Source organism: Vibrio sp. QJM3NY_26, from assembly GCF_057786005.1.
This window is the reverse complement of sequence record NZ_CM173515.1, coordinates 1,268,773-1,730,145: the sequence shown is the minus strand read 5'-3', so window position 1 is coordinate 1,730,145 and position 461,373 is coordinate 1,268,773. Positions and strand designations below refer to the sequence as shown.

The window sequence follows — 461,373 nt, the reverse complement described above, 5'->3', positions numbered from 1 at the left end:
GGCTATATGAACGCGGTGATGTTTGCTGTGCCTGCGTTTTTGCTGTTCCAAACATTGAGAAGTTTTACTGATGGTATGTCTTTAACTAAGCCTGCCATGGTGATCGGTTTTATCGGCTTACTATTAAATATTCCGCTAAACTGGATGTTCGTATACGGGAAACTTGGAGCCCCTGCTTTGGGTGGTGTTGGCTGTGGCGTTGCAACGGCTATCGTCTATTGGGTGATGTTTGCTCTGCTGTTCGCTTACGTTTTAACATCAAAGCGTTTGGCTAAAATCAACATCTTCGGGACGTTCCACAAGCCTCAACTTAAAGCTCAAATTCGTTTGTTTAGACTTGGTTTTCCAGTTGCTGCCGCTATCTTCTTCGAGGTCACGCTGTTCGCTGTGGTTTCCTTATTAGTTGCCCCATTAGGTTCATTGGTTGTTGCCGCACACCAAGTCGCGATTAACTTCTCTTCTCTCGTGTTTATGATTCCAATGAGTATCGGTGCCGCCGTGAGTATTCGTGTTGGCCATAAGCTTGGTGAAAACAACACTGAAGGTGCGAAGATCGCAACACACGTGGGTATCATCGTCGGTTTGGTAACAGCCTTTATGACAGCGGCATTAACAGTATTGTTTAGAGAGCAGGTTTCGTTACTTTACACAGAAAACACGGCAGTAGTTACCGTTGCAATGCAATTGCTGTTGTTCGCTGCGGTTTATCAATGTACCGATGCAATCCAAGTTATCGCTGCAGGTGCTTTACGTGGATACAAAGACATGCGTTCTATCTTCAACATTACCTTCGTAGCGTATTGGTTACTTGGTCTTCCTATCGGCTACATCTTAGGAATGAAAGATTGGATTGTTGAACCTATGGGCGCACATGGCTTCTGGATTGGTTTCATTGTCGGCCTAACATCAGCTGCCATTATGCTGGGTATGCGTTTGCATTGGATGCATAAACAAGACGATGATGTTCAGTTAGAATTTAGCTCTCGTTAGATTCGTACTTGCTAAACTGGTATCGCCGTTATTACATACAAAAAGAGCTCTGATTTTCAGGGCTCTTTTTGCTTACGGCTGTAAATGATTTAGGGGCGATTAGTTTATACTCAGGAGATTAGTATTCACTCTTCTCTCTAACAAAGCGCGCAAACTTGGGCTTTCCGTTTTGCGTAAAGCCGTTATACCGGAAGGTGATTTGACTGCCTATTTCAGGCGGTGCGAGTCTCATCTGGTCACTGAACCCGCTTCCAATATAAAATTCCACACCCTCTTCTGTGTGAACCAAAATCGAACCCATCATCCCTTTATACTTCCCTGTTCCGCCTTTGTAACCAATAACCGTGGCTTCCGCATCGTGATGCCTTTTAAGCTTTAAAAGGTCATTACTTCGACCTGCTTGATAGCGACTGGTGATCTTACGAAGCATCAAACCTTCGCCATTACTCTCATCGACATTATCGAGTTGTTGGAACAAAGCTTCTTCATTGTGAATCGGTACATGCTCGATGTAGCTGACATGAGGTTCTCCAATCATGCTTACCCAATGCAAGATGTTGTAATAGCGCTTTTGATAATCACCAGCAGCCCCCGGCATATCAAACAGCATAAAATCTATTTGGCGCCACGCTACGTCACTAGGCGTATGATCGAGGACGGTAGATTGGACTACGTGGAATTGACCTCTTCCTGCCCACAACTCCCCTTCGAGATGTACCTTAGGCAAGTTTTTTGTAAACCACTTCGGTGAGTAAATGCGATTTCCATTTCGAGTATAAAGGTGCTGTCCGTCCCAAAGAGCACGAATCCCATCAAGCTTTTCACTCTTCCAGTATTCAGAAACATCAATGCCTTGTTGGTATGTATTGGCCAGTACCAAATGGTCGGGAGGTAAATAGGATGAATGAGAAGAAAGCGAACACGCCCATAAAGTTGCTATCGCCAATTTAGTTAATCTCATCATCTGCTCCGTATTGATATCTGTAGTGGTCAACAAATGCCTTTAATCCTAAGCGTTCTGACACGTAGGTAGACAACCTTTGCGAGAAGATGCGATCCACACGCCAACCTTATTTAACTTTCAATTTCATTCATATAATTAATGGCTTATGGATCTCAAATGTTCACCCATTTTTAGTTCTCATATTGAGAAATCGACTTTCTCAATATGAGATAGAGATTAGCGTTTGATTTAAGTTATTGAAAAATATAAACATAAAAGTTGGCACATTCAGTGCAGTTGTCCATACATACTCAAAAGGAGATATCGCTATGGAACTACGTAAGATTGATTTAAATACAACGACACTGACTCTTTCTATCTTTGGTGATTTAGATGCAGCAGGTAGCCGTGATGCTCAGACCGATATTGACGATGTAATCTCAAATGATGGCCACCCTGAAATCGAAGTTGATTTTAGCCAAGTTGAGTTTTTAGATTCATCTGGTGTTGGCGCAATTGTTTACATGTTCAAACGCCTAACTGAGCGCGAGCGCAACATGCGACTTGAAAATGTGACTGGCCAGCCTCTTGAAATTATGAACTTGCTACGTATTGGCCACGCTATCCCAGTAAATTCAAAAAATCCTACAAATTCATGAAGATCCACTAAGCTAGAAGTAACAAAACATAATAATAAAAAGTAAAAACATAGGACGTTGGCATGAAAATACTGAAAAACTACATAGCCCTTTCTCTGTCTGCTTTGGTTCTAGGTGGCTGTACTAGCTACCCTGAACAAGGCACCGGCGGTTTGGCTGAAAGTTATGACTCTATTAACTACCAAAATTCCGACTTTTCTCCTGTCATGCCAGACGAACCTCTTGGTCCTGAACACGGACTACGTTTTGATTGGCAACTGGCTAAATTACATCTTGATGCCTTGATTCAAGAAGGCGCACGTTGGTGCTTCCCCGCTGCTGTTGTGCAAGCGATAGAGAAGCAAAATCGTATCGCTCGTGAACTGCAAGGTGGCCTGCTTCTAGATGCGGCCAACGACCTAGTCATTCAAAGAAAACGCTTAAATGAACTTGAAGTCCAACTCGACTATGTGACCTCACAAGCCCGCTGTGAACCACCAAAAAATGAAAACCAATTTAGAATGCAATTGTCGGTTATCGAACAGTTGTACGACCTGCTTAACGTTGACAACCAATTCGCGGAAAACTCTACCGAAGTCAATCCCAAGTACATGGGACGACTTGCCGAGGCGACCACACTACTGAAAGAGCATAAATCTCTAGACCTTGTAGTTACCGGCCATGCCGATGCCACGGGGACCGAAAAATTTAACGATGATTTGGCACTTGGACGTGCTAAACAAGTCGAACGCTACCTGACTATTTTTGGCTTAGGCGCTCAGCGAATCAAAGCAGTATCTGTGGGTGAAACCGTCCCCCTTTTTGAGGGTGAATCAGACGGTACGCGTTTAACTAACCGCCGAGTGAGTATCGAAGTTATCTCCCCTAAAAATGCCGAGAAAATGGGAGGTGGATTATGAAATTATTGATCGCTTTTATCATCACCCTATCGTTAAGCTTTACGAGTGTCGTGAATGCGAGCGAAGAGTTTTCAGACGCGGTTCAAGTCGGTGACCTTATCCAAGTTAACGTACCCGGTGAAAGTACGTTGAACACAGGGTTCCAAGTGGATAAACGTGGACGTATTACCCTTCCTGAAGTTGGCGCCGTATTTGTTGCCGGTTATGACAGTGAGCAGCTTAACAAAGTCGTTCTAGAATCACTGGCAACCGCTTATAAAGATCTTTCGAACGCTTCGGTCTACGTCAAAGAACAACAAATCATTATCTACGTGCAAGGTTATGTAGAACAGCCTGGCGAATACACACTGGCATTGGGTTCTAGCATCCAAATGGCGCTTTACGCAGCCGGTGGATTACGTCCGGGAGCACAACTGGACAAATTGATTCTTAAGCGAGGCGCGGACAAGAAAGAGTTTAACTACAAACGTTTCCTTGATTCAGGAGACGAGTCGACATTACCTACTCTGCAATCACTGGATTCATTGTTCGTTCCAGCTTCTCCATTAGTCGGTAACATTGAACAAGAGTTCGACGCAGCAAAGCTTGCTAACTCTGGTGATAGTGCCGATTCTCGCAATTCAATTAAAGTATTTGGCGAGGTAAACGCACCGGGTTCGTTCACTTATAAAGAGAGCACCGATCTTGTTGACGTACTAATGCGCTCGGGCGGTGTGACTCGTTATGCCAGTGTTGAGCAAATCCGAGTAATTTCAAATAACACGCCTACGTTGTTCAACCTCAAACGTTATTTAGATTCTGGTGACGAAAGCCTACTTCCAATCTTACGCCCGGGTGCAACCATTTTTGTGCCGAAGCAAGAAGAAGAGATCAAATCCGGCGCAAACATGGTTTACGTCATGGGTGAAGTTGCCGCTCCCGGCGCTTTTGAAGGAAAAAGAGACGCCACCTTCATGGATATCCTTGCGAATGCTGGCGGTCCGACTCGATTTGCAGAATCGCGCCAAATACGAGTGATCAAGGCGGATGGCAGAGTCCTTAAATTCGATTTAGCGGCTTACACAGAAGGTCTACCTAATTCTAATCCACCGAGCATTAAAGCCGGTGACGCTATTTTCGTTCCAGAGAAAACCGACATGAACGAGAAGTCTTGGTTGAAGATTGCACCAGACAGAGCGGTTAACGTTATCGGTGAAGTCAACCGACCAGGTCGTATTGAATGGTCAGATGAAATGAACTTCATGGGATTATTGGCTCACGTCGGCGGTCCTACGTTACGTGCTGACACCTCAAAAATTGAAGTCGTTACGGGTAGAAAGATGGTTGTGTTTAATCTTGATGATTTCATCAGAAATGGCGCGCCACGAGATCTGATGCCGCAAATTCGTGCAGGATCTATCGTCCGTGTCCACGACTTACCACAAGACCCTTCAGACAATAAATCTCAATGGGTACGTCAAAGCTCTGATGCTTCGATCTACATTTTTGGGCAAGTGAATGCGCCCGGTCGTTACCGCTTCACCAAAGACATGCACTTCCTTGATATCTTGTCTGCGGCTGACGGCCCTACTAAGGATGCCGATATACACAACGTTCGTGTCACTCATCGTGATAAAACCTACTCTAAAGTAAGCAAACTCAATCTATCGCTGTACTTTGAAACTGGTGACGAATCCTTGCTGCCAAACGTAACTACGGGTGACACCATTTATATCCCAGAAAAAGGTAAAAACTGGTTAGACACACCGAAAGAAGAAACCGTTCGTGTGCTTGGTGCGATTAACAACCCAGGTCGTTATGTGTTCAACGACAACATGACCATTCTAGATATATTGGCAGAAGCGGCAGGCCCTACTGACAATGCTTACGTAGAGAAAATTACCATTGTGAATATGTCTTGTTGCCAAGGTCAAGCTCGTACCTTCGACCTTGTTGAGTTCAGCAAAACAGCCAATATTTACAACTTACCTGTGCTACGCGCTGGTGACACCATTTACATCCCAGATCGTCGTGAAAGCTTTATCGAAAAAGCACGTGTCGGATTAGATGACATACTACGTATTACGACCACCATCGTACTAATAGGAGCTTTATAATGACTATTTCAGCAACCCATGCCGAAGTCGAGCAACTGTATTTAGCTTCTGAACTTAACGGACAGAAATCGATTTGTGTGACTGCCTGTCATTCAGGTGACGGCGTAACCTCTGTTGCAACTGCATTAGCAGAACGTTTTCTTCTTGCTGGTCACTCCACGCTTTATGTTGACCTCAACTTATACAACCCCGCTTTCAAAGATTTGAACATGTTAGAAGACAGTCAACAGGGGCAGTTAATAGAACATGTTGAGTCTCACCGGATGTTCATTGGTGTCCCGGCACCTCAAGTGGCATCAACACAGCTTGCTTATAAAGACCCGACAACGCTACAAACAGTAGTGAACAAATGGTTAGAGAAATACGATAGAGTCATCATCGATACCTCACCGCTTCTCAACATTAACAAAGGGAATATCCCTGCACAGTCTGTTGCGAGTGCCTGTGACAGCACATTGATGGTTGTCGCCTATGGTGAAACGTCAACTCACCACCTAGAACAAGCGAAAAAGCTGCTTGATGCTCAGAGTATCAATCTAATGGGCAGTGTGATGAACATGAAACAAACTCCTAGCTTTGCACAAGAGTTGGTAAGACAAATCAATCGAATGAAATTCCTTCCAACTAAACTTCGCGATAGCTTGGCAAACAAGCTGTATCAAAATGAGTTTTTAAACCTGCCGATGTAACTTTTTCGTGCCACTATAGCTTCTTGTACAACTATAGGTTTCTTACGCAACTGTATGGCTGTCATTGATACCATGACAGCCACCTATCCTATTAAATTTCAAGCCGCGACAGCTCTAAATACCCCAAAACCAAATTGGGTGTTTTTGGCGAAATTATTATTGAAAATAAGATTTTAAAAACCATTCAACGCATTTCACACACGCCAACCATGGTCTTACCACCTTTAAATCCCTTCGAAAATCAACAGCCCTAAGCCTAACTTTAGCGGTAATGTGACACAGACGGTTAAAGTGCCATGTAAATCGCATCAAAGATGGAATTCGTACGATTATTCCCTAAGATTATAAATAGAGGTGGTTTTTGACGAATTTGTAATAGTTTGACAAAGTTATCCGATGGCTGTTGAAACGCAGTGGATGAATTGGCAAATCACACTTCACTGACTTTGCGCGTTTATCTATTCAAACTTCACCCATCCCTCCTTCTGCTCAAATGGTTCAAATACACGGAAAGGATCACCATCGAGCAATTTAGGTAATCAATTTACCTTGGTTACCTTAGTTGTATTATTAAAGAGAAAGGAAACTCAATATGAAATACAAGTTAAGCTCCGTATTTTTGTTAGTAGCAGCAGCCAGCGGTAATGCTAACGCTGGAGAATGTGGCAGCGTAACAATCGCAGATATGAACTGGAACTCTGCAACATTGATCGCCAATATCGACCAATTCATCCTAGAACATGGTTACGGCTGTGATGCCGAACTTATCCCTGGCGACACCATGCCAACAGGCACATCTATGATTGAAAAAGGTCAGCCTGACGTTGCACCTGAGCTTTGGAGCAACAGCTTAAAAGATGCATTGGACAAAGGTGTCCAAGAAAAACGTCTTCGCTACGCAGGTAAAGCACTTGTGAATGGTGGTGAAGAAGGCTTTTGGGTTCCAGCTTACTTAGTTAAACAATACCCAGAGATGGCAACCATCGACGGTGTACGTAAAAACGCTAGCTTGTTTAAGCACCCTGAAGACCCAGATACATCAGCATTCTACAGTTGCCCAGCAGGCTGGAACTGTCAGATCAGCGCCGGAAACTTGTTTAACGCTCTTGAGCTGGAAGACAGTGGTTTCACGATTGTTGATCCAGGCTCGAGTGCCGGCTTATCTGGCTCTATCGCAAAAGCTTATGAGCGCGAAGAAGCTTGGTTTGGTTATTACTGGGCGCCAACTGCCGTTCTAGGTAAATACGACATGGTTAAAGTTGACTTTGGCAGTGGTGTTAATGAGCAAGAGTTCCTAACTTGTACCACTAAAGAAGACTGTGATTCACCTAAAGCGACCATGTACCCGCCTTCACCAGTACACACAGTCACTACAGAAGACTTCGCATCGAGAGCACCAGAGGCTTACGACTACTTCACTAAACGTGGTTTCACTAACGACAAAATGAACTCACTTCTTGCTTGGATGGAAGACAACCAAGCGGATGGCGAAGAAGCGAGTATCCATTTCTTGAGTGAGTTCCCAGAAATATGGCACCCATGGGTTTCTCAAGAAGTGGCTAAGAAAGTTGAAGCAGAGCTGTAAGAGCTTGGTTTAATAACAAGCAATTACGCTTCAATAATACGGAAATAACGTCGCTATACTTGATGTTATTCATGATTCGGAGCCCTTTTCACAGGCGATACCTCATCGCATGAACAAGTGGCTCCGAACTATAAGGATATAAAATGGCTGACACCAATTGGTTATCAAGCTTTCCAGAGATGGAACGCGCTGATTTACGAACCATAAAAAAGACGCTAGATGGCGCATACCGTGAATTCTCTCGTGAATACGGTGAAATGATTGAATCTCTATTTGACCCTCTTCTTTCATTCCTTGTTTGGTTTGAAAAACTTCTTATCTCAACCCCTTGGATTATAGTCCTCGCCGTTTGTACCAGCCTTGTCTACGCTGCGAGTCGTTCTTGGAAACTGGCTTTAGGTTGTGTCGTTTCTTTGCTCCTTATTGGTTACTTTGGAATGTGGGAAGACACCATGCGGACGCTCAGTATCATTACTGTTTGTACCTTGGTTTCGATATTCTTAGGCATTCCGATTGGTATTGCGATGGCTCGTTCAAATCGAGCTCAATCTATCGTTACACCGATGCTTGATATCATGCAAACCATGCCAGCATTCGTTTACTTGATCCCAGTGGTGATGTTACTCGGCATCGGTAAAATTCCAGGTCTAATCGCCGTGGTTATCTACGCTATCCCACCCGTAATTCGTTTAACCAACCTAGGCATACGCTTGGTCGACAAAGAAGTTCTTGAAGCCGCTACCGCATTTGGTGCGAGCAAAAAACAACGCTTATGGGGTGTTCAACTTCCCCTAGCAATGCCAACGATCATGGCGGGTATCAACCAAACCATCATGATGGCACTGTCTATGGTTGTTATCGCATCCATGATTGGCGTGAAAGGCCTAGGACAACCAGTTCTTAAATCCATCACCAACCAATATTTCACATTAGGCTTGATGAATGGTTTCGCCATTGTTGCCCTCGCAATTCTTTTTGACCGCGCTTCACAGGCATACGCAAGAAGAACCAATGCGCATTTAGGAGGACTCAAGCATGACTAAACCATTGATTGAAATTAGTGGTCTATACAAAGTGTTTGGACCGAAACCGATGTCTGTTATGAACCGAGTTCAGGACGGTGAACACAAAGATCAGATTCTTGCGGACACAGGTCATACCGTCGGTTTAAAAGAGATTAATCTCGAGATTAACCGCGGTGAAATCTTCGTTATCATGGGGCTTTCTGGCTCGGGTAAATCGACTCTAATTCGCCACTTCAACCGTTTAATTGACCCAACGCAGGGTAAAATCATGGTTGAAGGTATTGATGTAATGAGCCTCAACACCAAGCAATTAGAAGAGTTCCGCCGTCATAAAATGTCGATGGTATTCCAACGCTTTGGCTTAATGCCTCATCGCACCGTGGTAGAAAACGTTGCGTACGGGTTGGAAGTACAAGGCATCAAAAAAGAAGACCGTTTAGCAAAAGCCAATGAATGGTTAGAAACAGTGGGTTTGAAAGGTTACGGCAAGCAGTACCCTGCCCAGCTTTCTGGTGGTCAGCAACAACGTGTTGGCCTTTCTCGCGCTCTGTGTACTAACGCTGAAATCTTGTTAATGGATGAAGCCTTTTCGGCACTCGACCCTTTGATTCGAAGTGAAATGCAAGATCAGCTTATCGAACTTCAACAGAAGCTTCATAAGACGATTGTTTTCATCACCCACGATTTGGATGAAGCACTCCGTCTCGGCGATCGAATCGCAATTTTGAAAGATGGCGAGTTGGTACAACAAGGCACACCACATGAGATTCTGCTGAATCCAGCCGATGACTATGTAGAGGCGTTCGTTAAAGACGTAAACCGTGCTCGTGCATTGACGGTTGAAACGGTTATGCAGCCTCCTCTCTATCGAATCACTTCAGAAACGATTGAAGGTGCTCTGGCACAAATGAAGATGCTGAAAAACGATTACGCTTATCACGTAACGGATGACGGCTATCAAGGCCTAGTCACACAAGAGAGCCTACAAGACGCCGTTGAAGATGCCTCTGTTCATGACTTCAGTGATGAGATTTACGAAGAGGTTCCTGCTGTTTTACCTGATGCGGTCATTGAAGAAGTTCTACCAGACACCATGTCTTGTGACTACTCCCTTCCAGTTGTCGACGAAGATGGAAATCTGAAGGGTGAATTAGAGAGAAGCGCCGTTGCTGATATCTTCTCTGAAAGTAGCGAGGAAGAAGTAGAAGCTGACCCAAAGCCAAAGCCAAAGATTGATAAAGCTTCGTAGCCTAAACTACTTAACCCCCTCCAAGACCACTGTTGTTAATTCACTGCAGTGGTCTTTTTATTTGTATCGGCCTCGTTTTCTCCTGAGCTCTACCCGCCCTTTACGTTTATAGGCACCTAAGTTTATATTTCATAAGAGAAAACAAATTTAAATCAGTCCGTTAGGCTTGTCACAAACCCTGTAGCAATATGAGTGAGATAGTAATTAATTGCTCTGTTTATACGGCAAGCAGTTGAAATTATTCTAGAAAATGACTAGAACTTATTAGTACTCACGGATATTACGCTCAATAGAAGGACTTAGTTTGATGAATTCCACTTTAGCGTCAGACACAGCTGCACATCTAAACTCACAAGAAGTTAGCGAGCTTGTTGATGAAAGCGTTCTAGAGCAAATGATTCGCGATACAAGTGCGGATATTATCCCGATCTTGATCGACCATTATGTTGAAGAATCACAAACACGCTTGGTCGCCATAAAAGAGGCTGTCGCTCAGAACGACGCTCAAACACTAGAATTCGAGGTACACACTCTCGGCAGCACAGCACTCTCATTAGGTAATCGCCCTTTGGGTGAGTTAGCTCGCGCCTTAGAGAAGCAATGTTTAGAACAGAATCATGATGCAGCATTTCGACGAGTTGACGAATTATTAGAACTCGCAGAGCGTTCAATCAAAGCCTTGCTTGAAAGAAAAGAGGCTGGTTTCAGTTAACTTTGGATGTTCATCATAAGTATCAGACAAAAACTCAACATAGTCGTTATCAATATAGTCACCATTAACATGTACTCCGGCGTGACCAACAACGCGAGAAGTACATCTATAGTTTGTTAAGAGATTGCATGCGGTAGATAACAAATAAACAAGACTCGTATTGATGGATGCATACCACTATGTTATTGATTGGTTAGGATAAAGTTTCAAAAGGAATACACAATGCGCCCTAAGGTATTGTTAGTTGAAGACTCCACCTCACTCGCCGTACTCTACAAGCAGTACGTAAAAGACGAACCCTACGATATTTTCCACGTCGAAACCGGCGCAGAAGCTAAGATCTTCATTGAAAGGCACTCTCCACAGCTTGTTATTCTCGATCTTAAGTTGCCCGACATGCCAGGTGAAGAAGTACTAGATTGGATTAGCGAAAATGAAATACCGACCGCCGTCATTATCGCGACAGCACATGGCTCAGTTAATATTGCTGTAGACCTTATCCAACGCGGTGCGGAAGATTTCTTGGAAAAGCCAATTCAAGCCGATCGACTTAAGACCTCTGTTCGCTTGCATTTGAAACGAGCTAAGCTAGAGAACCTCGTTGATGACATGCAAAGCAAGTTTGATCGTGACCGCTTTCATAATTTCATTGGCTCTTGCCTACCTATGCAGGCTGTCTACAAGATCATTGATTCGGTGGCGCCAACCACCGCTAGCGTGTTTATTAACGGCGAAAGTGGTACGGGTAAAGAAGTGTGCGCGGAGGCTATTCATCAGGAGAGTCAGCGTAACGGCAAGCCCTTCGTTGCCATTAACTGTGGCGCTATCCCTCGAGACCTAATGGAGAGTGAAATCTTCGGTCACGTCAAAGGTGCGTTTACCGGTGCGACAACCGACCGTAAAGGCGCGGCGATGCAAGCGCATGGTGGCACCCTATTTCTCGATGAGCTTTGCGAAATGGAACTGGAGATGCAAAAGAAGCTCCTACGATTTCTGCAAACAGGTACGTTTACTCCACTCGGTGGTAATCGCGAGATTAAAGTAGATGTCAGAATTATCTGTGCGACCAACCGCGACCCACTGGTTGAGGTCGAAGAAGGACGTTTTAGAGAAGACCTTTACTATCGTGTTCACGTTGTGCCTATCGAGATGCCACCACTTCGTGAACGAGGAAGTGACATTGTGACTTTGGCTAATCACTTTTTGAAATTGTATGCGAAGCAAGACAAGAAGAAGTTCAAATCCATAGACAAAGAAACGCAGAATCTACTTAAACGTTATGTGTGGCCAGGCAACGTGCGTCAGTTGCAAAACATCATCCGTAACATCGTGGTGTTGAACAATGAAACGAGCGTGACCAAAGACATGTTACCGCCTCCGATTAATAAAGTAGACGCGGCTCCAACTTCGAAATCAGTGACACCGATTCGAGTAGCGGCGCCCCAAGCTGCTGTTGTGGAAGCACCAGAAGCTAAGTTGCCACCGATTACTCCTGAAGAGTTGGAGCAATCGTCAGTTGTTCCCGCTAACAACGACCCGATGACGCCCGCATTTACAACAAACGAAGGTGCTATTCGTCCAATGTGGCAAATAGAGCGCGAAGCCATTCAACACGCGATCAATCATTGCGATGGGAATGTGCTAAACGCTGCTGTGTTGTTAGAACTTAGCCCTTCTACCGTTTACCGTAAGAAGCAGGCTTGGGAATCGGAAGATGAGTACAATCAAGCCTAAACAAGGTGTACTCAACGTAAACCTTCATGAGATTTGGCTGTTGATTGACAGCCAAACTTTTGGAGGTATAGAAACACATGTTTTAGAATTAGCACAAGGCCTGATATCTGAAAGCGCTCAGTATTCAGATGCTGTTCGAATCGTCCTTTTGACTAAGTTTAAGCCTGAAGCGATCATCGTTGAAAAGTTAGATGCGCTGCATATCCCTTATAGTTACCTCTCCGATTTAGCCTCTGGCTGTGCGGATTCAAGCAGTAATAGCGCGACACAGCTTAAACGTGCAGTTCAACATTATCAGCCAAGGCTTATCCATGCTCATGGTTACAAAGCCAGTTTGGTCAGCAAGCTCATAAAAATCTCACCTCGTTTAAGCAATACCAAACAAATCACCACTTATCACGCAGGTGAAACCCCAACAGGCAAAGTATGGCTTTATGACTGGCTCGACCGTTACAGCAGCTTCCTTTCTGATCAGTCGCTCGTGGTTAGTGAGAAGATTAAAGCGAAAGTACCGAGTAAAACCCATCAATTGAATAACTTTGTTAAAGTCCCAACCGGGTTAACAAGCTCCCCTTCATCAGGCCCATTCCATGTTGGTTTTGTGGGGCGATTGAGCCATGAAAAAGCGCCTGATCGATTTGTCGCATTAGCCAAACAGTTTCCTGATGTTCGGTTTGAGCTTTTTGGTGACGGACCAGAAATGGACGTCTTATCTAAATCACAGCCTGATAATGTTACCTTTCATGGGCATCAAACCAATATGGACGACGTCTGGATCCTAATCGATCTGTTAATCATCCCTTCTCGCTTTGAAGGCTTGCCGATGGCGGCATTAGAAGCCATGATTCGCGGCATTCCCGTTCTCGCCACCTCAGTTGGTAACTTGCCTAAGCTCATCGTGCATCAAGTTAACGGCTACCTCGCCAATTCAGAATCTGATTCAGAAACCGCGTTAGTACTAGAACAGCATTTATCCTCGTGGATGTCATTGACGAGCGAGCAACGTGACTCTCTCAAGAGTAACGCGATAGAAACCGTGAAAAACCAATACTCGCCACAAGCTGTTGTTCCCCAGTTATTGGAAATCTATCACCTCGACCGTTAATACTCGTCTTAGTCGGTAATTGGTTATTTTTGCTTGATGGTGTACCTACTCTAGTCAGTTTTATACTGATTCTCAAAATGACAAAACTCACCTCAAGGCTAAGCCCTCACTTGTTAATCCGACACTAAATCAGCTAGTTAAACAAAATGCATAACTGGCACTCGCTTTGCAATATTTAACATCAGGTGTTACTACGTCTCAAAAGATTACGAGCGAGTCATGAAGAGTTTATTTGCGAATAGAGGTCACAATGGTCAACCCTGAAGCCAATAGATTGCCAGTCATCATCACGATCAGCGCCTTGTGTGTCGGGCTCGGTATTGTCTGGTACTTCGTGCCGCATCCCGCTGTTATTGTTGCGCTAGCACTTCTTCCTTTGGCTGGAATGTTTGTTATTAACAAAACCTTTTGGATGGTGATACTGTTCGTTGTCTTTTCATTTTTTCGAATCCACGAAGCGATCCCTCAGCTCTATTCGTTAAAGATACCGCTATTACTCTCGCTAGGCGCGCTTTCCGCTTTGCTCTGGCATGCTTTCATCAGCAAAGAACTTAAAATATTCTGGCACCCTACATTGAGCTGGCTTGCTGTTTTTTGGGCTCTCGTCTTTATCGGCCTGATCTTCGCGTCTAACCGTCCAATAGCGTTAGCTGAATTTAAAGGCGTGTATTGGAAAATAATGGTGATGACACTCGCTATCGTGTGGCTGGTAAACAGCGTCGAAAACTTAGCAAAGACATCGACAATCATCATGATGGCCGGTTCGTTAGTCGCACTTATTGCAATTAACAACTCAATCAATGGTATCGGATTAGTCGAAGGGTCACGTGTCACTATTGGGCGTGATTTTGGTTCGATGTTAGGAGATCCTAATGATTTAGCACTGGTTCTTTTGTTTCCACTTGCGTTTGCGCTCAGTCAGACGACCACCCATGGCATTCATGCTTTTAAGCGTGTATTGAGTATTGGTGTCGCTGTATTGTTACTTGCCGCTATCGTTGCAACCCAAAGCCGTGGTGGATTACTTGGTGCGCTAGCAGTGGTCGGGATTTTTGCGTTCAAAGTAATACGTTCAAAATCACTGTTGATCACTTTGGGCGCGATCGGAGCGATTGGCCTTTACTTTGTTGCTGGAATTTCAGACAGAGCATCAGGCGGTGCTGCTGAACAAGGGGTTGATGAATCTGCAATGGGGCGAATCTATGCATGGGAAGCCGCGTTCAAAATGGCACTGGATAACCCTTTAACCGGAGTCGGCCTAAACAATTTCTTTTCTAATTACTTCTTTTATAGTTCGCACTGGGACGGCCTGAATCATGCGGTTCACAGTACTTGGTTTGGCGTGCTCGCTGAAACTGGCTTTCTAGGGTTGATTATCTTTCTGATATTGATTGGCTCACTGATCAAAACAATACGCTCGACACTCAAACAGCTTTCAGAGACGACCAACGCAATCGACCCAAATCTCAATGCCGCGGCTTACGCCGTATATGCTGGGTTAATTGGCACCATCGTCTCAGGTACCTTCCTAACACAAGGCTTCAACTGGCCTATCTATATCCTTTCCGCATTGATTGTTGCTGTTGCGAACGTATCTCATACTGCCTGTCAAAATGAGAAAATCTAAAAGCCAACTTGTAACACATTGAAAATAATAAACTTATTAAATGGCACAATATATGAAAGTACTTCTATATAACAAAAAAGAGGAATTTCATTATGACGTCAGTATCTATACATCAATTCAAACATTGGCTTAAGTTTCACCCTAATTCTCGAATTAGAAATGTGTTTATCATTTTGAAAAACATCAGAAGCACAGAGCTACCTACCCCTCAAGTACTTAATCGCTGCCTATACCAAGCACACAAGCTTGTCGTGAATTTGTTTTCTGGTTTTACTCGGTTCTTCTACTGGACACCAGCTTTCAAAGGTCGTGTCGCTCAATGTGGGAAACGCCTGTATTTATACGGTGGCCTCCCTTTCGTGAGCGGTCCGGTACAAATTACGATTGGCGATAACTGCCGTATCTCTGGCCACACGACATTCTCTGGTTGTACCCAACCACTTGAAGGCTTGGAACACCCACTACTGTCGATTGGCAACAATGTAGACATCGGTTGGCAATCGACTATCGCAGTTGGAGGTAAAGTCGTTATCTCCGACAACGTACGCATCGCTGGCGGCGCTTTCCTGTTTGGATACTCTGGACACCCGCTTGATGCAAAACGTCGAGCACTAGGTGAAGGCGATGACCCTCAGCAAATCGGCGACATCATTCTTGAACAAGATGTATGGCTAGGCACCAATGTTACCGTTAAAGGTGGCGTAACCATCGGCGAAGGTGCCGTAATAGCCGCAGGCAGCGTGGTAACAAAGAAAATCCCTGCCTTCGCAATCGCAGGCGGTAACCCTGCTCGAGTTGTCGGTCACATTAAATCCGTTGAAGTGACCGAATCCGATGTATTCGATTCGTTAGAGACTCATGGAGGCGACCATGCGTGATTTAATCGTATTTGGTGAAGACTTTGGCGGTCTGCCTTCATCGACTCAACACTTGGTTCGCCACTTGGCTAAACAACATAAAGTCTTGTGGGTCAACTCTATTGGTCTTAGACAGCCAAGATTGTCAGTTAAAGACATCACTCGTGCATTCAATAAACTGACAGGGCGAAGCAACGCAGTTACTCAAAACATGCTGGGTCCTCAACATGTCGCGGATTCAAACGACCAAGGCAACATAACGGTCGTGAACTTGAAAACCATTCCTGCGCCTTCTTCTAAGCTGTCTAGAAAACTGGCTCAGCAAATGATGTTACGCCAGTTGAAGCCAGTTATTGCCGAGCTGAAGCTTCATGCTCCTATCTTATGGACTTCCCTTCCTACCGCTGTTGATTTGTGCGGACACTTAGGCGAGTCAGCGGTTGTTTATTACTGCGGAGATGACTTTAGTGCACTCGCGGGCGTTGACCACAAAACTGTCGCACAGCATGAATTGGAATTGATTGAAAAATCAGATCTGATCTTCGCTGCTAGTGAAAAGCTGATGGGCAAATTCCCTAGTGAGAAAGCTCAACTCTTACCACATGGTGTCGATGTCGGGCTATTTTCTACACCAGCTCCAAGAGCACACGATTTGCCAAGTAACCACCGCCCGATTGCAGGTTTTTACGGAAGCTTATCTCAATGGCTGGATTACGACATGGTCAAACATGTGGCGACAGCAATGCCGGAATGGGACTTTGTATTCATCGGCCCTAATGAGCTTGATACATTGTCGTTGCCTAACCTCGATAATGTTCATTACTTGGGGCCTCGCCCACATCACACGTTGCCAAGCTATTCACAACACTGGGATGTGAGTCTATTACCTTTCGTTGATAACGAACAAATCAGAGCATGCAGTCCATTAAAGTTGATGGAATACCTAGCCGCGGGAACTCCTATCGTGACCACTCCTTTTCCTGCAATGGTTCCTTATAAGAATCACGTTACGTCCGTTGATAATGGACAACAGATGGTCGAAGCTCTCGACCAAAGCCGTCACCTTGAAAACTCGCCAGTATCTGTTGTCTCCAGAGACAGTTGGCAGAACCGCGGTAACTTCGTACATTGGATGTTGGAGCTATTATGAATAATCTGAAATTGCGGTTATTAGTCATCATCAATGCCATGTGGCGCCAACGCTACGTTATAGTTCTACCAATCCTTATTTTGCCCTTTGTAGGCTTTGGTGTGAGCAAGTTGGCTCCGACTAAATATGACGCGCATACCAGTATGTTGATTCAAGAAACGGCCAAGATGAATCCATTCTTGGAAGACATCGCCGTTTCTACCATGCTCAAAGACCGCCTTAACGCGTTGAGAACACTACTTCATAGTCGACATGTGCTTTACTCGGTCGCTGATGAACTGCAATTAACCACGCCCGATATGCCTGAAATTGAGAAACAAGAGATCATTACTGACTTGTCTCAGCGTTTATCAGTTACTCAACTTGGAAAAGACTTTCTAAAGATAAGCTTAACGTCAAACACACCAAATGGAATGGAACAAACGCTTCGTTCGGTGAGTGAACATTTTATTGAACAATTGTTAGCACCAGAACGTTCTTCGATTGAAGACTCGAGCAACTTCTTGAAAATTCATATAGATAAGCGCAGTGCTGAACTTGAAGTAGCAGAAGAAGCTCTTGCCTTATACATGAATGAGAATGTTCATTCGACGCCTGAGGTACAGAGCCAAAGTTTGAATCGCTTAGCGTCACTCAAACAAACACTCGCAGAAAAAGAAGCCGAGTTATCCGGTGTTGAAAAAAGCTTAGGGTCAATCGATCAACAGCTTTCAAAAACCAACCCAGTGATAGGTCGAATAGAAGATCAGATCATCGACATTCGTAGTGAACTGGCTCTACTTCAAGCCAAATACACAAACAAACACAGTGCCGTACAAGCTAAAGTTCGTGAACTAGACAGACTTGAAAATGAGAGAAAGAGTTTGCTCGATGTAACCCAACCAACGATGAACAGCGACCAGCTTTGGGACATTGCAAGTAGCACGACACTGAACAAACTGTCGGATACCCAACCTCTTTTGGTCACCCAGCTACACAGCTTACAACTGGTTCGAGCTCGCTTTGAGTCTTTAACTGAAGAGACTAAAAGCCTTCGTACTATGATTTTTGAATTAGAACACAAGGCGAATAACTTCGGTGAGAATGCAAAAGAGATGTATCGCCTTAAACGTCAGGTAGACATCAAGCGCCAGCTATCCGATGAACTCACAGAGCGTTATGAAATGGCTCAACTAACGGGTTCGCTTGGTGTATTCGAGCAAAACAAACGTGTGAAGATCATCGATTTACCCTTCACGCCTAGTATCAAATCTAACATACCTTCTTTTGTGTTTGTTTTGGCTGGTTTCGTTGCCGGTATCGGCCTTGGCATTGGGTTAGCGATATTGTTTGAGCTGTTTGACTCTTCAATCAAGCGTAAAGATGAAATTGAAGACATCTTAGGTGTTCCCGTAATTACCGTTATCCCTAAAATGAGTTGATTAGCCTTAAAGCTATTTTTAACTTGCTAGCTTCTTAGCTTCGTGCTTTCTAGCTTTCTAGTGTCCAAATACTAAACGCCAACACTCGGTTGGCGTTTTGCTTTTATAAAGCCCCAATTATTAATCCCACTTTCGACTTCCCAAAGCGCCACGATTCAAATAGTCATTCACTCGTATCTTGTTTTGATTCCCATTTTGAGAAACGAAAATCTCCCTAGAACCATTCACCATAAACCACTGAAATATAATAATTATTTAATTGGCACAACTCCTGCAATCTCCTTGTGTAGTCAAACGTTTTAAAGAAGTTACTTCAAGAGAAACGTCAGAAAGGCGAAACAAGAATTATAAAGGCAGGGTCCAAATTATGAATAACCAGATAACAAAGCATGGCAAGAAGATCATACACGTTGTTCAACATCTTGCCCCAGGCGGATTAGAAACCCTAACTTTAGATTTGCTTCGCCTTGCTAAACCAACAGACCAAGTGTTGATCGTCAGTCTTGAAGGCACGAAAGCAGAATCCATCACAAACTGGCCGAAGCTAAAGCCTTACCACAACCAAATCGTGTTTTTAGACAAAGAGCCCGGTGTTCAATTCAACATCATCATAAAACTCATCAAAGCATTTAGAGGAATTAGCCCTGATGTTGTTCACACGCATCACATAGGCCCACTGCTCTACGCGGGTTACGCTGCCCGCGTATCAGGGGTTCCTACTAGAATTCATACTGAGCATGATGCATGGCATTTGAAAAATAACAAACGCCGTCGCTTACAAGCATTAGCACTTAAAGCCGCTCAGCCAACTTTGGTGGCCGATGCAACCCGTGTTTACAACCAACTTCGCTCTGCCTTTTCATACAACAATATCATCACGATTAAAAACGGTGTGGATTGCGAGAAATTCAAACCGATGTCAAAAGCAAACGCGAGAGCAACACTCGATCTACCAACCGATAAACACATCGTAGGTTGTGCGGGACGTTTAGAACACGTGAAAGGTCAAGACCAACTGATTAAAGCGCTTACCTTACTTCCTACTAACACCGTTGTCGCATTGGCTGGTGATGGTTCAAAACGCAAGCAACTGGAACAACTCACTGACCGCTTGAATTTGAGCGACCGTGTGATCTTCCTTGGCCTTATTGAAGACATGACCACCTTTTACGGCGCTTTGGATACCTTCTGTTTACCTTCTCGACATGAGGGGCTGCCACTTTCTACACTAGAAGCTCAGGCGTGCAACATCCCTACCGTCGCGATGAATGTAGGAGCTGTCGATGAAACCTTATGTCCAGTCAGCGGCGCCCTCGTCAAAAGCGGCAGCATTGTGGGGTTAGCTAGTGCGCTATTAGAAAAGAAAAATGAACGCTTTTTATCACCTCGTCGTTACGTACTCGACAACTTCGACATTGTAAAAATGGTTGCATCTTACAACGATATCTCAAAAGGAGTTTGCGCATGATCGACTGGTTGCTTGCAGGACTTTGCTTATTCTCTGGTGCGCTGATTGTCTACCATCACGCTGCCTATCCACTGTTACTGCGTTGGTATGCGAAAAGTCACCCGGCGCGTCAAATTGAAGAGAGCCATCGTTGTTATAAAGACGAACAACAAGATTGCACACTACCCACCATTACCATTCTTGTGCCGGCATTTAACGAAGAGCAATGGATCGCAGATAAAGTTCGTAACCTTGCTTCATTAGATTACCCAAAAAAGAAGCTACAAGTGATTATTGCTTGTGATGGCTGCACTGATAACACGGTAGAAATCGCCGAAATGACGATTCAAGAAGCGATGTGCAGCGATATCTATTTCGAGATACATGACCACAAGACCAACCGAGGAAAAGTTGCGGTTATCAATGAAGAAGTGACAAGTATAAAAAGCGACATTACGGCGCTAAGTGACGTATCAGCCCTTATTTCACTGGATGCATTGCTTATTGCAGCTGCTCATTTTGAAAGTGACAAGGTTGGTGTGGTAAACGCAACGTATCAACTATGCCCTACAGGCAATGAAGGTGAAAACGCCTACTGGCAGTATCAAACAGCCGTTAAAGAATCTGAGGCATCATTAGGTTCTAGCTTAGGTTCTCATGGCGCTTTCTACTTGTTTAGAACACACCTGTTTGAACTGCTTCCACTCAACACTATTAATGACGATTTCATCTTACCGATGCAAATCGTTAAACAAGGTTACATCGCAGAATACGAAACCCAAATGGTTGCATTAGAGCTAGAAGAATCAAATTTAGAAACAGACTTCAAAAGAAGACTTCGTATATCAGCGGGCAACATGCAACAAGCGATTCGATTGTTTGGCTTGTTCAGCCCTAAGTTCAAGGGCATCGCGTTTGCGTTCTTCTCAGGAAAAGGACTTCGCCTCCTAACACCATATTTAATGATCGTGTGTTTAGTGTGTTCCATCTTACTTAGTAACTACTTGGTATTTGAAGCACTGTTATGGGCTCAAGTTACCGTTTATACCATTGGCGTACTTGGTTGTATCTTGCCAAAGCGTCTAGTAAACAAACCTATTTCATTAATCTCTTATTTGATAGTTGGACACTATGCCAACTTCATTGGTGGCATTCGTTACCTAATCGGACTAGAAAACTCACCTTGGACACGAGCGAATCATTAAGGACTTATTATGATGAACATTGAACAGCTATCTACTCAAAACTTATACCAATACAAAATCTCACGTGCTAAACGTACGTTCGATTTCGTTAGTTCATTGATTGCGGTGATTTTGTTAGCGCCAGTATTTCCATTGATAGCGATGGCAATTGCACTTACTTCTCGCGGTCCTATTTTCTACCGCCAATTGCGTGTCGGTAAATCTACGCCGGAGAAAATGGCAATCTTTGAAATCATGAAGTTCCGTAGCATGTACGAAGATGCAGAAACGCGTTCTGGCGCAGTCTGGGCTACCGCGAATGACCCACGAATTACGCCCGTTGGACGCTTTTTGAGAAAGACACGTCTTGATGAGCTCCCACAGCTGTTCAATGTATTGAAAGGTGAAATGTCTCTAATTGGTCCACGCCCGGAACGCCCTACTTTTTACACCAAACTAGAGAACGAAATCCCTTACTTTGCTGACCGTACATACGGCGTAATGCCTGGTATTACGGGGCTTGCACAAGTAAATCAAGGTTATGATACCTGTATTGATGATGTACGTCGTAAAGTGGGCTTTGACCATAGTTACGCATTAAGCCTATGTTCTGTTAAGTCTTGGATTGCCGCTGATCTCAGCATCATTTCTAAAACTATCATTGTGATGGTCGACGGCCGAGGTCGTTAAACTGATATGGTGTGAGGTGAAAAAACAAGCTGCCTAGTCCAAGGTGAAAAATAGAGCAGTCTGTCCCATGCGAACACAAAGCCAGCTTTGATAATGATTGATCAGCTGGCTTTTTACTGTCTTAAAACAAGCCAAACCCAAGAACGCTTCGATTTTAAAATCCAATTGGTATACGATGCCAACATACTGTTCTAAAAACGATTAAATGCCGTTGTTATGAAAATCGCAGATCTTAAGCTGTTTACCACTGTAGTCGAACTGGGTAGTTTTACTGCCGCAGCCAATGCACTTGACCTTCCCCGAGCTAACGTTAGCCGTAGAATTAACGACCTTGAGAAGTCTCTCGGCATTCAACTGTTTTTTAGAACTACACGAAGCCTCTCCTTAACCAAATCTGGCGAGCTCTATTACAAAGAACTACTCAATGCATTAAGTGCGCTCGACAAAGCGAATCATGTCGCTTCCAACCTTTCAGAAGTTGCACACGGGCAAGTTAAGATTGGTCTATTGCCTGAAACCAGCGACATCATGCAGTCGACTCTGTTTAAATTCCAAGATATGTACCCCAAGGTTGAGCTTGATATTCGCAACATTAGTAACGGCTTTGTCGACATGTACCGTCAAGGGTTAGACCTCGCTATGCATGGTGGTACGTTGAGCGACGCTAACGTGGTTGCTCGTAAAGTGATGGTTCTCCAACGTATTTTTGTCGCAAGCCCTGAGTTTCTAGAGAAACAAGGCAAGCCCTCAAACCTAAGAGAGCTCACCAATTACCCATTTGTTTGCTTCAGGTGGCCAAGTGGCGACATCGATAAGCAATGGGACATCAAAGATCACATCATCAAAGTTGAACCTTCGGTCGTCAGCGACAGCATTGGCTTCGTGAAAGGCGGTGTAATTCGACATAGAGGCATCGCGTTGTTACCAGAACTCTTGGTACGACAGCAACTTAAAGACGGCAGTCTGATTAACCTGTTCCCCGACGAGAATCTTCAAGAAGAAGAAGCATGGCTGCTCTATCCTCAGCGTAAAGCGTTAAGCCATTCAGCACAGCTTTTGATTGATTTTTTATTACAAGAGCTTCCGAAATTATAGTTATTGTAACGAATAATGTGACAGTGTTTCACGTGCAGACTAGATTATCTAAACAAGACTGAAAGATAGAATTACTCCATAAATTGACAGGAGTAATCCATGAAGCCTATATCTCAACATTCATCTGTTTTGCAGCGTTCGTCTATCTTTCAGCAGACACCTATCTTCAAATACACAATCATTGCACTAAGCCTAACCGCTCTGTTTGGCTGTAATGACTCTGAGGCGACGATAGCTCAAAAACAAACACGCCCGATTCAAGTTATCCAACTTGAACCTCTCTCTCATCAAGTTGAAAAATCGTTCACAGGCAAATTGCAGTCATCAGAAACCGCTGGCGTCGCGTTTCGTGTACCTGGCACTATTCAAAAAATGATGGTCTCGGTTGGTGATTCGGTAAAGAAAGGCCAACCAATAGCGCAGTTAGACCCTCATGATTATCAAGTCGCGTTAGAAGAGTTACAAGCACGAGCACTCGAAGCGAAATCTGCACACAAATTAGCGAAATCCGAACTTGTACGAGTAAAACAAGCCATCGCTGATAATGCGATTGCCGATGTTAACCTAGACCGTGCAATCAGCGGTTATGAACGAAGTGAAGCGGCGGTTAAAGTCGTAGAACAGAACATACGCCGTGCGAAAGATTCGATTCGTTATACCCAACTGCACGCTCCCTTCGATGGTGTGGTTGCCGCATCGAACTTCGATCAGTTCGAACAAGTCCTGCCGGGTATTTCGGTTTTCACAATCCATAACCCCGAACAACTTGAAGTTAAAATCCAAGTCCCAGAAAACTTGATTCATGAGTTCCAACCGAATCAAACCGCTGTTATCAATTGGTATGGCTCAGAGGAAAAGCTGACTGGGTACGCCGCTGAAATTGCCACGTCACCTCACCTTATCAAACAGACCTACGCGGTAACTTACCATGTAGAAACAACCAACAAGTCAGTGTTGCCAGGAAAAGCCGTCACACTGACAACTCAACTTGGCGAAGCTAGCAGCAATTTTTGTTTACCGTATTCAGCGTTGGTGAATCAATCTGGCATCGAGCAAGTGTTCACGGTTAAGAACGAGCAAGCTCATGGCGTGACTGTGGACGTGGTTTCGATGTCCCAAAATACCGTATGTGTTGAATCAACGCTCAACGATGGTGATTTCGTCGTGGTGAGTGGTGCTCAGTACGTCATGGAAGGCCAACACTTCTCCGATATTCAAGTTAAGAGTCTGTAGGTAAATCATGATGAATCTAGCTGATTTTGCGATCAAACAACGCACCTTCATCCTGTTTTTCACTGCATTGAGTGTTATCGCAGGCCTGTTTTCTTACTTTGATCTTGGCAAGCTCGAAGATCCAAGCTTCACCATCAAAACGGCCGTCGTAGTAACGCTCTACCCCGGTGCTTCTGCGGAAGAAGTGGAACAGCAAGTTACTGATACCGTCGAAACTAAACTGCAAGAGATGGGGTCATTAAACCGACTTCGTTCACTGTCTCGCCCTGGCATGTCGATGGTGTTTGTCGATCTCAAAGAGTCTCTTAATTCAAAAGCACTTCCTCAAGAGTGGGACTTATTGCGTCGCAAAGTATCTGACATGAAACTGTTATTGCCTTCGACTGCACAGATCAGTGTCGTACAAGACGAGTTCTCTGAAGTCTACGGCATGCTTTTCTCTATCCACAGTAAAGATGCATCGCCAGCTGAGCTAAGACGTTACGCAGAAGAATTGCAACGTCGAATTAAAACCGTCGATGGTATTAAGAAGATCGAATTACACGGCGTTCAGCCACGCGTTGTTCATATCGACATCCCAGATGAAAGGTTAGCGCAATACGGCCTATCTATCACACAAGTTTGGTCGCAGCTGAATACTCAAAACATGGCGTTCGATGCCGGTAAGTTTTCAGCAGGAACTGAACGAATCCGAGTTCAACAGTCGAGTGAGTTCGGTTCATTAGACGACATCAAAAACCTGATGATCAAAGGCGGCGTGAGTGAATTAGGAACCAGCTTAATCCGCTTAGGCGATATTGCAGACGTCACAATGGGCTACCAAGAACCAATGATGACAGAGAACCGTTACAACGGTGTACCTGCAGTCACATTAGCGATGAGTCCAGTCACCGGCGTTAACGTGGTATCACTTGGCGATGAAATTAATCAAATCGTCAGCGATTTCCAATCGACTTTGCCACTGGGCGTTGATATCGCGACGGTAGCTAACCAGCCGGAAGAAGTTCAAAAATCAATCGACAACTTCGTAAGCAACTTGCTTGAGAGTGTCGCGATTGTATTCATCGTCCTAGCCATATTCATGGGGCTAAAGAGCGCAACTATTGTCGGCTCAAGCTTACTGCTGACTATCTTGCTGACCCTTACCTACATGAACATGACTTCAATTGATTTACACCGAGTTTCGCTAGGTACCTTCATTCTTGCCCTCGGCATGTTGGTGGACAATGCCATTGTCATCACCGATATGATGATTGTGAAAATCAACAAAGGCATCGACCGCACCAAAGCCGCAATTGACTCTGTTAAAGAGACAGCAACACCACTCTTTGGCGCAACAGTTATCGCTATCATGGGTGCAAGCCCTGTTATCTTTTCAAAAACGGATGCCGCTGAGTTCGCTAGCTCAGTATTCCTTATCATCGCCTCTTCACTGTTGCTGTCTTGGCTAGTCGCAATGACTTTTACAGCCTTGATGTGTTGGTTCTTTATCAAGCCAACTAAGCAAGCTGACGACACCAAAGTGAGCTTATACCGTAAAAGCGTAAACTGGACAGTAGATAACCCACTCAAAGCACTGACGGGGCTTATTCCGCTGATTTTAGTGACGGCACTGGCTATCCCGAACATTGCCGTTAACTTTATTCCACAAGCCGACAGACCTATTCTGTTCTTAGATTACTGGCTACCAAATGGTGCCAAGGTTGAACAAACCTCAGAGGATATGAAGCGCATCGAACAATGGTTGTTAGAACAGCCGGAAGTCGACAGTATTTCAACCTATGTTGGCGCAGGTGCTCCTCGCTTCTCAGTGACTATAGAGCCAGAACCGTTTGACCCGGCTTACGGTCAGATATTGATTAACGCTACCGATTTCCCTTCACTCAGCCCGTTGATTGCACGTGGTGATAAATGGTTAATGGAAGAGTTTCCAAATGCAGACCCTCGCTTTATAAGCTTAAAATTGGCGACGGCGGATAAATTCAGTGTTGAAGCGCGCTTCTCCGGACCAGATGTCGAGGTGCTTCATGGATTAGCAGAGCAAGCGAAAGCTATATTCGCTCAACACCCAGACACCAAGTACGTTCGTGACGACTGGCGTCAAAAGAGCAAAGTGTTAGAACCTGTCATCAACCAAGACAAGATGCGCCTTGCAGGCATTAACCGTGCAGATATTGCATTCGCGATGAAACGTGCATCAGAAGGCATGCCACTGGGTCGTATGAACTTAAACGACGAACTGGTGACGATTCAACTGCGTGGTACAGAAAGCTCTATTCAATCGCTAGAAACTTTACCGGTTCGCTCTTTGTTGGGCATCCACAGCGTTCCACTTGGTCAAGTCATCGATGGATTTGAGCTTACCAGTGAAGAGACCATGATCTGGCGTCGTGACCGAGTAAAAACCATCACTGCACAAGCTGGCGTTGGTCGTTACACCACACCAGCAGCAGTAAGAAATGCCGTTAAAGAGCAAATTGAATCCATCCACCTTCCACACGGTTACCACTTGGAATGGGGTGGCGAATATTACGACGAGCACAAAGCCGTCAGCGATATTCTTAAGCAGCTACCTAAAGCGATGTTGTTAATGGTAATTATCCTGGTTGCGATGTTTAACGGCTTCAAACAGCCAGTGATCATCTTCACCACCCTACCGCTTGCGGCGACGGGTGCAACATTCAGCTTATTACTGCTGGATAAACCGTTCGGCTTCATGGCGCTGATTGGCGCGGTAACCTTGACCGGTATGATCATCAAGAACGGTATTGTATTGATGGACCAAATTGAACTTGAACGTAAAAACGGTCACTCACTATCTGATGCAATCAAAGAAGCAACCGTTAACCGTACTATGGCGATCTCAATGGGCGCACTCACCACAGCACTAGGCATGATCCCGCTGCTCAGTGACCTACTGTTTGACCAGATGGCGGCAACCATTATCGGTGGCTTGGCTGCAGCAACCGTGTTGTCTCTGTTCGTAATGCCTGTGCTGTACAAGCTTTTCTATCGAACCGAAGAAAAGAAGACGGTAGCAGAAGCCATCAAAGACGCCGTGATCGTGCTTGATGCAACACCTCAGTCTACAAACAGCGGCACTCCAACCTCATTCAACAAGGAGCAATAAACATGTATCTATTAACGAAGTTTAAAGTGGCTCCTATTGCCCTCGCCTTGTTGCTGACAGGTTGTGCGGTTGGCCCCGATTACGAAGAACCACAAACGACCATGGCTGAGACCTTCTTATATAGCCAAGGTGATGTAAACCAAAGCGACGTGAATCAAGGCGATGTGAGCAAAAATGAACAGCACAATCATTGGTGGATGCAGTTCAATGATCCAACGCTCAATCAATTAGTGGCCGATGTTCAAAGCCAGAACATCCCACTTAAACTGGCCGCCGAACGCATCAGCATGGCTAACTCATATAAAAGCGTTGTGGAGTCATTCAAAGTCCCGACCATCAATGTCGGAGGCGGTTATTACAACTACCAATTAAGTGAGAACGACTCCCTACTCAGCCCGGTATTTGGAGCCTCTGATGCGGTTGAATCAGCTACGGGGATGTCTTTGCTGGAAGCGCAACACGATGGCGGATTCTTAGGTGCAAGCATCGCATGGGAAATGGACTTGTTTGGACGTATCGATAAGCAATCCAACGCCGCGACGATTCGAGTGGAACAAGCCGAGATATTCCAATCGGGTTTGAATACCTTGATCACTGCCGATGTCATTCACAACTACCTGCAATATCGCGGCGCTCAAGAGCGAAAAGCGATCGCACTAGAGAACATTTCCGACCAAAAGCAGACTTTAGAACTGGTCACCAAAGTGGTTCGCAGCGGCTACGGCTCGGAGTTAGATCTTGCTCAAGCCAAAGCCATGCTTGCCGCGACTGAATCTATTGTTCCTCAACTTGAAATAGCAGAGCAAGTCCACAAACAACGTATGGCGGTGTTGTTAGGCGAATCACTCACGAGCGTAAACCAACGTTTAGTAGGTGACTTTACTTTGCCGAGAATGAACGATGTGATTCCGACAGGTTTACCTTCTGACTTGTTAGAACAACGCCCAGACATCCGAATCGCAGAACGAGAAATGGCAGCCATTAACGAAGAACTTGGTGCAAGCATTGCTAATCGCTATCCAAAGTTCTTCCTAACGGGTACGCCAGGTTTGACGGCTGGAAGTTTTGATGACCTATTCAGTAGCGACTCATTTGGTTGGGCGGCATCTGCCGGTATCAGTTGGAATGTATTCGATGGTGGTCGAGGTGAAGCCATGGTTGAAATGAACGAAGCAAGGTTCCGTTCTGCAGCGCTTAACTACCAACACTCGGTAGACAGCGCCTTTGCAGAAGTCGATTCAAGCTTGTTTGCCTATGGTCGTAGCCAAGAAAACCAAAAGCGAATCGATGAAGCCACCCTCGCCGTCGATAACGCTGTAAGCAAAGCAAAGTCGCTCTATAAAGCAGGCCTAGTCGATTACTTGTCGGTGTTAGACGCACAAAGACAACAGAAAGCGATGCAAGATCGCCAAGTCGCCGCCAAGCTTCAAACCGCCAACACCACGATTGCGGTGTATAAAGCGTTAGGTGGAGATTGGAAAGTCGCTAATGAAACGCAGAGTGTAGAATTAGCCCACGTTAACTAGGCTTGCTGCTTTCTGTTGTTTGTTTTGTTCTGTGCTGAATGAGGTAATAAGCATAACAAAAAATACCGCCGTTGATTACGGCGGTATTTTTATGAACTGGCTAGCTGGTAAATAAGTTGACCAACAAGATAATCCGTTACTTTATATCGTTACGCTTCACCCACTCTTGTAAGGCATCACCCATAGTCAATCCTGTCGCATTGTTCATCCACTGCATAAAATCACGGTCAAATTTAAACTGCTCACCAAGCTTGGACTTAAAATATCGACGCACGTTCTGAGTCGTTTTGTAACTGTCCGTAATAACGGTATGATCATCAATCTTATTCTTGTGCCAATCAACCTTTACCATGGTTTTGCTCTCTTCCTAACAATTCAATACATGAGTTACGCGTTTCGGGGGCCAAACATAATAATCGCCATACCGAGTAGTGCAACTGATCCACCGACCAGATCCCACGTTGTCGGCTTTTCGCCATCAACAAGCCACAGCCATATCAGGGCAACAGAAATATACACACCGCCATAGGCCGCATAAACACGCCCTGTCGCGGTAGGATGAAGCGTCAATAACCAAGCAAATAACGCGAGGCTTATCGCAGCAGGAATCAATAACCAAATGCTCTTGTCTTCTCTTAACCAAAGATAAGGTAGATAACACCCTACAATCTCAGCGACCGCCGTAATTACAAAAAGACCGACAGTTTTAAACTCAATCACAACTTACCTTACCGATTTACTAATCAAGCTAACAGAAATAAGAATTGCCTTAAAACAGAGACTCAGAATCAAAGCTAGATATTCATAACTAAAGAACCGTCACGCCTTCAACTTCAATCACTGAGTTAACATTTGCGCGCTCGATTATCTTGAGTAACGTTGTTTGGATTAGCTCATTATCTCGAATTTCTGTTTCGCAAGAGAAACGCTCTTCTTGAACACCATCGCTCTCACCCAACATAAATTGAACCGCAACTTCCGTAGCGAGATCTTTGGTTGCTCCGTAATACGCTAACGTGATTTTTGGGTATCCGTTGTCGCCTTTTTTGACCTGCTTTGCGATGCGTTTTTTAGCTTTATCTAAATTCATACAACTTCCTTTTAAGGCTGAAATACACGACTTGATATACAAAGTGACTAAAACACCTTTTTACACGGTAAGCAATACAATCAGCGTTTGTTATGGCAATTCCTCTAGCGTCTTGATATTAATCAGGATGGTGCAGTTTGAACGACCCCAAAAATGATAACTAGAGCACAGAAAACTGGTTTAAGAAATATGATGACAGCACGTAACAATTACGCGCCAAGAAGCGGTAGATGCTTTCGCTGTTGATAAGTTAAGGCCAGCTTTAAGCACTGCTTAATTGGTACCTTTGGAAGTGGTTCAGTTAAGTTCAATACGATTGCCCTATTACCTTGAAACGCCAGCGTGCCGTCGTGCAATTCTCTGAATGTGTCGACTAGCTTCGTTTGACAGTTAAAGAACAAGTAATAGTTGCTTGGCGATTTCAATTTCCAGTCGATTCGAATTGGGCTGCCCGTCCTAACGCTGTAACTTGGCTCGCCCCATTTCAGAGACTCTTCGACGTCACCTAAGCCTAAATCAGAGGAAAGCTCAAAGATTAACGACCGTAACTCTTCAAGCCGAACTCGAACATCATCAGGGTACTCATCGAAATGTGTTTTGATTGCTTTGTCCATCGAACCTCCGATTGACTTGTTGCGATATTAAAGTGCCGCTAACTTAAACCATACGGCCTTAAACAATAGTCCAACTTTAAACGAAAAGTGCCAAGCCTCGTAAATCACTTTTGAGTGATCTGTTCGTTAGCAGCTTTCAAGGACGCCTTTAAACCGTCAGCATCCTTACAACCAATGTAAACATGCTTTCCATTGCTTAAACTTAACTTCAGCGCTGAACCTACCGATGCATTATACAACCAACCATCGCTCAACATGCGGATGCCAATACCTTGATACCACTTGCTTTGATAAAACGATGTCTCCGTGATGTCTGACACTTCAACATTCTTACGCCAAAAACCAAAACCAAAGTACCAACTCAATGCATTGCCTTTGACCTCAATTGTCATGGAGAAAAAGAGCAAAGCAATTAACCCGTTGATGGCGTGAGCGATTAATGTTCCGGAGTTATTATCAGACGTAACGACAATGAAAGCACTTATCGAAACAAGGATCAGCAGCAACCCCTTGTTGTATTCCTTACTATAAAACACAGTTATAACTCCTATAGACAACGAACAACCAATTACCTAGCCAACAGTTATCTTACTGCGGCCTTTCTAAATAATCGTAGCAAGTAATGAAAGTAGATTCCCCAAAACCAAGTAGCGTTACCTTGATACTACCTAACCAAAGTATCAAAGCAGAATAACCTCGTTCTGCATCGAAGCCTTGTTTATAAAGCACATCGAATCTACATTAGCCACTTGGCAATGCCTTGACCCATTCTGTTCGCAGGACAGCCAGAACGACGGTATCCCACCACCGCGCTTTGAAAAAGCGATGCTCTCTAAAATGTGCTTCTTGGCGCATACCTAAAGACTTACAGAGCTTAATGGCAGGTAAATTCTTACTGATTGTCTCTGCATAAATGCGGTGTACGCCCAATGTTGAAAAACCAAAATCAGCCAAAGCAAGAGCCGCTTCATGGCTTAACTTATTACCTTGAGATAATCTTGAAAACGCACATCCCATTGAAGCTTGCTGATTGTCTTCTAGACGCAAACAAACAGTGCCAATGAACTGGCCAGTGCTCTTGTCTTCAACAGCGAGTTGATATGATTTCCTTGGTTCTTCAGAAGCCTGAGCTATAAACAAGTTGGTTAACTCTTTATATTTAACAGGGTCACAGTCACTTTCATCATAGAAACGCTGATATTTAGCGTCTTGAGACATCGCCACGAAAGCATTTTCATCGTTAGGATTCATATCCCTAATAATCAGCCGCTTTGTCTCAATTTTAAACATCGAAAATTCCTTTTTCATCGTGATGTATAGCCATAATACCCAATAATCCATATTGTTCATGAACCTGACTCATCAAATCGCTGGTGTTCCCTCTAAGAGTTTACGTGACCCAACAGTCGAACAATTTGTTAGGTGATGGCTACGATAGCAGGCAATAAAGTAGTGGGAACAAACTAGCGATCAATAAGCTGTTCCCAACAGACGTACTCTCTAATTTTGTCACAATGGTTGATTTAGGAGACTCGTTTTCAATTAGCGAACTAGCAGAAACGCCAGCTATGTTACTAGGGTCACTATATCCGACCTTATGACCAGAAAAAGACAAAAGTGAACCCAGAGCAAGAAGGATTAGCATTGAATAGAACGCATAATCACTAGAAAATGATAGTTTCAAATAGCCTGTGAAATACTCGAAAGTAACCACAATTAGTAGTGCTAATAAATTTGATAGCACTATCAACCTTACGAATTTAAACATATTCCCTCTGAGACCTATAGACACATAACGAATGACATGGATTTCCCCTTCCGAGTATCTACCACACTTATGTGGTACTTAAATGCATCGGTGGCGCCATGTCTGATGATTCCTATTTTACGGTATTGACCTAGCTAAAAACCACTTTAGCCTTCATGCAGTAGACCAAAATGGTAATGTAATACTTCATAAGTCAGTAACCCGCTCTAAACTGCTGACTACAATAGCAAATATGCCGCTCATTGGTGTTGCTCCAATCGCTGACTACAAAGGTAAGCGCGTGATCCAAGGCGGTCGAGCGCAAGTACGCACTGTGTTATATATGGCAATGATGTCAGCCATGCAATTTACCCCCGTATTCATAGAGACTTATGCTCGACTTTTAGCTGCCGAAAAGCCTAAGAAAGTCGCAATAATTACGTGTGTTCGAAAGATGGTTGTGACCCTAAACTCTATGCTGAAAGATGGCGCCATGTGGAATGAAAGTAAAGCCAAAAACTAATCATTGACGCCATAGTCGTTTGTTATAAATACTTAGCGCGTTATGTTCTGGTTAGATATCAGTTCCCCAACTTTACTCAACGTAAGGCTATCCGCATTACTATTGTTATATTGGTATAGCTTCGCACCTCGACAATTTATCGTAGAGTGGACTCCAGACTCGATAATATAACCTTGCATCGTTGCTTCAACTAAAATACCCAAATGCTTATTTGTTTTTTTCGATTCTAAATTTCGCTCATTTTTAGTAACGAAATTCACTAGCGAACTAGAGCTAAGCCTTTGTAAGTCATTTACGTCTTCAACGATTATCATATCATTTTCAGGGTTTATTAAGTCGTTTACGTTTAAAGCTGCTAAACCTCGACATCGCTTCGATTTGTCTGCGGAGATCCTCTTCTTTAATTGCTCATTTGCTTTCTTAACATTATCTTGAATTCTTTTCTCTGACTTAATTCTCTTACACTCTAGGAATAATTTAGGTAAACCATCTTTAACAGCAACAATATCTGCAATTTGATTTAATTGGACTTCAAAACCACCAACGATAAAGCGAGATGCCATTGTCAACTCAAATAAGAAATCTCTTGATGGGTCTGACTTAGAGGCGTTCCTAAAAGGTTGCCCAGATGTTACTTTTTTTAGTTGTTGGGAGAATTCATCAAAATCTCGATTCGATAACGAATTAAAGACTCTGATTGTTTCGGCTATCTCCATTTGAGCATTCAAAAATTCGTGAAAAAGTTGCTCTGAAGCTATATCGTCCTTTGTTAAATCTAGATTTTCACCAAAATTTTCTACAATTATCTTATACTTGCCTAATCTAGATTCAATAGCAGGTAAGCCTAAACCTTTCATCCACTCCAATGCTTCATTATATTCAGCTAGGACTTTTTCACCGTTTTCGCGGAAAACATCGAAAGGTATATCTTTTGAATACATAGTGCTCCCTTATTGTATTTATAACGTCTTGCTAAGCGGACTAAAATGGTTGGTTATAATCGCGAAGCGATGACCAACTGTTTTAGTTCCGTTTAAGCAACTTGTTAGACCATAGCTTCCAGTTCAGCTTGAGTGCTATATAAACCGACATGAGTTCCGTCATCTATGGCAGTTAATGACTCCCTTAAATTTTTATATTTATCTGCGGTCTCAAAATCAGGATCTGTGATATGTGTAAACAGATTATATGGTTTGTCTTTAACTGGTGCCTCATCAAGATAAAACCCTTCAAAATCAGGGTTGTGAACAACAGTTTTAACTCTGCCATTCGTATTATCTGCGGCATCTCTAATGTTCAAATTGATAGTCCACATGCCATTTTTGCCACCATCTTTTCGCAGTTTGGTATCAAGATCATGTACCGCTATTGCAGATGCTTGAAACTGATCAAATATTTTGATGAAAGTTGGGATGTTTGCTTTCCCTCGGCAATTAATTACACAGTGAGAACCTTCAAATTTACTGCCCTCAATAATATGTTGATAAGCCAAATATTCAGTATCTCCTTCAACAAGTATTGAGTTATCATAAAAGAAAAATTCGTTGACTGTCGGGCAACAGCGATTTAGCATTTTAAGATTATCTTTTTCCTTCGGGCTAAATTGTGCTTTATCCGTTTGGAAATAATATATACCCGAAGCTGTGTTAGAAACCTTAATAAGGGTCGTGTGATCTTGGGTTAAATCGATAAATAGAGGTGAATGTGTTGTGCATATCACTTGCCAGCCTTCTACTTCTGCTAATGCATAAATTGCTTTTCTTGCAGCTTTAATAATTGATGGGTGCAAGTTAATTTCTGGTTCATCTAAAAGCAAAACTTTAGGTGCTTCGTTACCTATTACTTTCGTACCTTTCTTGAACTTTCCTTCACTGCATAATGCATTAATTGCAGACCATAGAAATGCTCTTTGAATTCCTGTCCCTTGATGAGCTAATGCAGCGGAATGTCCATTGGATTCGATATAAAACTTACTGCCATCTTTAATTGCATCTTCGGCTTTAAATTTTCCTACTCCTGTTTCAAAACCAACTTTTACACCACTAAATAATTTATTTATTTCGGTTTCAATTTTTCCATTTAATTGGTTGATATCGCCTGAAATTTCAGCTTCAACTTCTTTAGCTAGCTTTTCTATTTCAGCAACAATTCCTGCAACTTTACTCTTGTCATCTTTTAATTTTTTTGCTGCATTTTTTGATGCTAGTTCTTTAACTACCTTTTCAAGAGCGTCGTAGCCATCATTGGGGTTAACTCTAATTGGAATAGGTAAACGACTTTGTAGTATGGTATTCCACCCACCTGCACCACCTTTTTTCCAACCAGATGTTAGATTACTGAAGCTGAATTTTGTACCTTTATCATCAGGCTTATCCCATCTAATTTGAAATTTGGCACAATCTCCAAAATCAGGATCTGCTATTAAATGCCACTCTTGCCCTAAAGCATCTATGTCATCTTGAGAAAGACCGGTAAAAACACCTGTAATACAAATGGGTTTGGCATCATTCCTTTCATGAAAGTGATCTATTGTTAGCGCACTTCCCATTGAAACGTATGCTTCATATGCATCTAATACAGTTGATTTACAGCTATTATTGGGTCCAATTAAAACAACGATATTGTCGATGATAATCTTAACTTCATCATTAATTCCTTTAAAATTTTCAATTAATAGTGCAGATAACTTCATGCTAACTCTCCGTGGTGACTCAGGTGGCCTAACAGTTCTTAGACAGAAAATTCTGCACTTAAATACAGAACTCCCCTATCTAGTTTCATATGGACAGCACTCTAACACGATTAATTACAGTATTTCAGTGACTTAAAACATAGATAAGCTCATTGAATGATAAGATTCAGAATATTTCCATATAGTATGATTTTAGCGAAACCCTCCTGAACTGCATGTAACCACAGTATTCCCACTAATACCCCAAACACAAAAAAGCCTGCCATCTATGCGAACATAAATGGCAGGCTTTATACGTTAGTTAACCTTGTGAATTGCTAGCTTATGCCGCTTCGAATGCGAGGGCCTTCTTCTCTACCTGACGGAAGATCAGTGTTAATACACCATTCACTGCTAGGTAGAATGCGCCAGCAATGCCGAACACGGTGAGTGTGTCGTAGGTTTGGCCGTTGATACGCTGAGCGTAGCCCATCAAATCCATGATGGTGATGGTGCTTGCCAGTGACGTGCCTTTGAAGACGAGAATCACTTCGTTCGAGTAAGCTGGTACGGCGCGACGAAGAGCGTATGGCAGTAACACTTTAAGCGTTGCGATTTTGTCCATGCCTAATGCGCGACATGCTTCCCACTGCCCTGCTGGAATGGCGTTGAATGCGCCTCTGAACAGTAGCGTGCTGTATGCCGCGGTATTCAAAGCCAACGCTAACATTGCACAGAACCAAGGTTGTCTTAACCAAGTCCATAGGAAGCTTTCACGAATCCAATCGAATTGACCCGGGCCGTAATACACCAAGAAGATCTGAACCAGCAATGGTGTGCCGGTAAACAGCGTGATGACGCCACGTGTTAACCAGTGAATCGCTGGTATTCTTAGGATTAGCGTTACCGTCATCAGCAACGACAAGATACAACCAACAAACAATGAAGCGCCTGTGAGTTGAAGGCTGGTCACTAAGCCTTCAAGCATTTGAGAGAGGTATTGTTGATTCATGCCATTGCCCCTTTGTTACCCAAACCTTGAATAGAAAACTTACCATCAATCACTTTTACTAATCTTTGTGTGATTAAAGTGATGACCAAGTAGATTGCAGCTGCTGTGGCGTACCAAGTGAATGCTTCATGCGTAGCTGCCGATGTTAATTGCGCTTGTTTCAATAGATCGGTTACGCCAATCAATGAAACCAGTGCAGTATCTTTCAATAACACTAACCATTGGTTGGTTAAACCTGGTAGCGCGTGTCTTACTGCTTGTGGCAATACGACTCTGAAGAACGCACGAGATTGCGAAATACCAAGCGCACTTGCTGCTTCTCTCTGCCCTTTGCTTACTGCTTTCAACGCACCACGAATGGTTTGTGAAGCGTAAGAAGCAAAAATAAGTGACAGTGCAACAACACCAGATAAGAACGGGCTCACTTCTATGAAGTCGCCAGTGATCATGAACAGAACTTGTGTCGAACCAAAGTAGATAAACAGTACGACCAGAATTTCTGGTAAACCACGAACAATCGTCACAAATGCAGTCGTTGGCCATTTGATTGCAATACGACGAGACATCTCACCACTTGCAAACAAAACTGCTAGAACCAATCCAACCAATAGGCTTACGAACGCAAGCTGAACTGTCATCCAGCTTGCTTCGACGAGCCCTAAAGAGTAACCCGTTAATTCCATAAATTACTTACCGAAGTACTTGTTGAAGATCTTGTCGTATTCGCCGTTCGCTTTCACTGCTGCAAGTGCAACGTTAAGCTGGTCTACAAGTTCTTGGTTGCTCTTGTTTACTGCGATACCAAAGCCGTTACCGAAGTACTCTTGGTTTGTTACTTGGTCGCCAACGTACGTTAGGTTGTCTTCTTTCTTGAACCATTCTGCTACAACGGCTGTGTCACCGAATACAGAATCGATACGACCGTTTTTCATGTCGATGAATGCATCTTGGTAGCTTGAGTAAGGTACCGCTGTTACGCCAGTCATTTGCTCAAGTAGGAAGCTCTGGTGAGTAGAACCGTTTTGAACACCAACACGCTTACCTTCTAGTGCTGCTTGGTCTGCTACTTTGCCTTCGAAAGAGATGAATGCTGCAGAGTTGTCGTAGTATGCGTTAGAGAAGTTCACTTGTTTAAGACGCGCTTCAGTGATGTCCATTGCTGAAATAGCTGCATCGTAACGTTTGAATTTAAGTGCAGGGATCAAGCTATCGAATGCTTGGTTGTGGAAAGTACACGTTGCTTTCAGCTCTTCACAAAGTGCGTTTGCTAAGTCTACGTCAAAACCTTGAATTTGGTTGTTCTCATCCATGTATTCGAATGGTGCGTAAGTTGCTTCCATTGCGAATTTGATTTCTTCTTGCGCCGCTGCGTTGAAAGAAGCAAGGCCGATAAGTGAAGCTAGTAGAATCTTTTTCATTTTGTTACTCCGAATACTGTTTGATAGCGGCCTGTGGCCATTCTTATAATTTGATTTGTTTTAATCGATGTTGTGTTTAGCTAAATCTAGAGAGTTACGTGAATCTTATGCGTTAACTCAGATTTAATGAGTCAACTAACCTAGTGAGTCAAATACTCGGCAAACTCTGGCGTCTGCGGATTAACGAATGAATCGCTGGTGCCGTGTTCAACGATGTAACCTTTTTCGAGGTAAAGAACGTGGCTAGCAATCTTCTTCGCGAAATCGACTTCGTGCGTCACGACTACTTGGGTAATGCCCGTTCCGCTCAATTCTTTAATAATGCTCACGACTTGGTTGGTGATCTCAGGATCAAGCGCCGCTGTTGGCTCATCAAACAACAACACATCCGGTTTCATCATCAGCGCGCGTGCAATCGCAACACGCTGTTGTTGACCGCCAGACAGTTGAAGTGGCCAAGCGTCGGCTTTGTCTGCAAGTTGAAGTGTCTTTAGTACTTCTTGAGCTTGCTTAATCGCCTCTTGCTTATCCAAACCCGCAACTTTCGTTGGTGCTTCAATCAAGTTTTCCATCACCGTCATGTGTGGCCATAAGTTGTATTGCTGGAACACCATGCCGACTTTACGACGAAGTTTAAGCCCTTGCTTCTCTTGGATCTGGCCAGCAAAATCGAATTGCTCGTTAGCAATGTCTAATTCGCCGTTGTCCGCAATTTCTAGCAGGTTCAAAACACGCAGTAGTGAACTCTTGCCAGCGCCGCTTGGGCCAAGCAATACCAAGGTTTCGCCACTCTCACAGTCGAAGCTGATGTCATGAAGAACTTGGGTATCACCGTATGATTTGTTGATGCTCTTTACTTGAATACTCATGCCACAATACTGCATTAATTGTCATTTGTTGGTTATTCTATTCAATCCGAGGTTTTATGCAAGAAAAATGTATAAAAAACTACTTTGTTGAATTTTTGTAACAAATATTGCACAAAAAACAGTCGCTATAACTGGTCTTACAACCAAAAATTGCAAGTCATTGATAAAGTTAATATCGAGATAAAAAGCAAACGTTTTTCTATCAATTTATAAATCATTGCTCGATTGCTAGTTTATGAACACACTCTCCTATTAATGATAATTTACTTGCATAAAAATTAGGGTTAAATACCCTGCTTTCCTATCGAACTGACTGGATCAGAATGCTTAGTTTTCCTTTAAGGTTGTTTCGAATTATTCACTTCGTGGGGAGGAAATATTGGAAATTGAGTTTCCTAGGGAGCGTCACAGCGCAATAAATGCTTTAATGGGTTCTATTCTCAACAACAATTACTTCTCAGCGAAAAAAGCGCAGTACAGGCAATAAGTCATAAACCATAAGCAATTAGCCATAAGCAACAAGCAACAAGCAACAAGCCATCTATTTTTAAAGCGACAACACATTAAGGCAGTCATATGCAAAACGATGTCTCTTCTACGCTCGACTCAACTCAGCGATCGACTCAAAAAGCGCCAGAACCCAAACCTGAGAAAAAAAGCCTCAGTATTCTGTTCGAGCTGAGTAAATTCATTCAGCCTTATAAAGGTCGTGTTATTGCTGCGTTGATCGCGTTGATCTTCACGGCGAGCTTAACCCTTTCAGTCGGACACGGTATTCGCCTTCTTATCGACCAAGGTTTTAGCCAACAATCACTCTCAGATTTAGGCAGCGCGATTCAATTCATCATGGTCGTGGTCGTGTTGATCTCGATTGGTACTTTCTTCCGCTTCTATTTGGTTTCTTCTGTTGGGGAACGCGTGAGTGCGGATATTCGGTTATCGGTTTTCAATCATGTCGTGACGCTGCACCCGAGTTATTTCGAGACCAATGGCAGTGGTGACATCATGTCGCGTATCACAACGGATACCACTCTGCTTCAAAGCATCATTGGTTCATCGTTCTCTATGGCGATGCGCAGCGCGTTGATGTGTATTGGTGCAATCATCATGCTGTTCGCGACCAATATTAAGCTGACGTTGATTGTATTGGCGTCGGTGCCGTTTATCTTGATTCCGATCCTTGTGTACGGGCGTCGTGTAAGAGCCCTATCTCGCCAAAGCCAAGATTCGATGTCTGATGTGGGGTCTTACGCAGGTGAGGCAATTGAGCACATTAAAACGGTGCAAAGCTACAGCCGAGAAGAGCAAGAGAAAGCGTCATTCGCTGTTGAAGTGGAAAAGGCTTATGAGATTGGTCGCCAGCGTGTAAAACAGCGCGCGATCCTTATCTCTGGTGTGATTGTTATCGTGTTCAGCGCAATATCAGGGATGCTGTGGGTTGGCGGCAGTGATGTCATCAACGGCACCATGTCAGCGGGTGACTTAGCGGCGTTTGTCTTCTATGCCATTATGGTCGCTTCGTCATTAGGTACCATTTCTGAAGTGATGGGTGAACTGCAACGCGCGGCAGGTGCGACCGAGCGATTAATCGAAATTCTACAGGTTGAAAGCCATATTGTTGCGCCTGTAGAAAACCCAACATCACTAGATAACGTGACACCAGAAGTCGCTTTTGATGATGTGACCTTCTGTTACCCTTCAAGACCTGACCAGCCCGCAACAAGCAACCTCACGCTAACGGCTCATGAAGGTAAAGTGTTGGCATTGGTTGGCCCGTCAGGTGCAGGTAAAACCACCCTATTTGAACTGCTGCAACGTTTCTACGACCCACAGGTAGGTAAAGTAACATTAGGCGGTGTTGAACTGAATCAGTTTGATCCAAATGAGCTAAGAAAGCAGATGGCGTTAGTTCCTCAGCAGCCTGCTCTGTTCAGTAACGATGTGTTCCATAACATCCGATACGGAAACCCAGAAGCAACGGACGAGCAAGTGATCGAAGCGGCGAAAAAAGCGCACGCGCACGAGTTCATTCAGAACTTGCCTGAAGGCTATCACAGCTTTCTTGGTGAACGTGGCGTGAGATTGTCTGGCGGACAAAGACAACGCATTGCCATCGCTCGTGCCATCCTAAAAGATCCGAATATTCTATTGTTAGATGAAGCAACCAGTGCGCTAGACAGCGAAAGTGAGCATCACGTTCAGCAAGCATTAGAAGAGTTAATGCGTGGTAGAACGACTATCATTATCGCCCATCGATTATCAACAATTAAACACGCCGACCAGATTGCGGTGCTCGATAAAGGACAGCTAGTAGACATCGGCGACCACCAGTCTCTCATCAATAGCTGCGAATTGTACCAACGCCTAGTTGAACTGCAATTCAAACACCTGAGTAGCTAAGTTATAGAGCAAAAGCGTTTAAGTCATTAAGTAATGAAAGACTAAGTCACTGACATTGTGTGGTTTCAAGCTTCAAAAACTTAAATCACACGTGTTGCAGTTTTGTTAATTTAGCGGTAGGGTTTTTATTCCAATAACAACTTATCCCGATGAAGGATAAGCCGATAACATTAATTACCCAGATAACATTAACTACACAGATAACAATAAGAGAGTTCGCATGGAAGCACTATTATCTGACTACCCGGTAGTAACAGAAATCCCTGTCGCTTGGGGAGAAATGGACGCACTCAATCACGTTAACAACGCCGTATATTTTCGCTATTTCGAAACCGCTCGCTTAGATTTTTTCAAGCACGTTGAGCTGATGGAAGAGATGGCGATTACCAAAGTTGGCCCTGTTCTTGGTGACACTTACTGTAAGTATTTCCGCCCAGTCACGTATCCAGATACGTTGATGATTGGCTCTCGTGTCACTGATATTCAAGATGACCGATTCACCATGGAATACGCGATTGTCAGTAAAACTCAGCAGAAACTGACGACCATAGGCACCGCGACTATCGTGATGTTTGATTTTGCTTCAAACCAAAAAGCCCTGCTCTCGCTACGCTTAACCAACGAAATTGAAAAGATGAACACGTTAAAGAGCCCATGCTTCAAACAGGAAGTCGTAACGGAATAACGTGTTCGCTGATTGAGAAAGACTCAGAAAGTTTCAGACATTAAAAAGCCACTCGATTGAGTGGCTTTTTGTTTGGTCTTCTGGGCTTATAAGCTTTTGGCTATAGACGTTGGAGCTTATAGTTTTTGAACCCTATAAGCCTTGGACGTATTGAGCATTAGTTCGAACTTCAACCATCTGCTCTAGGTTCTGTTGTGAGCCATCAACGCCGTCAATCAAACCTTGGAAGTGCTTAATCAGCTCTACTTTGTCTTGTACTTCTTTCGAACCCGCGCCGATGTTGGTCAGGTCAATGAAGAACTCGTCGAACAGACCCGAGAAATCCGTTACCGCATCATGGTTTAAGAACTGCTCGTGGTTGTAAATGCTTGGGTAGCCACCCTTCTGTTTATCAACCGCGAAAGAGATGCCTTTCACGTTGGTAATCGTGGTCGCTTTCTCACACTTCAACATACAACCTGCTTCGATGCTTGGCTTGTTACAACCAACGGTTCTTTGGAAGAAACACTGACGGCTAGTCATCATCAAGATTGGGTGGTAGATGCTGTAGAACAGTTTGAAGTTCTCAGGGCGACGAATATGACGAATCTGACCTTTGTTGATCTCGTTCGAAATGAAAGCACCAGCACAGTTCAGCTCTTCTTTCAGCGTAACCAGTGCGTGAGAGTTGGTCGTGTTCATGAACGGGCCTGCAACCCACTCAATTCCCATCTCGTAAGCTTTGTAAGCAATACCCGTATTGTTGGTCACGATGCGAGCTGGCTTGATCTCTTCAAGAATACGAACCGCTTCGTCGTAATCTTTACCGATCAATACTGCTGGGAACCAAGGAATCAAACGTGGGTTTGCTGCCAAGATGTCGATGTACTTGTTACAACGCTTCTTGAAGCTTTCAGGCAGTTTGAAGTAAACATCCGCGTCGGTTACGTCACACAGGTGCAAGTCTTCCACATCAGCGATAAGCATCGACATGGTTGGTTTCTCGTTAACCTTTGGTTGCTGAGGCAGTGCTGGCACTTCAACGTGCTTAATCACTTTCACAGAACCGTTTAAGATGAAATCGATTTCGTCTTTTAAGACCGACACTTCTTTCAAAGGAAGAATCAGACCTTCATCTAAGTTGTCGTAGTTACAGTTTTCTAGCGTATGAACCGCACTCTTCACTGATTTGAAACGCTTCTCAAGTAACGCCTGAGTAATCGCAGTCTCTTTAGCTGTTGCCAATAACGATTGAGATTGAACCGTAAAGTTTTCTTTTGGTGTGTTCACTGTCACCGTAAATGGTTGACCCACCTTAGCGCTAAACGACAATGACACGGGTGTTTTACGAATATCAAGGAACTCGATCTTGTCGCGCATTTCACTGCCTAGGGCATTTTTCGCTTCATAAAGATCGCTGGTCACTTCTTGAATTTGTACCACTGAGATTTCATTGTTCTCTTTCGTCGCTTTATCAACGGCGTAGTTCATGCTGTTGTCACGAGGATTATCAATGAACATGTCTTTCGTTAGGTTGCCCTTAAGGAAAGAGTTAGTGAAATCACGGTTGAATACTTTGTGCAGGTTTGAATCGTCTTCGATCAACAAACCACTTTCTACAAAGCTATCAATTTGTTTGCGCCACGTATCAACCACTGTGTATACGTAGTGTGCGCCTTTGATACGGCCTTCAACTTTCAATGAGTCGACTTTCGCGTCAACCAATTCAGGTAAGTCGTAGTAAGCAGAGTTATCTTTCAGGTTCAGTGGGAACTTGTTTCCTGCATCAGTGATTTCGTATTCATCACGACATGCTTGGCTACAACGGCCACGGTTACCTGAGTTACCCACACTTACTGAGCTTGAGTAACATTGGCCAGAGAATGCGATACACAAAGCGCCATGTACAAACACTTCGGTTAGAACATCGTGGTCGTGTGCCACTTCCGTCAGCATTTTGATTTCTGGCAGGTTCAATTCACGAGACAAGTTAACGCGTGTTGCGCCAATTTTAGACAAGAACTTAATCTGGCCTTCGTTGTGTGTCGTTAACTGAGTCGATGCGTGAACATCTAACGATGGGAAATGCTTTTTCACTAAATCGAACAAACCAAGATCTTGAACGATGATGCCATCAAGCTTAGTGTTCACAAGTTGGTTCAAGAGTTTAGTGATGCTCTTAATTTCATGCTCCAGCAGCACAACGTTAAGAGTCAGAAACACTTCACAACCGTATTCATGAGCAAGGCGAATCACACCATTCAACTCATCTAACGATAGGTTAGAGGCTCTGTTACGAGCGTTGAAGGTGTCTAAACCGCAATAAACCGCATTAGCACCCGCTACGATAGCTGCTTTAATCGCCTCTACATCGCCACCTGGGGCTAATAACTCAATCTTTCTGCTCATTTTTGAAGTCGCTCACTTACTTATAATTTTTAAGCCGCGTATTCTACCTACATCACGATCTCTTTACCACCTAACAACACTTTTCAAACTAAATGACCTCAATAATGCCAAACGAATCCGATTTACCTATCCTTTATTCTTTACGTCGCTGCCCTTACGCCATGCGCGGACGAATGGGCATCGCACTATCACAGCAAAAAGTGTTACTTCGAGAAATCGTTACCAAAGACAAGCCTAGCGAACTATTGGCCAGTTCGCCAAAAGGTACCGTTCCGGTATTGGTGTTGCCAGATGGACAAATCATTGAGCAGAGCTTGGATGTGATGAACTGGGCACTTCAGCAAAACGATCCTCAAGATCTTCTTCGTTCAAGTAATCCAACACTTAGCCAACAAGTCCACCAGCTCATCAAAATCAACGATGAAGATTTTATTGGCCACTTAGAAAAGTACAGAGCGTCTGTTCGTTATCGAAACATCGATGTTGAACTACGTCGACAAGCCTGCGAAGCGTTCATTAGTCAGCTAGAAACGTTACTCACCGAACAGCCCTACTTTTTCGGAGAAACCCCAAGCTTAGCCGACTTTGCCGTGATGCCTTTTGTCAGCCAGTTTGTACGAGTCGAAAAGAAGTGGTTTGTACAATCTGAGTACCAAAACGTAGGACGTTGGTTAAGAGCGCACTTGGAAAGTAAGCTCTACACCCAAGTCATGAAGCAATACCCTTTGTGGAATGAAACCAAGCAAGATTGTGTTTTTGGGTGACTTAAGGGTATTTGGGGTGCTCTAGGGGAATTCAGGGTTAGATAAAGCGTAAGTATTAAGGTAATTACGTGACACTGTATCTTATTTGGAATGAACAGATATTCAAAGGCTTAACTGGTTTTTCGCAGTCTCTTTACCGATAACTACTGTCTCTTAACTGGATACTGCAGTCCTTTTACCGGATGTTAGAGTCTAAGTTAAGCCTTTTGTTTATCTTAAACTGATCACTGAATCGCTATCGAAATCTCGACTTCGGTTTCGCCTTTGTAGAATTCAAAATCCGTCGTGTAGGTTCGAGTATGTGGACAATCCTGCGCATTGAAATACGCCCATACTTCGCCCCATAAATCGATAACCGCTTGCGGCAATTCACCGTCAGCGGAGAACGTTAGGTACTTACCGGCTTCAATTTCGGTTTCAACTAGGTCATCTAAATTGTTATCCGTTAGTGCATTGGTACACGCGATAACATCAAACTCACCAGTAAAATCCGATTCGTAATTGGTGTAGACACCATACACCTTTGAATCTGGTGTCAGTTTAGGAAAAGCTTGGTCGAAAAACCCTTGCCATAGTTGACCTATTTTCGCTTTAGCTGGGTCAATCTCATCGGTATTAGTGGTTCTTACTGAAAACCCATACGCCTTGACGGCTTCAATCGTTTCTACTTTCATTCGTTTTCATTCCTAGCCAACGTTAGTTTCAGCATATTAAATCAATACTTAGTCTTCAATCACTTTATGGCCGCACTTCTCACACACAAGGTGACGAGAAAACTCATCCATTGACGCGATAAACGGGCCAAGGAACCAACCTTTAACCACTCCCGCCCAAAACTCGTGTCGCTTTTGGTTAGGTTTGTCTGCAAACGCACTCGTCTTTCTGACCAACACAACAACGTGTTGTGTGTCTTCTCGGCACGCGGTGCAATAGCATTGTTCTATGGTGTTATTCATTTGAAAGCCTATGACGTTTTGAATGAAACCTGCTGAAAATGAGGATTGTCGATACAGACTTCTAGTGTGGAAAGATCAGTGAGTACGACAAGTTGTTCTGCACCTTGAATATTGACCTTAATGCACTCTTCACGGCTGTCATTGCGTTGAGTATCTAATCCGACACATTCAATCTGCTCGCCAGACTTCAGCGTTAATTTGATTGGGTATCGGTGCATACACACAATCTCAATATAATCGTAATCGTTGCAACTAATCATAATACCCCTCCAATTCATCCACCACGCTAATGCGACACGCCATACTATGCAATATGCATATAATCAATCATTTACCCAAATCACATTGATGTTCGTCCGCAACTAAACTTGTTTCTAAATGTACGTCTAAAGCTACTTCTAAACTTACTTGTAAACTTAGCTTAATCCCGCTTTACCTATTCACGTTTCTTCTACTCGCGACTGCTTATTCTTTCGTTGTTAAATAATAATCGAGAGCAAAACAATGAAAACCATAGACCATTTACACGTGTTAGCTTTCTTAGGTTTAGTCGCTTCAATAATGGCGTTTAATGCGAGTGCCGCCTCAGAAATCGATGCGAGCCACTTCGCCAATGGTAAAACCAAATACCGACAGCTTTGTCAGGTGTGTCATGGTGACAAGGGTCACGGTGATGGCCCCACTGCCGCTTCATTGCCACACAAGCCCGCTAATATCGCTAATAAACTAGGCGGCTTTTTTACCAGTCCAAGTTCTGTGGCGGATGACATTTTAGAGGGTAACGTAGAACAAGGTATGCCAGCGTGGAAAGGTATAATTACCAAGCAAAATGCTCTGGATATTCTGACGTACGTAGAAGCTATCCAATAGTAAACGCTGTTCCATTCGCCTTTTGAACCGATATATCGGTTAATACTCCTCGTTCTATTGCGCTATCTATTTGATTGATTACACTCAATTTAATGGATAGTGAATAATATGGAATGTTATGACTCTCAAACCCTTAGCCATCAGTTCTTTAGTGCTATTTTCTACGACAACACACGCCGTCAGCTTTATCGATGAAATTGATGGCCAACTCGATATGGGAGAATACCTCGCAGAAAATGCCTACGGTTTTCTTCCTGTGCCAATTCTAATTACAGAGCCTGCGGTAGGATACGGTGGCGGCTTCACCGGTATCTTCATGCACGAATCTGAAGAGCAAAAAAACACGCGTAAAGAACTCGCTGAAAAATCCATCGATGGTGGCGCACAGCTTCTCACCCCTGCAATCACTGCGATTGGCGGCTTTGCGACAGAGAATGGCACTTGGATGGCGTTTGTTGGCCACAAGCGCAGTTGGAATGAGGACTCAATACGCTACCTTGGTGGATTAGGTTATGGCGATATCAACATGACCTTTTATAGACAAAGCTCTCCGAACGCCTTGTCTCCACTCGATCCAAACGAAGGTGTTGAGCTAGGACTCAAGGGCATGGGCGGGATACAGAAACTCCAATTTAGAGTACCCGACTCCCAATGGTTACTGGGGTTTTCTCAGCAATTCTTCGCACCCACTCTTTCACTTAATAATCATCCTAAAGCGCAAGAAATCTTAAACAACATTGGCAATACGTCACCGACCTCTTCCGGTTTGGGTTTAATCGCTGAATACGACAGCAAGAACAGCTTTCTCAATCCCACGCAAGGCTACAACTATGTCGCGGAATACCTTTGGTTTGGTGATGCGATTGGCAGTGATTACACCTATCAAACGTTTAATTTGGAAGGACTGAATTATTGGGAGTTAAACAAGGAGTGGAACCTAGCATTGCGAGGGCAGTACAAATCATTGTCGACCAATGAACGAGTGCTTTCTCCTCAATATTACCCAGACATTGAACTGAGAGGTATCGCCCGCAATCGCTATCAAGGTGAACACACCGTCGCGGCAGAAGTTCAAGTAAGCAAACAATGGACACCACGTTGGTCAACCGCGGTGTTTACGGGAATTGGCTATGCGGGTGACAGCGATAAAGACATGTTTGATCAAAGCTCTCACGCTGCTTACGGCGTCGGTTTCCGTTACCTGATCGCAAGACGCTATGGTTTAATTTCGGGAATTGACCTCGCGTTCAGTGAAGAAGATACCGCGCTCTATTTTCAAGTTGGCGCAGGTATCTAGCTCACGTGCGTTTATTTAGGCGCACTTGTAATTTCAGCGAGCCTGAATTTAAGATTGCGCGAACGCTTTCCAATATTGGTACAAACCGTCGATATCTGAAGAACACATCAATGGCATCGCGCCTTTGATTTGTTCTTCGCTCCACTCCCACCATTTCATTTCTAACAACTGAGCAATTTCAGTTTCATTGAAACGATAACGGATGTGACGCGCAGGGTTTGAACCGACAATCGAGTATGGTGCAACGTCTTTAGTCACAACCGCTCGACTTGCGATAATGGCTCCGTCACCGACCTTAACACCACTCATGATCATGGCTTCTGTGCCAATCCACACATCGTTACCAATCAAGGTATCACCAGAGCGTTCGAAGCCGTCTATCGCATCTTCAAATTTCTCGTCGTCTTGATAGAAGAACGGGAAGGTACTCACCCACTGATTTTGGTGGCCTTGGTTGCCCGCCATCATAAATACGGCGCCAGAACCAATCGAGCAATAGCTACCGATGATCAGCTTATCGATGTCGGTTCTATCCGGTAATAAATAACGCGCACAGTCATCAAAACTGTGGTTATGGTAGTAACCCGAGTAATAGCTGTGCTCGCCCACGATGATGTTTGGGTTGGTCACTTGTTCTTTGAGTGACTTTCCGACAAACGGACTTTCAAAATAGTTTTTCATGTTTGTACTCTTAGTTTCGTTCTTTTAGTTAGGTACTTTTGTTGCGCGTTTATGGTTTTTACTGGTTTATCTGAGTGTAAAGGCTAACGCGCCCTATCGCCCGCCCGCAATATCAATAAACGAGCCGGTTACATACGAAGCTTCGTCTGACAGTAACCACGCGATAGAGTTAGCCACCTCTTCTGGCGTGCCACCTCGTTGTAATGGTAACTGCGAAGCTAGTCTGTCTACTCGCCCTGGTTCTCCGCCGTCAGCGTGCATTTCGGTGTAGATACAGCCTGGCCTTACGCCATTGACTCGGATATTGCGTGAAGCAAGTTCAAGCGATAAGCCTTTAGTCAGTGAGTCCATCGCGCCTTTCGATGCTGCATAATCGACATATTCAAACGGCGCTCCTGTGCGAGAAGCAGCAGATGAGACATTCACAATAGAACCTGCACCGTCCGCTTGTTTGATAAAGGCTTTACTGCACAGGAAACAGCTTGATACATTCGATTTCATCACCTTCTCAAAGCGATCCAATTCGATATCAACCAATGGTGACTGGGTAAACAAGATCCCGGCATTATTGACCAAGTGAGTCACTGGACCTAGCTTGTTACGAGCAATCTCGAATAAGGATTTCACGTCCGATTCAACAGACACATCCGCACGCACGCTTATCGCGGTTCCGCCTTGTTCGCGAATCTCGTTCACTAGATCTTCAGCTCGCGACTCATTGTGTATAAAGTTAACGCATACGGCATAGCCTTTACTGGCCAACAATTTAGACGTCGCTGCGCCAATGCCTCGGCTTCCGCCTGTTACAATCACTACCTTGCTCAATGAAACCTCCTAATGCCACTTGTTTGTTATAATCTGATTGTTAGATGCACCTGATTGTTCGTTACAAACTGATCGTATCGATACAAACTAATTGCTCGATACAACCTCAACCCACTGCGATCGCCACGCCGGCGCTTCAAATGGGTCTGGCCAAAACTCAGTTTGCTTTTGGATTAAACCATCAACAACCGTGTGAAAGGTAATCACTCGATCTTTCAATACACTGTCAGTAACCGAAACGTCTGTTACTACGGAATCTCCTTCACAGACAATCGAATTGAGGGTGAATTTCCAAACACCATTGGCTGGGTATTCAGAGTTGATTGCAGTGAAGTTGTGGCGGCCTACCGTCAATTCAGACGACTGAGGCCAATAGCCTTCAAAATCTGCGGCTAGCCATTCACTCGCCTTTGCAAAATCATTCCTGCGCATTGCATCCCAAAAACCTAATACCACTTGTTTTGGTGTCATTATTCTTCCTTAAAATCATTCAGGTGTGGTGATTTTTATACGTACTTACCGATGATCGTTAAAAGATCATCGACATGGTTGGCAATATAATCGGGCTTGGTTTGCCAGTTTTCAGGCTCAGATCGGCTATAACCGGCGGCCACGGCAATCACTTTTGCGTTCTGACCCAGTGCTGCTTCAATATTGCGAGCAAACTGTGTGTCCGCTTCATGGTCACCGATGTACATCAAACAAAGCTCGTTAGCCTGATCGACGCCAAATATGTTCTCAACACATTTCACGCCACCAAACGGGTGTGGCTTTTGGTGGCCGTTCGAGACATCGTCATAGCCCACTACCGATTTAAACAAATCGCCAATGCCATAACTGTCGAGTACACCACGAATATTCAATTGAGAGTTTTGAGAACAAATCCCATGAGGAAGATGAGCAAACTGACTTACCACAGTGTTCATCCCGTCAAACAAGGCGACAGCAGTTTGGTTTTTCTCTTGATGCTCTGTCCACATTCCACCGGCGATCAACATTTCGTCATGTGATAGGCCGTAATAATCGACATATAAAGCTTGCCAGTTTTTAGCACCGTGGTTGGCTTCGTGATAAAGCGTTTCGCTCAGCAGATATTTAGGTAAGTTCTCACCTGATAAGCGTGGCGCGACCACAGAGATAATATCTTTAGTAATTGCGATATTCTTTGGAACTGAATTAACTAAGGTTCCATCGTAATCCCACAGGATGGCATCTAACTTCATGGGGTATCTCGTTGTTTAAATTAACGATTTCAATTTATCACTTGAGGCCCTGTTAAGGGAAATCTTATTGTCTTGAGTTTCAAAATTAGTCTAATTAGAACAAAGCAATAAAACAAATAATTGCTGGCAAACAAAAACCAACAATCTTTACTCACATCACTGCTTTATCAATTGGAATATATGCGTATAATCCCCCGCTCTATAACGCTACCTAGCATAGGAATAGCGTCATCCCAAATTTTGTGAGTACCCAATGTCGAAACTATTTTTCAAAGGCCGTATCGAAACAAGACAGAACCACGTTCTTGCTGGCTACAATGTAAACCGCGATGTTAAAGTGGGTACTGAAGAGTCACCAGTTGCGGTAATGGTTCAAACTGAAGCTCGTAAAGCAGAAGTTGAAGCAATCGCGGCCGAGCATTCAATCTTTGTTACTGTATCTGTTGATGCAACTAAAGAAGAAAACACGCTTGAGTTCGACACGTTGCTAAATAAGCCAAAAACAATGACGTTCGAAAAGACACCTAACCGTAACGACCCATGTTCTTGCGGTAGCGGTAAGAAATACAAGAAGTGTTGTGCATAAGGCTTCTCACTCAAACTGCCAATAGCACGCTGAGTTAAGTAATGCCTAACGGGAAGATCATTGAGGTCTTCCCGTTTTTATTTGTCCAAGCCAAACTCAGTCTAGATTGTCTGGTGTTCGCAAATTGGTTCCACACTTTATACATTTATAATCACCGGTTCCGCCGCTTGAAGCTAATGACGATAAAATCATTCCCAGCAACCCTGGCTTCTTTACATCTTGTGGCGCTTTTTCGGCTTGGTTACTGAACATAGTGTACTTATGCAGTGTAAGTTCCTTACAGTTACAGCAGAACGCTCTCGTCTTCTCACTTCCATACATAATATCTATAGCCTTAACTTAAAGCACAAATTCAACACATGGCAAATATGCCACATGTTGAATTAAATCTAAATATTTTCATGAAGTTATGAGCAAATTAAAGCGTTTCAAAGAAAGGTAAGCTCTCACCTGTTAAGTGACGTGTTGGCGGACAAAGTTATTCAATTCACTCACGCTTCTGATGATGTGAACCTCTTTCTCTTTTGCGCGTAATTCTAACCGTAGTCTAAAGTCGTCATTCCAAAACTTAGGGCACAGTTTTAGTGTCTTGTAACTTTGTATCGTGCCTTTTATCACTGAGCTTCCATCAGGCCAGCCTTCAGGTTTAACGAACAACCCTTTGAGCATTCGCTTGGTAACAAACCAGTAGCTAATTGGATAAGGAAGGTCGATATAAACCAAAGTATCTGCGGCTTCTAAACGTGTGTTGAATGAGCCTAGAGGGCCAAAACCATCGATGATCCAGCTTTCAGAATTGATTATGTTGTCGTGTGCTAGGTCGAACACTTCACGCTCAACAAACTCTCCGTTGGCCTTATAAACAATAGAGTCCAACTGGTGAAGCTCTATACCTGTAGCTAGTGCTAACGCTTTGCTGATTGTGGACTTTCCACTCCCAGGCTTGCCAAAAACCGCGACCTTTTTCATATGACTTCCTCTATTCAGATAAAACCCATAAGACAGCGACAAAAAACCCACCTTACGGGTGGGTTCGATAAACAAAGCGCATCAACAATCCCACCATTCCTATGGAATGATGATAATTCGTTGGTTAGATGACGCTAAATTCAGTTTCATAACACTACTTTTATATATTGTTGCTTAGTTGTCAATTCAGCCAAACGTTGATTGGGAAGCTATATCATCGTCAAGTCGCACCCATTAATGGTCTAAATGAGTGCTTATTGGCTCGGTTATTCAGCTTTCGCCACTGTCGCTTCTGAAAGCTTGCTTAGTACACCCGATATCTTCTTAACCACTTCATCACAGCCATTGATTGCGTGACGCTCTACCAAGTAATTAGGATCGTTGTAAGATAGCCATACTTCTTTATTAGAATCCTCAGTGACTAATACCTTCTGCGGTAAATCTATCGCGACATCTTGAGCGCATTGCATTAATGGTGTCCCTACTTTTGGGTTACCAAAGATGATGACTTCCGTTGGTCTCAATTCAAGATCGACCTTACTCGCATTTTTCTGATGGTCGATTCTCGCAAACAAGGTCAAACCTTTGCTTTTGGCGATTTCTTCAAAGCGGTCAGCGGTCTCTTTCACTGAGTAATTACTTTGGTATTTAATCAAACCATCAGAAGCCGCAGCTGAAAATGATGCCGAGAGTAAAATGGCGCATAGTGGTAGTAATTTTTTCATCGTCACCTCTGAGATTTAGCCTAATCAAACTTACATTCATAGCGCCACTTCTTAAATCAGTGACGCAACCCATGTCAGTATAGACGCGTTTCCATTCTCAGTTTGCAGAGAGGATCACTTTTCTAATGCGTCTTATTATCATCAGTTTAGGTAGGAATTGTTTCAAAAGCTAAACACACAATCAGTGCCACGACTTAGTCCCGCATTTTTCACACTGGTATTCGTAATCACTGTCGACATAAAAACCAGGAACATTATGATCACCTTTAAACAATAACGTCATCAGGTACTCCATCAACACGCCTAGCTTCCATTGTTTCTTTTCAGATTCAGCGTCCGCTTTAGATTCAGCATCGGAAGCATTAACAGCAAGGTGCGGGGTAAGTGCGTTGCACTGCTCACAGTGATAAGGGTGTTTAATATACTTATTATCAAGCATTTATATAAGCCAACTAACATTTATAAAGTTGATACATACTAACAACTTATCACTCGATTCTCGAACTTATTGTTTTCCATTAGAGTTTTATTAGAAAGAAATGAGACACAAGATAATACCATGCGTCATGCATCTACTTTAATTGGCATTGCGGTGTTCAATAGCAGAACAAAAAGAGTAACCGTGTATCGTTTGAAGTTTAGTTAAGCGCTTTAATTAGAACCGTGTATTTCCACAGGTTTGCTTCATCTTCTCCAAGCTCGATACTTGCTTCTCCACCCTCTTTATCAAGAATAAAAACCGGCATCTCACTACTAGACTCACCGTTTTCATAATCGCATGACATTTTGGCCTCTAATAGAATAGCGTCAGCTTCATGCTTAGAAAGAACACCCGAATAAATGCATTCTTCAGTTTGAGATGAGACTTCCTGATCGAAAGAGTAAAACTTAAAAGGTGGGAAGCTTTGTTTTGATTCGGAATCCTCGACAGTAACCGACACTTGGTAATCGATTGCTTCAATATTGGTATTGGTTGCAAATGCACTACCAGAAACACTAAGCAACAATAAAGCTAAAGCAGTGGTTTTCATGTGGTTCTTATTCCTTTAACAATGGGCTCGCTACGCTGAAGTAACACTATGAATTCCCGAGTTTAATTTAAACGTTGTTAGGTTGAAACTTCTTTGTCATTCCTTGGCAAGATAGTTAACTTTTACTTTAATAACCCTTTGTCCGCAGCCCCTTCAAGTTGCACTTCTAGCTCTTTCCATAGAGCACGACTGCCTTTAGAGATACGCTCGCCATTAAAGGTCAGTACTTTGTCTTTGGATATGTTGTGCTTCTTCCAGCTGTGACCATCACCATGGATGTTATGAAGCAAAGGTGGCACTCTATCGATCGCCTTACCAAATCGAGCTTCCGGTGACTCACCCGCTTCGAACTCAAGCCATAACTCCAAATACTCGGTTCTTAAATGACTCGGCAATGATTTCAGCAACCGCTCAACGCAGTTTCTCTCTTTGAGCTTGTTTTCTTCAGTTTCACTGGCATAAATGATGGTGTCTCCGGCATCGATTTCCCCAAGATCATGAATCAGCAACATCTTCATCACTCGCGTAATATCGATCTCTTCATTGGCATAGTCTTTTAACATAAGAGCGCTCAAACAGACGTGCCAACTGTGCTCTGCCGAGTTTTCATATCGGTCCAATCCAACTGGTTTTGTTTGTCGATGAACATCCTTTAATTGTTCAATTTCGACCATGAATTGCAGAATGCCTTTGATTTCTTCCACGATGAGCTTCCTTAACTTAAGTTGATGATTTAGCGGTGCGGAGGGTTAACCTAGCGACAGAGAAGCGTTACTCCCAATGAACCGACATTTTGTAATACGCAACACCCGATTTTTCAAATTCAGGGCCTTCTACAGCCATCCCAAACTTTTGATAAAAACCTAAAGCCGTTGTACGCGCATCGCACCAAAAATATTGGATGTTTAAATCTTTGAGGTTAGAGATTGCATGCTCAATCACGTTTGAACCGATTCCCTGCCCTTGGAATTCAGGCAGCGTGGCAAACTTTCTCAGCCTCGCTTCATTGCCTTGGATATAGATAGATGCGACACAAACCAACTGCTCACCAATAAACGCGCCGTAATGCGTTGCTTGTTCGTCACTTGGCACCATACAAAACGACATCGGTTTATCAGGCCAAAGCACTTGATGCCTAACCGGAAGTACCTCCGTCGCTGAAAGCTGTTTTATTTCCATATTCTCGGTTTAACTCCCGACTTGATGACCCTTGTTGTAATTGCAGCGCTTGTGATTGCCATGATTATTATTACTAAGCTTATTATTACCAAGCTTGGTACGTCATTAAGTGATAACGCTCTAATCCCTTTCCCTCTGTGGATGAGATAACAAAGCCTTGCGACTGATAAAAGCCAATGGCGTTTTCATTAGCAGTCAAACACTTCAATGTCAGGCCAGAGTAATGTTGTTTACAGGTATTGAGTAAAGCAGAGCCTGCCCCAGAACGTAGCATTCGCGGGCAAACATAGAGATGATGGATGAAGCTTTCAGGTTTCCAAATAGAGACAAAACCTAAAACCTTATTGCCAGAAACGGCGACCCATATTTCTTCACCTTCTGTATCTAATTCGAAATCGGATAACTTAAAAGCGTCGGCATCAGCCCAATGAAAGGTGTTCTGTCTTGATTCTAGATAGAGCGCCTGTAAAGCGGTTAAATACTTGGGTTGATACCTTGTGACTTCCATGTCGCTCCTGCCAATCCGTATGACTAGAATTAGGGTTGTTGACTAAGCTTATCTACCTGTTAGCCATAGGATGTTCAGGGTTTAACTGAAGCAGATCCCACAAGTTACCGTAAAGATCTTCAAACACAGCAACGGTACCGTAACCTTGCTCTTTAGGCTCTCGGACAAAGTTTATGCCCAAAGACGTCATGCGTTCGTAATCACGCCAGAAATCATCGGTGTTTAAGAATAGGAATACGCGTCCACCAGCTTGGTTGCCGATGAAATCGTGTTGCTCTGGCTTAGAAGCTCTAGCAAGTAACAGGCTCACACCGGTTGAATTTGGTGGAGCAACAACAACCCAGCGTTTATCTTCTTCTGGTAGATACGTGTCTTCGATGAGATCAAACTTAAGCTTGTTTACATAGAAATCAAGCGCTTCATCGTAGTCTTTTACCACGAGTGCAATGTGGACAATATTCTGTTTCATAACATACCTTGTTGGGGTTTTAGCTGCGTGGAATGATGCCATGAAGCCGGCAAAGACACTAGGTGTCGTATCATAAATCGCAGTATCTCGTCCTTCACAATCTAAAGGCTATGTATCACCTATAACTCCCAGAATCCGAGCTCGACGCCACCTTGAATAACAATGGCACATATGCCGTGACGTGGTAACTCCATTGGCGTTACTACGACTTCGGCACCTAGTTTTTCGGCTGTATTTACTGCAGACTGAATATCCTCAACCAGCGTGTAATGTCGAACAGTTGGTTCTTCAGTTTCACGAAGCGGTGCTCGAATACCTATTACCCCACCATTAGATAGCTTTGCAGTGCGCGCCCCACCAAGGTTCACATCAGCACCACTAAACTTCACGTTGTAGAGCTGAGCGTATGTTGCACAAACAACATCGACTTCTGGGGTAACCACTTCAAGATATTGAACCTTCATCAAATTTCCTTTTCGTGTTCTTTAAGACTCTCAACCTGCATACAGCTGTTCAGGGATGTCCCATCAACAATAAATCGGTTTCATATTACTAAGCGATTCGACCGTGCATGATAAATTGCGGGCCTGCTGCACCACCTAAATACTGCTCACTGGTATCTTCGAAGCCGCCTTTCTTATAACAGTTGAATGCTGCGGGATTTTTGCAATTCACGGTTAAGTAAATCGACTCATACGCTAAGTAATTCGCTTTTAAATAGGGAAACAAAGCCTTCACCGCGCCTGTTCCTAAACCTTTACCTTGCTGGTTTTTATCAACAACAAAGGCTCTTAACCCAATGCTTCCTTCAGGGCAAAACTTATAAGAATCTGCGTAAGCGATATCCAGCTTAAAGAAACCAACAACTTCGTTATTAGACTTAATCACGTGCAAGTGCGTCGTTTCACTGCCGCCTAATAAAAACTCTGCAGCTGTGCCAGCGAACTTGACCTGTTCATCAGCGAGTTGGATGGCCTGAACTAACGCCACATGCGATTCTTCAAGCCTTTCGATAGTTATCATTGTTCTTCCTTCTGTATAACAGGCACGAAAAACCGACTAAAACTCATCGCTAGTATCTCGAGAACCATAGTTTGGGAAGTTAATATTGAGAACGTTATCATTCTCAAGTGTGAATAGAACGCTTCCATTCTCTACACCGGTTTCATTTCTATCTGAACAGCCGAGAAATAGCTCCCAATCAAACGAATATTGAAGTCGGTATTGATTCGAATTGATGTGTAGAACGTCTTTGATTTTAATGCCGTTCACCACATGTGCCATATCATCGATGTATGACAGTTCTGGGATTAACTTTTCTTCGAAATCACTCTTATGCTCGGTTAATAAATTGAGCAGTTCAGAACATAACTCGGAGCCATGAACCAATGATTTAGACAGACTAGAAAACAACATTTCTAAATACTCCAAGGATTGTTTTGATATTGTCCGGATACTCGCGAACCTGTTACAAATTCAAGTTAAGCCCGCACGAACCTTTAAGGCTAAACGTTACTATTATCCGAGCTATTAAACGAGTACATTCGAACTTCATCTCGAGGAAACCAGCCCAATTTTTCGTAAAACTGTTGAGCGTTGATGTTGTCGTTATAGACAAACAAGTGAGTCTTCGGGATGCCTAACCCTGCAAGTGCGTTGACCGCCTCTGCGACAAGCTTACAACCTAATTTTTGCCCTCTGAAGTTGGCCGAGACAGCTAAATGTTGTAAATACCCACGACGCCCATCCGTTCCGACCAACACAGCGCCAATGATCTCGTTGTTACTTTCAGCCACAAAACTCAGACCGGGGTTACGAGCTAAATAGCTCGCAATGCTTTCTTTCGAATCGGAATCTCGAATACTCATGCCTTCTGTCTGGCACCACAACGCGATCACGGAGTCGTAATCTGAAATTGCCATTTCTCGAATGTTGACCACTCTACTCTCCTTGTTTTAGCAGGTACTTAGTTAGCCATGTTTCTCGTAATAAGTAACCAATAATATTTATGTGTTAACGAATATCTTGGCAGAACCTAAAGAGATAACCTTCAGGAGTTTGAATGATGAACTGCTTCTGAGTCGCGATCGAACCCCCACATTGATAAGACTTTGACTCTAACGCTAAGTAAATAGAATCAGCGGCGCTTTCGTTAACTCTCTGATATAGAGGTTCGATATCGATAACATCCCATTGGAAGTTAACACCACGCCCTAACGGAAACTCCAGATCACCTGAAAGCCATTTTCGACTTTTGCCCGCAATCCCTTCAAGCATCACATCAACACCATCGAGCGTTAGATAAGCAAACTCTTCATCTGGGCGCTCGTATTTCACTTCAAATCCCAACACATCGACAAAAAAGGATTTGCTCACATTAATATCGAAACAATAAAGCTCTGGAACTACTCGTAATGTCATGATTTAGCTGTCTCATTATTTTATTGCTGATTAGTCATCTTCTTTTAATGCTAGAGGGCTATTGCGTTACTTTCTTTATTGGCTGACACACTAACAGCACGTAAAACAATGTAAAACTAAGCACCATGGCACCTAAAGTGCTAAACCCTGCATAATTCATTGAAATCGAAACCGTAAAAGGGGCAATTAAAAAGAGTGAATAGTAATAAATAGTAAAAGGCTTCAATACTTGAGCGCATTGTTTACATGGCATGTGCTTGGAAGGATGTAGCTTCGATTTCTCTTTAATAGAAACCGACGCCCCACAATTTGGACACTTGAACATCGAACTTCTCCTTAATACGACCAAATCTACCGTTTCAATACTGCAAGGCGTAGTGAAAGTACCTTGTTAGTTGACTTAGTACGCTGCGCCGTTGATCTTACGAACTGGGATGCTTGCAAGCACTTCATTTTCGGCCATTCTCATGTTCACAGCCAAGATATCTGCGGAGCATTTCTCTGTCGTTACGTAATGCGTTAAACATCCACATAACTTGCAGCGATGAAATTCGACTTCTTTATCGCCCCAACAATAAAACTCAGTTTTCTCGCTCAAGTTGATTTGAACTTGCTCCGGAGAAAAATACGCCCAAACGGCAGCATAACGACGACAGATAGAACAATTACACTCCCCGACTTCGTCTGGAAGGGAGCTCAGCTCTAAACTCACATTTCCGCAGTGACACTTTAATTCCATTTGATTGTTTCCTGTATTCACATAGCAACGGCCTAACAATTTGTTTTACTGCGCTAACTTCCCAAGGATGACCGGATCGTTAAGCAAATTCGTCAGAGGAAGAAACAGTGGTTCAGGTAACTCATCTAGTTTAAACCATTCCCATTGCTTACATTTATCAGGCTCAATCACCTGAGGCTCTCCGCTTGTGTCAGAAGCAACAACAAACAGCGTTATATAGTGCTTGTTCTCTTTCTCAAAAATATCATTGGTAAAAGTCAGCTTCTCAAATGCACTAACAACTAAGCCAGTCTCTTCGAGTGTTTCGCGTTTGGCACACTCTTCAATGCTCTCACCCCACTCAAGGTGTCCGCCCGGCGTTGCCCAAGTATGAGCCCCATGAGAACCAATTCGTTCTCCAAGTAGCACTCGCCCTTCACGTAGAATAACCGCAGCTACACCTACTCTTACTTCCTGACTCACTTAAAACTCCTTAACATTCTATCAATCAACCCCAAGGGAGCACTTTTACTTGCTGCCATCGGGCCTTATAACCAGCGGTCATTTTGTTGTAGTTCGCTTCTACCATTGCTCGCTTATTCGGTTTAATCAGCATATCAAAAGCGTCCTCTACACCGTATGGTGCAAACAACTTGATATCGCCTGAATCATCCAGAGTAAACCCGATAGCAAACGCAGAGAGCCAAGACTCAATACCTTGCTCCGCACGTACGTACGGTTGAATGAAGCAACCGAACTTCTTAGCGTAATGCTCATGAATGGTCGCTTGGTTCTTTACGTCCACGTCGACACAATGACTTAACCGCGAACGAATGCGGCTTTTGAACTCATCTTCGGTGATAGCTGAGGTACTATTGAAATAGACAACATCGAAGTCTTTGACTTGGTCTAGAAGCGGTTTGTTTTCGATATCATTCCAGATAATTTGAGTGATAGCACCGCCTGCAATATAGAAGTTTGGCAAGCCCACCTCACGACATACTTTGGCTGTTTCGATTAGCTCAGGAACTTGTTGAATGAGGCTCTTTAGTTTTTGTTTATTCATCGTGACCTATTAACACCCAGTAATGGTGCATTTTTACAAAACGTATCGCCACTTCCCATATCGAATAAGATCTTTAGCTTCTCGGTTTCAATATGCAGTGATAGCCCGCGCTCAACGGTTAAGCCTTTCCGATTATCCAGTCGAGTATTATCAACCAGCGTCGTTATTTTCATAGTTGCCTTTTGATTCATTTACGGCAAGTGCTGTTAAGGTCTGTCTGTCACATACAATGCCGAAATCAGACTAACTTAAGCATTAAGCGTACACATTCTTGGAAATACCACATGCCATGATTCACATCTAAGATGTTTGTGGTTCTGAAACCGCTACACTTTCATTTAACCTTATATACATCAAGTGTTTGTCGTAGAAATTATTTCTCGTAAAACCATGTTGTAACGCCTTTTTATAGATTGAAGCCACAAATATATCAGCAACGCTAAAGTCACTGCCTACTGCAAACTCTGATTCACGACAGATTGACGTACTTAACTTTTCTAGACAGCACATAATCCATTCCCCACGAAGCTCACGCTTTGAACGCTCATCTAGCTCTGGACGCATGAACCTTAATACTGTTCTGTTTTGAGGGGAATGAATACTAGAGTTTACGTATTCGCAAACTCTACGAATGTGCGTTTTTTCAACAAGGTCTTGACCAAATAAGTTGGGCTTAGGGAATCGCTCTTCAAGATACTCTACAATCGCCATTGATTCAGAAAACACCGAACCATCGACCGAGAGTGATGGAACATAACCAAAAGGATTTATATCTAGGTATGTTGTCGTTAGTTCATCAGAGTTAACCTCGATTCTATCGTAAGGTATCCGCTTGAAATTAAGCATCCACTCGACCCTTTCAGAACTGTTCGATCCTTGTGCGCTATACAATAAGACTTGCATACATCCTCCCCAAAGCATGCCGATGCGTTAATTTGTAAACTACGAAGCCGGACTTCCAGCATTTATCGATAAACCAAACTGGTTTGAACTAAAAATGCCGCGCATTGCGAATCAGCCTAAAGTGCTTTCAGATTTTTGTTTCGCACACGTTATTGCTTGGGCTATTTTAGCCCTATGACTCGTTTCCCACTCAGCGAGTGTTAATGAAGCTTCGTCACTTGCTTTCTTTGAAGCCATTAGAAACACTTCATCTTTTCTTGATTTAGGAATAACGACAATACCCTCTACATCAGCAACAATGATATCTCCCGTAGAGACCTTTGCTCCCCCGCAAGTGATTGGAGCACCCAATTCAGAATAGACCTCTTTCTTTCCCGGTACTGGATGAACACCTTTCGCAAAAACTGGAAACTTCATATCTGAAATTTCACTCAAATCTCGAATGACACCATCAATAATAAAACCTTTGATACCTCGACTCTTAGCGACTGCGCATACATTACCGCCGGCTACTGCATATTCGCTATCAACTCCATCCACTACAATGATGGAACCTTCTGGTGCTTCGTATATGGCTGAATGAAGCATTAAATTATCACCAGACGTTAACTGGACAGTAAACGCTTCTCCAAAAATTGGCGGCATTCCCTGCCAAAGAGGACCAATGCTAAAGTTGATAAAATGGTCGTGACTTAGTATGTTTCCGTACTCGGTTGTCGCAAGTTTTGAAAAATCTGACTTCATATTTTCACTCCATGTTTGAATGAAACCTGCCGGTCTATGTATGTTGCTTGATATGTTAAGGCTACCCGCTTAGTTTCTTAGACATATTGAAACCGGTAACCTCAAAGCCAACTTCTTTATACAACTTAAGCGCCCGTTCATTATGATATGCGACCCTCAGCTTTATTTGATTGATACCAATAGCGAGTAGTTGGGTCTCTAACGCAGAAATTGATTGAGTACCATAACCTAGACCTCGATGTTCATTCGAAATGAAGAAGTCATAGATAAACGTAGATTTATCTCCAATATTTACTGAGTGCCATAGGTAACCCACAAGCTTACATTCACCATCGACTTCAGCATCAATGCATAATAGCGAATGCTCATTGCCCTCTAGTCCGTTAGGGAAGCTGCGATGCAAGTCCTTCTTTGCCAATTCGACTGCAACGTCCAAAGAATGCCCATAATTTCTAGCTATTTCCTGACTGTAATCGTCAATAAAATACTGACAATATGCTGGATATTCGTCTTGGCGCATTCCTCTAAGTACTACCATGTTCATCCTTTATAAAAGTTGAATTCAATTAGTCCCCTAACGCTGTCTTGAGCTAACGTAATTTGACTTAAATTCCCGTTAGAGCCGTCAATATCTTCCCATTCATTGTCACGGGTTTTATCCAATGGGTTCCAATAGGTTTGTGTAAATTTCATTAAGCTTCCTCCTTGAGGCTGAGAACACTATTTAAAACACCAATATCGCCGCATGTCAAAAATGCCACGCGTACCGAATCTCGCCTAAGTTGTTTGTGATAACAAAACATCTTCGTGTACTCGTAGCTTAACTGGATTACTGGCACTTTCTCTGTCTAACGAACGCCACAACAAAAGCCACTAACGCAAGTAGCTCAAAAAGCCAAAATAGAGGAATAAGCCCGAATGGCTCAACCAACAAACCATTTTCATCTACGTATGAACCTATGGTGTTATAAGCAATGAAACACAAAAGGCCACTAACACAGAAAAGAAAGCTGATTTTATACTTACGGAGAAAATTCATCGGAGCCTCAACATTTGAATATCTAAAATGTCAGACACTTTGTAAGAGAACATGGTTCACTCGGATAACCATAATTGGATAGACGAGTTTTCGCCGCTTGAAGTGGCTGACATCGCGACCACCTCACCTCAACCATGTACCGAAAACACTAAAGCTGATTCGAACAGGAAATGCCAAGCGTTTAACATCACTCTTATATACCGATATGGATAATAAACACTTGTTATGTGCTTTTTATTGAGGGTTATCACGATACCAGGCTTCGAGCAGTTCCCGACCATAGACGACTTCTGTCTGCATATGCATGTAAAGAAGGAATGCAGCCAATAGAAAACTAACTCCATTCAACCACCTTAATGCTTGTTTACGCTCTGCATCATAGAAAAACATACTGACACCAACAAGCAAGAAAGGGTAACAACCTATAAGAAGTAACAACCAGCCAAGGTAACTTGATATTGCCATATCCGTCATTTCCGCCCCCTCAGAGCCATTAGAAACTCGTTGTATATTAGAGTAACTATTCAGCTATTCGGAGTTCAGACAATCGAGTTTCGAGTCACTTCAAATTGGGGGTTGATGCTGGGAGGTTAAGCGTGAGCAACGCTACCACCTGACCGAAACCATTGCACCGCAAACACTAAAATCGACCGAAACTAAAAAATGCCGAGCGTTGTGAATTAGTCTTAAGCTAATAAAAACTAAGTGCTACTCTCCACTTTCAAAGTGGGCAAATACTTCTGCACCAGTCATATTTTGTGTTTCATTTTTAAATTCGTAGTATTTGGGCTTTTCATCGATGAATATCTGATGAGTTAACTTGTAGTCATCCCCAGACCTCAATAAACCGACAGGAAGGTGGTACTGATTATTTGGTACCAAAAAGTAAAACAAGTGAGTACCACATTTACCGCAGAACCCCCTCTCAGCCCAATCGGACGACTTATATCTCACTACATTTGATTCACCTGATATTTTGACGGAATCAGAGCAATCAATGACTAACATCGGACCGCCAGACCAATTTCTACACATACTACAATGACAAGCCCCCAATTCATTACTGGCGTACTCTACTTCCAACTCAACCGAGCCACATAGGCACTTTCCTTTACCTTTCATGAATCCTCCAATCTTTGCAATGTGTGTAACTGAATAGCAGATAACGTTTTTTATACCGATGACTTAATAAGAAAAGGCTATTTTTTGCTTCCCTTGTCCGACAGATACGCGGCATACTTTTTAGAGATCCATTTATGAATATGAAGCCCTGTTTTACGAAAAAGATACCAATCTATAGCAGCTAGAATCAGCAAACCGATTACAGTTCCCATTATAAAACCTCCATGCTCATTGAAATGCCACCCTAACAAATAGTTAAGAAAAGCACCGTGAACCTAAACAAACTATTAATACTAGATATCGATGGTTACTTTCACTCGGGGAGAATGACGAGGCAACGCTTAGCCAAACTGTGAGTGAATGTGTGCCATGTCTGAGCGAAGCGAGTTCGGCACGCGTTTACGAATCAGATTTAGGCGCCTCGTTATATGTTTTACTTACTAATCTGCCAAGCCATTACACCACTAGCAATAAGTAAAAATATACCTATCAATCCGACATTAACGGCAAAACTTACTTTATTACTTTCGTCTTGAAAGTCATTGGTTCGGGACACAAGTTCACGATGAATCATTAACGACAAAAAGTCTTGATTAGCTGGATTGTTACCATCAAATGTAATGCCTGCCAATACAACAAGTAAAACACCGCTATATGCAATGTAGTCAACCAAGTCTATTGTGGATAGGTAATCAAAAAAATTGCGAGAAATTAGCAGAGCTACTGAAATCACAACAAGATAAGCTAAAATCCCTTTGAGAAAACTCTTCATTGAAACTCCCTGTACATATAACAGCTATCAGACAGAAAATTCTGCACTTAAATACTGACTAATTCTGTCTAGCTTCTAATATTCACAAGTAATACACAACTAAGCCATTGCATAACAATGAGTTATGTCACAGCTAATTTCAGGCGTGTGAAAAATCGCTTACTTAAGCTCTTCTGGAATGCGGCGATCTTTATGGTAATACTCTCGGTCGTGCTCATTGATTTCACGTACCACTTTGCAAGGGTTTCCAACGGCAACCACATTGGCTGGGATATCTTTGGTGACTATGCTGCCTGCGCCTATTACTGAGTTTTCACCAATGGTGACACCGGGAAGTACGACGGTGTGCGCGCCAAGCCATACGTTGTTTCCAATACGAACAGGAACATTGAACTGCGCTGCTTTTAGCCTGAGTTCTGGGCTGATGGGATGTGTGCCAGTGGCGATGGTCACGTTAGGAGCAATCATCACGTTGTCGCCGATGAATACGTCTGTGTCGTCGACCAGAGTTAGATTGAAGTTAACGTATACGTTGTTGCCTAAGTGGGTGTGACGCCCCCAGTTCGCGCGTAACGGCGGCTCGATGTAGCAGCCCTCACCGACTTCGGCGAACAGTTGCTTCATGATTTGTTGTCGTTTATCCCCTTCACTAGGACGAGTGTGGTTAAAATCGTATAGCACTTCTAAGCATTGAGTTTGCTCAGCAACCAAATCAACGTCGTCACAGTAGTAAACGTCTTGGCTGTGCATTTTAGCCTTTATATCCATGTTTGAACCTATTTGATCATTGCCTTATGTCGGCATAAATAAAGAAAAAGATGGATAATTTGAAGTTTTCACTGGCCTCAATGCAAGTTGGATGAATCAGCGCGACCTGATGTTTTCAGCCACACGCCACAGCACACCACTTGGGTCAGTGATACAAAACTCAAGCATTCCCCAAGGCTGTTCAACAACCTCGGAAACGGTAACTTCAAATTCCGACACTACATTAGAGTTTTGGATGTGTTGATACCAACTTTTTACGTCTTCAACCAGCAAGTGCATCATGTAATTGTGACAGTGCGCAGGTTCATAAAAGTTTTGCAGAAGGAACGCACAACTGCCGTGACGCAGATAGGCGATATCGTGAAATTCAGACATCACTTCGAAGCCGATTGACTGGTAAAAGCGCTTGGATAAAACGAAGTCTCTCGCGGGTACGAAAGACTTAATTTCTGAGACTTTTAGGTTTTCCATCCTACATCCTTATAGTGTTGATATTCTGCTCCTGCCACGCTTAACGCCTTAAGTGGTTACAGCGTTTATTCAGAGCCCTGCTGAAATGAGTCGACTTCGGCTTGGGTTAAATAACGCCACTGGCCTGCTTCAACATCTAAACGAACATCACCAATCTGTTCACGGTGAAGGCCAACAACTCGATTCCCTACCGCGGCAAACATTCGTTTTACTTGATGAAACTTACCCTCTGTAATGGTCAATAGCACTTCTTTACTGGTAATCACTTCGAGCTCTGCCGGACGCGTCAGTTTTTGCTCGCCTTGCAATTGAATGCCCGCTTTGAACTTGTCTGCGACATCGTCTTTGATATCTCGTGACAATGTCACGCGATAGACCTTCTTACATGACTTGGTTGGCAGCGTGATATTGAATGACCAGCGCCCATCATCGGTAATCAAGACTAAGCCTGTTGTGTCTGCATCTAAGCGCCCTGCGATGTGCAGTTCTGATGCTTTGTCTACCTCGATGTAGTTGAACAACGAAGGATAAACCTCATCGATATTGGAGCAAATAGTACCCGCTGGCTTGTGCATTAAAAGGTATCGAAATTCACGTAACTCAAGCTGCGTCCCATTTAACAAGATGGTGTTGCTTTCATGAACCTGAGTCGATTCATCGGTGACAATCTCGCAGTTTACGTTCACCTCGCCATTATGGATGCGTTCAATCGCTTCAGGCTTGGTTAGTTCAGTGCTTTTGCATAGGTATTTATCAAGGCGCATTAATCGTCAGCGCCACATTTTGCGCATGGCTTGTAGGTACGTTCGCCTTGAGCAATCACCACATAGTCTCGAACGCAGTTATCACATAGCGCCAACTTTGGGTAAGCGTCTTTCTGTTTCTTTGCGTTGATGTCGCCTTCGGTGGTGTATACGGTTCTCATTTTTATACCTTTGTTTTAATAACTTGCTAGGCGCAAATTGTATCACTGTTTACAGCCTTGATTGGAGTGGTGTTAGGTTGTAAAAGTCATATTTAGCACTTCTGTTCTAGGCTCCCTTCCCGAAACGGTTTAACCATGAACAACAAAGTCAACGTGCCACGCCTATCAGTGGTAAAATGACAAAAGCTCACCAACCAATGAAGTCACTAATGAAAAATTGTAATCAATGCGGGAAATGCTGTATCAAATACGGAGATGGTGACCTTGCCGCAACGCAAGAAGAGATTGATTTGTGGGAGTTGTTCAACCCAGACATCTTTGAATATGTTCGAGGAAGCGAGATATGGTTTGACCCTGAATCTGGCGAACGTTTAACTCGCTGCCCTTTTCTGGAGCTAGTTCCGACGAAAGACACCAAGGCTCAAGCCAAGTACACCTGTAGTATTTACTTAGACCGACCAGAAGATTGCAGACACTACCCCAGCCTAATTAATGAGATGGTACGAGATGAGTGTGAAATGATTGAGGTGGTGGATCTACAAGATACGAAAAAAGCTCAAAGAAAACTCGACATTCTGATGAAAGATAGTCGCCCTTCAAGCTTTTCATAAGCACTGATCTATAAAGATCCTGACTAAACAGTCGTTTTGTATTAACGAACCATTATTTACTGATAAGTGGTAAATACTGGTTCGCTTCTAACCAATCAAGCGCAACCAGTGCCGCCAGTGAACATACCGCTCTGTCGTTGCCATCCACAAACTTAAGCTCTTCAATTTCGGCATCTGGAGACAGTTCGCCAGTATAATCAGCAAGATAACAAGTCAATTGCACCGATACACCTTCTGCTTTACCGTCAGCTTGGCCTGTAAACGTCTCAACGTATTTGATAGAATCAGGCACCAAATCTACCGAGATCTCTTCTTTGATTTCGCGAACCAGTGCTTGCTCATCACTTTCGCCAGCTTCACGCTTACCACCCGGTAGGTAGAACAGTTCTTTGCCTTTTGATCTCACCATCAACAACTTGCCGTCTTTGATGAATACCCAAGCCAGCTTATCAATTACCTTATGCATGTCGTTAGACCTTATTCTGTTTTAGTTCTCGTTATTACTGAATCTAGCCACACCATTAGTCGCGACCAAACAAAGCCTGCGTATGTTACACGCTGCAATGAATATACTCTATTGAATCGAATAGGAAATATCATCGCCAAAACGAAAAATGACAGCGTTCGAGACAATGCTCATCAACTGTCATTGGCGATGTTTACGAACTGCTCTCTAGCTGCCCGCGAATAGTATCAATCGACTAGCCACTTAAGCGCAGAGTCATGGTCTTCGAATGATTTTATCTCACCAGACACAAACCAGCCCCCTACTTTTGAAGCGAATTCTTGCCAGCTTTTATCACCATAAATCGCGATTTTGTCTATCTTCGAATTGAGCTCTAATCCCAATTTGAAATCATCCCAAGCAGCACGCAACTCCCACCCCGTTAAAGTGGAGATGTCGACAAGCATCTTGAGTTCGGATGAATCGAGTTCTTCTAGCGTGGTATTTAGAATTGGCATCATGGCTTGATAGTCATCATGTGTGAGTTTACCTTTCGCTTTAAACACAACAATAGTTTCACCACTAACACGTTCAATTCCAACCGATATTCCGTGACGTTCGATATTCATAGCCTAGCCCTCATAGTGGAAACTAGACTTAGCTTAGAGGATTAAATAACAAAGAGATGAGAAGTTGGCGTCAAAACGGACAAGCGCTTTATCTGAACTTAATATCAAGTAGTTAATCGCGCTTCTCCAACAGTTCGCTTAGGGATTGAACTTGCATGACATTCGGATGCTCTGACTTAAGCTCAACTCCTTCCATGTTCAGCCACACCGCTTGCAAACCCGCTTCAAGTGCTGGGTAAATGTCTTTCTCTAGGGTGTCACCCACCATTGTGATGTGTTGTGGTTCAACACCGAGCTTAGAAATGATGGCGGGATAGAACTCCGGTTCGAACTTAGAAAAGCCAATGCTCGCCTTACAAAAGTAACCCAAGATATATTGAGACAGGCCAACACGCTCAAAGGCTCGAATGATGTCGTTTTTACTTGAATCACCGGCATTGGTGGCAACATAGACTTGATGATTTTTGGAGAGTTCAGCAAGTAATGCACGAGCACCACTCACTTCTTGTACGGTTTCCCAGTCACACATCTTCCCTTGTGCGTCTGAGAAATCGACCATCAGCGTATTGCCCCAGTCGAATAAGACTATTTCTGTTAATTCGATTAGCTTTGTCATCTTGCCTCCTGCATACGATGAATTATCTAGTATTTAAACGAGCCTATAAAAACTTCTCAATAAGGATCTCATCAAAGTACTGGTCGCCGATCTTACCGTGTTTCTTAGCCGTTCCGACTATTTCAAAACCTTGCTTAAGGTATACCGCTAACGCGCGCTCGTTGTCTGCTCTTACATAGGCGAAAAGCTTTTCATAACCTTTGGCTTTGGCTGCTTTGAATGTGTAATCAAACAACTGTTTTGCAACACCCTGCCCACGGCTATTTGCATCCACATAAGTACCAATAATACCAACATGGTCAAAGGCCTTAGTGTAAGTAGCAAATGGTTCTACATTCTGAAAACCAAGCAGCTGACTTGTCATCTCGTTGACTGCAACGCTAAATACACCACGTTCTGGAAACGACTCAATGAATGCCTTTTCTTCATCAACAGTAAAAGTCTGATCCAAGATCGTATAACGCGCTTCGATAATGATTGGATTCAAGACATCAATAATGCCTTGTGCATCTTCTACTGTTACTTCTCTGATTGTTAAGCTCATACTTCTCTACCTTTTTATTGCTTTGGGCAGATTCTATCGCTACATGCCATCTCTTTGATAGGACAGAATGTTGTCGAAAGCGATATCGAAGTAGAGTTCGTAGCTATTTTGTTCAACATAGTCCAAATGTCGAGTCGCAGTGACGTTTGCTAAGGACAATAGCGGTTCGATGTCTAGTTATCTTGTTTTAGTCAAAGATACCTAAAGTGCCAAGACTTACGATTCAACAAAACACTCACGGTTACTGTATTACTGATAAACCACTTTGAAACGCTCTAACATAAGTAACATGTCTTCACTTGGTGAGATCTTGAGTTCTTCACATTCACGAGAGAAGAAGTTCCAGTGAGCTTTTCTCCACCATTCTAGTGTTTTGTCACCCTCGCCTTCTGCAGCAGCAAACTCCGCACTCACTTCGTTGTATTTGCACGAAGACACCGACGTGATCTCAACAATACAGACGGGCTCACCATCCCAATCGGTGACGACTTGCAAGTGACCAACTATGGGTCTCGTCTCGCCTTCATGGGTATACCAGTGCTCAAGGCCGCAGGACGCCTGTTTTTCACCTTTTAAAATCAACTGCGCGCAGAGGTTGGCGTTGTACTCGTCGGCGCAGTAATAATCAGCACTAAAGGAGGTGTATTGCGAGGCAACGTCTGCTGGCAATGTGTTGAGGTAGCTATCAAGATAAGCTTTACTTCTTTCTTCCATGATTTTTCCAAATTCAATATTAGGTTGAGCCGATAAATACTTATAGATTAAGCATCTGGCTGCATCGGGAGTAACCTATCAAGTCAGGTTATTGCTGTAAACCGAGTGAATATCAAAATGTGGACTGAGAAAGAAGAATATAGGTTGGATTTCGAGGCCAGTACAAGAAGAGCCAAAAAGTAAAAAGAGCTAAAAGCGCCTTTAGGCTGTGCTTTTAGCTCTTCGTATCTCGTTACTAGTACCTCGTAACTGAGCAGGAAATTAACGTTTTAAGAAGTCGACCGCTTTGTCCGGGAAGTCGGTAAACACACCATCGACTTTGACTTGGTTGTAAAAGACATCCAACATGCCATCAAAGTTATCAGCATAAGCTGGGATTCTTCCAGGATCGGCACGGAACGTGTACGGGTGAACGTCTAAGCCCGCGTCTTTTGCTGACTTCATCAATGGCTTAATAATGATGTTATCTTTGGTCGATGCATCGTCCACCAGCATAGGTTTCCATGGGCCAATGCCATCAGCATAGCTAGCGATTTTTGCCATTCCGCCCTTCTCAAACATCCAGTCATAACTGTACGGCGTTGCTTTGTCACCTTGGTACGTCATGGTTTCATTCCAATCTGTATAAGCCATCAACTGAACGAGCTTAAGATCCATTTCCATCGCTGGCATAAGTTCATCATTGATGCGTTGAAGTTCATTGGCGTCGAAACACTGCAAGTACACCTTGTCGTCTTTCGATAGATACCCATATTGTTGCAAGGTGGCAAGCACCGCTTTAGAGATGTCTTTTCCTTCGTGACGATGAAACCAAGGTGCTTTAATCTCAGGATAAATGCCAACGTCATAACCGAGCGTCTTGTTTAGACCTTGGATCAATTCAATTTCTTCTGCAAATGTGGCAACACGAAAATCAGACTGCCACATTGGGAAGCGTGCTGGGAACCCAGCCACTCGATTACCTTGGTCATCTAGGTTAAAGCCTTCAGTCACTTTTAATGATTTGATCTCGGCAAGCGTAAAATCAATCGCATAGTAACGGCCATCTGCACGAGCGCGTGTTGGAAAGCGGTCAGCAACATCAGTCACGCGATCTAAATAGTGATCATGCAATACCACCAGTTGGTCATCTTTGGTCATCACGACGTCTTGTTCGATGTAGTCGGGTTTCATTGCGTAAGCGAGTGCTTTAGCCGGTAATGTGTGCTCGGGCAAATAACCAGAAGCACCACGATGTGCAATCACTAAAGGATCAGCGAACGCATTTGCAGATAAGCTAAGTGCTAATAAAGTCAGAGACAGTGACGTTGTTTTCATTATTGTTTCCCTTGATAAAACAGAAGCAGGATATACCTGCCTCTGTTGTTATTAGTATGGTGTGGTTCAGCTAATAAACTACTGAGTTAGTGCTTCTTTCTCTCGTTCGAGATCTTTTTGTTTATGGTGTGCACGCTCACCGAGGAAGGCGTAAAGCAGACAAATTATTGAAGCAACACAAGCTCCGACCAAAATCATGAAGCCGCCATCCCAACCGTAATGGTCAACCATGAAACCAAGCACCGCATTGGCAGCAACAGCCCCGCCTAGGTAACCAAACAAACCGGTTAAGCCAGCTGCTGTTCCCGCCGCTTTCTTTGGTGCAAGTTCAAGTGCATACAAGCCGATTAGCATTACTGGACCATAAATAAGGAAGCCAATCGCAATCAGTGCCAACATATCAACCGTTGGGTTACCCGCTGGGTTCAACCAGTACACCAACACTGCGACAGTTACGAGAACCATAAACAGGATCCCTGCTGGAGCGCGTCGACCTTTGAACAACTTATCTGAAATCCAACCACACAATAATGTGCCAGGAATACCTGCCCACTCATACAGGAAGTAAGCCCAAGACGATTTATCTACAGAGAAGTCTTTTGCTTCTTTTAAGTAAACTGGAGCCCAATCGAGTACGCCATAGCGGATAAGATAAACAAACGCATTGGCAATCGCGATTGACCACAATAACTTGTTAGAGAAAACGTACTTAAAGAAGATCTCTTTCGCCGTCATTTCTTTCTCATGAGACGTATCGTAGTCGTCTGGGTAATCGTCTTTGTGTTCTTCAATCGGTGGTAAGCCACAAGATTGAGGTGTATCTCTTACCGTGAACCAAACAAAGATAGCAACGAGAGTGGCAAAAAATGCAGGAACATAGAAAGCGGTTCGCCAATCATCGTTAAAAGCCCAAAGACCCAATAAGAACATTGGACCAATCAAACCGCCACCCACGTTGTGAGCAACGTTCCATACCGATACGATCTCACCACGCTCTTTGCGTGACCACCAGTGAACCATGGTTCGTCCACAAGCTGGCCAGCCCATTCCTTGGAACCAACCATTCAAGAACAATAGAATAAACATTGCAGTGATACTGCCTGTTGCCCATGGCATGAAGCCGAAGCAAAACATCACCAGTGCAGACATTAACAAGCCACCGCTTAGGAAATAACGGGGATTTGAACGATCAGAAACGCTTCCCATTAAAAACTTAGATAAACCGTAAGCGATGGATACTGCGGCTAAAGCAATCCCTAACTCTCCTCGACTGTACCCTTGCTCAATCAGGTATGGCATCGCCAAACTGAAGTTTTTGCGAACTAAGTAATAACCCGCATAGCCAACAAAGATGCCGAGAAAAAGCTGCCATCGTAATCGTGTGTAGGTGCTATCGATCTTATCGGTAGATAAGCGATCGATATGCGCCATAGGTTTGAATATTCCAAACATAGGAACCTCATGTGTATTGGGCGATAGAAATAAAATGCTCGAACGAAAAAAGTGTAGCGCTCATTCGAAAGCCTGGGAATTGTATGTGCTTCAGGATTATTTTCTGTGATAGAGATAGCCATTAACAAAAAATAACCTTAAATACAGCACTTTAGTTTCATTTAATTAGACTACGCTTCATATTTTTGTTTTTGATTTCTTATTCGAGGAAGGCATTTGTATATAAATCACACTTTCGAGTGAGCAATTTATTATCAATTTCACTTAACAGAATGTTCGGAACTTCAGTGTGGTAGTTATCAGATCAATAGATTGGTACATATAGAGCATGCATAGTGAATGAGTCAGAATATAAGCTTGCGCAATGCTTAGCACAAATAACACATAGCAGATCGTGATGTATTGTATTTCTTTTCGTTTATTTATCGACCTGACCCGATTGTTTATTGTATGTCTCAAGCGATGCAGCAATGTCTATACACAAGGTGTATACCCGTCACCTTGTAGTGAGGTTAGTCAGTGAGCATCTTACGAATTCAACAAATGATAGGAAATATCATGAACAAATCACTTATCGCACTCGTTCTTACAGCTGTTTTAGCAGGTTGTTCATCTGGCGGTGGTTCAGAACCAGCACAACCTCAATTTGATGGTGATTATGGTTTCGAAAATATCGATCCAGGTTTTGGACTAGATGATTCAGATAACGATGGCGGTTATGAGAACCCTGAATCCGACCCTGGTTATGGTGCCGATGCCCCAACGTTAAAAGACAGAATAGCTCAAGCAGATTTAGGTTTTGTTCATATTCCTGAGTTGGGAGACATTCCTTTCTTTAATAAAGACAACGGTGATGCTCATATAAGCGCCGTTAAACAACGTTCTAATGATGAAGAAACGCTATACAGCATCTACGTAGATGACAAGCCTGTCGGTGAAATCATCGTTCGTGAAGATTATGTGACAATCAGGTCTGGTGACAAGATGATCTCAGGTGAGAAGGAATCTTATCTTGATACTGAACATACCTTTTGGACAGTTAGAGACACTAGCGGAAATGTAGTTGGCGACTTTAAACGCCTAGACGATGGGGTTTGGGTGTTCCGTGAAGAAATAGAGCGCGAGACATTTGTGGTCAAATATCACGACGGCCAGTGGAACTTTATCCCAGTTGCGGATATTAAAAATAAGGTTAAAGACAACTTGCCTTCTCAGGCAGAAGTTACCAAAGTTCGTGCAAAGATGCAGGTCAATAAGCTACGGACTTTAAAATAACGATTACCCCCATTCTCATAACAAATAGGCATCCTCAAACCTAAGAGGATGCCGTTCAAAACATCTACGAAGAAAACACTAACAAAAAGCTCAAGGAAGATCCGGACTAGGTTACTAATCTACTGGCGTTCAATACTTTGAATTCGCCGATATTTTGTATACATAAGCGAGAGATCCAATGACCATCAAAAAGCTTCCCATTCTGACATTAGCCGCTGTCTTGTTGTTCACTATGTCTAACGCACAAGCCTATGAACAAAACCAAGAGGAAACCGCGATTACATTTGGTCTATCGGCTGAACGTGGTTGGCGTGATTGGTCTGCTTCTTACATAAAATATCGCGGCCCGGGTAGCATAGGTTATGGTATTGAGTTTACTCGTTCGGCTTATAACGAAGACGAAGAATCGTACGAATACAAACAACGTGACAACGAATATCAGTTTCACGCCCCTATTGGAATCACCGAAAACTTGTACATCACTCCCGGTTACGGGATTAAGCGAACACATACAGACGTAACTTTTGATAGCCGCGAGTTCTCTGACAGCTCAACCAAACAGGTGGGAGGCTTAGATGCCACCTATATTATGGACAGTGGCTTTGTAGTGACAGCAGGATTCGATAAAGCAGAAGGTGAAGACTTGGAATTCTCAATTGGTGCTGGTATCGCCTGGTAAAAGTAATAAGCCTAATAGATTTAGCAAACAAAAAGGGCCTAGATTTCTCTAGACCCTTTCAAGTAATAACTCTTAGTGACTTTATGTTGGCTAATTAGACAAAACATTTGCTAACTACACGAAGTATTAGCGCGTCACACAAAGCGATTATTCTTCGATGTAAAAAGCTTCTACAGAGCCTTTTAGAGTAATAAGCATTGGCTGACCACGGCGGTCTAGCGCTTTTGGAGAAGGGATCTTAACCCAACCTTCGCTGATGCAGTATTCTTCAACATCAGTACGCTCTTTACCATTTAGACGAATACCGATTGGGTATTCGAAACACTCAGCCACGTGGTGTGGGCTGCGTGGGTTACCTGCTAGATGATCTGGTAAAGCTGGTTTTGAATTAGTATCGCTCATGTTCATTACCTGTATGTACGTAAATAAAAAAAGTGCGCCATTCTAGTCAATATAGGCTTTGTGCTCAACAACTGCTGCAATAAATCGTAGTGATCGTTTTAATCAACAGCGAGTTGTTTGATTTAAAGGCGATATAGGTATCATTTCAAACGAAAATTTAACAGGATTATACGTTATTGATAAAGAGATAGGTTCAATACTCGATAGGTAGATAACCTAATAGTCGGCTTTGCTCTGAGCTTATCGAATAAGCTCTATACTCATCACTTTATGGTTTGCTTCTGAGTCGATATCGACGACTGACCAACCTAACCCTTGGTAGAGTTCCATTACATTGGTGTACACGTACAGTTGAGTTTGTACTGTAGAAGAAACCTGTTTTACACCACGATTAATCAATTCACTTGCAATACCTTGGCCTCGCCATTGAGCATCAACATAAACAGCATTGACCCAAACCACATCTCTTACTTGATGAGGTTCCTGAAAATGGGAATATGCCAAGCCACCAATGACCACATTATCGCGAAGCACTATTATTACTGGAGGGAGTTGTACGCAGTCTTTATAGGTATCTTTAAACTTAAAATCCGACCATTCACTTTGAAACAAGAGCTCTAAATCACTCCAATATGGCGAACTCTCATCGCAATTTCTAAAGATTACTTTCTGCATGTCTTCCCATCCTTTGAAGGGCTAATACGGCCATCCTAGCCTTGGTTTATATCAGTGTAGATAAAGTTACTCTTCTTCGTCGTAATCGTCTGCAGGGTCTTGATTGATCTCTTCGCCACACCCTAAGCATTCGGCTTGCAAATCTGTTGGCATGACAATAATCAAACCACAATGCGGGCATAAATCGCCTTGTTGAAACATCCTGTTATTCCTTCTACTTCACAGCTATTGCTTCGGATACTTTTGCTTACTCGCTTCTAACCAATCATGAATAACTTGGCGAGCAGACTCGGATGGCGGTGCATTTCGTTTCCCGCAAATTTGGTCAATCTCAAACGGAAACGCTTTGCTCGGTACACGACGTAGACCTATGGTTAAACGCTGAGGTTTGAACATGCGGAATACCACATAGCGATCGCTCATGATTCGATTGTGATAAACACCAATGCAGTGTTTTTGCTCCATGCCTTCTTTTTCAAGGTCGTAGTAATCAGTAAGCGGATGAATATTGTCGTTACCTAGCAAAGGAACCGGGTAAGGAATGTCTTTATCCATTGGGCGGTTACCTTCTAAACGACGCAGTTGACGTTGCTCTGTCCATCTATCGTGAAGTTGTTCGAACATCGCAAATGAGTTCTGGCTGGTAATGGCGCGTAATGGATCATCCATCTCCAAATCTAGTCCTAACAATATCGCATCTTGGAACATTGCCATTTTTGAAGGCGCATTAAGCCTGCCCTCTTCCACCATCGCAATGCCCAATCGACTGCCGGTTAGAAATGGATGAACCTGATCCAAACGTAATGCTGTGTAACCAACTTTGGAGTAATGCTTGAATTTAAGAACACGTCTTTGCAGCGGTTCGAGAATTCGCACAATGTGGTCGAGCTCATCACCGACGTTGTAATGAAGCTCTAGCTTATCGATGAATTTTAGGGTCGCTTTACTACCGTCTAAGCCGAGTTTAGCTAAGATCTTCTTTTGCCCTAAACGACTCAGTTCCAACGCTTTCTTATTATCAACACTGTGTTTCATGCAGATTAACGCCAAGATAACCGGCCTTAATTCAAGCAGTTGAGCTGCCTCATAAGTGTTTGCAGCTAACCAAAGCATTTGATATTGATACTCTGGAAAATCATCGGTGATTTCACGATAACGAGCAGGCAACGAATCTAACCAACGACCATTTACATCAAACTGTTCAACGAGGTTGAGGCTTAAACCAATACCACCATCGAGCGGGCGTCTACCATCTTCAAACACATGAAAGCCCACGAGCTTTTGTGACCAATCACTGATCTCAATATCGTAGTCAAAGCCTAATGTGCGAGTGGGAATGGTAAGTAATGCTGTCATTGATGCCTCTTCGTTAATGGCGCGTTGGACTGTCGAACTTATCTAATGGCAAAAAGACTAAAGCTCGGACTCAAGTCACTATAACAACCTTTTGTAAATTTCTTATCAATCAAAGCGATATAAATACGAGAGTACTTAGAAGATCTTTGAATGATGATTTTACGCAATATGAGACCTCTTCGATATCATTTACTTAGAGAGAAACTATGCTTGTAACATCACTAATAACAAGAGGCTTTAATTATGGAATACCGACATATTCTGGTCGCACTTGAAATGTCTGATGACTCAAAAATACTCATTGATAGAGCAACCTTCTTCGCGAACAAACTAGAAACGGAACTTTCATTTGTTTATATCGACGGTACTCACGGAGAAATCTACCCAGAACTCGTTGATATTCAAGAAAATGAGAATGACCTACCTGTCAATGAAGATGCCATAAAACAACTAAGAGAGTTTGAGGCTTACGCTAAACAGCCGGTTCAGCACATCTTTGTGGGTACGGGTGATTTGAATGACAAGCTCAAAGACACCGTAAAAGCGCACAACATTGACCTGATGCTCTGTGGTCACCATCATGATTTTTGGCATAAGATCATCTCGCACTCGAAGCAATTGATAGACTCTTCTCCCGTCGACATACTCGTCGTTCCTATGGACTAGAGCTCGTTCCTAAAGACTGACTGCTTCTATGGACTAGAGTTTCTATGGACTGTCTGCTCCTAAAAACTGTCGCTCTTAAAAAATAGCTGTTTAGACTTATAAAGCCAGACTTGATGAGCCAACCTCTATCGGTATTATTGGTTGGCTTCTATTCCCTCCTCAATCCTCTTCTTTCCCCAAATTCAACCATTACCCATTCGGCGTAATCATTTGTGATCTTGTTTGCTCATCCACTCGTAACCGTCTAATAACTAACAAATCACGAGTGCAAGCAATGAAAAAGATTGGTCTCTATCTTTTTACGAACGACTTAAGAATCAACGACAATCAATTGCTCCATTACGCCGCGCAGAGCGTCGATAAACTCGTTTGCGTGATTGTCGAACCCACTTTAGTTCATTTCTCTGCTGATTTAGCGCAAGAGCAAAGTTATGGCGCACATCGCCAGGCTTTTATTTCACAATCGATAGCTAATCTAGAATCAAATTTAGTGAAGCTTGGGCAGCAACTTGTCGTAATTCACAGTAACCATATAGAGCCAGGCTCTGCTGAGCAAACACTCAGCCAAATCATCGCTACTCAACACGTCACTCACTTTTTCGCTAACGCACATTGCGGCTACGACGAGCGACAATTGATTCGGTCAATACAAAGACAGTCCCCTAACTTAGTAATGTGTTTACCACATAACTCGACCTTGTTTGACTCACATGAGCTACCATTTGAATTATCAAAAGTCCCAAGCTCGTTTACCAAATTTAGAAAGCTAGTCGAACACTTGGACGTTAATGGCGATGAGACGGTTATTGCAAACCTCCCACCAGCAGTGACACCAATAGCGACAATCCCACTATTTAGTTCAGCAAATGATGAAATCGGAGTAACCAACGATTATTTGGGTGGCGAAGGCGCAGGGCTAACGCATTTAGAAAACTACTTTTCACATGATTACGCCCTTAACTACAAGCAGACTCGAAACGCATTTGACGGCATCGAAAACTCAACCAAGTTCTCGCCGTGGTTAGCGCTCGGTTGCGTTTCGCCTAAAACGATTTATCGCCATTTGAAACAGTTCGAAACCGAACATGGCAGTAACGATTCAACCTATTGGATCTACTTTGAGTTGTTGTGGCGCGAATATTTCTATTGGAAGTGTTTGTCACTGGGCTCCTCGTTGTTCGGTGAAACCTCAAACCATGAACTCCACTCTTCAAACTCCTCAGCGACGTCGAACCTGAATTTCGCCAAATGGAAGAGTGGCAATACCAACTATCCGATTGTCGATGCATGTATGCGTCAGCTTAATGAAACAGGCTACATGTCTAACCGAGGAAGACAGTTAACGGCCAGCTGTTTGATCTACGAACTAGGGATCGATTGGCGACACGGCGCAGCCTATTTTGAGAGCCAACTTATCGACTATGACGTGGCATCAAACTGGGGTAATTGGGCATATATAGTCGGAGCCCTGAACTCTCAGGTAAACACCCAAGCCAATAAGCAAAATGATGCTAAGCAACCTAAACCTAAAACCAAACCTAAATCACGACATTTTGATTTGGGTAAGCAAACGGATATGTACGATCCAGACCATGCGTTTATCAACAAGTGGAATGCGAGCAGCAAAGAACCTGTCTTAACTAACAATCAGGATGTATTATGAACTTCAAAACCGTGCGCCTTGTCTTAGGCGACCAACTCAATATCCAGCACTCTTGGTTTCAACAGGTTGATGACGACGTCATTTATATCATTGCCGAACTTAAGCAAGAGACTGACTACGTTGTATCGCACATCCAAAAGGTGGCCTGTTTTTTCTCTGCGATGGGCTACTTTGCAGACGAGCTCAAACAACAAGGTCACCAGGTACTCCACCTAACTCTGGATGACACAACGCAATTTGAAAATCTCGATGCTCTGTTGCAACACTACGTGCACGAATTCGATACAGAGAAATTCGAATATCAAAGGCCAGATGAATATCGACTTCTCCAACAATTGGCAAAGCTGAAGTTAACTGGAGTAGCAAAAGGCTGTAGCGATTCCGAGCATTTCCTGTTTCCGTTTGACGAGATTGAAACCCAGTTTCCTAAAGACAAACACATCATGATGGAACACTTCTATCGTCGAATGAGAAAGCGTTTCGACATCCTGCTCGACGATGGTAAACCGGTTGGCGGAAAATGGAATTACGATGCAAACAATCGTAAGAAGCTAAAGAAGCAAGACATCGAGAACTTGCCGCAACCATTAATGTTTGCCAACGACATTTCTGCGATTTTAAAACGCATCGAATGTCATCAAGTTCAAACCATTGGTGAAGTTGGCGATCAGTTGTTATGGCCAGTCAACCGAGCGCAAAGTCTGTCTCTACTCGCTCACTTCTGCCAAGTCTGTTTACCACTGTTTGGTCAGTTTCAAGATGCAATGACGACCGAGCACGATTCAAAATGGAGTTTGTATCACAGCCGCCTCTCCTTTTCGTTAAACAGCAAACTGCTAAGCCCCCAAGAAGTGATTGATGCGGCACTGTCGGCTTATCAGGCTTCCTCTAAGCTAAACGCACCCACTATCGATATTGCACAAGTCGAAGGGTTCGTACGCCAAATTCTAGGTTGGAGAGAATACATACGCGGTGTTTATTGGGCGAACATGCCTGCTTACGCAAACAAAAACCACTACGCAGCAGACCATCAGTTGCCTCATTACTTTTGGGATGGGCAAACCAAGATGAATTGCATGAAGCACGCGATTGATCAATCCCTCGAGTTTGCTTATGCGCACCACATTCAAAGGCTTATGATCACCGGTAACTTCTGCTTAATTACGGGCATTGCTCCGGAGCAAGTAGACAGTTGGTACCTTGGTATATACGTCGACGCGATTGAGTGGGTCGAAATGCCGAATACGCGAGGTATGGCACTTTTTGCCGATGGCGGGATCGTCGGAACCAAACCATACTCTGCCAGCGGTTCTTACATTAATCGCATGAGTGATTACTGCAAAGGCTGTCATTACCAAATTAAAGAGCGCAGTGGCGAGAGTTCTTGTCCATTCAACAGCTTGTACTGGCGCTTCATGAACAAACATCGCGAGGCCTTAAATCGCAACCCTCGAATGGGGATGCTTTATCGCTCTTGGGACAATATGGATGAGCAAGACCAACAAGCGATACTCGACACCGCAGAACAACGACTGACTAACTTGGAGAACTTATAATGGTGGAACAACTCAGATTACACATATTGGTCATTGGTGGGAGTGGCGGTATCGGTTTCGCCGTGGTTAAACACCTATTGTCTGAGCTGTCTCGGTTTGATTTTCTTGATGTACATGTCGACGCGACTTACCACTCTCAACAGCCAGAACTAGAAAACAGTCGTTTAAACTGGCACAAAGTCGATGCAACCAACGAGGCTGATATCGAGCAACTCAGCAGACAGTTTGAAAAATTGGACTGGTTGATAAACTGCGTGGGTATGCTTCACACACCAGGACTCGGCCCTGAGAAAAATTTGTCTTCTATCGACCCTGAGTTTTTCCTGAAAAACATTTCGGTGAATACCCTACCCAGCTTATTACTGGCAAAGCACTTCACACCTGTTCTTAGAACGAGCGACAATCCAAAGTTTGCTGTAGTTTCCGCAAAGGTAGGCAGTATTTCAGACAACCGATTAGGAGGTTGGTATAGCTATCGTTCATCGAAAGCGGCGCTCAATATGTTTATCAAAACCATGTCGATTGAATGGCAACGCACCATAAAGAAAGGCACCGTGTTGGCTCTGCACCCGGGCACAACAGACACGGCTTTATCTAAGCCTTTTCAGACCAATGTCCCTGAGGGTAAGTTGTTTGAGTCGAGCTATGTCGCCCATCACTTGGTCGATATTATTCGCACTGCCACGCCGGATAAAAGTGGGCACTTCTACGCTTACGATGGTGAGCAGTTAAAGTGGTAGTTAATACCAGTGGCCGTCTTTTATGAGTGCTAAAAAAAATAACCCAACAGAGTTGAGGCTCTATTGGGTTATTTTTTTGAAAGAGCGCCTCAGTTTTTTAAGGCGTTATGGCTGACATTTAACGAAAGATCAAAAACGATAATCACGATTACTCAGCCCAATTGAACTTGCTGTCGTCTACACCTTCTTTTTCTTCTTTAACACGCTCGCGTCGGTGTTGTTCTTCAATTCGCGCAGCGTCTATCTCTTGCATAATAGCTTCGATATCAGCCAAATCGTCAGTTTCCGTAAACTCGCCCGTCAGTTTGCTGTCTGGCTTTAAGTCGCCTTTCTCGTATAAAGCCCACATTTCCTTGGCATACTCGGTTTTCGCCAATTCAGGGGCAAACTGAGCGTAGTAGTCACGGATATTATTGATGTCACGAGCCAACATCCACTCAGCGTTGTTGTTCGCCGAAGCATCAACCGCTTGTGGTAGATCGATAATCACAGGGCCGTATTCATCAACCAATACGTTAAACTCAGACAAGTCACCATGGATCAAACCAACGCAAAGCATTTTAACCACGTAAGTCATCATCACCGCATGATCTTCGATCGCTTGTTCTGGCGGCATTACAACATCGTTCAATCTCGGAGCAACATAACCGTCATCATCAGTGACTAGCTCCATAAGCAGCACGCCATCAAAACAGCCATAAGGGACAGGTACACGAACGCCCGCTTCTGCCAGTTTATATAAGGCATCCACTTCAGCACTTTGCCAAACCTTTTCTTGTTGCTCACGACCAAAGCCAGAGCCTTTTTCCATCGCTCTGGCACGGCGACTGTTTCGGACTTTTCGTCCTTCACGATACGCCGTTGCTTTTTTAAAGCTGCGCTGGCTTATTTCCTTATATACCTTGGCACAACGGATCGTATCGCCGCAGCGCACTATGTACACTGATGCTTCTTTGCCACTCATTAATTGGCTTGTCACCTCGTCGACTAAACCATCGTCAACTAAGGGCTGTATTCTTTTAGGTATCTTCATGCCGCCTTTATACATTAGTTGTCTTACAGATAGAAATATTAACTTAAGAAATGAATGACGAAACTATTAACGTGTTCTAAAAACGAACAGAAATTACGCCAAAGTTGGCTTATGACGACGACAACGTTCAGAACAGTAGATCACGTCATCCCAACAGCGCTGCCACTTTTTACGCCATGAGAAAGGCTTTTGGCAAATAGGACATGTCTTAGTTGGTAAATGGGGCTTCTTGTGCATGGCCGTATCCTTTTTGATGAGTCCACTCCCTGCGTTTACTAGAGATTCCCTATTACGCTCGTTCCTCACTTTAGGGAATAGCGGCAGTTACTCTAATCATTCTTTACTGCAGAACGTGACTGCGGAGTGATTGATGACGACCGCGACTCCGTCATCCTCGAGAAGGAGGAACGACTGAGTCGGGGATCTGCTTGGTCTAGCTCTACCTCTATTTCTGCGCTAATGAATATGGCTAGAAGCTAAGCAACAACCTTGTACTGCTTCTCCATCTCACTCACACCTAAGCCGGAGTGTTTTGTTACTTTAAGCTGAACAGGCACTCGCTCTTTCAATGCTTCAACGTGACTAATGACGCCAATCATCTTGCCTGATGCATTCAAGTTATCGAGCGCGTTTAGCGCAATGTCTAAAGTGTCGCTATCCAACGTGCCGAAACCTTCATCCAAGAACAAAGAATCAATACTTGTTTTGTAGCTCACAAGATCAGAAAGCGCTAATGCCAACGCTAAGCTCACCAAAAAGCTTTCGCCGCCGGACAAAGTCTTGGTATCACGCATCACATCGCCCTGCCATGTGTCGAGCACTTGCAGTTCTAAACCATCATCGGCTTTACGTTTTAGCTCGTAACGACCATGCAAACGCTGCAGCTGCTTGTTCGCAAGGTACACCAAATTCTCTAGTGTTAAACCTTGGGCAAACTTACGGAACTTGTCGCCATTTCTGGATCCAATCAACGAATTAAGACGTGAGATGTCATCAAACTCAAGTTGTTGTACTTCGATCTGTTTGAACAAGTCTTGCTGATTACTGCGGTTCTGACGATCCGTTTCCAAGTTCGCAGAAATCGCACCAATTTGCGTAGCATGACTTTGCTGCGCATTGGAGCAGTCAGTCACGGCTTGTTCTACTTCTTGTTGTGGAAGTTGTTGCCAAACTTCCGCTTTGTCATGACCTTTAAGTTCGACTAAATTCGCGTTGGCTGAATTCAAACGAGCTTGAGCACTAACCATCGCCTCTTCCAGCGTTTTCTTTAGGCTTTGCAGTTGCGCTGTCACGGATTCATCCAACAGTGCCGACTCAAACTCATCTTCGGTAGCAAATGGACTTGTCGCTAATGTTTGAGTCCAAAGCGATGTCACTTCAGTCAGTGCTGTCTGTTTCGACACTAACTCATCACTGTAACTAGTGTGCTTAGTCTGTTCTGTTCGGTGGTCGAGTTCACAACGGTTAAACGCGGTTTGAGCGGCATCGTGTGCGCTGACGGTATCCATCACTTTTTGTTTCATGATGTTAGTTGCGATTTGAATATCTTGTGTACCAAACAGCTGCGTTCTAGATTCGGTAACAGTCTCCAGCTCTTTCGACAGTGACTCAACCTCTTGATTCGCCATCGTGATGTCTTTCGCTAAGGCTTCTAACTTGTCATCAAGTGCTTTCAGCTCAGCGTGTTGGCTAATCAACTGCTTATCTAACCTATCATGCTGCTGTTTTGTGGTGAGCCACGCATTAGAAGCTTCAAGCCTTTGAGCAAACCAAGCATCGATATGCGCTAACTCAGGCGCTTCAATCGATGTTTGAATAATGCTTTCTCTTAGCCCTTGCCACTCAAATTCTTTCGCTTGTGCGCATTTAGCAGCTTGATCACTCAATGTGTTCGTTTGTGTAGAAAGATCCGCAAGTCGCTGTTCTGCGAGTTCTAGATTAGATTGAGCCTTCTCAACAATCATCGCGGTTGCTGCGCGCTGCTTCTCTGCATCAAGGTAGGCATTTTTTGCATCAGCCATATTGCGCAGGAGTACGATCGTGTTGTTAAGCTGCTGCTCACAAGCATCAACGAACGACTGCACAACATCGCTATTACCTAACCCTTCTACATTTGGCAGATAGATATTGAGTGGGCAATTTTGAGTCGCTAAAGTTGTATTGCTTTGCTCTAGCTTGGCAACAATGTTTGCCCAATTCACTTTGGCTTGTTCGATGTCTGCTTGAGCACGCTGAATCTCTTCATTGAGGCCATTGATGATAGGCACCAATGAATCCAATTGTTGACGGTGTTCTGTGCCGTCTTTCTGAATAACGGCTAACTCTTGCTCTTCTCGCTCTTTTTGTGCCACGAGATCAGCGATATCCTGAGATTGCTCAACAGTATGCTCTGTTGAACCACACAGTGGGCATTCTGAATCTGGCTTCAACGCAGCGCGATACTTCGCTAATTCACCCTCTTGATCAATTAGGCGAGCTAAACGCTCTAACGATGTCTTATTGTTCTGATAACGCTCCACCAGCACTTCGCGCTCTTTTGTGAGCTTTTCACTAAGTTGAGTATTGGTCTGCAATTCGACAGATTTGGATGTTATGCGCTGAGTCGCCTGAACAAAGCCACGATTAATATCCGCCAGAGTATTGGTATTACGACTCCAGAGCTCAAGCACCTCTTTTTGTGCGTTAAGGGTATGTTCATTAGCTTGTTGCTGCAAAGCGTCCCATCGCTGTTTAGCTTGGTTCTCTGCAGAGACTAGCTCTGTGAGTGCTTTGTCTTGTGCCAATTTGGAGTCTTTAGCTGCTTGTAACGCTGCTTGCTGAGTGGCCAGCGTGCGCTGTGAAGCTTGAACACTATTTAAAAGTTCAGTTTGTTGACGTTCAAGATCTCGAACCTGAGTGACCTTGATTTGCCATTGACCCAGATACTTTTCAAGCAGGCTATCAGCTTGGTTAGCCGCTAAATATTGTGCAGAGATCTTTTCTTGCTGCTTAATGGATTCAACAGTTTGATTCAAAGAGACTTGTAGCTGACTTTTCTCAACCTGTTGTTGATTAAGCGTATTTACCGTTTTAGAACCCGCTACTTGCTTGTCTTTCAACATCGCAATTTGGTTATCTAACGGTCGAACCTGCTCAATGATCTTATCTTGATCTTGCTGTTCTTGTTTAGCGACCTCAACCAACTTGATATGGTTATTAACGCTCTGTTGTGCCGCGTTTTTTTCTGCATCTCGCTCAGCTAATCGCTTGGTACTGCTTTCAAGGTTTGCTTGAGTCGTCACAACGTCTTGGCCGCAACGCTCTAAATCTTTATGAAGCGGCCGCAGTTTTTCAGCAGGCTCGCTATTCGCTAAACGATCTAACGATGGTTGGTTTTCAACAAGGCTTTCTTGCGCCGTTTTTAAGTCATGCTTGCTTGCCGTAATCACCTGTTCGGCTTTACCGACATCTTTCCACCAGCCTAAATGCGCGTTCCATTCAGTCAGTTGTTCAGCCAAACGTTTCTGTTCAGACTCTAGATGGTCATGTTCTTTGGTCAGCTCTTGAATCTGCTCTTCAGACAGTAAACTCACACCCTCAGCTTTTGCTTTCAGGTGATTAAGCGACTCTTCACTAGACTTGAAATGATCGTAGATGCGCTCAGAAATCAGGCTATAGACTTCTGTTCCCGTCAGCTCTTCAAGTAGCTCTGCGCGGTCGTTCGCATTGGCATTAAGGAATGCCGCAAACTCACCCTGAGACAACATGATGGATTTGGTGAAACGAGAGAAATCGAGACCTGTTACCTGCTCGACCAACTTGGTCTTCTTGGTCAGCATGGTTTCTAAGACTTTGTCGGTGTCAGCATCGGCAAATTCACACGTTGGCGTTTGTAATGCGCCATCGTGCTTTCCACGCGCTCGCTTTTGATGGAAGTTAGAGCGGTACGTTTTGCCCTGCACTTCAAATTCCAGCTCAGCGAAACACTCACCTGTACCACGTGTCATTAATTCATTGTTGCCTTTAGCGATACTTTTCAAACGTGGCGTGCGGTGGAACAGTGCCAAACAAATCGCATCAAGAATGGTGGTTTTACCTGCCCCTGTCGGGCCAGTAATCGCGAACAGACCATTTTCTGCAAACGGTGATTGGGTAAAATCGAGCTTCCAACGCCCTTTCAAAGAGTTCAGGTTTTCAAATTCTAGGCTTAAAATCTTCATGCTGGTTACTCTTCTACTTTGTTTGGTGTTTGAGCGCTTTCAGACACTTCAACCATCACTTGTTTAAACTTCACCGTCATTCGCTCTAAACGTGCTTTTTCAGAATCGGTTTCAAATTCTTCTAAGGCAATACGCTTGCTAAAAACGTCCATCGGGCTCAATTCTGATAGTGTTTCTGCTGACTCTTGCTCTAATGCTTGATTGCGACGTTCTCTTGCTCTGCGCAATTGAAGCACTTCCACATTCAAACCTTCTGTTAGTGCGCGCATACGTTCTTGAAGATCCGACAAGTAATCTTGCGCTTGCACTTCTATCGATAACCAAACGCTTTGTTCGCTATCTAAGCCTACATATTGATTCAGTTGAGATTCGATTTCACTCAAGTCGCCTTTGATTTCAGCTAGGGGTTGGAACGTTGGAACTGGCAATTGAGAAATTGTGCGCACTCCCTCAACAAATTCAACCACACAGACCTGCTTTTGAGATTTAAGTTCATCAAAGCTTAATGGGATTGGTGAGCCGCAGTAACGAATGTATTCACGCTTTGCCACCACTTGTGGGCGGTGGATATGACCAAGTGCAATATAATCTGCGTCTGGGAAGCCATCAGCGGCAAAACCATCAAGGTTACCGACATAGATGTCGCGTACCGAATCCGATTGTTGAACGCCCATCGCCGTTAAATGACCCGTAGCGATAATCGGCATGTGCTCGCTGTTTTCAAACGTCGCACGTTTTTCTACAGCGGCATCATAAACACTTTGGTAGTGCTGTTTGATTGCATCTCCGAGTTGCTTCTGACGCTCAACGCCAGTGACTCCCGCCTGGCTGGTCAACACATCGCGAGGGCGAATAAAAGGAATGGCACAAACCAGCGCTTCTACATCGCCGTTCTTGCCTTTTAGTTCGACAACCTGAGTCGCATGATCTTCATTGGTATTAGGAATCACGTCTGCACCCATGTATTTGAGCAGCTGTTGTGTCTCTTTAAGCACAGACACCGAATCATGATTTCCACCTAACAACAACAATTGACAGCCGATCTTGTTCGAGTCGACCACAAACTTGTTATACATCTCACGAGCGTAACTCGGCGGTGTGCTGGTATCAAAAATATCGCCAGCAACAATGATCGCGTCGATGTCGTGCTCTGTGACTTGCTCAAGTAACCATTGTAAGAACCGTTCATGTTCATTCTTACGGCTTTTATTGTAGAAGTTTTGGCCAAGGTGCCAATCGGACGTGTGAAGAATCTTCATTGCTGCTCACTGGAAGTCTGTAATACCTTTAATCTACCAAAATAGTCGAGATAATTCCCTTTTATAAGCTTGTGAAAACCAACTAATTTCAGGCTTTGGGCCAACTCCGCCCACAGCGTGAGCAATCGTTATTTTTGACATAAAAAAACCGCTCAACGTTAGAGCGGTTTTGGGTGTCCATAGCTTTAGCTTTAGCTTTAGCTTTAAGCTATTTAACAGAAGCCATTAGAAATTGTATGAAGCACCCAGAGTTACTGTGCTAAAGGCTACATCACGGCTTTCCAATCGATTACCCGTTGTTCTATCGAAGAATTCGATGTTTACTGCGTCTGCTTGTGAGATCAAACGTAATGTTAGGTTTTCTACTGGCGTGTATTCAACACCAATACCGAAATGAAAGCCGGCACCAGAATCATCATCAAAAGAGCTAGCGTTGTTTGAGTTCAAATCTACGTAGCTCAAGCCCGCTAGTACAAATGGACGAATTGAGTTATCGAAGGTGTAGCCAAGGTTTGCTGCAACAGAAAGCGATGTTGGCGAAAACACCTTCGTTCCAAATGATTCATAGTCAGCATAATCCGTGTAACCAAGTTCGATACCTACAATGCGGTTAAATTGGTAACCACCGTAAAGGCTATATCCCATGCTTTCAGCATCTAAATTACCTGCGCCGTCAGTGTCTGAGTCTTGATACACACCAAGGCCGGCGCCAATGTATGGACCACCCTCGATACCAGCAGCAAATGTAGGAAGTGAAACTAAGCCAACTAGGCCCAATAGAAATGATGATTTAAGCATGAAAATACCCTTTTTTTGTCTGTCCTACAGCAACGTTGATCAACCGCCAATAGCTTCCGACACTATTTCACCTGTTGCGTTACTGTTTAAAATAAATTAAATAAGCAGCCCCTAATGAATAATAAAACACTGTTCATTTACGGAGCGAATGAGAAAGTACCACAAGATTTTTAGGTCATCAAACGAACAATCATAGATATTTAATCCAGTCTTACTTATGAGACAGATGTATTTCCTGAGAAGTAACGAGTACTAAAATACGTATAAACCTGATAGTAAACCTGAGCATCATCAACATTAAGTTCATTATAATCATGTCGTTACCGTACTAGCCAAATTGTCACTCGTTCTCAAAAACAACCTGAATCTTCACGCCTAAATATAAAAACTCATCCTGTTTCTCTCTTTTCCCAATAAAAGATATAAAGAGAAGAATGAGTTTTATTTTTGGAGGACATTTATTTAGAACAACCTGCTATTAAAATATATTACAATTTAATTCATATTATTAACGAGCTTCAGCAAGACTAGCCAAATAGTTATTCGTTAAGTAGAAGCCGCTGAACTTCTCAATAAAGTCCGCAGGAACGGTTTTATCGGTCAAGCCAGATTCAATCAACGCCGATTGCCACTTCTGTACTTTCGGGAAGCCCTCAAGTATGTCAAAACCTGAGCCTTCTTTAATTACTGACGCTCGGTGCAACAGGGGTAGCCAAGCGATGTCGACGTTAGAGATGTCATCGCCTTTGAAGAAGTCGCTGTCACCCAGCTTGTTCTCGGCCTTTTGGAAGGATTTTTGAAGATTCGCTAAACGTGTCTCAAAGGTTTCTTTATCTTTACTGCCCATCGTTCCACATTGCGGCATGTAATGTTTGCTTGCCTGATAAGACCAAGCGCGATCTAGTGCTTTTTGCTCTGCAGACACCTCTTCTATCGGCGCATATTTATCGTCTAGGTATTCAACAATTGCATCAGACTCAAACAGAACCGTGTCATTTTCTGTTATCAATACCGGCACTTGTCCGTTTGGCGAAATATCTAGGAACCATTGAGGCTTATTGTTTAGCTCAATGTATTCAATTTCAAATGGGACATTTTTCATTACTAAAGCACCCATTACACGTTGAACGAATGGGCAGTTTTTAAAGCTAACAAGTTTAATCATGGTTGACTCCGAATTAGGTCATTAATTTGTATTTGTACCCCTAAGACGAACGCCAAAACCGAAAGACGAAAAATAATTCCATTTTTGTGGAAATAATTAAATACAAAGACAACTAAAGACAGTCATTTTAAGTCGTCACTTTAAGTGGGAACTTTAGATAATATATTTGAATGCCTAATTACGAGTAACTAGACGATCAAAGATATTGCAATAGATGCCATGATCACGCCAACGACAAACTCCAACACCTTCCACGATCTCGGGTTCTTAAACATTGGAGCCAAAAAGCGTGCTCCATATCCAAGTGAAAAGAAGAACACAAACGACGCCGATACTGCACCAGCGCCAAACAACATTTGGTTAGGTTGATATTGGGTTGAGATAGAACCCAGCAATACCACAGTATCCAAATACACATGCGGATTAAGCCAAGTGAATGCCAAACACATCGCAATCGCTTTAGTTAGCGAGTCTTTGGTTTCAGCAGTGGCTTCTAAGGCGTGGTTTTCAGTAAATGCTGAACGGAAGCTTAAGAATGAATAGACACCCAAAAAGATAGCCCCACCATAACGGGCGAACTGCTCAATTTGTGGGAACTGCTTAACGATTGCGCCAAAGCCCGTCACACCAAAGCTAATGAGTAAGGCATCAGAAATCGCACATACAGCGCAAATTGCCAATACGTGTTGGTTCTTAAGCCCTTGCTTTAAAACAAACGCATTTTGAGAGCCAATCGCAAGAATCAGCGAAAGCCCCAGAGAGAAACCAGCAAAATAAGTCGTCATGGAAAAAGATCTGTAAAAGTAGTGACGGTAATAATTGACACAATACTGCCAATTAATCAGATTGTTAACAAGTGACTCTGTTGTTTATCAATGACACGTTTCGTGTATTTTTGGCCATTAGAGTAACCAAAAGACGAGGAGCAGACGCATACTTCGACTCTACTCGGAACGAGTTACCCTACCCTCCGATACAATAATTAACAATCCAATCACTTGATTTTAAACATCTTTAATTCCAAGCTCTATTTTATAAATGTTGATTTTATTAATAGAATTTAGCTCAAAGTTTGAGAATTAAAAATCGATCACAGTGAGATCTTCCTACCATTTCATTGACCAAGCGAATGATACAAGTCTGATTGCATATTACCTTTTAACTGCGTTTTGAGCGGGCATTTCCCTCTCACTTAACTGACTTATTGCGCGTTGTACACTTCGTTTCGAAGAAGTCAGCGTTAGTCGCACAACTATTTAGTCGCACAATGATAAGGATGCACCACAGATGAATCACGGACAAAGACTTACCACTATAGCCCTAGCTATTATGGCTTCGACCCACGTATCAGCTACGACTCTGAACAAAAGTAGCCCAGAGCCACAACCCATCAACTCACCTTTTATTCAAGATGTAAAAGGCACGATTGTTGAGGATTACTCACGAGAAACCATTCAACCTTCGTTCTTCTCTATGAGAATGATGAGTAACGCCGATGAACAACGCGGCGATTGGTTTAACTTATCGGCGAGCTACACAAGACTTCAGGGCGTGGGTTCTGATGTGGTATACGACTACTTGATGCCCCCTCTTCAACCACAACCTGTCATCGTTGCCGTTCTTGATTCGGGTGTCGACGTTGAACACGAAGACCTCAAAAACAAACTTTGGACCAATGAAGACGAGATCCCAGACAACGGGATTGACGATGATGGCAATGGTTACATCGATGATGTCCACGGCTGGAACTTTCTGGGTAACTCGTTAGGTATTAACGTTGATCAAGATACATTAGAGGTCACCAGAGAATACAAAAAGTACCTCGAGTTAAAAGAAAATGGACATTGGATTCCTCGAAAGAAACGCAAGTACTATCAAGGTGTTGAATCTGATTATTTGTCGTCTCTAAAAGATGACCAAGATGCGTTGAATCGCGTAACATCAGCAACTAATCAAGCTAATGAGTACAAAGAAGAGATTCTTAAATTCGTCGATCAAAAAGACTTTTCTACTAACGGTCTTAAAACACTGTTAGATAGTGAGAATGCTAGCGTCGTTACAGCAGCTGAAGGGCTTTTGAGCGTATTTGATTCATGGTACTCCTTTGAATATCTAGAATCACGTCGTAGCCGTTATCAAGACTCTCTAGATTTCCACCTTAACTTAGATCTTGATACGCGTGGCGATATTGTATGGGATGACATTTCTAACCCTTGGGAAAAAGGCTACGGCAACAACGATGTAAAAGGCCCTGTAGGCTCACACGGTACACACGTTGCTGGAATCATCGCTGCTGAACGCGGCAATTTTATTGGTATTGAAGGTGTCGCGGATCATGCCCAAATCATGGCGGTACGCATGGTGCCAAATGGCGATGAGCGAGACAAAGACATTGCTAACGCAGTGCGCTATGCCGTCGATAATGGTGCGAAGATCATTAACATGAGCTTCGGAAAAAGCTACTCGCCACGTAAATACATCGTCGACCACGCGTTCCGTTATGCCGCTCGTAAAGGCGTATTGATCGTTCACTCTGCGGGTAACAGCCGCAACGATAACGACATCAAACCAAGCTTTCCAAACCGCTACGCTAAACACTACCGCTCGAAGGCTATTTCAACGTGGTTAGATGTGGGCGCATCAGCGAAATACGCAGACGAAACCTTGGTCGCAAGCTTCAGTAATTTCGGTCAGAAATCGGTTGATGTATTTGCACCGGGATATCGAATTCTGTCAACCACACCGGGGAATACTTACGGTTCGAAAAGTGGCACAAGTATGGCTGCGCCTGTCGTTTCTGGCGTCGCTGCGTTGGTGTGGTCGCGCTATCCTGATTTATCGGTCAAAGAGCTAAAGGCGATGTTAATGGGTGAATCAAAAATCTACCCAGAGCTGCTTGTTAAAAAGCCATCAAGCCCAGAAGATTTGGTTCCTTTCCGTACCCTTTCTATCTCAGGCAGCGTTGTGGATGCAGAAGCGATATTTGCAGAACTAGAAACACGCTAACGCTTTAGCCATTGGTCATTGGTCATTGACCGGATAATCGTCATTCCCTAAAGCGAGGGACGAGCATTATAGGGAATCTCGCTTTGCGGTTAGAGATTCCACATACCTCGTCCCTCGGTTCTGGAATGACGCTGGGGAATCAAGTCAATGTTGTGCACGTCACTTCCTACTGTGAGGCGCTACAACCACCTCACTCTTAACAGCAAGGAACTACAACCGTGTCACTTTCTGCGTAGAGATACACCCCTCCTCGTCATTCCTTACAGTGAGGAACGAACGTGATAGGGAATCTTTCTTTGACTTCGATCTACAATTTCGACCGAATCTAACGCAACTCAATACTCATGAACTGGCTATGCGGATCCAACACATAGTCAGCAAAGGGTTCGCAGTATCCAAAGCCAAACTTTTCATACAGGTTACGCGCTGGCTTAAAGTAATCTTCTGAGCCTGTCTCTAAACTGATTTGTCGATACTGGCGAACGGTTGCTGTGTCTATTACATGCTGTAACAGTTGGCTTGCAACACCTGACTTTCGAGCAAACTGTGAGGTTCTCATCGATTTCAGTTCAGCATGTTGGGTATTTAGCTCTTTAATGGCAACACACCCAAGCAATTGGCTGCCTTTCCAAGCGCTGAAAAAGGTAATTTCTGGCGACTTGAGCCCATCCAGATCCAATGCATGAACGCTCTCAGCCGGTGACGTGGCATACATATCGGCAAGGTGTTCTTCAAGCAATTCAACGACCTCCCCACCCGACAAGTCATCAAGCTTAATTTCTATTGATGTGCAGCTTTCCAATACTGTTCCGTTTCCCATTGAATCCTGTGCTTTTATTTCTGGTTTCATTACCTCAACTCTCCTTGTTTAGTTCGCTTATTTAGCTTGAGTGATTTGGCTTTAATTACGGACCGACTTTCCTGATTGTTTCCTTTTCAAGAACTCGGTTTGAATCAGTAAAATTACTGATTAATCATGAAATTATAAATGCCATACTGACCTTACCTAGATAGCATATTTTTCTTATCTAGTCTCTTCATAAAAGTGTTCCACAATGCCTGTGTGGTCACTACGCCGAGGAACAACACCTGTTTCAATTTAACGAATAAGTAGCCAGTTCGATATGAGCATTCAATTAGATTTAACCACCACGACACCCTGCCAGAACTTCGATTCCGCGCAAGGGCGCATGACATTGCAAAATCACAGAATTATTGATGTCGACAACGAGATCGCTCAGATCTTTGGTTACCGAACCCGTGAAGAGCTGTTATTGAACGTTGAATTTGTTTATGCGTTAGTTCCTGACAGTTACCAAGAGTTAGCCAAGAAACGTTACTTAGAGGCCATAAAAGGAAAACTAAAAAAAGGAAAATTGTACACCGATATTCCAGCCAATGGCCGCAACATCTCTATCTTTTGCCTATCACACATTATTGAACTCAATAGTAAACCCGCCCTCCAAGTCACTATCATCGACATCACATCCGTAGTCGAAGCTCAGCGCAAACGTAACGAAACGGATCGCATGTATCGCAAACTACTTAATACATCGAAACAAGGGATCCTGATCCATAGAAACTTCAAACCTTTAATGGTCAACCAAGCATGGGTAGAACAACAAGGTGCGGACTCAATAGAGCAAGTGCTTGCGATGGACTCCATCCTATCCATCGTACCTGAAGATCAGCGTTCAACGGCCATCAGACGCTGCGAGAACATTCTCAATGGCAATACACCCAACTTTAGTTCCGTGGTGTCTAACCAATGCTTTGATGGCACACACAAATACTTCAACCTCTATGACAACGTGATTAACTGGGAAGGTGAAGACGCGATACAAGTGATCCTTGAAGAAGTCACCGATAAAGTATTACTAGAAAGGGAGTTGCTGCATCGTGCGATGCATGATGACTTAACGCATGTGTTCAATCGCCGTGCTATTTACGATTGGCTCAAGAAGCCGGTTAATCAGCATATGGAGATGTCATGTCTGTTGATTGATATTGATGACTTCAAATCGATTAACGATCGATTTGGGCATACAGTGGGTGACACGGTGATTAGGCACTTAGCAGACACCATTAAAACTCACATTGAGTTGTTAGGTGGTGTAGTTGGACGTTGGGGTGGCGAGGAGTTTATTGTGTTCATTCCAAAAGCGAAATCGGCCCATACCAAAATCATCAGCGAACGAATCTGCCACACCTTTAACCAACATACCTTCTTTGGCATTAATCGCCGCGCTTTTACAACGAGCGTGAGTATTGGCGTTACCAACCAATGCGAGTGCCACTCTGCCAACACCATTGATACACTTATTCGTGTTACCGATGATGCACTATATCGTGCGAAAGCGAATGGTAAAAATCAAGTATCGATCAACGATGATGTGATTTGCTATGAAGCACTAGCTTGATCGCAGTTCCCTGCTCTCCTTCATGCTCCTCTGGCTCTCCTGCATAACCCACCAGTTCTCCTTCATAATCCACTGGCTCTCTTTCATAATCCAACGCCTTTTTAAGCTAACGCTAAATGAGTCGGCTAACCGTACAAATTGAGCACAGCCGCACATAATTAAGGTACAGTCACCGAGAATTAAAGCACATAACTTGATCGAATATTTGATTGCGATTTCGACATTTCGGTATATGATGCGCCACCCTCATTATATCAGCTAACGCTGTAGGCACTTATGTCCGCCAATATGTCAGCTACTATTTCTTCCAACGCACTTTATACCGACCTATCCGGTTACTACGATTTAATGTGTGTTGATATTGACTATCAAGCGCAAAGTAACTGCGTACGTAGGCTACATCAAATTTTCGGAAATGGTGGAAAGACTCACCTCGACTTAGCTTGTGGCACTGGTCCACACGTTCGTCACTTTATCGATTTTGGTTACCAAAGTAATGGACTCGATCTCAACGCGCCAATGCTAGATATAGCTCAGATTCGCTGCCCCGAAGCCAATTTCTCGGTGCAAAACATGAGCAGTTTTGAAGTGGCAGAACCTCTGGATTTGATCACCTGCTTCTTATACTCAATCCATTACAACGATGGTTTCGAGAAGCTAAAAGAATGTGTTGAGAGCGTACATCGCGCTTTAAAACCAGAGGGGATTTTCTGTTTTAATGTGGTGGATAAAGACAAGATCAGCAATGATCTTTTTGTTCGACACACCACCAATCTTGAACAAGATGATTTCACGTTCAGCTCAGGCTGGTATTACTCTGGCAAGGGTGACAAGCAGGCGTTAAAACTCAGTATCGAAAAGACAACATCCGGTGAGACACAAGTTTGGAATGATGAACACCCGATGGTGGCATTCTCGTTTAAGGAGTTGATCGAGATATTGAAGCCCTACTTTGAGGTTCATATTTTTGAGCACGATTATGACAAGCTGTTACCTTGGGATACCAAATCAGGTAATGCTCTGATCGCTTGTGTAAAAATCTAGGTCAGTCGATACAAAACGAATTAGCCAGATTCAAACACAGACAAAAAGGAACCCGCACTCGCCGTACTCTTTATCGAGCATCCAGCCAGTGTGGGTTCTTTTGTATCAAGCTATCGGTGTTCGAACTCTCGATTAGAAGTCAGCGGTCATACCTAGGTAGTAAGTGCGTGGCTCTTCAACATAACCCATGCTCTCTAGCTCTTGTGATACCGCTTCGTCAGTCAAGTTAGTAATGCCTGCGCGTACTCTAACCGAATCATTAATGTTGTATACCCCACCAATATTTAGCGTAGTGTATGCTTCTTGAGTCAAATCAGTTTCGATATTACGCTCACCACGGTAACGCGCACTAATAAAGGTGTTCAGGTCGTAAGTTGGGCTCCAGTTCAGTTTAACTAAACCCGAGTGCTTGTAACGCTCAAGCAGTTCTTCACCGGTAGACTTATCTTCAGTGTCTAAGAACGTGTAGTTACCTGACACGCCCCATTCATCCGTTATTTGGAATTGGCCAGTAAGCTCAGCACCTTGAACCACAGCCTCAGACACATTGGTATAAGTGCGTTTGCCTTTCACATAGCCAGTTGAGCTAGAACTATCGGCACACCCTTTACCCGATTCAAACATTCCGCCGTTCTCGCAGTAGGTTTCATCACGTTCAATAAGGTCATTGATTTCATTGCGGAACAAGGCACCTTCAACGTTCCAACGAGGTTGGCTGTATATCGCTGCAATCTCATAGTTCCAGCTCGTTTCAGGCTTCAGGTCTTCATTACCATATAAATCACAAGCACCTTTACAACTGTTAACTGTGTAGTCGGCTTGGTTTTGAGTCAATGTTGGTGCTTTAAATGCTTTACCCACGCCACCCTTAATGATCAGGTCATTCGTTGTTTGATGCACCAAATACACACGCGGGCTGAACTCTTCACCGTACAATTCGTGCTTATCTAAACGACCACCGATGGTTGCTGTTAGTTGCTCAGTCATCAGCCATTGATCTTGAACAAATAACGCACCTTGATACGCTTCTGATGTGCCATTGACCAAGTTTTCTTTGTTGGTTAATTCGCTCAACTGATAGTCCATACCAAACGTTACGGTATGATTCTCACCAAGATAAGTCGTCGCTGATGCTTCTGCTATTTGAGTTAACTCTTCTACGTCACTGCTGTAGTTAGTATCAGAATCCGCAGCGTCGTTGTCAGTCACGTTTTCGCGTGAGTAGCGAACTTGTGTATCACCCCAGCTCCAAAAGCCACTGTGCGTAATCGCTTGGCTCTGACGCACTACTCGTGTGTCAGACTCGATCACAGACGATACGTTTTCTGCAGATGATTCACGTTCGTCGTCACTGTAGCCAAAATCTAAATCGATGGTTTGGTTGTCTGTTGCATTCCATGTCAGGCTCGCGAGTAAGCTTAATGTCTCTCTTTCTTCTAACGCAGTAATGTCTGAACGATCGTAACCAGAGCTATGTGTACCAGAATAGGGTTGCCAAGCATCACGGCTAGTTTGGTTAACAGATAGGCGAGCAAACAATTCGTCTTCAATTAACGCGCCCGATGTTGTGAAGCCCATCGAGTACTCTTCACCGCCATCACCATCTAACGGTGAAGACGTGTCCATACTTAGTGTTGAACTCCAATCATTTTCAGGTGCCTTGGTGATGATGTTGATTGTGCCACCCATGCCATCGGAGCCATAAAGTGCAGACATTGGGCCGCGGATAATTTCAACACGTTCAATTGAATCAGCAGGAATAGTCGATAGGTCGAAGTCGTTACCACGGATGATGGCACTCGCCGAGCTTAGACGACGGCCATTCACCATGATAAGCGTGTAATCTGAATCCATACCACGAATAGAGATCATCTGACGGCCAGCACGTGTGCTATCAAAGTCAGATTCGACACTGGTTGATTCTGCAACGATGTCAGCCAAGGTAATACCAGGGCTGTCTTCAATGTCTTGAGCGGTGATCACTGACATTGAAGCCGGCGCTTGTTTTAGTGCCATTTCAGTACGAGTTGCCGTAACAACCATTTGCTCATCTGTTGCTTGCGCTTCTTCTTGCGCCAACACGTTAGCCGAAAGTGAGGTACAAATAACAGCGACTGCGATCGAAAGGGGTTTACGAACCAAAAGAGGTTTGCGAATCAAAAGAGAGCTCTCAGACATGATATTCATTCTTATGTGTGATTGGTAATGATAATGGTTTGCATTAAACAACCTGGTACCATTCTTATCAACGAAAGTTTCATGCCAAAAATTGATTCTCGCTATTCAACTTTCAAATAATGAAACCAATACATATTCATTTTAATAGCATGACCTCAATAGCATTCACCACCTAGATAGATTTGGTGTATATCTCTTTAAATAAATCACGAACCCAACGACACATAGGGTCATTATGGAAACGTTTATGCCAATAGAGATAAACATCTTCTGATGGGCTTCTGATCGCTTTGGGAACGCGTTTACAAATTAAATCTCGTTGATTGGCAGCTTGTGTCGCAAATGGTGTCGGCAAGTGAAAGATGATGTCGGTCGTCTCCGCAATATCCGCAGCAATATTGAAGTTGGACAACTGAATTGGGATCGATAGTTGGCGCTGCTTATCAATTAAACCAAGATCTTTAAATCGACTTTCAATCGAGAGCTTCTTATCCCCTTGCAGTGAGATTTGACCAAGTTGGCTATTCAACAAGTCATCAACGGTGATCTCTTTATCCGCCAGAGGGTGGTCTTTGCTCATTAATAACCGATAATCGCGACTGATTACGAACATTCGATACAGGTTTTGTTCAGAACTTAATGGCTCATGCGTCGACAACACAAAGTGCGCATCACCGGATAACAGAGGCTCAAAGTGTCGTTTAGGAATCGAGTCGATATCGACAACCATATTCGGCGCTTGCTGACGAATTTGTGCCACTACTTTTGGCAAAAGGTGTGAAACCTGAGGAACCAAACCAAAAAAACGAACCGTACTATCACTCGTTTGTGGTTCAAACACGTCTCCGTGAACCAGTTTCTCAAGGCGCGTAAGCACAGAGTTGAGGTCTTGCTTGATGACCTCTGCTTTCGGGGTCAATTCATAGCCATAAGCAGCTCGCACCAACAAATCATCGTTGAACACAGTGCGAAGTTTTTGTAGAGATCGGCTCACCGTAGGTTGGCTCATATCCAACGCCAACGCCGTGTTGGAAACGTGCTTCTCTTCAAGAAGGTGTTTAAGAATAACGAGTAGGTTTAGGTCAACTTGGGCAAGATTCATTATGCAAATATTCACAACAGAGAAAATTCAGTGTGCGCATAGTGCATCTACCACCTCATTAATACAATTGATAATCACTCTTATTTTGATCTAGAGCAAAATGCAGAACCGAGTTTGAGGTTAGGAAAGGTTTGAAGCTCTAAGTTAGAAATGTTTGAACATAAAAAAAGAGAGGCACAATGGCCTCTCTTTGATCGTCTACTTTATATTGCTAACGTCGAGCTATCAGACTACAGCTTTGTCCAAGCATCTTGCCAGTATTGGCTTTCTGCTGGAGCGTAAGATGCGCTTGCACACCATGCTGTGTATGGCCAAGGTTTACATTCGTACAGACCATTGTCGCTACCTACCACAATGTCACCTGCTGCGTAATTTGTGCCGGCTTCATATGGAGGGTAATCGCCTGGAGGTGGAGTCGTTCCGCCACCGTCTTTAACAGTGAACGAATCGTTTACCATCACCATTTCACCATCGGATGCCTTGCCGACAACCTCAAGTGCATATTGCCCTTTCGCTACATCGTATAAGTCCATGGTAATAGCGCGGCTGTCCATTAAGTTAACCTGAGTTTGCTCAACCACAGTCCCTGCACTGTTGATCACCATAGCCGTAACATCTAAAGCTTCATTTGATGTCAGTGTTAGGTCTAAACGAACATTGCCGTTATCTGGCGCATATTCTGACTGAAGGCCTGAAACTGCAAGCTCTAAGTCATCGCCCGGATCTGGGTTACCACCACATGAAGAGTCTGAAACCTTTCTCCAAACGCCCCACTCACCTGTTGTTCCTGGTTCTTCGCCGCGAGTGTACCAACCTGCTCCCCACGTTGAACCGTCATGAGAGACTTGATCACCTTCAACATAAACGGTGTCGGCATCCCATGCAGCAGCACAGTTAGAACCATCCGTCACAGACACTTTACGGTCAGCGGTTACAGTTTGGTTCGCGCTGTCTGTTACGCTATACACAAGCGTGTAGTTTCCGATTTCATTTACATCGACACTGCCAGTGTGTGTGATAGTGCTTGTTAGGTCGCCATCTTCAGCATCATTCGCCGTTACGCCTGCCATAGCATCAAATGCAGTTCCCGACACAACAGTTGTGTCAGACACACCATTAAAAACTGGCTTCTGGCTGTAAACCTCTACCGTTCTCGCTTTAGTGGTTTCGTTGTTATCGCTGTCTTTCACTCGGTAAGTTAGAACGTAAGTGCCAATCACACTGGTTTCCACGTAACCTTCAACATCGATTGATGACGTTAGATCACCGTCTTCTTTATCGGTTGCCGTTACGCCTTCCATTGGGTCAAACGTTGTGCCGTGAAGAACACGGGCATTTTCGACACCTTTAAGAACTGGCTCACCCTCTACTGGTGGTGGCGTCACTTGACCGTGGACAAACGGGCCGTAATCTTTAATAAACTGCTCGTTGTATTGTTGACCATTTTTGTTAGTGCCCATGTCCCAGTTGATAGACCAAGTCATTACACCACGCAGGGGTTGGCCTTGAGTCGTTAAGGTCTCGAACGCGTCGTATAAATCTTGAGGATCTTGCACAAAACCGGTTGCTGCAGCATCAATGCTAGAAGGAATACCAAACACCAGCTTGTCATGTGGAATTTTGTGGAAGCCACGCGTTCCGTTGATAAGCGAATCAGAGATGTAGTAGATGAATTCTTCTTTTAATGCATCGTTGTTTTGAGCAATCCAGCCCACACCGTCAACCCAGATACCGTCGCCACCTTGGTTGTAGAATTGTGGGTTAATCCAGTCGTAATAACCTTCTAGATTATCGATATATGGAACGTACTTACCGCCTGTCGTTAGATACGGGAACTCAGGCGCCATAGTAATAAGGAAGTTTTTACCTTCGGCACGGTAGTGGTCTTTCACTAGCTTAAGAGCATCAGGAATCACGGTTTGGTTGTTTGCTGCGGTTACAGCTGCTTGTTCAAGGTCGATATCTAGGCCATCGAAACCGTAACGCTCAGTAAGACGGATAATCTCATCAGCAAAGGCTCTTTCATCACCAGTTTCTAGCTCTACGTGTGCATCAGCACCACCTAGCGCTATCAGTACAGAACGGCCTTGTTTGTTGAGTTCAGAAATTTGGTCAATAAATTGTTCTTCTGAAAGCCCAATGGTTGGGTCCAGTTTAAAAGTTGGGATTCGACCATCAGCCACATCGTAAACCTTCATGAATGACACATTCACGATGTTATACATTGGGTTTACTTCATCCAGCGTCACGCATGGCGCATTACCACCTTGGTAGCCGCCACCGTCACACCAGTTGTGCCAATACCCGACCACGACACCAGAATCTGGATTCGTCATATCTGAACCATTCGCATAAACAGCGCCAGACATTGCGGCCATGCCGACCGATACAGCTAATTGTAGAGCTTTACGTTTCAACATTAGTCCCACTTCCTTACTTAACAGCTGTGCCAATCACAACCGAACCAATTCATTGTAATCATGAATATTTATAGAGAAGTAATGGAATTTATAGGAAAAGATGACCTTTGATTTAACTTGTGATTTTAAGTCACAGATTGAATATCAGAATCAATATGATTTTGACTTTTCATTCAAAATGAAATGCTAAAAGCTGTTATTTTCGGCCGAACACATTGACCATGCAAATATTTAATCAACCTTAATTCACATAGATAATTAACCGAAAACATAAAAAATCACCAATGGGAAAAAACGAACTTTAAATCGACAAAAATCGATTCAAACACACCGTAATTACTGACCTCAGACCAGATACCATTGCGAGTGACATCACTAAAATAGCTTGGATATAGTCGTCATACATGTGCTAGAGATACACACGTATAACGGAATATAGGAGTGAAAATTTGTGGAATTTTATATGATCACCCCGACTATTTTTCAGTTAGCCTTTAACATCAGGTGAATAATAAGTATCAATTAATGAAATAAAATTCATCTTATTCTCTTCATTGAGTTGATTGATACCCGCTGCTGCTTTTCTTCCACCACCCGTATCAAAACTAGAACAAATTTCGTCTGCGCCCGTTCTGTTTGATAATGGTGCCCGTAAGCTCACCGTGTAAGACAAGCCATCTTGGTTTTTCGTTAATACTGCTTGCGCTCGGTTTGGATCTTGATTAACGATTTCATTACCAAATACACCACTGATGCGCCTTGCCCACGTCTCACCTGGCAGTTCAAACACGCGTGCGACTTCACTTTCATAAACAGGAGCAAGGTTTGATAGTTGTTGGCGATCATTTTGATAAGCAGATCGTAGTCGATAAAACACAGAGTTTTTATCATCTAAAAGGTCAAATGGGTTCGGGTATTGATAAAGGGTTTGGTAGAGCTCAATTGGCGTGAAATGCAAATCACTGAGTGACGAACCGTAACCGTTGTAGTTAACCAAGGTACCTAGCTCTTCTAAAAACTCAGTTTGAGATTGATCGAATCCATTTTCATCCGCTAGCCGCGCGGCCACAGTTTTTAGATTGTCGCCAAAGGCAGCTGCGATTGCCCAAGCCACATGCGCACCATTCAGCTTCTGGTTTATCAGCAAGCTCGTGCAGCTCTCTGGCGCGGTATCAATCAGAGTATCTAAATGCTCAGAAGTTGGTACATCTCCTGTTTGGTGGTGATCGCAATAAAATACCTTGATGTTGGCGTCTAGCAGTGAGTGCAATGCAGGCAGGTTTTTCTCCATCGACACATCTAAAACAGTAACGGATGAAACGTCACCTTGCTTGCCCGGCTCCATCATTTGAGTAACAACTTGAGAGACCAACTTAATATCACGCTTTACACCAGTAACGAGCACGCTCTCTCTTGGCTCACTTAATCGCAGCTGTAACAACGCGATTATGCCATCTGCGTCTCCGTTGAATACGTCGTAGTGCATGTTGTTCCTCTTCCTATAGATTTAACCGTTTGCCAGAAACGCGCCAATTCGTTCGTGTGTTCGATAGTCTGTCATTATTTTAGTTATATTTCACAGATACTTAAGTCTATTTTGGAATGCCTTATTCTCATTAGATTCAAAAGATAAACACATTAATAATATTGTATGACTTATATCACAGTAAACAAACCTGAAAAGATTATAAAATAAGCGCCTCCCACTTAATGATAAAGAGACGAATGAACACTACCACCACTCTTGTTTATGACACTTTGAAAAGCCTTGCTGCTCACGCTCCTGAGCAACATGCCGAGATTAGACAGCGGTTATATGAGCAGTTGAGCCTGCCATTTAACAAGCAGCTCTCGTTATACGCTAATGTGCTTGGTCCTATCAGCTCAGGTAAGTTAGCGGGATGCGACAATATTGATAAAGCGGTTGAGCTGGCACTGGATGTGCTGGAAGGCCGAAATAAGTAATTCCCCTTTAAATACGTAATATAACGGCCCAGATCTTCCCCCAGATCGGGCCGTTTTTATTCTCGTCATTTATCTAGTTGAATTTTAGGCACAAAAAAGGCGCAGATGATCCACGCCTTTGGTTTAGTTTACTCTAAATTTTAAGAAGTCTTGAACTGCGCCACCGCTTTATCCATGTCATGGGCTTGCTCTGCGACCTTGTCAACTTCAACTAAACAGTGCTGAGCTGATGCGTTGTTGTCGTTAGAGATGGTGTTTAACTCGGTGATTGAGTCACTCACTTGTGCCATAACAGCACCCTGCTCTTCAATTGCTGATGCGATACGCTCAGAATTACCTTGGATGCTTTCCATATCGCTTAAGATAAGCTGCAGGCTAGCATCGAGCTCTTCCGAATCTTTCAAAGTCAGTTGGCCTTGTTGGTTACATTCACCAATCTCGGTCATCGAAGCGTTCATTTGGCTTTGAATTGCCGTAACAACGCTGGTGATTTCGGTTGTTGATTGATGCGTTCTGCTTGCAAGAGCTCGAACTTCATCTGCAACCACGGCAAAGCCTCGGCCTTGTTCACCGGCGCGTGCCGCTTCAATGGCCGCGTTCAATGCCAATAAGTTGGTTTGTTCTGCAATGCCTTGGATGATGTTCACTGCATCGCCGATTTGATCAACATGATGATTCAGCGAGCTTATTGAATCTTGGCTGCTTGAAAGGCGCTCAGATAACTGGGTAATATTGCTGATCGTATCGACCACCACTTCACGGCCTTTATCGGCATTCACTTTTGCTTGATGAACACCTTCAGCCGCAACTGATGTGCTTTCTGATATTTCACCAATGGTGAGTACCATCTCTTGCACTGACGTAGTCATTGTAGAGGTGTGATTTGCTTGAACTTCAAACTGTTTGATTACTGACTCTAGCTCGTCATGCATGTTCGACGTGCTTTGGGTCAGTTGCAGTGACTTAGATTGAGATGCAGCGATCAAGCCTTCAAGCTGATCCAACAGTTGGTTGAAGTATTGACCTAACGTGCTCAGTTCATCTTTACCATCTAGGTGTGAACGAATAGACACGTCGTTCGAATCAACAATATTACGAATCACTGAAAGTAGAGATTCGATTTTACCAATAATAGAACGGACGATTAACCAGCTGAACAGAATGATCGACACGAGTAGCGTGACGCAAAGAATGTTGTTGATCAGCGATAGTTTGTCCATCTCTTGTTGGGTTTCTTGGTCCAATACCGCTGAGAACTCTTTAAATTGAGTTTCAATCGCGTGAGAACCTGAGCGTGCTTGCCCTAACAAACCTTCGTTATGCTTCAATCCAATCACACGCTTCTGCGCAACGACTTGCTTTGCAGCATCTAAAAGTGCACTTGACCTTGCATTCGAAGTAATAGAAAGAACGCTTGGGTCAAATGTGCCCTTTTCAATCAGATCGTTAAACAGGTACAGCTCTACTTTTTGCTCTGCGCCGACTGTTGCACTGATGCTGTCTAGCTCTTCATGAAACTGGCCGAGCAAACCTTTGTCACGTACTAATCCATACACTTCACTCGCTTTTACTAAGTTAACAAAGCTTGTGTGGTAGGTTTCAATATCTTCACGTAGGTGTGCGCTGTTGGCTAAACCTAAATCACTGAGCACTGCATTGAGCTCAGATTCAGACGCTAAGAATTTATTGTAGTTTGCGTCGAACTTGGCGAGGTACTTCATATCACTACGTAATAGGAAATCTTTCTCGTTACGGCGAAGATTGAGTAGTCGCACTTCAAGTTCTTTGGTGATTTGTTTGGCTTCGCTCATTTGAGCGGTGGTGTCTGCAAATTGCGATGTGGTAAACAACAGTGAAATCATGCCGAAGATGGAGAACATCCCCAACGAATAGAGCTTTTTCTTTATATTCATATACGTGGCTCGTCTTTACTAAATTAACTTTGAGTATCTAATTGATCGCATCTAAGCATGGTATACAACTCGTGCGACCTGGTTATTGTTATGGTTATGGTTTTTGTATCAGTAATGAGCACTAAATCTAGCGACTGTTCAGCCCACCAGCAGTGACATTCTCAATGGTATTCAAACAGAGAATGAATCTTTTCACTAAAGATAAAAGCATCAATAACACAAATTGAATACATGTACATTAGTTGAATGATAAAAGTGAGAGACAGCTATTTGACGGAACATAAATAGCTTGAATGCCATGGTATACAAGGCATTGAATTAAAAGACTTTGAAGCACATTTGGATGTATTATTTATGATGACATTTTTTTGGCTCTCCAGAAGAGCACGAGCGAAGCGCAATAGTGGAGGTTTTGACTTGGTTTTTAAACAGTGAATCCGTCTATTGATGATTGTACAGTAAAGCGTAAACGGCGAAAAAAATGGACCTACTCAATTCGAGTCAGGTCCATTTTTTGATTGTCTAGTCAATCGCTTTGCAGCTAAAGAGTTAGGGTGCGAACTCAAGGCTGACTAAAACGCTTTCACCATCTTGGTTAGGCACTTCAATAACACCGCTTTCTCATCTTCTTCGATGTCTTGTGTTAGTCCACTAACCAAATTCAAGTGAAGCTGATTGTGGTGAACGTGTATCTTCTGCCCTTCATCCGTCAAGGCAACCACAATCGCACGACGATCGGTTGGGTGTTCATGGCGCTCAATCAATTCAGCTTTAACCAACTTTTCGATTTGAACGGTAAGCGTACCCGTGGTGATACCCAACTTTTCAGCGAGCTCTTTCATTCTTAACGCGCCATGCATACCAAGCACTTCAATGGTATGTACTTGAGCAAGGGAATAACCTGTCTCTTTGACAACAGACTGCTCCCACGAAGACATTTTATCGTAGAACTCAGTCAGTATTTGGTTAAGCTGTTCTATATTTCGCATGGTCGTTTGAATGCACTTCAAGAGTAAGATGATTAATCTTATCAAACTTGGCGAGCATTTGTTTATATTCAGAGACGGTTTTATCACTGTTTGATTCAAGAGTAATCGCTGCTGAATAGTGATGCCCACTCACCTTCCACATGTGTAAGTCGGTTACGGTCGCATAAGGCGTTAAGGTTTTGGTCACTGAGTCACGATAATCTTGGTCGATATTCTCATCCAGCAGGATTGGGCTGGTTTGTTTCATAAGGTTCATCGTCCACTTGGCAATGACAAATGCACCAACCATTCCCATTGCTGCATCTAACCAGTTCCAGCCGTAAAACTTACCAAATAGCAGTGCGACGATCGCCAGCAGAGACGTCAATGTATCGGCCAAGACGTGCATGTAAGCTGCTCGTAAGTTGTGATCGTGATGATGTTCATGATTCTTATTATGATTGTGGCCATGCTCGTGTCCGTGATCATGATGATGATCCCCGAGCAAAAACATACTGACGACATTCACCGTCAAACCGATACATGCCACGATAATCGCTTCGTTAAACTGAATTGCTTGCGGGTTGAATAAGCGATGCACCGACTCCACCAGCATCAATAACGCCACAATTCCCAATGCGATCGCGCTGGTGTAGCCGCCTAGCACACTGACTTTGCCAGTGCCGAAAGAGAAACGTTCGCTCTCCGCATGTTTCTTCGCATAACGGTATGCAAATAAGGTGATGCCAAACGCTGCAGCGTGCGTCCCCATGTGCCAACCATCGGCAAGTAACGCCATAGAGCCGTAAATAGTACCGGCAACGATCTCGACAACCATGGTGATGATAGTTAACAAGAGAACGTAGAAAGTACGCTTTTCACCTTGGCTGTTATGTGAAGAAAAGTTGTGTTGGTGACGTGTTGGAAAACTCAAAATGGCGTCCTTAGCTCGTGTGTTCAATGTTAGGAGTCGTTACTGATTAATCTTGCTAAAAAAGTGCTTTGATTTACAAGTAGTTTGATAATCAAATCAATAAATGGAATTTAGTTTGATTATCAAACATTGTCAACGATGAATTTTAAGGCTCTGATTTGGGAGAGTAATAATTTATAGGGGGATCTAATTAGCTCGACAGCCTATTAGGTGGAGAAACAGCTGCGCTTTGCAGACACAAAAAAGCCCACACGAGGTGGGCTACTAAGATCAGATGGAGTTATTGGTTTTGCAGCAGGGTAATCTCATCATTCACCCAACCTAACAATTGCTTGGTGGCTTTCGACAACACTTGGTTCTGCCGAACAATATAACCAAGACTGGTGCTAGAAAAGTTCATCAACGGTGTCACTTTCGAATGCAAATGCTGCTTGGTGGATACCGCAAATTCAGGAACAATCGCCACACCAAATCCCGCTTCCGCCCAATCGATTTGAGCGTCGACACTCCCTACTTCCATCACCCTATAATTAGGTAGATTAAGGCTTGGTAAACCTTCATCAATGAAGTCACGCGTTCTCGTATCGTGGCCAAGTAGAATCAAAGTGAGCTCTGCATCAGAGTCTTGGATATCAAACCCATCGCCTAGCGCGCACCAAGAAAGCTCTTGCAGCTTAGTGAAATACAATGACTCGTTGTGCTGTTCTTTGGCGATAACAAAACCAATATCCGCTTGAGCATTTTTAACTAAACTCGATGCCTGAGATGAGGTGGTATTCAAGAGCGTAAGGTCAATGCCGGGATACTGCGCTTTGAACTTCTGGAACGGGCGAATTAGCAAGAATCGAGAAATGATGTCACTTACGGCAATGGTTAACGTCCCTATTTTGAGATCGTTAATCGCATTGAGATCGGCCTGACAAATTTGGAGTTCGAGTAGCGTTCTTAGGCTTGTCTCTAAGAGCCTTTCGCCTGCTTGAGTCAGTTGAAACGGACTTCGCTCTATCAACTTGATGCGTGTTTGTTGTTCCAGTTGTTTTAGGTGCAAACTCACATTAGGTTGTGTCATATGCAGTGCATTGGCCGCTTTCCCGAAATGCTTGTATTCCGCTAGCGTCACAAACGTCTTCAACAAATTAATATCGAGCATCATGTCCTCTCTCTCGTGTCACTAATATCATTCCCTAAAAGTAAAGAATGCCCCATCGTCATTCCCTACAGTGAGGAACGAACGTGATAGGGAATCTCGTTTGTAGCTTAAGACTTTAAGGATATATGAAATCCTTATCAAGATAATAAAGATAATTAATTTCTCTTATCCACTTTGTAGGCCTAACATGATTTCTCAATCAGTTAGGAGAAAAATTATGCCATCTATCGTTGTTGTGGGCGCAAACTGGGGTGATGAAGGCAAAGGCCGCATCGTCGATTTTTTAGCAGACCAAGCTTCTGCTAGCATTCGTTTTCAAGGCGGAAACAATGCAGGTCATACTGTGGTAAATGACTTCGGTACATTCAAACTGCACCAACTACCTAGTGGTATTTTTAATCCTGACTGTACAGCGGTTCTTGGCCCAGGCATGGTGATCAGCCCTGCTGCGCTGACTCAAGAGATTGCAGAAGTTCAAGAGGCTGGCATCAAAGTGAAAATGGCGATCTCAGATCGTGCGACACTGTGCCTACCTTTACACGCCCTTGAAGATACCCTTGAAGAAGAGCGTTTGGGTGACGGCGCTTACGGTTCAACACGTCAAGGTATTGCACCAGCATACGGAGATCGCGTGATGAAGAAAGGCATTCTTGTCGGTTGGTTGAATCAACCTGAAATTTTAGAGCAACGCATTCAATTCCTACTTGATTGGAAGATGCCTCAACTTAAAGCGCTATACCCTCAATGTGACTTCTCTCAGACTGCTTCTGAAATGACAGAATGGCTACTTGAAGTAACTAAAGCTTGGCGCCCGTTCATCTGCAACGTAACTGAGCCTCTAAAAGCACTGCAATCGCAAGACGCGAACCTACTGTTTGAAGCTCAGCTAGGTGCAGGTCGTGATCTAGTTTATGGCGAATACCCGTGGACGACATCTTCAAACGTAACGGCTGCTTATGCTGGCATTGGTAGTGGTTTACCAGCCCTTCGCCCTGAACGCATTATTGCTGTTGCTAAATCGTTCAGCTCGTCAGTAGGTACTGGCACGCTAGTGACGGCAATGGAAGAGCAAGACAGCTTCCGCGAAAGCTCTAACGAATACGGTGCAACCACGGGTCGTCCGCGTGATATGGGTTACTTTGATGCAGTAGCTACTCGCAACGGTGTTGACCTGCAAGCCGCGACTGAAATCGCACTAACTAAGATTGATTGCCTATCTGGTCTATCTGAACTTAAGATCTGTACGGCTTACTCAGGTGAACACACTGAGAACCCGATTTGGCCACAAACGGCTGAGCTAAAACCTGTTTATGAAGATATGGCAGGTTGGGATGAAGACATCACTGGTTGTCGCACGTTTGAAAGCCTTCCTCAAGCGGCACAAGATTACGTAACTCGCATCGAAGAGTTGATGGGCGTGCCAATCGTGATGGTATCAGTAGGTCCAGAGCGCGAACAAATGATCATTCGAGCTTAGTTTAGAAGACTATTAGACCCACATCTACATCTACATCTACATCTAAGCCCACACTAGTGGGCTTTTTTACGCCCGTCACGAACATCTAAATCTTGTTTTTCTTATTGAGGTACATGTTTTCATCGGAAGACTTTATTAGATTTATGATGTTGAAACTGCGAGAGTCAGCGATACCACAACCATATGAAAAACCGAGTTGCACCTCATCATCACAACGAAAGCTTTCAATGAAGTCATGAAATTCAGTGTGGATTTTATTGATCAACTCAGAAACATAACCAGCCTCTTCTGAATGTATGACGACGATGAACTCATCACCACCGACCCTAGCCGATATGATGTTGTACTTTGCATTGTTTTTTATGCATGACGCAAAGCCAGAGATATAGTCATCACCTTTGAAGTGGCCATAAGTATCATTGATGTACTTCAAATTATCCAAGTCGAAATACAAACAAACGATCTCTCCATCGCTGATGTTTGCTTTGTTGAATTCATGGAAGAAGCCCCTTCGATTAAGCAGCGTTGTCATGATATCAAAGTGACTGTTTTTGTATAAAATCCGGCTCTCTTCTTTTAATAGAATTTCAGAACGCAATAGAGTCGATATGTTTTCAATCAAGCTAACTTGGCTCTCGGTATACGCTGTTGGGCTTAAATCAAAAACCAAGAGCACCGCAAACACTTCGCCATCGATATCTCTTACCGGGACGCCGCAAAACGACTTATAGGCATCCGCCCCATTCGCAGAAACGGAATCACCACCAGCATGACCACTCAAATAAACCGTGCGATTTTCGTTATGCACATACTCACAAAAGAGGCTAATTTTGCTCTTATGTTGGTTACACGATATGTTTGAGGAGCTCCACACGCTCTCAGAACCAGAGCAACTCAAATCAGAGATCATGATGATGCCCGCATTCGATGCGTCCATGATGTCTCGTATGTTATCCAATATAGATACCCAAGTATCGACATCGATATTTTTTTGCATCCCTTCAGAAGAGAACTTATCAAAAAGCATTAATATTTCTTTAGTATCAGATAGTTAAACTTAATTGAATATTCATTAGTATACGTTGTAACAAAAATTCCAAGAGCGATAGCTTAGGGTGGTTATTACGACAAAGTAACAACCAAGCCCTACATCCTAGTTTTCTAGTTCGGAAGCATCATTCGCAGAGGCCCAAATTTCTGAACGTCTATTCTTGGCTCTACCCTCTGACGTTGCGTTGGACGCAATAGGTTTACTTTCACCAAATGAGCGTATAACAAGGCGATTCTTCTCTACACCATCCGCGATTAAACCATTCGACGTAGTCAGCGCTCTTTGGAGCCCCAATGCTTGGTTATAACCTGCTTCGCCAGTGCTGTCAGTGTGTCCATCCACTGTAATCGCACTGCCGTTAGTCTTTAATTCGCCAGCTAGTTGGCTCAATGCTTTGCTGCCCATTGGTGTTAAGTTGTGTTGGTCGAAACCAAAATGAAGGCGAGCGAGCAACCCTTGACGCTCTTGGTTACTAATCCAAGTCTTACAACCTGATTGGTTCATACCGAGATTGGATTGACCTGCTAACGCTTGTTTTAGCTCACTGCTGTCAGACGGCTGCTCTATTTGTAGAAAGCCCTGTCTGTGTTGTGCAATGCCGACGACATTATCGACTCTTACACTATGTTGATATTCACTGAATGCGGTGTCGCAATAAACACTGATACCTTCTTCCGCATGAGCGATAAAACTAAGTTGCAATGTCGATAGGACGATTGAACTGATCATTAACTTTTTCATATTTTCCTCTAATACAACTTAGTGATTCCGCTTGTTTTTGAGCCTTTACGGATGAGTTCTTCTATCTTTTCAATCAATTCATCTAAGTTAGATACGTCGATGATGTCTTCATTTGGGTCGACAACGCAGTCTTGAAAACCACTTTGTTGAGATGCTCGAAAATCGATACCAATAACACCTATGTATAAGCCTGGTATTTCCTCTCTTGCTTTGTTACACATGCCTCTGTCGACTAACCCTTTGAGGATGCCGTTATTCGGACTCTCCTGCCCATCGCTTAAGATCAGCAGCATCTTGATTTTCTTGTTGTAGACTTGTTGTTCTTCTTGATCGGAACTGTTCGGGTCACCGTCATGAAGCACCTGAGAACCTCTCAAAATACCTTGAAAAGCCGCAGTGCCACCGTCTGCCCACATCGAATTAATCGGATTCAAGTCTGAAAGCTTGTTCGATAGTTGAATGTTAGAAAACTGCGATGAATTGGAAGAACCATGCGCGTTAAATAAACTTGTTCCACTCACACTATAAAAATCAGGCTGTAACCCCGACTTATCAGTAAACATCGTCGATACTGAACTCGGGAAATCAACGTAGTTGTAGACATCGGCAACCAAGTAATTATCTTGATAAATCACATCCTGAATGCGTTTGGCGTACCGTCGATTGTCCGATTTTGGATTGGGACAATATGATTGCCAGTTCGCACAGTTGATCACCTCATTTTGCGAGTAGGTACGCCAGTAATCCCAGTTAACATCGTTGTAGGAATAAGGTGATACGTTCGTTTTATAGTTATCTTTATAACTCAACTGGCTTGTCGCCCGAGCTTGATTTCCTGAGACGATCTCCCTAGTTCGAACGTTAAAAGGCACAAAGCCAACTCGATTAAGCAGCTTGTCTCCGGTTGTATCTTCTCCGGGCTCATCACAAACGTATTTCCACTCTCCATCGACGTAGTCCTGTTTAATCGATGTGCAAAGAATTTTGCTGGATATTTCATCGATGGCTGTCTTTAGATCGTCGATTTTTATGTGTCGACTTGAACCCCACCTTTCATTCATTGAACCGGAAAAGTCCGACACAAAAACAATATCGATGTTGTTGTCACCAAGATAAACAGGGTACTTCCTCGCTAACGAGCGTCCCGCTAAGTCTTGCTGCTGATCAAACGAAGGGATAAAGCTACTCGCGAACCAAGAGTCGTGCGTCGTCTTGGCATTCACTGTGTATTGGATGTATTCAAGAACCCCAGTGCCCTCGTCTTCCGCTTGGTGGAACCGGTCGGCAGAAAGGTTGGTTGATTTGATGTCCCGCACGTAGTTTTCGACATACTTGGTCGCGAGCCCACGAGCCTGATCCGGTTGATCTTCAATGGTTACCGCTATCGCCGCAGCCTCTGCTGAATCTCGTAATCGGCTAGTCTCTTGAACATAACGTGTGCCTTCAACCGCCCAAAAGGTCATGCCCATGATTGGCACAAGCAATAAACCCATCCAAACCGCGGCAACCCCTTGCTGTCTTTGGAGACTGAGATGCTGGCGATTGATATGACGGTCGTGCTGCATTTTCATTTCATTATCTCCCAGGCATGATTGAAGAAGAGCCAATCTTAACCGTGGTGCTGGTACCACTGTTGAAGAAGGGCTTGAACCAAGAGCTTTGCTCTTCACAAAGACTGATTCGGTACAATGGATACACAACGCCCTTTTCTACTGGAGCTAGATCCGCATGCGTGAGAATCGAATCGGTTTGGCAATTTAAGCTTCGGTACTTGCTGGTTGAGAATTCGGCGACATTAACTTTATTGATCAATGACTCTATCTTGATCGCCACGTTATCGACTGGTGTATTGAGCATGCGACTTGCCACTTTAGCCATGCCTTCTAACTCTGAATTAGTTACGGGTAGGTTTTGTCCTGCCAGCACGTCGGCATCAAAATAACGAGTACGCTCTTTGATCACATTCACTAAAGCAAAGCTGGATCGATCGAGCTTGGCACGCACGAGTAGTTGATGACTCAAGTCTGCCCCAAACAGATAAACGCCCCACAAGGCCACAAGAATGAACAGCAATTCAACGGTAAATGAACCTTGCTGGCAAATCGCGTAAGACACACGTTGTTTACGGCGTATCATCTTTCCACCCCTCGTGTTCTAAGTTCAAAACCATAGTGCTTGAAATGTCCCTATCCGCAGCGCCGGCCAGTTTAATGACTGGGGTATAACGGTAGGTCACGGTGATCTCGGCTAAGTCGTAATTGAAGTTCAAGCCTTGATCAGAATGTCCCCTATTCGCGATGAAATCGTCATAAGTTTTGAAGTACTGACCTGCGATAGAAAACCTTGAGCTATCAATTAAGAAACTCCATAGATTGTCATCATCTTCGATTAACGATTTGAACTTAGTTTCGTACTGCTCGTTGATCCCTTCGCCTTCATATATCTTGGTATTCCTGATGGTTTCTCTCAGCGAATACTCGGTCATGTTCACAACGTAGATTTGGTAACTCGATTCGAAGATCGCAAAGGTGGCAAAAAACAGAACAAGCGCACCCAACACAAACTCAATCGCTGTCACGCCCTTCTGCTTATTAAGAAGCTTCATCATTAACTCCTAATTGAGTTAATTCAACGGCGATGCTCTGGATCTCTTCCGCTGAAAAATCTCCTTTAAGTAACTTTTTGGCCGAGTCAATTTGCTGGGTTTTCATTAGTGCGATAGCTAGGTTCGCTTTAACGATCTTATTCGCTGGGTCTTCTTTTAAAACCGGAGCTAACGTTTCGATCGCCTGTTGGTACTCGCCATTGGCCATTTGAATCATCGCAATGTTGTTCTTAACAACAACATCGTCGTAACCGCGTAATCGGGCTCGATTCAGTTCTCGGTAAGCTTCATTAAATCTTCCCACTTTTGTGTATGACACGCCGAGCAAGACGTGAATTTGACCCGTTGTATTTCCCACGTCGATAGAGGCTAGATAAGCGGCAATGGCTCTTTCAACGTCATTTTTAGCATCAAACACTTGTCCTTCTAACTGGTACAAATTGGGGTTTTCAACACCCTCTTTTTGCAAGTGTTGAACATAGAAGTCTGCCGATTCGATATCCCCTTTGTTGAAATATGCCCACGCCAGTTTCTCTTTTACCTCTGGGTCTTCGGAGCCTTGCTCTAACTCAGCTTTGTAATAACTAATCAAGCCGTCATAGTTCTTCACTTTTTCCATGCTAGTAACGTCAGCAAGCTGTAGGTCTTGTGGTGAGGGGGCCGATTGACAGCCCGCTAACACACTCATCGACAACAAAATGAGACAAAAACGTTTTCCAATCACTCGTCGTCTCCCTATATATTCAATGTCATTTGCATGATGCTCGGCGCGAGAATCAAGATAACGATCGGGAACATGATGAAGAGGATCAATGGGACACTCATCTTCGCAGAGAGCTTACCTACCTTTTCCTCGACCGTAAGAATTTGGACTTTTCGCATGTCCTCTGCGAGATCACTTAACACCTGAGCCACGGATGTACCGTATTGGAGGTTTTGGATGATGGTCAGTACAAAGCTTCGTACTGGAGGTGTTGGGATACGCTCACTCAGGTCATTGAGCGCCTTTTCCAAACCGTGTATTTTTGCAGAATCGGATGTGCGCTTAATCTGGTAGCAAAGGTCTGAGTCAAATTCAGCCAGCTCTTTCCCCAAATAAACCAAGGCCGCTTCAATCGTCATACCGGTTTGAACACATACCGACATCATATCGAGCAAATACGGCAGTTGAGCTGAGGTTCTACTGATCAACATCTTGCGGCGCATTTGAAGCATTGTATCTGGGACGACAATGACACCAATCAGCGAGAAAATAACCACGATCAGTTTGTTGGTTGACGTCATATCTCCCAACAAGACCAAGCCAGAAACCAACGCTAATACCAACAACTTGGCCGGAAAATAGAATTTGGCCCAATCCGTGTTGTAATAACCCGCCTCTATCATTTTTTGCTCGAGTTCATGGCGATGTTCTTTACCAAAACGAACAAAAAAGCGATTTACGCGCGAAGGCGCACGAGCCGAATTATCCCCAATATAGAGTGCAACCTTCTTATGTCGTTGCTCTTTACGAATAGAATCGATAATCAAAAAGAGTAGCGAAAAAAACAACACAATAAGGGAAGCCAGTAACATCATGCGCGTACTCCTCTCACTAATAACCAAACAAGGAATAAACCAAAAAGCTCACTACCCAAGACGTAAAACAGTACCAACCTTCCTTCAGGGTCATAGAGAACAAACTCCACATTATCTGGATTGACGTAGTTAAGAATGAGCATAAAAATCAAAGGGATCGCTGCAACAATTTTGGCAGAGATTCGGGCTTCTGAAGTCATCGCCATTTTCTTTTTCTCTAGTGTTCTAGAATCCACCAGCACTCTAATCAGCCGCGCCATCACGCCCTTAAGTTGCCCACCTCGAGCTATATTCGCCCTGATAGTCACGGTAAAGAATAGAAACTCTGGGTAGGGGTAGTTTTTGCACGATCGTTGAAGCACCACTTCTGGTGACTCACCCAACTTAAGACGATCGCCCATTAGCTTAAATTCGCGGCCTATCGGGTTGTGCATCACATCGCCTACATAACTGATGGCTTGCATTAAGCTGTCACCTGCCGTTACCGCACTCATTAGAATGTTCAACGCATCTGGGAACGTATTCTCAAATTCGCGACGTCTTCTTGTGACCAGGAACCGATAACCACATAGGGTAAATACCATAGATGAGCCCAGCACTAACCACGTATTGGTGATTGATAGCAATTCAACAACGATGTACCAAGATGCGATTATGCTGCCCGTAATATAGAGCGCAATGTAAAGAGAAGAACGCGGGCCTAACACCATTAACGTGGGTGATATGGACTCTTTGAACTTTTGCCAGTTTTGCTTACGAACCAAAGACTTGACGTTAATGGCATTGAAGTTTTCCGCTTCTACTTCTTCAATATTGAAAAACTGATTGACCTTTTTTACCTTTGAATCTCGGATCAAAAGCAGCACAAACGCAAAGAGGATTAACGAAAGCCAAAGCATGCTAGGCCCCCTTAAACGATGCTTTCAGCTCTTCGTAGAGCCCGAAGAATTGCGCTTTTTTCACAAGCTCAGATCGCTGCATAATGCCGTCGGTGACGAATTCGCCTTTTACGGTTTCTCCATAATGCGCGTCGTCATAACGAAAACGGTAGATCTCTTCCATTACTACGCTATCGCCTTCTAGGCCGACGATTTCCGAGATGCTTGTGATCTTACGAGACCCATCGCGCAACCTGTTAACCTGAACAATCATTTGAACGGCACTCACGATCGTTCTTCTAATCGCGTCAAGAGGCTGATTTAGGTTCGCCATCATCACCATCGATTCAACACGAGCAATCGCATCACGCGGCGTGTTGGCGTGCAATGTAGACATCGAACCGTCGTGTCCGGTGTTCATGGCTTGCAACATTTCGAACGCTTCAGAGCCACGACACTCACCAAGAATAATGCGGTCTGGACGCATACGAAGTGCATTGATCACTAACTCACGCTGAGTCACCGCTCCAGTTTGTTCAACACTCGAGGTACGTGTTTCGAGTCGAACTAAATTGGGTTGTTGCAGGCGCAGTTCAGCCGCATCTTCAATGGTGACAATACGTTCATCTTCGGCAATGTATTGAGATAATGCGTTGAGCAGCGTGGTTTTACCTGAGCCGGTACCGCCAGAAATCAACACATTGATTCGACAGCGAGAAGCGATCATCAACACTCGCGCCATGTCTGGAGACATAGAACCGAAGCCAATCAAATCTTCAAAGCCGATGTTCTGCTCTCTGAACTTACGAATAGAGATCGAAGTACCATCCAACGAAATGGGAGGAATCACGATGTTCACACGGCTGCCGTCTTCTAACCTGGCGTCGACCGTCGGCGAAAGTTCATCGACACGTCTTCCGACACGTGAGGCAATACGCTTAGCAATGGCTAACAACTGTTCCTCATTCACAAACGAGACTTCGGACTTTTTCACCTTACCGTGTCGTTCGAAAAAGATGTTGTTGGGTCCGTTCACCATGATGTCAGAAATGGACTGATCTTCGACCAAGGGCTGTAAAGGACCCAAGCCAAACAGTTCATCAATCAGGCTTTTCACCAAGCCTGACTTCATCATCGAGGTGATTGGTCTTTGGTAGCTATTTGCTAGCAAATCAACCGCCGCTTGTATTTGGGATTCAAGATCTCTGCGGCTCATTTTCTGAACCGCTTCTGCATCTAGGGCTTCAAATATCTGGCCACGAAACGCGAGGTATAAGTCTTTGTTAGAACTCATTTAGCACGCACCTTTTTCAACCAAGAGTTCATGCCCTTCTGATCCATAGGTTGACCATTAATCAGCTTCACCAACTGTTCCATAGAACGACTAATGTGACGGTCATGCTTATGCCCGCGTTTTCCATCGATAATGATGTGCGCCAGCGCTTTGCAGTAGTCGACTTCGAGATCGACTTCTGCGCCTAGATACTTAATAAGATCAGGCTTTTGTAAGACGTAAGCGTTTTCCGGGCGATGGTAGTTCACCACCGTAATCACGCGAGTACGCGACGATAACGAAAGCTGTAAGTTGGAGACTTTTTCATACAGTCGTTTTGCACTTCTTACTGAAGACACAGATGCGTCTAACACCAACACAACCACATCAAAGTTTTCTACCAAGAGTTGAGGTTCAACTTTGAAATCCACACCACCCGAAAAGTCTTCAATAATGAAATTGGTGTTGCGCGCTAACAGGTCACACAAGGTTTGGTTGTAATTAAGAACATCGGTTTGACTCATGTCGCCATCAATCGCTAACAGACGTAAATTCTTGCGAGCATTGATTAGGTAACTCAACGCCCCCTCTTCATCCATTTCATGCAATGGTGCGGTGAACTCGTCAATGGTTCTCGGCTTAAAGTCTTTTAGGCCGAGCAAGACATCAAGGTTGGTATCCGCATATTGATGATCGACGAGAATCGTGTCCGAACCTTGCGTCGATAATAGTGAGCTCAACTCGGTTGATAGAAACGATGCACCCACGCCGCCTTTTGAACCGACAATAGCCACGCGCTTCGCTTTACGTTTTTGGCTCACACCAGAGAAAGTCTTAAGGTTCTTACTAACGTGGTTCAAGAAGTCAGCAAATTCCTGCTTATTCACTGGCCAGAACACGTAGTAAAAACCCATATCTTTAAGCGAACGAAGCGTAGAAATCGCATCCTCTTTACCAATCACAACCACCCCTTTATGCGTGGGTAGCTTGCTGGCAAAAGATTTAGCGTCTTCAACAACATTGGTCGATTCATTAAGCTCTAGAATCACGATGTGGCTACTTTGTTGTTCTGTCAGCTTGGTCAAGCCGGCTTTGGCTCTAACGCATGCAGGATCATTCCACCCTTCAAATCGAAAGACTTCTTGAACAAGGTCTAAACACTCTTGAGATTGATAGAACAAAGTACATCCGGCAACACCTGTCGTTCCGGTCTGAGCTGGCTTGGCCTTTGTTGTTAATGCTTTAGTCAGGTCAAACATTATTGTTCTCCTACCAATCGAGACTTGTAAGCCACTTGCTTCAAGCGCATCGATTCAGCAAAGCAGTCTGGCTGCCTCAACCGAACGTGAATCTGTGCTGGTGCGCATTCTTGAGTCTTCAAACGCGTTAATGTCACCTGAATCTTTAAGTCGCTCGGTAACAACTGAGCGCTTCGATACGAGACTCTTTGTGGCGCGATGACATGTGACGGATATTGATCGAAGATCTCTTGCAACATCTGTTTGCTGCGGGTTGATTTGTAATCCACGACATAAGTGGCTTCTTTGTCCGTTGATTCAATATCTTGAATCAAGGCGGTAATTTGCTTAGTGGTTTCAGTACGGTTTTTCATCGCAAACTCGAAGCTGTGGTGCTCTTTGTACACCAAGGCTTCAGCACCATGACCAACAAAATATTGCTCAGAGGCGCAGCCTAAAAGTGACGTGGTAAATAACGCCATTAATAGTAATTTCTTCATTGGATAAATCCTCCTTGCGACAACAGACGAATCGTTGCATCGGAAGATGTCACCGACTTACCATCCCATTTAATGTTTAGCCAACGCGCCAACGTGGAAGTCTTCTTGATGTAAGGCAGTTGGATGTCTTTCGGTTTCATCGGTTCAACAAGATTCACAGTGGCAACGATGATCAATTCAGTTCGTTTTCTTTCTGTGGTTGCTTTGCGGAAGGCGGCACCGAGTACTGGAATATCACCAACAAAAGGGATTTTTTGCATTTTTTCCAAATCGGCACTGCTCATCAAGCCACCTAGCACGAAGCTGTCGCCATCGGCTAACTCAACGGTTGTCATCGCACGTCGTGAAGCCAGTTGCGGGACTTTGATTCCCGCCGTTTCGACATAGCCTTCAACTTCGCTGACTTCTGGCGCTAATTGCATGCGGATTCTGTCTTGGCTAAGCACTTTCGCGGTGAGATCGAGTTTAATGCCGAACTCTTTGAAGGAAATGTTCACATTGTTACTGGTAGTAACGATAACGGGCACTTCGCCGCCCACAAGGAAACTTGCTGACTCACCGGATAGCACGGTTAGGTTGGGCTCAGCCAGAACCTCAGCAATTTGATCATTACCTAATGCAGTGATTAACGTGCTGAGGTTTGCCGCATCGAACTGGTCGAAAACAAATTCGCCAACACTTGAACCGACGGAGCTCCAATCAACACCAACAGTTTGTCCAAATGATTCGGTGACTTGAGCCACTGATATTTTGACGTTCACTTGTTGGGTCGTTGCGACTTCAATACGTTCGATGATCCCTTCCCACGTCATGTTGCGGGCAAACACCATACTTTCGGGCTCTTCATAATTTGAGTTGTCGGACTTAAACTCCAATTTCACCGTTTTGTCCCATTTCTCTGTTTTTTCCCGTCCAAGTAGAGTGGCAACCAAACGATAGATATCGTCACGAGTCGCTTCGGAATCAACAAGACCACTCACGGCGACTTGCTCTCCCACAGACTGAACTTTGACTTTGGCATCAGGGAAATGGAATTTAATTTGGCGTCTAATATCAGTTAAATCCAAATCAACAATAATGCGGTCGGAAAGCAGAACATCATCATCAATGCCATAGACGATCAGTCGTGATTGCCCAATAGCATTGGCGAACACAACAAGTGTGTTGTCGTTGATTATTTTGTAGTCGACGATGTCAGGGTTATTAATAAACACTTGGCCAATCGGACTTTTTAGCTGGATGTGCTGACCATCGTTAAGCGTGATGGAGCGATCGGCGGCAAAAGCGTTCGTTATAGAAAGTAAGCTAATCAGCGGCGCTAGAATGGAAACACGCAGTGCTTGCTTGATTCGATCATGAATCATAATTACAACGCCTCTCTCGGGTTGTTCTCGTTACCGCGTAACTCAGCAATCCCGGTATAGTTATCGATAATATTGCGCACCTCCGCGAACTCGGGTTGCGTGTAGGTTTGGCTTCGGTAAATTTCGATGTGCATTGTTCGTTGTGCTAGCGCAAGTTTTGGTAACTCGTCGGGGCTAACTTCGATGACCACCGTAGTCAGCCCATCCTCTTTACTCGGAGCGCGAGCGGTAATAGAACTGTCGCCAGTTGCGTCATTTCCAATGTTGAGTACTTTGACGTTTTTAAGAAACATTGACGCCTTTACCCCTCTAAAACGCTTCGGCTTATCGATGTTTCCAGCTAAGTTATCGTTTGGAGAACTTACAGTGAGGACATCGATGGACGTTCCTGGGCGGATATAATCGTTGATTAGGTTTTTGTCACTGACTTTAAGTGGGTATAACGTCATGCCTTCCGTGATCAAAAGGTCGATGTATCCGGGCTGGCCAGGCGTCACTTGATATTCAGGTAGCACAACCTCACCTGCGATAAGACTGCGATTGAGCAAAATGGAGGGTGAAAAGCTGATTTGTGCGTCTTCTCTAACACCAAGCGTTAATGCTTCACTAAGAGGGAGTTGTTGTTTTACGACACCTTGCGCATCAATCGCACGTCCTTTTTCATAAGGTTCCGTGGTCATCCAAACGGCAACATGCTCTTCATTTTTTTCTTCCACCACTTCAGCGGTCGTTGTCGGTTGACGTTCACTCTTCAACAAATCGACAACGCCTAGCGCGCCAACTATTAGGGCAGCAATGGCAACAAGTAATACCAGTCGAGATCTCATAATGTTCTCATTCTTGGAGGTTTATATATGTGGCGTGTTTTGAGCTAAAATTGCCAAGTAGAATCCAACGCTAATTGCTATCCCATATGGAATACCTTGTTGGTCGTTCGACGTTTTTCTTGTTCGCTTTTTACTTATCAGCTTGTTCTTTACAAGATAAATTACGGCTAAAAAACCGCCAGCAAAAGCCGTCATAACAAACGCCCAAAGCAAATCGTTGAGAGGTATAGTAAGTGATAGAACTGCGGTATATTTAATATCACCGGCTCCAATCCAAATCAGGGCGTAAACAATCAGCCCTCCCCCTAACACCAGTAAAAAGCTCATAATTTGAATGTCTAATGGTGACAGAAAACATTGCAAAAAGAGTAATATCAACAATGCGTGATTTTGTATCTTGCGATAGAAAAAATCGGTAACCGATACATAGACACACACAATTGCCAAAAGCAGTAAATATACTTCAAAACTCAAAATCGGAAATATTGCCTAAATTTAAATGGATTGACGTAAGCATGTATTAATTGGTATTACCAATTAATACATGCCAGACCAATGAAAACATAGGTCTGGCACAAATACATTTTGATATTTTTACATAGAGAACTATGGCTTAGGGGCGGTACCAGCAGTCGCTATCGTTGTAGCAATCGTATCAAATGCTTTTCCTAATTCAGTGATGAAGCCACCACTACCCACAGCCACACTGACTAATACAGCCATCGCAACACCGATTAGACCATATTCAATTGCAGTTACTCCGCGCTCATCGTTCTTGAATTGTGATAAAAACATGTTTGTTTTAACGTATAGCTTAGTAATCATTATTTCTTCCTATAAGGGCTGTTGAAAATTCGTCGCCATTATAATTAGCACCACCAATCTATGGAAAATAACCCCTATCGACTTAATCAATAGGCCGGACGAAAAATGATCAAAATAAACACATTAAAAACAAAGGAATTAAAAACAAAAACTATAATTAACAATGAGTTACATATAAGATCAACTTCACAAGACAATATTAAATAAAATTTATAAACTTGAAAAAGTAAGACATTGGTCAATATTTTAACTTATCTAAACTTTATATAAGCTTTGGAACCAATCTAAGAATTAATTTACCCAGTTTTATTACTCCTTATAAAACTTGTTGAAATACAATTATCATCACGCTATTGTTCTTCAAATCAACAAACCATAAAAAATATAATTTATTTGTGTCAAAAGGTTAGTCGAATCATGAAACTACATTTCGAAAATATCATTTCGTTCATAGCGGTAGTTGAGGAAGGTTCATTTAGCTCTGCTGCTCGCAAGCTTGGCAAGTCACAATCAACCGTTAGCACGGCTGTTCAAAATCTTGAATCCGATTTAGGTTTCAATGTATTTAATAGAGAACACTCTAAAGTTTGGCTAACAGAGAAGGGAAAACGACTATTCCAGTTATCTTTACCTGTGGTATCGAAATATCGTGATCTAGTCACGATCGCACAGCAAATGAATATATCTGATCAGATAGTCTATCGGGTAGGCATAGACCCATTAGTGTTTAATAATAATGTAAAGAAAACACTATTAGCGTTTTCAGAAGCATTCCCTAACGTTGATTTACTTGTCGTAACTAAACCAAGTTTCGTGTTAGGTAACTATATAAATGAAGGGAAGATAGATTTAGCCTTAGGTAACCCCTATCACAAGACAAATTACGACTTCAACATAGAGGAGTTATTTCACGTCAACTGTTGGTGGGTGGCTCATGAAGACCTGGTAACCTTTAAGTCTCAAGCACCATCACAACGAGTTCTATTAATGGATGGTTGTGAAGAGCTGCTTAACTTGTCAAACATAGCATCGTACAACTTATGGCGACTGGATGACTTAGGAACCATCATCGATCTATGTAAGGCTCAAAAAGGTATCGCTTTTTTACCGGGATTTCTCATAGAGGGAAGTGTAGAAAATAGTAAACTTAAAGTAGTTACAGACCACCCTGATTTTTTTGGTAAGCGAGTTATTGCATCCCTTTTCTGGCAATTACACTCTGACTTTAGCTTGTTCAACCAATGGATCAAAAAAGAGTTGCAAACTACTGCCAGTTACAAGCAAACATTTGTTGCTGATTTGACTCAATAATACTCTGTTGAAATCTAACAATCACACTCTATTGCACGCTTCAGCTTCGAGTGTGATATTTCAATACGATGACTCATCCTAATATATATCTAAAATAAACATACGAAATACTAATACCAAGACCGACATGCATTAACCAACATATGCACTGGTATTTTTTCATTATTTAGCCTCACATGTTTTTGTGATTAAATCTAATTAAAAACTAACCTATTAAACGTATTCGATATTTAACCTATGACTTCGTTTGTCACTAAATATCGAAAAGAACCGCCTAAACCATGCACACAGAAAAACCCACCATAGTAATGACGTTGAATATCAGAATAGCTTTACAACCATTACGTTAGACTAATTCCAGCTATCCGATTTTTTCACGATGATATCAACAATATCCGCCAGCTCTTTTCCTTTTTTGGTCAGACCGTAATATACCGTCACTGGAACGGTTTCTTCTTGCCTGCGCCAAATGAAACCTTCTTTGCTGAGTAACTTCAGCCGCTCACTAAGTACTTTACTGGACACTAGAGCCAACTGCTTTTGAATTTGTCCAAAACGTATTTCGCTACTCTGACCTAAGATCCAAACTATGTGAGCAGTCCATTTAGTAGAGATCAATGCCAAATATTTATCAGCGCTGCAGTAACCTTCAGGTTGCTTACCCTGTTCACTCATATCCACCTCTTAGATTATCCATAGTAACAATTGGATAGTTACCTAAAGGTAATTAGTTACTTTTAGGTAGCTAATTTCTTTTGGTAACTACCCTATCTATTATGGCTTCAACCCAAAACACAAACAAGCAGGTGGTTCCATGAAGATACTTCTATTCGTAGTTTTAAACTTAATAACTTCTATTCTTACGCATCAACAGATTACAAAAAACCGCAGTCACCAACAGAACTACACCAACTTTTCGCTGAATACTTTTCAAAACAAGACATAGACGGACTAGGCACTCTGTTCCATCAAGACGCCATATTCGTCCTCGATAATCAGGGTAACCTTGCTAGAGGGCCAAAGGCTATTAAGCCTATATTGAAAAGTTACCTTCAAGGCGACGTCGAAATGCTCACCCATGATGTGTCTATCCATATTAACGGCGATACGGCTCTTGTAAGGTCTAATTGGGAGGTAGTTGGAGGCCCCAAAGGAACCGCTCTCGAAGTTATGAAGTATATAGATGGAGGCTGGCTATACGTTATTGACAACCCAAATGGATTTTAAGTGACCATCACACTTTAGAGCATTGATGAACAAAGTCTAAAAGCTTAGCAGGCAATAAATTACAGACACAAAAAAGCCCACACTAGGTGGGCTTTTTTGCTTGTTCATAAAGAACGAATTTGGTGCCGCTACTGGACTCGACTATCCACCCTATCCGCTTGATTAAAATTAATATTATAAAAATAAAATTCAAAGGTGTTACCTTAGGTGTTACTTAAGTAAAAACTAATCACCGGACTCAATGTAAGAAGGATAAGTTCCCATGAACCTTGAAAGTCAAAAGAATTTTTCTACTAAATAGTCACTTGTAATTGTAGCTATCAAGTATTGTATTAAACCTCGCTAAGACCAAAAGGCTGACAAAAATAAGATACCTATTTGCGTTGAAACTTCAATCCTATAAAAATACCAATAACAATACTCAATGTAGCCACAAGACCAGCAGCGGATAGCGCAGGTAATGCGACTAGTAACTGTGAATCATTTCCGCCGCCGGCCATAACTGCTCCCAATCCCATTAATGTTCCTGAAAAGAAATGCTTAATTAGCTGAATCAATGACACAAATTCAAACCTAAATGATTTCGTTACAAAAGCCGCTATGGCCATGCCAAGCACAAGAAAAAAGAATAAGTAGAACCTTTCAGATCTTGGCCAAGCAGCTCCATTCCATACAGATAGCCCGACAGATTTTAACAACCCACTGGGAGTCCAATGAGGTTCATAAATAAATACTAGCCCTGCCATGACACCGATCCCCAGCATAGACAACCAAAGCTTACGAGTTTTAGTATCACTTTTTGAAGCAACAACAAGTAGTATTACCGATAAACCAATTAGTATCATTATGTGCAAAACGGGGGAGATTAAATATGCCTTCCCTGCTCTATCAGTAAAGAGATCAACGAATAAAAGCCATGACACCAGCCAACCTAGAATTGTTGCTACCATCATAACCTGACCTCGGGCAAAACGACTAATGGTCGATACTCCGCACCCGCCATTGAATGCCGCACCTAAACCAAAAATAAACCCTCCAAGAGCCGTCAATATCGTGGGAAAGTTACTATTCAAGCGAATAGGCTGCTCCAGAAAATATGCGATAGCTATTGCTAACCAAACAGACGACCCACTTAAAAGAATTGAGATTAAAAATACTGGTTTTCCGCTTGTCGCTTCTTTCACTCCTCGCACCATACAAAGCCCGGTAGTTTGGGCTAGAAAACCAATGACCGTGATGAAGAAAAGTGATAGAAGCAACATAGTTGTGCCTTAGGGGGTATTGAAAAGACATTACTAAACACTATAGTTAAGAATCTTCAATTCTTGGAAGAATTCGCCATGAACTCACAACTCATCAACTGACATGTCTCAAATGCACACAGCATCTATTCGGTATTTTAAACTAATAAACATTAAAAAGAGCAACTAACATGGATGTGAATCAATTCTCTAAATTAGTGGCTGAGGTTAACATGGGCAAACAACTGCCCAATGCGATTTACCTTCATAAAGATGCATTCAGTGCGCTACCTAATGCACTGATACAGTTCATACCTGCCGTAGCAAAAGCCGTTAACTTAGATGAAGATAACTGGAACCTCGTTAAGCTGTTTAAAAAAGAGTTCCGTTTATCTCTTCTCCACTACCCTAATTTTTATACTGATTCCTATCCCGAATTAGAACAAAGCCTCAATGTCGACCTCTCTAAACTAAGCCACAAAATTACAGGTTATCGCGAATCTGAAAACCCGCCGATCTTACATAGAAAAGAGACTATGGTTTTACCAACAAGTGAATATTACGAACATTTCGTTTCACTCACACAAGAAGGCGAGAATGCAGGCCTGTACGAAAACAGCCGTTTGATTGGTTTTAAACGTTCTTGGGAAAACCTAATAGCACGCAATGGTTACGAGCTTGTCGATGGTCGACTATTCCGATGCTTCTCTGTAACAACGCGAGAAGAAACCGGGATTGATAGGTACAGAACCGCCATCGTGCGTCATGAACTCTCCGCACCAATGAAGACTCTCGTTAAACATGGCTACTTAAAAGGCGAACACTCAATTTTCGATTATGGCTGTGGCCGCGGAGACGATTTAAGAGAGCTCGAAGCACATGGCCTCGATGCTCTGGGTTGGGATCCGAACTTTCAACCCGACAACGACAAATCCAGTTCTGATATCGTAAACATAGGGTTTGTTCTTAACGTAATAGAAGATCAAGATGACAGACTCGAAGCCCTACTAGACGCATGGGAGCTAGCAGACAAGTTTCTAGTGGTTTCTGTCATGCTGGCTAACGAAAACTACATTGCTCAGTTCAAACCTTATAAAGATGGGGTCATCACCTCTCGTAACACCTTCCAAAAATACTACGCGCAATCAGAGATCAAAGCGTACATAGAGAGAAGCTTACAAGAAGAAGCCATTACCGTCGCACCTGGTATTTTCTATATCTTCAAAGACAAATTGGAAGAGCAACTGTACCTGCAAAGTAAATACAAACGCCACCACAAATGGCAGCAACTGACGTCACCAGAGCCTATTGAAGCCAAAGACAAAGCCAAACTGCTTATTACTCAACATCAAGACTTGTTTAATGACTTTTGGAACACCTGCTTAGAATTAGGGCGTATTCCTGCCAATGATGAATTTGAGCAATCTGACAAAATTCTTGAGTTAATAGGCTCACACAGAAAAACCTTTAACTTACTGCAAGAGATGTTTGATACCAAAGAATTTGAACAAGCAGAAAAGAGCCGAAAAGAAGATCTTCTCCTCTACTTTGCTATGGGACTGTTTGAGAAAAGAAAACCCTATACGCTGCAACCAGAACCCCTTAAGCGCGACATCAAAGCCTTGTTTGATGATTACAAAACCGCAATCAACCTGGCTGCGGAATTACTGTTTGCGATTGCCGATACCGACTTAATTCATCAACAATGCGAGAAAGCACACGGTCAACTACCAGCAAGCCTGCTAAACGAAGGGCACTCACTGATCCTACATCGAGACCTTATCGATGATTTACCACTACTGCTACGAGTATACGTAGGTTCAGGGTTGCAAATATATGGCGAACTAGGTGACGAAATTGATCTCATAAAGATTCACATCACATCAGGAAAACTCACCCTAGCCGCTTATGATGCCTTTGAAAAGTCGGTGCCCTTTTTAACTGAGCGCATAAAAATCAAGATGGCTGAGCAAGACATCGACTTCTTCGATTACGTAAATGAACAGCGTAGTCCGCCACTACTCAACAAACACTTATACATGCAAACTGACGATAAGAAGTATAAAAAACAGAAAAGTTTTGACCAGCGTTTAGCGTTGCTAATGGATTATGATTCCAATAAAGAAGCGCAAATGAAAAGAGCGGAGTTTGAAGCGCTGCTGGGTAAGCACAAGAAGCACATTAAAGGCTTCAATCTGGTAACGAAGAAACCTTCATAAAAATTAGGTAAAGCATGGAAATCTCAATTACATCGCTGTAAAATACAACGCTAATTTTGGCATACTCATGTTATTTATCGCACAAAACCAGCCCTAACATAACAAACTCAAACTTTAGTTTGTCAAAAAATAACATACCGACTAATATGTATGTCATATTGAAATGACATACATAGAGGCTAATATGCTAAATCAGGATTCAGGCTACTGTTACTCTTTCCCTGCCGTCAGAGGTATTCAAGCAGGACGCCCCTTCTATATTGCGACTTGCCCTCTTAGAATTATCCCTAAAATTTTCAGCTACAACGAAGATGACGTTCCACCAGAGCTGAGAGCTCAAAGAACCCTAAATAAAACTCGTATTCCTGAGATGGTCAAATACTTGTTAGACAATCCCAAAGAATACGTCTTCTCCGCTTTGACCGCATCGGTAGGTGTTGATATATCGTTCGATGATCATGATGGAGCACCAAATCTAGGAACACTTAAGATCCCTATGGATGCTCAAATTTTGATTAATGATGGGCAACACCGACGCAAAGCGATTGAAGAAGCACTTCGAGAAAACCCTGATTTAGGCCAAGACAATATCCCTGTTTTGTTTTTCATTGATGAAGGTTTGGGCCGCAGCCAACAAATGTTCGCGGACTTAAATAAATATGCGGTTAAACCAAGCCCATCGTTGGGCACGTTGTACGATCATCGTGATGAAAGTTCAGAACTAGCAAGGGAATTGGCAAAAAATATAAAGCCATTTGTTGGTCTAACCGAAATGGAAAAATCCAACATCAGTCCTAAGTCGAATAAGCTTTTTACCTTAAGTAGCATTAAGCAATCGACTAGAGCACTTTTAAGCAAAGGACCAAAAGACGGCTTTACCGAAGAAGAAAAAAAATTAGCTGCGGAATTTTGGGAAGAAGTGACACGGTACATCAAAGATTGGCAACTAGTTATCGATAAAGAAATTTCACCAGCACAACTTCGTCAAGAGTACTTGCATGCACACGGTGTTGGTTTACATGCAATTGGCGTATTAGGAAAACACCTTCTGTGCCAAGAGCCTAAAGATTGGAAAAAGAAATTACAAAAACTAGCTGACGTAGACTGGCTAAAGACCAATCCTGAATGGATAAAACGCAGTATGAACCATGGCAAACTGAGTAAGTCGACAATGAATATTCAGCTAACTGCCAACGCACTAAAAATTGAACTTGGGTTACCACTGACCCCAGAAGAAAAAGCTCTAGAGAAGCAGTTATCATGATACACGAGCTACAATTGGCGGAAGATCTCGCCGAAGAATATCAAGAATTTATCAACACTGAAGATTTCGCAAACAATAAACTCAGTCACTATATTGCTGACGTACAACGTGTTTATTGTGCAGATAAAAGACCGTGGGTGATTGGTTACAGCGGAGGTAAAGACTCATCTGCAATAATGACCTTGATCTATATAGCACTACTTGGCCTTAAAGAGGAAGAACGCTCAAAACCTGTTTTTGTTGTGACCTCCGATACGCTTGTCGAAACCCCTGTGGTTGTTAATCATATTAACAATTCTTTAGACTCTATTAGCAAAGGGGCCAAGCGAGATAACCTGCCGATCACTTGTCACAAAGTTGTCCCTGAAGATTCTCAAACCTTTTGGTCTAGTCTATTAGGCAAAGGTTACCCTGCACCCACACGTTCTTTCCGCTGGTGTACAGAGCGAATGAAAATAAACCCTGTCAGTGAGTTCATCAAATCTAAAGTATCTCAGTTTGATGAAGTTATTGTGGTTTTAGGTTCGCGTAGTGATGAAAGTGCTTCTCGTGCTCAAGTAATTGCAAAGCATAAAATTGACGGCTCTCGTCTGGCCCGCCATACAACTCTTTCCAATGCGTTTATCTTCACACCCATCGATACTTGGGGTGTTGATGACGTTTGGAAAATATTAAGACTCTGCCATCTAACAACCGAAAAAACACCTTATGGCATCAAAAACATCTGGAGCAATCGGTACGATCTTGAGTGGGAAAACCCTTGGGGAGGGAAAAACTTAGTTCTTTGGAATCTTTATAAAGACTCTTCAGGCCAGGGGGAATGCCCAATGGTTATTGACGAAACCACCCCGTCTTGTGGTAATTCTCGTTTTGGATGCTGGACATGTACCGTGGTAACTAAAGACCGCGCTATGGAAAGTTTGATTCAAAACGGTGAATCTTGGATGTCACCTTTATTAGAATTCAGAGATATGCTCGCTGAAACGGGGATTCCAAAAAATAAGGATGAATACCGAAACTTTAAGCGTCGTACCGGGAAAGTGACAAACCAAGCATCATACAAAGGTAACGAGCTAAAAACTCTTGAGGATGTAAAAAGTAGCATTACTCTTGTCGAAGGCCAACACCTTGAAATTTCTGATGATGGAACCCAGGTTCGACTGTATCAAGACGGTCACTTGCTTGAGCACTACTCCTATCAGTTAGTTAAAAGCACCCCTGCACACCCGAACCCTACAGAGCTTGCTTGGCATTTAATCCGATTTATTCCCGGCCCTTACTGGCTAAAATATCGTCGCCAATGGTTGCGTGAATTGTTGGAACTCGATAAGAAATACAAATCTGAAGGTCGTGAAATTGAGCTTATAACAGTTCCAGAGTTACATGCTATTCGCCAAGAATGGATCCACGATCCAAACGAGCCTGACTGGGATGACTCCCTACCGACTATTTTCAATGAGGTTTACGGCTACGATCTGGATTGGGTTTATGACGACAATGCAAGTTTTGGTAAAGATGATGCCTTAATTATCAACGAGCTCAGTGAAGATTTCGATATTGCACCTGAAATGATAATGAAGCTAATTGAGCTTGAAGTCTCAATGGAAGGTCTAAGTCGACGTAGCGGAATCAACAATAAGATTGCTTCACTACTGAAACAAGACTGGGGAAGCCTTGAAGAGATCAAACAAAAGCATGCCTCACTACAAAGCAAGGCAGAGTTTGATATTCACCAGCAAGAAATTGACCGTTACAATCAACAATTGATTGATATCGATAAGCAGCTACTAAAAGAGTTTTAATTAAAGTCATGCTGATTACTAAATTAACGTTAAACAACTTCAGAGTATTTCGTGGATACCACGAAATAGATTTACGTCCGGCGCCTGCTCGTCTTAGTTTAAACGGCGCTATTGAAGGCACCGAACGCCCGATCATTTTATTCGGTGGCTTAAACGGTGCAGGTAAAACATCAATTCTTACTGCCGTTCGTTTGGCTCTTTTTGGTCGTCAATCATTTGGCCAATTGATGTCGAATGGCGAGTATATTGAAGCTTTAGGTGATTTGATCCATAAGGGTGTTGGGCACGGTGGTGTTCAAGACAATGCATCTATTGAACTTGAATTTAAATACAGCCAAAACGGTGAAGAAAACACATACAAAGTTATTCGTGGTTGGAAAAAAGACAAGAAGGACAATTTGTGCCTCGAAAAAGATGGCCTTCCCATTCCCGAGCTCAATTACGAACAATGCCAAGGTTTCTTAAACGAATTAATCCCAACTGGAATAGCTGATCTTTTCTTCTTTGATGGTGAAAAAATCGCTGATTTGGCTGAAGATGAATCAGGGAAGGTTTTAAAGACTGCAGTTCGTCGCCTATTAGGGCTAGATGTTATTGGGAAGCTTAAGAGTGATTTAGGTATTTACCTAAAGAAACAAGGCTCCTCGACGCTTACTCAATCAATCCGCGAAGAAATGGATTCGCTCGATACCAAGCGTATCGAACATGAGCGTAATTCAGAAAAGCTACGTGGAGAAGCGGATATTATTGACGCTCAAATAGAGCTCACATCAAATGACATTCTCAACTTAGAGAACAAACTTTCACAAAGTGGTGGCGCATGGGCGAAAACCCGTGAAGCCGAAACACTAAAAGTTGATGAGTTATTAAAAGAGAAAGTCGAATTAGAAAAACAGATCCGTATGGAAATGGAAACTAGCTTACCGTTTTCACTTGCTCCAAATACAATGTTTTCATTACTTGAGAAGATCAAGCAAGAGCAGAGCATCAAGCAAAAACAAAACTTTGGCCAAGAGTTAGACTCATTCCTTGAGACACTACGAGCTAAGCTATCCTTCAACTTAAGTGATTCAGCCCCAGCAGCAATGGAAGCCATCACTGATAGTCTTGCGGACCACTTAGGTGATGTTTCACAGCAAGATCTATTACTTGATATATCAGACCGTCAATCGGCGACTATAGACTACCAAGTAAACCAGCAATCTTCGGACTCATTCAACCGATTTAACGAAGCTAGAACTCGCTTAAAATTAGTTGAAGATGAAATAGATAATGCGTCTAACAATATTGCACGCGCACCAGAGCAAGAGCAGGTCCAAGGCTTATTTTCTGACGTACGTGAGCTTGATAAGAAGAAAGAAAAACTGATTATTAAGTATCATGACTTGTTAGAAAAAGCGAAACGTGAACTTCGCTTAGCACTTGAAACAGCAAAACAAATTCAAAAACTTCATGACAAAAATAAAGATCAGGCTAGTAAAGATAGCAGCGTCGCTAATGCCCAAAATGCAATGCTACTTCTAGACAAGTTTTCAGAGCAGCTAACTAAGGCTCGCGTAAAACAACTTGAATCCGAATTTGTGGCTTCATATAAAAATCTTGCCCGAAAAGAAGATTTAAAAATTTCAGCAACGATTAATCCAGCAACATTTGATGTTGAGTTAATCGACGAGCACGGCATTAAGATCAATCGCAAGGCGATGTCAGCTGGTGAAAAACAAATTTACGCGATTTCAATCCTTGAAGCGCTAGGTAAGACATCAGGTCGCAAATTACCAATTATTATAGATACTCCACTTGGACGATTGGATTCGCACCACAGAGATAAGCTAGTAGAAAACTACTTCCCTACAGCAAGTCACCAAGTGGTTATATTGTCGACTGATACGGAGATTGATAAGAACTATACCAGTATGATACAAGATGATATCGCGCGTACTTACGAAATCTGCTTTGATGGTGCAACCAAGTCTTCATCACTGAAACAAGGTTACTTCTGGAAAGAGCCAACCAAGGAGGCTGTATAATGCTACCTAACCGCATGAACTTGACTCGCACTACAGAAGAACAGCTGAAGAAGCTAAAAGGCTATACAGGGGTTACTCCAAACGTATCGGCCCGTATTGCTTTTTTCCGCTCTGTGGAGAGTGATTTTAGATACAACCTCATAGAAGCAAAACTCGATGGCTCATTAGTATTGGATAAGTTTACATGGCTAGGTGAAACCAGTGATGTGACTGAGTTAGTTTTAAAGATGCACTACCCTGAATTGGATACGAAGCAATACCAGCAAGCTTGGGCTGCTCATGTGGAAGATGGTATTGCATCCTTAAGAAATCATAAAAGTATCTTAAAATTGGTACAAAGCTTATAAGTTATTTTATAGCCTCATATGTTAATGAGGCTATTAACATACTTGTTCAAAAATATTCTCACGCTACAAATCGATTATGAACTACAAGATGGAAATTAAAATCAGAACCAAATTAATCTGACAGTCACCACTTAATAGTGAGAGGTGACTGCCAAGTTAGCTTCGAGCTACTACTCAGTTATTATAACCTAGAGTTTAAATCGGCTACTTTCACAACCTTAGCTCCCTGCTCTATCACCCCGTACTCATTTTTATGTAATCCAACTGAAATACATTCCCCTTTTTTCAGATTTCCAAGCTCTTGTAGCCACGCCTTTTTACTTGAACCAGGAACAGCTTGCTCTAATAAATTTGCATAGCTTTTGATTTCCGTTTCTGCGGGAGCAAAAAAAAGTTTATGGGCTGCTTGGAATAAACGGTCCTGTTGATCAGATTTAAGATTGCTTAGCGTTTGGGTCGCAAGGATCAAGGATAGTCCATACTTTCTTCCCTCCGTTAGCATCTTACCAAGTGGACTATCGAGCTTTTGATCCAAGTTTTGTACTTCATCTAATACAACAGGTAGCGGACTATTCTTGTTACCATTTGCGCAGGCATAGGAATATAGATCCCAAAGGATGAACTCCGTTGCTATTCTCCAGATATCTCTAGATAACGTGGCAAGCTGTATTAGCCTCGATGTTGCAGGATAAGCCTCATATACACCTTGCCAACCATCACTTGCATGATTACATGAAAATATACTTGATTTAACCATAGGGGCTAGTTTGTTCGCTAATGCTTCACCATGCTTCCCTTCATCGAATAGATCTTTTAGCATTTGGTCAAAATGATACTCAGTCCCATAAAGCTGAATACCTTCTTCAATAGTACGAATCAAAGTAGGCAGTTGTTGGTCACCAATGCTTGAGTAGACAGAGTTAAATACTGATGCAACTCTTGCTGCAACATCGTGCGGCTTATCAGTTAGCTTGATACCAGCAACTTTCTGAGCTTGTTTTTTAAATGGGTTTAAATCAAGTGGCTGATAGGCCACTAAATCTGTCTGTGGTTTTACAAAATTGATAAACTCTGGCTCTAGTTGTTCCGGTAAGAAGCCATTAGTGTAATCAACCACCATTGAGTTCATTTGCAGCTTTGCCATTTCCAATAGTAAACCTTGAATACAATATGTTTTACCCTGACCTGATCGACCAAAAACAATTAGATGTCGATTAGCGAGCTCTTTATTGCCATACTCCCAGTAGACATCTTCAAGTGAGCTAACAGATCTCCCGATAAGTACCCTAGAATTTTCAAGTGAGAGCACATTCGTTTTGGCAGGAGGATTAACAGGTTCTAACTGTCCCTGCTTTGATGGGCTACCACTTACTTCTTTACCTAACGACTCAACAGGTTCACTCACTAAAATGGGGGCTTGATCTTCGTTAAATTCTTTCTTTTGAATATTACTTGAAGACTTAGAACTACTAAGTTCAGACAACGCACTTAAGCGATGCAATGTTCTGCGAATAACATTATCGTTAGCACAAACATAGTCTTTTACATACTCAACAGCAGATACCATATTGGACGTATAAGCTAACGCCTCTCGACAATAATCCGCAAGTCCGGAAACATTGAGAGGCTGTTTTGAAAGCAGGTTTTGTACAAAATAGTAGTCCGCACCATATTGACTTGCATTAGCTTTAAGCAGCGAAAGATAGAAATACTTATTATATTCAAGATTCAAATTTCGGTTTAAGTAAGTCTGAATTTTCTCGCCTTCAATTACACGAGTCTCATTCCCTATAAATGTAATTGCTTTTCTAACGACTTTCTCCACATCCACGCCGAAAAATGCATTATCAATATGCGCGTAATGGGTTTCATCTATACGGACTATGTCACCATCAGATAACAGCTTATCTAAATAGAAGGAAGCATGACCTAGTGACTGACTTCTGATTTTAGATGCTACATCCTTTTTAGATAAAGGCTTCAATGACGCTTTAAATAAGTCAACTAAAACTGTTTTTTGAGAGGCTAAACTAAACTCACTATCAAGGCTGACAGTATCAGCTCCTGATTTACCATTAAAATAGATACCAAAAGGTTCTCCAAAAGCTCTAACAATATGCCTAACCGTAAAGTATTCATGTGAAAACCCTACTGGTTTAAATATATCAGCATAAAGGTTAACAGAGCTTCTTCCTGAGTGCTTATGTTCACTTAATTTAGAGTAAACCTTATTTAAAATTTGTTGTTTATCTTCTTCGCAAATACTGAGATAAGCCAAATGACGATATGTGCCGCGAGCACATTGATATAAATACTCTTTATCCGCTCCGTACCCTAAGCTAGGCTCTGCTCGGTCTGTAAAAAAATCACCTAGAGTAATTTTTTTTGAATTTGCATGGTTTTGAATATTCTGCCATGTATCACCATTTGGAAAGTCCAATAATGCGTTAGTTATTCCTGGTACTTTTGATAATGCAAGCGGCTTAATTTCTTCTTCATTTCTTTCAAGAAGACCTTCTTGAATCCAAATAGAAATTTGGTTTTCCGCTACAGCTAGCTCGATATTCATGTTTTCATGTAAGTACCAAGATAAATCTTCAATATTGGTAGGTGATTTATTCCAGGCCCAAAAATCTTCAAAAGCAGTTTTATTCAGGTTAGGAGATGTAACTTTCGTGATTTCATTTTCTTTAAGGGCACAGCACACCTCTAAGAACGAATAAAAATTCTTATTTGTATTGAAGTAGTCTCGTAGCGAAGGAAATAAAGGATCTCTTAACTCACTAAGATTAGTTTTGGTAATTGCCCATATAACTTTAGGTGAGACACTTAATTTGGCGATAAAATTCTTTTTAGCTTTTGATTCAATTTGCCTAATTCGTTCTCTCGTGAGGGCATAACTTTTACCAATTTCCTCAAGTGTCTCACTTTTACAATTAACGCCTAAACGTCTTGATAATATATCATTCGCACGAGTTTCTTCTTGCAAGAAAAAACTCTTAAGATCACTAATTAGAAAAAACTCAAGTTCATCTAATGGGAGGTCAAAATCAACTAATTGTTTCGGCTTATCATCTTGGTGGTTTATTGAAAATGCATTTTTCTTCAATTGGTCAGTAAACTCAAAAAACTTCTTAACTTTACCTTTTCCAAAGCCATTTATGTTTTCCAAGGATAGGATTGTAATATCATTTAGCTGATTTACAGTTAAGTCAGCACCAAACTCTCTCAACAAAGTGTTAACCAATGCTCTATACTCAGCCGTAACGTTGATTGTGCTCAGTTTAGCTGAATCATCGTTTATTGAAAGTTGCTCTTTGTTATCTGTTTTATTTATAGGCTCGGAAGTTATATTTTCAAGCGCTTCTTTTAAGCGGTAAAAAGATAATAATTCAGAAGTTCCAAAGCTATTAATATGTTTTAAATCGCCTTCGGTTAATGATAAAACATCTTTAGTCTCAATATCTCTACCATAAAACCGGAGCAAATTCTCAACAATGCTTATGAAATCATTAGAATACTCAAATTTTGCAACATTAACTATTTTCTCTTCAGTTTCTATATTACTTTGAACCGAAATCTCTTTGTTATCATTAGCTGAAGATACGCTATTGGTGGTTACGCTTTCATCTTCGGTTTCTGGCTCTTGATTAATAAATGTTGTGAGTTCCCCTTTAAGCAAACTCAGTTTACTGATTTCAGGGTAATCAGAGTGATTTTGATATTTTTTAGATAGATTCTCTATAGAGTTTTCATGGATCATTTTGACAAACTCTTGAGGTAAGCGAATCTTTAAAACATTAACCTCTGCATCTAGTTCACTCTCAATTCTGGACCTTTCCATACCTTCATTGACGGCTAAAGCGATACCTTCTGGATAATTAGAAAGATCACAAATATCGTAATCACCTTGTAATAAGCTATAGGGGTTGTTGCGTATACCTGTAAAGTAACTCTCTGGGAAAACACTATATAATTCAAACTTGTCTATTTGAGTTAATACTTGCTGAATAAATAACGAGCGATACACTTTTCCTTTGAATGTTTTAGGCTCCAGTAAACGTTTCATATGATCAGATAGTGCTTTTGCCTGCTTTACTGCCTTAGTAAAGTCAGTACCTTTTTTTCTTGTTTTAACCTCTAGAGGTAGTAATACAAGTTGGTCATTTTTAATACCTACAAACAATATATCGTCTGATAGTGCGCCTTTGGTCTTATTATGTAGTCGAGCAGCAAAATCATTATCTTTGATCTCAAGGCCTAGATTACCTGTAACTCTTAACATTTCACCAACAGACAAAGGTATCCAAGTAATATCACTAGTTACAAGTAAACTAGATAAGAACTTATAGGCTGCTACAATCCCTTGCTTTTCTTTAATTTGTTTTTTTGTATTTTCTGTTTTCTTCTTACCTGATTCTTTAACAATACTTAAAAGCCACTGCCCATTTAATGCATTGAAAGAACTAATTAATTCATCAGATTGGCTTTGTAATAAGTCTTTGTATAGACCAACACGAGATGAGACAGTAATAGCATCGTAAGCGACTGAGTTAGTATATTGGTCAGCATAGTGAATTAATATTGTATCTTTTGTGTCAAAAAACTCTAAGGTTACTTTAGGGTCGATGATACAAGTCCATAAACTCGAATCATATGACTGAGATAGTTTGTCTCTAAAAGTATCTTTCACCGCAAGTACAGGCACATTCCCCTTGATGTATTTAGCTGACTTGTCTCGAGATGCGAAAAGTAATTGATTATATAAAGAGGCTATACTGACAGATAGATTTTCAGATTGAACATTCTTAAGACCGAAACCTGTATAGAAAACTTCATTTTCTAAGTAAGAAGCTTCGCCAGATAATACGCCATTACATACTATACCTGATTTACCTTCATTTACATTATTAGATCTCAGCGAAACTTCTTCATTATTCTTAAAGAAGCTCAAATGAGCATAATCATACTCACTAAAATCCCTCACCTTATTAACAGTAACATTCTTTCTCATTTTAAATATTAAATCATCAAGAATGGCTTCTTTGTCAGAGTTATTTAATCGAACTAGTTCTCGTAGTTCTTCAATTTTCCTTGTTTCAGAAAACTCTTCAAATGCGGTCAGGTAATACAGCTCGTCATATATGTTAATTTGTATCTTTTTAGCCTTACCTTTTGCTTTTTTATAGTAATTTAAAATACCTTTAAAAACATGAATGTTTTTTTGATTATTAATAGAGTTAATAATCAAAGGTGCATCATCACTTTGCTGAAACAACATATCGAAACAAGTTATAAAATCTTGAATCTTTTCCTGTACCAAAGATGATACATAGTTATTCCCTGAATCTTTTTGTGGCACAGTTTCTAGCCAAAGCTTGTTATTTGATAATGATTGTGTCCTAACAAACCCTTCGCTTTCGTCAAAGAGTATAGGAAGTAATCCAGCAGCATTAAATTTATTTACTGTCGTCTGCGGAATCCGATTAAATGAACTTACACTATCTGTATATCTTAATTTGGCGAACTCTAAAGCATATGACATACACACAGGATGAAAAGGGCTAAAAAACTCATCATCACCTTTTTTAATCATACCTATTTTTAACAAGTTTCGACTTTTTAGACTCAATGCTTCTTGAGGAACACTATCTAATTCAACTTTAATAGTATGTAGCGTACTTTCGATTAGGTTTAGTAATTCTAGAGGCCAATTTGTTATAGATAACAACGTCTCATTTTTATCCAACCAATGAAATAATGATCTATATGATTGAGCAACCTCAGGAAAGTCTGCTTCTATATCACTTAAATATAAAGTGTTAGAGGCAGTATCGTCAAAATATAATATACCTTCGCTAATAATTTTATACTCATCAACACACAACTCCTTTGCTTTTACCGAAAGCTCTTTTTCTCTTCCGCTAATAATAACTCTTGAGTTAGAAGGCTTATATTTAGGAATCCTGTCATTATCAAAGATATCTGTACTTCGCTGTAAGTCAAACAAACTTGGAAGCTTCACGCTTTCAATAACCTTTGTACCTGTAATGGTGAGCGGTAAACGATGTTCATTTAAAACTAACTCAAAATCACCTAACAAATCTTCTTCATCATTGTTCTGGCTAAAATCGATTTCCTTAATATCTTTACAATCTATTTCACGCTCAGAACCTGTAAACGTATGAACATACAAACCCTCAGGATTTAGAGAAATTTTATCTTGAATATTCCCCAAAATAACTTTGCCCTTATTCCTTTTTATCTCAACTTCTAGTTTTTCAAAAAAATTATGTAAATAGAAAGAATCCTTTTCTACAAAACAGCAACTAAATTGAAAACATTCTCTTTGCGAAGGTCTTTTTAACTTTAACTGAAAAAATAATGGATTACCGTCAAATGGCAGTTTTACATTGAGTGTTGAGTGCTGATCATGATTAGAGGTTGATATCATGACTTGGTTCTTTTTTAAGTCACCATAAGGGGTGATTTGGTCAGGTTTAAGTAATGGTTCTCCCCTTGTCATTCTTATCTTTAATTCAATGACATTAGAAGTGACTTCCCCAATTAAAGAAACATATTTTTTTGAAGTTCCAGTTTTCCAGTCTTCCAGCTTTTGTCCGTTTATTTCTATATCAACAAGATCTAAGTTTCTATCTTTATTCCGCTCAATTTCCGCTTCTATTTCAGAAAAAGTTTCATCTTTTATGTTGCCCTTAATAACTTTTTCTCTAATGTAACGTTCACTGAGTCCTTCTTCTTCGAGTTGTCTTTGAAGCTCTACGGGTTCGTCACCAAAATCATGGACTCTAGAATTTATAACTTGAGATAGGCGTGCATTCCTATCTAACTCTTTCTTAAGTACCTTTTCATCATCTATCTCTGATAATCTCGGTTCCGAAAAAAGGCCGTGTTCTTTAAGGTCTATTTTATCTTTATGAATCGATTTATAAAGTGATTCATATCCAAATATACTTAGATTTTGCTCTTTTATTTTTTTCTCTTCACGAGCAACCAAGTAATTAAAAATCAATTCATCTTTAATACCCGAAGCATGTTCAACCAGCGCTTCATTGACATATTTAGGTGTGAAAACACTATGATTTACACTAACATCTGTAAATGTAGATGTTAGTGTTTCTAAGGAGCTATTATTAATTACAAATAGGACTGCATTTTCAATATCATTCAGCTCATCTCTAATACTGGCTATAAAGTCTTCATGATTAGAATTATTATCTTGCTCCCCTAGGTGATGCAACATAACAATAACCTTCTTACCATTTTCAATCTCGATATAGTTCAATAAAGATTTTCCAACAGGCAAAGATTTAAAATTTAAGCTTTTAAACCCATTATACAATTTAATCGATTGAGCAGGATCAGAGCTACTAAAGTGATATTTACTATTTAGTGAATTTGACTGTGCTATAAATTGACAAAACAACTTAGCTAAAAATTCTTCAAATGGTAGTTTTGACATAAACTGCATCTCCGCTGTCACTTAATTTTTCAATATTCCCTACGTTTTCGTAGAATTGTAATAATGCTTTTTTAGACTTTAAATCTAACCAAATACCGCGCTTTCTAAACCCTTCAATCACATCATCTATCAGAAGCTTTCTTTCTGGTGAGTCACTTATAACCAAGTTAGTTAGCAACAAAAGCATGTTTGAATTTAATACAAAGTACTTACCGGCAGCCTTTCTGTCAGTGATAAATTCTGCGGCAAATTTTTTCTCGAAAATTTCAACAACTTTCTTGTTAGCATCTTTTCTAGAAGTTCTATCAAATATCAGCTTTTGTAAAGTAAGCCCAGAGTTTATGGCCGATTGAGGGAGTTCTTCATCCTGGTATAATTCGTCAAATAACTTCGCTACGGAACAATTAAGTTCATTAACTTTGGATGTGAAATCATACTTAGTTAACTGCCAGCTTGGCTTCTTTGATAGTCGATTTAAATAGCCTAAATAAGGAAAAAGGTTAAAAGCGATACCACGAGTTTTGCTAAACAAAAAATCATAACCATATTGGTTACATTCATGCCTTTCTTTACTTGCTCTTTCTGTTTCTAAAATAAAATAGAGAGGCCTTGCCTGAGGTGTTTTATATCGATTATCTGGGATACAAACCTGGTTAGTAAGCTGCGTAAGGTAAAGGAAAGTATAAAGGCTAATAAAGCTTTCTAATTCAGCCAGAAAATAACTTGGGCTTCTTGTCAGTGCTTTTATGTCTTTCGAAAATACTTCTGCCAAAAAGGGTAAATAAGTCAATCGATTTTCACCGAAGGCCTTGGCTTGGCAAAGGTCTTCTATCTTCTCTATTAACAATGACTCTAGCGGATTATTTCCACAAGAAGCCATATGTTCAATTAAAGGCGATGTTACAAGACCCTGAACAATATTTATCATCGTTTTAGTTCTGGCAGATGGAGCTTCTTTTTTACCAACTAAGTACGCTAGTGGAGTGATATTACTTAGTGTATTTGAAGATAAATATAGCTCATCAAAAACCTCAACTAAATCTCTGGTATCTCGACTATTTCTAAATGAATCTAATACTTCATCTTTGAGCGTATTTCTGTCCCTACCTCCTAAAGATAGCTGATACAAATCTTCAATTAAAGATTGATATACAAGCTCCCAGTCTAACTTATGATCTTTCAGTGTTTGAGGGCCTATAGGTAAAAACTGATCAGCTACATTGCTATAAGCTGATAAGTTGTTTTTTTCGATAAGCTTGCCAATATCTGATATAGACGTTTCTATTGTAGTAAAATCTTCCATCTTAACGCTCCACCGTATACCTACGTCTATTCTTACTAACAGATATAACTTTATTATCACTGATTATTTTCATTGCATCTGTTTTTATTGTTTTATCTATAATATGAGAAATTAGCTCATCAAGCTTTGCTACGCCTTCCAAGCTTTGACGGTTAGGTCTAAAGCCATTTGATATGTATATAGCTTGAATCATTGTGTTTAGATCAATATTGAAAATATAAGGTGAGTCACCATTATTAATAATCAGCGGAATAGGAATGAAGTCTGTAGTAGTTAGCTTATGCTTTTCAATCCATTCAACATCAGCTTGGATATTCACTTTATTACAGATGGAGTAATCGTCTAAGTTTCTACTTACGATAAAACCATCCGCTTTTGAAGGCAATAGTCGATTAGCGTAATCTAATGAAGATTTCACAATTATTTCTTCAATAATATTCAAACAAACATCTTCATCTTCATCTGTGAGTTTTGTTTTTTTAAAGATATTAACTAAATTGAGATAGTTATTAAGAGAGCAGGCTAAATAAGAATTTCTAGATATTTCTGATAAAGATGAATCAAGACTTTCTTCCTCTAAAAGATAGGAAGCTCTGACAATACCTTCAGGTGACAAGCTAAAGTTCACTAAAGACAAAATAATTTCAATATCTTTTTGCACTTCAGCCGACAAAGTATGTGTCGTATATTCTAAGTAAAAGTTGTCTAGTGCTTTGCTTCGAATATGAATAGGGTCTACTTTAGCAAAACAGCGACTAAATTCATTATCAAACTTAGAAAAAACATTACCAATAATTCCATCTTTATTTTCAATGGTTAAGATTTGATAAATGAAATCTACAAATACTCTAGGAATAAGAAATTGCTCTTCCGTTAGCCTTGCCAATCCAAAGAGTTCAATTAATTTCTTTTGAAATGAGAGTAATGATAAAACCTCAAAGTTTTTTGCAACATATGAGCTAGATTTATTTTCTAACTGATAAATTCTATAAAAAGGATTTTCTCGTGTTTCTTCTGTGAGTTTTACTAAAAATTTTGATATGAAGTCAGAGGTTATCTTAGAAGATGAGAAATTCAATCTGGGATAACATTCGAAATCATAAAAGCTAACCAATCGAGCATCAAACCCCTTTACATGTCTATTTTTAAAATACTCTTCAAAAGACTCTTTTATATCACTATGCCTATCATTACCTTGTTTAATAAACTTTTGAAGCATACCAATATTTATGCCTATCGCTAAAGGCTTATTGCTCAGTTTAAACTCATCAAACTTTTCATCTAAACAATCGATTGCAGATTTATGTTGGCTGCTACTATGAGTAGCATCTAGGTGAAAGTCTATCTCGGAAGAAAACTCTCTATACAGCTGAGTTAGAATTTCAGACTTTCCATCTCCAGAACTTCCGCAAAGACATATAATTCTTTTTGGAATCGGATTATCGACTGCTGCTTGCAAAGCAATCTTAAAGTCATATTGTATCTCTGGTGTAATATATAAGTGATCTTTCAGATATTGCAATTCATCTACATTATTCTCTGTCCGTAAAGTTGAGACTGAGTATTTAGAAGATTTTGATAAAACTCCGAGAGCATCATGTAAATTCAAGTGGTACTCCAAAAATATTGATTTCAATGTTCCAATTATTTGTGTGTTTAAAGCCTGAAAGAAGATAAATTAAAATTTAGCCGCGTTTACGCCACTGATTAATCAATCTTTTTTAAAACGAGCTTTAAAAAGTAAATCAATGTTCAGATCTTTCTCGCCTTCACGAGCTAGTAGTTGATCTTTTGCAAACTTAGAAGTATGACCGTCAATTTCTAACGTAAATTTAGGATAGTCTTCAAAATCTAAAAAGATATGATTTTCTAAGGTCGGCTGTTTCTCTAAAAAAGCTTTGATTGATGATGTTACTTCGGTCACCGCGCCTTCTTCAGCATAGTTACCCAACATACCTGTATTGATGCCTACAACTAGCGGCTTCGGTGTAGTGTTAAACTCAGTAAACAATTCATCCAGCGTTTCAATAGCCGAATCACTCGGACGAAAACTATGGGTTGCATCGAGATGGAAGTCAGCTCTATTTTGATACTCTTTCTTATACTTTGTCAGTATTTCGGATTTGCCATCACCACTACTACCACACAAAAAAATGATTTTCTTATCGGTTGAGGATAGTCCTTTCAATTGCTTAACAAAGTCAGTCTCTATATCTGTTTGTACATAAAGATACTTTTTTACAGCATCTAAGTCAGTTGATATTGTTGCGTCTCGCTCTGTAGAGACTGCATATGGCGACGATTTTGACATCACACTAAGTGCGCTTCGTAAATCAATCAAGTTTTATAACCCCATGAAAATATTAGGTAGACAGAAGTACAGGTGATAACCAGGATAGCTTACGCTGTTACTTAGACTCAATACTGTATAACTAAGCATTCTACCTAATTTAGTGTGTACGTGTTCATATTCCGCTAATTTTTCCTGAAGAAATTCACATCTTTTATGTTTTTGCGAAGAAAGTGAGATATCAAGCTTTATCAGTATGTTGGCAAACATCGGGCTCTTCATAGCCAACACAACACGTTGAATTACTGCAATCTTATAATTGTGCTGGGGTAGGTCAACTTAAGCACTTCCTAACCCAGACTTCATATTCAACACCTTTTCACTCCGTGTGACCGAACACTCAAAGTGCTTCCCTTGCCATATCCCCCGCTCTCCCCATCGGATCAAAACCCCAGACCTTATGTACACGCCTTACTTCAACAAACTTACTCGCACGAAGCTTATCGATTCTCTTCCACAAATGACTATTCGCTACTGGTTTCTTATCTGATTTGCGCCACCCTTTTGCTTTCCAGTTATCTAACCATTCATTGAACCCTTTCACACAATACTCACTGTTAGAATATAAACAGTCTCCATCCTTGGCATAAGCCATCGCTTCTATTAAAGCAATAAGTTCTAACTCTGAACTATCCGTAGTCCCACCTATCGACCAATTACTTTCGTCAACTAGCTGCTCATCATAGTTATAAACACTGATACCAACCCCACCCTGTAGGTTTGATGCATTTCCTTTTGATGTTGCGATACCGATATAGATTGCACAGTTTTCTTCGTTCATAGTCTTGTTCCTCTGTTCAAGTTTTGGCCTACCATTTTGGTAAGGCCCTAATTTGTGTCTTAGCGTTAATTCAGTTTAATGACTTGCCCTTTGAGCCAAGCGCATTTCCATCCAGTTGTTCACCTCTTCTTCTACCCAAGCAACCGCCCTATCTCCCAAGCTGACCGATACAGGAAAATCACCCTCGTCCATTTTTCTGTATATCGCCGAGCGGCTTAATGCGGTTTTCTCAATCACTTCTTTTAGCTTTAAAAATCTCATGGGACGTTCTCCTATGCCTGTGGTCCTCATGGGATAAGGAGATAGTGTTAAAAAAAATGAGGCTTGCTAGGCTGACTCTGATTCAAACCTTTTTGAGGTATATGTCATTAAAGTGAATAACCTAAAGCCTGATTAAAGGAGAACCAAAATGAGAACACTTTCACCACCACTACTCTCACAGCAAGAGCATGAACATCGCGTTCTAGAAAAGGCAGCAGAGATATTAGAAGAGCGTTACGTACGAGGAGATGTATTTACCAACCCACAAGCTACCCGAGACTATTTGCGATTTAAGATAGGCGGCAGTGAACGCGAAGTGTTCGCCGTCATGTTGCTAGATAACCAACACCGATTAATTGAATTTGAAGAGTTGTTTCAAGGGACGATTGATGCGGCAAGCGTCTATCCAAGGGAGGTTGTAAAGACTGCTCTGAAGGCCAATGCGGCGGCGGTTATCTTTGCTCATAACCATCCATCAGGCGATCCTGAGCCGTCCCAAGCAGACAAGCGCATCACGATGAGATTGCAAGATGCTTTAGCGCTCATTGATGTTCGAGTTCTGGATCATATTGTTGTCGGGGAACAATGCACATCGTTTGCAGAGAGGGGCTGGTTATGATTAAGAAACACTATGGTGACATCACCCTCAATAGCAAACTCCACCAGCAGTTAGAGCAAACCATCGCTCGCTACTCGATTCCTAAAGACACGACACGCATTGCACTCAACTGCCGAAATACTAGCTACTACAAAACAAAGGAAGGGGTCGCTCCTGTAGAGATTCAGTTAAAGCGGGAGAATTCACGCTCTGATTGGAATTTGGTTTTCGTGGCCAATTTTACTTATCAAGACAAAGCCACCGACTCGCTCGATGTGTACCTCTATTTCCACCTACTTAATCACTGGTGCTATCAACCAGATGCGGGGGCAGCCAGCCTGAGCCACCCTGTCACAACAAAAGTGTTCCAAGCCTGGATGTGCGCCTTCCATGAGCATTTAACTCAGCATGTCTTCGATGACATACAGCTCACTCAAGTCCGCTAAGGCTAACCAATCACCACACTCTTTCATCTAAATTCAAGGAGACATCAATATGTCTACACTGCTCTTTCACCCATCAAGTTTACCTGTGTCAGACAAACTTCACGCACTGTTAAACAACCATTTTCAACAACAATTAACCCAGAGTGAGTCAATAGCTCAAAGTACTTACCTGACGTTCAACTTTCGAGATAGTTCATACAGCTCAGAAGCTGGTGGATTTCACCCTGTTGAAATCGCGATGACACAGATCTCCAGTGGTTTATGGAATGTCGAATACATCACTGATTTTGCTTACGCTGGGAATGTGTATCCAGAATTGGCGCGATGTCTAGACTTTGACTTTCGAGACCAAGCGTTCTTTACAGAGTTCGGGGGATGGAGCCCAATCAAGGGTAACTATTCCGCTGTAGAGATGTTCGAGCTTTGGCAGGATAACTTCTTAAACTACATCGACATGGAAGCGTTTGACTCTATATCTATCACTTCGTAATGAGAGAACAACCCGTCCGGGTCTATGTCACGATAGAAAGGCACCGGACCACTACAGCCATCAAGAAGTCGTGCTTCGGAGAGAGCTAACCCTATATGTAGCAAGGCCTGAATGAATTTCCATCATTGACTCTCACCCCACGACTTATCATGACATTACCGATAAGTGATACCAACCATGCCCAATATCCCCCCTTTGAAAGAGCAGCTCACAAAAGCGCTCATCAGAGTAGCTCTCATGAGTTGTCATTACCTTAATGAACAGTATCAGCACTTTAAAAAGGAGGTAGAGCAAAGCTCAGATCACGAACTGTTTGAATTCGTCCAACGCCTTTCTTCTACTCACCTAAAACGGCTCTTAGCCACTATTGAGTTGATGAACAGAGGTTATCTACTGAGTGAAATTCTAGAAGCAGCAAAGGATAAATAATGGCCTTTCCCGAGATCATTTAAATTCAAATATACAGCCCATTTCACATAATCATTATCCGCTATTTGAGTGAGACGTTATTTGTCTCACCCATCCTTATCCTAATGCCATCAGTGATGGTTCATAGACACCCAACTAAGGATTCACAATGACCACAAGTAATGTACTGCATCATACCAATGATGAAGAGCTCATCGCTTTAATCCAACGAAAAGAGTCGTTCACCTTAACTCGGGTAAAAAACTTCTCTCAGACGGTGAAAAAGATAGACCGGCTTATAGAAGCTCAAAATCTATCTTGTCGAATATACACAGCAGGTCGCTCTACAACGATGGCTGCTACCTTGGCTTCCGGCCCTGCTGTCATTTTTGGCCTAGCTTCAGCAGCCGCAATATCGGCGCATAATTTAGCCACAAGAAACCCAGATTATGAAATAGCTAAGTACCCTCTAGCTAAGAAGCTCGTCATTAACTACAAAAAGTAATTGCATCAGGCTGTGTGGCCACCAGCCGATCCCTAGTCAAGTTGATTCTTTAGCTCATCACTTTTAAGTGATGAGGCGATTGATCATGTTTAAATTTTGGTGGTCCCATGTCTTCTAAACCAAACAGACAACGCATCGAACATATAGAGTTAGTCTTTGAAATTTACTCCCACATACCGACTCAACGAAAAGTTACAGTTAATGAAATTCATGAACGATTAACGAGTACTGGGATTAAGCGTTCGAAACGTACCGTACAACGCTGCTTGAATATTCTGACGGATTACCTAGATATTGAAAAAGACGATAGAACCCTCCCCTATAGCTATCATCGAAGCTCCCAACCCAATGTATTCATGGGCCCTAAAGAATCTGTACTTCTTGAGTTTGCTTTTGAGAGTTTAAAAGCAACACTTCCTGAAAGTTACCTATCAAGTATGCAATGCGCTTTTGCACCCTTTTTGTTAACGGACCACAACCAAGGTCCACGTATAGATATTCGATACAGATTAATTGATGAGGAAGAAGGTTATGACGACGCTCTCTTTGACAAGCTTTGTCTTGCAATCTATTACCAGCGTGAAATTCGCCTCCATCTAAACAGCGAACAAACTCTCCAGTACATCTGTCCACTTGGGCTTGTGTTAGAGAGTGAAGCCCTTCAATTGATCTACCAATTCCAAAGCCATGTTTGCGCTGTCCCTTTAAATCAAATTCAAGACATTTACATCAGTACATTCGGATTTACCTATCCAAAGGGATTTTCACTATCTGAGGTCATTACACCTAAACGAGAACCAACACTTAAAGACAAATGTTCACACAACCACACAAGGAATGATCATGAAAAATACTAAGTTACTCAGGACAACTCTCATCAGCTCTATTGCTTTAGCTCTGACAGCTTGTGGAGGGGGCTCCAATAGCAATACCCCACCTAGAGACACAACGCGCTCATTATCAAGCATGAGTGTTGTTAATGATGGTTTTCAAACCTTTAAGCCTCGCGCTCACGATTTGACTGGCTATCGTGCATATTCTAGAGCAGCTATGTTCAATACGCCTTTAGATGACGGGCAAAGTGCATACGTTTATGAGAACCCTGAAAGCGGTGAAGTAAGCTCGATTAGTTTCGAAGGCGATAATACTGAGAGTGTTGCGACTCCAACTATCGATATGATCGTCGACCTCAATACCACCTACTCCGCAATCAACATGAGTAATGTCACCGTCACCGTGGATGACGTGGTGTACGAAGGCAGTTACACCCTCATACAGGACAAAAATACCGGTGATCTTTATCCATTAGTCGAGAGCGGCGTTCCTATCTATAAGAAGGTCGAAGCTGAACATGAGGCTTGGGTCACCAACACACGCTTTTCCCACAACGGAGATAGCACGCGTATTTACTTAAGGCACAGTGATGAACTCAGCCTTCATAAAGCCGAACTTGTTGATGGGACGTTTACCATTTCTAAAGTCTTTGATGATTACTTCCGAAACAATGTAATTCTATCAACTGGTGATATTGTCACTGTTCCTTGGAGTGGCGATAGCTTAACGTGGGTAGAGCAAGACGGTACAGAGCACAACTTTAGTTACGATACGTCACTGTTGTCTGTTCCATTTCTATACGCAGATAAACTCTATGCAATTCGAGATTCCGATGATGCACTTATAGAGCTTACATTGAATGGAACTACCTTAAACCAAACCGATGCTCTATGGACCACCAATGGGTACAGACCGTCCTCCATGAGTGTGGTCCGTAGTGATTATAAAATGCATTCAGATTGCTCTGTGTATCAGTTCGATGACACAACCAAAACCATTACACAACTCGAACCCTCTAAAGCGCATAGTGGCCACGTAGCCAATGCAGGCCAAACCTCACTGTACTGCATGTACTCAAGTGCAGATGATAATAATGCACTGCCTAGCTTCATGCGTTTTGATATCAGTAAGGCTGAATTTAGCCAACCCGCTATAACGACAATCGGTGCCTCTAGTGGTACTAAACTCGATGCCAACGAACGAATGGCCGTCGTCAGCGATAATGAACTGATGTTCTATCAATATCCAAGTGGGACCTTTACCGAGTACTACATCAACTTTGACGCTGGTACTACAACGGAAAAAGAAGTGAGTTCAATAACGGCTATTAAGATGCAAACCGTCACTCAAAATTAATTGTTTATAAGGATTAAATGAGGGCGATGGTTTGCCCTCATTTTTTTAAGTTCGAGAGCACCCAAAACTTCGTGATCTATTCCCAGATTGCTTGGTCTCAACCTTAGCCAAATAGCTGACCCGTTTAAACAGGTTATCCACCTGTTGGTAGAATTTATCTGACTTTTGCTCTAACCAATAGGTAGGGTTGTCTGGGAAGTGGACTAAGGTATCACCTTCATTGGCTTTGATATCCAACGCTCGACACCACGCCTTCTTTATCATGTCTGATAAATTGCCTTTTTGATCAAACCTTCCAAGAGAATGGTAGACGTCTTTATTCAATAACAAGACAAGGTGGTAATGGTGACTCAATGACGTGCTTCTTTCTTTACACCAAGCATATCGAACCTTACAACTACGAGCCGTTTGACCTCTCCTTTTTTTTCGACTGAGATCAGCTTGAATTTGAGCATCCAGCGAAGCGATAAAGTTCTTTATGACACTAGAGTCATCAAACAATAAAGACTTAGCTAAACGCAAGTCTACTCTAATGGCTGTCGTTCGAGGATATTGTGTAACGGCTTTATCAATCGTCTCATACAACTTATCAAGATAGCTACTAACTAAACCGCCTTTTAGCTTTAAGATTGGCAATCCATTGAATGTATCATTGGTCGTTATTTTAAATTTTTTCATCATTATACCTTTGGGGTGAATGTCTCTGGTATAAGATGATTGGGAGCGGTTATTTAATGAGGTAAGTATCTTTATTGAATTGTGTTTGGTAAGGGTAAGTTGATAAATGATATATACGTAATATTACCATACCGCAATAACGAGATCAGAACATGCCCCTGTCGAACCATTGCATTCTAGGTTTAACCAAACGCAAATGATGTCAACGTGACAGTTCAATCAATTTTGAGTAATAAACACTAGATTCAAGCAATTGAGGCTACTCTGAAATTAAGTACTAAGCGGTCATGTATTAACCTTCGCCAAAATAGATATAGGTATGCTCCTTTATAAATAGATTCTCACAATCCAAATCAAGTAAACGCCCGCTTCGAAGAGTTGGACTATCATGAAATTTAGAACTGGCGATATTTAAGTCGTAATAGGTGCCATCAACAACATATGACGCTGAAATATTACAGGAAGGATACTTCCCCTTTCTCGGTGCGTAGTGTTGAAAATCATGCATCAAGAAGTTGACCATGTTCAGACGAGCACCTTGGGAACAATGCCCTCGAATCACTTTTGCCAACGACATTGCTAACCCTGAAGAAAGAGAGAGCAAACTATTCTTCCAAAATGTATGCACGTCTTTTAATAACACAGAATCATTTGGCTCCTTGAGGTACTTCTGAGTAAATATCGAACCTTCTTGAACAACTTGCTGAACTTCGGAATCATCCTCCAGTAACTTATCGAGCTTATCGAACGTTTCACTGGTCAATGCTTGCCAATGGTTCATCAGTATCAAAGCCGTCAAAACTTCTAATTTAGCCAAGATGCCTAAAGTAAGCCCATCCACTCTGAAAAAGGGATCGCACGCTAGTCGCGACAGATCAAACTCATCAACGAAATCTGCCTCAGTTATACGTTTAGATTTCGTATTTTCAAGCCTCTTATCAAGGTTGATCTTTTTACCTATCAAAAAAGAGAGCTTGAAGGGCAGTTCAAAATCAAATTCATATTTCAGAGAGCACTCTTTTGCTGTTTGATAGATCAGGTAGCATTCAGGCGTCTCATATATTAAGCCATTCACGTTTTTTATTGCTTCCTTGTTAGGTATGGCTCTCCTTGCATTTTCACTTTCTTGCGACGAGAAAAAGCCTAAATCAACCTGATATCGCTTGCCAAACTTGCCGAAGTAGATCGGACACACACCACCACCAGCCTCTCTTTTAATAAACCCTATTTTGCGCAGTGTTGCTAATTGAGATTTCAAACGACTCTGATTAATCCCCCCCATTAAACGTCGAATCTTACTTTCTGATAGCAGCTCTTCATTTCCAGTGATGGATGACTGAATAAAGCCCAATTCATTTGCATGGAAGATAAATATCCCGATCAAAAGAAGGTTTGAGGGCCTAAGTTTGAGGTTTTTTCCTTTTAGAACTGTTTGAACTTTTGGTGAAAAAGCCTCAAAAAATGCTTCATGAATAGATAGAAAGCCCCCCTCTTTCAATGAGTCTAAATAGATTGAATCAAAAATGAATTCGTGCTTCCCGTGCTTTGTTTTTTTCATTTCCCCTAAGTGATGATATTGAAGATAAACAAGCAATTCAGAAACGACTTTATGAGAGACGCCGAAACTTTCACGTAGATGTGAAACCGACATATCTGCCGACACGTTTCTCTTGTTAATTTGCTCGCAAATTATCGCTAAAAATAAGTATCTTCCCTCAGGAGAAATATGCTTCATCTCAGATAGAAACTTAACAACAGCCATCAGACACAACCCTAGATACCACTATATAAACCCTATTTGTGCCTAATAATAGAAAAACTGTACAAACTTTAAAACCACCTTAATCACAAATATAAAACGTATTTAAAATAAAGTTTTAAAATTAAACACGGAACATTTACTATCGTTTGAGAGTGGATAATAGGTGTATTATTTTATGGATGAAAAATCGCTAAAAAGTAGAATGAGTTGGTTCAAGTCAGACAACCTAGAAATGGCAACGTGGTTAAAAAGCTATGCTAAAAGACAGACATGGATAGAAGAAATAGCAAAAAAAAATCGCACTAAAGACATCCAAACCGATGAAAGCTTTGCTCAAAACTTCATCGACAATTGGACCTGTAAAAGCTATATTAGTGACAAAGACAAGCACAAGGTGAACCTGTTAAGAAGTGCATGGCGTAGTCATTCAAAGCGTGAAAAAACGTCAACATTTTTACTATCCCCAAATGCAAAAAAGTGCCTCAACTTCCTATCTAAACGGCTGAAAGTATCTAAAACATACGTAGTGAATGAAACGCTTGTGGCTGCCGTTAACCTAATAAAAAAGAACAAAAACAAGAAATTCGAGGCCAACCTTTTGCTTCCAAAACTGGAACGAGAAGAGCACGCGATTGATTCACTATTAGGAGAACTGTTGGATATTGAGGAGCTGAAAAAAGAGATAAAAGAATTGAAGGCGAAGAATGCAACCTTACAAAAGTCATTGAACGACAGGGACGCAAGACTACGTATCAAAAGATTGGTAGGACGGCGAAGACCTTATAAATAGTTTATTGTAACTGCTATTCGTTACCACTATGCGAGCAATTTCCTTCTCCGCCACATAACTTGTTACCTGTGAGCAACCCTATCAAGAATCCAGTCTTGAACCTCACTTTCTACCCATGCGACGGCCCTATCTCCAATTGGCACCTGTGATGGGAATTGCTGTTTTTCTATAGAGCGATACATTCCCGACCTTGATAAGCCGGTCATTATTAGTACGTCATTGAGACGAATTAAGCGAGTGGTTACGTTTGACATATTGGCACCTTACAAGTAAATAGATTTCACTTAAATGACATATGTCTGAAATTATTTAGGCTATATGCGCCATAGAAAAACCGTTCTCTATGCCAATGCCCAGCCTTTAAATTCAATGAAGGACATCAGTTACAACGTAATGAACGTTTATTAAAATCAAATTTCATGTACCTTTTAACCCACAACCTTAAGGCTCTTTTTACCACTCATCGACAAGCTTCCCGTTGCAGCCCCTTCAATATGATCACTCCACCACGCCATGAGAACTTTACGACGCTCAAGGTAATCAGTACGGTTGTATGCGCTTCTTACCTTATCTCTATCTACATGAGAAAGTGCAGCTTCAATAATGTCTGGGTCAAAGTTCTGTTCATTTAGAGTGGTACTAGCTAATGCGCGTAAACCGTGAGAAGTTTGCCTGCCCTTCATGCCCATTCTTACTAATGCTTTATTTGCTGTCTCTTTGTTGATGTGATTTTTGTTACTTTTGTCTGCAGGGAAAAGGTATTCACTATCACCTGTGATGAAATCAATAGTTTCTAATAGATCTAGAGTTTGTTTTGTTAAAGGGACAGTATGTACTCTCCCCTTTTTCATTCTTTCAGCAGGAATAACCCAAAGCATATTTTCTTTATCAATTTCATCCCAACGTGCCCCGGCCGTTTCAGTTGGTCTTGTCATAGTATGAAGTTGCCATTCTAGCAAGCAGCGAGTGATAGGTTTAATTGACGCGTAGTTGATTGTTTTGAGGAGCTCAGGAAGTTCATCAGGAGTTAACGAAGCTTGATTGGTCACCTTAGCTGTTTCAAAGGCTTTACCAATGCCTGCGAGCTTGTTGTGCTCAATCACACCAGTATTTACTGCAAAGGTCATTATCTCATTGAGGTTGCGACACAAGCGTCCTACTGTTTCTAATTTACCTTGGTTCGCAATGGGTTTAATTGTTTTGATCGCTTGAGGGGCTGTTATATCACCAAGGGGAAACTTACCTAGGTCAGGTAAGAGGTACTTCTCAATGCGTTGCTTCAATTTCTTAGCCGTTTGCTCTTTGACGCTTGTTTTCTTAACTTCAATCCAGTCATCAAATACTGCTTGCAATGTGTTTGATAGCTCGAGCTGCTTTGTTCTAAGCGTATTATCACGATGCTCTTTAGGATCAATACCGTCTGCAAGAAGCTCTCTTGCCTCAATCGCTTTAGTTCTTGCTTTGGCTAGGGAGATATCAGGGTACTTACCTAAGGCTAGGTTCAAGCGCTTTCGTGAAATAGGGTGATAATAAGAAAAGCGCCATAGTTTTGTTCCTATAGGCTTAATCTTCAATGATAATCCATCACCGTCACCTAAATTATATTCTTTCTCTTTAGGCTTTGCTTGTTTGATTTGAGTAGCCGTTAAAGGCTGTACCTTTTTCGCCATCGTAACCCCCCTGAAGTAACCTCGAAATTGCTTAGATCTTAAAAGACTACTTCAGAGATTACTTTAAACGGTGGATTTTACAACACATCATGGGATCTCTTGGGACCAAGAAATAGCTAAGAGCCTGATAAAACAAGGAACTACAGGCACAAAAAAGCCCACACTAGGTGGGCTCTTTCGTATAATTTGGTGCCCGCTACTGGACTCGAACCAGTGACACCTTGCATGTCATGCAAGTACTCTAACCAACTGAGCTAAGCGGGCAATGCTTTGAAACTTAACTAACCGCTTTACTAAGTGGCTAACGCTTCAGAACGAGATGGATAATAACGAGTGAATGGGTAGCGTGCAAGGATAAATTTGCACAAAACGGTTCGTTTGCTTTTAAAAACAACAATCAGAATAAATTTTAAACACAAAGCAGATCAATGGCTTGAAGTAGATCACATTTCGCCTCTAGTTCAATAGCTATATACATCTGCCTGTTTCGTGTCTTACCCCTCTAATAAAGCATTTTAACTCAAGATATTAGTTAGAATCTTCATCCACATCGAATACAACGTTGTAGTTCTCTGTATACGTACAGTTTGGTTGACGGCTACAAGTGAAGAATCGTCGGCCTTTGTAATCGCCTTGGCTGGCCAGTTTGATGATCATCGGGCTGCCGCACTTCTTACAGAATCGAACTTCTTTTGATGGCTCGATTAAATCGATGTGTGCTGCCAGTAACCTCTTCAAACGGCTCACTTGGTAGCTGTGTTTAATAGATGCACCAATCAGTGGCAATCCTGCCGATTTACACACGTGGATCAGTAGCTTTTCTCGATCGGCCTTTCCCTTGTTGAGCTCTTTGCCGTTATCAAGTTCGATGATCACGCGGGGCTCTAACGTTCGCGGGTCGCAGACGACAAAATCAAAGTAACTACGTGAGATTTTGTTGTTGGCGATAAACCAATTCTTCTTGTTGTTCGCCTTAGCTGGAACAAGAACGTTCGACATGCTGACCTTGGCAAACACTTCGCCATGGTTACCCACTGCAGATTTAAGTGCGTTATAAAATGTCGCCTGTTGCGCCGACATCAACGACCCTTTTTTCTGATAGGCATGATCTTTGGTGTCGTCATGCTTCACTAGATACTTTTGGATAAAGTAAAAGAACACAACCAGAACAATTACAACGATAAAGATATTAGTCATTTTCCAACACAATCACGTCTGTATAGGGATTAAGAGAGTGGCTAGCGTATGTAGAAAAGCCTCACGTGGCAAGCAAAAGAGCGAGAGTTGCCAACCATAATCACGACCTTTGAATGCTGTAATCAACAAGAGGTCGCTCATACGCTAGACACACCTCTCCTATTTGATAATCAAATCATCAATTACACTCTAGATTGATTTAGATCAATTTACCTAAATTTGTGATCAACTAGTCTGAAAAACGTTAGGCAAATGTTAATAAGGAAATTGATATGGAACTCAAACAAGACCCAAGATGTTATACGGACGTATGTGTAGACGGTAAATGGTTCCACTATGACCACTGCGGAACTCGAGCTTATATGTTAAAAGGCGGTGCTTCCGCGGTGATTGAACTGGCAAGAGAACCGGCTACAGAGGGCGAACTGGTTGAAATGCTGCAAGGTGCCGCTAAATAACTCATTTAGAAAATGTTGATATAGATAAACTCGACATATCGCTAAGTAAACCCCACTTTTCACTCAAATTTTGATATTAGCGATCTCAGAGTGTTCCAGAAGCCATTCTTATCTCACGAAGATCAGAATGGCTTTTTGTTTCCTGATTAGCGATTAACTTTCAGCGATGATGACTTGATTCCTACCCGACTCCTTCGCTTGATATAATGCATCATCCGCGGCTTTGAGGTACTTCTTGTAAGTATCTTGATTGAGTTGCTCATGAGCAATACCAATCGACGCCCCTATCGATGTGGTGAGGTCTAAAGAACCGGAGTGCGTATCAATTGGCGTTTCAGCAATGCCTAAACGGATAACGTTCAATTGTTGTTCAGGATCGACGGATCCAGATAGCAACAGGACAAATTCTTCACCACCCCAGCGAGCCACTACGTCATTCGGAAGCAAATGTTGTTTAACTCGCCTTGCGACTTCCACTAATACCTCATCACCAACATCATGTCCAAAGGTGTCATTAACGCGCTTAAAGTGGTCAAGATCTAAAATAACTAAACTGATTCCAAACCGTGAAGTATTAAATGTCATTGGCTGAGTTAACAACTGCTCTAGATAGCGTCGGTTGTATAAACCCGTTAGCGCACACGTTGTAGATTGGGTGACCAACGCTTTATTTTTACTTTGAATGCTGCGAAGCCTTATCAACAACAATGCGACACTGATCATCACCATTATTCCCAACGCGACAACAATTCGATTTCGTAACTGCTGCTTATCTAACGTCAGCTCACCAAGCTCTTTTTCTGCGTTAAGCAGTTCATTTTCTTGGGCTAATGATGCCGTGGTGAAATCTTGCTCTAGTAAAAAGATATCGCTCTGACGCTTATCAAACAACAGCGCTTTGTTACCTTTGTAGTAGAGCTTAAAGTAACGAAGTGCGTTTTCGCTGTCGCCTCTCGAATCGTAATATTCAGCAAGTGTTCTTAAACCGAGGACTTTCCAACTGCGAGTACCCACAACGTCGAACATTGCAGACGATCGCTTAAGATCAGCAAAGACAAAATTATCTCGGTTCAAACCGATATTTGCTAAGGCTCTGTTTAAGTAGCACTGACCCAGTTGAAGTGTGTATTTGTCCACTCCCGGATATCTGAGACACAAATTTGCGACCTGCCGTGCTAACTCAAAGTTCTTTTCCGCCAACAACACATCACTCTCTGCTTTCAACAAGATGATTTTGTATCGCTCACTCACATTATCGCCATTGAGCTTAGCCGCACTTTGATACGCCTCTCGGCCTTTAACCAAATCACCACTGCGCAGATAAGCAAAAGACTCATTTACATGCAGCACACCGATGGTAGAAGCTTCGAGTAGTCCACTCTTGTAATAGAGTCTTTTAGCTCTTTTAATCAACTTGAGTGCTTTAGGCCAGTCTTCTAAATAGATATAAAGCAATGCCATATTAGACACTAACTTACTGTTATAGATGTGTTGAGGGTACTTCTTGCCAAGGTCTAAGCCTTTATGGAAAAAATATTGAGCTTCAGGAAAGTCATTGCGGATATTATTGATGACACCAGCCGTGTTATAGGCCTTAATCAACAACTCTTCATAGTGGAGTGATTCCGCGATATCTATCGCTGCTCTGATTTGGATTTCAGATTCCGCTAGCTCGCCCTTACTGATGTATTCGATCGCCAGTTCAACAAGAGATTGGGCCTTTAGCCAACCCATATGTTCGTGTTGTGCGAGTGTTTTAATCTGTCTGACGTATTCTGAAACCGCTTTGGTATCCAGCTTGTGTTGGGCGAGGTTCGACAAAATCATCAATTCATAGGCACGATAGATGGCTTTATCTTGATGGGGGAACTTAGCTCGCAGAGCCTCTAGTTGTTGGGCAGCTAGATTAGGATCACCACGAGACACATCGAGAATATCAATCAATGTAGCTCCGTATTGAGAGAGTAATAACTCTTTCTCTGGACTATAAACACTCGGATTTTCAGGGCGAATGTGCTTTAAATCATCGTCATAAGTTGGATAGAGCAAATACAGCCCCAGCACAACACTCATTAGCACCACTAAAAGGAATGAACCTAACACATTGTTTCTATTCATTTATCAGTGCCATTATTGATTACATTCCAATTTCATCGACGTTTTTTCAAAGCGGTTAAACATTATACCCGACAGATATACAGATTAAAATCCTGCGCATTGGAGAATCTGAGTTGGCTTTTTCTCATCAATTAGAATAATCAGGCAACTTTCTTGATTTAACTCAGATAATCATCTACCTCATTGGCGTTATAGTAATTTTCCTGTTCCTACCTCCGCGGCTTCTTTAGAACAAGCGGAAGCATAATGAGAATTAACAATGACCCAAATTAATGAACAACGTCTTGTAGAACATTTCTGCAATCTAGTGAAAATTGATAGTGAATCTCGTAATGAAAAAGCGATTGCTGAAGCTTTGGCTGAACAACTTTGTGAACTAGGCTTTGAAGTTCACAAACTGGCTGTCCCTACAGAAGTGTCTAACGGTTTCAACATATACGCTCGTCTAGATGGCACTCTTCCAGGAAGCACAGTGTTCAGTTGCCACATGGACACAGTAACGCCAGGCATCGGTATTGAGCCAATCATCGAAGACGGCATCATCCGTTCAAAAGGCAACACGATTCTAGGTGGCGACGACAAGTCTGGTATCGCAGCTATCATGGAAGCGGTTCGTTGCATCAAAGCTGAAGGCAAAGAGCACAAGACTATCGAAATTGCATTTACTGTATTCGAAGAAGGTGGTCTGTTCGGCTCTTTGAACTTCGATATGTCTTACATTCAATCTGAGCACGCTATCGTACTTGATACAGGCGGCCCAATTGGCACCATCGTAAACGCAGCTCCGGGTCAGCAGAAGATTGTCGCGAAGATCAAAGGTCGCCCTGCTCACGCTGGTTTAGCGCCAGAAGAAGGCATCAGTGCCATTCAAGTTGCTGCAGACGCTATCACTAAGATGAACCTACTTCGTATCGATGAAGAAACTACGGCAAACGTCGGTATTGTTGAAGGTGGTCAAGCGACCAACATCGTAATGCCAGAGCTTAAAGTCGTGGCTGAAGCACGTTCACTAAACGGCGAAAAGCTAACGGCTCAAGTTGAGCACATGATCTCGACATTCCAAGAGAGTGCAAAACAGTTCGGCGCTGAAGTAGAAATCGAATCTACTCGTGCTTACGATGCATTCGTGATTGCAGACGATCACCCGCATATTCTTTCTATCAAATCAGCGTTTGAGAAGCTTGGCGTAACCGCAAATACTAAACGCACTGGCGGCGGTAGCGATGCGAACAACTTCAACGCGAAAGGTCTAACAACGGTTAACCTTTCTACTGGTATGGCGAAAGTTCACACCACTGAAGAATACATTGCAGTGAAAGATATGGTCGCTATCACTGAGTTTGTTGTAGCTTACGTAACGCAATAATTTAATCCATTAGTTAGGTAGTCACTTCTATCTAGCACAATGAAAAAAGCCGAGTACACATACGACGTGTGACTCGGCTTTTTATTGTCTGCGTTTAGCCTAAAGCTAACGTCCACCAGAAATTTCGTCTAAAAACCCCTACGCTTCCAGAATTGGCCTTCGTCTTTTGCAACAAGGTCGAATGTCTTATCGGCAATGATGTTGCCTTTTAGCTCCACGGTCATGCGCCACTTACCTAACTTGTTCGAGACTGGCGCCCAGATGGTGTCACCTAAGTAGAAATCCCAGTCGTTGTTACCGACATGCTCTTCACCATCGAACGGTTCGAGCACTTCGCCCTTGTCTGTAGTGACATCCGGGTGATAAATGCAGTAGCGGATTTTTTCACCTTTGGCTTTCTTGATATTCAAGGTATAGCCAAATTCCACGTCGATTTCAGCATCAACGGTGGTGGTGAACTCTTGGATTTTTGGAAGGTCTTTAGATTTGGAATCCCACGTTGTGTAGATCCCGTAAGATGTCATGTCGACCACAACAGAGCGCTTTGCCATTTCAATCGTTACCTTGGAGTTGTTCTATTCATCTAATTCTATTTGCCATTCAGCCACGCAAGCAGAGGAAGAACGATGCTATTCTTGCCAATCTTTTGCCATGCGCTTAATCACAGACGGTTCGATGTCGTGAATGCTGCCATATTGCTCTCGGCATACTTCGATGATCAAGTCAGCTTTGTATTTTCTTGCCAGTTGACGGTAAGCCTTCATTTCCCAATGCTTAATAAAGGTATTCGAAACAACAACATCCAACCCTTGCTTCAAGCCATTCTCTGCCGTGTTCTGACACCACTCATGAGCTTGCTGTAGCTGCCTTGGATCAAAATAGTAGTCACCTTGCTCATTCACGTAATACATATCGGCTTCGACATGCAACGCATCGTAGGTTTTTGCTTTTGTTGACTTGCCAGAACCGGGCAACCCTCGAATGAGTATTAACTTCATCTGTCACTTTACAGGCTAATTCGAAAACATGAGTTTATCGTAAATGCTAACCGCTTGCTCTGATAACTGCCTAGTTCTACATAACAGAACCAAGCACTTATGCATTACTCGGGTAGTCGTTAAACATTATAAGACTCCCTCGACGTCGGAAGGTGGCTTCTGATAGAAAACACAAATAATTTACATCTATCCATTTTGGATATCGACAAGCGTACCAAACTACTATAGATTTAGATGTATAGACGTCTACATATCTAGCTTAGGGAGAAAGCTTTGCCTATTCGCATTCCAGACCAATTGCCAGCATCTGATGTTCTTCGTGAAGAAAACATCTTCGTGATGCCGTTATCAAGAGCATCGACACAGGAAATTCGTCCACTTCGAGTCTTGATCCTCAACCTAATGCCGAAGAAGATTGAAACTGAAACTCAATTCTTACGCCTACTATCAAACAGTCCATTGCAAGTGGATGTAGAGCTGCTGCGCATTGATGACCGACCAAGCAAAAACACACCGACCGAACACCTTGATAACTTCTACCGCCAATTTGAAATGGTCAAAGGGAGAAACTTTGATGGATTGATCATCACTGGTGCACCGCTTGGCTTGGTTCAATTTGAAGATGTGATTTACTGGGACCACCTAAAAACCATCATGGAATGGGCAAACAAGCACGTGACCTCAACCTTGTATGTGTGCTGGGCGGCTCAGGCTGGTTTGAAACTACTGTATGATTTGCCAAAGCGCACTCGTAAAGAGAAGCTTTCTGGTGTTTATAATCACGAGATTCATCACCCTTACCACCCGCTTCTACGTGGCTTTGACGATACCTTCTTAGCACCGCACTCTCGCTATGCAGATTTCTCTCAGGAATACTTAGCCGAGCATACCGACCTTGATGTTCTTGCGACTTCTGATGTGGCTGGCGTATATCTGGCGGCAACCAAAGATAAGCGAAACGTGTTTGTAACGGGTCATCCTGAATACGATGCGCATACATTACACGGTGAGTACGTTCGTGATTTAGGCGAAGGTATGGAACCCGTGATTCCAATCAACTACTACCCGAACAACAATCCAGATAATAAGCCTGTCGCAAGTTGGCGTAGTCATGGGCACTTGCTATTCTCGAACTGGTTGAACTACTGCGTTTACCAACAAACGCCTTACGATTTGGATCACTTCAGCGAAGACAACTTTACCAAAGACGATTAAGTTCTTTCTTCCGATTCACAATCACATAAAGCCGTGTTCAGTAGGTTGTTGATAAAACACCAAATTGGACACGGTTTTTTTATGGTGTTTGAGTCGCATTCCATAATAGATTTACCACTTCAATAGGTTTGATTTCATATGATGGGTTGGTGTTCATAAGGAGCTTCACATGCCCGCCAAGCCGTTATTATCTAAACCTATTTCGTTATCCCGCCCCCTTTCGTTATCGAGCCTGATACTACTCGCCTCTCTTTCGTTGGTCGGTTGTGTTTCTGTCACTGAAGGACCGCCAAAGATCGAAAGCGACCCTATTGCGATGTCTGAATCTCGTATTGAATTAGGTTTGGGTTATATGGGACAAGGGAATATGGTGAGAGCACGTGAAAACCTAGAGCTCGCCATCAAACACGCACCTAGCTACTATCGAGCTCGCCTTTCCATTGCGCACTATTACGAACAAGTTGGGGAAGTTGACGAAGCAAGAGACGCCTATAAGAAAGCGCTGAGGTTAGACGCAAGAAACGGCAATGTATTGAACAACTACGGTACATTCTTGTGTAAACAGGGCGAATACGAGCAAGCCGATAAATACTTTAACCGTGCCATCAACCAACCCTATTATTATCTCGTCTCTGCAAGTTATGAAAATGCGGCATTCTGCGCGTTTAAGGCCGGAGAGGTCGAGCAAGCAAAATACTACTTCTCTCGTGCGATTGACCACGACCCAAATCGAGCTAGATCCGTACTACAGCTTTCTAAAATTGAAGTCAGTGAGGCCGAATACAATGACGCTAGGCTCCGCTTATTCAAATTCCACCAACGTTATGGCTATCAAATTCCATCGCTTCAAATCTTGGTCGAACTCGAAAAGAAAGCGGGTAACCGTGCACTTCAACAGAAATACCAAAGTAAATTAGACGAACTGCTCTCCGTTTAAGGCTAACTAAGCTTAGAGTCGATGCGATAGATATAAAAACGGGTTTGTTGCGTTAACAACAAGCCCGTTCGTAATATCAACTTAATATCTTAACTAAGTACAGTCTGTTATTTAAGCGCAATCCACTCTTGTCTTTGTTCGTCGTCCATAAAGGTCCATGCGATAAAGCGACTCACCTTCTGGCCTTGTGACATCTCAACCACTTTTACTTGTTTAGCTCTCAGCTTGCCAAGCTCTGAACGAACCATATCAACGTTGTCTTTCTTAGAGATCAATGTCGTAAACCACAATACTTGAGTAGCAAAAAGCTGGCTCTCTCTCGCCATCTTCATGATGAAAGCTGCTTCACCACCCGGACACCAAAGTTCAGACTTTTGGCCACCAAAGTTTAAGGTTGGTTTCTCTTGCTTAGTTGATTTGTCTAACTTAACTGGCTTCTTGTTCGTTTCTGGCTTGAACGACTGACCGGCTTTCTTAGCACGGTTTGCCGCTAGGTTATCCAGTTTACGTTGTGATCCCTTTTCCGCCTCTTCTAGAGAGCTATGGAATGGAGGGTTACAAATTGTGACATCGTAACGTTCATTATCCTTAATCACGCCCTTAAAGATAGATTCTGAGTCGGCTTGCAGGCGAGCTCGAATCTTACCTTTTAGATTAGGGTTACTTTCCGCAATGAAGTTCGCTGTTTTGATGGAGACTGAATCGACATCAGTACCTGTCCAGCGCCACTTATACTCTGTCGCACCAATGATTGGGTAAATACAGTTTGCACCAACACCAATATCTAGTGCTTTCACAGAAGCATGATTATAAGGTTCACCTTGGCCATCGCTATTAAGGATATCTGCCACTCGGTGAATGTAGTCTGCACGGCCAGGAATTGGCGGGCACAAGTAACCAGCAGGAATATCCCAATGCTTAACGCCATAGTGATGCGCCAGTAAAGCCTTGTTAAGTAGCTTAACGGCTAATGGATCAGAGAAATTAATGGTGTCTTCGCCCACCGGGTTCTTGATCAGGTGTTCTTTTAGCTCAGGCAATGCTGCAACCAATAACTCGAAGTCATAACGACCTGTATGTTGGTTTCTTGGGTGCAATCCACCTTGGGGCTTTTCAGTCGAGCGTCTTTTCTGGGCTGCGTTTTTGTTAAAAGCAGTTTTATTGAAAGAACCCTTATTCGATGATCCTTTATTCGCACCCGGTTTACCTTTGCTATCTTTTGCAAAAGGTCGCTTTGCTTTGTTGTTGTCAGCACCTTTGGGAGCACTGTTTTTGCGGTCTGATGTGTTCTTTGTAGAAATACGCTTGTCGCTGCTTGGCTTGCCGGAATTTGGCTTAATATCACCGTGCTTACGGTTACCTTGATCAGCTTGGTTGTCTTTTGTTTTTGTTGATGAGGTACTGTTTTTCGACAGGCTTAGCGTAGTTCTATTTTGTGATTGGCTCATTGGGCTACTTCTTTAAGTCTAAATACATCATGAATAAACGGGCATCTAACTCAAGTTGATGATATTCCGGCTCCATGTGACAGCATAGTTGGTAAAAGGCTTTGTCGTGTTCTTTCTCTTTGATGTGCGCCAGTTCATGCACCACCAGCATTCTCAGCAAAGGTTCTGGTGCATTTTTAAAAACACTGGCGATACGAATCTCGTTCTTCGATTTGATCTTTCCACCGTGATTCTTCGCGACGTAAGAGTGCAGACCTAATGCATTATTAATTAGGTGTATCTTGCCGTCGTAAATCACTTTACTGATCGGTGGCGTTTTTTTCATGTAGCGATTTTTAATCTCAATCGCATAGTCAAACAGGGCTTTCTCGCTTTTGATTTCATGATTCTTTGGGTAGCGAGCTTCAAACCACGGCACCAATTTACCTGATTCAACAAGTTGAGTTACCGGGTCGAGAATGTGCTTCGGGTAGCCTTGAATATAGCGTAAAGAAGGATGCATGCTGAAAGACCGTACAAGTTACACCACGACAATATGTTGTGGTCTTGAAAATTGAGCCGCATAGTGTAACTGATCACACTTTTCTAATCACCTAGGATTCGTTACACTTTAGCGAGATTCACCAAGAGCTACACTCAAAAAGAGATTGTAAAAATGAAACGTGTTGTATTGTACGTCGCAGACAAATGCCCGCACTGTAAAGATGCACAACGCTATTTGGATTCGAAGAAAATTGAATATCGCCTAACGAATGCAAAAATGCAGCGTGGCCGTAAAGAATTACAGGCGATGGGTGCTCGCTCTATCCCTGTGCTGAAAATCGGTGACCAAGTGATGGTCGGCTGGAATCAGAAAAACTTCGATAAGATGTATAACTCAAAGAACACCTAACGTGTTTTGAGCCAGTCATACTTCTATACAACAAAGCCCGCAGATCCAACCAAGGATGTGCGGGCTTTGTTTATTTAAATCTTACTCAATCACACATACCGCTTAACGAAATCAATAAAGGTTCTGTCGGCTTTCGACAAATACCCTTCCTTTCTCCAGGCCAACGATAGATTCAGTTTTACAGGGTCTTCAAATGGCACGCCTATCACGTCTTTTTCATATTCTGTCACTAAACTCAACAGCGCGGTGATCGCAAACTCTTGTTTAACGATAGAAAGAATCATCGGGAGCAAGTTGGTTTCAAACGCAATGGTCATATCGAGGTTGTATTTTTTACAAGTCGCATCGATAAAATCACGGTGAAAATAGCCCGATTTGAACATGATCAACTCTTGAGCAAAGAATTCTTCAAAGGTGATTGATGGTTGCGAAGCCAATGGGTGATCTTTACCTACAACGGCGACCATCTCAGAACTTAACAGATGATCAGTTTCCAAATCATCAGGGACGTTCTCATGATTAATTACACCAATATCGAGTTCGCCGTTTAACAGCATTTCACGAATCGATGCGGTGCCAGCATCAATCAACGTCAACTTTAGATTTGGGTATTGGCTCTTAAATGCCATCACGACTTGCGGGAAAAAGTAACTGCCCATCATACTTGGCGCCCCTAAACGTACCTCCCCTTTTTCTAGTCCCTTTAGTTCATTCATCGCGAGCTGAGCATCATCAAACTGCTGGGCGATTCGCTTTGCATGCTCAAACAGTACTTTGCCCTCCTCCGTTAAAGTGACGGATTTATCGCCTCGACGAAATAGAATCAACTCTAGTGTCTGTTCTAGTTTTTTAATGGAGATACTCAATGCAGGCTGTGCAATATACAACGCTTTGGCAGCCTGAGTGAAGTTACCAAACTGAGCAACAGCCAGAAAATGTCGAAGAGGTTTTGATTCAAGCATGTCGATATATTTTATATATGGGGGTGATAGCTTTAATATATTTCTTTAATCGAACCTGTACTGATAACTTGTTCACAAATAGCTTACTAACTCGCGCAGGCACAACGTCAATGTTTGATAAAGGCAGTCCTCAATACAAACGTATCACCCAATCATTGGCGATTGGTTCATTTATCATTTTCTGTAACCTTTACCTCTTTCAGCCTATCTTGCCGCACATGGCGGAGCACTTCCAAGTATCTGAAACTCAAATCAACTGGCTGTTTGCCGCGACAACACTTGGGCTTTCAATCAGTTTGGTGCCTTGGGCAATCGCTTCTGAAACCTTTGGTCGAAAACCCATTATTCTGTTCAGTCTGTTCGCTATTCCTTTGATTGGAGTGAGCATGGTGTTCACAAACACTCTACTACAACTTGTTATTGCCAGAGCATTCATGGGAATCGCAGTCGCTGCTTTTGCGGGCGTGGCGGTTGCCTATATGGTCGAAGAGTTATCACCCAAAGCATTCGCAGTCGCGATCGGCGGTTATATTGCAGCCAACTCATTGGGTGGAATTTTCGGACGTGTCCTTGGAGGTTTAATCACGGATTACTTTGACTGGCACGCTACGGTATTGTTTTTCGTGGTCGGCTCCTTAATCGGCGCTCTCTATATTGCGTATAGCCTGCCTGACCAACAAAACTTCAAACCTCAAAAAGGGTTGTTCTTTCATCATAACCGCTCGGTTGTGATGCACTTAAGAAACCGTACCTTGTGGCTCGCGATGTTGATTGGTGGCGCTAACTTCGCCCTATTCGTTAACCTGTATTCAGTTATGGGCTTTAGGTTGGTATCCGAACCTCACTCAGTGCCTGTGGGCTTAGCTTCACTGATATTCCTATGTTACTTGGCCGGTACGGTAAGCTCTAAGCTCTCCAACAAATGGACACTTCGCTTTGACCCGTTAAACGGTATATTGATGGGCGTGTGTATTAGCTTAATCGGAATGCTAATTTCTGCCGTCGACAAAGTTCCGTTCATGTTAGCAGGCTTGTTATTGATTAGTGGCGGCGCGTTCTTCGCCCATACCCTTGCCTACTCTTGGGTAAGTCAAAAAGCACCAAGCGCTAAGGCGACAGCAACCGCACTTTACTTGGTTCACTATTATATTGGCGGGAGCTTAGGTGGTTTCTTACTCTTGTATTGCTGGCAACTGTTCGGTTGGAATGGCGTGATTGCGGGCGGTTCAATCTTCTATGTTGCGATATTTGCTTGGGTCTACCAATTAAAACAACTTCAAGTGTCAGCCTCTAAACTCGCACAAGCATAAGTGCGACTGAGGTTGTAACTCAATTATTGCTTTTGATTGACGTCCGTTCTGATATCCTACGCAAAATTTCATTTCGGAACCTGTTATGTCGAACACTCAAAGCACAGATCTTCAAACCATCCACGACCAAGTAAAACAGTGGTTAGACGATGTCGTTATTGGCCTAAACCTGTGTCCATTCGCAGCCAAGCCACAACGTAATAAACAGATTAAGATCTTTGTGAGTGAAGCAAATACGGAAGAAGCGTTGCTGGAAGACATCATGACGCATTTCGTAGAGTTAGATAACACGCCAGTCGCCGAGTTGGAGACAACTTTGGTGGTTGTACCTAACATGCTGCAAGATTTCTTCGACTACAACATGTTCATTGATTGGATTGAAGCGTTGATCAAGCAAGAAGATTGGGAAGGCGTTTACCAAGTGGCAACCTTCCACCCAGACTATTGCTTTGGTGGTGCGGATCCAGAAGACGATGAAAATCTGACTAACCGTTCTCCGTACCCGGTTTACCATTTGATTCGTGAAGCGAGTATGGAAAAAGTGTTGAAGCACTACCCTAACCCTGAAGCGATTCCTGATACCAACATCGCGAGAGTTGAATCTTTAACGCCGGAAGAACGTCGTCAACTGTTCCCTTACCTGTTCAGTTAATCGCTAACAAGATGGCTCATATTCCTGAGCGTTCTTGATGATATGGACGAGAAATGAACTGATCTCGTCCATTTTGTTTCGCAATGTACAGGCATTCATCGGCAACTTTGATGAGCTTATCTAACGCCGACATCCTTTCCCCTTTGGTATCCCCTGTACTCAACTCAAAATGACACGCGCCGATTGATATAGTGACAGGCTTTCTATCCAGTGTAATTTTCTTCATCTCTTTTAAAAGAGTCATGAACTTATCTTCAACACAACTTGGTGTTTTATTGGGGTACCAAAGAATGAACTCCTCGCCACCAAAGCGCGCCACAAATTCACCCTCTTGAGTGTTATTGCTCAGCACGTTCGCCACTTTCTTTAATACAACATCACCCATTTGATGACCATAAGCGTCATTAACCTGTTTAAAAAAGTCGATGTCGACAACGGCCAAGGTTCCCTTTCCTAAAGATCCTTTTAACTGCTCCACTTCTGCATTCAACGTTTTGAACAAGCAACGTCTATTTGGCAAATGGGTCAGAGGATCATACAGAGCTTGGTACTCTAGCTTCTCATTCAGCTCTTTGAGTTTTCGTTCTTGCTGTCTTCTAACCAGTTCCACTTCGATCCATGAGGCCATTAACCTCATAACGTCGATATCGAACTCTTTGAATTCACGATGATAAGGAGCCGGGCTTGAAAAGTTTAAGGTGCCATAAAGCTCATCATTAACGAAAATCGGGATGCCAATATAAGACTCTAAACCAAAAGACTGGTAAGCGGGATGCGTCGCATACTTATCGTGTTTGCCACAATGCTCTATGCAGATAGGACCAATCGATTTACAGGTAATTTCGCAATAGGTTGAACGATAATCGAAGATATCGCCACTATTGAGCTCAACCCCTTCAGGTGTGACAGAGTGTTCAACTAAGTAAGTATTACCCTCGACTTTAGATAAAATACCGATATCAAGGTTGAAGCGTTCAAGCCCCATGATAAGCAGCTGAGCGATCTGAATATCGAAGCCCTTCCGGTAATCATTGGTGATTTGATACAAGCGACGTATAACAATTTCGCTTTCACTGGCTTGGTTCATAAATGGAGTCCCACTGCAGCCGAAGTTAATGGCAACATTAATATTTAGTATATTAAGAAGAGTAAAGTGTAAAAAAACATAATAATCAATTGGTTTGTATGCAAAATACCTCATTGGTCCAATGAATAAAAGTCGACTTCTTCGACTTTGCGTTAGCACCCTATTCCTAGCTTTGGTAAAATAATCCATTAACGAAACAGAATGGATAGGAAAATGAACCTTTCTCAACTAAGCCAAGAAATCTACGATCACCTTTACCGCGACATTGAAGAGTTCCGCAGTACTTTTGATCTGCCTGTTGCTGCTCCTGAAACAATGGACGAAAAAGGCGATACGCTACATACCTCTCTAGCGATCGAAGAACTAACAGAACTTGCAGAAGCTGACTCTAAAATCGAACAAGCGGACGCTATTGTAGACAGCGTTTATGTTTTGATGGGGCGTCTGGTTCACCTTGGCCAAGCTAAGGTTGAAGACAATCTAGCAATCAGCTACCTGATCGACCTGCTATTGAATGTTTCTAAAAACCGCTCAATTGACTTCTTACCTTGCTGGGACGAAGTACACTCAAGCAACATGAGCAAAGTATGTCGCAACGAAGAAGAATACGTTGAAACAGAAGCTTTCTATGCTGAGCAAAACATCAAACTGATGGCGGTTCAAAAAGGCGAATACATCATCGCTAAGTGTGCGGAAGATTTCGTATCTGAAGGCAAGACAGTTCGCCAAGGTAAAGTACTAAAATCAGTACACTACCGTCCTGCGAACCTTGAGCCACTAACGGCTTAAGTTGCACTGAGTATGAAGCTGTTAAAACGAGCAGCTCACTAAAATAGCAAACGCCACGTTTAAATAACGTGGCGTTTTATTATCTGTCAGTTAATTCTAACTGTGTTAATCGTAGCTGTGTGCTAATTGTACCCGAGTGTCAATTGTAGCTTTGTGTTAAATGCAGCCGAGTGTCAGTTGCAGCTGTATGTTAATTGTAGCCAAGTGTTAATAGTAGCTAAATGCTATACCAGTCGCGCCATGTGATAAGCCGCCACATATTCGCCATTTCTGAAAGCGAACCCTGCGGACTCTCCTTCAATCACGAAACCGAACTTCTTATACAGGCTGATCGCTCTTTCATTATCGGTGTACACCGTTAACTCCATTCGCTTGATGTTAATCCAGTTATCACACAAGTCGATCGCGGTCGCGAGCAGCTGACTACCCACACCTTTGCCTAGCACATCGTCTTTAACACCCATACCAAATGAAGCCACATGTCGTCTTCTTGGATTCACACACACTTCCATTCCCAAGTTGCCAACAATCTGATCGTCGATCATCGCGACATACGAATACACGTTGTCAGGCATATTAGAGATTCGTTTTTGCCAGCTTTCCAGAGATGGATTTGGGAGTTGCAGCGTACCGGTATAAGCATTAGTGCATTCGTAAACTTCTTTGATTCCCTTTGCATCTGACGGTTCAGACCGTCTCACTATAATACTCATCGCAACTCCTACTATTTTCATCGCTAAATATGAAACACATCCTTAATGTGCACCTAGACACACTATCAAATAGTAAATATTTAACAATAGGTTAGATGAAATTGTTTTTATTTGCGCTGATGTGGGGAATGTATGTGGATGATCTGAAGAAGTAAATTTGAGGAATCAAGGTTAATTAAACTGGAGGTAATTCGATATGGGCATCTCGGGTGTGCCCACGCCGCCAAATCTATGGAATTAGTTAGCTTTGGTTCATCATGATCTAACTAATTCTGTTCTGGTTAATCATGAACTAGTTCATCTTGATCTAGTTAATCACGCTCACATTGAACTTGGATGACTTTAAGGTCTGTTGCATTTAGCTTCTCAGCTAGCGCTGCGCCTTCTTCATTACATTGCTCAAGAGTCGTAAATTGGGTGTTAACTTCCATTTCTGCTGTGCTGTCAGCGCCACCCATCATTAGGCTTAGAATCAGTGTTAGTTCGTACATAAAATAATCCTCTTTCGAGCTTTCAAAGCATCCATTCGAATAAGATAAAGTGACTAGAATCCGCCCTAATTCACTTGTTTCGTTTGAGATAATTCTAGTCATTCACTCGATTCGAGTCTTACCATTTTGTGCCAAGAGGTAACAAAGTAAGTACGCTTATCTTATTGGGCTTAGTTGATACTGAGTAAACGCCCTCGTTCGATATCTTGCTCAAGCACCTCTGGAGTCAAGTCGCCATGTCCATGGTGATCGTGATTATGGTTATGGTTATGGTTATGGTTATGGTTATGGTTATGGTTATGGTTATGGTTATGTCCATGATCGTGTCCGTGTGAATGACTTTGATGTTCATTTGATCTTTGAGCTAACTTATCTGAATCCAAATAAGTGTCAGTCAAATCAGCACAATAATCTTGAGTCCATAAGCGACGAGCGTCGTCATCACTCATGATTTGCTCAGCTTTAGGGCCCAACTTATCCATGTAGTACATCCCCAGCTCCTCACCTTCTACATTGGCGTAGTTGATAAGGTTCATAAACGCAGGCTCTTGATTCTCATCTGATAGATGACCATTTTTGTAACACACGGTTAGACCAATGATGTCGTCGCCAAGTTGCTCTAATGCAGGGTTAAAATGATTGTGACTGTGATTATGTTCGGCAGCGGCGACAAGCATTGGAGTAAGTAAAACACATGCGATAGCCAGTAGCTTAATGGTATTTTTCATGGGATAGACCTTCTGTATTTTCGAATACAAATTTGATTAGTTGGCTGACTTAGCTTCTTGTGAGATGAGCTAAGTTAAGGGGAACTTCAAGACCATTTCAGCCTGAGTACCCCTCTGTCTCACTACAAATAATCAATATGATTGGATAACGAGGCTCGATATAACGAGCGTTCTGTAGACAAAAATTACTTATCAACTACGATTCTTGCTGGTGCGATGGTGTAAGTCATTGGCTTCACCTCCCATTCACCTTTTTCTTCCAATGCAACCGCTAGTGCTTGCGCCTCTTCACATACCTTCGCTGGTTTTCCGTCAGCCCAGTATGATGGACCCGAGGTGTAGCCGCACATCACTGAAAACGTGTGTTGCCCATTCTTTGTGGTGTATTCCGTCATAATGACACCACCTTCTCCATGCGTTATTTTTAGCGAGCCTTCATCGGCGACATGCATTGCATCGGAAGGATTCGGTTTGACATACGTTGTGTAGGTCCCGCCATCTGACATGGATTGGTTGTCATACATGGTGTAGCCTTCTTTTTCTGAAGGTAAGGTCAGTTCGTAGTTAGGATCAATATCCGCTAAACGTTCTGAGTTATTCGTCGCACCAGGTTGATAGTTGTGAGCATTGGATTGTCCGTTAGCGAAAACAGACGCTGACACTAAAGATAGAATGACGACCGCTAAAATTGATTTTTTCATAATGAACTCCAGATATTCTAAGCAAAGAAGTTGTAAGCAATAGTTTTATGATTGAGTAAGAGAATGGGTTATTTACCTAACTTTTTAGGATGTGAGGGCAATATCAGCCCTCACTACAAATACCCTATTTGTTGTCTGCTCCTGATCCTTCACCAGGCTCAGTTGGACGACTGACCGATTTGCGCTCAAGATTGTGGTGAGCACGCACTCTATCCATGTATTCTTGCTTGGTGTTCATACCTTGCTTCATTGCTTCTGGTACTTGTTCAGCTGGGATCACGATGTCACGGTCGACTGGCCATTCAGTTAACAGCTCTGGGTGGTAGCCTTCTGGATAGTACAGTTTTGGATCCAACTCTAAATCACGAATCTCTTGTTCTTGTATGTCTTCACGGCTGTTTTTCGGTAATGGAATTCTAAAATCAGACCCATCTGCCAGATCAAATTGTGGCGCTCTCGCATTCGGGAAATCAGGCAAAATACCTTCACGAACCCACGCGTTATCTTTAGTCATGTTAACGACAATGCCATCTGGCGCACCGAAGTGGTAAGGCCCTTGCCAATGGTGGCGAACCTCAGCAACGGTTTCCTCATTGAGATATGGGTCGAATGTCATGTGCGTTGTCATGAACAAACGCGGTTGTACTTCATTCGCCACATAACCCGCCGCGTACGCTGGTGTATGGTGAGTATCAACGGTGTAACGTGCTAAGAATGGCGGCACACCTTGAATAATCGAAGACACACCAAACGTTTCGGTTTGCAGTTCAGTAATGAACAAGTCTGCGCCTTTTGCGTATTTCAAATCCAACTCGGTTGGGCGACCGTCTCCTGTCCAAACAAACGAAAGCACTCGACCGTCATCTTGAGTCCAATTCAAGCGGTAACCAGACGCGCCATCTTTTGCGTGACTGCGTCGCCAGTGAATCACTTCCACATTGTCTTGGTCATAGATAACGCCACCGTCGTCGCGGAAATCAAACTCGTGCACCACTATGTCGTTGCCTGATGGGAACACATCAAATGCATCGGTGTGCCAGTTCAACATTTGCTGCATGCCTTCAATCATATGACGAGTGCCATATTCTGGAGTCGCACCACTCGGGCCATAAATGTTAAGCGGCTTTTCCCAGCGACCATTCCAACCACCAAATTGATACAGGTAAGGTAACGAGCCGTAATGGTCTACGTGTAAGTGAGTAATGAAGATATGGTCGAGTTCATTCATCGCGACACCCGCCGCTACGTAGTTCGCAATTGACCCTTCACCTAAATCAAAGACAAAGTTAGAGCCGTTACCCAATTCTACGTATATTGAGGTGTTTGCTTGCCCCGGGCGAATCATTGGTGATGTCCCCATGAACGTGACACGCATTTCATCCGGTTGAACTTCTTCAGTTCGTGGGAACCAGTTGGCGCCCGACACCATGTGATCGCCATAAGGTGCAATGCCCTCAAACATTAGGCCTTCTTTCCAACCTGAATTGGTTTCTTTGCGATAGTCACCATTGTTTACACCGCCCATTAACACAGAAAGCACCTCTTCTTCTGAAGAGTACAAGTTCCCCTTAGGTTGAGTGCTCAGATACTCTTCAAGGGTTTCACCCTCGTGATATTCAAATTTCTCGAGTTTTTGAATATCAGAGTTAGTCTGCTTGGTGTTGTATTGCATCATTGGGTCAGCAGCAAAAGCGGTTGTCGTGATGATCATTGCTGTAGAGATGATTGATAATTTTGCGAAAGTTCTCATAGTTTCACCTATCGGTCTGAGTATTTAGTAAATGAATGAAGTTCCTTCCTCACTCCGATGCAAACAAGTTTATTAATAAACAGAACCTTGATATATAGTGTAAACTTTACTTAAAACCTCCATTTCATTTATGAGTTAATAACGATTCCACCATGATTTGGATGAGTGGCAATAAGAATAGAGGGAACTGAATTTGGACCTTAATCTACTGACGACATTTTTGGCCGTTTACAAACACAGCTCTATCACCGTGGCATCAGAGCAGCTCGATATTTCTCAACCCGCGGTAAGCGCGGCTATTAAGAGACTCGAAGGGGTCGTGGGCAAAGCTTTATTTGTGAGAGAAGGACGAGGTATCACGCCCACTGGAGCTGCGGTATCACTCGCTAACAAGATAGAAGACCCATTGAACATCATTGGAACGGTTGAGCAGCAAAAGAATGACCTTAAAGTCTATTGCACAGAGAGCTTGCTTCATTTCGTTAGCCAGGTTGAAGGCGTAAGCTTTACGGAAGCGCCGCTCGAAGAGGAAGAACTGTTTGATGCGCTTACTGCACAAAAAGTGGATATCGTCATTGATGTACTTTCGAGTAAGAAACACTCATTGATTGAAGAAACCATCGTCGATGAGGAGCCCGTGTGTCTGACTCGAATCAACCACCCTCGAATTGGTGAGACACTGAGTAAAGAGGAGTATTTCCAAGAGGAACATATTGCACTCAAGATCAAACGCGCCAACATGAACACGGTCGAGTTTTTATCAGAGAGCGATATCGAGCCGAGAAAAGTCAGAATTGAAACCAGCTCAATTTCAAGCATGCTGATTTTGGCAAGCACGACAGATTACATCGCCGCTTCTACTCGTTCTTTTGCAGAAATGCTCGCACCAGCGCTTGGCTTACGCGTTCACCCTATCCCCATCAAATTAAAACCGCTCACGTTTCGAATGCTCTATCACCGCCGTTATGCTAACGACGAGCAACACATCAAAACCCGTGAAGCAATCAAGTCAGCATTAAGAAAACATAAATGAAACTGAGGTTTTAACTAAAGTTAACCCTATTAATATAAATTCAGTTTAATCACATACTCTCCAGCAAGTTAATTCAATAGAACGACACTGGAGAATCCATGAAAAAGCTTAACCTTATTGCTCTACCACTTACGTTACTCAGCAGCGCAGCGTTTGCGACCTCGACTCAAGTTTACATCGAACAAAACGTTGCCTCTAATGCTGCTGATAACGGTGTCTACACCACAGAAGCTGGCGCATTAATCGATACCTCAGAAAATGGACAAGTCTATATAGGTTTTGATGACCAGGGTTGGCTAGCCGCGGGTTACGGCCACGACTTTCACATCAGCGAGTCTTTCACGTTCAACCTATACGGTGAACTCGGTAAATGGGACAACGGTGAAGAGTTATTAATCGAAGGTATTATCGATTATCAAGTGAACGACAACTTCAATGTATTCAGTGGATTGGGATATAACCAGTCAGGGCAAGTACTCGAGAATGTAAGCGACACCACGATTAACACCAATAAGTTCATCGCCGGTGCTGGGTACTCACTCGCAGGCTGGGATTTAGCTTACCAATACACTCACGAAAACAGTGATGGATCCAATGGCGGGTTTACCCACAACGATGACAACGTTATCTTTCATCAAGGCGACTACCGTACCAATGAACACGAAGTCGTCCTATCTAAGAGCATCGACGACTGGACACCCTACGTGAAATACACCTATTTCAACACTAACGAAGGTGACCTTTACTTGAACGGCCAATCGATGGGCCCGATCGACAACGACAGCATCATCACACTTGGTTTGTCTTACGACTTCTAAACATCTCAGATTCAATTCTCATAGGCAGATGGATTTGCCCACCTTTCGAGGGCACTACTATGAAAATTACTTCTCAACGTAACAAAGCCATTAATATCGCTGCAGCGATCAGTATCGTTTTGTTTTCTGCGATTCCCACCTACGCAACTGCTGATCACTTAGATTTCCATTATCTAGAAACCAGCTATCTAGACTCCTCCTTAGTCGAATTCATGACACCAGATTTTGATCAGGGGTATCTTAACGATGAGATTAAAGAAAACCTTATTCTGGAATAATTCGTCAACACATTACAAAACGTAAAAGACCAGAAACTCACGCTTCTGGTCTTTTTATAGCTCTGGTTTTCTTTATATAACTGCGATCTTCTTCTAGAGCCCTACTCAGCGATTAAGACTCCGTTTCTGAGTCACTTTTCTCTAAGCTAATGACATTCAAAACCGCAAATGCAGAGGCTAGGAATAAGCCTAATATCCAAACAAAATACCACATGAAAAACTCCTTAATACAGTGAATGGCCATTACGTTCGACATACTCGCTATCAAGTCGTCCAAACATGGTTCGATAACTGAACGCGGTATAACAAAGAATGATGGGGACCATCACAAATGCCACGCCTGTCATGATATTCAAGGTCAGTTCGCTTGAGGTGGAATCCCACAGCGTAAGGCTGTGACTCGGGTTAACGCTGGACGGGATAATGAACGGGAACATCGTAAAACCAGCCGTTAAGAGTATGCAAGCATTAGTCAGACTTGAGCTGATGAAAGCCAGCGCATCGCACTTTAATCTCGCACTCACTAGCGCCAACAGCGGAATGAGAACACTGCCGAACGGCGCCAACCACATCCAAGAATAAGTATCGAAGTTGGTTAACCAAGCACCTGTTTCTGCTATCGCTTGTTTGTTTAACGGGTTTGAAACAGCGCTATGGTTCAACTCACTGACAATCAAATAACCATCAATTTGGCTTATCGCTAAACCGCCAATGACCATCAAGCTAGCTACAAGTATCGCGCTCACCTGCGCAACCAATCTTGCCTTGTTGTATAGCGCATCTGTGGTTTTCATCATCAGCCAAGCACTGCCTTGCAACAACGCCATCAATAACCCAACCAGACCACACAAAAGCGCGAATGGGTTAATCAAATCGATAAACGACCCATGGTAATCAACCATAAGCAAACTATTGAGCGAGAAAGGAAGCCCCTGCATCAAGTTGCCAAATGCGACACCAAATAAAATGGGAGGAAAGAAGCCTGAGAACGAGATGGCTAAATCACACACTTTGCGCCATTGATCGCTATCTATTTTAGCTCTGTATTCCAAAGCTAAAGGACGTAACCACAAAGAAATAAGAACCAAATACATCGCCACATAGAGGCTTGAAAAAGATGTCGCATAAACCAGAGGCCAAGCCGCAAACAAAGCACCACCTGCGGTAATGAGCCAAACTTGGTTGCCATCCCAATGGGGTGCGATGGAGTTAATCATCACACGCCTTTCAGCGTTCGTTTTGCCAATAAACGGTAATAACGCCCCCACTCCCATATCAAAACCATCGGTGATCATAAAACCAATCAGCAGTACACCAATCAGAACCCACCAAATTAAACGTAATGTGTCATATTCGAACATGAGTCAGTCACCTTATTGTTGAACTTGTTGTGCCAATTTGGCTTCAAGCGATGTTGGATTTTGTTCATAGTGATAACGCCCCGTTTTTAAACTGCTTGGGCCTTTTTTAGCGACAGTGATCATCAAGTAGCTTTCAACAATAATAAATACTGTGTATAGGCTAATAATAAGCGCGAGAGACGTAAGCAGGTTTTCAACAGTTTGAGAAGAAGCGGCGACTGCAACAGGAAGAATTTCACCGACCGCCCACGGCTGACGACCATACTCCGCAACAAACCAACCCGCTTCGATTGCCACCCAAGGTAATGGAATTGACCAAAGTGCTGCCTTCAATAACCAAGGCTTTTGAGTAATGTTTTTTCGGTAGGTTTGTAAGAAAGCCGCGCCAAAGACAAACAACATAATGAAGCCACAACCCACCATGATTCTGAATGACCAGAACAAAGGCCACACAGTTGGGATTGAATCATCGGCTGCTTGTTGGATTTGCTGTTCGGTAGCATCAGTGACCGTATCGGTATAACGCTTGAGTAACAGTCCATAACCGAGGTCGTGCTTAGTTTGGTCGAAGGCTTGTTCTGTTTCATCAGACGTATCGCCCGCTCGCAAACGCTCTAGCAAGTCATATGCAATAATGCCGTTGCGAATACGGACCAGGTGCTGATCGCGCAAATCGTGTAAACCCGTCACTTGTTCATCCAGAGATCGCGTTGCAATAATGCCCATCACATAAGGGATTTTTACCGCGAAGTCGGTTTTACCTTCTTCTTGGTTTGGTAAACCAAATAATGTAAATGCAGCCGGTGCAGGCTCGGTGTGCCATTCCGCTTCAATCGCTGCGAGTTTTACTTTTTGGACATCACCCAGTTCATAACCAGATTCATCGCCAAGTACGATTACCGAAATGATAGAAGCTATTCCGAAAGATGCCGCCACAGCGAAAGAACGTTTTGCAAAGGCGATGTCTCGACCTTTCAGTAAGTAATATGAACTCACACCAAGGATAAACATCGAGCCACAGGTATACGCTGAGGCCACTGTATGCAGGAATTTAACTTGAGCGACAGGGTTGAGCACAACTTCGGCAAAGCTGGTCATTTCCATACGCATGGTTTGGTAATTGAACTCTGATCCAATTGGATTTTGCATCCAACCATTTGCAACCAAAATCCACAGTGCAGAAAAGCTCGAGCCCAACGCCACCAGCCAAGTCACTACAAGATGTTGGCGTTTCGATAGCCTTTCCCAACCGAAAAAGAATAAGCCGACAAAGGTGGATTCTAAGAAGAACGCGACAAGCGCTTCGATGGCTAAAGGTGCACCGAAAATATCGCCGACATAGTGAGAATAGTAAGACCAGTTGGTGCCAAACTGGAATTCCATGGTTAAACCTGTTGTTACGCCCAAAGCAAAGTTAATACCAAACAGCTTTCCCCAGAATCGAGTCATGTCCTGGTAAATTTGCTTGCCAGTCAGCACATAGATCGATTCCATGATCGCCAAAAGACAGGACATACCAATGGTTAAGGGGACAAAGAGAAAATGAAACATAGCAGTTAGCGCAAACTGCAAACGCGACAATTCAACAACATCAAACATTAAAGCTCCAAACATCATAATGATGGCTTTCATATTAAGAATTGGAGCGTATTTCAGCACAGTTCAAACAAACCAAACTAGAACAGATTGATTATTAAAAAACAGAACAGATGACTAGCAAAAAGGAACGGTGGGCGAAAACTTGGGTATCGATTATCTAAGCTTGTGATTCCATAACTTGAACTAACTTACCAAGTGTTTGAATCGCCGATGCTATTTTATCATCACATGCGTAGGAACAATTGAGGCGAATGTGGTGAGAGAACTTCTTATCACCACTGAAAATGATGCCCGGTGCAACAGAGATATTGTGTTCAAGGGCTTGTTCATACAATGTCTCGACACAGATCTTCGCCGACAGTTCGATCCATACAAAATAGCCACCTTGATTCTTATGGATTAGAGCACTCGATGGCAAACTTGTTTCTAGCAAAGCTATATGTTCCTTCTTCCTTTCATTCAAAAGTTTACGAAGTTTTTTAAGATGGTTGTCATAACTGTAAAACGTCAGGTAGTGAGACAGTCCAAGTTGGATAGGAATACTGCTTGAGAGCGTCGAAAGGTGCTGCAATCTCTGAATCTTTAACGCTTGTTTCCTTGCAACTACCCAACCGATTCGAAAGCCGGGCGACAATGATTTGGAAAACGAACCACACAACATGATTTGCTCGCCAGTGTCATAGGCTTTAGCGGGCAATGAGCTTTGATTACCGACGTGCAGTTCTCGATACACATCGTCTTCAATCATCGGGATCTTATGTTGATTCACCAACTCGGCCAATCGCTGCTTGTTGTTATCACTCATCGAATAACCCACTGGGTTTTGCGATTCTGTCATAAACCAGCACGCTTTGATGTCCATTGAAGCGAACACCGATTCCAACACATCTAAATCGATACCGGTTTCAGGATCGGTCGGGATCTCAACTGCCGTCAGGTTTAACCTCTCAATGGTCTGCAACACACCATAGAACGCAGGATACTCTATCGCGACTAAATCACCCGGCTCCGTGCAAGATTGCAGACATAAATTTAGGGCTTCCATCGCCCCAGAAGTGATCACAATATCGTCAGGCAGTACGTTCAAGCCTTGAACTTGATAACGTTGGGCAATTTGTCTACGAAGTGTTTCACTGCCTGGAGGTAAATTGGTGAGCATGCTGTTGTCGGGCATTTGGCGGCTGGCATTAGCTAAACTGCGTGACAATGCTTGATGGGGAAACAAAGCAGGATCTGGGAATGCCGAGCTAAGTGGAATAATGTTAGGGTCTTTGGCTCGTTGAAGTACATCGTAAAGCAGATCGCTGATTTTAACGGGATACGGCTTAATGACTTTTTGTTGCGCGTGTTCTGAGGTGAATACATTTCTACGCGGTAACACGAAATAGCCAGACTTAGGCTTTGAGCGCACATAGCCTTGGTCTTCGAGCTGTTGATACGCCTGCAGCACCGTCTCGATACTGAGTTTATAGCGCTTACATGCGTCTCTAATTGATGGGATCTTTTCACCACTCAGCCAGATGTTTTGTTCTATCTGATTCTTGATTGTATTGGCGAGTATCTGAGATTTTTTCATCAAAAAGTCTTTTCTATCTAATGTGCAAAAGATTACTAAACCGTGGATATTCGAAGTGCTCGGACATTCAGGTATAACAAAGCCCTACCCTAAACCCAATTACCTTTAGCGTCGACTTGTTTATTTCCCCCATAAGAAAAGGCACCACACTCATCAATCGAGTGTGGTGCCTTAGTTACATAGATACTTAGCTACTTTAGTTTAACTAGCTGACTAGTTAGCTGGACGCCACACGCCCCACTGATCATTTTCGTAGGTCGCTTTAGGGTTTGTGCCACCTTGGATCCACCACTGTGCTTTCCACGACTGATTTGAGTAAGTCACGACTTCACCGCCTAGGTAAGTTGCTGATGAGTCCCAAGTGCCTGGGTCTGGCGTAGGGTCAGGAGTCGGATCTGGATCCGGCGTTGGATCTGGGTCTGGTGTTACGCCACCGTCATCAGCAATCACTTCAAAAGTGAAGGTTTCAACACTCTCGCTTTCAATCGAGCTAGCCATAAACGATAGAGTTTCGTTTGCAGTGATGCCAGTGGTATCAACTACGATAGAAGCCGTGCCGTTATTTTGAATGCTTACTGAAGAGCCTTGTGTCTGAGTTAGATTTGCCGCTTCGCTTGTTGCAATCACAACTTTGTCGCCAGCATTCACTACGTTGTCACTCTTCACTAGCTCGTAGATGTCGCCTTTCAGTGGTTCAACACCACCGTCGCCACCATCAATCAGCGTTAACTGACCAGAAGCGCGGCTATCTTTTGAGTTAAAGAAGTTACGAGAAGGATCGTTTTGGAAGTACATGTAGTGCTGCATTTCAGCATGCCAGTCACCAATGAAGATCGCGCCATCCTTAAACTCTTCATGCCAGCCATTAATTTCTGAAGCCAACAAACGAGCCCAATCATTAACGTTTAAAGCGTCGATAGCGATGTCGAAGCTACGCGCTACTTCACCATACTTGTTGATTATGTCGTATTTAACCGTATCACCAATTTCTGGCGTACCAAACTGGTCAGAAACAAACAGGTCGCCACGGACTAGATCAGGCTCAGGACCTGGCTCTGGTGGAGGGGTTGTACCACCCGCGATAGTGATGTCAGAACAGTTGTAGAAGCCTTCACCCGCGGCATCGTCACGTTGCCAACGTACGTATAAGATTGCGTCGCCAGAGCGGTCTGAAGGAATCGTCACGTTGATACGGTATTTGCCACCGCTTACAGGTACATTCCCCACTTCTTGGATAAGATCTAAGTCCCCCCACGCTAGGCCTTTGCTCAGGTCTGCGTTTGGTTTCGTTAGGTAGAACTCCCAAAATGATGGGTTGTGCGGCGCAGTCGCGTTGAATACATATCCAAATGTACCAGTGCTTAGCTCGGTTCGAGTCCAACCAGTATGTGGTGCTCCCATGCCGCGTTTTTGTGAATCATTGGCATAACACAACGTGCCATCAGGAATCGCCGCTTTAACAGCATTGATGTTGTTGAAATCTTGGATATTTTTCGCGTACTCGTTACGTTGGACGAACGGGTATGAACCAGAAATATCTTTTGCTTGAGCACATGCAGCGTTAGGCGGCGTACCCGACCAAACTCCACCCTGCTCGTAACACGTGTTCTGACGTGCGCTTGGAAACTCAGACCAACCATGAGCATTTGCCACTGACGGCACACTCGATAGCATAGCCATACCTACTGCTATTTTAAGAATATTATTATTTGTTGTTTTCACTTTCCCACTCTCTATTATTTTACCCTGAACACAACATCAATTGATCACTTATCAATCAAAATCGCACTTCGAGGGTTTATAGTTTTTGTTTGAAGAACAACGAAAAATATATACGTCAATTTTATCAATAACAGCGGGTTTTATATTGATAGGAATCAGAATCACACAACTCAAACAAATGCATTGTAGATAGATGATGTTGCTTCGAATTATTGGATCTCAGTATTCCGTCTTGATTGAGGAAACAATATTCAAAGTGAATAAAAAAACGGCTTAATGATTAAGCCGCTTTGGAGTTTGTATATCGAATAGAAACTAGAGCCTAGTCGATTAATGGAATATTAATCTAACTTTTTCCACTGCTGTTCAACCCAATTAGGGTCAATTGCAATTCCTGGTAAATAATCTTCGTTGTTACATTCTGCCGCCCATGGGCCGTAACACTGATAGACTCCCTCACCTTCAAATAAAACGATGTCTCCATCCACATAGCTACCAAAACCTTCTGGGTAAACATAATCATGTTCAGGCGGTGGTGTGCCAGCTTCAACCAAATGGAAGTTCAACGTCTGTTGCCCTACCAACTTGTCTTCACTGTTTTTCACACTCACGACTAACATGTGGTGCCCAGCTTCTGATTTGGATAAAGGCAGTGCTACCGATTTTGACGAATCATCCTCTACTTCACCACTCCAGTGCGCCAATGACTCTCGGCTATGGTTATACACCGTCAACTCAGCTTTAGCATCACCTTCGGCCACCAGTGTTAAGTCTAGAACTGTTGCCTCTTCACCAATTACGTATTCAGACTCTAACCCTTCAACCGTGAGTGATGTGTTTGGTTCCGGCACTTCAACATCGTAGCCTATTTCTACGCTCTGAATACCACTGTCTGTATTAACGTATATCGGGTTTACGCCATAAATTGGAGCAAAGCCGTTTTCACTCAACACGCCCGACTTAATATTCTTACGTTCTTCATTTACTTTGGTCGCTAATGCTTTGGACCAGTTTTTTGATTGGCCAGCTTCGCTGTCAGTAATATCAAGACGAGTACTTAGTGCAGCGTTTTCGCCAGAACCATCAAACACACGCGTATATACCGCGTCGCCTTCTTTCAAATTGATCGTAGGAATTATCTGACCTGCTTTTTCCCAACCCGGAAGTTGAGAATCATCGCCATCAAACACCACATCAATCGCGTTATAGAATGCTTTGTCTGTGTCACCGACATCCCAAACAGCCAAGATGACATGGTAACCTTCTCGCACAGGTACATCACAGGTATGAGTAGCAGTGTATTGTGTCATATCTCCGTGACCATCAACCTCACAGAAAGGTGTTAGGTCAAAGGCTGCTCGTTCCAATGGTTCATTCTGATCCCATCCTTCTTTCGTGATGTAATACTTGAAACCAGCCGCTATGTGGTTAGCCCTAAATGTCCATTCAAACTCTTGAGAGCCCGCTTCGATTGGGCGTTTCTGCCAGCGCTCAGAAGTTTGTTCATCTAAGTTTCTTGCCATTGCTATTTCTGCACTGGCAATGTAACCATCGGCAGGCCCGCCTTCTGGGAAACCGTCAAAACCTTCTACACTTTGTGGCTCATACTGTATATCGCCACAATCCATGTTCTTCGCCTGGCCTTCAGAATCTACTGAGTGGCACAAAGCGACACGGCTTATGATGTTCCCATCATCATTTAATGACACAAAACCGTGTGCCATTGCACCACCACAGACCGTAGACAAAGCGATTGCTAAAGCTGTTTTCTCGATTTTTATTCTCATAACCATTCCAAATTAAAGACGTTATTTGCCAAGCCGCAGGCTACTTGTATTGTCCTGCTGGCTGATTTGACTTTCTTGCATGAACCGACAACCACACTTCAATAATCGTTACTTAGCTCGAAGATTAATAAAGTGAGTGCATATCGTTCAATTTGAGCATGGGTGATGAAGATTGGATTATTTAGTCAATAAACCTAATTGATACTCACAAAGATGACATGAGGTGGAAGGTGGCTTATATATATGAAAAACATGAGGTTTACCCAGAAAACAAATGACGCAGTTACTTGTTGTTAAAAGGATTTTAGGCTTGTTTGATAGATGGGTTTTAACAAATAGAGAGTTTTTGAAAAGGAGCTTCTCGTCAAAATAACGATTTTAACGAGAACAATAAAGGAAGAAATAAGTGGTATCAGGCTTTAATAACGGCTATGCATGCCCATGCGATGTGACATGTCGTCGTCCATACGACCGCCCTTCCAGCCGCTTCCCCCCAAGAGGTTGAGCACATCACGCGCGGTGTAATTCTCGCCGCCGAAGAAGTCATTAGACACATCATTACGTAACAGCTGGATAGTGGGAGCCAATTCAACATCAAGATCTTGTGGATCCGCAAACAAAGACAATGCGATTTGTTGCTGGCGTTTACTTAGTTCATGAGCGCTGGTTTCAACTTGTCCGATAGAGAAAAAATCGCGGCTTCCGTAACTCTTTACCATCTTTGCAGACAGTAGCTTAATAACCTTTTTAATCCTTCGTCGCTGAATATATCTAAACATATTTTATCCCTTTACTCACTCGTCTTTAACCCAATAATCCGCTTAACCAAACAACAGATAAGTTTGATTATCGACTGAAATACTTTTGACTTCAGTGTTAAATACGGACTCTAGCTGCTCAGGTGTAAGCACTTGTTCTGCACTGCCAGAAGCTTGTAGAACGCCTTTGTCGAGCAACAATACTTGGTCGGCATGTCTTAAGGTCCGGTTCAGATCGTGGTTTGCCATGATCACCGCAATGCCTTTTGCAGCTACTCGTTCAATGAGCTTGTATAACAAGGCTTCTTGAGCAATATCTAACGGAGCTGCGGGTTCGTCGAGGATCAGCAGCTTGGCGTAAGGATTAAGCATCGGCCAGATTTGTAGGCACATTCCTGCCAAACGGACGCGTTGCCATTCACCACCAGACAGTGTCTGAATTGAACGATGAAGTTTGTCTGTGATGTCCAACATCTGGCTTATTTCGTCCAAAGCTGCGTTAATTTCAGTATCAAGGCCGTGTGATGAACTTGGTAATGAGAGCGCGAGATATTGGAACACTTCTAAGTTGAAGGCAGGCCTTGCGCTTTGACACAGATAAGCGCGGTGTAATGATAAGTCTTGTAACGACAACACAGATAAGTCTTGTCCATCAAGATTGATATCACCTATATAGCCATCGCCAACGCCAGATATCGCTTCGAGTAAGGTACTTTTACCACTGCCATTAGGACCGATGACATGAGTCACCTGCCCTTGCTTGAGCTCAAATGATAGTGGTAATAGACGAGCGCCGACGCTCAGGCTCTTAATTTGAATCATGATTTTTAATTAACATCCAAATGAAGATAGGCGCACCGATACTGGTGGTCATCACACCCAAGGGTAGTTCTGCTGAATCCAATAAAGTTCTTGCACAGATATCAGCAAATACAAGCAATGCTGCACCAGCAACGGCAGACAAAGGAAGAAGGTATCGGTTGTCAGTACCAATCGCTAAGCGCAACAAGTGTGGCACAACCAAGCCAACAAAGCTGATCACGCCGCCTAAGGCAACCGCGCAGCCGACTAAAATAGACACAGCGAAGATCAAGCGCCAGCGTAATCTCGGAACGTTCACGCCTAACTGTGCAGCATGAGTCTCGCCAATCATTAACTTATCTAGCTTACTACCTTGCAGGCACAACCAAATAATTACGGGGATCATCACTAAAGTGAGCGAGTGTTGATACCAAGTAACGCCACCTAAGCTGCCCATCAGCCAATACATCAATAAGCGTAGGCTGAGGTCATCACTAAAGTAGAAAGCCCATGTCACCATCGCGCCAGAAAGAATACCTAGCGCCACGCCCACCAGCAATAATTTGGCCGTAGTCAGTCGCATCGTTTTGACCATGCTCACCAGAATAACGGTAAAACAGAGTGAGCCTAAAACGGCGGCAATCATGAACAGTTCTGGAGTAGGAGCAAACGGCAAGAAGAACAGTACAATAACCATCGCCAAACTTGCGCCACCAGAAATGCCGAGCACACCTGGCTCTGCTAATACGTTACCCAATAAGACTTGTAAGCTTGCGCCAGATACAGCTAACCCTGCCCCGATCGCAATCGCTGCTAATAATCGAGGTAAGCGTAAATCAATCAGAAGTTTTTGTTCTAACGTGGACAATGTGCCCAGAGGGGAAATGAAAAGATCGCCAACCATTAGGTAAATCGCACTCAGCGCGACAAGCAGTGCTGCCATCAGATAAATGGCTCGGGTCCATTTGCGCTGTTTTTGGTGAAGAAGTTGTTGGAAATCCATATCAAGCTACTTTGAAATTGTTCGCGTAACCTTACCTGTATCCCTAAATAAACTCAAGGCTCACACCGTAATGTGAACCTTGATATTTCAACCAGTTGAGTAGTTGTTTTAGTCGATTAAACCCGACTCGGTATTAATCGTACACAAGCTGACCGTGGTCGAATCGCGTTTCAACTTCGCACACCATTAAGGCCGCTCGTTGACCGATAGCCACGTTTCGATTCGGGAATACCACGGCTTCGTTTTCATTCTTCGCCATCAATGGCTTATCACCATCATGACCAAATACTTCACCGTGCTTGAACGCGGTAAAGTTCTCTACAGAATCAGAGAACATGAAATCAAAGTCATCGTGCAAACGAACAATAGTGCGGCTCACACGATACATGATAGTTCGCTTAGGCAGATGCTCAGGCTCAGCTTCAGCAATCAAGTTACGCATTGCCAAATCAAAAGCAGTGAGCTTATCAAGTTGGTTCTCACCAATTTTCGCGACCTGACCCAATTCCATTGTCAGTGCTTGCGCTTCAAAGTTTTCAGCGCTGTACCAACTGAAGGTGCTCGTTGGTGCATTAGAAAGCAACACAGCTTCAACGTGGGCACTGTTGATGAAATCGAAAAGCTCTTTATTACGTACTTCGTGGCGAACCTTAGGGCTCACCGCGAACGAGTAATGCTTAGACAAACGGATTGCGCAGTGCAGATCTAAGTGCCAACGAGTGGCAGGTACCGTTTCCTTGTAAAACTCAGTAACCAAGAACTTCAAGTTCTTCGCGATATCCACTTCTCGATTACTCTCGTGCTGTTTTTCATCAAACAGACGGTTCATATTCACATCAAGAAAACGAGTATGCGCATTGGTTGCTTCTGGGTGAGCAATGATGAACAAACATCTTGCTGTCACTACTTGGAAGCCTGTTTCAATATCCTCAATGAGCTTATCAATCAGCTCCATTGGTGAAGTTTCGTCGCCATGAACACCTGTTGAAAAGATGATGTTCTTGGTTTCAGAATTATACTCAGCGGGAATCACTTCCAATACACCGCGTTGATGAAGCTTAATTTGAACACCGTTACTCAGTACGGTCTGTCCTGCAACCACTTCTTGCTCAAGATCTAGGCTGTCAAAAAGAAATGATTGGCGAAAGAGGGTCTTCGTCATGCGTTACTCCTTAATTGCACGGCCGTATGTTAATAAATTGTACATAGAAATTGTGTTGCTAGGATCGCACTTATCAATAGAAACTCCGTTATCACTCACAAATACTACCCATATATTTTTGTATTACCTGCTGATTTTACTAACCGACATCTGTTCCAAATAACTTTTTCTATTTAAAGCAATTTTGGTTGTCTCAGCTTTTCTCAAGTCATGTCTGCAAGATAAGAGCCACGTAAGCTAACACAGCTCTTACCTGCCATGAACAGATTGAGATCAATTAATCTTCCTGATCGAGCAATCTTTCAAATTCATCGATTTGAACTTTGACCATATCGATGCTTTGTTGCCAAAAATCAGCTTGAGTCAGGTCCATTCCTAAGTGCTTCTGAACGACTTCTTCCGCCATCATGCTGCCCGTATCACGAAGCAATGACACGTAATCGCCGTAGAATTGTTCACCTTTCGCATCGCGCTGAGCGTAAACACCTTTACTGAACAGATAACCGAACAGGTATGGATAGTTATAAAAGCTCACTTGAGAGATGCTGAAGTGCAACTTGCTCGCCCAGAAATAAGGGTCGGCTTTTGTCATTGCATCGCCGTACCACTCTTTCCAAGTTGTTTCCATCAAGTCACAAAGCTGCTGAGCCGTGAGCTCGCCTTTTTCACGCTGCTCGTAGAAGGCTTTCTCAAACTCAAAACGAACGGGAATGTTCACCATTAATGCCAAAGAAGAAGAAAGCTCTTCCCACAGCATTTCAAGTTTCTCATTGCGTGTTTGTGCTTGTTGTAACAAGTGGTCACGAACGATGTTTTCAGCGAAGATTGAAGCGGTTTCTGCTAGCGTCATTGGGTAGCGAGTTTGACACAACGGCATGTCTTTCATTACCCAGTTATGGAATGCGTGGCCCAACTCGTGTGCCAGTGTCATTAAGTCAGAGCGACTGCCACTCCATGTCATGAACACAAGTGGCGTGCGTGTCGCGGCAAACTTAGTGCAGTACGCGCCTAAACGTTTGTTGGCTGCAGGCGCGGCATCAATCCAACCGTTCTCAACCATTAGTGCGACAAAATCTGCCATCTCTGGATTGACTTCGGCAAAGGCAGTTTTGATCACTTCGATCGCTTCATCAAATAGGTAAACCTTAGATTCGCTGTCACCTAGTGGCGGCATCGCAGCTAAGTGATTCCATGGCTTCATTTCGTCTAAGCCGTGCACTCTAGCCATCAACAGGCCTGCTTTCTGGCCTACTGCTCGATTTGCCTTTGCTACCGACATCATGGTGTCTAGCGTTTCTGGCACAATGCGGCTGCCGTGTAGGCTTGGATCTAGGAAATGTACGTCGCTTATCTTCGAGCGCTTTTTGTTTTCAGTCAGTCGCCAACCCGCCAATGCGTTTAGGATCGAAGCAAAAGACTCTTGATGCGTCTTCATTGCGCCTTGAACGGCGCGCCATGCCGGTTCTTGTTTGTCGAATTCGCTGCCGTACAACAAACTCGCCGCTTGAGAAAAGCCTAGAGCTTCGTCTTCGCCGTCTAGCTTTAGCGACAGCTTCAAAGAACCGGTTAGGTTATCGTATAAACGACCCCATCCATCACGGCCATCAACCTTCATCGCCGCTAATAACTGCTCTTCAGCAACACTGAGTCGACTGCTTGATAACTTACGTGAGCTTTCGATAGCAAAGCGTTGCCCTGCAACATCCGCGCTCTCATGCTCTAATACTGCATCAATAAATTCTGGTTCTGCGTGAATTAGCGTGTCTTCGTAAGGGCTGAACGCTTGAGACATTTCAGAGTTCAGCTTCGCTACACGACCAAGTAGTGCTTTGGCTTCTGTGTGCGTCGCGTCTACCGATGCGTGGCAATTAGCGAAGGTGTTGATCGTGCTCAGTAACGTGCCTGCCGCTTCAGAAGTTTGAATGGCGTTTTGCATCGCTAGGATAATATGACGCTTTTCAACATGCAGGTACAACAGTTCAATACACTGTTGAATCAGTTCGATGTCTTGTTCGATTTTTGCATCATCAAGATCGCGATAAGCAATGCTTAAATCCCAACTTGGAGTTGTCATGACTAAATTCCTTTCACGTAGGTAGTAATACCAATCTGGTATAGCGACTGTAAACGCCGCTTTATACTTCTATTTATATTTCTATTTCTATCTACAGTTCTAATAGATTGTTAATTCTTAAACTGTGTTTTTGAACACTCAGAGAACAGGCAACCCTATCGATTTCACGCTGATAAAACTCTGCGCAAACTGAGTGACTTGAATATGGGTTATCGACGCATTCTCAATCGAGAGCTTCGAGTACAAGCTCGGGTTTTTCCAATCAATATCAAGGCAATGCGCTAATAACATTCGAATTACGCCACCATGAGTAACCAGCAATAGATTATCACTTGGATCATTCAAAAGTTGCGACCAAGCTTGAGTTACTCTGTTATGGAAGCTCTGTAAACTTTCCGCACCAGTCAGTTGATGATTTGCGGGATCTTGCCAGAAAGTGTCTAGCATCGCCCACTTGTCTTCAAGTTCATCAAATGCGACCCCGTCAACTTCACCAAAGTTCATTTCTTGGAAATCTGGTGCAACAGACAGAGGCACCGACATGCGTTGTGCATATAGGTTTGCCAAGTCACTGCATCGTCTTAATGGTGAGGTAATAACACCATCGAACGCGACATCGTTCTGAGCCAACGCATCATAAATCCGCTGTTGAATATTTGGATTAACCAACACGTCAGATAAACCATTCAGTGCTGCTTTCCCTTCAACCTTGCCGTGTCTCAGCAAATAGATGTTTTTGGTTGTTCCATTGACCATGTGCGCGACCTAACCCTGAGTATCAAGCGATTGATTAGATGGTTTTAAGTGCAGTGGCAATCCTGCGGAGATCAACGTAACTCGTTCGACAACGCGAGCCAATGCTTGGTTCATTCGCCCCGCATTGTCGACAAACAAGCGCGACACTTTACCCAGCGGCACCACACCTAAACCGACTTCGTTAGAGACCATGATAATTTGCGCTGGGCTTTGCTCTACGCTTTTGACCAAGACTTCAACCACGGCTTCAACCTGGTCATTGGTTGCATCATCACCCAGTTCAAAGATGATGTTGTTCAACCACAATGTTAGGCAGTCAATCAGCACCACATCGTCTTTCTCAAAAGACTGAAGTGTTTCGGCTAACTCGACGGGTACTTCATGCTCAATCCACTGCTCGCCACGACGTTGTTGATGGTGAGTGATTCGTTCTCGCATTTCATCATCAAGATATGTCGCTGTCGCAATATAATTGAGGCGTCCATTTGAACATGCTTCAAACGCACATAATGCTTGTTGCTCTGCAAAACTCGACTTGCCAGAACGAGCCCCGCCCAATACCAGATGGCTGTTTCGCTGACTTGCTTGATTAATTTGATTAGCTTGAATAGTTTGATTTGTGTTTGTCATAGGAAACCGTTATCGAAAGCCATTGTAAAATGCAGTAATGAATACAAGGTAGATCAGTAACTCCATCAACTGTTGAGCTGCCCCCAAGCAGTCGCCGGTAAAGCCGCCAATTCGAGCCGTTAACCACTTTCTGAAACCAGTTCTGAACAGATAGGCGACGACAGATAAAACCAAAGCGAGTTCAACACCAAACCACAGGCTTGGCAGAACGCCAACAAGCAATAGAAAGACAAGTTCGCCCCTAGTTTGCTTATTGGCCAATGGCTTACTTTTACTGGTATCTAAATCGCTGACATAGGGCATGTCATAGATAAGTGAAGCAGCAATTGCACGGCTAAAGGTATAACTGGTAACGATAACCATAAACAAGGCTGTCATGTTAACCAGTTCATTCAATAGCACCCACTTGCCAAGCAGAGCCATAACCAGTGCAGACGCGCCATAAGTGCCAATTCGGCTGTCTTTCATAATGGTCAAACGGCGTTCTAAGGTCATGCCGCCGCCAATACCATCCACCATATCGGTTAAGCCGTCTTCATGAAAAGCACCAGTAAGCATCAAGCTAAAACTCATCATCAAAAAGATCGCCACCGCACTCGGCAATATGGCATCAAGTAGCAAGAACACACCGCCACAAAGAACACCAAGTAACAAACCAACCGTTGAAAAGTAGCGCCCAGAACGATTCATTCGCTCTGATGAATAGGGCGTGTTCTTCGGCATTGGCAAACGAGAAAAGAAGCCTATTGCCAGCGCAAACAGCTCCCACTGATAAGTAACTCGATCTTTCAACGATCTTTCTGGTGCATCACTCATTAAACAGTGACTCCTGCACTTTCGAAACTCGCCATGTTGTTATAGAACTCGGCTGCCGCACGAATAATGGGCATAGCTAGCGCAGCACCAGTGCCCTCGCCTAATCTCAATCCAAGATCGAGCAGAGGCTCAGCGTCTAGCAATTCTAATAGAATTTTGTGCCCTGACTCTTCAGAGCGATGAGCAAAGATCATGTAATCACGGCAACTCGGTTCAATTAAAGTCGCGACATACGCTGCAACCGATACGATAAAACCATCGACTAATATTGGTGTTCTGTTCTGGTAAGAGCCAAGGAAAGCACCGACCATTTGAACGATTTCATAACCGCCGACCTGAGCTAGTACCTCTTTAATATCTTTAAGATCTGTAAGCTCTTTAACTTCTTTAACTTCTTTAAGCTCTAAACCTTTGCAACGCGCAACACCTTGCTCAACCACAGCCACTTTACGTGCAAGCTGTTCATTGTTGATGCCAGTGCCTAGGCCGACACACTCCGCTGCAGCACGATTCGATAATGCACTTAAGATCGCTGATGCGCTGCTGGTATTACCGATGCCCATTTCACCAAACATGATGATATTGGTGCCATTCAAAATGGTTCTAGATACAAGCTCTGTACCCAGTTCAATGCCACGTTCAACCGTTTCTAAGCTCATTGCCGCTTCATTGGCAAAGTTATTGGTTCGCGTACCCAAGCGCTGAGAGATTAACATGTCACTGTCAGATTCCACAGGCAACAATATCCCCGTGTCGACTACCGTGATATCGATATTATTCACCGCACAGAAGCAATTGATCGCCGCGCCACCGCTTAAGAAGTTCAACACCATCTGCTGTGTTACGGCACTTGGAGCAATACTCACACCTTCATCTGCTATGCCATGGTCGCCAGCAAAAATGATGATACTTGGCTTATTTAATTCGATGTGTTCAACCGCAGCTTCTTTGCCTTGGCTCTGAATCAATGCCAATTGATGAGCGACTTTTTCTAGTAAGCCAAGCGCACCGAGCGGTTTAGTTTTTTGGTCAATTCGGTGTTGGATGTACTGTGAGTATTGGGTATCTAACATAGTTTTTAAAAACGCTTATTCTGGGTATGTTAATTTAGGATTGGCTATTTTGGGCGAGCAACAGAGAACACATTAGAAAGCGTCGCGTATTCACCACCACCAAGTCTCGACAGTGGATCCAATGCCAGCGCATCAATCTTAAGACGTTCACTCTCTTTATCGATCACGTCTTCGGCAATGTACACGGTTTCGACTTGAGCAAAGATAAGGCTTTGCGGCACCTCTCCAACTTCTTTTACTTCGTACAAGATGCAGCCAAAAGCGACCGCGCACTCTTTTACTCTCGGTAAAGAAAAGCCCTCAAATTCAACTAGCTCAATATCATTCGCGGTGACTTCAGAATCACCATGATCGAGAGTGGCTGCTGTTGCTGTCATTGTTTCGGCAGAACTTGAAGAAGCAATGTGAATCACTAGCTTACCCGTTTCTAGGGCATTACGGGTGGTATCTTTGATTTCGCCCGATGGCTTCTTTCCGACCGACAACATCAGTAGCGGCGGATTGCTAGAAACAGGCGTGAAATAAGAGAAAGGCGCTAGGTTGTACTCTTGTTCAGAAGATTCCGTCAATGCCCATGCAATAGGCCTAGGCACAACAGTTTGTGTCATCAGGTGATAAATCTGAGTAGGAGCAAGAGTATCAAGCTTGAGGTTCATAGCACGTCCTTGGTCTATGTGAATTACGACTCAGTTTACGTGTTAAGCAATGCTGTATCTATGCCTAATCAATAGAAACCGTAGAGAGTGTTCTTAATTTAAACAGATCTCGCTGAGTTTTTCTCAAATTGACAATCAAATTGACGAACCCTAAAACACAAACAACACTGATAATAGATTTATCAATAACTTACATTTTGGCATCGTTTATGCTTTATCTAAAGTACTTATTAATCTCTCCATTGATAAGTACCCATACAGTGAATGCCCACAACACTGACGCTACACAAAGAAAGACAATCGATTGAAAGACAAAACAAAATAACGATTTAGGAGGTGTAATGATTCCAAATTCAAGTAAAAGAAAACCAAATAAATCAAGTAAGAAAACCAGCAAAAAGGTAAGGAAAATCCCACTATCCTTCACCTAGAGAGCAGCAAAGTAAGTAACAAAGCCCGTCGCCCAGCGGGCTTTGTTATTTTTAACATCTTAGTTATGTTTGACGCCGTACTTATGCGTCAAGCCAAACTAAATCATCTCTTTTTCCATATACCGGTGACTCCCCACACACTACTGACCACTCGTTTAACAAACTTTTATTCGCTTAAAATTCAAACACTGTTTATATTAAACAAGCACTTGTGGAGTGAATAAGGGATTAGAATGAGCATTGCTGGAGACAAAACATCGGTTGTTGTGGCTGGTGCAACAGGGCTAATTGGTCATCATGTGATGAGACAGCTCATTGATGAGCCCGCGGTCGACAATATCTATGCGTTATCCCGAAAATCACTCCATGCACAATTTGACTCCAATAAACTCCACACACTCATTCATAATGACCTGCAAGTCACGAGTTGGGATGATACGAATGCGACGCCTAAACTTGGCGTTATCTGCTTAGGTACGACTAAGAAAAAGGCAGGATCAAAAGAAGCACTTCGCAAAGTCGATGTTGAATTGGTTAGCCAGGTTGCACAGTCGATGAAGTTTCTTGGGGTACAACGCGTTGCCGTTGTTTCGAGCTATGGCGCTTCACCAGATTCTTATTCACACTACCTTCGTTGCAAAGGGCAAATGGAGCAAAACTTAAAACGCATTGGCTTCAAGCAGCTTTTCATCGCACGTCCGGGGCCGCTGGTTGGTGAACGTGATGAACCAAGAGCCGATGAAAAACTCCTGCAAAGCATCTTTCCTTTAGTCTCTCCCTTTATGTTTGGTCAGTTCAAAAACCTACGCCCTATTCAAGCGGAAGACGTCGCGAAGGCAATGTTGTTCCGATTATTCGAAAATAATTTTAAAAATACCGAAATTTACTCGTCAAGTGACATGCTCAATTTATTGGCAAAATATCGCTAAAAAGCTCACCTATTCATCACAATGTTGAATATCCACCCATCCCATTGAGTGGATATTACTAATCGTTCTAATAAATTACTTTTCCTTATTTTACGTTTTGTAACAGAACGTTATTTTAGCAGCAGTACTGACACCTATACATCTAGGTGCTTAATTGATTTAGAGTTATTCATAAGGAAAACAAATGTCATTTTCAGCTATCGCTGCCTTAGCGGTATTCACTGGTATCCTCTTTTTTCTCTACGGACAGCAGAAAAAAGAAAACACACTTTCTCGCCTCGTTTTACTTGGTTTAGTTTTTGGTAGTGCATTTGGTCTTGGTCTACAGCTGCTATTTGGTGAAGGCAATCCCATCATCAAAGAGACGCTAGACTGGGTAAACATCGTTGGTCGTGGTTACGTTGGATTGCTTAAAATGGTAATCATGCCATTAGTCTTGGTTTCAATGATTGCGGCTGTAGTGAAGCTTGAAAAAGGCGGTTCACTGGGCAAGATTTCTGGTATCACTATTTCAGTATTACTCGCCACAACAGCGATCTCTGCGATTGTTGGTATTGCAGTGGCGCAAGCATTCGGCCTTTCTGCTGAAGGCTTAACAGAGGGCGCTCGTGAAACAGCTCGTATTGCAACACTAGAAAGCCGCATGGGAAGTGTTTCAGACCTAACCATTCCACAAATGCTGGTTAGTTTCATTCCGACCAACCCGTTTGCAGATCTAACGGGCGCTCGCTCTACGTCTATCATTGCGGTTGTTATCTTCGGCGTTCTAACAGGTATTGCTGCTCGTAAAGTAATGGCTGAGAAAGAAGAGCTCGAATCACCGATCCGTACTATCGTTGACGCTGCGCAATCTATCGTTATGCGCTTAGTTAAGATGATTATGGCACTCACGCCATACGGCATCGCTGCGTTAATGGCGAAAGTTGTAGCAACATCAAGTGCTTCTGACATCCTAAGCTTACTGGGTTTCATCGTTGCTTCTTACGTCGCAATCATCCTGATGTTTGTTGTCCACGGTGTGTTAGTCTCTTTTGTTGGTGTAAACCCGAAAGAGTACTTCCAAAAGATCTGGCCTGTCCTAACGTTCGCTTTCACTTCACGTAGTTCTGCTGCAACGATTCCACTGAACGTTGAAGCTCAAATCACTAAGCTAAATGTTCCACCAGCGATTGCTAACCTGTCTGCTACTTTCGGTGCGACGATTGGTCAGAATGGTTGTGCGGGTATCTACCCTGCAATGCTAGCAGTCATGGTTGCGCCTACGGTTGGTATCGACCCAATGGACATCAACTTCATTCTGTCTCTAATTGCTATCATTACAGTGAGCTCATTCGGTATCGCGGGTGTGGGTGGCGGTGCAACGTTCGCGGCACTTATCGTGCTACCCGCTATGGGGCTTCCAGTAACGATTGCAGCACTGCTTATCTCTATCGAACCACTTATCGATATGGCACGTACAGCGCTTAACGTATCTGGTGCAATGACAGCCGGTACGATCACAAGTCGCCTATTGGGTAAGAAAGACAAGCAACAGGATCTAGAACAAGCGAACGCTTAATGGATTCAATTGATTCAATTGATTCATTAACTTGAGTCTCGTTAAACAAAAAACCGATGCACATGCATCGGTTTTTTATTATTTGTCGTTTCTAGCTTCAGTTACTTCACAAGCAACAGCGCTTAGAGCACTCGTTGGATCACTTTTTCGGCGAGCGATTCATCGTCATCTTCACTCAATCCACTGATGCCAATTGCGCCAATCACCTGCCCCTTTATCTCAATGGGAACACCGCCTTTAAAGCCAGTGATCTTTGAGTCGGTCCAGTAACTTAAGTCTTTACCAGTTTCTCTCGCCCAAACACCTAAGTTACCACTTGGCTGCCTGTCTCTTGCAGACGTATAAGCTTTGTTCTGTGCTAACAACCCGGCTTGTACGCTCACATTATCCATGCGAATAAACGCCAATAACTCTCCGTGCGTATCACACACGCTCACCGCAATTGCTTGTTGATGATGCTCAGCAATATCGAGAGCGTTAGACACCAATTGTTGTGCGATCTTTTGATTCAACATGTTCATTCCTTATGGTAGTGCTTGACCACGTGAGTACACGTATAAGTTGTACCACTCTTCACGAGACAGGTTTATCTGAGTCGCTACTGATGAAGCTTTGATTCGCTCTAGGTTTGTGGTGCCAATAACAGGTTGGATACGAGCAGGGTGACGAAGCAAAAATGCCAACACAATCGCTTCACTTTCTACCCCATATTGGTTCGCTAACTGAGCCACGTAGTGCGCCGTCTTTTTCACGTTTTCATGTTCTGAATACAAACCTTGCTCAGCAAATCGACCTTGTGCCAAACAGCCCCAAGCTTGCAGTTGGATGTTATTCATTTGGCAATGTTCTAGTGTGCCTGCGGCGAAATCTGATTGATGATGCCCTTGCGAGTTAATCATCACCCCATCATTCAACCAATCCAGCTTGGTTAAGCTCATCTCAATTTGATTCGCGACAATGGGCTGCCCGAGCGCAGATTGCAGGTACTGAATTTGATGGCTGTTCATGTTCGACACACCAAAGAAATCGACCTTACCTTGCGCTTTTAAGTGCTCTAACGCTCTTGCCAGCTCATCGAGTTCCATCAAAGGATCAGGGCGATGTAATAACAGCACATCGAGTTTTTCTGTATGCAAACGATTCAAGATGCCGTCTACCGATTGACCAACCCAATCAGCCGAGAAATCATAACGACCAACATTCCCCTCGCCTTCAAAACGAATCCCACACTTAGATTGAATGAACATCTGATCACGTAATTCAGGAGCTTGCTGTAATACTTGACCAAAGGCTTGCTCAGCTTTGCTGAAGGTATAGATGTCCGCATGGTCGAATAAATTAATACCCGATTCTAATGCTGTGTCGATTACGCTTCGTGTTTGAGCAACATCCGCACTTGTCACTAGATTATCATTCCAGCCACCACCTAACCCCATGCAGCCATAGGCAACTTGGCCAACATTCGGCAAATAATTTGATAACGGGATACTCTTTTTCTCATTCGTTTTGTTTGTAGATTCAATGCTGTTCGTCATATCGATTCTCGCTTAGAAGATTTGCTGACCAGAAATATGCTTCTATCATATTGTTCTTTTAAGAAAACAGAATATGCTAGTTACGAAATGATTGTTTGATATGACGAACAATAGATAGGTAGGAACGCGCAAATGAACGAACACAAAAGAATAGAACGACTGATCCTGTTTGTAGAACTTGCTCAGCAACTCAACTTTACCAAGGCAGCCGAAAAGCTCGGTATCTCTAAGAGCTACCTTTCTGAGCAGATCAAACGTTTAGAGAACGACTTACAGTGCCCGCTTTTGGTCAGAACCACACGCAGTGTTCGTTTAACCCAAGAAGGCGACCGCGCGTTACAACAAGGCTTAACGATTCGCTCGCAAGTCTTACAGCTTGAACGCAGCGTTTCGGAGCAACATGACATCGTAAAAGGTCTATTACGCCTCACTGCGCCAAAGATGTTTACTGAGGTATATCTATTCGATATCTGCCAACAGTTTAGGCAACAATACCCTGAGATCCGCTTCGAGATAAACAGTAGCTACACCAACTTTAATCTCAACCAAGATGATATCGATATCGCGTTTCGCGCCACCAATACGCCACCTGACAACATGGTGGCGAAACACTTGATTAGCTATCAGCATGATTTAGTCGCGACTCCCGGCTATCTTGATCAGTTTGGCCGCCCCAACAATGCCAACGACTTAAATGACCATCAATGCTTAGCAACGCTGCACCAAACCGAGTGGCCTTTAAAATCGGCAAATATTGATGTGTCCGGCTGGCTTTCAAGTAATGACAACCACTTACTTAAGCAACAAGCTATGGCTGGCAGTGGCATCATCCGTATCGCAAGTTATTACGTCGCAAAAGAGGTCGAGCTTGGAGAATTAGAGCAAGTGCTGCTTGATGAATGCCTGCAACAAGGCAACAGTATTTACCTTTTTTATCCGCAAGTTATTTATCCTGCAAAGAAACACCAAGTGTTCGTTAAATTTGTTCAGCATTACTTTGAAAACTTGAGAGCTTTATAATTTGGTAGTTTGGTAGTTTGGTAGTTTGGTAGTTTGGTAGTTTAAGAATACGAGAGCTGAGTTAACGAGTTGAAGAAATGGCAACCGATGAACATATAAATTATATAACACGAAATAAGGTTTAATTAACTTTCTTGATTTATATACCTATATTTAGAATGGGATTATCGAACAATAATAAAGCGATTTTTTTCGAATGCTCTCATCGATGATTGTTCTTGATAGAAAGAAATCGTGCATTTGTTCAATAATACAATGAGTTATCTATGAATGATTAACATAACTGATATATGATGCGACGCTTCAATATGCTACATCAGCTTGGCACCAGTTCGATAACAGGATCCTCATGAGCTTTATTATACTATTACTTATTCTGCTGTTCGTTGGCATCACACGCTTACTTCAATGGCGTAAGACCTCTTATTTTTTGTTCCTTGTTCTTATCTCGTCATTTGCGTTGATTGGTTCAGGTCTAATTCCTCGTTACTTATTAAACGACCTACAGGCCGATTATGAAGGTAAACCTGACATTCAATGGTCTTCAAATAACGCAATTGTTCTACTCGGTGCTGGCACTCAGTTAATCAAAAGTACTAGCGAATTCGAGCCGACCTTCTTCTCTTACGGAAGAATCAATGAAACCGCTAGCCAATATAAAGATTGTGCGAAAGCTCAAACCACATGCAAAGTGATCATTAGTGGTGGCGATGCACAAAATAATGGTGTAACTGAAGCAGAAGTTTATCAACAACAATTGCTGAGACTTGGCGTTCCAATACGTGACATCATTCAAGAGCCAAATAGCGTAAACACTTGGAAGAATGCACAGCTCACTAGTGACCTAATGAAGCATCATAAATTCGATAACATTGTGTTAGTTTCGTCTGGCCTGCATATTCGTCGCAGCGAGCTCTACTTCAACCACTTCGGCTTAAATGTTATTCCAGTAAGAGCCGATTATATGGCAGCTCAAGTTTCGTGGTTGCCACTATGGTACAACTTTGCGGTCACAGATTTTGCTTTGCATGAACAGATAGGCTTTGCTCGTTACAACATCTACAACTTTATGGGTTGGAACAGTAAACGCGAACAGCCAGGTGATGCTTAAACACGTTCAATTGAGTTAACTAGAGCCATATAAAACAAAGATGCAGCAACAACCGAAAGGTTATTGGCTGCATTTTTTGATCCTGCCTATCACAACACCATTTCTTATTCTCATTTACGTCTGTTCTTGCCGTTCGGCAACCATTCCTGCTAGCTAATCACTCAGCCAATTTTCCAAATAGCAGGCTACGAAAATATAAACGTTCAACAATCAACCACCTAATATTTTGATAGTTGAAACTAATTGAAAACAATCGCAATAATCCTTTATAAAACAACAATTAAATCAACATAACTAGCTGATAATTATAAGCATTTATTTTCAATTCATTTCAGTACTTTTGGCTTTGTTTTATATGACAAAGTACTCGCCGCTAGGGGCCCTCGGCTTCACAATAATATAAATACAATTTAATAATCGATTCTAATAAAAATAGCCAGAAAATGGCATTTAGGAAATTATTCATGCTTAACGTCAGTAAAACCATGCTATTCAGCGCTGCCCTATCTTTAATACCCTTTACGGCTCATTCAAAGATTTACTCTGACCAAATCGTCTTAGATAAACTCGGCGACGATAGTTGCCGTTCAGACTATCGCCCGCTGAATAAGTTTGAGGCTCAAGAACATAAAACGGCTCTTATCTCTCGTATGAACGTGTGGGAGATTGCTGGTCTTCAAGACGATTGGGTGATCATGGGTTCGGGCTATCACGGGCTCATCAAACAAGGACAAGCGACCGACAACACTTGGTGTTATCCAAACTCGCCGGATGCTGGTCTCCCTTACTACGATGAACAAGCCATTCAAGAGAACCATAACCTTGAGGTTCAAAGAGCTTTAATCAGCGACAATGCTAGCTTTATCAGGCCATTAAGTTACTTGGCCCACAACCTTGGCTTTGCGTGGGTGGGCGGTGACAATGGCCGCTATGTAGGCCAAGACATGTCCGTCAAACAGCTTAATAATGGCTGGGAGATCAAAGGGAATAGTGACGGAAGCTGCACCAACAGTCGTTGTGACGAAAAAACAAAAATCACAATCGATGACTTCTCTTACGTACTCGATAACACTGCGTTTTGGCACGGCTCGGTAGAAGAAACTAACCAAGAGCTGGTCAACACCCTTACAGCTTATGCTATTAACAAGACTGATCAGCCGAAACAAATCGTCGTTGACCTTCATTTTAAGCAATCAACACAATGGAGTAAAACACAGCGCTTCGACCTTGCTGATTCAGTCGTCATTGATGAGACCTTTCATTGGCCGCAAGTTCGAAAAACAGAGGTAAGAGTCGTGCTAGAAGAAGGCCAGCGCTTCTCTGATACCAACAGTGGCTCTCGCTTTGAGCCGACCGACCTACAAGCCATCATCACTGTACCAGCGAACTCAGTACTTCCCTTTCAGGTTGAGTTCTTGCGCTCTACCATTTCATACCCGTACCGTATCAAAACGAGCATGAGTTACGACGTGAACTTCACAGGTTTCCTCCGTTATAGCGGCAATGCGCTAAGCTCCCACCCAACAAACCGCCCTACTGTCTCGCACACCTTTACGATGGGCACCAACAGCGAAAAGCAAGCCAATATTCGCTACCAATGGGACCATCGCTATATACCTGGTGAAATGAAATGGTGGGACTGGAGTTGGGCAATCAACACGAATGGGCTGAGTAGCATGCAATATGCCGCAGGTGCCAGTGTGCGACCGTTCTACTCTCACGTGTCTGGTCAATTCAGTGCTGAATCTCAATATTCAGGGATGATAGATATCGGCGCTGAGCATTCTGTTGATTCATTCGATACAACGACGTTCAACAATCACGAAACCTACTACGCGGGTGATATTAAAATAGTGACTGATTTCAACCCTGACACTTTCGCTCAACTTGGGTATCTAGATGCTCAACTTGTGATTAACCCTGTGCAGCAGTAAGCAAACTCATATTCCCCAATCTAAGTTCACCACACTGGTGGTGAGCTTTTTGCAACCCCTCAATCAAAAAAGCCAAAACACTCCTGCGTATCGGCACCCAAACGAGGCTCTTGTTTATGGGTGAACCTTTATCTCGATAAATACGGCCAGCTATTCACTCCAAGAAAAAGTTAACTATGAAAAACAAAAACACGTTATGGCGGTTTGTCGCCATACTATACAGCCCCATGTCAGCCGCGCTTTGCTTAAGCAATGGAGTTCAGGATACCCAATCACTAGACACAATAAACAATGATCGTGCCTCTTTATGGTCTCGAAATGAGCTTTATTTGGAACCACAGTTTGGTACTGCGTTAGGCGAACTTGAACACGATGCGCACACGCAATCTTTCACATCAGCATGGCCACAAACAGAAAAAGCGTTGGCTAACGTCCCACAAACATTCGAAAGCTCGTTGAGCCAAGAAAGCCTAATCAATCGGTTGGGTCAGGCCGGTTCTTCTACTTTGGAAGTCTTAGGGCCAATCGGAGATGCTGTTGCGGTGGGCTTTTGGGTCGACAACATGGTCCAAACATTCTCTCAAGAATCTTCGACTCAACTCGACAAAACGGCTTCTATTTTTTCTCTCATTCCTCTAGTTGGTGATGAGCTAAACCTATTATCGAATGACATTAAGTACTTCTCAGCCAAAGAAAAAATCACCGAATTTGAAAACCAATCGCATTACGTGTTTACCAACCACTCATCAGAATTTTCTCGTTTCCATCATTCAAAACAAGATGCCATCGAACTCATCAATAAATACGACGATCATGTCAAGCTCACTGCCTCTATGTATATAGATAACCTACTTCTTGAAGCAGACACTGAGTATCGCCGGTTAGCTTCAGCGTATGACAGGCAGTTATCTAAACAAATGGCACGAATTGATTTAGAACTGTTGAAGTCAATCGGGCATGTTTCCCCTAATTCAAATCTACACCAGCCGCTATGCCAAAATGCTCAAGACTCTTTAACAGAGCTCGAACGCTGCATTCGCATTGAAGGACCAGCACGCATCGAGGATCTGATTAATAAACTGAACGCAGATGACTATAACGAGCTCGCTTTGAATATACATAGCAAGAAAAGAGAACTTGTTGAAATTGCTTTGCGCCGACTATCCACACATAGAGAGAACACAATTAAACGGCTCATAGAAAGGTCAAAGCCTCACGTGGTATCGATCCTTACACACAGCAAAATCAACCGAAGTATATTGGAATTTCAAGTAAGGCAAAGTGGATTGAGAGAGTATGCGAAAGAAATGTGGGATATCGATTACCTGAGCGAGGAACAACTCAGTACAGCAACTATAGAAGTCCGCCCCGCAAGAACTTGCTGGGGTGTTCCTTCCATTGCCCCAGGCGGTATTCAAGCTTCTCTAGATGCATGTAAAGACTCTGGTCCATTGTACGATACTTACCACCCTAAAAAGGATCCTGAGTTATCCGAATTGTTGCTAAAAAAGGTAGAATTTAATGTCGAACAGCATATTGCATCGAGGGTTGTTAATGGTTGGCCAGCAGGCTTATTTAGAACTCAGCTAATCAACACCGCTAGCGCTTATATATCTGGCCAGTCATCAAACAAACTATTTGAAGAGCTAGTGTCCGAGTTAGCGAACATCGAGATTCTTAGTTATCAAACGTCTTTCAACGAGTACCTAGAGAGCAAAGGAATTGACAGCTCTGATCCAAACGTTCGTAAAAGTTGGTATGAGATTAGCCGTTGGTATGAACTGCTGCTAACAGAGCGACCGAGCGGCGGAGTGTTAGATCAAATCAAACAATATGAAATTTTTGAACATTTTATTCAACCTCAATTCAAGCTCGCTATTTCAATGTCTTACATCCGCTCTCTCAATTACTCGTTACCGTATCCAAGTGTATACTCTGCAGCAAATCTTAGGTTTTATGCCCCAAAAATGGCAGACATACTCGATGACGTGATGTCGCAGCCAAGCACTAACTTTGATCAAAACTTTCAAAGCGCTATTGAAAGCATCATTGAAAAGGCAATGAAGACGACGAATGCCAACCAACTTCAATATTTATTGGGCGATCTTTCGCTCTATCTACAAATCGCGCAACATCAGCTGTCAGAATTCAATGTACCACCTAACAGTCAACATCAACTGTTCAACAGCACGCTTTCCCCTCTGCACCTGAGCTACCTTTCCGATGAGCATCAAGATGAACTGGAACAACAAGTAGGCTATGTATCTTCACATGCCCTCTGGGGCCAACTCGCGAATATAAAAATAGCGTTGAGCCAAGGAGATCTCGAGTCTGCAATTAGGCAGCTTGGGTTAATCATTAAACAAGAAGAATTCACCATGCTCCCACATCTCAACCATCTGCTCCTCAAAGAACTCGAAGATTGGATTGAATTACAAATCGCATTAGAGGAATAAGCCAATGAAAACTAAGATTTTCTTAACTCTTTCAGTACTTTTAATGCTTGTTGACCCAATGAATGTATATGCTGGAAAAGGCTCAGAATTCGGCCTCTTTTATGACGCTCCGGATGGCGTAAAAGTGATTGCTGGGTACAACTCAGACACCCACGGTAAACTTTATCGCATGTCTAGAAACCTCTACGTACAAACAAAGAGTGACGCATACCTTGCAGATATAAGCGTGTTAATCCGCAAGCTACAGTTGTCACAAACTGGACGAGAAATTTTACGACAAATCGCTACCTACGTTCCGGTCAATGCGCCTCACGACGGTGTTGAACCATTGATTGAACATACAATGGGGATCGACCACTCTAATGCTGCGGTTGTCACTGTGATAAGAGAACCAGAAGGATCAGGAAGACTCTTTGAGACGACACCCTCTATATTTGAAGATCAACAAAAGGCCTCGCTAGCTTGGCAGCGACAGTTTAATGGTAAGGGGGTCTCGAATACGGTTTACTTCTCCACCACGGAGATGGTCAATATTCCAGGAACAGAGACACCGTTTGATCAAACCGTCGCATTAGGGCATGAACTCATTCATGCGAGAGACTTCTCTTCTGGTGCCGTACCTCAAGGTAATGCGCCTCTGTCTCACCGACACCCAGACACCAATAAAGCGACAGAGTATGTGATTCCTAATTATGAATATCAGACCACAGGAATTACTCACTACAACAATGCTGAACACGGTCGAGATCCCGTTACGGAAATCAGTAGTGCCAGGCAGTCAATCATCAACCTTCGTGAAGAGATGTACTTCCAATGGAAAGCGCTAGGACAAGAAAAACCTAAGGCGTATTTAAAAAATGAAAAGATCGTGAGTGAATTTCATTTGGCTGACGATTTGGGAAAAGCAAAAAGAAATACTTATTGGCCGAAAGAGCACTACGACTACAAGCCATATACGCTTGAAACAAGACCATCCGCAACACCTCAGCATGCACCGAACTGGGATACTGTAGAAGGGAAAATGGCACATAGCGAAGTTAGACAAGTACTAAAGAAATCGATAAGTGAAGGTAACAAACCTGCGATTGTTATCGTTGATGCTACCGAACAACGCTTATCTCAAAGCTTGCAAAATTCACCAGCGCTAACACGCCGAGGACTCGGAAACCAAAGTTCAATTCTGAAATACGCTGCTCAAAACGATATTAAAGTGGTCAATATTTATAGCAAGCAGAATGAGACCCCACTTAACTCCTTAAACAAACGTAAAAAGAGCCTTCTTTATCGTTCAATTTTAGGCAAACAGACAGACGCAGACCAAGGTTACAGTGATGTTCAATACAGCAAAGACAATGAAAGCACGTTAGTCTCAGCGCTTGAGGAAAATGATGAAGTTTTGGTCATGGCCTACTCCGATGGGAAAGTGACAACTAATGTAATCGATAGCCTATCTGAAAGCATGGATAAACAAGTGGTTGTATCCAGATACGCTAACTTAGATTATCAACCTTCAAATCTCAGTGCGGAAGAAAGTACCGCCTGGAAGGCACTTAGCAACAAAGAGAATGTGAAAATGCTAGGTGGAGGTAGTCGCTCTCGCTTCAATATATGTAGCATCCAATAAACAGCATTGTCGAACACGAAGCACCTTATATCGCTGCTCCTTTCTGTGGCCAAGCACAGCAACAAGTAGCGAGGTTATGACAAATAAACCCGCTACTTGACTTAAAAATGAAATCACAACGAAACAAAAGTTTGAGTTAATGGAGTCGGTTATACACTGGGATTCCATCAGGAGGATCTATGAAACATTGCCCATCTTGTTCAACTGAACTGGTCGCAAGAGACGATGTACAAATTTGCCCACGCAATGAAATCGGCGACTGCTATTTTGATGGCTATGAGCAATATCAGCTCGAATATCATCAACTTAAAAACAACCAACAAGACTCAACTTTCGACATCGCAGACATTGTTGCCGATTAGCTGGCCAAAGCCTTAGTAGGTAACCTACCTACTTAGCTACTTAGCTACTTAGCTACTTGGCTACTTGGCTACTTACCAGTAAAGCGGTCGTAAGTGAGACACCGGCAATGAATTATTTCTCAAATATAGAGACATGACCGGTTCAGATGAGCCCGTAAATAATTCTATGCAGTTGCCAACATTGAAAAAGCCCCGATGTAAGACACATCGGGGCTTTTAATACTTCTTCACGCCACAAGTAATTGACGAATTAGATAGTGATTTAGTCGAGGACTACCACATTAGATCATCTGGGATCACGAAGTCTTTGTACGGATCATCTTCGTCTACTTCATCAGCGCTTGAAGCTTGAGTATCAACGATAGATTCTTCGTCACGCATCGCGATCTTGTTCGCTACCGCAGTAGGAATAACAACATAGCTTTCGCCTTGACGCGCGATACTTAGAATACCTTTACTTAGTTGCTTTTGAGTCAGGTCTTCTACGTAAAGGTATTTAACTAGCGTACCATCGGTGAAGTTGTATTTGATCTCACCGTTCTTCTGTTCGATCTTGTTCATCTCAATCAGTTGCTTCACTTGAGCTTTAATTTCTTTGCTCAACTGCTGTTCTTTCAACTGTTGGTTTAACTCTTTGTCTTTCGCTTGCTGCGCCAGTTTAGTTTCTTCTGCTGCCGCTTTTGCTTCACGAGACTGAACGCGAGACTTTTTAGAGCCCTTCTTCGCCTTCTTTAATTTTTTCTCATTTACCAAGCCAGCTTTAAGCATTTGCTCTTGGAGTGTTAACTTTGCCATGACTTTCCCAGTTCAGGATTAAAAACGACACTATCATACCTGTTTTTGAGGAATCTGTTTACTGAACAATGGCAAAATTTTTGCTGATAGAGCAAGGCGGTTAGCGTTATTCCTTATCGTGATTCACAGCATCCATTTCTGGTTGTTTACCGACCTATGATTTCCACGAAAACAACCACTAGTGACTTACCCTCAAACCCAAATCCTTCCTCTATTTTTTAGCGTGCGCGCGTATCACTTATCATTCCGATAAAGCAATATGTTAATTATCAATGAGTAATCGAATTTATAAAACCATGGCATATATCTAATATTTGGATAATTCTGATAGAGTTATAACTCCAATGTCATAACTCTTTACTACGTTATTCTTTAAACCAATCAGTAAGGATAACGTGAAAATGAAAACTCAATGGACTTGCCTGAGTGCATTACTTGCATCAGCTTCATTCATTTCAACATCGGCGATTGCAGATACCGATGTGTACCTGACCAATAACACCAACCAAGTGATGACGATTCAAACCAATCATACTGGTACCGACTTACTGCAACTTGGTGATGAGTGGCAGCAACATGTTGAACAAATTGGCCCGTGGGAAACCAAAAAGCTGATAAGTTTCAACCGCTGGACAGGCGTGAAGTCCGGTAAAACATACGAGTTTGACACTGTAGTATCGAACGCTGTGGGAGAGAGTGTCACGCTCAACCAAACCATGAAAGGTCATTGGTACAACTCGACACTGCAACATGGTTTAAGTGCCGCAGACGTCAACCTAACGCTGCATGACGATCGTAATATTCATCGCAGCACAACCGATACATTCGGGGTCAATGCAGAGCTTGCACTTAAAGCCGATTCTACGGCGCGCTACGATGATATTTATTACACCATCACCCCACCCAAAGTAGATGAGCAACCAGAGCCGGATGCCAATACACTCAAAGTCATGACCTACAACATCTGGGCGCTACCTGCCATCGCTTCGCATATTGGTGACCGCTACGATCTTCTCCCTCAATATGTAAAAGGCTACGACGTGTTGGCGCTACAAGAGGTGTTTGCTAACGGCAGAGATGAATTCTTGCGTGAACTTGCAAAAGAGTACCCGTACCAAACCAAAATGCTCGATAAAGATGGGATTAACATCTATGACGGTGGCGTGGTCATTGTGAGTCGCTACCCTATTGTCAACGAAGCGCAATACGTGTTCCCTGATTGTACAGGCACAGATTGTTTCGCTGATAAGGGCGTGAATTACGCTGAGGTCATCAAAAATGGTCAGGCTTATCATGTGTTTGGCACCCACACCGCATCATTCGATACGGACACCGCTCGTGACTACCGACAGCGTCAATTTAAACAGATGCGTCAGCTTGCTCAATCACTGGAAATACCAACCTCAGAAACGGTTATTTACAGCGGTGACTTCAATGTGAACAAGCTGAAGTTCCCAGGCGACTACCAACAGATGTTCGCTAACCTGCAAGCCGCTGAGCCTGAGTATTCAGGTTATACCGCTTCCACCTTTGATCCTCGCATCAACAACTTTGCAGGCGAACCTATGTCTGGCGGGGAAAACGTCGAATACTTGGATTACGTAGTGGTGAGTTCGGAGTACGCACAAAAAACTCACAACAATAACCGCGTTGATGTTCCTCGCTCAACAAGCAGTAAGTTATGGAAGCACTACAACCTTTCAGACCACTTCCCTGTTAGCGCTGTCATCAAGTAACTCGGTGAACCAATAATGCATCGAGTTATATTAATCCTAATGCTCGTCTTAACGGCGAGCATTATTGGCTATTCGTGGTCATCAAAAACGAACGAAACGCCGCTATCTTCTGCTCAACACACAGAAGCTAAGCCGCGTGGTCCTACGACAACTGTTGACGATAATTCCACACCAACTGCAACCGCCAGTTCGGAAAATACAGCATCGCAGAACAAACAAGCCGAAGCAGAATCATCGGGCGGAGAAACGCATGTTGAAAACTTAAGCGAACTTGAAGGTAAAGCTCTATTCGATGAACTCGATGGGTTCTGGGCGCTTTGCAAACAACGCGATGACTGCACTGAGCAACTCGCACGATTGAAATCAGAGTTGCCGAGTATATGGTTTGAGTTACTGAGCGACTATCCGCAGCTATCAGTCGACTGGCAATTAACCCAAAGCACTATCCCACTAGAATCCATAGAAACTCTTGAAGATCGTGTGGCCTTATTCAAGCAGTCTGCACAGCAAGTATGGGGCGAGTTGGCCCACCAGCTATTCGCAGACCAGTTTGCGCATCTAGATTTTACGCTCGACGCAAACACCCTTAAAGAAAACGAAGCGAGCCAGTTTTTGGCCAACTATCAAGGTTTGCTTAGTGAATGGCAAAACAATACGGGCACATTAAACGCCGAAACACAGCTTCAAAAATATGAATTGGCAGTCTCTTTGATACCCAGCAGCTATAGCCCTGCTGAGATAGTATCAGTCAAAGCGGACCTTCAAGAGACCTACTTAGATGAAACTGAGGCCAATAACATTGCCGCACGAGAACAACAAGTCGCGCAACAGCAACAAACAGTGATGACTTACCACGAGCAACTGGATCAGCTCAAAGCGACCTTAGGCTCTCAGCGTTCCTCAAGTTATGCCACTTGGACTCAACAAGATTGGGACAGTTACTATCAGCAGCAAGTATCCGATTTCAGGGAGCAGTTTTTTAGCAAGTAACGCTTTAACTTAAACCGTTACGGAACTGCGCAGGCGTTTTATTGAGCCACCCTTTAAACGCTCTTCTGAAGTTTGCAGGATCGCTATAACCGAGCCTTTCACCGATGTCATCAATGCTCATGGTTGTACCGAGCAATAGTTCTTTAGCGAGTTCCACTCGAACTTCGGTAAGCAATATTTGATAACTGGAATCATGGGTCACTAGCTCTCGCCTGAGTGTACGAGAACTGCAACCAAACTCTTCTGCGAGTTGTTCAATATTCGGGAAGCTACCTGCAGTTTGATAAAAGATCGTTTTGATCTGGTTAGTCAACAAATGTTCCGAGTCCAACGTTTCCACTATCGACTGGCAAGACGCGAGATAGCGCTTCAGTGTCGCGGCATCATGAGTCAATAAGGTTTGTGACAAAACAGAAGCATCAAAACGCAGTTCACAATGGTTTTGTTCAAAAATCACCGGGCACTGGAAGCGGTTGTCATAAAGCTTGGCGTAGTTAGGGCGAGCATAAGGCAAAGCCAAAGTGTGAATATCCAATTCATGACCAGTGAGTTCTTTGAACAAAGAGACGATGGAACTCAAGAAATACTCACTGCAGAAAGGCAGGAGATCACCCACTTCCAAGGTGTTCTCAATCTGAATCACTGCTTGCTCGGAATCTAGAAACAATTTAACCGAGAAAATAGGACCGTTCAGGCGCAGATATTTGAAGCCCGACTTGATGGCCTCCCCGACATTTTGACTGGTTGATAGCGCATAACCCAACACACCAAAATGGCTCAAGCTAGCGTGTTCTCCCAACCAAAGCCCCAAGCCATCGTGAGGAAAACTCTGATTAGCCGCGCTAAATAACGCAAGCTTGTCAGCGTAAGTCAGCTTTCCATTCGAGTCTCGCCAATCCATATTCGGCAAACCCACATCATTGAGTAGCCTTTCAATATCGATACCTCGTTGCTCTAACGTATTCAACAGCAGCGCGATATCTAATGTCCCCAACTGATGCCGATGTCCGGTTGGCTTATACTCCGCGATAATCTCCAATAGTCTCTCCTTATATCGAGCCCATTCCCATCAACATGACTACTCAGCTTCAACAACACTACTGACAAAATCGTGATTGGCAACGCGCTCTTGTCCGAATATGACCTCCCAATTCTACGCTACTCATCGCACAATGGCTTTAATTGTTAAATTTATGTGAACCATCGCAATGATAAAAACGAACCCTGCCCCACACAGTTTGATTGATTCTAATGGTCAGCCGATCATTGGACATTTCGATGGCATCCCAAAACAACTGAACATCGAGAACTTTGACTACCGAAACTCGATGGATTCAAAAGCAGGTCCTTGGCAGAAGCACTTTCACTACAAGCAATTCCAGTTTGTCAGCATCGTCACCGACACGCACATTATTGGTGCCGCTATCGCGGATATTCGCTACTTAGGCTCGGCATTTTGTTATCTGTACGATATTGAAAACAACCATCTGGAGGAGTCATCTTGGTTAAGGCCGTTTGGGTTTGATAAACAAGTTACCGCTTCGCCATTTGACGGCACGACAAACATTGCAGGCCAAAGCATCACCTTTAATATTGAAGGCGGGCAATGGCAAGTTCGCTTGAATACCAAACTCATCAAGGCCGATATCGCTTTAGAACCTGAAGCCGACAGCTTGCCCTTGGCGATGTGCAGCCCAACGGGTTATTCAGGTTGGACTTACACCCAAAAGCACAATGCTTTGCGCATCAGCGGTGAAATCCAAATCAAGGGAGAATCACTCGTTCTCGAACAAGCTCGTGCCGGTTATGACTTTTCAGCGGGCTACATGAGACGTGAAACCAGTTGGCGCTGGGCAAGCATCAACACGCAATCCAATGGCACAGATATTGGCCTAAACCTCGCGGCGGGCGTGAATGAAACCGGAGGCTGCGAAAACGTGTTATGGGTCAATGGAACCAGACACTTGCTTAACCCGGTACAGTTTACGTTCAGTCGACAAGACACGAACTTGCCTTGGCAGATAACATCACAAGATGGACGTATAAACCTGACCTTTACGCCCTTGAATAACCGCAGCGAAAAGCTCAATTTATGGCTGTTAAAGAGTAACTTTCGTCAGTTCATTGGTCACTTTTCTGGCTCGATTGAAGACAACAATGGAGTGACACATCGACTCGATGGCGCTCTTGGTCTAACAGAAGATCACTTTGCACGCTGGTAGCGAAATTCTGCTGACTGAATCACAAACGATCAAGTCTAAGCAAATTTGATACTAAGAACGCGTATGGCGACTCAACAAGGATATAACATGAATATCGACGCATTAATCAATCACCCAGAATGGCTACTGCTGGTATTAGCGCCCTTGTTCGTGGTGTGCATGTTGGCTGAGTTTTTTATCGGCCAGAAGCAAGGTCGACTACCAGATAATTCCAGCTATAAACTTTCAGAAGTGATGTGTAACTTCACGCTTGCGGGAATGCATCAACTCTCCGATTTGCTCACCGGGTTATTAGTCGTGCAGTTGTATCTCTTGATGTTTGGTTGGCGTTTAATGGACATCGACATGGGCATGCTGAGTTTCATTGTGTTGGTGGTGTTGCAAGACTTTTGCTATTACTGGTTCCATAGAGCAAGCCATCGTGTTCGCTGGATGTGGGCAGCACACGTCGCGCACCACAGCTCAGAACAGATGAACTTCAGTACGGCTTTCCGTCAAAGCTTAATGTACCCACTTGCTGGGATGTGGCTATTTTGGGTACCGCTCGTCATCATCGGTTTCAACCCTAAATGGGTCATCTTTGTGGTGCTTCTCAACCTAGGTTTGCAGTTCTTTGTCCATACACAATGGATACGAAACTTGGGGCCACTTGAATACATCTTTAACACCCCTTCGCATCATCGAGTACATCACGGCAAAAACCCGCAATACATCGATAAGAACTACGCCGGCGTTTTGATCATTTGGGATAAGTTGTTTGGTACGTTCGAACCTGAAGTTGAAACCGTGCGTTACGGTGTCACTAATCCAGTGGACAGTTTTAACCCGATAGTGGTCACCTTTCAAGAATGGAAGGCCATATTCAAAGATTTGAAGAACCGAGAGCTAACCATGAAACAAAAAGTACGATTGATACTCTCGCCTCCTTCAGACTAATCAAAACGATCGGATTTAGTACACCTTATGAAAATCAATGAGGTTGAATGTGAGGTCGCTTACCCAGAAATCGCCGTCCAAGTCGGCACCTTGCACGTATCGCTTGTCGCCCATTTCTAAAGTCACAATGTATTTGCCCGCGATGAGCCCCTCTACCATGTAAAAGCCATCGCTCTCAATCTCGCTCGAATACTCGGTGCCTTTCTGGATATGTTTAAAGTGCAGATAAGCACTGTTTTCTAGATCGCCTTCCACTGTGCCATCGACGCCAAATGACACCACCATTTCGATGTGAGCATGAGTTAGCCCGACTTGCTTAGTGTTTACAAACACAGGGTTTTGAATCGGCGTGAGGTTAAGGTCGAGTGCCCCTTCATCAATATAGATAGGTAGATTATCTCGAGCCGGAACACTTGAGAATTCAAATCGGCCTTTTGCATCACTGACCGCTCGTTGGTCCAAGATTTGTAGGCTTACGCCTTGTATGGGTTGTTTGTGGTGATCGTAGACAACGCCCGTCAGCTTAGAATGGTTGTAACGATTCCACTCAACAAACTCACCAATACTTTCATCAAAGTAAGTTTTAGCACCGAATTCGGTCGTCATCTCGACACCGTATCGGTCTTCGGTTCCTTCTAGCTTAAAGAGTAAATAAGGGTTCACTCGAGCTTCTAAAGAGGCGGAAAACGAAACCTCCTGCTTTTGATAGCGAGCCGATACGTTCGTCGTGAGCTCTTGAAAAACCTCTAGAGGATCTAGCAGGCACTCTTTACAGGCATTCCTTAGGGATAATTCAGTTCGTTCATGATGACCAGAGCCATCAACGGTTCCAGAAATATTCCACGATGTATCCGAAAAACCGCTTTTGGCCAAGCCAATCGTGTGTAGATAGTCTTCTTGATGGGAAGCTTTGGTGTATCGATAGTCACCGGCGTATGAGACAAACAGATTACGAGCCACTTTCGAGTTCAACTTGGGTTCAACGCTCAACTCATCTTCATCATCCCTTACCGTTAAAAAGGCCGTTAGATTGGCAAGCGACAGGTTGTATTTGAACACATCGTACTCCATCGACTCTAAGTCCAATTCATCGGTTTTATTGAGCTCTATCGATGCCGACTGATCGCCGTTGATCAAGATATCAAACTCCATTGGAAAGCGATTGAACTCAGGTAACCAACCGATATGACCCGCGAACCAATGCGCCGGTAAGTATCGTCCTTGAACGCCAATCAAGTCTTTGCCATTTTGCCTCATAAAGGCACTACCCACAGTGAAGTAATCGGCAAGCCCATATTCGAGCGACACAGCGCCAGCTCGGTCTGCACCTTCATTGCCCACCACTTGTACACCCCACTCGTTGCTTGGCAGAAATGCATCTTCTAAACCGGCAACGGTGATCTCTTCTTCCTGCCAGACACCTTTCGATAAGTAGTAGCGAAACTTGATGGTGTCACCTGGGGAAATGTTATCTTCTTCAACCACGAAGCGTCCAAACTCATCAGAGCGATAAGTGGTTTGATAAATGCCATTGACTAAAACATCGATGCTGATATTAGGTTGAGTAGTTCGTTCGAGTTGAAGGTTGCCGAACTCTGTCTGTCGCTTTCGGTTGGTGTAATAGAGCCCATCTTCGAGGGTTTGATTCACGGTAAATACGCTGCCATCTAATAACACATGGCCGACTTCCAAAGAGCCTTCACCGTCATGAGCTTCTACCGCAATGTTGTAATAAACGATGGGGTTATCTTCTCGTGAATCAATCGACAAGCGAGACAAAGAGTGTTCAGTGCTTAATATGGTGTCTGAGATTGCGTAAACATCACCGCCAGTTTCACTGTCGTGATAAACCGAAGTCGCTAAGCGAGTCGCCAAACCCACGGCGGCAACAGGTTCGAAAGCTGGCGTGCTTTCAGATCGCTTGAGATCCTCGGCCTTCTTACGTGATTCATTTTTCATCTTAGAAATAGCGGCTTCCAGTTCAGTCAATGAACTGAATTCAGGAGTAACGGTGAGCCGATAATCATCAATATCCCAACGCACTTTTGCCGGGATACAAGCTTGTAAGCTGTACCAGTGGATGTAAGTTTCTGAGTCGATGACTTGATATTTGATCGACTGGATATTGTTGTCATCGCGATAACAAATGGCTTGTTCGGTATCTAGAATGTACGGAGGAGATTCTCTTCCCACATCTTGAGGCAAATACAGTTCGCAATATCCGCTTTCATCACACTGACCATTCATTTCGAGCAGATAAAAAGCGGCATTGGATATCGAAATGAAGGGTTCTTCGTAGTCATCCATCATGACACGATAAAAGCTATCCCCCACTTTCCCGACTCGAACTTCAACATGGGCTGGATAAAGCTCACTCGCCTCACTTTCTGCTTCAGATTGCGAATACGCACCAAAAGGAAGCAGTGAAGCGAGCAACAAAAGTCGCCAAACCATGCAATTGAACACTGGCTTTTACAGAGTTCGCTTCAATGAAACGAGCACTACAGAACACATTCGTACAGAGGCTGTTCGTTCTGAACCAGTGAGATCTTTGAGCCTTTAGGAAAAGGCTTGGTTAATTCAGCATTACGAAGTAGCACCACTTTTTCGCTATGCTCATCAACATTCAATTTCGCAGTAAATTGAAAGTTTCCATCGTTGCGAATCTTGATGCTTTGGTTGTCACACGCAAACTTAACATCTTGCACCTGCTCACCTTTCTGAACATAAACGGGTACATAACTGTTGATGTGAAAGTTCAGTTGAAAGGCTGAACCATCACTGTTGGTTTTACTTGAAGACAACGCAATGTCTGATAGCTCTGCAGCTTTTGCTATTGGGGAAAACCACAAGTAAGCACGATATTCACCATCAGCCATGTCAGCAGGTAAAGCATTCATACGTAAGCGAACCGTGCGTCTTTGATTGGGTTTAAGTTCACGAATTATTGGTGGTGACACTTTAATCCAACTCGCGATATCTTCTGATTGCGCGATATTAGCGTCAGTTCGAACTAAGCCACTCGTCTTTACCGGGCGATAAATCGGTTTTATCTCCAAGCGAATCGGTTGATCTGAATTGTTTTCGACGACGATTTTTTCAGTCACCGAAGTGTCGGCATCCAGCACAAAACGAGTCGGTGCGATGAGTAACTGAGCATAGGCTTGTGTTGTGAAGATTAAGCCGAGAACACATGAGATAAACAACTTCATTTATAATTAACCTCAAAAGGGATTGTACTGGTGTAAAGGCCTGCTGGGTGGTTAGCGCCGATTTTCACTTTGGCACCAATACACAATAATTTGCTTCTTCCATTCCCTTTGATTTTGGCTCTACCACGCTTTGATAAGCCGCAACCAAAATAGAACTTTCTAATACGCAGGCGTTTGGATTTACGAGAATGGTTTAGATATTGCTTGGAAGGGAGAGAAACCACGATTTTTTTACCAGGCTCACCTTCAACATAAAAACGAACCACATAAACCTGACTATTGGATGGGTTTGAATCCGCATTCTGGCCCGACCCAGAGATATACATACCCGGAAATTTCACTTCCATATTCTCAGGAATGATTTCAAGTGCATGAAAAGGGCTGGAGTAAATCATCAGACCAATATAAATCGCGTATTTGAATAGAACACTCATAGTAAAAGCGGCTGCTTTATAGCAGCCACAATATTACACTGGTTTCATTTAATTACTGGTAAGTAACATCTACTGCAACGTTAGCAGTATATGTACCAGCAACTAATGTCGCACTTGAAGTACGTGCAGTACCACCAATATTAAGAGCCGCAGTACCACCGGTAAGAGTAATAGCGTTATTAAAGTCAAATTCAGCTGCAATCGTATTTACGCCGTTAACCAAGTTAGTATCAGAAATACTTACTGTTACTGCATCACCAGATTCTCCAGAAAGAGTAAATGCCGCAGCTCCAGCATCACCTTGAGCGATAACAACGTCCGTTGTGTTGTCTGAAGTGATGATACCGAAGTCAAGATCACTTGTTTTTGTCATTGTAATTGCTTGTTTTACTTCTAGTGTTGCATCAAAAGTGTCACTCACAGCGAAAACGTTCGCTGAAGAGATAGAAAGTGCAGATACAGCAACAACCTTAAAGACTTTGTTCATTTTTTTAATCCTTTATATAAAATCGGCTTTATTATTAGGGTTACCTAACAGTCAATCAAAGTTAACAATTAAGTAACAACAATCCTATTTAGAAAATATATACATTGACACTTATTTATAAAGAAATGAGGCGCAGTGAGAATAAGATCACGCAAATTGATATAAATGGCATTAACAATAATGATGGTATTGGCTCATTTTCACCAATTATATATAAAACTGGTTTTACACTTAACTCCTTTATTTTTGTACGTAACTTTTTCTATAAAAAGACCTTAATTAAAGTAATCCTAAAATAAAAGACAAGAATAAACCCTTATTATATTCAGGTTAACTACTATATAGATCACCGTGTTGCAATGCAGTCTCAAAAATGAAACATACTGACAATTAAAATAAACTGTAATGAAAATGAAATATTAGAGCTTTCTTTATATCCAATTCAAACACGGATTATAGAAAGTATTAAAAATGAGACAAACATAACACTCCAGTAAAATTAACTCCGACAATCATAAATACCGAAAAATTAATTAAATCTAAGAGGATTGTATTGCGAAAAACACCTTGATTGGACAGAGCCAAGACAGGCAAGTGAAGCAGTTTAAACATCTGTGCTATGGTTTAGACATCTGCGCTGCGGTTTAGACACAAGCACAGCGGTTTAGACACAAGCACAGCGGTTTAGCCACAGGTACAGGTACAGCAGATTAACCACCAGTCAAAAAACAACGAGATGTTTCTAATCACACAGCTTTAGAGTAAAAGACAAACAAACTCATTCGCGGTAAACCTGAAACCCAACTCATCGCCTTACAACAGCTAAGGTTAAAAGATAGGTAAAAAAGAGGTACACAGGCAAAATTGTGACCATAGAAAAGCCACAATTGGATTCAAAACCTTCCCCACCGACTCGATTGAATAGTAAAGCACCGTTTTCCGGCAATTTATTTGTGATCTGGGTTGCACGCGTACCGCATACTATCAGATACTGAACAAAACTAACCTTCAGCCACAGTAAACGTTCCGCGCTTGCTGTTCAGGAAATTCAATGAGTTCAGATAATCAGCCGACCTACTTCTTTTTCGATTACGAAACGTGGGGCGTTAGCCCAGCAAAAGACCGTCCGAGTCAGTTTGCGGGTGTTCGTACCGATCAAGATTTCAATGTTATTGGAGAGCCTCTGGTTATCTATTGCCAACCTCCCGCTGATTATCTCCCTGCGCCTGAAGCTGCACTGATCACCCGTATCACACCACAAAAAGCGGCTTCACAAGGTCTTCCTGAACCAGAGTTTATCGCTAAGATCCATGCTGAGTTGGCGAAACCAAATACCACAAGCCTTGGCTACAACAGTATTCGATTCGATGACGAGGTAACGCGTTACACCTGCTACCGAAACTTCATCGACCCATATGCGTGGAGCTGGCAGAACGGCAACTCACGTTGGGATCTATTAGATGTAATGCGCGCTGTTCACGCACTGCGTCCTGAAGGCATTGTTTGGCCAGAGAACGAAGAAGGTTATCCAAGCTTCAAACTAGAACACCTATCTGTGGCAAACGGCATTGAACATGAGAACGCGCACGATGCGATGGCCGATGTTATTGCGACCATCGAGTTAGCGAAGAAGCTGAAAGCTGCACAACCTAAGATGTTCGATTACCTTTACAACATGCGTCATAAGCGTAAGCTGAATGACCTGGTTGATATTGTAAACATGACACCATTGATGCACGTTTCGGGCATGTTTGGCCGTGACTGCAACTACACAAGTTGGATTGTGCCTATGGCTTGGCACCCAACCAATCAAAATGCCGTTATCGTGGTTGATTTAGCCAAAGATCCAAGCCCCCTGTTAGAACTGGACGCTGATGAACTCAGAGACAGACTCTACACCAAACGCAGTGAACTGGGTGAAGACGAGCTACCCGTACCAATTAAATTGGTTCAACTGAACAAGTGCCCTATTCTTGCTCCAGCCAAAACGCTGACGGCTGAAAATGCCGAAACCATCGGTATCGATCGTCAACAATGCTTGAAGAACTTGGCACTGCTGCGCGAACACCCAGAGATCCGCGAAAAACTGATCGGCCTGTACTCACAAGAACGAGAGTACGAAAAGAGTGATGATGTTGATACACACCTTTACGACGGTTTCTTTTCACCTGCTGATAAAACAGCGATGAACATCATTCGCGAAACTGACCCAAATAACTTGGCAGCTTTAGACATCACCTTCGGTGATGAACGTATTAAACCGTTACTGTTCCGTTACCGTGCTCGTCATTTCCCATGGACGCTCGACGAAGCTGAGCAATTGAAATGGGCGAACCATTGTCGTGAGTTTTATGAGAGCCGTTTAGAAGAGTACATGCTCAACCTTGAAAACCTCGCGCATGAACATGAAAGCGACGAGAAGAAAATGGCTATCTTGAAGTCGGTTTATCAATACGTAGAAAAGTTAGCTAGCTAATTCCATTATCAAGAGACGTAACACTTTGAAAGAAAGATTGATCCAGCTGGTTTACTGCTTAATCTCCTTCACCTTAATCATAGGTGCACTTACAGCAGGTAACGCGTTACAGCACTTTTTGGATACCTCAATCCCAGGCAGTATTTTTGGCATGTTGATTCTGTTTGCCGCCATGGTGATTGGTATTGTTCCTTCGCACTGGGTACAACCCGGTGCAAGCTTGATTATCCGCCTAATGATCTTACTGTTTGTTCCGATCAGTGTTGGGTTGATGGATCACTTCGACATGCTCATCGCGAACGCATTGCCAATTATGGCGAGCGCCGTTGGTGGCACGTTGCTGGTGTTGGTGTCCTTATCATGGTTTTTAGACCGCTTGCTTTCGAGAGGTAACTGATCATGTGGATTCTACTCACCATCGTGGTATTCCTGTTTGCTCGCTGGGTAAGTCAAAAAGTAAACTCACCGCTGTGTAATCCCCTGCTGATCAGCATTGGTATCATCATTCCGATACTCACGTTCTTCAAAGTACCGTTTGAGACTTACTATGCAGACAACACCTGGATTACCTACATGCTGCAGCCTGCGGTTGTTGCCCTTGCTTATCCGCTTTACGAACAGCTACCTCAAATCAGAGCCAACTGGCGCATCATCACCTTTGCTTGCACGCTAGGTAGTGTGATGTCGATGACAACGACAGCATTAATCGCAGTGGCTTTTAAAGCGGACTTAACTTTGATTGCGAGTTTATTAGGTAAGTCAGTCACCACGCCAATTGCTATGGAAGTGTCGAGCCATTTAGGTGGTGAAGCAGCAATTGCGGCAATACTAGTATTGATTGTCGGTCTGTTTGGGGCAATTTTTGCTTACCCAATCTACAATCTCATTGGCATTAAGAGCCCTATCGCGCGTGGTTTAACCATGGGTACCGTGTCTCACGCTTTAGGTACTGCGACCTGTGCTGAAAAGAATCAGGAAGATGCTGCATTCAGTTCGTTGGCATTGGTTCTTTGTGGGGTTATCACCTCAATCATTGCACCGAGTATATTTTCGCTCGTGGTTTGGTTCTATTCTTAACCACTTTGATTACAGTTTATACGCGCTCTAATCGATGAGTTGGTAAATAGCTAAACTCACTGGTTCGCGACTTTTAAGCGTTACAGATATCAATAAGCCCAAGCATAACCTGATTATTTCAGTGGTAGCTTGGGCTTTTTTCTCACATTTATTCATCAATACGTGACAAACCAAACTCAATTTCAAGCAATAAGTGCGATATCAATGGTAGTTTTTACTCTTGCAATCGATTTCATCTGTGACCTCACTCTAATTATGCAAACCAATGTAACAGCAACAACACAGTAGTGATCAAAATCACAGAAAATTCCTGAGCATTGCATAGAATTAAAGCCTAAGGTCAATTAAGGATTCAACATGAACAGTCGTATTACCCTGGCGCTGGAAAGTGCTCCAACAGCAATCAAAGCACTTTTGAGTGACATCGTATTAGCAGACAACTTTGACGCGACATTGTCTCCAGAACAATTTGCTAGCCTACTGCAAGCAAGTGGTTTCGCGGATGACGAGCTACGTATTGCGCTACTTCCTTTTGCCGCAGCCTATTCTTACGCTCCGTTATCTGACTTTTATGTTGGTGCAATCGTGCGTGGTTTGTCTGGCACTCTGTATTTTGGTGCAAACCTTGAAATCGCTGGTGCTCAACTTGGCCAAACAGTACACGCCGAGCAATCTGCAATCAGCCACGCTTGGATGAAAGGCGAGCAAGGTATCTCTGATATCACAATCAATTTCAGCCCTTGTGGTCACTGTCGTCAATTCATGAACGAACTGACCACAGCAAAAGAACTTAAAGTTCAGCTGCCACAACGTGATGAAATGTCTCTGCAAGAGTACCTACCAGACTCATTCGGCCCTGCTGACTTAGGTGTGACGACTGGCCTAATGACTAAGCTTGATCATAAGCACACGACTGAAGAAACAACGCCTATTGTTGTAGAAGCGCTAGCAGCACTAAACCGCAGCCATGCTCCTTACACCAAAAACCTAAGTGGTGTTTCACTGCAATTAACGTCGGGTGAGATTTTTACGGGTGCTTACGCTGAAAACGCAGCGTTCAACCCGAGCTTACCTCCTCTACAAGTGGCGTTGATTCAACTTAAACTGGCTGGCTTCGATTTTGATCAGATTGAAAGTGCAGCGTTGGTTGAAATTGCCGAAGGTAGCATCAGTCACCTAGCGGATACGCAATCTACATTAGAAGCGATTAATCCCGACATTCCAGTGACTTACTTAGCAATCTAAGTACATCTAATTAACAAAATTTCAAATAAGCAGCCCTATTTAACGGGGCTGCTTTTTTTATACCTGTAATTAACGCAACAACTTGCGCAAACGTTTGCTTTTATCATTGAAATAAGTATGATCATCCCGTTTTCAATCAATCGCTCAAAAGATCGGAAGGAATTTCTATGTTTGGTACTGCTACTCGTGAAAATGCTACTCGTGTACTTCTATTAGGTTCAGGTGAACTCGGCAAAGAAGTTGCTATCGAGTGCCAACGTTTAGGCTTGGAAGTAATTGCATGTGACCGTTACGCAGACGCACCCGCGATGCAAGTTGCACATCGTAGCCATGTATTAGACATGTTAGACGGCGATGCACTGCAAGCAGTCATTGAACTTGAAAAACCAGATTATGTAGTTCCTGAAATTGAAGCTATTGCCACCAGCAAGTTGGTAGAGCTAGAAGCGCAAGGCTTAAATGTCGTTCCCACTGCAAATGCGACTAAGCTAACGATGAACCGCGAAGGTATTCGTCGTCTAGCCGCAGAAGAACTAAAACTGAGCACTTCTCCTTACCGCTTTGCAGACACCTTTGAAGACTTCGCTGCCGCTGTTGAATTCGTGGGCATGCCTTGTGTTGTTAAGCCAGTAATGAGTTCTTCAGGTAAAGGCCAAAGCGTTATCAAAACAGAAGAAGACATTCAAAAGTCTTGGGACTACGCACAAGAAGGCGGTCGTACTGGCGCGGGTCGCGTAATCGTTGAAGGCTTCATCGACTTTGATTACGAAATTACGCTACTTACCGTTCGCGCTGTCGACGGTGTGCATTTCTGTGCGCCTATCGGTCACCGCCAAGAAGATGGTGATTACCGTGAGTCATGGCAGCCACAAGTCATGTCAGACAATGCACTTAAAACCGCGCAATACACCGCTGAACAAGTGGTTAATGCACTAGGTGGTCACGGTATCTTCGGCGTAGAGCTGTTTGTTAAAGGCGATCACGTTATCTTCAACGAAGTATCCCCTCGCCCACACGATACTGGCTTAGTGACTCTTATGTCTCAAGACTCATCGGAATTCGCACTGCACGTACGCGCCTTTACTGGTATGCCGATCAAATCCATCACGCAATACGGCCCGTGTGCATCAGCGGTTATTCTAGGCCAAGGCACTTCAACCAACATTCGTTTTGAAGGTCTTACAGAGGCGCTATACGCACCACAGACGCAAGTTCGCTTGTTTGGTAAGCCTGATATCGATGGTCGCCGTCGTCTAGGTGTGGCACTTACTCGTCGCAACAGCACTGAGACAGCGATTGAAGATGCAATTGAGAGCGCGTCTAAAGTAAAAGTGATTTACTAGCTGTTAATTACCATTTTCTAGCTAATGACTACTAATTGGTAACGACTAACTCAGATCTGAACCATTACGTTCTCGCATCTGAACAATCACGACTTCAAATCTGAACAATAAAAAAGACGGGCTATCGAGCCCGTCTTTTTGTTGGTGTTATCTTTTTTATTGAAGCGGTTTTTTCGCTAGAGAGCTCACTGCGCTTAAGCGTCTGACTCAATCAAGTACACTTCCTCACTAAATCGAGACAAGCCTTTTTTAGCAATCTTCGGATGTTCATCGTCTGCAATATCTTGATTCAACAATGTGATTTTGTATCCCGCGAACAACTGATCAATCTCTAGTTTAGGGACGCTAAACGGAGGCCCTGCCATCTCGCTTTGGTCGTAATCCAGAGTCACTAGAAGGATCTTACCACCCGGTTTCAGTCGTTGTTTCAAACACTCTACATACTGCACTCGCATCTCTTCAGGCAATGCGACTAAAGACGCGCGATCATAAATGGTATCAACAGGCTGGATTGGCGCTGAGAAGTAATCGCCCGTGTAGATGTTCAGTTCATCAAATTGATACAGCTCGTGCTGACCACTGATTTGAGTCACAGTCGGGGTGTAAAGGTGCTCTGCAAAAAATGCGCGAACCGCTATCTGGCTTAACTCGACACCTTGAACATCTTCATGCTTTGAAGCTAGCCAAATCAGATCTTCACTTTTGCCACAAAGTGGAACAAACACACTCTTCTCATAGCTAGGCTCAGTCTTTTCCCAAAATTTAATCAGAAGTGGGTTTACATCTTCGAGGTGGAAACCAATTTGGTTGGCTGCCCATTTATTGTGCCAAAATTCAGGATTATTCATCTTTCGTTCATGTTAAACAGTCATAATACAAGGGTACAGTATAGAGAGGTAAGAGCAACCTTAGCTTGGTTTAAAGTACCACATTGGTTTCGATAAAATCAGAAACTGGCTAAGTTCAAAGTTCTGATAATTGCGGAACTAACGGTTGGATTATTTGTCTATATCTTCACATTTTAAAGCAATATTAAACGTTAGAGTTGGTTTCTGTCTTAGCTAGCCCCATTTAATATGTAGTGAGTTTAGTTAAGCTGTTTTTACTCTTATGCGTTACTGGTTACCCCTTTTGACTACCCGTTTTTGTAACCTTGTATTTTGGAGTTTGAATGAGTGTATTTCTCCGTACGACGGCCCTAATGCTATTGGTATTGAGCCGAGCGCCTGCATTCGCAGCAGCACCTGTTTCAACAAGTTCGACTGATCAAACGCGCACCCCTGCGCAAAACCAAGTTTCATCAAACGTATTCCGTCATAGTTTGAGCGGCCTTTACGGCATCAAAGCCTTCGACTCACGCCCGACTCAGCCTTACACCGACTTCGATATTCTGTACAGCAAAGCGCATCAAGGCCAAGCTGAACTAGAAACTATCTGTAAAAGTACTGCCCTACTCACCAATTCTGAAGCGCTATTTGCTGGCGTTAAATCTCAAGCTCGTGCAGAAGAAAAAATCGCCCTTGAGCTTGATGGTGATGTGACAAAAATTACCGACTTAGCCCGTGCAACTATCATCGCGAACGATGTAGAGAGCTTGGTTGAAGTTTACGAAGCGCTAAGCCGTGAAGCAGACGTTGTTAAGCTGAAAAACAAGTTTAAATCACCAGCCGACTCTGGTTACCGTGACCTTAACTTGTTGGTTCGTTTGCCAAAGACCAACATCATTGCAGAGGTTCAACTTCACTTAAAAGCGATTGCTGATGTGAAAAGTGGCCCTGAGCACGAGCTTTACGAGATCATCCAAGGCATTGAGCGTCACGCAATTGCAGAACAACGCCCTATCAATGACATTGAAGCGGCACAAATTAATAGCCTAAGACGCCAATCTTTAGAGCTTTATCAACAAGCATGGCAACCATACATTACCACGCACATCAAAGCGGCTTAACCACTGGCATAAACGCTTATCACAAACAACAACGACAAAGGGCCGCATAATCGCAGCCCTTTGTTTTATTTACTTTTTCACCTATCGCTATCTACTGTTTTACCTATCGAATCTCGTAAAAACCTACTTAACCAACTTCCCAGAAAGCCTCACCTATTGGTGATAATACTCTTTAGTGCGATTGTATAAATCCAATGGCTTCAACGTGCTATAAAACGCCGCCGCATCTTGTAAGTCTTCATCCGAAAGGTGTTTCACCACCGACTGCATGTACAAATCTTGGCGCTCATCGCTTTTAAAATTGCGCAGCTGCTTAAGAATATACCCTGCTTTCTGACCTTTGATGTTTGGATAAGATTGTACGAAGGGAATGATCTTGTCACCATGACACTGACTACATAGATTCTGAACCAACTTTTCACCTGCAACTAAGCTCGGAATGTAATCCTCAGTGATTACCTTGCTATCGACAAGAGTTTCAACCTCAGTTTTAGCTTCCGCTTTAAGCTTCGGCGCTGGTTCTGACTCCATGCCCAATGATTCGACTCGCGAGGCAACTTTATCTTCAGTGCTCGGCTTTTCATCAGTACACGCAGACAGCGACAAAACTACTGCTGCAGCGGCTATCGCAATAGCTCTATTAACTACAGCTCTAATAACAATAGCTCTAATAACAATAGCTCCATTCGCAACAATTCCATTCGTAAGAGAGGTCCGCTTTAATCGATTGATGATCATAGGATGTCTCCCGGCATAGGTGGCATCAAGGCGCTATCAATAGGCTTACGACGATACTTGTTCATATCGATGCCTTTGTCTTGATAGTAGGTACTGAGGTAATCCAATACCGGATCCCAAGTATCAGACAGATCCCACAGCCCTTGAGTGTCCACCATCCACTGAATGGTTTCACGCCATTGCTCTCGGTTACCGCTATTCTGAGCAACGATTAAGCTGGTATGGCAGGCGTTACATTGCCCTTTCACTGTCTCCCAACCGGGTGCCATAATTAGACCCGACGTTTTGTCTACACCGTAATACTCTTTCGGATTCTCCGGAATGTCTTCAGCATGAACAAGCATCGACGTTAACAAGCTGCACACCAATGCCGCTCTCATTATGCCTTTACGGTAACCGAGCTTGCTGACAGGAGTTGAGTCTGCATGAAATGAGAGGCCATCAATCAAATTGACTTGTTTCGAACGGCCATAATTAGGCTTATTGGAAATAGACGGCATCACGACACTCTTACAGCAATACGGTGACAACCATTGAACAGATAACCTTTAGGGTTCCATTGCGGTTGTACGACTGGCTGGCTATCGCCTTCACTGTCGGTTGCCTTTGCCCAAATCTCGTAATAACCGGTCGTAGGAAGGTCTAAATCGGCTTCCCACTGTTGCCACGCGCCCTTATTTACTGGCTTGTTCAGCTTCGCATCATGCCAAGTAGTACCGTAATCGTAACTCACTTGCAGCTTCTCTACGCTTCTTAACCCAGCCCAAGCATGACCACTGACTTTAACCTTCTTACCGAGGGCAAACTCTGTCCCGCTTTTTGGGGAAGTAATTAGCGACTTCACAATCATCTCTTCAATTATTCGGAAATCTTTGTTATCCACTTTCTCACCCGGGGCGATTGGGTTCTTAGGCACTTGATAAGCAGGAGCCGCCATCTTGTGTCCATCATGGATCTTATTTCGAATACTGATGCCGGTCGTGCATTTCTGAGAAACAGAAGCCGGCCGGCCGCCAAATACAGTTCGTAGCGGATAACCATGGAGATAAGGGATCGGCTCGCCATTCATTTCCCATGCAATTAAGGCGTTATCGTTCATCGCCGCTGCAATAGGAACGCCACGTGAAATCGCCTCACCTTTGCCACTCAAGTGCTTATCAAAGCCATGGTTACCGACGTAAACCGCATCATCTTTAATTCCACAGTCTTTAAGCACATCACTCAGCAACACACCTGTCCACTGCGAACAATAGACGCCAGCATTGCTCCATTGATTGCCTTTGGTGCTTGGATAAAAGTTATTACGGCTGTTACCACCACACTCTAAAACCAAGCTTTGAGTATGATGCTTAAATTTCGATTTCAACTCTGCGATCGTATAGGTTTTGCTTTGCTTTACTGATTCACCTTTCACCTCGAAGGTCCAAGTATCTGGGTCCATCTCCGTAAAATCTGGCATCAAGCCATTCCAACGAACAAAGGTAACATCAGCAGGAGTCACGGCTGGCGCAAGCATACTTTCTGGCGGATACGCATTCAAAGGGTTGGTATTTAAAACGGTGTAGTAATCCGGTAGATCTTCAGCTTTTGCCCACGTTAATGCGTTGATATCCAGTTCAGTTAAACCTTCAGGGCGATTTGCGGCAAATACCCACGACACCGGCAATGCAGATACTGCGGTTGCTGAAAGTGCGGCTTTAAGGAACTGTCTTCTATCTAAACTCATTGCGGTGACCCTGTGTTATTCAGTTGGTAAAAGTAATTGGCTAACTTCTTGATGTCTTCTTCTGATAATAGTTGCGCGACTTTGGACATCGTTTTGTCCTCACGCTTACCACTTTTAAAGTCAGTCAGTTGCTCAGTAAGGTAGACTTGATTCTGCCACTTAAGGTTAGGGATAGAGGGAAACGAGGTGTCGTTGTTACTGCCATGACAAGCAATGCACATATTGGCGAGTTGCTGGTACTCCGCTGCCGAAGCGACAGTCGATAAAAAGAGTAACATCAAAGCTAAAGCGGACTTACGCAAAGCTTCTCCTTAGATTTAGATCAACAAAATAGATTAACTGGCTGTTTATTGAGCGCATTACAGCAAATCACTCGAGTGATTTAAATTCAATTAGATTTAACCTCTGTTCAATTTCACTGAACGGATTTAAAAAAAATAAGACGCATTGAATACATACTGCCTAGCTGTCCATTTTAAATGCACGGGTAATTAATAAAGACGGGCATCGATGTATGGATACAAGATAAGGTGCTGGGAACAAAGTTGTATGACTGAGCTGAAATGTCAGGTATTGATCGACTGTGGAGAATAACTAGACATAAGAGCTCTTGCTTGACGGGCGTAAACAGAGCTCATGCGATGGTAACTGGTAATTGGTAATTGGTAATTGGTAAACTATAGATATAGATATAGATATACAGACTTACTGAAACCGCTTAGCAAACAAATAGCGCTTCTAGTAAAACACCCCCTACTTCGATACTGCTCCGCCAAGGGTTTTGCTTAATCGAAAGTTAATGATCCTGTGAGATATTGCGTTATCACCGTAATGCAGTTCCGACATCTCGACAATGTCGTTATAGAGCACAATCACCTTGCCCTCTTGCTCGATAACAAGAACCTTTTGACCAAAAGCATCTAAACCAATACTAGGAAAATCAGTCATTGCGGTCGCGCCAGGAGCTGGCCCTCCAAACACCAACAAAGTTGCTTTAGGAATCGATTGTCCAATCGATTCGGCCCGAGCCTTGTAGTCCCAATTCATAAACCAAACCGTGTCATCTTGTTCAAGAACATCTCGCTTAATGTTCTTTAACGTCGTCTCAAAGTCATAATCAGATTCAAGCGCTTCAATACCATACCCTTGCTCTAAGGTGGCACTATTAACTGCAGAAGCATTATCTAGCCCAAGAACAAGCTGTTCAACCTGTAGTTGGTATTGTGTAAGCGTGGCGTCATCTGTGATCCCATGTCTTTTTCGAATAAACTCCGCGTCTGTGTAGACCGTTTTTTGAATCCCGCCTTCCATGTAGTTTAAAACTCGAAAAGGCAGATCGAGTCCTACTTCCGGGTTGCGTTTTAATAATGCGGTATTAAGAGCGTCATTGGTGTAGAAATCCACACGACTTGGAGCCAAATACTCTCCTGCTTGTTCCGCTAAACGAGAATGGTCGATAGTCAGCACATGATCCAAATTTTGCCCTTGGGCATTAGCTTCGACGGTCAAAGCATTCTGATCGACGGCTTGTAGCTCAGAGACATAAGCAATGGGATCAACTGTTGACTCACATCCCATCAAAGGTAACGCCAGCAACATCATTAAAGAACGATTTTTCATTGATAACCTCTTAATTTTTAATCACATGCCCAACAAAGCTATGCCTATACCTATACAGTATCAGTAGAGTGAACGCAGATTCACGCTAAGAAATGAGCTGATTCATCGCAACCGAGTTCAATCTTTCGACCTGATTAGCATGAGGCATCATCGATATCTTCAAAATGCTTTGAGCAATAACAGACGACTCAATCGGGACATACTTACTTAGATTGCCGATCATTAGCGGCTTAACAATTTTCAATAAACCTTGCAGAAATTTTTCATCCGTTCTTTTCTCATCACGGTCGCCCGCTAAAGGCCCGGGATGTAAAAAAGTCGTTTGTTCAAAACCCAGAGATTCGACCTTTGCTTCCATTTCACCTTTGCAACGAAGGTAATGGGAACGAGCGTTAATATCCGCTCCAAGGCATGACACAACAATGATGTGACCTACGCCAAGCTGCTGCATTTTCTCAGCGGTAGCTGTGACTAAATTGACATCAATTTCGCGCAGTTTTTCTTTCGTGCCAGCTTTCTTAATCGTGCTACCCAAAGCAATGATGCCAATCTCAGGCGGTTGATCCATTGTGATGTCTGGAGAGACTGACAGCGCTTCGTCAATCACTTGAGTCAACTTAGAACCTTCAACAGCCAATCGATGTCGAGACAATGCATAAACGCGATTTACCTCATCACTTTTAAGCAGTGCAGCAAGCGTTTCTTTACCGACTAGGCCACTCGCACCAGCAATAATTATTGATTTGTTCATATTAGTTTCACCATTTAGTCGATTAACACTTACTGTGTACTATTCAATTTCTTCAAGCATTGCGTTAGGTATGATGCTTTCGATGGCAATGTACTGCTCAACATCGAGTAACAAGAAACAGCCATAAGCCAAACCACTCCAACCTAAGATCGACAACGTCAGCATGGCGAACGTCTTTCTCCAATCTTGATTAAGCCGCTTCGAAACAAAGGTGTAGCTTGGAATTCCCACCAGAACAGGGGCTAAAACAGCCATCGTAAGTTGACCATATTTATTCCATCGCTTGATAAAGCGTCTCAGCTTGGGCTTAAAAGCAACGGTTTTGTGGCGATTAAAAATGCTCGAATAAACTGGCGCAACCTTCCACCCAACATAAGCTGCCAGCAACGCGGGAAGTAGATTAAATAATAGCATTTCAGGGTATGAATATGACATGAGCGCTGCCAGAGCAGGCCCTGAATACGTTTTCCAAAGACTCAATAGCGCCATTGAAAACCCAATGAATAGATAACTTTCCAATGCTAGTGTCATAGATGCGATTCTCTCTTTGAACTGCCTGTTTGAAAGGCTCTGTGCAGAAATTTTCTGACTTTCAGCCACCCTTTCACTCTGTATTGATGACACAATAAACAAAACAAACCGATCGGTCTAGTGTTTTTTGAATCTGTTTACATTGAGCTCCTAGTACAAGCATAAGAAGCAAACTAGACAATTGGGTGAACTTTAAAAGTATATGGTGCAGATTAAGTTATGACAGGATCGGAAATACATCAGTCTTAAGCTGTGGGGTTGAGAACCAACCGTGAAATCAACGAATCTAAAGAGATGGGCATAATGACGGTGAATGGTGAATGGTGAATGGTGAATGGTGAATCTAGGATTGGGTTTGGAATTTGGAAGTTAAAGCCGTTAGAGATTGAATGGGTGTTTTTCCTTGGGATAGATACAAAAAGACCACGCTAGGCGTGGTCTATTGCTTGGCTACTTCTCGATTTTAATATTCTCGACTCGGGCCTTTAATTTTTGTCCCGGTCTAAAAGTAACAACACGTCGAGCAGAAATTGGAATGTCTTCACCAGTTTTCGGGTTACGACCAGGTCGCTCGTTTTTCTCACGAAGATCAAAGTTACCAAAACCAGACAGTTTTACCTGTTCGCCATTTTCAAGTGCCTTACGAACTTCTTCGAAAAACACTTCAACCGTTTCCTTGGCATCCCGCTTGCTGTATCCGAGTGTTTCAAACAGGTTCTCAGCCAAATCGGCTTTAGTGAGTGCCATAAAACTTTCCTCAAAGCTATGTTATACATTGCTACCATCGCCAGTAGCGCCAAAGCATTTACCCTATTCAATCAATGAGATAAGGTCGTTTACAAGGAAAGTGTATGCCAAGCTTCTGATTTTCGCCAACTTTTTTATCTCAACTATTTAATTATTCTTTCAAATCAGAAAGATAAGTCGCTTGTAAATTCACATATATGGCTAAAAAACATCTACTTAACCACCATCAAATAGAACAACATGCCTATTAATTAACTAAAAATAGAATTTAATACTTTAGAGACCTAAATGATAATTTTTGAGACTTTTATCCTATACCCAATAAAATCAGCGACTTGATTTGATATCGGACTCAACAGAGGTTATTAAATAAGCGTTATTAAATATGAGATTTGTATCATTTCAGCATTTAATTCGAATTAGCCTGAATAAAACCTTACTGAGTTACGCTTCCCACGGAGTCACTTGTTTAGAAGTTAACATAATAAAGCTCACCTTTGCATAAACAACCTAGCCGATACGGCTAGTATTGAACATGGCTGGTCGATGCTCCATCTACGTACCAGTTTGCCCCAGAAACAAAACTCGCAGCAGGACTAGAAATAAAGGTCACCACGTTGGCTACTTCTTCAGGGGTAGCTAAGCGACCCATTGGATTTCTATCGATAACTTTCTGGAAAGTGTCCGGCTCTTCACGCTTACACCGCCCCCATAAACCATCAGCAATATATGTGTCTCCAGGCGAAACAGTATTGACTCTCACCTTACGAACGTAGGTCAAAGACAAGGACTTCATATAATGGGCAAGCGCGGCCTTCCCTGCTCCATAAGCATTGGCGTTACAAACTGTATATCCACTCGCTTTCGACCCAATATAGGTGATTGCTGCGCAACGCGACTCAAGCAATTTAGGTAAAACTAACGCAATACCCTGTTGCGTGGCTGCAATGTCTTTTTGCAGAACATCTTCCCATTCATCAGAGAGTGCACTTACATTGGGAACAAAAATATCGATATTCGGAATTGACTCGATCCAAGCTTTCATTTGTACCAAATTATGGACATCGACCACTTTTCCGACCACTTGCTTTGGCGCCTTTCCAAGTTGTTTAAGCAGCTTATCTATCCGATGTTGAGAACGGCCACAGAACCAAACATTCGCTCCTTCGTTAGCAAAGCCTTCAACTATTTTCGCCCCAATTCCACTAGAACCTCCAGTGACAACAACATTGATATTCCCTAACCTTAAATTCATCGTAACCTCTCAAATAGTATTGACTACCGAAAGGAAGTATCAAAAAAGATCGCTTATATTTCAAAGATAATAATAAAAGTGACACTTTATGCTACCTTAGGTGTATGAAATAGCGATGGTATAGAGTAATGGACGCACTTGACGACGAAATTTGCACAACAATCAAACGCCATTTAAAAAGGGCGGGTATCTCTTATAAAGAAGTTTCAGAATTCACAGAAGTTTCCGAAATAAGCATTAAACGATTGCTGAACGGCCATCAATCGCTCTCTATTTTGAAGTTACAGAAGATATGTGAATTAATTCAGCTTCCTCTATCAGCCATTATCACAGAAGCAGAAGAAGCATTAGCCTCGGTATCACTATTTACGGATGAGCAAGATGTAGCCTTCTGTACAGAACCGCCGTTATTTACTATTTTCCAAGATATTGTAAATGAAGGAGCAAACGCTCAACAGTTAATGGCCAGTTATGATTTAAACGAACCATCACTGCATATCTACCTCAGGAAACTTGAACAGCTAAAACTAATAACGATGTTATCTGGCTTAAAATTCCACGTCATTGTGCCCACAAATACAGCTTTCTCTGAACAAGCGCAATTTAGCGTCACGTTCAAAAATCAAGTCATAGATGCATTAAAACAGGCCGTGCAATATATCGATGCACGTAACAAACAGGCTTACTTTATTACTGCCAGGCTTAGGCTGACCGAAGACGAATTTAAAGAATATAACGCTAAGCTTGAGGAGTTAATGTTAAAAACACTAAAGATTAGTCAGTCGCACAACCGAATGACTGAAGGAGTCAACGACTATGCCATTGTCGACATGGGCGCCAAGGGTATTTTCCACCCAACACTCAAAGCGCCAGTAAATTTGGTTTAAAAATTTCAGCATGCTCATTATTCCGTAAACCCTCGCCATGATTGCTTGGCGAGTCTTTTCATTACCTACCTCAGCCAAAACTAATATTCATCACCCTGAGTATTTATCCTAGACACCCACAAAGAAAAAGTACGTTCCACACCTCAACCTGATATGTTATAACATATCAATAATATCATTAATTATGTAGATTGAATGAGAGATCTTGAAGCGATCATTGAACATGTAAAACAGGGCTGTAAAGTCAGTGGCAAACAATTTACGGCCAAAAGACAGTTAATTCTGCGAACCTTGATTCACGCCAATAAAGCGCTGTCTGCCTATGAAATCGTTGATTATTGTAAAGAGCACTTTGACCAGCATGTTCAAGCAATGTCGGTTTATAGGGTGTTGGAGTTTCTTGAAGAGCATCACTTAGCGCACAAACTTAAAGTCTCCAACAAATACATCCTCTGCGACCATATCCTTTGCGAACATGAGCATGGTATCCCTCAATTTTTAATTTGCTCAAAGTGCGACAAAATCAGCGAGCAAACCATCGACCCTGCCATGATTCACGGGCTTCAATCCCACGCTAAACAAGAAGGTTTCACCGTGGTCACGCCTCAACTAGAGATCAGTTGCGTGTGCGATGAATGCGTCGATACATAAATGCCCAGCGCCATCAATGGTGGTATGCCCAGCGGCATTAAAAAATAAAGAGCTCAATATGTTAAGAAGAAATCCAAGCGGCCATATGCCAGAAGTCTCGGAGACCGCTTTCATTGACCCAACGGCCATTATCTGTGGCAAGGTCACCATTGAAGATAACGTGTTTATTGGCCCTTACGCCGTTATTCGTGCTGACGAAGTCAATGAACAAGGCGATATGGAAGCCATCGTGATCAAGCGTGATACCAATATTCAAGACGGTGTGGTTATTCACTCAAAAGCTGGCGCTGCCGTCACCATTGGTGAACGTTCATCCATCGCCCATCGCTCGATTATTCATGGCCCTTGCGAGGTCTGTGACGACGTTTTTATTGGCTTCAACTCTGTGGTCTTTAATGCGGTGATTGGCAAAGGTTGTGTGATTCGCCATAACTGCGTGGTAGACGGGCATGACTTACCCGAGAACTTCCACGTACCACCGATGACCAATATTGGCTCAGGGTTTGATTTGAACAATATCTCCAAGGTCCCACCTGAGTATTCTGCGTTTTCAGAATCGGTCGTTTCAGCAAACCATACCCTTGTGCAAGGTTATCGGAGAATTGCCAATGAGCTCTGATAAAAAGCCTATCTTGGGTATTCCCACCAATATCATTACTGGCTTTCTCGGCGTGGGTAAGACCACTGCGATTCTCAACCTAATGAAGAATAAGCCCGCAGATGAAAACTGGGCTATTTTGGTGAACGAATTTGGAGAGATTGGCGTTGATGGCAGTTTGATCCAAGGGAACGACAGCAAACAACAAGTGTTTATTCGTGAAGTGCCTGGCGGTTGTATGTGTTGCGCGGCTGGTTTACCGATGCAGATCGCACTGAATCAACTGCTGTCAGAAGCAAAACCTGATCGCTTATTGATCGAGCCAACCGGGCTTGGTCATCCTAAAGAAGTACTAGAAGTCTTGTCTTCAGAGCACTATCGCAAAGTACTGTCACTGCAGAAAAACGTTACTTTGGTTGATGCCCGCAAGCTTTCTGACACACGCTATTCTGAACACGATACCTTCAATCAGCAAATCACCATTGCCGACACCATTGTGGGTAATAAAGTCGATCTCTACAAAAGTGGCGATGCAGAAAAACTGGCTGAGTACGTCGCACAGGTTTGTCACCCAGACACCAAACTCATATTTGCCCATCACGGTAAGATCCCTTCCGACGAGTTCGATGGAAACACCAATTTTTACCATCACCAAGCTCATGGGCACCATCATCACCATGATCATAAACAAGATAAGCCACTCGCTTCTGAATTACCGATGCCAGAGAGCGGTATGATAAAGGCGAGTAACCAAGGTGAAGGGTTTGAAAGTATTGGTTGGCGATTCGCGGCTGACAAACTGTTCGACCGTCAGCAATTGCTTAATGTATTAGTTGGACTCAAAGCCGAACGAATGAAAGCGGTGTTCATTACTCAAAGCGGTATCTTTGGTTACAACCTAACGGAAGATGGTCTAACAGAGTGTGAACTTGATGAATGCAATGAAACCAGAATTGAGGTGATTAGTCAGGCCATAGACAGCGACTTAGAAAGCCAATTGTTGGCGTGTCAGATTTAGCCAGAACAGGTTAACCCTTATCCCACCCTAAAATCAAAGCCCTATGAACTACTGCATTCATAGGGCTTTTTAACCAATCAGCTATGTGTGTAAGTCACTAACTCACAGAAACCAAACGCTTCTCTGCCAATGCCATTGCAATGTTGGCTTTAGCGTAAGCACTTTCATTAATGAAATGTGGATAGATATCTTGTTCGCGCTCCCAATAGATATCATAACCAAAGAAAGTCGCGAGCAAAGGTTCCCCTTGCTTCACTACCTCGAAATCTCGACCACAGATCGCTGGGTGTACTGTGGCTACTCGCATACCATCAGGACCAAGTGGAACATTAACCTCTTCAACATAGAAGAAAGCATCGTAGTCTTCTAACGCTTGTACTTGGTTAAGGTTATGCTTCTCAACGTAATCAAGAACCATGGTCAGCATCTGCTTCATCAGTTTGAGAGTATCGAACTTAAGTGAGCCATGTGCCTGAGCGCCAACTTCAATCATCACACCACACTTGCCTGTTGTGCAAAGGTAAGGCTGCTCATCCCAAGGCTTTCTATCTTCAAACAGAATATTGGCTTCCGGCATTCGCTGTTTCACGTAAGCGCCCATTTTTTGGTAGAAAGCATCATTGGAAAGCAAGATTAATGTCGCTCCCATATTGCTGGTCGTGTTGTGCAAATCCACGATCAATTGCTGCTCTTTGCTTGCGTGTCTATCTATAAACTGTCGTGCGACTGTGTACTCAGCTAAACCTGAAGTATCGTCGTTGTTAGCATTAGAAAACTGACGATTTAGGTCGGTATCAACATATCGAACGTTCTGCTCTACCGCTTTAGGATTTGCGATAACAGAAGTAGTCGAAAACGTTGAACGATCGGCGGCATACAAACGCTCTTTGATGAGTTTGTTTAAATAGATTCCTGAGAGCTCGTTACCGTGTGTTCCAGCAACCAGTAAGACTTGATTAATGTTGTCCATGTCATTGATTTCCAAATATCGAAAGTGCAAGTCACCCTTGCTTTATTGTTATAATATAACATAACAACAATGAGTTCATTTCTCCAGAACACTTCGTAATCAGGCACTAGATAGTCCTAAGTAGACACAAAAATTCAATATGGAAACGATAACTCATTGTGAAACATACACACAAAGGCCCCGCAATTGCGAGGCCTTCGTTTTTATTCAACACTGTAGTTTCGATGATTAATCTACATCATGCTTCTTTGCAGCGAATCAAATCACGACTGCTTAACAAGCTTTCCATTATCTTCTGCGCTATCTGATGTTTTAACGCTCGGTGTCTTCGCAGGTTTTACGATTAAGCCAATCCCGACTAAGAACAGCACCGATGCGACAACTTGGGCGACTGATAGTACTTCGTCATACATAAAGTAACCACTTATCAACGCGAATATTGGCACCAGCAAGGTTAACGGCGCGGTCGTGCTTAACGGGTATTGTATTAATAACTTATTCCACACCCAATAACCAAATAGCGTGGTTGGATAAGCCTGAAACAGCACCGCAATCGTCGTGTTCCAATCCCATTGTTCAATACCCTGCCAGATAATTTGGTCACCGTGTAACATCACGGCAAATAACACCAGTGGCACCGGAGCAAACAGCATCCCCCACACATTAAATGCAAAAGCCTGAGTGGTTTTAGATGCCTTAACAATCACGCCCATCAAGGTCCAGCTGCATGCCGCTATCATAATCAAGATAACACCATTGAGTGTCACGTTGCCCGTTGCTGCCGAAACCAACACTGCTAACGCACACATGGCTAGCATCGCACCCATTAGTTTGCGAACGGAAGCACTCTCCTTGAACACCCACACGCCAACCGCCATGCCGATTAATACGTTGGTTGAAAGCAATACCGATGAAAGCCCGGAAGACAAACCCGCAGTAATCGACCATGAAGCCATACCCCAAATTCCCACACCGAACACAAAGCCATAACTGACTAAGTAGCGCCAAGCGACATTAGGTCTCGCCACAAAAAATATCACCGGAATCACCGCTAGCGAAAAACGTGCTGCAGTGGCCAATAATGGATGAACGTTGGTCACACCCATTTTGATCATCGAGAAATTGAATCCCCAAATTGCCATAACGAATACCGCTAACAACAAATCATTTCTTTTCATACTCACCCCTCCTTTGTTTTGAATGAGTATCCCTTGAACAATAAAACCAGTACAGATACAATTTTTACAATAAAAACCAGTACAGTTAATAACGGTCGTGACAATGAGTATCTACAGAAAGCTAGCCAATCAGTTTATCGATGAGATAGAAACCGGCAAAAGACCGGAAGGCGGACGCATGCCTTCGCTGCGTCAATTGGCCAAGCAACAGGCCATCAGCATGTCGACCGTGGTGAGCTGTTACCAAGAGCTAGAATCCCAAGGTTGGATCCACTCTCGACCTCAAGCTGGGTATTTTGTTTCTCTTCATAAACCTGCTCACTCCACACCGGAATGGGCACAGTTTGAAAGTAAAGTGTCCAGCGTTAGGCAAACCTCATCGACTCACAACTCAATCAATGGACCTTTAGGGGTTTCGAGTACCGCCAATGATGAACAGTCGATCGTTGAACTGGAACGCAGTTTTCGCCGCGCTATTAGGCGTATGAGCAACAGGCTAAACCATTACCCAGAGGCACAAGGTGAGCCAATGTTACGACAGGCATTATCCACTCACTTTGCCAAGCTCGATGTGCACTTTTCACCTGAAGAGATGGTGATTACGGCTGGCTGTATGTCTGCGATTAAGGCTGCTCTTGAATCGTGTACCAAAGAAGGTGATACCATCGCTATTAGCTCGCCATGTTTCAACGGTATTCTGGAATTGCTCGGACAAATGTCGCGAAAAATCATCGAGATCCCGTCTCTAGATGATGGTGTCGACTTGCAACAACTGGAAGCGCATTTGAAGAATAAACGAGTGGATGCCGCTATCTTCTGTACCTCACATATGAATCCTCAAGGGATCAATATGTCGGCCAGTCAAAAACAAAAACTGGCTGAATTGGCGAATCACTATCGAGTACCAATCATTGAAGACGATGTGTATCTAGAGCTCTCATATTCTTCACACACACCACTACCTGCAAAATACTATGACAAAGGTGGGTACGTGCTGTGGTGTGGTTCAGTATCGAAAAGCCTGTCGCCAAGTTATCGTTTAGGCTGGTGCTTGCCAGGAAGGTACATAGACGAGTACAAGGCTCAGTTTTCTGCTGCGAGTTATGGCGTTGCCCTGCCCACTCAGCTTGCGGTTGCTGACTTTATCGAATCAGGCCAATACGCTAAACACATTCGAAGAAGGTGTGCTCAAATCCTTTCATTACGCCAGCAATATCTAAGCTATTTGGCTCAGCATCTTCCTCAAGATGTGAAGATAAGTAACCCACAAGGTGGCATGGTGCTTTGGTTACAAATACCCAACTTGAACCAATCAACCTTTGCTCAGGCAGTTGCCGACCAGAACATTGATATCAGACTTGGACACCTGTTCAGCACTCTCGACCTTTACAGCAATTGCTTACGCATCAATATTGGTTACTCGTTAGAGGGGAAAGCCAAGCAGCAATTAGACGACTTAATAGAACTGATTCACATTCATAGGTAATACGTGCTAGTTAATAAACAAAGCTAGCACACCGTAGCTTTTCATAATCGACCTTTTCATAGCCATTCGAGCACCGAATTTTAATAGCCTTTTATCATAAAAAAGAAGGCTATTATTCCCATCTAAACTAGGTTAAAGCCCCGAACCGTAAGGAAATTCACTCGCCTCAAAACCCTTAAATACTGAGTTTGCAAGCACGCACAAAATTATGCAACTGGGCCAATGACACCTCACTTTTAATCGTCAATATACAACCGTCAGCGCTGGCGTTATCCTGTATTTGAAGAGAACTATTATGAGTGATAAAACCAAAAAAAAACCATTACCTTCCTTTATTGAAGAACGCTTGAACTTCTATATTCAAGACCTGATTACCCAGAACCAAAGTCAGAAACACTTGGTGTTGGGTAAACGTCCACCGTGCAACGCCGTTGTCATGCAGAGCAATGATTACCTAGCCCTGTCGCACAACAAGCAGATCCAACAAGCTCACCAAGCGGCGATCAGTGAAAACGATGACAACGTGGTGATGTCGGCCATTTTCCTGCAAGATGAAGAGTCTAAACCTGCGTTTGAAACCGAACTCGCAAGCTATGTGGGTATGGAAAGTTGTTTGCTTTCTCAATCTGGCTGGGCGGCCAACATTGGGTTACTTCAAACTATCTGTCCGCCAGCTACGCCTGTGTATATCGACTTTTTTGCACACATGTCGCTGTGGGAAGGTATTCGCGCGGCTGGTGCAATAGCCCATCCATTTATGCATAACAATATGAGTCACTTACGCAAGCAACTTGAACGTCATGGCTCAGGTGTGATTGTTGTCGACTCAGTTTATAGCACGATTGGCACCATCGCCCCACTACGCGACATCTACGAAATGGCGCAAGAGTTTGATTGTGCCGTTGTCGTTGATGAATCGCATTCACTGGGTACGCATGGAGAAAATGGTGCTGGCTTAGTTCACGCATTGGGCCTCACTAACCAAGTCGACTTTATTACCGTTAGCTTGGCTAAAACATTTGCCTATCGTGCTGGTGCTATCCTTGGGCCAAAGCAGCTTTCAGAAACCTTACCTTTTGTCGCGTATCCAGCTATTTTCAGCTCGACCGTGTTACCACAAGAGGTGGTTCGTTTAGAGAAAACATTAGAGGTCATAAAAGGTTCAGAAGACAAACGAAAAGCCTTATTCAAAAGCGCTAAATCGCTTACTACTGGCCTCAAACGGATTGGCTTTAACATCCGCAGCGAGTCTCAAATCGTGGCACTAGAGTGTGGTAGTGAAACAAACACCGAGCGTGTTCGTGATTTCCTCGAAGAACGTGATGTATTCGGTGCGGTTTTCTGCCGCCCCGCGACGGGCAAGAACAAAAACATCATCCGCTTTTCGGTCAATGCCGACATGACACCAAGAGATATTGACCATGTGCTCACGGTTTGTCATGAGGCGTACCATCACCCAGAGTTAGAATTCGTATAACTCTGCCAATTCTATAACTAACAAAAACGGCAGGACTGAATGGACGCTATCATGTCGCTATACAAAAAGAGCCCAGCGAATAGCTGAGCTCTATCTTGTGTCTTTGTTCGCTGACAAAATGGTCGTGTGCTTCAACCTATGGCATTCACTAAATCCAGTGAGCAATCTTATCGAACAGGCGGTTTTTATCTGCCGGTTTGACGATAAAATCTGACATGCCTGATGATTCCATTTTTTCCAATGTCACAGGAGAACTGTCACCCGTGTGAGCAATAATTGGCACTGAAGAGTATGCTTTGTTAGCGCTTCGAATTCGACGAGAAGCTTCAACACCGTCCATGATTGGCATCTCGATATCCATCAGAATTAAATCAATATCATCGCTGTCCAACGCGTCTAAGGCTTGTTGCCCATCTTCTTTCTGCACGACATCAAAACCCTGCTTTTCCAATAACATTGCGGTAAATCGGCGCAGAGATTCGTTATCATCGACCACCATAATCGTGCGCTTATTGGTAGCCTCTAACGGTTTTACAGAAACTGATGGCATCACATAGTTGGAGTCGAAAAGTAAGCGTTCGATGGTCGCCTTGGTATTCAGTAACCAAACTTGTGTTTCCACCCAAATAGGTTCAAAAGCAACGTTTCGGACACGTTTAATTGGGTGACGTTCATACAAATAGATGATTCGAGCTTCAGTGAATGAAAGTAAAGATTCAATTCTATCGAGGCAACTTGCTCTTAAATCCAAGCTCTCCATGTCAACGAATATCAAATCGAATTCGAACTGGTATTCCTTCTTTTTAAGCGCTGATGCTACATCCAACACCGTGAGCTCAAACCCCATAAAACGGGCTACCTCAGTCATTTTATTGGTGAGAACTTTCTGGTCACTCACCATTAGCACACTCTTAAGTTTAGTCAGTTCATTCTTGATTTCTTTCACCGAATGGGAAGACAAAGATGGAAAAGTCATCGTGAACTGTGTCCATTGATCCACTTCAGACTGACATTTAATTTCACCACCAAACGAGCGCATTACCTTCTGACAAAATGGCAAACCTAAGCCGTAATTACCCGATTGGCCAGTAGTATAAAAGTCCTGGAAAATGCGTCGAATCACATCATTTGAGATGCCTGACCCGTTATCGGTAACCATTATTTGATTGGCCACTTCATCACTACACATGGTGACATGAATATGAAAATCTTCAGGGCTGCGATGGTGGAATGCGTTCTTGAACAAGTTATACATCACGTACTTCAACAGAGTGTCGCTACCCAAGAAATCAAAGTTACTCTGTACGTCTAAAGAGATTGCTGATTTATCGGCTGAACGCTTGTAGTTAAAGCTGTCTATCGCACCCTCAATCACCGCTTGAGCTGAATGCTTCTTGAAGGTAGATCGAGATACTCGGTTTTCATCAATTGAAGTCAGTAACAGGTCAATCGTCTCGTTACCTGAGTGAATGATCTCCATCGCTTCATCGCCCACTTCACGTAACTGTATGACTTCTTCGTTGCTTAAAGAATATTGCCCTTTGTGATCACCACTTTTAGGGTTCGGCAATATGGACTGCATAACATCAATAGAGGTCAACAAACCGCTCAGGGGGTTTCGCATCTCGTGCGCGATACCGGCTCCAAAAGATTTCGCCAACGACACCTTATTCTCGTGTTCCATCTGATTGCGGAAGTAGAACAAGTTACCAAATAAGTAGATAAACAAAAAGATTGGCACATGCGTCCAATCCATTGTGAGTTCTAAGTAGAAGCCTTGTGCAATCCAAGCGCACAAGGTCGCCATCCCAATACCGGCAAAGGTTTGTGCAAACATCACTCTCGTCACGTGCACTAATAAAATATGGAGGAAAATGGCAGACATGAATGACATAACCCAAACATTGGACCAATTATTCATTAGTAACATGTAGAAGAAGAAAAACGGCAAGCAGAGGGTTACGGCGACTTGATAATAAACCGGAAGGTATTTTCGCCATTCAAATGGGACACTATTGCGATAGATAATGCCGAAAAACAACACTGAGCAAAACAAGCGCAGCATTAAGTTTTCATAAGGTTGAGGGAACAAGAACTCCCACACTATGTAGTAAATTGGGAAGCCGACAAAGCCCATCCAACCCACGAGAGTAAGGTTTGGTTCTGCGTACTGATAAACTTTACGAATAGCGTTCATACGAAATTCTTTATTCTCTAAGCCCTAACGTTTACTAATTCTATGGTTTAATTTTTATTCTTATATTTTGGCGTCGATTATATTACAAATCACCTCCGATCAGTGAGGTTTCAATCAAATATGTATCAACGCTTTTGTTTTAATTATTGACTTAGATGAATGAAGTCTCAGTTTTATACTTTAATTCAGACACTAAACCTGAGTTCCTAAGGTTTGTCCGCTAGCGCTTACACCAATTACCCCTCTTACTTACCATTATGTCACTGTAACGCGATGCATCTTTCTTGGGGTATCGCCGTAATCAATCACCGCGTAATGCTGCGTTACCCTGTTATCCCAAATAGCCATTGCTCCCTTGTCCCATTTGAAACGAACTTGAAATTCAGGGCAGCGTGCAATTTCGAACAGTTGGTTAAGTAAAACATCACTCTCTTGTCGGTCGAGTTCATTGATATAACGAGTAAATTGTTCATTTATATAGAGCGTCTCTTTACCCGTTTCAGGATGAATTTGAACAACCGGGTGAATCACTGGTGGATTTTCATGTGCGGTTTTAATTAACGACTTATGCCAATCAAGCTCAATCTGATCCGACTCTATGCCTTCAAAAGCCACCAGCGAATGAGTCGCCGATAAGCCCCTCAGTTTTGCTTTCATACTTTCATCTAATGAATCAAATACAGCGGTCATAGAGCACCAGATAGTGTCTCCACCGACGCTTGGAATATGTTGAGCATGCAACAAAGAAGCTTTAGATGGCAGGCTACGCCACGTTAAATCGGTATGCCAATAGCTTTCCACCGGGGCATTGCCACGCGTTGTTTCAATCACACTGACCTGAGGTGCACTTTCCACGCAAGGAAAGAAAGGATGCGCAGGTTCTAACCTTCCAAAACGTTCTGCAATCATCAAGTGTTGTTCTGGTGAGAGTACTTGATCACCTAGGAAGATGACTTGATGGGTAATCAGCGCCTGATAAACCTCATCGAGTTCATTCGCACTGCATCTGGCAAGATCGACTCCATGGATACGAGCACCGATGTGAGGGGTAATGGGGTCTATTTTCAACATAAATTCGCTTATTGATGATGTGACATTTCAGAGTCAATTTAGATACTGACTAGTAAACCGGACAAATACGCCATTTCTTTCAATCCTACTCAACATAAAATGGCTTTACTTGGAAAACAAAAAAAGAGCCCCTAAGCTGGGGCTCTTTTCGTTTTTTGATACTTCCTGTATCCATAGACAAGTCCAATCTGTAGTACTTTCACCGAAAGCCAGATCATCGATATCTCCAGTTGTGTATCAACTTAAATCTAGCACACAATCTTCAAGCTTTTCTGAGACACAACCGAGAGAATGAACTTAGTGCCACTCCATCTCACCACTTAGCACTTTGGCACCCAGTTCTAGGTCGCCTTCTGTTGCCTTAAATTGTGGGTATGCTTTCTTCATGTAATCACTGATATCAACAGACGTTGGATTGCTTATACTTACCAGTGCCTTTTCAATATCTGCCACGTAATCCATCGTAAATTGAACGCCGTTAGCACCTGTTGGCATTTCACCTAAATAGTGACCCGGAATTACAACCTCTGGCTCAAGTGCTTTCATGCGATCCAATGATTGTGACCACTGGCTACGAATCTCTTTCGATGCAGTATCTGCCATCCATACATGTACACCGCTATACACCGACACGCCACCAAACACCGTTTTCTCAGACGGCACCCACAGGTACGCTTGATGCGTGTTAATTTCTCTCACCTCGATGGTTTCACCTTCGAGGTTCAACGTGGTGTCATTAAGAACGGTTGGGACAATTACTTTAGATGGTGCGTTATCTTCTAAGATTGGCCCCCAGTACTCTAGCTTTGCATCTTTTGTACGCTTGATGTGAGTAACGATCGCTTCACTGGCAACGACCTCAACGTTTGGAAATGCCGCAACAATCGGTTCTAAGCCAAAGTAGAAATCTGGGTCGCCGCTGCTGATGTAAACCATCGACAACTCTTTGCCAGTCGCTTTGATTTGATCCACCAGCTTTTGCCCATCTGCGACGCTAAATTGCGCATCAAACAAAATCACTTCTTTCTCTCCCGAAACCAGCACAGAGCTTGCGGGGAATATCGCGTTTTCACCCGGATTGTAATGAGTGATGTTTAGTTCAGCAGCAGAGACAACACTCGATGCTGCCAACATTGCTCCTAGGCTCATCGTTCCTAAAAGCGCGGTTCTCGATAGAAGGGTTTTAGATAACTTTTTCATAGCTTGATTCCGTTATTTCGAGCTGAACGCATGTCAACTCATTGAGTGTGCAAACATCTTATTTAATTGGATTTAGATGAAATAGACATCAAATTAACTTTCACTGTTGCGATTTTCGGACATATACTAATTTTCCGGTAACTATTAGATTCGAAAATCGTTGGGTAATTAGAACAATGGATAAACTCGAGGCAATGAACGTCTTTGTCACCATCGTTGAACGTGGCAGTTTGAGTGCAGCAGCAGAGCACCTTGAGCTATCTCGAACCAAAGTCACTCGCTATTTGGGGGAACTCGAAAGCTGGATGGACACACGCTTGCTTCATAGAACCACTCGAAGCTTGAGCTTAACCAGTGCAGGGAAAGAAACACTAGAAGTCGCAAGAGAACTACTTGCCCTTGAAGCGTCGTTAGCGGGTATTCGAAACCAAAGCCGCGAACACTTAAAAGGTCAACTGCGTATTACCGCAAGCTACTCTATTGTCGATAGCTTCTTGATGGACGTGATCGGTCGCTTCATCGATAAATGGCCAGAGGTCTCAATTGATATCGTTTCTACTGATCAAACAGTCAATCTTGTTGAATCACGCATCGATTTGGCAATTCGCATTACCAACGAACTAACACCGAATATTGTCGCGAAGCAGCTAGGTGAATGTCGCTCGGTGATTTGCGCATCTCCTCAATATCTAAAAGAGAAAGGTACGCCATCAAACGCACAAGATTTAGCGCACCACAACTGTTTGTCATTCAGTTACTTTGGTAAAACCGCGTGGACGTTTAAAGGCCCGAATGGACTGGAATCAGTGCCAATCAAAGGGAATTTCAGCGCCAACACCTCCGAGGTATTGTTGTCTGCCACACTCAAAGGCAACGGTATCTGCTTACTGCCCTTTCCTTCAGTCGAAGGCTTAATTGAAAACGGGCTATTGGTTCCTCTACTCTCTGAATGGAAACCTAAAACGTTGGGTGTACACGCGGTTTATGGGACGCGTAAACAAATCACACCGCTGTTAAGAGCCTTTATCGATCACCTGTCTAACGAGATGGAACAGTCGACAAGCTGGTAGATAAACTCTCTCATTAACGATACTGATGTGGAATAAGTATTATTAATTTTACTTATGCAAAGCTAAATTCTATCTTGGCTGCATTATCCAACACCATAAACAAACGCGATTACGCAGGGAAAAAGACGATGACCGCCATTACCGATTTAAACATTCTGCTAAAGTCCATGTCACCAGAGCTCATTGAAGGTGATTACGTTTTTTGTACTGTAGACGGGGGATTGGCAGATTATGTTCAACTCGACCCAGTAGCGACCTTTCGTGAAAAAGAAGGCTTAACACTGGTTCTGAAAGAAGAAGTTGCGACCAAAGCTCAACTAGACTTCGACGGTGTATTTGGCCTGATCACTTTATCGGTACATTCGAGCCTCGAAGCGGTTGGATTAACGGCTGCTTTTGCGACTAAACTTGGCTCATACGGCATTAGTGCCAATGTGATTGCAGGCTATTATCACGATCATATCTTCGTTCAAAAAGACAAAGCTGAAGCCGCAATGAGTGCGCTTAGAGAATTTTCAGAAGCGGATTAGTAAAGAATTCTATTGTTCACAGACACAAAAAAAGCGACGTAATGTACGTCGCTTTGGCTTATTGCTTACCGCGCACTCACTGATCAGGCATCAGTGAGTGAACCAGTTAAGCAAGCTTAAAAGTCGCCACTTTGTCACTTAAGCCAGCGGCTTGACTCTTAAGTTCGTTCGACTCAGTTAAGCTGTCCTGTGCGCCCACAACTAGGTGGTCAGTGACATCTTTAATGGTCGTAATGTTCTGGGTAATTTCACCTGTCACGTGTGTTTGCTCTTCAGCAGCCGTCGCGATTTGAGTCGCCATGTCGCTGATCAAAGCAACTGCAGTATTGATCTCTTCAAGCGCATGCGAAGCTCGATCGGCATCTTCTACTGAATGTATCGCCAGTTTAGAACTGCTCTCCATAAGCTCAACCGCTTGCGCCGTTGTGCGCTGCAAGATATCAATGGTTGATTTGATCTCTTCCGTTGAAGAGTGGGTACGCTGCGAAAGCACACGTACTTCATCTGCTACCACAGCAAAACCACGACCTTGTTCACCAGCACGAGCCGCTTCAATCGCCGCATTCAAAGCAAGCAAATTGGTTTGCTCAGCAATACCTTGAATCGTTGCGAGTACTGTCGAGATCTCTTGAGCGTGCTTGTTAAGTTCGCTAATCACATTGCCCGCTTCGTTCACTTCATTGGCCAAGTTATTAATCGAACCTTTAGTGTCGACTACCAGAGCGTGACCACTGTTAGTGCTTGTCGCTGAGTCTTGTGCCGCTTTTGCTGTTTGCTCGGCATGCGAGGCAATCTCTTGAGTTGCACAGGCCATTTCCGTTACAGCCGTTGCCACCATTGTGATTTCTTGCTGTTGATGATTAAGCTCGTCCACAGAACGGTTCGCACGTTGGGTACTTTGCTCTGACTGGCTATTTAGCTGTTCTGACTGCCCACGGATATGGCCAATCAACTGCTGTAAGCTTCCAACAAAGGTATTGAAGTTATAAGCCAACTCGCCCACTTCATCTTGGTTTTCTACATGAATGCGTTGAGTCAAATCACCGCTACCATTCGCGATTTGCGCCAATGCTTGAGATACGTGGTTCAACGGACGGAATAGAATCGTACACAAAAGGTTAAACAGTATGGTACATACAATAACGACCAGCAGTGTCGCCAAAACTTGACCAATCACTGCATCAAATAACGGTGCAACCAGAGAGTCATGATTAACAACACTCACTGTAATCAGGCTCGTTCCGTCAATAGCACGTGCGTACAGAACATAGTCGCTGCCATTCAGTTCGATAGAAGTGTCTTTACCGCTAGTCAGAGCCTTTTGTACATCGGAGAAATTTAACCCAAGTGAACTGATATTCTTGTTCAGTAACTTAGTGTCAGGGTGCGTGTAAACCGTGCCTTTGTTGGTCGCGATGAACATGTAACCTTCACCTGGAAGAATCACCTGCTCTAGACTGTTTAAGATGTCTGTAATTTCTACATCAGCCCCCAACACAACCTGTTGCCCATGCAGTTGCATTGCTGTTCCTAATGAAACAACGTTCGCCCCAGTTGCTGCAGCAACCGTTGGGTTATCCATGAACACCTTACTTGGGTTCGCTACCGCATTGGTGTACCAACCCCATAAACGGGGATCATCATTACCCGGCGGCAATACTACTCCGTTCGCGTTCTTTTGCGAACCATCAGGAAATGCCAAGAAGACATTATCAAAAGAGGCCGAGTCACGAACCTGTTTTAGATGAGTCACCAAGCTGTCTTGCTTGGACTCTTTCGAAAGAGAAGTAAGCGCACGCTCTTTGGATAAGATCCAATCCGATACATATTGATTGTACGAAGCCGATGCGCCCTCTAAGCGCTGTTCAACTTCAATATCCAACCTTTGCAGTGAAGCACGAAAAGAAAGGGCCTCAACCAAAATCCCCCCCAGGATGATGGCCATACTAGCTGATATCGCTAGCTTATTTTTAAGCGAGAGTTTCTTGAACATAGGAAACCTATAATTTGGAAGTAAAAAACCGTGGCGAACAAATTGGTTGCCAAAGCGGTTTGCAAGCGGGATATATTTTACGCTTTAAAATAAATTAAGAAACCAGCTAACCGGTTGAATTATTCATATGTGTGAGTAAGAGCACGCATCGTAATCCATTGATTTAAAGAATGGCAAACTCTAAATTTTGAATTAGAGACGAGAATAAGTTCAACGGGTAGGCGTCATACTTTAGGACTGGTAAATGCACAGATCACGCCATTTCTTACAACCTAAATAGCGTTACGAGTTTTGATCCATTAATCTAATCGTTCATTCTGTCGTCTGAGTTTTTCTATGTCCCGAAGCCAACGCCTCTTCGACCTGCTCCAATTATTGCGCTGTCACAAATACCCAATTTCCGCTGACTACTTGGCTAGTGAGCTCAATGTGAGTACTCGCACCATTTATCGCGATATCGTGACGCTGCAAGCACAAGGTGCTGAAATTGATGGTGAAGCAGGAGTTGGCTATCAGTTGAAACCGACCTTCACTCTCCCTCCGATGATGTTTTCAACGGAAGAATTGGAAGCATTAAGGCTTGGCGCTGAATGGGTAGCCAAGCAAGCCCATGGGGAATTCAGTGAATCGGCTAGAAATGCCATTGCCAAAATTTCTGCGGTGTTACCTGCTGACCATCAGATCAAACGCAGTGAAGACATTGTGCGTGTTGCTTCAATCATTGACGTTGCAGAGTTAACCATCGAACTGTCAGATATCAAGCTAGCAATTAAGCAGCAGAGTAAAGCTGAGATTCATTACACAGACGCAAAAGCTAATGTGAGTTCAAGAATCGTTTGGCCAATGTTGATTGGCTTATTCGAACAGCACTACGTTTTGGTCGCTTGGTGTGAAACGCGAAGTGCATATCGTAATTTCAGGCTCGATAGAATGGCTGAATGGAAAATCCTAGAAGAAAAGTATCAGCGCCCACGTCATGACTTGCTCAAAGATTGGCAGGACATAGAAGGCATTACAGATAAAGTGATTCACTACTGACAAAAACTGTCACAGGGGTTCGATACATTGCCGTGGTCCCAAATCGGGCTCAAGACAAAAGCTGAGTTAACTGAAACCAACACGGCAAATCCAATTGAACATTTCAGGAGCTATTATGTTTACCATCGATTCATTTGTTCTTTATGTCACTGACATTCACCGCAGCATGGGCTTTTATGCAAAAGCATTTGATTGCGAACCAAAGCTTCTATCACCGACCTTTGCTGTTCTAGACTTTGCAAACAACGTTAAAATAACACTCAAGCAGGCTGACGTTCTAACACCAGCAAGTAACATCAAGGGTGGCGGTACTGAGCTTTCTATGCCTCTTGCTGACAAAGAGACACTGGAAAACCTCTATAAAGCATGGAAAGAAAAAGGTATCCAGTTTGAGCAAGCGCCAGAAGAGTCCGTTTACGGCATTAACTTCCTCGCAGTTGACCCAGACAACCACCGCATCCGCGTATTCGCTTAAATGAATAAGAGCAAGCCGTATTTAAGCCGCTTGCTCATCTCATAAAAAGCTTACTAACCGAAATCTAGAGTCAGCAATAGTCGTGTCTCATTTGATGACGTAACTGGTGAACGGTGAACAAGGCCTCTATTTTCATTGCCACTCCAACGCTCCCCTTTTAATAACGCAACATCACCACTGGCCATTTTCTGTATGTCAGACTCATCACTGTACAGGCCAGAAACAGAATCAGGTTGTCCGTTACTTCCACGGCCAAGCTTAGAACGGTCGACCGATTCGTTTGGCAGCCATTGAGTCGCAACGCCGTGATAGGTTGTCACTAAGCGGCAAGGAACTTGGTCAAAATGAAAACGAGGACACATCGCTTTATTCAGAACCGCCAAACGGAGCCCTACTTCTTCAAGCTCGAACAAACAACAGAACATATCCACCAGCTCTGTCATGTTTTCTAATAACGCTTTAGAAGCGGTTCCGTCGGTAGCAAATTCCAATTTATCGTAAGCGTTGTCTGGTGACAGGCTAATAGACTTACTGAAGCTAGGATTCGAGGCGATGAATTCACTAATTGCCATAGTTAAACCTTCATCAAACTGTCGCTGCCATACCGCTATATTAATATCGCTTTGGTAGATATCCGCTAATACCGTTGGCTGCTCAGAAGCGCTAAGTCCTGGATTATGATTCGCCTGATCCTTGATACTCACAACGGAACTAATGTTAAGTGGCTGATTACTATTCGTTATCAAAGGCTTGGTTAACACGGCATTCATTACGTCATCTCCTTGATGCATGCTTATCGTTTCTCTTTTAATACTGCAAACGTCGTTCACAGCAGTAGCGATTTTTAGTTATGTTATAACATAACTAAATTTGCACAAGTAACTTTGCCGATCATGGTTCCAATAATATGGCGATGCTCTACCTTCGTCAGGTAATTTGATGAATGCTGAACTAAGCTTCTATCTATCTTTTTCTAATTTATCTTTAGTTCAAATAAAGACTCCAAACGTGCACGACTCGAGAACGTTAAACTTGTGAATTCATCAATGTGGTGACAACTTATGAAAAAACTAATCTCTACACTCGGCCTCCTATGCATCGTTATCTCAGCTCAATCTTTAGCGGAAACGGGCTACACGTTAGACCCCAATTTATCGAATATTACGTTCGCAACTATCAAGAAGCAGTTTGTTGTTGAGCCCGCATCCATCAAGCCTTTATCTGGTGGTCTTACCGAAGAGGGTCAATTTGCCATATTGTTGGACGTGAAAAGTGTGAGTACTGGCGTCGCTATTCGCGATCAGAGGCTCAATGAGCTCTACTTTGAATCGATGACTTTCCCTGAAGCAAAAATCTCTGGAAAAGTTGAACCGTCAATGTTGTCTGGTGACCCAAAAAGAACAACCATTGCAGCGGAGGTTACCTTGCACGGCGTAACAAAAACGATTGATTTTCCCGTTTTAATCGTTCCTTCAGAAGAGTTAGTGATGGTCTGTTCAGCCTCGACAATCATCGTCAATAGCGCTGATTTTGGAATATCGACAGACAACTTGAACAAGCTATCAGCTACCGTTGGTGGGTTAGCGATTTCCGACAAAATCCCTTTAAGCTTCAATCTGCTCTTCGATAAATAATGGGTTCACACCTACCCAGTTAGATCTTTCTTAATTCACATTCATCTATCGTTTAAGGTGGGTGAATGTGAGTTAGAGCCGGCAAGTCAGTACACAGATCTAGATAAACAAATCACTCATGTTCAATTAAGGCGGTCGGTCATCCAACTTTAGTCTAACAATTAATCACTCAAATCTGCGGTGATTAAAACAATCGCTTATTGCCTTATCCTCGGCAGAACAACACATCCACCTAAGTGTTTAAACACACTCGCTATTTACCTATCTCAAACCGGTTTTAGATGAGCAAATTATATGACTAACCGCCTAGTGATATTGATGGCGAATGATGTCAGTATGCAAAACTAAACAAAGATCTTGTCCTAGTGCTAGAACATCTAGCTGAACCTATAAAGAGCCCTTTTAATGCTGAATAAACACATCGTTAATCGAGACAGCTTGGCTGGAATGGGGGCGACTCTAATAGGCAACGGGATCGGTAGGTTTGCCTATATAGCATTAATGCCGGCTCTCATTCAAAGTGGTTGGTTTAGCGAAAGTGATGCATCTTACCTTGGTGTCGCGACCCTTCTTGGATACATATTGGGTGCACCTGCTGCCAACATACTGCTGCGTTACTTTAGTGCTGGGCAGTTAATTCGATTCGCTATGTTGATAAGCAGTTTTAGTTACTTAGGCTGTGCGCTACAAGAAGCGCCCTTAACATGGTTCTATGTTTGGCGAACTTTGGCTGGAATTGCGGGTGCCTTATTAATGGTTGTCGCCCCACCAGTGATTGTCCGAAAGTTTAATCCCGATGTGAAGGCGCGTGTCAGCGGTATCATATTTTCAGGCATTGGACTTGGTGCGATGTTATCAGGCACATTAATCCCAGTACTGATCTATTTTAGTGTGGTGTCGGCTTGGGTTGGCATGGGAGTCATCGCATTAGTCACAACGATACTGACTTGGAATGCATGGCAAACCCAACCTAACACGTCTAAAGCGCCTTATATAAAATCCTCCTTCTCTCAGCTCTCAAAGCCAAAACTAATCAGCGTTGCGCTTATTCTGGCAGCGTATACCTTCGACGCTATTGGCTACTTACCCCATACCTTGTTTTGGGTAGATTACATCGTGCGAGAACTGGGTATGTCGTTCAGCAGCGGTGGTTTGTTCTGGGCAACCTTTGGTATTGGCGCCGCTATTGGACCATTGATTACCGGTGTCTTGGGAGACAAGTTAGGGCTTAAAAAATCCCTCTGCATTGCATTTAGCCTCAAGGCTTTAGGCGTCGCATTACCGCTTGTTAGTACACATCCTATCGCGCTGTTAATTTCTTCATTACTGGTTGGTATTTTCACGCCGGGAACGGTAACACTTGTGTCGACTTACACGTTAGAGATTGTAGGCTATGAACTGCATACCAAAGCGTGGGCAGGAATGACACTCTCTTTTGCTGTATCACAAGGTGTGGTTGGGCTTTTGATGGCGTACTACTTAAATCATATGGCTTTATACGACGTGTTGTTCACCGTTAGTACTGCTGCTTTGATGCTGTCTGCGGTGTGTACCTTAATGACTGTCACTCACTCTAAGCCTGAACATTGACCTAGACCTAAGCTAACTTCCTCAGTTCATCTGACGAATACAATAAAGGATTGTCATGCAACTCTACTTAAATGAAACCTCCCCGTTTTCACGCGTGGTCGCAGCAACTGCGCTTCTATCACGCTGCTCTCCTTTGTCTTTTGTTTGGGTTGATCCATGGAGCTCCCCGGGCAACCTAAAAAGCGTCAATCCGTTTTGTTTAATTCCAGCACTCAAACTTGAAGACGAAACAGCACTGACGGAAAGCTTGTGCATTTGCCAATACCTAATTGAAACGTACCAACCTCAAACGCTACGTCAGGTAACGTTAAGTCGTGCCAATGAAATGCAAACGTTAGGAACAGCAAAGACGTTAATGGAGATCGCGTTTAGAACCGCGGCATTGATTCGCTATGCAGACAGTGACAATGCGCTTATCCATAGAGGGCAAGAAGGTATCGTTGCCGCCCTAGAGCAACTTGACCAAGAGATAAAAGAACAAGGACTAGAATCCCTTTTGAGCGACAACTTGGCCACCTTGTATCTCCATGTCGCTTTAGATTACGTCCAGTTTCGACATACTGAATTGTTTGATGAAGTGGACAGCCGCAACATCATCGATTTTTTACGCCTTTCTCCGTTCGCAGACGTACTGACACTTATAAGCATTGAGAGTTTGGCAAGCAAGCCTGATCATGAAACGTTGCTTGATTCGTTTAGTCGAGATACCTAAGAGCATCCAAAACTAGAATGCGTAAAGTCTTGAATTCAACGTGAGACAGGCTCCGAGATGTCGTTGATGTCACATGTCGTTACACAGCATGACGTGTTAAGGCTTTACATCTTGGGCGAGGTAAACAACAATCCCTGAGAATAAATCCATAACATAATGTATTTAGAAATTATGAGTAACACAGAAAACAAAAAATCGAACCCTCTTTTCGAAATCGTTTTTAACGTATTTCTTCCGTCATTCATCTTAATGAAGTTCAGTGGAGAGGAGCACCTAGGAACCGGTCTAGCACTGCTTGTCGCCCTTGCTTTCCCTATCGCTTACGGTGGTATGGAGCTAATCCGCAACAAGAAGTTTAACTTCATCGCTGCACTTGGCTTCGTCAGCGTACTATTAACGGGTGGCATTGGTTTCTTCGAACTAGATACTCGTTGGTTAGCACTAAAAGAAGCATTAATACCTGGCCTAATTGGTTTAGCGGTCCTTGGCTCGACCTTCACTCGCTACCCGTTTATCCAAAAAGTTATCTTTACGCCAGCTCTGTTAAACATCTCTCTTATTGAAGAGCGTTTAAGACAGTTCGGTAACCAAGCAAAGTTTGATCGTTGTCTAATGACATCGAACTACATGTTCGCAAGTACCTTCGCTTTCTCTTCTGCGATGAACTATTTCCTAGCGACTTGGATTGTGACAAGCCCTGCCGGCACTGCAGCCTTTAATGAAGAGTTGGGTAAGCTCACGCTATACAGCTACCCAGCCATAGCTATCCCTAGCATGCTGATGATGTTAGGTATTTTCTATTACATTTGGCGCCAAGTTCGCGCTATGACGTCACTAGAAACCGAGAAAATCTTTATTACTAAGTAGATCTTACCGAGCTAACTTAGTGTCTCGTCTTAAAATAGAAACACACACAAAAAGCTCAGCACATTCGCTGGGCTTTTTTGTTTCTGTTCTCTCATTTATCCGACAAGTGATATGCTGAATTATGATCAGCTTTCTCAAAAAATGAGAGATTACTTTCACCTTTCTCATACTAGCTTGATAGCTAGCATTTAAATTACCAATAGCTAAAGAACTGCATTCGGTTATACTGAAAGATGATTTAACGCTCAATCTTGTTGATTACTTTACAAAACCCTGCCTAGGTGTTAACACTATTTCAGCCCTTATTGCTAAGATAGAACAAGCTTGGCCTTAAAGTTAAGCGCCAGTCGTACTCAATAAGGAATATAGAATATGAACAAATCTCAGTTGGTTGAACACATCGCAACTTCAGCAGACATCTCAAAAGATCAAGCAGGTTCAGCGTTAAACGCACTTGTTGAAGGTATCTCTAATACATTGGCTAAGGGTGATGATGTTGCCATCCTTGGTTTCGGTAGTTTCAAAGTTAATTCTCGTGCTGCTCGCACTGGTCGTAACCCACGAACCGGAGAAGAGATTCAAATCTCAGCATCAAAAACGCCTGCGTTTAAAGCAGGTAAAGCACTAAAAGAGTCATGTAACGCTTAGAGTAAATACGATCTCAAAGCAGAATCCAAGGAAGATTACTATGTCTATAACCAAAGAAAAAGTTAAAGCTAGCCGCAGTAAAAAAGCAGGCAAGTCAACCAAAGCACAAGCCGAAACGCCCAAAACTCGTCAACGCATTGAAGAGCTTATGGAAGAGCGTGAATTGGCAAAACTGTTAGAGTTATAGTTTGTTATTCTTCTAATGCCACTGCAGCCTTGTAGTGGCATTTTTGATTTAAGAAACAGCGCTTCACTAATACAAGTGCTTATACCGATTAACCCTTTCAAGCGACCTCTTTCTGCAATTCAGTCACTCCATTAATACGTTGATGCAATTTGGTATCGATAGTCATTCTTTTTATTACTCATACGAATCAATAAAGGCTCGGAGCGCTTGCTGGTCGACAATTTCCAACCCTTGGTCTCCTTTTCTAATGAAACCTTTGTCTAATAGGTCTTTAACCGCTCTTCGATATACTCTGCTCGATGTGCCAAAACGTTCCGCTTCTTGATTCACTTTATCGAAACCGCCTAACACAGTATTTGTCTGGCTTTGAACCAATAAGTCGTAGGCAATGTTGTAGGTAATTGAGTGTAAAAGACGGTTAGTGTAAATGCCCATAGAGTCTTGATAATCTTCCGCTAATGCAGAGGCAAAGAAGAACATCATCTCCGGATTTTCATGCAGTGCTTCTGCTAGTTTCTGAATGCAAATGACATCAACTTGCATGTGTTCGTCAGCCACTACGTTCCACTGACAAGGTGTCTGAGTGAAAAACTCCATCTCACCGAAGATATGGTAATCGCAATTCACCTCACCCAATTGAAAGCGTCGCCCATTAGCCGCAGAAATACTCATAGAGACTCTCCCTGCGGGCACTACATAAAGATACTGAAGCTGCTCACCTTGACGCAGAATTTCATCGTTTTGATTGAAGTAACGAGAGTTAACTTGGTGGTGATAGATGAGTTCTCTAAATTCAGAGCTTTTTTGTTCTAAGTAGTTTTTAAAGCGTCCGCTTGAGTATGGTGCAATCTTCATACTTACTCTCTCATTGCATTACTGCTGTTTATATTCAAACGATTGTAACCACTTAAACCAGAGGAGAGAACCCAATAAAAAAGCGACGGTCTCCCATCGCTTTCGTCTTGCATTTATTGAGGCTCTTATTGAGTAATTAATGCTTCCAGTGCCGCTAATGATGCGAGCCGCTCTCCTTGCATCATTGCCTCTGCCTCATCGACATATTGCCCAACGCCCTCCTTTACATCTTGTTCGTACAAGACAACATTGTTCAAGATAGAAGCTACGTTAAGCCCTCTCAAGCGCCCCACGGTAAACAGCGCGGATGTTTCCATGTCTGCACCTAAAATGCCCTTACCATTCCAGTACTGACAAAGCGCCTGCTCATCATCCGTATAAAAACTGTCGTGTGAGCGTATCGTTCCTAAATAATAAGGTGTTGCTTGCAGCTGCAAGAACTTGTCTAGCTCTTTAAGCAGAGAGAAGCTTGCATAAGCGGGATACGACGACTTAACGTAAGCGGTAGAACCACCCTCATCGCGAACCGCACCCTCTGCAATAATTAGCTCACCAAGCCCGATCTGTGACTGCATCGCACCTGCAGACCCTACCCTGACGATATGAGTCACACCACAAAACTTAAGCTCTTCTACGGCAATGATCATTGAAGGTGCGCCAATGCCGGTGCTGCAAACTGATATCGCCTTCCCTTGATAGGTGCCAGTGAAGACTCGATACTCGCGATTCTCAGAAACCATCTCTGCATTTTCTAGCAAGCTCGCGATTCGATTCGCTCTATCAGGCTCACCACAAACAATGACTAACGGAGCAATTTGCGTTTCATCAACGCCAATATGAGGTTGCTTTGCCATCTTCACTCCTAAGAAGCCGTTGCTTGAGTTAACGATTTATCACTGTTTCGTTTAGCTGTGCGTGCCCACTCGCGAGTACCGTTTGCCGCAATGAACATTAAGATTGCATATTGAACAGACATTGCGTACACGCCCTGCGTCGCATAAATACCAACACTGATAATGTTAATCACAATCCAAAGTATCCAGTTTTCAACATACTTACGTGTCATAAGAACTTGAGCAACAATAGATAGAATGGTCATCGTTGCATCCCAGAATGGGAACGCATCCGGTTCAAGTACAGGTTCCGCTAAATCCGCACCAAATAGATTCAGGCTATCAACCGCGATGTTCGCCAACGCAAAGAAGAATGGGTCGATATACATTGTGAGCAGTGCAATCGAAACCGCACACGCTGCAGCTGTTGCCACCAGCTTATTTTGACTCAACCAGCGAACTTCTAACGTTTCACCTTGCTCATTAGGGCGTGTCCATGCGTACCAGCCGTAAATATTGGCGCAGAAGAAAAAGAGTTGAAGAAGTAACAATCCGTATAACTGAATTTGGAAAAAGATAACCGCAAATAAGGTGACATTCAGTAATCCGAACAGGTAGTTAATGGTTTTTTCTTGGCTTGCAAACCAAATACACAACAGGCCAAATACAGTGCCAAAAGCTTCAATCCAGCTCATGGCATAGCCATCCCCTATTGGGATGTTGACTAAGGTATTATTGATATCAAGTAGGGCGAATAGGTCCATAAAAGTGTCCTTTATTATTTGTTTTTTAGTAGCACTTATCTTATTGCGCCTTCAGAAACAAATAGGAGGACATTTGTCCCCCCTAGATTGCATGCGATCATAAATCAGAATAATAATTGGCGAAATTGAAATTCATCGTAATAAGTTCAACTGTTCCTCACACATTCAATCCTTTGCGTATATCTCCATTAATGAAAAGAACCACTTCCAAAAACGAAACTTTAGCTTACTGGTTTTAGGCGGATATCGCGTTGACGGGCGCGTTTGAGAAGCGCATTCTTTAATTTCGAACAGAACAAGTTTTAACCTCACGAGAGTGTGATTAACCTATCCCTTGTTCTGGTAACGCATCTAATTGAATGGCAGGTCACATGAATAAGATTGTTATGTTAGTAATGGGGCTGTTTTTCACCAGTCGATTGTTTGCCAGTATTGTTCCGCATGCTAGTCAACTGGAGCACGATGCGCCTATCCTAATTCGCTCAGCATTGATTGTTGGTGTTGCGGCTTATGCCGTCTGGACAGCAGTTAAATATTTCAAAAAGAACAAAGCCTCTAGTTCCGAAATGTAGCAGTCAGAACCCAGAAAGCTTTGTAGTATTCCGCTGTTGTTGATTATTGATCCGCAAAATAATCAACCAAGATTTTACGCCACTTTCGCGACTCACGAATCTTCAATAACGCACGGTTTATCTCTTCTTCGTACGCGTTGTTTTCCGTAATGATAAAGCCATAATTTTGCTTTTCTAATTGGTAAGGCAACACTTCCAGATCTTCAAATTGCCCGCTTATTCTGCCATTACCGATCATATATTTGAGAACCACATCATCAGCGACAATCGCTTCCACTTCGCCTTCTTCTAAAGCCGCCAACAGTCTTGGCATATCGATATAACTCTTGTGTCGAATACCAAAACTGGTGAGCATTAAAGAAGACGTCGTTGCGACTTTTGCCCCAACTTCCACGTTCGCAAGATCATTGATGCCTTTAATCTGCGAAGACCCTTGACTAAGCGTGAGCTTGCTGGCTAATACGGCAGTAATACTGGCGATGAACAACATACTCAACACGCCAATGAACACCGTGGCAATTCGCCCAGTTAAGCTCTTAAACTCAAAGTAATTGAATGGACCTCGAGTGATGAACAGCAATCCGAGTATGAAGCTTTCTAACCAACGACCCGTTCTGCTTTTCATCGAGTAGAGTTTTTCATTTTCTCCGTGTTCCAATAGGTAAAAAAACGCACCTATTAAGCCGGAGATACAGATGATGACACCAATGATTCTCCATAAGGCGGGGTTTAAGAATATGGAATGTAGGGAGTGAAGATAACCTTGCTTCTTAACGGCGATCGCGAGATGAGTTTCGTAAAAGGAGTGGGAAAAGTCAGCGAACAACTCACGTTCTGGAGTGATTGAAATGCAGGAAACACCGATGTCGATTTGCTCTGTTTCAATGGAATTGAGTAAGTCATCCAAGCGATGAGTCTCTATCGTAAACTCAACCTCCATTTCCTTCGCTATCTGCTCCCAAAGCTCGATACTCAGGCCATTCCATTCACCTTCCATAGAACTAATTACAAAAGGCGGACAAGGGTATACACCGACTTTAAGGGGAGAAGAGGAAGCAAAACCACTGAAGAATAGAAAAAGAGAAACGATTGAAGTGACACTGTATCGGAGTGTCAATTTGAACAATTTGTGCATCAGCAGCCCTCCGGAAGAAGACAGCAATGAATTGAATACGAAGGCTCGACTAATGAACACACATCAGCGCGTTCAGAAGTGAAGAAAGTTTATGATAAATTCAATACTGCCCTAGCTTTAATAGTTATTACCTTAACTATAGAAAACCTCTATTTATTGTGCAAAAGAATGGGCGTAACAAACTAACGGCATAGGAAACCTCGGATCGATAACTAGTGAGATGACATGAACTGGCTTTGTGCCGATGAACACAACTTTCCGCACTGCGTAATTTGGCTTTCTAATAAATAGATATTTCGTCTGCTTTTGACCCATCGTGCGCGAACTTCCAGTTCTTGACCAATCGAAATTGGATGATGGAAACGAGACGTTAAGCTGACCGTCATGGCAGTGATGTTATTTTGGAACAAGCAATGCAGCATCGCGCTGTCATGTAACGCGGTGACAATGCCCCCCTGCATGATGCCATCGTAGCCCTCAGCTTTATCTGTTGGTACAATCTTGGCCCTGGTTTTATATTTAGCTAAAGTCTCGTGCTCGCTAACGGCTTCAAAGCAAATCGGGCTGTCTGAAAAGAAGCCTTGGCTGCATACTTGGCAGCGCCGATGATTGTGTGGAATGAAAACCTTCATACTTACCTTTTACCCTTAGATTCCTAGAGATTGATATGGCTCGACCAAAAAAACATCGCCAGTTATGTACCCGTGCGGCTTACTCTTGTTTTAAGCCTAATGGCGTTCCTATGGACGAGCTTCATAAAGAAGAATTGCTATTAGAAGAGCTGGAAGCCTTACGCTTGGCTGATCAAGAAGGGCTGAGCCAACTTGAAGCCGCTGAACAAATGCAGGTGTCTCGCCAAACGTTCGGCAACATCATCAAGCGTGCACGAGCCAAAGTCGCCAAGTGCATCGTCAACGGCCACGCGTTAGTGATTCAAGGCTCATAGTTCGAAGCTTTAACGTTACTTGTCGAGAGACTCCTATAGCCTTAACTTGATGGTTCAGAGATCTGATATAGCTTTCGACTCTGCCCTTCACATACATCTTTGCAATTACATTCACGCTCAATATCTATCTGTGCCAACCCTCCACAACTGCCTTTAATTGGTTGGCGTGAGAAAATCACACCGATCGCCATCAACGTAACGATTCCAATGAAGCCTAATAGTGTTAGTAGGAATGTCATTTACGACACCCTCGTATAACGCCTAGTTGATTCGGTTGTGACGTAAAAAGCGCGCTATCTTTCTGGTGTTCTTTGTTGCCACACCCTTTCTTACTTTGCCCTTTTTTACTGTGACAAACGTTGCGAGGCTCTCGACCATAATCTAAATCGGTCACTTCTTGCAGATTATCAAAATCCAAAGCACCGATTTCCACCTTCCTTGTTGTTGCCAACACTCTAATATCGTTATTGAACAAGTGCGCCAGCATCCTCTTTCCTATGTGACGGACAACGACAGCCTGCACGTCGTAAGAACGGAGGACTGAAATCCATTGCTTCTTTTTATTGCAAGACGAGTCGGACTCAACCAAAGGAACCATCTGCTTTATTTGTCGTTGGTCATCCACAATCGCTATCTGTGGTGAACGAGCAAAATGGTTGCCGACATGAAGATTAAGACAAGGTACTGCGTATAACATGGTAACTTCCTGTTATTGATGATCAGAAGTTCAGCATACGCCTCATTATTGGCATATGCCAATAACTATCATGTGAAAAATTAGATTTACAGATTAGAGTGGTAGCAGGAAGCCAAAACTAAAAGCCAATCTCCCCTTCACCAAAATGATGTTTCCCAATACGTAGGCACTTCACAATCACGTGAATTTTTTGATCATAGGAACGATAAATTTGGTCGCTAAGTAGGCTTGGAAATGTCGGTCTTACGTGATCAACTCAAGATAAGTACGTATAGTGGCGTAACTACTGGAATCAAAATTAGACCCTAATTTTGTACGTGTTGGAATAATGTAAGCCTATGAACTCACTACACTTGAAAGCACTGTTGTTGGCCGCTGAAACAGGTTCAATATCTGCTGCTGCCCGTAAGTTAGGAAAAAAACAACCCCAAGTTAGCCAATGGATCTCTGATCTAGAAATTGACCTTGGCGTTAACTTTTTTGACCGAACTGGCAATAAAATGTCATTAAGCAAAGATGGAGAACGTTTGCTGCCTTATCTCACACATACCATGAGCCAACTTACCAAGTTAGTTCAAAGTGCTGAGATAATTTCGCAAGGTGAATCTACCGTGCTTAGAATTGGGATTGAAAACTATATTCCCGATCTCGCCTTCACTCAGCCTTTAGCGCTAACGTTAGAGCTGTCCCATTTATGTATCGAAGTGTATCGCGAAGAACAGCACCAACTCATGCGAGATCTAAGCGAAGGCAACGTAGACATCATCATTACTCATGAATCCGATACTCTTCATCACCAGCATTTTGAGTACTGCAGGTTAGGTCATTACAAAGAAGTATTAGCGTGCAGCCCTGATCACCCCCTCACTAAATTACCCATTGTGACAAGTAATGACTTAAGCCAATACCGAGAGTTAATTTGGGGAGAGACGACGAACAACAATGAACGATATAGAGATAATAACAGTGATGGATTTAGCCCTAGCTATGGTGTTTTCTCTGATATTCAACTACTCATCGCTATGTTAAAACACAACAAAGGCTTTGCGTTTTTGCCCGCAGAGTTTGTAAACACACACATTGAAAGTGGCCAATTGGTCGCCCTACACTGCGATTTTGAACCTGCCGGTATCGACCGAAGAATTGAGTTGTGTTGGCGCAATGGATTAACCCTGTCTCCATATGGCAGCCAAATTGTAGAAGCGTTCAAAACCCATCATCAACTCTCAGACAAACCTATATCTTGAGTTCATTTTTGGGCTTGATTCTAGTTTTCGGGCTTAGCTTTAATTAACAGGCTCAGCTCCAATTAACAAGCTCAGCTTTAATTAGCAGACTTAGAGTTATTTTTAACCTCAAGATCACCTTGGGGTTGGGTTTCAGGTTCAGGTTCAGGTTCAGATTCAGATTTAGGTTTAGGCTTAGGCTTAGGCTTAGGCTTAGGCTTAGATATGTTTTCTGAATCGACTTGAGATCCATCTTCTGACTTGAGCTCTTGAGCAGAAAGAGAAGTTGCTGCAATTACTGATTTAGAAGTAAAAGTAGAAGAGGAAACTGAAGCGGCGATGAGAGCATCCCACCAGTCGTATACGTACAAAGATGCGTAAATTGGGAAGATTGCCCAAAGTAAAGGGTCGTCCCACACAGTCGACGTAATTCCAACAGCCGCGATGGCCAAAATGATGAGTTCAGAAATACCAATAAACAGTAGTAGTTTTGTTAAATGGGCAAGCGTGCGCTGAAGCCGGCTAGTCAGTTGTGTTTTCTGATAGGTCGCCTCAAAAATGCCAATAATACCCGCCGCCATCAACAAACCAATTACCGTGAGTATGGCTGCTTGGTTACTCTGATCCATCTGGCGCATGCTATCAAAAGTACAGCGAAACAATATTGGTACAATCAATATAATTAAAACCAACTGCCTTACTGCCACCTCAATATAAAAACGCTTTATTTGCACATGGATCTCCATTAAAAATGGTGCAGAGCAAGCCCTACACCTAGTTTTGTTATTCTTCTGCGTCGAAAACGATATCACCTTGTAATATGGTCATTAGGATTTCTGCGTTTGCTATATCGTCAACTGACAAGCGGGTGATATCTCGCTCTAAGATAGCAAAATCAGCTGATTTACCCACATCAATAGAACCTGTAACGTTTTCTATTCCAAGGCTTGTCGCTGCATTAATGGTGTACGCATCGATTGCTGCCTCAATATTCGGCAGCCTCGTACTCCCCATTCTTATACTGTTAGCGATACCAACAAGCGGATTTAACTCATGAACGTTCCAGTCACTGCTCAATGTCAAGTTCGCACCTGTATCAAAGATAGCTTTGAGATTCATCAATGCGTGAGTTCTCTTCGCCCCTAGAAAGAGTTTAGCCCATGAATGGTCGTGCTCAACCACATACTCAGAGCCGACTTGAAAATCTGCTGTGACATCCAGTTGAGCAAAACGAGTGACATCCTCTGGGTCGACAAGCTCAACATGAGTCAGTGTATAAGGTTTTACCGAACCATTTTGGCGAGCATGTTCAATTGCATTAAGTGACTCACGAACTGCCCCATCACCAATTGCATGTATGTGTGCGCTGTAACCAACTTTGTCCAATGCATCCAACCACGTTTTCATTTGGTTAGGTGGGATATAATTAATGCCGAACGGCTCATCTGGAATGTAAGTGTTTAGATAGGGTGCTAGCGTTTTCGCTGTACCGTTGATCGTAATTCCATCGCTGTACATTTTCACCTGATCAACCAATAGCAAGTTCGAAGCATCACTTGATTGAATTGTCTTTAGAAAAGCCAACTGTGGTTCCATTGAATCAGTTGGATAAATCCATGGGCGAAGCGAGACTCGAGCGGTTAAATTGCCGTCTTTTTCTGCTTGCTTCCACACTTCATACCAGCCACGTTTCCAATACATTCGACCATCACCAATCGTTGTAATGCCATTGGCCGCTGATTCTTCAAGGCCAGCCATTAATCCGTCATAGCTTTGATTAAACTGACTTTCTAGGCTGTTCCAAGCCATCTCCATCACAAGATCGCCAGCATTATCAAATAAAATACCGTTAAGCTCACCGCTCTCTGGATCTTTAAGAATCTTGCCACCTTGAGGTTCAGGTGTATCTTTGGTGATGCCCGCAAGTTTAAGCGCTGCAGAATTGACCCACATAGAGTGCGAGGTCTGTTCCATGATCACAACAGGACGAACAGGGAAAATTCGGTCTATTACTTCAAGCGGTGTCTGGCGATTGTCTTCATTAAGAATGGCATCTAATGAAAAACCATAGCCCATTAACCAACCTTTAGATTTATCATTTCTACTGCAAGCCTCTAAATAGGGAATTTGGCCTTCAAGCGAAGCATCCATACTCAATTCGCAGTTGCCACCCGCTTCAGAAGCTGCCTCAAACACATGGTTATGGTTATCAATAAAACCGGGCATTACATAAGCCTGTTCTAGATCGATAATTTCGGTATTTTTAGCTCGATATTTACGAGCATCATTTTCTTTACCAACAAACATAATATTTCCATCACTAATGACGATCGTATCGGCATTGTCGTGACCATAAATCGTCGCGTTGGTTAACATCATTTCGGCTCTTTCGCTAGCCAGCGTAGTTGAACTCATAATTAGGCTCGCGATTAGTGTCAAAGGGGAAAGTCGTTTCATTATTCATTCCTTTCATGCCCCACAATCTTTAAGAACATGTGGGGAGTTTTGTTGCGTTGAGTAAAGACTACGGCAACACGAAAATAAAAGAAAAATAGTGAGTATAAGAATACTGGGATAGCTATGAACGCTTTGCACCTGTCATCCCCAACTAATCTCCTTTCTCTTCTCTTCTCCTCTCTTCTAATAGCAAATAATGAATTGTGGTCACCAATGTTGTTTTTAATGTGTTTCTTATTCTCTTTCGAAGTGAACAAATGCACGAATTGTTATATTATAACATTACACTAAATAACCATTCGTTCTCATGAAACAGCTATTTGTTCTAACCAACGCACTCAATCAGCTCTCTTCGCGCTATGCAAGCCGCGTCTCGACAGGCTTGCGTTCTATTAAGCGTTTGCCTCTTTGGTTGGCATTATTGTCTTTTGCTCCGACCCTGCAAGCCCATCCTCACTCTTGGATAGAGATGAAAACTCATATTGAGGGAGATAATGGCATGATCACCGGTCTCTCTATGGAGTGGTCTTTTGATGCAATGACCTCGATGTACATGTTGGATGGAGAAGACGTCTCTGCCGATACAGAAGCTGAAACATTAAAAAAGCTCGCTGCGTCTGTTATTGAAAACATGAAGTATGAGCACTACTTCACGTACTTTTATGATGGTGAAGAGCCCATCAAATATCAAGTTGCTGAACACGCCAAGTTTGAGCGTGACAAAGCCAAAATGGTTCTAACATTTGACCTACCACTTTCTAAGCCTAAACCCGTGACACGAGACTCGCTCCGCGTACTCATTTTTGACCCTAGTTACTTCGTCGACATGTCGTGGCTATCGAATAGCGACGTGACCTTGTCACCTGAACTAGCGAGACAATGTCAGTTGGAATTAATCGAGCCCAACCCAACGCCAGAACAGATGAGTTATGCGATGTCTTTACCAGCCGATGCTGACCCAGATAACACGTTAGGCCAACTGTTTACTCAATCGGTTGAGCTTCATTGTGCTGCGGTTCCAGCGTCTTAATCATTGCGGCTCGTTTCAGTCAGTAAACGTCTTAACTCAAACTCATTAAACCTCTCACTCAATGAGAAAGGTCTCTGATACAGGTTCTTGTTAAATGCAGAAAAATAGCCTCAAAACAAACTATTACCTCATTGGCGTCGGCGCCCTGTTACTTGTTATTGTCGGTGCGTACCAATTGTGGTCTATATGGCCATCGTTAGTGATCTCTAGTATTCAATGGCAAAGGGAAGTTAACGCAGAGCTTGCCGACCTACTCTATGAAGCTAAATCCAATCCTTGGGGCGCAGGCAGTTACCTTATCGGGTTCAGCTTCGTCTACGGTATGCTTCACTCTTTAGGCCCAGGACACGGCAAGGTTATCGTGTCTACTTACTTAGCGACTCACCCGACTAAGGCGAAAGCCAGTTTAGTGCTTACGGTTGTGTCTGCGTTTTTACAAGCACTGGTCGCGATATTATTGGTGAGTGTATTGCTGTGGGGCTTTAGTGCTTCAATGCGCGTAGTGAATGACAAAGCGAATATGTTTGTTTCATTAAGCTTTGCGTTGGTGGCCGTGGTAGGTACTTTGATCTGCTGGAAGGCTTTGAAAAATATCTACACCACAATGCGTAAGCCAAAGTTGAAAGTGAAAGCCATCACCACATTAGCAGCCGATGCGCCTTCAGCAATGGCCGCTCGTCCACCAGGCACAGTCCAATCGCCAATAGCGCTTCGCTCATCTCTATCTGTTGGTTCAGCCATGTTGAACCCGACTAACGCATTACAAACTGCGGAACACTCTCATGCAGATCATTCTCATGCCGACTGCGGATGTGGCCACCAGCATGTTGCCGATGCAGACGCGATCAACAAAGCTTCCACGCTTCGTGAATACGCCGGAATCATAGTGACTATTGGAGTAAGACCGTGTACTGGAGCCATTATGGTTCTGCTTTTCGCCAATATGGTTGGTCTATATTGGATGGGGCTTATGAGTGCCTTTGCTATGGCAATAGGTACCGCATTAACGACCTCATTAATCGCTATGATGACGCTAACGGGCAAACATCTAGTGAAACGCTATTTGGCTGCAGGTAACAAGAACAATAACGCTTCATTGAAAGTCGCAGGTCATTACTTACAACTCTTTGGTGGCATTCTACTTGTATTGATTGGCCTACTACTAATGAACGGACAAGAGAGTGGTATGTCACCTGTTTTCACCATGTAGAGCTTTAATACGTAGCCATAAATCGGAGGTTCTTTTCACCCGCATCTCACACATCAAGGCCTCGCAAACACGAGGCCTTAGTTTTAGTCATCATTTAATATAAATTCAGGTAAACAAGTGAGCTATGCCGAGAGCAAACCCCGTCGGTATTATTGATTTACAAAAGAGCATCAAAACCGTTAAAGAAAAGTACCGACAAGCGATACAATGCTGGAATTACGAGATTGCAGCGCAGCAGCCCCTTTATAGAAATCTCATTCACAGAAAACATTAAAGTAGCCAGACATGTCTAAAGATCCCGGTTTCACCACAGAGTACATCCTCGACAAGACGTTTTTCACAGAGTGTTATGATCAAACTAGCCTTCCGACTCAATTTCCAAAAGCCTATTTAAAAGGAATACTGTTTCTTATTTTTGGTGTGGTTTTATTAGAGTTTGAACTACTACCTAACGGTTACGTTGGCTGGTTCTTTATCGTTTTGAGTGTGATTGAAGCGTTCAGTGTGTACTGCAAGAGAACCTGGTGGATATGGCGACAAAAAATCAGCTCCGGTGCTGGCAGCAAAGTGATCTTTCAAGGTGACGTTAACGGTGTGAGTTATAAAAACGCTAAAAACACCAATACTATCGCTTGGACTGACATCTCCCAACTGCAACAGACCGATTTAGGCTTTATCCTTCATATTGGAAAACAGCGCCAATATGTCAGTAAATCTTGTTTAAGCGATGAAGCCATTGCGTTTATGGTTGAGCAACACGAAGCTTCTAAAGCACCTAAAGCACCTAAAGCACCTAAAGCACCTAAAGCAAATTAGCATCAATAAATGCCTGCCAATTTGGCAGGCATTTTTCTATCACCTTTGATAATGCGTATGGCACAACCGGACAACAGCAATGAACACCATTTACCAAATCAGTGATTGTCATCTTTCAGATGAATCCAGCTATGAGAACCTGCGTAGAGCATTGGAATACGTCAGCAAAGACACAGCATGCAAGACCATTTTTATGACCGGTGATATTTGTTGTAATCCAAAACCGGGAGACTACGTTCGATTAGAAGCGTTCATTAGAGAACACATTAACGAACAATCTATTTACGCGATTGCTGGCAACCATGACGACTCTTGCTTAATGCGCAAAGAGCTAAAAGGATCGACGATTTTCGTCACCAATAAAGCCACTGTCTGTAAACGAGAGTTTGTATTTCTGGACTCTAGCTACAAGCCGTTGGATACGCGTCACCCACTCGGTTCAGGGCGCATTGATAACCGTGGAATGACAAAGCTAAAACAACAGCTTAGAAAGGCGAATAACCCCATCGTCGTTATCCACCACCCTGTCATTCCCGTCGGTGCTGAATGGATGAAAGCGATCCGTCTAGAAAACGATGCTGATGTGATGAGCGTGCTTCGAAAATATCGCGTTCGTGACGTGATCTGCGGTCATGGCCATGATGGAATAACGGCGACACAACAAAGCGTAGCCCAATACATGGCGCCTTCAACAGCCTATGGCTTTGACCACTCAATCAATGAATACAATCGCAGCGAGAAAGTAGGACTGAGTCGAATCTCGTTCTCTGCTGATTCAATCGACTACCAAACTGTCTATTTTTGAACCCTCTATCTTGAATCTTGCTGTCTTAAACCTTGTGGATTCGCTTTCGAATAAACCAAGCTATATAGCGTTCTATGCCAATAGAAGAGGTTTGCAGCGCTTCAATTTATCAATCTGTGATTGAAACCAGCACAATGTAGAGGTTTGACGTTACACTGAATGAGACACAGCAAGTTAAGAGGATCTATGACGTTTTCTCCTGCCATTCTGCGTAAAATCTGGTACTCCCCTTCTATTAACCTAGGGCTTCGCGCCACCAGTGCCATTGTGTTATTTCTCGGTTTAGGGGTGCTGTCGAATCAAACCACTATCGCCATGACCGCGCTGATGACCATGCCAGCCGCTCTGATTAGTGGCCTCGACGCAGCAGGGCCAAGGAGGTGGACACGTTTTGCGATTACCGCCACCACTTGGGGCATGACTCTAGTCGTCAGTTACGCTCTGCTGAAAAGCGGACTGCCTTTATGGGTGACTTATGGTGCTATGGGTGCTTTGCTTACCAGTGCGGCAGTCAATGGTCCATTCTGGGCGAGGCTCGGCATGTCTAGCCTATTGATAGCAGTCGTCACTCTCTCACTCAACAATTCCAACACCGCGCTAAGCTTGTACCCTTTGTTGGTACTCGGGCCTCTTACTTTTGCACTGTTTAGCTGGCTTTGGTTTGCATTATGGAAGCACTATGCACTGCGCGTGTGTCTGTCCGCGATTTACGAAGCCTTGGCAGACTACATCCAATATCGACAAGCCTTCTTGTTAGGTAGCGAAAGTGATGCACCGAAAAGACGCATCAAATACCAACTCATCGAGTTGTTCCAACAGGCACTTCAATCCGAATCCTTTCGCTCTAAGCACGAAGATGCTGACTCGCTCCGACAAGCCTTATTTCTCGCACTCGATACATTTGAAGTCATAATCAGCAGTCACACAACAAATCCAGACCTATTAAGCCAATTTCAGTCAAGTAAGCCAAAGAGAGACTTGTTATTGGTTTGGAGCCAACATTGTCAGCAAAGACTAAGACACAAAGCCAAACAGCTTCTACACAACACAAACGAAGAGGTGAAGCACTTAAGCTCATTAGAGCAAGAAGCTAATGACTTGATTGAAGCGGTCAAGCTCGAAGACCAACCCCGCTTTCGTTATTGGGCATACGCAGTGAAGCACATTTCCCGTCATATTGAGCTTAATGAACCCGCTTATGAACGTTCTTTTGAAGTGCAGCCGTTCGAGTTGTCTTTTCGCCTACCAAGCCGAGGCAATCCGATTTGGCGTCATGTTACCCGTGTCGGTTTGATGTTCGCACTTGGTGCTGGAATTGCGGAATACTTTGAATTGATTCGCCCTGATTGGGTTCTGATTTCGATGTTAATGGTGATTCAGCCAAGCTTCTTGGCGACACGCAGTAAAACGTGGCAACGCTGTTTAGGTACAGCGCTTGGTGTGCTGTTCGCGACCTCTTTAATTCACATTGGCGTACCAACGACCGCGATGTATACGCTTATCGTTATCCTCTTGCCTGTCGCAATGCTTAATATCATGCGCCATTACTCGCTAGCCATTGGTTGCATTACAGCGCTATTGATTTTGGTGTATCAGACCATGGCACATCAAGGGCTCGATTTTGCCGCGCCACGTTTGATCGACAACATCGTCGGGGGCGCGATTGTGCTGCTCGGATACAGCTTGTTATGGCCGCAATGGCGAGGCAAAGAGATCCACACTCAAGCGTTAAAAGCGCTTAATAGTTCAAAAAGCTTATTTGTGTATTGCTACGAACAGCTGCAAATTGGCACCGAACAACATGACCATATTGCGCTAACCAAGCAACGTGCCGCTATGCTAACCGCCGAAAGCGACCTTGAGCTGATTTACAATGAGATGCAGCAAGAGCCAAAACACACTCGTGCCAATCCTCACTATTATGAAGATATGCTGAGTCACTATCGATTGTTGAGCCATTATCTCTGCTTGCTGATTCCGCTGGTCAGGAAAGGCACGCAATACCAAGGTTCACAACAAGTCGAAAGCTTGATTCATGATGCGATGGATGCATTGATCAATACCATTCGTGATAACCGCGTCCATGAGCTACCCGCGCTCACCAATCAAACTGGCGCCGACCACCCAATGTCTGCTGCTGGGCAACGTTCGGTAGAAGAAATCATCTGGTTAGCACTGATGACAGTAAAACAAATGCACGATTTAGTTAGGCGTAATCTAGAAGGCTAAATCAGGGCTTAACTATCAAAGGACTTAAATACCAAAGATCTTAAACACCAATAGCCACTCAGATTTTGATCTGTATTTTTAGAGCGAAGCGTTTGGCACACCTTTAGGAAAAAGAAGAGTATCTAAAACTTGTTATTTAACTCATTCCAATACTTACGTTCTTTTTCAGTTATTGAATATATGGTCATAACGACCACATCGACCTAATTGCCTTAAGTGACCGTGCAAAACCAATTCGTTTAGAGAATTTATAACGTTTACAACATCATTATTTGTAGATGGCATCCATTCCAAATCAGGATCTACTTCGCTTTTGATCTTGGAATCTTAAAAATAAAAACCCCACCGTAAGCAACTGATTTACTAGCCATTATTAAACTCACTACATACATCGTGATAACTTTCTTTAGTATCGAACATTCTATTCTACTGGTGGTCCATCACTGTCGAAAAACTTGTAGTGACATAGTGAATTTTCCAATATTTCTAAGGTACTAATACCTTAGAAAAGGCAGAAACAAAATGACCGGAGTACAATATTCATACGAGCAATTCAAACCTTGAGTGTTTAATTTAAATTGCTCTCATCATGAGATTCAAGTCACGTTCATCAGTGTTTTTTCTAGGTATCGTCTACTCCTCTCAACTGTTTAATTAGAAGCTGATATGACAAAGAAAATCATCCTAGATACAGATCCGGGCATCGATGATGCAATGGCAATCCTATTTGCAGAAGCACATCCAGATATTGAGCTGATGGGGATCACGACCGTTTATGGAAATGCGACGATAGACAATGGCACTCAAAATGCTCTCTATCTGAAGCAAAAATTCGGTATGAAGGCACTCGTTGCTAAAGGTTCGGATAAGCCCTTATTAAGAGATCCCGTTGGAGCAACGGTTGTTGTGCATGGTGAAACGGGGTTGGGTGATGTGACGGCACCAAGTTCGCTAGATTATGAAGCGATTAAAAAGCCAGCTTATCAGTTCATTATCGACAGTGTTCGAGCTGAACCTAGAGAGATCACTCTTGTGGCTGTCGGTCCTCTGACTAATCTTGCACTTGCACTGGAAGCTGCTCCTGACATCGTCGACTTGGTAAAAGAAGTGGTCGTTATGGGTGGTGCATTCGGTGAAAACGGCCATAGAGGAAATGTAACACCATTTGCCGAAGCGAATATTCATGATGACCCTCATGCTGCCGATAAGGTGTTTACGGCATCATGGCCAGTAGTCATTATCGGACTCGATGTTACAGAGGAGAGTTTTTTTACCAGTCAATACCTTGATGAGTTGCGAGATGACGCTGGAGAAGTTGGGCAGTTCATCTGGGACATTAGCCGTTACTACTTAAAGTTTTATTCTGACAAAGTAGGAATGGATGGTTGTCATGTTCATGACCCATCAGCCATTGCTTATGTTATCCAACCGTCTCTTTTTACAAGTCGTAATGGCCCGGTCAGGGTTGTCACAGATGGGCCAGCGGAAGGGATGACCATTCAGAAAGCTGATCAACGTAACTATATGAATGATGAATGGGGTTTATTTCCTGCACAACAAGTCGGCGTTCAAGTGGATAGCGATACTTTACTCTCACTCTACAGAGAGACATTGATAAACTATTCACAGCAGTAAAGTGGGCCTGTCGCAAATATTGAGAAATGCGCGACAGGCTAATGCTCTAGGTACAATAATCCTACAATTGCGTAGAAACGCTCAAAGGCACTGTCAGCTTCATCTGGTTCAGATGAAACTGATCTTCAATATCAATACACGATCTAAGTGTTTATCCATATTAAAAAGTAATTTTCATTGACTAAGTTCAATCCCTGCAACTTGCCTTACTTTTCCTGATGTCTAGAGTTCCAACAATGTAGCTAAATGTTTTAATCCACAACAGACTAACCTTTAATCACACTTACGCACGAACATGTTGTTCAACTATTTCTAAGTCATTGAATAATAAAAACTAAAAGGAATTTTTTGATTGATAACGTGTCTTGAATCGGAAGTAACATGTGCTTGCACGGTTTTCAACTAGAAATTAGAACCAAACCGAATTATATGCATAATTTTCAGTTGATTAGGCAAGGACGGGATCGAACTTTAGTAAAGGTTACATTTACTGTAGGCAGGGCTTGTGGATAAGTGCTTCTTTTTGGTTCATCTCGGCTTTCCCCTGAAAGCCGAGATGAACCTTTTTTCAATAATCTAGCGTGTGAAAGCATTTGACAGATCGATAACGCATTGCTTTACATCACATATATTAATAAAAGTGACAATGCTTACATTTATAAATGTGATGTATATCCCCATTCATCTTTTGATTACTTTCTAAGCTTAGTTGGTTTTTATCCGATTAAACAGAAGGTTATATGATAAATAGAATAATAACACTAAGTGGCGTTGCATTACTTTGTTCAGCGAGTGCGCATGCGCAAATGCAAAATGGAAGTTTCGAAAACTGGGAAGGAAACGTACCATCTGGATGGAGTGTGATTGACTCCGGCATTGCACTTTCCCTCTCTACCGACCCTGTAAATAACGGCAGTTTCTCTGCGCAAGTAACAGTGAATACAAGTACTCAAAGTAATACCGACTTACTTCAAACGATAAGTGTTGAACAAGGGAAAACTTATGATTTCTCTGTCGATGTTTATCACACTGAAGGTAACGTGAAAGCTCGCCTTTTTGTTGATGGCTATTTAGGCTACTCGAATAATGGTTTAACGAATCAGTGGCAAGCATTAACTCACTCGTACAGCGCTACCAGCACTAAAGATATCGTTGTGGGCATACGATTTTATGATGATGCAGGTTTTGATGGTTCGGAAGTGGTGTATTTAGATAACTTTCAGCCTACGGAGACTCCACCAACACAAAGCTGCAATGACACAAGTGCCGCATTCACGCTAGTGACGGATAACTATGGTTCTGAAACCAGTTGGTCTCTCAAAAACTCAGTTTCTCAAACTCTTTATTCTGGTTCAGACTATCAAAGTAACACCAACAATGAAGTGGAAATGTGTTTAGCGGATGGTAGCTACACCCTAGAAGTCTCAGACTCTTATGGAGATGGAATGTGCTGCAGTGTGGGGAATGGTTCATACAGTTTGTCGGTAAACGGAACCGTTGTGGCATCTGGTGGTGATTTCCAAGCAAGTCAGAGTACAGAATTTACGATTGGTGGCTCAACTACTACACCACCAACTGAACCACCAACTGAACCACCAGTGTTAGGTGAGTATTACAAAGACGCTGAAGGCAAAGTGGGCTTTGCGTTAAAAACGGCCTTATATCAAATTATTGATAATCATAGTAGTCAGGGTTACACCGCTATTTGGACATTAGTGTCTGAGGCTGACCTAGACGCATACTATGACACTGATGGGTCGATTCTCGATATGTATTCGGAGAAACCTTCAGGCTCAGATTCAATCAAATTTACTAAGGTGGCCGATCAATGTGGTCAATACAGCAAAGAAGGTGATTGCTACAACCGTGAGCACTCATTCCCGAAAAGCTGGTTTGGTGGGAAAGTCGAGCCAATGAACTCTGACGGTCACCATTTATTTGCCACTGACGGCTACGTTAACTCGAAACGTAGTAATTGGCCATTTGGTGAGGTAAGTAGTGCTACATACACATCAAGCAATGGTTCTCAATTAGGCAGTGCAGCAAACTCTCTTGGTTATGCAGGTACGGTGTTTGAGCCAATTGATGAGTTTAAAGGTGATTTCGCAAGAGCATATTTCTACATGGCAACACGCTATGAAAATGAAATCGCTAATTGGGAAGGGAACTCTACAAGCTCTGACGCCGTTCTGGATGGAACCAATACAACCGTTTTTGAACCTTGGCTACTTACCATGCTAAAGCGTTGGCATTCTGAAGATCCAGTAAGCCAAAAAGAAATCGACCGAAATAAGGCGGTACATGATTTCCAAGGGAATCGTAATCCGTTTATTGACCATCCTGAGTTTGTAAGCCAAATCTGGGGAAATTAATCGGAATATAACCACCATGACAATGGTTTTATGATGATTGAATTGAGCCCAATCCTTTGTTTGGGCTTCTTTTTTGATAGGCATTAGAGAGCATGATTTTAAATATTTGAAAAAGCATATTGTCATGAAGGTCCGTATGCTTGTCAGTGATCTGCACCATCAATACTAGACGCTACATTAAGCGACTTTCCATACCTTTAGTTATCTATGAATTGCTAACTTAGGGGAAGTTGTAGCTCATTTATGTCAAAAAGTTTGTTATCACTACCCGAAAAACAAAAATCCTCGCAAACGCGAGGTCTTAGTTTTATCCATCAATAGTGAGTACATCTCTAACCTAGAGAAGAGCCCCTAGCCTCCGCATTTTCTGTTATTTTTGCCCGTCTAGATTTGCTTGATGTAGTAAGTGCTCAATGAACACTGGAACCTTTTTCGCTATGTGCTTTCTAGAAGCATAAAAGACATATAGCACCAAGTCTTCAGGTTCGTATTCAAGCTCTATAACTTCTAGAGAACCCGAATCTATTTCATTACGACAGAATTCAGCAGGGAGTATCGCAAGCCCCAAACCAGCCAATGCACCTGCTTTAGCGAGTTGTCCACTATTCACTTTAAATGCAGATTTTACTCTTTGAGTAATTACCTGACCTGTTTCGTTCTTAAATACCCATGGCATACCATTTAACGCGGTAAAGCTGCTAATACAAGGTACATGTTTCAAATCCGTAATCTTAAAAGGCTTAGAAGATGTATGAAGAAGTTTGGGTGAAGCCACAACAACACTAGTCCAACGCTTAATCTCTTTCGCTATCCAATTGTTATCCTCTAGCTTCCCTCGATGAAAACTCAAAATAACGTCAAACCCGTCAAGCGGATCCTCTTTAGGGCTGATACTCGTATCACAACATAATGAAATAGATGGATATTGAGTACAAAACGAAACGACGGCTTGGGCCAAGTCAGGTGAGTCTGGCATTAAAACATTGAGTTGCCCTATGACTTCACGAGAGTGTTGTGTCACCTCCTCAAGAGCATCATTGAGTTTATCCAACAATGGCTGAGTTCGTAGATAGAGGTGGTCCCCAGCTTCTGTCGAAGAAATTCGGCGAGTCGTTCTATCAAAAAGTCGAGCATCCAGCTGCTCTTCTAGCAACGCGATATGACGACTGACGTTTGATGTCGGCAAACACAGAAACTCCGCAGCTCTCTTAAAGCTATTGTTCTCATAGACACAGTGAAAACTTTTTAGCCATTGTTGATCAATCTTCTCAAGCATTCCCATTAATCCCACCCATTCTAATAATCCCACCCAGTTGGATTATAAAGCCAATATTAGCCACTTTATTACCAGAAACAGGCTTATACAATACTCATCATTAAAAGTGAACTGGATAAGGTTTCCAATGAGTTGGATAGAAAAACTATTAGATAAGAAAAATATAATCAGTACGCGTAAAGCGAATATTCCAGAAGGCATATGGACAAAATGCCCCTCTTGCGACCAGATCCTGTACCGCATAGCCCTTAAAGAAAATCTGGAGGTATGTCCAAAATGCGATCACCACATGAGGATGTCGGCACGCTGTCGCTTAGACAGTTTTTTAGATAAAGGTATGAAAACTGAGTTAGGCAAACAACACGAGCCGCAAGATTTGCTCAGTTTCAAAGACAATAAACGCTACACAGAGCGCCTTGCCCTAGCCCAAAAAAGTACAGGTGAGAAAGATGCAATAGTCGCGATACAAGGAGAGTTGTTAGGGATGCCTGTTGTGGCGTGCGCTTTCGAATTTTCTTTTATGGCTGGCTCAATGGGTGCCGTTGTGGGCGCTCGCTTTGTTGATGCTGTTAATGCAGCCATCGAGACTAACTGTGGATTAGTATGCTTTTCGGCTTGTGGTGGAGCGCGCATGCAAGAATCGCTCATGGCTTTAATGCAAATGGCAAAAACAAGTGCTGCTTTAATGCGACTATCAGATGCAAAGCTCCCTTATATCTCCGTATTAACCGATCAAACTTTTGGCGGTGTATCGGCAAGTATTGCAATGTTAGGTGATATAAATATCGGTGAACCCAAAGCGAGAATTGGTTTTGCCGGGCGTCGTGTAATTGAGCAAACAGTACGAGAAAAGTTACCTGAAGATTTTCAGCAGAGCGAGTTCCTATTAGAGCATGGCGCATTAGACATGATTATTGATAGACGTGAGATGCGCAAAAGGATTGCAAGTCTCATCGCAATGATGACCAATACTCAGATTCAAGTTGATCATTAAAAACCTCCCCGTCAAATGACGAACAACGATCTCTTTAGATTAACGACCGAGGGGGAGAACGTTCTTTGTCACTAAACTGAAGCCGCACTTGTCTTGTACTTATCACGATCGGTATTCAGTTCCTTTTCTTCAAGTCCTACGCACAAAATCAAACTCTATTCTAGAGTGAACTAAGAACGCAAAAATGGTCGCGCAGATCTTAAGAGTTATGCTTGAAATGCGACGAATACCACTAGCAAACATATTGCATACGATTATGTTGGTATGATTAAATATATCAATGATTTAGGCATTATGGATTGAATTAAATTATATGACATGGAATAAGTTTTATCAGGTATCATCCGCTTTATCTGTATTGGCTCTAACTGGCTGTGGTGGTAGTGATAGTAGTCCATCATCTAGTGCCGTCAATGTTGCACAAACCAGCTATCAAATGGAGTCTGGCGCGTTTGAAGAAACCTATGTAAATATCCCTTTCAGTGTAAACTATAACGCAGGAGACAATCTCTATTATGGCATCATGAATGACAGCGGAAATTTGATATCTCGTGTTGAATACAACATTAATAACAATGGCACGGGTCACGTAAGCGTATACTTGAAACCTGGTTATGAAGTTGGCAATGGGACAAAATCCACAACGGCTCAGTTCGCCGTTTGTTACGATGAGTATTGTAGCCAACACTATTCTGGCTCGCCAGTCGCCATCAGTTTAACCAACAAAGTGACACTTGATCATAAAGTAGAGCTAGCCGTTCCGAACATTGAAACAGTAGCAGAACTCACTGATGTGAACGTATACCAGAACGTATCTGATGCCATCAATCTTTCTGGTTCTGATCTGCACAACCTTCGCGTAGAAGCTCGAGCCAATAGCTCATTTGTTACATCCGTTACGCCTTTTATTAGTCCCTCTAACATCGGGCTAAATATGAGTTTAGAAACGCCATCCGTCGTTGGTTTTGGATCATTTAACTCAACTCTCAATGTGGACGTCTGTTACGACTATAACTGTAGCTATCCGATCGAAGGCAGTCCACTAACCGTTCCCGTCAGCTACAAGATCAATAACACTTCACCAAACCCTGATCCAAGCCCAGATCCAGATGGAGGATCTCCAACAACACCAAGTATTTCTGTTATCGATTTTGATAGCGCACCGACCCACAACACTGTCGATGCGATTTATTCCGATGCATTAAATGTAATTGCTGTTGTATCTGATAGCCCAAAGAACGCGATCTACTTTTATAGCCTGAACGATGCTACAGCTTATGAGATAGACCTTTATAGATCGCCATCAGCTGTCACTGTCGATAACATTAGTGGTACTAATCGCTTTGTGGTCGGCCACGATGCGATGATAACGACACTTGAATACAACGCCTCTTCTCCAATAGATACCCAAGTATCTAATATCTACCATTCCCATGATATTTTTGATTTAACCACCAATGGTAACTACGCTTGGACTTTACCTAAAACGGATCAATGGGTTGACCTACAAGTCATTAATCTTGAAAGCGGTTCTGTAGAGTCTAAAAGTGACTGGGGGTACTACGAAAAAACGGTACTCAAAATCAGCCCTAGCAGCCAAGCTTTCTACAGTTTAGATACAAATATTAGCCCTGAAGATGTCGCTAAGACGGACATTTCGGATCCGGAAAACCCAGCAAGACCTGTCGATTCCCCTTACCATGGCGACTACAGTTTCTGCGATAATTTCTGGTTCAACCATAATGGCACATTCATCTACACGCAGTGTGGAGTGAGATTGAATACGTCAAGTGACGCTGGGCTTGACATGACTTACGCAGGAAGAATCACTTTACCTGAACTCAATTCGTGGCCTTACTCTTCTACAATTCAAACACTGGATGAGTCTCACGATACCACCAAAATCGCTTACTCTCTCGAAGGGCAAAGCAACAAGGTAATGGTGTTGACTTCAAACCATTTGAACCTGTCAGAAACGATTATTCTCCCTAATACCACAATAGGAAATAGCACTTACACCACTGTGCCTAAATTTGTATTTTATGGCGCTGACGGTAAGCTAAATATCGTAGCTAATGCTACGGTAAACGGCATAACACGCACATCGATATTGCAACACTAAATATATAACCAGTAATAATAAAAGGCCTCGCAAACTCGAGGCCTCATTTTTATCTCTCCATTGATTGCTACTGAGCAACTACACACTTCATCCCTACTTCACGGTCTTAAATTCTTACATCAGGGGGGCGTTGAAATGTTCTGATACTCTAGCATTGGGCCCTAGGTCTCATTGTAGTAAATTCATAGACTCCGTTAAAACTCCCTTATTTTCAAAGTTATATTGTTATATTCATGTGAAAATTTACTAATATGCAAATTGGCTTAAATGATAAAAAAAGTTGTGCTTTATTAACGTCAATGTCGCTGCTGTTGTCAGTTAGTTCTTTTACGTTAGACCTTTAACTCAATCGAATTTTGTTAATATGTATCTGTGCTGCTATAAGTTGTCTGCACCCTGTAAATATCAAATTTATGTATCACATAAGTAATATAAATTCGTAGTCTGCCTTATGACCGATAGATTAATCATTGACTGAGAAAGACTGCCTTTAGAAGAGATAGATCGCACGACCTTTTTATTTTTTAAGGCTAGATAGATATGCCTATATCGTATTCAACGACATGGTTTGAGTTATTTTGCTGCCTCATTGTCAAATATGAACCCGTCGCACAGTTTATATTGGGTTAGATTGCTGTAAATGATGATCTTCGTTAGTGTGCGGAAAATCACCTGCAGTAATAAGATTTCTGAGTTTTTTATGTTAAAGCGTTTTAGCTTCAAATTATGTATATGCTTCGTTAGCCTCTCATTGCTTTCGGCTTGTGGCGGAGAAGATAGCAGTTCGGGAAATGGTGGAACTCCTGAACCTGCTTCCCTGACTCAAGATCAGCGTTACGACCTTCTCTATCGTTCGACATTTGGCCCACAGCCAAACTCCTATCAAGAATTAGAAAACTTAGGCTATATCAATTGGCTAGATAAGCAGTTTTCTGCGGCCCCAAGTTTGCACTCAACACGCCTGAAATCTTACTCACTGGAAGCTGATAAAGACACTTACAATCAAGCAGATCGCGTGGCAGTTTGGTGGGATATCAGCATTAATGCAGCAGACCAATTACGACAGCGAGTCGCGTTTGCATTGAGTGAAATTTTTGTGATTTCACGGTATGGCGCTAGCTTGGGTGGTCGCACGCTAGAGATGACCGACTACTATGACATGCTCATCAAGCATGCTTTTGGCAATTATCGTGATCTGATTGAATCAGTGACGCTTCATGCAGCGATGGGCGATTATTTGTCAATGATGGCTAATCAAAAAGCTGATCCAGAGAGTAATCGCTTCCCTGATGAAAACTATGCACGTGAAGTTATGCAATTGTTTAGCATCGGGCTTTATGAATTAAATTCCGATGGTACAGAGAAACTTGATAGTCAGGGGCAATTGATTCCAACTTACTCGCAGGATGACATAGAAAACCTTGCACGGGTATTTACTGGTTGGCACATAGCTGAGAAAGCTAGACCATCGTGGGGTTCTAAAGATGGGAATTGGTTCCTGCCAATGGTCGCTTATCCTGAGCGCCATGATGATGAAGAAAAGGTGGTGATAGGCGAGGTATTTGCACAAGGACAAACCGCTGAGCAAGATATGGCACAGGCGATGGATATGTTGCTTAATCACCCCAATACGGCTCCGTTAATCAGTAAACACCTTATCCAAAGACTGGTGACCTCGAACCCTTCCCCTGCTTATATTGCTCGAATTAGTGCACTATTCGCCGACAATGGTGAGGGGGTTAGAGGTGATCTTAAAGCGGTAATTCGCGGGATTCTAACTGATCGTGAAGCGCTTAGCGGCAGTGTTCGATCGCCCGCCAAGATGAAAGAGCCTTTAATCGCGATGACCAATTTTCTCCGCGCATTTGAAGCAAAATCAGCCGATCCTTCGGGGCGATTCCATAACTCTATCGACATGTTCGGGTCATATGGGCAGTCTCCGCTAGGTTCGCCCAGTGTGTTCAATTTCTTTTCTCCTGACTACGCCCCAAATGGTGAGATCGCTGCCGCAAATGATGTTGCACCAGAGTTCGAGATACTGAGCTGGAATAATTTCATTCTCACCAATAATCAGTTTTGGAATGCAACGGGCAGAACAAATTACGAGGGTGAAGATAATCCTAAACGCATTGTCATAAATACAGCACCTTTAGAAGCGGTCGCTAATGACCACATAGCATTGATCGAAGAAGTTGAGAGGCGTTTACTGTCTCAGAGAATGAGTGAGCCACTCAGAGCCGTGGTATTGGAGTCTTTAAAAAGCCTTCGCGATACGCAGCAAAGTTTAAAGGTCCGCAATGCACTGTATATTGTTGTGACTAGCCAAGAGTTTCATATTGAGGAATTAGCCCAATGATTTCACGTCGTCAACTATTAGCGGCTATGGCTTCGACACCAGTTGTCTCAATGATGGGAACTGGCTCTGCACATGCGCTGCCAAATAATGATTATCAAGCGCTAGTTTGTGTGTTTTTGTTCGGCGGAAATGATGGCTTTAACATGTTGGTGCCCAACGATAATGCACACTATGATGAATACGCAGCAGCTCGTCCAGATATTGCCATCTCACAAGCATCATTATTGCCTTTGTCATTGAATACAGGCTCAGGTCTGACATTAGGTTTACACCCATCAATGATTGATGCTCAAGGTTTGTTCAATAGCGGAAAAATGGTCGCCATTTCAAACAGCGGAGTGTTGATTGAACCTTCAACAAAAACGGGGTTAAAGGACGGAACGCATGCGATGCCACCGTTTTTATTCTCTCATAATTCGCAGCAAACTGAATGGCAACGCGGTTGGTCTGGAAGTACAACAACGTTAGGCTGGGCAGGTAGAATGATGGACGTACTCAGTAGCGATACAGATACAATTAGCCCAACATTTAGCCTTAATGGATACGCTCAGCTATTAAATGGCAGCGACTATGGTGCCAATCTTATTAATGCCTCGTCGTTGCCTAAAGTGAATGCTATAAATAACGCTCAGCGCCGTAAAAGCTTTGATCAGGTGATGAACCTATCTCCTCTGACTGCGTTTGGAAGAGAGTTTGATCGTGTGAAGAGTGATTCAATTTCAATACGAGATACACTAGCTTCAGCGATTGATTCAATACCTGAAGAAGGGCATTTCCCTGACATTTCTCTAAGTCATCAGTTACATACGGTCGCGCGATTGATTAAGTCGAGCGATCAACTAGGGCATCAGAAGCAAGTTTATTTTGTCGGCTTAGGTGGCTTTGATACACATGCCAACCAGTTGAATGACCATGCGGAATTGATGAGTGCTTTGAGTCAGTCGCTTGCAGCGTTCAATCAGTCAATGGAAGCCGCGGGGCTGAGCGATAAAGTAACAACAATGACAATGTCTGACTTTGGTCGACGCCTAGCGAGCAACGGCACCGGGACAGACCATGGCTGGGCAAGCAATCATCTTGTGATGGGCGGAGCATTAAATAGTGGGCAGCTATACGGACAGTGGCCATCATTAATCTTGGATGGGGAGAATGATTTCAATAAAGGGCGAATGATTCCGACGACTTCTGTGGAGCAAATTGGTGCGACAATCGCAAAATGGATGGGAGTGACAAGTGATAGTGCAATGGATTATATCTTTCCAAACTTAGCCAATTTCACGGTACAAGATTTAGGGTTCTTAAGAGTATAAAAATTGAATGTTTATTAGAACCACCAGTACCCTTTGGCCAACATGTTATTGAATTTCAGGCATAGTTAAATAATACATATGTTTTAGGAAACTTTGCTGATTGACTTATCATTAAAACGACGACTAGTGATAACGATTTTAAAGTCCATTGTCAGAATCTTACCAAGACAAAAGATGTACTACTCCATTAGGACAGGCTCGATATTTTCCCCTCAAATGAAGTTCAACGATCTCTTTAGATTAACGACCGAGGGGAGAACATTCTTGATCGCTGAATATACAGCATCACTTGTAACGTTCGCATTCAGTTACTCCCCTTTCCGACTATCAATAAGAGGTTGAAGAAGTAAGCCGTACCCAGTTACATTCCTTTGGATTACTGTATTTACACTAGCTTCTTATGGTTAAAATGCCGTATGGTACAAACAATCAAATTATAAATACTCGCGGCCTTTGCCACAGAGACTCTCCATTTTAAACGAAAAGACTTACTATGAATTTTGATATCAATGCACTAAAACACCACCAACTGGTCGAAGATGGTCAACTCGAAGGGTGTTACATTCATCAGCCAGTACAAGGCAGTCAGCCAGATGATAAAGATGTTTTAGCAGAGCGCCAAGCGCTGGAAAATCTGGGGTATAAGGTGGTACAGGTTAAAGCTAAAGGCGGGACAACAACGTTTGCCGAGGCTATGCAAGAGCTTGCGAAGAAGACTGGCCACCAGCCCAAATAGTAAACGAGTGAGCAGAGAGAGTTACACCGTTTTCCCCAAAATGAGTCACCGCTATATTTGGTCTCAAACACAAAAATGGGTTGGTACAGCCGAAATTCAGTCTATTACCTAAGAATCTAGCTTTATTAGAGACGGAGACTGTTTACTGAATTAATGTTGGACGGGTATGGCACTTAGCTATGAGTTATGAGCAATAGCACAAAGTAAATACATGCTCTCTATTTGTCATAGTTCTAAAACTTTAAAGGAGCCACAATGAGCTCCTTTGAGGTTTAAGTTATCGCTTCAGTTACTACTGCATTCACTCGATTTAGCTACCAATCGCAATTCTATCAACTTCAATTGTTGCCTCTTCCCAGCTATCTTTTTCAACGTTGCCAACAATCGTTATCTTGTCATTTGGAGCAATAGTCAAACCAGCCCAAGCTTCATCCTCTACTTCGATCACAATTGTGTTTTTGCCATCAGTAAACTTGTACTCGTCATCTCCCAAAGAGTGCACAATGTTACCCGTCACCTGAACTTGGGTATCATCTCTTGCTTCTAGGACTTGAGCAACCGTAACAGGAGCGCTAGCCGTCGGGCCATTAAATCCGCCCGTTGCTGGTAAAGTGTTTGCTGTTGCTAAGCCTGAAGCCAGAACCAGTGTAGTAGCAATAAGTACGTTTTTCATAAGAACCTCTAAGGAGTCATAGTTTGTTTTGATGGGTGTACTATGCAGGAGGTGGTATTAATCGCGGATGAAAGTAGCGTTCATAATTCATTCATGTTGAAAATACGTAGAATGACAATACCCAAAAAAAACATAACCATATGATCTTAATGGTGATCTTAAACGCTATCTTAATCGAATAATTTTACTTTTTACGAAAATCATTCCTTTTCTAGAGCTCTTGCTCTTTGTTATTCAGTATTCGCCCAGTAATAAGTCATCAACAGAGTCGCTTTCCAAGCACCAATTGAATAGCACTCGATGAAACTACACAGTGAGAGCCTTCTAAAACTAAGGCCTCGCGCGCGGCCTTAGTTTTTCTATCTAGTGATTATAACTGCACTCTAACGGTTACAGTTACCCTACTTCACTGACTTTTCTTGCTAACCTTTATTGCCAGCTTAGCTTACTGACCTAAGTTACTGAGTAAGCTGACTGAACTTCGGCAAGCTCTTCACAAACCTCTGGTGCACATCCATATAGGTTTGCATATAGATTTCATCGATATTGTCGCCACTCGGGAAGCTAGATGAGAAGTCGGCGTGCTTACGGTCAATGGACAATTTGGCCGCCTCGACTATATGAGCGATGAACATTCGAGGATCTTCTAAGCCGATAGAGATACGCATTGTGGTCGGTTGGATGCCTGCTTCATTGAGCGCCTCATCACTGAGTTCAGAGTGCGTAGTTAGTGCCGGACACAGCGCCACGGTGTTGGTTTGCCCTAGACTCACTTGCATGCCGATAGCAGGCTCAAGCATGTCGAAGAACTGTTTAAACCCATCACGATTGATTGGCGCCCGATCGCCGTTGCCTTCCATATCGATAGTAAACAGCGCCGCTGGTAATCCTAAGTACATGTTATTTTGGCAATGTTCATAGTTATCACTGTCTGGCAAAGCAGGACACGACACATTGATGTCTGGGTGAGCATCAAAGATCTTCGCGAGAGTCAGTGTGTTAATGGTTTTCTGTACCACACGCATCTCATACGTTTTCATGCCGTTAAGCACTTCAAACGCTTTGTCTGCATCTAAGAATGCGCCTTTAATGTAATACACATTCCAAAACAGCGTTTCGTTCCATGGAATAGTGACCTCATCGCCGTTAGGTTTGTTACAGGTGACCTCTTCTCCTTTTGGCACAAACATGGTCTCGTTACGACCGATGACTACCCCAGCCGTTGTGGTGCCGGAACCCGCCAGTTCTTTGGTGTAAGAGTGAATAACATAATCTGGCCTTTCCATAACATCATCGCGTTTTAGTACTGGGTGCAACAATGGCGTACCTACTGTTGAGTCGACAATCACATCCCAACCACGAACGTGACCAGCTTTGCTGATACTAGCAACATCCAACACGTATCCATGCGGGTTACACGGTGACTCTAGGTAAACGTAGATTTTCTTACCCGCAGCGAGGCGATCAGCGTATTTATCGGCAACCTCATCTAGGCGAGTCGCAAACTCATCACCAGAGTAACCATCGACCCACTCTACCGCGACATTCAGGTTCGAAGGCTTGCCAAACCAATCTTCCAACAGCTGGTAAGAACCGCCATAGATATTGCGTGAAGCCAAGACAATGTCTTCATGCCCGAGCAAGTGGCTTAACAACCCATCAATAGCCGCCATCCCCGAGTTAAAGTTCCATGCGAGATACTCGTTGGCTCTAGAACCTGCCTCAATATCAACCATGTGATTAGCCAGTGAAATCGATGTAGGATTGAGAAGACGAGAGTAAATATCGTGCAGCGGCTCTTTACCGTTGAACGCATCTTCAATCCATTCTGTACACGCAAACAAATAGGTCGCGGTGCGAGTAATCACAGGACTGGCAGAGAAAATAGCAGCAACATTATCGAAGATAGGATACGCGCCTTTAGACGCAAAATTACCATTATTGGTGGCAATAGATTGGTAAGTCGCGCGCATTGGGTTTTGCAGATTGTCGAGGATCTTAGCGATCTGGAATGACAGAAAGCGTTTAGCGTTAAACCAAGCGATTCGGTCACTCTTGTCAAGCTCTGAAAGCCCATCAACGGTTAACGCCCAAAGGTCATGCGTCTTGGTATTGGCTTTATACAATGTCGCCGCCAGTTCAATCAGTGTGACGCCGTAATCACTATTTGGGTCGATACCAAAGTGTTTTGCCTGCTCAATGGCAAGAGCTTCTGCTTGTTCGTGTTTGGTGGTTTTACGCAGCGGGCTAAGTTGAGTTGAAGTATTCATAATTCCTAAGTCATTCCATGCTTGTTATTCCTCCTTTAATTTTAGTTTTGGGCAGATGTTAAAAATTGCTATTTGCGAAGTAAGACATACACTTTGAGCAATAATATTGCCAAACTAAATTCGATATTGATGGATTATGCTAATGGACGAGATCGATAAGAAAATACTGGCTGAACTGCAAAGCAACGCTCGGCTCACCAATCAAGAGTTGGCCGATCGCGTGGCACTTTCACCCTCTCCTTGTTTGCGTCGAGTTCGCTCATTAGAGAAACAAGGGATTATTCGCGGCTATCACGCTAGTGTCGACCAAGAAGCATGCGGCTTGCCTGTGAATGTGTTTGTGTTGGTGAAACTTGAAAAGCCAACTGAAGAGAATATGCGCGACTTTGAACAACACATTGAAGTGATAGATGAAGTATTAGAGTGCTTTCTGATGACAGGCAATCACGACTACCTTTTGCATGTGGTCAGTGAATCGCTCAAAAGCTATGAACAATTCATCCGCAAACAATTAACCCGCCTACCCAATATCGCCTCTATAGAATCCAGCTTCGCCTTCGGTCAGGTAAAAACAAAGACCAAGTTGCCAGTGAGGTAAATGCGGGGCGCTATTGGGTCCAGAATCTTGATGGCTTGAATTTTGACGTGACACTTTCTAGTTCAGAAATGCCCTAGTGCTAGCTCGCGCACCTGAACATAAATTGATCTGCATCAGCATATGGTTTAATAATGATTAACTACTAAATATTAATAATACAAATTGCGTAATACTGAATTGAGAGAGTTCATTTTTACGTTGTTGGTGATTTCATGGATGTACACACCTTAGCTATATATACCTCTTTGTTAGCAGCCACGGTTGCGAGTGCTATGTTGTTAACGCATAAATATATACTCGCAGGCACCACCTTAGGGGTGAATTATATTGCTTATGCTGCTTTGCTGTTAGGAGCCAGTGTTACACCACTTTCATTCGGCGTTACTCAATCTTCAGAATCCATCGTTTTTCTTTCCAATGGTGCATACGCAACGGCTTTTGGTTTACTACTCGTCGGCATAACCGTGTTACGAGGAGCAAGTCGATCTTTTCTCGTAATATCAATGATCATTAGCTCCCTTGGCATTAGCTTCTTTCTTTATAGCGCCATAATCGCACCTTCTGTTACTTCTAGGATCGAAGCTCGAAGTATTCTCGTTGTGACGATATGTATCTTAGCCCTATGTGCAAACTATTCCGGGGAAAAACACGATAACAGAGAAGCAAAGTGCCTGTTGAACCTGACCCTGTTTATCAACATTCTCTATATGGCAATGAGGGGCGTACTTGCTCATACCAAAGGAACGAATTCAAACTATTACCTGATATCAGATATTCATAAATTGTCTTTCGTTATCATGACAATCACAATTGTTAGCCTCGCATTTTCAGTGTTTTGGATCTTAACTGATCGTTTATTAAAGCAAACCTATCGCTCATCTATCACTGATGAACAAACAGGCCTTTATAACCGTAGAGGCCTAGCAGAGCTGATACCCAAGCTTGTTCAACCAGGCCGAGAGAGTGACATTTCTGTGCTGATGGCCGACCTAGATCATTTCAAAAAAATTAATGATACCTATGGTCATGACAAGGGAGATGATGTAATTAAGCACTTTGGTCAAATTCTTGAAGATACATGCCGAACAAGCGATTTCTGCTTTCGCTATGGTGGAGAGGAGTTTGTTGTCATGTTACCTAGAGCGAATAAAATTCAAGCAATGCAAATAGCTGAAAGAATAAGGAACCACGCAAAACACAACTCCAATCAAGAGCTCTCATCTGGCAGGTATACTGTCAGCATTGGAGTGACTCAAGCTCTCATAAACGATGACTGGAATTCATTAATTAAAAGAGCGGATAACGCCCTCTACGACGCAAAATCTCAAGGGCGCGATTGCATTGTTGAACGTTAACAAAATGTGGTAGTTAAATATTCATATTAAGAAAAAAACAAGCTTTGCCCAATTTAAAGCTAGAACTTCCTCAAAGCCAATAATCAAAACCGCCCTACTTCACTGACTTAATCACTTACATCAACCTTGTGTTGATTGATTCAGTAAAACAAACCTAAGAGATGGGAATCGATTCCGAAGTGATCGTTTTATCTGACTGTCATCTAATTTTTGTACTTTGATATAACAAATAGCCTAAAAGATATTGAGCGATCGTTCAAATATATTGAAATTTCCACTATAGTTGATTGGTAAAACAACTCACAACAAGGAAAAGTTATGAATCAAAGTACCGAGTCTCAATCAGATCCAACTCGATCTATCCCTCAAGAAGCATTTGATTGGTATGACGAATATGCGCACGGTCTGATTGATCGCAGAGAATTTATGGCTCGTCTATCTGGGTTGGCTGTACTTGGCTTAACCATGACAACGCTAACTTCTGCACTGATCCCTAATTATGCGCAGGCAGAGCAAGTCTCTTTCAATGATCCTTCCATCACAGCAACCTACGAGACATTTCCTTCACCTAAAGGATACGGAGAAGGCCGTGGTTATTTAGTGGTACCAAAAGAGTTAGCTGATAATGCGCCAGTTGTCTTAGTTGTTCATGAAAATAGAGGCTTAAACCCATATATAAAGGATGTGGCAAGACGACTCGCAGCCGCGGGGTTTATTGCGTTTGCACCTGATGCACTCTATTCGCTTGGTGGGTATCCAGGTAATGATGATGAAGGTCGAGCAATGCAAAAATCATTATCCAGAGAGAAAATCGAAGAATACTTTATCGCCGCTGCAAACTTTTTGAAATCTCATGAAAAAAGTAACGGTAAGCTAGGCGCAGTCGGATTTTGCTTCGGTGGCTATATCGTAAATATGTTGGCGGCGGCAATGCCAGAACAACTGGATGCGGGCGTTCCGTTTTATGGTACTCCTGCCGCACCAGATTTAAGAAAGAATGTTAAAGGGCCATTGCTCATCCAATTTGCGGGAATCGACAAACGTGTGAATGCAACTTGGCCAGAGTATGAAGCTGAACTCAAAGAGATTGAGGCAGACTACACCGCTTACATCTATGACGGTGTGAATCATGGCTTCCATAACGATTCAACAGGTCGATATGCTGAAGAAGAAGCAGAGTTAGCGTGGGCACGTACACTTGAGTTCTTTAATAAAAAGCTTTCTTAATAGGCAGCTTTACCGAACCCGTTTTCTTTAAATTCCAAGTTACTGCCCTATACCTTATTCAACGAAACCCAAAAGGCCTCATACGTGCGAGGCCTTTGTTTTCTCAACGCTACATGGGCTTGCCCTACAGGTAGGTTTGGGGGTGTCGACATTCTGGTATTAAGTACACCTAGCTGCTTAATATCAATCTAACCTCTTAATATCAATCTAGCTTTGCTTCTAACAAACCTATTGACCCGATCGCATAAATAGATAATATAGACATCTAGACGCCTATATGTCTTTTGGTTAATTAAATGGAGTTATCATGAACAGCTACAAAAAAATCACAGCATCCCTGTTGGCATTAGCTTTCGTATTCGGCGTAACAGGATGTGGAAAAAAAGACGAGGCTGTCATCAAGATAGGGGCGACAGTTGGCCCACATGCACAAGTTGTACAGGCAGTCGCCAAAGAAGCAGCAAAGCAAGGGATTAACATTGAACTCGTCGAATTCTCAGACTACATCACCCCTAACGCAGCATTGGACGATGGAAGTATTCAACTCAATAGTTACCAACATCAGCCATTTCTCGACAACTTTAATGCCAATCACGATAGCCAGTTAGTTTCTATCGGACGTTCAATTTTGATGCGTATGGGCGTTTACTCTAACAAGTACACTTCGCTTGACTCTATCCCTGATAACGCACGAATCGCGATTCCAAACGACCCAACGAATGGCGGGCGTGGACTATTACTACTTGAAGATGCCGGGCTGATTTCATTAAAAGACAACGCTGGTTTCAACGCATCTTTAAACGATATTGTTAGCAACCCGAAGAACATTCGATTTGTTGAAGTGGATGCCGCGCAGTTACCACGCTCTCTTGACGATGTAGATGCTGCTGCAATCACCATGAACTATGTGATGTCGGCTGGACTCGATCCTAAGAAACAAGGTATCTACTTAGAGAAGAAAGATGCACCTTTAGCCGTGATGGTTGTAGCGGCGCGAGAAGAAGACAAAAATAATGAAACGTATAAAAAGATCATCTCAATTTACCACTCACAAGAGATTAGTGACTTTTTAGACAGCACTTTCAAAGGCACCATAGAAGCCGCAAATTAAGCTAAAGATTTGGCGTTGCCTGATACTTATGAAGCAACGCCAGACCTGAGTTGACGGGTTGTCGCTGACGCATTCCAGCCCCTTTTCAAATTAGAGAGTAAAGCATAAATTACTTAAATCGAAGTTGAAAACCGTATCGTCAGAGCAGATTATGTAAGCATGAAATTCAATTAAATCTGGGTTCTTCGCATGAAAAAAGAAGTGGTACTGTTTGATATAAATGAAACGGTTTTAAATTTGGAGTCATTACAGCCTAAATTTAAAGCGGTATTTGGCAGTGAGGATGCACTATCGCTTTGGTTTTCAAAGCTTTTACATTCCTCAACGGTTTGCATCGCAACAAACGTAAAATCTACTTTTTCTGAATTAGCGAATGCAGCGCTCGACGCTATTGCACAGCGGTACAAGTGTGATTTAACGGCGGAAAGCAAAGATGCTTTGTTAACTTCCTTTGCCAATCTACCACCGCACACTGATATCAAAGAGTCTTTACATAAGTTGCGTAAAAGTGGTTTTAAAACAGTCGCGTTTTCCAACTCATCCCTCGACCTTATCACTTCTCAAATCAAGAACTCGGGCTTAGAAGATTATTTCGACACCGTCATTTCTGTTGAAGAAACAGGCAGTTTCAAACCAAATTCAGACGTGTATAAATTTGCAGCAGAAACTTTACAAGAGCCTGTCGATAACCTTCGTCTTGTCGCTACTCACGATTGGGACACTCATGGTGCGTTATCTGCTGGCTTACAAGCCGCCTATATAGACCGAACAGGTGTTGAGTATCATTCCTTGTATTTGAAGCCGGAGATTAGCTCAAAGACGATGGATGGTGTGGTAGAGCAGATAATTAAGCACAATTTAGACAAGTAAAACCTCAAGAGGCTTTTGCTACTCCCGCTCGATACAAACAAAAAGGCTTCGCACACGCGAGGCCTTAATTCTATCTACAGAGCAATTAACTCGCCTACCCAATATAGCTTCTATCGAATCCAGCTTCGCCTTCGGTCAGGTAAAAACAAAGACCAAATTGCCAGTGAGATAGATGAAGTTCGCTTTTGCTCGGGGTTTATGGGGCGCTAGAGGCTGCTCTTCAAAATTCCTGAACTGCACCAACAAATATTTCGCCCCATTCCGCATTAACGTAATTACTTCGTGGAAGATCGAGCTACTGGAATTTCAGTACTTTTTCTCAAAGCAAACTGACGACGTGGAGTTGCAAGTTGGTGATATTGGAGTTTGAGTTTGTAGTAAAGAACATGCTCCGATTTGATCCAATATGAAAAATAACGTTTAACGATGTTTTACACTTTCAATTCTCTATGTCTACTCTAGTCCCACAAATCAACTATTTGCACGATATCTAATATACATCTCACTAATATATTGAATGATGAGGCACAATTACGCCTATGTTTGATAAATAAGGCCAAAACCAACGTCATGGTTAAACACCATCGAAAACAATTAGTAATAGGTATCTGATGCGTTTTTTAACTTGTTTTACTCTAACGTGTACTATTTTTTTATCCGCTAGGTGTTTTGCCGAAGAGCTAAAAATTTTCACTTGGGAAGACTATATCTCTGACATTCTGATAGAAGAGTTTGAAGAACAGTACGGTCATACTGTTTCTCAAGTTTATTTTGAAAATGAAATGTTGCGTGATGCTGTGGTGTATTCAGGTAAAGCCCTAGCCTATGATTTGTTTATCATTGATGGGCAAACCATTGGCGAACTGGGCAAAGCAGGCACCTTAGGGGATTTGTCTAATACTTTGAAGGAAGGTAATTCAAACTTTACAGAGGTGTCTCGCAGAGCTTGCGGGGTGCATGGCATTCCGTACGCTAATGGTACCATGGGGGTCGCATTTCGGTCTTCAAGAGCTACCGAAGGTATAACCTCTTGGATGGACGTTTTCGACTACGCATTAGAGCACCCTCAAACTGTTGTGATTCCTGATGACGATGTAGATACCATTGCAATCGCATTATTGGCGTTAGGGTTCGATCCTATGACCGAAAATGAAGTCGAATTGGCACAAGCGTACAAACTGTTAATGAAGGTCCGTGAACAGCTATTAGTAATAAGAGCGGCTATTGGCTACGCTCTAGATAAAAAATCTGGCTCTAAAATGGAAGTTGCCGTTATCTATTCAGGAGAAAAAGAACAAATAGCGTCGTATACAGAGCAAGATGATTGGATCTATACCATTCCTCAAGAAGGTACTTTGATGTGGCATGAATGCTTTAGTGTCCATAAAGACAGGCCTATTAGTAAAGCGTCGATAGAGTTCCTTAACTTTATTAACACACCTGAAAGATCGGCATTAAATGCAGAAGAGATGTGGTTCGCAAGCTCGAACAGACACGTCTTGGGCTTAGCATCTGATGATTATCTGTTAGATGAAGAGTTGTTCCCTACGGGATTAGACAGCGGTTCATCGTTTACCTATAAGACACTAAGCAAAGAAGCTTCAGACCTGAGAAGCCAAATACTCTTTGTTATTCATAACCAAAGATATAAAACAAAAAAATGAAACTGTCGCTAAAGATCAATTATATTCTGCTCCCTGTTATGGTGGTAATTTTCTCCATCGCCGGAGTGTTTTCGTATACCAGTCAAAAAATGCAACTGAACTCGTCGCTATCGGAACAATTACAAAGTGAACTTACTCATATCTCTCATGAGCTTAATGAAGCGCTTAGAGAGCTCGATTCTGCGATTAGAATGAGTCTAGAGAACTACTACATTCAAAAGTATCTTATTGAAATATATGATGACACTGCTCAATATTACACGGAGAAAGAGCTAACGGCTTATATCAATCAATTAAAGCTCAATCACAGTACGATCGAGAGCTTTGCTCTAGTGGATATTAATGGCAAAGAGCTTATCTACTTTAATACGTCGGATCCATTTGCAAAATACTCTGCTGATACGGTTGTGACGGATCACCTTGCTACGATTCAACAAGCATTAGATTTGAAAGGTGTGGCTCACGTTAACGCTTCTACCTACAAACTGAACGATGGTGTTGAAGGCCCTGAATTTTTAGTTGTAAAAACATTTACACCTGAGCAGAGTTTTACTGTCCCAACCTTTTCTTATGGGCAGACATTACTTACTGCAGTGGTTCGCTCAAAAATCAGGCACTACGATGAATTTCAAGCGTCTGTGAAAAGTAGGCTCGGTCCTGACGCTCAACTGATACTTAGACCTAATTCTACCTCGTACTCGCTGGGTAACGAAGAACAGATAAAAGATATTACCTTGCCAGACTATGAATTAGGTTTTCAGTTAATACATGACTTATGGTCTATCAAAATTTGCCTATCTCAAATACACCTCAATAAGTTGTATAAACCCTTTCAACTTCTTTACGCTGTTATTGTTTTGTTAGTAACGGCTGTCACTTTCTTACTACTAAAGTGGCTTATCGTAAAACAAATCATTAAGCCAGTGGAGAGACTGACTAAGAAAGTGGAGTCCGTAAATCATGATGGCTTAGTCTACATAGAGCGTTCCAAAAGTAACGACGAAGTCTCCATCCTCACCAATAAGTACATTAATTTGATTACTGATCTCGATGATCTGGCAAAAAGAGACTCTCTGACGGGCTTACCAAATAGGAAAAAATTCAATTTAGATATCACGCGTATAATGAATAACTGCACCGAAACAGATACAAAGTGCGCCGTTATCTACTTTGATATTGATAACTTTAAACACGTAAATGACAAGTACGGACATCATGTTGGTGACCACTTATTCGTAGTGTTTTCAGAACGCCTTGTCGACAGCTTTGTTGATTTTGAGTGGGGAAATCTAACTATCTCTGAGCTTGAGTTCGCCAGGCTATCTGGGGATGAATTTGCCATCATAGTTGGTGGATTGGACGACTTAGATATACTTACCGAATTTGCCCATCGAATTCTCTCTCTCTTTGAGGACGGTTTCGAGGTGGATGGTACTCAATTTGATATTGGGGTCAGTGTCGGTATTTCCGTTTACCCTGATGATGCTAACTCTGTCACCGAACTGGTTAACAATGCTGATTCAGCTATGTATGCCTGCAAAAATGTCGCGGGAAGAAACCATTATCAATTCTACTCAAAAGAGATGGATAGAGAAATAAAGCGTCATACTCAAATTAATGGAGACTTGAAAGATGCGATTAAATCTAACGGATTCTATCTAACCTATATGCCTGTTTATGATATCGAAAAAGGTAAGATAAAAGGTGCAGAAGTTCTAATTCGAACAAGCCACGAGGCTCTACTCTCCTACGGGCCAGCGGATTTTATACCTGTAGCAGAATCGTCAGGCTTAATTAAACATATTGATTATTGGGTTTTTGAAAATGCTCTGCAGACGCTGTCCGTCTGGATAGAAGAGCTGAATTTTGATGGTACATTAGCGATTAACTTCTCATCTTGGCAGCTCTCTAATTCCGACTTTGTCAATGTACTTTCTGGGTTACTGACGCGCTATAAGATTCCAGCCCACATGATTGAAATGGAAATCACTGAAACCTGCTTTATACCCGGAGACAAACAGAATATTGAGAGACTTAAGGCGTTGAAACAACTCGGAGTGAAGGTTTCTCTTGACGATTTTGGTACCGGCTATACGGCCTTTAGCCAACTGATAAATTATCCTATCGATACGCTTAAGATCGACCGTATGTTTGTCAACGCAATTGACTCTGAATCAACAGACAAACAGCTTATTGAAGTGATCATTGAAATGGCCAAAATTTATGATCTCAATATCATTGCAGAAGGCGTAGAAACAGTGAGTCAATTAGATTACGTTCGAAACAAAGGATGCCAGGAAGTACAGGGGTTCTTACTATCTAAGCCTTTAAAAGAAGATGATTTTATCGCGGCATGGAAGAGAGGGAGTTTGCCTGAATACAGTTAAAATATGTGACACCATAGAATATGGTCTAGTTCTGCGCCTTGGAATGACACATCGCTTTGCCCGTTCGATTGATGGCTGTATGTTGTGGCCTGATTAATCTAACCTCCTGATTAGAATTGTTGTCATGAGCTTTGACATGGGTAACGATAAAAAGCCAGATGCACCTCTATTTGAGGCGAGCCAACTTCAGTAAAGCGGTGTTTTCGATGCTATAACTAATCCGTATTCTATTAACTTAGCAAAACCACTGACAAAATAGTTATCCAATACCTTCATAGGCTGAGTTTTTACTCGTGGCACTTTCTAGCTCACAGGTGCCCTTTTTTCGGGCTCAAAACGGGCAAAACTTGTAACAGAACCCTATTTTCTTTTATCTTCCTGCCTCTAAGAGGATACATAGCTGATCTTCATAGCAAGTCGGACGTATAGGCTCCTTAAAAGGAAGGAAAACTATGGCCACCGTCTATGTCAGCATCGGAAGCAACATCAACCGCGAACATCACGTTACAGAATCTCTAAAAGCATTGCATAACCGCTTTGCACCGCTGCACATTTCCAAATTCTACGATTGCGAGCCTGTCGGTTTCAAAGGGGATAACTTCCTTAACCTCGTCGTTGGGTTCGAATGTAACCTGTCTGTCGCAGAGCTGGTTAAGGTTCTGCATCAAATCGAATCAAAGAACGATCGCAAGCGTCAGACCAAAGCCTATGCTTCACGGACGATGGATATCGACATCCTTCTTTATGGTAATCAAGTGGGCGTTATCGATGGCGTAGAGCTGCCTAGAGGCGAAATCACCGAGTACGCTTTTGTGCTCAGGCCGTTAGTCGATATTGCTGCGCAAGAACGTCACCCCACTCTAGACATCTCATATCAGCAGCTCTGGGAAAACTTCGATCAGTTAAGTCAGAAAACCCAACCCATCCCTTTCAAATTCAGTTTCACCTAGCCTTTACATGACTGAAAAAAGAACGGCTGCAACAGGAACAATTGCGAAAAGAACAACTGCGAACGGAACAACTGGACTCTTAATCGCCTCAGCTTTACTGATCTTTTCTTAAAACAAGTACGTAACTGACTTCACTTTCTAAGGATTGGACACTGTTATGAATCACAACGCCATTATCACCATTACAAACCTGAGACTAAGAACCTTCATCGGCTTCAACGAAGAAGAAAAGTCTAAGCAACAAGACATCGTTATCAATGCAGAAATCCACTACCCCGCCAATAACCTTTGCCTCTCTGATGATGTGGAGAACGCGCTCAACTACAAAAACATATGCAAGAAGGTCATTCAACACGTCGAATCCGGAAGGTTTCTGCTTTTAGAAAAATTGACCAGCGACGTACTCGGCATTTGTATCGATCATCCATGGGTGAAATACGCTCAAGTGAGAATCGACAAGCCTCATGCGCTACGTTTTGCCGACTCTGTTTCGCTCACCCTGAGTTATGAAGCAGACAACGACAATAATTCATAAGGAGAGAGTCATGCTGAATACAGAAGCCGAAAAAGTAAGAGAAGCTTTGCTCGCAAAAGGACTTGAAACCCCAATGACTCCGAGCGAAATGAACCCTAGTCAGAAGTACAACCGCATCAAAGGGCTTTTAACGGAAGTGGTTAGTACGCTTGGACTGGATTTAACCGACGACAGCCTCGCTGAAACCCCTCATCGCATTGCGAAGATGTACGTCCATGAGATTTTTTCAGGGCTCGATTACGATAACTTTCCAAAAATCAGTGTTATAGAAAATAAAATGTCCGTTGATGAAATGGTTAAGGTATCGAACATAGATTTAACGTCGACGTGTGAACATCACTTCATCACCATCGATGGTTTAGCAGAAGTGGCCTACATCCCTGAAAACAAGATTCTTGGGCTGTCTAAAATAAACCGTATTGTTCGATTCTTTGCTCAGCGCCCTCAGGTACAAGAACGCCTTACTCAGCAAATCTTGGTCGCGATACAGACTCTAGTTGAAACAGAAAACGTGGCCGTGACGATTAAAGCAACCCACTATTGCGTTAAATCTAGAGGTGTCATGGATGCCAACTCTGAAACTTCAACAACCGCGCTCGGTGGTATCTTCAAAACTAACCCTCAAACCAGAGCTGAGTTTTTACGATGAGTGAAACGATACTAATAACCGGCGTGGGAAAGCGACTAGGCTTCGCACTGGCGCAGCAACTTCTAGCGGATGGATACAAAGTGGTTGGCACTTACCGAAGCGACTACCCTCAACTGCAATTACTGCGCGACAGTGGAGCCGACTTGCAGCAGGTAGATTTTTATCAACAAAGCAGCTTAGAGGGCTTTCTTCATTACGTGGGTCAAGAATATAAGACACTTCGAGCAGTAATACATAACGCTTCTGACTGGAAGCCGGAGAACAAGAAAAAACCCAGTGAAAATGCATCACAAATCATGCATCAGATGATGACCATTCACGCTACCGTGCCTTATCTGTTCAATTTAACACTCAAAGACCAACTGATGTCTGGCGATAAAACGTCAGACATTATCCACATCAGTGATTACGTTGCGGAAAAAGGCAGTAAGAAACACATCGCTTACGCGGCCAGTAAAGCGGCGCTCAACAACCTGACTCTGTCGTTCTCAGCAATGCTGGCTCCCAAGGTGAAAGTAAATACCCTCTCTCCAGCCATGATTAAGTTCAATGAACATGACGATGAGGCATACAAAACCAAAGCGCTGCAGAAAGCTCTGATCCCTACAGAAGCGGGCTTTGAGGAAATAATAGATGGCATCAAGTTTGTATTGGCCAGTCACTACATGACAGGAAGAACCTTACACTTAGATGGCGGTAGGCATTTGAAGTGAAGGTCTTGCATTGTGCACTTACGGCAGCATCGTAAACGTAACGGTATAAACCTGATTGACTGAGCACGATCCAACATAAGGCTAAATACTATGCCGTGTCAGGTGGAACTGGACCAAGCAAATTTCCAACATGAAAAGGTCCGATTTAGAGTTAAAACACTCCACTAAAAGCAAAAAGGCCTCGCAATAGAGAGACCTTATTTTTAGTTGAAAACTACAACATTATCTCATTGACTTAGCTGTTTTGTCATGGGCAACTCATTGAATTGATATTGATACCTTGTCAGTAATTTCGTGTTTTAGTTAAATGCCAACCGTTACCATGCCTGCACTTATAAACATCTAACGCAATGCCTTGCTCTTCGTAAATTATACTTGCTCTGATTTTTGCTTCCTTGCTTGTTAAGTACGAATTTTTATACTCATTGGTAGCAGATGTACACTTGCTACACTTTTGACTGGGAGTCATTCTGCATTTTGGCGATAAATGCCAGTAATTGCACCTTTGACATTTATACGGTGCTAACTCATTGTCATAAACATTCTTGGAGTATTCAGCTGCGCTTTGTGCTTCAAACTCCGTGTAATAAAATCTTAAAGGTTTGCCGGATACTTTCCCTAAGCACGTTTCACTTTTCATGCCAGCACCTCACCACAAATGTTGGATGGGTTTCCAGCATAGTAACGAGACTTAAAACGATTACAATTGAAGTTTATTTGGTTCAATGCAGTCTCTACGCCCACATCAGTAATGCGTTCACTGTAACTATAACGACCAGACATACCTTTAGAGTTTTGATAAAAACGTCCGTTTGGGTCAACCATCAAGTATGATTCAGTCATTGTATTGTTTGATTCAGCTGAGATTGGTAAGCCTTTGCCTGAATGTCGTTCAACAAAACTACTAAATTGTTCATCTGAAACTAGTAAGTCACTCCTACCAGTCGGCATGACTTGAAGAACTTTCCATTTATCTAACGATATGCTGGAGATTAGCTGAGAAAAATCTTCTTCCCAATTTAGAGCATTTACAACGGTGTTTATTTTGGTCTTTAAACCTTTTTGGGTGCGCGATAGATGTTGAATTGCAAGCTTAAGTTCATCTATGTTTAACGAATTGCCTTTTCTATCAATACGACCTAACTCTCTTCTTACTGGATGTTGTTGACTATCGAAGCTGATACCAACCATATCTAAAGTATTAAGAGGTAACTCAAAACGGCTTCTTAGCAGGAGGTAGCTGCCGTTAGTGATGATTGAAGTTTTGAATCCTTTTTGTTTTGCCATTACTAAGGCCGTAGAGAACGAACTACCTAGCATCATTGGCTCACCGCCAGCGAAATTTATACGTACATCTTGGTAACCAAGAATTATTTTGATCTCTGGGTCACCATGAATGAAATAGTTAGCTAACTTGTCGAGCAGTTTTTCAATTGCATCCAATGATTGATGCAGTTCATTGGGTCTTCCCCACTTAGCAAAGCAATAGGTACAGTTATAGTTACACGCCTCTGTTATGTGCCAGTTGATTACGAGTTCATTTAACTGACTAGAGGTCGTTTCGTTCGTTGTGTTAATAACAAGGTGGTTTTCTGTAGACATACGTATACTCCTTGACAGGCCTATTCTTGTTGGCCGTAAAGTTTTTACATGGCGGACGGTAAGCGTCAGAGTAGGAGCATCGGGCTCCAGTACACCAAGATTGGATGAATGAATTAAATGTAGTTTATGGGTTGCGCATTAAGTTGCGTCTCGTTTTGAGGGCGCCCTCATGGTTTATTACCATACCAAGTTTTTGTCGTTGGCAGATAAGTAGCCACCATTCAGCTGCAATAATGCCTCGCTTCAAATCAGGAATAGTAGAATTCTTTTTTGTTCTTCTTCGGACTGCTTTGTAACATTCACCTGCGATTGCACGTACATCAGGATCAGGATCTGATTGTTTGATGAAATACACTGCCTTATGAACTTGACCGTTAAGGTCAACCCCTAATTCAGTTAATGCCTTTAAGTACCCTTGTCGCCAAACTGAAGACTGCTCAACTATTTGTTCAACTGTGTATTGTTTATCTCTCGCTTTTTCACCTTTACGAAGTCGTAAACGACTTAGGCAGAACTCTGCTAACTCATTAGTGCATGTAACATAAGGTTCCATCAAAGCTTTCAAGCGGCTTTCAGCTGGTTCGGTCAACTTAATATCTAGGTGTTTCTCAAACAATCGAGTAGCTAGATCACTTGCTGGAATATACCATTGAGTTAAATTACTTTGGTTCAATGAGTTTCCTAAAGAAATCGATTCATCAGATAGCGGTAGAGTATAGGAGCACATTAGTAACAATCTATGACGAAAGGATTTCTTAGGATGTAAACGATCAAGCTCTTCTAGTAGTTGTTTGAGCTGGTTATCATGCCTTTTCTGCTCTTCAGGCTGACATGCTCTGGTTACTTCTTTTCTTAAAATACCTATACTTTTATCGATATATGGCAGCAAGTTATGCTCGCGTAAACAACGAGTGGCGGTGATTGTCCATTCTGGGATTAACGTTTTAAGAAAGTCATCTGTTTCTGGAAGTTGGCTAAACAGCCCACGCCACCATTCAGAACAGGCACTGATAAACTCGGATGATTCTCCCCTTCTTACAGGAAAAGTAGCAGATAAAACATGAAGTTGTTCACTAGCTTCTAACGTAATCAGGTTTGTTAAGAAAAGATCTTTCCAAACACCAAAGAAAGATTCACACACCCATCTCTCAGAGATCTTAGACAATTCTGGCAACCGTTGTTTATTGCTCAAAATACGGTCAAAATCTTGCTGGATTGACCATTGGATCCATGCTTCTAATTGTTCACGAGTTAACTGAGAACATAAATCCTCGAGCTCTTTTTTCAGACGAATATCAAACTTATCGTGTTCGTATGTTTTCCAGTCAATATCGCTCTGAATATGATGGTAGATATCACTAAAATATCGGTCTATGTGGTTAGCCCACTCTTTCGCTTCTAGACCTTCAACATTGTCTGCGTTGAAATTAAGAATTAGAACCTTCTTAAGATCTCGCTTTATGGTGCTGAACCAGTTAGTTAGAGAGCTTTTGACCTCTTCGTCATCAAAGTCTTTCTGCCAAACTAGTGACTCAAGCTGTTCCCATGGGGTGCCCCAAAAAAAACTAGATAAGTCAAAAGAAATTCGTCCCATTTCAGCATCATATTTGATCCATACTCGTAAGAATTCTAGGCCTAGTTGGATTGATTGAGCGTGTTCGCAAGGGGAGCTAGAATCATCGTTTGATGAAGCTAGTGATAGTAATCCATTAACTAAGGTCGAGTCGTCTGTACGATATTTTAAACAGTCAAACGGTGGTGCGATAAAGTGGAAGCAATCCCAAAGAAAGCGCATTCTCTCGTTTTCATTTAGAGAGCTAAATGTTTCGTCACTAAAGAACTCTTTGGTGAAAAAAAGCTCATCACCATAGTGATTTCGAACAAACCAAGCATATGAGTGAAGATGTTTTTCTATCCCCGCCTTATAGAAACCGTAAGGAGAGGTTGGAAAATATGCGCTTGCCACATCAGTCAAAAACTTGAAAAGTAATGACTCTCTATAAGATTCGTCAGCACGAAATGGCTGTAACTGAAAACGTATGTTTACGTTTTGGCAAAACGCTAGCGCTACGCATTTTTCTGGTTCAGAGTTCTGCTCGTTAGCAGTAGTCAACGCTTCTTCAAGACGTGAAGAGTTGTAAAAAATATCAATCCAGTTTTCTGAAAAGTGTTTAATCAATAACGTTCGAAAATTGCCTTGAACTTCAAATTCGTCAAGTGCTTGCACGAAACGTTCGACGGGATCTTTTTTTTCATCGAGGGAGCGATTGCCAAATGGCGCATCTATCCTGCACATAGTTTTCTCCAATAAGAATGGGAGTTAGGTTTCACGTATAGAATTAACCGGAGCAGTGTCCGGGTTTGCAGCTGAAACCTCCCGTGCAATAGAGGGGAGCGGAAAAGTGAGTAACGTACTCGATAGCCGACTGCAATTTAGTCATATTCACCATAAATCGTATTGTGCTGCATTGTCAATAGCTTAGGTCATTTAATATCTATACGTGTTACCTTGGTTTGAAGTGAGGGAAAGGGGTGAGTTTGTACTTCGATTCCAAAAAGCTTGTTGCAAGTTATGAGTTAAACCCTTACTCCTTTCCCATATCGAAAAAAAGCCTCGCAAACACGAGGCCTTAGTTTTATCGAACAATTACAACCACCCTACTTCACTTACTTAACTGCTTTCATTAACGTTTCGTTGAGCTGCACTAGTTGCTCTAGCATTAGGAAGTGACGAAGCTAGAGCACTAAACCGTGAGTATAGAAACACAAAAGGCCAGACCCTATTGGCTATAAGACTGCAGAGATACTGTTTATTATCTAGAAATTGCTGTTATCTAGCGACTACTGTTACCAAGAAACCATTATAAGCCAGAAGCTACTATGACCTAGAAACTGCTAAAAGAGTGAGGAAGGCGTTTTTCTTCGTCCCAGCCTGATAGCTCAATATTGATTAGTGATTTGCGCTTCTCATTACACAGTGAAGCGATATTGATGATAGGTAATTGGCTACGAAGCTGCGCGGTAAGTATCACCTTTTTACTTTCACTCAGGCTGTTTCGACATTGCGCTAAAACCGCTTCGCTATCTAATTGGCGCGCGTTCTCCATAATGTCGATATCAGTATTCTCTTGATAGCAATCTATCAGCCAAGATACAGCAGGCTCTTCTAAACTGGTGAGTACGATGACATCTTTATTTGCCATAAGGTCGTGGAGTTCAAGCTCTTTTAGTTCAGTTTCCATAATTACTCTCATTCAGCAACAAATACATTAAAGTCGATTACCCAGTTTAGCTTGTGCCAAATGGTAGCCTCTATCTATCATCTCTTGTGAGCGATCAAATTCTAAAGTGCCACAGGCATTGCGTGGGAGCTCAAGCGTAATATCGGCGGGGTAAGCGGCCAGTTTTTGGCGAGCAATGGTCGATTGCATCGCATCAAACGCTTGGTTGGCAATGTCGTAGGCAGCAAAATTGAAGTTCATTTTACTTTTTACACTGCTACCTAGATTATCGATAAAGTGAACAACCCTCTCATGCAGATTGCTCTCTTTTGTAGGTAGGGAAACCGGTATCACTTCCTGTTGAAGCATCTCAGGTTCACCACCTAAGTTCACAGCCAGAGTAAAGTCTGTCATATCACTAAAGGTAGGCGCAATCGGTACGGGATTGAGTACTCCACCATCAATCAGCACTTCACCATTGATGACATGAGGTGTGAAGAACAGTGGCAAAGAGATGGAGGCGCGAATGGCATCAAACAGAGAACCTGATTGCAACCAAACCTCTTTTTCATCGGCGACGTTAGCAGCAACTGCGGTATAAGGGATAGGCAGATCTTCAATTGAAATCTCGCCGATCAATCCACGCAGTGTGTCGATGATCTTGTCCCCTTTGAAGATACCACTCGATTGCCATGAAAAGTCCAACATCATAGCCATATCCGATTGGTCGATACTGGTAACCCACTCTTCAAATTCATCCAACTTGCCCGCCGCATAGACACCACCGATAAGTGCGCCAATTGAACAGCCAGAGATGGATTTTATCTGATAGCCATGCTCGATTAACCAACGGATGATTCCAACGTGAACCAAGCCTCTTGCGCCACCACTGCCAAGTACCAATGAGACCGTTTTTGCCATCGTATTAATCCTTTAGTTTTTAATTCTAGGGGAGCTAACTCGCCGATTTACCAATTCGCAGATCTCAACTCACTGAATCACTCTCAGTTCATACGGGTAATGAAGGTTTGCTCGTCATCCACAAAAGCCACATAGTCGCCGTGATAGATAAACACCCGGCCACGCCCTTCCACTATACACGCAAGCTGTGGGTTCAAATCTTCTTCAAGATTTTCACTTTGATACGTGCCGGTGTCGGTAATCACACCGCGGAGTTTAGGCAAAAACCCATAGCTGCGCTTGGCTTGATCAATCAGGCTCAATTCACTGGTGGTAGAGAAGTAAGCTGGGATGGGACCAGCATCTTCGATAAACATCGGTTTCAGTTCTTCAAAAGCTGTAATCACCAGCCAGTCGATGCCGTTTACGTGATGGATAAACATTGTTTATAAATACCTAGTTTCTCGATAGTTCTGATGCGGAGATTCTAACACTATCAGGGGCTAAACGTAGGAGAAATTGAGTTGCTAGAAGCAATCCCTACCCCTGCTTATTACCCAATATATCCAGCATAAAACTGGAAAAGATGTTCACCATCAAATCACACAAAGAATGCAGCCAAACGTAAGTCGTTGGACTTTTTTCTGGGCCTTTCGAGTCGAACCATTTGTTGTTGAAAGTGACTTTGTTATTCCTGAAATTAAGAGCCTACAAATAAACAGACACATACTATCTACAGTGTCTAATACTAGTCGTCCAACTCTACGACTAATGTCTAACTACCTGAGACTATTTGTTTTTTTTGGTTTGGTATAAGGTACTAACAACTAAATGTTAATGAATTTTTAATTATAAGTTGACACATTGTTTACGACTTTGCGTGAGTCAATAACGTTTGTTGGAATAACACGCCTTAGAGTGTGAACGAAAGGAATCAAAATGAGCAGCACTTTAGAGTCCGTACATATACAAGCAGATAAACCTCAAACCAGTGAGGATGAACTCACTTATGAACAACAACACAAACCAAGATCGGAATTTGATTCCCGCGAACAATATTTAGAGCATGAGTTACAAATCATGGCGCCTAAACGCTGGCGTCCCAATTTGCCGTTTAAAGATTATCGATTCGAAATAGAAGATACCATCCCAGCGATGGCGGCGACCATTGGTAAGATTGTTATGGTGGGCGCCATTGCAGCCACCTTTGCCGGGGCTCTCGGATTAAATGAAGACTTCATTCTAGAAAACGTTCGTTATGAACTCCTCATCGCCTCTGTTTTCATCATTCTTTTCTCTGGATTTTTATTGCCGACCGCGAACCTCGCAGGTACACACGGCCCACTCATTCCTTTAATCCCGATTGTCGTTGCAGCTGGCGGACACCCTATGGCGTTTGGGTTGCTGATTGGCGCTTTTGGCCTCATCTTAGCCATCAGTAAAGGTGGCAGTATGTTGGCCAACCTCACCAGTAAAGGCGTGTGTGGCGGCTTATTACTCTACCTCGGCTTTGTTGGAACCGCCTCTCAAGTGAAAAAGCTGTTCGCTTGGGCTGAGGGAATCGGCATGAGCCACATCGCTTTTGTGGTGATCTTTTGCACCATCATTTTGTACGCGCTATTGGAACACTTCCGCAAACGTTGGTTAGCGGTGCCTCTTAGTTGCTTACTGGGTGGTACAATTGCATTTGCCATGGGTGCCCCATTTGCTTTCCACACTGAGCCAGGATTGCCTAACATGAACCCTATGTATTGGTGGGGAGAAGATACAGGTTGGATGCTAGGCCTGCCGACGATTGAACACTTCATGGTGGTATTGCCGTTTGCTATTTTAGCCGTGGCAATGTGGTCGCCAGATTTCTTAGGGCATCAAGTATTCCAAAAGATCAGCTATCCAGAGCGTACTGAAAAAGTACACATGAACATTGACGACACCATGACCACGGCTTCAATTCGTCAAACGTTCGGTTCCCTGCTCGGCGGTACTAACTTTACGTCTTCATGGGGTACTTATATCGTACCCGCGGCGATTGCTAAACGCCCTATCCCTGCAGGCGCTTTGCTCACAGCTCTGTTCTGTATCATCGCCGCTGTTTGGGGTTACCCAATGGATTTAGCTATCTGGCAACCTGTATTGTGTGTTGCGCTAATTGTTGGGGTATTTGTGCCATTGCTAGAAGCTGGAATGGAAATGACTCGTGAAGGGAAAACCACCCAATCAGCAGCGATTGTTGTGTTTTCTTCAGCGCTCGTTAACCCTGCATTTGGTTGGGCTCTCACCATGCTGTTAGACAACTTAGGCTTAGTCGGTTGTAAAGAACGTAGCAGTGAACTGAGTAAAATGAGCCGCTGGGTGTTGCCTGGCACTATGTTCATTGTGTTAAGTGGTGTGATGGCGTTGGTTGGTCTTCTACCGGGCATACCGGCGATTATCCCAAGTTTTCGTTAACCTCTAGATTAGAATGATTGAGTGGTTGCTTCTTTCTGTTGTTAACTTTCAAACTGGATTCGTTATCTGCATTAAAAATTGAAGCTATCGTTGATAGTCTTTTTGGACAAAAAAAAAGCCACTTAATGTAAAAAGTGGCTTTTCTATTTTTCTACAATGTACATATCTTTTCTTTCTTTTACAGTGTTACGGTTTACGTTGAAACTTGTTCGTTTTCCACTGACGATGTTCCATCAGTTATTAAAGCGTAGTCTAATTGCTAGCCTTGTCAATAAACACGTCGATTCAGATTAACCAATCTTTTCTAATATCATTTTCTCCAACCAGACTGGATTCTGGGTAGCCCAACTCCGTTAAGTCAGTGGCCAAAACTATTGGTGCGGATCACTCACGAGCACTATGAACTTGGCTATGACAAATGAGATAACGTGCAAAACCATCGAGGTATGGTAATTCATTGAAATATTGATACTTAATAAAAGGCTGTAGAGACCTTACGTAAAGGCATTCACTTTTGGTTTTTGCGGGCTTGAAGTTGATAGAATCGGTTTTGAGCTATACGCTCGTTGTTAACAGTGCGCTAGCCGCTAACAATACGCTCGCTGTTAACAAACAGTTGGTTAACTTAGTGTGGTTATAGCTAAGTTTATTTTAAACTGGCACATTATCGAATCACCATATAAAGAGTTTTAGAGAGTCAATGATGAACGATACGAAAATTTTCATTAGTGCCATTTTAGTCTTAGTTACTTTATCTGCATGTTCTTCACACTCGCCTGAATACTCCCAAAAACCTTCATTGGTGGATGAGCCAAACCATCATACAAGCAACGGTTATCAGAACCACCCATTTATAGAAACTGCCGCACCTAAAGGGGGCTTGTTTTATATGCAAAGAGCATGGGACTCGGTGTTTGTCCCTGATATCCCCGATGGACATCAGCTAACAGAGAAGGAGTCTCTTCAACTTTTAAACTCTATTGAAAGCGATAGTGTTACTTGGTTAGGGCATGCAAGTTTTTTAATTACGACCTCTGGAGTGACGATTCTGACTGACCCTTTTTTGTCAAAATTCGCCAGCCCCGTCCCATGGGCCGGCCCAAAAAGGTTTGTTGATTTACCCATACCTATAAATAAATTGCCTCCTATAGATATAGTGATTGTTTCACATAATCATTATGACCACTTGGATGATCAAACAGTTAGGAAATTAGAAAACAAAAACAATATTCATGTCGTTGTTCCTTTAGGACTTAAGTCTTTTTTTACCGAACGAGGGTATAACAAGGTTACTGAGTTAGATTGGGGAAAGTCAGTGTCAGTTTCAGGAATAGAGATAACAGCGGAGCCTTCTGTTCATGATTCAGCAAGAAGTACATCTGATCATAATGAAACGCTATGGGCCTCTTGGGTTATTGAAAGTTTACAAAATCGTCTCCTTTTTGTTGGCGATACAGGTTACTCAGAAACCATATTCAATAATGTCGGTGAGAAATATGGCTCCTTTGATTTTGCTATTTTGCCTATTGGAGCATATGAGCCTAGGGAATTATTGTGGATGTCGCATGCCACACCTGAAGAGGCTGTCTCTATCGGCATAGATGTTCGCGCAAAAACATTGATTGCTTCTCACTGGGGAACCATTAGCGGTTTATCGGATGAGCCAGCATTTGAACCTCCGATACGTTTTAAGAAGGCGGGAAGAGATAGTGGATTTTCTGACAAAAATCTATGGACAATGAAAATTGGTGAAACAAGAGGGATCGCACCAACGATCAACTAACTAACTAACTAACTAACTAACTAACTAACTAACTAACTAACTACATTGCCCTACCAAAGATAATCCGTCATTTACTAAATTAGGAATTTCACAAACTAATTTTGTTCAATTCCTCCCCTTTCTCATTACCAACAAGAGATTAGAGATGTCAATCAAGGGGAGCTCAGTAGGGGATTGTTAGTCGAACAATTACAACTACCCTTCAACAACTACAACGCCCTACTTCACTGACTTAAACGCTTTCATCAACGTTGTGTTGAACTGTTCTGGTTGCTCTAGCATTGGGAAGTTGCCTGAGTCTTCAACGTAGTAAATACTGTAGTTTCGATGAGTGTCACTATTGTTTCTGTAGCTTATCGAATCCATTAATCCGCTGATGAAGCTGCGTTCCCATAGTCAACGATACCAAGAGGCTAATCAAAGCAATAATTGATCCTGTAACAAACACCCATTGATAACCAGACATCCAGATGATTCCCAACAAAAAGGGTAGGAACACCGCTGCAATATGGTTGATAGTGAATGACAAACTCGCCGTTGAAGCCACTTCATCTTCCCTAATTGTCTTTTTAAAGTAGGTGTTTAAAGCTATGGCAAAACTAAAAATGATACTGTCGATAACATACAACCCCGCAGCCGCATAATGATCATCCACAAATGCGTAAGATAGGAACACCAACACTAACGCGGCATACTCAATGATCAAAGCCAGCCTCTCTCCTACTCGGTCGATAAATCTCCCAACATAAGGTAGAGCAAGAGTTGCTGCTAAGCTGGATACCATAAATAAAGCGGCCATCATCGCAATCGTATAATGAAACTTGGTCACCATCAGTAAGCCAGCAAAGGCCACAAAGATCTGTCTTCTTGCTCCACTCAAAAAGGTAAGAATGTAATAGGTCGTGTATTCACGTCGGACAATGAGTTTAGTGTGTTGTTTAACCTCTGTATGAGTATTTTTAAACATGACCAAGTAAACCGCTAACCAGAAACATATTGCTCCACAAGTAAAGAAAATGGCCTTATCTGAAACGTCAAAAAGATAGCTCGCGACCATAATGCATAGAAAAGTCACCATCGAGAAGAATGAGGCAGCAGACCGAATTTTCCCCATTGATTCACTGAAGTTCTCAGTCGCTAACAACTGTGTTGAGAGTGATTTGTTCACCGCTTCTAAATAATGGAAACCAATAGACATGATCGTCGTGCTGAAATAGAAGCCATAAATCGAAGGCAAATACCCTGTCATGGCAACGCCTAGCCCTAATGTTGCAACCGACAATACCGCGACTCTTTGTTCTGAAGCGATGAACAACAGAAACAAAACAGTAAATGAAAGCAAGCCTGGGATTTCCCTAACACTCTGCAATACACCCACATCAGCCCCAGTCATACCAACAGTGTCGACAGCGAAGTTATTCATCACGACTCGCCACCCCGTATTCGCTATCACTGACGCGATGGCGATGAAAACCAACATCGCGAATGAGCTTCGCGATGTTAAAACCCTAAGCCAGAGAGTCATTTAAGCCGCCGATTCTAAAAGAAAGTCTTGAATATGATCGCGCATGAATAAAGCCATCGAAGAAAGGTCTTCCCATGTTTCTTTATTCGTGTGAGTAATGCACTCAACAAAAACTTTGCTTAAATGTGGTTCAGCATGTAACCAACGACTGACATATTGTCCGGTGTAACACACGTGCTGCATTTCATCTTCTAAGATTTTTTGAATCGTTGGACGCATTTGTTTCATGTAATCATCGTCAGACTCATCAATGATCGCCAAATGCAGTAACAGTAAACGCCACGAACGTATTTCAATAGAATGAACCCTAAAGAGGAATGTCTTGAGCTCATCGTCAAAGTTCATGACTTTATCTAACTCATATTGAACTTCATGTTCATGCGTTTCTGTCTCGTACCCAGTAAAAGGGATAAGGCTGGCAAACAACGTAGAATGATTCATTTCATCGTTATAGTGACGCAACATAAGCGGCCTTAATTCATCATCTGCATACCGCTCTGCGATCATTCGTAACCTTGCCGCACCTTTAGCTTCATCGATTGCATTGTGCAAAAGGTAGTAAGCCATCATCTTTTTATTTTGAAAAATAGTTCGAGCCAAACCATTCATCATCTCAGAAGTGAAAGACAAATCAGATACTAAATATTTCTCGATGCAATCCTTGTACTCTTTTGAAAGACTCACACCTTGAGTATCGAATAAACCATAGAGACTGTTTTGTATATTATTCATAAACCATTCCTTTCCTCAGCATACATCTTCAATAAAGCACTCTCTCGAGTGCCTTATCGAGAGGGAGCAAGCTAGTTAGCGAGACTCTTTCTTGTGGTGTTCTGACGGGGCTGGATTCGGTTCAAAGGCAGCATTTGATCGCACCAGTCTTGGAGGTTGGTTAGAGATATCTTGCTTCTTAAGTTTTAACGATAAAGCCGTTCTTAGTTTTCCGTTCATATTCAGATCCTCAAAATAATGGAATGTTCTGGGCTTGGTAACGATATGCAACAAAGACAAAGAACACTGAGACAATACAGCTCGTTAACAAATTGTTACACGATCATTTTTAGAATGTTATTTTTTGGGATTAATAAGTATTCAGAGAGCTTTTACTTCTTTGAGAAATTCATTGGAGATTATTATTTGTCGCTGACGATGATGTACAAATCAGGTCTGTACCAGTTGGATTGAATAACAAGTAAAACGAAGCCGCGGACTTATCGCTGTTAATGAAATCCCGTGGAACGATTCTAGTAAACCAAATCCTCCCCCCTCTAGCTCCCCCTCAAATGCAGTTCACCGATCTCATTAGATTAACGTTCGAGGGGGAGAACATTCTTTGGCGCTGAACATATAACTGTACTTGTCACGATCGGTATTCAGTTCCTCCCCTTTCCCATTACCAACAAGAGATTGGAGATGTAAACCAAGGGGAGGTTAGGAGGGGATTATCAGCCTATTCTCACGTGCAACCGCCCTACTTCACTAACTTAACCGCTTTCATCAACGTTGTGTTGAACTGCTCAGGTTGCTCTAGCATTGGGAAGTGGCCTGAGTCTTCAATGTAGTAAATGCTGTAATCCTTGATGTGTTTCTTGTTCGCTTCTTAATCCGTCAACCTCAAAATTTCTTGCTAAAAAGGTAGAAAAGTTTATAGTATTTTGTAGGTAAAGTTGAGAATCGATATGTCATTACAGAAAAAACAATCCAAAGTATCACTGAACATCAAAATCTCATCAGACTTAGATGTTCGTCTTAAACGAGCGAGAAAAGCAGCGCGTGAACAGGGCTTAATGTTCAACGTATCTCAAGAAGTTGAAAAGTTTCTTGAGAAGGAAATAAAGAAAGTGGAACGCCAGCTATCAATCGATGAAGAGATTAAGAATAACCTCGAGGATCTTGGTGGGCTTAATATAGATAAAATGATGAAATCAATGGATTAATCAAAACACTAACGTATTGATTAAACTGAATTTAAAAATGACAAAGCGTGGAGATGATTATGGGCACAATAATTGGACTGTTAATTTTGGCTGGTATCAGTGTATTCCTAAAGCGTCAAACGGGACTTCATTTGCATGAGTGGATTACAAAAAAATATAAAGAATCTCAAGACAAAAAATAATGGACTCTATCAGATTGACAGGCTCCATCGATTTAACTTAAAAACTAAGGCCTCGCAAACGCGAAGCCTTGGTTTTATCTATCTAACGGGTACAACCACCCTTTAATAACTACAGCACCCTACTTCACTGACTTCACCGCATTCATCAACGTTGTGTTGAACTGCTGTGGTTGCTCAAGCATTGGGAAGTGGCCTGAATCTTCAATGTAGTAAATACTGTAATCCTTGATGTGTTTCTTGTTCGCTTCTAAATCCGTTGGCCATAGGCGAGCGTTCACCAATATTACTGGCACATTCACTTTCTCATACACGCGGTGCGCTTCACCTGTTACGTATTGACCTAGATAATGGCGGAACTGGTTTATCGCGATAGCTGGCGGTGCTGAGGCCATGTCTTGCGTTACCCAGTAAAGTAAATCCGCGTCTATGTCTTTTGGTAGCGAGTCTTTCACGAACATAGTAATGCCCGTTTGGAAGTCTGCTTCAAAGGGTTTGGTCATTGCATCTAGGTCGCCTAGTGAAACGGCTAATGCGACGTTTTGTGATGTGTCGACACCAATAATGCCCTTCACCCTTTTCGGCATCAGTTTAGCGGCTTCGGCAATAACACCACCCGCCATGGAGTGCCCGACTAAGATGACGGATTCGAGTTGTTCTTTCTCGATGACGGCTTTGATGTCTTCAGCGAACGCAACCATGGTGTACTCTTCGCGATTAAACGATGAGTTACCGTGCCCTGCTAAGTCCATAGTGATCACTTGGTACTGCTTTGAAAACTCACTCACTTGGTTTTGCCAAAGCCTGCTGTCTAAGCTCCAACCGTGAATGAAGATCAGCGCCGTATCTCCGCTCCCACTTTTGCCATACGCAATTTGCTCACCATCGTGAGATATCGCGATACCGTACTTAACCGTTGAATCATGAGCCATGGCACTCATGCTACCAAGCGCCATGAAAACCAAGAGTGTGATGTTTAGAATTAAACGTTTCATAGTGTCTCTCTACTTACTTTGGAGGGAACACAGAAAGCGCCCCTCTCAATCAATATAGTTACTATAAAGTGTGAAGTTGTAGACAGGTCAAGGGTCACATTTAAGAATGGCGCACTAAATTAGATTTAAAAACACTGTATTTTTCGACGCCCCCCCAACATGAAGTTCTCAAACCAACTATTTACATATTTATCAGTAACTTAAATCCCACAAAAAAAGTGTTATTTTTAACTTTACCTTATGAGGATCAGTTAACGCGGAGTATTATACCATCCAAATAAGACATTGATTTCGAGGCTATATGCACATCACCAAGTTAAACCTAGTCAACTACCGTAATTTCAAGAACGTTAAGCTTCATTTTCACAAAGGTATCAACACAGTAATTGGTGAGAATGCATCAGGTAAGACTAACTTATTCCGAGCAATGAGATTACTACTTGATAACTCAATGCCTCGTTCGTCTACCAAACTGTCTGAGGATGATTTCTGTAGGTCGCTAGGTCCTTGGAAAGGACATTGGATTATTATAAGTTGTGAGTTTAGCGATATTTCTAGTGATGAAGCTAGTCAATCCCTGTTTCTCCATGGTAACGGAAATATCGACGGCGAAAGCGAGGTGGTAACCAAAGCTACTTATAACCTAATATTCAGGCCTAAAGCTCATATACGCCAAGCTCTTTCAATACTACCCCCAGGTGATGCTACAGCACTAGAAGAGTGTTTAAGCGATGTTTCGATAGAAGACTATGAAACGGTATTAACTGGAAAAAGCACAGCTAACTTTGCTGATCCGGAGGAATATAAATCTATTGTTGGTGACTTTGATGCTATCGTTTTTCCAAGTGAATTAAACAACCCAGGTGTTGGTGTACGTTTACCATATATCCTTAATATGCCTAATGAGGTTTCTTTTACTTTCATTAAAGCACTCAGAGACGTGGTTTCTGATTTCCACAATAATAGAACTAACCCTTTGTTAACACTGCTAAAAAATAAGTCAGGAGAGATCTCCCCTGAAGACTTTCAACCAATAGCTGAGTTGATCGGAACATTAAATGAAAATATTGAAGGTTTGCCTGACGTCTGTGATATTAGAGATGACATAACATCGACGGTAGGTGACACAGTTGGGGATACCTACTCACCAAACTCTATTTCTATTCGCTCAAGCTTAACTGATGATTCAGACCAATTATTCCAGTCCCTCAAGCTTTTTGTTGCAGAGTCCAACGATGTGCATGAAGGTGCTATTCATGAAATGAGTTTAGGTGGCGCGAATCTTTTATACCTCACTTTGAAACTTCTAGAGTTCAAATATCAGAAAGCTAATCAGTCTATCGCTAACTTTTTGTTGATTGAGGAGCCAGAAGCTCATATCCATACTCATATACAAAAGTCATTATTCGATAATATTAACTACGATAATACTCAAATCATATACTCCACTCATTCGTCACATATCTCTGAAGTTAGTAATATCAAAAATATGAACATTATTGGAGTTGTTGAAGGTAATTGTGAGGTCTTCCAGCCTGCTACGGGTCTTAGTGATCCGCAATGTGGGTTTGTTCAACGCTATCTGGATGCGATTCGCAGCAATCTATTGTTTGCGCGAAGTGTCATTTTGGTTGAAGGAGATGCGGAAGAAATCCTGATTCCAGTTCTGTTCAAAAAGGTAACAGGCCTAAGCTTAGATGAAATGGGCATTAGTCTTGTTAATATAAGAAGCACTGGGTTTGAAAATATTGCGATGCTCTTTAGTGACGAACGTATTAAGAAGCGTTGTAGTATCATCACTGATCTCGATGACACGTTTTTTGATACGACAATCCGCAACACTGATAGTGTTCCTTTAAAGAAAAAAAAGAAAAAAGCTCAAGGCTCTAAAGAATCAGGACAAAGCAGAAAAACAGCGCTTGATACATTCTGTACAGGTAATCAATGGTTAAAGCCTTTCTACGCAGATCATACCTTCGAAGTTGATTTCATTAAATCCTCGAATAGTTCCTATCTAAAGAAAATAGTCAATGATGTTTATGTTGATCCTGCCACAAGAGTTACAGCTAAAGGTGAACTATCTAACGCAGACATCGCTATATCGGGTGTTAGAGCATTAACAATGGCAAATCATCAAGGTAAGGGCTGGTTTGCTATTACTCTTGGCAACGCTATTAACTTTAAAGTGGTAATTCCAAAGTATATTTTTGAAGCAATAAAATTTGCTCATGGTGAATTTAAGCCTGAACTTGTTTTGAAGGTACTATCTCATCGATATCAAAGAATTGTTGAGCATGTTGCTGAAGGTACAATGAATATGAGAGCAGCTGAAGCAGCTGGTAATTTGGTTCTCAAAACAAAGTGGGAAACATACCTAGCACCTTATGAAACAGGAATTGAAATATTTTCTCCTAAATGGGAAGCATTCGATTTACTGATTGATGATATAGATGACATAAAAGCTGAGTTTATTGCTGACTTCCCGACAGAAAATAATCACTTCTTAGAAAGGATTTAATGATGTTCGTATGGGATAAAGATGATCTTAATGATGAGCAAGTCGATGCTATTCGGCAACCGGGTAACGTATTCCTTGAAGCATGCCCGGGCAGTGGTAAGACACGTACATTAACGTACAAAATAGCTCTCGAATTGTCGAATTTGACTGATACAAAAAAGTGGATCGTCGCAATAACATATACGAATCGAGCGGCTGATGAGATTCGTGAAAGAATAGAGTTACTAGGCGTTGGGACTTCACAACTATGGATAGGAACAATTCACGCGTTTTGTTTAGAGTGGATAATAAAGCCTTACGGTATATACCATTACAAACTTCAAAATGGCTTCAAGGTAATTAACTCATATGACAGTGAAGAGCTAATTACCAATATTTGTACTGGATTGCGACCTCGATATAAGATCACCTATTATCAGTGTTCGCATTTTTATACCCCAAGAGGCATCAATATCACAGGGAATGGTGGGAGTCTAGCTAACAGTGTTTTGGAGGCTTATCATCAACACCTAGCCGAGAACCATCAGATAGACTTTGAACAGATATTATACTTTTCGTATGAGCTTTTGAGCAATAAGGTGGCTATACCAAAGATATTATCAAATCTGTTTGCTTACGTTTTTATAGATGAATATCAAGATACTAAAGAGATACAGTACTCAATTGTAGCAAGTATAATGAGAGCTAATCCGAGTAAGGTGAACACCTTTATAGTTGGTGACCCAAACCAAGCTATATATACGTCATTGGGTGGCTATGCTATATCCCATACAGAACTTGAATCTTTAACTGAAGCTACTTTTACCCCAATGTCTTTGGATAAGAATTATCGAAGCTCCAGCAGAATTATCGAAGCTCCAGCAGAATTATCGAATACTATCGAAATTATAATGTCAGTCCGAGTGCAACTAGTGCAGAAGGTAGCGAGAAAGATTATCAGAGTACAATAACCTATGATCAAATTACTCACAAAGATGATTTAGTAGAACAGGTAAGCCGATATATTGAACACAATATTGACAACTGCAATATTAAAGAGAGTGAAATTTGCGTCATCGCCCCTTGGTGGACGCATTTAGCCGCGTTGACTCGAAACCTAGTACATCGATTACCTCAATATAGTTTTGACGGACCTGGTTTGGTTCCGTTTTCTAGAGACATTGAGAACTTTTGGTACAAGCTTACGAGAATCATTCTCACTGAACCTTCCCCTAGTATGTACGTAAAGCGTCTAAGGTGGGCATCTGAAATTTTATATGATTTAGAAATAGCAATGGTGGACATCGAATCTATCACCTCCAAAGATCTTCTTAAATCTCTTAATTCTATTTCAATTGATAGGGAAGATGGAATTGCTTATCTTCGTACTTTCTTTGATGAGCTATTCGATATTTTAGGAATTGACTATTCTCTTTATCCAATGCTTCAAGAGCACTATGAATCTTTCTTCAGTAGTACAGAAGATCGAATAAGTAGACTCCGTAGAGATAGCGAGGAATTTGCGACAGACATAGACGCTTTTCGTAGAGCATTTAAGCCGAGAAGTGGAATAAAAGTGTCAACAATACATGGGGTAAAAGGTGGTGAATATGACGCAGTTATATCTTTCGGCCTACTTGAAGGGTTAGTGCCTAACTTCAATGATTCTTCTGAAGAAAGTGCTAAGAAGCTTCTTTATGTTATAGGCTCAAGGGCTAGGAAAAATCTACACTTGATCTCTGAAAAAGGGAGAATGACTGGCTTTCATCCAAACCAAACTGAGCGCACTTCCACAGAAGTACTTCGATGCATCACATATAGTTATAATGATTTAATCTAGCCATTAACAAGCTAGAACACAGATTATGGCTTCTCGGTGTACTGTTAAGAATCACAGCCCTCCCCTAATTACTCCCACAAAAAAGGCCTCGCAATGCGAGGCCTTTGGTTTTCTATCTATCAGAGGAGATTAGTCGCGAAGTGCTGCGCCGAATTTCTCTGAGATTGAAGCTACGATAGCATCTACTGAACCAGCGATGTCTGCATCTTCAAGTGTGCGCTCTACAGACTGTAGGCTAAGTGCGATAGCTAGGCTCTTCTTACCTTCTTCAACGCCTTGACCAACGTATACGTCGAACAATTTAGCGCCTGTTAGGAATTCGCCACCAGCTGCGATACACGCTTCTACGATGTCGCCAGAAGCGACTGCTTCGTCAACAACGACTGCGATATCACGACGGTTTGCAGGGAACTTAGATACGGCTACTGCTTCTGGAAGCACGCGAGTGTTGATAGCTGCCCATTCGATTTCGAATACGATAGTACGGCCGTTAAGACCAAACTTACGCTCTAGTTCTGGGTGAACAGTACCAATGATACCCACCTCTTTGCCGTCTACTACGATAGCCGCAGTTTGACCTGGGTGAAGTGCTGGGTGCTTAGCTGCTTTGAAGCTGTATGCGATTTCGTTTGCAGAAAGCTCAAGAACTGCTTCTAGGTCACCTTTAAGATCGAAGAAATCTACAGTGTTAGTTGCAATGTCCCAGTGCTCTTCGCCACGAGTACCAGAGATAACGCCCGCAAGCATCATTTCTTGGCGCATGCCGTTTTCAGCAGTTGCTTCAGGGATGAAACGTAGGCCTGATTCGAATAGACGAACGCGAGACTGTTGACGCTTCTGGTTGTGAACAACTGTGTTTAGAAGACCTTGGATTAGGCCAAGACGCATTGCTGACATATCCGCAGAGATTGGGAATGGCAGGATTAGCGGCTCAACACCAGGTACAACAAGCTTTTGCTGTTCAGGTTCTACGAAGCTGTATGTGATTGCTTCGTGGTAGCCACGGTCTACAAGAAGGTCACGAACGCGCTTAAGCGGTTGGTTAGCTTCTTTGTGGTCATTCATTTTAAGTGCCGCTTTAGGCGCTTGGTTTGGAATGTTATCGTAACCGTAGATACGACCTACTTCTTCAATTAGGTCTTGCTCGATTGCGATATCAAAACGCCAAGATGGAGACGTTGCCGTCCAACCAGCTTCAGTCGTCTCAACTTCACAACCTAGGCGAGTAAGAATTTCCACTACGTCTGTAGATGGGATTTCGTGACCTAGTAGGCTGTCTAGCTTAGCGCGACGTAGAGCAACTACGTTTGCTTTAGGAAGATCAGCTTCAGATTCGCTGCCGTTTACTGGCGCAACTTCACCACCACAGATTTCAACTAGAAGCTGTGTTGCACGCTCCATTGCTGCTGCTTGTAGCGTTGAATCAACACCACGTTCGAAACGTAGAGAAGAATCTGTGTGAAGGCCGTAAGCACGTGCGCGACCACGGATGTGATCCGGTGCGAAGAATGCAGCTTCAAGAAGTACGTCTGTCGTTTCAGTAGTAACACCTGAATCTTGACCGCCAAAGATACCAGCGATTGCTAGTGCTTTGTTTTGGTCTGCGATAACAAGTGTGTTGCTGTTTAGTTCAGCTTCGTTGCCATCTAGAAGTGTTAGCTTTTCGCCCTGCTCTGCTAGACGAACCACGATACCGCCTTCGATCTTAGCTAGATCAAATGCGTGCATTGGTTGGCCTTGCTCTAGCATCACGTAGTTTGTGATGTCTACAACTGGGTCGATTGAACGGATACCACAACGGCGCAGTTTTTCTTGCATCCAGATTGGCGATTCCGCTTTCACGTTTACGTTCTTAACCACACGGCCAAGGTAACGTGGACAAGCATCAGTTGCTTTGATTTCAACAGATACTGTGTCTTCAATGCTTGTTGCAACAGCGTCAACTGTTGGCTCTGTAACGTCTGCGCGGTTTAGTACGCCAACTTCACGAGCAAGGCCACGGATGCTGAAGCAGTCTGCGCGGTTTGCTGTTAGGTCTACGTCGATAGTCACGTCGTTAAGCTCTAGAAGCTCACGTACGTCCATACCTAGCGTTGTGCCTTCTGGCAGCTCAAGGATGCCGTCAGACTCTACGTCGATACCTAGCTCAGAGAAAGAACAAAGCATGCCGTGCGATGGAACGCCACGTAGTTTTGCTTTCTTGATTTTGAAGTCACCAGGAAGTACTGCACCAACTGTCGCTACTGCTACAGTTAGGCCAAGACGACAGTTAGATGCACCACATACGATGTCTAACAGCTCTTTATTACCTTCTGCATCAACAGCGCCGATATCAATTTTTGTAACTTGTAGTTTGTCTGCGTCTGGGTGCTGACCGCACTCAACCACTTTACCTACTTTAACGCCGGTGAAAACACCCGCAACAGGTTCTACATCGTCAACTTCCAAACCAGCCATAGTGATTTGGTGAGCTAGCTCTTCGCTGTTAATTGCAGGTTTAACCCACTCGCGTAGCCAAGATTCACTGAATTTCATAGTTTTGACTGCCCCGGATTACTTGAATTGTTTAAGGAAACGAAGGTCGTTCTCGAAGAACGCACGAAGGTCATTTACGCCGTAACGAAGCATCGTTAGACGCTCTACACCCATACCGAATGCAAAACCAGAGTATTTCTCAGGGTCGATGCCAACAGAGCGAAGTACGTTAGGGTGAACCATGCCACAGCCTAGAACTTCTAGCCATTTGCCATCTTTACGTTTCACGTCAACTTCAGCTGAAGGCTCTGTGAACGGGAAGAATGAAGGACGGAAACGCACTTCAACTTCTTCTTCAAAGAAGTTACAAAGGAAATCGTTAAGAATGCCTTTAAGTTGTGCGAAGTTTACGTTCTCATCAACTAACATACCTTCCACTTGGTGGAACATTGGCGTGTGAGTTTGATCGTAGTCGTTACGGTAAACACGACCCGGAGCAATGAAGCGGAATGGCGGTTTGCCGTTTTCCATCGTACGGATTTGAACACCAGAAGTGTGCGTACGTAGCATTAGATCAGGGTTGAAGAAGAAAGTATCGTGATCAGTACGAGCTGGGTGATCGTCTGCGATGTTTAGTGCATCAAAGTTGTGGAATGCATCTTCAATCTCAGGGCCAGACTCAGTGCTAAAGCCAAGCTCACCAAAGAACTGTTCGATACGCTCAACAGTGCGAGTAACTGGGTGAAGACCACCGTTCTCAATGCGACGACCTGGTAGGCTCACATCGATAGTTTCTTCAGCTAGTTTCGCTTCAAGCTCTGCACGTTGAAGTGCGTCTTTGCGAGCTGCGATCGCTTGTTGAACAGCACCTTTCGCTTTGTTGATCTCTTGACCAGCAGTACGACGCTCTTCAGGTGGAAGTTTACCTAGGCTTTGTAGTTGAAGAGTTAATTCACCCTTCTTACCTAAATACTGAACTCGCACTTCATCAAGTGCGACTAACGAATCTGCTGTATCAATAGCAGTCGTTGCATTAGCAATGATCTCTTCTAGATGTTGCATCATTTCCTCATCTACCAGTTGGTAGTGTCCGTATCGGATGATTAGTTTTTTTAGATAGCTACACATACTAATCAAACACGCAACCAATGCCAAATTGAATCGCTAAAAGAGCAAGTTATTGACTAAAAACACGGCAAATTTAACAGGATATTAATGAGGAGTAAGAAGAAGTGGAACAATTACTGGTTCCACTTCTTTATTTGGAGGTGAGCTAGGTTCTAGATTTGAAGCGAGCGGAGCTCTAAAACTAAAGTGAACTGTGTTCTAAATCTGACGTGAGTTATGTTCTAAATTAAAAGCGAGCTACGTTCTGGATCTGAGGTGAACTGAGCTCTAACTCTAAGTCTAAGTCTAAGTCTAAGTCTAAGTCTAAGTCTAAGTCTAAGTCTAAGTCTAAGTCTAAAGTGAACCGTGCTCTAAATCTGAATGGAACTGCGCTCTAGATTTTAAATGAACTGAGTTCGATATCTGAATCGAGCACACGCTGTTTTTGCCCGCGTTTTTCGCTAAATAAACAGACTCATCGGCGGCTTTAACCAACTCATTCATGGACCCGAATTCTTGGGTTATTTCAGCTACACCGACACTAATACTGCCAATCCAAACTTGATTACTGGTTTCAACCTCTAATTCAGACACTTTCTGTCGAGTCGTTTCCGCGATGTGCATACCGCCTTTAAGATCAGTATCTGGGCAAATCACCAAGAACTCATCGCCCCCTAATCGACACACAATATCGTCATTGCGAAACATATTTTTCAGTTCACGCGCGAGGGTTTGTAGCACCAAGTCACCTGCATCGTGGCCACTGGTGTCGTTAATGCGCTTGAAGTGGTCGGCATCAATCATAATGCACACTAAAGGCATGCCAAGTTCTTTCGAGTCTTGCCAATGTACCGCTAACTGTTTAAAAGCACTGCGACGGTTAGGTAATTTAGTGAGTGAATCTGTTAACGACAGTTCTTCAAGTTTCTTGTTCGCTTGTTTTAACTCTGCCGTACGTTCCTCGACTTTTTCTTCGAGTAACTGGTTGAAGCGTAACAACTGTTTGTTGCGCTCAGAGACTTGTTCAAATAAGCCGTTAAGAGCCGCGAGTAAAGGGATGGTTGAAGAGTCTTTTTGCTTTTCTTCTGCTTCAAACGCTTGTTGAGGTGTTGCCCCCTTTTCTATCGCGGCCACTTGTCGAGCCATGTTTTGGTCGATACCGAGGATGTGGTATGCAAGCCAATGGATTAGGAAATCAAGTAACTGCCGTGCTGACGACTGATCTTCTTCCAAGATGAATGCTTGCATGCTGTAGATATCTCGCATAAACATGCGATGAACTTTGATGTGTTCTTCAATGTGTAAATCGTATACACCGCAATCTCTCATTAAAGATTCTTCTTCTTTAAAATGAAATTCGGCATAGCGTGTGAGATCGAGTAAAGCGACGCTCATGTCGTCTATAGAGATAGTATTCTCTGACAGCAGGTTTCCGTAGTGGTTGATAAAACCAACAAGGTATTGATGTTGTTCGTCTACGATGCCAATGCCTGTTTCAAAGTTATTATCCCAATTAAATGAATTCATAAATCCCTTAGGGCCGATACCACCAGCATGCTTCACATGCATATTCGGAGGTTATAGATGCTCGAAAAATATAACCATTTTACCTGTGGGACTATTCGATTGTTTGATCCATTTTATAAAAATACGAATTTGAACATTCTAAATATGGCTCATCTTAAATTTGAGACGTTCCCTTTAACAAGAACGCCTCACGAAACCAACATTAACTTGTTGGAAATACCTAACTTTTTAAAAATGCCAAGTTGTTGGAAATGCTAAATGGTTGGAAATACTAACTTTTTGTAAAGACTAAAAATAATATTCCAACGCCAGTTCAACAAAATCATCCTTCCGCGCGAAGAACAACAAGTCTTCTGGGGTTTCGTTCTCAAACAACCACGCGTTTAATCGCCACTTGAGGTTGTTGTTAATACGGCTAGATGCTTCGAGCTTTGCACTGTAGACATCGCTGTTATCTAAGTCTTGAGTAATACCCGTTAACACCTCGGTCCCGTCTTCATCGTTCAAGGCGAAGCGCGCTCCAAGAAACACATCGTTTTGACCGACACTTTGGGCATTGTTGCCTCGGCTGTCGTACAGGTATTCAGCAATGAAGCCAATATCCCAATACGACTCTAGCGCGCCAACCCATGTGTATTCAAAGCCTGTCGCGACACCTGTGTGGTTGTCGTAGCTGTCACGATAAATGCTTTCAAGCTTCCATAACCAGTCGCCCATAATACCTTGCACATCTAACCCAAAATGCTGCATTTGCGCGTAATACGGCTTGAGTTCATTGCCTTCTACACGGTAATAAGGGTCGCGATTGATGCCGCCTAAGTAGCTTAAACCGACATCCCAATCGCCGTACATTTGGCTATAACGCAGTGCCACATCAACGTGCTTTTCTTCTTTCGATGATTCGTAAAGCGCATCGTCTGAAACGGGTACGGGCGTTCTTAACCGACCGTCTTCCCCTGCAAAGGTACGTTCACGAAAATAAGGCAGTAACATAGCATCGATGGTTCCCCAGTCTTTGATGGACGTAAAGTGCACCATAGGCTGACCCAATTTCGATTCGCCATCGACCGATTCAATCGCATCAGTTTGGTTTACTACGTCCACTAAGTGCGCTGATTCAGTCACGCCCCAGAACACTTTGCCGACGCCCACTCGCAGTTCATAATCGTCCCAATAATTGAGATACAGAGCTTCGCGAACGTCACCATGGGTTCGCTCATCGTCTTCGCTGTCTAGGCGATAAAACGGCGTGAAGGTAAAGCTGCCATTGCCCTCTTGTTGCTCCCAGTAAAACTCCGGTTGCAACACCAGTGAGCTTTGCCCTTTATCCTGCCCTTGTAAGCCGTCACTAAAGAACTGCCTGTGTTCAAGGTTAACCTGCCCTGCTAGCTGTGGAGTGACTTGTTCTACGAACTCAGAGCTAAAACCTGCCGCCACACATGGCAACGACACCTGCATTAGCCCAACGGTCGCCGCCAAGGTTAAGGATAACTGCGTTCCTGTTAACACAATCCTTTTCATATTCTTGCCTTACTTTGCACGTTTAAGTGTGTTTTTTTGAAAATCCTTGTCCTTAAGACCGGTCTGGAACGCTAAATCTGTCGTGGTTAATACCGTACTTTTGCCTGTTTGGTGGTTTTGCATCGACATGGTGTGCGCGCGCCAGTATTGGTTTAGGTATTGTTTGTAGTCTTGGAACGAGAGGGTTTTTAGCAATGCGCCTTTACGGTCGTAAAACTCCACTTGAACGGGGCGGTAATATTGTTGGTCTAGCCATACTTTCTGCATGGTGTAGCCAGAGTTTTTATCGGTCGGAACTTGCTCCAATACAAAGGTATCCACGCCTTGGATTTTGGCGTTTTCAATGTAATTGAAGGTGTACTTTCCTAGCTCGAACGAGCTCAAGTCTTCGTAAGCAAATTCACTGCCCATAAACGGGCCCGATTTGTTACGTGAAGAGATGCGTTTTACTCGTTTCAATGCTGGCAGATACAGCCATTGATCATCTGATTTAGTGATGTGGGAATGGTTTAGAAAAGCCGTGCCTTTTACGTCACGCGGCTCATCAAAAATGGTCAACCCTTTGTCGCCATCGTCATCCACTTCTAACGACTTCAATCGCATTAGGCGCGAGCTACTTTCGCCTTGTTTGTTGCGAAGTAGCATTTCCATGGTCGCAACAGAATCGCCCCACCCCATATCGACGGCTTTGCGTTGCTCAGCGATCTCTAGGCCTTTCGCTGGGTCGGCTAACGCAGGGAAAGCCACAAATGCGCCAATAGTCATCAATGACGTTATTAGTGTTTTCTTTGTAATAGAGTGTTTAAAGCTTTTCATAATGATCTCCTTGAGTCAGCCCACCGCAGCAGGCTGACGATTCCTTATTTAATCGAAGTAGTCAGTTCGGCTGTTGGATTAGTCTGTGACTGAGTGTCATGCTTGTTTGAGTAGTGGGTCTGTTTGTCGAAGATCATCAGCAAGCTAGGTAGCAAGATGAAGTCGACCACCAACGCAATGAAAATCACAATCGCGCTGAGTAAGCCCATGTCGGAATTGAGTCTAAAACTCGACATCGCCAGTACAGAGAAACCCGCCACAAGTACGACAGTGGTGATCCACAATGCGCGTCCAACAGTGTGGAAGGCGTATCGAACCGCTTCTTCTGCTGATTTCCCCTCCATTCTGGCGCGTTGGTATTTACTTAAGAAATGCACTGCATCATCGACCACGATACCCAACGTGAGCGTGACCACGACTGACAAACCCAAGTTGATTTCACCGGAGATAAGCGCCCACAAACCAAAGCCAATAATCGCAGGCGCAATGTTTGGCACTAGGCTGATTATGCCTAAGCGAACCGAGCGCAATGCGAAGATCATCAGGCCAGAGATAAGCACTAAGGTGATAGGCAGAGTTGATAGCATGCTCGCCATGTTGGTTTCGCCTATGTGAGCAAACATCAGTGACGGACTCGATGCGACCACTTCATATTGAGGCGCGTTGGCTGCAAACCATGAGTAGATACGTTCTTCGAGTTCCACCAATTCCACGCTGCCTAGGTTGTCGACCGTCAGCACCATTTTGATTGATGATTTATCTACATTGATTTGGTTATTCAAGTCCAAGCCGTACGGCAGAGACATCTCATAAAGCAGCAGATATTGCGCGGCAAGTTCACGGTTAAGCGGCAATTGGTAGTAGCTTTCATCGTCGCCATGCATGTTCTTGTTCAAACGCATGTAGACATCGGAAAGCGTGGCCACATGATCGGTTTCTGGTTGAACACGCAGCCAATCGGTAAAGTCACCAATCGCTTGCAAGAACACAGGATCAGCTATCGCTTGAGATTCGTTGGTTTTGACCGCGATGCTGATGGTGGTCATGCCGCTTACAGTCTGTTCCATGAAGTCCGCTGCTTGTCTGAATTCGCTTGAGGTATCGAAATACTTCACCGATTCATCATTTACTCTGTTCAATGGAATTAACGCGGCAGCGCCAACGATAACTAGAGTAGAAATAGGCAATAACGCTTTGCGGTTAGCAACGACAAAATCACCGAGCTTATCCATGAAGGTCACTTTGCTTTCCGCTGCTTCATTGGCTGGTAAAGTCTTAACTGGCAAGAGCTTTAACAGCGCAGGAAGCATGGTCACAGAGAGGAAGCACGCGATGATCACGCCCAATGCCGACAAGTTCCCGAAGTCTCGTAATACGGGAGAGTCCGACATATTCATCATCAAGAAACCAATCGCGGTGGTGACAGAAGTAATTAAGATCGGCATCGCATTAAGCTTGATACTGTATTGAATGGCTTGTGCTTTCTCCATCCCGCGCTGCATGGCTTGTCTCATGGTCACAATCACGTGAACACAATCGGCAACAGCAAGGGTTAACACCAAGGTTGGCACGTTAACCGTTGCGGTGCTGAGGAACATCCCTGCCCAGCCAGATAAACCCATGGTCGCGACAATCGAAGAGATAATCACAACTAAGGTAGCAAGCACGCTAAAGAACGAGCGCAGCATAAAGGTTAGAAACACCAACACAACTAGCAACATTAATGGCACCAGTGTTGAGCTGTCTTCTTGAGCCGAAGTCATAAAGGCGTTGTTCATGGCAATGATGCCCGCTTTATGGAATTCAACATTGGGATATTGTGCTTCATAGCGGTCAATCATGGCGTTGATAGCCGCAATGACTTCTTGTACTTCCGCCGTTTTGTCCACTTCGGGCAATTGCACCGTCACGTTCACAATGGTCACGTCACCAGAAGCCGATACCAATGCATTCTTAAGCAGTGGTTCGTTGAGGGCGATCTGTTTTACTTTAGCGATCCGCTCTGGTGTGTGCTCGTATTCTTCGTACAGCAAATCTTCCACTAACAAGTCGTCTTCAACGGCTTCGGTATGCTGATAATTGGCCAACGAATCGACACGGCTTGAGTACGGGATCTGCCAGGCATCGACCGTGAGGTTTTGAATTAAGGTGAGGGTTTCTGGAGTGAAGACATTGCCGCCTTCAGGTGCGACAACAATCGCAAGGTTGTCGGTTTTCGCAAAGGTAGTTTGAATTTCATCGAACGCCATCAACTGTTTGTTGGTGCCTTCGAAGAATATGTTGTAGTCCCCTCTAAAGTAGAGGTTCTTCGCCCCTAATGCAGAGAGCATGATGATTGAAAAAACCACCAGCAGAACGATAAACGAACGCTTGGTCGGTATTGAGTGCCAACTGTTATTTAGATCCCCGTTTACGCTATCGACATTACGGTTATCTCGATTTTGGTGATCGAAAGCGGGCTTCTGGCTGTCATGTTCCATCACAGTCTCCATTTGTGACGATTCGTCATAGTTGTGTCTTAAAAAGCCAGCCGAAGCTGACAAAAGACACAATTCTTAGTCATACACTCAAGAAAACCAAAACAACACTAGGCAAACTTAAGTTTATGACGAATCGTCACTAATGGTTATTAATAAACCCACATAGGTGGGTTTAGTTGAAGCTTATCGACCTACTGACTCTAAGTAAGCGACTTCTTCACTGAACAGTTCTTGTTCTACACGGCGCCAGGTTTTACGGTAATCCCAATCACTCGAAAGGGGCTGCCAGTTGAGGCCGTCTAAAATCATGTTCGCGTTATGTAATACTGAATACGGATCTTGTAACCGCTTGATACAATGACTGTTTGAAGCATTCTGAGACAAAGCATTTGAACCAAATGCGATTGACCAGTTGGCGAATACGATGGCATCTGAACCCACGCCAGAAGAGAACTTTAGGTCACCGGCTTCTACTGCTTGATTGACGAGCAGATCCGCTTGTTCGATAACGATTTCTTCTAATTGATTCATCTCGGCCACGCGTGCACTGGAGGCTTTCTCTAGTACCCATGGGCTTTTCGCCATAATCGCGCAAGTTGATAATACCGGTTCCATGCGAGCATAAACTCGGTACGCAACATGCAATGCCACAATCTTTTCGCGTGAGTTGCCTTCAAACTCTCCAGAACGAGCAAACAACAGTGCCTCAGACTTTAGAGAATGAATACATAACGCTAAAACCACGTCTTCTTTACTGCAAAAGTGATTGTATATCGTACCTTTAGAATAAGAGCTTGCCGCCGTTAGCCTATCCATCGTCAGGTTTCCGAACCCTTGTTCTCGAACCAGATCTTTTGCTAACAACATCAATTCTACTTCTCGGTCGGCTATGGATTGCTGCTTCTTAGACAGCACCGCCTTGCAACCAAAGATACTTTGTTTATCGCCTTTACAACCAAAGCCAAACATAATTTTTCAGTCCGTATTTGAGCTTAGCTATTACCTAAGCTTAATCAGCATTTAAAACGCTCCTGTCTAATATATTAACACGAATAGTAAATTCATGTAGTTAACCATTTTATGACGCTTCGTCATTTCTGACTTATCGTCATAATAGCGCAAATATTGATCATATCAAGGTGTTTTATAAATTAAATACAACTTATGAATGGATGGATAAATATGTCAGTAAGTAGATAGAGAAATCATCAGCAGTCACTAGAGAGAGAAGATAGGCGCTTTCATGGGACAACACGAAAGGTGAGAAGCTCATTCTTAACGTTAATAGACCACGTTATTTTAAGTCTTGGTGCAGAATCAGACCCGAAAAATGCGCGCGTAAACCCCATCTTTAGCCACCTTCTGACCTAGAATGAATGAGTGTAGGCTTACTTTTTGGGGCAGACCTCTCCTTATGGTCAATATTTGGCTTACTAATGTCGTTTTCTGTTAAGTTGCTATAAATTCGGTAAGGGGTGACTTACAATAGTGACAACGACTTACCTTTTTTGAGAACACGATATTGAGCGCCAAATATTCTTATTTAGCTTGGCAAGTGAATACTTCTAGCCCGGCAGAAAAGCTGGTTTTATTGATGCTTGCAGATGGTGCTGATGAATTCGGTTACACCAATGTGTGCCTGCAAACGGCAGGTCAGCTTTGTGCTCTCTCTACGTTTGGTTTAGCCGACTGCCTTAAGTGTTTAGTCGACCAAGGTTTCCTCGATAAGATGAAAGTAGACTATCGAGATAAGAAAGAGATTCACGTTTTCAAAATGCTCATTGAGCAAGAGCAAGCTACGGCGCACGTTGAGGTTCAACCGACCAATAGTATTCCGGTCTACTCTACTGCACCTGCACCTGCACCTGCACCTGCACCTGCACCTGCACCTGCACCTGCACCTGCACCTGCACCTGCACCTGCACCTGCACCCAAGTTTCAGCCTGCTCCGGCACCAATGCAACACATGCAGCAGGCCCCTCGCCCACAAGGTCGAGGCTCAATGAACAGTAACACCGTCTCTACTCATGATCTCAACGAAGAAGAGATACCATCATGGGCAGAACGTGCGTTTAAATTCTCCGGTTTGACCGGTGACCATAGTTTAGTATGGAAGAAATTTGTCCTCTGGTATAAAGCCAAAGCCAATGAATTAATGCCATTATCTCGGATTGAATCCAAGCTGCAGTACTGGCTAGTTAACGAGAAGCAAAATGAAAGACAACAACAGCAGAAGACCTCTCAATATTCAGGAAATGCAGGACAAGCTCAAGGAAATGGGTATAGACAAAAGCTTAGCCCATCTGAACGCTTCAGGCAGCAGCTCATTCAAAAAGGCAAAAAGCCAACCTTCTGAGCCAGCTCAACCTGTTGTACCTGACGCTACAGTACAGCCTAACGCACCTGAAGTGATTGAAGCACAAAGTACAGAAGTGAATGTAGCGACACCAAACGCTGCGGGCTCTGGTGCGTCTCAACAAGTGCCTGTTGTTGATCAAGATCCAGCAGAGCTTGAGCTAACCGATTGGTGTATCCATGTGTTCGGTTCTTTCTTGAGCGTGTACGAAACTCAGTGGGAATACCAATACGGTAGTGAACCGAGCGGTAAGTTTCTTGAGTTTGCCCACTCTGTTGACTCAGACGGCCTTAACCGTGTGCTAATGCACTGCCATGAGCGTATTCAACTTGGCAACAGTTGGCCGCCGCAAATGGGTGAGCTTTGGATCCTTAAAGATTCTTTGACTGAAGAAGAGCTGCTTGATAGCCGTATTCGTGTGTTGTCGCGCGCAGCTGTTAACAACATTGAAAAATGGCTTATCCAAAACAAACTGTACGACTTGAAGCGCACGGCTGAAAACAAGCTCGATGGCCTGTTTAAGAAATACTACTTGGAAGCAAAGCGTTTAGATGAGAAAGGCATGCTGGAAACAGAATTGCCGCAGTTCCTGCTTGCCGCTAACTCAGTGAAGAACCTAAATGACTTGAAACGCGAAGAGTATGAAAGCCAACACGGCAAAGCGATTAACCCAAGAATTCAGAAGATTCTAAACAGTAAGAAATAGCGCTGCTCGCTTAACTTATACCGCTTAAGTCAGCGACATTACTATTCTACAGATACAAAAATGCCAGCTATCAAGCTGGCATTTTTTATGAATTCTTACGAACTCTTTAACGAACATCCATCATTAACTGTAAGTAAGTGACTAACTATCAGCTCGTCACTCACTATAAACAATTACAGTAGGTGGATAGTTGCGTTTAGCGTAAATACGCCAGAGTCGTCATCTTTCATTTTGAAGTTTTGGTAGCTAGCGCCTACAGATAGTGGGCCAAAGATGAAGTATTCAGCGCCTACACCGTACATGATATCCTCTCCTGATTGCTTGAAGCCGTCAGATTTAAGATCGTAAGAGTGAACACCAGCCTTCGCGTATACGTGAAGAGGACCGAAGTCGATGCTTGGCTTGATCGCTAGGTAAGCAGTGCTTGCATCTAGGTTTGTAAGGTCACGGTTGCCGTACTTAACGCTGTCGAAAGAACCAAGATCCCAGTAACCCGCTTCAATACCGATTAGTGGCAGGATGCCTGTACCCACGTGGATACCCATCGCTGTTTCTTCTTCATTACCTAATGAGTTTTGACCACCCATTACGCCGCCGTACAACCAAGAATCAGCCATTGCTGTTGAAGATGCACCTAGCAGTGCTAGTGCCAATAACGTTTTTTTCATATTCGACCTTTTTCGTCCTAGTGGCAGGCCTTGAGTGGTAATAAATTGCCACCAAGTCGCCCTGTATGTAATAACTATTCAATTAGTAATGCAATAGCAAGATTTATACCTAAACCTTGCTATTGCGTCTAGCTTTATTCCTTAGCAAGCATCAATCGCGTTTTTAACACGCTTATCTGATACTGGGTAAGGCGTTCCGAGCTGCTGTGCGAAGAAGCTTACACGAAGCTCTTCTACCATCCAACGCACCTCTTTTACATTTTCTGGAACCGCGATCCCTTTTGGGATTTTATTCAGCAGCTCTTTGTAATCATTCATTACTGACTCAACTTTGATCATATGCAAGCGATCTTTGTTCGGGTCAATCGGCAGTTTTTCCATGCGGCGTTCAATCGCTCTCATATAGCGTAGAATATCCGGCAGGCGTTTCCACCCGCATTCTGTGGCAAACCCCTTAAAAATCAAACCTTCTACCTGAGCTTTTATGTCAGAAAGTGCGAATGCCATTGAAAGATCGACACGTCCTTTCAGCTTCTTACTGATGCTGAATGCGGTCGTTAGGATGGTTTCAACCTGTTGAGCAATTTCAACCACGCTGTCGCCCAGCTCTGCACGTACGTGTTCTTTCAGTGCTTCAAACTGCTCTGGTTCCCAAACCAAACCGCCCTTCTCTTCAATCAGCTTATCAATACCACAAGCGATACAGTCATCGATAAGATCGAGCACCTGTCCGTATGGGTTGAAATACAAGCCAAGCTTAGATTTGTTCGGCAAGTTAGAGTGCAAATATTTGATCGGCGATGGCACGTTCAACAGGATTAAACGACGCTGACCCGATTTCATTGCCGAGATCTGCTCTTGCTCGGTTTCGAACAATTTGATCTCTACGCTGTCTTTAGAATCCACCAGCGCTGGGAAGGCTTTAACATCGTAGCCGCCACGCTTCTGTTGGTAGACTTTTGGTAACTCACCAAAGCTCCACGTATGCAGGTTTTGCTGTTCGATGTCATCGTCTGCCACTTTAGAAAGCGTTTCTTGAACCTTGTCTTTTAGGCTCTCTTTCAATTCATGCAAGTCTTTCTGTTCTTTAAGCTTACGCTTGCGATGATCTACAGCGCGGAATGTTACCTTCAAGTGCTCTGGAATCTGGTCTAACTTCCAGTCATCACGTACTACTTCCACACCTGTCATGCGGCGCAGCTCTTTTTCAAGAGAGTCCAACAACGGTGCTTCAAGTGGTGTCACACGAGCCAAGAACGCATCAGCGTAGTTTGGCGCAGGCACAAAGTTACGGCGTAGCGTTTTAGGTAACGACTTGATTAGGCTAATTACCAGTTCCTGACGTAGGCCTGGGATCTGCCAATCAAAACCGTTTTGGTCAATCTGGTTCAAGATAGGCAGCGGGATATGGACCGTTACACCATCGTTGTCATCGCCCGGCTCAAATTGATAGCTCAGCTTCAGCTTGATACCATTTTGGTGCCAGAAGTTAGGGTAATCCAAATCAGTAACGTGGCTTGCATCACCGCGGAACAGCATCGACTTTTCGAAGTTAAGCAGCTCTGGTGTTTTCTGGCTGGTCTTCTTCCACCATGTATCGAAGTGACGGCCTGAAACAGCCTCTTCGCCAACACGTTGGTCATAAAAGTCGAACAGTTCATCATCGTCGATCAAGATGTCACGACGACGCGATTTATGTTCTAGCTCTTCTACTTCTTGCAGTAGCTTACGGTTCTGCTTGAAGAAGGCATGTTTGGTTTCCCACTCACCTTCAACCAAAGCGCTGCGCACGAACAATTCACGGCTGACAGTGGCATCAATCGCACCGTAGTTCACTAAACGTTTCGGGATGATTGGGATTCCGTAAAGCATCACTTTTTCGTGTGCCATTACTGCCGCTTGCTTCTTCGACCAATGTGGTTCGCTGTAGCTGCGCTTAATCAGGTGTTTTGCTAGTGGTTCAATCCATTCAGGCTGAATCTTAGCGATAACACGACCCCAAAGTTTTGAGGTTTCCACCAGCTCAGCAGACATGATCCACTTTGGTTGTTTCTTAAATAAGCCAGACGCAGGGAAGATATGGAAGCGCGCGTTACGAGCACCTTGATATTCATTCTTCTCTTGGTCTTTCATACCGATGTGCGAAAGCAAGCCTGATAGCAGTGACATGTGAATGCCATCGTAGCTGCCCGGCTCTGTATTCAGCTTGGTATCCAATTCACGCATTGCTTGGTGAATTTGGAAGTACACATCTTGCCATTCACGGATACGTAAATAGTTCAGGTAATCTTGCTTACACTGTTTGCGGAACTGGTTACTCGACAGCTCTTTTTGTTGCTGCTTAACGTAATCCCAAAGGTTCACAAACGTGATGAAATCTGACTCTTTATCGAAGAAGCGTTTGTGCTTATCGTCAGACGATTGTTGCTTGTCTGATGGACGCTCACGCGGATCTTGAATCGACAATGCAGAAGCAATAACCATTACTTCGTGCAGACAGCGGTTGCTTGGCGCTTCAATCACCATACGCGCTAAACGCGGATCAATCGGCAGCTTAGCGAGCTTGCGACCAATCGCGGTTAGCTTCTTCTTGTCGTCGCCATGATTCTTGTTTTTGTTCGCAGACGGTTCGACTGTCGCGATCGCACCCAACTCTTCAAGCAGCCTTACACCATCTTGAATGTTACGTTTATCTGGCGCTTCAACAAACGGGAATGCTTGAATGTCGCCTAAGCCTAGCGCAGTCATCTGAAGGATAACCGATGCTAGGTTAGTACGAAGAATCTCTGGGTCAGTAAACTCTGGGCGTGATTCGAAATCTTCCTCAGAGTACAAACGAATACAGATACCTTCCGCAACACGACCACAACGACCTTTACGCTGGTTCGCACTCGCTTGAGACACTGGCTCAATCGGTAGGCGTTGTACTTTAGTACGGTAGCTGTAACGGCTAATACGCGCCGTACCCGGGTCGATGACATACTTGATGCCAGGAACGGTTAACGAGGTTTCAGCCACGTTAGTTGCCAGAACGATGCGTCGACCAGTATGAGACTGGAAGATACGGTTCTGTTCGCCTGCAGAAAGACGCGCGTACAGCGGAACAATCTCAGTATCACGCAGGTTACGTTTACTTAAAGAATCGGCAGTGTCACGAATTTCACGTTCACCGTTCATGAAGATCAAGATATCGCCTTGCCCTTCATCACACAGCTCATCTACCGCTTCAAAGATACCTTCGATTTGGTCACGGTCTGAATCACTTTCATCACCACCTAATGGGCGGTAACGCGTATCAACTGGGTAAGTACGACCTGATACTTCAATGATCGGCGCATTGTTAAAGTGCTTCGAGAAACGCTCAGGATCGATGGTCGCTGATGTAATGATAACTTTAAGATCAGGACGCTTTGGCAGAAGCTCTCTTAGGTAACCCATGATGAAGTCAATGTTCAGGCTACGTTCGTGGGCTTCATCGATAATGATGGTGTCGTATTGGCTTAAGAAACGGTCGTGCTGAATTTCCGCCAGTAAGATACCGTCGGTCATCAATTTGATTTGCGTGTTATCAGATATTTGGTCGTTAAAACGAACCTTATAACCAACAAAATCACCCAACTGTGTTTCCATCTCTTCCGCAATGCGGTTGGCAACTGAACGTGCCGCAAGACGACGAGGCTGAGTGTGGCCAATTAAGCCCATGCGGCCACGGCCAAGCTCAGAACAAATCTTTGGTAACTGAGTGGTTTTACCCGAGCCCGTTTCACCCGCCACGATAACCACTTGGTTTTCAGCAATGGCTTTCGCAATGTCATCGCGCTTTTGGCTAACAGGGAGAATCTCTGGATATTCGATGGTTGGTTTGTGCGAGGCACGCTGATTTGCCGTCATCATTGACTTGGCAATGTCTAACGCTATCTCATCGAAGACAACGTTCTTAGATTGTTCGTTTTTAATTCTACTCGCACCAGCAATTCGCTTACTCAGACGGAAGCGATCGCGCATCATACATTCGTTGAGCGCTTTACGAAGAGAAGCTGGGCTATTTTGAGATGCTTTTGTATTGGCTGCTGCTGAATGATCGGCAGGTTTAGCTTTTGGTTGATTAGTTTTTGGTTGTTTAGCTTTTAAATGCTTAGCAGGTCGGTTCGATGCAGGCTTATTCGATTTCGCTTCGTTCTGTGGAGAACTTGGCTGTGCTGCATTCTTGTTGTTGTCTGCTTTTTCCGGAGACGAAGTCAAAGCGTGTCCTATTCTTGTACTTATTAAACTCGCGCGATTATATCACAAGTCTCAAACAAAAAAGCCTGACAACAAAGGGAAAACCTTTCGCTATCAGGCTGATTATTCAAGCTAACACTCGCAGGAGCTATAGAAGCGAGGTCAAATGTAAGTCGTACTTAGTAAACTCTGGCTTAAAGCTAACGTTAAAAACTGTCTCTATGAAAATGACAGTCAAAAACCACGATTAAAAAGAACAACTAAAAACTACGCTTAGAACTCATATTGGAAATAAACCGTGTTGTAGTTACTGCCGCCTTTGATTCGTCCGAACTGGGATGCGTTTTCAAAGATTGCAGAACGGTGATGCAATGAGTAACCGAACCATAAATTGTTCAAGTCATTCTTACCAATCAAGTCGCCGACGTTTACATCGAATGAGAAGTCTAAGTAATTCAACAGATGGCTTGCTGTGTAACCTTTACGGTCCATCTCAGAGCCTTCGATATAGGTAATCGAATCGATGTAAGACATACCCTCTGCCACACCAACACGCCACTGAGTTGGCCAATCAAAGGTGTAATACGCTTTGATCGCAATAATGTACTCGGTGCTACTCGATTGAACCTCTGAACTCCAGTGGTGCGCGATACCTGGCGTTAAGTAGATGTCCAATGGGAAGCCGAAGATCTCATCGGTTAACGGGTGGCCATAGAAGAACGAGGTCAACTGGTTGTTGTATTCGTCTTTCTCTCTATTGAACTTCATGATGTCGCCAATATTGGATGGCGTAGCCCAACCGTGTGCGACACGTAAATACGGCGCATTGCTCAGCTTAGGTTTCGGCGCTTTCTCTTTGTCGTTAAAGAAACCAAAGCCAAGGTACAACTCACCTTGATAGCGGTCTTCGACTATCGACGAATCATAGGCATTATCATCTAATCGAGTCACACCGGTTGAACCCAATAAGTACAAGTTTGAAGCCACATGGTAACGCGCTTCAACGCCGACATTCAGATCTACACCTGCACCAATGGTTTCATTAGACGCTGAGTAATACTCGCTATTGAAATCAGCACTTTTGTAACGAAGTGTCGCACTTGGGTAAAACTCCCAATCTCCGGTTTCATACTTGGCTTTCGCACGTAAGTTACCGTGGAGGTTGAATTCACTGTCGCTCATTAATTCCGTCTCGACAGACCAAGGACCATCAAGTTGGTAGGTCAGTTGAGCACCGAAGTCCGCAGTATCGCCTTCAATTGCGTTCTGCTCAGAAGCTGGGATATCAATAAAACGCATGCGAGAAATAGCATTAAAAGACCATTTCTCGTCATCTGTTTGATAAAGATAAGCACCCATCTCGGTACCATCAATGAACACATAGTCGTTCTTGAAAAACAGCATCGGTACGAATGAGTTAACCGATTGGTCACCACCAGACGTGTCATAAGGGATGCTTGCAGTACGGAACATTGCAGCGATGCCCCACTCTTGTTCTTCAGCAGCCCACGCATTAGCACTTAGGAAAGCGCTACTTAGTAAAGCCACTCCAGTTGAAGTGAGAGTCGGTAAATATTTGAGCTTCATTCTTATGTAATTACTCTTTGTAATAAATATTGTGTAACTGAATAGACATTTATTAACCATGGTGGCTAACTATTTTTAGGTTTGATCGGCATTGACCGTTACAATGTAGAATATTCTCGGTTAAATGAAAGTATTGTGAAAGTCTCCGAATTACAAAACATTATAGATCAGTTACCCAAAGATTCCGATCCAGATATTGTTGTGGGTGAGGCATGGCTGCCCGAGCGTTTGGTGGATACCAACCTAGACGGCGACATGCTATTTCTTGAATTCGATAATGCCCCTGAAGACAATCAAGGGGATGAAGAAGGCCGTGGCTTTGTTGAGCACGAGATTGCTATGATTCGAGAAAAGCTCGAACTGTTGTTAGACGAGCCTTCCGATACCAAGACCAAAGCCGATGCCCTATTGGCAATATTTCTAATGGGTCATGAACTTTCTAGCTCGGAAGTTATCGAAGTTCTTGAATCAACAGAGCTTGAATCAACAGAATCTGAAATGACGGAGCTTGAGGCTACTGAGTCTGAAATGACAGAATTTGAACCGTTCGAGTCTGAGATTGCAGAGCATAAAACAACAGAATCTGACTCAGTTGAACTTGAAGCATCAAAGCTTGAAACCACAAAACCAGACACGAACAAGCTCGAAACAAAAGAACTCCACGACGACTAACCACCAATGATTTTAGGTACCGTATTGAAACCCTCTACGACATCATCTCTTCCCCTGTTACTCGCCGGACCCATTTTAAGAAAAACCACCGCGACTGAAGTGGTACTTTGGTTAGCCACCAGCTCGTCTCTTGTTGGCCGGGCTGATCTTTATATTCGAGAAACTGAGCATAGTCGTGAAACAGGCTTTTCTAACGAAAAAGAGTATTCTGACGTAGAGCAAGACCAACCGTTTTACACCTCATCGCTTGAAGAGCATGATTCGATTCAAGTCGGTACACATGCGTGGATAACGCTAATTCGCTTACAAGGTGAGTTTCCGACTAATACGCTTCTTGAATATGACATTCACACAGAGTCAGGGTCACTAAAAGAGCTCGCCCCTCACCTTGTTTACAACGGTAAATCTCGCGTTGAGTTTAAAATATCTACATCGGCTGATTACATTCTTCATGGCTCTTGCCGTAACCCGCATCATCCCAGCAAAGACAGCTTAGTCGCAGCCGATAACAAGATAGCCGAGCAAACCGTCGCTGAAAGACCTGACATGCTGATGATGAGCGGCGACCAGATTTACGCCGACCATGTGGCAGGCCCAACACTTGATGCTATTCAACAAGTGATTCAACTGCTTGGTCTTGTTGGTGAGAGCTTACCGACCGACTCACAAATTAAAGAAATCAACAGCAGTGACGCACTGTATAGCAGTGAATATCACTTATATCAGCGTCATCACTATTTACCGCACCACACCGCTTCAGAATCCATGCTCGATAAGTTCTTCCCGAATCGCGGCGTGCCGATTTTTAGTTCTACCGATTGTGAAAACCACTTGGTCACGCTGTCTGAGTTTATCGCGATGTACTTGTTGGTTTGGTCTCCGACACTGTGGCAATGCGTCAATCGAGGACGTTTGATTGAGAATAACTTCACTCAAGGTGGACGCCAATTAACACCGACTGACCAGCAACAGTGGCGTGATGAAAACGTCATCATGGATGATTTCATTACAGGCTTACCGCAAGTTCAGCGCCTGTTCGCTCATATTCCGACTTACATGATCTTCGATGATCACGATGTTACCGATGATTGGAATCTCACTGTAGGTTGGGAGCATGCTGTCGACCAAAACCAGCTCGCCACTCAAGTAATAGGTAACGGCCTTGCGGCTTACTGGATGTGTCAGGGCTGGGGTAACAAGCCGGAGAGCTTCGACGAAGCGTTCATCGAGCAAGCAAAACAGCTTTTTGTCGATCAACCGCGCATTACTAAACAAACTCACAATGCAGCCAGCAATGCAGTGACTACTCACTCTGTTAGCAATATCGAGCCAGACAAGCATCAAGCCTTCATTGAGATGTTAAGTCGCTTTGAAGAGTGGCATTACACAATAGATACCTCACCCAAAGTCATTGTGTTGGATACTCGAACACGTCGTTGGCGTTCCGAGTCGCGCATGAATAAACCTTCAGGTTTAATGGACTGGGAAGCCTTGATTGAGTTTCAACATCAGTTAATGAATCAAGATAAGGTGGTGATCGTTTCTGCGGCACCGATATTTGGCGTGAAGTTTATTGAAACACTACAAAAGATGGCGACCACAATCGGCAAGCCATTAGTGATAGATGCTGAAAACTGGATGGCGCATCCGGGCAGTGCCAATACACTGATCAGTATCTTTACCCATACAAAAACACCGACCAACTTCGTGGTACTTTCTGGTGACGTTCACTACTCCTTCGCTTATGACATCAAGCTTAGGTATCGTCGCAACAGTCCGAACATCTACCAAATCACCTGCAGTGGCATTAAAAATCAGTTCCCTGCTTCGCTGCTTAAATTCTGCGATGTGTGGGACCGCCTGTTATACAGCCCTCGCTCAGTTTTGAACTACTTCACTAAGCGTAAACGCTTGAAGATCGAAAAGCGAAGCCCTGACAATCAAACCTTCTATCGCCTTTCAAACCGCAGTGCGATTGGGGAGTTGAGGCTAGACACCGACGGGAAACCGCAATCGATCACGACACTCAGTGGTGATGGTAAAATTACCCGTTTCCCAGAGCCAGATTGATAAAGTGCTCCTTATCGCTCGCCTATCCGTAATGTCAGTTTTTAGTAAAGACGCTTGCGATCACACTCTGTAGACCCAATAGTTGTAGTTATAGTTGATAGCTATCAGCGTTACGGAACCCGATACAAATTTTAACTGGAGCTCGTTATGTTCAATTCTCTCACATCAATGTTTAAACAATTGATTGAAGGCCAGGACCTAAGCAAAAACCAAGGCGCATCACCTAATGTCGCCATTGCGAGTTTATTGTGTGAAGTCGCGGGAGCCGACCATCAGATCAATGAATCAGAAAGAGTCGCTAAGCTACAGCTTCTGCAACGTTTGCTGGATTTAGATGAAGAACAAGCAAAGGTTCTGCTAGCGCAAGCAGAACCGAAAGTAGAGCAATCAGTATCGCTGTATGACTTTACATCACAACTCAGAGACCTATCTCAGCCAGTGCGAATCGACTTAATCAAAGCGATGTGGGAAGTGGCGCATGCCGACGGAGAAATTGACCCTATCGAAGACTCTGTGATCCGTAAAACAGCGGAACTGCTCTACGTTGACCACAGTGACTTTATCAAGACTAAGCTGAACGTCCTCGGTAAAAGCTAACCAAAGGCTCTCTAATCGTGTTAATGGCACCAATAGCGTTAATGATCGCTAATCGCGCCAATAGCGTTAATGGCCGTCAATAGAGCAAACGAGCTCTACTAGGCAGTTAACTATCGATTAAACTGACGGTATCTATCAGCGTAATCGATCGCCATGCATGATGCCTTTGAGCTCTAACGGCGTGCCCTTCTTAGTGACATAAAGGCCGCGCTGATTTGATACCAACACACTGCGTTTGCCTTCCGTTTGTTGAATGTATAAGTGCTTGATATTGAATGTCTGCTTATCTTGGGCCTGATCCTGGTCCAATTGATAAAGGTAGTAATGATTCCCCCAGCGCAAGAACACACCAAACATCTGCTTAGTTTGAGCGACATTCCCATCCATGTCATAGCCAACGTACTGCATTTTGACTCGACCATTTTCCAATCGGAGCGAGATTCTCTCCCAACCGACCATCGGGTATTCCGCAGAAAATCGATAGGTACTTTTGGTTGCGAGCCCTGAGATTAAGCCTACATTTAGAATTACAAACAGCGTCAATAAGATAGGCATCCAAAACTTACGATTCATACTTATTGCCCTCGCTCATTGTTATTGTCGCCTTCGCAAGAGACAGTTTTAAACTGATGGCTTATCTCTTTCCAATGTCCATTTATCAAGGCGACGGCTTGGATATTTTGACACCCAACGCCAATGCGATGCAGATAGAGCGAATCAACACCGAGCTCTGACACGGCATCCAGCTCTTTTATGACGGCTTCATCAAAATTCAAACTGTCGTGATAAACATCCATACCTCGGTAGGCACTCTTATCTATAAAAAAAGCAAACTGATAAAACAGCATGAGAAGAAGCGCGCTGACTACAATTCCGGCAATACGAGATTGGTGACGAGCGATAAAGTGCTTCGCCTTGAACTGACGTGATTGTGGATCCTGTTGCTTTGATTGCCCAGCTTGTTGGTTCATGCCTGAAGGCTTAAACGGTGTCGCTGATGTCAATTCATCGACGATGGCACCTTTCTCTGAAACGATGGCGGCTTTCTCTGAAAACGCAGCTTCAACATGCGCTTCAGCGGTAGGTGTTGGCATCGATAAATAACTACCTACCTGTTTCAAACCATTGAAGCTGTACCCTTCCTTTTGAACCGTTAAGATTTTGCAATCACACTCAAACGAATTTAATGCAGTGCGAATGTTCTTAACCGCGACATTAAGTGAACTGCCCGTCACAACCCTGCCCGGCCAGCAATGCTCAAGTAAAAAGTCTCGACCAACGGCTTTTGGGCTGTTCTTCACTAGATGCTCAAGGATCAGACCTTCTGAGGGGGATAAGGTGACCCGCTTACCAGATTCCGAATCAATGAGTGTGTTATTAATCAACTCGATGCACGAAGCGTCTAAGGTGATTTTTTCATGGCTATTGGCGTTCATTTCGGCGAGGTGTTCATAAATAAAAAGGTCATCAAAAAAGTGTTTGTTTGGTCGAACTAATAGCAAACCATACATAGAAAAGAGTAGTGATAAGTTTAGCCAATAATTAAGCTAAATATAAGCTCAGCGAGCAACAATATAAGCTCAGTGAGTAACAATATAAAATAACAACAAGGTGAGTCAGTCACGTAAACTAACTCACCTTTGAACATAGCCAAGGTTTAACTCTAAACTGGTCATGCCCTATATTAAAACCTCGTCGTTACGCAATCTAAAAACGAGGTCACAATTCTGTTCTAGCGAAATTAGAGTTCCAGTTTGAATCCAAGTTCACTTACCATAACTTCAGCGAAGCCTAACTTTACTGCATTCAACTGATTGGCAACTTCGCGCGCTTGCTCTTCGTTTTTAGCCAATATTGCCATTGAATAGACAGGCCTGATCATCGCTTTTTGGTTTGGCTTCTCTTCTGCTATTTCTTGATGTTTTAAGTAAGCAGACGTAATCACACCTTGAGCACTCCAATCGACAACCATTTGCAAATCTTTGCTAATAACCTCATCGACAATGAATTGATTCTCAGGCTCTTTCCAAGCGAGTTCTACTGCGTAGTTTGTGAAAGCGACGTCCGTGTTTAACCACTTATTACCGATGTCTCTGATTTCAGTCACCTCTACAAGCTCTTTAAATTGGAATGGCAAGTTACCAATCAAGTCTCTAACGTGCTGCTCACTGTCCGCTTCAATCACAAACTTAATCATCGGAAACTTTTTATCCCCAATAAAGCTTTGTGATACGAACATATCGTGGACCAAGCCCGCATCAATCAGGTTGGCAAATGCTTTTTTCTGATGAGGCATTGCTTCAAATACGGCTTGGGCGTCATCGGTTTTCCAAGCCACTGACACGCCGTATGCCGCTGCATGGGCATGGGTTGAAAAAAGAATAGCTGAAAATAGAAAGCTAAAAATAGCTAAAAAGGTTCCTAGAGTTGTTTTCATTGTGGTGGCTTCCTAATTAGTCGCGAATAATTTCATACAAGTTAGGGTCAGCAGAAACCCCTTCAATTGTTAAAGGTGGTAATTCTTTTCTCATCGCCTGTATCGCATCATGGAAATGCTTTTTGCTTTCCCACTCTGCAACATTAATAAAACGGTATGTCGCATCCGAGCTTAAAGAGCGGTGCAATTTGGTAGAGATATATCCTGGTTGCTTCACCAATACGTCTCGCGCATCTTCCCAATACGTTAACGTAGCGGCTTCATGGGCTGGCTCGACTGAAAAAGTGTTTATCAATACAACGGGTTGTGCCGAGACCAACGCACTTACGCTTAGCGCCCCCAGTGCCAATCCATACTTAATAATGTTCTTCATCCTATTCTCCTTGTTTTGGGTGAGCTAACGCTACCACCTAGCTCTACCCAATCAAGGTCGAAACCTGCGATTTAATATTAATTAAAAAGCTAAATTTCAAACGAATATTATTCACTCGTAAAATAAGCGATGTAGCCATTCACTATTGATAAACCACTTGTTGAAATTAGATTTCTTGGAATAGTCATTGCCCTCAACGTGAGTAGTCATTACCCTCAACGTGAATATTCATTGATCTCAACGTGAATAGTCATTGCCCTCAATTTGCATCGTCATTACCCTCAAATAACAGGCACAAAAAAACCACCTAATAAGTAGGTGGCTCTTCATTTTAATAACTCACAAGATTCAGGCTAACTTTAAGTGTTTAACCTTTCAGTATTTAACCAAGCGCCTCTCTGAAATACAAACGATTACAACATCGTCAGCGCAAGCTTTGCCAAGTTATAAGCGTCAACATAACCAGAGTGCTGACGACCTTCCCACTCAATGTTTTTCGCTTCTTGAGCAGCACGGTGACCAATACGTTTCTCTTTCAATCGATTCTGAACTCGATAAAGCGTGGCGATATTCAAGAACTCGCTGAACGGAGGTTCGATGCCTTTCTCAATACACTCTTTGTGTAAGATAAGGTCGTCACGTCCCCACGCTGCATAGATTTTCTTTGGGCCACCGAAGTTCTTAATCATCGACTTGATAACAGACTCTAATGGGCGACCCTGTTTTTCGATTTTACGAGGTGTAATACCCGTTAACTCGGCGCAGAATAGAGAGACTTCGTCTTTTTCGGGCTTAACGTAATATTGCGCGCGCTTCACGATGGTTCCAGATACAAGATCGATCTCAGCAAGACCAATTTCAATGATCTCCCCTGTTGTTCCTACACCGTCTTCGCTCCAACAGCACATTTCCAAATCGAAACACACCACTCGATTGTGATTCATACGTCGCCTAATTCTCTCGTCAAAAATTTCGTGAAATTGTACATGAGCCTAATAAAGAACTCGACCCCAGTTGCATCAAGTGCTCATTTAGCCTGCAATTGTGACTCGATTTCGGCCATTTGACTTACTTAGGTATAACATGCTGTCAGTTTTTTGAAGGAGCGCTTCAATGTCTTCATTAGTGCGGATGGTCGCCCCGATGCTTAGAGTGCAACTCAATAGCTGGCCAGAATGCTCGCAATGAGACTCACTCACCGTCACTAAAATACATTCTAAATAGCGAGACAATGAGTCATGTTCGGTGATGCTCGAAATAATACCGAACTCATCCCCTCCCATCCGAAATAGGTTATCTCCAGACTTCAAGCTCACTGAGATAACCTTAATCACATGGATAAGTAACGCATCACCGGCTGGGTGCCCAAACTTATCATTGATCTCTTTAAACTTATCAACATCAAACACTATTAAGCTAAACGGCTTATCGCTTTGTATCGATTGACCAAGCATCTTATTAAAAGCTCGGCGATTATAAATTTCCGTTAAACTGTCATGATTGGCAAGAAAGCGAAGTTCTTCTGTTCTTTCATCAATCATTCGATACAAGCGCTCTTTCTCTCGAATTTGCAGGTTCACAATATAAGCAAGCAGTAACGAGATAGTAGTACCAACTATGCCGATTCCCGCCAACACTAAGTAACCATTAAATGAAATACATGCATCTATCTTGAAGTCGATGATCCATTCACGATTAGTTAATGTAATCGTCTTTGTAATGTGCTGCCCAGTTACCGCTTCATAACCATTGGTTTCGAACATTATCGGGGCATCTTCAGCTTCAAAACCACTATCGGTAACACGCACATAAACGTCCATATCGCCGACAGTAGATGCCAGAAGTTTCTCAAAATAGTATGTGGTACGAACAACACCAATCACAACCCCTAACAAATTGTCCGTTTCACCATCAAACACAGGGTGGTAGACCAACATTCCGCTCTTAGGTGTGTTGCTGTCTAAACCATCTTGCAATAGACGAACTTTGTCTGAAATATTCGCTTCACGTGTTTTTTTAATGTTATCAATGATCAGATTAAACCGCTCACGAGAAGAGTAAAAACCCAAAACACCGTTGTTCACTGGATCATTCGGATATATATCTGTCGCGATAAATACGGGCTCGCCATCCGAGACATAACCATAAGTTTTTGGCCCATGTTTAGGGATAGTAAACATTCTATAGGATGGGTATTGAGCTTTCATTTTGGCAGTGTGCTCGGCAAGATCTTCTACCGCTACTTTTTGCATCCACTGCAATCCGATCAGGCTTTTCGAACCGTTAATCGTTTGCTGAGCAAAACGATCAAATCGATCCCGACTATCGACATCATTAGAATAGAAAAAATTTGCACCGGAACCGATATAAGCAACATCGTTATCAATAAACGCTTTTAAACTGAGCGTTTGATGCTGTGCAAAGCTATCCAGATTCTCATTCAAAGATCTATTTTGATTCAACGCAACTAAAACAAAACACAACACCGTCATCAAAAATGTGGCAAAAAAGACAACTAACGGCAAAGTTCGTTTCTTCAACCCTGTTATGGGGTCGGTAGTGTGGGGCATACAGCTTCCCATATGATGTTATTTTGAGTCGAAAGTATACACTGCCGGAATGCTAGGCTCTATTTATCTTTGACTCTCACAATGGGATAAAACTAACACTATTTACAACCCATGGACATTTGCGGTTAATAAACCAACAAATCTCGATTAACTTTCAAGCTAAGTCACCAAAAAGCCAGTTTATTGAAAACATTAAATAAAGCCCTTAAGCCTTGAATATGCTAGTATCCACCCATATTTATAGCTTGAAAGTGACCATTTCGGCCTTATGCCACTGAGTTTCTTTCCAACCTGTATATTCCTTTAAACCGACGAATATACCGTTAAATCAATTTTAAAGAGAAATCACTATGATCGTTGATTTGAACCTAATCCCACAAACGTTTGATATGCTTCACGCAGGCCTAACGGCATCAAGCGTTTTACTACTGCTAATTGCCGTTTCTCGTAAAACCAAAGTGGTTGAGAAAGTCGTAGAAAAACCAGTAGAAAAGATCGTTGAAGTTGAAAAGCCAGTTGAGAAAATTGTCGAAGTAGAGAAAGTTGTTGAAGTTGAACGTGTGATCGAAAAAGTAGTAGAAGTTGAATCTAAGCTGGCAACAGCACCAACAGATTCTGCAATGCAGCTACTGTCTATCATGCAGCAAGAAGCTCGTTTAATTGACTTCCTAAAAGAAGACCTAACATCATTCTCTGATGAAGAAGTTGGCGCAGCAGCTCGTGTTATTCACACTGGCGGTCAAAAAGTATTAGCAGATTACGTAACGCTTTCTCACATCCGCACTGAAGATGAAGAAACGCGTATCACGGTTGTTGAAGGCTTCAACCCACAAGAAATTCGTCTAACAGGCAATGTAACGGGTAACGCACCGTTCAATGGCACATTGGTTCACAAAGGTTGGAAAGCAACTGACATGAACCTGCCTAAGCTTGCTGAGAACTACGATGCATCTGTGATTGCACCGGCAGAGGTGGAGCTATAATGGAACACCAAAGTCAGCCATCATCGCACGAGTCATCTGCACAGACGCATTCACAAGAGCTATCTTCTCAAGAGCAACATCAGGCGCCTAAGTTCAGTGTCGGTATCGATTTAGGTACCACACACTGTGTTTTGTCTTTCATCGACACAACAAATGAAGACGCTCGCGTTGAGGTGATGCCAATCCCTCAACTAACGGCACCAGGTACAGTAGAAACTCGCAGCCAACTTGGCTCGTTCCTATACCAGCCGCACGAACATGAAATAAATGCGGGCTCTCGCGTTCTTCCTTGGTCTTCTGAGCCAAAAGCGCTAGTCGGTGCGATTGCTCGTAACCTTGGTTCTAAAACCCCAATCCGCTTGGTCGCAAGTGCTAAATCTTGGCTATGCCACGGTGGTGTGAACCGTCGTGATGCTTTCCTTCCTGCAGGCAGCCCTGAAGAAGTTGAAAAGGTATCTCCGCTTAAGACAACTGAGTTGTACCTAGAGCACCTGAAAGATGCTTGGAACCACGCTAACCCAGAACACAAACTGGCAGACCAAGATGTAACGATCACGGTTCCAGCTTCGTTTGATCCTGCGGCTCGTGACCTTACAGCAGAAGCTGCGCGTAATGTGGGCTTCACTCACCTAACGCTTCTAGAAGAACCACAAGCGGCTCTTTACAGCTGGATTGATAACAGCAACGACACATGGCGTGATGAAGTGAACGTTGGTGACATCGTTCTTGTTGTCGATATCGGTGGTGGTACGACTGACCTTTCGTTGGTTGAAGTAACACAAGATGAAGGCAACCTAAGCCTGAACCGTATCGCTGTAGGTGAACATATCCTACTGGGCGGCGACAACATGGACTTGGCTCTGGCTTACCGTCTGAAAATGAAACTTGCTCAAGAAGGCAAAGAACTGGCTCCTTGGCAGGTTCAAGCGATGACTCATGCGTGTCGTGATGCGAAAGAAGCATTGCTTAATGATGCTGAACTTCAATCTGTGCCGATCGTTGTTCCAAGCCGTGGCTCTAAACTACTGGGCGCAACACTGAAAACAGATCTGACTCAGCAAGAAGTACAACAAACATTGGTTGATGGCTTCTTCCCGAAAGTAGCGGTGACTGATCACCCAGTACAAAAGACGCGTGGCGCACTGACTCAAATGGGTCTGCCTTACGCTCAAGACGCAGGTATTACTCGTCACATTGCTGCATTCCTTTCTAAGCAAGCGAACGCGCTTTCTGGAAATAGTGAAACCGCTCAACAAGATTTCAACCCGTTTGCAAACATGCCCGGTATGCCCGGTACAGAAGCGCAAGGGTCAGAAGCGCCAGCGGCAGACTTCATCAAACCAACAGCGGTACTGTTCAATGGTGGTGTTCTAAAATCTAATCTACTTGCTGATCGTCTTTCAGACACGATCAATGAATGGCTAATTAATGCAGACGCTGAATTTGCTAAACAACTTTCAGGTTTAGACTTAGACCTAGCGGTTGCGAGTGGCGCTTCTTACTACGGCGCAGTTCGTCGTGGCCAAGGCGTTCGTATCCGTGGTGGTATCGCATCTTCTTACTACGTTGGAATTGAAAGCGCGATGCCAGCCATCCCAGGTATGGCGCCTCCAATGGAAGCACTGTGTGTTGCGCCATTTGGTATGGAAGAAGGCTCAAGCGTTCAAGTGCCTAGCCAAGAGTTCGGTCTAGTGATTGGTCAGCCAGTTCATTTCCAATTCTTTGGTTCAACCACCCGTCGTGAAGACCAAGCGGGTACGCACCTTGATCACTGGGCTCCAGAAGATCTGGATGAGCTTCCTGAAATCCAAGTGACACTGCCTGTTTCTGAAGGTCGTCGCGAAGGCGAAGTAGTTCCCGTGACTTTGGCGTCTCGTGTTACTGAATTAGGCACGTTATACCTAGAAGCGATTGCCACAGACAATGGTCAGAAATGGCACGTTGAGTTCGATGTTCGTGAAGACTCGAATAACGACTCAAACGAACAAGCATAATGAATCAACGGCACCTTAACGGGTGCCGTTATTTTATCAATGCGATTCCCTAGCCCTGTATTAAAAGCATTCCAAAGACAATAATAAGACCAAGACTATCCATTAACTGGTCATCACTTTGGCAGAATAAGGTTTTGTATGGCATCTCCTCGTTTTTTAGTCGGCATTGACTTAGGCACAACCAATACTGTTGTCGCTTACTGTGAAATCAACGACGACCTACAACATGCTCCCGTATCTCTTTTCGATATTGACCAACTCATCGGCCCCGGTGAAGTGGTTCGCAAGCCCCTACTTCCATCATTTCGTTATCATCCTGCACAAGGTCAGATCTCCCCTTCCGATCTCACCATGCCTTGGGAACCGAGCTTAGTTGAAGGCGATATTCAAAACGTCATCGTCGGTGAATGGGCGCGCGAACTGGGCGCAAAAGTTGAAGGCCGCCAAGTATCCAGTGCTAAGAGCTGGTTATCTCACCAAGCGGTTGATCGTAACTCCGACATTCTGCCGTGGGCAGGCGCAACTGACGTCGATAAGGTGTCTCCTGTTGTCGCAAGCGCAAGCTACCTGAACCACATCCGTCAAGCATGGAACTACCGTAACCCAAGCAATAAACTTGAAGACCAAGACGTTGTAGTAACTGTTCCTGCTTCATTCGATGAGACAGCACGTAAGCTGACACTCGAAGCGGCAGCACTTGCTGGTTTAAGTAAGATTCTTTTGCTCGAAGAGCCGCAAGCCGTTTGTTATGACTGGTATGCCCGTCATCAACAAACCGCAGCGGATGAACTTCAGCAGATCCCGCTGATTCTAGTGTGTGACGTTGGCGGTGGTACCACAGATTTAAGTTTGATCGAAGCTAGCTTCAACTCAAACAATAGCGATGACCAAGAACTCGCACTCGACCGTATCGGCGTTGGTGAACACTTAATGCTCGGTGGTGATAACCTAGATTTAGCCCTTGCCCACCTTGCAGAGCAACGCTTTAATCAAAACAAAAAGTTGAATGCGTCTAGCCTAACCAAGCTTATTCAGCAAACTCGCGCCGCAAAAGAGAGCCTGCTTTCTGCTAACGCGCCAGACGATGTGAAGATCACCATGCTGGGCAGCGGTTCAAAACTACTTGGCGGTACCAAAAGTATTGGTTTAACGAAACAAGAAGTTCATCAGATTGCACTGGAAGGTTTCTTCCCACTTTCTGAGTTTACGGAAGTACCCGACAAACGACGTAGCGCGGTGGTTGAGTTCGGCCTACCCTACGCAGCAGATCCTGCGGTAAGTAAGCACGTTGCCGAATTCCTAGCGACACATCAGCAAGTATCAAAAGCCGCATTGGAAAAGTCAGACTCTGTCGAGTTTGATGATACCAAACCTGCAATTCCTGTTGGTGTGCTACTCAATGGTGGTGTGTTCAACAGTGAGCTGGTAACAGAGCGAATTACTCAGCTACTGGGCAACTGGAACGGTTCTCCAATCACAGTGCTTGATAACCCTCATCCAGACTGGTCTGTAGCCCTTGGTGCAGTAGCCTTTGGTAAAGCACGCCGTGGTGCACAACTGAAAATCGGTGGCGGTGCTGCTCGTTCTTACTTCTTGCATCTACAAGAGAAGAACAAGATGGGTAAAGCGCTTTGTCTGCTTGCCAAAGGAACCGAAGAAGGCCAAGAGATACGCTTGAACAGCCGTCGTTTCTCGCTGACTTTAGGTGAGCCGGTACGATTTAATCTTCTGACTTCAACACACGATCAAATTGCTCATGACACCGCTATTCAAAATGGTGTGATGGTCAATGTCGACGCCGACTTGTTCTCCCCTCTTCCACCGTATATTTCTACACTGGAAGGTTCAGGTACTGCAGAGCTCCAAGCCAACCAAAAAGAACGCGTCGAAGTATTGCTCGCGTGTCAATTAACGGAAGTCGGCACACTGAAAATGGAGTGTGTGAGCACGGAAGATGACACTAAGCGTTGGTTGCTTGAATTTGAAGTAAGAAACAAGCAAGGCGATAAGTCTGATACCGCTAAACTTCACCCAAGACTGGATGAATGTAAGGAGTTGATTTCTCGCCTGTACAGCGGCAACAAGAAGAGTGCTGAATCGAAAGAGATCAAAACACTATCGAAAGATCTTGAGAAGCGACTTGGTAAGCGTGATGAATGGGACTTCACGACCCTTCGCCATCTGTTTGATACCTTTTCATTAGGTCGTAAACGCCGCCGTCGTTCAGAAGCACACGAGAAGAACTGGCTGCGTTTGGCGGGTTACTCGCTGCGTCCCGGCTTTGGCGATCCGACTGATTCATGGCGTATCGAACAAATTTGGGGCCTTTACCAACAAAACATTCAATTCCAGAACCACCAAGGTTGGACGGACTGGTGGGTATTCTGGCGTCGTGTTGCGGGTGGCCTGAATCAAGAGCAGCAAGAGAGTATCTTGGCTGACATCGCTAAGTACCTTCACCCGGGGGCAATGAAAAACCCTAAGACAGCCAAAGATGCGCAAGACAATGGTTATGAAGCCATGGTTCGCTTAGCGGCGTCACTTGAGCAACTGGAAGTGGAAGACAAAGTGCTGCTGGCAAGCTGGTTCTTGAGCAAAGCGATTAATCACAACCAATTTGAACAAGCTCACTGGTGGGCGCTAGGTCGATTAGCATCAAGAACGCCTTTGTATGGCAGCCAACACAGCGTAATTCCTAGAGAGCAAGCTGAACAGTGGTTACCAAAACTGCTTGAACAGAACTGGCAGAAAGAGCAGATGATCGCCTTCGCTGCTGTGATGATTTGCCGTAAAACCGGTGACCGTCAATTTGATATCTCTGACGACTATCGTAATCAAGTGATTGAGAAGCTAAAGCAAAGCAAGGTACCTGATTCATGGCTAACGCTAGTGAGTGAAGTGACTGAACTTTCTGAGAGCGAGTCTAAGCGCGTATTTGGTGATGCATTACCAAGCGGGTTAAGCCTGATTAATAACTAGTTTCAGGGCTCAATAGATTGGAGCGCTAACTAGTAAAGAAAAAGCCACTTTCGATTCGTTGAAAGTGGCTTTTTTATTGGTGGCTTAAGGCTGGTATGTTTAGTCGACTTATCGCATCTTGGTTAAGAGCCTTAGCCGTATTGCAGTTCATCATTGTTAATGTTTCGTTCCTGTTGGGTTGATAGGAAAATCCGTATTTTCATAAATATCAGATAACTTTTTCGGTTTCTTCTCTTTAGCTCCTTTGTTCGATTGATTATGAGTTTCGCTTAAAAGCCATTGCTCATGCATTTTTGCTGAATCCAAAAACTCTGGATCTTCCATTGCTTCCTTGCGAAGTTTATTTACACGTTCGAGAGTATCCCAAATCATAATACTTCACCTCCACTAAGGCAGTACTATAAAGATAACCCAAACCCACAAAACTTCAACCAAGCCAATGAGATAGCGATCTCAATTTCGAAAATTACTAGATCTAAGCTAATGGAAACCCTCATCAGAAATCGGCTTCAAATGGCGTGTATTTAACGATGATCCTCGACGATCTTTAGCCACAAAAAAAGCGAGCTCAGAGCTCGCTTTTTATCAATCTTTTGTTCAACATTCGCTTGATTAAGTAGTGTCTTACTTAAGCTCGGTTGCCAATTTTAACGGTACCATTTGTTGCAAACCAAAGTGCTTCTGAACGGCGACGACCTAGTAAAATTGGGCCATCATCGTAGAACAAAAAGTTCTTCCAGTGTTTCTTAAATACTGACCATTTAGTTTCAAGGACGTTGTATTTTTCGTAACAAAAATAAACAGTTACGTCATCTTGCCAATCAATGAAGTTTAGGATTTCTTCTGGCATTTCTGGTTCGTCGGCTTCCCAATTCGCCATCCAGCTGATCTCTTCATTCCAGTTCGATGCTTTGCTTGGCCAGTCTTGCGAACTTAGTCTTTCCGCATCAGGGCTTTGAGGGCTCACGTTCTCTTTCCAAAACTGAGATGCTCTCGCCTGTGTCATTGGTTTAATCTTTTCCAAATCCTCTGCCGGCAGCGGCATTGACTGGTGAGTGAAAATCCATTTTCTTTGGTATTCGTCCAAAGTTGTGTATGACATCAAATTTCCTCAAATATCTTCTCAGGCTGATGGATTTACCATGCCTATATGTTCTTTCGATACAGCGGCGACTAGAGGTCGCTTGATATTCGCTGCCTTTAAATTCATTACCTGTTCTTACGCCTAGATACTATTTAGTCTAGACATTGCGTTTGTCTTCCCAGTTAGGGTTAACTAACGCGGTCAGTATATGGTCTTCCCATTTACCGTTAATCTGTAAGTATTCTTTGGCGAAGCCTTCTCGAACAAAGCCAAGATGTTTCAATACACCCGCACTGCGTTCATTGTGAGGCATGTAGCCCGCCATTAAGCGGTGCATGTTCTGCACATCAAACATGTAGTCTTTTGCCATGCTCAAGCCTCTGCGCATGTAACCGTGGCCCTGTGCACTTTGACTCAATGAGTAACCCACATTACAGGCGTAGAACGGGAAACGAGACAAATTACTGAACGATATTGTGCCTAACATTTCATTAGAGTCAGCATTAATCAGTAAACAGTAATAGCCTAGTCCCATTTTATGAAGCTCGTTTAACTTGATCAGTCGCTGCGCCCAACTCGCTCTATCAAAGAACGCGTCTTCTCGAATCGGTTCCCAAGGTTTCAGGTACTCTCTGTTAACCTGAAAGTACTCACTGATCATCGCTGCGTCGTCGATTTCAGCCGTTCTCAGAATCAGGTTACCGTCCCGCTTATAAATGCGCTCCGGTGTACTCAAATCTTCCATAATCTTGTTCTTATTCGATCAGTTCTTTCTAATACCGTAATCACGAAGCTTATTCGCAATTGAGGTGTGAGATACATTCAAACGTTTTGCAAGCTTACGGCTTGATGGGAAAGACTGGTAGAGCTTCTCTAGAATCTGAGATTCATAGTCTTTCATGATCTCGTCAAGCGAGCCGTCTAAGCTCAAGTTCGCCATTCCAGCCGTCATGGTTTCAAGCTGTGGCAGGTGGAATTGCTCAACCGTTAACGTATCTGAATCCAACTCTGTTAGTGCACGTAAAACCATATTGTCTAACTGACGGATGTTGCCCGGCCATTGGTAATTACCTAATTGGTCGATTAGTTCTTGAGTCAGCTTTGGTTTCAACATGCCTAATTGCTGTGCGTACTTTGCAACGAATAGCTCCAGTAATGGGGCAACATCGTTTGAACGTTCACGCAAAGCAGGAATCGATAAAGTCAGCACGTTCAAGCGGTAGAACAGATCTTCACGGAACGAACCTGAGTCGGCTAATTCAGAAAGACGATGGCGCGTTGATGCGATAATACGAACATCCGCGTGCATCTCTTCTTCTTCACCAACACGACGGAATGAACCATCTTGTAGGAAACGCAGCAGTTTGATTTGTAGATGTGGGCTCATCTCGCCAATTTCATCTAAAAATACAGTACCGCCATTCGCTTGTTCGAAAATGCCTTTATGACCTTGTTCATGATTGAATGAACCCGGAGCATGACCAAACAATTCCGTTTCCGCTACGTCATCAGGCATCGATGCACAGCTTAGAATCAAGAATGGGAATGACGCTCGGTTCGAACGGTTATGACACGCTTTAGCCAGCATCTCTTTGCCCGTACCAGTGTCCCCTTCAATAAGCAGAGGTTGATCCAGCATAGCCAGTTTCTTAGCTTGGCTGATCAAGGCTTTATGGCGATTAGAGACACCAACAAAGTGTTCAAAGCCTAGGTTATTCTGTTCAGGGATTGCGTCTGGCGTGTTCATCTCTTGGTTGCAAGAACGAATTGTCATTACCGCGCTAGCCAGTACCGCTTCGTTCACATCACCACCAAGGTAAATCGGCAGGATCTCAATAGAGAAATCTAAACCATCTAACACCACAACTTCACGATGGCGCGTTACATCGCCTTCAATCCAACGAGCGAAGTTAAAGCTAGGAACGAACGTCGCTAGCGGCTCACCGATCACTTCGTCTTCTTGCTTATTAAAGAGGTTCAATGCAGCGTGGTTTGCCATATCGATTGAGCCTTTAAGGTCAATCGCTATCACAGGGTCAGGTAGGTTTGCCAGCAGAGCAATCAACTCTGTGTTATGCCTTTCGCTTGGCATAAATTGGATTTTACGTACATCCTTCACACCTGAAATTCGGCGAATTTCAGCCATAAGTTCACTAAAAGCATCAAAATTGATATCAGGACAGTTTAAGTAAATAATGCCTTTAACATCAATTTCGATTCCTCTTAAATCAATGCTTTTTGAGGCCAAGATATCGAGCAACTCACGCGTTAAGCCGAGTCTGTCTTCACACAATACTTCAAGACGCACAAATAGTCCTATTATAGGTGTCAGGATAAGTTGACAGTAGTGTGGATTAAGCTCTGAGTTCAGTCAAGAAGAAGAGTAAACATATGTTTACTCTTCACTCGCAAACGACTCAATGTCATACACTTTATTGCTAAGTAACTCGCTTTATTGGTCAGTAGCTCGCTTTGTTTAAGCGTAATGCGCTTTATTGATAAGCAACTCACTCTATTTAAGCGTAATGCGCTTTATTTCAGAAAGGACGGCTTTACGAAGATCTGATATTTTTACTTTTCGCTCATTATGCCAAGGCATAGGACGCAGCAATGTCATGGCTTTTAAACCCAGTCTCGCGGTGAGAATACCGACACCGAGCCCCTGTCCTGCTCGAGCTGAAACCTTGCCTGCAAGATCCATCGAGACGAGGTCCATACTCGCGTCTATCGCGAGTTCACTGGCACCCGCAGCTGCCATGTTGATCAACACCAACTTGAACAACTTAATACGCGACCAGTAGCCAAGCTCAATGCCATACACATCAGCAAGCTTGTCTATCATGGTGAAATTGCGCCACGCCACCAGCAACATATCGGCAGCCGCCAATGGGCTCACAGCAACCAAAGCGGCCGATTCGGTCGAGAACTTAGTGACAATTTGAGTCGCCACTTTATCTTGTTGGGCAACAACGAGTGCATCATACATATCCAAGACTTCAGCATCGCTGTGCGCAGGGTTAATGCTGTTTCGCCATTTATCATAAGCGGGTGATTCAGCGACAATACCGCCCTGCTTCGCAATGTGTTCACAGAACGCTTTACCCTTGCCGACACTTTGGCTCTGAAGTAGCTCTTCACTCTGCTCTTGAACGCTGAAATGATCTTTCAATGAGCGTAACTTCCACAGCTCTTTGCCTATTGCACCCAAGCCTAATGAAGCAATGGCAGCAATAAAGCCGGCCCAACCTAACGCGAGCCAGTCTGCTGTTTGAATCGCGGTAATGACAGAGTCAATTGCTTGCCAACCGACTAAACCGGAGAAAGCGACTAACAAGCCAGTTCCAAACCACTTCTTCTTTTTGCTCGGTCGAATCACTTGTTCCAATTGTTGCTCAGCATCACCATCAAGATCGGTTTCTACTTGTGGTGTAACGGGCACAAACTTTTCTTGTTCGGTAAACAGTTTTTGAGCACCCAAGTCTGGGTTAACTTCATTCTTATCCGGCTCATCGAATGAGGTCTTCAAAGGTTCATCAAAGACCTGTTTTGTTTTTAATTCACTCATTTTGATTGCCTCAATTACTTCAACTTGTCGCCAATGAGATACTCTAAAACCTTGTCGACTCTCAGATGCTGACAAGGCTCGTCAGAGTGCTGTTCAATCGGCCTAAAGCTTGTGAAATCAAACTGGTTGGTTTCCCAATACTGTTTGTTTGGCAGTTTACGCGGTACCTCTCCCGGATACATGGTCTGAGGTACGTTATCTAAAGTCACACCTTGCAATGCGGGGACATTGTCTGAACCTGACGAGATATAACCCGCACTCGTCGCTTGAATAGACGCGATACTCATGCAGCTCATGTCGATGTGTTCAAACGCCGCCTGTTGCCAAGCAGGATGCACCATCTGTTGTAACAGCGACACCAAGTTCGGATGTTGATCCGGTGTCACGTGGTCAGCCTTGGTGGCTGCGAACAAGATCTTGTCGATCTTCGGCGCGAATAAGCGTCTTAAGATATTGCTTCGCCCGTACTTAAAGCTCTTTAATAGCTGCTCTAATGCGCCACGCATATCCATGAAAGAGTCATAGCCCGCATTGAGCGGCTGTAAGCAATCCACCAGCACGATTTGTCTGTCGAACGTCGCGAAGTGATTCTTGTAAAACGCTTTTACGACCTTTTGTTGATACTCTTCATAACGCGCTTTCAATACTGCGTAGTTACTGGTTTTTGAAAACTTATCTTCTGGTGCTATGCACGGGAAAAATTGCAGAACAGGCGCACCTTCAAGCTCACCCGGCAATACGAATCGACCCGGCTGCACCCAGTGCAACCCGTTATCCTTACAAGTATGAAGATATTGAGTGTAGCTATCAGCAATCGCGACCAGTTTCTTTTCGTCAGCATCTGCTAATAAATCAATGTCACCGCGGATTGCGTTCCAGTCTTGTGAATAGGTTTCCCTGTCGCCTTTCAACGCTGCGAATTGAGATTGACTCCACGTATCAAAGTCCATATCCAACAAGGGTAAATCAAGTAGCCACTCTCCCGGGTAATCGACAATATCGAGGAAGAGCGTACTGTTTTTACTCAGTAGCTTCTTTGCGCCTTTGGCTGGCTTATATTTGATTGCTAGACGAATCTCACTGACATCACGCGTCGGCACTGGCCATTCTGGTGGCTGAGCATTCAACGATTCCATAGCTTCATCATAAGAGAAACGTGGGATCATCATGTTGTGTTGAGGAATGCGCTTAGCGCCAATAATTCTTCCGTCTCTCGCTGATGCAAGTAGAGGCAGATTTTTGTGGGTAGACGTATGAAGAAGCTGATTAACCAGCGAAGTAATGAATGCTGTCTTACCCGCACGAGAAAGCCCCGTGACCGCTACTCGAATGTGAGAATCCGTTCCTCTGCTTATAAAGTCACTCATTTCTTGAGTTAGGTGTTTCATTTGAACGACTCCGTGATAGTTAGGCTAGCTGATTATGATAATAGAGAGGCAGCCTATGTTCTTTCCCTGTTGGGATAGTATGTATGCTTTTTCTTTTTCTAATAGTAGTGAGTATGCAATACACATTCTTAATGCTAGATGAATAAAAGCCCCTGACTACATTCATAATCAGGGGCTTTAGAATTTTTCTGCGGTATCCGACGTTTAATCGTCTTCAATCAACTTGTAGATAACAAACAGTGCAATCTCTGCAATTAGCCAAAGCGCACAAGTAATTGTCACGTATTTATTATCAAAGATACTGATCCCTTTCAAGATCAGGTCATATCCAACAAAAGCACCAATCACCACTGCCAAGATAATCTGTAGGATCTGAATAAAACGAGGCATTCCTCTCTCCTATATTCTTATATCAAACGATGTGTTTATCACTATATCATTGATAATAAGACAAAAGTGCAAATAATGCTGCACTTTTGTCTTCAACTTTCTGTCAAGAATTGCAATTCAAACGCTGAAGCTAGCGCCTGTTACGACTTTTGACTTCGGTAAATTATGCTTTTTCAGCTTCAGCAATTTTCACTTTCCACGTATCAGGGCCGATCTGGTGCGCGTTCACGCCGTTAGAGTCAACCGCGACCGTTACCGGCATGTCTTCAACTTCAAACTCGTAAATCGCTTCCATACCGAGATCTTCAAACGCAACCACGCGTGCTTTTTTAATTGCTTTCGCGACTAAATAAGCTGCACCGCCAACCGCCATCAGGTAAACCGATTTATGTTGTTTGATTGACTCTACCGTTGCAGGGCCACGTTCTGCTTTACCAATCATGCCCATAATGCCTGTTTCTTCTAGCATCATGTCAGTGAACTTATCCATACGAGTAGAGGTTGTTGGGCCAGCAGGACCAACCGCTTCATCGCGTACCGCATCAACAGGGCCTACGTAGTAAATGAACTTACCTTTCAGGTCAACGCCTTCTGGTAGGCCTTCACCACTTTCAAGCATGCCTTGAATACGCTTATGCGCTGCATCACGACCGGTTAAGATCTTGCCTGATAGAAGAACTGTTTCGCCTGTCTTCCACTCTTGTACGTCTTCTTTGGTTATTTCATCAAGGTTAACACGGCGTGTATTTGCGCCCGCTTCCCAAGTGATGTCTGGCCACTCTTCTAACTTAGGTGGTGTTAGCTCTGCTGGGCCGCTGCCGTCTAATGTGAAGTGTACGTGACGCGTTGCCGCACAGTTAGGGATCAAACATACTGGCTTAGACGCAGCATGCGTTGGCGCTGTTTTGATTTTTACGTCCACGACAGTGGTTAGACCGCCAAGACCTTGTGCACCAATACCAAGCTTGTTTACACGGTTGAAGATATCAAGACGAAGCTCTTCTTCAGCGTTCTCTGGACCTTTGTCGATAAGGTCTTGGATATCGATGTGTTCCATCAGAGATTCTTTCGCTAGTACCGCTGCTTTTTCAGCCGTACCGCCAATACCTATACCTAGCATGCCCGGTGGACACCAACCAGCACCCATCGTTGGCAGCGTTTTCTCTACCCACTCTGCAATGTCATCAGAAGGATTTAGCATGACCATCTTGGTTTTGTTCTCAGAACCGCCGCCTTTTGCCGCGATTTGAATTTCAACTTTGTTGCCTGGAACCATATTAATGTGAACAACCGCTGGTGTGTTGTCTTTTGTATTAATACGCTTACCTGCAGGGTCCATTAGGACAGATGCACGCAATGGGTTATCTGGATTGTTGTAAGCTTGACGAACGCCTTCATCAACCATCTGTTGTACTGTTTGATCCGTTTCCCACCTAACATCCATACCGATGTTCACGAAACAAGTAACAATACCCGTATCCTGACAAATTGGACGATGGCCTTCCGCAGACATACGCGAGTTAATCAGAATCTGAGCGATAGCATCTTTTGCTGCTTGGCTCTCTTCTTTCTCATACGCTTTTTCTAGGGCTTGGACAAAGTCTAAAGGGTGATAATAAGAAATGTACTGAAGTGCGTCAGCGACACTGCTGATCACATCTTGCTTACGAATAACCGTCATTGCATGCCTCTTTATTGTTCTGGTTCCATGTGGGTTCATGGTTTGACTGTTCAGGCCTAATTGGCTTAGCTTTTTATTGTGTTGAGCTGTATTTAGTTGCTTTAGCAATCGCTTGCATAGCTGTAAACTAAACCACTTGTATTACACCGTTCTAATCAAGAACCCATTTTATTTTCAATTTATGATACTCTTGCTTCCTCTCACACGCCATGCAGTGATCGAACTCTTTGTCACAAATTAAACAAATGAATAACAACGAATTTCGCTCTATCCAAATCAAGCCGCTTGAATATCAATCAACTTTAGCTAAACAGCTGTTTTCCCATATTGAAAACCTACCGTGGGCAATGCTATTACGCTCTGCTTCAGAAAGCCACGTTGATAGTCGATACGACATTTTAGTTGCTCAACCCATCGCCACCTTCGAGACAATCGGTGCAGAAACGACCGTTAATGTTAATGAGACGTGCGAGGTTTCAGAGTCAGACCCTTTCGAACTACTCGACCAATATCAGCAGCAATTGCTACCCGCAACCAGTGAGCATCCTGAACTGCCTTTCACTGGCGGCGCTTTAGGCTATTTTAGTTACGATTTAGGGCGACGAGTAGAAGCTCTGCCCTCTCTTGCTAAGCGTGATATTTCTGCGCCAGATATGGCGGTTGGCTTGTATGAGTGGGCTGTGATCGTTGATCACAAACTGAAGGCGGCATGTATTGTCGGCCAAAATATTGATTCACATCTCGATTGGTTAACCTCGCAGTCAAAGCACAATGCAGTAATCCAACCTGCCTTTGGATTAACGACGCCATGGCAATCCAACATGAGTCAAGATAGCTATGCGAACAAGTTCGATAGTGTTCAAGAGTACCTGTTATCCGGCGATTGCTATCAGATTAACTTGGCTCAGCGTTTTCGTGCCGATTACCAAGGCAGCGAATGGCTCGCCTATGAAAAGTTAGAGCAATACAATTCGGCACCCTTTTCTGGCTTCATCCGTTTGGCCGACTGCGCAATCATCAGTGTTTCGCCTGAACGATTCTTAGAACTCAATAGTGGCACCATTGAAACAAAACCGATCAAAGGCACACGCCCTCGTTCTGAAAACCCTATGATTGATGATGCCAACGCACAAGACCTGGTCAACGCCGATAAAGATCAGGCAGAAAACTTGATGATCGTCGACCTGCTTCGTAATGATATTGGCCGAGTCGCAAAGCCGGGATCGGTTCATGTACCAAAGCTCTTCGATATTGAAAGCTTCCCTGCCGTGCACCACTTAGTGAGCACGATACGAGCAGAGCTTGATAACCAATACTCTGCAACTGACCTTCTGAGAGCCTGTTTCCCTGGAGGGTCGATTACCGGAGCACCAAAAGTGCGAGCAATGCAGATCATTGAAGAGTTAGAACCCCATCGACGCTCCGCTTATTGCGGCAGCATCGGCTACATCAGCCGAAATGGCAGAATGGATACCAGCATTACCATTCGTACATTAGTTGCTGAAAACAACACGCTATATGCGTGGGCTGGCGGCGGTGTGGTGTTCGATAGTGACTGTGCCTCTGAATACCAAGAGACGCTCGATAAGCTAAGTCGCATTCTGCCTGTGCTTGAAGAATGCTAAGCATAACGTCATTAACTGACAGTTTCGCTGCTTAACGGCCAGTAAAAGCTCTATATAAGAAGAAACCGAAATAAAAAGAAACCGAAGGATCGTAAGATCACTTCGGTTTTTTTAGTCTCTGAGCCAGAGCGTGTGAATGACCACTTCTGACTAGCGATGCTTAATTAACAATCTTTAGGTTACCTTAGTTAAAAAGCTCTAAGCTACTTTAGTTAACAAACTCTAAGTTACTTTAGCTAACAAGCTCTAAGTTACTTTCGCAGGCGTAACACCCCACTTCTTGAGCATCTCTTTAAGGTCGTTGGCCGTATAAGGCTTACTAAGAATGTCATCCATTCCACATTGAATACAGCGTTCCCGCTCTTCAAGCGTCGTTCCGGCAGTCAGTGCAACTATAGACTTCGAATACCCTTTATTTCTTAGCTTCTCTGTCGCTTCAAAGCCGTCCATAACTGGCATTCTGCAATCCATGAACACAATGTCGTAGTCATTATCTGAGGCTAGCTCGAGTCCTTCTACACCGTTACTTGCAATAACAGGTTCAATCTCATGTTTACGTAACATTTGTTGGATGATGATCTGGTTCATCTTAATATCATCAACTACGAGCACTTCAAGCAGTGACAATTCGACTTCAGATTCAAAGCCTTTGGCGACACTATCGCTCTCTGCTGGTACGTCGACAACCTGAAGAGGAATCGAGATGGTAAACGTAGTACCTGAGCCAACAATACTGGTCACCCCAATATCGCCATTCATTAAAGCCACCAGCTTACGACAAATCGCTAACCCAAGCCCGGTACCCTCGTAGTTTCGGCTACTTGAGTTATCCGCCTGAGTAAAAGGTTCAAACAGCGTCTTATGTGCAGATTCGGCAATGCCTACCCCAGTATCTTCCACTGAGAAAACAAACTGGTTTTTGTCCCACTCAATATCGACATTGACGTGCCCCTCTTCTGTAAATTTGATCGCATTACCGATTAAGTTTACAAACAGTTGCGTGATACGCTCTAAATCGCCTTGGAAATGAGAAGGTACGTTAGATGCGACACTGATATTAAATTCGATCTGCTTCTCAATCGCGCGATTGACGAAGATACTTTCAATCGTATTTCTCAAATCATGCAACGCAAATTTCTTGGGAATAAGATCCAACATCCCTGCATTGATTTTGCTGAAATCAAGCAAATCATTAATGATGGTTCTGAGAAACTCTCCAGATTGGCTCAGGTTATTCACTATTTCACGCTGAGAACTGCTGAGTTCGGTATCGCTGATCAATTCTGCACTACCTAGCAAACCATTAAGCGGAGTTCTTAATTCATGGTTAATCATGGCCACAAAGTCGCGCGTTGCCCTCTCGGACTCTTCCGCTCGTTTACGTGACTCAACATTTCGATTGATAGCAAGCTGATGAGTTAATGCACTGCAGATAAGGTCAGTCACTAACAACAGTTGGCTTTGAATGAATTCGTAGTCTTGGTCTAACAACCTGACCTTCACGATTAACGCACCGACTATGACCTTTTCGACCTCTAATGGCACCGTTAGCAAGTTGCCTTGCCAATGAGGTTCTTGAATGTATTGCTCTATCACCTCGACGGCTTCGTCACCATAGTCATAGGTATGTAACTGAGGCATCAGCTTGGGAGGCAAAATCAAACGACTGGCTTCGATCAAGTAACTGTTGGTCACATTCATCGTCAATTGTGACAACATGACGTCATCGAGATCATTTCTAAGGAACGCTCGCCCGAAATCAATCAACAAGTTGTCGATTTGTTCTTGGAATTCAATACGACGTATATTCGCATTGGAGCGCTTTTCTAACTGACGCAGAGCAAGTTCAAGCTGTTGGTTAGCCTCAAACAGTTCGAGGCTCTTTTGTTCCAACAACACTTCAGCCGCTTTCCTGGCCGCGATTTGACGCTTAAGTTTCTTCTCTATGGCAGATGCCGGATCCATATCACTTTTCTACTTTGAGATTAAACCTAACCACGCTTTGGTCATCATTTTGCGGCGTCATTTCAACCGCGATAGATTCACCGTGGTATTCAGCGCACCCTTCAATAAGCCCTAAGCAAACGTGAGACATGCACCTTGCGCTTTTATAGTCAAAAACAAGCTGTGCTTCAGTCGTGGTAATAAAGCTGAATTCAGGCGGCTCCGCATCAGGGTAGAGCTTCTTCACTTCTACGTGAATATAGCGCTCTACGTGTTGAATAAATTGAAAGGTGGTCGTGCTATGAGCAAGGCTCGCTTTATTAGGCAGCGAGGCCAATAAGTTCTTAAAGACTGACTGCCCAAAAACACGCTGTAAACTGGCTGCATCAATATCGGTTTTCTTACTCAAGTTGATAATCAACCTGACAAGGTCTTTGTGGTCATAGCTTCCGACCGACGTGTAGATCCCTTCGTCTTCTGACATCTCTAAAACTTCTTCCAAAAGCTCTAGCCCAAACTTGTCTTCAACAAGCTCTAAAAATTCGGTGAATATGATTCCTTTCATTTCATACCTTTTCTTCTATTTCTTTTTAGAATGGTCTACTAAGTTATTGTTATCAAATTCTTAAACAAAAAAACTACGTTTCATCACCTAATTTTATGACATGGGTAACGCTTACTCGGAAATGTACAAATATTGAATATAGCAAAACCCCTCGTTTGAGGAGATGAATAACTGCCCCCTCCCCTTTATTATGCTTAGTTAATGACTGAACTAAGGGTAAGTAAATGAAGACAAACTCAAAATTGGTAATCAGCCCACGGTTATGCCTATACTTAAAATCATAATAATCAATATATTGGCTTGATATGAATAAAGAAAACTTCCTTCAACAGTTCCAGCTTAACCCTACGGTTGGCTATCATCCTGAATCTGTAGAGCGTGTTTCGCATATCAGTGGCGATCAATTGCGCAAAGCGGCAGTGGTGGTCGGTTTAGTAGAACGAGAAGATGGTTTACATGTCATTTTTACTAAAAGAGCCGCTCATTTAAAGCATCATCCAGGCCAAGTCAGCTTTCCTGGGGGAAAACACGAACTTTCCGACCCTTCTATGCAATTCACTGCACTTAGAGAACTCCACGAAGAGGTGGGAATTCGATCGGATCAAGTTAAAATTGTTGGCCAATTACCTGCATTGAGTACTATTAGTAAATTTTCTGTGACACCGATTGTTGCAATGGTCGATCCTGACTATGAAGCCATCATCGATGAGAACGAAGTAGCCTCGATTTTTGAGGTGCCTGCCACCTATGTTTTAGACCAAGCTAAGTTACACAGCCACACAGTTAACTTTAAACAAATCAAGCATCGTGTTTTTGCGATGCCCTTCGAAGAGCACCTAATTTGGGGCGTTACAGCTCAAATCATCCAATCTCTGCAGCGACATGTAGTGCAACAAATTACATAGCAACTACGTTTTGTTTAATCTCTGTTAACAAAATCCAGCCTTTCTATAGAACAGATTTATTAATGCAATTTTACGCAAACGTTTTCTTGGTATAAATCTGAACAACCCCACCTTTCGCATAATAAAAACTAATACCTAGCATGAGCATAAATCACCTGTAGCACGCCAATTTCGTGATCAAAAATCCGTTTTTCGCATATCATGTGACACGCCGTTTCATTACATGATTTAGATCTATTTTTTACAGAAGAAAATTCTGCAGAATTAGCCCCAACTTATTTCCTGTTCCCAAAAAATGAGTAATTTAACATGAACACAACAACTTCTTCGGCAAATGCCGTTAAAGATTCAAGCAAGTTTAACTATAAAGATTTTACCTGGTGTTTATCACTATTCGGTACAGCAGTTGGTGCTGGCGTACTATTCCTTCCAATCAAAGCTGGTGCGGGTGGTTTTTGGCCATTAGTTATCCTAGCTCTAATCGCGGCACCAATGACTTGGTTCGCACACAAATCTCTAGCTCGTTTCGTACTGTCTGCTAAAAACCCTGAAGCTGATATTACAGACACAGTTGAAGAGCACTTCGGTAAGACTGGCGCAAACATTATTACTTTTGCTTACTTTTTCGCTATCTACCCAATCGTTCTTATCTACGGTGTTGGTATCACAAACACGGTTGATTCTTTCCTAGTAAACCAAATGGGTATGGAATCTATTCCACGTCCTCTTCTTTCTGGTGCACTGATCCTTGCTATGACAGCAGGTGTTGTATTCGGTAAAGAACTGATGCTTAAAGCAACTTCAGCAATGGTTTACCCACTAGTATTCGTCCTACTAGCGCTGTCTTTCTACCTAGTTCCTGAATGGAACACTTCAATGATGGAAACAAGCCCAGAATGGTCTTCAATGCCTTCTATTATCTGGCTTGCGATTCCAATCATCGTGTTCTCTTTCAACCACAGCCCAATCATTTCACAGTTCTCTAAAGAGCAACGTCGTGTATACGGTGAAGACGCAGTTAAGAAAACTGACGCGATCACTGGCGGCGCAGCAATGATGCTGATGGGTTTTGTAATGTTCTTCGTATTCTCTGTAGTGCTTTCTCTATCTCCAGAGCAACTAGCTACAGCACAAGCGCAAAACATCTCTGTACTTTCTTACCTAGCCAACGTTCACGAGTCTCCACTTATCTCTTACATGGGTCCTCTAGTAGCGTTCGCAGCGATTACTTCTAGCTACTTCGGTCACTTCCTAGGTGCTCATGAAGGTCTTGTTGGTCTAATCAAGTCTCGCTCTGGTTCTTCAATCAGCACGATTGAGAAAGCATCTCTAGCGTTCATCGTTGTTACAACTTGGATTGTTGCGGTAGTTAACCCAAGCATCCTAGGTATGATTGAAACAATGGGTGCTCCAATGATTGCAGCTATCCTGTTCCTGATGCCTGTATTCGCGATGCAGAAAGTACCAGCAATGGCTAAGTACAAAACTTCAGCACCTGTGCAAATCTTTACAGCTTTATGTGGTCTAGCGGCTATTAGTTCTGTAATCTACGGCGCTCTTTAATCTCAAGCCTTTTTTATAAGATGGCATCCATCTTATATCGCGAGATTAGACAAAAAATATAATGATAATAAATGAGCCTCCCTACTCCCCTTGGGAGGCTCTCTTTTTGAGGTAATCGCTATGATTAGTGTATTTGATATCTATAAAATCGGTGTTGGTCCATCGAGCTCACACACAGTTGGACCAATGAAAGCGGGTAAAGAGTTTATTGATGACCTACGTTCAATGGGAAAATTGCGCGACATCACTAAAATCACCGTGGACGTATATGGATCACTATCACTGACAGGGAAAGGTCACCACACAGATATCGCAATCATCATGGGTCTTGCTGGCAATACTCCTGAGAAAGTGGATATCGACTCTATCGCAGGTTTCATTGCTCGCGTAGAAGAAACTGAACGTCTACCTGTTGGTATGCACTGTCATACTGTTTCGTTCCCGAAAGATGGCGGAATGAATTTCCATACTTCGAACCTTTCTCTACACGAGAATGGCATGAGCATTCATGCTTGGGTTGATGACGAAGTAGCTTACTCAAAAACGTACTACTCAATTGGTGGCGGTTTCATCGTTGACGAAGAGAGCTTCGGCAAAGAAGAAGAAAACCCAATTAAAGCACCATACGAATTCACAACAGCTGAAGAGCTGGTTAATCAGTGTAAAGAAAGCGGTCTTTCTATCAGTACACTGGTTATGAAAAACCAAGCGGCTTTCCACTCAGACGAAGAGTCTCGCACTTACTTCGCTAACATCTGGAGAACGATGCGCGAGTGTATGGATCGCGGTATGAATACTGAAGGTATCTTGCCTGGTCCACTGCGTGTTCCTCGTCGTGCAGCTTCACTTCGCCAACTTCTGATTACTTCAGAAAAAACAACCAACGATCCAATGACGGTTGTTGATTGGGTGAACATGTTTGCTTTCGCAGTAAATGAAGAAAACGCTGCTGGCGGTCGTGTAGTAACAGCACCGACAAACGGCGCGTGTGGCATTATCCCTGCGGTATTGGCTTACTACGATAAGTTCATTCAAACAGTAACTGAGAAAGACTACATCCGTTACTTCGCAGCTTCTGGTGCGATCGGTGGTCTTTACAAGCGTAATGCTTCTATCTCTGGTGCTGAAGTTGGCTGTCAGGGCGAAGTTGGCGTGGCATGTTCTATGGCTGCTGCTGGTCTTGCTGAGCTTATGGGTGGTAGCCCAGAGCAAGTATGTATGGCTGCAGAAATCGGCATGGAGCACAACCTAGGTCTAACGTGTGACCCAGTTGCTGGCCAAGTACAAGTACCATGTATCGAGCGTAACGGTATTGCTGCAGTGAAAGCAATCAACTCAACTCGTATGGCACTTCGTCGCTCTTCTGCTCCTACTGTTTCTCTAGATAAAGTTATCGAAACAATGCTAGAAACAGGTAAAGACATGAACGCTAAATACCGTGAGACGTCTCAAGGTGGTTTGGCTGTTAAGGTGGTTTGTTAATTAGCATTAGTTTGTTAATAGCTTTTGAATCAATCTGCTTTTAATAAGCAGATAATAAAAAGGAACGCCAATGCGTTCCTTTTTTTGTATCTGAAGCTTTTGTAGCTGAAACTTGGTGACTAGGGCGTGTTGATCTTTCGAGCTGATTTTTGCAGCGAGTTGCTGGGTATTTATACAAGGCAGAGGCGTCGATGTGTAGCTAGCCTACATGAGAAGCCGATAACGTAGTAGAAATGGCCAGCAAACGCTGCCCGAAGGGTTCGGCTAAAAGCGTTTTACTCTTTGTTGAGGGGGATTTGCTTAGAGTGACTAGGCTACTTCCCCCCTCGCCGCGATTAAAACGCTTTTATCTCGAACAAAATTTAACCACGAAAGGTCAACACGCCCTAATTATTCAACCACCAAATTGTTTTGTTAGATCACTTGTGAGACAAGCAAGAAGCAACCAAATAGCAATGAGAAAAGCAACATTGGTCGGCCACCTTCAGCGCTGTATCTGTCTTCCGCTACTTTCATAAAGCGTTGCTTATGAACCATAACCAGAGGAACAAAGACCGCCAAGAACACTAAGATGATGCCTGCATAGTTCAACACTTGTAGGAACTTGTCCGCAGCAAACAGTGAGCCCGCCAGCGGCAAGATGAAACTAATGCAGTACGTTACCGCGGTGTTTTGATTGAACATGTCTTTGTTCTGGTTGAACAACGCCATTGCTACACCAAAGAAAGAGGTCAACAACGCCAAGCCAGTGAAGGTAGACAGAACGTTACCCACCCAAGGAGACTGAGCCTCAAACGCCGCCATCAAATCTGATACGTTCTTGAAGCTTCTGAATTGCTCTTCGCTCAAGTTACCGACTACCGCAAACAACCAACACAAGTAGCACACTAATGGGATCAGAGAACCGACGATCACCATGTTACGCAGCTGTTTGTCTGTCGCTTCGTGGTTGTAAGAAACCAAGGTTGGAATCACAACCATAAAGCCAAAGCTCGTAAACAGGATGGCACTGGTTTTGATTAGATCAACGTTGTCATGGCTGGTTACCTGCATCAAGTTTTCTTGAGTCATGCTCGGCGCTAAGAACACCATGGTTGCAAACAAGCTAGCAAGCATCACGAAGAACAGTGCACGGTTGAGTTTATCAATCACACTGGTGCCACTTGCGACAACGGCACCTGCAAGCAAGGTAAACACGATTTGGCTCGTGGTCGCGGTGATCTCAACGCCAAAGTTAGACAGTAACTTGCTCAGCAAATCACCCGCACCCAGAATGTAGGCCATTAATAGGCAAATCAATAACGCGTAAAGTAGGCCGTTGGTAATCAACTGCCCTTGTTTACCCAAGGTTTTTCGGGCAATTGAGTTTAGTCCTAGACCGCCACCTGCTTTGATGGTCGCTTCTAGAAGTAATAGTGCTGCGTAAGTAGTACCGAAACAGATCAGAACCATCAACAGTGTGCCGTTAAGCAATCCAAATTGAGCTAATACCATTGGGATCGCAAGCATACCAGCACCGAGAGCGGTACCAGCGATAATTAGGGAGCTACCCATCATTTTAATATTCATTGTTTTTAACTTATTTGTTTAGTTTTTATAGATGTGAGTCTTCGTACATCAAGCCGATGACAAAGGAATTCAGATAGAAATAGAGTTATAAAACGAATAACAATAGGAGCGATAAGCGGTAAAGAAGCGTGCAGAGACGTGGTCGAACAAGGTGTTCAAAGGGGAGCTTGTCTTAAAAGAGGTAAAACGAGAAACGTGAGTTTGCGTTAACTGATGTGGTGAGCCTTCCGTAGGTTCAATAATCGGTGATGTAATCTTGAATTTCATGTATGTGTCCAATAATTAAGTCACATTCCATAGTAATTGAAGCAGCGTATCCATTGCTGCCCTACCTCTGTCATTAGAGGTGTTTTCATCTTATCGAATGAGCTTTGAAACACAACGCTATAACCACATTTTTTGCTATTAAATTGAACAAAACAGCCATTTGGATATAAATTAACCACCAAACCGCGTAAAACAATAATCATTTATCATAAAAACCAAAGAGAGACACAATGGTCTCTCTTTTTATCCAAACAAAAACATGACATTAAGGCGCAGGGCTATATAAACGAGGTGGACTGCTGTTGGGTAAGTGAATCAGATTTAAGCGATTACGTCTTGCCCATTCGACCGTCAATGAGGTAGGAGCCGACAAACAAACCAAGGTTGCGATTTCAGCACGCACGGCTTTATGGATAAGCTCTAAACTGCAACGACTCGTCATAATGGCGAAACCCGACTTAGGGTTGATCTCGTTCACGGCCATCGCCCCTATTAGTTTATCCAGTGCGTTGTGGCGACCGATGTCTTCACGACAAAGTGAAATTTCACCTTTCGAATTCGCAAACAAAGCGGCATGTAAAGCACCGGATATTTTGGCTGCTTTTTGATGTTCAGCAATTCGCCCTCTCAACCCCTGAAAAACCAGTGGACTGGGTGGTAATGACGATGGCAATGGAACCAGATCCGGAAGTGCTTGTTCAAGCGCCTCAACACCACACAAACCACAGCCTGTCGTTCCAGCCAAGTTACGCCGCTGAGTTTTCATGTCCCAAAAAGCACGGTTGCTGATTTCTACTTGCGCAAAATGAGATTCACCATTGCCACCAATCTCAATATCACGAATCTCACTGAATTTTTTTACAATACCGGTGCTTAAACTAAAACCGCGCACAAAGTCTTCCATGTGACCGGGTGTCACCATCATAACCGCCTGACTGATCCCGTTATAACTGATCGCCAATGCAGATTCGTTTGCCAGAGGTGCATCCACCACCATGCTATAGCCCGTAAGTTCTCGATAGCTCATGGCATTGGGCTGTGGAGGCGCTTGATTAAAATCAGGCAGTTCAATATAGGATTGAGTTATACATCTCATAAAATCACCCGGAAAGACAGTCAGCTTGACGATATCGACTCAGACTGAAAACGTTACTTATTAAACCAGTATTACTGATTAAATAGACATCACTGGTTAAACAAACATCACTGATTAAACAAGTGTTTTGCTTCAGCAAAGCACTGATCAGTGAGTGCCGAATAAGGTTCTTGTTTACGCTTAAGTAGACCGAGAGGCGAATGCACCACGGCTTTTTCTATCGGTACGATACGCAATTGTTCATTGAGCTCTTCCAATCCAGAGTTAAGCGGCATAACAGCACAGCACAGGCCACTGGTAACGGCTTGGATCAGGTGAAACGTAGAGTTACTTTCAATCAAAGTCTGCGGAACTAGGCCTTTACTACCAAAGCTCAAATCAATCGAATGACGATAATGCATGCCTTTAGACAAAAGCCCCAAAGGAATGCTATTGAGTGATTCCCATAAGACTTCCGACTCAGCAAAATCAAAGAATCGGCTGTCATACAGAATGCCTAAATCCGTCGAGTTCATTTCTATAACGTCAAAATAAGCCGTATTGATCTGGTCGGTGTAACACATGCCTAAATCAAGTTGGTTACGATTGAGCTGGTCTATGATCTGCTCAGATGTCATCGACAAAATTTGAAAGCGAAGTTCAGGGAATTTTTCTGCTAACGGCTTAATCAACTGCATCGGGTTTTGGCTGGCTAAAGGCACCATGCCAACTCTTAGCGAGCCGACCAGTTTACCACGGCAGTTAGCCGCTTCGGCTTGTAAACCGTCATGAGCCGCTAAGACGGTCTTTGCCCAAGCCAATATACGTTCACCCGCTTCGGTAAACCCTTCAAAACGTTGACTTCTTGAAATCAACTCGAGGTCTAACTCTTCTTCTAAACGCCTTATCCTCATCGACAACGTAGGCTGAGTAATATGACAAAGTGTCGCAGCCTGACCAAAGTGTTTCGTTTGATCTAAAGCGATTAAATACTTAAGTTGTTTTATATCCATGAATGATTAGTAAAACCTTGAAATGAAGCGTCTTCTTCGCGTTCGTCGTACATTAACGGTTCTCTGTGATTGAAAATACCTATCACGGGAAATAGCTCAATCTGTAAAGCAACAGCTAAAATAACAACGGTATTTTTGATTTAAATCAAAGTATGCCTAATTTAAATATAGGTCAAATCTAAATTATCTATAGCGTGATAGACAGCAACTATCATGGGAGACTCAGCTATATCAAGGCTGATTAACAAATCTCTCGTAAAATAGAGCTCACATCGCACTGGCTAATAAATTTTATTTATCACAGTGACAAGTCTATTTATCACTGTGACAAAAGCGACACTTTCCATATTTACTCGCCATGATAGATTCTATTTATCACTTAGTCGGCAATATCAATTGGACGCACCGCCCCTTAACGGCATAACCTTTGATTTAGATCATGGCAAACAATTAGCCAGTCTATTTCTAAATATTCAAAGCAGTAAACAGGTATCGATACCAAATAATCAAAACCGTTTTACTCCCGCCTTATTTTTATAACGCGCCTGTTTTTACCGGTTCCCTTGTTTACTGCCGTTCCCACGAGTGAGGAGTGCAGTTGTGAGCCAAAAAGAACAGATAAAAAAATATAAAGGTCCTGCTGGTGGTTGGGGGGCGTTAAAAGCCGTCACTAAGAGTTGGTGGGGCAGCGAAAACGCCATCAAAAACATTCGAACAATGCTTAAAACGAATCAAAACGGTGGTTTTGATTGTCCGGGATGCGCATGGGGTGAATCCCCACACGGCAGTAAAGTGAACTTCTGTGAGAACGGTGCAAAAGCCGTGAACTGGGAAGCCACAAATCGATTTGTGGACCCTGATTTTTTCGCTGAACACAGCGTAACATCCTTGTCATCACAAACAGATTACTGGCTGGAATACCAAGGCCGAATAACCCATCCGATGAAGTACGACGCTGCATCCGACCACTATGTTCCTATCGCGTGGGACGAAGCATTTTCGCTCGTAGCCAAGCATTTGAAACAACTCGACTCCCCACATCAAGCCGAATTTTACACCTCGGGTCGAGCCAGTAATGAAGCGGCATTTTTGTACCAACTCTTCGTCCGTGCGTTTGGAACAAATAACTTCCCAGACTGTTCAAACATGTGCCACGAAGCCAGTGCAATTGGCATGAAAGATACGGTCGGAGTGGGCAAAGGAACCGTGATTTTTGACGACTTTGAAAAAGCAGACGCGATCTTTGTGCTCGGGCAAAACCCAGGTACTAATCACCCCCGCATGCTTGAACCATTGCGTGAAGCGGTAAAACGCGGCGCTCAGGTGATCTGTTTCAATCCATTGAAAGAACGTGGACTTGAACGTTTCCAAAATCCTCAAGTTCCAGTTGAAATGTTAAGCAATGGTTCAAAACCAACCAATACCGCTTTTTTAAGACCAGCATTAGGTGGCGATATGGCGGTCTTTCGTGGGATGGCTAAATATTTGCTGCAATGGGAACGTGATGCGCTCGCAACCGAAGGAAAAGCCATATTTGATCGTCAATTCATCAGCGAACACACCACAGGTATTGATGAATACTTAGCAGAAGTTGATGCGACAACATGGGAGCATATCGCTGAACAATCAGGGTTAGCTTTAAGCGAAATAGAAATGGTCGCAGACATGTACCGCCGTTCAGAAAAGGTGATCATGTGTTGGGCTATGGGGCTAACACAACATCGTCATTCAGTACAAACCATCAAAGAAGTAGCCAATGTGCAATTGTTGCGCGGCAACGTCGGTAAGCCAGGTGCTGGGCTATCACCAGTTAGGGGGCATAGTAATGTCCAAGGCGATCGTACAATGGGCATCGATGAAAAACCGTCAAACCAATTTCTTGATAGCATAGAACGCCGCTTTAACTTCAATGCCCCGCGAGATGTAGGCCACAACACCATACAAGCGATTAAAGCGATGGAGGAAAAACGCTCGAAAGTCTTTATTGGTTTAGGTGGTAATTTTGCGCAAGCCACACCCGATACTCCTCGCACGCATCTGGCGATGAAAAATTGTGACCTAACCGTTCATATCTCAACCAAACTCAATCGCTCTCACCTTGTTACCGGTCAAGATGCCCTGATTCTGCCATGTTTGGGACGTACGGAAATCGATACACAAGCTAATGGGCCACAAGGCATCACCGTCGAAGATACCTTCAGCATGGTTCACATCTCTTACGGACAGCTCGAACCTCGATCAGAGCATTTACGTTCTGAACCAGCCATTGTCGCGGGTATTGCCAATGCCACACTGGGCAGCCATCCAATCGATTGGAATTGGGTCATTCAAGATTATGGACATATTCGAGACCTCATTGCAGATACGATTCCGGGCTTTACTGACTTCAATCAGAAACTGGAAAATCCGGGTGGATTTCATTTAGTCAATCCTGCCGCAAATCGTCAATGGAACACCCTCAGCGGCAAAGCGCAGTTTGGCTCCAGTGAACTGCCAAAACATCTGATTAATGAAGCGGTGTTGCAGGGTGCTAATAAACCCGATTTGATCTTGCAAACCATGCGTTCCCATGACCAATACAACACCACGCTATATGGCTTGAATGATCGGTACCGCGGTGTCTTTGGTATGCGCGAAGTTTTGTTTATCAATGAAGCTGATATATTGAAGCTCGGTTTTGAACCGGGTGACAAGGTCGATATGGTGTCGCTTTGGGAAGATGGTGTAACGAGAAAAGTAAAAGGGTTTACCCTGGTAGCTTATGACGTTCCACAGGGTCAGGCGGCGGCTTACTATCCTGAAACCAACCCTTTGGTTCCTCTAGACAGCTATGGTGAACGAACCTTTACTCCGACCTCAAAATTTATTGCCATCAGATTAGAGAAATCAATCTCTGACGCCATTCCCCTTTCAACCGTCAGTTAACTGGCAGTCGGCAGTCGGCAGTCGGCAGTCGGCAGTCGGCAATTGAAAGTAAAAGTAAAAGTAAAAATCCACCTGTTTTGGCAGGTGGATTTTAATAGTGACGCTTGGCCAGTATAAATACAGTCCGCTGAACATGTTTATTTAAGTCATGTACGTTTATTGGGCTTTTCATACCCTTAAAATTTGACGATAAACTCCCTTTCATTCGCCCAAAGAACATCATCACAAACTCGCTACATCACAGAAACATAACCACAACCGGAGTGTGGTCACACAATCGGTTATACCTCATAGGTGGTAGAGTCTCTTACACGTAAAGTATGCGCGTCATTATAATTAATAAAAACACCTTATGCGCTCAACAATCACCTTTAAAATCCTAGTGGCCCTCGCCATTGTGTTCACTTTTCTATTAGCAATATCGACCTACTTTCAATATTCGCAGCAAAAGCAACTTGTAAACTCAGTGTTAAGTGAGCAGCTTCACGATAAAGCGAGCAACTATTTCGATAGCCTCAATATGATGATGCTCACTGGCACCATGGCACAAAAAGAGACCCTTCGTCAGAAAGCCTTAGCTCAAGAAGGCATTGAAAATGTTCGTGTATTACGTGCTGATGCGGTAAGTAAGTTATACGGGCCTGGCAATGACAACCAAACACCTGTGGATGATATTGATAAACGAGCGCTAGCGGGTGAAACCGTTATCGAACCCTTTTCAGCCGATTGGGGAAAAGGCTTGGTTATTGCTCTGCCAATGAAGTCGAGCGAGAACTATCGCGGCACCAATTGTGTGGCATGTCATATGGCGCCAGAAGGGGAAGTATTAGGTGCAATTCGACTTGAATATAACCTTAGCCATGTCAACTCGCTGATCAATACTCAAACGATGACAGCGATCGGTATCATGGCGGTGATCTCCTTTGCCGGATTCGTTCTTACTATGGGATTGATTCGCAAGATAATCGTCCGCCCGCTTCAACAAACCTCTCGCTTTATGACCCAAGTCAGCAGTGATAAAAACCTATCAACTCGGCTGCCAGAGCAAAGCAAGGATGAAATTGGCACGCTTGCTAACTCCATCAACTCGTTCATGGGCACCGTTTCCTACAGCTTAGAGAAGGTACAAGACACCTCACACAAACTGAATGCGTCTGCCAACCAACTGACCAGTGTTGCACAAATTACCGAGCAAGCCGCCAGCGATCAACAAAACGAAACCGCTGAAGTACAAAACAATATCGAAGGGATACAGGCGCAGCAAGTCAATGTAGAACAAGCCACTTTAACCGCTTCAGAGCTCATCAATCATACCGCTGATGTGGCCTGTAAAAGTGCTAACCAAGCACATGATGCAAGTAGTGAGATAAAGAACCTAGTCAGCAGCATAGAAGAAGTGAAACACAAGATACTGACACTCAATGAGCAAACCGGAGAGGTTTCTTCAATATTGAGTGTGATTCGTGGCATTGCCGACCAAACCAATCTTCTAGCCTTAAATGCGGCGATTGAAGCGGCTCGTGCGGGAGAGCAAGGTCGGGGCTTTGCGGTAGTTGCAGATGAAGTTCGAAATCTTGCATCACGCACGGCAGAGGCAACTGGCAGTATTGAGTCAATCATTCATCAGTTCCAGCAAGGCAGTGAAGAGTCGCTAACTTCTGCCGATCGCGTTTGCGAGCAAGCACATCAAAGCTCAACAGATATCGACGCACTGTCCGTTGAAATGAATGGTGTCGTTGAAGAAATGAAACAAGTGCTGGCTCATGCGAAAAATATTCAACAACAGACGCAATCTACTACACACGCGACCGAAGATGTTCAACAAAAGGTTGAAACCATCACTTCTCACGCCGACAACACATCGCAGTCTGCGGCTGAGACTCGTGGAATCAGTAATGATTTAGAAGAGCTGTCTGATCACCTTGAATCTCTTATCAACCAATTCACCTTATCGAACTCAAATACCAACGATAAAGGTCAGTCATAGGTCGGTAGAACTCCCCTACCGACATCAACAAAAAAGCGCTCAATGATGAGCGCTTTATCTTCATAACAATGTCTAGTTCAGGCTTTCAAAGTACCTTAAACCACGATTAGTGCGTAATGGAAACCGCAGTTAAATCTTTATGTTTGTGGTACATCGCGTGTTTGAATATCAGATTCGCACTCACGGTATCCATTCCTGCGACTTCTACATAAGCGCCCTTTTTACGGAACTTAAATACGACCTTATCAAGCGCCTCAACCGACGTGTTATCTAGGAAAGACGCATCCGAAATATCGATGGTCACTAAAGACGTGGCGTTGTCATAATCAAATAGATCAACAAAGGCATCCGAAGAAGCAAAGAAGACATGGCCTTTTACTCGATGAGTGGTGTGCAGTTCGTTGGTCACGACCTCATCGGATATAAAGACCATCGACTTGCTAGCATGTGCATAAAACAGAGCCGATAGCACCACGCCAACCGCAACACCTATTGCGAGATTGTGAGTAAACACCACCACCGCCACGGTTGCTAGCATGGTTACATTGGTTGGGAGTGTGTGGTCTTTAAGCTCAACAACAGAACGCCATGAAAACGTGCCGATTGAAACCATGATCATCACAGACACTAAAGCGGCCATCGGTATCAGCTTCAACCAATCAGAAACAAACACCACCATTAGCAGTAAAACAACCCCGGCGATCAGACTGGATAATCGGGTTAAGCCGCCAGATTTGATGTTAATGATCGACTGGCCAATCATCGCACACCCCGCCATACCACCAAATAGTGAAGCCACGATGTTCGCTACGCCCTGCCCTTTGCATTCATTGTTTTTATTACTTTCTGTATCAGTCAGATCATCGACGATCGTCGCTGTCATTAAGGACTCTAATAAACCTACGAGGGACAGAGCAATAGAATAAGGAAGTATGGTCGCCAGCGTATCAAACGTGAATGGAATATTAGGAATCAAAAATACCGGGAGTGAATCGGGAAGCTTACCCATATCGCCAATTGTTCTGACATCCAAACCAAAGAGCAGACTGACGATAGTAAGTACTACGATGGCAATCAATGGAGACGGTATCGCACTGCCTAATTTAGGGAAATAAGGAAGCAGATAGATAATAGCTAAACCAAGAGCGACTAACAGGTAAACGCTTGATGGCACATTGATGAGTTCGGGGAGTTGCGCCATGAAGATAAGAATCGCGAGTGCGTTAACAAAACCCGTTATGACTGATTTTGAAACAAAGTTCATTAAGTTACCCAGCTTGAGATAACCCGCGGCAATTTGAATCACGCCAGCAAGAAATGAAGCGGCGAGTAGATATTCTAGCCCGTGGTCTTTAACTAAAGTAACCATTAACAGCGCCATTGCGCCCGTTGCCCCAGAGATCATCCCCGGACGACTGCCAACCAAAGCGGTTACAACACAGATACAGAAAGAAGCATAAAGTCCTACTTTAGGGTCGACGCCTGCGATAATTGAAAATGCGATAGCTTCAGGGATCAATGCAAGTGCAACCACAATCCCAGATAATGAATCTCCTTTAACGTTTGATAACCAGTGTTTTTTTAAATAATTAAGCATGTAATTCTCTTTTACTTGTACAGCCAGTCCTGCCTTGTTGAGACATAATTTGATCGACTGTTTTTCTTGAATGAGCGAGCGCTCGAAAAGTGCGGGTGTAGAGAGAATGCAGGGGTTAAGGCGGCGTAATTAACACGTGAATATTAAACTCCTCTGGTTTGTGATTGGTTTGCTATTGATTAAGTAAGCTCAAGCCGATTGATAATAGGTACTAAGGTAAACAGTACAAATTAAGCTAGCGAGTAAACATTAGACTAGATCGTAAGTATTAAGTTGGATCGTAAGCATTGAGCTAGCTTGAGCCGCGCCAATATAAAGTGAGTCTTGACGCAATCACACATTCATTATTGCAAACAAAGATTCCAAACCTATACCAGCTCGTCAACTGTTACTGCTATTCATTAAAACGGTTACGGCTATTGACCAAAACGGTTACTAACCTAGTTTAACAGCCTAACTCCGACATAACGTTTATAAACGTCTAACGGCAATTGCACCGCATGAAATCGAACAAAAAAACAACCCTTAGTGGTTTTTCTTGTCTGTAGACACAATATTTCTTTCGTCGAGCAAGAATAAAGGTTGAAGCTGTCCGTATGACAGGTAATATGTTCAATCGATTTAAAAAGTTTATACAACTCAATGTTTCGGCTAATTATTATGCAAATGTCTATTTATTTGTATTAATGCCAGTAACTTTGAGCTGAATTTGTCCCTCAATGGAGAATGAAACCAACATGACTTACGCGCCTGTAACAGACGTACTTGGCGGCAAGCTAGCGGTAGACAGTGAAGTAACTGTTCGCGGCTGGATCCGTTCACGTCGTGATTCCAAAGCTGGAATCTCTTTCCTTGCCATTTATGACGGCTCTTGTTTCGACCCGATTCAGGCCGTGGTTCCTAATAATCTTAATAATTACGAAGACGAAGTATTAAAGCTAACAACTGGCTGCTCTGTTGAAGTAACTGGTAAGATTGTTGAGTCTCCTGCGAAAGGTCAAGACTTCGAACTAGCAGCAACTGACGTTAAAGTTGTAGGCTGGGTTGAAGACGCTGACACTTATCCAATGGCTAAGACACGTCACTCTATCGAATACCTTCGTGAAGTTGCTCACCTACGCCCACGTACAAACGTGATCGGTGCAGTAGCACGTGTACGTAACTGTTTATCGCAAGCGATTCACCGTTTCTACCACGAGCAAGGTTTCTTCTGGACTTCAGCTCCGCTTATCACTGCATCTGACGCAGAAGGCGCTGGTGAAATGTTCCGCGTATCTACGCTAGACATGGAAAACCTACCTCGCACTGACGAAGGCAAAGTTGATTTCAACGAAGATTTCTTCGGTAAAGAGACTTTCCTAACTGTATCTGGCCAACTTAATGCGGAAGCTTACGCTTGTGCACTAAGCAAGGTTTACACGTTCGGTCCTACGTTCCGTGCTGAAAACTCAAACACAAGCCGCCACCTAGCTGAGTTCTGGATGGTTGAGCCTGAAGTTGCGTTTGCAGACCTTGACGATGTAGCAAAACTGGCTGAAGACATGCTTAAGTACGTTTTCGCTGCTGTTCTTGAAGAGCGCCGCGACGACCTTGAGTTCTTCGCTTCTCGCATCGACAAAGAAGCAATCACTCGTCTGGAGCAATTCGTAGACGCTGATTTCGCACAAGTTGACTACACTGACGCAATCCAAATCCTACTAGATTCTGGTAAGAAATTTGAATTCGACGTTGAGTGGGGCATCGACATGTCTTCAGAGCATGAGCGTTACCTAGCTGAAGAGCACTTTAAAGCGCCTGTTATCGTTAAGAACTACCCGAAAGACATCAAAGCTTTCTACATGCGCTTAAACGACGACGGCAAAACAGTTGCAGCTATGGACGTACTTGCACCAGGCATCGGTGAAATCATCGGTGGTGCACAACGTGAAGAGCGTCTAGACATTCTAGACGAGCGCATGATTGGCATGGGTATCGACCCAGAACACATGAGCTGGTACCGCGACCTACGTAAATACGGCACCGTGCCACACGCAGGCTTCGGTCTTGGCTTCGAGCGTCTAGTATCTTACGTAACAGGTATGGGCAACGTTCGTGACGTGATTCCATTCCCACGTACGCCACGCTCTGCTAACTTCTAATCTCAGCTTTCTTCTTTCAGAGAAGTCAGTATAGATAGATAAAAACCTCCGTATATACGGAGGTTTTTTTATACGCGCTCATTTATAAGGGCATGTTCATAAGCGCCATTGATAAGCGCCTACTGATAAAAGCTTAACTGCTCAATCTACTCGACAGTACGAACCAAAAAGTGATCTAAAAGTATCTTCTCGCCCGTCTGTTCTAGCGGCTTAAATTCAATCACCATCTGATCACCCTTTTGCTCAAAAGCATTCACTTTAAAGAATAAACTATCCTTATCCGCCCTAATGTTATGAGCAACCTGACGACCATTTACAAACACATCAAAAGCGGGCGCTTTTGGGTTTGCAGGAATGACAGTTTCAAAAGTGTACGTTTCACCTTCTTGCGCATAAGCGGTGTTGTAAATACCGCCATCCTTCGTCCAATAAGTACCATTAAAGTCCATACTTCCAGCTTTCCAGTAGCTGTAAAAGGCATGAAGATCTTCGATACTGTTCTGGGTCGTTGGCGTCCATCTTACGTCACCAAGATTTACTGGCTTCGAGTAACTAAACCCATGCGTTCTCATATCCTTGTTTAAGGAATCTAATCTCCCCAAAACATCATCAAAGGTATCTTGCCAACCAAGCTCGCCATAATATTGAAGGCCAATTTCTCCAATAATGTAAAACTCGTCGTCTCGTTCAATCGTAATGCCTGAACCTGAGTCGCCATGGATGATCAGCCACTGCAAATCACTTTGAGGCATGATCACCGGGTTATATTTATATTCAGCTAACCATTTTTTATCTGCGTCGTTGTACTTAACAAATTTTTTGCCACCATTACGTCCGTTATAGTTACCAAAGCCAACACTGTTTACTTCATAGACTTCTGAATGGTTAAACATCCCTTTCTCTGGTAACTTCGCGGGCTTAATACCGGTGATTGGCGTGTCTAAGCGCACCAGAGCAAAATCATAAATACCATCGGTGAATTCATATTCGCCCCACTCTCCATCAGGGTCGGTGGTCGCACGTGATGTATGAATAACGTTGTACTTACCGTTCTCATCTTTTTCATAAGAAGAACAAGTTACCGCATTCTCATAACCTTCGCTTTTAGACCCGGATACATGGTTAGCAGTGATCACCCAATATGGGTCAATCAACGTTGCCGAGCCGGCATTCATGTGACATGCAAAATCGAATTGAGTTTGTAGAGCGAACGTTTTGTGTTGAGTGACCGAACGATCCATTTTTCCGAGACCCGCGTGCGCAGAAAAGGTCGCTACAATTGCTGATGCTAGAATGATTCTTTTCATGTTACTCAACCTCTCTCAACTGGATAGCCTCAATAGCGTGATAGCCTTGTCTCGATTCAAAATCAAACTGCCTATATTGGCGTGAATATGAGATTTCAACGATGTCATCTGGAGATTGGGTTTCAAAGGTGACGATGTTTTTTACACTGGTCATGTGAAAGGAAATATCATTTTTAATTGTGATGCATTGCTTGTTAATACATGCCGTCACATCAGCAGAAGACAGCCAATTATGTGTATAAAGCTCTACAGAAAATCGCCCTTCTTTACTCGGCTGAACGTCAAAAGAAAAACCACTAGAACCAACAAGCAAACCTGAAAAAGCCAGATCTTGGTTATAATCCGTAGAGTCGCCGTCTTGCCAGTAGTAACGATTGCCAACTGCATTTTTAGTCTCTGAATTAGCGACTTGTTTTAAATCACCAATAACCTTCACATCACCAATTAAGGCGCTATTGGGTTTATCTTTTCTTTGATGCTCTCCATAAAGAAAAGCCCAATCTAAGCCGTTTAGATCCACCTCTCTTGCGTAACGATACTTTCCCTCATCAAGCTCATAGCCGATAAATTCACTGGAAATAGACAATCTATTCGTACCAACTTCCGAAAAATTGCTTAGTCGATTCAAATCAACATGGAGTTCGCTTGCTGAAGCATTGGTGGCTAACAAAGCCAACATGCACAGGTTTGTTTTTGTATATTTCAATCTCATAATCCCGCACCTCAATTAGTCATAACCAATTGTAATAAATGGGGAATTTAAACCTGTAAGGTACTGTAAGCCCTTAACTGGGTCACTTTTATCGCACAGCGACCAATAATTGACGTGAATATATAGCAATGAAAGGTAGGCTCTAGTTATTTCCCAGCACAACCAATAAGCCAAGTTTTTGACTAAAGGTGATGCATATTCCAAATAATCACCATTTCGCGCTTACACAGACTTACAAAGCCTGTGGCATTAAAGTATGAGATAGCCTTCAGAGCTCAGGTTTGATGCCATTATTCAAAAATTCAGGTTATTTGAAACAAAAAAGCCCTGCCAAATTCTGGCAGGGCTTAAAATAATTCGACTGGATAATCGGCTTAATCGACATCTTGGTCGATAGCGTATTTTATCGCGAGACCGCAGATTGCCATCATAACGAACGGGATAGCCGCTGTTGTATATTCAGCCCAAGCCATATCAGCGAAGGCTTTTGCCAGCAATACGTGGCCGAGAATAAGCAGAAGCGCACACACAATCGCGACGATAATCAGCTTAACTTCATTTCCCATAGTCATTTTCAACATAACGGTATCTCCAATATTTGGTCTAACTGTATTGAATCACAACTCTTTGTTGTACAAGGCGTACAGTTGCACCAGAAACAATCCGTACAGTTGAAATCATTGTCTGTTTTATGAGTGACTTAAGATTTTACGAATGCGTAAGTTGATGTGCCAGTTTGCCAAGCAAGATTAGTGCTTGTTCTTTCTCTTCTGTGAGTTCATAAGAGAAGTTCAATCTGATCGCGTTATCTACTCTGCCCTGCTCACTAAACAGATCGCCTGAAGCGACACTGATCCCCTGAGCAATCGCTAGTTGGTAAAATTGTTGACTGTCGAATTTGGCGGAAAGACGAATCCATATGAAGTAGCCACCAGCCGGTTCTTCAATCTCGACGGAATGCGGGAAGTACTGCTTGATGACCTCAATGAATCGCTCTTTTCTCACTAGAAGATTTTTACGTAATTTACGAAGGTGATTGTCGTAGCTTTCATGTGTTAAGAAGTGTGCGACGCCAAGTTGAACAGGCGCACTACTCGACAGTGTAGAAAGAAGTTGCAGCTTTTGAATGGCATCATTGAAACGCGTGTTCACAACCCAGCCGACCCGATAACCCGGACACAGACTTTTTGAGTACGAACCACAAAGCAGAACAGAATCGGTCTTATCGAAGGCTTTTAGTGGCTTGGGTTTATGCCCTTGGAAGTAGAGGTCACCATATACGTCATCTTCAATAATGTAGGTTTCGTGTTGTTCTGCAATCTCAACCACACGGCGCTTCGCTTCTTCAGACAAACTTGTCCCTGTCGGGTTTTGAAACGTCGTCATCAACCAACACGCTTTTACATCTTGGTTTTGTAGTGCGCTTTCAAACTGATCAATATTCAATCCATTGATTGGACAAACATCCACTTCGATAGGATTGAGTCCTAATCTTTCTACGGCCTGTAAAGCACCATAGAAAGCGGGAGATTCAATCACAACATTATCACCCGACTTAGTAACCGTTTGCAGGCTTAGGTTAAGCGCTTCCATTGCGCCAGAGGTAATCACGATATCTTGATGGTTAACCGTAATGCCTTGTTGCAGGTAACGCTGCGCGATTTGTCTTCTTAAGGACTCACTGCCCGGTGGCAGATTATTGATCACACTGGCACCTGTCATCTTTCTACCAGCACTGGCAAGGTTTCGAGTCAAGGTAGGTAATGGGAACAGATCAGGGTCTGGGAATGCTGAGCCAAAAGGAATCACACCTTCTGCGGAACTCGACTTCAAAAAGTCGAATAAGCGATCATTAATGGCTTTCTTTTGGTGTACTAACGGCAGTTCATAATCAACGCCGTCCACACGTGGTGCAACAAAGTAGCCCGACTGAGGCTTAGCGATGATCCACCCTTCACTTTCTAACAATTGGTAGGCTTGTAAGACAGTACTATTACTGACGTTGTAATTTCGACAACTCATGCGTACCGAAGGGATCTTCTCTCCGGATCGCCAAGTGTTATTAGCGATCTGAGTTCGAATATCCTTTGCAAGCTCTTCATAACGCGCCATCTAATTGTACTACCTAGATAAATTCTAATAAGCCGGAGATTTTATCACTAACGTTAACAACTATTGCTGCTATCCATATGATTGGACCTAATTTCTATAATAGTGTGAATTGGTTCACAGATAACTTTGTATGCTTTGCTAAGTTTGTAACCAAGGCGGGAGCCAAGTTCGCTCTACGCCTCTATAATTTGATGTAACCCAAAAAACATGCGAGATAACAATGAAAAAAATAGAAGCAGACCAGTTAAGTTATAAAGGAGAGTCAAACGGTGTTCATAGTTGGACAACACCGAGTGGCCAGCCATATTACTGGCACCCAGATTGGCTACATATCGCTGAAGATGCAACAGGCTCACATCCAAAGCAGAAGATCGACGTCGATCAAAACCAAGCACCAACTGAGAAACACGCGGTGTCTGCTATTCTGAAACACCTTAACCAATGGGCATCAGACAAACTAGCATCTCACCCTGAGATTGAAACAGGTTCTATCGAAGCTGAAATCAACCTGAAAAAATAATACGCAATGAGGCGTATCGGCTTTGACTGTTTTCACAAACGAGCAAGCCAAGATCGATCACTGAATAGCCTCGAATCTCTATCGAGGCTATTCACATATACGCATAGTAATGCTGTAATAATCCCCACTTAGTTAACAAATCACTTACACACACCAATTTCTTGTATCATTCAGCGAAAGCTATCGATAGAATTTCTGGTCCTATTTACGCAAGTCATTCAAGTTATGTATATTTCAAAGCAAGCAATGCGTCTTGCAAAGTAAAATATGCGTACTTAAAACTCGTGAATCTAGTAAGAATTATACAGACCAGAAACGAAACTGAACAAAGGCTTATCGATGGATACATCAAACTATAATCAATCGCTAACAACCCAGCTATATGCCATCGCTGGTGTGCTTTTTGGCACCTATGGCAGTCGGGTATGCCCTATGCTCGACACCTTAACGACGTTAGAAATTTTCACTCAAGTGAGTGTCGTTTTTGCCTTAGTCTGGTTTGTGCGCCATTATCTATTAGCCCGCCATGCTTTAGTTAAACAAGGTCGGTTTGCGCAGCTCGACACCTTGTTGTTTTTTGCTGCTAGTGTCCCTTTTGCGCTTTATTACAACTTAAGTTATGACTTCACCATCGATAGCAATTTAAAAGTGCTCTTTGGAATGACGTTATTTGGCTTCTTTACTGGAAGCATTCTTCAGTTGAAAGCGAAACTTACGCAAATGGACAAAATGGAACATTCTGGGCAGTTTGACTTCCAACTGATTGGCGAACGAAGTTCATTAGTTAAACAAATGGTCGGTTTAGTAATCGTACTTCTGATCACGCTGACCACCATGCTGACGATGGTTGCCGTTAAAGATATCTTTTGGTTAGAACATAACCCAGGTCGCTTACTGGACGGCACAGGTAAAGTCAGCGTGATTAAAGAGTTCATCTACCTTGCGTTGGTGCTTGGTGGATACGCAATAACCATCATGACATTGTGGAGCAAGTTGATTAAACGCATTCTCTTGAGCCAAGAACACGCGTTGAACAAGGTAACTAAAGGCGAGCACGGCGTTCGTTTGCCTATTTTTGGCTATAACGAACTGGGTTCTATGGCGTCAATGACCAACACCATGCTTGATAGCCTCGAAACCGCACAAAACGAAGTCAAAACTACCCGTGATGTTGCAATTGTAAGCCTGTCTGCACTCGCAGAATCTCGAGACAATGAAACTGGCGCCCATATTCTAAGAACCCAAGAATACGTTAAGGTACTCGCACAAGAACTCAGCAAATCTGAAACGCACTCTACTTTGTTAACACCAAATTATATCGAGTTGCTTTATAAGTCGGCTCCCCTGCATGACGTCGGCAAGGTGGGTATCCCTGACAATGTTTTACTAAAGCCGGGGAAATTAACCGACGAAGAATTTGAAATAATGAAGGGCCACCCTGCAATTGGCGCTGAAGCCTTGTCTATCGCAGAAAAGCAGTTGGGAAGCTGCTCTTTCTTAAAAGTCGCAAAAGAAATATCACTGACTCACCATGAAAAATGGAATGGCAGCGGTTATCCAAATCAGCTGTCTGGTGAGGACATTCCATTATCCGGTCGCTTAATGGCATTAGCCGATGTTTATGACGCGTTAATATCAAAACGAGTCTACAAGCCAGCCTTTACTCATGAACAAGCTAAGCAGATTATCTTAGAGGGCAATGGGACGCATTTTGATCCGCAAGTTGTCCAAGCTTTTCTGGCTGTCGAACAAGAGTTTGTTTCGATTGCCGCGACCTACAAAGATGGCAAAAATGTACCAAGTGAACTCGAGCGTGAAAGCTTTATTGCTCAACCAGCCTAATCTATATTAAAACCACTAACTTCTTGCACCCTATAGGTTAATCCGTAGGGTGTTTTGTTATCAAATACCCTCTTTAGTCAATAAATCTGATTGAAATGGATTTTTTTTGGCCTTTCTGTTCACTTCGTATTGTCTTAAAAATTCCATACAGGTATAACTACCCATAGATACTATCCCCTCTCAATTGACATGGATGAAGATTATGTTTGAAAAAGTGTTAGCTGCTCCCGCCGATCCTATCCTCGGCCTTACTGAAGAGTTTAAAAAAGACTCTCGTGCAGAGAAAATCAACCTTGGTGTTGGCATCTACAAAAATGAAGCTGGCCAAACGCCTGTACTTAAAACAGTAAAGAAAGCAGAAGCTGCACTTCTTGAAAGCGAAAAAACCAAATCTTATCTGACAATTGAAGGTACAGCTGAGTACGGCCTAGCTGTTCAGAAGCTTCTTTTCGGTTCAGACGCAGAGATCGTAACGTCTCAACGCGCGAAAACTGCACAAGCTCCTGGTGGTACTGGTGCACTTCGCGTTGCTGGCGAATTCATCAAGCGCCAACTAGGCGATGCTAAAATCTGGATCAGTAACCCAACTTGGGCAAACCACAACGGTGTTTTCGCTGCCGCGGGTATCGAGACAGCTCAATACAGCTACTACAATGCTGAAACAAAAGACAAAGACTTCTCAGGCATGGTTGCTGACCTAGAGAAAGCTTCTGAAGGTGATATCGTTCTTCTTCACGGCTGCTGTCACAACCCAACAGGTATCGACCCAACAACTAACGAGTGGGAAGTGCTGGCTAAACTGGTTGCTGAGAAGAAACTGCTTCCTTTATTCGATTTTGCTTACCAAGGTTTTGCAAAAGGCGTTGAAGAAGATGCAGCTGGTCTACGTATTTTTGCTCAATACAACAAAGAGATCCTTGTTGCTAGCTCATTCTCTAAGAACTTCGGCTTGTACAACGAGCGTGTGGGCGCATTCACTCTAGTTGCAGAATCTGCAGACGTAGCAACGACAGCGTTCTCTCAAGTTAAGAGCATCATCCGCTCTATCTACTCTAACCCACCAGCGCACGGTAGTGCTGTAGTAACTCACATCCTTGGTGATGCTGATCTACGTGCTGAATGGGAAGCGGAAGTGGCAGAAATGCGTGACCGTATCCAAGAGATGCGTGAGCTATTCGTAACAACATTGAAATCTGAAGGTGTTGATGCAGACTTTACATTCATCGAGCGCCAAAACGGCATGTTCTCGTTCTCTGGCCTAAGCAAAGAACAAGTAACTCGCCTGAAAGACGAATTCGCTATCTACATTGTTGGTTCTGGCCGTATCAGTGTTGCTGGCATGACTAAGTCAAACATGGGTCCTCTATGTAAAGGTCTTGCTGCGGTTCTTTAATCGAAAAGCGAAACCTGTATCTGTCGACCTATAGATATGCAAAAGCCAGCGATTAAGCTGGCTTTTTTGTGTCTGTCTCTTTGTATATAAGAGCTATGTATACAAAAGCTATGTATATAAGAGCTATTAAGGCACTTAGCCTTTTCGTTACTAACACTTAGTCTCTGCGTACTAACGCTTAGCCTCTGCGTTACTGGTTAGTACTCTAAGAAGAACTCTACACCTAGCTCGTTAGTACGCTCACTACGAATCTTACCTTCGCCATCTCGGTGTTGATAAGAGCCACCAATCGCAAACTTGTTGGTCACCAGATAGCGTAAACCTAGGTGATAGATCTCTTCATCAAACAGGTCACTGCGATTTACTTGCACACTACCGTTCGCAATCCAGCGTTTGGCGAAGCCATAGTTAAGTTCGGCTTTAATCCCTTGGATAAACTCGGTATCTGAAGACTCAGTTCGGTTGGTATCGTTATCTTCCACCTCCCCCTTAGTGATACCAAGCAGGTAGTAAGCCACTATATCTAAATCTTTCTTAATGCTGTAACGGTAACCAACACCTGGCATAAGCGTATCAATTCGAGTTGTCGTGTCATCCGGGTGAATAAAGCGCGCACTGTAGTCGCCCAACAACAACCAATCATCCGTCATCACGTAACTGACGCCTAATCCATACGATGAGGCATTATTATTGCCACCTGCATCTTCATTTAAACTGCCCGAATGCGCGGTGGCATAAACATGGTCATAATCAAGAATATCCACCGCGTTAGTGTCCGCCCACGAACTTGGAGAAAAAATAAAAACTGCAGATACCAAACTAAGCTTCCACTTCGACATTCCTATCATCCTTCAACTGTCACTCCATTAACTGAAAGATTAGTCTATCCATAAGACTTTAAAAAGGTTTTAGCTCACAGATTGATTTGTGCCGGAAAATTATTATCAAATGTTGTACCATGAAATCATACAAACCAATGGATGATCATTATGGATGCTGAGTTATTAGAGATTCAAAACTTTCTGGCACAATACCCCCCTTTCTCTGAACTTCCTGAAGAGATATTGGTGAAAGTGACCAGTAGTGTGGAAATTTCTTATTACCGCCAAGATACCCCTATCATTCACTTTGGTGATCAAATTCATGACCTCTATATCGTTCGAAGTGGTGAAGTTGAAGTCTATCGTCGTAAGGGCGAACTCTATAATCGCCTTGATGAAGGGCATGTGTTTGGACAAATGGGACTGCTGACCAACAACAAAGTTCGCTTCCCAGTTAAAGCGACCGAAGATACCCTTCTCTATTGCATCCCTGAGCCGATTTTCCAAGAGCTCTACGACAACTATGATTCATTCGCCGACTTTGTCGAGGTGGAAGATAACGCGCGACTTCGCCAAGCAAACTCAGACAGCAACGACGCCAACGATTTATCGACATCTAAGGTCAAAACGCTATTGACCAGCGAAGCACCGATGATCGAGAAAACGCGCACCATCCAACAAGCTGCAACCATGATGGCAGAAGACAATGTCTCTTCTCTACTGATCATCGACCCTGATATTGTTGAAGATGATGAAGACGATTCAACACCTGTTATCGGCATCATTACCGACCGAGACTTATGTACTCGCGTTCTAGCCGAAGGCCTTGACCCGTCGGATGAAGTATCCAGTGTGATGACACCAGAGGTTATCTCACTCGACCACAATGCCTATGTATATGAAGCAATGATGACCATGCTTCGCTATAACGTCCATCACCTACCCGTGCTAAAAGATAAGAAGCCTATTGGTATTATCGAAGCGACCGATATTGTACGTTACGAATCTCAAAACTCACTGTTGTTGGTAAGCAGTATCTTCCAACAGCAAAGCATCGAAGACCTCAAAGTACTTTCTGAACAAGTAAAAGACAGCTTCGTTCGCCTAGTAAACGAAGATGCCAACGCCCACATGGTTGGCACAGCTATGTCGGTAATTGGCCGTAGCTTTAAACAGCGTATTATCGAGCTTGGTGAAGAAAAATTGGGTAAAGCACCCATTCCCTATTGTTTCCTTGCGCTCGGTTCAATGGGGCGCGATGAGCAATTGCTCGTAACAGACCAAGATAATGCCATCATTCTCGACGATACCTACGACGAAAAAAAGCACGGTAAGTACTTTGAAGAGTTATCAACCTTCATTTGTGATGGTTTGGACCAGTGTGGCTACGTTTACTGTACTGGCGACATCATGGCCACCAACCCAACGTGGCGTATGACTCGTCGCCAATGGGAAGAGTGCTTTGCCGATTGGATTGATGATCCAAACCCGAAAGCGCTATTGAACGCTTCTATCTTCTTTGATTTAGACGGTGTCTACGGCCGCTTGAAATGGGCGGAACAACTGAACAGTTTTATTGTTCGCCGAGCACGTAAGAACAACCGTTTCTTAGCATGTCTTGCTCGTAATGCGCTTAACCGCACACCGCCACTCGGGTTCTTCAAAGATTTCGTTATGGAAAAAGATGGTCGTCATAACAACTCGATCAACCTTAAACGTCGTGGTACCGCACCACTTGCCGATCTAATTCGTGTTCACTCTTTGGCGGTAGCCTCTCGTTCGAAGAACTCATTCGAACGTTTGGATGACATTATCGACGCAGGTATTCTGCCAAAAGGCCGAGCTCAAGATTTGAAAGATGCGATGGAGTTTATCTCCTTAGTTCGTATTCGCCACCAGGCACACGATGTCGACAACAACATAGAACCGGATAACAACATTGAGCCAGAGAACCTATCTGACTTCGAGCGACGCAACCTAAAGGACGCATTCCAAATATTAAGTAATGCGCAGAACTTCCTTAAGTTCCGTTATCAAGCCAGCAATAAGTTTAAGTAGGGCCTATGAACAAACTATTCAGATCACCTGCGGTCGACTGGCCATTTAAGTTTGCTCAAAAGCTGGAACGAGCGAGAGACGAGCGCTTAAAGCAATTTTATAGCCAACCTCTTCCTGCACCTGATACGCCATTATCAGAAGTAACCTTCTTAGCTGTCGACTTTGAGACTACGGGTTTAAACCCAAACAAAGATGGCATCATTACCATTGGCCTTGTCCCGTTTACGCTAAATCGTATTTACTTACGACAAGCCAAACACTGGACACTGAGACCAAAGCAGAAATTAGAAGAAGACTCTGTAGTTATTCATGGCATCACTCACAACGACATCATTGACGCGCCAGACCTTAGCGAGGTGTTAGATGAGATATTAGAATCACTGGCGGGTCACATCCCAGTGGTTCATTACCGTCGTATCGAGCGTGATTTCTTGGATAACGCACTGAAAGTCAGATTAGGTGAAGGGATTGAGTTTCCGGTCCTCGACACGCTCGAGATTGAATCTCAAATCCAGAACAAACTGGCCGGCGGCTTATGGAATAAGCTAAAAGGCAAGAAGCCAGCGTCAGTGAGATTAGGGCAGAGCCGCCGTCGGTACCACTTACCCGACTACACGCCGCATCATGCATTAACAGATGCAATTGCGACCGCAGAGTTACTACAAGCGCAGATTGCACATCATTTTAGCCCTGACATGCCGGTTAAAGATTTCTGGTTATAGCTAGATTAAAGACAGTTAAATCGCACATGAAGCGATTAGCTTTTAACTTTTAACTTTTAACCACGAGTGCTCACCTCAGAACTAAAAACGCTCACATTATCTAAATAGTGAGCGTTTTGTTTTTGCGTATTAGGAAAAACTTACTCCGCTGTCGGACCAACTAATCGCATTTCCCAATCTTCGACTTTGCCAGTTTCAAGGCGACGCTCTATAAGTGCTCCCCAAGATTCGACTAAAGGTAGCTCCGCCAATTCTTTAAGCTCTTGTTTATCCAAACAACCTGTAAACACCGCTTCCATGATTCGAGTTAACGGCCATTCTGGATAAGGTCTTTCACATAAAATGATCTCATCTCCAGCACCGATCTCACCTTCTTCCAATACACGGAAATACCAGCCAGTTCTTAGCGTATCTTGCAGTCTTCTTGCCATATCATTTTGATCGAATCTCACATTCAGCTTCCAGCACGGCATACGCCCTTGTGAGACTTCCAACAATGTTGAACCAATGCGAATCTTATCTTTCAAGCAAATGGAGTGTTCCGTGATGCCGCTTGAGCTTAGGTTCTCGCCAAATGCGCCTGTAGATTGAAAGATGATTTTGTCACCTAGCTCTTCCTGCCAAACTGGGTAGTGCTCGCTTGGGTAGATATGAAGGGCTTTTTGAATACCACCGTGAAAGCGAGGGTCACCTTGTTCGTCATTGGTAAAACCAAGTTCTGTAGCATGCTGACGCTCAGGTGAAACCTGCTTGTTGATGGCACTATTTGCACCGTGTGCAAAGGCAACAGTTTTACCTACCAATACGCTATTTACTAAGCCTAACTTCTTCATATCTTTCCCTTTTACTTAAACTTATTTGCTGTTTTATACGAGCTAAAGCCAACTTATTGCTCGCCCAGTGATTTAAATACCGGAACCGCTGCTAATACTTCAATGTGGTTTTCTGCGCTCTTTAAGTAACGCGTTTCGCTGTTCGAAAGCAATAGATGACGCTGATAACCTTCTGTTTTCGGAAACTTAGCCAAGACCGTTTCGAGCGATGTTTCACACTTATTTTGGTTAATACCTTCAATCTCGACTTTGAATAGTAGTTGGTTTTCTTTCGATATTTCAACTTGATATCGCATACGCGTGCCCTCTCTACTTCATTCACTCTGCCGGGCATGATAGCCTAGTCTCGCCACGTCAGAATAGGGACATAAAGACACTTAACCATGCCAACCCGCCAAATAGATTCTCACTCCGGAATCATCACCTCAAATGAGATGATGGTCGCTAATCCTAATTCACCAGCGTTAGTGAAGACCATCGATATGCCCAAGGGCTACGTCGATGCAATGCACCAACATACATGGCATCAAGTGATCTTCCCGCTCAAAGGCCTATTGCAAACGAAAACCGATCACTACCAGCATCTTGTGCCCCATACTTCTGCTTTGTTTGTGCCTGCAGGGATTCAACATGAATCTATCGCATTGAACCATACGACGTTTGTCGGTATTTACCTTAATCCAGCCTTTGGTATTGAGTATGAGCCTCAAGTGCGAACCATTACCCTGACGCCGTTTTTGAATGAGTTATTGCAGGAAATTCGCAGACAGTGCGAAGGATTAGTGAGTGATGAAGAGGTATCGCGATTGCTCTCGGTATTGCACGATCAGATCATGAAAGACAACGTTCAGACCTATCAATTGTTGCTACCCGAAGACCGACGATTGAAGCTTATCTTTGAAGCGCTGACAGAGGCACCAACGTTGGACTTTTCGTTGAAGGAATGGGGAGGTAAAGTCGGTGCATCAGAGCGAACCTTATCGCGCTTATTCTCAAAAGAGTTCAACACGTCATTTCAGTTATGGCGACAACAAATCCGCCTGATTTACTCGTTGTCTTTGTTGGATGAAGAGTTCTCAATCCAGAATATTGCTGATCAAGTCGGTTATCAAAACGACTCGTCTTACATTAAAGCTTTCAAGGCATCTTTTGATGTAACCCCGCAGCAGTTTCGCTTTAGTGGTCGAAGAAGGTAATTAGGCCTCTATATTTTCACCTTCTATAGGAAACAAAAAGAGGAGCCTAAGCTCCTCTTTTCACTGGTAAACATCTAGGTCGCTTATTAAGCGTATTTCTCTTCGAAGTCTTTCATAAAGCTAACTAGTGCCTGAACGCCTTCCAGAGACATCGCATTGTAAAGTGAAGCTCTCATTCCACCCACCGCTCGGTGACCTTTTAACGATTTCAGACCTGCAGTATCAGCCAGCTCTAAGAACTTGCTGTCTAGCTCGGGTTTCGCCAACTGGAAAGGTACATTCATTCTTGAACGGTTTGCGGTGTGAACATCGTTTTTGTAGAAAGCAGAGCTATCAATCGCATTATAAAGCAACGCCGCTTTCTCTTTGTTCACCAACTCCATCGCTTCAACGCCACCTTGAGCTTTAAGCCACTTGAATACAAGGCCTGATAGGTACCAAGCGTACGTTGGCGGTGTGTTGAACATTGAGTCTTTTTCAGCAAGTACTTTGTAGTTCAGAATACTCGGCAATACTTCGTTTGCTAGTTCTAGTAGATCATCACGTACGATAGCAATGCAGATACCCGCTGGGCCGATATTCTTTTGAGCACCCGCGTAGATAACACCGTACTGAGACACATCGATCTTACGAGACAGAATGTTAGATGACATATCCGCGACGATTGGCTTATCCGTTTGAGGAAGCTCACTGATTTCAATGCCATCGATGGTTTCGTTTGGACAGAAATGTACGTACGCCGCTTCTGGGTCGATTTTCCAATCTTTAGCCGGAACAACCGCCGCTTTGCCATCAAGAGATGTCTTCGCGTTAAATACATCGATTTCGCAATATTTGCTCGCTTCAGTCACTGCGCTTTCTGCCCAGTAACCCGCATCAATGTAAGTTGCTTTCGTCGCGTCACCTAGAAGGTTTAGAGGAACAGCAGCGAATTGAGCACGAGCTCCCCCCTGACAGAAAAGAACTTTATAGTTGTCTGGGATGTTCAGAAGATCACGTAGGTCTTGCTCAGACTCATCGGCAACTTGAATAAACTCTTTGCTGCGATGGCTGATTTCCATAACGGAAGTGCCTAAACCATTCCAATCAATGAAGTCTGCTTGCGCTTGTTTCATTACCGGTTTAGGCAGTGCCGCTGGGCCAGCACTAAAGTTGAATACGTTATCTGATGTAAGTTCCATGGGGATAATTGCTCCTGCTAAATAATAACTATGAAAGTAATACCATGTTTTACCCAACATAAAAACAACAAAAGAGGTCTTAAGACCTCTTTTGTTTCGTACCGTACAAAATGTTTAACTTAACCCGTTAGATCGCCCTATCAGTATTAAGCCCGACTCTTTTTATTGAACAAAAGCCGGCATAAGCAGTGCAATTAATGGAATTTCTTGTCCATTTTCAAACACTAGATTTCCATTCTCTAGGTCAGCCGTGATTTCATAACCACTTTCTGTTTGCTTGATCATTTCCATCACGATCAATTCGTCGATACCTTCACGGATAAAAGGGTATTCTTCAACAAGCTCATTTGAGAAGCTAGATTGAACATTACCTGTTAATGCAGGAACAATCATTGAAGGGTTACTGCTGATGTTTTCTGTGCCTTCCGGTACGCTCACCAACCATTTAGATTCAAACTGACCTTTACCTAATTCTAACGACATATTGTTCATTGAAAGGTCGAAGCCTTTAGCAAACAGTACGTCGATGAACGGAATGATCTCAGCCACATCTTCTTGTGTCAGAACAGGGTTCGCCTGGTAAATTTCAAAGATTTTCTCAAACGACTGGCTGTCCAGTTTCGACATTTCAAAATCGACGTTTAGATTGTTCAACTGGCCTTCGTTGGTCTCAATATTGGCGACATCCAACTTAAGACTGCTGCTCAAGCGCTTAGTCGCTTCATCTAGATGCGATTCAAAATCGTACTTAGAGTTTTCGATGGTCATGAATGGCTGCCTTGCAGAATCTGAAATCAAGAAGCTATCAATAGTAAAATTCTGCGTGCCTAACCAGTAACCTTTTGCTTGCTGGCCTGAACCAATACCTTTTAAGTTTGAGAGTGTCACCTCTTCACCCGTTTCAAAATCAATTTGAACAGATGGGATAGAAAGCTGGTAATCAACCTGCCCTAATACAGTGGCATGGCCAGACAGATTCGACTTCGTGATAGATACCGAGGTACCATTTTCTTCTGAGCCTTGGTGATTGAACTGGCTTAACTCGAAGTTGAAATCCGTGTTGCCGTTTAGTTCAGTGCTGGTAGTCAGAGTAAGAGGCAGAATGTCAGTATTCTCAAACGTCGACAGCGCGTTTAAGCTCACTAAGCCATGGCTCACCGCACTATTAATGACAAACTCACTTGGTAAGCCATCGAGCGCAAGCTGCTCTTTCAAGCTCTCATCCGTCACAGTTACGCGAGTGGTTACAGTAGAAGAAAGGTAACCTCTATCGTATTCCACGATCTCAGCTTGAATGCTTGAATTGTTAAGCTTTGCAACGCCATCAGTAATCGCATTTTGTCCAATTTGCCCAACCGCTAATGGCCAACAAAGTGCCAATGAGATTGCTCCGCCAATTGCACCAATTTTTCTTAACTGTTCCATGAGTTCTCTTTCTACACTAGTCTGTTTTTTTTAGTCTAACCCATCAGTAGCAAACAAGAAACATTGAGTTAAATCAGTCTATTGCTCGATACTTCGATTGCCTCAATAAATTAACGGCTAGCTCTCATCCTTATTCAGCGGTTCTTGCTAGGCTAGAGACGTCGCTACTATTAAGGTTGAGCTGTGAATCAATACGCTGTTATCTGTTTGGACAATAATCCGGTTAGCATTGAAAGAATACGTTCGGAGCTGGCTCCGTTAGCTTCTGTATTCGATATTTATACTGCCGAGAACATAGAAGACGCGCATCACGCATTAGAAGATATCCATGATCACCACCAAACCGTTGCTTTAGTGATCACTCATCATCATTCTGGATTTAATGGTGTGCAATTTCTTATTGAACTGGAACAGCTGGCCCATAGTAATACCGCAAGAACGATATTAGTCAGCGCTTCGTCAGACATTCAATCCATTCTGACCGCGGTGAATGAAGGCCGGCTCAATCACTGCCTAACCAAACCCGTTCAAGATCAAGTTCTATTCAAATCGGCGCAAAAAGAGCTGACCTCTTTTGTTATCCAATACGACTCAGAAAACCTGTTATCTTACAGTGATGCGTTGGATCAACAGCGCTTATTCAGAGCGCACATCGAGCAAAAGATTCATTCTTTTCAATCGGGTTTCATTCACGACTACCACCAGCTTTCTGACAATGCCCTTGCAGAGCGTGTCGTCAGTGCATTACAAGATGTGTTTTCAAAAGATGACAAAACCAAGGCCATTCGAGACTACTCACCCGAACATCTCCTCACTGTAGAAGGTGAAGACAATCGCTTTTTATGGCTGATCATTGAAGGTGAAGCCGCTCTCTATAAAAAAGATGAGTTGGGGCAACAACGGGAAGTGGTACGACACTCTAAGGGCAACATTGTCGGCGGGATGTCATTTGTGACGGGTGAACCTTCATTCTCAACCGCGATAACCCTAACGCAAACACGAGTCATCAAACTGGATAAAGATAGCTTTGCTCAAGTGATGCACTCAAACAACACCCTGCTGCCGTTATTCACCAACCTATTGCTCCGTCACTTTAACCGCCGCTTGCAAAGAAGTATCACCAACAAAATCAAGCTGCAACAAACGTTGGAGTCACTAGAGTCTGCACATCAACAATTGATCGAGAAAGAGAAGATGGCGATGCTCGGGCAACTTGTCGCGGGGGTTGCTCATGAGTTGAACAACCCTATTGCTGCGATTTTACGAAGTATTGAAACCTTGTCTGAACATCTCGACCAGATACTCGTAAACTCGTCACTCCCAGAATCGAATAAAGGGACTGACGTGCTGGCGCATTCAAAATTAGCCAAGCCACTATCAACGGCTCAAGAGAGACAACTCGTAAAGCACCTCACCTCTACTATCGATGATCGTGCGCTAGCCAAAAAAGCCGTGAGACTAAACCTAAGCCAAGACTCTGCGGTTATAGACACCTTGAAAGACTCCCCTGTCGCAGGCAAAGAGCTGCTCAATGACTTAGAGCATTACCACTATGTGGGAAACTCTATCCGCTCAATTCAGGTATGCAGCAAGCGTATTGCCGATATGGTTAAAAGCCTTAAAAGCTATGCCCGAGAAGATGAAGAGGTTCGCCACTACGCAGACATTCACGAAGGGCTTGAAGATACCTTAGTGATCTTTGAAAACAGACTCAAACATCACCAACTCGAAAAACATTACGACACCGAATTACCGCCTTTATTGTGCCAGTCGCTCTCGCTACAACAAGTATGGACAAACCTGATCTCTAACGCACTCGATGCCCTTTCTGAACGAGGAAAAGTGTCAATCACTACCTCTCAACAGACGCAAGGTGACGACACATTTCTTGTAGTGGAAATCACCGACACCGGCCATGGCATTGCGAAAGAAGACATCAGCACCATTTTCAACCCAAATTTCACGACCAAAAAAGAAGGGAACTTTGGTTTAGGAATTGGTTTATCTATTTCTCAACAAATCGTTTCGGCTCATCAAGGGTTTATTTTGGTGGAGTCTGAGGTAGGCAGCCATACACATATGCAAGTGTGGCTTCCATTCAAACAAGAAGGAGCACCTCATGAATAAGTACCTAATTTTATGTGTCGATGATGAGCCTGAAGTCCTCAACAGTGTCCTTCAAGACTTAGCACCATTTGAAGAAAACTTTATTGTTGAAGGGGCCGAATCGGTCGATGAAGCCAAGCAGGTAATCAAAGAAATGGGACAAGATGGCATTAAACTCGCCTTAATCTTGTGCGACCACATCATGCCTGACAAAACCGGTATCGACTTTCTCATAGAACTCAATCAGAACGATTACACTAAGCCGACACGCAAACTACTGCTCACAGGGCAAGCTGGCCTGGAAGATACGGTTACCGCGATTAATAACGCAGCGCTCGATTTCTATATTTCTAAGCCTTGGCAAGGTGATCAGCTCAGAGAGACGATTACTCAACAACTGACCGACTATGTCATTGTAAACGACAAGCAATTGCTAAACTGGACTTCCATTTTAGATACCGAGCGCATCCTCACGTCAATGGCAAACAAGCGAACAAGCTTTGGTGAATAAGCTAATGCATTGTGAATCGACCTTAAATTTTGGTGAATAGTCCCATAAACATGGGATCTCAGTTGCAGAGCAGCGCCTAAATTGTATATTTTTTAGCTAAATGGCAAAGGATTGGCATTTTTATGGATTACTTTTCCACGAGTTAGATTAAACTGTCTCAATGTTTATGGTTTGCCTGATTTTTCTCAAGCCAAAGGAATTAACACTAAATAAAGGTTTACGGTCGTTATGCGCAAAATTCTACTTACTACCGCTATGCTATTGGCTTCTAGCCAAGCACTAGCTGTTGATGAACAACCACAAGTAATGAGCAACTTTAACTACGATTACTTTGAAGCACGTATCGGTGCTAGCCCAGTAACATTTGGTGGCGCGTTCAGTAAGTCAATTCACCCGAATGCTCACGCTATAGCACGTATCGATTCAGAATTTGAAGGCGATTACGACTCAGCTGTAGGTCTTGGTTTCCACGCTCCATTAAACAACTGGGCAGACCTAACAGGTGAAATGCTAGCTCGTATCGTTCAGCCTGAAAACTCAAGCTCTACTGATATCGGTATGGAAATCAACGTTGGTGTTCGCCAATGGCTTGGTCCACAACTAGAAGTTGGTGGTAAAGGTGGTTACGTTTCTATCGATGACAACGATGATTGGACGGGTTCTGTTTACGCGCGTTTCCACTCTACAGAGCTTTTCTCTTTAGGTGCTGAAGCTCGTATTAACGACTTCTACGGTGACCAGCTAATGTTCACGGCTCGTTTCAAGTACTAATACTTAACGCTCAAGCCCTAGCAAATAAGCTCTCCATGAGCACTTAGCCTTTTAAGAAATCCGGCTAGACAGAAACAAAAAAACCGAGGACATTCCTCGGTTTTTATTTATTAGTAATAATCTTAAGCATATAAGGCAAACTTCTTTAGTGGCAGCCCTTTAATAATTGCTGCTTGCGTGGCTCTTGTAATAGTTTCCAGTGAATACCATCAATTGCACCCGCAAATTTCCAAAGTAGTTTTAGGTCAACATCGTTTCCGTACGCTTTGCGAACCTTATTAAACACTTCAGGCGCGCCCAACTGCATAAACATTGAAACATCGTCCACACCCGCCTTTTTAACCATGCGCTCTAACGTAAGTTGCATGTTTGGTAGATCTCTCAATCGACGGCTAGCGGATGATTTCTTAAAGCTACGTTGCTGAATTGAATTATCGATTGAAGTACGAATAATACTATCCAATTCAGGATGTTCGCATGTAAACAGATCAGTAATATCGTAATAATTTACGGTAGCTGTTGTCTGTTTTTTTACATGACGATACTTTTCACAGTCAAGATCCGTCAGTTTTTTATCTAATGACTTTCCACCTCTGATGAATAAACAACCTTCACTCAATAAAGCGAACATAGCGTCATTTTGAAAGAGGCCGATACCTCCAAACATAGAACGTTTTTGATGCTCACCAAATTGATTCACGTAATTAATAAATGCTGTCTCGGTCATATCCGTTGATCCTTAATCAAATTACCCCGATTAGGTTCATTACCAGACAAGCAGCTTTTTATGCGAAAAATTTTTAATCTATTTTTTTATTCTTTAGGTGAATATTATGATTTCGTTTTCCACCTTTAAATAAATGATACTTCGAAAAGAAAAATAAGTCTGGGCTTAGTTCACATCAATCAATTGAGTATTATGATTTTTCATGATTGACATCACAGTAAACTATCAAACCATGCTTAAATTTCGACACCCAGTGATACACCCGTTCAAATTATTCAAGGTTATGTCGTCGGATGAGTATTGCTTCACAGCATCGCGGCTTGTAAAATGGCAGAACATACATGTTGTTACTTTTTTTATGAATCATTTATCGTTTTTCTGGCTACCACAAAATAAGGCTCTTCTCTTAAAGGGTCTAGAATCAGAGTTTGCCCAACTTGTTGGCCATTCTATTTCAGCGGGAAAAATAACACTTCCTCCGATCCCTAACGTTGTACTGAAAATTCAAAAGCTTTGCACTCTCGAATCAACCGGGATTGCCGAAGTTGCCGAATGCTTACTTGAAGACCCAGGCCTCACTGCTGTCGTCATTCGAGTGGCTAACTCTGTCGTATTCAACAGACGCAACATTACTTGCGTCGATATGATGACGGCTGTGTCACGCCTTGGCATATTAAGAGTGCGTGACATCGTTACGGCTCAGGCTATTGAACAACTCAAGCATTCAGTCAACCTGAGCAAAGAGTGTAATGAGTTACTGGTTCAGAGCGCTTCTGTCTCCAAAGAACTCGGCGCCACTATGGTACTGGTGACCAACGGCTTCAAAGAACTCTCCCCTATTGAATACCGCTACCTTGAACATGAGAAGTCACTGCTTGTTGGGTTGCTAGCTGACATTGGTTTGTTCTGTTTGGTCAGCGAATACCACCTCTACCTCGAGAATGGCAATTACCTAGACCACGATATCGCCCTACAAATATTCCAAGGCCAATGTTCTGCAACCAGTAAACTGGTGCTTAATCGTTGGGGCTTCGACAGCGACTTTATTGATGTGTGCAGTAATACCATTAATAGCCACGAAGAACGCGAAGTGTCTTACTTGGATATTGCACGAATCGCTAATCACCTGCTGATGTTCAGAAATAAGGATGAGAACATCGATGATCACGAAGTTGAACTTAACGTGACAGGTGCAGAGGTGCTTTATAAATTAAGCAACTTGAGCAAACATGATTTTAATGCAAAGCTAAGCGACGTGATCAATACTAGTGGCTTCTAAGTCACTGTTAAGTGACAAGTAAATGTAATATGAAGTAAATGCAGCGGGGAAAGCATGTTTACAGGGATGATCTTTATATTTGCACCACTCGTCGTGGGGTATCTTTTTTCTATTTCGAACGATCAGACGCTAGAATTTATCAACCGCTCGACATCGCGGTTGATCTACGTGATTCTCGCGTTAATGGGGCTAAGCTTAGCCGCCCTCGATAACCTAGGCAGTAATCTGCAGACAATCCTTCTTTACACCGTCACTTTCTTTGTCTGCTTAAGTGTTTGTAACCTAATGGCACTGCCCGCTATTGATAAGTTATTGCCACTCAAAACCGATAGTAGCAAGAAGAAGCTTCCCCTCTCTTCGATGGCAATGGAGTCTGCTAAACTGATCCTAGTTGTGGGTTCAGGCCTTATCGCTGGCTTAGTGCTCCCTATTGGCCTTGATTGGGTTGATACCGCCAGTGAATGGATTTTGTTTGTACTTCTCTTCTTTATTGGCATTCAACTGCGTAATAGCGGTTTAACACTTCGACAAATCTTGCTGAACAAACACGGCATGGTCATCGCAATCACGATTATCGTCACCTCAATGCTAGGTGGCGTTATCGCGGCTTACATTCTGGATATCCCTCTGTTCAAAGCCTTGGCTATGTCTTCTGGATTTGGTTGGTATTCTCTGGCTGGTATCTTGATGGGTGACGCCTTTGGTCCTGTTTATGGCGGCGCTTCTTTCATGCTTGAGCTGTTAAGAGAGTTGGTTGCCTTAGTACTGATTCCAGTGCTGATTCGCAGCTATCCGTGTACCTCTATAGGCTATGCAGGTGCTACGGCGATGGACTTTACTCTACCTGTCATTCAAACAACAGGCGGTGTGCGATGTGTGCCTATCGCTATCGTCAGTGGCTTTATCCTAAGCTTGCTTGTCCCGATTTTGATGTTGTTCTTTGTATCTCTTGCTAACTAGATCGCAGGAATAGCGTTTGTTTTAGATTAGAATGCAACTCGAATACCCATGCCCAAGACACCGATACAGTTACCGAAATAAAAAGACACTAAGTGTCATTGCTCAACAAATAACGATCACGGTAACCTGTAACGACAAAGTTATAAAAAGAATAAACTTACAAAAGGAACCACTATGAAACGCCTTTGCGTCGCATTACTGCTAGCTTCAACTTCTACTTTCTCTTTTGCAGCAGATTCAATGTCTGAAACAAACCAGTGCCAAGCAAAAAAATATGATGCGTACATCGACGCCTCTTTGAATTGGTATGCCGACCTTGCTGCATTGACCTCTGAGCAATACCCAGAGCTAACAGAAGTCAGTGAGTGGTTCCTAGAAGGTCGTAAGCACCACTTTGAGCTTAATCGTGCTGCAGTAAACTACTACCTTGTGAACGACTCAAGCAAAGTGGCTACAGAACAACCTGTCGAAGGTTGGCTACAACTAGAGCAACACGACATTAAAACGCTATCAACACGTGATGATGAGCTAGGTAAAATCGCGAAAACAACGTTCGACGACCGCCAGTCAACGCCTCATGCTCAAAACTACGAGCTACGCTCAGCCTTTGCAGAATTGCTTAGCCACCCTAAGCAAATCGATACGGCACTGCAACGCTACAATCAGTCAATTACTAAACTTGAAGCGATTAAGTGTAAATAACCCCTCATTTAATATGCTTTTTTGAGAAGTTGGATTTCATAATTAAGACGGGACATTGTTCCCGTTTTCGTTTAGATTGTCCCGCTCGCGTCAATATAAAAAACAATAAATCGCTTGCTATGGTTACGGAACAAAAAACAGCAGATGTTAGCTTCGACAGTCTTTTACGTATCTTCACGGTACCTGAAGGCCCAGATTCAACACTCACTCAAATTGAAGACAAACTTTCACGAAACCTGAATCAATTCTTACGTGAACACATTGTGGCTGAAGAAAAGCCGCTGCGTGAAATTGAGAAAGATTTTTCAAATGCTCATATCCCTGAGCAGCCTGAGTTTGTTTCTGAACATACTGAGCATCTCCTCGATTCTCTCGTGTCTCACTCGGTTCATACGTCTTCGCCAAGTTTTATTGGCCACATGACGTCTGCTCTGCCGTACTTTCTGATGCCGCTTTCTAAGATCATGATTGCGTTGAATCAGAATCTAGTAAAAATTGAGACCTCCAAAGCTTTCACGCCCCTAGAGCGTCAAGTTCTGGGTATGCTACATCGCTTGATCTACCAAGATGACGATCAGTTTTATTCACGCTGGATGCACAGTGCGAACCACTCTTTGGGTGCGTTTTGTTCTGGTGGTACCATCGCGAACATTACTGCGCTTTGGGTTGCACGCAACAATGCGCTGAAGGCACAAGGCTCATTCAAAGGTGTAGAAAAAGAAGGCTTGTTTAAAGCCATGAAACACTACGACTACGAAGGCCTAGCCATCTTAGTTTCTGAACGTGGTCACTACTCTCTGAAAAAAGCCGCAGATGTCCTTGGTATTGGTCAAGAAGGTCTAGTGTCTGTTAAGACGGATAACGACAACCGCATTTGCACTGACGATCTAAGACTCAAGATCGAGCAACTCAAGCAGAACAAGATCAAACCTTTCGCCGTCATTGGTGTGGCTGGTACAACCGAAACTGGTAATATCGACCCGCTAAGAGACATTGCTGAGGTGTGTGCCGAAACAGATTGTCACTTCCACGTAGATGCAGCTTGGGGCGGTGCGACTCTGATGTCGAACAATCATCGTCACCTGCTTGATGGCATCGAGCTAGCAGATTCAGTCACGATTGACGCACATAAACAGCTTTATATCCCTATGGGTGCGGGTATGGTGCTGTTTAAGAAACCAGATGCGATGACAGCGATCGAACATCATGCTCAATACATATTGCGTAAGGGTTCGAAAGATCTTGGTAGTCATACGTTAGAAGGCTCTCGTTCCGGTATGGCAATGCTTGTTTATGCGTCGATGCACATCATCAGCCGACCTGGCTACGAACTGCTAATCGACCAAAGCATCAACAAAGCGCGCTACTTTGCCGACCTGATTAAAAATCAAAGCGATTTCGAACTGGTTTCAGAGCCTGAGCTGTGCCTACTGACTTATCGCTACGTGCCTGAACCAGTTAAAGCGGCGCTGCTTAAAGCTGACGCAACAAAACGCGTTGAACTGAATGAGCTACTGAATGAACTGACCAAGTTTATTCAAAAGAAGCAGCGTGAAACAGGCAAGTCTTTCGTATCGCGAACGCGCTTAAATCCCGAAGCATGGGCGCATCAACCAATCATCGTTTTCCGGGTGGTGTTAGCAAATCCACTGACAGGTAATGATATTCTTTCTTCAGTGCTTGAAGAACAGCGTGAAATCTCTAAACTAGCACCTAACTTGATGAGTAAAATCACTAAACTGGTTACGCAAATCAACGCATAGTCATTCAATTTTAGTTGCATCAAATTGAAAATTTCTTTCTTTTTGATGTAACTAAGCTGTCAGTTCATACTCAATTTGCATTCTTTTTGCTCAAACTCTCTTCCAATTCTGTAGTTTTCTAAAATTTTGTTGAGGTTTGTCATATTCTTAAGCATTCATGCCGTGTTTTTGTATTAGTAAATAGTATGTTGGGTTTATACTGACTCTATGGTGCTAGTTAGCTTGATATCTATTTGATGCAGCAGTATTTACAAGACCGAATATAACTTTGGCTTTGTGTTTACTGATATTTGCTTCAGCCATACCCCCTGGTAAAAGATATTAACTAGCAAGTTGTTCTCTATACCCTTGTGAACACTATGAATACATTAGAAAAAATACAAAAAAACCTGGAAAATTTCAGCAAGTCTGAGCGTAAGGTAGCCGAAGTAATCATGGCTTCCCCTCAAACTGCAATTCATTCTAGCATTGCTACCTTAGCTAAAATGGCTGACGTGAGTGAGCCTACAGTTAACCGCTTCTGTCGTCGTTTAGACACAAAGGGCTTTCCTGACTTCAAACTTCACCTAGCTCAAAGCTTGGCGAACGGTACACCTTACGTGAACCGTAATGTTGAAGAAGATGATGGTCCAGATGCTTACACGCATAAGATTTTCGAATCAACTATGGCTTGTCTAGACGTAGCTAAAAACAGTCTAGACGCGATGCAAGTTAACCGTGCGGTTGACCTGCTGACTCAAGCAAAACGCATTTCATTCTTCGGACTGGGTGCCTCTTCTGCTGTAGCCAAAGATGCTCAAAACAAGTTCATTCGTTTCAATATCCCAATCACTTGTTTCGAAGACATCGTGATGCAACGCATGAGCTGCATTAACTGCAGTGACAACGACGTTATTGTTCTGATCTCTCACACTGGCCGCACAAAAAGCCAAGTTGAGATTGCGAACTTAGCTCGCGAGAACGGCGCAACAGTTATCGCTATCACAGCGAAAGACTCTCCATTAGATAAAGCGAGCTCGCTGTCTATCTCATTGGATGTACCGGAAGACACTGACGTTTACATGCCAATGGCAAGTCGCGTTGTTCAGATGACGGTTATTGATGTGCTAGCAACAGGCTTTACGCTTCGTCGTGGTTCTGGTTTCAGAGAGAACCTAAAGCGAGTGAAAGAGTCACTTCGTGATTCACGTTACGAGAAGTATTCTCAGTTTTAATCTGTTAAGGCATGAACTGAGAACAAGTTGAATTAAAGAACGGAGCCTAGTGCTCCGTTTTTATTTATCTGTTTATAATGGTTTATGCCGTGAACTGTTCGAAGACCGTTAGATCGTCCAGCTATTGCCTTTCTCTACAACATTATTCTCAGACGCATAAGAGTTAATAATGGTAAAACTCGACTCGGCAGTCTGTTCTTGCACAACTTGATTCATTGAAGCTTCCTCATGATCCCCTTCTCCACAACTGCACTCCTCGCAAACCTGCTTCAGAATATGTACAAGCCTCTCTTGATTCAACGGTAAAGGGTTTCCTTTAATCGCCACTGATTTGAGCGCATCGGCAGACACCTCATCAAACTGAGCTTCGCAGACACCAAATTCAAGTAAGCTTGGTAGCTTGAGTGTATCCAACACTTCAGATAACCAAGCAATCGCCTCTTCTTCTTTTGCTTCTACGTTACCCGTCACTATCTGAGCGATTCGCTGATAACGCGCTAATATGTCGTTTCTTTGCTGCTCTTTCGCTACGGCTATGTTTTCTAACATCACAAATGGCGCCAAGCGCGCTGTAATCACACTGTGCGGCGCAGAAATTTTACCTCCTAACGCAGAAGCTAACCCGTGCGCAGCGCCGAGCTTAGCATTGGTTATCGCCATTCCTCCGAGCATAGAAGCGAAGGCAAGATCAGAACGCGCTTGAGGTTCATCATAGATACACGCCTGAATGACAGAACGACTCAGCTTACGCAACCCTTCTTCACAAATCATATCGGTTAACGGATTCGGTTCACCACACACATAGGCTTCCATTAAATGGGTAAATGCGTCCATAGCGCCGCGGCCAGATAAATACGGATTAGTGCCATGGGTTAATGCTGGGTCAACAATCGCGACGTCAGCTAGCATGTCTGGGCTTCTAAGGCTTATCTTGACTTGGTCTTGGCCTGATTTAAGTACCGCATTTTTAGTAACCTCAGCGCCAGTACTCGCTGTGGTTGGAATAGCGATAAACGGCAGTGGTTTGGTTTTAAGAGGAACATTACGCCCAACCACTTCAACATAGTCGTATAAATTACCTTGATTAGGTAAAACCGCAGCTAACGCTTTTCCCATATCAATGGCACTGCCACCACCCATTGCCACCACCATATCAGGTTTAAATCGCCGAGCAGACGTGGCAGCCTCTTCAACCATTTTGATATTGGGTTCACCGGAAACGGCAATGTGCTGGTAACGCATACTCTGCGCATCTAGATAATCAGTAACAAGTGAGGTGCGTTCTAATGTATTTCCAGTAACCAATAACACGCTGTAGCCGTATTGATTAAAGAGAGACAATGAAGCGGGAAGTGCCCCATCACCAAAGATGATCTTTGTAGATGTCATAAATTGAAACATGGAGCCTCCTGCGCCTATGACTAAACAAAACTACGAACTCTTGGTTTTTTTGAAATTCTTGTTTTTTAGCATTTAATCTTCGGAATACAACCTTCGAAATGTAACCTTTGCACTTGTAACACAATGCCTACACGTTAAATACGAGCATACTAAAATGGGGTTACATCAGGTAGCTTACCGAATATGGTTCTATACCCAATGATAAGATGCCTCGTTCTGTGTTTGATTTTTTTGACGAGGTGCAACTTGTCACACTAAAGATGGATTAAAGTCGCAATCTTAGGGGTAATTCACACTCTGATATTAAGGGTACTTAACAATGGTAGAGGCCTGTGAACGCGACCCTGCGTTTTTATGATTAATATTTGCGCTGATAGGCAAAACCTATCGTATTAAGAGGCAATTCCATCTTTATTTCCCCATGGCATTGAGGCATAGTTGGTTTTAAGAAATTTTGAGTGGCATTCATTAAAGAATAGTTAACATAATTGAGTTAACGAGCCTCATCCCGTATTTAGGAGAAATTAAATGTTTGTAGTTATTTTTGGTCGCCCTGCTTGCCCATTCTGTGTTCGTGCAAAAGAGCATGCTGAAACTCTTAAAGCTAAACGCGATGACTTCAACTACCGTTACGTTGACATCCACGCTGAAGGCATCAGCAAAGCTGACCTAGAGAAGACTGTTGGTAAGCCTGTAGACACAGTGCCACAAATCTTCATCGACCAAGACCACATCGGCGGCTGCACAGAATTTGAAGCATACGCAAAAGAAAACCTAGGTCTTTTCGACTAAGCTAGGATTTCTCATACGAGAATCGAGGCTACGGCCTTAAACAGCTGACTAATTTACGCGTTAGACTGTACGATTTATATCAAGCCCGCTCACTGTAGCGGGCTTTTTTTATGACCAGTTTTCGTACGGAATAATAATAAAGTCAAAATCAAGTAAAATAGCAAAATATCGCTTATATTTAATTTATATTTAGATACAATTCACCTCTCAAACTTACCCTGTGTTTCACGCCAATTATTGAGCGACCACTGTGAATATCGACGTTGTTTTTCTGTTAGAACAAAACCCCATTCTCCTCATCTTTGTTGTTTTATCGATTGGATTAGCCATTGGTAAAATTCGTTTCGGTAGCCTCCAACTTGGCAATTCAATCGGTGTTCTGATTACTTCCCTTATCATGGGACATCTTGGTTTTTCGTTTAACGCTGATGCGCTCACGATTGGCTTCATGCTTTTCATCTACTGTGTGGGTATTGAAGCAGGACCAAACTTCTTTGGTATCTTCTTTAGAGACGGTAAGCACTATCTCATTCTGAGCCTTGTGGTGCTCTCTACCGCAATTGCTTTAACGTATTTCAGTAGTCACTACCTTGGGTTAGGCTTTGGTTTATCCGCAGGCATGATGGCGGGGGCCTTAACAGCAACGCCTATATTAGTAGGTGCTCAAGATGCTCTGAATTCTGGGCTTGCAGAATTACCAAGAAACATGGATATAGGCCTGATCATCGAGAACCTCTCCGTTGGTTATGCGATGGCTTACTTAGTTGGCTTAATCAGTATGATTATGTTTGCTCGCCTTATTCCAAAGCTTCAGAAAGTTAACCTACACGATTCAGCTGAGCAAATCGCCCAAGAGCGTGGCTTAGGTGCTTCAGGGCAACGTAAGGTTTACCTTCCAATCATACGAGCTTACCGCGTAGGACAAGAGCTTATATCTTGGACAGACGGTAAGAACCTTCGTGAACTGGGTATTTATCGCCAAACGGGCTGTTACATCGAACGTATTCGCCGTAATGGTATTCTTGCCCACCCAGATGGTGATGCGATCCTGCAAGAAGGTGATGAGATCGCATTGGTAGGCTTCCCTGATAGCCACGCGCGTCTCGACCCGAGCTTCCGTAATGGTAAAGAGGTTTTCGACCGTAACCTTCTCGACCTTCGTATCGTTGAAGAAGAGATCGTAGTTAAGAGTGACAGCATCGCAGGTAAGCGTCTATCCGACTTGAACCTATCTGAATACGGCTGTTTCCTTAACCGCGTAGTACGTGCTCAAATTGAAATGCCAATGGACTTAAATATCGTGCTTTCTAAAGGCGATGTCCTGCAGGTCAGTGGTGAAAAGAGTCGCGTTCACGGTCTAGCTGAGAAAATTGGTTTCATCTCAATCCACAGCCAAATGGCGGATTTGATGGCCTTCTGTAGCTTCTTCATTCTGGGTATTTTGTTTGGTTTGATCACCATGACATTCGGTCAGGTATCGTTTGGATTAGGTAATGCGGTTGGCCTGCTTTTATCCGGCATCATGCTTGGCTTCTTAAGAGCAAACCACCCTACTTTCGGTTATGTGCCTCAGGGAGCATTGAACATGGTCAAAGACCTGGGTTTGATGTTCTTCATGGTCGGTATAGGCTTAAGTGCCGGCGGTAAGATGTTTGAACACTTGACCCAAGTAGGCCCTCAGGTCATCGGTATTGCTCTAGTAGTGAGTGTTCTGCCGGTATTCTTCGCTTACTTAGTCGGTGCTTACGTATTGAAGATGAACCGAGCTCTACTATTTGGTGCCATCATTGGCGCGCGAACCTGTGCTCCGGCGATGGACATCGTAAATGACCACGCTCGCTCAACTATCCCTGCTCTGGGTTACGCGGGTACGTACGCGATTGCCAATATATTGATGACCTTAGCAGGTACTTTCATCATCATAATTAGCTAGTAGCTGCGGCTTTAAAAGCAGCCAAGCTTAGATATTTCAAATGCACTAATTCATCTTTGGATTAGTGCATTTTTATTACTTCTTCTCAGCTTTTAACGCATCCCAAGTCTGCTGTTAGAGCTTTTGCATCCCACTATTCGTATCTGCTCTTAAATCTTTTCGCATCTCGCCACTCGAATCCCGCATCTGCTTTTATTTTTCCATGTCTGCTTTTTATCTCTTTCCTCAAACGACAGACAAAAAAATAGGCGCTCAATGAGCGCCTATTTCGTTTTGATTCGATTGTTTGAATTAGATGTCAGCTACATCAAATTCAACAGCAGTATCAACGTCAGCTTCGTAATCAACGCCTTCAACACCAAAACCGAACAGCTTCAAGAACTCTTCTTTGTACTCAACGTAGTCAGTCAGTTCTTTTAGGTTTTCAGTTGTGATTTGAGGCCATAGGTTACGACAATGCTCTTGAATGTCGTCACGAAGTTCTAGGTCGTCTAGACGTAGACGGTTCACTTCGTCAACTTCTGCTGCGCTGCCATCTTCTTTGTATAGACGTTGGCTGAACATACGGAAGATCTGTTCCATACAACCTTCGTGAATACCTTCTTCACGCATCTTCTTGAACACCATAGCGATGTAAAGAGGCATAACAGGAATCGCAGAGCTTGCTTGAGTCACAACAGACTTAAGAACAGCAACGTTTGCAGTACCGCCAGTTTGGCCTAGTTTTTCGTTCAGCGCTGATGCTGCACGATCTAGATCCATCTTAGCTTTACCTAGCGCGCCATCCCAGTAGATTGGCCACGTTAATTCAGTACCGATGTAGCTGTAAGCAACAGTCTTACAACCGTCAGCGAGAACACCCGCTTCAGAAAGTGCGTTGATCCAAAGTTCCCAATCTTCACCGCCCATTACAGTAACAGTATCTTTGATCTCTTCTTCAGTAGCAGGCTCAACGCTTGCTTCGATGATCGCATCTTTGTTTGTATCTACCGCTGTAGATGTGTACGTTTCGCCGATAGGCTTAAGAGCTGAACGAATCACTTCGCCAGTCTCTGGCATTTTACGCACTGGAGATGCCAGTGAGTAAACAACCATATCGATTTGGCCTAGATCTTCTTTGATCAGGTCAATTGTTTTCTGTTTCGCTTCGTTAGAGAAAGCATCGCCATTAAGGCTTTTTGAATACAGGCCTTCTTCTTTAGCTAGCTTGTCGAACGCTGCTGAGTTGTAGAAACCAGCTGTGCCCGGTTTTTTCTCAGTACCGGCTTTCTCGAAGAAAACACCGATAGTAGAAGCACCGCCACCAAATGCAGCCGCAATACGTGAAGACAAGCCGTAGCCACTTGAAGAGCCAACAACGAGTACACGTTTAGGTGCGTTTGCGATTGGGCCTTGAGCTTTTGTGTAAGCAATTTGTTCTTTTACATTAGCTTCACAACCGACTGGATGTGTTGTAGTACAGATGAATCCGCGAATTCGAGGTTTGATGATCATATTCAACTTCCTTAAAAAATCAGGGTAAGGATAAAAGTTTCGTACGCAAATGGCATCTAATTTCTGTAAAAATGTGGTGAAAATGCAAGTGGTTGGAGCACTCAGCGGATATTTGCTGACTAAGTCACCATTTGTTAACGCATCTATTGCGACTTCTACGACAAAAACAAAAAAAGGCACCTTATTAGGTGCCTTTTATCATTTCTTTATCTAAGCAACGCTATTTAGCTTAGGTTTTAACTCTTTTCGCGTCAAAGTTTCACTAAAGTCATGACTGAAGTGGTCAACTTGAATCGCTGTGTAGCGTAGTTTATCAGCAGCAACAATTTGGTCGACTTCTTCTTGTGTCAGAACATCAGCTGCAAGTGCTTGAGCCAGTTTATCCGCAAGCAAGCCTTTACGAGCCACTTTGCCCTCTTTCACTGCTTTGAAGATCTTACGCTCCAGAGGCTTGATGCTGTACATCGCATTGAAAGCATTCTCCATAAGGCCAACACTATCATCTTCCTCTTTGCCAATGTAACAAAGGTGCGTCAGACGTTCACGGTGTGCTCCCGGAGTCATCAAGCTTTCTGCTAGTTGAACTGTTAGGTTATCACTCGGTTTTTCGAAGTGGTTACCAACAGGGAAAACTAGTCCTTTAAGTACCTTACCAACCATCTTGTTCGGGAAGTTACGGTACGCTTCTTGTAGTGACTTAGCCGCATTGTGGAAACAGTGTTGAACCGCGTAGTGTACGTAGTCTAGGTCAGCTTGTTGACGACCTTCGTCTTCATACTTTTTAAGTGCAGCAGAAGCCATATATAGGTAACTTAGACCATCACCCAAACGTGCAGAGATAAGCTCTTTACGTTTCAATTCGCCACCTAGCGTCAGCATTGCGAAATCCGCACTGACCGCAAGCGCACGGCTCAAACGAGTCAAATCTTGGTAGTAAGGCTTCGTTGGGCCGCTCATGTCGGCTTTAATGAACTTAGAGCCAGTTAGTGCCGCACCAAAAGCACCGAACGTGTTTTTAGTGGCGTGTGAGATGTGCTTGAACAACAAGCTATCAAAGTCTTTTGCACCTTGCTTCTCATCTGGGTTCGCTGCCGCTTCCATTTCGCTCAATACGTATGGGTGACAACGTGTCGCACCTTGACCGAAGATCATCAGGTTACGAGTTAGGATGTTCGCACCTTCTACTGTGATAGCAACTGGAATACCTAGGTAAGGCGCAGCCAAGTAGTTCATTGGGCCATCTTGAATTGCACGACCTGAATGGATATCCATTGAGTCATTCAGAATAGTACGTGCCATCTCTGTCATGTGATATTTCGCGATAGCCGTTACGATACCCGGTTTCTCTTTCATATCGAGTGAAGTAGTTGTCAGTGTACGAGTCGCTTCTAGTAGATACGTTAAGCCGCCAATACGGCCTAAACTCTCAGCAACACCTTCAAATTTACCGATCGACATGCCGAATTGCTTACGAACATAAGCATACGCACCAGTAGTTTTCGCTGTTAGGTGGCCCATCGCCGTGCCAAGTGCCGGTAATGAGATACCACGACCTGCAGACAGACATTCCACCAGCATACGCCAGCCTTTACCTGCGTAATCTGCGCCACCGATTAGCCACTCCATAGGAATAAATACATCGTGACCGCGAGTTGGACCATTCATGAACGCAAGACCAAGAGGGTCATGACGCTCACCAATCACAACGCCTTCGTGGTCAGCTGGGATAAGCGCACAAGTGATACCAATGTCTTCTTTGTCACCCAGTAGCTTTTCTGGATCGTGCAGTTTGAAAGCCAGACCAAGTACCGTTGCCACTGGTGCTAGCGTAATGTAACGCTTGTTCCAGTTAAGTTTGATACCTAGTGTCTCTTTACCTTCGTGCATGCCCATACACACAGTGCCGACATCAGGGATACCACCCGCATCAGAACCCGCTTCAGGGCCTGTTAGTGCGAAACAAGGGATATCTGTACCGTCAGCAAGACGTGGTAGCCAGTAGTCTTTTTGATCTTGAGTACCGTAGTGAGACAGCAGCTCACCAGGGCCAAGAGAGTTTGGAACCATTACCGAAACCGCAGTACTGATACTACGAGTTGCAATCTTGGTTACGATTGTAGAGTTGGCGTGCGCCGAAAACTCACGACCGCCGTACCCTTTCGCGATAATTAGCGAGAAGAAACGCTCTTTGCGTAAGAAGTTCCAAACTTCCTCTGGAAGGTCTCGGTCTTCTTTCACAATTTTGTGGTCGTCAAGCATAGCGAGCAAAGTTTCAAGTTCATTATCCATGAACGATTGCTCTTCTGCTGTCAGCTGAGGTTTTGGGTACTGGTGAAGCTTAGTGAAATCTGGTTTACCAGAAAACAGCTCTCCGTCCCACCACACGCTACCCGCTTCCATCGCTTCTTTCTCGGTGCTAGATAGTGGTGGTAGTACTTTTTTAAAGAGTTTAAAAGCTGGGTCACTTACCCATTTTTGTCTTAGAGAGCTCATAGTTCAGATCCTTTTGTTCACTATATTGTTTGTGAATATTTTGCTTTTTATTGTTTTATTCTTTTGCTGACATGCCAGCGGCTAAATATGGAATGAGAATATCGACCACTGCCTTAGCATCTATCTTTCTGTCATAGTCATTCTCTGCAATTTCTATCAGAGCCTGGCTAGATGCCATGGTGAATACACAAGTCCCTAGGGTGAAGTGCAATCGCCAAAATAACTGTTCTTGAGTGAGGTTCGGGTTGGCTTTCATCACTGAGCTGGTAAACAGAGTCAGTACTTCGCTGTAGCGAGTGGTAATGAACCAACGCAAGTGACCTTGCACATCCGTATAACCTCGACCGATGAGTAACATAAATCGACTCGTACCATTTGGCCTTACATCATTCAGTGCTCTTAGCGGCTGCCTTAAAGACTCAAACACATCACTCATAGAATACGTTTCGTTCAAGTTTAAGTTCACTAAAGCGTCTTGCAGTGCAGGCATAAATGCTTCTAAGTATCGATTTAATACGGCACGAACCAGAGTCTTCTTATCGCCAAAGTGGTAGTTCACTGAAGCAAGATTGACATTGGCTTTACCCGTAATGGTGCGTAAAGAGGTGTCATTAAAACCGTGCTCAGCAAATAAGCCTTCAGCCACATCTAAGATTTTGTCTTTGGTTGTACTTCTTGGTGCCATTTCAATCACTCGTATTAAACAACTGTTTGAAATATACGCTTAGTACATTTATTTAACAAGCAAGCAACATCACATTTTCACAAATTGGTCGTACCAGTTAATCGCTTTATTCACTAAGCGATTGAATCGATGCATGTTTACAAAAAAAGGAAAAATTAATGAATTTTCTTGGAACTGAAATAGAAATGGAGGGTCATAAATTAAGTAGAAAACAGAGTATTTAGAAGTTTAACAGGCCGTCAAACTTGTCTCTCCCCTGCTTTCTTAATTACTGCATTTTCCTTATTAACTCCTATACTTGTATCCGCCCAAACCGTGTTGGTTTGGGCTTTTTTTTGCTTATGACTCAGGCAATTTTTCTTCGGCTAATGCTGGGTACAAAAAAGCCCCCGAAACCGAGGGCTTTCATTACGTTAAGCCATAGAACACTTCACGATACCGACTAAGCTGCATCGTTTTTGATAAGTTCTCCCAATATTGCGAGATCACTACCAAGATCAACCGAAGCGCCCATTTCCGTAGCAATCCCTTCTACCACGATTGTTTGAACGTCGACTCCACCATTGATTGGAATAGACAAAGCAATATCTTCACCATCAATCGAGACTTCAATCATATCAAGCAATTCTGCCATTTGAGTTTCGTCTTGCGGGTCTTCAATTAGATCATTGAGGTCAATTAAATCACCAGAGCCGTTAGTATAAAGCTCAAAGTCTTTAATGATGTCTGTACCGTTGTCGAGCGCTGAGTCTAACCAAGTAAAGATATTGTCCTCACTATCACCAATCAATAAATCATTGCCAGCAGCAGCAAACAGCGGTTCGTTACTCGCAGCACTGATCACGTTGTATAGCTGTGGTTCTTCAGTATCAACTGTCACCGTTTCGACTGTACTTTCAGCGCCACTTGAATCTACTGCGACATAGTCAAACTGAGGATCATCGGTTACTGCCTCGTTGCCTTGGACATAACGCAGCTCCCAATTACCACCAGAAGATGAAATCTCCATACCAACAATCGGATTACTTGGTGACGAGTAGCTGAACTCGTACAGAATCTGCTGGTTGCCTGTATCGCCTTCGTCTTTTTGGTGTTGCTCGCTAGCTGTAGTCCCGTCAGCAAAGGTGTAAGTAACTTCAATATGTACACTGCTATTGGTATTGAACTCTCCTCCCATACCATCTAATCCAAAATGAACAACTTCAAGTGGGTTGTTGGTAAAGTCGATGATCAAGGTCTCCTGCATGTTCATACCTTTACCATCAGTATCACCAATCCCATAACCAACATGAGGCTGCTCACCTTGATACTGTTGTAGGGGTTTGTCATTATTGTCATCAATCGATATCGTAATGGTATTGCCGTTAGCTAAGGTGATCAGCCTTTCCGTTGGAGATACCGCCACTCCCCAGTTATAGAAGCCATCAACAAGGTCAGGCATGTCCTCAGGATCGCCACTGAAGCCCATTTCAAACAGATCTCCAGGCCCAGCAACAAAGCTAATATTGTTTGGAACAAACAGCACACCACTATCCACATCGGACTGCACTATTTCCCTGGTGTCTCCATTTTCATCGGTATAAAGAAGGGTGCCACTGGTTGGCAAGGTGTTAATGCGAACATTTAGAGGTATCTCATTGTGATCATCTTCTATATCTGAGATGTAATCAGGCATGCCACCATCTTCAGAGTCGAACAGAATTGGGATCACGGCATCGTCATCATTAACCACCACAAAGCTTGTTGCTTCAGGGGCATCGTTGACACCATTGATCGTTATTTCGATGACATGTTCAACACCATCAATTGCAGTGACCACATAGTTCTCAATAACGGTATCGTCGTCACCAAGATATTGAACGGCATCATTATCAACGACATAACTCCATGCCCCCTCGGGAGTAATCGTTAACATCCCCAAAGCAAGTGCATAAGTAGACCCAATAGGGCTAAACACACCATTAGGTTTAAAGGCCGGCATATCACTGGTATCGACATCAGTAATCGTTAAAGTACCAGAAACCGAGAGTTCGTTGGTATCAGGATTGACATTAACATCTTCCGTCACCTCACCTATGTCTGAGTCACCTTCCCCGACAGTAATTTCGGATGGATCATCGGCACCGTTGATGGTAATAGTCACTTCACTGGTGGTTCCGTCAATCGCAGTAACAGTGTAAACCTCGGTGACGAATTCATCGTCATCAAGATATTGCACATCGTCGTTGTCTACGACGTAAGTCCATTCGCCATCGTCGGTAATCGTCAACATACCCAACGCGGTATCATTGGTCGAACCTTCAGGATTAAACGTTCCGTTAGGTTGAAAAGCCGCGACATCGTTAGCATCAACATCGGTAATCGTCAGTGTTCCCGTCGCCATCAAGTCGTTGCTTTCTGGATCGACATCGACATCTTCCGTCACCTCACCCATGTCAGAGTCACCTTCACCAACGGTAATCTCGGATGGATCATCAGCGCCGTTGATGGTAATGGTTACTTCACTGGTGGTTCCATCAATCGCAGTAACCGTGTAAACCTCTGTGACTGTCTCGTCGTCATCTAAATACTGCACAAGATCGTTGTTGACGACATACGTCCATTCACCATCGTCGGTAATGGTCAACATCCCCAACGCGGTGTCATTGGTCGAACCTTCTGGATTAAACGTTCCGTTAGGTTGAAAAGCCGCGACATCATTAGCATCAACATCGGTAATCGTCAGTGTTCCCGTCGCCATCAAGTCGTTACTCTCCGGATCAACATCGACATCTTCCGTCACCTCACCCATGGCTGAGTCACCTTCCCCGACAGTAATTTCGGATGGATCATCGGCACCGTTGATGGTGATGGTTACTTCACTTGTGGTCCCATCAATCGCAGTAACCGTGTAAACCTCAGTGACAAACTCATCGTCATCGAGATACTGCACATCGTCGTTGTCTACAACATAAGTCCATTCACCATCGTCGGTAATGGTCAACATACCCAACGCGATATCATTGGTCGAACCTTCAGGATTAAACGTTCCGTTAGGTTGAAAAGCCGCGACATCGTTAGCATCAACATCGGTAATCGTCAGTGTTCCCGTCGCCATCAAGTCGTTGCTTTCTGGATCGACATCGACATCTTCCGTCACCTCACCCATGTCAGAGTCACCTTCACCAACGGTAATCTCGGATGGATCATCAGCGCCGTTGATGGTAATGGTTACTTCACTGGTGGTTCCATCAATCGCAGTAACCGTGTAAACCTCGGTGACTGTCTCGTCGTCATCTAAATACTGCACAAGATCGTTGTTGACGACATACGTCCATTCACCATCGTCGGTAATGGTCAACATCCCCAACGCGGTGTCATTGGTCGAACCTTCTGGATTAAACGTTCCGTTAGGTTGAAAAGCCGCGACATCATTAGCATCAACATCGGTAATCGTCAGTGTTCCCGTCGCCATCAAGTCGTTACTCTCCGGATCAACATCGACATCTTCCGTCACCTCACCCATGGCTGAGTCACCTTCCCCGACAGTAATTTCGGATGGATCATCGGCACCGTTGATGGTGATGGTTACTTCACTTGTGGTCCCATCAATCGCAGTAACCGTGTAAACCTCAGTGACAAACTCATCGTCATCGAGATACTGCACATCGTCGTTGTCTACAACATAAGTCCATTCACCATCGTCGGTAATGGTCAACATACCCAACGCGATATCATTGGTCGAACCTTCAGGATTAAACGTTCCGTTAGGTTGAAAAGCCGCGACATCATTGGCGTCAACATCGGTGATGGTGAGCGTTCCGGAGGTTGTTAAGTTGTTGCTCTCTTGGTCAACATCCACATCCTCAGTCACTTCACCTGTGTCTGAATCACCTTCGACAACGGTTATATCAGATGGGTCATCGGCACCGTTGATAGTGATGGTTACTTCACTTGTAGTTCCGTCAATCGCAGTAACCGTGTAAACCTCGGTGACAAACTCGTCGTCATCTAAATACTGCACAAGATCGTTGTTGACGATATACGTCCATTCGCCATCGTCGGTAATAGTCAACATACCCAACGCGGTATCATTGGTCGAACCTTCTGGATTAAACGTACCATTTGGTTCAAAAGCCACGACATCGTTAGCATCAACATCGGTAATCGTCAGTGTTCCCGTCGCCATCAAGTCGTTGCTCTCTGGATCGACATCGACATCTTCCGTCACCTCACCCATGTCAGAGTCACCTTCACCAACGGTGATCTCAGATGGATCATCGGCACCATTGATGGTGATAGTCACTTCACTTGTAGTTCCGTCAATCGCAGTAACCGTGTAAACCTCGGTGACTGTCTCGTCGTCATCTAAATACTGCACAAGATCGTTGTTGACGATATACGTCCATTCACCATCGTCGGTAATAGTCAACATACCCAACGCGGTATCATTGGTCGAACCTTCTGGATTAAACGTACCATTTGGTTCAAAAGCAGCAACGTCGTTGTCGTCTACATCGGTGATGGTGAGCGTTCCGGAGGTTGTTAAGTTGTTGCTCTCTTGGTCAACATCCACATCCTCAGTCACTTCACCTGTGTCTGAATCACCTTCGCCAACGGTTATATCAGATGGGTCATCGGCACCGTTGATGGTGATGGTTACTTCACTGGTGGTTCCATCAATCGCAGTAACAGTGTAAACCTCGGTGACGAATTCATCGTCATCAAGATATTGCACATCGTCGTTGTCTACGACGTAAGTCCATTCGCCATCGTCGGTAATCGTCAACATACCCAACGCGGTATCATTGGTCGAACCTTCAGGATTAAACGTTCCGTTAGGTTGAAAAGCCGCGACATCGTTAGCATCAACATCGGTAATCGTCAGTGTTCCCGTCGCCATCAAGTCGTTGCTTTCTGGATCGACATCGACATCTTCCGTCACCTCACCTGTGTCTGAATCACCTTCGCCAACGGTTATATCAGATGGGTCATCGGCACCGTTGATAATGATGGTTACTTCGCTCGTGGTACCGTCACTGGCTGTAACGGTATAAACCTCTGTCACGAATTCATCGTCGTCTAGGTACTGCACGTCATCGTTATTGACTACGTAAGTCCAAGCGCCATCAGGTTCGATGCTCAATACGCCAAGTTGTGAGTCGTTTGTTGAACCTACGAGGTTAAACTCACCATCAGCTGAAAAGGTAGGAGTGTCGCTATCTACGTCTGTAATCACGATCTGACCAGACGTCACTAATTGGTTGGTGATGTCATCGACATCAATGTCCTCAGTCACACTGCCTGAATCATCAGTGGCTACAGCCGCATCATCAGTACCAATAATTGTGACTGTAATGACTTGCTCACCTCCATCAGAAGTTTGTACTGTGGTTGTATCTTGAATTTGCTCTCCGTCAGCAAGTTCATCATAAGGACTGTTGGCTACGAAAGTCCAAGTACCATCCTCATTGACGACAAAGGTACCGAGGTCATTGTCTCCAGCGACCTCTTTGCCAATAAAGGTAACGTCCGGGTCGTCGCTGGTTAAAGCGCCACCGGTTTCAATTGGTTCATCCTGCTCAAACTCAATAACGTTAGTTTCACCTGAAATAAGCGCAAAAGCGATGATATCAAAAAGAGCAATACTTTGAGTTTCTGACAATCCTTGAGACTCAAACCCGTCAGTTTCAAAATTCGTGGCAGCTTGAGTTTCAGCCCCAGTACGTTCAATCCTACCGCTGTTGGTCAAACTCGAGCCTTCCTCACCAGCTGCAGTGTCAAACTCATCTCCTAGTTCCGTTGGATCAAATCCTTCTTCAATAGCACGCTGAACTTGAGCGATCGCATCATCAGTATCTAGTGCATTTTGTTGGCCCTGGTTATCTACAAAACGTGCAGAAACACTTGGCACATTTTCTTCACTAGTATCAAAACTGATAATTACGTCGCTAGCCGCTGGTTGTTCGCCCGGAGACAAACGTCTAACTTGGCCTTGAGCGTCGAGCACAACACTCCCGCTAGCAAGACCTAGTATATTTAGGTTGATGTTTCCCATATCCATATTCCCACTTCTGCCCAGAACATGCCAAACGCGGATTCAATCCCACTCTGCGCTGTGGCTATTTCCTACACTAAATTTAGTAGTGCCACTATTGATAATCAACTCACTAGGGGCGTGTAAATCTGGCGGTTTTCAAATTAGTCAATAGCAATAGCGACTTACATTCAAAAAAAAACCAACAAACTTCGCATTTTTTTGCAAATGTCCTAAGCTTCGTTTAATACCCTTCTCTCAATCTAACGGGAAACGTAGGTTGGGAAACGGATGAGACATTGAAAGTAGAAGGAGAGCTACTTTGAAATTGTTTAAATTATCCATCATGTGTTGCTTAGTTGCTGCACCACCACTCACCGCTCAAACTCTAGAACAGTCTGTCGCTATTACCTTGGCAACGAATCCAGAGATAAAAAGCATCTTCAACGAATATGCGAGCGTGAAAAAACGTAATGATGCATCTGGAGGAGCGTACAAGCCCAGCATCGACCTTGATGCTGGTATTGGTTACGAAGGCATAAATCCTGCACCAAATAACGGCCCCGATACCGATCTAACAAGAAAGGAAGCGACGATTTCCCTCACGCAATTGCTGTGGGATGGTTCCGCGACTCTATACGACATTGATCGTACCGCCGCAGAAGCCGAGTCGGTTCGTCTACAATTGATCGCAGATGCCGAAGACAAAGCGCTGGAGGTGACACAAATCTATCTAGACGCGGTGAAAGCCACTGAGGTGTTGGCACTGTCAGAAAGCAACCTTTCAATACACAAAAAAATCTATAAAGATATTAAGAAACGAGCTAATTCTGGTATAGGTTCAACAGCGGATGTGTCGCAAGTAGAAGCTAGGATTGCAAAAGCTCATGGTAACTTATTGGCTGCACAGAATAATTTGATCGATACACATACCCAATTTAGACGTGTGGTAGGTCAAGAACCCCTAGGTTTAATTTACCCAAGAGCTGATATTTCTAGAATTCCTTTGTCGTTAACGGACGCCATTGTTGATGCCTTAGACAAACACCCCGTGATCAAAATCGCGGCAGCTGATGTTGACGCTGCGCACTTCCAATACAAACAATCGAAAGGCGTGAACTACCCTACCTTCTCCATTGAAGCATCACAGTCATGGCGTGACGATGCAGGTGGCGATGAAGGCTCAAGTCAAGAAACGCTCGCGATGCTGAGAATGCGATATAACTTGTACAACGGTGGAACTGACAGTGCTAATTCTGAAGCTGCTGCTTACCAATTAAACAAGGCAAAAGATCTGAGAGATCGTGCTTATCGCCAAGTGGAAGAAGGCCTTCGCCTTTCATGGAGCGCCTTAGATCTCACGCTACAACAAAAGAACTTCCTATCTGATCATGTTGATTCAGCTTCGGAAACCGTTATCGCATATGAAAAACAATACCGAATAGGCAAACGAACTCTGCTTGACTTGCTCAACACTGAGAACGAACTATTTGAAGCCCGCAAAGATTATCTAGATGCCCATTACTCTGAACAGTACGCTAAATACCGTGTAATGAACGCAACAGGTTCTTTATTGAATGCTCTACTGGTTGATATTCCAGAAGAGTGGACAACGGCTATGGAGTATTAATGATGAAAGTAACTTACTTATTACTTCCCGTATTAACGATGACTTTATTTGCCTGTTCTAGCCAACAGGAAGAGGCTTACATCGAGACACCTGAAGCAGAACAGATTGCAGACCTGCAAGACGACGACAACGATGGTGTGGTAAACGCTCGAGACACCTGCCCAGGAACGCCTGAAGCGTCACAAGTCGACAATGACGGTTGTGGTGAAACGATTCGAGCAGAAGAAGTCAGACAGTTAAAAATACTCTTTGCTCATGACTCATTTGAAGTGAACCCAATATTTTCTGATCAAATCAGCACGATGGCTGAATTCCTTGAGACTTACAAAAGTGCGTCGATTGAAATACAAGGTTACGCGAGTAAAGTGGGTTCCAACGAATACAACTTAGATTTATCAAAAAAACGAGCGAACAATGTTCAAGATGAGTTACTGTCGAATGGTATAGAGCCAGATCGAGTGAGAATTGTCGGTTATGGTGAAGAACGCCTAGAAAACGAGGGGGATGATGCTACTTCTCATGCACTAAACCGTAAGGTAACGGCAACCGTGGTTGGGTTAAGTGAACAAATCGTTGAAGAGTGGACCATTTTTACCACGCTAGAAAAATAACGTGACATTGTCACTATATCTATAAGACGGGTTATCTTACAAAGACAGCTTAACAGCAAGATCAAGAAAGCCGTGATGGGGTTGCCCATCACGGCTTTTTTGTTCTTTGTTGTCACATGAGTCGAGGGATGACTCTGTGACTCTTCTTGCTACTCAGGAGTTGACTTGTTACTCAGTGAGTAGGCTCGCTATCAAGTGAACCTACTACCGAATATAGTTTTACTTACCAACTATGCTTTTACTTACCAATTATAGCTTTACTTCTTGTTGCTTAGTCTTCGGTAGAGAAATACTTAGCAGGCAGTAACCTAAGATAGCTGCAGTCGTTGACCCCATCAGGATACCTAATCGAGCGAGCGTATCAAAGTCTGCGTTCGTTGGACCAAATGCTAGTGATGAAATAAAGATAGACATCGTAAAGCCAATACCACATAACACAGATACCGCGAAGATGTTCATGAAATTCACACCTTCAGGAAGTTTAGCTACACCCGTTTTCACTGCGCCCCAGCTGAATAGGAAGATACCCAGCGGCTTACCAACCAATAGACCCATAGCGATACCAAGCGGTAACATGCCTGTAAGGTTTGAAATTGAGATGCCTTCAAGTGAGATACCTGCGTTTGCAAATGCGAAGATTGGCAAAATTGCAAAAGCGACGTATGGGTGCAGAGCATGTTCTAGATGTTTCAGTGGAGAACGCTCCCCTTTATTGCCTTTCAGTGGGATAGCAAAACCAATAACTACACCAGCCAATGTTGCATGAACACCAGACTTCAATACTGCGAACCACAGAATTGCACCGACAATGAGGTAAATACTTAGCTTAGTCACATGCTTGTTGTTTAGCATGAACAGCACACCCGTTGCGATGAAGCCAACCGTTAGTGCAAGCGTCGATAGATCGCCTGAGTAGAACAGTGCAATAATAACAACAACACCTAAGTCATCGATAATTGCTAATGCTAGTAAGAATACCTTCAAGCTTACCGGCACTCGGTTACCAAGAAGAGCCATGATACCCAATGCGAATGCGATATCTGTTGCTGCTGGAATAGCCCAGCCCTGAAGCGCTTCAGGGTTACTTGAATTGAATAGCACGTAAATAAGTGCAGGAGCTAGCATACCACCCACAGCTGCAATAGCTGGGAAGATTGCTGTCTCTTTAGACTTTAATGCGCCTTCTAAAAGTTCACGCTTAACTTCTAAGCCGATTAGAAGGAAGAAGACAGCCATTAAGCCATCGTTAATCCAGTGAGACACAGACATACCAAGAACGTAACTATGCAATACGCCTTGGTACATTTCGTTCAGTGGTGAGTTTGCTACAAACATTGCGATCGCCGCAGCGATGACTAGTATGATGCCGCCAGCAGATTCCATTTTAAAGAAGTCACGGATGACGTCGGTCATGATTTCGCCCTTATATTTATTATTTAAATAAACGAATAACAAAGAATAACCATGAGTTTATATCCAAGCGTAATCGATAGATAATCACTTCTTCGGATGTTTAACTTCGGTTTTTCCTACAAATACTAAACAATACGTCGTATATTCCATAATGTTGTTATGCACCATAAAATAAGTATAGATGAGATCACAAAGGCTGTATGCACAATTAATCAGGGGCTCACAAGAATCATGAGCACAAAAAAGGCTATCAAATGATAGCCTTAGGTGTTTTTAGTAACCAGTTAACTGCATAAAGCCTGTCGCTTCATGACTTCCGCTCGCCATAATTGGCCCTTCCCAATATGGTATGACAAATGGCAACCACATATCTCGGCGTTTAATGCGTGTCGTGAGGTTAATATTGTGCTGTGGCACGTTAATAATCCATTGGAGCGGCATTCTTCTACCATTCTGTAGCGTCGTATTCTGTAAAGGCTTGATAGAAATATCGGAGTCCGTTAACTGATACACCTTTCCCGAACGAGTGGCCAATGTTCCAAAAACATAAGGCAGTTGTTGATTATGGCGGTAACGGTTAATGCTCAACGCTGTACCATCATCGAGATTAAACACGAACCAATCCCAGCCTTGTTGACCCACTCCGAGCAAGCCACTGCCCCACTCTTTATGCACCCAAGCAGTGCCTTCTACTTCCTTGGTAACGCCGTCCAGATTCAATACACCGCTTAGGGATAAAAATGGAGCGCTGAAGTTATAAGACGCGACAGGTAATAAATCGTGCTTTTTCTGGTAACCATTATCACCGTTGAGCACATAGGGCCCTTTCGCAATGGTGTCGAGTTCAAGACCAAACGTATCCGTTTTCACTTGAAGGCGACCAGGAAATGGTGTGTTGCCAAGGGCGCGCCAGTTCCAGTTATCAATCCAAATTCTAAATGGACGACTGGTCATTCCCGCTTGGCCAATACCGCCACGCGCTAAGCGTTGCTCTTTCCAAACCTTAGAATCAGAAGAGATCACGACATTTGAGATATAGACCTGTGGGCTTTGCCACCCCGGCGTCTCGCGTTCATCAGTCGCTATTCGGAAGAAGCTCCATTGAACCGAGTACTTTTTGCCATCATCCCCTTTTAGAGAAGCAAAGTAATGCCACCACTCGTGTTGAAATTCTGGGTGGAATTGGAAGTCTCGAGGTAACGAAACGCTGCGGTCAGGTAACACAGGCTCGAATACATTAAAGTGCTCGCTTACAAGCACTGAGTTGACCTCGTTCACGCCTTTCTCGCCAACATCAACAAAGTAAGAGTAGTATGCCCAGACACCTAAAATGGTGCCAAAGAAACCTATCAATAATAGAGAGGAGACAAATCGGTGTCTGAATTTCGTTGAGCCATTTCGTTGAAGCATATTAAAGCGCATCCCTCAGTGATTTCATCGGGGTGTTCCGAATCATTCTCATCACTGGCAGAGCACCAGCTAACATCAATGCTGCCATAGCCCACGCAAATGTCTGTAAATAGTCCCAGGGAATCACTTGCAACTCGAGTGACCACCCAAAAGACTGCTTGATCACGATATCGACGATCAAACTAGCCAACGCTAAGCCGAGCGGAATCGCAATTAAGGAGGAAATAAGCCCGAACACAAACAGTTGTAAGCTACCGGTCAGAATCAGTTCTTTCGCTGAGACACCTAAACAGCGCTGTAACGAAATATGCCTTTGTCGAGACACTTCACCAGCAACAGTTGCAAAGAAGATGCCGAAGACTGCAATGACTAATGTGATGTTGCCCAATGTATCTGCAATCGCGAACGTTCTATCGAACACACGCATCGCTTGGCTGTGAATATTGTTGTTATCGAAAATACGCTCCGAGCCAAGCCTGAATACGCTTTCTAAGCGGCTTCGAAGCCCTACTGAATTCACATCATCTTTGAGTATTACGCCAAGGCCCACATTGCCCCGCCCTGCAAATCCATACAGCCAGTTTCGATGCGACATCATGACTTGATGGTAAGGGTTACCGTAATCGTAATACACACCGACAACCTGCCAACCAGAGCCAAGATTGTCATAGAGATCAATGTAGTCACCAGGGCGAATACCCAACTTGAGAGACATCGATTCGCTGATCAACACACCTTTAGAATGATGTAAGTGGTACCAGTAATTAGGAATACCTAATTTGATCGTCAGCGCTTCTAGCTCACCTTCAGAAGGCCCAGTACTGACTACTTGAATACTGCCAACTGGAGATGCAACATCTTTCTCCCAACGCCACCAAACAGAATCCACTTCAGGCTGTTCTGACAGCCAGTTACTCATACGAGCAGCACCATTGTTGGTTGGGTAGATGTAAAGGTCTGCCGCCAAGCGCTGTGTTAACCATTTATCTGTGGTATCTCTAAAGCTACCGACCATGGTTTCTACACCAATATTCGCGGTTAGCGCCAACATAAACGCCATTGTCGCCACACCACGGTAACTCATGCTTGAAGCGGCATCCGCGAAGAACCAACGAGCACGAACCCAGCGTAATGAATAAGACAGGCTGTTAAATAACTTCCACATCAAGAACGGCGTAAAAAGAGCCACACTAACAAGCATCAGCGCGATAATCGCAAAACCCGTTTCTTGAGTCTGAGGCGCTTGATACACAGCGACAGCTGCAACCAAGAAACCACAACCAATCAAAGCCTGCCAAGTGAATTCAGTACCAGCAAAGCGCATCAAAGATAAACGAGAGGTCAAACGAATCGGTTGTGAACGAAGCAGACGAACCAATGGCCAAGCACACGCTAGGAATGCACCAAGCAATGCCATTAATAAGCTGTAACCGCTCCATCGCCAATTCCAGTCGATAGTTAATCCAACGTTGGCGTCATATAAGTCACCTAAACTTGAAGATACCGCTGGTAACAGTTGGTTTGCCAACATGACACCGAATACATTGCCGCAGATCCAGCTCAATACCACCAATAACAGTAATTCTAAACAAAGCGCTTTAGCCAGTTGCCAACCCGACACACCCGTCTGCCTTAAGATTCCAACTAACGGTTGTCGCTGAATAAACGACAGCGACATCGCTTGATAGAAAATGAATAAGCCAACCACAAACGACAGCATACCCATCGCTTTTAGATTTAAGTGAAACGCGCTGGTCAGCGACTCAAGCTCAGCTTTAGAGCTGCGAGAGATCGTCAAACCATTAGGCAGCATGTTTTTAAGACGCTCAAACTTCTCAGGCGACATATCTGAACACGCAATCACAGACAACCCAGCACTGCGTTTGAGCATTCTGAGCAAAGAGATATCTGCAATCAGCCTTGTACCATCAATCAGGTTTTTTTGATCAACAGCGATAGGACCAAGCTCAGAGCCATCCATGAGAGGAATGTAGTCCCCGTTATTCCATTCCATGTGTTCTGCGAGATCATCACTCACAAGGATTGGGTATGGCGGCTTCATGAGGTTTAAGGTAGTGAGATCTTTTAACGCAACACCCGGCTGAAGCTGAAGCATAGACACAGGGTCGATGCCAATAAGCATAAAGTTCGCGCCATTTTCATCAGTGATACGATGGTGGTCAAAAGGAGAACACTGTTGAAAGCCTTCACGGCGAAGCTGGATATAAAAACCTTGCGGGATTTTATTGGCGTTGTGTTTTGGTCGAATACGATAAGGAAGAGGATTCGAAAAGAGTTTTTCGCCATGCGCATAGCTTTGCTTGGCGTGTTGGTTGATAGCAGTAACACCAACCAAAAGTGATACGCCAAGGGTTAAACCAAGCCATACCAAAATAATCTGAAGTGGGTAGCGTCGATAGTGACCGAGTAGTGCCTTAACTACGGGCCATAACATGCAGTTGCCCTCCTTGTAGGCGGATTCTGCCGTCCATGTGCTGTGCTACTTTTTCACTGTGTGTCACCAACAACAAAGTGCATTCTAATTGGCGAGCCAAAGAGGTCAGCAAACGCATTACCGCTTCTGCATTACGCTCATCTAAACTTCCCGTCGGTTCATCGGCTAAAAGAATTTTAGGTTCCATGTACAGAGCACGAGCAATCGCTGCGCGTTGTTGTTGACCACCAGACGCTTCTTCAGGGTAACGTCCAAGTAAAGGCATAAGGTCTAAAGCAGAAAGAATCTGTCTCCAGAGGCCTTTGTCTTCAGGCAAGCCTTTTAACTGGCGACAAAAACGAATATTGTCAGCAATATTAAGCGTTGGAAGTAGGTTGAATTGCTGGAAGATGTGACCAATATTATTTCGGCGATATGCGGTGCGATTACGTTCTGTCGAATCGTGCATATTGAAGTTTGGGAAAGCAATTTCGCCAGAGTCTACTAGGTCTAAACCCGCGATAAGATTCAGTAATGTACTTTTACCTGAGCCACTTTCGCCCATTAGTGCAAGCTGGTCACCTTGGTTTAATGTTAGTTCAGCACCTTGCAAAACAGGGTGAAATTCCCCCCCGTCGACATAGCCTTTACATAGGTCTGACAGCTTTAACATTAAACAGCTCACATTAGTTAGAATTTGGAAGGAGAATCTACACTAATTCCCTGTTAGGAGGAAGTATTTTGAAAGATAGATCACACACCAACGATAAAGTGATGTGATCGATGCGCCCTACTTCAACTTCCTATCAAGTTTTTGATCCATTTTCTTGTTTTCATGCGATAGAGCGACCCACCCCACTTAATCACTTCTTCGGTGAGGAAAAGCAGATACACCCACTCAGGTGGAAACTTTAAATAGATAGCCGCAATCGCAGCCAGTGGAATACCAATCACCCACTGAGCAATCAAATCTTGATAGAGACAGAACTTCACATCACCACCCGCTCTCAACACACCAACGATCACAGTCAACGGTACCGAGCGAATAATAATACCCACGCTGAGAATTAGAATGAATTTCTCTGAGAGGGCTCTGGTCTCTTCAGTCAACGCACTGAACGCATTCAATATTGGCATTTGGACGAAATAGAGAAAAATCGCCACAACAATACTGGTTAAGAAACACAGAATCGTTAAGCCTAATGCTTGATAATAAACCGCTTCATTGTTCTTCGCGCCAAGTTGGTTACCCACCAAAACAGCTGCTGCATTAGATAGACCAATCAATAAACTCAATGAGATAGATTCAACCGGCGTCATGACTGAAAGCGCTGCCAAACCTTGAACACCCGATTGTCCCATGATCGCGTGGTAAGCAAACAAGCCACCCGCCCACGCTAAGAAATTAAACGTGGTTGGCAAAGACAACTTCAAGAAGCGAACGACTTTCTCAACGGTTGCAGCCGCTTTGATATCACAAAGTTTAAAAGCTAATAAGTGTTTAGAGAAATAGAGGTAGCCATATAAGGTCGCCACTTCAATGGCACCGCTCGATACCGTGGCAATCGCTGCGCCTTTAATTCCAAGCGATGGAAAGCCTAAGTTACCGAAGATCAGCACCCAGTTTAAGAACACATTAGACAGAATGCCGATACCGCTGAAGAAAGTGCTTAACCCAGGTTTGTGCATCGCTCTTAAACCTACCGCCATACTGCTGACGCACGACACCGCCAGCATACTGAATGAGGTGATGACGATGTATTCAACGCCGAGGCTGATGACTTCTTGAGAGTCGGTCGTCACACCCATGATTTGCGCAGGGAAAGAAACAAAGAAAACAATGGTCAGCAACGCAAACAGGGTCGAAACCAGCCACGTCAGTGCGGTACTTTCTCTGACACCTTGTTTGTTACCCGCGCCCCAATATTGAGCCGTTAGCAAAGCGCCACCCGTAGTGACACCCACCAGCATAATGGTCGTCACAAACATTGCACGGCTCGCAACCCCCACCGCCGCAATGTCTGCTTCCCCAAGCTGACCCAACATCAACACATCGACTAAGCCTCGGCTTGAAAACATAATGCTCTGCAAAGCAATAGGCAAAGCAATCGCAATAAGCCTACGAACAAAATCACCTCGAGTGTGATGAATAATTGAAGAGAGCAACATAGAGATACCTAAACGGAACGTATTGATGGATAAAGATAAATATCGCGCTATTATATCAATGTTCGGTTTTTAACCACAGATATAAATGGAGTAACAATGAAGAAAGTACTGGTTTTAGGCGCTTCTGGATATGTTGGTTCGCAGCTCCTCCCTCTCCTGCTTGAGCAAGGCTATCAAGTCACTGCTGCAGCAAGGCATATCGACTATTTAAAGGCACGAACCGAACCTCATGACCACTTGTCACTAGAGTATCTTGATCTTGCAGATCAAGCCGCAACACAAGCATTAGTCCCCGACTTTGATCTTGTCTTCTTTCTCGTACATGGGATGGCAGAAGGCCACGACTTTATTGATTATGAACTGAATTTGGCACGTAACTTTGTTTCAGCTCTTGGGCCAAAGAATCAACACGTCATCTACCTGAGTTCGCTTCAACCGCAAACGGGTGATTCAGAACACCTTCAAGCGAGAAAGAAAACCGGAGAACTGCTTCGTAAAGGACCAGTCCCCATCACTGAACTGCAAGCAGGCGTGATCATTGGTCCAGGCTCTGCAGCGTTCGAGATCATGCGAGACTTCGTGTACAACTTGCCTATCATGATTGCGCCCAAATGGGTCGACTCTAAAGCCAACCCTATTGCCTTGCAGAACCTGAATCACTATCTGCTAAAACTCGCACAGGACACGCCTAGCGAAAGCCAAACCTTCGAAGTTGGCGGGCCAGACATTGTCTCTTATCGAAATCAATTTGCTCACATTGCCAAAACAGCCGATCGCCCACTCAGGCTTTGGGCGACGTCACTCCTCACGCCCTCAATTGCGTCATATTGGCTAGGTGTTGTGACTTCTGTTCCGTCCAACATAGGCAGAGCGCTTCTTGCGGGCTTAAAGCATGACTTTATTGCCAGTTCGACCATCATTAGAGAAAAGTACCCTCAGAAGCTTATCTCGTTCGAAAATATGGTTGAGCAAGCGATTCACGCTGAAGGCAACTTCGTGAAAAGTAATGTTTGGGGCTTTGATAAGACCGCCTTCAAACGCTGGCAAGCTGGGTACGGCTATTATCCTAAGAAAACTGGCGCAAGTATTACCTCAAGCGCATCTTTAGAATCCCTTTGGCAGGTCGCTCAGCAAATAGGAAGCCCGAAGCAAGGTTACTTCTTTGCTAATGCTCTATGGCGCACACGCGAATGGTTAGATCTTCTCTTTGGCGGTGGTGTACCGGTTCGACAAATGCCTGAAGGACCGACCCTAAAAGTCGGTGACAAGATAGACTCTTGGAAGGTTATTCGCTGTGAAGAGAATCAGTTTTTATCCCTGCTTTTCGGTATGAAAGGCCCGGGGTTGGGGCGACTCGAGATTACCGTCTCTGACCACGGTGATTCACGTGAACTGAACATATCAGCTTGGTGGCATCCAAAAGGCTTTCTAGGGTTACTGTATTGGTTTGCGATGATGCCAGCCCACCTGTTTATCTTTAAAGGCATGGTTAAAGCGATTGAGAAGCAGGCTAAAGAACAGATGTAGATTCGAGTGTCGAGATGCGAAAAGATTAAAAGCAGATACGGGATTCGAGTAGCGGGATGCCAAAAGACTAAAAGCTGATACGGGATTCGAGTGGCGGGATGCGGAAAGACTAAAAGCAGATACGGGATTCGAGTGGCGGGATGCGAAAAGACTAAAAGCAGATACGGGATTCGAGTGGCGGGATGCGAAAAGACTTAACAGCAAATTTGCGACACGCGCTATGAGAGGCAAAAAAAGAGCGGATAATTCCGCTCTTCGTATCTCTCATCTCGTATCCAGAATCCGCTACTAGCCAATAACGCTAATTGGGATCTCTGCAAGTTGGTTGCCTTGGTTAGCAGGGTAAACAATGTATTCACCGTGATACTTCACCGCAGACTTGTAGTCCGTTACTTTGTGAAGCATGAAACCCGCTTCCATCGCCGCTTGAATGAACTCGGCGTGGTTACCACGAACAAACCAGTTCATTGGCTTAACCATCAACTCACCGTCGAAAGAGTCGTCGCACTGTTTGCCACACAAAGCAAAAGAGTGCTCACCATCGGTGAAGAATTGAATCTTACCGCCAGTCGTTAGCTCATCTTCACTCGATACGCTCCAACCCATCTCGTACATTTTGTCCATGAACGCTTCAACATCGCTGTCTTTAAGCGCTTTAGGATCTTCGCCTTCAGGGAAAAAACGCCCGTAAAACGCAGAAATACGTTTAAAGGTAAAAGTTAAATCAGAGTTATTGCCTTTTGAGCGACCCTGTTTCTGCCAACGAACCAAGTCAGGCACAATCACGCGATCATAGGCTTGAGATTTAATCGCCTTTGTTACCCATCGAACAAGGTAAAGGTTGTTCGCGATAGGTGCATCAATGGCCTTGCCAGACTTATGTAGAGCGTATAGCTCGCCTAGCGCATCATTCACTAACTTCTGAATTTCAATATAGTATTTTGACATTATGCCTTCTTTCCTAATGTCCAATATAGTAATGCTGACATTACTGCACATGCAGCCATTACCATAGCCATAGACCCAGCACTGTCACTTGGCAGCATCGCAACGATAGCCCCAACGACAGAACCAGTACCAAATCTTAATGTTCCCGCAAGCGATGAAGCCGTGCCTGCCATGTTTGGATAACCACTGAGCAATAGACCCATAGAGTTACTGCCAATAGTAGAGATGGTGCCAATAAATAGCATCACAAACGGCACAATTCCCCAAAGCCCGAGATCCAACGCCCAACCGACAAGTAAACCCACGCCAGCCAGTAATTGGATGACCAGCGCTGCCCTCAACATTGTATGAGAACCGACCTTCTTAACGATTCGACCATTGATTGTCGTCATCAGAATCATCGCAACAATGTTCAGACCAAATAGGTAACCAAACAGGTCAGGACGTACGCCATAGACATCAATGTAGACAAAAGAGCCTGCAGTTAAGAATGCAAACATCCCAGAGAACGAGAACGCACCCGAGAAAATCAGGCCCATAGCGGTTGGGTTTTTACATAAACGAGCGTAATTACGAATCGTGGTTTTAAAGCGCAATGGTTGACGATTATCGACAGGCAATGTCTCAGGAATTTTGATTATCACCGCGAGAATGACAATCACCGCAAAAATAGCCAATACCCAAAAGATTGAACGCCAACCGAACCACAATGCTAAGTAACCACCAATCATCGGCGCGATAAGTGGTGCAACCGTCATCACTAAGGTAACGAACGACATGGTCCGTGCGAAATCTTCACGGTCGAACATATCACGCACAACCGCTTGGATAATAACCGCTGCCGCAGCACCTGCAAAACCTTGAGCCGTACGAACTAACGTTAACGCTTCAATGCCATGAGTCGTCGCACTCACAACAGACGCGACCGCAAAAAAGAATACACCAATCAGTAGAACAGGCTTGCGACCATAACTGTCGGCTAACGGACCATGTAACAACTGACCTAATGCAAAACCTGCGGTGTACGCTGTGAGTGTGATTTGAACTTCACCCGCTGTAACGCCTAGATCTTTGGCGATCGTTGGCATAGCAGGCAGATACATATCGATGGCGAGTGGTGTCAGTGCACCAATCGCACCCAGAACCAAAAATAGCATCCAACCTAACTGAGGAGTTTGTGGTTGTGAGCTTGGGGTCTGTTGGGTAGACGTTTGCATAACTCTCCGACTAAGTACTAAGTTCTATGTGAGCACGAGCATGCACGCACAATATACGAATATACACATAGCAATATACGAATACGCACAGTGATACACGAATATGCGCACACATACATGAACATATAGTAATAATGGCTGAAACTGTCCTAGTACCAGTCAAAATAATCAGCCGACGCTATCCTTGGTCGGCCACATCTAAGGCAGAAAAGATTACTTCCAGATAGAGTCGACTTCTTCTTGTGTGAGGTAACGGTATTCACCCAACTCCAAAGATTCATCCATCTCGATTTCACCGATACGTTCACGGTGTAACCCTTCAACTTTATTACCAAGTGCCGCAAACATACGTTTTACTTGGTGGTATTTGCCTTCGTGAATCGTTAATAATACTTCACGCTCAGCACGAACTTCTAGGTGTGCTGGAAGTGTTAGGCCATCTTCGCTCTTAAGCTGGATGCCCTCTTTGAATTTTTCAACGTAATCGTCTTCAACAGGTTCAACCAACCACACACGGTACGTCTTCTCGCACTTGTGCTTTGGTGATGTGATGCGGTGAGACCACTTACCATCATCGGTAATCAACACAAGACCCGTCGTATCAATATCTAGACGACCAGCAAAGTGCAGCTTGTCCATTTTGATTTCATCGAGTAATTCAAAGGCGATACGATTTGCGCCATCTTCATGCGAACAAACAAAGCCTTCTGGCTTATAAAGCATGATGTAACGTGGGCCGTGAACATTCAGTTCATTGCCTTGCCATTCCACAACGCACTCTTCAGTTACCTTGAGTGAACCGCTTTTTTGAATGACATCATTTACTGTCACTGCCTTGGATTTTAATAAGTGTGTTGCTTCTCTTCGAGTGACGCCTAATGCATCGCACAGAAATTTATCTAAACGCATGAATACCTCAACTAATCTAAGTCGGGTATTATAGTCACCTTTGCTCAATTAGTTGAGCTATTTCACACTATTTGTTTTCTACCCTACAAGACGCGATATGTATACACTCCGCCCGTACCAAGCTGATTCCGTAAAATCAGTGATTCATTACTTCAGAAAACACCAAACACCGGCTGTTCTTGTGTTGCCTACAGGCGCAGGGAAAAGCCTCGTGATTGCTGAACTAGCAAGGCTTGCGAAAGGTCGAGTGCTGGTGCTTGCTCACGTTAAAGAATTGGTCGAACAAAACCATGAAAAGTATGAAGGTTATGGGCTGAAAGGCTCAATTTTCTCTGCGGGTTTAGGGCGAAAAGAGACAGACCAACAAGTGGTGTTCGCTTCGGTTCAATCTGTGGTTCGCAACCTCGATTCATTCTCTAACCAATTTTCACTGTTGGTTATCGACGAATGCCACCGTGTTCCCGATGAAAAGACCAGTAGCTACCAAAAAGTGATCACTCACTTACGCGAGAATAATTCGGGGATCAAGGTGCTTGGGCTAACCGCGACCCCCTATCGTCTTGGTATGGGTTGGCTTTATCAGTATCACACGCGTGGACAAGTACGATCTGAAGAGCCTAGGTTTTTCAGAGATTGTATTTTCGAGTTGCCGATTCGCTACTTGTTGGACGAAGGCTTTCTAACACCAGCACGCATGATCGATGCGCCAGTATTGAGCTATGACTTCTCACAGCTAAAACCTGCAAGTACAGGCCGCTACAAAGAAGCCGAACTCGATATGGTGATTGAGCAATCTAAACGTGCGACCCCACAAATTGTCGACCAGATCATTGAACTGGCCAAAGACAAGTTAGGGATCATGGTATTTGCTGCCACTGTTAGACACGCACAAGAGATCCTTGGCTTACTGCCTGAAGGTGAATCGTCAATCGTAATCGGCGACACACCAACTCTCGAACGTGACCAAATCATCAGTGACTTCAAAGAACGTAAAATCAAGTTCTTGGTTAACGTATCGGTATTAACCACAGGTTTTGATGCCCCTCATGTCGATTTAATCGCGATTTTACGCCCGACAGAGTCCATCAGTTTGTATCAACAAATCGTTGGCCGTGGCTTACGCTTATCGCCGGGTAAAAAAGAGTGTTTGGTGCTCGACTATGCTGGCAACAGTTACGATCTTTACCAACCTGAAGTGGGCGACCCTAAACCCGACTCAGACAGTGAAATCATCACCATCCCCTGCCCTGCATGCGGCTTCAACAATAACTTCTGGGGCAAGCTAGACAGCAATGGCTTCTTGCTAGAGCACTTTGGCCGTAAATGCCAAGGCTACTTTACCGATGAAGACACGGGAGAACGCGAACACTGTAATTATCGCTTCCGAGCCAAATACTGCGGTGAATGCGGCGCTGACAACGACATTGCCGCGCGCATTTGCCATGAGTGCGATGCCACCTTGGTCGACCCAGATAAAAAGCTTAAGGAAGCGTTAAACCTAAAAGATGCGTTGGTGTTTGAGTGTTTAGAGATGGATCTTAACGTTCTCAAGGACGACAAAGGTAAGTCGCAACTTAAAGTCACTTACCGTGGCGAAAACCAAGCACAAGTGCATGAATTTTGGTCATTAACCACCAAGAAACAGAAGCAGAACTTTAAAGACCAGTTTGTTCGCCCTCATCTTGCTGACAGACACCGCCCTTTTGAGGAAGCTTCACCAACGAAAGTGGTTGCTCACCAACATAGATTCCGCCCACCTCAATTCGTGATTGCACGTAAAGTCGGGCGTTTTTGGAAAATGAGAGACAAGATATTCGAAGACGAGCTTCAGCAACGTTAACATCTCATTTTTTGAGAACCTAAATCTCATTATTCATCAGGTTCACTTTCTGTTCAGAATTACTTTTTTATACTGAACGCTATCAACCTTCTCTAGGATTCGCTATGTTTAGTAAAGTTATGATTTCTATGTTTTCTTTAAGCTTAGGCTTATGTGTCGCCGCTAGTGCGTGGGCTGACTCAGATCATAACGGTCATGATCTTGTACAAGATGTCCATAAAGCGGGAACCCGTATCGAATTTGAAGAAGATCAAGACGAAGTCTACGAAGCCGTACGCGAAGGCTATATTCGCCCGTTCTCAGAAATGTATGCGGCCGTTGAGAACGATCTTCATGGTCGAATCATTAAAGTAGAACTAGAAGAAGACGATGATATTTGGGTGTATGAACTAAAAATCAATCACCAAAACAACATCATCAAAGTCGAATACAACGCTGAGACGTTAGAAATGCTCATGATTAAAGGCCGAAACTTTAAAGACGCAATTAAACACGGTGAATAAGTAAGATCCGCAACTTTAAAAACACCATTAATCACGACGAGCAATTAAGCACAACGAACAGTCATTACAAGAATTAAGAAGAACAATTATGAAAATTTTAGTCGTTGAAGACGAACCTCGCTTGGGCCAACAAATTCTAGAAACACTTGAGGGAGCTGACTGGGTACCTGAGCTTTCTCAAGATGGTATTGACGCACTCTACCGTGCAACATCAGAAGAGTGGGATGCCATCGTTCTCGATTTAGGTCTACCTAAGCTGGATGGCCTAACCGTATTAAAAGGCATTCGAGACGAAAACATTAACACGCCAGTGATTATCTTAAGTGCGCGTGACACGCTTACTCAGCGTGTAGAAGGCTTGAATGCAGGCGCTGATGACTACCTAACTAAACCATTCGAAATGGTCGAGCTGATAGCCCGCATTCGAGCTCAACTGCGCCGAGCGTCAGGCAGTGCTGCTCCTATACTTCAAATTGGTGATCTAAGCCTAGACACACGCAGTTCTAAAGTGTTGTGGCAAGGTCAGGCAGTTAGCCTCACGGCGCTAGAATATAAAGTTGTTGCGTACTTCATGCATAACCAAAACAAAGTTATCTCGCGCACTGAGTTGGTTGAGCATATCTACAAGCAAGACTTCGACCGCGACTCGAACACGGTTGAAGTTTTCATCGGTCGTATTCGTAAGAAAATCGCACCTAAGATTATCAAAACCGTTCGTGGCCTTGGCTACCAACTGAATGCTGAATAATGCTGTATTTAATTAAGCTAAGAGCAGTCGTCAATTTAAGCACAAGAGAATCAATTAAGTGGACAGCCTGTGATTATCGTTGTTGTTCTCATAGCAAGATGAGCAAAGACAGGCTGGTAACGTATGAATCTAAAAAAACGAACACTTAAAAACGTCAGTCTAAAAAGCCGCTTGCTCCTCGCCGCGGCTTTTTGGCTAGGTGCGATGATATTAGCGGCAGGCGTTGGAATACCTAAGTTGGTTAACGATTATTTGGTCGATGACGTCAAGCAACAGCTCAGCCTAACCATGGACGAGTTAACCGCCAACATAGAAACCAACGACAGTGGTAACCTCATCATGGCAGAGCGTCTGTCTGACCCTAGGTTTAACCAACCCTACAGTGGTATTTATTGGCGAGCTGCTACCCAAGACCAGATTATTCGATCTCGATCTCTATGGGACAAAGACCTCACCATCAAGCGTTCTCCTATCCACACATCGGTCAAAGGGCCACAAGATGAGAAGCTGATTTACATTGAGCAAGACATCTACTTACCTGAACTAAATGAGCCCGTTACCATCACCATAGGTATTGATGAAGACCCACTAGAATCCACATTGACCGAGCTTACTAGTCAAGTCTGGTTGATTCTGATGCTGTTGTTTGTGGGCGTGCTGATGTTGATTGGTATTCAAGTCAGTTGGTCGCTATTGCCACTCAGTAAGATGCAACGTGAATTGGTGATGTTAAGAAACGGCGAGCAACAAGGGTTAAGCGACAACTACCCGAAAGAGGTTTCTCCATTAGTTTCTGACCTCAATGCCCTACTCTTCCACTATCAAGAGTTATTGGAGCGAGCTCGTAACCACGCGGGTAACTTATCTCACGCGTTGAAAACACCGCTTTCAGTTCTGAAAAATGAGATAGAGCGACTTCCAGACGATGACAAAACATTGTTACAACAACCCATTCATCAGATTCAGAACCAAATAGATTATCATCTTGGCCGTGCTCGTATGGCTGGCGCAATGAACATCCTTTCGGTGAAGTCATCGCCTTGTGAACGTGTCGAAGCTATCGCGATGGCTTTTGATAAAGTCTACGCCGCTAACGACGTCACCATGATCAATGAGCTGGACTCTGAGCTTGAAGTTGCCGTAGAAAAAACCGACCTTGATGAAATGGTCGGCAACCTACTCGAGAACAGTTACAAATGGGCGAGCAGCATTATCCGAGTCCATTCGAATCAGCTAAATGAGGGACGAATCGAGCTTATAGTAGAAGATGATGGTCCGGGTATCCCTCAAAAGAAACTCAGCCAAGCAGTTAAGCGGGGAGTCCGTTTAGATGAAACGACTCCGGGTACGGGGTTGGGGTTGAACATAGTTAACGAAATGGCACATAGCTACCGAGGAGAGCTCAACTTAGAAAAAAGCTCAATGGGCGGATTAAAAGCCACGCTTATTTTACAGCTGGCCCAAAGCTAGCCTTCATCGAACTTGAGTTGATAACATTGAATTTTGAATAGGCATGCCAAGCGTATTGATATGCCTATTTATCTGAAATGATTGGCTATTTGCAACTTTGAACCAATGTCATATACATGGTTTTAAATCCTTTCAGTGATACATTGATCTTTTCTACCTCTTGCTCATCCCCTTGTAGTTCAACACTTAAAGAGTCAGCACTGTAAAAAGATTCAAGTTGGCCTATCGGTACCGTCGCCCAGTGTGTTGTACCTTTAATCCAGACATCCATATCGAATACTGAACCATTGTTTAGTGAAGCTTTTGCTGAATAGCCAGGTTCTTGCCTTGAAACTCCATTAAAAAACAATAGATTCACGCCTTCTGTGGTACATCGCAACGCGACCGTTTCTGCATTACCATCACTTTTAACACTCGATACTCCAAGAATCACAGCCTCTCCAGAATCAAAACTCTTAGACTCGTAATGTTCCCAATCTTGATAGGTCTTCGCTAACTCCAAACCAGCTGCTACGTTAAAAGTGCAAATGGATAGCAATCCGAATAATACGTATTTTTTCATATTTCTGATCCAATTAAGAAGCCGCGCTTTATCACTTATCATTATCAATTCCCACTAAGTTCAAGTGAGTGACAAGTGTGCGCTGCTTAAATGATTGTTGAATGATTAGTTAATCTAATTGGTCACAGACTCTGGCAGCAACACAGCTTCAAAGCGGTCTGCACGAGCTAAAAACTGACGCATAATTCCATCAACTTTCGACTTGTTTGCTTCACTATTCGCTCGGCGCTGTGCTTGAATCAAGCGTGGGCTATCAGTCAGTACATAGGATTGTTCCATCGCATTTAACATGCCTAAATCTGAGTGCAGATAACGATCAATTTGGTCGTCGCGTTGAACTAATTTATTCTCAAGCACTTGTTCATCGGCTCCTTGCATTGCGACTGAACTCAACACCGAATGTGTCAGTGATATCAATTCATCCACTCGCTCAGGAGCACAAGTAAACAGGATTCTTCCTTCTGCTTGCGGGCTGTAATTGTCTTGCCAAAACCAACTTGCCACACCATAAACTCCCGAGGCCTGCTCTCGAAGCTTCAAGCGTAATTGCTCTTGAACCAACTCGCCGCTCAGTTCCAAGTAATAAGCATTATCTGGTCGCCACTGAGAGTCTTGAACTAAGTAAATTTCGACCTCTGCTCTCGGCTCTTTGGAATCAGCTTTGCTGTAACGTACTTCTGGCGACGACGCTCTAAGCTCGTAGTAATTTCTCGCAGACTCTTTCACCTCGACCGAGGACAAATAGCGCGCGGCAAGTTGCTCAAGTTGATGAGCAGATATATCACCCACAACAAAATAGGTGTAATCTGTTTTACCCGCGATGTATTCTTGATAAATATCGCTAAGCCCTTGTGCTGTATAGAGTGTCGCTTGTTCACCATTATCACTATACACTGTTGGGACGTCTGGGAAGCGTAACTCAGAGACCTTTCTAACAAAGCGGTCTGCACCGTCAAATTGGTTGCCACTTAAACGCTGCTCCATCTCAACTTGATATTCTTTTAGTGACTTTTCCGATACTGGACTTACCGCCAATTTTAAATGAAATAGCTTTAACATCCTTTCAAAACTGTCGGTCTTAGCCCAACCAGAGAAGCCTTGTTGGTAATCTCCTACCAATGTCGACATCACAACAGGGTTGCCACGGAAGATAGTTTGAATATCAGCCTGTGGGACTACACCTACACCCGTATCATCCACCAGACTGACCGCCGTTTTTAGGGCTTGATAATCTTGTTGAGGAACTGAGCGTAAACCGCCTTCAGTTAACGCCTTAAAGTGGACTTGGCCAGGGTTGCTGTCGCTATAGCGATATACAAGTTTACTTCCATTGCTCAAGCGATATTCAGTAATTCGATGTTCCGCCCACTTTTTCTCTTGTTTGAGTGTCCCCAATTTTGGTTCAACAACTGGCAACACAGCTTGGCTATCATCGATAGCCCATCGTGGCTGTTTGCTAAGCATATTCGAATGCCATTCACTCTCAATCCACTCAGTCTCCAGTTTAGGTTGTCGCTTATTGGTTGGCTGCGTTAACAAAACTAAACGCGATTTAGGTTCTATAACTCGTCGGAAAGCCTCATTCACTTGATCAACGTTGATGCGGTCTAAAAAGTATTTATTAAGTTGATAAGCTTGCTCTTTATCTATCAATATTTGTTTGCTGGCTGCTGATACCATAAGATCCCCAGCAAGGTCGATGCTGTAATTTTTTTTGTCTTGGTTTCGGTCAATAACGCCTTTTAGACGACGGATTTCTCCATGTACTTCCTGTTTAGAAAAGCCGTGCTGGGTAAGCTGTGCAACAAACTGAAACAATGCTTGTGTTGCTTGCTCATATTGCCCTTCAACAAGTTGTAGAGAGAAGACCGCCTGTGATGTTTCTCTACCTACATTTGACGAGTAAAAGTTAGCTGCGTTGACCACGTTACCTTCATCTTGCTCCCAACGTTGAAGACGAACATTGAGCAGACGCGTCGCTATTTGATGGGCAAGATCCTTTTGATAGCGAGCGTAGCTAAGATCTGGTTGGAAAGTTGAGAAAAAGCTGACCTCCACAGATGGTGATGAGTACCCCTCCTCTGATACCACTTCACTACGCCAGCCTTCCACTAGTGGGATGCTGTAATCAACTGTCTCTAACGGTGAATCAGGCGCTTTGGCATCACCTAATTTACGAGTAATTAGCTGTTTGATTTGTTCAGTTTGAACATCTCCAACGACCACAACCGACATATTGTCTGGGCGATACCATTTTGTATAAAAGTCCGCAACTCGATACTTTGATACATTTTTAATGGTGTGAGGGTCACCAATTGGGTCACGCATAACATAGCGTGATCCAGCCATTTCAATCGCACTTTTCTTATCACCCAACCTTAACATTGGACCTAATCGAGCACGCCACTCCTCCAAAACAATGCCACGTTCTGCATCTAAATCCCCTTTAAGCATCGTCACATTGCTTGCCCAATCAGAAAGTACATCCATCACCAATTCAAGAGTTTCAGGATCGTTACTCGGTAAGTTAAGGGTGTAAACCGTATTTTCAAAGTCGGTAAACGCATTGATGTCGACACCAAATTTCATTCCCGCTTCTTCCAGCACTTTAATGACTTCATTCCCGGGATAATGTTTTGTGCCATTAAATGCCATATGTTCAACGATATGAGCGACACCTCTTTGATCATCGTCTTCGCTCATTGAACCTGCATTAACGACCAAGCGGACATAAACTCGCGATTCAGGATTGGTGTTTTCAGCAATGTAATAGCTCAAGCCATTTTCAAGCTCGCCGACTTCTACATTACTGTCAAAATTCAACGTCTGTGATAGGTCCAAAGGCGCATCTACATTTTTGGTCGGTGTAATCACCTGACAAGCACCCAAAAGTGCCGCGCTTGCCAGTATCAGTATTTTGTTAATCTTCATAAATATTTAAACGATTGTGTTTGTGTGCATAAAATAAGTTGGTTTTGCTCTTCTTCGTGACTCTCGCGATGTGATACTTCGACGATATAGCAACCCGGGAGTTGCACCTTCAATACTTCTCGAATTGAACGATAACTTTCAGGATCGAGTGCCGACATAGCTTCATCCAAGAAAAGCCATTGAGGTTTTTGAACCAAACTGCGTGCCAGCATGATTTTCTGAAGCTCACCGCCTGACACACTCTGTTGCCAGTTGCTATTGAAATCGAGCTTATCGCCAAACTTGCATACTCCAGCAAGCGTTAATGCATCCACTAGATCTGAATCAGACGTCGATTCGCTGTTTGGATACAACAAGATGTCGCGCAAACTAGCATTCGGCAGATAAGGCTTCTGAGGAATGAACATGCATTCTCTGTCATCTGGCATACTGACTTCACCATTTTGATAAGGCCATAACCCTGCCAAAGAACGAATGAAAGTACTCTTACCCCCACCAGATAAGCCTTTAATGGTAATACTCTGCGAAATATTTCCGCTTTGCTCTGTAAGTAGTGGCTGCTGTTCCGGTGAATACAAATTGAGATCGCGCCACTCAGGTTGGTGCGAATGCGGCATAGCATTCGCTGCCGGCAGTGCTTCTAATTGAGTGTGAAACGTGATTAAACGGTCAGTCACTGCGCGCCAATCGGCAAGTGATTCATAAGAGTCGACGAACCAACTGAAGGCTTCTTGAACGCGATAAAAACCGGTCGCAGTTTGCATCATATCGCCAAGTTGTAACGCACCACTCATCAATCTCGGTGAGGCAACCAAGTAAGGAAAAATTCGCGCAACCTCGTTATAACCACTGGTAAAAGCGCCATATTTTAGCTTCATGCCAGTAAGTTGCTGCCAGTTATCCCATACCTTACCAAACAGATTTTGGGTGCGGTGGTTTTCAGCGGATTCGCCACGCTGCAGCGCAATAGATTCGGCATGCTCTCGTACTCGCATTAAATGGAAACGAAAGTCGGCTTCACTTTTTTCTTGTTCAAAGTTCAGTGGTACCAAACGTTTGGCAATTTTGTGTGTCAACCAAGTGCCAATGATGGAATAAACAATCGCAACCCATACCATGTACCCAGGAATAACCCATTCACTGCCTGCAAACTCGAGAGTTAGGCTGCCTGAGAGGTTCCAAAGAATGACCACAAATGAAAATAAACTGGTGACAGTGCGAAGTAAACCTAGCCCCATGGATAGTGTCTTGTCACAGAAGTCTTTCACATCCTGAGAGATACGCTGATCTGGGTTGTCACTATCGGGATAGCTAAGTTGGTGGCGGTATAAACGTTTACCACCCAACCACTCTTGCAAAAACGTATGGGTAAGCCAACGGCGCCAGCGGATACGCAGTGCTCTTCTCAAGTATTCCTCAGCCAAGTCAACCACTGTGTAAACCATCATGATCAACACAAACTGACCGAGCATATTCCAGAAGTTATTCCACTCTTCATTTTGCATTAGGTTAAAAAAATCACGGTTCCAGTTGCTGTATAGAACCGCGACTTCAACAATCAAATAGTTCAGGCCAACAACAAGGCTGAGCAGCAACCAAGCAATACGTTTCTCGTCGCTGCGCCAGTATGGATGTGCTAGCGACCATACTTGAGAAAGGAAGGATTTGTCTTTTAGAGACAAGGGGGATGGGTTAGACATATTTCACCAAAAATGACAAGGCAACCAGTAGCTGAAAACCACTGGTCACTTATTATCAAAAAAATTAAAAAGAAGTGATTAGAATTCGTAACCTAACTCAAGCCAGAACTCACGACCTGGGGAGTACATGCCGTAATCGCCCTGTCGATTCGCTTTTATTTCATCTTTACGAACTTGGTTAAGTACATTTAGTACGTCCACTTGCACGTACGCAGAGTGTGTACCAAATAGGCTTGGTTGGTAGCGTAGTCGGGTATCCCATTGAGTATGAGTGCCATATTCATAGTGACGATACGCATCAATATTGTTGCTATCAGTAGACATATACTCATATTTATCAACAGGTGCTTTTATGTAGACTTTGTTCGCCCAAGTCACATCATAGCTAGGGATTCTCATATCAAGACCAAAACGGGCAACCCACTCTTCTGTGTTGCTATTTACCTCTTTTTCCATTTGAGCTTTGGTCGTTAACTTGCCATCAAAGATAACCGTTTGGTTAGGATCCTCGATGTCAGATCTATCTGTAACCAAATAATCAATGCCCACGGTTGTGGACCATTGGGTAAGACCAAGTACCCATGGAAGGATATTGGTGGCTTGAAGTGTATACGTATCGGTTGCGAAGCTTGAGCCGTTGTAATAAGAATAAATTCTCTTATTACCGTCCCTAGTTTCATTATGTTCTATCGTGTTTCTAAAGTTTCGATACACATAGCCTGCTGACACAAGGAAATTCCCGGCCACCTGATCAACACTAAAGCTGATTTCATCTGAATACTGAGTATCTAGATTTTTAATCGACTCGTAATCTCGCGTTTCATCGCCATTCAACTTTAAGATTTCGCCAGCAAGTTTCATCATTGCAAACGAGCGGCCATAGTAACGGTTAGCTCCCAAATTCACCGTTGTATCCTTTGTTGCAGTCCAAGAGCTGCTGACGCGATAGGCAATATTGGTATTTTCAAGGTAGTCATCTTGATCTACACGAATACCAGGTCGGAATGTAAAGTCATTCCATTTAATAATATCTTGAGCATAAAATGCGTAATCTTGATAGTCGGTAGAGACAGTACCTTTACTCGCAGTACTCGTGCGATCGTCGATTACCATACCGTAGAAGTAAGTCACAATTCTCTGAGTTGCATCCTCATCACGGTTAAAATCAAAGTCCGTTTTTCGATAGCTAGCACCAATAGAAGGCAAGTGAGAAGTACCAGCTAACTCCATACGATCGAAATCGTAATCCAGTTTCAACTCGACATTCTGTTGAGTCAGTTGACTATCTCCATAGCCACCTTCCTCGTAGTCCATTTCATTATCTAAGTCACTTGTTACAACAGCATAAGTAGAATTTGATTCGCGCTCATCTTGAAACTTATCGTAGATAACCGTCGCTGATATTGCCCCAGAACCAAGACGTTGATTCCACTTGATAGTTGAACCATAAGCCAAATGCGTATCTTTTACGTTTCCGTCCAAGTTAGTTGCATAGTATTTCCCTTCTTCATAATCAGATAGACGAAATCCAACTTCAAGGCTGCGGTCAACACTTGGTATCCAATTAAAATTAGCGAGGAAGTTATCTGACTGACGAGTATGATCCCTAAAATCAGTTTCTCCGGCTTTGTTAATTAAACGCTTCTGATTAATGTCTGACTCACGACGACTAAAACCAACAACCATGCCGATATCGTCTGTTAGAGACTGTTCAGCCATAACGCTGAAGAAGTCTTTCTTGTAATCAGGTTGATAATCTGCGCCATATCCATTTGGAGCCGCATTTTCTAAATCAGATTTAATATTGCTATCAACTTGCATTTCAGCCCAATCTGATTGAGTAGTGCGATAGCTCAACCTTACACGATCTTCACCGCTATACTTGCGCGTTTGAGCATCAATAGCACCACCCGTAAAGCCTCCTAAATGTGCTGGAACATTAGATGTGTAAACCTCTACGCCACCTAATAAATTCGCATCAAAGTAATACGCCTGCCCAGAACTAACGCTAGGAATAGTGCCAGCCGTTCCATCAAACAAACCAGATAAAATACCGCTTGGATCAAGATCATTATTGACGTTTACGCCATCAACAAGATAAGCCGTTTGTGATGGATCTGCGCCATGAATAGACACAGAAGCAGGTTTAATTTCTCCACCTTGGAAACCATCCAAATCACCGCCAGCAAATCGTACATTTGGATTGTCTTTAAGATAATCGGCCAAGTTCCCGTTTGATGACGGTGTATCTTTAATATCATCAGCATCAAGCGTCTGTTTAGTTGAAAGATCATCATCTCTTGTATCAGTGACATTAACGGTAAGATCAGCTTGAGTATTCGATGTTTGTTCTGTTTCCGCATAAACGCTGGACACAGAACAGAGTGACGCAATGGTCGCGGCAAGTATGGTTTTATTAAAAGGGTGCATTTCAAAAGTTCTAAGTGATAATAATTATCATTAATACTAACAATAAGTTATTCAGTAAGTAAATCCCACTACACATACCTATAAGCAAAGAAGAATTCACTGCTACACGTTTTTTGTTAGCAAAACATTAACATTCACCAAGCTTATAAAACCTGCCGAACCTTTCTGAAACCTTTATATGACCAAACGAAGATGATAATTAATACCATTTAGAATAAAACTCTACTAAATCTCTAATGGCATACAATTTTTTAACATAATTATTTTTATAGAAATCTAATTTTGTTAAGGCAATCGATAAAATAGAAAAGATTAAAACTTAGTACCTCTTCTATCAGACATTCCGATTTATCTAATAAAATAAAATTTATTTCCATTTAAAATCAAATATTTAAATTAAAAAACCAAGAAAACAAGGAAAAATAACCCTTCCCTTATAAATAAAAACAATTATCATTCCCCTCGTTTAAACATCGTTATTTTAAATAACAGCAACCAAAGACAATAAGAATACTGATGATTCAAATCCGATTTACGCCATTAGCAATCTGCTTAATATTTCTACAAAACACATCTTTTGCAGCATCAATCACTAATCAAAACCTTCAAAAGCAAATTGATTATATTGAATCATCTTCCACTACTCAGAAGCATATTGAAGCCATCGACGATCAAACTCAGCTTCAGCGCGAAATAACGAGAAACTTAGATCACGAGATACGATTACAAATACGATATGAGCAGCAACTGCGCAAACAGTTGCTGCAGCTAAAGGATGTTGTCGATGAGTTAGACCAAGAAATGGATAATATTCGTCAAACAAAGGTCAACCTATACCCCCTATTGGAGCGAATGACCAACACACTCCAAGCGCTTGTAAAGGCGGACCTTCCTTTCGATAAACAACGAAGACTTGAGCGAATTACACAAATCAACTCTGATTTAGATAACCCGCAATTGAGCGACGCCGAAAAACTTGAGCGTATTCTGATCGCGTATCAAACAGAGATCCAATACGGCACTCAAGTAAAATCATGGTTTGGCCGATTATCCCCTATTCAAGAGGTTCAATACCTAAGAGTAGGACGTTTGGGGTACTACTATCTGTCTCTCGATGCTTCAAAAGCAGGCGTATGGCACTCGAAAGAGCACCGATGGGTAATTTTAACAAACAACGAAACTGAGCAACTTCGCCAAGCAATCACTGCCCTTAATGGTGGTAGTGCATATCCACTCCTAACACTTCCAAAGGCGCTATAGTCATGAAAAATGAACGAATCATGAAACAAAGCAGCTGGAAAACTCATTGTTATGTGATGTTAATAGTCAGCTTAATGACAGTGTTGGGTATTGAACCAGCGGCGGGAGCGACTACATCAGATAAGCCAGCTCAGTATGATACACTCCAAGCTATCTTTGAACGTGTCGAACGCGATAACAAAAATGATGTGCAACGCTATCAACAGCTAAAGTCACGTAAACAAAGCAAGTTGTCTGAAGTTAGTGACCAAGTCAACGCGCAGCGGTATCAGCTTAAAATGCTCAATCAGAGCAATGGACAACTTGAAGAAGAACTTCTTAAACTTCAACAAAAACTACGCGACAAACAAAAACAAGTTGAAGCAGCACGAGCAGGTATTGTTGAAGTCATCGACCTCACCGCAGCTCAACAAAGGAACTTTGTTGCAAACAACACCCCCCTAGCGACTTGGTTTGATGTTAAGGAACCAAAGCCGATACAAGAAAGTCAATTCAATATCACGAACATCAAAACGCTTTGGCTCATCATGGTTCAACAATTCTCAGAGGCCAGTCAACCTAGAGAATATGTTGGCGAACTATTAATGCCTAGCGGTAAAGTAGAACGTGTAAACATTCAGCAAACAGGAGCGTTTAGTCAATATTCTGTGGAGTATGGTTGGCTGACCTTTGATGGCGCCCGTAAGCAATGGCGACAAATTACTCCCCCGCCCCAAATTGACTTAACCCCGAATCAGTGGATCATCGACCCAAACTTTGGTTTAGGCTTTGAGGCTATCGCAAAACAACCTAGGTGGTATGAGTCCTATATGGCTGCTGGGATTATTGGCTTACTCATCGCTTTGCTTGCTGTGGTTGGTTTTACAATCGGTTTCACTCGTTTAGTCACACTGACCAAAGAAAAAAGAGCCGTTACTCACCAAACCGCCAAGCTAAATAATCTTTCTGATCAGAATATTTTAGGTCGTGTCCTCATTCAACTTAAAGAATGCGCTACCGACCAAGAAATGGAAGATGTGGTAGATGCAAACATTAGTCGCGAGATGCCTTGGCTACATAAAGGGGTGGGAACAATCGCCGTATTAGCTGCAATTGCGCCTCTCATGGGTTTACTAGGTACCGTTGGCGGCATGATTGAAACATTTTCAGTGATCACAGCTCAAGGTGTAACAAATGGTGACTTACTCTCTGGTGGAATTGCAGAGGCGCTACTCACAACCAAGCTTGGGCTCCTTGTTGCTATTCCTTTATTGATAATTCATTGCTTAGTTAAAAATCAAGCAATGCAACTTGCCGAGATTTTAGAGCATCAAGTCATCAGTTTAGTTGTCGATATACGCTATGGAAAACGCAAAGCATGTTAGAACAATTATTGAGTGCTCGCCTACCAATAGACCATCCTATTATGTGGTCTATCGGTTTGATATCGCTGATCATGTGGGGGCTAATCATTCAATGCTACTCACGCTTCCATGTACTTAGACGTATGGACTTAGCCTCAAAAATTGAACTAATGTTGGCTCATTACACCAACATTAGTTCGACGCAGCGCCGCTACTTGAAGCAAGGATGGACAAGTCAAATTAGACTCCACCTAAATACAGGGCTAAGTCAAATCCATCTATTTGTCCGTATTCTTCCTATGCTTGGGCTGCTTGGTACCGTCGACGGCATGATGGACTGTTTCAAACAACTTAATAGTGACGACGTATTAAGCGCAGTATCTAATGGTATTAGCCAGGCGATGTTAACAACGTTGGCAGGCTTACTCGCGGCGCTCTCAGGCATGTACCTAGCTTACAATCTAAAAAGACAACAACAAAAACTCATTGACCACTACACACATCAATGGAAATTTTATGAAAATTAAACCCTTCACAGACAGAGAAGAATCACCTCAAGTAGACTTGACTCCGTTGATTGACGTGGTGTTTATTCTTCTTATCTTTTTCATTTTGTCCGCCAATTTTCAAAAAGAGTCTACCATAGAAGTGGATAGACCCAGCGCATCCAGCTCTACACTAAAATCCGAGTCAAAAATTCTGACCGTAAGTGTCGATCGTGACCAAAATATTTGGTTTAACGGACAAAACATCAGCCTAAGTCAATTGCAGTTCCAGGTGAAAGCACAAGTAACGAATAGCCAAACAATCAATGCAATAGTTAATGCCGACCGAAGTTTAGATACCGGTACACTTATCTCTATTATTGACACACTGCGCTTATCAGGAATCACCAATGTTGCTATCGCTACCCAAGACCAGTAAACCTAAGTGGGTTGGTATCTTGCTGGCGGCTATGATCATCAATCTTTTGCTGGTTGCACTTTTACACTTGCTGATCTCAACACATGATGTGAGTCCAGCTCGGATCAAACACCCAACGTATATTCAAACGATTTCCGCTCATAAAAAACAAGAGGACCTAGAGGTGAGCAAGCCAATTGTTGCCGCCTCAGCACCCACATCAGCTCCTAGCCGCCCAGCTTTGGTGGACTTCTCTATACCCGATATGGAGAGCTTAGTGACGCTACCAGAAGTAACGTTTAAGCCGAGTGATGAGCTAGATGTCCACTTGACGTTTGATTTTTCGTACTCCGGACAAGGTGTGCAACAAGGAAGCGACTTTCAAACAAAAGTGGTCGTAGCTAAGCCAACTTACCAAATCTCACCGACATACCCAGCCAAAGCAAAACGCAACGGCATAGAAGGCCACATCATCTTCTCCTTATTAATAAATCAACAAGGCGAACCAACCCAGTATGAGATTGTTGAAGAAACCCCGAAAGGCGTCTTCCTGCGTTCATCACTACGCTCTGTCATGCGTTGGAAGTTTGTGCCTCCAAAGTCTGGAGAGCAATGGCAGCAAGTCACTGTAAATTACAGCCTAGAGGATTAAACATCATGAAAAAAGTCGCTCTGCTCTGCTTGGCTTTATTTAGCTGCATGACACACGCTCAAGTAAGCGTAGAAACTTTTGAACGCTATCAAAAACTCAGCCGTTTTCTGGAGCGCAATGACATCAGCATTGATAGTTTTGCTCGATTTCACGACAATCATCAAGCTGCCAATTCAGAAACTAAAGTGCTCACCAAGAGTCTTTATTTACAAGCTTGTTTGAAGCTTGAAATGGTCAAGTGTGCGCTTGATAGAACTAATGAGCTATTGATGCTCACAGAAAACCTTGCTAACAAAGAACAACTTTTACGCCTCGCGGTACAGCTCAACTATCAAAACCAGCGTCACCTTAGTGCGTTAAATAAATTCAATGAATGGCGAGACTTACATTTATCTGAGAACTTTATAAAAAAAAGCAAACTCACAGCCTCACAAACCTCTGAGGTTTACACCATTGCCGGACACAGTGCTTATCAAATTGAGCAATGGCAACAAACTGCATCGATTATAAAAGAGGCGATAGCATTGGATGGAACAGAGCAACGTTATCAGCTTCTACTTGCTAGTTATCAACGCTTGGAAGATTTTGACAAAGAACACGCATTATTGCTTAAAGTTACCGAACTTTTTCCCAGCAGAGATATCTATTGGTCCCGCTTGGCTCAAGCAAGTGTGCAGCACGGAGAAAAGCAACAGGCGATCACTGCACTTTCTGTCGTAAAAAGGTTAGGAAAACTTACGGAGCAACAGCGTATTCTTTTAGCACAATTGCAGATCGGTTCAGAGACGCCAGCACTCGCATACCAAACACTCAATAACTTCATACCCTCACCTGAATACCGAGATAAGGTTGATCAATTAAGGCTTCATGCTTTACTGCGATCACGACAGCGAAATAAAGCAATGCTGCTTCTGAAATCACTTTCTAACACAAATGTATTGGCGACAAGAGCTCAGTTAGCCTATTCAGAGCAGAAATGGGAACGTGCGATTTCACTGATAGCAGAACTGATCACTCAGCAACCGGAAAATCAACGATGGCAACTATTAAAAGCCATCGCTCACTTTGAACTACACGAATATAACGAAGCCAAACCGTTGCTGACGTCTTTAGTCGGTGGGGAGTTTGATAGTTCAGCAAAACAATGGCTCGGACAAATCGCATACTTAAACGATGCTAGTTAATATATTGTTTTAAACTTGCACGCATTATTAAAACCTAACTCTGCCAACCAATCGCAAGAATATTGCCGTCTGTATAGTAATCATGATCTTCATCGATCACTTCCACCGTTGCTAATGGGTGTTTAACTAACTCGATGTCTGGCAGTGACGTTCGTATCTGATTAGCGAGCCTATCTCGTTCTTCATCAACATTAGGGTCGATGTTATGAAGTATGGTAACAATACCCGAGTAAGGGGTGACTTTAAGGCCATCATCATAGCTAATTGCGCCTAACCACTGAGACTGGTTAGTTTTAATATCAACACCAGCACGCCACCAGCGAATATGGCTGCGCTTCATCAAGTTACCCGGCAATTGAAACGCCATATCTTGTGGCTTGTCTCGCCAATACAAATCAGACACTGGTGGCGTTTTGTCTCTAAGCAATGCGAGGTAACCTGCCCATTCAATCTCGTTTCGAGAGAACGTTTGATTCTCTATCCAGCCTAATTGCTTCATTAAATCTCTGGGAGTGACTCCAACATAAATTACGTTGATCGCTTGTGCCGAGTAGAATGAAGATTTGCCTGGGAATGCTTTATAGGTCATCGAATTCCAGTCGACTTTTTCAATTTGAACCGTCTCTTGTTGATTCTGAAAATCATCGGCCTTCCAGAAAAAGTGAGCGTAGTTCGCAAACAATATCCACGCCAACAACAGCGCACTGGATTTAAGCACCAAGCGTCGCCACTTCATTCGATAACCAATAATGGTGAAGACCAATACCGTGAACACACCGGCGATCAAGCTATTATGCTCAGAGATAAATATATTAAGACGATTAAGCCACGGAAAGTTTTCAACGCCGTGCGCCAATAACATACCCCAAGCAATGAACTGCCCTCCACCAAGAGCCAAGCCGATAAACGCCAATACACTGAAATTGCGCCACGGTACACGATGCGAACCCGCTATAAATGGCACAACCCAAGCGATAGGCCCTAATAAGCGGGCAAAAAGAATGATGTATGTGCCTTTGCGAGCAACCAGATAGCGGCAGCGCGCAATTAATCTTTTGGTTTTAGGACGAAACTTAATGAGCCTTCGTTGCGCCTTAGCTCCGTATTTATAACCAATGAAATAACTGAGTTGGTCACCAAGCAAACCACCTAGCATTACCAAAAACAACGCCATCCATGCACCTGAATACAGTTGAAAGCCCGCTGCGATAAAAAAGGGCTCTCCCGGTACAAATAGGTTTGGACCAATGAGAGCATCACCCAATGCCCCCAGAAACAGCCCTAGTCCATCAAACATAACAACCTCAATACTTACTGTTCTTTGTAGTGACCAAACTTGTAGTTCATCTCGTTGTTACGCATTTCGCCTTTAAAGAAACGTCTTATATTCGCCTTAAGGTAAGTTGAGCCTGTCTTCACAACGCCATCTTGATCTAATCGGCGTGGGTCAAAGCCAAAGGTCATATTCAGAAATCTAAATCGCCATGTCTTGCTCGCGCGTTTTACGTAGTCACAGTCTTCACACAGGACGATACCTTCATCGAAACCGCCGATTTCATCATGCGCGCGTTTAGTCGAGAAAATACAGGCACCAATCGCCGTCGGGAAAAAGAACTGTGTAGTGAACAAGCCTGCGTTAAATAAGCCGTAACCAAACTTGTGTACAAGCGGCAGACCTTTCGAACTCATGTACACACCCGCAACTTCAAGCTTCTTCTCTTCTAGTTCATAAAGTGCTTTCGCAAGGAAGTTTCGAGGCAAGCTCACGTCAGCATCTAAGAAAAGGATTCTGTTGTATTGCGCCAATGAAGCACCCGTGTTTCGGCCAAGGCTCACACCACGGTTTTCCATATGATGAACAGTTAATTTTGGCAACGCGTTTTCATAAGCTTGTGCCACTTCCCTTGTGTTGTCTTCACTGTTGGAGTCAACAACAATCACTTCAAACTCTTGGTGGGTTTGCACACTCAACTCTTCCATTAAGCGGCTAATGCGTTTCTCTTCGTTTAGCGTAATTACGACAATGCTTACCGGTTCCATATTTTCACCTATTCATTTTGCTGTTTGATTAACACTAAGATTAACGAACCAAGCCTTAACCAAGTCTTAGGCAAACATTCATTTTCCGTTCATTAACTTGATGATTTAGCAGCGCTATAAATAGATAACATTGGCAATGTAAAAGACGATAAAATGGGGTAAATAAGAGTTAGTGAACGTTTTATCTTCAAACGAATCATTTATCGAAGGAAATTCACTTTGAGATGGGCTTCTGACTTGCTCAGATTTGAATGTGATGTTAGTATCCGCGCTCGCTTAAGCATGAACTCGTTTATGCATAAGCTTTACCACATACTCAAGGTCGCATTGAGGTGTGAAGTTAATTTTTACTAATTTGAGAGTAAAACTATGAAATTTGAAGCAGTAGTACGTACTGAACTAGGTAAAGGTGCGAGCCGCCGCCTACGTCACGCTGGTAAATTCCCAGCTGTAATCTACGGTGGCGAAGCAGCAGCTGTAGCTATCGAACTTGTTCACGCTGAAGTGATCAACCAAATGGATAAGCCTGAATTCTACGAAGCAATCACTCTGTTGATTGACGGCGCAGAAGTTAAGGTTAAGCCGCAAGACGTTCAACGTCACGCGTTCAAGCCTAAAGTTGAGCACATGGACTTCATCCGTATCTAATTCCCTACCAAGGAATAAGATTGGATTAATCCAAGCCTTCTGCATAGAAAAGATAATCGATCTTACCAGTCGAGAAATCTAGAAATTCGAAACCCCGATGCTACCAACATCGGGGTTTCACCGTTTCTGAGCCCTCAAAAACGTCGTAAATCTCGCGCAATACACCGAAAATAATCAACTTTCCCCTTCCCCACTTTATCCCGGTCTTGCTTGGGTGGATTAAGGGTGGACGAAAGGTGGACTTATACAGTAGTTTTTCTAACAGTAAGACTAGACCGCTTTTTCGCTAGGTTCAACACACCACTCAAACAAAAAGACAAAACCGACTAGCATCTAGAATGTTACTTGTATGGCCTTGTACGAATTTCTAAACGAATAGAGTAATCTAGAATAAG

The 461,373-nt window shown here is 43.3% G+C and carries 414 protein-coding genes, 1 tRNA gene and 7 pseudogenes (1 of these 422 only partly in view); 178 read left to right on the top strand and 244 right to left on the bottom strand.

The window, feature by feature from the left end; translation table 11 throughout:
- Positions 1-990, top strand: the 3' portion of a protein-coding gene (locus AC3CH4_RS07870; protein ID WP_488542769.1) for an MATE family efflux transporter. The gene continues 381 nt to the left of window position 1, outside the view; 990 of the gene's 1,371 nt are visible here — the last part of the coding sequence; its start codon lies off the left edge, out of view; the stop codon is at positions 988-990.
- Positions 991-1,108: 118 nt separating this feature from the next.
- On the opposite strand, the gene AC3CH4_RS07865 is transcribed toward AC3CH4_RS07870, so the two are convergent.
- Positions 1,109-1,951, bottom strand: a complete 843-nt coding sequence (locus tag AC3CH4_RS07865; RefSeq protein ID WP_488542768.1) for a DNA ligase — start codon at positions 1,949-1,951, stop codon at positions 1,109-1,111.
- A gap of 311 nt (positions 1,952-2,262) precedes the next feature.
- Here AC3CH4_RS07865 and AC3CH4_RS07860 point away from each other — a divergent pair, with 311 nt between their 5' ends.
- From AC3CH4_RS07860 to AC3CH4_RS07760, 21 genes are all read left to right on the top strand, one after another.
- A complete protein-coding gene (locus tag AC3CH4_RS07860; RefSeq protein WP_004733793.1) occupies positions 2,263-2,592 on the top strand; it encodes an STAS domain-containing protein in 330 nt (109 codons plus the stop codon).
- A 62-nt stretch (positions 2,593-2,654) separates the two neighbouring features.
- Positions 2,655-3,491: an OmpA family protein gene (locus AC3CH4_RS07855; RefSeq protein WP_017086732.1), complete on the top strand. Its 837-nt coding sequence runs from the start codon at positions 2,655-2,657 to the stop codon at positions 3,489-3,491.
- The gene (locus AC3CH4_RS07850; protein ID WP_488542767.1) at positions 3,488-5,587 is read left to right on the top strand and encodes an SLBB domain-containing protein; all 2,100 of its coding nucleotides are present in this window, start codon (positions 3,488-3,490) and stop codon (positions 5,585-5,587) included. The genes AC3CH4_RS07855 and AC3CH4_RS07850 overlap by 4 nt, the downstream gene beginning before the upstream one ends.
- Positions 5,587-6,276: a P-loop NTPase family protein gene (locus AC3CH4_RS07845; RefSeq protein ID WP_065205216.1), complete on the top strand. Its 690-nt coding sequence runs from the start codon at positions 5,587-5,589 to the stop codon at positions 6,274-6,276. Before AC3CH4_RS07850 ends, AC3CH4_RS07845 begins: the two co-directional genes overlap by 1 nt.
- 592 nt (positions 6,277-6,868) lie before the next feature.
- Positions 6,869-7,861 (top strand): ABC transporter substrate-binding protein, encoded by a 993-nt coding sequence (locus AC3CH4_RS07840; protein ID WP_488543604.1) that lies wholly within the window; start codon positions 6,869-6,871, stop codon positions 7,859-7,861.
- Positions 7,862-8,004: 143 nt separating this feature from the next.
- Positions 8,005-8,904, top strand: a complete 900-nt coding sequence (locus tag AC3CH4_RS07835) for an ABC transporter permease (RefSeq protein WP_054547760.1) — start codon at positions 8,005-8,007, stop codon at positions 8,902-8,904.
- Positions 8,897-10,135: a quaternary amine ABC transporter ATP-binding protein gene (locus AC3CH4_RS07830; protein ID WP_488543603.1), complete on the top strand. Its 1,239-nt coding sequence runs from the start codon at positions 8,897-8,899 to the stop codon at positions 10,133-10,135. Before AC3CH4_RS07835 ends, AC3CH4_RS07830 begins: the two co-directional genes overlap by 8 nt.
- A gap of 307 nt (positions 10,136-10,442) precedes the next feature.
- On the top strand, positions 10,443-10,847 hold the full coding sequence (locus AC3CH4_RS07825) for an Hpt domain-containing protein (protein ID WP_171329829.1): 405 nt from the start codon (positions 10,443-10,445) through the stop codon (positions 10,845-10,847).
- Between the two features lie 222 nt (positions 10,848-11,069).
- The gene (locus tag AC3CH4_RS07820) at positions 11,070-12,581 is read left to right on the top strand and encodes a sigma-54-dependent transcriptional regulator (protein WP_065205220.1); all 1,512 of its coding nucleotides are present in this window, start codon (positions 11,070-11,072) and stop codon (positions 12,579-12,581) included.
- Complete coding sequence (locus AC3CH4_RS07815; protein WP_488543602.1) at positions 12,562-13,686, top strand: glycosyltransferase family 4 protein; 1,125 nt, start codon at positions 12,562-12,564, stop codon at positions 13,684-13,686. Before AC3CH4_RS07820 ends, AC3CH4_RS07815 begins: the two co-directional genes overlap by 20 nt.
- A 250-nt stretch (positions 13,687-13,936) precedes the next feature.
- The gene (locus AC3CH4_RS07810; protein WP_146454247.1) at positions 13,937-15,313 is read left to right on the top strand and encodes an O-antigen ligase family protein; all 1,377 of its coding nucleotides are present in this window, start codon (positions 13,937-13,939) and stop codon (positions 15,311-15,313) included.
- A gap of 92 nt (positions 15,314-15,405) precedes the next feature.
- Positions 15,406-16,191: an acyltransferase gene (locus tag AC3CH4_RS07805; protein WP_488543601.1), complete on the top strand. Its 786-nt coding sequence runs from the start codon at positions 15,406-15,408 to the stop codon at positions 16,189-16,191.
- Positions 16,184-17,320: a glycosyltransferase gene (locus AC3CH4_RS07800; RefSeq protein WP_488543600.1), complete on the top strand. Its 1,137-nt coding sequence runs from the start codon at positions 16,184-16,186 to the stop codon at positions 17,318-17,320. Before AC3CH4_RS07805 ends, AC3CH4_RS07800 begins: the two co-directional genes overlap by 8 nt.
- Positions 17,317-18,741 (top strand): GumC family protein, encoded by a 1,425-nt coding sequence (locus tag AC3CH4_RS07795; RefSeq protein ID WP_428784218.1) that lies wholly within the window; start codon positions 17,317-17,319, stop codon positions 18,739-18,741. Before AC3CH4_RS07800 ends, AC3CH4_RS07795 begins: the two co-directional genes overlap by 4 nt.
- A 367-nt stretch (positions 18,742-19,108) precedes the next feature.
- On the top strand, positions 19,109-20,209 hold the full coding sequence (locus AC3CH4_RS07790; protein WP_488543599.1) for a glycosyltransferase: 1,101 nt from the start codon (positions 19,109-19,111) through the stop codon (positions 20,207-20,209).
- Positions 20,206-21,393, top strand: a complete 1,188-nt coding sequence (locus AC3CH4_RS07785; RefSeq protein WP_114633535.1) for a glycosyltransferase family 2 protein — start codon at positions 20,206-20,208, stop codon at positions 21,391-21,393. Before AC3CH4_RS07790 ends, AC3CH4_RS07785 begins: the two co-directional genes overlap by 4 nt.
- 9 nt (positions 21,394-21,402) lie before the next feature.
- Positions 21,403-22,062, top strand: a complete 660-nt coding sequence (locus AC3CH4_RS07780) for a sugar transferase (protein ID WP_017083640.1) — start codon at positions 21,403-21,405, stop codon at positions 22,060-22,062.
- 216 nt (positions 22,063-22,278) lie between these two features.
- A complete protein-coding gene (locus tag AC3CH4_RS07775; protein ID WP_488543598.1) occupies positions 22,279-23,157 on the top strand; it encodes a LysR family transcriptional regulator in 879 nt (292 codons plus the stop codon).
- A gap of 99 nt (positions 23,158-23,256) precedes the next feature.
- Positions 23,257-24,390: an efflux RND transporter periplasmic adaptor subunit gene (locus tag AC3CH4_RS07770; RefSeq protein ID WP_488543597.1), complete on the top strand. Its 1,134-nt coding sequence runs from the start codon at positions 23,257-23,259 to the stop codon at positions 24,388-24,390.
- Between the two features lie 10 nt (positions 24,391-24,400).
- Complete coding sequence (locus tag AC3CH4_RS07765; protein WP_488543631.1) at positions 24,401-27,520, top strand: efflux RND transporter permease subunit; 3,120 nt, start codon at positions 24,401-24,403, stop codon at positions 27,518-27,520.
- Positions 27,521-27,522: 2 nt separating this feature from the next.
- On the top strand, positions 27,523-29,046 hold the full coding sequence (locus AC3CH4_RS07760; RefSeq protein WP_488543596.1) for an efflux transporter outer membrane subunit: 1,524 nt from the start codon (positions 27,523-27,525) through the stop codon (positions 29,044-29,046).
- A 136-nt stretch (positions 29,047-29,182) separates the two neighbouring features.
- Here AC3CH4_RS07760 and AC3CH4_RS07755 read toward each other — a convergent pair whose 3' ends face one another.
- From AC3CH4_RS07755 to AC3CH4_RS07725, 7 genes are all read right to left on the bottom strand, one after another.
- Entirely contained in the window at positions 29,183-29,398 is a 216-nt protein-coding gene (locus tag AC3CH4_RS07755) for a DUF6434 domain-containing protein (RefSeq protein WP_488543595.1), read from the bottom strand.
- Positions 29,399-29,433: 35 nt separating this feature from the next.
- Positions 29,434-29,766, bottom strand: coding sequence for a YnfA family protein (locus AC3CH4_RS07750; protein WP_488543594.1), 333 nt, complete (start codon positions 29,764-29,766; stop codon positions 29,434-29,436).
- 88 nt (positions 29,767-29,854) lie between these two features.
- On the bottom strand, positions 29,855-30,136 hold the full coding sequence (locus tag AC3CH4_RS07745; RefSeq protein WP_086049389.1) for a hypothetical protein: 282 nt from the start codon (positions 30,134-30,136) through the stop codon (positions 29,855-29,857).
- A 209-nt stretch (positions 30,137-30,345) separates the two neighbouring features.
- Positions 30,346-30,750 (bottom strand): DUF1801 domain-containing protein, encoded by a 405-nt coding sequence (locus tag AC3CH4_RS07740; RefSeq protein ID WP_488543593.1) that lies wholly within the window; start codon positions 30,748-30,750, stop codon positions 30,346-30,348.
- A 104-nt stretch (positions 30,751-30,854) separates the two neighbouring features.
- On the bottom strand, positions 30,855-31,307 hold the full coding sequence (locus AC3CH4_RS07735; protein ID WP_488543592.1) for a hypothetical protein: 453 nt from the start codon (positions 31,305-31,307) through the stop codon (positions 30,855-30,857).
- 184 nt (positions 31,308-31,491) lie between these two features.
- On the bottom strand, positions 31,492-32,040 hold the full coding sequence (locus AC3CH4_RS07730) for a GNAT family N-acetyltransferase (RefSeq protein ID WP_488543630.1): 549 nt from the start codon (positions 32,038-32,040) through the stop codon (positions 31,492-31,494).
- Positions 32,041-32,179: 139 nt separating this feature from the next.
- Positions 32,180-32,518 (bottom strand): hypothetical protein, encoded by a 339-nt coding sequence (locus AC3CH4_RS07725; protein ID WP_488543591.1) that lies wholly within the window; start codon positions 32,516-32,518, stop codon positions 32,180-32,182.
- A 166-nt stretch (positions 32,519-32,684) separates the two neighbouring features.
- Between AC3CH4_RS07725 and AC3CH4_RS07720 the strand changes: the two are divergent.
- Positions 32,685-33,020 (top strand): annotated as a pseudogene (locus tag AC3CH4_RS07720) (IS110 family transposase); the annotation flags it as partial.
- A gap of 32 nt (positions 33,021-33,052) precedes the next feature.
- On the opposite strand, the gene AC3CH4_RS07715 reads toward AC3CH4_RS07720, so the two are convergent.
- The 6 genes from AC3CH4_RS07715 to artP all read right to left on the bottom strand — a co-directional run bounded on the left by AC3CH4_RS07715 (position 33,053) and on the right by artP (position 38,990).
- Entirely contained in the window at positions 33,053-33,961 is a 909-nt protein-coding gene (locus AC3CH4_RS07715; protein WP_488543590.1) for a hypothetical protein, read from the bottom strand.
- 104 nt (positions 33,962-34,065) lie between these two features.
- Complete coding sequence (locus AC3CH4_RS07710; RefSeq protein ID WP_488543589.1) at positions 34,066-35,712, bottom strand: ATP-dependent nuclease; 1,647 nt, start codon at positions 35,710-35,712, stop codon at positions 34,066-34,068.
- Positions 35,713-36,034: 322 nt separating this feature from the next.
- Positions 36,035-36,703, bottom strand: a complete 669-nt coding sequence (artM, locus tag AC3CH4_RS07705; protein WP_488543588.1) for an arginine ABC transporter permease ArtM — start codon at positions 36,701-36,703, stop codon at positions 36,035-36,037.
- Positions 36,700-37,386, bottom strand: coding sequence for an arginine ABC transporter permease ArtQ (artQ, locus tag AC3CH4_RS07700; RefSeq protein WP_009846801.1), 687 nt, complete (start codon positions 37,384-37,386; stop codon positions 36,700-36,702). Before artQ ends, artM begins: the two co-directional genes overlap by 4 nt.
- Positions 37,387-37,389: 3 nt before the next feature.
- Complete coding sequence (locus AC3CH4_RS07695; RefSeq protein WP_004733839.1) at positions 37,390-38,121, bottom strand: lysine/arginine/ornithine ABC transporter substrate-binding protein; 732 nt, start codon at positions 38,119-38,121, stop codon at positions 37,390-37,392.
- 140 nt (positions 38,122-38,261) lie between these two features.
- Entirely contained in the window at positions 38,262-38,990 is a 729-nt protein-coding gene (gene artP, locus AC3CH4_RS07690) for an arginine ABC transporter ATP-binding protein ArtP (RefSeq protein ID WP_004733840.1), read from the bottom strand.
- Between the two features lie 576 nt (positions 38,991-39,566).
- Between artP and AC3CH4_RS07685 the strand changes: the two genes are divergently transcribed.
- Positions 39,567-41,390: an ABC transporter ATP-binding protein/permease gene (locus tag AC3CH4_RS07685; protein ID WP_488543587.1), complete on the top strand. Its 1,824-nt coding sequence runs from the start codon at positions 39,567-39,569 to the stop codon at positions 41,388-41,390.
- 220 nt (positions 41,391-41,610) lie between these two features.
- The gene (locus AC3CH4_RS07680; RefSeq protein ID WP_192888667.1) at positions 41,611-42,075 is read left to right on the top strand and encodes an acyl-CoA thioesterase; all 465 of its coding nucleotides are present in this window, start codon (positions 41,611-41,613) and stop codon (positions 42,073-42,075) included.
- A 132-nt stretch (positions 42,076-42,207) separates the two neighbouring features.
- Here the strand turns inward: AC3CH4_RS07680 and AC3CH4_RS07675 are convergent, their stop codons facing one another.
- The gene (locus AC3CH4_RS07675; RefSeq protein WP_054546343.1) at positions 42,208-44,463 is read right to left on the bottom strand and encodes a peptidase U32 family protein; all 2,256 of its coding nucleotides are present in this window, start codon (positions 44,461-44,463) and stop codon (positions 42,208-42,210) included.
- A gap of 173 nt (positions 44,464-44,636) precedes the next feature.
- Between AC3CH4_RS07675 and AC3CH4_RS07670 the strand changes: the two genes are divergently transcribed.
- On the top strand, positions 44,637-45,227 hold the full coding sequence (locus tag AC3CH4_RS07670; RefSeq protein WP_237290683.1) for a glutathione S-transferase: 591 nt from the start codon (positions 44,637-44,639) through the stop codon (positions 45,225-45,227).
- Positions 45,228-45,451: 224 nt separating this feature from the next.
- Here AC3CH4_RS07670 and AC3CH4_RS07665 read toward each other — a convergent pair whose 3' ends face one another.
- From AC3CH4_RS07665 to AC3CH4_RS07655, 3 genes are read right to left on the bottom strand one after another with little or no spacing between them, the layout of a single operon-like run.
- On the bottom strand, positions 45,452-45,901 hold the full coding sequence (locus AC3CH4_RS07665) for a GyrI-like domain-containing protein (protein ID WP_488543586.1): 450 nt from the start codon (positions 45,899-45,901) through the stop codon (positions 45,452-45,454).
- Positions 45,902-45,949: 48 nt separating this feature from the next.
- On the bottom strand, positions 45,950-46,183 hold the full coding sequence (locus tag AC3CH4_RS07660) for a hypothetical protein (protein ID WP_135458402.1): 234 nt from the start codon (positions 46,181-46,183) through the stop codon (positions 45,950-45,952).
- An 8-nt stretch (positions 46,184-46,191) separates the two neighbouring features.
- Complete coding sequence (locus AC3CH4_RS07655) at positions 46,192-46,443, bottom strand: Rho-binding antiterminator (RefSeq protein ID WP_488543585.1); 252 nt, start codon at positions 46,441-46,443, stop codon at positions 46,192-46,194.
- Between the two features lie 244 nt (positions 46,444-46,687).
- Here AC3CH4_RS07655 and AC3CH4_RS07650 point away from each other — a divergent pair, with 244 nt between their 5' ends.
- Positions 46,688-47,053: a c-type cytochrome gene (locus tag AC3CH4_RS07650; protein ID WP_488543584.1), complete on the top strand. Its 366-nt coding sequence runs from the start codon at positions 46,688-46,690 to the stop codon at positions 47,051-47,053.
- Positions 47,054-47,171: 118 nt separating this feature from the next.
- The gene (locus tag AC3CH4_RS07645) at positions 47,172-48,350 is read left to right on the top strand and encodes a BamA/TamA family outer membrane protein (protein ID WP_341635099.1); all 1,179 of its coding nucleotides are present in this window, start codon (positions 47,172-47,174) and stop codon (positions 48,348-48,350) included.
- A gap of 48 nt (positions 48,351-48,398) precedes the next feature.
- On the opposite strand, the gene catB is transcribed toward AC3CH4_RS07645, so the two are convergent.
- From catB to AC3CH4_RS07625, 4 genes are all read right to left on the bottom strand, one after another.
- On the bottom strand, positions 48,399-49,031 hold the full coding sequence (catB, locus tag AC3CH4_RS07640) for a type B chloramphenicol O-acetyltransferase (protein ID WP_488543583.1): 633 nt from the start codon (positions 49,029-49,031) through the stop codon (positions 48,399-48,401).
- Positions 49,032-49,124: 93 nt separating this feature from the next.
- On the bottom strand, positions 49,125-49,856 hold the full coding sequence (locus AC3CH4_RS07635; RefSeq protein ID WP_488543582.1) for a glucose 1-dehydrogenase: 732 nt from the start codon (positions 49,854-49,856) through the stop codon (positions 49,125-49,127).
- A gap of 87 nt (positions 49,857-49,943) precedes the next feature.
- Positions 49,944-50,327: a nuclear transport factor 2 family protein gene (locus AC3CH4_RS07630; RefSeq protein ID WP_488543581.1), complete on the bottom strand. Its 384-nt coding sequence runs from the start codon at positions 50,325-50,327 to the stop codon at positions 49,944-49,946.
- Between the two features lie 35 nt (positions 50,328-50,362).
- Positions 50,363-51,079, bottom strand: coding sequence for an HAD family hydrolase (locus AC3CH4_RS07625; protein ID WP_488543580.1), 717 nt, complete (start codon positions 51,077-51,079; stop codon positions 50,363-50,365).
- 253 nt (positions 51,080-51,332) lie between these two features.
- Between AC3CH4_RS07625 and AC3CH4_RS07620 the strand changes: the two genes are divergently transcribed.
- The gene (locus tag AC3CH4_RS07620; RefSeq protein WP_004733856.1) at positions 51,333-51,665 is read left to right on the top strand and encodes a PBPRA1643 family SWIM/SEC-C metal-binding motif protein; all 333 of its coding nucleotides are present in this window, start codon (positions 51,333-51,335) and stop codon (positions 51,663-51,665) included.
- 96 nt (positions 51,666-51,761) lie between these two features.
- Here AC3CH4_RS07620 and AC3CH4_RS07615 read toward each other — a convergent pair whose 3' ends face one another.
- The 30 genes and pseudogenes from AC3CH4_RS07615 to AC3CH4_RS07470 form a co-directional block, all read right to left on the bottom strand.
- Complete coding sequence (locus tag AC3CH4_RS07615) at positions 51,762-51,986, bottom strand: hypothetical protein (RefSeq protein ID WP_032555842.1); 225 nt, start codon at positions 51,984-51,986, stop codon at positions 51,762-51,764.
- A gap of 132 nt (positions 51,987-52,118) precedes the next feature.
- The gene (locus AC3CH4_RS07610) at positions 52,119-52,634 is read right to left on the bottom strand and encodes a P-loop NTPase family protein (protein ID WP_102494657.1); all 516 of its coding nucleotides are present in this window, start codon (positions 52,632-52,634) and stop codon (positions 52,119-52,121) included.
- Between the two features lie 266 nt (positions 52,635-52,900).
- Entirely contained in the window at positions 52,901-53,359 is a 459-nt protein-coding gene (locus tag AC3CH4_RS07605) for a DUF302 domain-containing protein (RefSeq protein WP_029222242.1), read from the bottom strand.
- A 181-nt stretch (positions 53,360-53,540) separates the two neighbouring features.
- Positions 53,541-53,798, bottom strand: coding sequence for a hypothetical protein (locus AC3CH4_RS07600; protein WP_017080543.1), 258 nt, complete (start codon positions 53,796-53,798; stop codon positions 53,541-53,543).
- Positions 53,799-53,997: 199 nt separating this feature from the next.
- Complete coding sequence (locus tag AC3CH4_RS07595; RefSeq protein ID WP_017080544.1) at positions 53,998-54,390, bottom strand: hypothetical protein; 393 nt, start codon at positions 54,388-54,390, stop codon at positions 53,998-54,000.
- A 122-nt stretch (positions 54,391-54,512) separates the two neighbouring features.
- Positions 54,513-55,094: an HD domain-containing protein gene (locus AC3CH4_RS07590; RefSeq protein ID WP_004733863.1), complete on the bottom strand. Its 582-nt coding sequence runs from the start codon at positions 55,092-55,094 to the stop codon at positions 54,513-54,515.
- Positions 55,095-55,161: 67 nt separating this feature from the next.
- Positions 55,162-55,569 (bottom strand): GNAT family N-acetyltransferase, encoded by a 408-nt coding sequence (locus tag AC3CH4_RS07585; protein ID WP_488543579.1) that lies wholly within the window; start codon positions 55,567-55,569, stop codon positions 55,162-55,164.
- An 85-nt stretch (positions 55,570-55,654) separates the two neighbouring features.
- A complete protein-coding gene (locus tag AC3CH4_RS07580) occupies positions 55,655-56,077 on the bottom strand; it encodes a GNAT family N-acetyltransferase (protein WP_488543578.1) in 423 nt (140 codons plus the stop codon).
- A 52-nt stretch (positions 56,078-56,129) separates the two neighbouring features.
- On the bottom strand, positions 56,130-56,546 hold the full coding sequence (locus AC3CH4_RS07575; RefSeq protein WP_009846821.1) for a VOC family protein: 417 nt from the start codon (positions 56,544-56,546) through the stop codon (positions 56,130-56,132).
- Between the two features lie 119 nt (positions 56,547-56,665).
- Complete coding sequence (locus AC3CH4_RS07570) at positions 56,666-57,010, bottom strand: VOC family protein (RefSeq protein WP_488543577.1); 345 nt, start codon at positions 57,008-57,010, stop codon at positions 56,666-56,668.
- Positions 57,011-57,098: 88 nt separating this feature from the next.
- Positions 57,099-57,569 (bottom strand): GNAT family N-acetyltransferase, encoded by a 471-nt coding sequence (locus tag AC3CH4_RS07565; RefSeq protein ID WP_488543576.1) that lies wholly within the window; start codon positions 57,567-57,569, stop codon positions 57,099-57,101.
- A gap of 36 nt (positions 57,570-57,605) precedes the next feature.
- On the bottom strand, positions 57,606-57,962 hold the full coding sequence (locus AC3CH4_RS07560) for a hypothetical protein (protein ID WP_488543575.1): 357 nt from the start codon (positions 57,960-57,962) through the stop codon (positions 57,606-57,608).
- An 89-nt stretch (positions 57,963-58,051) separates the two neighbouring features.
- On the bottom strand, positions 58,052-58,486 hold the full coding sequence (locus AC3CH4_RS07555) for a GNAT family N-acetyltransferase (RefSeq protein WP_171308231.1): 435 nt from the start codon (positions 58,484-58,486) through the stop codon (positions 58,052-58,054).
- Positions 58,487-58,559: 73 nt separating this feature from the next.
- A complete protein-coding gene (locus AC3CH4_RS07550; protein WP_488543574.1) occupies positions 58,560-58,967 on the bottom strand; it encodes a bleomycin resistance protein in 408 nt (135 codons plus the stop codon).
- 400 nt (positions 58,968-59,367) lie between these two features.
- Positions 59,368-59,706, bottom strand: coding sequence for a GFA family protein (locus tag AC3CH4_RS07545; RefSeq protein ID WP_372195341.1), 339 nt, complete (start codon positions 59,704-59,706; stop codon positions 59,368-59,370).
- Positions 59,707-59,751: 45 nt separating this feature from the next.
- Positions 59,752-60,168 (bottom strand): nucleotide triphosphate diphosphatase NUDT15, encoded by a 417-nt coding sequence (locus AC3CH4_RS07540; protein ID WP_114633498.1) that lies wholly within the window; start codon positions 60,166-60,168, stop codon positions 59,752-59,754.
- 25 nt (positions 60,169-60,193) lie between these two features.
- Positions 60,194-60,751 carry a nucleotidyltransferase family protein gene (locus AC3CH4_RS07535; protein ID WP_488543573.1) on the bottom strand — a complete coding sequence of 186 codons (558 nt, stop codon included), beginning with the start codon at positions 60,749-60,751 and terminating at the stop codon, positions 60,194-60,196.
- 8 nt (positions 60,752-60,759) lie between these two features.
- Positions 60,760-60,924, bottom strand: a pseudogene (locus AC3CH4_RS07530) (MBL fold metallo-hydrolase); the annotation flags it as partial.
- A gap of 127 nt (positions 60,925-61,051) precedes the next feature.
- Complete coding sequence (locus tag AC3CH4_RS07525; protein ID WP_488543572.1) at positions 61,052-61,654, bottom strand: glutathione S-transferase family protein; 603 nt, start codon at positions 61,652-61,654, stop codon at positions 61,052-61,054.
- A 111-nt stretch (positions 61,655-61,765) separates the two neighbouring features.
- Complete coding sequence (locus tag AC3CH4_RS07520) at positions 61,766-62,398, bottom strand: RraA family protein (protein ID WP_488543571.1); 633 nt, start codon at positions 62,396-62,398, stop codon at positions 61,766-61,768.
- Between the two features lie 61 nt (positions 62,399-62,459).
- On the bottom strand, positions 62,460-62,936 hold the full coding sequence (locus AC3CH4_RS07515; protein WP_054546367.1) for a GNAT family N-acetyltransferase: 477 nt from the start codon (positions 62,934-62,936) through the stop codon (positions 62,460-62,462).
- 2 nt (positions 62,937-62,938) lie between these two features.
- Positions 62,939-63,091 (bottom strand): hypothetical protein, encoded by a 153-nt coding sequence (locus AC3CH4_RS07510; RefSeq protein ID WP_237290478.1) that lies wholly within the window; start codon positions 63,089-63,091, stop codon positions 62,939-62,941.
- Between the two features lie 136 nt (positions 63,092-63,227).
- Positions 63,228-63,437, bottom strand: a complete 210-nt coding sequence (locus tag AC3CH4_RS07505; protein ID WP_237290479.1) for a DUF3955 domain-containing protein — start codon at positions 63,435-63,437, stop codon at positions 63,228-63,230.
- 234 nt (positions 63,438-63,671) lie between these two features.
- On the bottom strand, positions 63,672-63,911 hold the full coding sequence (locus AC3CH4_RS07500) for a hypothetical protein (RefSeq protein ID WP_054546368.1): 240 nt from the start codon (positions 63,909-63,911) through the stop codon (positions 63,672-63,674).
- A 234-nt stretch (positions 63,912-64,145) separates the two neighbouring features.
- Positions 64,146-64,559: a GFA family protein gene (locus AC3CH4_RS07495; RefSeq protein WP_488518833.1), complete on the bottom strand. Its 414-nt coding sequence runs from the start codon at positions 64,557-64,559 to the stop codon at positions 64,146-64,148.
- Between the two features lie 433 nt (positions 64,560-64,992).
- Entirely contained in the window at positions 64,993-65,331 is a 339-nt protein-coding gene (locus tag AC3CH4_RS07490; protein WP_017078095.1) for a hypothetical protein, read from the bottom strand.
- Between the two features lie 159 nt (positions 65,332-65,490).
- Entirely contained in the window at positions 65,491-66,099 is a 609-nt protein-coding gene (locus AC3CH4_RS07485; protein WP_488543570.1) for a sugar O-acetyltransferase, read from the bottom strand.
- Positions 66,100-66,195: 96 nt separating this feature from the next.
- The gene (locus AC3CH4_RS07480; RefSeq protein ID WP_171308218.1) at positions 66,196-66,570 is read right to left on the bottom strand and encodes a VOC family protein; all 375 of its coding nucleotides are present in this window, start codon (positions 66,568-66,570) and stop codon (positions 66,196-66,198) included.
- A gap of 65 nt (positions 66,571-66,635) precedes the next feature.
- Entirely contained in the window at positions 66,636-67,334 is a 699-nt protein-coding gene (locus AC3CH4_RS07475) for a pseudouridine synthase (protein ID WP_488543569.1), read from the bottom strand.
- On the bottom strand, positions 67,334-67,495 hold the full coding sequence (locus tag AC3CH4_RS07470) for a hypothetical protein (protein WP_012604036.1): 162 nt from the start codon (positions 67,493-67,495) through the stop codon (positions 67,334-67,336). Before AC3CH4_RS07470 ends, AC3CH4_RS07475 begins: the two co-directional genes overlap by 1 nt.
- A 209-nt stretch (positions 67,496-67,704) precedes the next feature.
- On the opposite strand from AC3CH4_RS07470, the gene AC3CH4_RS07465 reads away from it, so the two are divergent.
- Positions 67,705-68,106, top strand: a complete 402-nt coding sequence (locus tag AC3CH4_RS07465) for a YkgJ family cysteine cluster protein (RefSeq protein WP_054546373.1) — start codon at positions 67,705-67,707, stop codon at positions 68,104-68,106.
- A 52-nt stretch (positions 68,107-68,158) separates the two neighbouring features.
- Here AC3CH4_RS07465 and AC3CH4_RS07460 read toward each other — a convergent pair whose 3' ends face one another.
- The 8 genes and pseudogenes from AC3CH4_RS07460 to glpT all read right to left on the bottom strand — a co-directional run bounded on the left by AC3CH4_RS07460 (position 68,159) and on the right by glpT (position 73,823).
- Positions 68,159-68,572 carry an NUDIX hydrolase gene (locus tag AC3CH4_RS07460; RefSeq protein WP_488543568.1) on the bottom strand — a complete coding sequence of 138 codons (414 nt, stop codon included), beginning with the start codon at positions 68,570-68,572 and terminating at the stop codon, positions 68,159-68,161.
- Positions 68,573-68,799: 227 nt separating this feature from the next.
- Positions 68,800-69,180 carry a SpoIIAA family protein gene (locus AC3CH4_RS07455; protein WP_171308215.1) on the bottom strand — a complete coding sequence of 127 codons (381 nt, stop codon included), beginning with the start codon at positions 69,178-69,180 and terminating at the stop codon, positions 68,800-68,802.
- Positions 69,181-69,292: 112 nt separating this feature from the next.
- On the bottom strand, positions 69,293-69,796 hold the full coding sequence (locus AC3CH4_RS07450) for an HAD family hydrolase (RefSeq protein ID WP_171308214.1): 504 nt from the start codon (positions 69,794-69,796) through the stop codon (positions 69,293-69,295).
- 43 nt (positions 69,797-69,839) lie between these two features.
- Positions 69,840-70,340 carry a GNAT family N-acetyltransferase gene (locus AC3CH4_RS07445; protein WP_171308213.1) on the bottom strand — a complete coding sequence of 167 codons (501 nt, stop codon included), beginning with the start codon at positions 70,338-70,340 and terminating at the stop codon, positions 69,840-69,842.
- A gap of 39 nt (positions 70,341-70,379) precedes the next feature.
- A pseudogene (locus AC3CH4_RS07440) lies at positions 70,380-70,514 on the bottom strand (D-2-hydroxyacid dehydrogenase family protein); the annotation flags it as partial.
- Positions 70,515-70,589: 75 nt separating this feature from the next.
- Positions 70,590-71,054, bottom strand: a complete 465-nt coding sequence (locus AC3CH4_RS07435; protein ID WP_171308212.1) for an ASCH domain-containing protein — start codon at positions 71,052-71,054, stop codon at positions 70,590-70,592.
- Between the two features lie 261 nt (positions 71,055-71,315).
- Positions 71,316-72,371, bottom strand: coding sequence for a glycerophosphodiester phosphodiesterase (gene glpQ, locus AC3CH4_RS07430; RefSeq protein ID WP_171308211.1), 1,056 nt, complete (start codon positions 72,369-72,371; stop codon positions 71,316-71,318).
- Positions 72,372-72,449: 78 nt separating this feature from the next.
- Entirely contained in the window at positions 72,450-73,823 is a 1,374-nt protein-coding gene (glpT, locus tag AC3CH4_RS07425) for a glycerol-3-phosphate transporter (protein ID WP_017083570.1), read from the bottom strand.
- Positions 73,824-74,381: 558 nt separating this feature from the next.
- Between glpT and AC3CH4_RS07420 the strand changes: the two genes are divergently transcribed.
- Both AC3CH4_RS07420 and AC3CH4_RS07415 read left to right on the top strand, forming a co-directional pair.
- On the top strand, positions 74,382-75,098 hold the full coding sequence (locus tag AC3CH4_RS07420; RefSeq protein ID WP_473575286.1) for a membrane lipoprotein lipid attachment site-containing protein: 717 nt from the start codon (positions 74,382-74,384) through the stop codon (positions 75,096-75,098).
- Between the two features lie 178 nt (positions 75,099-75,276).
- Positions 75,277-75,777 (top strand): hypothetical protein, encoded by a 501-nt coding sequence (locus AC3CH4_RS07415; protein ID WP_146454534.1) that lies wholly within the window; start codon positions 75,277-75,279, stop codon positions 75,775-75,777.
- Positions 75,778-75,924: 147 nt separating this feature from the next.
- Here AC3CH4_RS07415 and AC3CH4_RS07410 read toward each other — a convergent pair whose 3' ends face one another.
- From AC3CH4_RS07410 to AC3CH4_RS07395, 4 genes are all read right to left on the bottom strand, one after another.
- A complete protein-coding gene (locus tag AC3CH4_RS07410; RefSeq protein ID WP_004733911.1) occupies positions 75,925-76,179 on the bottom strand; it encodes a DUF3297 family protein in 255 nt (84 codons plus the stop codon).
- A 240-nt stretch (positions 76,180-76,419) separates the two neighbouring features.
- Entirely contained in the window at positions 76,420-76,854 is a 435-nt protein-coding gene (locus AC3CH4_RS07405) for a GNAT family N-acetyltransferase (RefSeq protein ID WP_146454536.1), read from the bottom strand.
- A 66-nt stretch (positions 76,855-76,920) separates the two neighbouring features.
- Positions 76,921-77,055 carry a hypothetical protein gene (locus tag AC3CH4_RS07400; RefSeq protein ID WP_009846853.1) on the bottom strand — a complete coding sequence of 45 codons (135 nt, stop codon included), beginning with the start codon at positions 77,053-77,055 and terminating at the stop codon, positions 76,921-76,923.
- 24 nt (positions 77,056-77,079) lie between these two features.
- Positions 77,080-78,210 (bottom strand): PcfJ domain-containing protein, encoded by a 1,131-nt coding sequence (locus AC3CH4_RS07395; RefSeq protein ID WP_171313100.1) that lies wholly within the window; start codon positions 78,208-78,210, stop codon positions 77,080-77,082.
- A 243-nt stretch (positions 78,211-78,453) separates the two neighbouring features.
- Between AC3CH4_RS07395 and AC3CH4_RS07390 the strand changes: the two genes are divergently transcribed.
- The 4 genes from AC3CH4_RS07390 to AC3CH4_RS07375 all read left to right on the top strand — a co-directional run bounded on the left by AC3CH4_RS07390 (position 78,454) and on the right by AC3CH4_RS07375 (position 82,835).
- The gene (locus AC3CH4_RS07390) at positions 78,454-78,876 is read left to right on the top strand and encodes a universal stress protein (RefSeq protein WP_054546383.1); all 423 of its coding nucleotides are present in this window, start codon (positions 78,454-78,456) and stop codon (positions 78,874-78,876) included.
- A 274-nt stretch (positions 78,877-79,150) separates the two neighbouring features.
- Positions 79,151-80,539: a DASH family cryptochrome gene (locus tag AC3CH4_RS07385; RefSeq protein ID WP_146454539.1), complete on the top strand. Its 1,389-nt coding sequence runs from the start codon at positions 79,151-79,153 to the stop codon at positions 80,537-80,539.
- Positions 80,536-82,095, top strand: coding sequence for a cryptochrome/photolyase family protein (locus AC3CH4_RS07380; RefSeq protein WP_488543567.1), 1,560 nt, complete (start codon positions 80,536-80,538; stop codon positions 82,093-82,095). Before AC3CH4_RS07385 ends, AC3CH4_RS07380 begins: the two co-directional genes overlap by 4 nt.
- On the top strand, positions 82,095-82,835 hold the full coding sequence (locus tag AC3CH4_RS07375) for an SDR family oxidoreductase (protein ID WP_171313102.1): 741 nt from the start codon (positions 82,095-82,097) through the stop codon (positions 82,833-82,835). The genes AC3CH4_RS07380 and AC3CH4_RS07375 overlap by 1 nt, the downstream gene beginning before the upstream one ends.
- 148 nt (positions 82,836-82,983) lie before the next feature.
- Here AC3CH4_RS07375 and AC3CH4_RS07370 read toward each other — a convergent pair whose 3' ends face one another.
- The 7 genes from AC3CH4_RS07370 to AC3CH4_RS07340 all read right to left on the bottom strand — a co-directional run bounded on the left by AC3CH4_RS07370 (position 82,984) and on the right by AC3CH4_RS07340 (position 92,074).
- Positions 82,984-83,868, bottom strand: a complete 885-nt coding sequence (locus tag AC3CH4_RS07370; protein ID WP_029221996.1) for a PA4780 family RIO1-like protein kinase — start codon at positions 83,866-83,868, stop codon at positions 82,984-82,986.
- Positions 83,869-83,961: 93 nt separating this feature from the next.
- Positions 83,962-84,105, bottom strand: a complete 144-nt coding sequence (locus AC3CH4_RS07365; RefSeq protein WP_017078065.1) for a DUF2256 domain-containing protein — start codon at positions 84,103-84,105, stop codon at positions 83,962-83,964.
- Positions 84,106-84,344: 239 nt separating this feature from the next.
- Positions 84,345-88,067, bottom strand: a complete 3,723-nt coding sequence (locus AC3CH4_RS07360; RefSeq protein WP_488543566.1) for an AAA family ATPase — start codon at positions 88,065-88,067, stop codon at positions 84,345-84,347.
- 5 nt (positions 88,068-88,072) lie between these two features.
- Positions 88,073-89,326: an exonuclease subunit SbcD gene (sbcD, locus tag AC3CH4_RS07355; protein ID WP_488543565.1), complete on the bottom strand. Its 1,254-nt coding sequence runs from the start codon at positions 89,324-89,326 to the stop codon at positions 88,073-88,075.
- Between the two features lie 225 nt (positions 89,327-89,551).
- Positions 89,552-90,124, bottom strand: coding sequence for a porin family protein (locus AC3CH4_RS07350; protein WP_065205291.1), 573 nt, complete (start codon positions 90,122-90,124; stop codon positions 89,552-89,554).
- 508 nt (positions 90,125-90,632) lie between these two features.
- A complete protein-coding gene (locus AC3CH4_RS07345) occupies positions 90,633-91,289 on the bottom strand; it encodes a glutathione S-transferase family protein (RefSeq protein ID WP_488543564.1) in 657 nt (218 codons plus the stop codon).
- Between the two features lie 188 nt (positions 91,290-91,477).
- Entirely contained in the window at positions 91,478-92,074 is a 597-nt protein-coding gene (locus tag AC3CH4_RS07340) for a LysE/ArgO family amino acid transporter (protein ID WP_114633473.1), read from the bottom strand.
- 502 nt (positions 92,075-92,576) lie between these two features.
- On the opposite strand from AC3CH4_RS07340, the gene AC3CH4_RS07335 reads away from it, so the two are divergent.
- Positions 92,577-94,295, top strand: a complete 1,719-nt coding sequence (locus AC3CH4_RS07335) for a S8 family peptidase (protein ID WP_146454549.1) — start codon at positions 92,577-92,579, stop codon at positions 94,293-94,295.
- A 325-nt stretch (positions 94,296-94,620) separates the two neighbouring features.
- Here the strand turns inward: AC3CH4_RS07335 and AC3CH4_RS07330 are convergent, their stop codons facing one another.
- Positions 94,621-95,145 (bottom strand): GNAT family N-acetyltransferase, encoded by a 525-nt coding sequence (locus AC3CH4_RS07330; protein ID WP_473575278.1) that lies wholly within the window; start codon positions 95,143-95,145, stop codon positions 94,621-94,623.
- Positions 95,146-95,419: 274 nt separating this feature from the next.
- Here AC3CH4_RS07330 and AC3CH4_RS07325 point away from each other — a divergent pair, with 274 nt between their 5' ends.
- Together AC3CH4_RS07325 and AC3CH4_RS07320 are read left to right on the top strand one after the other, a co-directional pair.
- Positions 95,420-96,715, top strand: coding sequence for a sensor domain-containing diguanylate cyclase (locus tag AC3CH4_RS07325; protein WP_488543563.1), 1,296 nt, complete (start codon positions 95,420-95,422; stop codon positions 96,713-96,715).
- A gap of 288 nt (positions 96,716-97,003) precedes the next feature.
- On the top strand, positions 97,004-97,759 hold the full coding sequence (locus tag AC3CH4_RS07320) for a class I SAM-dependent DNA methyltransferase (RefSeq protein ID WP_488543562.1): 756 nt from the start codon (positions 97,004-97,006) through the stop codon (positions 97,757-97,759).
- A 132-nt stretch (positions 97,760-97,891) separates the two neighbouring features.
- Here AC3CH4_RS07320 and AC3CH4_RS07315 read toward each other — a convergent pair whose 3' ends face one another.
- The 4 genes from AC3CH4_RS07315 to AC3CH4_RS07300 all read right to left on the bottom strand — a co-directional run bounded on the left by AC3CH4_RS07315 (position 97,892) and on the right by AC3CH4_RS07300 (position 104,945).
- Complete coding sequence (locus AC3CH4_RS07315) at positions 97,892-99,937, bottom strand: TonB-dependent receptor domain-containing protein (RefSeq protein ID WP_488543561.1); 2,046 nt, start codon at positions 99,935-99,937, stop codon at positions 97,892-97,894.
- 172 nt (positions 99,938-100,109) lie between these two features.
- Positions 100,110-101,039 carry a LysR family transcriptional regulator gene (locus tag AC3CH4_RS07310; protein WP_488543560.1) on the bottom strand — a complete coding sequence of 310 codons (930 nt, stop codon included), beginning with the start codon at positions 101,037-101,039 and terminating at the stop codon, positions 100,110-100,112.
- Between the two features lie 230 nt (positions 101,040-101,269).
- Positions 101,270-103,459, bottom strand: coding sequence for an immunoglobulin-like domain-containing protein (locus tag AC3CH4_RS07305; protein ID WP_488543559.1), 2,190 nt, complete (start codon positions 103,457-103,459; stop codon positions 101,270-101,272).
- 487 nt (positions 103,460-103,946) lie between these two features.
- Positions 103,947-104,945, bottom strand: coding sequence for a DHH family phosphoesterase (locus AC3CH4_RS07300; protein ID WP_488543558.1), 999 nt, complete (start codon positions 104,943-104,945; stop codon positions 103,947-103,949).
- Positions 104,946-105,184: 239 nt separating this feature from the next.
- Here AC3CH4_RS07300 and AC3CH4_RS07295 point away from each other — a divergent pair, with 239 nt between their 5' ends.
- Entirely contained in the window at positions 105,185-105,424 is a 240-nt protein-coding gene (locus AC3CH4_RS07295; protein WP_004733935.1) for a PAS factor family protein, read from the top strand.
- A gap of 140 nt (positions 105,425-105,564) precedes the next feature.
- Here the strand turns inward: AC3CH4_RS07295 and AC3CH4_RS07290 are convergent, their stop codons facing one another.
- The 4 genes from AC3CH4_RS07290 to AC3CH4_RS07275 all read right to left on the bottom strand — a co-directional run bounded on the left by AC3CH4_RS07290 (position 105,565) and on the right by AC3CH4_RS07275 (position 110,392).
- Complete coding sequence (locus tag AC3CH4_RS07290; RefSeq protein WP_488518888.1) at positions 105,565-107,286, bottom strand: methyl-accepting chemotaxis protein; 1,722 nt, start codon at positions 107,284-107,286, stop codon at positions 105,565-105,567.
- 623 nt (positions 107,287-107,909) lie between these two features.
- Positions 107,910-108,326, bottom strand: a complete 417-nt coding sequence (locus AC3CH4_RS07285) for a MarR family winged helix-turn-helix transcriptional regulator (RefSeq protein WP_004733937.1) — start codon at positions 108,324-108,326, stop codon at positions 107,910-107,912.
- The gene (dmeF, locus tag AC3CH4_RS07280) at positions 108,304-109,239 is read right to left on the bottom strand and encodes a CDF family Co(II)/Ni(II) efflux transporter DmeF (protein WP_237290502.1); all 936 of its coding nucleotides are present in this window, start codon (positions 109,237-109,239) and stop codon (positions 108,304-108,306) included. The genes AC3CH4_RS07285 and dmeF overlap by 23 nt, the downstream gene beginning before the upstream one ends.
- Before the next feature lie 280 nt (positions 109,240-109,519).
- Positions 109,520-110,392, bottom strand: coding sequence for a LysR family transcriptional regulator (locus AC3CH4_RS07275; protein ID WP_121603296.1), 873 nt, complete (start codon positions 110,390-110,392; stop codon positions 109,520-109,522).
- Between the two features lie 214 nt (positions 110,393-110,606).
- On the opposite strand from AC3CH4_RS07275, the gene AC3CH4_RS07270 reads away from it, so the two are divergent.
- Complete coding sequence (locus tag AC3CH4_RS07270) at positions 110,607-111,866, top strand: adenylosuccinate synthase (protein WP_102393905.1); 1,260 nt, start codon at positions 110,607-110,609, stop codon at positions 111,864-111,866.
- An 85-nt stretch (positions 111,867-111,951) separates the two neighbouring features.
- Here AC3CH4_RS07270 and AC3CH4_RS07265 read toward each other — a convergent pair whose 3' ends face one another.
- The 15 genes from AC3CH4_RS07265 to AC3CH4_RS07195 all read right to left on the bottom strand — a co-directional run bounded on the left by AC3CH4_RS07265 (position 111,952) and on the right by AC3CH4_RS07195 (position 124,746).
- Complete coding sequence (locus tag AC3CH4_RS07265; RefSeq protein WP_146454569.1) at positions 111,952-112,893, bottom strand: sensor domain-containing diguanylate cyclase; 942 nt, start codon at positions 112,891-112,893, stop codon at positions 111,952-111,954.
- Between the two features lie 126 nt (positions 112,894-113,019).
- Positions 113,020-113,658, bottom strand: a complete 639-nt coding sequence (locus AC3CH4_RS07260; RefSeq protein WP_237290503.1) for an OmpA family protein — start codon at positions 113,656-113,658, stop codon at positions 113,020-113,022.
- Between the two features lie 8 nt (positions 113,659-113,666).
- Complete coding sequence (locus AC3CH4_RS07255; RefSeq protein WP_488543629.1) at positions 113,667-115,223, bottom strand: TadE/TadG family type IV pilus assembly protein; 1,557 nt, start codon at positions 115,221-115,223, stop codon at positions 113,667-113,669.
- 10 nt (positions 115,224-115,233) lie between these two features.
- Positions 115,234-115,794 carry a tight adherence pilus pseudopilin TadF gene (gene tadF, locus AC3CH4_RS07250; RefSeq protein ID WP_428785611.1) on the bottom strand — a complete coding sequence of 187 codons (561 nt, stop codon included), beginning with the start codon at positions 115,792-115,794 and terminating at the stop codon, positions 115,234-115,236.
- The gene (locus AC3CH4_RS07245; protein ID WP_428785610.1) at positions 115,781-116,263 is read right to left on the bottom strand and encodes a TadE/TadG family type IV pilus assembly protein; all 483 of its coding nucleotides are present in this window, start codon (positions 116,261-116,263) and stop codon (positions 115,781-115,783) included. Before AC3CH4_RS07245 ends, tadF begins: the two co-directional genes overlap by 14 nt.
- Positions 116,250-116,951 carry a tetratricopeptide repeat protein gene (locus AC3CH4_RS07240; protein WP_488543628.1) on the bottom strand — a complete coding sequence of 234 codons (702 nt, stop codon included), beginning with the start codon at positions 116,949-116,951 and terminating at the stop codon, positions 116,250-116,252. The genes AC3CH4_RS07245 and AC3CH4_RS07240 overlap by 14 nt, the downstream gene beginning before the upstream one ends.
- 47 nt (positions 116,952-116,998) lie before the next feature.
- Complete coding sequence (locus AC3CH4_RS07235; protein WP_488518805.1) at positions 116,999-117,841, bottom strand: type II secretion system F family protein; 843 nt, start codon at positions 117,839-117,841, stop codon at positions 116,999-117,001.
- The gene (locus AC3CH4_RS07230) at positions 117,838-118,740 is read right to left on the bottom strand and encodes a type II secretion system F family protein (protein WP_017090273.1); all 903 of its coding nucleotides are present in this window, start codon (positions 118,738-118,740) and stop codon (positions 117,838-117,840) included. The genes AC3CH4_RS07235 and AC3CH4_RS07230 overlap by 4 nt, the downstream gene beginning before the upstream one ends.
- Before the next feature lies 1 nt (position 118,741).
- On the bottom strand, positions 118,742-120,013 hold the full coding sequence (locus AC3CH4_RS07225; RefSeq protein WP_004733950.1) for a TadA family conjugal transfer-associated ATPase: 1,272 nt from the start codon (positions 120,011-120,013) through the stop codon (positions 118,742-118,744).
- Complete coding sequence (locus AC3CH4_RS07220) at positions 120,010-121,251, bottom strand: CpaE/TadZ family protein (RefSeq protein WP_488543557.1); 1,242 nt, start codon at positions 121,249-121,251, stop codon at positions 120,010-120,012. Before AC3CH4_RS07220 ends, AC3CH4_RS07225 begins: the two co-directional genes overlap by 4 nt.
- Positions 121,251-121,730 (bottom strand): hypothetical protein, encoded by a 480-nt coding sequence (locus AC3CH4_RS07215; RefSeq protein WP_102291574.1) that lies wholly within the window; start codon positions 121,728-121,730, stop codon positions 121,251-121,253. The genes AC3CH4_RS07220 and AC3CH4_RS07215 overlap by 1 nt, the downstream gene beginning before the upstream one ends.
- The gene (locus AC3CH4_RS07210; protein ID WP_488543627.1) at positions 121,727-123,097 is read right to left on the bottom strand and encodes a type II and III secretion system protein family protein; all 1,371 of its coding nucleotides are present in this window, start codon (positions 123,095-123,097) and stop codon (positions 121,727-121,729) included. The genes AC3CH4_RS07215 and AC3CH4_RS07210 overlap by 4 nt, the downstream gene beginning before the upstream one ends.
- Positions 123,097-123,921 (bottom strand): Flp pilus assembly protein CpaB, encoded by an 825-nt coding sequence (gene cpaB, locus AC3CH4_RS07205; RefSeq protein WP_488543556.1) that lies wholly within the window; start codon positions 123,919-123,921, stop codon positions 123,097-123,099. Before cpaB ends, AC3CH4_RS07210 begins: the two co-directional genes overlap by 1 nt.
- Positions 123,922-123,942: 21 nt before the next feature.
- On the bottom strand, positions 123,943-124,395 hold the full coding sequence (locus AC3CH4_RS07200; protein WP_488543555.1) for an A24 family peptidase: 453 nt from the start codon (positions 124,393-124,395) through the stop codon (positions 123,943-123,945).
- A gap of 132 nt (positions 124,396-124,527) precedes the next feature.
- Positions 124,528-124,746 (bottom strand): Flp family type IVb pilin, encoded by a 219-nt coding sequence (locus AC3CH4_RS07195; RefSeq protein WP_488543554.1) that lies wholly within the window; start codon positions 124,744-124,746, stop codon positions 124,528-124,530.
- Positions 124,747-125,163: 417 nt separating this feature from the next.
- Between AC3CH4_RS07195 and AC3CH4_RS07190 the strand changes: the two genes are divergently transcribed.
- On the top strand, positions 125,164-126,057 hold the full coding sequence (locus AC3CH4_RS07190) for a LysR family transcriptional regulator (RefSeq protein ID WP_004733957.1): 894 nt from the start codon (positions 125,164-125,166) through the stop codon (positions 126,055-126,057).
- 351 nt (positions 126,058-126,408) lie between these two features.
- On the opposite strand, the gene AC3CH4_RS07185 is transcribed toward AC3CH4_RS07190, so the two are convergent.
- Positions 126,409-126,732, bottom strand: a complete 324-nt coding sequence (locus AC3CH4_RS07185; RefSeq protein ID WP_054546414.1) for a winged helix-turn-helix transcriptional regulator — start codon at positions 126,730-126,732, stop codon at positions 126,409-126,411.
- Positions 126,733-126,871: 139 nt separating this feature from the next.
- Between AC3CH4_RS07185 and AC3CH4_RS07180 the strand changes: the two are divergent.
- A pseudogene (locus AC3CH4_RS07180) lies at positions 126,872-127,284 on the top strand (YybH family protein).
- Between the two features lie 374 nt (positions 127,285-127,658).
- Here AC3CH4_RS07180 and AC3CH4_RS07175 read toward each other — a convergent pair.
- A complete protein-coding gene (locus AC3CH4_RS07175; RefSeq protein ID WP_488543553.1) occupies positions 127,659-128,546 on the bottom strand; it encodes a YeeE/YedE thiosulfate transporter family protein in 888 nt (295 codons plus the stop codon).
- 170 nt (positions 128,547-128,716) lie between these two features.
- On the opposite strand from AC3CH4_RS07175, the gene AC3CH4_RS07170 reads away from it, so the two are divergent.
- The 5 genes from AC3CH4_RS07170 (at position 128,717) to dndE (ending at position 136,184) form a co-directional block, all read left to right on the top strand.
- Positions 128,717-130,744: a DNA phosphorothioation-associated putative methyltransferase gene (locus AC3CH4_RS07170; protein WP_488543552.1), complete on the top strand. Its 2,028-nt coding sequence runs from the start codon at positions 128,717-128,719 to the stop codon at positions 130,742-130,744.
- Between the two features lie 184 nt (positions 130,745-130,928).
- Positions 130,929-132,008, top strand: coding sequence for a DNA sulfur modification protein DndB (dndB, locus tag AC3CH4_RS07165; protein ID WP_017104390.1), 1,080 nt, complete (start codon positions 130,929-130,931; stop codon positions 132,006-132,008).
- On the top strand, positions 132,005-133,810 hold the full coding sequence (locus AC3CH4_RS07160; RefSeq protein ID WP_488543551.1) for a DNA phosphorothioation system sulfurtransferase DndC: 1,806 nt from the start codon (positions 132,005-132,007) through the stop codon (positions 133,808-133,810). Before dndB ends, AC3CH4_RS07160 begins: the two co-directional genes overlap by 4 nt.
- 8 nt (positions 133,811-133,818) lie before the next feature.
- Entirely contained in the window at positions 133,819-135,837 is a 2,019-nt protein-coding gene (gene dndD / locus AC3CH4_RS07155; protein ID WP_488543550.1) for a DNA sulfur modification protein DndD, read from the top strand.
- Positions 135,837-136,184, top strand: coding sequence for a DNA sulfur modification protein DndE (gene dndE / locus AC3CH4_RS07150; RefSeq protein WP_123422797.1), 348 nt, complete (start codon positions 135,837-135,839; stop codon positions 136,182-136,184). Before dndD ends, dndE begins: the two co-directional genes overlap by 1 nt.
- A 181-nt stretch (positions 136,185-136,365) precedes the next feature.
- On the opposite strand, the gene dptH is transcribed toward dndE, so the two are convergent.
- From dptH to AC3CH4_RS07120, 6 genes are all read right to left on the bottom strand, one after another.
- Entirely contained in the window at positions 136,366-143,667 is a 7,302-nt protein-coding gene (dptH, locus tag AC3CH4_RS07145) for a DNA phosphorothioation-dependent restriction protein DptH (protein ID WP_488543549.1), read from the bottom strand.
- Positions 143,648-144,970 (bottom strand): DNA phosphorothioation-dependent restriction protein DptG, encoded by a 1,323-nt coding sequence (gene dptG, locus AC3CH4_RS07140; protein WP_132940238.1) that lies wholly within the window; start codon positions 144,968-144,970, stop codon positions 143,648-143,650. The genes dptH and dptG overlap by 20 nt, the downstream gene beginning before the upstream one ends.
- Position 144,971: 1 nt before the next feature.
- Positions 144,972-146,579 (bottom strand): DNA phosphorothioation-dependent restriction protein DptF, encoded by a 1,608-nt coding sequence (gene dptF / locus AC3CH4_RS07135; protein WP_488543548.1) that lies wholly within the window; start codon positions 146,577-146,579, stop codon positions 144,972-144,974.
- 102 nt (positions 146,580-146,681) lie between these two features.
- Positions 146,682-147,311 carry a DNA phosphorothioation-dependent restriction protein DptF gene (gene dptF, locus AC3CH4_RS07130; RefSeq protein WP_488543547.1) on the bottom strand — a complete coding sequence of 210 codons (630 nt, stop codon included), beginning with the start codon at positions 147,309-147,311 and terminating at the stop codon, positions 146,682-146,684.
- Positions 147,312-147,660: 349 nt separating this feature from the next.
- Positions 147,661-148,101, bottom strand: a complete 441-nt coding sequence (locus tag AC3CH4_RS07125) for an RNase H family protein (protein WP_488543546.1) — start codon at positions 148,099-148,101, stop codon at positions 147,661-147,663.
- A 75-nt stretch (positions 148,102-148,176) separates the two neighbouring features.
- Entirely contained in the window at positions 148,177-148,362 is a 186-nt protein-coding gene (locus AC3CH4_RS07120; RefSeq protein ID WP_065112419.1) for an AlpA family transcriptional regulator, read from the bottom strand.
- A gap of 148 nt (positions 148,363-148,510) precedes the next feature.
- Between AC3CH4_RS07120 and radC the strand changes: the two genes are divergently transcribed.
- From radC to AC3CH4_RS07090, 6 genes are all read left to right on the top strand, one after another.
- Positions 148,511-148,981 carry a RadC family protein gene (gene radC, locus AC3CH4_RS07115; protein ID WP_488543545.1) on the top strand — a complete coding sequence of 157 codons (471 nt, stop codon included), beginning with the start codon at positions 148,511-148,513 and terminating at the stop codon, positions 148,979-148,981.
- Complete coding sequence (locus AC3CH4_RS07110; protein ID WP_146492465.1) at positions 148,978-149,406, top strand: DUF2787 domain-containing protein; 429 nt, start codon at positions 148,978-148,980, stop codon at positions 149,404-149,406. The genes radC and AC3CH4_RS07110 overlap by 4 nt, the downstream gene beginning before the upstream one ends.
- Positions 149,407-149,455: 49 nt before the next feature.
- Positions 149,456-149,896 carry a DUF2787 domain-containing protein gene (locus AC3CH4_RS07105; protein WP_488543544.1) on the top strand — a complete coding sequence of 147 codons (441 nt, stop codon included), beginning with the start codon at positions 149,456-149,458 and terminating at the stop codon, positions 149,894-149,896.
- A gap of 577 nt (positions 149,897-150,473) precedes the next feature.
- Positions 150,474-150,809: a hypothetical protein gene (locus tag AC3CH4_RS07100; RefSeq protein ID WP_488543543.1), complete on the top strand. Its 336-nt coding sequence runs from the start codon at positions 150,474-150,476 to the stop codon at positions 150,807-150,809.
- A 107-nt stretch (positions 150,810-150,916) separates the two neighbouring features.
- The gene (locus AC3CH4_RS07095) at positions 150,917-151,666 is read left to right on the top strand and encodes a hypothetical protein (protein ID WP_488543542.1); all 750 of its coding nucleotides are present in this window, start codon (positions 150,917-150,919) and stop codon (positions 151,664-151,666) included.
- Entirely contained in the window at positions 151,653-152,999 is a 1,347-nt protein-coding gene (locus AC3CH4_RS07090) for a hypothetical protein (RefSeq protein ID WP_488543541.1), read from the top strand. The genes AC3CH4_RS07095 and AC3CH4_RS07090 overlap by 14 nt, the downstream gene beginning before the upstream one ends.
- 45 nt (positions 153,000-153,044) lie before the next feature.
- On the opposite strand, the gene AC3CH4_RS07085 is transcribed toward AC3CH4_RS07090, so the two are convergent.
- Together AC3CH4_RS07085 and AC3CH4_RS07080 are read right to left on the bottom strand one after the other, a co-directional pair.
- Positions 153,045-153,680, bottom strand: a complete 636-nt coding sequence (locus tag AC3CH4_RS07085) for an inovirus Gp2 family protein (protein ID WP_488543540.1) — start codon at positions 153,678-153,680, stop codon at positions 153,045-153,047.
- 289 nt (positions 153,681-153,969) lie between these two features.
- The gene (locus tag AC3CH4_RS07080) at positions 153,970-155,439 is read right to left on the bottom strand and encodes a hypothetical protein (RefSeq protein WP_488543539.1); all 1,470 of its coding nucleotides are present in this window, start codon (positions 155,437-155,439) and stop codon (positions 153,970-153,972) included.
- 175 nt (positions 155,440-155,614) lie between these two features.
- On the opposite strand from AC3CH4_RS07080, the gene AC3CH4_RS07075 reads away from it, so the two are divergent.
- The gene (locus AC3CH4_RS07075; protein WP_488543538.1) at positions 155,615-156,229 is read left to right on the top strand and encodes a hypothetical protein; all 615 of its coding nucleotides are present in this window, start codon (positions 155,615-155,617) and stop codon (positions 156,227-156,229) included.
- Between the two features lie 62 nt (positions 156,230-156,291).
- On the opposite strand, the gene AC3CH4_RS07070 is transcribed toward AC3CH4_RS07075, so the two are convergent.
- The 4 genes from AC3CH4_RS07070 to AC3CH4_RS07055 all read right to left on the bottom strand — a co-directional run bounded on the left by AC3CH4_RS07070 (position 156,292) and on the right by AC3CH4_RS07055 (position 159,096).
- The gene (locus AC3CH4_RS07070) at positions 156,292-156,483 is read right to left on the bottom strand and encodes a helix-turn-helix transcriptional regulator (RefSeq protein WP_488543537.1); all 192 of its coding nucleotides are present in this window, start codon (positions 156,481-156,483) and stop codon (positions 156,292-156,294) included.
- 174 nt (positions 156,484-156,657) lie between these two features.
- Positions 156,658-157,899, bottom strand: coding sequence for an integrase domain-containing protein (locus AC3CH4_RS07065; RefSeq protein ID WP_488543536.1), 1,242 nt, complete (start codon positions 157,897-157,899; stop codon positions 156,658-156,660).
- 187 nt (positions 157,900-158,086) lie between these two features.
- Positions 158,087-158,163, bottom strand: a tRNA-Val gene (locus tag AC3CH4_RS07060).
- A 264-nt stretch (positions 158,164-158,427) separates the two neighbouring features.
- Complete coding sequence (locus AC3CH4_RS07055; RefSeq protein ID WP_004734944.1) at positions 158,428-159,096, bottom strand: DUF2726 domain-containing protein; 669 nt, start codon at positions 159,094-159,096, stop codon at positions 158,428-158,430.
- Between the two features lie 272 nt (positions 159,097-159,368).
- Here AC3CH4_RS07055 and AC3CH4_RS07050 point away from each other — a divergent pair, with 272 nt between their 5' ends.
- Positions 159,369-159,554 carry a hypothetical protein gene (locus tag AC3CH4_RS07050; RefSeq protein ID WP_004734943.1) on the top strand — a complete coding sequence of 62 codons (186 nt, stop codon included), beginning with the start codon at positions 159,369-159,371 and terminating at the stop codon, positions 159,552-159,554.
- 153 nt (positions 159,555-159,707) lie between these two features.
- Here the strand turns inward: AC3CH4_RS07050 and AC3CH4_RS07045 are convergent, their stop codons facing one another.
- The gene (locus tag AC3CH4_RS07045; protein ID WP_488543535.1) at positions 159,708-161,672 is read right to left on the bottom strand and encodes a GGDEF domain-containing protein; all 1,965 of its coding nucleotides are present in this window, start codon (positions 161,670-161,672) and stop codon (positions 159,708-159,710) included.
- Positions 161,673-161,931: 259 nt separating this feature from the next.
- Between AC3CH4_RS07045 and AC3CH4_RS07040 the strand changes: the two genes are divergently transcribed.
- Positions 161,932-163,038: a M20/M25/M40 family metallo-hydrolase gene (locus AC3CH4_RS07040; protein WP_488543534.1), complete on the top strand. Its 1,107-nt coding sequence runs from the start codon at positions 161,932-161,934 to the stop codon at positions 163,036-163,038.
- A gap of 128 nt (positions 163,039-163,166) precedes the next feature.
- On the opposite strand, the gene AC3CH4_RS07035 is transcribed toward AC3CH4_RS07040, so the two are convergent.
- On the bottom strand, positions 163,167-163,589 hold the full coding sequence (locus AC3CH4_RS07035) for a DUF3859 domain-containing protein (RefSeq protein WP_488543533.1): 423 nt from the start codon (positions 163,587-163,589) through the stop codon (positions 163,167-163,169).
- 78 nt (positions 163,590-163,667) lie between these two features.
- Positions 163,668-164,036, bottom strand: coding sequence for an ATP-binding protein (locus tag AC3CH4_RS07030; RefSeq protein WP_054546426.1), 369 nt, complete (start codon positions 164,034-164,036; stop codon positions 163,668-163,670).
- Between the two features lie 273 nt (positions 164,037-164,309).
- On the opposite strand from AC3CH4_RS07030, the gene metA reads away from it, so the two are divergent.
- Together metA and pilW are read left to right on the top strand one after the other, a co-directional pair.
- Positions 164,310-165,251, top strand: a complete 942-nt coding sequence (gene metA, locus AC3CH4_RS07025; RefSeq protein WP_004734938.1) for a homoserine O-acetyltransferase MetA — start codon at positions 164,310-164,312, stop codon at positions 165,249-165,251.
- Positions 165,252-165,420: 169 nt separating this feature from the next.
- Positions 165,421-166,188 (top strand): type IV pilus biogenesis/stability protein PilW, encoded by a 768-nt coding sequence (gene pilW / locus AC3CH4_RS07020; RefSeq protein WP_488543532.1) that lies wholly within the window; start codon positions 165,421-165,423, stop codon positions 166,186-166,188.
- A 107-nt stretch (positions 166,189-166,295) separates the two neighbouring features.
- Here pilW and rlmF read toward each other — a convergent pair whose 3' ends face one another.
- A complete protein-coding gene (gene rlmF / locus AC3CH4_RS07015) occupies positions 166,296-167,636 on the bottom strand; it encodes a 23S rRNA (adenine(1618)-N(6))-methyltransferase RlmF (protein WP_171307618.1) in 1,341 nt (446 codons plus the stop codon).
- 4 nt (positions 167,637-167,640) lie between these two features.
- Positions 167,641-168,138, bottom strand: a complete 498-nt coding sequence (locus AC3CH4_RS07010; protein ID WP_004734935.1) for a YgjP-like metallopeptidase domain-containing protein — start codon at positions 168,136-168,138, stop codon at positions 167,641-167,643.
- Positions 168,139-168,291: 153 nt separating this feature from the next.
- Between AC3CH4_RS07010 and AC3CH4_RS07005 the strand changes: the two genes are divergently transcribed.
- On the top strand, positions 168,292-168,528 hold the full coding sequence (locus AC3CH4_RS07005) for a glutaredoxin family protein (protein ID WP_004734934.1): 237 nt from the start codon (positions 168,292-168,294) through the stop codon (positions 168,526-168,528).
- 89 nt (positions 168,529-168,617) lie between these two features.
- Here the strand turns inward: AC3CH4_RS07005 and AC3CH4_RS07000 are convergent, their stop codons facing one another.
- A complete protein-coding gene (locus tag AC3CH4_RS07000) occupies positions 168,618-169,490 on the bottom strand; it encodes a LysR family transcriptional regulator (RefSeq protein WP_054546429.1) in 873 nt (290 codons plus the stop codon).
- A gap of 110 nt (positions 169,491-169,600) precedes the next feature.
- Here AC3CH4_RS07000 and AC3CH4_RS06995 point away from each other — a divergent pair, with 110 nt between their 5' ends.
- Together AC3CH4_RS06995 and AC3CH4_RS06990 are read left to right on the top strand one after the other, a co-directional pair.
- Positions 169,601-170,800, top strand: coding sequence for an MFS transporter (locus tag AC3CH4_RS06995; protein ID WP_488543531.1), 1,200 nt, complete (start codon positions 169,601-169,603; stop codon positions 170,798-170,800).
- A gap of 85 nt (positions 170,801-170,885) precedes the next feature.
- Positions 170,886-171,452 (top strand): DUF1415 domain-containing protein, encoded by a 567-nt coding sequence (locus AC3CH4_RS06990; RefSeq protein ID WP_009846920.1) that lies wholly within the window; start codon positions 170,886-170,888, stop codon positions 171,450-171,452.
- A gap of 16 nt (positions 171,453-171,468) precedes the next feature.
- On the opposite strand, the gene AC3CH4_RS06985 is transcribed toward AC3CH4_RS06990, so the two are convergent.
- Positions 171,469-172,539 carry a sensor domain-containing diguanylate cyclase gene (locus AC3CH4_RS06985; protein ID WP_488543530.1) on the bottom strand — a complete coding sequence of 357 codons (1,071 nt, stop codon included), beginning with the start codon at positions 172,537-172,539 and terminating at the stop codon, positions 171,469-171,471.
- Between the two features lie 213 nt (positions 172,540-172,752).
- On the opposite strand from AC3CH4_RS06985, the gene AC3CH4_RS06980 reads away from it, so the two are divergent.
- Positions 172,753-173,328, top strand: a complete 576-nt coding sequence (locus tag AC3CH4_RS06980; RefSeq protein ID WP_488543529.1) for a nucleoside triphosphate pyrophosphohydrolase family protein — start codon at positions 172,753-172,755, stop codon at positions 173,326-173,328.
- Between the two features lie 224 nt (positions 173,329-173,552).
- Here AC3CH4_RS06980 and AC3CH4_RS06975 read toward each other — a convergent pair whose 3' ends face one another.
- From AC3CH4_RS06975 to gntH, 5 genes are all read right to left on the bottom strand, one after another.
- The gene (locus AC3CH4_RS06975; RefSeq protein WP_473577502.1) at positions 173,553-174,041 is read right to left on the bottom strand and encodes a GNAT family N-acetyltransferase; all 489 of its coding nucleotides are present in this window, start codon (positions 174,039-174,041) and stop codon (positions 173,553-173,555) included.
- 311 nt (positions 174,042-174,352) lie between these two features.
- The gene (locus AC3CH4_RS06970; protein ID WP_076645851.1) at positions 174,353-174,532 is read right to left on the bottom strand and encodes a hypothetical protein; all 180 of its coding nucleotides are present in this window, start codon (positions 174,530-174,532) and stop codon (positions 174,353-174,355) included.
- A 170-nt stretch (positions 174,533-174,702) separates the two neighbouring features.
- A complete protein-coding gene (locus tag AC3CH4_RS06965) occupies positions 174,703-175,260 on the bottom strand; it encodes a hypothetical protein (RefSeq protein WP_488543528.1) in 558 nt (185 codons plus the stop codon).
- A gap of 185 nt (positions 175,261-175,445) precedes the next feature.
- A complete protein-coding gene (locus AC3CH4_RS06960) occupies positions 175,446-175,961 on the bottom strand; it encodes a hypothetical protein (protein WP_171327300.1) in 516 nt (171 codons plus the stop codon).
- A gap of 124 nt (positions 175,962-176,085) precedes the next feature.
- Complete coding sequence (gene gntH, locus AC3CH4_RS06955) at positions 176,086-177,711, bottom strand: guanitoxin biosynthesis MBL fold metallo-hydrolase GntH (RefSeq protein ID WP_473577498.1); 1,626 nt, start codon at positions 177,709-177,711, stop codon at positions 176,086-176,088.
- Positions 177,712-177,904: 193 nt separating this feature from the next.
- Between gntH and AC3CH4_RS06950 the strand changes: the two genes are divergently transcribed.
- The 3 genes from AC3CH4_RS06950 to AC3CH4_RS06940 all read left to right on the top strand — a co-directional run bounded on the left by AC3CH4_RS06950 (position 177,905) and on the right by AC3CH4_RS06940 (position 179,840).
- Positions 177,905-178,744 (top strand): LysR family transcriptional regulator, encoded by an 840-nt coding sequence (locus AC3CH4_RS06950; protein ID WP_372243860.1) that lies wholly within the window; start codon positions 177,905-177,907, stop codon positions 178,742-178,744.
- 98 nt (positions 178,745-178,842) lie between these two features.
- Complete coding sequence (locus AC3CH4_RS06945) at positions 178,843-179,562, top strand: hypothetical protein (RefSeq protein ID WP_102483264.1); 720 nt, start codon at positions 178,843-178,845, stop codon at positions 179,560-179,562.
- A 59-nt stretch (positions 179,563-179,621) separates the two neighbouring features.
- Positions 179,622-179,840, top strand: a complete 219-nt coding sequence (locus AC3CH4_RS06940) for a hypothetical protein (RefSeq protein WP_102511365.1) — start codon at positions 179,622-179,624, stop codon at positions 179,838-179,840.
- A gap of 112 nt (positions 179,841-179,952) precedes the next feature.
- Here the strand turns inward: AC3CH4_RS06940 and cydX are convergent, their stop codons facing one another.
- The 16 genes from cydX to AC3CH4_RS06860 form a co-directional block, all read right to left on the bottom strand.
- A complete protein-coding gene (gene cydX, locus AC3CH4_RS06935) occupies positions 179,953-180,054 on the bottom strand; it encodes a cytochrome bd-I oxidase subunit CydX (RefSeq protein ID WP_017083482.1) in 102 nt (33 codons plus the stop codon).
- 10 nt (positions 180,055-180,064) lie between these two features.
- Complete coding sequence (gene cydB, locus AC3CH4_RS06930) at positions 180,065-181,201, bottom strand: cytochrome d ubiquinol oxidase subunit II (protein WP_473577495.1); 1,137 nt, start codon at positions 181,199-181,201, stop codon at positions 180,065-180,067.
- 12 nt (positions 181,202-181,213) lie between these two features.
- Entirely contained in the window at positions 181,214-182,800 is a 1,587-nt protein-coding gene (locus AC3CH4_RS06925) for a cytochrome ubiquinol oxidase subunit I (protein ID WP_473577493.1), read from the bottom strand.
- A gap of 157 nt (positions 182,801-182,957) precedes the next feature.
- On the bottom strand, positions 182,958-184,376 hold the full coding sequence (locus tag AC3CH4_RS06920; protein WP_488543527.1) for an aminotransferase-like domain-containing protein: 1,419 nt from the start codon (positions 184,374-184,376) through the stop codon (positions 182,958-182,960).
- 213 nt (positions 184,377-184,589) lie between these two features.
- Complete coding sequence (locus AC3CH4_RS06915) at positions 184,590-186,056, bottom strand: lytic polysaccharide monooxygenase (RefSeq protein WP_488543626.1); 1,467 nt, start codon at positions 186,054-186,056, stop codon at positions 184,590-184,592.
- Positions 186,057-186,439: 383 nt separating this feature from the next.
- Positions 186,440-187,885, bottom strand: coding sequence for an N-acetylglucosamine-binding protein GbpA (gbpA, locus tag AC3CH4_RS06910; protein WP_488543526.1), 1,446 nt, complete (start codon positions 187,883-187,885; stop codon positions 186,440-186,442).
- A 419-nt stretch (positions 187,886-188,304) separates the two neighbouring features.
- A complete protein-coding gene (locus AC3CH4_RS06905; RefSeq protein ID WP_488543525.1) occupies positions 188,305-188,664 on the bottom strand; it encodes a DUF6559 family protein in 360 nt (119 codons plus the stop codon).
- Positions 188,665-188,706: 42 nt separating this feature from the next.
- Positions 188,707-189,465: a vitamin B12 ABC transporter ATP-binding protein BtuD gene (btuD, locus tag AC3CH4_RS06900; RefSeq protein ID WP_488543524.1), complete on the bottom strand. Its 759-nt coding sequence runs from the start codon at positions 189,463-189,465 to the stop codon at positions 188,707-188,709.
- Complete coding sequence (gene btuC, locus AC3CH4_RS06895; RefSeq protein ID WP_004734896.1) at positions 189,452-190,447, bottom strand: vitamin B12 ABC transporter permease BtuC; 996 nt, start codon at positions 190,445-190,447, stop codon at positions 189,452-189,454. Before btuC ends, btuD begins: the two co-directional genes overlap by 14 nt.
- A gap of 133 nt (positions 190,448-190,580) precedes the next feature.
- Entirely contained in the window at positions 190,581-191,609 is a 1,029-nt protein-coding gene (locus AC3CH4_RS06890; RefSeq protein ID WP_065205363.1) for a succinylglutamate desuccinylase, read from the bottom strand.
- A gap of 277 nt (positions 191,610-191,886) precedes the next feature.
- Positions 191,887-193,683 (bottom strand): M3 family oligoendopeptidase, encoded by a 1,797-nt coding sequence (locus tag AC3CH4_RS06885; protein ID WP_488543523.1) that lies wholly within the window; start codon positions 193,681-193,683, stop codon positions 191,887-191,889.
- A gap of 138 nt (positions 193,684-193,821) precedes the next feature.
- Positions 193,822-194,439 carry an alpha-ribazole phosphatase family protein gene (gene cobC / locus AC3CH4_RS06880; protein ID WP_488543522.1) on the bottom strand — a complete coding sequence of 206 codons (618 nt, stop codon included), beginning with the start codon at positions 194,437-194,439 and terminating at the stop codon, positions 193,822-193,824.
- A gap of 9 nt (positions 194,440-194,448) precedes the next feature.
- Entirely contained in the window at positions 194,449-195,069 is a 621-nt protein-coding gene (cobU, locus tag AC3CH4_RS06875) for a bifunctional adenosylcobinamide kinase/adenosylcobinamide-phosphate guanylyltransferase (protein WP_428783443.1), read from the bottom strand.
- A 9-nt stretch (positions 195,070-195,078) separates the two neighbouring features.
- The gene (locus tag AC3CH4_RS06870; protein ID WP_488543521.1) at positions 195,079-195,885 is read right to left on the bottom strand and encodes an adenosylcobinamide-GDP ribazoletransferase; all 807 of its coding nucleotides are present in this window, start codon (positions 195,883-195,885) and stop codon (positions 195,079-195,081) included.
- Positions 195,885-196,958 (bottom strand): nicotinate-nucleotide--dimethylbenzimidazole phosphoribosyltransferase, encoded by a 1,074-nt coding sequence (gene cobT / locus AC3CH4_RS06865; RefSeq protein WP_488543520.1) that lies wholly within the window; start codon positions 196,956-196,958, stop codon positions 195,885-195,887. The genes AC3CH4_RS06870 and cobT overlap by 1 nt, the downstream gene beginning before the upstream one ends.
- A gap of 44 nt (positions 196,959-197,002) precedes the next feature.
- Positions 197,003-197,614 (bottom strand): flavin reductase family protein, encoded by a 612-nt coding sequence (locus tag AC3CH4_RS06860; protein WP_488543519.1) that lies wholly within the window; start codon positions 197,612-197,614, stop codon positions 197,003-197,005.
- Between the two features lie 664 nt (positions 197,615-198,278).
- Between AC3CH4_RS06860 and AC3CH4_RS06855 the strand changes: the two genes are divergently transcribed.
- Together AC3CH4_RS06855 and AC3CH4_RS06850 are read left to right on the top strand one after the other, a co-directional pair.
- The gene (locus AC3CH4_RS06855) at positions 198,279-198,974 is read left to right on the top strand and encodes an NAD(P)H-binding protein (protein WP_488543518.1); all 696 of its coding nucleotides are present in this window, start codon (positions 198,279-198,281) and stop codon (positions 198,972-198,974) included.
- A 184-nt stretch (positions 198,975-199,158) separates the two neighbouring features.
- Positions 199,159-200,532: an L-cystine transporter gene (locus AC3CH4_RS06850; protein ID WP_488543517.1), complete on the top strand. Its 1,374-nt coding sequence runs from the start codon at positions 199,159-199,161 to the stop codon at positions 200,530-200,532.
- A gap of 122 nt (positions 200,533-200,654) precedes the next feature.
- On the opposite strand, the gene AC3CH4_RS06845 is transcribed toward AC3CH4_RS06850, so the two are convergent.
- The gene (locus AC3CH4_RS06845; RefSeq protein WP_065205371.1) at positions 200,655-201,047 is read right to left on the bottom strand and encodes a GlcG/HbpS family heme-binding protein; all 393 of its coding nucleotides are present in this window, start codon (positions 201,045-201,047) and stop codon (positions 200,655-200,657) included.
- 9 nt (positions 201,048-201,056) lie between these two features.
- Positions 201,057-202,067: an aldo/keto reductase gene (locus AC3CH4_RS06840; RefSeq protein WP_488543516.1), complete on the bottom strand. Its 1,011-nt coding sequence runs from the start codon at positions 202,065-202,067 to the stop codon at positions 201,057-201,059.
- A gap of 132 nt (positions 202,068-202,199) precedes the next feature.
- On the opposite strand from AC3CH4_RS06840, the gene AC3CH4_RS06835 reads away from it, so the two are divergent.
- The 6 genes from AC3CH4_RS06835 (at position 202,200) to AC3CH4_RS06810 (ending at position 210,574) form a co-directional block, all read left to right on the top strand.
- Positions 202,200-203,087 carry a LysR family transcriptional regulator gene (locus AC3CH4_RS06835; protein WP_114633395.1) on the top strand — a complete coding sequence of 296 codons (888 nt, stop codon included), beginning with the start codon at positions 202,200-202,202 and terminating at the stop codon, positions 203,085-203,087.
- Positions 203,088-203,436: 349 nt separating this feature from the next.
- Positions 203,437-204,198, top strand: coding sequence for a YdcF family protein (locus tag AC3CH4_RS06830; protein WP_488543515.1), 762 nt, complete (start codon positions 203,437-203,439; stop codon positions 204,196-204,198).
- Between the two features lie 464 nt (positions 204,199-204,662).
- A complete protein-coding gene (locus AC3CH4_RS06825) occupies positions 204,663-206,132 on the top strand; it encodes an aerolysin family beta-barrel pore-forming toxin (protein WP_488543514.1) in 1,470 nt (489 codons plus the stop codon).
- 176 nt (positions 206,133-206,308) lie between these two features.
- Positions 206,309-208,588, top strand: coding sequence for a hypothetical protein (locus tag AC3CH4_RS06820; RefSeq protein ID WP_488543513.1), 2,280 nt, complete (start codon positions 206,309-206,311; stop codon positions 208,586-208,588).
- Positions 208,589-208,631: 43 nt separating this feature from the next.
- Positions 208,632-210,212: a M91 family zinc metallopeptidase gene (locus tag AC3CH4_RS06815; protein ID WP_488543625.1), complete on the top strand. Its 1,581-nt coding sequence runs from the start codon at positions 208,632-208,634 to the stop codon at positions 210,210-210,212.
- Between the two features lie 179 nt (positions 210,213-210,391).
- Entirely contained in the window at positions 210,392-210,574 is a 183-nt protein-coding gene (locus AC3CH4_RS06810; RefSeq protein WP_017077989.1) for a hypothetical protein, read from the top strand.
- Between the two features lie 273 nt (positions 210,575-210,847).
- On the opposite strand, the gene AC3CH4_RS06805 is transcribed toward AC3CH4_RS06810, so the two are convergent.
- Positions 210,848-211,369 (bottom strand): DUF2058 domain-containing protein, encoded by a 522-nt coding sequence (locus AC3CH4_RS06805; RefSeq protein ID WP_488543512.1) that lies wholly within the window; start codon positions 211,367-211,369, stop codon positions 210,848-210,850.
- Positions 211,370-211,770: 401 nt separating this feature from the next.
- Here AC3CH4_RS06805 and AC3CH4_RS06800 point away from each other — a divergent pair, with 401 nt between their 5' ends.
- Both AC3CH4_RS06800 and AC3CH4_RS06795 read left to right on the top strand, forming a co-directional pair.
- Positions 211,771-213,105: a sphingomyelin phosphodiesterase gene (locus tag AC3CH4_RS06800; protein ID WP_488543511.1), complete on the top strand. Its 1,335-nt coding sequence runs from the start codon at positions 211,771-211,773 to the stop codon at positions 213,103-213,105.
- A gap of 39 nt (positions 213,106-213,144) precedes the next feature.
- The gene (locus AC3CH4_RS06795; protein ID WP_488543624.1) at positions 213,145-214,095 is read left to right on the top strand and encodes a chromosome partitioning protein ParA; all 951 of its coding nucleotides are present in this window, start codon (positions 213,145-213,147) and stop codon (positions 214,093-214,095) included.
- A 4-nt stretch (positions 214,096-214,099) separates the two neighbouring features.
- Here AC3CH4_RS06795 and AC3CH4_RS06790 read toward each other — a convergent pair whose 3' ends face one another.
- Positions 214,100-215,134 carry an AraC family transcriptional regulator gene (locus tag AC3CH4_RS06790; protein WP_488543510.1) on the bottom strand — a complete coding sequence of 345 codons (1,035 nt, stop codon included), beginning with the start codon at positions 215,132-215,134 and terminating at the stop codon, positions 214,100-214,102.
- A gap of 169 nt (positions 215,135-215,303) precedes the next feature.
- Here AC3CH4_RS06790 and AC3CH4_RS06785 point away from each other — a divergent pair, with 169 nt between their 5' ends.
- Positions 215,304-216,317, top strand: coding sequence for a DUF2804 domain-containing protein (locus AC3CH4_RS06785; RefSeq protein ID WP_474355522.1), 1,014 nt, complete (start codon positions 215,304-215,306; stop codon positions 216,315-216,317).
- A gap of 87 nt (positions 216,318-216,404) precedes the next feature.
- Positions 216,405-217,253 (top strand): sterol desaturase family protein, encoded by an 849-nt coding sequence (locus AC3CH4_RS06780; protein ID WP_473577471.1) that lies wholly within the window; start codon positions 216,405-216,407, stop codon positions 217,251-217,253.
- Between the two features lie 15 nt (positions 217,254-217,268).
- Here AC3CH4_RS06780 and AC3CH4_RS06775 read toward each other — a convergent pair whose 3' ends face one another.
- From AC3CH4_RS06775 to AC3CH4_RS06760, 4 genes are read right to left on the bottom strand one after another with little or no spacing between them, the layout of a single operon-like run.
- A complete protein-coding gene (locus AC3CH4_RS06775) occupies positions 217,269-219,707 on the bottom strand; it encodes a carboxypeptidase-like regulatory domain-containing protein (RefSeq protein WP_488543509.1) in 2,439 nt (812 codons plus the stop codon).
- A gap of 47 nt (positions 219,708-219,754) precedes the next feature.
- Complete coding sequence (locus AC3CH4_RS06770) at positions 219,755-220,465, bottom strand: fimbrial biogenesis chaperone (RefSeq protein WP_488543508.1); 711 nt, start codon at positions 220,463-220,465, stop codon at positions 219,755-219,757.
- A complete protein-coding gene (locus AC3CH4_RS06765) occupies positions 220,462-220,899 on the bottom strand; it encodes a DUF4402 domain-containing protein (RefSeq protein WP_004734872.1) in 438 nt (145 codons plus the stop codon). Before AC3CH4_RS06765 ends, AC3CH4_RS06770 begins: the two co-directional genes overlap by 4 nt.
- Positions 220,900-220,951: 52 nt before the next feature.
- Positions 220,952-221,386 (bottom strand): DUF4402 domain-containing protein, encoded by a 435-nt coding sequence (locus AC3CH4_RS06760; protein ID WP_004734871.1) that lies wholly within the window; start codon positions 221,384-221,386, stop codon positions 220,952-220,954.
- 1,051 nt (positions 221,387-222,437) lie between these two features.
- Here AC3CH4_RS06760 and sbcB point away from each other — a divergent pair.
- The 5 genes from sbcB to purT all read left to right on the top strand — a co-directional run bounded on the left by sbcB (position 222,438) and on the right by purT (position 227,527).
- Entirely contained in the window at positions 222,438-223,862 is a 1,425-nt protein-coding gene (gene sbcB, locus AC3CH4_RS06755; protein WP_054546465.1) for an exodeoxyribonuclease I, read from the top strand.
- Positions 223,863-223,887: 25 nt separating this feature from the next.
- Positions 223,888-224,259 carry a CidA/LrgA family protein gene (locus tag AC3CH4_RS06750; RefSeq protein WP_004734867.1) on the top strand — a complete coding sequence of 124 codons (372 nt, stop codon included), beginning with the start codon at positions 223,888-223,890 and terminating at the stop codon, positions 224,257-224,259.
- Positions 224,260-224,261: 2 nt separating this feature from the next.
- Positions 224,262-224,939: an LrgB family protein gene (locus tag AC3CH4_RS06745; RefSeq protein WP_004734865.1), complete on the top strand. Its 678-nt coding sequence runs from the start codon at positions 224,262-224,264 to the stop codon at positions 224,937-224,939.
- Between the two features lie 357 nt (positions 224,940-225,296).
- Entirely contained in the window at positions 225,297-226,184 is an 888-nt protein-coding gene (gene cdd, locus AC3CH4_RS06740) for a cytidine deaminase (RefSeq protein WP_054546466.1), read from the top strand.
- A 167-nt stretch (positions 226,185-226,351) separates the two neighbouring features.
- Positions 226,352-227,527 (top strand): formate-dependent phosphoribosylglycinamide formyltransferase, encoded by a 1,176-nt coding sequence (gene purT, locus AC3CH4_RS06735; protein ID WP_488543507.1) that lies wholly within the window; start codon positions 226,352-226,354, stop codon positions 227,525-227,527.
- 194 nt (positions 227,528-227,721) lie between these two features.
- On the opposite strand, the gene AC3CH4_RS06730 is transcribed toward purT, so the two are convergent.
- Complete coding sequence (locus AC3CH4_RS06730) at positions 227,722-228,375, bottom strand: thiopurine S-methyltransferase (protein ID WP_488543506.1); 654 nt, start codon at positions 228,373-228,375, stop codon at positions 227,722-227,724.
- Between the two features lie 323 nt (positions 228,376-228,698).
- Between AC3CH4_RS06730 and AC3CH4_RS06725 the strand changes: the two genes are divergently transcribed.
- Positions 228,699-229,475, top strand: a complete 777-nt coding sequence (locus AC3CH4_RS06725; RefSeq protein WP_017077978.1) for a RelA/SpoT domain-containing protein — start codon at positions 228,699-228,701, stop codon at positions 229,473-229,475.
- Positions 229,476-229,628: 153 nt separating this feature from the next.
- Here the strand turns inward: AC3CH4_RS06725 and AC3CH4_RS06720 are convergent, their stop codons facing one another.
- The 9 genes from AC3CH4_RS06720 to AC3CH4_RS06680 all read right to left on the bottom strand — a co-directional run bounded on the left by AC3CH4_RS06720 (position 229,629) and on the right by AC3CH4_RS06680 (position 236,843).
- Positions 229,629-230,213, bottom strand: coding sequence for a c-type cytochrome (locus tag AC3CH4_RS06720; protein ID WP_171314573.1), 585 nt, complete (start codon positions 230,211-230,213; stop codon positions 229,629-229,631).
- Positions 230,210-230,713: a cytochrome C gene (locus AC3CH4_RS06715; RefSeq protein ID WP_171314574.1), complete on the bottom strand. Its 504-nt coding sequence runs from the start codon at positions 230,711-230,713 to the stop codon at positions 230,210-230,212. The genes AC3CH4_RS06720 and AC3CH4_RS06715 overlap by 4 nt, the downstream gene beginning before the upstream one ends.
- Entirely contained in the window at positions 230,713-231,939 is a 1,227-nt protein-coding gene (locus AC3CH4_RS06710) for a sulfite oxidase (protein ID WP_488543505.1), read from the bottom strand. Before AC3CH4_RS06710 ends, AC3CH4_RS06715 begins: the two co-directional genes overlap by 1 nt.
- Positions 231,936-232,241 carry a c-type cytochrome gene (locus AC3CH4_RS06705; protein ID WP_004734857.1) on the bottom strand — a complete coding sequence of 102 codons (306 nt, stop codon included), beginning with the start codon at positions 232,239-232,241 and terminating at the stop codon, positions 231,936-231,938. Before AC3CH4_RS06705 ends, AC3CH4_RS06710 begins: the two co-directional genes overlap by 4 nt.
- A gap of 451 nt (positions 232,242-232,692) precedes the next feature.
- On the bottom strand, positions 232,693-233,559 hold the full coding sequence (locus AC3CH4_RS06700) for a DUF302 domain-containing protein (RefSeq protein ID WP_488543504.1): 867 nt from the start codon (positions 233,557-233,559) through the stop codon (positions 232,693-232,695).
- Positions 233,560-233,644: 85 nt separating this feature from the next.
- A complete protein-coding gene (locus tag AC3CH4_RS06695) occupies positions 233,645-234,310 on the bottom strand; it encodes an NAD(P)H-binding protein (protein ID WP_488543503.1) in 666 nt (221 codons plus the stop codon).
- A gap of 39 nt (positions 234,311-234,349) precedes the next feature.
- Positions 234,350-234,841, bottom strand: a complete 492-nt coding sequence (locus AC3CH4_RS06690) for a hypothetical protein (RefSeq protein WP_488543623.1) — start codon at positions 234,839-234,841, stop codon at positions 234,350-234,352.
- A 450-nt stretch (positions 234,842-235,291) separates the two neighbouring features.
- Positions 235,292-235,588, bottom strand: coding sequence for an integration host factor subunit alpha (gene ihfA, locus AC3CH4_RS06685; RefSeq protein WP_004734853.1), 297 nt, complete (start codon positions 235,586-235,588; stop codon positions 235,292-235,294).
- A 523-nt stretch (positions 235,589-236,111) separates the two neighbouring features.
- The gene (locus tag AC3CH4_RS06680) at positions 236,112-236,843 is read right to left on the bottom strand and encodes an SDR family NAD(P)-dependent oxidoreductase (protein WP_114633376.1); all 732 of its coding nucleotides are present in this window, start codon (positions 236,841-236,843) and stop codon (positions 236,112-236,114) included.
- A gap of 128 nt (positions 236,844-236,971) precedes the next feature.
- On the opposite strand from AC3CH4_RS06680, the gene AC3CH4_RS06675 reads away from it, so the two are divergent.
- From AC3CH4_RS06675 to AC3CH4_RS06660, 4 genes are all read left to right on the top strand, one after another.
- Positions 236,972-237,730 (top strand): helix-turn-helix domain-containing protein, encoded by a 759-nt coding sequence (locus AC3CH4_RS06675; protein WP_488543502.1) that lies wholly within the window; start codon positions 236,972-236,974, stop codon positions 237,728-237,730.
- A gap of 195 nt (positions 237,731-237,925) precedes the next feature.
- A complete protein-coding gene (locus AC3CH4_RS06670; RefSeq protein WP_171314578.1) occupies positions 237,926-238,381 on the top strand; it encodes a Fur family transcriptional regulator in 456 nt (151 codons plus the stop codon).
- A 58-nt stretch (positions 238,382-238,439) separates the two neighbouring features.
- On the top strand, positions 238,440-239,000 hold the full coding sequence (locus tag AC3CH4_RS06665) for an LbetaH domain-containing protein (RefSeq protein ID WP_488543501.1): 561 nt from the start codon (positions 238,440-238,442) through the stop codon (positions 238,998-239,000).
- Positions 238,990-239,997: a CobW family GTP-binding protein gene (locus AC3CH4_RS06660; protein ID WP_488543500.1), complete on the top strand. Its 1,008-nt coding sequence runs from the start codon at positions 238,990-238,992 to the stop codon at positions 239,995-239,997. Before AC3CH4_RS06665 ends, AC3CH4_RS06660 begins: the two co-directional genes overlap by 11 nt.
- A 97-nt stretch (positions 239,998-240,094) precedes the next feature.
- Here AC3CH4_RS06660 and AC3CH4_RS06655 read toward each other — a convergent pair whose 3' ends face one another.
- Both AC3CH4_RS06655 and AC3CH4_RS06650 read right to left on the bottom strand, forming a co-directional pair.
- On the bottom strand, positions 240,095-240,967 hold the full coding sequence (locus AC3CH4_RS06655; protein WP_488543499.1) for an aspartoacylase: 873 nt from the start codon (positions 240,965-240,967) through the stop codon (positions 240,095-240,097).
- 263 nt (positions 240,968-241,230) lie between these two features.
- Positions 241,231-242,145: an EamA family transporter gene (locus AC3CH4_RS06650; protein WP_488543498.1), complete on the bottom strand. Its 915-nt coding sequence runs from the start codon at positions 242,143-242,145 to the stop codon at positions 241,231-241,233.
- Positions 242,146-242,248: 103 nt separating this feature from the next.
- On the opposite strand from AC3CH4_RS06650, the gene AC3CH4_RS06645 reads away from it, so the two are divergent.
- Both AC3CH4_RS06645 and cqsA read left to right on the top strand, forming a co-directional pair.
- Complete coding sequence (locus tag AC3CH4_RS06645; protein ID WP_488543497.1) at positions 242,249-243,631, top strand: aminotransferase-like domain-containing protein; 1,383 nt, start codon at positions 242,249-242,251, stop codon at positions 243,629-243,631.
- 295 nt (positions 243,632-243,926) lie between these two features.
- Positions 243,927-245,108: an alpha-hydroxyketone-type quorum-sensing autoinducer synthase gene (gene cqsA / locus AC3CH4_RS06640; protein ID WP_065205398.1), complete on the top strand. Its 1,182-nt coding sequence runs from the start codon at positions 243,927-243,929 to the stop codon at positions 245,106-245,108.
- A gap of 148 nt (positions 245,109-245,256) precedes the next feature.
- Here cqsA and AC3CH4_RS06635 read toward each other — a convergent pair whose 3' ends face one another.
- The 3 genes from AC3CH4_RS06635 to AC3CH4_RS06625 form a co-directional block, all read right to left on the bottom strand.
- The gene (locus AC3CH4_RS06635) at positions 245,257-247,305 is read right to left on the bottom strand and encodes an ATP-binding response regulator (protein WP_488543496.1); all 2,049 of its coding nucleotides are present in this window, start codon (positions 247,303-247,305) and stop codon (positions 245,257-245,259) included.
- Positions 247,306-247,560: 255 nt separating this feature from the next.
- A complete protein-coding gene (locus tag AC3CH4_RS06630) occupies positions 247,561-248,376 on the bottom strand; it encodes a TauD/TfdA dioxygenase family protein (protein ID WP_114633367.1) in 816 nt (271 codons plus the stop codon).
- A gap of 297 nt (positions 248,377-248,673) precedes the next feature.
- Positions 248,674-249,576 (bottom strand): Vmh family MBL fold metallo-hydrolase, encoded by a 903-nt coding sequence (locus tag AC3CH4_RS06625; protein WP_488543495.1) that lies wholly within the window; start codon positions 249,574-249,576, stop codon positions 248,674-248,676.
- Positions 249,577-249,752: 176 nt separating this feature from the next.
- On the opposite strand from AC3CH4_RS06625, the gene AC3CH4_RS06620 reads away from it, so the two are divergent.
- Positions 249,753-250,646 carry a LysR family transcriptional regulator gene (locus AC3CH4_RS06620; protein ID WP_054546486.1) on the top strand — a complete coding sequence of 298 codons (894 nt, stop codon included), beginning with the start codon at positions 249,753-249,755 and terminating at the stop codon, positions 250,644-250,646.
- A gap of 128 nt (positions 250,647-250,774) precedes the next feature.
- Positions 250,775-251,176 carry an ACT domain-containing protein gene (locus AC3CH4_RS06615; RefSeq protein WP_054546487.1) on the top strand — a complete coding sequence of 134 codons (402 nt, stop codon included), beginning with the start codon at positions 250,775-250,777 and terminating at the stop codon, positions 251,174-251,176.
- 106 nt (positions 251,177-251,282) lie between these two features.
- On the opposite strand, the gene AC3CH4_RS06610 is transcribed toward AC3CH4_RS06615, so the two are convergent.
- A complete protein-coding gene (locus AC3CH4_RS06610) occupies positions 251,283-253,169 on the bottom strand; it encodes a methyl-accepting chemotaxis protein (RefSeq protein ID WP_146454721.1) in 1,887 nt (628 codons plus the stop codon).
- A 336-nt stretch (positions 253,170-253,505) separates the two neighbouring features.
- Between AC3CH4_RS06610 and AC3CH4_RS06605 the strand changes: the two genes are divergently transcribed.
- Positions 253,506-254,207: a helix-turn-helix transcriptional regulator gene (locus tag AC3CH4_RS06605; protein WP_488543494.1), complete on the top strand. Its 702-nt coding sequence runs from the start codon at positions 253,506-253,508 to the stop codon at positions 254,205-254,207.
- Between the two features lie 115 nt (positions 254,208-254,322).
- Complete coding sequence (locus AC3CH4_RS06600) at positions 254,323-254,682, top strand: VOC family protein (protein WP_171312599.1); 360 nt, start codon at positions 254,323-254,325, stop codon at positions 254,680-254,682.
- A 53-nt stretch (positions 254,683-254,735) separates the two neighbouring features.
- Here the strand turns inward: AC3CH4_RS06600 and AC3CH4_RS06595 are convergent, their stop codons facing one another.
- Complete coding sequence (locus AC3CH4_RS06595; protein WP_146454815.1) at positions 254,736-255,452, bottom strand: DUF1826 domain-containing protein; 717 nt, start codon at positions 255,450-255,452, stop codon at positions 254,736-254,738.
- Between the two features lie 291 nt (positions 255,453-255,743).
- Here AC3CH4_RS06595 and AC3CH4_RS06590 point away from each other — a divergent pair, with 291 nt between their 5' ends.
- The 6 genes from AC3CH4_RS06590 to AC3CH4_RS06565 all read left to right on the top strand — a co-directional run bounded on the left by AC3CH4_RS06590 (position 255,744) and on the right by AC3CH4_RS06565 (position 260,320).
- On the top strand, positions 255,744-256,316 hold the full coding sequence (locus AC3CH4_RS06590) for a YceI family protein (RefSeq protein WP_488543493.1): 573 nt from the start codon (positions 255,744-255,746) through the stop codon (positions 256,314-256,316).
- A 405-nt stretch (positions 256,317-256,721) separates the two neighbouring features.
- Positions 256,722-257,906 carry a YbfB/YjiJ family MFS transporter gene (locus AC3CH4_RS06585; protein ID WP_488543492.1) on the top strand — a complete coding sequence of 395 codons (1,185 nt, stop codon included), beginning with the start codon at positions 256,722-256,724 and terminating at the stop codon, positions 257,904-257,906.
- Between the two features lie 55 nt (positions 257,907-257,961).
- The gene (locus AC3CH4_RS06580; protein ID WP_488543491.1) at positions 257,962-258,618 is read left to right on the top strand and encodes a glutathione S-transferase family protein; all 657 of its coding nucleotides are present in this window, start codon (positions 257,962-257,964) and stop codon (positions 258,616-258,618) included.
- A 171-nt stretch (positions 258,619-258,789) separates the two neighbouring features.
- Positions 258,790-259,485 carry a VC0807 family protein gene (locus AC3CH4_RS06575; RefSeq protein ID WP_017075154.1) on the top strand — a complete coding sequence of 232 codons (696 nt, stop codon included), beginning with the start codon at positions 258,790-258,792 and terminating at the stop codon, positions 259,483-259,485.
- A 372-nt stretch (positions 259,486-259,857) separates the two neighbouring features.
- Entirely contained in the window at positions 259,858-260,133 is a 276-nt protein-coding gene (locus AC3CH4_RS06570; protein ID WP_004734824.1) for an HU family DNA-binding protein, read from the top strand.
- Between the two features lie 40 nt (positions 260,134-260,173).
- Positions 260,174-260,320, top strand: a complete 147-nt coding sequence (locus AC3CH4_RS06565; RefSeq protein WP_004734823.1) for a hypothetical protein — start codon at positions 260,174-260,176, stop codon at positions 260,318-260,320.
- A gap of 174 nt (positions 260,321-260,494) precedes the next feature.
- Here AC3CH4_RS06565 and AC3CH4_RS06560 read toward each other — a convergent pair whose 3' ends face one another.
- The 3 genes from AC3CH4_RS06560 to pnuC form a co-directional block, all read right to left on the bottom strand.
- Positions 260,495-261,175: a Crp/Fnr family transcriptional regulator gene (locus tag AC3CH4_RS06560; protein WP_488543490.1), complete on the bottom strand. Its 681-nt coding sequence runs from the start codon at positions 261,173-261,175 to the stop codon at positions 260,495-260,497.
- Positions 261,176-261,300: 125 nt separating this feature from the next.
- Positions 261,301-262,029, bottom strand: coding sequence for a nucleoside phosphorylase (locus AC3CH4_RS06555; RefSeq protein WP_488543489.1), 729 nt, complete (start codon positions 262,027-262,029; stop codon positions 261,301-261,303).
- A gap of 8 nt (positions 262,030-262,037) precedes the next feature.
- Positions 262,038-262,772 carry a nicotinamide riboside transporter PnuC gene (gene pnuC, locus AC3CH4_RS06550; protein ID WP_192890518.1) on the bottom strand — a complete coding sequence of 245 codons (735 nt, stop codon included), beginning with the start codon at positions 262,770-262,772 and terminating at the stop codon, positions 262,038-262,040.
- Between the two features lie 371 nt (positions 262,773-263,143).
- Here pnuC and AC3CH4_RS06545 point away from each other — a divergent pair, with 371 nt between their 5' ends.
- Positions 263,144-263,344, top strand: a complete 201-nt coding sequence (locus AC3CH4_RS06545; RefSeq protein ID WP_017075162.1) for a hypothetical protein — start codon at positions 263,144-263,146, stop codon at positions 263,342-263,344.
- Positions 263,345-263,387: 43 nt separating this feature from the next.
- Here AC3CH4_RS06545 and AC3CH4_RS06540 read toward each other — a convergent pair whose 3' ends face one another.
- Both AC3CH4_RS06540 and AC3CH4_RS06535 read right to left on the bottom strand, forming a co-directional pair.
- Positions 263,388-264,479, bottom strand: a complete 1,092-nt coding sequence (locus tag AC3CH4_RS06540; protein WP_488543488.1) for a transporter substrate-binding domain-containing protein — start codon at positions 264,477-264,479, stop codon at positions 263,388-263,390.
- A gap of 212 nt (positions 264,480-264,691) precedes the next feature.
- Positions 264,692-265,111, bottom strand: coding sequence for a PaaI family thioesterase (locus AC3CH4_RS06535; RefSeq protein WP_488543487.1), 420 nt, complete (start codon positions 265,109-265,111; stop codon positions 264,692-264,694).
- Between the two features lie 35 nt (positions 265,112-265,146).
- Between AC3CH4_RS06535 and AC3CH4_RS06530 the strand changes: the two genes are divergently transcribed.
- The gene (locus tag AC3CH4_RS06530; protein WP_009846970.1) at positions 265,147-265,425 is read left to right on the top strand and encodes a DUF134 domain-containing protein; all 279 of its coding nucleotides are present in this window, start codon (positions 265,147-265,149) and stop codon (positions 265,423-265,425) included.
- A 41-nt stretch (positions 265,426-265,466) separates the two neighbouring features.
- Here the strand turns inward: AC3CH4_RS06530 and nqrM are convergent, their stop codons facing one another.
- Complete coding sequence (gene nqrM, locus AC3CH4_RS06525) at positions 265,467-265,664, bottom strand: (Na+)-NQR maturation NqrM (protein ID WP_171312602.1); 198 nt, start codon at positions 265,662-265,664, stop codon at positions 265,467-265,469.
- Positions 265,661-266,122, bottom strand: a complete 462-nt coding sequence (locus AC3CH4_RS06520) for a NifB/NifX family molybdenum-iron cluster-binding protein (RefSeq protein ID WP_065205415.1) — start codon at positions 266,120-266,122, stop codon at positions 265,661-265,663. Before AC3CH4_RS06520 ends, nqrM begins: the two co-directional genes overlap by 4 nt.
- Before the next feature lie 338 nt (positions 266,123-266,460).
- Here AC3CH4_RS06520 and AC3CH4_RS06515 point away from each other — a divergent pair, with 338 nt between their 5' ends.
- Positions 266,461-267,369: a LysR family transcriptional regulator gene (locus AC3CH4_RS06515; RefSeq protein WP_488543486.1), complete on the top strand. Its 909-nt coding sequence runs from the start codon at positions 266,461-266,463 to the stop codon at positions 267,367-267,369.
- A 77-nt stretch (positions 267,370-267,446) separates the two neighbouring features.
- Here AC3CH4_RS06515 and AC3CH4_RS06510 read toward each other — a convergent pair whose 3' ends face one another.
- Complete coding sequence (locus AC3CH4_RS06510) at positions 267,447-267,977, bottom strand: hypothetical protein (protein WP_488543485.1); 531 nt, start codon at positions 267,975-267,977, stop codon at positions 267,447-267,449.
- A 154-nt stretch (positions 267,978-268,131) separates the two neighbouring features.
- Complete coding sequence (locus tag AC3CH4_RS06505; protein WP_488543484.1) at positions 268,132-269,805, bottom strand: amidohydrolase; 1,674 nt, start codon at positions 269,803-269,805, stop codon at positions 268,132-268,134.
- Between the two features lie 307 nt (positions 269,806-270,112).
- On the opposite strand from AC3CH4_RS06505, the gene AC3CH4_RS06500 reads away from it, so the two are divergent.
- From AC3CH4_RS06500 to AC3CH4_RS06470, 7 genes are all read left to right on the top strand, one after another.
- Positions 270,113-270,835 (top strand): DUF1007 family protein, encoded by a 723-nt coding sequence (locus AC3CH4_RS06500; RefSeq protein WP_488543483.1) that lies wholly within the window; start codon positions 270,113-270,115, stop codon positions 270,833-270,835.
- Between the two features lie 94 nt (positions 270,836-270,929).
- On the top strand, positions 270,930-272,045 hold the full coding sequence (locus tag AC3CH4_RS06495) for a nickel/cobalt transporter (RefSeq protein ID WP_488543482.1): 1,116 nt from the start codon (positions 270,930-270,932) through the stop codon (positions 272,043-272,045).
- Positions 272,046-272,330: 285 nt separating this feature from the next.
- Positions 272,331-272,861: a YcxB family protein gene (locus AC3CH4_RS06490; protein WP_488543481.1), complete on the top strand. Its 531-nt coding sequence runs from the start codon at positions 272,331-272,333 to the stop codon at positions 272,859-272,861.
- A gap of 79 nt (positions 272,862-272,940) precedes the next feature.
- A complete protein-coding gene (locus AC3CH4_RS06485; protein ID WP_488543480.1) occupies positions 272,941-273,666 on the top strand; it encodes a metallophosphoesterase family protein in 726 nt (241 codons plus the stop codon).
- Positions 273,667-273,852: 186 nt separating this feature from the next.
- Positions 273,853-275,895 (top strand): FUSC family protein, encoded by a 2,043-nt coding sequence (locus AC3CH4_RS06480; RefSeq protein ID WP_488543479.1) that lies wholly within the window; start codon positions 273,853-273,855, stop codon positions 275,893-275,895.
- A gap of 666 nt (positions 275,896-276,561) precedes the next feature.
- Positions 276,562-277,530 (top strand): nucleoside hydrolase, encoded by a 969-nt coding sequence (locus tag AC3CH4_RS06475; protein ID WP_017085347.1) that lies wholly within the window; start codon positions 276,562-276,564, stop codon positions 277,528-277,530.
- 740 nt (positions 277,531-278,270) lie between these two features.
- On the top strand, positions 278,271-279,902 hold the full coding sequence (locus AC3CH4_RS06470; protein ID WP_488543478.1) for an endonuclease: 1,632 nt from the start codon (positions 278,271-278,273) through the stop codon (positions 279,900-279,902).
- 370 nt (positions 279,903-280,272) lie between these two features.
- Here AC3CH4_RS06470 and AC3CH4_RS06465 read toward each other — a convergent pair whose 3' ends face one another.
- Positions 280,273-281,184, bottom strand: coding sequence for a LysR family transcriptional regulator (locus AC3CH4_RS06465; protein ID WP_488543477.1), 912 nt, complete (start codon positions 281,182-281,184; stop codon positions 280,273-280,275).
- A 121-nt stretch (positions 281,185-281,305) separates the two neighbouring features.
- On the opposite strand from AC3CH4_RS06465, the gene accD reads away from it, so the two are divergent.
- From accD to AC3CH4_RS06440, 5 genes are all read left to right on the top strand, one after another.
- Complete coding sequence (gene accD / locus AC3CH4_RS06460) at positions 281,306-282,172, top strand: acetyl-CoA carboxylase, carboxyltransferase subunit beta (RefSeq protein WP_488543476.1); 867 nt, start codon at positions 281,306-281,308, stop codon at positions 282,170-282,172.
- Between the two features lie 313 nt (positions 282,173-282,485).
- The gene (locus AC3CH4_RS06455) at positions 282,486-284,294 is read left to right on the top strand and encodes a hypothetical protein (protein ID WP_488543475.1); all 1,809 of its coding nucleotides are present in this window, start codon (positions 282,486-282,488) and stop codon (positions 284,292-284,294) included.
- A gap of 700 nt (positions 284,295-284,994) precedes the next feature.
- Complete coding sequence (locus AC3CH4_RS06450; RefSeq protein ID WP_488543474.1) at positions 284,995-286,650, top strand: DUF1800 domain-containing protein; 1,656 nt, start codon at positions 284,995-284,997, stop codon at positions 286,648-286,650.
- Complete coding sequence (locus tag AC3CH4_RS06445) at positions 286,647-287,960, top strand: DUF1501 domain-containing protein (RefSeq protein ID WP_473577413.1); 1,314 nt, start codon at positions 286,647-286,649, stop codon at positions 287,958-287,960. The genes AC3CH4_RS06450 and AC3CH4_RS06445 overlap by 4 nt, the downstream gene beginning before the upstream one ends.
- 493 nt (positions 287,961-288,453) lie before the next feature.
- On the top strand, positions 288,454-288,696 hold the full coding sequence (locus AC3CH4_RS06440) for a hypothetical protein (RefSeq protein WP_114633339.1): 243 nt from the start codon (positions 288,454-288,456) through the stop codon (positions 288,694-288,696).
- Between the two features lie 310 nt (positions 288,697-289,006).
- On the opposite strand, the gene AC3CH4_RS06435 is transcribed toward AC3CH4_RS06440, so the two are convergent.
- Positions 289,007-289,369 carry a NirD/YgiW/YdeI family stress tolerance protein gene (locus AC3CH4_RS06435; RefSeq protein ID WP_017075181.1) on the bottom strand — a complete coding sequence of 121 codons (363 nt, stop codon included), beginning with the start codon at positions 289,367-289,369 and terminating at the stop codon, positions 289,007-289,009.
- A gap of 458 nt (positions 289,370-289,827) precedes the next feature.
- Entirely contained in the window at positions 289,828-291,639 is a 1,812-nt protein-coding gene (locus AC3CH4_RS06430) for a PLP-dependent transferase (RefSeq protein ID WP_488543473.1), read from the bottom strand.
- Positions 291,640-291,781: 142 nt separating this feature from the next.
- Between AC3CH4_RS06430 and AC3CH4_RS06425 the strand changes: the two genes are divergently transcribed.
- From AC3CH4_RS06425 to folM, 12 genes and pseudogenes are all read left to right on the top strand, one after another.
- Positions 291,782-292,237 (top strand): Lrp/AsnC family transcriptional regulator, encoded by a 456-nt coding sequence (locus tag AC3CH4_RS06425; RefSeq protein WP_017094327.1) that lies wholly within the window; start codon positions 291,782-291,784, stop codon positions 292,235-292,237.
- 212 nt (positions 292,238-292,449) lie between these two features.
- Positions 292,450-293,592, top strand: a complete 1,143-nt coding sequence (locus AC3CH4_RS06420) for a GGDEF domain-containing protein (protein WP_054546519.1) — start codon at positions 292,450-292,452, stop codon at positions 293,590-293,592.
- Positions 293,593-293,910: 318 nt separating this feature from the next.
- Positions 293,911-294,819, top strand: coding sequence for a dienelactone hydrolase family protein (locus AC3CH4_RS06415; protein ID WP_488543472.1), 909 nt, complete (start codon positions 293,911-293,913; stop codon positions 294,817-294,819).
- A gap of 307 nt (positions 294,820-295,126) precedes the next feature.
- A complete protein-coding gene (locus AC3CH4_RS06410; RefSeq protein WP_065205432.1) occupies positions 295,127-295,930 on the top strand; it encodes a MetQ/NlpA family ABC transporter substrate-binding protein in 804 nt (267 codons plus the stop codon).
- Between the two features lie 189 nt (positions 295,931-296,119).
- On the top strand, positions 296,120-296,800 hold the full coding sequence (locus AC3CH4_RS06405; RefSeq protein WP_488543471.1) for a haloacid dehalogenase type II: 681 nt from the start codon (positions 296,120-296,122) through the stop codon (positions 296,798-296,800).
- A gap of 76 nt (positions 296,801-296,876) precedes the next feature.
- Positions 296,877-296,972, top strand: a pseudogene (locus AC3CH4_RS06400) (Lrp/AsnC family transcriptional regulator); the annotation flags it as partial.
- A 439-nt stretch (positions 296,973-297,411) separates the two neighbouring features.
- A complete protein-coding gene (locus AC3CH4_RS06395) occupies positions 297,412-298,464 on the top strand; it encodes a polyamine ABC transporter substrate-binding protein (protein ID WP_237290600.1) in 1,053 nt (350 codons plus the stop codon).
- Entirely contained in the window at positions 298,461-300,851 is a 2,391-nt protein-coding gene (locus tag AC3CH4_RS06390; protein WP_488543470.1) for a putative bifunctional diguanylate cyclase/phosphodiesterase, read from the top strand. Before AC3CH4_RS06395 ends, AC3CH4_RS06390 begins: the two co-directional genes overlap by 4 nt.
- Positions 300,852-301,303: 452 nt before the next feature.
- Entirely contained in the window at positions 301,304-301,801 is a 498-nt protein-coding gene (gene folK / locus AC3CH4_RS06385) for a 2-amino-4-hydroxy-6-hydroxymethyldihydropteridine diphosphokinase (RefSeq protein WP_488543469.1), read from the top strand.
- Positions 301,802-301,958: 157 nt separating this feature from the next.
- A complete protein-coding gene (gene folX / locus AC3CH4_RS06380; protein ID WP_054546529.1) occupies positions 301,959-302,336 on the top strand; it encodes a dihydroneopterin triphosphate 2'-epimerase in 378 nt (125 codons plus the stop codon).
- A 10-nt stretch (positions 302,337-302,346) separates the two neighbouring features.
- Entirely contained in the window at positions 302,347-302,985 is a 639-nt protein-coding gene (gene folE / locus AC3CH4_RS06375) for a GTP cyclohydrolase I FolE (protein ID WP_017080608.1), read from the top strand.
- Positions 302,982-303,698: a dihydromonapterin reductase gene (gene folM / locus AC3CH4_RS06370; protein ID WP_488543468.1), complete on the top strand. Its 717-nt coding sequence runs from the start codon at positions 302,982-302,984 to the stop codon at positions 303,696-303,698. Before folE ends, folM begins: the two co-directional genes overlap by 4 nt.
- A gap of 636 nt (positions 303,699-304,334) precedes the next feature.
- Here the strand turns inward: folM and AC3CH4_RS06365 are convergent.
- The 5 genes from AC3CH4_RS06365 to AC3CH4_RS06345 form a co-directional block, all read right to left on the bottom strand.
- On the bottom strand, positions 304,335-305,300 hold the full coding sequence (locus tag AC3CH4_RS06365; protein WP_488543467.1) for a viperin family antiviral radical SAM protein: 966 nt from the start codon (positions 305,298-305,300) through the stop codon (positions 304,335-304,337).
- 124 nt (positions 305,301-305,424) lie between these two features.
- A complete protein-coding gene (locus tag AC3CH4_RS06360) occupies positions 305,425-307,608 on the bottom strand; it encodes a hypothetical protein (RefSeq protein ID WP_488543466.1) in 2,184 nt (727 codons plus the stop codon).
- Positions 307,609-308,185: 577 nt separating this feature from the next.
- Positions 308,186-308,554 (bottom strand): hypothetical protein, encoded by a 369-nt coding sequence (locus AC3CH4_RS06355; RefSeq protein ID WP_488543465.1) that lies wholly within the window; start codon positions 308,552-308,554, stop codon positions 308,186-308,188.
- A gap of 15 nt (positions 308,555-308,569) precedes the next feature.
- On the bottom strand, positions 308,570-309,442 hold the full coding sequence (locus tag AC3CH4_RS06350; RefSeq protein ID WP_488543464.1) for a patatin-like phospholipase family protein: 873 nt from the start codon (positions 309,440-309,442) through the stop codon (positions 308,570-308,572).
- Between the two features lie 83 nt (positions 309,443-309,525).
- Positions 309,526-309,864, bottom strand: coding sequence for a hypothetical protein (locus AC3CH4_RS06345; protein WP_017074550.1), 339 nt, complete (start codon positions 309,862-309,864; stop codon positions 309,526-309,528).
- Between the two features lie 496 nt (positions 309,865-310,360).
- On the opposite strand from AC3CH4_RS06345, the gene AC3CH4_RS06340 reads away from it, so the two are divergent.
- Both AC3CH4_RS06340 and AC3CH4_RS06335 read left to right on the top strand, forming a co-directional pair.
- On the top strand, positions 310,361-311,869 hold the full coding sequence (locus AC3CH4_RS06340; RefSeq protein ID WP_114633325.1) for a DUF3360 domain-containing protein: 1,509 nt from the start codon (positions 310,361-310,363) through the stop codon (positions 311,867-311,869).
- Positions 311,870-312,569: 700 nt separating this feature from the next.
- Positions 312,570-313,652 (top strand): MBL fold metallo-hydrolase, encoded by a 1,083-nt coding sequence (locus AC3CH4_RS06335; RefSeq protein WP_488543463.1) that lies wholly within the window; start codon positions 312,570-312,572, stop codon positions 313,650-313,652.
- Between the two features lie 219 nt (positions 313,653-313,871).
- Here AC3CH4_RS06335 and AC3CH4_RS06330 read toward each other — a convergent pair.
- The 5 genes and pseudogenes from AC3CH4_RS06330 to AC3CH4_RS06310 form a co-directional block, all read right to left on the bottom strand.
- Positions 313,872-313,979, bottom strand: a pseudogene (locus AC3CH4_RS06330) (alpha/beta fold hydrolase); the annotation flags it as partial.
- A gap of 10 nt (positions 313,980-313,989) precedes the next feature.
- Positions 313,990-315,132 carry an MFS transporter gene (locus tag AC3CH4_RS06325; RefSeq protein ID WP_488543622.1) on the bottom strand — a complete coding sequence of 381 codons (1,143 nt, stop codon included), beginning with the start codon at positions 315,130-315,132 and terminating at the stop codon, positions 313,990-313,992.
- 45 nt (positions 315,133-315,177) lie between these two features.
- Positions 315,178-315,909 carry a GTPase gene (locus tag AC3CH4_RS06320; RefSeq protein ID WP_102551805.1) on the bottom strand — a complete coding sequence of 244 codons (732 nt, stop codon included), beginning with the start codon at positions 315,907-315,909 and terminating at the stop codon, positions 315,178-315,180.
- A gap of 75 nt (positions 315,910-315,984) precedes the next feature.
- Entirely contained in the window at positions 315,985-316,128 is a 144-nt protein-coding gene (locus tag AC3CH4_RS06315) for a hypothetical protein (RefSeq protein WP_157938716.1), read from the bottom strand.
- A 520-nt stretch (positions 316,129-316,648) separates the two neighbouring features.
- A pseudogene (locus AC3CH4_RS06310) lies at positions 316,649-316,777 on the bottom strand (alpha/beta fold hydrolase); the annotation flags it as partial.
- 79 nt (positions 316,778-316,856) lie between these two features.
- Here AC3CH4_RS06310 and AC3CH4_RS06305 point away from each other — a divergent pair.
- Positions 316,857-317,114 (top strand): hypothetical protein, encoded by a 258-nt coding sequence (locus AC3CH4_RS06305; RefSeq protein ID WP_017085640.1) that lies wholly within the window; start codon positions 316,857-316,859, stop codon positions 317,112-317,114.
- Between the two features lie 301 nt (positions 317,115-317,415).
- Here AC3CH4_RS06305 and AC3CH4_RS06300 read toward each other — a convergent pair whose 3' ends face one another.
- Entirely contained in the window at positions 317,416-318,288 is an 873-nt protein-coding gene (locus tag AC3CH4_RS06300; protein ID WP_488543462.1) for an alpha/beta fold hydrolase, read from the bottom strand.
- Between the two features lie 301 nt (positions 318,289-318,589).
- Here AC3CH4_RS06300 and AC3CH4_RS06295 point away from each other — a divergent pair, with 301 nt between their 5' ends.
- The 3 genes from AC3CH4_RS06295 to AC3CH4_RS06285 all read left to right on the top strand — a co-directional run bounded on the left by AC3CH4_RS06295 (position 318,590) and on the right by AC3CH4_RS06285 (position 322,625).
- Positions 318,590-320,806 carry an AAA family ATPase gene (locus tag AC3CH4_RS06295; RefSeq protein ID WP_488543461.1) on the top strand — a complete coding sequence of 739 codons (2,217 nt, stop codon included), beginning with the start codon at positions 318,590-318,592 and terminating at the stop codon, positions 320,804-320,806.
- A 2-nt stretch (positions 320,807-320,808) separates the two neighbouring features.
- Positions 320,809-321,756 (top strand): UvrD-helicase domain-containing protein, encoded by a 948-nt coding sequence (locus AC3CH4_RS06290; RefSeq protein ID WP_488543460.1) that lies wholly within the window; start codon positions 320,809-320,811, stop codon positions 321,754-321,756.
- A gap of 323 nt (positions 321,757-322,079) precedes the next feature.
- Positions 322,080-322,625, top strand: a complete 546-nt coding sequence (locus AC3CH4_RS06285; protein ID WP_488543459.1) for a 3'-5' exonuclease — start codon at positions 322,080-322,082, stop codon at positions 322,623-322,625.
- 129 nt (positions 322,626-322,754) lie between these two features.
- On the opposite strand, the gene pheT is transcribed toward AC3CH4_RS06285, so the two are convergent.
- From pheT to AC3CH4_RS06250, 7 genes are all read right to left on the bottom strand, one after another.
- A complete protein-coding gene (pheT, locus tag AC3CH4_RS06280) occupies positions 322,755-325,160 on the bottom strand; it encodes a phenylalanine--tRNA ligase subunit beta (protein ID WP_488543458.1) in 2,406 nt (801 codons plus the stop codon).
- 18 nt (positions 325,161-325,178) lie between these two features.
- Positions 325,179-326,162 carry a phenylalanine--tRNA ligase subunit alpha gene (gene pheS / locus AC3CH4_RS06275; RefSeq protein ID WP_004734764.1) on the bottom strand — a complete coding sequence of 328 codons (984 nt, stop codon included), beginning with the start codon at positions 326,160-326,162 and terminating at the stop codon, positions 325,179-325,181.
- Between the two features lie 399 nt (positions 326,163-326,561).
- On the bottom strand, positions 326,562-327,734 hold the full coding sequence (locus AC3CH4_RS06270) for a diguanylate cyclase (protein ID WP_488543457.1): 1,173 nt from the start codon (positions 327,732-327,734) through the stop codon (positions 326,562-326,564).
- Positions 327,735-328,022: 288 nt separating this feature from the next.
- A complete protein-coding gene (locus tag AC3CH4_RS06265; RefSeq protein WP_488543456.1) occupies positions 328,023-329,255 on the bottom strand; it encodes a hypothetical protein in 1,233 nt (410 codons plus the stop codon).
- Positions 329,256-329,264: 9 nt separating this feature from the next.
- The gene (locus tag AC3CH4_RS06260; protein ID WP_488543621.1) at positions 329,265-330,020 is read right to left on the bottom strand and encodes an outer membrane lipoprotein-sorting protein; all 756 of its coding nucleotides are present in this window, start codon (positions 330,018-330,020) and stop codon (positions 329,265-329,267) included.
- A gap of 95 nt (positions 330,021-330,115) precedes the next feature.
- Positions 330,116-332,614, bottom strand: a complete 2,499-nt coding sequence (locus tag AC3CH4_RS06255; RefSeq protein ID WP_488543455.1) for an efflux RND transporter permease subunit — start codon at positions 332,612-332,614, stop codon at positions 330,116-330,118.
- A gap of 120 nt (positions 332,615-332,734) precedes the next feature.
- Positions 332,735-333,520, bottom strand: a complete 786-nt coding sequence (locus AC3CH4_RS06250; RefSeq protein ID WP_017074568.1) for a TetR/AcrR family transcriptional regulator — start codon at positions 333,518-333,520, stop codon at positions 332,735-332,737.
- Positions 333,521-334,073: 553 nt separating this feature from the next.
- Here AC3CH4_RS06250 and AC3CH4_RS06245 point away from each other — a divergent pair.
- The gene (locus AC3CH4_RS06245; protein WP_488543454.1) at positions 334,074-334,907 is read left to right on the top strand and encodes a hypothetical protein; all 834 of its coding nucleotides are present in this window, start codon (positions 334,074-334,076) and stop codon (positions 334,905-334,907) included.
- Entirely contained in the window at positions 334,828-335,613 is a 786-nt protein-coding gene (locus AC3CH4_RS06240; protein WP_017085629.1) for a hypothetical protein, read from the top strand. The genes AC3CH4_RS06245 and AC3CH4_RS06240 overlap by 80 nt, the downstream gene beginning before the upstream one ends.
- Before the next feature lie 173 nt (positions 335,614-335,786).
- On the opposite strand, the gene AC3CH4_RS06235 is transcribed toward AC3CH4_RS06240, so the two are convergent.
- The 3 genes from AC3CH4_RS06235 to AC3CH4_RS06225 form a co-directional block, all read right to left on the bottom strand.
- Entirely contained in the window at positions 335,787-336,281 is a 495-nt protein-coding gene (locus AC3CH4_RS06235; protein ID WP_017077897.1) for an outer membrane beta-barrel protein, read from the bottom strand.
- A 141-nt stretch (positions 336,282-336,422) separates the two neighbouring features.
- Positions 336,423-340,523: an ATP-dependent RNA helicase HrpA gene (gene hrpA / locus AC3CH4_RS06230; protein ID WP_488543453.1), complete on the bottom strand. Its 4,101-nt coding sequence runs from the start codon at positions 340,521-340,523 to the stop codon at positions 336,423-336,425.
- A 252-nt stretch (positions 340,524-340,775) separates the two neighbouring features.
- Positions 340,776-342,089, bottom strand: a complete 1,314-nt coding sequence (locus tag AC3CH4_RS06225; protein ID WP_065205457.1) for a MipA/OmpV family protein — start codon at positions 342,087-342,089, stop codon at positions 340,776-340,778.
- A gap of 81 nt (positions 342,090-342,170) precedes the next feature.
- Here AC3CH4_RS06225 and AC3CH4_RS06220 point away from each other — a divergent pair, with 81 nt between their 5' ends.
- From AC3CH4_RS06220 to AC3CH4_RS06210, 3 genes are all read left to right on the top strand, one after another.
- The gene (locus AC3CH4_RS06220) at positions 342,171-342,761 is read left to right on the top strand and encodes a VC1380 family protein (RefSeq protein WP_114633309.1); all 591 of its coding nucleotides are present in this window, start codon (positions 342,171-342,173) and stop codon (positions 342,759-342,761) included.
- A gap of 6 nt (positions 342,762-342,767) precedes the next feature.
- Complete coding sequence (locus AC3CH4_RS06215) at positions 342,768-344,831, top strand: metallophosphoesterase family protein (RefSeq protein ID WP_488543452.1); 2,064 nt, start codon at positions 342,768-342,770, stop codon at positions 344,829-344,831.
- A 147-nt stretch (positions 344,832-344,978) separates the two neighbouring features.
- Entirely contained in the window at positions 344,979-345,428 is a 450-nt protein-coding gene (locus AC3CH4_RS06210) for a tellurite resistance TerB family protein (RefSeq protein WP_146458138.1), read from the top strand.
- 135 nt (positions 345,429-345,563) lie between these two features.
- On the opposite strand, the gene AC3CH4_RS06205 is transcribed toward AC3CH4_RS06210, so the two are convergent.
- From AC3CH4_RS06205 to AC3CH4_RS06180, 6 genes are all read right to left on the bottom strand, one after another.
- The gene (locus AC3CH4_RS06205; RefSeq protein WP_488543451.1) at positions 345,564-346,001 is read right to left on the bottom strand and encodes a hypothetical protein; all 438 of its coding nucleotides are present in this window, start codon (positions 345,999-346,001) and stop codon (positions 345,564-345,566) included.
- Between the two features lie 2 nt (positions 346,002-346,003).
- Positions 346,004-346,729, bottom strand: a complete 726-nt coding sequence (locus AC3CH4_RS06200; RefSeq protein ID WP_488543620.1) for a winged helix-turn-helix domain-containing protein — start codon at positions 346,727-346,729, stop codon at positions 346,004-346,006.
- Positions 346,730-347,169: 440 nt separating this feature from the next.
- Positions 347,170-347,865, bottom strand: a complete 696-nt coding sequence (locus tag AC3CH4_RS06195; RefSeq protein ID WP_004734745.1) for a hypothetical protein — start codon at positions 347,863-347,865, stop codon at positions 347,170-347,172.
- Between the two features lie 16 nt (positions 347,866-347,881).
- A complete protein-coding gene (locus AC3CH4_RS06190) occupies positions 347,882-348,238 on the bottom strand; it encodes an antibiotic biosynthesis monooxygenase family protein (RefSeq protein WP_146458136.1) in 357 nt (118 codons plus the stop codon).
- A 413-nt stretch (positions 348,239-348,651) separates the two neighbouring features.
- On the bottom strand, positions 348,652-349,182 hold the full coding sequence (locus AC3CH4_RS06185; RefSeq protein ID WP_004734743.1) for a 3'-5' exonuclease: 531 nt from the start codon (positions 349,180-349,182) through the stop codon (positions 348,652-348,654).
- 87 nt (positions 349,183-349,269) lie between these two features.
- On the bottom strand, positions 349,270-350,808 hold the full coding sequence (locus tag AC3CH4_RS06180; protein ID WP_488543450.1) for a sensor domain-containing diguanylate cyclase: 1,539 nt from the start codon (positions 350,806-350,808) through the stop codon (positions 349,270-349,272).
- 350 nt (positions 350,809-351,158) lie between these two features.
- Between AC3CH4_RS06180 and AC3CH4_RS06175 the strand changes: the two genes are divergently transcribed.
- From AC3CH4_RS06175 to AC3CH4_RS06165, 3 genes are all read left to right on the top strand, one after another.
- The gene (locus tag AC3CH4_RS06175; protein ID WP_017083365.1) at positions 351,159-351,791 is read left to right on the top strand and encodes a DUF2760 domain-containing protein; all 633 of its coding nucleotides are present in this window, start codon (positions 351,159-351,161) and stop codon (positions 351,789-351,791) included.
- Entirely contained in the window at positions 351,791-353,785 is a 1,995-nt protein-coding gene (locus AC3CH4_RS06170; protein ID WP_488543449.1) for an Hsp70 family protein, read from the top strand. The genes AC3CH4_RS06175 and AC3CH4_RS06170 overlap by 1 nt, the downstream gene beginning before the upstream one ends.
- Positions 353,786-353,923: 138 nt before the next feature.
- The gene (locus tag AC3CH4_RS06165) at positions 353,924-356,764 is read left to right on the top strand and encodes an Hsp70 family protein (RefSeq protein WP_488543448.1); all 2,841 of its coding nucleotides are present in this window, start codon (positions 353,924-353,926) and stop codon (positions 356,762-356,764) included.
- A 156-nt stretch (positions 356,765-356,920) separates the two neighbouring features.
- Here AC3CH4_RS06165 and AC3CH4_RS06160 read toward each other — a convergent pair whose 3' ends face one another.
- The 8 genes from AC3CH4_RS06160 to AC3CH4_RS06125 all read right to left on the bottom strand — a co-directional run bounded on the left by AC3CH4_RS06160 (position 356,921) and on the right by AC3CH4_RS06125 (position 364,872).
- Positions 356,921-357,136, bottom strand: a complete 216-nt coding sequence (locus AC3CH4_RS06160) for a hypothetical protein (protein ID WP_054546551.1) — start codon at positions 357,134-357,136, stop codon at positions 356,921-356,923.
- 256 nt (positions 357,137-357,392) lie between these two features.
- Positions 357,393-357,866: a DUF2947 domain-containing protein gene (locus AC3CH4_RS06155; protein ID WP_004734736.1), complete on the bottom strand. Its 474-nt coding sequence runs from the start codon at positions 357,864-357,866 to the stop codon at positions 357,393-357,395.
- A 139-nt stretch (positions 357,867-358,005) separates the two neighbouring features.
- Complete coding sequence (rimJ, locus tag AC3CH4_RS06150) at positions 358,006-358,593, bottom strand: ribosomal protein S5-alanine N-acetyltransferase (protein WP_146458127.1); 588 nt, start codon at positions 358,591-358,593, stop codon at positions 358,006-358,008.
- Positions 358,594-358,611: 18 nt separating this feature from the next.
- The gene (tyrR, locus tag AC3CH4_RS06145; protein ID WP_017077872.1) at positions 358,612-360,156 is read right to left on the bottom strand and encodes a transcriptional regulator TyrR; all 1,545 of its coding nucleotides are present in this window, start codon (positions 360,154-360,156) and stop codon (positions 358,612-358,614) included.
- 204 nt (positions 360,157-360,360) lie between these two features.
- On the bottom strand, positions 360,361-361,413 hold the full coding sequence (locus AC3CH4_RS06140) for a YcjF family protein (protein ID WP_146458125.1): 1,053 nt from the start codon (positions 361,411-361,413) through the stop codon (positions 360,361-360,363).
- Positions 361,414-361,427: 14 nt separating this feature from the next.
- Entirely contained in the window at positions 361,428-362,801 is a 1,374-nt protein-coding gene (locus AC3CH4_RS06135) for a YcjX family GTP-binding protein (RefSeq protein ID WP_488543447.1), read from the bottom strand.
- 204 nt (positions 362,802-363,005) lie between these two features.
- Positions 363,006-363,191 carry a hypothetical protein gene (locus tag AC3CH4_RS06130; RefSeq protein WP_004734731.1) on the bottom strand — a complete coding sequence of 62 codons (186 nt, stop codon included), beginning with the start codon at positions 363,189-363,191 and terminating at the stop codon, positions 363,006-363,008.
- A gap of 163 nt (positions 363,192-363,354) precedes the next feature.
- The gene (locus AC3CH4_RS06125; protein WP_004734730.1) at positions 363,355-364,872 is read right to left on the bottom strand and encodes a fumarate hydratase; all 1,518 of its coding nucleotides are present in this window, start codon (positions 364,870-364,872) and stop codon (positions 363,355-363,357) included.
- A 245-nt stretch (positions 364,873-365,117) separates the two neighbouring features.
- Here AC3CH4_RS06125 and pabB point away from each other — a divergent pair, with 245 nt between their 5' ends.
- Positions 365,118-366,497: an aminodeoxychorismate synthase component I gene (gene pabB / locus AC3CH4_RS06120; protein WP_488543446.1), complete on the top strand. Its 1,380-nt coding sequence runs from the start codon at positions 365,118-365,120 to the stop codon at positions 366,495-366,497.
- Positions 366,498-366,743: 246 nt separating this feature from the next.
- Here pabB and AC3CH4_RS06115 read toward each other — a convergent pair whose 3' ends face one another.
- Both AC3CH4_RS06115 and AC3CH4_RS06110 read right to left on the bottom strand, forming a co-directional pair.
- Complete coding sequence (locus tag AC3CH4_RS06115; RefSeq protein WP_488543445.1) at positions 366,744-368,462, bottom strand: ATP-binding protein; 1,719 nt, start codon at positions 368,460-368,462, stop codon at positions 366,744-366,746.
- Between the two features lies 1 nt (position 368,463).
- Positions 368,464-369,006: a heme NO-binding domain-containing protein gene (locus tag AC3CH4_RS06110; RefSeq protein WP_017080579.1), complete on the bottom strand. Its 543-nt coding sequence runs from the start codon at positions 369,004-369,006 to the stop codon at positions 368,464-368,466.
- Between the two features lie 305 nt (positions 369,007-369,311).
- Here AC3CH4_RS06110 and AC3CH4_RS06105 point away from each other — a divergent pair, with 305 nt between their 5' ends.
- The 3 genes from AC3CH4_RS06105 (at position 369,312) to AC3CH4_RS06095 (ending at position 372,956) form a co-directional block, all read left to right on the top strand.
- A complete protein-coding gene (locus tag AC3CH4_RS06105; protein ID WP_054546557.1) occupies positions 369,312-369,911 on the top strand; it encodes a CoA pyrophosphatase in 600 nt (199 codons plus the stop codon).
- 309 nt (positions 369,912-370,220) lie between these two features.
- Positions 370,221-371,474 carry an aromatic amino acid transport family protein gene (locus AC3CH4_RS06100; RefSeq protein WP_004734718.1) on the top strand — a complete coding sequence of 418 codons (1,254 nt, stop codon included), beginning with the start codon at positions 370,221-370,223 and terminating at the stop codon, positions 371,472-371,474.
- A gap of 120 nt (positions 371,475-371,594) precedes the next feature.
- On the top strand, positions 371,595-372,956 hold the full coding sequence (locus tag AC3CH4_RS06095) for an L-serine ammonia-lyase (RefSeq protein WP_054546558.1): 1,362 nt from the start codon (positions 371,595-371,597) through the stop codon (positions 372,954-372,956).
- Positions 372,957-373,370: 414 nt separating this feature from the next.
- Here AC3CH4_RS06095 and AC3CH4_RS06090 read toward each other — a convergent pair whose 3' ends face one another.
- The 3 genes from AC3CH4_RS06090 to AC3CH4_RS06080 form a co-directional block, all read right to left on the bottom strand.
- The gene (locus AC3CH4_RS06090; protein ID WP_488543619.1) at positions 373,371-374,513 is read right to left on the bottom strand and encodes an amino acid permease; all 1,143 of its coding nucleotides are present in this window, start codon (positions 374,511-374,513) and stop codon (positions 373,371-373,373) included.
- A gap of 544 nt (positions 374,514-375,057) precedes the next feature.
- Positions 375,058-375,888: a formate dehydrogenase accessory sulfurtransferase FdhD gene (gene fdhD, locus AC3CH4_RS06085; protein WP_102446893.1), complete on the bottom strand. Its 831-nt coding sequence runs from the start codon at positions 375,886-375,888 to the stop codon at positions 375,058-375,060.
- 107 nt (positions 375,889-375,995) lie between these two features.
- Entirely contained in the window at positions 375,996-376,880 is an 885-nt protein-coding gene (locus AC3CH4_RS06080) for a LysR family global transcriptional regulator AcsS (protein ID WP_488543444.1), read from the bottom strand.
- 600 nt (positions 376,881-377,480) lie between these two features.
- Between AC3CH4_RS06080 and AC3CH4_RS06075 the strand changes: the two genes are divergently transcribed.
- Positions 377,481-379,805, top strand: a complete 2,325-nt coding sequence (locus tag AC3CH4_RS06075) for an FdhF/YdeP family oxidoreductase (RefSeq protein ID WP_488543443.1) — start codon at positions 377,481-377,483, stop codon at positions 379,803-379,805.
- Positions 379,806-380,157: 352 nt separating this feature from the next.
- Positions 380,158-381,792, top strand: a complete 1,635-nt coding sequence (locus AC3CH4_RS06070) for a methyl-accepting chemotaxis protein (protein WP_171314644.1) — start codon at positions 380,158-380,160, stop codon at positions 381,790-381,792.
- Positions 381,793-381,898: 106 nt separating this feature from the next.
- Here the strand turns inward: AC3CH4_RS06070 and AC3CH4_RS06065 are convergent, their stop codons facing one another.
- Complete coding sequence (locus AC3CH4_RS06065) at positions 381,899-383,389, bottom strand: SulP family inorganic anion transporter (RefSeq protein WP_135455028.1); 1,491 nt, start codon at positions 383,387-383,389, stop codon at positions 381,899-381,901.
- Between the two features lie 737 nt (positions 383,390-384,126).
- Here AC3CH4_RS06065 and asnS point away from each other — a divergent pair.
- On the top strand, positions 384,127-385,527 hold the full coding sequence (gene asnS, locus AC3CH4_RS06060; RefSeq protein WP_004734710.1) for an asparagine--tRNA ligase: 1,401 nt from the start codon (positions 384,127-384,129) through the stop codon (positions 385,525-385,527).
- A 146-nt stretch (positions 385,528-385,673) separates the two neighbouring features.
- Here the strand turns inward: asnS and AC3CH4_RS06055 are convergent, their stop codons facing one another.
- The 4 genes from AC3CH4_RS06055 to AC3CH4_RS06040 all read right to left on the bottom strand — a co-directional run bounded on the left by AC3CH4_RS06055 (position 385,674) and on the right by AC3CH4_RS06040 (position 389,658).
- Positions 385,674-386,834: a trypsin-like serine peptidase gene (locus AC3CH4_RS06055; RefSeq protein ID WP_488543442.1), complete on the bottom strand. Its 1,161-nt coding sequence runs from the start codon at positions 386,832-386,834 to the stop codon at positions 385,674-385,676.
- Between the two features lies 1 nt (position 386,835).
- Complete coding sequence (locus AC3CH4_RS06050) at positions 386,836-387,513, bottom strand: hypothetical protein (RefSeq protein ID WP_488543618.1); 678 nt, start codon at positions 387,511-387,513, stop codon at positions 386,836-386,838.
- Positions 387,514-387,920: 407 nt separating this feature from the next.
- The gene (locus AC3CH4_RS06045) at positions 387,921-388,127 is read right to left on the bottom strand and encodes a hypothetical protein (protein ID WP_004734707.1); all 207 of its coding nucleotides are present in this window, start codon (positions 388,125-388,127) and stop codon (positions 387,921-387,923) included.
- Positions 388,128-388,254: 127 nt separating this feature from the next.
- Positions 388,255-389,658 (bottom strand): aminotransferase-like domain-containing protein, encoded by a 1,404-nt coding sequence (locus AC3CH4_RS06040; RefSeq protein WP_145563826.1) that lies wholly within the window; start codon positions 389,656-389,658, stop codon positions 388,255-388,257.
- A 220-nt stretch (positions 389,659-389,878) separates the two neighbouring features.
- Between AC3CH4_RS06040 and AC3CH4_RS06035 the strand changes: the two genes are divergently transcribed.
- From AC3CH4_RS06035 to AC3CH4_RS06025, 3 genes are all read left to right on the top strand, one after another.
- Positions 389,879-390,178 (top strand): hypothetical protein, encoded by a 300-nt coding sequence (locus AC3CH4_RS06035; RefSeq protein ID WP_145563824.1) that lies wholly within the window; start codon positions 389,879-389,881, stop codon positions 390,176-390,178.
- 339 nt (positions 390,179-390,517) lie between these two features.
- On the top strand, positions 390,518-392,020 hold the full coding sequence (locus AC3CH4_RS06030) for an HD-GYP domain-containing protein (protein WP_237290629.1): 1,503 nt from the start codon (positions 390,518-390,520) through the stop codon (positions 392,018-392,020).
- A gap of 202 nt (positions 392,021-392,222) precedes the next feature.
- A complete protein-coding gene (locus AC3CH4_RS06025) occupies positions 392,223-393,413 on the top strand; it encodes an amino acid aminotransferase (RefSeq protein WP_171314649.1) in 1,191 nt (396 codons plus the stop codon).
- A gap of 197 nt (positions 393,414-393,610) precedes the next feature.
- On the opposite strand, the gene AC3CH4_RS06020 is transcribed toward AC3CH4_RS06025, so the two are convergent.
- Entirely contained in the window at positions 393,611-394,252 is a 642-nt protein-coding gene (locus tag AC3CH4_RS06020) for an outer membrane beta-barrel protein (protein ID WP_171312056.1), read from the bottom strand.
- Between the two features lie 150 nt (positions 394,253-394,402).
- Between AC3CH4_RS06020 and AC3CH4_RS06015 the strand changes: the two genes are divergently transcribed.
- Both AC3CH4_RS06015 and AC3CH4_RS06010 read left to right on the top strand, forming a co-directional pair.
- Positions 394,403-396,292 (top strand): DUF294 nucleotidyltransferase-like domain-containing protein, encoded by a 1,890-nt coding sequence (locus AC3CH4_RS06015; RefSeq protein ID WP_004734701.1) that lies wholly within the window; start codon positions 394,403-394,405, stop codon positions 396,290-396,292.
- A gap of 5 nt (positions 396,293-396,297) precedes the next feature.
- On the top strand, positions 396,298-397,014 hold the full coding sequence (locus tag AC3CH4_RS06010; RefSeq protein WP_004734700.1) for a 3'-5' exonuclease: 717 nt from the start codon (positions 396,298-396,300) through the stop codon (positions 397,012-397,014).
- 140 nt (positions 397,015-397,154) lie between these two features.
- Here the strand turns inward: AC3CH4_RS06010 and AC3CH4_RS06005 are convergent, their stop codons facing one another.
- Entirely contained in the window at positions 397,155-397,847 is a 693-nt protein-coding gene (locus AC3CH4_RS06005) for an MOSC domain-containing protein (RefSeq protein ID WP_488543441.1), read from the bottom strand.
- Between the two features lie 53 nt (positions 397,848-397,900).
- Entirely contained in the window at positions 397,901-398,143 is a 243-nt protein-coding gene (locus AC3CH4_RS06000; protein ID WP_428783547.1) for a hypothetical protein, read from the bottom strand.
- An 87-nt stretch (positions 398,144-398,230) separates the two neighbouring features.
- Between AC3CH4_RS06000 and AC3CH4_RS05995 the strand changes: the two genes are divergently transcribed.
- Complete coding sequence (locus AC3CH4_RS05995; RefSeq protein WP_428785578.1) at positions 398,231-399,043, top strand: AraC family transcriptional regulator; 813 nt, start codon at positions 398,231-398,233, stop codon at positions 399,041-399,043.
- Positions 399,044-399,129: 86 nt separating this feature from the next.
- Here the strand turns inward: AC3CH4_RS05995 and serC are convergent, their stop codons facing one another.
- Positions 399,130-400,224, bottom strand: a complete 1,095-nt coding sequence (gene serC, locus AC3CH4_RS05990; protein ID WP_488543440.1) for a 3-phosphoserine/phosphohydroxythreonine transaminase — start codon at positions 400,222-400,224, stop codon at positions 399,130-399,132.
- A gap of 162 nt (positions 400,225-400,386) precedes the next feature.
- Complete coding sequence (locus AC3CH4_RS05985) at positions 400,387-401,649, bottom strand: DUF945 family protein (protein ID WP_171314653.1); 1,263 nt, start codon at positions 401,647-401,649, stop codon at positions 400,387-400,389.
- Positions 401,650-401,832: 183 nt separating this feature from the next.
- On the opposite strand from AC3CH4_RS05985, the gene AC3CH4_RS05980 reads away from it, so the two are divergent.
- The 3 genes from AC3CH4_RS05980 to AC3CH4_RS05970 all read left to right on the top strand — a co-directional run bounded on the left by AC3CH4_RS05980 (position 401,833) and on the right by AC3CH4_RS05970 (position 405,037).
- Positions 401,833-403,776 (top strand): ATP-binding protein, encoded by a 1,944-nt coding sequence (locus AC3CH4_RS05980; protein WP_488543439.1) that lies wholly within the window; start codon positions 401,833-401,835, stop codon positions 403,774-403,776.
- Positions 403,769-404,266: a response regulator gene (locus AC3CH4_RS05975; RefSeq protein WP_237290636.1), complete on the top strand. Its 498-nt coding sequence runs from the start codon at positions 403,769-403,771 to the stop codon at positions 404,264-404,266. Before AC3CH4_RS05980 ends, AC3CH4_RS05975 begins: the two co-directional genes overlap by 8 nt.
- Before the next feature lie 228 nt (positions 404,267-404,494).
- A complete protein-coding gene (locus AC3CH4_RS05970; RefSeq protein ID WP_004734692.1) occupies positions 404,495-405,037 on the top strand; it encodes a hypothetical protein in 543 nt (180 codons plus the stop codon).
- 145 nt (positions 405,038-405,182) lie between these two features.
- Here the strand turns inward: AC3CH4_RS05970 and AC3CH4_RS05965 are convergent, their stop codons facing one another.
- Entirely contained in the window at positions 405,183-405,764 is a 582-nt protein-coding gene (locus AC3CH4_RS05965; protein WP_004734691.1) for a TfoX/Sxy family DNA transformation protein, read from the bottom strand.
- Between the two features lie 358 nt (positions 405,765-406,122).
- On the opposite strand from AC3CH4_RS05965, the gene AC3CH4_RS05960 reads away from it, so the two are divergent.
- The 5 genes from AC3CH4_RS05960 to AC3CH4_RS05940 all read left to right on the top strand — a co-directional run bounded on the left by AC3CH4_RS05960 (position 406,123) and on the right by AC3CH4_RS05940 (position 411,682).
- The gene (locus tag AC3CH4_RS05960; protein WP_004734690.1) at positions 406,123-407,043 is read left to right on the top strand and encodes an HDOD domain-containing protein; all 921 of its coding nucleotides are present in this window, start codon (positions 406,123-406,125) and stop codon (positions 407,041-407,043) included.
- Between the two features lie 54 nt (positions 407,044-407,097).
- On the top strand, positions 407,098-408,003 hold the full coding sequence (locus AC3CH4_RS05955) for a LysO family transporter (protein ID WP_054546575.1): 906 nt from the start codon (positions 407,098-407,100) through the stop codon (positions 408,001-408,003).
- Between the two features lie 174 nt (positions 408,004-408,177).
- Positions 408,178-408,705 carry a hypothetical protein gene (locus AC3CH4_RS05950; RefSeq protein ID WP_004734688.1) on the top strand — a complete coding sequence of 176 codons (528 nt, stop codon included), beginning with the start codon at positions 408,178-408,180 and terminating at the stop codon, positions 408,703-408,705.
- 119 nt (positions 408,706-408,824) lie between these two features.
- Complete coding sequence (gene panP, locus AC3CH4_RS05945) at positions 408,825-410,468, top strand: pyridoxal-dependent aspartate 1-decarboxylase PanP (RefSeq protein WP_054546576.1); 1,644 nt, start codon at positions 408,825-408,827, stop codon at positions 410,466-410,468.
- A 359-nt stretch (positions 410,469-410,827) separates the two neighbouring features.
- Positions 410,828-411,682, top strand: coding sequence for a MurR/RpiR family transcriptional regulator (locus tag AC3CH4_RS05940; RefSeq protein WP_004734686.1), 855 nt, complete (start codon positions 410,828-410,830; stop codon positions 411,680-411,682).
- A 108-nt stretch (positions 411,683-411,790) separates the two neighbouring features.
- Here the strand turns inward: AC3CH4_RS05940 and AC3CH4_RS05935 are convergent, their stop codons facing one another.
- Entirely contained in the window at positions 411,791-413,083 is a 1,293-nt protein-coding gene (locus tag AC3CH4_RS05935) for an iron-containing alcohol dehydrogenase (protein WP_488543438.1), read from the bottom strand.
- 528 nt (positions 413,084-413,611) lie between these two features.
- On the opposite strand from AC3CH4_RS05935, the gene AC3CH4_RS05930 reads away from it, so the two are divergent.
- Both AC3CH4_RS05930 and AC3CH4_RS05925 read left to right on the top strand, forming a co-directional pair.
- Positions 413,612-413,875 carry a GrxA family glutaredoxin gene (locus AC3CH4_RS05930; RefSeq protein WP_009847069.1) on the top strand — a complete coding sequence of 88 codons (264 nt, stop codon included), beginning with the start codon at positions 413,612-413,614 and terminating at the stop codon, positions 413,873-413,875.
- Positions 413,876-414,125: 250 nt separating this feature from the next.
- A complete protein-coding gene (locus tag AC3CH4_RS05925) occupies positions 414,126-415,808 on the top strand; it encodes an aspartate:alanine antiporter (RefSeq protein ID WP_017077841.1) in 1,683 nt (560 codons plus the stop codon).
- 291 nt (positions 415,809-416,099) lie between these two features.
- Here the strand turns inward: AC3CH4_RS05925 and fabV are convergent, their stop codons facing one another.
- From fabV to AC3CH4_RS05905, 4 genes are all read right to left on the bottom strand, one after another.
- On the bottom strand, positions 416,100-417,302 hold the full coding sequence (gene fabV / locus AC3CH4_RS05920) for an enoyl-ACP reductase FabV (RefSeq protein WP_029224510.1): 1,203 nt from the start codon (positions 417,300-417,302) through the stop codon (positions 416,100-416,102).
- 210 nt (positions 417,303-417,512) lie between these two features.
- On the bottom strand, positions 417,513-419,795 hold the full coding sequence (locus tag AC3CH4_RS05915) for an acyl-CoA dehydrogenase (RefSeq protein WP_004734682.1): 2,283 nt from the start codon (positions 419,793-419,795) through the stop codon (positions 417,513-417,515).
- Positions 419,796-419,850: 55 nt separating this feature from the next.
- Positions 419,851-420,480 (bottom strand): TetR family transcriptional repressor PsrA, encoded by a 630-nt coding sequence (gene psrA / locus AC3CH4_RS05910; RefSeq protein ID WP_054546579.1) that lies wholly within the window; start codon positions 420,478-420,480, stop codon positions 419,851-419,853.
- 442 nt (positions 420,481-420,922) lie between these two features.
- Positions 420,923-426,517, bottom strand: a complete 5,595-nt coding sequence (locus AC3CH4_RS05905) for a VCBS domain-containing protein (protein WP_488543437.1) — start codon at positions 426,515-426,517, stop codon at positions 420,923-420,925.
- Positions 426,518-426,818: 301 nt separating this feature from the next.
- Here AC3CH4_RS05905 and AC3CH4_RS05900 point away from each other — a divergent pair, with 301 nt between their 5' ends.
- Positions 426,819-428,126, top strand: coding sequence for a TolC family outer membrane protein (locus tag AC3CH4_RS05900; RefSeq protein ID WP_114633277.1), 1,308 nt, complete (start codon positions 426,819-426,821; stop codon positions 428,124-428,126).
- Positions 428,126-428,737: an OmpA family protein gene (locus AC3CH4_RS05895; protein ID WP_065205487.1), complete on the top strand. Its 612-nt coding sequence runs from the start codon at positions 428,126-428,128 to the stop codon at positions 428,735-428,737. The genes AC3CH4_RS05900 and AC3CH4_RS05895 overlap by 1 nt, the downstream gene beginning before the upstream one ends.
- A gap of 249 nt (positions 428,738-428,986) precedes the next feature.
- Here the strand turns inward: AC3CH4_RS05895 and nhaA are convergent, their stop codons facing one another.
- The 5 genes from nhaA to AC3CH4_RS05870 form a co-directional block, all read right to left on the bottom strand.
- The gene (gene nhaA / locus AC3CH4_RS05890; RefSeq protein ID WP_054546583.1) at positions 428,987-430,150 is read right to left on the bottom strand and encodes a Na+/H+ antiporter NhaA; all 1,164 of its coding nucleotides are present in this window, start codon (positions 430,148-430,150) and stop codon (positions 428,987-428,989) included.
- A gap of 273 nt (positions 430,151-430,423) precedes the next feature.
- Positions 430,424-431,572, bottom strand: coding sequence for a lipocalin-like domain-containing protein (locus AC3CH4_RS05885; protein WP_017079058.1), 1,149 nt, complete (start codon positions 431,570-431,572; stop codon positions 430,424-430,426).
- Entirely contained in the window at positions 431,562-434,015 is a 2,454-nt protein-coding gene (locus tag AC3CH4_RS05880) for an ABC transporter permease (protein WP_065205488.1), read from the bottom strand. The genes AC3CH4_RS05885 and AC3CH4_RS05880 overlap by 11 nt, the downstream gene beginning before the upstream one ends.
- The gene (locus tag AC3CH4_RS05875) at positions 433,996-434,667 is read right to left on the bottom strand and encodes an ABC transporter ATP-binding protein (protein ID WP_004734674.1); all 672 of its coding nucleotides are present in this window, start codon (positions 434,665-434,667) and stop codon (positions 433,996-433,998) included. Before AC3CH4_RS05875 ends, AC3CH4_RS05880 begins: the two co-directional genes overlap by 20 nt.
- 122 nt (positions 434,668-434,789) lie before the next feature.
- A complete protein-coding gene (locus tag AC3CH4_RS05870; RefSeq protein WP_146458087.1) occupies positions 434,790-436,163 on the bottom strand; it encodes an MATE family efflux transporter in 1,374 nt (457 codons plus the stop codon).
- A 96-nt stretch (positions 436,164-436,259) separates the two neighbouring features.
- On the opposite strand from AC3CH4_RS05870, the gene AC3CH4_RS05865 reads away from it, so the two are divergent.
- A complete protein-coding gene (locus AC3CH4_RS05865; protein ID WP_237290640.1) occupies positions 436,260-437,690 on the top strand; it encodes a DUF2867 domain-containing protein in 1,431 nt (476 codons plus the stop codon).
- Between the two features lie 288 nt (positions 437,691-437,978).
- Here the strand turns inward: AC3CH4_RS05865 and AC3CH4_RS05860 are convergent, their stop codons facing one another.
- The 3 genes from AC3CH4_RS05860 to rsuA form a co-directional block, all read right to left on the bottom strand.
- Positions 437,979-438,638 (bottom strand): DUF2913 family protein, encoded by a 660-nt coding sequence (locus AC3CH4_RS05860; RefSeq protein ID WP_004734671.1) that lies wholly within the window; start codon positions 438,636-438,638, stop codon positions 437,979-437,981.
- A complete protein-coding gene (locus tag AC3CH4_RS05855) occupies positions 438,638-439,855 on the bottom strand; it encodes a Bcr/CflA family multidrug efflux MFS transporter (RefSeq protein WP_017079054.1) in 1,218 nt (405 codons plus the stop codon). Before AC3CH4_RS05855 ends, AC3CH4_RS05860 begins: the two co-directional genes overlap by 1 nt.
- A 213-nt stretch (positions 439,856-440,068) precedes the next feature.
- Positions 440,069-440,764: a 16S rRNA pseudouridine(516) synthase RsuA gene (rsuA, locus tag AC3CH4_RS05850; RefSeq protein ID WP_004734669.1), complete on the bottom strand. Its 696-nt coding sequence runs from the start codon at positions 440,762-440,764 to the stop codon at positions 440,069-440,071.
- 97 nt (positions 440,765-440,861) lie between these two features.
- On the opposite strand from rsuA, the gene radD reads away from it, so the two are divergent.
- From radD to AC3CH4_RS05830, 4 genes are all read left to right on the top strand, one after another.
- Positions 440,862-442,604 carry a DNA repair helicase RadD gene (gene radD / locus AC3CH4_RS05845; RefSeq protein WP_004734668.1) on the top strand — a complete coding sequence of 581 codons (1,743 nt, stop codon included), beginning with the start codon at positions 440,862-440,864 and terminating at the stop codon, positions 442,602-442,604.
- Between the two features lie 104 nt (positions 442,605-442,708).
- The gene (locus AC3CH4_RS05840; RefSeq protein WP_372212069.1) at positions 442,709-443,107 is read left to right on the top strand and encodes a PepSY domain-containing protein; all 399 of its coding nucleotides are present in this window, start codon (positions 442,709-442,711) and stop codon (positions 443,105-443,107) included.
- 88 nt (positions 443,108-443,195) lie between these two features.
- Positions 443,196-443,855 carry a response regulator transcription factor gene (locus AC3CH4_RS05835; RefSeq protein ID WP_004734666.1) on the top strand — a complete coding sequence of 220 codons (660 nt, stop codon included), beginning with the start codon at positions 443,196-443,198 and terminating at the stop codon, positions 443,853-443,855.
- A 123-nt stretch (positions 443,856-443,978) separates the two neighbouring features.
- Complete coding sequence (locus tag AC3CH4_RS05830) at positions 443,979-445,325, top strand: ATP-binding protein (RefSeq protein WP_237290641.1); 1,347 nt, start codon at positions 443,979-443,981, stop codon at positions 445,323-445,325.
- A gap of 85 nt (positions 445,326-445,410) precedes the next feature.
- Here AC3CH4_RS05830 and AC3CH4_RS05825 read toward each other — a convergent pair whose 3' ends face one another.
- From AC3CH4_RS05825 to AC3CH4_RS05810, 4 genes are all read right to left on the bottom strand, one after another.
- On the bottom strand, positions 445,411-445,887 hold the full coding sequence (locus AC3CH4_RS05825; RefSeq protein ID WP_171313499.1) for a hypothetical protein: 477 nt from the start codon (positions 445,885-445,887) through the stop codon (positions 445,411-445,413).
- A gap of 114 nt (positions 445,888-446,001) precedes the next feature.
- The gene (locus tag AC3CH4_RS05820; protein WP_237290642.1) at positions 446,002-448,818 is read right to left on the bottom strand and encodes a M16 family metallopeptidase; all 2,817 of its coding nucleotides are present in this window, start codon (positions 448,816-448,818) and stop codon (positions 446,002-446,004) included.
- On the bottom strand, positions 448,815-450,518 hold the full coding sequence (locus AC3CH4_RS05815; RefSeq protein ID WP_488543436.1) for an ABC transporter ATP-binding protein/permease: 1,704 nt from the start codon (positions 450,516-450,518) through the stop codon (positions 448,815-448,817). Before AC3CH4_RS05815 ends, AC3CH4_RS05820 begins: the two co-directional genes overlap by 4 nt.
- A 78-nt stretch (positions 450,519-450,596) precedes the next feature.
- Entirely contained in the window at positions 450,597-452,948 is a 2,352-nt protein-coding gene (locus AC3CH4_RS05810; RefSeq protein WP_488543435.1) for a TonB-dependent receptor plug domain-containing protein, read from the bottom strand.
- A 516-nt stretch (positions 452,949-453,464) separates the two neighbouring features.
- Between AC3CH4_RS05810 and AC3CH4_RS05805 the strand changes: the two genes are divergently transcribed.
- From AC3CH4_RS05805 to AC3CH4_RS05780, 6 genes are all read left to right on the top strand, one after another.
- Positions 453,465-454,208, top strand: a complete 744-nt coding sequence (locus tag AC3CH4_RS05805) for a DUF3450 domain-containing protein (protein WP_146458217.1) — start codon at positions 453,465-453,467, stop codon at positions 454,206-454,208.
- Between the two features lie 74 nt (positions 454,209-454,282).
- Complete coding sequence (locus AC3CH4_RS05800) at positions 454,283-455,572, top strand: MotA/TolQ/ExbB proton channel family protein (RefSeq protein ID WP_488527272.1); 1,290 nt, start codon at positions 454,283-454,285, stop codon at positions 455,570-455,572.
- Positions 455,566-456,078: a MotA/TolQ/ExbB proton channel family protein gene (locus AC3CH4_RS05795; protein ID WP_171327487.1), complete on the top strand. Its 513-nt coding sequence runs from the start codon at positions 455,566-455,568 to the stop codon at positions 456,076-456,078. Before AC3CH4_RS05800 ends, AC3CH4_RS05795 begins: the two co-directional genes overlap by 7 nt.
- Positions 456,068-456,475, top strand: a complete 408-nt coding sequence (locus AC3CH4_RS05790) for an ExbD/TolR family protein (RefSeq protein WP_146458223.1) — start codon at positions 456,068-456,070, stop codon at positions 456,473-456,475. The genes AC3CH4_RS05795 and AC3CH4_RS05790 overlap by 11 nt, the downstream gene beginning before the upstream one ends.
- A complete protein-coding gene (locus tag AC3CH4_RS05785; RefSeq protein WP_146458225.1) occupies positions 456,447-457,106 on the top strand; it encodes an energy transducer TonB in 660 nt (219 codons plus the stop codon). Before AC3CH4_RS05790 ends, AC3CH4_RS05785 begins: the two co-directional genes overlap by 29 nt.
- Positions 457,107-457,111: 5 nt before the next feature.
- Positions 457,112-458,290, top strand: coding sequence for a tetratricopeptide repeat protein (locus AC3CH4_RS05780; protein WP_488527089.1), 1,179 nt, complete (start codon positions 457,112-457,114; stop codon positions 458,288-458,290).
- Positions 458,291-458,324: 34 nt separating this feature from the next.
- Here AC3CH4_RS05780 and AC3CH4_RS05775 read toward each other — a convergent pair whose 3' ends face one another.
- Positions 458,325-459,587 carry an LssY C-terminal domain-containing protein gene (locus tag AC3CH4_RS05775; protein WP_171327490.1) on the bottom strand — a complete coding sequence of 421 codons (1,263 nt, stop codon included), beginning with the start codon at positions 459,585-459,587 and terminating at the stop codon, positions 458,325-458,327.
- 14 nt (positions 459,588-459,601) lie between these two features.
- Positions 459,602-460,330, bottom strand: a complete 729-nt coding sequence (locus tag AC3CH4_RS05770; RefSeq protein WP_171327491.1) for a glycosyltransferase family 2 protein — start codon at positions 460,328-460,330, stop codon at positions 459,602-459,604.
- Between the two features lie 369 nt (positions 460,331-460,699).
- On the opposite strand from AC3CH4_RS05770, the gene rplY reads away from it, so the two are divergent.
- Positions 460,700-460,978 (top strand): 50S ribosomal protein L25, encoded by a 279-nt coding sequence (rplY, locus tag AC3CH4_RS05765; RefSeq protein WP_017079048.1) that lies wholly within the window; start codon positions 460,700-460,702, stop codon positions 460,976-460,978.
- Positions 460,979-461,373 lie beyond the last annotated feature (395 nt).

What these genes read in the sequence shown, in the direction of transcription:
- pnuC (WP_192890518.1), bottom strand. Translation starts at nt 262,772, where the DNA reads ATGGACCTATTCGCCCTACTTGATATCAATAATACCTTAGTCAACATC.
- AC3CH4_RS06420 (WP_054546519.1), top strand. Translation starts at nt 292,450, where the DNA reads ATGGATGTACACACCTTAGCTATATATACCTCTTTGTTAGCAGCCACG.
- AC3CH4_RS05875 (WP_004734674.1), bottom strand. Translation starts at nt 434,667, where the DNA reads ATGTTAAAGCTGTCAGACCTATGTAAAGGCTATGTCGACGGGGGGGAA.
- AC3CH4_RS07695 (WP_004733839.1), bottom strand. Translation starts at nt 38,121, where the DNA reads ATGAAAAAGATTCTACTAGCTTCACTTATCGGCCTTGCTTCTTTCAAC.
- AC3CH4_RS06020 (WP_171312056.1), bottom strand. Translation starts at nt 394,252, where the DNA reads ATGTCGAAGTGGAAGCTTAGTTTGGTATCTGCAGTTTTTATTTTTTCT.
- AC3CH4_RS06615 (WP_054546487.1), top strand. Translation starts at nt 250,775, where the DNA reads ATGACCGCCATTACCGATTTAAACATTCTGCTAAAGTCCATGTCACCA.
- AC3CH4_RS06545 (WP_017075162.1), top strand. Translation starts at nt 263,144, where the DNA reads ATGAATAAGATTGTTATGTTAGTAATGGGGCTGTTTTTCACCAGTCGA.
- AC3CH4_RS07785 (WP_114633535.1), top strand. Translation starts at nt 20,206, where the DNA reads ATGATCGACTGGTTGCTTGCAGGACTTTGCTTATTCTCTGGTGCGCTG.
- AC3CH4_RS06225 (WP_065205457.1), bottom strand. Translation starts at nt 342,089, where the DNA reads ATGAAGCTCAAATATTTACCGACTCTCACTTCAACTGGAGTGGCTTTA.
- AC3CH4_RS06180 (WP_488543450.1), bottom strand. Translation starts at nt 350,808, where the DNA reads ATGCCCCACACTACCGACCCCATAACAGGGTTGAAGAAACGAACTTTG.
- AC3CH4_RS07010 (WP_004734935.1), bottom strand. Translation starts at nt 168,138, where the DNA reads ATGCATCCTTCTTTACGCTATATTCAAGGCTACCCGAAGCACATTCTC.
- AC3CH4_RS07810 (WP_146454247.1), top strand. Translation starts at nt 13,937, where the DNA reads ATGGTCAACCCTGAAGCCAATAGATTGCCAGTCATCATCACGATCAGC.
- AC3CH4_RS07550 (WP_488543574.1), bottom strand. Translation starts at nt 58,967, where the DNA reads ATGACATTACGAGTAGTTCCAGAGCTTTATTGTTTCGATATTAATGTG.
- AC3CH4_RS06365 (WP_488543467.1), bottom strand. Translation starts at nt 305,300, where the DNA reads ATGTCTACAGAAAACCACCTTGTTATTAACACAACGAACGAAACGACC.
- AC3CH4_RS06450 (WP_488543474.1), top strand. Translation starts at nt 284,995, where the DNA reads ATGTTAAAGCGTTTTAGCTTCAAATTATGTATATGCTTCGTTAGCCTC.
- AC3CH4_RS05895 (WP_065205487.1), top strand. Translation starts at nt 428,126, where the DNA reads ATGATGAAAGTAACTTACTTATTACTTCCCGTATTAACGATGACTTTA.
- AC3CH4_RS06760 (WP_004734871.1), bottom strand. Translation starts at nt 221,386, where the DNA reads ATGAACAAAGTCTTTAAGGTTGTTGCTGTATCTGCACTTTCTATCTCT.
- AC3CH4_RS07185 (WP_054546414.1), bottom strand. Translation starts at nt 126,732, where the DNA reads ATGAGTGAACAGGGTAAGCAACCTGAAGGTTACTGCAGCGCTGATAAA.
- AC3CH4_RS07470 (WP_012604036.1), bottom strand. Translation starts at nt 67,495, where the DNA reads ATGAGAACCGTATACACCACCGAAGGCGACATCAACGCAAAGAAACAG.
- AC3CH4_RS07035 (WP_488543533.1), bottom strand. Translation starts at nt 163,589, where the DNA reads ATGGCAAAGCGCTCTGTTGTGGTCGACATGACATCTTACGGGATCTAC.
- AC3CH4_RS05930 (WP_009847069.1), top strand. Translation starts at nt 413,612, where the DNA reads ATGTTTGTAGTTATTTTTGGTCGCCCTGCTTGCCCATTCTGTGTTCGT.
- AC3CH4_RS05860 (WP_004734671.1), bottom strand. Translation starts at nt 438,638, where the DNA reads ATGTCAAAATACTATATTGAAATTCAGAAGTTAGTGAATGATGCGCTA.
- AC3CH4_RS06135 (WP_488543447.1), bottom strand. Translation starts at nt 362,801, where the DNA reads ATGAAACACCTAACTCAAGAAATGAGTGACTTTATAAGCAGAGGAACG.
- AC3CH4_RS06915 (WP_488543626.1), bottom strand. Translation starts at nt 186,056, where the DNA reads ATGGCTATGCTATCGAGTGTGCCGTCAGTGGCAAATGCTCATGGTTGG.
- AC3CH4_RS07670 (WP_237290683.1), top strand. Translation starts at nt 44,637, where the DNA reads ATGGGCATCGCACTATCACAGCAAAAAGTGTTACTTCGAGAAATCGTT.
- AC3CH4_RS05865 (WP_237290640.1), top strand. Translation starts at nt 436,260, where the DNA reads ATGAAGAAAGTACTGGTTTTAGGCGCTTCTGGATATGTTGGTTCGCAG.
- AC3CH4_RS07515 (WP_054546367.1), bottom strand. Translation starts at nt 62,936, where the DNA reads ATGGTAGTACTTAGAGGAATGCGCCAAGACGAATATCCAGCATATTGT.
- AC3CH4_RS06670 (WP_171314578.1), top strand. Translation starts at nt 237,926, where the DNA reads ATGAGAGATCTTGAAGCGATCATTGAACATGTAAAACAGGGCTGTAAA.
- AC3CH4_RS07095 (WP_488543542.1), top strand. Translation starts at nt 150,917, where the DNA reads ATGTCTTCTAAACCAAACAGACAACGCATCGAACATATAGAGTTAGTC.
- AC3CH4_RS06965 (WP_488543528.1), bottom strand. Translation starts at nt 175,260, where the DNA reads ATGAAAAATACCATTAAGCTACTGGCTATCGCATGTGTTTTACTTACT.
- AC3CH4_RS07500 (WP_054546368.1), bottom strand. Translation starts at nt 63,911, where the DNA reads ATGACGGATATGGCAATATCAAGTTACCTTGGCTGGTTGTTACTTCTT.
- AC3CH4_RS06745 (WP_004734865.1), top strand. Translation starts at nt 224,262, where the DNA reads ATGTGGATTCTACTCACCATCGTGGTATTCCTGTTTGCTCGCTGGGTA.
- AC3CH4_RS06730 (WP_488543506.1), bottom strand. Translation starts at nt 228,375, where the DNA reads ATGAATAATCCTGAATTTTGGCACAATAAATGGGCAGCCAACCAAATT.
- AC3CH4_RS06405 (WP_488543471.1), top strand. Translation starts at nt 296,120, where the DNA reads ATGAAAAAAGAAGTGGTACTGTTTGATATAAATGAAACGGTTTTAAAT.
- AC3CH4_RS07405 (WP_146454536.1), bottom strand. Translation starts at nt 76,854, where the DNA reads ATGCAGAAAGTAATCTTTAGAAATTGCGATGAGAGTTCGCCATATTGG.
- AC3CH4_RS06030 (WP_237290629.1), top strand. Translation starts at nt 390,518, where the DNA reads ATGGATACATCAAACTATAATCAATCGCTAACAACCCAGCTATATGCC.
- AC3CH4_RS06305 (WP_017085640.1), top strand. Translation starts at nt 316,857, where the DNA reads ATGTCATTACAGAAAAAACAATCCAAAGTATCACTGAACATCAAAATC.
- AC3CH4_RS06890 (WP_065205363.1), bottom strand. Translation starts at nt 191,609, where the DNA reads ATGACGAAGACCCTCTTTCGCCAATCATTTCTTTTTGACAGCCTAGAT.
- AC3CH4_RS06065 (WP_135455028.1), bottom strand. Translation starts at nt 383,389, where the DNA reads ATGCTTAATTATTTAAAAAAACACTGGTTATCAAACGTTAAAGGAGAT.
- AC3CH4_RS06980 (WP_488543529.1), top strand. Translation starts at nt 172,753, where the DNA reads ATGAACCTTTCTCAACTAAGCCAAGAAATCTACGATCACCTTTACCGC.
- AC3CH4_RS07840 (WP_488543604.1), top strand. Translation starts at nt 6,869, where the DNA reads ATGAAATACAAGTTAAGCTCCGTATTTTTGTTAGTAGCAGCAGCCAGC.
- AC3CH4_RS07825 (WP_171329829.1), top strand. Translation starts at nt 10,443, where the DNA reads ATGAATTCCACTTTAGCGTCAGACACAGCTGCACATCTAAACTCACAA.
- dndD (WP_488543550.1), top strand. Translation starts at nt 133,819, where the DNA reads ATGCTGATTACTAAATTAACGTTAAACAACTTCAGAGTATTTCGTGGA.
- AC3CH4_RS07650 (WP_488543584.1), top strand. Translation starts at nt 46,688, where the DNA reads ATGAAAACCATAGACCATTTACACGTGTTAGCTTTCTTAGGTTTAGTC.
- AC3CH4_RS06940 (WP_102511365.1), top strand. Translation starts at nt 179,622, where the DNA reads ATGAAAATTACTTCTCAACGTAACAAAGCCATTAATATCGCTGCAGCG.
- AC3CH4_RS07710 (WP_488543589.1), bottom strand. Translation starts at nt 35,712, where the DNA reads ATGAAGTTATCTGCACTATTAATTGAAAATTTTAAAGGAATTAATGAT.
- AC3CH4_RS06985 (WP_488543530.1), bottom strand. Translation starts at nt 172,539, where the DNA reads ATGAACCAAGCCAGTGAAAGCGAAATTGTTATACGTCGCTTGTATCAA.
- serC (WP_488543440.1), bottom strand. Translation starts at nt 400,224, where the DNA reads ATGGAACTTACATCAGATAACGTATTCAACTTTAGTGCTGGCCCAGCG.
- AC3CH4_RS07790 (WP_488543599.1), top strand. Translation starts at nt 19,109, where the DNA reads ATGAATAACCAGATAACAAAGCATGGCAAGAAGATCATACACGTTGTT.
- AC3CH4_RS06205 (WP_488543451.1), bottom strand. Translation starts at nt 346,001, where the DNA reads ATGAATCGTAAGTTTTGGATGCCTATCTTATTGACGCTGTTTGTAATT.
- AC3CH4_RS05815 (WP_488543436.1), bottom strand. Translation starts at nt 450,518, where the DNA reads ATGTCTAACCCATCCCCCTTGTCTCTAAAAGACAAATCCTTCCTTTCT.
- AC3CH4_RS07170 (WP_488543552.1), top strand. Translation starts at nt 128,717, where the DNA reads ATGGATGTGAATCAATTCTCTAAATTAGTGGCTGAGGTTAACATGGGC.
- AC3CH4_RS07395 (WP_171313100.1), bottom strand. Translation starts at nt 78,210, where the DNA reads ATGACAGCATTACTTACCATTCCCACTCGCACATTAGGCTTTGACTAC.
- AC3CH4_RS06050 (WP_488543618.1), bottom strand. Translation starts at nt 387,513, where the DNA reads ATGTTGGCTTTGTTAGCCACCAATGCTTCAGCAAGCGAACTCCATGTT.
- AC3CH4_RS06475 (WP_017085347.1), top strand. Translation starts at nt 276,562, where the DNA reads ATGACAAAGAAAATCATCCTAGATACAGATCCGGGCATCGATGATGCA.
- AC3CH4_RS07320 (WP_488543562.1), top strand. Translation starts at nt 97,004, where the DNA reads ATGTCAGCTACTATTTCTTCCAACGCACTTTATACCGACCTATCCGGT.
- rplY (WP_017079048.1), top strand. Translation starts at nt 460,700, where the DNA reads ATGAAATTTGAAGCAGTAGTACGTACTGAACTAGGTAAAGGTGCGAGC.
- AC3CH4_RS07380 (WP_488543567.1), top strand. Translation starts at nt 80,536, where the DNA reads ATGAACTTCAAAACCGTGCGCCTTGTCTTAGGCGACCAACTCAATATC.
- dndB (WP_017104390.1), top strand. Translation starts at nt 130,929, where the DNA reads ATGCTAAATCAGGATTCAGGCTACTGTTACTCTTTCCCTGCCGTCAGA.
- AC3CH4_RS07575 (WP_009846821.1), bottom strand. Translation starts at nt 56,546, where the DNA reads ATGAAACAGAATATTGTCCACATTGCACTCGTGGTAAAAGACTACGAT.
- AC3CH4_RS07120 (WP_065112419.1), bottom strand. Translation starts at nt 148,362, where the DNA reads ATGAGATTTTTAAAGCTAAAAGAAGTGATTGAGAAAACCGCATTAAGC.
- AC3CH4_RS07005 (WP_004734934.1), top strand. Translation starts at nt 168,292, where the DNA reads ATGAAACGTGTTGTATTGTACGTCGCAGACAAATGCCCGCACTGTAAA.
- AC3CH4_RS06620 (WP_054546486.1), top strand. Translation starts at nt 249,753, where the DNA reads ATGGATAAACTCGAGGCAATGAACGTCTTTGTCACCATCGTTGAACGT.
- AC3CH4_RS07755 (WP_488543595.1), bottom strand. Translation starts at nt 29,398, where the DNA reads ATGGTAAAGGTTGATTGGCACAAGAATAAGATTGATGATCATACCGTT.
- AC3CH4_RS07485 (WP_488543570.1), bottom strand. Translation starts at nt 66,099, where the DNA reads ATGGATATAAAGGCTAAAATGCACAGCCAAGACGTTTACTACTGTGAC.
- AC3CH4_RS07860 (WP_004733793.1), top strand. Translation starts at nt 2,263, where the DNA reads ATGGAACTACGTAAGATTGATTTAAATACAACGACACTGACTCTTTCT.
- AC3CH4_RS07780 (WP_017083640.1), top strand. Translation starts at nt 21,403, where the DNA reads ATGATGAACATTGAACAGCTATCTACTCAAAACTTATACCAATACAAA.
- AC3CH4_RS06295 (WP_488543461.1), top strand. Translation starts at nt 318,590, where the DNA reads ATGCACATCACCAAGTTAAACCTAGTCAACTACCGTAATTTCAAGAAC.
- AC3CH4_RS06920 (WP_488543527.1), bottom strand. Translation starts at nt 184,376, where the DNA reads ATGAAAAAATCTCAGATACTCGCCAATACAATCAAGAATCAGATAGAA.
- AC3CH4_RS06695 (WP_488543503.1), bottom strand. Translation starts at nt 234,310, where the DNA reads ATGAACAAATCAATAATTATTGCTGGTGCGAGTGGCCTAGTCGGTAAA.
- AC3CH4_RS07420 (WP_473575286.1), top strand. Translation starts at nt 74,382, where the DNA reads ATGAACAAATCACTTATCGCACTCGTTCTTACAGCTGTTTTAGCAGGT.
- AC3CH4_RS07795 (WP_428784218.1), top strand. Translation starts at nt 17,317, where the DNA reads ATGAATAATCTGAAATTGCGGTTATTAGTCATCATCAATGCCATGTGG.
- AC3CH4_RS06175 (WP_017083365.1), top strand. Translation starts at nt 351,159, where the DNA reads ATGATCGTTGATTTGAACCTAATCCCACAAACGTTTGATATGCTTCAC.
- AC3CH4_RS07520 (WP_488543571.1), bottom strand. Translation starts at nt 62,398, where the DNA reads ATGAAGTCAGATTTTTCAAAACTTGCGACAACCGAGTACGGAAACATA.
- AC3CH4_RS07415 (WP_146454534.1), top strand. Translation starts at nt 75,277, where the DNA reads ATGACCATCAAAAAGCTTCCCATTCTGACATTAGCCGCTGTCTTGTTG.
- AC3CH4_RS07225 (WP_004733950.1), bottom strand. Translation starts at nt 120,013, where the DNA reads ATGAGTTCTAACAAAGACTTATACCTCGCGTTTCGTGGCCAGATATTT.
- AC3CH4_RS06960 (WP_171327300.1), bottom strand. Translation starts at nt 175,961, where the DNA reads ATGAAAAAATCAATTTTAGCGGTCGTCATTCTATCTTTAGTGTCAGCG.
- AC3CH4_RS05885 (WP_017079058.1), bottom strand. Translation starts at nt 431,572, where the DNA reads ATGCGCTTTAATATGCTTCAACGAAATGGCTCAACGAAATTCAGACAC.
- purT (WP_488543507.1), top strand. Translation starts at nt 226,352, where the DNA reads ATGTTTGGTACTGCTACTCGTGAAAATGCTACTCGTGTACTTCTATTA.
- AC3CH4_RS06140 (WP_146458125.1), bottom strand. Translation starts at nt 361,413, where the DNA reads ATGAGTGAATTAAAAACAAAACAGGTCTTTGATGAACCTTTGAAGACC.
- AC3CH4_RS06835 (WP_114633395.1), top strand. Translation starts at nt 202,200, where the DNA reads ATGAACGAACACAAAAGAATAGAACGACTGATCCTGTTTGTAGAACTT.
- AC3CH4_RS07665 (WP_488543586.1), bottom strand. Translation starts at nt 45,901, where the DNA reads ATGAAAGTAGAAACGATTGAAGCCGTCAAGGCGTATGGGTTTTCAGTA.
- AC3CH4_RS06395 (WP_237290600.1), top strand. Translation starts at nt 297,412, where the DNA reads ATGCGTTTTTTAACTTGTTTTACTCTAACGTGTACTATTTTTTTATCC.
- AC3CH4_RS06265 (WP_488543456.1), bottom strand. Translation starts at nt 329,255, where the DNA reads ATGAAAAGGATTGTGTTAACAGGAACGCAGTTATCCTTAACCTTGGCG.
- pilW (WP_488543532.1), top strand. Translation starts at nt 165,421, where the DNA reads ATGCCCGCCAAGCCGTTATTATCTAAACCTATTTCGTTATCCCGCCCC.
- AC3CH4_RS06390 (WP_488543470.1), top strand. Translation starts at nt 298,461, where the DNA reads ATGAAACTGTCGCTAAAGATCAATTATATTCTGCTCCCTGTTATGGTG.
- AC3CH4_RS06690 (WP_488543623.1), bottom strand. Translation starts at nt 234,841, where the DNA reads ATGACACTAGCATTGGAAAGTTATCTATTCATTGGGTTTTCAATGGCG.
- AC3CH4_RS06115 (WP_488543445.1), bottom strand. Translation starts at nt 368,462, where the DNA reads ATGGATCCGGCATCTGCCATAGAGAAGAAACTTAAGCGTCAAATCGCG.
- AC3CH4_RS05870 (WP_146458087.1), bottom strand. Translation starts at nt 436,163, where the DNA reads ATGTTGCTCTCTTCAATTATTCATCACACTCGAGGTGATTTTGTTCGT.
- AC3CH4_RS07400 (WP_009846853.1), bottom strand. Translation starts at nt 77,055, where the DNA reads ATGTTTCAACAAGGCGATTTATGCCCGCATTGTGGTTTGATTATTGTC.
- AC3CH4_RS06105 (WP_054546557.1), top strand. Translation starts at nt 369,312, where the DNA reads ATGAATAAAGAAAACTTCCTTCAACAGTTCCAGCTTAACCCTACGGTT.
- btuD (WP_488543524.1), bottom strand. Translation starts at nt 189,465, where the DNA reads ATGATTCAAATTAAGAGCCTGAGCGTCGGCGCTCGTCTATTACCACTA.
- AC3CH4_RS05825 (WP_171313499.1), bottom strand. Translation starts at nt 445,887, where the DNA reads ATGAAAAAATACGTATTATTCGGATTGCTATCCATTTGCACTTTTAAC.
- AC3CH4_RS07730 (WP_488543630.1), bottom strand. Translation starts at nt 32,040, where the DNA reads ATGTTTAAAATTGAGACAAAGCGGCTGATTATTAGGGATATGAATCCT.
- AC3CH4_RS05880 (WP_065205488.1), bottom strand. Translation starts at nt 434,015, where the DNA reads ATGTTATGGCCCGTAGTTAAGGCACTACTCGGTCACTATCGACGCTAC.
- AC3CH4_RS07820 (WP_065205220.1), top strand. Translation starts at nt 11,070, where the DNA reads ATGCGCCCTAAGGTATTGTTAGTTGAAGACTCCACCTCACTCGCCGTA.
- AC3CH4_RS07215 (WP_102291574.1), bottom strand. Translation starts at nt 121,730, where the DNA reads ATGAAGAAATTACTATTAATGGCGTTATTTACCACGTCACTTTTAGGC.
- AC3CH4_RS06840 (WP_488543516.1), bottom strand. Translation starts at nt 202,067, where the DNA reads ATGACGAACAGCATTGAATCTACAAACAAAACGAATGAGAAAAAGAGT.
- AC3CH4_RS05965 (WP_004734691.1), bottom strand. Translation starts at nt 405,764, where the DNA reads ATGACCGAGACAGCATTTATTAATTACGTGAATCAATTTGGTGAGCAT.
- AC3CH4_RS07085 (WP_488543540.1), bottom strand. Translation starts at nt 153,680, where the DNA reads ATGATGAAAAAATTTAAAATAACGACCAATGATACATTCAATGGATTG.
- AC3CH4_RS05960 (WP_004734690.1), top strand. Translation starts at nt 406,123, where the DNA reads ATGAATCATTTATCGTTTTTCTGGCTACCACAAAATAAGGCTCTTCTC.
- gbpA (WP_488543526.1), bottom strand. Translation starts at nt 187,885, where the DNA reads ATGAGAATAAAAATCGAGAAAACAGCTTTAGCAATCGCTTTGTCTACG.
- AC3CH4_RS07675 (WP_054546343.1), bottom strand. Translation starts at nt 44,463, where the DNA reads ATGAGCAGAAAGATTGAGTTATTAGCCCCAGGTGGCGATGTAGAGGCG.
- AC3CH4_RS07580 (WP_488543578.1), bottom strand. Translation starts at nt 56,077, where the DNA reads ATGGAAGTCACAAGGTATCAACCCAAGTATTTAACCGCTTTACAGGCG.
- AC3CH4_RS07360 (WP_488543566.1), bottom strand. Translation starts at nt 88,067, where the DNA reads ATGAAGATTTTAAGCCTAGAATTTGAAAACCTGAACTCTTTGAAAGGG.
- AC3CH4_RS07265 (WP_146454569.1), bottom strand. Translation starts at nt 112,893, where the DNA reads ATGCTTTTTGATAAGTTCTCTTCTGAAGGGATGCAAAAAAATATCGAT.
- cydB (WP_473577495.1), bottom strand. Translation starts at nt 181,201, where the DNA reads ATGTTCGAATATGACACATTACGTTTAATTTGGTGGGTTCTGATTGGT.
- AC3CH4_RS06725 (WP_017077978.1), top strand. Translation starts at nt 228,699, where the DNA reads ATGAGTGTATTTCTCCGTACGACGGCCCTAATGCTATTGGTATTGAGC.
- AC3CH4_RS07045 (WP_488543535.1), bottom strand. Translation starts at nt 161,672, where the DNA reads ATGAATAGAAACAATGTGTTAGGTTCATTCCTTTTAGTGGTGCTAATG.
- AC3CH4_RS07100 (WP_488543543.1), top strand. Translation starts at nt 150,474, where the DNA reads ATGACCACAAGTAATGTACTGCATCATACCAATGATGAAGAGCTCATC.
- ihfA (WP_004734853.1), bottom strand. Translation starts at nt 235,588, where the DNA reads ATGGCACTCACTAAAGCCGATTTGGCTGAGAACCTGTTTGAAACACTC.
- AC3CH4_RS07080 (WP_488543539.1), bottom strand. Translation starts at nt 155,439, where the DNA reads ATGGCTGTTGTTAAGTTTCTATCTGAGATGAAGCATATTTCTCCTGAG.
- gntH (WP_473577498.1), bottom strand. Translation starts at nt 177,711, where the DNA reads ATGAGAACTTTCGCAAAATTATCAATCATCTCTACAGCAATGATCATC.
- AC3CH4_RS07490 (WP_017078095.1), bottom strand. Translation starts at nt 65,331, where the DNA reads ATGAAGAGTTTTCTCAAAGGGATTTTAGCTTATCTTGTTGTGATTTCA.
- AC3CH4_RS06235 (WP_017077897.1), bottom strand. Translation starts at nt 336,281, where the DNA reads ATGAAAAAAACGTTATTGGCACTAGCACTGCTAGGTGCATCTTCAACA.
- AC3CH4_RS07235 (WP_488518805.1), bottom strand. Translation starts at nt 117,841, where the DNA reads ATGATGTTACTGGCTTCCCTTATTGTGTTGTTTTTTTCGCTACTCTTT.
- AC3CH4_RS06540 (WP_488543488.1), bottom strand. Translation starts at nt 264,479, where the DNA reads ATGCACAAATTGTTCAAATTGACACTCCGATACAGTGTCACTTCAATC.
- AC3CH4_RS06805 (WP_488543512.1), bottom strand. Translation starts at nt 211,369, where the DNA reads ATGGCAAAGTTAACACTCCAAGAGCAAATGCTTAAAGCTGGCTTGGTA.
- AC3CH4_RS07680 (WP_192888667.1), top strand. Translation starts at nt 41,611, where the DNA reads ATGGAAGCACTATTATCTGACTACCCGGTAGTAACAGAAATCCCTGTC.
- glpT (WP_017083570.1), bottom strand. Translation starts at nt 73,823, where the DNA reads ATGTTTGGAATATTCAAACCTATGGCGCATATCGATCGCTTATCTACC.
- AC3CH4_RS06470 (WP_488543478.1), top strand. Translation starts at nt 278,271, where the DNA reads ATGATAAATAGAATAATAACACTAAGTGGCGTTGCATTACTTTGTTCA.
- AC3CH4_RS07270 (WP_102393905.1), top strand. Translation starts at nt 110,607, where the DNA reads ATGCCATCTATCGTTGTTGTGGGCGCAAACTGGGGTGATGAAGGCAAA.
- AC3CH4_RS07325 (WP_488543563.1), top strand. Translation starts at nt 95,420, where the DNA reads ATGAGCATTCAATTAGATTTAACCACCACGACACCCTGCCAGAACTTC.
- AC3CH4_RS06995 (WP_488543531.1), top strand. Translation starts at nt 169,601, where the DNA reads ATGTTTGATAAAGGCAGTCCTCAATACAAACGTATCACCCAATCATTG.
- AC3CH4_RS06480 (WP_488543479.1), top strand. Translation starts at nt 273,853, where the DNA reads ATGACGTTTTCTCCTGCCATTCTGCGTAAAATCTGGTACTCCCCTTCT.
- AC3CH4_RS07600 (WP_017080543.1), bottom strand. Translation starts at nt 53,798, where the DNA reads ATGCTTGATAATAAGTATATTAAACACCCTTATCACTGTGAGCAGTGC.
- psrA (WP_054546579.1), bottom strand. Translation starts at nt 420,480, where the DNA reads ATGGCACCAAGAAGTACAACCAAAGACAAAATCTTAGATGTGGCTGAA.
- AC3CH4_RS07070 (WP_488543537.1), bottom strand. Translation starts at nt 156,483, where the DNA reads ATGTCAAACGTAACCACTCGCTTAATTCGTCTCAATGACGTACTAATA.
- AC3CH4_RS06300 (WP_488543462.1), bottom strand. Translation starts at nt 318,288, where the DNA reads ATGAAACGTTTAATTCTAAACATCACACTCTTGGTTTTCATGGCGCTT.
- AC3CH4_RS07245 (WP_428785610.1), bottom strand. Translation starts at nt 116,263, where the DNA reads ATGAAGCTTCTTAATAAGCAGAAGGGCGTGACAGCGATTGAGTTTGTG.
- folX (WP_054546529.1), top strand. Translation starts at nt 301,959, where the DNA reads ATGAATCACAACGCCATTATCACCATTACAAACCTGAGACTAAGAACC.
- AC3CH4_RS06500 (WP_488543483.1), top strand. Translation starts at nt 270,113, where the DNA reads ATGAAACAGCTATTTGTTCTAACCAACGCACTCAATCAGCTCTCTTCG.
- AC3CH4_RS06600 (WP_171312599.1), top strand. Translation starts at nt 254,323, where the DNA reads ATGTTTACCATCGATTCATTTGTTCTTTATGTCACTGACATTCACCGC.
- AC3CH4_RS06605 (WP_488543494.1), top strand. Translation starts at nt 253,506, where the DNA reads ATGTCCCGAAGCCAACGCCTCTTCGACCTGCTCCAATTATTGCGCTGT.
- cobC (WP_488543522.1), bottom strand. Translation starts at nt 194,439, where the DNA reads ATGGTCAATGGAACAACCAAAAACATCTATTTGCTGAGACACGGCAAG.
- AC3CH4_RS07435 (WP_171308212.1), bottom strand. Translation starts at nt 71,054, where the DNA reads ATGGAAGAAAGAAGTAAAGCTTATCTTGATAGCTACCTCAACACATTG.
- AC3CH4_RS05770 (WP_171327491.1), bottom strand. Translation starts at nt 460,330, where the DNA reads ATGGAACCGGTAAGCATTGTCGTAATTACGCTAAACGAAGAGAAACGC.
- dptG (WP_132940238.1), bottom strand. Translation starts at nt 144,970, where the DNA reads ATGGAAGATTTTACTACAATAGAAACGTCTATATCAGATATTGGCAAG.
- AC3CH4_RS07050 (WP_004734943.1), top strand. Translation starts at nt 159,369, where the DNA reads ATGGAACTCAAACAAGACCCAAGATGTTATACGGACGTATGTGTAGAC.
- AC3CH4_RS06040 (WP_145563826.1), bottom strand. Translation starts at nt 389,658, where the DNA reads ATGGCGCGTTATGAAGAGCTTGCAAAGGATATTCGAACTCAGATCGCT.
- AC3CH4_RS05790 (WP_146458223.1), top strand. Translation starts at nt 456,068, where the DNA reads ATGAAAATTAAACCCTTCACAGACAGAGAAGAATCACCTCAAGTAGAC.
- AC3CH4_RS05915 (WP_004734682.1), bottom strand. Translation starts at nt 419,795, where the DNA reads ATGAGCTCTCTAAGACAAAAATGGGTAAGTGACCCAGCTTTTAAACTC.
- AC3CH4_RS06315 (WP_157938716.1), bottom strand. Translation starts at nt 316,128, where the DNA reads ATGAACGGAAAACTAAGAACGGCTTTATCGTTAAAACTTAAGAAGCAA.
- AC3CH4_RS06190 (WP_146458136.1), bottom strand. Translation starts at nt 348,238, where the DNA reads ATGAAGAACATTATTAAGTATGGATTGGCACTGGGGGCGCTAAGCGTA.
- AC3CH4_RS06785 (WP_474355522.1), top strand. Translation starts at nt 215,304, where the DNA reads ATGATAAAAACGAACCCTGCCCCACACAGTTTGATTGATTCTAATGGT.
- AC3CH4_RS05780 (WP_488527089.1), top strand. Translation starts at nt 457,112, where the DNA reads ATGAAAAAAGTCGCTCTGCTCTGCTTGGCTTTATTTAGCTGCATGACA.
- AC3CH4_RS06970 (WP_076645851.1), bottom strand. Translation starts at nt 174,532, where the DNA reads ATGTACGAACTAACACTGATTCTAAGCCTAATGATGGGTGGCGCTGAC.
- AC3CH4_RS07625 (WP_488543580.1), bottom strand. Translation starts at nt 51,079, where the DNA reads ATGAAGTTAGATGCCATCCTGTGGGATTACGATGGAACCTTAGTTAAT.
- asnS (WP_004734710.1), top strand. Translation starts at nt 384,127, where the DNA reads ATGACTTACGCGCCTGTAACAGACGTACTTGGCGGCAAGCTAGCGGTA.
- AC3CH4_RS07595 (WP_017080544.1), bottom strand. Translation starts at nt 54,390, where the DNA reads ATGAAAACCACTGCTTTAGCTTTATTGTTGCTTAGTGTTTCTGGTAGT.
- radD (WP_004734668.1), top strand. Translation starts at nt 440,862, where the DNA reads ATGTATACACTCCGCCCGTACCAAGCTGATTCCGTAAAATCAGTGATT.
- AC3CH4_RS06435 (WP_017075181.1), bottom strand. Translation starts at nt 289,369, where the DNA reads ATGAAAAACGTACTTATTGCTACTACACTGGTTCTGGCTTCAGGCTTA.
- AC3CH4_RS07610 (WP_102494657.1), bottom strand. Translation starts at nt 52,634, where the DNA reads ATGAAAAAGGTCGCGGTTTTTGGCAAGCCTGGGAGTGGAAAGTCCACA.
- AC3CH4_RS06485 (WP_488543480.1), top strand. Translation starts at nt 272,941, where the DNA reads ATGAACACCATTTACCAAATCAGTGATTGTCATCTTTCAGATGAATCC.
- AC3CH4_RS06860 (WP_488543519.1), bottom strand. Translation starts at nt 197,614, where the DNA reads ATGAACCTCAAGCTTGATACTCTTGCTCCTACTCAGATTTATCACCTG.
- AC3CH4_RS07335 (WP_146454549.1), top strand. Translation starts at nt 92,577, where the DNA reads ATGAATCACGGACAAAGACTTACCACTATAGCCCTAGCTATTATGGCT.
- AC3CH4_RS06035 (WP_145563824.1), top strand. Translation starts at nt 389,879, where the DNA reads ATGAAAAAAATAGAAGCAGACCAGTTAAGTTATAAAGGAGAGTCAAAC.
- AC3CH4_RS06610 (WP_146454721.1), bottom strand. Translation starts at nt 253,169, where the DNA reads ATGTTCAAGAAACTCTCGCTTAAAAATAAGCTAGCGATATCAGCTAGT.
- AC3CH4_RS05985 (WP_171314653.1), bottom strand. Translation starts at nt 401,649, where the DNA reads ATGGAACAGTTAAGAAAAATTGGTGCAATTGGCGGAGCAATCTCATTG.
- AC3CH4_RS07445 (WP_171308213.1), bottom strand. Translation starts at nt 70,340, where the DNA reads ATGAGCTTAACAATCAGAGAAGTAACAGTAGAAGATGCACAAGGCATT.
- AC3CH4_RS07450 (WP_171308214.1), bottom strand. Translation starts at nt 69,796, where the DNA reads ATGACAAAGCTAATCGAATTAACAGAAATAGTCTTATTCGACTGGGGC.
- AC3CH4_RS05775 (WP_171327490.1), bottom strand. Translation starts at nt 459,587, where the DNA reads ATGTTTGATGGACTAGGGCTGTTTCTGGGGGCATTGGGTGATGCTCTC.
- AC3CH4_RS07775 (WP_488543598.1), top strand. Translation starts at nt 22,279, where the DNA reads ATGAAAATCGCAGATCTTAAGCTGTTTACCACTGTAGTCGAACTGGGT.
- AC3CH4_RS07090 (WP_488543541.1), top strand. Translation starts at nt 151,653, where the DNA reads ATGAAAAATACTAAGTTACTCAGGACAACTCTCATCAGCTCTATTGCT.
- AC3CH4_RS07305 (WP_488543559.1), bottom strand. Translation starts at nt 103,459, where the DNA reads ATGTTGAAACGTAAAGCTCTACAATTAGCTGTATCGGTCGGCATGGCC.
- AC3CH4_RS06675 (WP_488543502.1), top strand. Translation starts at nt 236,972, where the DNA reads ATGGACGCACTTGACGACGAAATTTGCACAACAATCAAACGCCATTTA.
- sbcD (WP_488543565.1), bottom strand. Translation starts at nt 89,326, where the DNA reads ATGAAGATTCTTCACACGTCCGATTGGCACCTTGGCCAAAACTTCTAC.
- AC3CH4_RS07760 (WP_488543596.1), top strand. Translation starts at nt 27,523, where the DNA reads ATGTATCTATTAACGAAGTTTAAAGTGGCTCCTATTGCCCTCGCCTTG.
- AC3CH4_RS07605 (WP_029222242.1), bottom strand. Translation starts at nt 53,359, where the DNA reads ATGAAAAAATTACTACCACTATGCGCCATTTTACTCTCGGCATCATTT.
- AC3CH4_RS07740 (WP_488543593.1), bottom strand. Translation starts at nt 30,750, where the DNA reads ATGGACAAAGCAATCAAAACACATTTCGATGAGTACCCTGATGATGTT.
- AC3CH4_RS06490 (WP_488543481.1), top strand. Translation starts at nt 272,331, where the DNA reads ATGTCTAAAGATCCCGGTTTCACCACAGAGTACATCCTCGACAAGACG.
- AC3CH4_RS06855 (WP_488543518.1), top strand. Translation starts at nt 198,279, where the DNA reads ATGAGCATTGCTGGAGACAAAACATCGGTTGTTGTGGCTGGTGCAACA.
- AC3CH4_RS06510 (WP_488543485.1), bottom strand. Translation starts at nt 267,977, where the DNA reads ATGGATCAGAGTAACCAAGCAGCCATACTCACGGTAATTGGTTTGTTG.
- AC3CH4_RS06430 (WP_488543473.1), bottom strand. Translation starts at nt 291,639, where the DNA reads ATGAATACTTCAACTCAACTTAGCCCGCTGCGTAAAACCACCAAACAC.
- AC3CH4_RS07410 (WP_004733911.1), bottom strand. Translation starts at nt 76,179, where the DNA reads ATGAGCGATACTAATTCAAAACCAGCTTTACCAGATCATCTAGCAGGT.
- AC3CH4_RS06000 (WP_428783547.1), bottom strand. Translation starts at nt 398,143, where the DNA reads ATGCGATATCAAGTTGAAATATCGAAAGAAAACCAACTACTATTCAAA.
- AC3CH4_RS07815 (WP_488543602.1), top strand. Translation starts at nt 12,562, where the DNA reads ATGAGTACAATCAAGCCTAAACAAGGTGTACTCAACGTAAACCTTCAT.
- pheT (WP_488543458.1), bottom strand. Translation starts at nt 325,160, where the DNA reads ATGAAATTCAGTGAATCTTGGCTACGCGAGTGGGTTAAACCTGCAATT.
- AC3CH4_RS07065 (WP_488543536.1), bottom strand. Translation starts at nt 157,899, where the DNA reads ATGGCGAAAAAGGTACAGCCTTTAACGGCTACTCAAATCAAACAAGCA.
- artM (WP_488543588.1), bottom strand. Translation starts at nt 36,703, where the DNA reads ATGAATCAACAATACCTCTCTCAAATGCTTGAAGGCTTAGTGACCAGC.
- cdd (WP_054546466.1), top strand. Translation starts at nt 225,297, where the DNA reads ATGAACAGTCGTATTACCCTGGCGCTGGAAAGTGCTCCAACAGCAATC.
- AC3CH4_RS05800 (WP_488527272.1), top strand. Translation starts at nt 454,283, where the DNA reads ATGACAGTGTTGGGTATTGAACCAGCGGCGGGAGCGACTACATCAGAT.
- AC3CH4_RS05835 (WP_004734666.1), top strand. Translation starts at nt 443,196, where the DNA reads ATGAAAATTTTAGTCGTTGAAGACGAACCTCGCTTGGGCCAACAAATT.
- AC3CH4_RS06005 (WP_488543441.1), bottom strand. Translation starts at nt 397,847, where the DNA reads ATGAAGAAGTTAGGCTTAGTAAATAGCGTATTGGTAGGTAAAACTGTT.
- AC3CH4_RS07340 (WP_114633473.1), bottom strand. Translation starts at nt 92,074, where the DNA reads ATGACGACTTATTTTGCTGGTTTCTCTCTGGGGCTTTCGCTGATTCTT.
- AC3CH4_RS07455 (WP_171308215.1), bottom strand. Translation starts at nt 69,180, where the DNA reads ATGAATATCGAACGTCACGGAATATCGGTTGGAATTGAACGTGTTAGT.
- AC3CH4_RS06680 (WP_114633376.1), bottom strand. Translation starts at nt 236,843, where the DNA reads ATGAATTTAAGGTTAGGGAATATCAATGTTGTTGTCACTGGAGGTTCT.
- AC3CH4_RS06345 (WP_017074550.1), bottom strand. Translation starts at nt 309,864, where the DNA reads ATGTTTATCCATCACGTAAACGGCATCGACTGGCTGGTGATTACAGCT.
- AC3CH4_RS06795 (WP_488543624.1), top strand. Translation starts at nt 213,145, where the DNA reads ATGCTCGTCTTAACGGCGAGCATTATTGGCTATTCGTGGTCATCAAAA.
- AC3CH4_RS06870 (WP_488543521.1), bottom strand. Translation starts at nt 195,885, where the DNA reads ATGAGTGATGCACCAGAAAGATCGTTGAAAGATCGAGTTACTTATCAG.
- AC3CH4_RS07285 (WP_004733937.1), bottom strand. Translation starts at nt 108,326, where the DNA reads ATGCGAAATATAGAACAGCTTAACCAAATACTGACTGAGTTCTACGAT.
- AC3CH4_RS06535 (WP_488543487.1), bottom strand. Translation starts at nt 265,111, where the DNA reads ATGAAGGTTTTCATTCCACACAATCATCGGCGCTGCCAAGTATGCAGC.
- nhaA (WP_054546583.1), bottom strand. Translation starts at nt 430,150, where the DNA reads ATGACCGACGTCATCCGTGACTTCTTTAAAATGGAATCTGCTGGCGGC.
- AC3CH4_RS06975 (WP_473577502.1), bottom strand. Translation starts at nt 174,041, where the DNA reads ATGAGTATTATAGTGAGACGGTCTGAACCGTCAGATGCAAAGGGAATC.
- AC3CH4_RS06625 (WP_488543495.1), bottom strand. Translation starts at nt 249,576, where the DNA reads ATGAAAAAGTTATCTAAAACCCTTCTATCGAGAACCGCGCTTTTAGGA.
- AC3CH4_RS06990 (WP_009846920.1), top strand. Translation starts at nt 170,886, where the DNA reads ATGTCGAACACTCAAAGCACAGATCTTCAAACCATCCACGACCAAGTA.
- AC3CH4_RS07220 (WP_488543557.1), bottom strand. Translation starts at nt 121,251, where the DNA reads ATGTTTGACCTGACTAAAGCATTAACAACAAAGGCCAAGCCAGCTCAG.
- AC3CH4_RS05840 (WP_372212069.1), top strand. Translation starts at nt 442,709, where the DNA reads ATGTTTAGTAAAGTTATGATTTCTATGTTTTCTTTAAGCTTAGGCTTA.
- AC3CH4_RS05805 (WP_146458217.1), top strand. Translation starts at nt 453,465, where the DNA reads ATGATTCAAATCCGATTTACGCCATTAGCAATCTGCTTAATATTTCTA.
- AC3CH4_RS07480 (WP_171308218.1), bottom strand. Translation starts at nt 66,570, where the DNA reads ATGGAAAACCTAAAAGTCTCAGAAATTAAGTCTTTCGTACCCGCGAGA.
- AC3CH4_RS06720 (WP_171314573.1), bottom strand. Translation starts at nt 230,213, where the DNA reads ATGATCATCAATCGATTAAAGCGGACCTCTCTTACGAATGGAATTGTT.
- AC3CH4_RS07800 (WP_488543600.1), top strand. Translation starts at nt 16,184, where the DNA reads ATGCGTGATTTAATCGTATTTGGTGAAGACTTTGGCGGTCTGCCTTCA.
- AC3CH4_RS06660 (WP_488543500.1), top strand. Translation starts at nt 238,990, where the DNA reads ATGAGCTCTGATAAAAAGCCTATCTTGGGTATTCCCACCAATATCATT.
- AC3CH4_RS06080 (WP_488543444.1), bottom strand. Translation starts at nt 376,880, where the DNA reads ATGGATATAAAACAACTTAAGTATTTAATCGCTTTAGATCAAACGAAA.
- AC3CH4_RS06210 (WP_146458138.1), top strand. Translation starts at nt 344,979, where the DNA reads ATGTTCAATTCTCTCACATCAATGTTTAAACAATTGATTGAAGGCCAG.
- AC3CH4_RS06170 (WP_488543449.1), top strand. Translation starts at nt 351,791, where the DNA reads ATGGAACACCAAAGTCAGCCATCATCGCACGAGTCATCTGCACAGACG.
- AC3CH4_RS07255 (WP_488543629.1), bottom strand. Translation starts at nt 115,223, where the DNA reads ATGCAGCACGACCGTCATATCAATCGCCAGCATCTCAGTCTCCAAAGA.
- rimJ (WP_146458127.1), bottom strand. Translation starts at nt 358,593, where the DNA reads ATGGAAGATTTGAGTACACCGGAGCGCATTTATAAGCGGGACGGTAAC.
- fabV (WP_029224510.1), bottom strand. Translation starts at nt 417,302, where the DNA reads ATGATCATCAAACCTCGAATTCGCGGATTCATCTGTACTACAACACAT.
- AC3CH4_RS07290 (WP_488518888.1), bottom strand. Translation starts at nt 107,286, where the DNA reads ATGATTTCACTGTTGTTTACCACATCGCAATTTGCAGACACCACCGCT.
- AC3CH4_RS07315 (WP_488543561.1), bottom strand. Translation starts at nt 99,937, where the DNA reads ATGTCTGAGAGCTCTCTTTTGATTCGCAAACCTCTTTTGGTTCGTAAA.
- AC3CH4_RS06250 (WP_017074568.1), bottom strand. Translation starts at nt 333,520, where the DNA reads ATGTTTGGCTTTGGTTGTAAAGGCGATAAACAAAGTATCTTTGGTTGC.
- sbcB (WP_054546465.1), top strand. Translation starts at nt 222,438, where the DNA reads ATGAGTTCAGATAATCAGCCGACCTACTTCTTTTTCGATTACGAAACG.
- AC3CH4_RS06765 (WP_004734872.1), bottom strand. Translation starts at nt 220,899, where the DNA reads ATGAGTGTTCTATTCAAATACGCGATTTATATTGGTCTGATGATTTAC.
- AC3CH4_RS07365 (WP_017078065.1), bottom strand. Translation starts at nt 84,105, where the DNA reads ATGCACAAGAAGCCCCATTTACCAACTAAGACATGTCCTATTTGCCAA.
- AC3CH4_RS06335 (WP_488543463.1), top strand. Translation starts at nt 312,570, where the DNA reads ATGATGAACGATACGAAAATTTTCATTAGTGCCATTTTAGTCTTAGTT.
- AC3CH4_RS05905 (WP_488543437.1), bottom strand. Translation starts at nt 426,517, where the DNA reads ATGGGAAACATCAACCTAAATATACTAGGTCTTGCTAGCGGGAGTGTT.
- AC3CH4_RS07525 (WP_488543572.1), bottom strand. Translation starts at nt 61,654, where the DNA reads ATGCAAGTCTTATTGTATAGCGCACAAGGATCGAACAGTTCTGAAAGG.
- AC3CH4_RS06290 (WP_488543460.1), top strand. Translation starts at nt 320,809, where the DNA reads ATGTTCGTATGGGATAAAGATGATCTTAATGATGAGCAAGTCGATGCT.
- AC3CH4_RS06325 (WP_488543622.1), bottom strand. Translation starts at nt 315,132, where the DNA reads ATGTTGGTTTTCATCGCCATCGCGTCAGTGATAGCGAATACGGGGTGG.
- AC3CH4_RS07495 (WP_488518833.1), bottom strand. Translation starts at nt 64,559, where the DNA reads ATGAAAGGTAAAGGAAAGTGCCTATGTGGCTCGGTTGAGTTGGAAGTA.
- AC3CH4_RS06320 (WP_102551805.1), bottom strand. Translation starts at nt 315,909, where the DNA reads ATGAATAATATACAAAACAGTCTCTATGGTTTATTCGATACTCAAGGT.
- AC3CH4_RS07545 (WP_372195341.1), bottom strand. Translation starts at nt 59,706, where the DNA reads ATGGAATTAAAGTGTCACTGCGGAAATGTGAGTTTAGAGCTGAGCTCC.
- AC3CH4_RS05940 (WP_004734686.1), top strand. Translation starts at nt 410,828, where the DNA reads ATGAATACATTAGAAAAAATACAAAAAAACCTGGAAAATTTCAGCAAG.
- AC3CH4_RS07725 (WP_488543591.1), bottom strand. Translation starts at nt 32,518, where the DNA reads ATGTTTAAATTCGTAAGGTTGATAGTGCTATCAAATTTATTAGCACTA.
- AC3CH4_RS06825 (WP_488543514.1), top strand. Translation starts at nt 204,663, where the DNA reads ATGCTTAACGTCAGTAAAACCATGCTATTCAGCGCTGCCCTATCTTTA.
- btuC (WP_004734896.1), bottom strand. Translation starts at nt 190,447, where the DNA reads ATGGATTTCCAACAACTTCTTCACCAAAAACAGCGCAAATGGACCCGA.
- AC3CH4_RS06285 (WP_488543459.1), top strand. Translation starts at nt 322,080, where the DNA reads ATGGTGGACATCGAATCTATCACCTCCAAAGATCTTCTTAAATCTCTT.
- AC3CH4_RS07240 (WP_488543628.1), bottom strand. Translation starts at nt 116,951, where the DNA reads ATGAGTGTGTTAGCGGGCTGTCAATCGGCCCCCTCACCACAAGACCTA.
- AC3CH4_RS07350 (WP_065205291.1), bottom strand. Translation starts at nt 90,124, where the DNA reads ATGCTTAAATCATCATTTCTATTGGGCCTAGTTGGCTTAGTTTCACTT.
- AC3CH4_RS07125 (WP_488543546.1), bottom strand. Translation starts at nt 148,101, where the DNA reads ATGAACGAAGAAAACTGTGCAATCTATATCGGTATCGCAACATCAAAA.
- AC3CH4_RS06465 (WP_488543477.1), bottom strand. Translation starts at nt 281,184, where the DNA reads ATGGGAATGCTTGAGAAGATTGATCAACAATGGCTAAAAAGTTTTCAC.
- AC3CH4_RS06025 (WP_171314649.1), top strand. Translation starts at nt 392,223, where the DNA reads ATGTTTGAAAAAGTGTTAGCTGCTCCCGCCGATCCTATCCTCGGCCTT.
- AC3CH4_RS06820 (WP_488543513.1), top strand. Translation starts at nt 206,309, where the DNA reads ATGAAAAACAAAAACACGTTATGGCGGTTTGTCGCCATACTATACAGC.
- AC3CH4_RS07475 (WP_488543569.1), bottom strand. Translation starts at nt 67,334, where the DNA reads ATGCGCCTTGATAAATACCTATGCAAAAGCACTGAACTAACCAAGCCT.
- AC3CH4_RS06650 (WP_488543498.1), bottom strand. Translation starts at nt 242,145, where the DNA reads ATGAAAAGAAATGATTTGTTGTTAGCGGTATTCGTTATGGCAATTTGG.
- AC3CH4_RS06710 (WP_488543505.1), bottom strand. Translation starts at nt 231,939, where the DNA reads ATGAGTTTAGATAGAAGACAGTTCCTTAAAGCCGCACTTTCAGCAACC.
- AC3CH4_RS07660 (WP_135458402.1), bottom strand. Translation starts at nt 46,183, where the DNA reads ATGAATAACACCATAGAACAATGCTATTGCACCGCGTGCCGAGAAGAC.
- AC3CH4_RS06810 (WP_017077989.1), top strand. Translation starts at nt 210,392, where the DNA reads ATGAAACATTGCCCATCTTGTTCAACTGAACTGGTCGCAAGAGACGAT.
- AC3CH4_RS07000 (WP_054546429.1), bottom strand. Translation starts at nt 169,490, where the DNA reads ATGCTTGAATCAAAACCTCTTCGACATTTTCTGGCTGTTGCTCAGTTT.
- AC3CH4_RS07330 (WP_473575278.1), bottom strand. Translation starts at nt 95,145, where the DNA reads ATGAAACCAGAAATAAAAGCACAGGATTCAATGGGAAACGGAACAGTA.
- AC3CH4_RS07615 (WP_032555842.1), bottom strand. Translation starts at nt 51,986, where the DNA reads ATGTATGGAAGTGAGAAGACGAGAGCGTTCTGCTGTAACTGTAAGGAA.
- AC3CH4_RS06630 (WP_114633367.1), bottom strand. Translation starts at nt 248,376, where the DNA reads ATGTTGAAAATAGACCCCATTACCCCTCACATCGGTGCTCGTATCCAT.
- AC3CH4_RS05935 (WP_488543438.1), bottom strand. Translation starts at nt 413,083, where the DNA reads ATGTTTCAATTTATGACATCTACAAAGATCATCTTTGGTGATGGGGCA.
- AC3CH4_RS05975 (WP_237290636.1), top strand. Translation starts at nt 403,769, where the DNA reads ATGAATAAGTACCTAATTTTATGTGTCGATGATGAGCCTGAAGTCCTC.
- AC3CH4_RS06270 (WP_488543457.1), bottom strand. Translation starts at nt 327,734, where the DNA reads ATGAATTCATTTAATTGGGATAATAACTTTGAAACAGGCATTGGCATC.
- cpaB (WP_488543556.1), bottom strand. Translation starts at nt 123,921, where the DNA reads ATGAGATCTCGACTGGTATTACTTGTTGCCATTGCTGCCCTAATAGTT.
- AC3CH4_RS07195 (WP_488543554.1), bottom strand. Translation starts at nt 124,746, where the DNA reads ATGATTACTAAGCTATACGTTAAAACAAACATGTTTTTATCACAATTC.
- AC3CH4_RS06565 (WP_004734823.1), top strand. Translation starts at nt 260,174, where the DNA reads ATGTCTATAACCAAAGAAAAAGTTAAAGCTAGCCGCAGTAAAAAAGCA.
- AC3CH4_RS06185 (WP_004734743.1), bottom strand. Translation starts at nt 349,182, where the DNA reads ATGAATCACAATCGAGTGGTGTGTTTCGATTTGGAAATGTGCTGTTGG.
- AC3CH4_RS06195 (WP_004734745.1), bottom strand. Translation starts at nt 347,865, where the DNA reads ATGAAAACAACTCTAGGAACCTTTTTAGCTATTTTTAGCTTTCTATTT.
- AC3CH4_RS07805 (WP_488543601.1), top strand. Translation starts at nt 15,406, where the DNA reads ATGACGTCAGTATCTATACATCAATTCAAACATTGGCTTAAGTTTCAC.
- AC3CH4_RS07845 (WP_065205216.1), top strand. Translation starts at nt 5,587, where the DNA reads ATGACTATTTCAGCAACCCATGCCGAAGTCGAGCAACTGTATTTAGCT.
- AC3CH4_RS06800 (WP_488543511.1), top strand. Translation starts at nt 211,771, where the DNA reads ATGAAAACTCAATGGACTTGCCTGAGTGCATTACTTGCATCAGCTTCA.
- AC3CH4_RS06165 (WP_488543448.1), top strand. Translation starts at nt 353,924, where the DNA reads ATGGCATCTCCTCGTTTTTTAGTCGGCATTGACTTAGGCACAACCAAT.
- AC3CH4_RS07370 (WP_029221996.1), bottom strand. Translation starts at nt 83,868, where the DNA reads ATGAAGATACCTAAAAGAATACAGCCCTTAGTTGACGATGGTTTAGTC.
- AC3CH4_RS07385 (WP_146454539.1), top strand. Translation starts at nt 79,151, where the DNA reads ATGAAAAAGATTGGTCTCTATCTTTTTACGAACGACTTAAGAATCAAC.
- AC3CH4_RS07745 (WP_086049389.1), bottom strand. Translation starts at nt 30,136, where the DNA reads ATGAATTTAGATAAAGCTAAAAAACGCATCGCAAAGCAGGTCAAAAAA.
- pheS (WP_004734764.1), bottom strand. Translation starts at nt 326,162, where the DNA reads ATGCAACATCTAGAAGAGATCATTGCTAATGCAACGACTGCTATTGAT.
- AC3CH4_RS07510 (WP_237290478.1), bottom strand. Translation starts at nt 63,091, where the DNA reads ATGAAATTTACACAAACCTATTGGAACCCATTGGATAAAACCCGTGAC.
- AC3CH4_RS07570 (WP_488543577.1), bottom strand. Translation starts at nt 57,010, where the DNA reads ATGAAGGTTCAATATCTTGAAGTGGTTACCCCAGAAGTCGATGTTGTT.
- AC3CH4_RS07865 (WP_488542768.1), bottom strand. Translation starts at nt 1,951, where the DNA reads ATGAGATTAACTAAATTGGCGATAGCAACTTTATGGGCGTGTTCGCTT.
- AC3CH4_RS06045 (WP_004734707.1), bottom strand. Translation starts at nt 388,127, where the DNA reads ATGTTGAAAATGACTATGGGAAATGAAGTTAAGCTGATTATCGTCGCG.
- AC3CH4_RS06415 (WP_488543472.1), top strand. Translation starts at nt 293,911, where the DNA reads ATGAATCAAAGTACCGAGTCTCAATCAGATCCAACTCGATCTATCCCT.
- artQ (WP_009846801.1), bottom strand. Translation starts at nt 37,386, where the DNA reads ATGGAATTAACGGGTTACTCTTTAGGGCTCGTCGAAGCAAGCTGGATG.
- catB (WP_488543583.1), bottom strand. Translation starts at nt 49,031, where the DNA reads ATGAAAAACTATTTTGAAAGTCCGTTTGTCGGAAAGTCACTCAAAGAA.
- AC3CH4_RS06090 (WP_488543619.1), bottom strand. Translation starts at nt 374,513, where the DNA reads ATGATGGGTAGCTCCCTAATTATCGCTGGTACCGCTCTCGGTGCTGGT.
- AC3CH4_RS05820 (WP_237290642.1), bottom strand. Translation starts at nt 448,818, where the DNA reads ATGAAGATTAACAAAATACTGATACTGGCAAGCGCGGCACTTTTGGGT.
- AC3CH4_RS07190 (WP_004733957.1), top strand. Translation starts at nt 125,164, where the DNA reads ATGAAACTACATTTCGAAAATATCATTTCGTTCATAGCGGTAGTTGAG.
- AC3CH4_RS07535 (WP_488543573.1), bottom strand. Translation starts at nt 60,751, where the DNA reads ATGAATAAACAAAAACTAAAGAGCCTCATTCAACAAGTTCCTGAGCTA.
- AC3CH4_RS06925 (WP_473577493.1), bottom strand. Translation starts at nt 182,800, where the DNA reads ATGTTTGATGTTGTTGAATTGTCGCGTTTGCAGTTTGCGCTAACTGCT.
- AC3CH4_RS05950 (WP_004734688.1), top strand. Translation starts at nt 408,178, where the DNA reads ATGAAACGCCTTTGCGTCGCATTACTGCTAGCTTCAACTTCTACTTTC.
- AC3CH4_RS07105 (WP_488543544.1), top strand. Translation starts at nt 149,456, where the DNA reads ATGTCTACACTGCTCTTTCACCCATCAAGTTTACCTGTGTCAGACAAA.
- AC3CH4_RS06505 (WP_488543484.1), bottom strand. Translation starts at nt 269,805, where the DNA reads ATGAAACGACTTTCCCCTTTGACACTAATCGCGAGCCTAATTATGAGT.
- AC3CH4_RS05795 (WP_171327487.1), top strand. Translation starts at nt 455,566, where the DNA reads ATGTTAGAACAATTATTGAGTGCTCGCCTACCAATAGACCATCCTATT.
- AC3CH4_RS06425 (WP_017094327.1), top strand. Translation starts at nt 291,782, where the DNA reads ATGGACGAGATCGATAAGAAAATACTGGCTGAACTGCAAAGCAACGCT.
- AC3CH4_RS06445 (WP_473577413.1), top strand. Translation starts at nt 286,647, where the DNA reads ATGATTTCACGTCGTCAACTATTAGCGGCTATGGCTTCGACACCAGTT.
- dptH (WP_488543549.1), bottom strand. Translation starts at nt 143,667, where the DNA reads ATGTCAAAACTACCATTTGAAGAATTTTTAGCTAAGTTGTTTTGTCAA.
- AC3CH4_RS06830 (WP_488543515.1), top strand. Translation starts at nt 203,437, where the DNA reads ATGAGCTTTATTATACTATTACTTATTCTGCTGTTCGTTGGCATCACA.
- AC3CH4_RS06410 (WP_065205432.1), top strand. Translation starts at nt 295,127, where the DNA reads ATGAACAGCTACAAAAAAATCACAGCATCCCTGTTGGCATTAGCTTTC.
- AC3CH4_RS07830 (WP_488543603.1), top strand. Translation starts at nt 8,897, where the DNA reads ATGACTAAACCATTGATTGAAATTAGTGGTCTATACAAAGTGTTTGGA.
- AC3CH4_RS07655 (WP_488543585.1), bottom strand. Translation starts at nt 46,443, where the DNA reads ATGATTAGTTGCAACGATTACGATTATATTGAGATTGTGTGTATGCAC.
- AC3CH4_RS06355 (WP_488543465.1), bottom strand. Translation starts at nt 308,554, where the DNA reads ATGAGAGTAATTATGGAAACTGAACTAAAAGAGCTTGAACTCCACGAC.
- AC3CH4_RS07375 (WP_171313102.1), top strand. Translation starts at nt 82,095, where the DNA reads ATGGTGGAACAACTCAGATTACACATATTGGTCATTGGTGGGAGTGGC.
- AC3CH4_RS07310 (WP_488543560.1), bottom strand. Translation starts at nt 101,039, where the DNA reads ATGAATCTTGCCCAAGTTGACCTAAACCTACTCGTTATTCTTAAACAC.
- AC3CH4_RS06905 (WP_488543525.1), bottom strand. Translation starts at nt 188,664, where the DNA reads ATGTTTAGATATATTCAGCGACGAAGGATTAAAAAGGTTATTAAGCTA.
- cydX (WP_017083482.1), bottom strand. Translation starts at nt 180,054, where the DNA reads ATGTGGTATTTTGTTTGGATATTAGGCTTATTCCTAGCCTCTGCATTT.
- AC3CH4_RS06575 (WP_017075154.1), top strand. Translation starts at nt 258,790, where the DNA reads ATGAGTAACACAGAAAACAAAAAATCGAACCCTCTTTTCGAAATCGTT.
- AC3CH4_RS06155 (WP_004734736.1), bottom strand. Translation starts at nt 357,866, where the DNA reads ATGTCATACACAACTTTGGACGAATACCAAAGAAAATGGATTTTCACT.
- folM (WP_488543468.1), top strand. Translation starts at nt 302,982, where the DNA reads ATGAGTGAAACGATACTAATAACCGGCGTGGGAAAGCGACTAGGCTTC.
- AC3CH4_RS07345 (WP_488543564.1), bottom strand. Translation starts at nt 91,289, where the DNA reads ATGATTAAACTTGTTAGCTTTAAAAACTGCCCATTCGTTCAACGTGTA.
- AC3CH4_RS06260 (WP_488543621.1), bottom strand. Translation starts at nt 330,020, where the DNA reads ATGACTATTGGCGCATTTGTGGCTTTCCCTGCGTTAGCCGACCCAGCG.
- AC3CH4_RS07460 (WP_488543568.1), bottom strand. Translation starts at nt 68,572, where the DNA reads ATGCATAAGGTAATTGATAAGCTGGCTTGGGTATTCATCAAAGACGGC.
- AC3CH4_RS07715 (WP_488543590.1), bottom strand. Translation starts at nt 33,961, where the DNA reads ATGTATTCAAAAGATATACCTTTCGATGTTTTCCGCGAAAACGGTGAA.
- cobU (WP_428783443.1), bottom strand. Translation starts at nt 195,069, where the DNA reads ATGACAAACACAAATCAAACTATTCAAGCTAATCAAATTAATCAAGCA.
- AC3CH4_RS07030 (WP_054546426.1), bottom strand. Translation starts at nt 164,036, where the DNA reads ATGAAGTTAATACTCATTCGAGGGTTGCCCGGTTCTGGCAAGTCAACA.
- panP (WP_054546576.1), top strand. Translation starts at nt 408,825, where the DNA reads ATGGTTACGGAACAAAAAACAGCAGATGTTAGCTTCGACAGTCTTTTA.
- AC3CH4_RS05830 (WP_237290641.1), top strand. Translation starts at nt 443,979, where the DNA reads ATGAATCTAAAAAAACGAACACTTAAAAACGTCAGTCTAAAAAGCCGC.
- AC3CH4_RS05970 (WP_004734692.1), top strand. Translation starts at nt 404,495, where the DNA reads ATGCGCAAAATTCTACTTACTACCGCTATGCTATTGGCTTCTAGCCAA.
- AC3CH4_RS06340 (WP_114633325.1), top strand. Translation starts at nt 310,361, where the DNA reads ATGAGCAGCACTTTAGAGTCCGTACATATACAAGCAGATAAACCTCAA.
- accD (WP_488543476.1), top strand. Translation starts at nt 281,306, where the DNA reads ATGAGTTGGATAGAAAAACTATTAGATAAGAAAAATATAATCAGTACG.
- dndE (WP_123422797.1), top strand. Translation starts at nt 135,837, where the DNA reads ATGCTACCTAACCGCATGAACTTGACTCGCACTACAGAAGAACAGCTG.
- AC3CH4_RS07685 (WP_488543587.1), top strand. Translation starts at nt 39,567, where the DNA reads ATGCAAAACGATGTCTCTTCTACGCTCGACTCAACTCAGCGATCGACT.
- AC3CH4_RS06240 (WP_017085629.1), top strand. Translation starts at nt 334,828, where the DNA reads ATGGGTATAGACAAAAGCTTAGCCCATCTGAACGCTTCAGGCAGCAGC.
- folE (WP_017080608.1), top strand. Translation starts at nt 302,347, where the DNA reads ATGCTGAATACAGAAGCCGAAAAAGTAAGAGAAGCTTTGCTCGCAAAA.
- AC3CH4_RS07055 (WP_004734944.1), bottom strand. Translation starts at nt 159,096, where the DNA reads ATGACTAATATCTTTATCGTTGTAATTGTTCTGGTTGTGTTCTTTTAC.
- AC3CH4_RS06515 (WP_488543486.1), top strand. Translation starts at nt 266,461, where the DNA reads ATGAACTCACTACACTTGAAAGCACTGTTGTTGGCCGCTGAAACAGGT.
- pabB (WP_488543446.1), top strand. Translation starts at nt 365,118, where the DNA reads ATGAATAACAACGAATTTCGCTCTATCCAAATCAAGCCGCTTGAATAT.
- AC3CH4_RS06095 (WP_054546558.1), top strand. Translation starts at nt 371,595, where the DNA reads ATGATTAGTGTATTTGATATCTATAAAATCGGTGTTGGTCCATCGAGC.
- AC3CH4_RS07160 (WP_488543551.1), top strand. Translation starts at nt 132,005, where the DNA reads ATGATACACGAGCTACAATTGGCGGAAGATCTCGCCGAAGAATATCAA.
- AC3CH4_RS06585 (WP_488543492.1), top strand. Translation starts at nt 256,722, where the DNA reads ATGCTGAATAAACACATCGTTAATCGAGACAGCTTGGCTGGAATGGGG.
- AC3CH4_RS06440 (WP_114633339.1), top strand. Translation starts at nt 288,454, where the DNA reads ATGAATTTTGATATCAATGCACTAAAACACCACCAACTGGTCGAAGAT.
- AC3CH4_RS07275 (WP_121603296.1), bottom strand. Translation starts at nt 110,392, where the DNA reads ATGATGCTCGATATTAATTTGTTGAAGACGTTTGTGACGCTAGCGGAA.
- artP (WP_004733840.1), bottom strand. Translation starts at nt 38,990, where the DNA reads ATGAGTATTCAAGTAAAGAGCATCAACAAATCATACGGTGATACCCAA.
- AC3CH4_RS06945 (WP_102483264.1), top strand. Translation starts at nt 178,843, where the DNA reads ATGAAAAAGCTTAACCTTATTGCTCTACCACTTACGTTACTCAGCAGC.
- AC3CH4_RS06495 (WP_488543482.1), top strand. Translation starts at nt 270,930, where the DNA reads ATGCAGAAAAATAGCCTCAAAACAAACTATTACCTCATTGGCGTCGGC.
- AC3CH4_RS07505 (WP_237290479.1), bottom strand. Translation starts at nt 63,437, where the DNA reads ATGAATTTTCTCCGTAAGTATAAAATCAGCTTTCTTTTCTGTGTTAGT.
- AC3CH4_RS07645 (WP_341635099.1), top strand. Translation starts at nt 47,172, where the DNA reads ATGACTCTCAAACCCTTAGCCATCAGTTCTTTAGTGCTATTTTCTACG.
- AC3CH4_RS06055 (WP_488543442.1), bottom strand. Translation starts at nt 386,834, where the DNA reads ATGAAAAGAATCATTCTAGCATCAGCAATTGTAGCGACCTTTTCTGCG.
- fdhD (WP_102446893.1), bottom strand. Translation starts at nt 375,888, where the DNA reads ATGAGATGTATAACTCAATCCTATATTGAACTGCCTGATTTTAATCAA.
- AC3CH4_RS06850 (WP_488543517.1), top strand. Translation starts at nt 199,159, where the DNA reads ATGTCATTTTCAGCTATCGCTGCCTTAGCGGTATTCACTGGTATCCTC.
- AC3CH4_RS07765 (WP_488543631.1), top strand. Translation starts at nt 24,401, where the DNA reads ATGAATCTAGCTGATTTTGCGATCAAACAACGCACCTTCATCCTGTTT.
- AC3CH4_RS06125 (WP_004734730.1), bottom strand. Translation starts at nt 364,872, where the DNA reads ATGACGGTTATTCGTAAGCAAGATGTGATCAGCAGTGTCGCTGACGCA.
- rsuA (WP_004734669.1), bottom strand. Translation starts at nt 440,764, where the DNA reads ATGCGTTTAGATAAATTTCTGTGCGATGCATTAGGCGTCACTCGAAGA.
- AC3CH4_RS06100 (WP_004734718.1), top strand. Translation starts at nt 370,221, where the DNA reads ATGAACACAACAACTTCTTCGGCAAATGCCGTTAAAGATTCAAGCAAG.
- AC3CH4_RS06455 (WP_488543475.1), top strand. Translation starts at nt 282,486, where the DNA reads ATGACATGGAATAAGTTTTATCAGGTATCATCCGCTTTATCTGTATTG.
- AC3CH4_RS07620 (WP_004733856.1), top strand. Translation starts at nt 51,333, where the DNA reads ATGTCGAAACTATTTTTCAAAGGCCGTATCGAAACAAGACAGAACCAC.
- AC3CH4_RS07855 (WP_017086732.1), top strand. Translation starts at nt 2,655, where the DNA reads ATGAAAATACTGAAAAACTACATAGCCCTTTCTCTGTCTGCTTTGGTT.
- AC3CH4_RS06070 (WP_171314644.1), top strand. Translation starts at nt 380,158, where the DNA reads ATGCGCTCAACAATCACCTTTAAAATCCTAGTGGCCCTCGCCATTGTG.
- radC (WP_488543545.1), top strand. Translation starts at nt 148,511, where the DNA reads ATGAGAACACTTTCACCACCACTACTCTCACAGCAAGAGCATGAACAT.
- AC3CH4_RS06770 (WP_488543508.1), bottom strand. Translation starts at nt 220,465, where the DNA reads ATGAAGTTGTTTATCTCATGTGTTCTCGGCTTAATCTTCACAACACAA.
- AC3CH4_RS06555 (WP_488543489.1), bottom strand. Translation starts at nt 262,029, where the DNA reads ATGGCAAAGCAACCTCATATTGGCGTTGATGAAACGCAAATTGCTCCG.
- AC3CH4_RS07110 (WP_146492465.1), top strand. Translation starts at nt 148,978, where the DNA reads ATGATTAAGAAACACTATGGTGACATCACCCTCAATAGCAAACTCCAC.
- AC3CH4_RS06570 (WP_004734824.1), top strand. Translation starts at nt 259,858, where the DNA reads ATGAACAAATCTCAGTTGGTTGAACACATCGCAACTTCAGCAGACATC.
- AC3CH4_RS06520 (WP_065205415.1), bottom strand. Translation starts at nt 266,122, where the DNA reads ATGTTATACGCAGTACCTTGTCTTAATCTTCATGTCGGCAACCATTTT.
- AC3CH4_RS05995 (WP_428785578.1), top strand. Translation starts at nt 398,231, where the DNA reads ATGCCAACCCGCCAAATAGATTCTCACTCCGGAATCATCACCTCAAAT.
- tadF (WP_428785611.1), bottom strand. Translation starts at nt 115,794, where the DNA reads ATGATACGCCGTAAACAACGTGTGTCTTACGCGATTTGCCAGCAAGGT.
- rlmF (WP_171307618.1), bottom strand. Translation starts at nt 167,636, where the DNA reads ATGAGCCAATCACAAAATAGAACTACGCTAAGCCTGTCGAAAAACAGT.
- AC3CH4_RS07585 (WP_488543579.1), bottom strand. Translation starts at nt 55,569, where the DNA reads ATGGAAATAAAACAGCTTTCAGCGACGGAGGTACTTCCGGTTAGGCAT.
- AC3CH4_RS07630 (WP_488543581.1), bottom strand. Translation starts at nt 50,327, where the DNA reads ATGACACCAAAACAAGTGGTATTAGGTTTTTGGGATGCAATGCGCAGG.
- AC3CH4_RS07770 (WP_488543597.1), top strand. Translation starts at nt 23,257, where the DNA reads ATGAAGCCTATATCTCAACATTCATCTGTTTTGCAGCGTTCGTCTATC.
- AC3CH4_RS07560 (WP_488543575.1), bottom strand. Translation starts at nt 57,962, where the DNA reads ATGTTGTTTTCTAGTCTGTCTAAATCATTGGTTCATGGCTCCGAGTTA.
- AC3CH4_RS06110 (WP_017080579.1), bottom strand. Translation starts at nt 369,006, where the DNA reads ATGAAAGGAATCATATTCACCGAATTTTTAGAGCTTGTTGAAGACAAG.
- AC3CH4_RS07040 (WP_488543534.1), top strand. Translation starts at nt 161,932, where the DNA reads ATGACCCAAATTAATGAACAACGTCTTGTAGAACATTTCTGCAATCTA.
- AC3CH4_RS07850 (WP_488542767.1), top strand. Translation starts at nt 3,488, where the DNA reads ATGAAATTATTGATCGCTTTTATCATCACCCTATCGTTAAGCTTTACG.
- AC3CH4_RS07260 (WP_237290503.1), bottom strand. Translation starts at nt 113,658, where the DNA reads ATGAAAAAGTTAATGATCAGTTCAATCGTCCTATCGACATTGCAACTT.
- AC3CH4_RS06775 (WP_488543509.1), bottom strand. Translation starts at nt 219,707, where the DNA reads ATGGTTTGGCGACTTTTGTTGCTCGCTTCACTGCTTCCTTTTGGTGCG.
- AC3CH4_RS05855 (WP_017079054.1), bottom strand. Translation starts at nt 439,855, where the DNA reads ATGCAAACGTCTACCCAACAGACCCCAAGCTCACAACCACAAACTCCT.
- AC3CH4_RS06665 (WP_488543501.1), top strand. Translation starts at nt 238,440, where the DNA reads ATGTTAAGAAGAAATCCAAGCGGCCATATGCCAGAAGTCTCGGAGACC.
- AC3CH4_RS07565 (WP_488543576.1), bottom strand. Translation starts at nt 57,569, where the DNA reads ATGATAACTATCGAAAGGCTTGAAGAATCGCATGTGGCGTTAGTTCAG.
- nqrM (WP_171312602.1), bottom strand. Translation starts at nt 265,664, where the DNA reads ATGACATTCCTACTAACACTATTAGGCTTCATTGGAATCGTTACGTTG.
- AC3CH4_RS07390 (WP_054546383.1), top strand. Translation starts at nt 78,454, where the DNA reads ATGGAATACCGACATATTCTGGTCGCACTTGAAATGTCTGATGACTCA.
- cqsA (WP_065205398.1), top strand. Translation starts at nt 243,927, where the DNA reads ATGAGTGATAAAACCAAAAAAAAACCATTACCTTCCTTTATTGAAGAA.
- AC3CH4_RS06845 (WP_065205371.1), bottom strand. Translation starts at nt 201,047, where the DNA reads ATGTTGAATCAAAAGATCGCACAACAATTGGTGTCTAACGCTCTCGAT.
- AC3CH4_RS06350 (WP_488543464.1), bottom strand. Translation starts at nt 309,442, where the DNA reads ATGGCAAAAACGGTCTCATTGGTACTTGGCAGTGGTGGCGCAAGAGGC.
- AC3CH4_RS06530 (WP_009846970.1), top strand. Translation starts at nt 265,147, where the DNA reads ATGGCTCGACCAAAAAAACATCGCCAGTTATGTACCCGTGCGGCTTAC.
- folK (WP_488543469.1), top strand. Translation starts at nt 301,304, where the DNA reads ATGGCCACCGTCTATGTCAGCATCGGAAGCAACATCAACCGCGAACAT.
- cobT (WP_488543520.1), bottom strand. Translation starts at nt 196,958, where the DNA reads ATGTTAGATACCCAATACTCACAGTACATCCAACACCGAATTGACCAA.
- AC3CH4_RS07300 (WP_488543558.1), bottom strand. Translation starts at nt 104,945, where the DNA reads ATGCACTACGACGTATTCAACGGAGACGCAGATGGCATAATCGCGTTG.
- AC3CH4_RS07465 (WP_054546373.1), top strand. Translation starts at nt 67,705, where the DNA reads ATGAAAAATTGTAATCAATGCGGGAAATGCTGTATCAAATACGGAGAT.
- AC3CH4_RS06130 (WP_004734731.1), bottom strand. Translation starts at nt 363,191, where the DNA reads ATGCCTCGTTTTATTCAGATCCTACAGATTATCTTGGCAGTGGTGATT.
- AC3CH4_RS07175 (WP_488543553.1), bottom strand. Translation starts at nt 128,546, where the DNA reads ATGTTGCTTCTATCACTTTTCTTCATCACGGTCATTGGTTTTCTAGCC.
- AC3CH4_RS07835 (WP_054547760.1), top strand. Translation starts at nt 8,005, where the DNA reads ATGGCTGACACCAATTGGTTATCAAGCTTTCCAGAGATGGAACGCGCT.
- AC3CH4_RS05955 (WP_054546575.1), top strand. Translation starts at nt 407,098, where the DNA reads ATGTTTACAGGGATGATCTTTATATTTGCACCACTCGTCGTGGGGTAT.
- glpQ (WP_171308211.1), bottom strand. Translation starts at nt 72,371, where the DNA reads ATGAAAACAACGTCACTGTCTCTGACTTTATTAGCACTTAGCTTATCT.
- AC3CH4_RS06160 (WP_054546551.1), bottom strand. Translation starts at nt 357,136, where the DNA reads ATGATTTGGGATACTCTCGAACGTGTAAATAAACTTCGCAAGGAAGCA.
- AC3CH4_RS06580 (WP_488543491.1), top strand. Translation starts at nt 257,962, where the DNA reads ATGCAACTCTACTTAAATGAAACCTCCCCGTTTTCACGCGTGGTCGCA.
- AC3CH4_RS06815 (WP_488543625.1), top strand. Translation starts at nt 208,632, where the DNA reads ATGCTTGTTGACCCAATGAATGTATATGCTGGAAAAGGCTCAGAATTC.
- AC3CH4_RS06590 (WP_488543493.1), top strand. Translation starts at nt 255,744, where the DNA reads ATGAAAAAACTAATCTCTACACTCGGCCTCCTATGCATCGTTATCTCA.
- AC3CH4_RS06215 (WP_488543452.1), top strand. Translation starts at nt 342,768, where the DNA reads ATGATTTTAGGTACCGTATTGAAACCCTCTACGACATCATCTCTTCCC.
- AC3CH4_RS06715 (WP_171314574.1), bottom strand. Translation starts at nt 230,713, where the DNA reads ATGCCGTCTATTTCCAATAAGCCTAATTATGGCCGTTCGAAACAAGTC.
- AC3CH4_RS06595 (WP_146454815.1), bottom strand. Translation starts at nt 255,452, where the DNA reads ATGAATGCCGTGTTAACCAAGCCTTTGATAACGAATAGTAATCAGCCA.
- AC3CH4_RS07295 (WP_004733935.1), top strand. Translation starts at nt 105,185, where the DNA reads ATGAACACTACCACCACTCTTGTTTATGACACTTTGAAAAGCCTTGCT.
- AC3CH4_RS06015 (WP_004734701.1), top strand. Translation starts at nt 394,403, where the DNA reads ATGGATGCTGAGTTATTAGAGATTCAAAACTTTCTGGCACAATACCCC.
- AC3CH4_RS05810 (WP_488543435.1), bottom strand. Translation starts at nt 452,948, where the DNA reads ATGCACCCTTTTAATAAAACCATACTTGCCGCGACCATTGCGTCACTC.
- AC3CH4_RS06885 (WP_488543523.1), bottom strand. Translation starts at nt 193,683, where the DNA reads ATGACAACTCCAAGTTGGGATTTAAGCATTGCTTATCGCGATCTTGAT.
- AC3CH4_RS06780 (WP_473577471.1), top strand. Translation starts at nt 216,405, where the DNA reads ATGAATATCGACGCATTAATCAATCACCCAGAATGGCTACTGCTGGTA.
- AC3CH4_RS07230 (WP_017090273.1), bottom strand. Translation starts at nt 118,740, where the DNA reads ATGCTTTGGCTTTCGTTAATCCTCTTTGCGTTTGTGCTGCTTTTGATC.
- AC3CH4_RS06560 (WP_488543490.1), bottom strand. Translation starts at nt 261,175, where the DNA reads ATGAAGATTGCACCATACTCAAGCGGACGCTTTAAAAACTACTTAGAA.
- AC3CH4_RS06655 (WP_488543499.1), bottom strand. Translation starts at nt 240,967, where the DNA reads ATGGACAACATTAATCAAGTCTTACTGGTTGCTGGAACACACGGTAAC.
- AC3CH4_RS07075 (WP_488543538.1), top strand. Translation starts at nt 155,615, where the DNA reads ATGGATGAAAAATCGCTAAAAAGTAGAATGAGTTGGTTCAAGTCAGAC.
- AC3CH4_RS06635 (WP_488543496.1), bottom strand. Translation starts at nt 247,305, where the DNA reads ATGAACGCTATTCGTAAAGTTTATCAGTACGCAGAACCAAACCTTACT.
- AC3CH4_RS05785 (WP_146458225.1), top strand. Translation starts at nt 456,447, where the DNA reads ATGTTGCTATCGCTACCCAAGACCAGTAAACCTAAGTGGGTTGGTATC.
- AC3CH4_RS06010 (WP_004734700.1), top strand. Translation starts at nt 396,298, where the DNA reads ATGAACAAACTATTCAGATCACCTGCGGTCGACTGGCCATTTAAGTTT.
- AC3CH4_RS06645 (WP_488543497.1), top strand. Translation starts at nt 242,249, where the DNA reads ATGAGTATCTACAGAAAGCTAGCCAATCAGTTTATCGATGAGATAGAA.
- AC3CH4_RS06700 (WP_488543504.1), bottom strand. Translation starts at nt 233,559, where the DNA reads ATGAAAAATCGTTCTTTAATGATGTTGCTGGCGTTACCTTTGATGGGA.